The organism is Iodobacter fluviatilis (assembly GCF_004194535.1).
Lineage (GTDB): Bacteria > Pseudomonadota > Gammaproteobacteria > Burkholderiales > Chitinibacteraceae > Iodobacter > Iodobacter fluviatilis_A.
In genome coordinates this window covers 3,686,658-4,148,030 of sequence record NZ_CP025781.1, presented here as the reverse complement: position 1 = coordinate 4,148,030, position 461,373 = coordinate 3,686,658, and the positions used below count along the sequence as shown (strand labels likewise).

Genomic DNA, 461,373 nt, shown 5'->3' with positions numbered 1-461,373 from the left:
GTTTGCTCTCGGTGTTTGGTGGCAAGATTACAACTTATCGTAAGCTGGCAGAGCAAGCAGTTGATTTGCTTGCACCTCATTTGGGCAATCAGCATCCGTCATGGAGCGCCAGCAAACCCTTGCCAGGTGGCGATCTAAATGGGCCTATCGAGGCCTTTATGCAAAAGCTAGCGCAGGAATACGCATGGCTCCCTCGTGATTTATTGCAACGCTATGCCCGCACTTATGGATCGCGCACGGCAGTATTGCTTAAGGGTAAAAGCTGTGTGGCCGATTTAGGTGAAGCGATATTGCCGCAACTCTATGAGGTGGAAGTACGCTATTTAATGCAATTTGAGTGGGCAAAAAGCGCTGAAGATATTCTATGGCGTCGAACCAAATTGAAACTTCATCTGCCGCTGGGTGCAGAGGAAACACTTAAGCAATGGTTGAGCCGTCAAACCAGCCGCACGGCAGCGCTAGTTTAATCAAGGAAACATAATGCAAGTGATGGATACGCTAGATGCAACAATAAGCTGCCCTGTAAATATGGCAGCAAAGCGCGCCAGAATGGTTGTGGCTAATTGGAAGATGTTTGGCAATCTTGCGCTGTGCCGAGAAAGCTTGCCGCTCCTTGCAAAAGCGGCTGATGTCAGCGTTGAGCTTGTGGTATGCCCACCTGCGCCTTATTTGGGCGAGGTGGGGCGCTTAGCCAATCGCTCTGGTGTGCATTACGGCGCGCAGGATGTGGCTGAAGTGACGCACGGGGCACGCACCGGCGAATGGTCTGCCGATATGCTGGCTGAGCTAGGCTGCCGCTACGCCATTGTAGGGCATTCAGAGCGCCGCGATCGCCATCGCGAATGCAATCAGACTGTGGCCGTAAAAGCCGCCATGTGCATTGCCGCCGGTGTTATTCCGATTGTTTGCGTGGGTGAAACGATGGAGGATCGAGAATCCGGCAAAACCGAAGTCGTATTGGCTGAACAGCTCAAAGCCATTTTGCAACGCATGCAAAAAAAGGCGGTGTTTGTGCTGGCTTACGAGCCGGTTTGGGCGATTGGTACCGGCCTTGCGGCAACGCCTGAAATGGCACAGGACGTACATGCTTTTTTACGCCACCAACTGGCATTGTTTGTACCGGCATGGGGTGACTCGGTCACCATTTTATACGGTGGCAGCGTAAAAGCAGACAATGCTGCATCGCTTTTTGCTATGCCAGATATTGACGGTGGCCTAATCGGCGGTGCCTCTTTGAATGTGTTGGATTTGCTGAGTATTTACCGATCTGCCATGATTTAAAGCCTTAGTACGCCTTGCTTTGCGCATATAAAAATCCCGTTAGCTTAATGGCTAGCGGGTTTTTTTATGCGCAAAGCCAATAAATTTCAGCCGTTAAATTACAGAATCTGGCTGTAAAATTTTTACAAGCTTTCTTTTTGTTTTTTATTGACCTTATAGAACTAAAAAATCATTGAAATGCCCAGCTTTCAATCTATATTATTTTTTTGGTAAGTATTTTTTTGATCTTTGAAATTTCTTGGTAATTATTGTGTAATTTTATGCAGGGTGATGCGAGGGTTTGTACTGCATGCCATATTTGGCGGTTCGGTTTTTCAATGGTCGCTGGGCTTTAGGCTTGGCGCGCTACGCTTGTTTTCTAATGAGTCAATGGAGTGAGTCATGCAAAATACGTGGATAGAGAAAAACAATGTTGCCCAGTTTCAAGGGGCAAACTGGGATAACTGGATCGGTACCAAGGCGTGCGGTAGCGTGGAGACGGCCAGAGAGTATGCCGACCTGAATGCAGAAATTAGCTTTTTTTTCTATTGCCGCCAAGGCATGGTGCTTACGAATGGCCGCAGTTTTAACCCAGGTGATGCCGCTTTTTTCTCTGGTCAGCCTTGGTATGGCAGTGCACCACAGTGTGATTCATATCAAAAAGTAGTCTTTAACACCCCTGCATTTATTAATGATTTCCCCGTGGATTCGGCTCAGGATGATGCCACAAGCTTGCAGTGGAATACTAATATCAGCGGGTTTACCACTCAGGCGATTTTGGGTGATCCATGGAACTTGCTTTATGCCAGCAATCAGACTTCGTATTTTGACACTAATTTAACCACGATTCCCAGTACGGCAACGGCCGTTTTAATTGACTGGCATGCTTTCCCAAACCGCCTTGGCCAGTATTTGGGCAACAACGCTTATCCTGCCAATCCTTATAAATATTCAGATGAGCAATTGCTTGCTATTGCCGATCAACACGCAAGTGCAGCAGTGCCGATCCCCGCTTTTCAGCAAATACCGACTCAGCTTTGTCCACAAGCCACATGGAATAATGATCTACATATGTATGGCCCTTACGGCCCCCGTGGCTGGCAGGATGAGTATTGTGAGTGGAGTGTCGTGCGTGATTCGCAGAGCGATAAAATTACCCGCATTGATATGACCTGCGAAAACCCAGAATATTGGAACACGCTATGGATGATAGATCCGCAAAAAGTCGCCGATGTATATTCATCCACATTAAGTTTTGGCGCGCCAGCGTCAGCACAAATTGTAGTGCCTGTTAGCGATTTGTACTTGCTTGATCCGGCAACTAAGGCCGCTGTGATTGATCCATCAACAGGCCGCCCTGCTTACAACCCGCTCAATAAATGGAATAGCGGCCCCGTTGCTGTACGGGGAAGTAGCCGCAATTATGGTGGGGCGATGCACTTAACCAGCACACCCAATACGTTGCAAACCGAAATGGCACTGGCAGGTGGAGCAACCATTCAGCGTAATTGTGGCAATAGCGTGCCGCAAACACTGATTTGCTGCGCGCAATACGGGCAGGCTTATCGCAATAGCGACCCGCACATTGGGCAATTGGTCAATCAGGTAGTGGGCGGGCAGGCAACACTCGGCGTGCCATCTAGAGCTGCGTTAGCCAACCCAACGGGCCTGTATATCCAAGTGCCTGATTTAAGCGGCTTTACTCTGCCGGCAGATCCCAAATTACCTGCTCATGCCTGCGCTCAGGATTGCTGGCAGATTGTTCGTGGCGCGGCAGCATTAACCGATCCAGTGACCGGCATGCTGTTTGGAGCCACCACCGCATCGCCACAAAATGGCGGCAATTTTGTACTGCATGCCGTGTTTCAGTTGCCCGCATCTTGGGTGGCTGCTGGGGTGTCGTTTACGATCGGCGATATTACCGATGACACTGGTTTGCCTATTCAGTGGGGCGGTCAACTGATAAAGAAAATGTCGATTGGTTTATGGGCGCGGCCAGTGCCTGTTTCGGCGGTGCCCGCGAGTGAAGCTTGCGTCTTGCCCCCACCTACAGGTGTTACCCCGCCAGCCTCTCCTGTGCCGCCGGATTACGCTCAACCCTTGCAGCTTTTTCATTCTGCCATCTGGAATGCTAGCTTTAACACGATGGTTAGCAATCCAATGAATGCACCTATTCCGCTGGTTAGTAATTCAACCTTGATTGCGCCGATCGTGCGCCTTGGGCAAAGCAATATTTCGATGGTGCTGACCTGCTCCGCTAAATTGGGGCCGCAGGGGCAATTGCCTGTGGCAGATTTTGGCCCAGATGTAACCGTGGTTGTTAGCCACTTTAACGACAATATTAACTACGCCGTGCCGGGTAATTCTTATCCCTCTCAATGCGCTTCAGTGAATCTGCAGCTAAGCATTGGGGCCAATGCTGCACTTGGGTTACGTGGCCTTACGCTCACTAATTACGGCGATCCGGTACAAGCCGCTATGCCTGCCTTGCTTAATATTGTTCCTGCTTAAGAGGGGGTTGCCGTGCTGAGATTAAATCGTACTGATTGCCTAGTCGTTTGCCTTGCGTTGGGGGCAAAAACGGCGGCTGCGGCTTGCCCAGCTTGGGCGGGTGTGCCCGTGATGCAGCCTATTATTCCTTGCGATTCGCAGGGCACCAATCAGAACGCGTTTAATAACTTGGCATGGCAGCAATTTATTACGCTTAACTGGGCGGCTGATCCCAATCTACCGGGGCAGCCTGATACTAGCGTGCCTGCATCTTCTTTTGGCGTGGCAGGCACGGCCAGCCCCGTGGTTTGGGAAAGTTATAAAGAGTCATCAGAGGTTTTTCGCCCCGACGGAAAGCCGCCGGTGCCTTGGCAAACGATGCAAGCGCTGCCGCTGGCGATGCGCTCGCTGATGAAAAGCAAAACGCTGAAGGCAACCTCATCTTTTGGTATAAAAGGTTTATATCTAACGTCTAAATTTGGCGCGTCCTCTGTGCCTGCTTTAAAAGACATTGCCGAGGCGGGTACCAATGGCGCGTGGCTCACTGCGCAGCCTAAAATGAATAATTACCTCACCCTGTTTGAAAAGCGGCTTAATCAGGATGAGTACAATTATATCAACCAGAATCAGCTGTATATCGCCGATAAACAAGCCCCGTTTGCCACCACGCAGGGGCTGAATTTGCCTGATGGCTCGGCGATGTTTTCAACTTACGGCACGGTGGGGGCGATTGAAATTAAGGCTGCATGGATAGAGCTGGATGACCCCACGATCTGGCCGATGTTTAAAACATCTAAGGCGTGGGTGAGTTATCCGATCGCAGGCGGCGGCAGCACCACGCCCAAGCAAGTCACCGTGGGCCTTGTGGCCTTACACATTATTCGCAAAACACCCAATGCCCAGCAGTTTATGTGGAGCACGTTTGAGCATGTTTATAACGCGCCCAGCAAAACCGAGCTGACTGCGCCACCCTTGCCTTGGTACACTTATTTCAATCTAAACTGTGATCCAGCAACGGATTACTACAAATGTGCGCAGAATAAAATGCCGGTAGCGGGTAAAGACCCGTATAACGCCGCCGTACAGGTGGTGCGTACTACGCCCATCAGCAACACCACCGCTAATAATATCGCAGCCCTTAACACCAATACGTGGGCCACAATTAAAGCGGCCAACCCCAGCTCAGTGTTTTTAAATTATCAGCTGGTGAATGTACTTTGGCCCAATAACAACACCCCAATCGGCCCAGGCTCCCTTGCTCCGCTGTACGATGGTAATGCCCAGCCCACCGTGGCACAGCAGCCCGTGGCCAATACCATTTTGGAGACATACCACCAGGATATTAACTGTTTGAGTTGCCACACGGGGGCAACAGTCGCGGGGCAAAAGCAAACCCTTGCCAGTGACTATTCCTTTTTGTTTGGAGAGGCCAGCAATCCGGCGGCTCAATCAAAAAAGAGCAAAAGTAAACTGATGCGGGTGAAGTTGCCTTAAATCGTCATCACCGCATGCAAGCCGTCTTCCCCGAATGCTTTGACCGGGCTGGATTCCCGCCTGCGCGGGAATGACGACTCGAAATGGAGCTCGCTATACGGGATTGACAGGTGCTGCTGTACTAGCCCGCTCAAACATCTGGCGCATGCTTCCACCACCACCGGCAGTGGTATCAAAGCCCTCGCTTAGCAAAAAATGCCCGCCTTTTTTTACCGCTCAAAACTGTGCACCTAGCGGCCAGTGCATAAAGGGTAAGGCGGTCCATGCTCATTCCTGCAAAGGCACGTTTAATTAGCTAAATAGAGATTTTCAAACAGGCTATTAAGAATGTTTGCTGCATTTACGTGACTAGGCACTATAAATTTAGCCATATCACCAAAAAATACGCTGGGGGCAAGGTGTTGCTCAACAAGATGGTATTCCGCCCGCTGGGCGTAGTCATCCCATAGGATTACGGCGCCTGGCTTAAGTCTCAGCAATGAATACAAAAAACACGGCACCCTAAATCGACCATCAATGAGCACTAAGTCTGGCTCTGCCGCCGTAGCCCACGGTAGTGCGTAGTAATCTGGCCAGCGGCACTGTGTTTTCATATCCTCAGGGTAGCCCCAATCACCGGTTGGGCCGATGTTGGCAAAAAGCAGCGTGACTTGGCTGGCGGTTTGAATCTCCGATATTTGCCCCGCTACTTTGTCTACCCACGCTTGACTGGAATCTATGGCAATAATTTGCGGCACGCTAAGCCACGCTGCCAACAGGGTGCTGCCACCCATGCCAAACTCTAAATAGCTCTGGGCTTGCTGCAATGCCGCTGTTAGCGCCTCACACTCAGCTTTTGGCATATGGGGCTGCGGGGGTGTGATTATGCCGCTGGCCTGATTAGGGGGTGGGCTTATTCTGACCATACGGCAAACTCGTTTCCCGCAGGATCTTTAAACTGAAAACGCCGCCCACCAGGGAAAGAAAAAATGGTTTTGATAAGCTCACCACCCGCAGCCAATACGGCGGTTTGCGTGGTTTCAAGTTGATTGCTATATAAAATAATTAAAGGCGCACTGCTTTGGCTAGAAATCGCTAAATCAGCGTAGTAAAAGCCCCCATCAATCCCCCCGTTAGAAAAAGCGCAATATTCTGGCCCATAATCCACAAAAGCCCAGCCAAATACCTTGGTAAAAAAGGCTTTGCTTAGATTTAAGTCTCTGGAAGGCATTTCAATATAATTCACTTTGTGATGCTGATGCATGGCGCGGCTCCGAGTGAATCATGTTTTAGGTGGTGGGGCTTTATAATAAAAAATGCACCTGCGTTGTTGGGCTACCGCTGGCTTTCCATGCATGCCAATGGCGCTGCAAGCGGTGAATTTTTTGCGCTAAGATTGCGCTGCTTACGTATTGGCTAGTTTGATTGGTGCGAAGTATTTCATTGCCCCAATGGCTGACCGCTTGAGGGCAAAGCTCCCACGCTTGCGCAATATCAGAAAGCTGCCAAAGCCAATAGGGGGATAAATGACCATGCACTTGTAGTAGTGCGGGGTTGGTATCGGCCCCTAAATGGACAAGTTGTTTTTTCCAAATGCCACGAACATGAATATTGGCAAATTCGCCATTAATTTCGGCACTACGCTGCCGCATATGCTGGCGATAACGCACCAGCGGCAAGCCTAAATTAGCCAATTGCCCGTGTTGGCTTAGGCGGATGACAAAATCCCAATCTTGGGCCATGTCCATTTTTTCAGTGTATTGAATACCACTGGCTAACCAAAGTACACGATTAAGCATAAGTGCGGGTTGAGCCATGGCACAATAAAATAAATTATCTACGCAGATATCTTGATGTAATAAAGGGAATAAGCGCATTAACTCATCTTTGCCGCCCTGATTAAATACCAGCATATCGCCTGATACGGCAATGACTTCTGGGTGGCGCTGCAAAAATTGCGCACTTTGTATGAAACGCTGTGGCAGGCTAATATCATCCGCATCATGCAGGGCAATCCAATCCCCTGTTGCTGCGGCCATGCCGATATTTCGCGCATAAGATACCCCGTGATTACAGGGTAATACAATAAGTTGGATTGATAGCAAGGCACTGGCGGTGGTTATTTCTTTTTGGTAATCATCTTGGCTGCCGTCGTTGACCAAAATAACTTCTACGGTACTAAATATAGAAAATTGGCAGGCAGCTAAGCCCATTAACATTTCAGAGAAATGCTGATGATCTGGATTCATAAAAGGAATAACAATGCTGAGTTTCATTTTTGGTTCGCTGCGTAATTTAAGATTCTGTGGCCAAAATACTCATGATATTCCGCCAGCCTACTTCTGATTCCGGGCTTTTTGCGAAGGCTCGGCTGAGTAGGTCACGCTGGCTATTGGATAGTTTTTCTTCTAAATCCATGCCGCTTGGGGTGAGCGCAAGACACTTCACCCTTTTGTCATAGGTGGCCATGCTGGCAATAATAAGCTCTTTTTCTTGCAGTTCTCTTAAAGGTTTATTCAGTGCCTGTTTGGATGTCCCCAGCTTAGCAAGCAGACCGTTTACTGACAGGCCTGCTTCGCGCCCAACAAAATAAAGAATGCGGTGGTGTACTCGGGCCAGTTGTAAGGGGCTAAGCATTTCGTCTGGTAGTGATGTAAAGGTGCGATAGCCATAAAAAAATCGCTCTAAGTCAGCGCTTAGTAAGTCTGTGTTTGTTTTGGTCATGGATGCGCGTGCTTGGGCGTGGTTGCTTGACATAGTAGCGGAGTATAGTGCATATATAGGTCATATATATTGACCTATAGGCGTTGGGCTATGTTTGCAACACGGATTAACCGGCTTACTTCCTCACTGGTGAGGGATATTTTAGCTGCAGCCTCGCTGCCCGGTATTATTTCTTTTGCAGGGGGCTTGCCTGCGAGTGAGGCTCTATTTAAAGCAGATCAAAATGTCTTAAGTCAGTTGCCAGATGATATTTGGCAATACGGGCAAACCGAAGGTGAGCCTGCGCTACGTCAGCAAGTGGCTTTGCGTGCCAAGGCAATGGATGCGCGTGCTTGGGCGTGGTTGCTTGACATAGTAGCGGAGTATAGTGCATATATAGGTCATATATATTGACCTATAGGCGTTGGGCTATGTTTGCAACACGGATTAACCGGCTTACTTCCTCACTGGTGAGGGATATTTTAGCTGCAGCCTCGCTGCCCGGTATTATTTCTTTTGCAGGGGGCTTGCCTGCGAGTGAGGCTCTATTTAAAGCAGATCAAAATGTCTTAAGTCAGTTGCCAGATGATATTTGGCAATACGGGCAAACCGAAGGTGAGCCTGCGCTACGTCAGCAAGTGGCTTTGCGTGCCAAGGCAATGGGCATTGACTGTACTGCGGCGCAAGTGTTGATTGTAAACGGTTCGCAGCAGGGGATTGATCTAGTTAGTAAGCTCATGGTGAGTGAAGGCACACGCATACTGACCGAATCCCCCACCTATCTGGCGGCCCTACAGGTATTCCGTTTGTTTGGTGGCGAATTTGTAGGCACTCAGCAAGATGAGCAAGGCATTTTGCCGGAAGCCCTAGCGGGGTGTGATGCACGCTTGGCTTATTTGGTGCCTACATTTCAAAATCCAACAGGGCGTTGTTATTCCAAGGAACGGCGTCAGGCTTTGGCAGAGGCTTTTGATCGGCACTCTATGCTGGTGTTTGAGGATGATCCTTACCGTGATCTTGCTTTTGATAGCCCAGCACCTGAGCCTATCGTTTCTCAGCTAAATAAAGCGCTTTGGGTATATCAAGGGTCGTTTTCTAAAACATTGGCACCAGGGTTGCGGCTTGGTTATCTCATTATGCATCCTGAGCTTATGTTGCCCCTTACACGGCTTAAGCAAGCTGCCGATTTGCATAGCAACCGCCTTAGTCAAGCCATTGTGGCGCAAGTATTGGCCGATGGTAGTTTAGATCGGCATGTCAGCCGTATTTTGCCCTTGTATCGGCAAAAGCGTGATTTTATGCATGCCTGCTTACAACGGCATTTGGCTGATAAAGCACATTGGGAAAAACCGGTTGGTGGTTTGTTTTTTTGGCTAACACTCCATGCCCAGCAAGATACGATGCTCTTGATGCGCACCGCCTTAGCAGCAGGTTTGGCGATTATGCCTGGCGCAGCTTTTGATCCAGTGCCCCAGCCATCCGCAACGCTCAGACTCAATTTTAGTCACGCCAGTATGGCGCAGATTGAGCAGGGTGTTTGCTTACTAGCTAAGTTGCTAGATTAAGTAAAGCCTAGCAGCCTGTCGGACTTAAGACTGATCTACTACGGAAAAGCCGGATTTGGCCATATTTCACGCATTTTCTCGTTAAATAGCCAGCTATTCGCCTCAAAAACCCGCGAAATCTGTCTCAAACCGGTCTTTCCCTCGCTACGATCGCTTAAGTCCGACAGGCTGCTAGTGAATTGGGTCAATGGCAGATCGGTGTGTGTATTGTAGGGGCAAGAAAGGCAATTCAATACTACTGTGTAAACGTACGGTATTGTTATTGAAGCTTGCTTTGGAGTCTAAACAATGAAACGAGCACTCTGGTTTGCTATCTGCTGTTTTTGTGGCTCAGTATTTGCATTAGAGATCCCCAATGGCGTTGTTGTGCTCACTATATATGGAAGTGTAAGTCCGTCCAATCAGGGTAAAGTTACCGTGTTTACGATGGATCAGCTAACAAAATTCCCCCAAACCACGTTTACTACGCAAACGCCTTGGTATGACAAGCCCGTTAAGTTTACAGGGCCGCTATTAAAGGATGTATTGGCCGCAGCAGGTGTAAAAGGGGGGGATATCACCTTAGTTGCCTTAAATGACTATCGCGTTGAAATGCCTTACTCTGATGTAACCCGTTATCCCGTGTTATTAGCGCGGCTAATGAATAACAAGCCGATGACTATTCGTGAAAAAGGCCCGCTATTTGTTGTGTATCCTTATGATAAGCATGCGGAGCTAAAAAAAGATCTGTATTACACACGATCTATTTGGCAGCTCTCAAAAATACATATGCAATAAGGGGGCGCTATGGATCACAGCAAGCGGTTGTTATGGCTCATCATTAGTAGTTTGATAGCCGTCTATGCCGCGGTTGCTGTTTTGCAAGTGATTCAATTTAAAAGTTTAAATTCAGCATTAGGGCGGGCCGATGATAATGCGCTTTGGGCCCTGATTCAATTGCATGTGGATTATCAGCGCTTTGAAAGAACCTTTGAATTATATTTGTTAGATGAAAATAAAATACCGCTAGATGAATTAAAATTACGCTATGAAATATTTGTTAGCCGAGTAATAAACTGTCAAGCAGGTGCGCCAAAAGAGTTAATGCGTGGATTTCCTATTTTTTCTAAAGCAGTCAATGAGCTAAGTCAGTTTGTTATCGAGGCAGATCATTATTTAGGCGCCAATCCAGATCGGGCTGTACCCTCTACTCAGTTTGCTGAGTTATTCAAGAAATTTCTATTGTTAGAAGATTTAATTCAAGAATTGGGCTTAAAGTCGGCCATTGCTTCTGCTAATATAGTGGACGCACGGGGTTCGGAAGTAAAAAAACAAATTATTTTCACCAGTACACTTACTATTTTTCAGTGCTTACTCACCTTATTATTGGCGTTAGCAATGCTACGCCAGCACCGTCAGCGGGCTAAGGCGCAGGCCGATGTTTTGCAAAGCCAGACTGAATTGGTTTATGCATTAAAACGTAATGAAGAAGCGCTAGAAATCAAAGTATCGGAGCGAACTTCGGCATTGGCCTTGGCTAATGATGCATTGCAAAGTCAGCAAATAGAGCTAGAGCGTGCGCGTAACCATGCTGATCAAGCCTCACAATTAAAATCAGAGTTTTTAGCTAATATGAGCCATGAAATACGTACGCCAATGAATGCGGTGATTGGTATGTCGTATTTGGTACTTAAATCTAATTTAACATTTAAACAGCGAGATTATATTGAAAAGATTCAAAAGTCAGGGCAGCATTTATTGGGGATCATTAATGATATTCTGGATTTTTCTAAAATAGAGTCTGGAAAGTTGAAAATTGAAATGCTGGATTTTGAGTTGGATCAAGTGCTGGACAATGTGGCCAATTTATTAATTGATAAAGTTAATAATAAAGGGTTAGAGCTGGTGTTTGATATCGAGCCTGAAGTGCCTAGGACATTGTGTGGCGATTCATTAAGAATTGAGCAAATTCTGATTAATTACATGAATAATTCGGTTAAGTTTACGCAAGAAGGGTATATAAAATTAAATTGCAAAGTTGTAGAAAAAAATGATGAGAGTATTTTGCTTTATTGGGCGGTAAGCGATACAGGAATTGGGATTGAGCCTAAGCAAATTGAGCGTTTATTTCAATCATTTCAGCAAGCCGATGCCTCAACCACCCGTAAATACGGTGGCAGCGGGCTGGGTTTGGCGATTTCTAAACAGCTGGCTCAGTTAATGGGGGCGAAGTAGGGTTAAGTAGTGTTTGGGGCGAAGGCAGCCTGTTTTGGTTTACCACTCGCTTACAAATAAGTGGTTTGGTGCCCCGCCCCTTAGTGCCTAACATTGATTTACGTGATAAAGCTGTGCTGGTGGTGGATGATCAAGAAGAAGCCGCGCGTGTTTTGGCGGCTTTATTGCGCACCATGACTTTTAGGCCGACTGTGGTGACCTCTGGGCAAGCCGCCGTGGTCGAGGTGGCACGGGCCGATGCAGCTGGCTTGCCTTTCGCTGTGGTGTTTTTAGATTGGCGTATGCCCCAGATGGATGGAGGCGAAACGGCTAGAGCTATTCAAGCATTAGCTATACAAGCTCCGCCTCAATTAGTGGTGGTCACCGCTTATGGGCGGGATGAGGTATTCAGTGAAAGCCCCATTAATTTGATCGATGATGTATTAATTAAGCCAGTAAGCGCATCGCAATTATTTGATACCACCATGCGGGTTTTGGGCGGTGCTAACGATAATGTTTCTTTTTCTATATTAAATACGCATACGCTAGAAATTGATTTATCTAGCATTCAAGGTGCGCGTATTTTATTGGTAGAAGACAACGATTTAAATCAACAGGTTGCAATCGATTTATTGCAAGACGCGGGCTTTATCGTTGATTTGGCCGAAAACGGCCAACAAGCATTGCAAAAGATTCAACAAGCTAGTTTCGACTTGGTTTTAATGGATATGCAAATGCCGGTTATGGATGGGTTAGAGGCCACGATGCAAATTAGGCTATGCCCGCAACATGCCAATTTACCCATTGTGGCGATGACCGCTAATGCGATGAAAATAGATCAAGAGCGTTGTTTTTCTGCAGGAATGAATGATCATGTTTCTAAACCCATCGAGCCTAATTATTTATGGTCGGCTTTATTGCGCTGGATAAAGCCACGCCCTGAAAATGCAAATAAAATAAATGCGCCTATGGCACTGGAAAACAAACCCTTTATATTAAAAAGCAAATTAGAGTTGCTCAATGTTGCAGGCCTTGATGTAAGTAATGGCCTGCGCCGGGTGCTAGGAAAAGAGTCTTTGTATTTGGAAATGCTCAGGAAATTTATTCATGGTCAATCCGCCATTGTTGCAGAGGTGAGCCTCGCTTTAGAGGAGAAAGACTACAGCACCGCCGAGCGTTTATTACATAGCAGTAAATCCGTAGCGGGCAGTATTGGTGCAGCAGAATTAGCCGAGTTGGCCGCTGAATTAGAAAATGTTATCCGCTATCGTCCAACAGATCCAATGTGTAAGCCTATGTTAGAAGCATTTTCTTCGACTTTAGTGAGCTTTCTAGTGGATTTAATAGTGGCTTTAGATGGGGTAAAACCAAGTAGTGATGAGGTAGAGCTTCAGGTGAATAACGCCTCTACGGTGATGGCGGTCGATGATACGCCCATGAATTTGTTGTTGATTGATCGTATGTTAAAAAATGAATTTCAGGTAATTACTGCTCAAAATGGCGTAGAGGCGCTAAAAATATTGGCTAATGCACCGCTGCCCCAGCTAATTTTATTGGATATTTTGATGCCAGAAATGGATGGTTATGAAACCTGCCGGCAAATCAAGGCCAATCCAGCGCTTTGCCATATTCCTATCATCTTTATGTCGGCTCGTAATGAAGCAGAAGATGAGATCTTAGGCATGGAATTGGGCGCAGTAGACTATATGACCAAGCCATTATGCCTGCCCTTGGTGTTAAGTCGCGTTAAAGCGCATTTGGCAATGCACCTGAGTCATCAGGCGGCATTACAAGACAAAAAGTAGCCCGATTTACTTAGTGTCTGTTGACGTTTCATTCACGGCTGCGTTTGGCCCGGTTTTGGGGCTGAACAAGGAGAAAATGGCGGCATGGTACGAGTGCCATGAGCGATTTTTAACTTTCGTTCCGCCCCAAAAATGGGCTAATAAAACGTCAACAGGCCCTAGTATCTATAGGTTTTGTGCGGCACTTTTGTTGCAAGTTTGATCTTTTACGCTTGTTTGTCATTGGCTTTATGCGCAAAATGACTGTCTGACTCGGGGTGCCGTAAGTAAATGCGGCTGAGAAATACCCGTGACCTGATCTGGATAATGCCAGCGTAGGGATGTCGGCCATTCTTGATGGGCCGCCTGCGCCTGCCAAGGAACTTAAATGTCTGACTTGCACACCATCTCTCTTATTCCCCAATTTCCTTTGCGCCGCGTTGGCGAAGAGCTAGAACGCCTGCGCGCCTCAGCACCCTTGGTGCACTGCCTGACCAATGAAGTGGTGCAATCAATCACGGCAAATGTATTGCTCGCACTTGGTGCATCCCCCGCAATGATCGTAGCCGAAGCAGAAGTTGCCGACTTTGCATCGATGGCCGATGCGCTATTGATTAATGTCGGCACGCTTTATCCTGCGCGACTAGCGGTGATGCAAGCTGCGGTAGTCGCAGCCAATGCAGCAGATACGCCTTGGGTGTTAGACCCTGTGGCGGCAGGCGTTTTGGCTTACCGAACCGATGCTTTGCACGTTTTAATGCAACAAAAGCCAGCGGCAATTAGGGGCAATGCCTCAGAAATTATGTGCTTGGCAGGTGAGTTCGCTAGCGGTAAGGGTGTAGATAGCACGGCGCAATCTGCATCTGCCATTGCTGCTGCAAAGCGGCTGGCCCAGCAAACCGGCGCGATTGTGGTGGTAACGGGCGAGGTGGATTATGTAAGCGATGGTGAAGTCACTTGGGCGGTTCCTTGGGGCCATGTTTTGATGACCTACGTGGTAGGTACGGGCTGCGCCTTGTCTGCCGTTGTTGCTGCTTTTGTAGCTGGCGCGTCAGACCGGCTTGCTGCGGTTGCTGCTGCCTGCGCCGTGATGGCGATCGCTGGAGAGCGCGCTGAATCGGCTTGTGATGGCCCAGGTACCTTTCTCCCCGCGTTTTTAGACGCGTTATATATCATGCAACCTGCCATGTTAAAGGCGGCTGATGAATGAAACATCCTTTTAATTTGTCGCTTTATTTAGTGTTAGATCCTGATTTATGTGGTGGCGAACAGGGCATGGTAGCAACTGCCTTAGCCGCCGTGGCGGGCGGGGTTAGTATCGTGCAGCTGCGCGCGCCTAGATGGAAAAAACGTCAGTGGGTGGTGGCGGCTCAAGCGCTTAAGAATGCGCTGGAACCATTGAATATACCCTTGATTATTAATGACCATATCGATGTAGCGCTGTTGGTGGATGCAGCCGGAGTGCATGTGGGCCAGCAAGATATTGCGCCAGAGATGGCCCGGCAGTTAATTGGGCCAAATAAAATTTTGGGTTTGTCGGCCTCAAATGCCGCGCATATCCACGCCGTGCCGCAGGGCTTAGTTGATTACATCGGTGTAGGGCCGGTGTATGCCACCGGCACCAAATTAGACGCGTCCCCAGTCATTGGCTTAAATGAGTTTGCCAAGCTGATGCAGGGTAAAACCCTGCCTGCCGTGGCGATTGGCGGTATTGGCTTGGGGCAAGTAGCCGGTTTGCGTGCGGCGGGTGCCGATGGCGTGGCCGTGGTTTCGGCCATTTGTGGCCAAGCTAATCCGCGGCAGGCGGCGCGTGCTTTGCGGCGGGAGGGCGCGACATATGATCGTTAATGCACTGACAATTGCTGGCTCTGATTCTGGCGGCGGAGCGGGGATTCAAGCCGATTTAAAAACTTTTTCAGCACTAGGCGCTTACGGCATGAGCGTGATTACGGCGCTAACCGCACAAAACACCCAAGGTGTGCACGCCGTTCTTGCCGTGCCGCCTGACTTTGTGCTGGCGCAGCTCGATGCCGTTCTGGCAGATATCCGCGTAAATAGCGTAAAGATTGGCATGCTGGCCAATGCAGAAATTGTCGCTGCAGTGGCGCGTGGCTTACGCCAGCATCGCCCTGCCTGCGTGGTGCTTGATACCGTGATGATCGCCAAAGGCGGCCATCCGTTGCTTTTACCTGAAGCGATAGCAGGGATCCGAGATGAGTTGCTGCCGCTAGCCGACTTAATTACCCCCAACTTACCAGAAGCCGCCGCGCTGCTGGGTGGCACGCAAGCGCAAACCGAGCAGCAAATGCAAGACCAAGGCCGCGCCTTGCTGCAAATGGGCGCACAAGCCGTGCTCATGAAAGGGGGGCATTTAGGTGGCAATGAGAGTCCTGATTGGCTTATCACCCCTGCAGGATTTACCCGCTTTGCCGCGCAGCGTATCCCGACCCAGCACACCCACGGCACCGGCTGCACTCTATCTGCCGCATTGGCTGCTCTGCGGCCCAAGCACCCAGACTGGCCCAGCACCATGCAAGCCGCAAAAAACTACCTACTGGCTGCGATTGCCGCTGCAGATCAATTACAAGTAGGACAGGGAATAGGACCAGTACAGCATTTTCATGCGTTGTGGTGACATTTGAAGTAACGAGAAAACTCACTATTTTATTTGCGGTGGCTAAATTAATGGCGGTAGACATGTTAGGTGAGGTGCTAAATATGGATGCCTTCACATGAGATAAAATCGTGGCACAGTTTCGAGCATTCATAAACACGTTTAGTCAATCATTCAGGTTGAGTTTGTATCCGTACTTCTATAGCGATACTGCCCGCGCGGCACCTTCTCTTTGCTGGTAAAACGATCCGTAAATTGGCTGTTAATGTCCGTCAAAATCGTTTTGATTTTAACTGGGCAAACACGATGTAGTGCGTGAAAACAGTGTGCCGCACTTTCTTCCGTTTGGTTGGGGTAGATGAGCGAATTGAAACCAGTAATCGAGCATTAAAGCAGTCCTTGTTGGACGATGAGCGGGACACCTGCCACTGTGTGGCAAGAAGTTTTTTTGGGGGGCGTATTGGCTTACAACTTGGTTCGTTTGGAGAGGTCAGAGGTGGTTAAATAGGCGGGCGCAGCGGCCGACTTGAGCTTTCAAATGGCGCTGGGTTATTTGCAATATGAGTAGGGTTGGCTGTCGACGAATAGCCCGTGCACAATTCCGAAATAATTCCTCCCGAAACAACGATTAGGGCGTGAAAGCCCTTTCCCAGCGCTATCCCGCTCTAAAAATCTATAAATCTGATCTTAAGTGAACGGAATTAGCGCTTGGAGCGCTCTTTTTTATTGTGCGGAATTTGATTTGAACGATTTTTCTTAACATGGTCTTACAATACCACCCATACCTCACAACGTATCTTGCAGAGAAAACCATGAAACTTATCCTGCTTTTATTGCTGATTTTTGCCGTACTGATGGCTTTGTCGTACTTAAAGGCCAAGGGCGCAAACGAGGAGGGCGTTTGGCCGTTTTATGCCAAAAGCCCACTCTCCAAGCCAGAGCAAGTACTGTACTTTCGCATCTTGCAAGCCATGCCCGAACATATTGTACTGGCTCAGGTGCAGCTCTCTTGCTTGCTTGGGGTTAAAAAAGGCCATAACTATCGCGCTTGGCTCAATCGTATTAATCGCATGAGTGCTGATTTTGTGGTGTGCAATCAAGATTCCAGTATTGTGGCGGTGATCGAGCTGGATGATGCTACGCATCAGCGACAGGATCGCATCATTGCAGATACAAAAAAAGATCGCGCACTGACCGCCGCAGGCATTCGTGTGATTCGCTGGCAGGCCAACTCTATGCCTGATGTCGCTACAATTCGCGCCACACTGCGGCCGGTGATTACCTTGGATGCTGAATAGGGCGTGAGGTTGTCTGGCGGCCGCCCCATTTGTTTGCTTAATGGCCGCTTCAGTGTGATAGCCATCGAGGCCTAGCATAAAGGCTACCACTCTATGATCCGTTTCAAGCATTCACTGCCGCTTTGTTTGGAGCCAAGGCCAACTTAAACCCCGCGTGAGAGGTGGGGTTTATCTGATCATCAATTCATCTCTACGCTTACCATGCCGTAGCCTATGAGTGCATTTTGCCTGCAAAAGCCGCCGTAGCGCGCATATAGGCAAGCATTGCGTGCTCCGCATCAAAAAAAAGCCTAGCACTGAATATTGCAGCCTCCAAATAATGGGTGATACGGCATCTCTATGTTTAAAGCGGTTGGTTTTATGCGCAAGAATTGAATTTCTTGGTGCGCTCCCTAATCGATATTGCCTTGCCCATTACGATATAAGGCAGGGTGGATATACATTGGCGGCGAAATAACATCTCATAAAACAAAAAAAATAGTTGAATAGCTTTGCCAATATATGAATATACCACTCAATGGCTTTGCTTCGGCGGGATAATGAATAAAGCCAGTAGAGGTGTAATTGTGTACTGATAAAAACAAGTAGAACCTCTGCACTAATCAATTCCGTTAATAGCAAAAACGCTCTTATTTCTAGGTTAATAATCAGCATCAAAAAAAGCAAAATACTGGCGGAGCATAGCTGGGGGTTTCGGTTTAATTTTCGCATGTTGCCGATTTTAATAAAGGCACGACAATGCCTTTGTCGTAATTACAAAGCGTTTATGAGGCTAAATGCATTGCTTTTGTAATGCCAAAAAAAGTATGTGCAATAATTTTTGTAAGCGTTCATATGATTACTACAGGCTGCTTTCTTACGGGGTTTGAACGCAGCTAATTTTTACTTTTTTTTTGCTATTTTTATGCTTTTTTCCTATGTTACCTGTAGTGGTATTAGTGCACATTTTTCAATCGACTCCGAGTATTTCCATCTACTTTGTATGTTTTTTTAGCGCTTAGACATGTTTATATACCTTTTTATCCAAGATCATGTAAGAGAATTAATGCTCATTTTTCTTGTAAGCTTGTTGGTATATTGACCCTGTATCTTTCGTCCAAAAGAAATGTAAACAAGGAATTGCACGATGAAAAACCGTAGCAGCATTTTAGCCGTAACACTGGCGCTAGCACTGAGCGGCGTAACGCAGGCGAGAGATTTATTTAAGCAATCCGATGTCGAAGCAGCACTTAATGCCGCTTATGATAATTACAAAGGTTTGCAAGAAGGCAAAAATGCTGACTATATCCCTGCTTTAGCTAAAGTCGATTCCAAAATTTATGGCATTGTTTTAGTGACTGCAGATGGGAAGGTTTATACCAAGGGCGATGTAACAACTGAAGTTTCTATTCAATCGATTTCTAAAGTGTTTACTATGGCAAAGGTAATTGAAGAATCGGGGGCTGATTCCATTTTTAATAACCAAGGTGTAGATGCCACGGGCCAAGCGTTTAATTCTATTGTTGCTATTGAGCAAAACAAAGGCGCAGAAATGAATGCCATGGTTAATCCCGGTGCCATCACTGCAACCAGCATGGTAAAGGGTGAAACTTATGATGAAATCTGGGGCAAAATTTCTGGATTTTATAATGACTTCGCAGGCCGGCAGCTAACGGTACTCAGCGACGTTTACCAATCAGAGGCCGAAAGCAACCAGCGCAACCAAGCAATTGGTCGTTTAATGTACGCTTACGGCAAGATCAAGTCCAACCCAGATCGCGCCACTGACATCTATACACGCCAATGCTCTGTTGGCGTTAATGCCAAAGACTTGGCGATAATGGCGGGTACACTGGCAAATGGGGGTAAAAATCCACTCACTGGCAAGCAAGTCGTTAAAACTGAAAACGTGCCAGAGATTTTAGCCGTCATGGCGACTGCCGGCCTGTATGACGACTCTGGAAAATGGCTGTATAGAACCGGCTTGCCGGCAAAAAGTGGCGTAGGCGGCGGCATTATGGCCGTCTCCCCAGGTAAGTTTGGCATTGCGGTAATCTCCCCACCTTTGGATAGCGCAGGCAATAGCGTGCGTGCGCAAAAGGCGATTGCTGATATTTCTAATGCATTGGGTGGCAACCCATTGGCCTCTAAACCTCTAAAGTAATTCAATTGGGTAGTACCCCGTTTAATGAAAAACGCCGTTTATCCTGCAATGGGTAGCGGCGTTTTTACGTAAAGACGCGCGTGGCAAAAGCCACTTCACGGTAGGCAACCCACTCGTAGTCTATTTGGCACTGCAAACAAACGGCCACTCCTTCTTAAAACGCTACATATTTCCCAAAAAAAGTCATTGCTCAGTTTTTACCAGGCATGATTGTTTATGCCTGACGTAAGAGATTTAATGCTGACACTTACCTAAGCGCCAGCTCTGTGATCAGGATCAAGCGGCACCCTGCTAAATCGTCCTACATTATGTAGCTTCAGGTTTTATTCGCTGAGGCGTAAGCGGGAGTGGTATGCGGGTATATAAAGCGGATGTGGTGATTGTGGGTGCGGGCGGGGCGGGTTTGCGGGCAGCCATTGCTGCTGCCGAGGCTAATCCAAGTCAAACGGTGGCTTTGCTTTCTAAGGTTTACCCAATGCGTAGCCACACGGTGGCCGCAGAGGGTGGCTCGGCTGGTGTGGTACAGGCACATGACAGCTTAGAGCATCACTTTAATGACACGGTATCTGGCGGCGACTGGCTGTGCGAGCAGGATGTGGTCGACTATTTTGTTGGCGAATGCACCAACGAAATGGTGCAACTGGAGCATTGGGGATGCCCGTGGAGCCGTAAGGAAGACGGCCACATCAATGTGCGCCCCTTTGGCGGCATGAAGATTGAGCGCACTTGGTTTGCAGCCGATAAAACCGGCTTTCATATACTGCACACGCTGTTTCAAACCTCGATCAAATACCCTTCGATTCGCCGCTTTGACGAATATTTCATGCTGGACCTCATCGTGGCCGATGGTCGTGTACAAGGTGTACTGGCGATCGAAATTGCCAGCGGCGAATTTATTCTGATCGAAGCCGGAGCCGTGGTCATGGCAACGGGCGGCGCGGGGCGAGTGTTTCGCGAAAACACCAATGGTGGCATTGTGACCGGTGATGGCATGGCGGTGGCTTATCGCCACGGCGTGCCGCTGCGCGATATGGAGTTCGTGCAATACCACCCTACCTGCATGCCCGGCACTGGATTGCTGTTTACTGAAGCTTGCCGGGGTGAGGGAGGCTTTCTACTCAATAAAGAGGGCTATCGCTATCTACAGGATTACGGGCTAGGCCCTTGTAGCGACAAGCCGCGTAATAAAGCCATGGAGCTGGGCCCGCGTGATCGCTTATCACAGGCCTTTTGGCATGAGATGCAAAAAAATCGCACCATTGATGGCCGCTATGGCGCGGTGGTGCATCTAGATTTACGCCATTTAGGTGCCAAAGTGCTGCACGAGCGCTTGCCGCAGATTTGCGAGTTGGCTCGTGAGTTTATGGGGGTAGACCCAGTAACTACCCCCATCCCAGTTCGCCCTGCGGTGCATTACACCATGGGCGGCATTCCGGTGGATATTCATTGCGCAGCGCCACTGGCGGGGCTATTTGCTGCCGGTGAATGCTCTAGCGTAGGGATACACGGGGCGAATCGCCTTGGATCTAATTCTTTGGCCGAATTATCTGTATTTGGCAAAGTGGCAGGCGAATCAGCCACACATTTTGCCCGCTCGACCCCGCCGCACGATAGCGCGGCTTTACTCAAGCTCGCTGAAGCTGCTGCTTTGCCCGCGCAGCAGCTCAGAGCTCAAGCTGGCAGTGAGCGCGTTGCAGATATCCGCCGCGAAATGGCAATGACGATGGAAGAGGGCTGCGGCATTTATCGTCTGCACGACAGTATGCAAGCCACTTGCGACAAACTGGCTGAGCTAAAGATCCGTTTTCAGCAGGTTCATATCGAAGATAAATCTACCGTTTGGAATAGCGAGTGGCTGCTAGCAATTGAGCTTGGCTATCAGCTAGACGTAGCCGAGGCCATTGCCCATTCGGCACTACATCGCCGTGAATCACGCGGTGCACATCAGCGCTTGGATGGTTTTGAAGAACGCGACGATGTGAATTTTCTTAAGCATTCGCTGGCGCATTATCAGGGAGGCGCAGCCCCTACCATGACTTATGGCGACGTAAAAATCACCCGTTCACCGCCCAGAGTGCGGGCTTATGGCGCAGCAGGTGAAGCGGCCGAATTGCAGGAGAAAGAAACATGAGTGAGGCAAGCATTAAAGTATCGGTACTTCGCTACCGGCCCGAGCAAGACCAGCAGCCCGTCTGGCAAGACTATAGCGTTCCTTACACGGACGATTTATCGCTATTGACCGCGTTGAACTATATCAAGGACGAGCTGGATGGCACGCTGAGTTTTCGCTGGTCTTGCCGTCAGGCCATATGTGGTAGTTGCGGCATGATGGTGGATGGCAAGCCTCAACTCGCCTGTAAAACTTTCCTGCGGGATTATCCAAGCGGCGTAAAGGTTGAGGCGCTGGCGCATTTTCCGATCGAGCGCGACTTGGTGGTGGTGATGGACAGCTTTATTGAAAAGCTGGAAAGCGTAAAACCCTATCTCATCCCCAAAGACGCCCGTGCACTGGAGCAAGGCGAATATCTGCAAACACCTGCCGAAATGGATGTCTATTCGCAATTTGCAGGCTGTATCAACTGCATGTTGTGCTACGCCGCATGCCCGCAGGTGGGCTTAAACCCCGACTTTATTGGCCCTGGTGCGATCGCGCTTTTACAGCGTTATAACTTGGACTCCAGAGATGGCGGCGCAGACGTGCGCAAAGCGTTGATTAATTCTGAAGTAGGGGTGTTTAACTGCACCGCCGTTGGCTACTGCTCTGAGGTCTGCCCAAAGATGGTAGACCCTGCCAATGCGGTTAACATCAACAAAATGGCCAGTGCGAAGGATTTTTTCTTTCGGTTTTTGCCAATTAATGACAAAGAGGGCTGCAAATGAGCGCCAGAAAACCCTACATCCGCCCCATGACTGGTTGGTGGCGGCGCGATCCTTTCTTTGTTGAATACATGGTGCACGAGGGCACTGCATTTTTTGTTTTGGCTTACGCGCTAGAGCTACTCGCGGGTGTGCTGTGCTTAGCCAGTGGCGAGAGTACATGGAATGCCTATCGGGCGTTTAGTGGCAGTGCAGTGATGCTGCTGATTAACTTCGCCATTTTGCTGATGATGTTTTACCACGGCTATACTTGGTTCAAAATCATGCCGCGCACTTTGCCTCCGATCATCATTTCTGGTCAGCGGCTTAATGCGCCTATCATTACGATTGCGGGCATTGTTGTTGCTGTACTGGCGAGTAGCTTACTCCTTGCTGTGATCTACTTTTTAGCTAGGGGAGTGTGATGAAAGCGAATCTAAAACCAATAGATGCACCTATTTTTTGCTTAGCTGCCAGCAGCACGTGCCCTACTTCGGATGATGGCCCACTAACGAGGAGGGCGCTGTGATGAAGGTAAATCTAAAACGAACAAATGAGCCTATTTTTTGGTTGCTATTTGGCGCAGGAGGCATGCTGTCTGCATTGGTTGGTGCCATGCTGGTGTTCATCACTTGTTTTGCCGTGCCACTAGGCATCTTACCTGCCGAAGCATTTTCTTACGCTAGCATGCATGGCTTTACTCAGTATTTTATGGGGAAGGCCTTTTTGTTTGCCATTATTGTGCTGTTTTTATGGCACGCAGTACACCGCATTTTTCATAGCCTGCACGATGTAGGTATCCACGCCGGCCCTTTGGCAAGATGGCTTTGCTACGGCCTTGCTTTTATGGGGACCGTAGCCACAGCGGGCGCGTTACTAGCCATGGTTTGAGTTTTTTCTTGGCTGGGGATACTCAGCCAAGCCCCATTGTGTGTCTACCATTACGCCGCCCCCAGTGGGGGCAGCAGCGAAAACCATTCTGTTATGCTCCAGTATTTTGCTTTAGATCTCGAATGTATTATTTTTGGCCAATTGAAAACCCCACACAAAATAAAAAAATTATTATTTTTTACCTTCACACAGAATAAATGGCTTGCAGTGCTTTCGTAAGGAAATACACAACAAACTCCAATTTTCATTGAAAACTAAATTAAAATACTTCTACTATGATGATAGTTGATATTGCATGCGGCCTATTTTAAGGTTGATATTTATTTGGAGCCTCTTTATGAAAACATTGTTTATATTTTTGGCACTTCTTTCCTGCTCCGTATTTGCCGCGAACAAACAAATTGTTGTGGTGGAGAGTTATCATAAAGAATATAAATGGGATGCAGAATATAGAAAACAAATAATGGATAAGCTGGGGCGGAAATATCAATTGACTTTTTTTGAGATGAATACAAAAAGACTATCTGGCCCAGAAGTGGTAGCTATGGCTGATAAAGCGCTAAAGCTTATTGATGAGGTAAAGCCTGCCTTGGTTATCTTAGGTGATGATGCCGCACTGGAGTTTTTAGGGGAGAAAATGGAGGCAAGGGCCATTCCCACTGTATATCTAGGCATCAATAAAAACCCGCGCACATACTTCAAGAAAGACCCTAAATACATTAGTGGGATATTGGAGCGCCCATTGTTTCAACGCTCTTCGTATTTTATTAAATCGTTATTGCCTCATGCAAAAAAAGTTTTGATCCTTTTTGATGGTGATCGTACCTCTACAATTATATTTAATGATTCCTTTATGGGCCATTCTTCACTTGTTTTAAATAATGTTATTTTTGATGTAAAGCTTTGTAAAACATTGGAAGATTGGCAAAAAGAAATTAGGGATGCAGGGAAGAATAATTATGACGCTGTTGTTATTGGTTTATACCAAAGTTTAAAAAATGAAAGAGGCCTAAATGCTGATTCTGAAGAGGTGATTACTTGGACCAGTAGTTATTTAAATTTGCCTTTATTTGCGTTTTGGGATTTTGCCGTCGGCAAGGGCAAATCAGTCGGTGGGTTTGTACTACAAGGTGCGTCTCAAGGAAAAGCGGCCGCAGAGATGGCTGAAAAGATATTGCAAAACCCTAGTCGCTTACCCAGCTCGTATTGGCCCATTTCCTTGCAAGAAGGTGTGTTTGTCTTTAGCCGATATGAGTTGGCACGCTGGAAAATTCAGCCTCCTGACGATATGAATCAAAACGCCGTTTTTGTCGATTAATATACTGCGGATAAATCAAAAACTGGCTGAGGTTGCCGTTTAAGATGGCTAATTTTGAACTGGGTTATGGCAAGCAAATCCACCATCATGTTTGTGAATAACCTTGTAATAGGATGCAAGAGGTGAATGCCTAAGCCGCAAAAGCCAAGCATCGGGCTGAGCCATACAAACCCATGCCAAATACAGCATGCGTCATTAGGCTGCGTAAGCGGACTTGCTTGGGATTGAGAGTTTTTGATGCGGCAACTCCCGCACCCATGTCTCGTAATGGGCTAGCCAGCCTGTCGGACTTAAGCGATCGTAGCGAGGGAAAGACCGGTTTGAGACAGATTTCGCGGGTTTTTGAGGCGAATAACTGGCTATTCAACGAGAAAATACGTGAAATATGGCCAAATCCGGCTTTTCCGTAGTAGATCAGTCTTAAGTCCGACAGGCTGCTAGCCAGCCAATTTGCAGCTCACCCTTAATCGGCGAGGCCTTTACAATGCTCACATGCGTAAAACGCCCGTCACGCATATGACCAATCCAGCGTCCCGCTATCGCCCTGTTAAGCGGCTGAATACTAAAAACACGTTTTAGTAGCATTGCCCACAAATCCATGAGCAAAGTTGCGCCTACTAAGGCAAAATCGCCACTTTGCTTAACTCTGCTGGCTTAAACCATCACTCAGCGACATTCGGTAGGCACGCCAGGCTGGAACTGCACCGATTAAAGCGCCAGCGATTAGGGTGGCGAGCAACATCAATAGCTCTGCAGAACTGGGTGGATTGATGGCGATACTCATGCCGTAAAATTCGCGCAAGACGGGGCGGAAGGTGACAAGGATGAGGTAAAGTAAACTCACCCCTGCGGCAATACCCACGCCAACTAAAAGCAACGTTTCGCCCATCACCAGCACAAATATTTGCCATGCCCTTGCGCCAACCGAGCGCAAAATTGCCATTTCACGTCGGCGCTCATTCAGCCCAGTTAACAGCGCCGTCAGCATCCCCAACAGGCCAATAATCATCACAAAGCCGGATACCACCAACAGCGCTTGTTCGGCGATTTTCATTAGTTGCCACAGCTCAGACAAAGCCACACCAGGCATGATCGCCATCAGCGTTTCTTCGCGATACTGGTTTACCGCGCGCTGGTAACTAAATAACGAGGTGCGCGATTTTAAGCCGACGTAAAAGGCAGTAATGGTGACGGGGCGTGGCACGGCGCGGTTTTCATCTGCAGCCAGTACGCCAGCAGTAGAGAGCAAAGATGCGCTTCCAGACTCCCAACCTTCATGAATGGCGGTTAAACCATCTAAACTGACATGTACGGTGTCGTCCACCGGCGTGCCGGTTGGCGCTAAAATGCCGACAATAGTAAAAGGCTGGTCAGCATGCTCGCTCATCGCACCCTCGCCACTGCCGTGGGTGAGGACAATTTTCCCGCCCAATAGATAACCAGATTTTTTGGCCACATTGGCACCCAGTACCGCCTCATGGGTGCGGGAAAACACTTTGCCCTGCGCCAGTTGCAGGTGCTGATCTTCAGCATATTTTAGATGCTTAAAGTAATCAGTACTGGTACCTAAAACAGGGAAGCCTTTATGGCTATCGCCTAAAGAAACAGGAATGGTCCACTCCACTCGCTCATCTTTTGCCCATTTTTGATAGCTGTCCCAACCAATATTATTGGTGGCATTGCCCACCCGAAAAACACTGTAAAGCAAAAGCTGTACCGAGCCCGTACGTGCACCAATGATTAAATCAGTGCCGCTCACGGTATTGGAGAAACTATTTCTGGCTTCGGTACGCAGCCTTTCTACTCCAATAAGGAGTAGTACAGATAAAGCAACGGTAAGGATCGATAGTGCAACTGTTAGTTTGCGGTTTAGCAAACTTTTAAAGGCAATTTTATACATCCTCAGCCTCCATCGCGGCGTGATTGAGCGTGGGTAAGTTAACGCTGCGATCAAACTGTGTCGCCAACTGTGGGTCATGGCTGACTAATAAAATAGCAGTTCCATGCTCGGCCGCACATTCAAACAGCAGTTCAATAAACGCACCGCGCCGCTCAGCATCCAGAGCAGAAGTGGGCTCATCGGCAATTAAAATCTCTGGCGCACCAATCAGTGCGCGGGCCAAGGCTACGCGCTGCTGCTGACCAACCGAAAGGGCATTCACAGGCTGATGCAAGTGGCGGTGCAGATCGAGGCGATCTAATAGATGCAAGGCCTGCATCTTTGGGTTGCCCGCCCGCTGAGTGCGTAATTGGGAAAACTGGCAAGGTAGCAGTACATTATCGAGTACGGATAAATAGCTCAGTAAGTTAAATTGCTGAAATACGTAACCCAAATGATCCGCGCGGAAGCGATCACGTTTAGTGCCGGAAAGCTGTGCTAGATTTTGCCCAAGAATGCGGATGCTGCCGCTTTGTGCTAAGTGAATGCCTGTTAATAAAGAAAGTAGGGTGCTTTTGCCGCTACCACTTGGGCCATGTAAAAATAATCGTTCCCCCTGGGAGAGACTAAATGAGGGGATATTAAGGGTAGGGCGCGGATTGCCCGGCCAAGTAAACTGTAAGTCGTTGATATCGATCAGCAAGATGGCTTTCCGATTTAACCCTTAGCCATCGGCCAAGGCTAATGATGAATAACAGGGGCTGTGCTGTTTTTTAAAAAAGCTAGTCCACGAAGCGCGAAGCACACCAAATTACTTAGTTTCTTTGTGCGTTTCGCACACTTCGTGGACTTAAATCATCCTAAATAGCCGCTGGCTATTATTTGAGATTTAATACTTGCACAGCTTTTAATTTGATTTGCTTTTGGCCTTTTGCAGTGGCTAGGTTGGCGTTGATGATCTTAAAACCTCCGAAATTTTTCCATAGCGTAAGGCTAATGCTATTAGGAGGGGTGGCGCACTCAAAACGATATTCCGCATCGATATCGCTATGGCCCCCTTTGCTAAAATCAGGCATTTTAACCACTGGCGCGGCGGCTTTACACTGGGCGGCGGCATCAGGAACAAACAAGACAGATGCATTTTGTAATTGCTCACTTACTTTTTTAAACGTAGCTTTTTCTGCGTCAGTTTTAGGACTGTGTTCAAAACCAAGGAAATTGTCCGCGGGGCTTTCTAAAGTAATTAACAATTGCCTCCCCTCGATTGCTATGTTCATTTCAGCAACGCCATGCGCATGCGCACCATGAGCAGCGGCAACATGACTTAAGCCCAAAGAGAGTAGAGCGGCAATGAGTAGTTTATTCATAGTAAAAATCCTTAAGCTATTTAACTATTTAACAAAAGATCAGCAACCAATTGCCATCCGAAAAAAATGCTGAATTGAAGTTGTGCATGCCGTAAGCTGAATCATTGCTTATTTACTGGCTTGATATTCACGAACTTCATTCGCAGTCATGGCATAGCCCACATCAACCTTGCTGCTGCCATCTGCTAGAGCCAAATCAGATTTACTTGATTTAACTAATAACTTGCCAGTTACGGTGACCGGCGCAAACAAACTGCTGGCAGGGAAGCCCTTAGGGTATTGCACCACCACCATTTGATTAGCAGGTGGCGCAGGGACATGGATGCACGCACCAATAACCGGCACAAGGATAAATTCGGTTACTTTTTTATTGCCTTGTTTTAATGGCAATAAATAACCATCTAATTGCACAACTTGATTGTTTAGACTGGTTTGTGTTTCGGTGGTGCGTTTTTTCTCGAAAGCTTCAATTTTTGTAACTAAAGGCTCTAAATCGTTAAAGTCTTCTTTTAGCAAGGTATTGATATCAATACTTAAATCAGCAGGTTTAAGCTTGCCCGCGGCTACAATCGCTTTTTGCTGGCGCTGCTGGAATGCACGCATTAAACGTGTTTTTTGTTCCTGATTTAAATTACCCACGGCGGAGCGTAAAGCGCTGGAATCGGGCTGAAGATCACTCCATTTAATCGGCCGAGCGTCGGCAGCATATAGTGGGGCGCAAATCAATGCGCTTAAAAAGATCGAAATTAGGCGATGAATCACGTTCAGTCCTTAAAGGTGAATTACAGTCAATTGTAACTGAGTTGCATTTGGCTGTGTATAGCTCCACAAATAATTAATGGGAAGTGCGGCTTATTTACACATAGCGCAAAGGTGGCTTAATGAAGGACGCTCAAGGGAGATCTGCCAACACAGGAAAAAGGAAGGGGGTGCTAAAACTGGGTTTGCTCGCTTGCCGCACAAACAAAACAAGAGGGCTGGGTGGCGCATTAAGGATCATTTGACAGCCCTGATACAGTGCCTAACCCCCAATGCCTCATTTAAACCGTGCTCTCAATTGAGCGATGTTTTCTTTATTACGCTATGTGCCATCATCTGCGGTACAGATAACTGGGTGGCCATTGAAGCTTATGGTAAAGCCAAAAAAGAATGGTTTGTTGGCGTGCTGAACTTGAAACACGGCATTCCTTCACACGATACTATGGGCAAGGTCTTTGCCGCGATTGATCATGAATTTTTCAGTGAATTCGGCGCTAAATTTGGTTCGGGCGGAGAAAACATCCAAGATTGGAGTCAAAACCAAACAACTATAAGCTGGCTGGAATGATGATGATTTGCTGCAAGTTGTGACTGGCCAAGCACCTGCTGGTGAATAAAAAAACTTAGGTAGGCGATTGCCCTAGACTGAGGAGCTAGAGTTGTTCAATCAAACGATCCAAAAGCTGGCCCATAGTGAGGCCACGCTCGGCCGCCACACGCTTTAATTTTTCACGTGTTGCAATATCCACCATGGCATTAAATTGCACGGGTGTTGTTAAACTCATGTTTTTTAAGCCCGCTTGAAAGCGGGCTTTCCTACTGGCTCTTTGGCGTTCAGCAGCCGTCATCGCACGCTCGCCCAATGGCGGTCGACCGCGTCGTTTCGCTGCGGGCATTCCAGGGAGTTCGGCTGTTTTTGTATCTTCGATCTGACGCATATTACTTTGTAAATATTTAAGGCGGACGCCATTTTAGTGACTGAATGATGGTTCTGTCACGTTATGAATTTGTGGCGTCCCCCTCCATAAGCAGTTGACAAGAAAAAAAGCCAGTAGAACAAAGGCATTGCAACCCATAGTGGGCGATTTAATAATGCAAGTACGGTTACTCAGAGTGAGCGAGAATTATCACGGGATCAATGGATTGAAAAGCAAAATCCAAGGATTCCAACATTGGCATATACCGCACCGATATATGACAAATTAACAGAGCCTGTTTCGGTGCATGCGCCTCAAGCTTGCATGCAAACCGCTTTAGCGCTGCAAGCAAGCAACAGGTCTGGCGCTTGAGCAGGCGCACGAAATCACATAAAAAAACGCCAGTCTTGAGAGCTGGCGTTTTTATTTTTTCCTATGTTACTGGCGTGGCGTTTTCTGCGGCAGATTAGCTTGTTTAACTTTACATAATATACATTATGCGAATCAATTTATAACAATTAAATCCACCTTGATCTAGATCAAGTAACGCCAGCTAACAAGGTATATCCTGTGTGTATTCCTTTTTACTAAACGAACTAGCAATTCAAGCGTCAGTCCTATTTAATTAATACGACGCATCTTACTTATAATACTTCCGGAGATCAGAAAATGACCGTTTCTAACATTCAAGAACTTGATGCGCTGATGGTACGAGTTAAAAAAGCCCAACAGCTTTTTGCCACTTACTCACAAGAACAAGTCGATAAGATTTTCCGTGCAGCTGCACTGGCTGCTGCCGATGCGCGTTTGCCTCTGGCAAAGTTGGCGGTTGCAGAAACGGGCATGGGCGTACTTGAAGATAAAGTAATCAAAAATCACTTTGCCTCTGAATATATCTATAACGCGTACAAAGATGAAAAAACCTGTGGCATCCTGACGCAGGATGACGCCTACGGCATTATCACGATTGCTGAGCCTATCGGGATTATCTGCGGGATTGTGCCAACGACCAACCCTACTTCCACCGCGATTTTTAAAGCACTGATTGCACTTAAAACCCGTAACGGTATTGTTTTTAGTCCGCACCCTCGTGCAAAAGGCTCCACCTGTGAAGCGGCACGTATTGTATTGGATGCTGCCGTAGCGGCTGGCGCACCGCGCGATATCATTGGCTGGATTGATCAACCAACCGTTGAGCTTTCTAATCAACTGATGAAACACAAAGACATCAATCTGATTCTGGCAACCGGCGGCCCAGGCATGGTTCGTGCGGCCTACTCTTCAGGCAAGCCTGCCATTGGTGTGGGCGCTGGCAATACACCCGTTGTGATTGATGAAACTGCCGATATTAAACGTGCTGTAGCGTCTATTTTGATGTCTAAAACCTTTGATAACGGTGTGGTTTGCGCATCCGAGCAATCAGTTATTGTCGTTGACAGTATTTATGAAGCGATGAAAGCCCGTTTTGCTCAAAGCGGCGGCCATATTTTAAGCAAAAAAGAAGCCGAAGCAGTTCGTAAGGTTATCTTGATTGATGGCAATTTAAATGCAGGCGTTGTAGGCCAAGCGGCCGTCAAGATTGCCGAGATGGCTGGCATTAAAGTGCCTAGTTACACAAAGATTTTGATTGCGGAAGTCACCTCCACCGGCGAAGAAGAAGCTTTTGCTCACGAAAAACTCTCCCCAACACTGGCCATGTACCGCGCTAAAGATTTTTATGAAGCTGTCACTAAGGCTGAAGCTTTAGTTGCGCTGGGCGGGATTGGCCATACATCTGCGCTGTATACAGATCAAGATCAGCAGCATGAGCGGATTGCTTATTTTGGCGACAAAATGAAAACCGCCCGTATTCTAATCAACTCCCCTGCTTCGCAAGGCGGGATTGGTGACCTTTATAACTTTAAATTGGCTCCGTCCTTAACTCTGGGTTGTGGTTCATGGGGTGGTAACTCTATCTCAGAAAACGTGGGTCCAAAACACCTGATCAACACCAAAACTGTCGCTAAACGGGCCGAAAACATGTTATGGCACAAACTACCTAAAAACATTTACTTCCGTCGCGGTTGCTTGCCGTTTGCACTGGCTGATTTGTCTAGCAAAAAACGCGCGACTATCGTTACTGGCCCTTACTTGTTTGCCAATGGCTACTGCGATGAAACCATCAAAGTACTGAAACAAATGGGCATGGAAGTTGAAGTGTTCCACGAAGTAGAAGCCGATCCAACCTTAGAAGTGGTTCGTAAAGGGGTGCATTCCTTAAACATGTTCAAACCTGACGTGATTATTGCGTTAGGTGGCGGCTCGCCAATGGATGCCGCCAAGATTATGTGGGTGATGTACGAGCATCCAGAAGTCCATTTCGAAGACTTAGCACTGCGCTTTATGGATATCACCAAGCGTATTTATAAGTTCCCAAAAATGGGCATTAAAGCCGAATTGGTTGCGATTCCAACCACATCGGGCACAGGTTCAGAAGTAACCCCATTTGCGGTAGTGACTGATGAAAAAACCGGCATGAAATACCCAATTGCCGATTATGAGCTCACACCAAATATGGCGATTATTGATGCCGATTTAGTGATGAATATGCCAAAAAGCCTCACTGCTTTCGGTGGGATTGATGCGGTAACGCACGCTTTAGAAGCCTATGTATCCGTATTGGCGAATGAGTATTCTGACCCGCAAGCCTTGCAAGCATTGAAGTTGCTTAAAGAAAACCTACCATCGTCTTACTTAAATGGTGCAAAAGATCCTAAAGCGCGCGAATTAGTTCACAACGCTTCAACGATTGCTGGGATTGCCTTTGCCAATGCATTCCTTGGGGTGTGTCACTCCATGGCGCACAAACTAGGTGCTGAATTCCACTTGGCGCACGGCTTGGCCAATGCCCTGCTGATTTCTAATGTAATTCGCTTTAACTCAGCAGATATCCCAACCAAGCAAACTGCATTTAGCCAATACGATCGCCCACAAGCGCGTTGCCGTTATGCTGATGTTGCAGAGCATTTGGGCCTTGGCGGCAAAAATGACGAGCAAAAAGTGCAGAACCTGATCGCTTGGATAGAAGAGCTTAAAACAACGATCCAGATCCCTGCCTCTATCAAAGAAGCAGGTGTACCTGAAGCGCTGTTCCTCTCCAAACTAGATCAATTAGCAGAAGAAGCATTTGATGACCAGTGTACCGGTGCCAACCCACGTTACCCATTGATTTCAGAGCTAAAACAGCTACTGCTAGATAGTTATTATGGCAATGCATATGTGGAAAACCATTTGCGTGAAGAAGCGCTTGCTAAGTAATCATTAGCAAATACAAAAAACAAACCCCATCTTGCATGGGGTTTGTTTTTGTCTGCTATGAGCTATAGCCATTATTCCGCAGCAGATAAATTCCAGAACGCCTGTTTTACATAAGGGCGTTTTTGGATTTGCATAATTAATGCATCCAACTTACCAGAATCAACCTTGCTAGAAAGTAGTGTTGCAGTGATTTCCACATCATCATCCCCAAACGGTTCCACATTTAAATCACCCAAGGGGTATTCAATTTGCGTTAGCATTGATTCCAAGACATTAAGCGCATGTTTTTGCCGGTCACCATCCACAATCATGCAAATCTGATAGCTTACTTCGCCGGTCTGATCATTAATGGGCGAGCGGTTAATTGCATTCACCACAGGGCGCAATAAAGTATTTGCAGCCAATACAAAAATAGCGGCAAGCAAGGCCTCTGCAATTAAACCTGCTCCAGAACAAGCCCCCACTGCTGCAGAGCCCCAAAGCGTGGCGGCAGTATTTAGCCCGCGTACATTCAGGCCCTCTTTCATAATGGTACCCGCACCTAAAAAACCTACACCAGACACCACATAAGAGATTACGCGTGCCGCGCCATCTGGCCCGTGAACACGGTAAGCGAGCCCCACAAAAATAGCGGCCGCTAAAGAAACCAGCGCATTGGTTCTAAGCCCGGCAGTGCGTTGCCGATATTGGCGCTCATAGCCAATGATAGAACCCAAAATAAATGCGGTGGTTAAACTAACCAAGGAATTAAGTAGCCATATTAAATCAAAGCTTTGTATAAAGAGCATTTAACTCCCCTTGTTATTAATAAAGCCTAGGGCAAGATCGTCAAGTGAATTGGCTATCGTGCACGCAAGGTCATAACAAAATGACCTACAAACAAATAGGGTTGGTGCTGCAAAGTCTAGAAACAGACCAAATAGACACCACCGTCACAGCCAGGCGGCATGACAAAGGCAGATGAGGGTCCGCAGTAGTGCCATGCCACTATCGAACGATAGCAATTTGACAACCAAAACTTTCCACTAGGAACCCCCATAAAATAATGACGCTAAACGATACCCCTTCAGAGTGGGGGCGTCTATCTGACTTAAGGTGCTTGTAAATTTTGCATGCAAAGTAAAGTGGGGCCTTGCTTGCACTGCACCTCGATAAGTTAAATGGCATTTAAGAAATTAGCCATCTCCAGTAAATTACACGCAGTAAGAATTGTGTTAGCTTTTATTTTTATTTATTTCGTATATTGTATATTATGTAAAGTTAAACAAGCTAAAAATAGAAAACTTACAAGTATGCTTGTGTGTAAAAACCACGCCAAAACGCCTTTAAAACAGCATTTCAAATAATGGATTTATGCGTGCTAGCAGCCGCTTTTTTCTGTGCACAGGGCTATTTTATGGCTAATTTCTTGCCCCAAAAGATCCAAGCCATTGCCCAAAGCTACAACCAAAGCGGCATAACCTTCACCTTGCTGGGCTAGTTCGATATGAAAAGGAGCTTGCATTACAAGGGTTTGCTGCGCGTTTCTTAAGAACCAATGCCCTGCCAAGATAGCTTGGCCGTCATCGCGACCGTTAAATTGGGTGAGCGATACGCTTAGCGTGCTGATGCGCCCATCAGGTACAGAGCCTAGCCATAGTTTATTGGGTACTTGCTGCTGCATTCTGGAGAGCAGCACCCGCTTTACGCCCTCTGGGAGCTGCTCTGCCCATAGGTTTTGTTGAGCTAAACGCAGCCCAACATCCCCTTGCAAGTAGGCTATTCCACCTGCAGACAAAAAATCGGCCACTTTAATATCTAGCAAGATGGCCGGCTCTACGGACGATACAGCCACAGCTTTAGGTGCTACATCAGCTAAACGATAATACTGCGTAATCGGCGCGCTAACGCATGCACTCAAAAAACCTGTTACCGACAATAAACCCCAGTATTTTTTCATGGCGACTTAGCCCCTTTGGGTTGGAGATCTTCTTGCGTACGATCGAACAAGAGCGCATTCGGTTTTTCATTGAGCGTACGAATAACCGGCCTTACCTCTTGCAAAATTTGGTTTAGATTTCCCAATGCGCGGTTTAATTCACCGTAAGCAGGGGATTGCCCAGAGTAATTATCTAAAGTGCTGCCAAGGGTGTTTAATGTGACTTGCAGCTGGCTTAATGTTTGTTGTAATTCTGCGGGCAAATGTTGGACCTGCGGCTGCTGAGCAAAATCGTCTAGGGTTTTAACCAGCCCGCGCACATCGCTGGCGAGCCTGCCCGTTTCATCTAGCGTTTTATTGCCTTGAGCCAGTACACCTTCAATTTTTAACCCATTTAACTTATCTAGTAACGCAATCACTTTGTTTTCGATTTGCGCTAAGCCGCCGTCACTTGTTGGCAATACCGCAATGTTGGCATAAGACTCTAACGGCTTTTGTAATGATTTACCGCTAAAATCTACATCTACATACAAAGCACCCGTCAGTAAGTTTCCATTTCTAAGCTTCAGTACCATGCCGGTGCGAACTTGGGTAGCGATTACTTTGCGCCAATAATCATCACTCTCCTTTTCTGCACCAGCGGCTAAGCGTCCTAGTTCCAAATAGATTAACACGGGGATGCCATGATTTTTACGGGTTTTGTTTTCCAGCTTGGGGGTAGCGTAAGGCACGGCACCTACGGTGCCAATTCTTAGTCCACGCAGCTCAACGGGTGCTCCCGGTTTTAAGCCACGTACAGATTCTTTAAATATTGCGATGTAAGGAAGACGACGTTCAAATTGACGCTCTAGCGAGCTAGCCTCGTCCGCAAATAGCGTAAAACTGGTTTGATCACTTACCTGCTCGCCCAAGGGCATACTTTCTGGTACGCCAAAAGCAATGCCGCCTGAAAGCATGGATTCCATTGAGCCGGTATTGAGCTTGATTCCATCCGAATTAAGCGCGAGCTGTATGCCGCTGGCCACCCAAAATCGAGCATTCATCGTCACTAAACGATCATAAGGGCGCTGAATAAACAAGCGGTAATTCATTTCTCTAAGCGATGGATCAAAGTCCGCTTTTTCTACTCGGCCCACTTCAAAGTTTTGATACAGCACGGGGTCGCCCACTCTTAAGACCTTAACGCCGCGCCCAGATAGCGATAAGCGCAGACCCGGCACCTCGAGTGAGGTGATGGGCGGCTCGCTCAACATATTAAACTCATTGCTCATACTGCTAGATTTTCCGGGATTGAGCTGGATAAAAGACCCTGAGAGTAATGTAGATAAACCGCTAATTCCACTGCGATCAACCCGTGGTTTTACTACCCAAAACTGGCTGTCTTTATTGAGCAAGCTACGCGCATTCACATCAAGCTTGGCCGTGATACGCACTCGATGCTCCGCCACATCTAGCTGTACCCCGCTCACCTTCCCCACATTGACAGAAAGCACTTTTACAGTGGTTTTGCCCACTTCAATGCCCTCGGCGTTGGGTAAATACAAGACCACCTCGGGGCCTTGCTGCCGCCAAGTATCAAAAATCATCCAAGCCCCAACAAGTAAGGCGGCCAAAGGCACTAGCCAAACTAAGGAAACACGTCGTAGCCAGCCTATTTTTGCATGGGGTAACTCGTTTTCATTTTCCATCGATTGGATCCTGTGCATCATGTACATCCCAAATCAGACGCACATCAAAACTTAAAGCTGCCAACATGGTAAATACCACCATCCCAGCAAAGGAAACCGCAGCAATGCCAGGAAAAACCGACATCAATTGCCCCATATGAATCAGCGCCACTAAAATAACCACCACAAATACATCGACCATAGACCAGCGCCCTATTAGCTCGGTTATGCGATACAGGCGTGTGTAATGCAAAGCGCTATGATTGGGTTTGCTTTGAGCGGAGATGCAAAGTAAACCAAGTGAAATAAACTTCACTAGCGGCACAACTACACTGGCGATAAAAATAATCAATGCCACAGGGTAGGAGCCCATACTCCATAGCAACAAAACCCCTTCCAAAATAGTGGAAGGGGTTTTATCCCCTAATGACTGGGTAATCATCATCGGGTAAAGGTTGGCTGGAACATATAGCAAGATTGCCGTCAGCAATAAAGCCCACGTCATGGATAAGCTATGCGGCTTACGCAGATGCAGCCGCGCATAGCATCGCCCACACTTTAAGCTGTGCAACGGATTAAAAAAACCACAAACAGCGCAGGAAACAGCCCCCTTCCCTCGCAATTTTTGGGCTAGGAAGCCCTCTAGATGGTCAAGCTGAAAGCCAAACCAATGCGCATCAAACACGGCTACTGTTTTAGTTAAGACAATAGAGAACAGCAACATGGCCCAAAAAGATAAGCCCAGTGTGATTTGCGCCAAAGAAGCCAGCTTAATTAAGCTCACCAAGATACCTATTACAAAAACATCGGCCATCATCCAAGGCTCAAGTAAAACGGCAAGTCTGAGTACGCTCCGCAACCCCGGCCAGCGCTGGCTATACTTTAATGCCAGTGCTAAATACACAATGGCGCATAAAAAAACGCCTGGGGTAAACAACACACAGCTTAAAAGCACATTCGCGACAAGGCCAAAATCTGCATCAACCAAAGCTTTGGCGCTACTTAAAAAAGTCATTTCGCTAGCGCTACCGGCAATTTTTAGCTGCAGCAATGGAAATAAACAGCTTAAGGCAAGCAGTATCAATGCCGCCAAGGCATAGGCTAAGGATGCATCAAAAGGATAACGATGGATTCGAATTAAATGATGGCCGCAACGAACGCAGCTCGCTTGTTGGCCCGGCAGAAGTTCACCCATTACTTGCAGTAAATCACACTGTGTGCAACGAACTTCATGCGCAGGCAAGGCCGCTGATCTTTGCGACGCATTGCTGCTAAAGCGCAAAAAAACGGGGCTTTTCAGTGCGGGTTTAAAGTGGAATTTTATTCGCAAGCTAAATAAACATCCTAAGTGCAGCGATGGTTAAAGCAAAGTGGCTTACTCACTATAGAGATGAAGCCAGTAAATCACAAAAAAGCCAAGCCCGATATCAGCCCGCCCTGAATATCGCATGTAAATATTTAGTAATTAACCTTTATTAACTGACGTTACGCACCCGTTATAAAAAATCAATGGGTTAGGATATTCTCAATCAGCTGCAGAGCGCATTTCACCTAAAGGCCTGCGTAACATCAGTTATTAATAAAAAATGCCGTTTGGTATGCGTCTTGCCTCGGTCATTCTATTTGGGTTTTGTTGTCGTTGTGCTCAAATCAAAAAGAGACCATTTATCGCCCACAATAAAAAACCCCAAAAACATAGACCGATATCCAGCTTTTGGGGTGGCCGCAGAAAGTATTCTTGAATAAGATCTTTTCTTAACGTAGCGCTTCCAGCTCATCAGAAATCTCTAACCACTGTGCTTCTAATGGCTCTAGTTTCTTTTTAAGCTCTGCTTCTTTATTGCGCGCCGCGTCTAAATCATTTTTCTTTTCTGGAAGATAGATGTGCTCTTCTGCAAGCAAGGTCGTGATTTTAGCTAGCTCTGCGGTAAAGCCCGCCATGTCTTTTTCGACTTTAGCCAACTTCTTTTCTACAGGTTTACGCAAGCCCGCATTACGCTGACGAGCATCGGCTTCAAGTTTCTTTTGTGCCTTACGATCTACAGCACTACTGGAATTACGCAAGGCGCTGTTTTCTTCGCTACGCTTTTGCTGACTGTATTTGGTGTACTCATCCAAATCGCCATCAAATGGGCGTACTGTGCCGTCTTCAATTAGCCAAAAATCATCCACCGTAGCGCGTAGCAAATGCCTGTCGTGGGAAACCACAATAATGGCACCTTCGAAATCTTGCAGCGCCATAGTCAACGCTTGACGCATTTCGATATCTAAGTGATTGGTTGGCTCATCCAATAGCAGTAAATTAGGCTTTTGCCAAATCAGCAATGCCAAGGCTAGACGCGCTTTTTCGCCACCAGAGAAAGGTTCGATCTTGCCGGTGGCCATGCTGCCGTTAAAGTCAAAACCACCCAAGAAATTACGGTGCTCTTGCTCACGCGTATGCGGATCAATCTTTTGCATGTGCCAGAGTGGTGATTCATCTAGACGTAAATGCTCAAGCTGGTGCTGGGCAAAGTAACCAATCTTTAAGCCTTTACCCTCTTCACGCTCGCCTAGCAAGAGTGGATTTTCGCCCGCCAATGCTTTAATAAAGGTCGATTTACCCGCGCCGTTGACACCCAGCAAACCTAAACGCGCTTCGTTTTCTAAGCTCAGCGTCAGGTTTTTTAGAATAGGACGATTAATATCGTAACCGGCTTGACCGTTTTCTAATTTAACCAAGGGGTTAGGGCTGTTTTCTGGCTCGCGGAAGCTAAAAGTAAACGGGGAATCAACGTGCGCGGCAGAAATGCGCTCCATTTTTTCCAGCGCTTTAACGCGGCTCTGTGCCTGACGCGCCTTACTGGCTTTGGCTTTAAAACGGGTAATAAATGATTCAAGATGGTTAATAGTACGTTGCTGCTTATCAAACGCCAGTTGTTGCAGAGACAAACGCTCTGCACGCTGGTTTTCAAAATCTTCGTAAGTACCGGTGTAAAGCGTCAGCGCTCCACCCTCTACGTGCAAGATTTGCTTGATAGTATTGTCAAGAAAATCGCGATCGTGCGAAATCACCAACAGCATGCCTTGGTAAGTCTTGAGCCATTGCTCAAGCCAAACCACGGTTTCCAAATCCAAGTGATTGGTTGGCTCATCCAGTAGCAACAAATCTGAACGGCACATCAGCGCCTGCGCCAGATTTAGCCGCATGCGCCATCCACCAGAAAAGCTCGATACCGGATGGCTGAGTTCTTCAGTAGAAAAACCTAAACCTGCCAGTAATTTTGATCCGCGTGATGCTGCGGTATAACCATCAATGGCATCAAATTCGCCAAGTAATTCACCGTGGCGAATGCCATCGTCGTGTGAGACATGCTCTAACTCATGCTCCAAACGGCGCAATTCTCTATCGCCATCAAGCACATAATCGAGCGCCGAGCATTCCAGCGCAGGTGTTTCCTGCGCCACATGGCTGATCGTGATGCGTGGCGGCATTTCAATATCGCCAGCATCTGGGTGTAATTCGCCGCGCATCAGCGCAAAGAAGCTAGATTTACCTGCGCCATTAGCCCCTACCACACCGGTTTTGCTACCCGGTTGTAGAGTTAAATCGGCAGAATTAAGCAGCACCTTAGTGCCGCGTCTTAGAGTGAGGGATTTAAGTCGTATCATGGGGCAGGATTCTAACAGAGACAAGACGATGAAAAAGCCAAATCTTAAACAAGCGGCTAAAAGCGAATGCAATGATCTGAGGTAAACTCGCCTTGCTGGGTTTTTTGCTGATTTTTACGCCATTGCCCGTGTTTTATATAAAACTAAAATAAGCAATCTACAATGCTCAGCCAGATTGTAATCAACAAGCCATAATGGTCTACCCGCTTGGGTACGGTTTGATCCTGCAAGTGCCTTCTTTTTTTACGCCTGGGCGAGCCATGCTTTCGTGCCAAGCAGCGTCATCACCTCAGATCAGATCAGATACAAGAGTGAGGTACCGACTTAACCGGCGAGCTGATTTATACATGATGATCCCTCGACTTCTTAAAGCGATCCTTTTGGCAAAACCCATGCCCGCATGGGGAAATTATGATGAAATTGAGCAAGAGGCCTAATTAAGTAAAAATAAGTATTAATATCTCTTTATCAAAAAATCTTCTATTTTTCAGTGTGTGCTAGTCGCATGAAATGGCATTTTTGAAGAGATTTGGCTACCATTAAATAATTTGAAAAAATGAGGGTGGGATGCAAAAAAAACGCTACCTATTCAATATTTTTATTGGATTAATTATGATGTTTGTTGTCGCTACGGCTGCCAAACCATGGAGTGGCCCAATAGCAGGGCCAACAGCTCAAAAAGGAAAGACCGTCATTTTTATTGCTTCGGATCTTAAAAATGGTGGCGTTGTCAGTGTGTATCGCGGCCTAGAAAACGCCTGCCAAAAACTGGGATGGACGCTTGTTTTATTTAATGGAGAGGGAAAAAAAGACAAGCTACAGTCTTTATTGGCGCAGAGCATTACTCGGCAACCTGATGGCATTGTGTTTGGAGGCTTTGAACCCGACGATTTCCCTGATCAACTCATAATTGCCAAACAGAGGAAAATAAAGCTGGTTGGCTGGCATGCCGCAAAAAAGCCAGGAGCCTCACCCCATTTGTTTGCTAATGTAACAACAGATACCATTGAAGTCGCAGAAATGGCAGCCAATTTTGTGCTGACAGACGCAATAAAAAATAAACGCCCTCTTGGGGTAATCATCTTTAATGACAATCAGTTTGCAGTTGCCAATAATAAAACTAATAAAATGAAACAGGTTATCGAGTTGTGCATTGGACATACAGATTGCAAAGTGCTTGCAATTGAAAACGTTAAGATATCTGATTCAGCCTATTCTATTCCAAAGTTGGTACCTAAGCTTTTAAATCGCCATGGGGAAAATTGGACTTACAGCCTAGCAATTAATGACATCTACTTTGACAGTATTAACTATCCCCTTATTCAAGCGGGGGCTAAAGATATGCGGCTTGTCTCTGCTGGAGATGGCTCTACTTTGGCTTTAAGCCGAATTGCTTCATGTCGCTCTCAACAAGTAGCAACCATTGCGGAACCCTTGACGATGCAAGGTTACCAATTAGCTGACGAGCTTAATCGTGCATTTGCCGCAAGCCCCCCGAGTGGCTACATATCTAAGCCGATATTAGTTACGTGTAATTCCCTTAATAAAATAGGCAATCTCAGCATTGAGTCCGATTTAGGATTTGATAGCGCGTATACCAAAATTTGGCATAATAAGTAGGCATCCATTACATGGAAAAACGCATCCCTTAGATTTAGGAATGCGCCGATGAAAACTTTTAGTGTCCGCTCCAGAAAATAAAAATGAATCACCGAATACATTGAACTATTTCAACCGATATCATCGGCATTCGCGCATGAATGATGAATCACCAGTCGTATTTGCAAAGCAGTTTAAACAGTTAAATATAGAGCGGCCCCAAAGCCCACCAAGGCACTTACCTTGCATTATCTACCTCAAGACATAAACACAGAAAAAATATGCGCACTCTATTAAATGAGAGGGGGCTAACATGAATTAAGGGCATTGCAATGCCCTTAATGCCATTGCGCTTACTTCGGGATTAAATTGTGCGAGTGGCCCTGTTGCGGTATTTAATAATCGCTTGGTTTCAGGTTTACATAAATCCGCTTGCACCGTTTTTATCTTCATCAGCAATTGCGGGGTTAGTGCATCCAATACGGGGCGTACATCCTTGGCTAAATCGGGGGCTGGCAAAAAGGGGGCTTGTTTTTGCAATCGCCATTGTTGATGTAGCTGGCTTTGTATTAATTTGCCAGCATCAAATTGATTTTGAAAAAATGCAGCGGCAAATCGAGGATCAAGCTCAATTGCGATGGCCCGTTTTTGCACATCTGCCAAGATGGATTGCTCACGGGCGGGGTCATTAATTGCACCGCCAGAATTCCATTTACTTTGAGCCACTATAGGTGCAACGGCCAAACGTTGAGCGACTAAGCTTAATAATTCTTGTGTTTGCTGTGTTTGCTGTGTTTGCTGTGTTTTGGCCGTGGAATCGACGGCTGGCGTTTGCGCGCAGGCAGCGATAAAGATCATTGGGCAGAAAGAAACAAATAACTTAATCAATGTTTTACTCATGTGTTTTCCTGTTTTATAAAGCCTGTTTATATAAGGCTGCAAATATTATGCAGCCCATGCCAACTTTACAGGAATTGATGCTTACGCTGCTACCACTCCGATGTAAATATGCACTTCATTTGGCCCAAGATAGGCTTCGTAATCACTGATGAAACTACGCTTAATCTGTATATTTTGCTCAAAATACGCCCAAACTTGGCCCCAAGCTTGGATCACCGCTGCAGGCATGGCGCCGCGCACTTCAAAAACCAAGTACTGCCCAGCTTGAATGACAGCGTGGCTAAAATCGCCACTTGGAGCGGATGTGGCAACGCCAGCGGTTAAATCATATTGGCCGTTAGCATCTGATTCATAGCTCGAATACACCCCGTAAATAGGTGAGTTGGCGATGCGCTCTGGGATTTTATCCATCAGCCCTTCAGAAAAAAAACGTCCCCATAGCCTTGGGATTTGCGCCGTAGTGGGATTGAATTCATCGCTATTTTTTGTTCTTGCACGTAAACCAGAAACTAAAAAACTTTCAACATATTTTGCTTGCATATAAAGCCTTTAAAAAAGTGAAATCTGTGTGTCTTGGGAGAGGTGAAAAGTAATGCTACTAGCAGCCATCGCCTCCGCAATGGTTTGGATATCATGCTGGCTAATTGCAAATAAGCCGAATCTAAATGGAGCACCCCAATTGCGTATGCCACGGGAAAAATCTAATTGTTCGAGCAATGGCAAAATAGCGGCGGGCTGTGCGGGCAGCCAATCTACATCTCGGCGATAGGGAATAAAGCCACCACCCATATCAAAAAGATAAGGAGCCCCTGCTCTTGCTATGCCGATGGCGGTAAAGGATTGCAACTTATCTTTGCCGCCCATTTGCGTAGTGGGCGAGTAATACACCACCCAATCACCGGGCTGGATGCGTTTTAAAGGCCCGCACTTGCCGTGGCAAACCTGCATATAACTTCCCGCCACGCCCCGAGCAACGTGCTCGCTAGAAGCCACAGCAATCCAGCTCTTCATTCTAGGGTGTATATGCGTAAGCGATGCGAGTCAGGATCGAGCGCCACAAAGGTGTAACCAAAATCCATAGCGGTAGGTTCTTGTGCGATAACAAGGCCCAGCTTGCTCCAAACCTCGTACTGAGCTTGCACGGCTTCCCGCCCTTGCAGCATAAACGCTAGTTCACCCCCACCGCCCGTTGTGCCAGTCGCAGGCTCTACCGTATGTTTTGACCACAGGCCAAGCTTAAGGCCGGATGCCAATTTAAACAGTGCAAAGGTTGCTGAAAGCTCAATGGGTGCATGACCCAGTATGCGCTGGTAAAACGTGGCACTGGCTGCGGGGCTATCTACATACAGCAGTATAAAATCTGGATTAAACATGGTAAGGCTCCATCGCTTTAGTCATACCTGAAGTTTAGCAGGGGCTAGTGTCAGTTTTTGTCAGTAGTGACAAGCCGTAATTTAAATAATGACAAGGATTTTAAGGCCACTGAAAGCTGGCTTTTTATCTTTGCCTAACAAGCCTGCGTGTTAGCGAATAAGCTCTCCGTAGATAATTTTGAGTATTTCAAGGTCTAGCAGCCTGTCGGACTTAGCATCAGTCAGCTGCAAAATCACCTGATCGGCCTATATTTCACCAGCTTTTTGACCAATAACTCGTTATTGGCGCTGCAAATCCGGCAAAATCTGGTCTCGACCAAGCGATTTTTCGCTTCGACCGTCTAAGTCCGACAGGCTGCTAGCTATGCAGCAAGATCAAGGCCTTTGCTCCATAATCCCTTCCGCCAGTCGCCACGCTTTTAGTAAGGCTTGACGGTGCTTGGGGTAGCGCAACTCTTGTGACAGCAGTGATTTAATTCTATCCACTCTAAAGTGGCGAAAAGCTTGGCGTGTCTCGCACCATGCAATCACTACTCTGGCATGATCAAAAAATGCCAAGGCGCAGGGCCAGATAACGCGGGTGGATTCTTTGCCCTGTGCATCTAAATAATGTAGCTCTAGCTTACATTCTTGGCGAATCGCCTCTCTAATTAAACCAAGTATTTCGTCAGAATCATTTGGCTGTTGGCTAGGGCCGATGAGTAAGGCTGCCGTATCTAATTCTAAGCGCAGCTCCGTGGGCAATACCGCTGCAATCTTACTTAAAGCGTGGCTGGCCGCAGCGCCTAAGCGGGCATCGGTGCGCTGGGCTACCCATTTGGCACCAAGGGCCAATGCTTCAATTTCTTCAACGCTGAACATCAGCGGCGGCAAAGTAAATCCAGGCTTTAAGACAAAGCCAAGCCCTGCCTCACCCTCAATCTGCGCGCCTTGCGATTGTAAGCTGGCGATATCGCGGTAGAGCGTTCGCAGGCTAATTCCTAGCTCACCCGCTAAAACAGCGCCGCTAATAGGGTAATGATACAAACGTAGTTTTTGCATTAAGGCAAGTAAGCGCTCTGCTCTAGACAAGTCTATTCCTTGTGGCGGGGCCGTATTTACGGAGATATATATTTGCGATTTTTTGAGCTTTCTTTAATCGCTAAAACGATGCCATTTTTTAAAAAAATTTTAAAACACACGTTTAAAAAATACAGCGAGGTATTATTTCAGTAAGCCAATAAAAGCACGATTTTTTTAAGCATTAATTTTCATAAAACCTAATCATAGGTGTTTTTACCTACAAAAAAACACGAGATTTTTAAAACCATTCATAAATTAAACATTCTTGAAATTTACAATCTACCCTATTGTTAAAAATAACATGCTGTCAGGCTTATTCATTAACAACAACAACTTGGCTGCAATATTCTTACTATTGTAATCCTGCTATTAGTGAAAATCATGATGCGCCAAAGCTGGCAATGCCTGAAAGGTGGGTATAGAGTCATGGCACACTGAACCGGAGCTTCTGTTATGACCGTTTTGTCCACACTCAAAGCACTAGGTGAACTTGTTGCGGCGAGTGACCAGCCGATCACCCAAGATTTTCTCTCTGCTTACTTCGCCCACATTTCTGAAGACGATTTAATAGAAAAAACGCCGGAAGATTGGTTTGGCGCGGTACTTGCGCATTGGCGTATGGCGCGCAACCGCGTGGCCAATACACGCAAATTACGCATTTATAATCCAAGCGTACCTGACCACGGCTGGCAAAGTAGCCATACCGTGATCGAAATCGTCCAACCTGATCGCCCTTTCTTAGTTGACACCATCGGCATGTCGGTAGCGCGCCTTGGCTACGGCGTTCATCAGGTGGTACACCCTGTATTGCAAGTCACACGTCAGGAAAATGGTGATTGGCAAGAGATGGATGAGGCTGGCGCAGCCGAATCATGGATGCATATTGAGATTGATCGCATCACCTCTAGCGACGCCATTACCCAGCTAGAAAACGATCTAAATAATGCTTTAGATATGCTGGATGCGTGTGTTACCGATTGGCCAGCGATGGCAGATCGCGTCACTACCGCGCTAGAAGGTCTGCGCCATCGTCCGCCTCCACTCGATATTGTATTGGTGCGTGAAACAAGCTCGTTTTTAGAATGGATGTTGGCGGGGCACTTTATTTTCCTAGGTGTGCGTGATTACCGCTTTGCTGAAAATGGTGACTTACACTTTGTTGGCGGCTCTGGTCACGGCCTGCTGCGCGATGCGGGCGACTCTGGCCTATCGCACACTTGGGCGGCCCTGCCGGTTGACCTGCGCGAACGCGCTTATTCTGCCGATCAGCTTATTTTGATGACCAAGGCCGATACCCGCTCCCTCATTCACCGCCCTGCATATCTGGATATGGTGAGCCTGCGTGAAGTAGACGCCACGGGCAAAGTCATCGGTGAGTTACGTATCCTTGGTTTATATACTGCCAGCGCTTACACCTCACCACCACGAAACATTCCGCTGCTGCGCAAAAAAATTAACGCCGTCTTACTAGCTAGCGATGCCGATGTAGGCGGCTACCGTGGTAAAGCGCTGCTAAATGTTATCGACACCTATCCGCGCGATGAGCTGCTAGAAATCGGCATTGATGATTTGGCACGTATTGCTCAGGGCGTAGTTAGCCTGCACGAGCGCAGCCGTGTGCGTACTTTCTTCCGCGAAGATCTATATCGCCGTTATGTATCGGTGATGCTATTTGTGCCGCGAGATAACTACACCACGGAAGTGCGCGTTAAAGTAGAAAAAATCCTCATGGAGCGCCTTGGTGGTTATGAAGCTGAATTCAATGTGTTGCTGGCTGACAGCCCGTTGGCACGGATCCACTTCCTGATTCACCTACCGGTTGGTGAGCGCATTGTTTATGACGTTAAAGAAATCGAAGACGAAATCGCCCGCGCCGCACAACGCTGGCAAGATGATTTACGTAATCAGCTAAGCCATGTACGCGGTGAAGAAACTGGCGCAGCACTATATCAGCGTTATCAGCGTGCCTTCTCCCCCGCTTACTGCGCAGATTTCACTGGCCGCGTGGCGGTTTACGATATCGAAGCGCTAGAAGCCAGCTTAAAGAATGACAAGATCGCCATTACCCTTTCACCAGGTAGCGTGGTTGATCCTACTCTATGGCGTTTGAAACTCTACCGTGGCAAGCCAATTGAACTATCCGATTGCCTGCCGCTCTTAGAAAACCTCGGCGTGCGCGTATTGGATGAGCGCCCATATGCGTTGACTTTCGATCAAACCGAACACGCTTGGATTATTGATATTGGCTTGCGCCTACCTACAGGCACTTCGCTAGAAAACAGTATCGATCGTGAACGCTTGATCGCCGCGTTTACCGCTATTTTTGAAGGCGCTTGCGAAAACGATAGCTTTAACCGCTTGATCTTAGGCGCAGGCCTAGCATGGCGTGAAGTACTGATTCTCCGTGCCTATGCTTGCTATATGCGTCAAGTCAACCTCAAGTACGGCATTGAAATTATTGCCGATTGCTTGCTGCGCCATGGCAAGCTCAGTGGGCAGCTTGCTGCGCTATTTGTGCTAGCACATGATCCTGTCAGTAACTCGGCGGGAGTGGCTGAAATCTTAGCAGAAGAAATTCGTCAGGCTTGCGCCAACCAATCGAGCGTGGACGAAGAAAAAATCCTCTCCAGCCTACTGGCCGCGATTTTAGCAACGGTGCGTACCAATTTCTTCCAGCTCGATAACGATGGCAAGATCAAATCGTATATGTCGTTCAAGGTGGAATCGGCGCGCATTCCAAATATGCCGCAGCCAGTGCCGTTGTTTGAAATCTTTGTCTACTCGCCAGAAATGGAAGGTGTGCATTTGCGCGGCGGTAAGGTTGCTCGCGGAGGTTTGCGCTGGTCTGATCGCCGTGAAGACTTCCGTACCGAAGTCTTGGGTCTAGTCAAGGCACAGATGGTCAAAAATACCGTGATTGTACCGGTTGGCTCCAAAGGTGGCTTTGTGGTGAAAAACCCACCAAGCGATCGCGAAATGCTAATGGCACGCGGCATTGAATGCTACAAAAACTTTATTCGCGGTCTGCTTGATCTAACCGACAATTTGGTGGCGGGCCAAGTGGTTCACCCATCGCAAGTGCGCCGTTTAGATGAAGATGATCCTTATCTGGTGGTGGCGGCCGACAAAGGCACGGCGACTTTCTCTGACATCGCCAACGGTATTTCCCGCGACTATGGTTTCTGGCTAGACGACGCCTTTGCTTCGGGCGGCTCGGTAGGCTACGACCACAAGAAAATGGGGATTACCGCTAAAGGTGCATGGGTTTCGGTAGAGCGCCAATTCCGTGAGTTAGGCATCAACACCCGTACCGATGAATTTACCGTGATCGGCGTTGGGGATATGTCCGGCGACGTGTTTGGTAACGGCCTCTTACGCAGCGAGCACACTAAGTTACTCGGCGCATTTGATCACCGCCATATTTTCCTTGATCCAAATCCGGATCCTGCCGCGTCGTTTAAAGAGCGCGCGCGATTATTTGATTTGCCTCGCTCTTCATGGGCCGATTACAGCGCTGAGCTGATCTCTGCAGGGGGCGGCATTTGGCCACGCAATGCCAAGACCATTCCGCTGTCTGCCGAAGTAAAAGCCATTCTTGATATCGAAGACGACGAACTAGAGCCAAGCGAGTTGATCCGTGCCATGTTGAAAGCGCCGGTTGATCTGTTCTACAACGGAGGGATTGGTACATACGGCAAGGCATCGACTCAAACGCCAGCCGAAGCAAACGATAGGGGCACCGACGCGCTGCGTATCGACGGTAAGGAATTCCGCTGCAAAGTGATCGCCGAAGGCGGCAATTTAGGCTTCACCCAATTAGGCCGAATCGAATACGCAGCAAATGGTGGCCGCGTGCATACCGATGCGATTGATAACTCTGCCGGCGTGGATTGCTCCGACCACGAAGTCAATATCAAGATTCTGCTGGGCCGCATTATGGCCGGTGGCGATCTCACCATGAAGCAGCGTAATGACCTGCTGGCATCGATGACCGATGAAGTGGGCCATTTGGTGCTGCGTGATAACTATCTGCAAACCGAAGCCATCAGCCTTGAATACCAGCAAACCGCTTCACTTTTGCCGGTGCATCAACGCTTTATGCAGTCGCTAGAAAAAAATGGCCGTCTATCGCGCCGTATTGAATTCTTGCCAACTGATACACAAATCGCCGTGCGTCAGCAAGAAGGCAAGGGTTTAGAGCGCCCAGAGCTAGCCGTACTACTGGCTTACGCAAAAATGGCGCTGTTCCAAGACTTGCTCGCGAGCGATTTGCCAGATAGCTTGGATTGGGATGGCCTACTTGCCGCTTACTTCCCTAAGCCGCTAGTAGATCGCTTTGGTGATCGCCTTGGCGAGCACCCATTACGACGCGAAATTGTAGCCAATGAGCTGACCAACCGCACCATCAACCGCATGGGCATTAGCTTTGTCTTCCGTCTTTCTGAAGAGACCGAGCTACCTCCAGCCACGATTGTGCGCGCTTGGTACGATGCCACCGAGCTACTCGATAGCGAAGCCCGCTTTGTTGCTATCGAATCCCTCGACAACAGCATTCCGGCCACCATGCAATACACCATGCTGCTGCGCGAGCGTCGTCAGCTAGAGCACGCCACACGTTGGTTACTGCAAAACCAAGACACGCTGCCAGATTACGCAGAGCTGATCCGTGACTTAAAAAGCAAAATCCCTGCACTGCTGCCGCAATTGCCTGAATGGTATGCAGGCTCAGCCAAGCAAGTAGACGTCACCCAAAGCTGGTTAGCTGCGGGCGTGCCTGCCGCTCTGGCCAAGCAAAGTGCTTGCCTTGATGGGGCAACGCAACTGCTTAATATCGCGCTGCTCACCAAAAAACAAGCCGCTGATGTGGATACCGTTGCCACGATTCACTTTGCTTTGGGTGATGCACTAGAGCTAGATTGGCTGCATGGCTTAATCGAGCAATTGCCACGCGCCAATCATTGGCAAACCCTAGCCCGCCTAGCTTGCCGCGATGATCTGCAACGCGCCCACATCGCGTTAACCAGCGCAGCACTCGATCTTAGCCCGGGAGCAGCACCTAGTGTGCGGGTTGAATCATGGCTACAAAGCCAAGAAACAGCCATCGCCCACTGCCGCAGAATGTTTGAAGAAATGAAAACACTCGCGCCGGATCTGGCCATGATGTCGGCCGCTTTACGTGAGATTAGGCATCGTTTAGCGGTGTAAGAAAGAGAGGCTGAGTTTAGGCTCAATTCGATAGTCAATGCGGCCTTGAAAAGGGGCCGCATTTTTCTTTGGGAGAGAAGATTAAAGTTTATCACCCACAGCAAAATCAACAGGATAATTTGTAGTGCGGGTGCAACCCGCATATTTTTCAGCATTGCTCGCGGCTTGCACCCGCTCTACGATTTAAATAAACAGAAGGCGTATTTAACAATGCTGACAAAAAACCAACTAAATCATCTCTTCGAACACCTCCGCCCAAGCTTCCCGCGCAATAAATAACATTAAAGATTCATGGGTTTTCTTCGATATACCTGTAATTAGACTGACTACCCGCTTCAAACTCAAGGTTTGCTCCATGAAAATCACCGCTGACGTAATGCAAACCACCGTGCAAAACCTTATACGGCAAGGTATTAGCAATAAGCCAGAAGAAAGCGCTCCCAAAAGCGCTTCGTTTGAATTCAAAATGCCAAAGCTCGATCTAATTGCAAGCCGAAAAAGCGCGGCAAAAAGCAAATTAGATATGCTGAAGCGGCAATTAGAAGGCATGTTGAAGTTCGCGGGCATAGGTAAAAGCAATGTGGCCGCTGCGGCACGCTTGGCCAAGCAAATTGCTGCGGCTGTGGCCGAATATGCTGGTCTTAATAGCGGCGGCGCGGTGCAGTCCCCTAACATTGCGGGTGCGAGCAATCCGCCTTCTGCCGAAGCCACCAAAGAAAACACAGGGCAAAGCACTGAACACGCGAGACAAGAGGCGGCGCAAGCCGTACAAAAAGCAGAGCAAGAAGCCAAGGCGCAGGAAGAGAAACAATCAAAATCATCAGAGCTAGTTAGCACAAAAAGCAATATGAGTACTGAAGATCGTACTTTTTTGAATGAGGCCAAAAAGGTCATGCAAAAAGCCAAGCTACTGCTGGCTTTAGAAATACAAAATAGCAAAAAAGACATCAAAACAGATAAAGAACTCTATAAAGATGCCTTAAACAGCATGGACAATGCGCTCAAAAATGCCACCGCCGCCTTAGAACAGGACGGCAAAGCACAAGCCTCCGATAGCCCTGCTTTATATAGTGCCGATGGCAATACCAGCCCAATTCAAGTCAGCCTGCCGCAGATCTCTGTTCAGGTATAAGGCCGCCCCTTTCTCAATAAGGACTCTAAAAACTATTTTCTCTGTAAAACTCTGCCTTCATTGCGCCCTTCGTATTTCAAGATTTGGGTTTTATCTTGGTAAGCATCCGCAAATAAATCGTACTTTTAGCATTTTCTCATCTGAGACTCCCCTTGAGAGCCACTCTCACGGTATAATTTCGCGCTTTAGTGTCTGCAGCCTGCCAGACTTAAGACTGATCTACTGCGGAAAAGCCGGATTTGGCCACATTTCACGCATTTTTTCGTTGAATAGCCCGCTATTCGCCTCAAAAATTCGCGAAATGTGTCTCAAACCGAACTTCCCCTCGCAACGATCGCTTAAATCCGACAGGCTGCAAGCCGCCTTTATGGGACAAAGCCACAGGCATGGAAGCAGAACAGCTTAATCAGATCGAGAACCGGATTGAAGATTTGGTCTCTCGCAGCGAAGAACTCCGCAAATACTTAGATTACCCCGGCAAAAGCGATCGACTTGAAGAAGTTGTGCGTCTGACGGAAGACCCAGACATCTGGAATGATCAGAAAAAAGCACAAGAGCTAGGTCGAGAAAAAAAAGCACTTGAAGGCGTGGTTGTGGTGCTGGATGAAGTATTGGCAGGTCTTACTGACGCTAAAGATTTATTCGACATGGGCAAGGAAGAAGGCGACTTCGATACTTTGCAAGCAGTGTCTGATGACGTAGATGCCATTTCTACCCACGTAGAAGAGCTAGAATTTCGCCGGATGTTTAATCATCCGATGGATCCAATGCCGTGCTTTATCGACATTCAATCCGGCGCTGGCGGTACTGAAGCGCAAGACTGGGCGGGCATGTTGCTACGCATGTATGTCCGTTATGGCGAGCGTAAAGGCTTTACCGTTGAAGTGATGGAGCAGTCAGACGGCGACATCGTGGGTATTAGCCAAGCGACGATCAAACTTACCGGCGACTACGCTTACGGCTTTTTGCGTACAGAAACAGGCGTTCATCGCTTGGTTCGTTGCTCGCCTTACGACTCAAACAATCGTCGCCACACCTCGTTTGCCTCAGTGTTTGTCTACCCGGAAGTGGACGACAGTTTCGAGATTGAAATCAATCCGGCTGATGTACGTACCGATACTTACCGCGCTTCTGGCGCGGGTGGTCAGCACATTAATAAAACCGACTCTGCGGTTCGCTTGACGCACATCCCGACCAATACCGTCGTGCAATGCCAGAATGACCGCTCTCAGCACAAAAACCGTGACGAAGCATGGAAAATGCTGCGTGCCAAATTGTATGAGCTGGAATTGCGTAAACGTATGGAAGCACAGCAATCGCTGGAAGCGACCAAAGCTGACATCGGCTGGGGTCATCAAATTCGCTCTTATGTGTTTGACCAAAGCCGCATCAAAGACCTGCGTACTAGCTATGAAGTCGGCAACATCAAGGGCGTGATGGACGGCGACCTAGAAGGCTTCATCGCCGCCAGCTTGAAACACGGTGTTTAAGGATTTTAGAAGCCCCCAAGGTCTGTAGACACAGAGATCTGTGAGCACACTGAGAACACAGAGAAAATCGAGTAAAGGCAGGAACCCTGCTGATTATGTGTACTACAGACCTTTGGGGGGTGCTTTAAATGCTGAGCAAAATTGTCATTGGTGCAGCGCTTGAAGCGCATAAATCGCTTGGGCCGGGTTTACTTGAAAGCACTTATGAAGAGTGCCTTGATTATGAATTGCGTTTATGCGGCTTAAGAACCGAGCGACAGTGTTTTGTGGCATTGGATTATAAAATATCCATATTGAAAACGCTTTCAAAATGGATATTTGGGTAAATAAAGAATTAATTACTGAGCTTAAAGCGGTTGAAAATTTTCTGCCATTGCATCAGGCCCAGTTACTCACTTATATGCGATTAACTCAATGCAAAATCGGATTATTAATCAACTTTAATAGCAAATTACTAAAAGACGGGATTCGCAGACTCACACTGTGATTTTCTCAGTGTGCTCTGTGTTCTTCCTGTTCTCTGTGTCTACAGACTTGGGGTTTAAATTAAATGTCCGAAGAACAAATTATCCAGCAAGATGAAAACCAAATTATCGCGGAACGCCGCGCCAAGTTGACCGCCTTACGCGCAGCTGGCGTGGCTTACCCGAATGATTTTAAACGGGAAAACATGGCGGGCGATTTGCAAGCTAAGTATGGCGAGCTTGAAAAAGCCGACATGGAAGCCGCTCAAGTCAGCGTAGCGGTTGCTGGCCGCATGATGCTCAAACGCGTGATGGGTAAAGCCAGCTTTGCCACCGTGCAAGATTCCACCGGCCGCATTCAGTTTTTCATCAGCAAAGATAAAGTGGGCGAAGATCTTTACGACAGCTTTAAGACATGGGATATGGGCGATATTATCGCTGCCCGTGGCACGCTAATGAAAACCAATACTGGCGAGCTGTCGATCCAAGTCACAGAATTGCGTTTACTGACTAAATCTTTACGCCCTCTTCCAGACAAACACCATGGCCTTGCAGACCAAGAGCAAATCTATCGTCAGCGCCATTTAGATTTGATTACTAATGATTTAAGCCGCGCTACTTTTATTAAGCGCTCTAAAATCGTTCAATGCATCCGCGATTACATGGTTGCTGAAAGCTACTTGGAAGTTGAAACCCCAATGATGCATGGCATCCCTGGTGGCGCAACAGCCAAGCCATTTGTAACGCATCACAATGCGCTGGATATGCCACTTTACCTGCGCATCGCCCCAGAGCTTTACCTCAAACGCCTGATCGTTGGCGGCATGGAGCGCGTATTTGAAATTAACCGCTCTTTCCGTAACGAAGGCATGAGCACACGCCATAACCCAGAATTCACCATGATCGAATTCTACGAAGCGTATTCTGACTACCAACGCATGATGGAAATGTCTGAAGGCATTATCCGCGCTTGCGCCCAGCTTGCTACGGGTAGCACGGTCATTACCTACCAAGGTAAAGAAGTCGATCTATCTAAGCCCTTTGCCCGCTACACCATTGCAGGCTCGATCAAAGCTTACAACCCAGAATACACAGACGAGCAACTGAACGATCAAGCTTTCTTAGCGGCTGAGGTAGTTCGTTTAGGCGGTAAGCCGATGCCAATCGCAGGCGTAGGTGCATTGCAACTGGCCCTGTTTGAAGAAAACACCGAAGCCAAGCTGTGGGAGCCAACCTTTATTATCGACTACCCAGCCGAAGTCTCCCCGCTGGCCCGCGCCAATGACAGCAAGCCAGGCATTACCGAGCGCTTCGAGCTGTTTATGGTTGGCCGTGAACACGCCAATGGTTACTCTGAGTTGAATGACCCAGAAGATCAAGCCGAACGCTTTATGGCCCAAGTTGAGCAAAAAGACGCTGGGGACGATGAGGCCATGCATTTCGATGCAGACTACATCCGCACCCTAGAATCCGGCATGCCCCCAACCGGCGGCTGCGGCATTGGTATCGATCGCCTTGTGATGTTGCTAACCGACTCACCAAGCATTCGCGACGTTATCCTCTTTCCGCAAATGCGTCCTGAGTAAGTTTTACAATCAAAAAACCAACACAACTCCATATATGTATTTGCATATGTGGAGTTTTTAGTTTTTATGGGTTTGTTTGGTTATTTTTTTATACTACGCCCTAACCACAGCAACTCGCCGCCTAACTTCATTATTAAATGCCATTTGGGATAAAATACACCTATAGAAAGCCATTCATACCCTGCCAATACCCGCGCTTAACACCTAACTATTTAATCTTCTTAATGACATAGAAAATAGGCCATTTCCTATATACTTTTCAGATTAATCCTATATCTTAATATAGGAACACCCATTTATAATGCAAAAGCATAAAGGAATCATACGCATGGCAATATTAACTGGTCAAATCGTTGTTTTTTGCTTACAAAGCACCCTATAATAAAATTCAAAAATGTTTAAAAAAAGGAATGCCATACCATGGGAATATTTAGTTATTTTTTCGGAAAAGAAAAATCAAAAATAGATACCTACGAACCTTGGGAACTTGGCCTTGATTTAGACGCTGCAATAAATGCCCACCAAAATTGGAAGAATAGGCTTGAACTTTATTTATCAGAAAACTCAACAGAAAATCTTGATCCAGACATTATCTCATGCGATGACAAATGTGATCTTGGTAAGTGGATTTACAGCGATAAAACATCAAGCATTCGAAGTACGGAACAATACAAAACATTATTAGCCGCACATAAAAAATTTCATTACTCCGCGGGCAATGTTGTTATCTTAAGCAGGCTTGGAAAAAAAGAACAGGCCAACTCTGCATTTGAAAATGAATATAAACTTATTTCAGAAAAAGTCGTTTTTATCCTTGATTCGATGAAGCGGCATACATCATTTTAAAAATATATTAGCCTAGAAAATAATAGCCAGCACAATACAGGTATTGCAACGCAGCTAAACCTCCAAATTAAAGTATGTTGGTTTAGCTTATTCATGTACCTGATTATGTCTCTTGCTCAACCCAGCTTCCGCACGCGCATGATCCGGGCAGAGTAAGATACGTGCGAAATAAGGGCGCTCCATGCCAAAACCAATTGAATCGTCTGAAGTTAGCAATGCCGCGCAGGTCACTAAATCAAGGGTTCCGAAGCAAGAGATATAATTAGGTTAATTTAACAAATAACCATTAGCTAACTGAGTTATTTACTCAGCGAGTTTATGACCACTCGAGACTTGGCGCTTTAAGCTCGAATAGATGCAAGTTAGTGCAGAGTAAAGCAAAGCCCTGTTATTATATAACGCCCATAAAAAAGCCGCTCTCTATATAATAGAGAGCGGCTTTTTTATTTAATAATTTAAGCAGTTGCTTTGGTGTTGACTACTTTCGCGCCAGCTTCAGCGGCATTTACAGTTGCACTTACTAATTCTGATGCAATTTTTTGGCTGGTTTTAGATACTGCATCGTATGTATTACTTGCAGTTTCAACCACGTTGCGTAGTGCATTTACAGCAACGCCAGAGCCAGCAGGTGCATTTGCAGTGGCTTTATCTAGAGTAGCAAGTAAGTTTTTATTAAATTCTAAAACTTGCTCTTCGATTAGGCTGTTCAGCTCTTGCTGAGTTGCGCTCGCCGCATCAAATACATTACGAGCTACAGACAGGCTTTTTTCAACAGATGGCTGAGCCAGTTGACGTTGAAACGCTACCAAACCTTGAACATCTTTTACACCAGACAATGCTTTAGTTGTTTCTGCGTGCTCAGCGATCAAATCACGAGTGATACCAATTTGCAGATTAACCAAACGCTCTACGCTGCTTAAAGCGATATTGGTAAAGCGAAGTGATTTGTCCAAATTGGCTTGGCCAAAGTCAGCAAATTGTGAGGGATTGAATTGTGGGGCTTTAAATAGGTCTTTGAACATGGTGATCTCTCCGGTTGTGCAGTGCAACAATGCAATTCATTATGCGAGCAATAAACACGGAGAGTCAAACCATTTTGTGCGGTGCAGCAAAATATTCTATTTGTTAGCAAAAAACCCAGCTAAGCTCTTGTATCTACGCTATTTCCTAGACCTGATGGATTGTTGTATTTAGGTGCATCAGGTACGGCAGCAAGCAAACTGAGCGCAGATTGCGCCTGAATATCGTTTGATTTTTTGGCCATGAGCAAGGCCGCTGCATTTTGAGTGGTGGCACTAGCGCCAGCGCTTACGGTTGAAACATCCATAGGTCACCTATTTGAAAAATGATTTGGAGTTCCGTCACTATAGTCTTTGTTAGCCGCATTGGCGGTTTGTTTTACAGTTAGCACTGCATGCTTTACAAACATCAATAATCTCCAGTATTTGCGCTTTAATCTCCAAAAAATGTCAACCGAGTTTTGGTTTATAGCTCGCCGTTTAGAGCGTGAAATAATCTACTTCATCTTTGAGTGGCGATATGGCTTTTGAGTGATAAAATGCACGGATGAATTTGCCCTCCTTTATCCATTTACGCCTCCACTCCGAGTTTTCAGTTACCGACGGCATCGTACGCCTAGATGATGCGGTTAAAGCCGCTAAATCTGGAGGTATGCCTGCGCTTGGGGTTTCGGATTTAATGAACCTCTTTGGCATCGTCAAACACTATAAGGCTTGCCGCGAAGCGGGGATCAAGCCCATTGTGGGGATTGATGCTTGGGTAGAGAACCCCGACGAGAGAGATGCGCCCTTTCGCGTCCTATTAATTTGTAAAAACCGAGCAGGTTATGGTCGCCTTTGCGATCTATTATCTAACGCCTTTCGCAACAATCAATATCGTGGCCGTGCTGAGCTTAAAAAAGAATGGCTAACGGAAGGCGATAATAGCCCGCTCATCTGCTTATCTGGTGCTGCTTTAGGTGAAATTGGCCAACTATTAATCGGCGGCCAATACGATGCGGCGCTAGCCGCTGCGCGCTGGTGGGCAGATACATTCCCCGATAGTTTTTATCTTGAGCTACAACGCACGGGCTTCCCTAGTGCCGAACCGAGCTTGCAAGGTCATTTAGATTTAGCCTCTGATCTTGACCTGCCGGTGGTTGCCACCCATCCCGTGCAATTTATGGATAGGGATGACTACAAAGCGCACGAAGCCCGCGTTTGTATTGCCGAGGGCAATATGGTGTCGGATAAACGCCGCCCGCGCTTGTTTACCGAAGAGCAATACTTTAAATCTGCCGCAGAAATGGCCAAGTTATTCGCAGATATTCCAGAGGCATTACTTAATTCGGTTGCCATTGCCGAGCGTTGTAATTTAACCATTGTCTTGGGTAAGAACTATCTACCGGATTTCCCAACACCAGAAGGGATGACGCTTGATGACTTCCTGATTTTTGAGGCCAAACGTGGCTTAGAAGAGCGGCTACTGCTGCTCTATCCAGATCAGGCAAAACGTGATTCAGAGCGCCCGCGCTATCTAGAGCGGCTTAAGTTTGAAACCGACACCATCGTACAAATGGGCTTCCCTGGCTACTTTTTGATCGTGGCCGATTTTATTTACTGGGGAAAACGCAACGGCTGTCCAGTTGGCCCTGGCCGCGGCTCGGGTGCAGGCTCTTTAGTGGCTTACAGCCTTGGCATTACGGATATCGACCCCACCGCCTACGCCCTGCTGTTCGAGCGTTTTTTGAACCCAGAACGCGTTTCCATGCCCGATTTCGACATCGACTTTTGCCAAGAAAACCGCTGGCGAGTGATCGAATACGTGCGTGAAAAATACGGCGTTGAGGCGGTCAGCCAAATTGCCACTTTCGGGACGATGGCCGCCAAAGCCGTCGTGCGCGATGTTGGCCGCGTATTAGATCTGCCGTATATGTTTTGTGATGGCTTATCCAAGCTCATCCCTGCCGCGCCTGGCAAACAGTACAGCCTTGATGACGCGCTAGAAATGGAACCGATCTTAAAGCAGCGCGTAGAAAACGAAGACGAAGTCAAAGAGCTGTGGGTCTTAGCCAAAAAACTTGAAGGCCTAACGCGTAATATCGGCATGCACGCTGGGGGCGTCTTGATTGCGCCTGGTAAAATCACCGATTTTTGCCCGATTTACCTCGCATCCGGTGCGGATTCCGCGCCGGTTTCGATGCTAGATAAAGACGACGTTGAAAAAGTAGGCTTGGTCAAGTTCGACTTTTTGGGCTTACGCAACTTAACCATTATCGAGCTAGCGCTCAATTACATTCGCACCATGGAAGGCAGCGCGCCCGACTTAATGCTCTTGGGCTTTGAAGACCCCGCTGCTTACAAAATATTTAGGGATGCCAATACCACCGCCGTATTTCAGGTGGAATCGGACGGTATGAAGCGCCTTTTGGCCAAGCTAAAACCCGATCGTTTTGAAGATATTATTGCGGTATTGGCGCTCTATCGCCCTGGCCCACTGGGCTCAGGCATGGTTGATACTTTTATCAACCGTAAGAATAAACTTGAAGAAGTTGATTACTTCCACCCCGACCTAACGGCGTGCCTCGATCCAACTTACGGCGTGATCGTGTATCAAGAACAGGTAATGCAGATCTCGCAGATTATCGGCGGCTACACCCTCGGTGGCGCGGATATGTTACGCCGCGCAATGGGGAAGAAAAAAGCAGAGGAGATGGCCGAGCACCGCGAGAAAATCGCTCAAGGTGCGGCGCTAAAAGGCTACGATCCGAAGCTTGCAGAGCAGCTGTTTGATTTGATGGCTAAATTTGCCGAGTATGGGTTTAATAAATCCCACACGGCAGCCTATGCGGTGGTTTCCTACCACACCGCATGGTTAAAAGCGCATCATTGCGCGGCCTTTATGGCCGCCACCATGAGCTCGGAACTCGACAACACCGATCAGCTCAAAGTGTTTTATGACGATAGTGTTGAAACTAATAAGCTGATTTTATTGCCGCCCGATGTTAACCATAGTTTTCATAAGTTTGTACCGGTTTCACGCAAGGAAATCCGCTACGCACTCGGTGCGATCAAGGGTGTAGGGGAATCCGCCGTACAGATGATTGTACGTGAGCGCGAGGCCAACGGCCCCTTCACCAATTTATATGATTTTTGCCGTCGCACTGAAAAGCGCGAAGTCAACAAACGCACCTTAGAAGCCCTGATCCGTGCCGGGGCCTTCGATAAAATCGACCCGCACCGCGCTCGCCTGATGGCCAATGTAGAACAAGCCATGGCTTTGGCCGAAAGTGAAGCGGCCAACAAAAATCAATCTAGCCTGTTTGACATGCTAGAAGCGGTTGATGTGCCGCAAGTGGCCATGCTTGAAGTGCCAGAGTGGGATGAGCGAGTAAAGTTTGCCGAAGAAAAAAATGCCGTTGGTTTTTATATCTCCGGCCACCCTTTTGATGCGCACGCCAAAGGGATTCGTCAATTCATTAAATCGTCTTTAGAGCGTTTAGAGCCAAGCCGTACGCCACAAATGATTACTGGCATTGTAAGTGCCTTGCGGATTAAAAATGGTGATCGTGGCCGCATGGCTTTTGTGACTTTAGATGATGGAAAGTCGCGCCGAGATGTGACGGTTTACTCCGAGGTTTTTGAAGCCAACCGGAACAAAATCAAAGAAGACACACTCTTAGTGATCGAGGGCAAGGTTTCAGAAGATCGCTTTTCAGGAGGCTTACGAATCATTGCCGATACCATCTATGATATTGCCGAAGCACGTAGCCGTTTTGCACGCAGCATGACATTAGCCATGCGGCAAGGCATGGATGCTCAGCGCCTTAAAAGCTTGCTAACATTACATCGCGGCGGCGAATGCCCGGTTGAAGTGGATTACCAAAATACCGATGCTGCGTGCATCATGTCTTTGGGTGAAAGCTGGCGAATAACATTGCGCGATGAATTGCTGGCAGAATTGAAAAGCTGGCTAGGCAATGAAGGCGTTTCTATTAAGTTTTAAACTTAATTATAACAACTACTGAAACTCCTGATTACAACATGCTTAAAGAAAGCATCTACTTAGAAGCGTGCATAGAACAAGACCTAATAAGCATTGATGCGAGAGCATACACACGTTCTACAGAACAACACTTTTGACAAGGGATACAAATATGGACGAAGAAATTCGCAAGAAAGCCCTCGAATATCACCGCTTTCCTAAGCCAGGTAAAATTCAGGTTATGCCAACCAAGGCATTATCTAGCCAACGTGATCTAGCACTGGCTTACTCACCTGGTGTTGCGGCTGCATGCGATGCCATCGTTGAAGACCCTAGCGAAGCTCGCAACCTGACCGCGCGCGGCAATTTAGTTGCGGTCATCACCAATGGCACTGCAGTACTTGGCTTGGGTGATATTGGCCCGTTAGCCAGCAAGCCGGTCATGGAAGGCAAAGGCGTTTTATTTAAAAAATTTGCCGGCATTGATGTTTTTGATATTGAAATTGAAGAAAAAGACCCTGTAAAGCTCGTTGAAATCATTGCATCATTAGAGCCAACTTTCGGTGGGATTAATTTAGAAGATATTAAAGCGCCTGAGTGCTTTTACGTAGAAAAAATGCTACGTGAACGGATGAATATCCCCGTTTTCCACGATGATCAGCACGGCACGGCCATTATTGTTGGCGCGGCAGTTAAAAACGGCCTGCGCTTAATTGGCAAGAAGATTTCAGACGTAAAGCTGGTCGCTTCAGGCGCTGGTGCAGCTGCGATTGCTTGTCTGGATCTACTGGTTTCACTCGGTGTGACACGTAGCAATGTGACGGTTTGCGATTCTAAAGGCGTGATCTATGTTGGACGCGGCCCCTTGGATGAAACCAAGCAGCGCTATGCCCAAACCACCGAAGCCCGCACCTTAAAAGAAGCGCTTGTTGGCGCAGATATTTTCTTAGGTCTGTCTGGCGCTGGCCTAGTGACGGGCGACATGATACAGCGGATGTCTGCTACACCGCTGATCTTGGCTTTAGCCAATCCTGACCCAGAAATCACCCCGCCTGATGCGCGCGCTGCGCGTAGCGATGCCATTGTGTGTACTGGCCGCTCAGATTATCCAAATCAAGTAAACAATGTACTTTGTTTCCCGTTTATTTTCCGTGGTGCACTCGATGTTGGCGCAACCACCATCAACGAAGAAATGAAGCACGCGGCCGTCAACGCCATTGCAGAACTCGCCCATGCGGAGCAATCTGATGTGGTAGCGGATGCTTACGGCGGGCAAAATCTGAGCTTTGGCCCAGATTATTTGATTCCAAAACCTTTCGACCCTCGCTTAATTATCAAAATTGCACCTGCGGTTGCCCGTGCAGCAATGGAATCTGGCGTGGCGACTCGCCCGATTGAAGATTGGAGCGTGTACATCGAAGAATTGACGCAGTTTGTTTATAAGTCTAACTTATTTATGCGTCCCGTATTTACTGCTGCGAAAAAAGCCAATAAACGAGTTATTTTCTGCGAAGGTGAAGACGAACGCGTCTTGCATGCGGTACAAGAAGTGGTAGATATGGGCGTTTGCCGCCCTATTATCATTGGACGGCCTGCAATTATTGAAAACCGTATTGAAAAACTCGGTTTACGTATCAAGGCTGGCGTTGATTTTGAGTTGTGCAATCAAGAAGACGACCCGCGCTATCGCGAATATTGGATGCAATATCACTCTATTATGGAGCGTCGCGGTGTTGCTGAAGAGTTAGCAAAAGCAGAAGTTCGCCGCAAAACCACACTGATTGGCGCTTTAATGCTCAAGCGTGGCGAAGCCGATGCAATGATTTGCGGTACTTACGGCCAATATCAACGCCATCACTGGTATGTTAGCAATGTTCTTGGCTTGCAAAGTGGCGCAAAAGTTACTGCGGCAATGAATGCCCTATTACTGCCTACCGGCAATGTATTCATTACTGACACCTACGTTAACCACGATCCAAACCCTGAAGAACTTGCTGAAATTACGATCATGGCGGCGGATACGGTGCGTAAATTTGGCATACAGCCTAAGGTGGCGCTCTTAAGCCACTCTAACTTTGGCAGTATGGATACGCCTTCGTCCCGTAAGATGCGTGCAACTTTAGCCATCTTGCGCGAGCGTGCGCCTGATTTAGAAGTGGACGGGGAAATGCACGGCGATGCGGCGCTTTCTGGCACTGTGCGCCAACAGGTTTTCCCAAACTCCACGCTTAAAGGTGAGGCGAATCTATTGATTATGCCTAATCTCGACTCCGCAAATATCTCTTTCAATTTGTTGAAAATGACTTGTGGGGATGGCGTGACGATTGGGCCGATGTTAATGGGTTTAGCCGCTCCGGTGCATATTCTCACACCAACGGCGTCGGTACGTCGTATCGTTAATATGGCAGCCTTAGCTGCGGTTGAAGCTGCGGCAAAAGACTAAACAACGCACGGTAATGTGGGGTGGGTGAGGTGTTTTTTGCCTTAGCCCCCCCTCTATCTAAGCGGCCCCGCATAAAGGAAACACAATGAGCGAATACAACCCAAACGATCCTTTTGCTTTGTTTTCCCAGTTTTTTAAACCTACCTCAGGGAACCCTTTTTCACCCCCCATGTCTATCGAAGAGATAGATAAAAAAATTGCAGAATGTCGTACCGTAGAGCAGTGGCTCTCTATGCAAGTGGGTATGCTGCAAATGACCGTCAAAGCCTTAGAAATACAAAAAGCAGGCATTACCGCTTTTAAACAAGGACTCGATCCCAAGGAACCATGATTTATTTTCGCTCCACCCGTATCCTTTGCCTTGCGGCATTTGTTGCGGGGCTTTTTACTGCCTGCGCAACGCCCGTTCCAGCCCCCACCACCGCGCCGGAACAAACCGTACCCACTACAACGACTAGCCCATATCAGCGCAATGATTGGCAGGCCTTGCCCAATTGGCCTGGTGATGATTTAGCCACCAGCTTTGCAACATGGCAAAAATCTTGCGCCAAACTTAAAAATGAACCTTGGCTTGGCTTATGCGAAGAAGCTAAAAACCTCCCCGCCTCTGCCGCGCTCGCTTTTATTGAATCCCGCTTTACGCCTTATCAATTAAGCAATCCAGATGGCAGTCAAACTGGCCTAATTACTGGTTATTACGAGCCAATTTATCCAGGCAGCTTGCTGCAGAGCACTCAAGCACGCTACCCCGTTTATGCCACCCCCAAAGACATGATTACGGTAGAGCTGGCCGAGCTTTATCCGGAGCTTAAAGGTAAGCGTTTACGTGGCCGTCTTGTCGGCAATAAATTACAGCCCTACTACAGCCGCGCTGACATTGTTCAAAAAAATATCGATGCACCAGTATTAGCATGGTTAGAAAGCTCAATGGATGTGCAGTTTTTACAAATTCAAGGCTCTGGCAGAGTGCGCCTTAGTGATAACAAAGAGCTGCGACTTGGTTACGCGGATCAAAATGGCCATCCTTACAAGCCCGTTGGCCGCTGGTTGGTTGAACAAGGCGAATTAAAAGCTGCTGATGTTTCAATGCAAACCATCAGAAGCTGGGCCGATAGCCATCCAAACCGCGTAGAAACCTTGCTCAATAGCAACCCCAGTTATGTTTTTTTCCGTATATTACCTGCCTCTAATGACGGGCCGATTGGCGCGCAAAATATCCCGCTAACAGCAGGCTTTAGCATTGCCGTGGATAAAAATACAATTCCGCTTGGAAGCATGGCTTTTATTGCCACCGATAGACCAGATAATGGCGGAGGAATACACCGCCTTGTTGCCGCCCAAGATACGGGCGGAGCGATTCGAGGCTCGGTACGTGCTGATTTCTTTTGGGGGACAGGAGATGCTGCGGGAGAATTAGCGGGGAAGATGAAGCAAAATGGGCAGCTTTGGCTCTTATGGCCTAAAGACCACCCTTTGCCTTTGTAAAATTAAATACCGGCTTTTATGTTGTATGCATTTCAACAACGTACCAACATTTAATTGACTAAGTAATTAAAAGTGGCAATCGAAACCTAGTGTTTGTTGGCGTTTCATTCTCTACTGCGTTGGCTACAGTTTTGGGGCTGAACAAGGCAAAAGACGTTCATGGTACGAGCACCATGAGCGTCTTTTAATGCCATACCGCCCCTAAAATACAGCCAACCCGAAGGGCTGAGCCGAGAAACGGCCATTCACTGCGTGATGCTCCTCGATAATAACCCGTTATTGCCTTCATGACATGCCTTGTGCCTAGCCGTTTTCCGGCTTGCCGCAATTGTAAATGAAACGTCAACAGACCCTAGTCCTTATATAGATTTATACTTTATGCCAAATGCGCATTATGGCGTAAATTAAAATTTTGTACGTATTCTTTCCAATTTCTTACGAACAATAAGGCAACGCAAAGCAAGACGGCATGATCTTTGTATCATCAACAATGGACAATCTAAACAAACCACCAAGGAGAAACAAAAAACCACCTTGCACATCTTGGCCAGCATTTAAATTTAAGCCTCAACTGCGCTTTTATAATTGAATAAAATCAAAACAAAAAAACGAACAACCGTTATAAGCTATGCTATAAATATCACAGGCACCTTGTCTCTACCCTAGGTGTTTTACTGTTATAAATTTACGTGAAACTTTTACCCTAGAAAGCAACAAGACATCCCAGATTAAACCCTTACAAAAACCGATGTTTTTTCGGTTTTTTTACCCACTTAGCTATAGAGTTGGTGCAATAAATGTAAGAGCCTTATACAATCTGAGCCAATCAATGAAAGCTAATCTCGCAAGAGATGCAATCTATGCAAACCTGATCGGCACTCCGACCTAAGGCCCTCAATTTGCCAAGTCTAAATAGCATTTGGTCTTTGTATTTTTTTATTGTAATAAAAAAATTAATATGCATTTATAAAGATAAATCTAAGCAACTCATTTTAATAAATGCACCAGCCCGCTGATCGCATGTATTTTTTGCGGCTTTAATTTAAAATTGCCATTTTTACGATATTTGAAGAGAGCAGCTTTGTTTCTCTTCTAATCGAATCATCGATAAGTAACCATTCTTAGAAATGGCCCTTCAAAAGGTATAAAGAAGTTTGAAAGACTTAAATCAAAAAAAACCACTCCCTCACCCTTCGGTTTTGTTTTATAGCCCAGATGAGGAGCGGCCAGAGCCAGAAGCTTGGCACACAATGCGCCAAACTGATGAGTCCGCCTTAGCAAAGAAGCTAGCACGCCAACAATTAAGACGTGCTGCTTGGGAAAAAATTAGCGTCAAAGCAAGGCAACTTGCAATTGATCCTGATGCTTTATATGAATGGGTAGTTGAAGAAGTCGCTCTTAAAGCGCAAACCACTCGATCACCATGGTCTGCGTTTTAATAAGACATCTTAATCGATACTGACCTCTTCATCGCCTTGTTGCAGCTGCCACATTCTGGCGTAATGGGCACCTAGCTCTAATAAATCGCGATGACGGCCTCGCTCAACGATTTCTCCTTGCTCCATAACAAGGATTTCATCGGCTTCCGCTATTGTAGATAAGCGATGGGCAACAATTAAAGTGGTGCGATTTGTAGAGATTTCTTTAAGCTCGGCTTGAATTGCTTTTTCAGTACGAGAATCAAGTGCAGAAGTGGCTTCATCAAAAATTAAAATAGGTGGGTTTTTAAGAATGGTGCGCGCAATTGCAACGCGCTGCTTTTCTCCGCCCGATAGTTTTAGACCGCGCTCACCGACCAAGGTATCAAAGCCCTCTGGCAGAGATTGAATAAACTCGTATATATGTGCAGACTTAGCCGCTTGAATCACTTCATTACGGTTAGCACTTGGCTGGCCATAGGCAATATTGTAATAAATACTGTCATTAAAGAGCACCGTATCTTGCGGCACAATTCCAATATGCGCACGCAAACTAATTTGATTAAGCTTGCGCACATCAACACCATTAATGCTTATCCCTCCTTGGCTCACGTCATAAAAACGATAAAGCAATCGGGATAGTGTTGATTTGCCTGCGCCAGAGCTACCAACTACGGCTACCGTTTTACCTGCGGGGATATCAAAACTCACAGCATGCAAAATCTGCCGATTAGATTCATAAGAGAAATCAACATGATCAAAACGAATAGACGCGGATTGCGTATTTAATATCTGTGCGGCTTCTATGTCTTTAACTTCGGCATTCTGGCCCATTAAATTAAACATTTTCTCCATGTCGGCCAAAGAATGTTTGATTTCACGATATACAAAGCCAAGAAAATTAAGTGGCGCGTAGAGCTGCAATAAAAAAGCATTCACTAAGACTAAATCACCCAGCGTCATCGTACCTTTTACTACACCATCTGCGGCCAAGCCCACCAATAATGTGACGCCCAGCGCAATAATAATCGCTTGCCCTGCATTTAAAAACGACAATGAAACTTGGTTTTTAACGGCCGCGGTTTCCCATACTTTTAGGCTAGCATTGTAACGATCGGCCTCCCAGCGCTCATTATTAAAGTACTTCACTGTTTCATAATTTAACAAGCTATCTACTGCACGCGTATTGGCCTTTGAATCCATATCATTCATGGTGCGGCGGAAATGCATACGCCATTCAGTCATGCCAAGGGTAAATACAATATATAAAACAATGGTGCCAAAGGTAATCACCGAAAACCAAACATCGTATTTTTTTAATAAAATAGCTGCCACTAGAAAAATTTCGACCAGCGTTGGCAAAATATTAAAGAGGGTGAAATTCAGTAAAAAAGAAATCCCTTTCGTGCCGCGGTCAATATCACGGCTCATTCCGCCTGTTTGGCGCTCTAGATGAAAACGTAAACTTAAACGGTGCAAATGCTCAAATACCTGCATCGCCACTTTACGAATAGCGCCTTGCGTGACTTTAGCAAACACCGCATCGCGCATTTCACCCAATACTGAGGCGCAAAGCCGCAATGCGCCATAACTAAGCACAAGACTCAACGGCAAAACCAGTGGCGCATGTTTAGGATCTAAACCATCCACAATCTCTTTTAATACCAAGGGAATAGAGACATTGGCAAATTTGGCAAAAATCAACAGTGATAAAGCCAAAATAACCCGAGTTTTATATTGCCAAAGATAGGGCAAAAGAGTGGACAGTGTTTGCCAATCATTTCGACGAGTTTGCGTCATGTGATTCCAAATAAATGAGGGCGTTGATATGACTCAACGCCCAAAATAAACAAGCAAAGTGGTATGTCAGCCCATTTGCTCCCTGTTATCGTCGCAGCCGTTAATGCAATATGCGCGGCATGGCCAGCACAAACGAGGGGATTTCTGCATCAAACTGATTACCATCTGCAGCTTGCATCCGGTAATTACCCTGCATCGAGCCTACAGGTGTTGCAATGCTGGCGCTGCTCATATATTCAAAATGCTGACCTGGCTCTAACACCGGCTGCTCGCCAACGACTCCGTCACCTTGCACTTCTTGTATGCGATCCTCCATATCGGTAATCACCCAGTGCCGGCTCAATAACTGAGCTGCGGCGGTGCCGGTGTTCGTAATCGTAATACGGTAGGCAAAGGCATAACGGTCTGCCACCTCATCCGATTGCTCTGGAAGATAAAATGCTTCGGCGTGAACCAACACGCTATAAACAGGAGAATCACTCATTCTTTACGGTTCTTGTGGTCATTGATGAAGAGAATATTACCAAGCTCAAGGCTACAGAGGTAAGGTATCCGTTAAAATGAGTGATATACCCTGAAATGGAGCTTGTTATGACAGATTTTCGTATTGCACCAAGCATTCTTGCTGCTGACTTCGCACGCTTGGGCGAAGAAGTTAAAAATGTGATCGCTGCTGGCGCAGATATGATTCACTTTGATGTAATGGATAACCATTATGTCCCCAATCTTTCAATGGGCCCAATGTTTTGTGAGGCCATTCGCCCTTACACCACCGCGCCAATTGATGTACACCTTATGGTTAAACCCGTTGACCGCATCATTCCTGATTTTGCCAAGGCGGGCGCAAACATCATCACCTTTCACCCCGAAGCCTCTGAACATATTGATCGCTCACTCGGCCTTATTAAAGAACACGGCTGTAAGGCAGGCTTAGTGTTTAATCCTGCAACACCCCTTCATTATTTAGATTATGTTCTGGATAAAATCGACATGATTTTATTAATGTCAGTCAATCCAGGCTATGGCGGACAAAGCTTTATCCCCGGTGTTTTAGCTAAGGCTAAAGCAGCACGTGCACGTATTGATACCTATACGGCACAAACAGGACGTGAAATTTGGCTAGAAATAGATGGCGGCGTAAATACAGCCAATATTGCTGAAATTGCGGCGGCAGGTATAGATACATTTGTGGCGGGCTCCGCTATTTTTGGCAAGCCTGATTACAAAGCGGTTATCGATCAAATGCGTGCCGAGCTTGCTAAATAATGCAATTACTCCATAACCCCCGCTGCTCTAAAAGCCGAGAAGCCCTTACTGCACTGACGGCAAAAGGCTTGCAGCCAGAAATCATTGATTACCTTAAGACGCCGCTTGATGAAGAGCAGATTCGCCAGTTATTAAACCAGTTAAACATCAGCGCACTGGCTTTGGTTCGCAGCAAAGAAACCCTGTGGCAAGAGCAGTACGCCGCACAGGCGCTAGACGATACCGCAATCATTGCGTTGCTGGCCGAGCACCCAACGCTGATTGAGCGCCCTATTCTTATCTATCAAGGCCGTGCTGCAATTGGTCGGCCCCTAGAAAATATTTTCACGCTATTGGACACACCCGTATGAGTATCAGAGTCTTTGCATTTGATTTAGATGGTACCTTAGCCGATTCGATCCCCGATCTTGCCCACGCCGCCAACGCCGCCCGTCGCGATGCCGGTCTTGCAACGCTGGATGTAGCGTTAATTGAGAGTTTTGTGGGCGATGGCACAGAAAGTCTCGTCGCCCGCGCCATGGCTGCAGATATGGCCGCCAACTTCACGGGCAGCGAAGCACAAAAAGAAGCGCTTGCTCGTTTTGATCTGCATTATCAAGCAGGACTAACGCTTAAAACCAAGCTCTACCCTAGCGTTGCAAATACCTTGAACGAATTGCACGATTGCGGCTATCGTCTGGCCATTGTCACCAACAAACCTGAGCGCTTTACACTACCGTTATTAAAAGAGCTGGGCATTGATCAGGTATTTGAAGTTATCGTCAGTGGTGATTCATTAGCGACCCGCAAACCGAATGCCGAACCTTTACTGCATGTGATGCAACAAATGGGCGTAAGTGCTGCTGAGCTATTGATGGTGGGCGATTCTAAAAACGACATTCTGGCTGCACGCGCAGCCGGATGTAAAGTGGCTTTTGTCCGCTATGGCTATGGGGTTGCTATCAATATGCCTGACGCAGACGTCACCATTGGCCGTTTTGATGAATTATTGAATTGGCTAGAAGCACAAGATTAAATCTATTAAATATCAAATGCAGCACCCAAGAAAAAACCCGCCAATGGCGGGTTTTTCAGCACAAGTTAAATTCGACGATATTCAACGTAGGCAAATTCAATGCCTTTAGCGCTTAGCTGAGGCTGCCGCGATACCTCTTGCCATTCTGCTTTATTAAACTCAGGAAAATAAGCATCTCCAACGGGGCTTAATGCCACCTCTGTTAAATAAAGCACATTGGCTAAAGTTAAAGCGCGGGTATAGATTTCACCCCCGCCAATAATAAACAGTTTTTCATACCCCTCTGCGGCTACTAAGGTGTCTTCAATACTGATATAAGCCGTTGCACCAGCTGCTTGCCACTCTGGGCTACGTGTCAGCACCCAATGCGGGCGTCCTGGCAAAAGCCCAGGCAAAGACTCAAATGTTTTACGCCCCATCAGCATGGGCGAGCCCATCGTCAGCGCTTTAAAGTTTTTTAGATCTTCAGGCAAAGACCAAGGCAGCCGGTTTTCTATCCCGATAACCCCATTTTTCGCAACCGCAGCAATAATTGCTATATCCATCTTTATTCTTTATTCCATCTTCATTTCAAAAGCAGCCAAGAACGCGGCCTTGCTTGCCGATCCGCACTGGTCAGAATGCTTTTGAAATCAAACCGCGATTGGGGCTTTAATAGCCGGATAAGGGTCGTAAGCTTCCAAGGTAAAATCTTCAAGTTCAAAATCAAAAATATCTTTTTTCGCTGGGTTGAGCTTCATAATGGGCAAGGCACGGGGCGAGCGGGAAAGCTGCTCTTTGACTTGATCAAAGTGATTGCTGTAGATGTGGCAATCACCCCCTGTCCAGACAAAATCACCCACTTGCAGATCACACGTTTGCGCCAACATCATCACCAGCATGGCGTAAGAAGCAATATTAAATGGCACACCCAAGAAAATATCGGCGCTACGCTGATAGAGCTGACACGATAGCTTACCGCGCTGATCCGCGTCCCCAGCTTGCGCAGGCGCTACGTAAAATTGAAAGAAAGCATGGCAAGGTGGCAACGCCATTTTATCCAGCTCACCCACATTCCATGCCGATACAATAATTCGGCGGGAATCTGGGTTGGTTTTTAACTGCCGAACGACTTCGCTTATTTGATCGATATGACGGCCATCAGCGGTTGGCCAACTACGCCACTGAGAGCCATAGATAGGCCCCAATTCACCATCGGCAGCCGCCCATTCGTTCCAAATCTTTACGCCGCGCTCTTGCAGCCAATTCACATTTGTTTCGCCACGTAAAAACCACAGCAATTCGTACGTAATCGATTTTAAATGCGTTTTTTTGGTTGTGACGAGTGGAAAGCCATCGGCTAAATTAAAGCGCATTTGATAGCCAAAGACGCTAACCGTACCGGTACCCGTACGGTCTTCTTTCCTGACTCCGTGGTCTAAAACATGCTGCAAGAGGTCCAAATATTGATGCATAAAAAGGGACCCGATTCTGACTTAAATCGGCATTTTAATCAGGCAATCAGCCAACGTCTAGGCAATAAATTATTTTTTACGCTATCGACGCAGAAGAAGGCAGTTCAAGCACAAAGGTCGCCCCACTCCCAAACTGACTACGACCATGCATTACTTCAACCAAGCGCTTCACAATCGTATTTTGACGCATTAGATAGTAGATTATCCAGCACTTGCCACAACACTTGCCGGTCTGCCCATACGGGCTCATTGCAAGTCACCAATAAACAAACCTGCTGCTTAGCCGAAAGACGCTCTTCCCAACTGGATAACAACTCTTGCAATAAAGTTAAACAAAGCGACTCCATATGAATCTGCACAGAGCCACTTTTTAATGCTTCGTGATCTAATAAATTACTCAAAATGCACTGAGTACGATCTGCAAGCAAGCTAATACCAGCCAATCGATCCAACATCCGCTCTCTAGGCCATTCATCCAAACGAGTAGCAATCAAATGCGCCATCCCTTGAATACTTGGCGCATAAACGTGGGCGTTTGTGGAATATCGGGCAAGATTGCAATGGTTGCTTTGCGCTCGGAATCATCTTTTTGCACGCAAACACGCCACATTCCATCTTTATCTTGCGCAATCAGGGAATGAAATGCAGGGGCAGGATCAGTCTCATCAAGCAATACATTGCGGCGCAAAAATTCATCGCGCACAATTTTAGTATTTGCTTATGCCTATTCAAATAACTCACTTTCTAATTGGCTACGCGCCGAAATATATTGCGCTAAATTAGCGAGCGCTTCTTCTTGGAAGTTAACGTAGCTCCAGTAATAGCTTAATGTCGACAGTAGTGCGCCAGCGAACACAATACGCATCGCCATATTACGTAAAACGCGGCGAAAAAGACTATTACGGGGTCGTTGTAAGGTATCGATGGGGAGAAGGTACCGCAAGCAAATACCAAGTAAAACACCTAGAAACTAGGCATTTCGGTGTCTAGTGCCTGATAGATCACGTCAGTAATTTCTAGTTCTTCGATTCCGGCGGGAGTGCGCAAGAGCACGGCATCGCCTTCACGAGCCTTAATCAACGCCCTAGCAACGGGGGATGTCCAGCTAATATAGTGACGCTTCATATCAGTTTCATCCACACCTACAATCGCCACCGTCTCGCTCCTGCCATCTTCTCTTAAGTAGCTCACCGTAGCGCTAAAAAAGATTTGATCAGTCGCTTCGCGCAGCTCTGGGTCAATGACTTCTGCTAACTCAAGACGTTTGGTTAAAAAACGAATGCGTCGGTCAATTTCACGCAATCGCCTTTTACCATAGATATAGTCACCGTTTTCTGAGCGATCGCCATTAGAGGCGGCCCAGTTGATCAGTAGCGTTAATTCGGGGCGCTCTTTTTGCACCAGCTGAGCAAATTCTGCCTTCATTTTACGCCAGCCACCGGGGGTCATATAATTTTTACTACCAGCGGGCACACGTAGCTCGCTAGGCAGCTCATCATCATAGGTTTCGGTTTCCCGAATAAACGCTTTACTCATGAGGCTTACTCGTCAGCTTGGCGGCCGTTGATTTTCAGGCCAGCCCAACGCATTACACCTAAGATTTCTAACTCGGTTAGTTCGTGAAAATGACCACGGCGTAAACGACCAGGCAGAGTCATTGCACCAAAGCGTACGCGAATCAAACGGCTAACAATCAAACCAAAATGCTCGAACATCCGACGCACTTCACGGTTACGGCCCTCTTTAAGCACAACGTGATACCAGTGATTAAAGCCCTCGCCACCACGGCGCTGTAGGCTGGCAAAATGGGCCGTGCCATCTTCTAATTCGATACCTTTGAGCATTTCATTGATTTGCTCTTGTGTCAGCTCACCAAATACACGTACTGCGTACTCACGCTCTACTTCAAAGCTAGGGTGCATCATGCGGTTGGCCAGTTCACCCGATGTAGTAAACAGTAACAGACCACTGGTGTTGTAATCTAAACGGCCAACTGCAACCCATTTGCTAGATTTTAAACGTGGCAGGCGATCAAACACGGTAACACGGCCTTCAGGGTCATCACGGCTCACCAACTCGCCTTCTTGCTTATGATACATCACGATACGCGGCAAGCGATCTGGCCATTTCAATACAACTTTTTTGCCATCAAAGCGAACATCGTCACCCAAGCTAACCTTGCTACCCAAAGCGGCAATTTTACCATTTACCGATACTTTGCCTGCTGCAATCGCGTCTTCCATAGCACGGCGTGAGCCATAGCCGGTAAAGGCCAGCGCTTTTTGCAGACGCTCGGCTGGGATTTCTGTGGTGGCAACGCGGCGTTCACGTAATTCTTTTTGCATTTGCAGCTCTTTAACCGAGCCTTGGCGCAATTGCATACGGCGAGCACGGCTCACCGTTTTGTATTTGATTTTTCGGGTTTCGTCTTCAATACCAACGGCGGCATTGGCAGCTGCAACGGCCTTGTGCGCTTCAAAAGTTGGGCGTTCAGCTTTGCCGCCCTGCGGGTTTGGTTTAGAGCGTGGGGTACGCAGCCCTCTGGATTCATAAGCGGACGCTGGCAAATCCGCACCACGGCCACTTCGGCCACCACGTGTTTGCTGAGCAACTGGCGCAGCAGCCGGACGACCACGCCCTTGTGCTGGTGACGCAGCAGGAGTGCCCACTGCAACATTGCGGCCTCGGCCAGCGACTGGCGCACTTGCACTTGGCGCATTGCGCCCACGGCCGGCTGTGGGCTTTGCACTGGTTACAGCTGCTTTGCCAAAGGCGGGATTGCGGGTTGAGTATTCATCTCCGGCGGGCTTGCCACCCGTACGCTTACCCACACCTGCGGACTGCGCGGTGCGCTCGCTGGCCTTACGCTCTGCAATAGCCGGCTGGGGGCGACGTGATCGGGTGGTTTTCATGTGCGTTTCTTTCCAAAAAAACAGAGGATTATAACCTGAATATGCGTGCTACAGGATATTCATCCCTCGGAATAACAACGCCGCCGATAAACTCTCGGCGGCGGCAAGCTTTTCTGCAGCTGGCTATTGACGTTTGTTTCATCACAATGATGAAACAAACATTAACGACACTGCACTGTTACAGCATAGAAAAAAAAGCAACGCAGCCCAAGCTGGTTAAACCCAAGTTGAAAACTTGATTTTCTAAGCTTTGTCCTTCACCCAATTGTGTGCTGCGTAAAATTTCATGCATCACTTCCACTTCTTTATACCATTTCAGAATACGGGTATTCGCATTTAAAAAAACTTCAATTTCAGATTTTAGTACATGCTCACCAATGACATGCAAAGCCCCAACATTATCTCCTCTGAGCTGCAAAGCAGGAGGAACTGTGACGCCTATCAATCCCAATTGGCCTTGCAAGTCTGAACCGAAACGCTTTAACTCCGCCGAAGCCTTCGTATTTAACTCCGTTAAAGAGAACCCTTCATTAGGCGCTCCATCCGATAAAAGAGATGCAATCTCCAGTAAAGTACTGCCCTGGTTATCACGCCCCGCCACTGTAAGATCAGACACCGTATTCACAGCCACTCCCTCTTAGGAAAAGCATATTTGCTTATGGATTTATACTAGCAAACAGCCTTACATTCCAAATGGTAAAATTTACATTATTTCGAGTTTTTTGCTTAAAACTTAAAAATTTAAGTATTTAATGCTAATTTTCACCCATTAACACTGCTTTTTAGTGGGATAAACACAAACATGGAGCATGGATGATTCAATTATAGGGGGCGCTTTGCAAAAGCCAAAGTATTTTGCGCATGATTCTTAGTACAGTATCAGAGGCTATCCTCCCCCTCTGCAAAGCCATTGCACCCCCAAAAAAACTCAAAGATATAGATCAAACCAGCTTAGAGCAGAGCGCAGAGGCGATACAATAAATCATGCGCTTCTCGTGGGTTTAAAGCATCTGGATCGACCTCTGCCAACGCATCTAACAAAGGATGCGAATCAGGCTCGATCCGCGCGGCAGCGGCGGATGCAAACAAATCCCCCTGCATGCCGCCTTGTACGCTATTGGATTCAAGCTCGAGTAATTTTTTCCTTGCCGCTCTCACCACATCCTTAGGCACACCAGCCAACTGCGCCACGGCCACACCATAACTTTGTGATGCAGGGCCTTCCTGTACGGTGTGCAAAAACACAATCTTATCTTTGTGCTCAACGGCATCTAAATGCACATTAGCCACTACTGGATAATCTTGTGCCAAACGCGTTAGCTCAAAGTAATGCGTGGCAAACAAGGTATAGGCACGGTTTTTCTCGATAAGGGATTTCGCAATTGACCACGCCAAGGCCAAACCATCAAAGGTGGACGTCCCCCTCCCCACTTCGTCCATCAAAACTAAGGAGTGCTCCGAGGCATTGTTTAAAATATTGGCGGTTTCGGTCATTTCCACCATAAAGGTTGAGCGCCCACCCGCCAAATCATCCGATGCCCCAATACGGGTAAAGATGCGATCAAGTTTGCCGATGACAGCACTTTGTGCCGGAACAAAGCTCCCCACATGGGCCAGCAATACAATCAAGGCCACTTGACGCATATAAGTTGATTTACCGCCCATATTTGGCCCAGTAATCAGCAGCAATTTTCGCACCACAGAAAAATCGACATCGTTGGGGATAAAGTCATCAATCTGCGCCTCAACCACCGGATGGCGGCCAGCCTCGATATGCAAGAGCTGACCATCCACAAATTGCGGCGCGATATAGTTGCCGCGCTCGGCCGTATCGCTCAGGCTTGCCAACACATCCACCGTCGCCAAACCTTGTGCCGCCAAACGTAAAGCACCTAGATAAGGCTGCAAGCGTTGCAACAAATCTTCATACAGGGATTTCTCTAATGCCAAAGAGCGCTCTTGTGCACTCAGGGCCTTATCTTCAAATAACTTGAGCTCAGGCGTGATATAGCGCTCGGCATTCTTCATGGTTTGGCGGCGGCGATAATCATCCGGTACTGCGCCCGCGTAAGAATTAGTAATTTCAATAAAGTAACCCGCCACGCGGTTGTACTCTACCTTTAGCGTTGGGATGCCCGTGCGCTCACGCTCACGCGCCTCTAGTGCCAACAAGAATTCCCCGCCATGCGTTTGAATGGCGCGTAATTCATCGAGTTCGGCGCTATAACCATCGGCAATCACCCCTCCTTCACGCAGCACCACGGATGGCTCAGTTTTAATGCTGGCACTCAGCAACTCAAGAATCTGAGCATCTGGCGTAAGCGCCTTAGCCAATGCCGCAAAGAACTCATCTTCTGGCAACACCTGCAGCAAGGCAGGCAAGCCCGCCAAGCTATCCCGCAAGCTAGATAAATCACGTGGCCTCGCGCTGGCTAAGGCGATACGGGCCGTAATGCGTTCTACATCGCTGATGCAATCAAGCGCCGTGTGGATAGACGTAAATAGCCCCGTCGCCAACAAGGCGACAATAGCATTTTGGCGTTGTAAAATTTTCGGCTGAGAGCGCAGAGGATGATGCAGCCAGTGACGCAGCAAACGCGAGCCCATGCCCGTTGCGCAGTGATCTAGCAAAGAGAATAGCGTTGGGGAGGTTTCACCTCGAATCGTTTCGGTGATTTCTAAATTACGCCGCGTTGCCGCGTCTAGCTCAATATACTGGCTTTGCAATTCACATCGCAGCCCAGCCAATACCGGCAATGCGCCACCTTGCGTACTACGCACGTACTCAAGCAAGGCACCTGCGGAGCCTAGGGCCAACATACCGTCTACCACACCAAAACCAGATAAATCATGGGTCTCAAAATGGCGGCTTAAATTGCGTACGGCGCTAGCCACTTCAAACTGCCAAGGCGGTAGTTTTCTGATGACGGCAGAGCCATTTTGAAAGTGGTCAAACATCGCCAACCCTGCATCATCACTGACTAAAATCTCAGCGGGGCGTAAGCGCTCTATCTCTGAAGCGAGCTTTTCTGGTGTGCTATCCATCAGGGCAAAATCACCCGAAGCGAGTGACAACCAAGCCATACCCATCTTGCCGCGCACAAAATTCAGCGCCAACAAGCGATTCTCTACCTTTACATCCATCAAGGCAGTATCGGTCAGCGTACCTGGGGTAACGATACGCATGACCTTGCGATCAACCGGCCCTTTCCCTGTTACCTCACCAACCTGCTCGCAGATTGCTACCGATTCGCCCATTTTCACCAGTCGGGCTAAATATTGCTCGGCAGCATGATAAGGCACACCCGCCATCCGAATCGGCTCGCCAGCTGTTGAACCGCGAGTGGTCAGCGTAATATCCAGCAGCTTTGCCGCGCGTATCGCATCGTCAAAAAACAACTCATAGAAATCACCCATACGATAAAACAGCAGTTTATCGGGGTGATCGCTCTTTAAACGCAGGTATTGCTGCATAAATGGCGTGTGAGTTGGCTTGGCGCTCTTGGCCTCACTCTTCTTGTTTGAATTTTCCGCCATTTTTTTACTCCTTAACCATTAATTTATTTTCATTTAAACCAAAGTAAATCTTAGGCCGATCAAGGCACTAAACACTGGCGCGACTCTATCTTGGCCGTGACCCACCATAACGCCATAAAGGGGTGGGCTCGACAACGATCGCATCCTAAATCAGCTTCAAGCTTGGTCTAACCCACCCTACAGCAGATAAAAAAAGCGCCATCGAAGATGACGCTTTTTAAAGAGGCGAGCCACGTAACAAAGCACAAAATATTTTTTCTATGCGCTCTATGATCTCAGCTTACCTCTGTGCCTACAGACCTTTTAAAACGATTCAAAGCAAAACTCAAGCGTTGTGCTGACGAATTACTGACAACATTTGGCCAAATACGCGGGGTGTACCACAAAGAATATCGCCAGATTGCAAGAAACCCTCTTCACCATTCAGATCGGTAACCAAACCACCCGCTTCTTGCACCAGCAGAGAGCCCGCCGCAATATCAACAGTTTTAAGATCAAATTCAAAGAAACCATCGTAACGACCACATGCCACATAAGCCAGATCCAAGGCAGCAGCACCTGGGCGGCGCAGACCCGCTGATTTTTGTGTCATATCGCGGAAAATATTGATGTAGTTTTCGAGATTATCGAAGCGGGTATATGGAAAGCCCGTAGCGATCAATCCTTCAGATAATTCACGTACTTTGGATACGCGGATACGGCGATCATTCAAATAAGCACCAACACCGCGGGTTGCCGTGAATAAATCATTGCGGCAAGGATCGTAAACCACGGCCTGGGTGATCACACCCTTATACTCTAGCGCAATAGATACTGCGTACTGAGGAACGCCATGCAAGAAGTTGGTGGTGCCATCCAATGGATCAATAATCCATGTGTATTCTGATTCGCCGCGGCGACCTGATTCTTCGGCCAAGATGGCGTGCGTTGGATACGCTTCGAGAATGGTATCGATAATGGCTTGCTCTGCCGCACGGTCTACTTCAGACACAAAATCATTTTGGCCTTTTTTTTCTACCGTAAGGTGATCCAAATTGCTAGATGCACGTTGGATAATTGAAGCGGCGCGGCGTGCGGCACGCACAGCGGTATTGAGCATTGGATGCATGGCTATTCCTGAATAAAAGTAAAAGATCAATGAGGGTGGCAGCAAAAAAAGAAGCGTAAGGCCCAAGCGCGGTATAATTCGGCCAAAGCAACACTGCAGTCCTCGCAGCTACCCGATATAAGATTGGCCGCTATTCTACCTGTGCTATCAAAATGAATAAACATAATGAATACAAATCCATCAAGTAATTCTGCCCTTAGCTGCCTTTCCCGCATCCGAGTTGTGCTTTCTCACACCTCACACCCAGGTAATATCGGCTCAACCGCCCGTGCCATGAAAACGATGGGAATCAGCCAACTATATTTGATTAACCCCAAAGAATTTCCCTCAGAAACGGCTACTGCCTTAGCCAGCAATGCCGACGATGTGCTTGATACCGCCATTGTGGTGAGCAGCATGGAAGAAGCACTGGCAGGCACCACCTTGCAAATTGCCCTTACCGCCCGCCGCAGAGAGCTGGCGCATCCATTACAAACCCCAAGGCAACTTGCGCCAGAAATCATCCAGAGCATCCAAGCGGGCCACGATATTGCCTTGGTGTTTGGGACCGAGATGTCGGGCTTAACCATTGATGAAGTTTTGCTTTGCAACCGTATGGCAACGATCCCTACTAATCCAGATTACTCCAGCCTCAATTTAGCCCAAGCCGTGCAAGTGTTCGCTTATGAGATACATGCAACCTTGCTCGATGATGTTTCCCATCTTGCCCAAGAGCGAGACAGCGCCACGCACGATGCAATGGAGCATTTCTTTACCCATCTGGAAGAAACGCTGAGTACGATTGGTTTTCTTAAACCCGACGCCCCTAAACGCCTGATGCCCAGAATGCGCCGCATGTTTACCCGCGCCAATCTGGAACGAGAAGAAGTTGATATTTTGCGTGGCTGGCTACGCGCCACCACAACCACAGATAGATGGCCTAAACCACCCAAATAAACTAGGCATTAAAAAACGGCTTTGAGTTCATTCAAAGCCGTTTTTTCTGGATATTACTTCAGCACTTAAGCCGCCTTTTCCCCGCCAAACCCCTCATAAGCCTGCAAAGCCTCCGCCCCCGTCATCACACTGGGGCCGCCGCCCATATAAATGACAACTTGCAGCATCTCCATAAACTCCGAACGGCTCACACCCAGACTCACACACGCCTTGGCATGAAAGCCTAAACAGCCCTGACAACGGGCAGCTATACCAATGGCCATTGCGATCAATTCTTTGGTTTTTTTATCCAGCGCACCATCGCTGTGAGTGGCTTTGGCCATTTGACCAAAGCCCGCCATAGTTGCTGGGATCGCTTTATTCATTTGGGCAAGCTGTGCGCTGATGTCAATTACGACTTCTTTGTAGTTGTGGCTCATTTTTTCTTTCACCTTTAAAATATATAAATACATAATATAATTTTATATATAAAACAGCAAGAAAAAACCCACCGGTTTTTTTACCAGCGGGCATTCGCCAGGAAACCCAGCAGCAATACTTATGTAAGCAAGCAGGCAAAAGGCCTTGCAGCGTCCGCGCACCACTCACTCCAAGAACCGGCATAGAGCCTCGCCCCACTTAATCCCGCCACTTCCAGCGCCAGCAGATTATGGCAAGCGGTTACGCCCGAGCCGCATTGTTGCACGGTTTGACCTGCATCCAGACCGGCCAGCAGCTGCTGCCACTCGGCCTTTAGCACGTCCACAGATTTAAAGCGGCCATCTTCCTGCAAGTTATCTTGAAAGAAACGATTAATTGCCCCAGGGATATGCCCGCCCACCGGATCCATTGTTTCACCCTCACCCATAAAACGGGAAGGAGAACGAGCGTCCACCACGGTAAAAACGGCACTTTGGATGTTTTCCAGCACCTCTTTTACATCCACCTTTAACTCAGGACGCAGTTCCGGAACCCATTTGGCAGCGACTGATACGGGTAAGTCTTTAACCACTCCGCCCTGCCAAGCCGCCATCCCACCATCCAAAACCTGCACTTGATCATGCCCCAGCCAGCGCAGCAGCCACCACAATCGGGCTGCATACATACCACCCTGCGCATCGTAAGCCACCACACGGCGATTACGACTTACTCCAAGACTCGCCAGCTTATTCGCCAAAATTTGCGGATCAGGCAAAGGATGGCGGCCATTCGTCCCTGTTTTAAGACCAGAAAGATCATCGTCCAGATGCAAGAAATGCGCACCCGGCAAATGGCCTTCTGCATAGGCCAATCGCCCCGCCTGCGGATTAGCCAAATCATGGCGGCAATCGATCAGCAACACATCGGCCAGCTGTTCTTGTAATTGCGAAGCAGAAATAAGCGGGGTCATCGGCAATCCTTGGGGTATTAATCAAAAAACAGGCCCGTACGGATACGGGCCTGCAAGAAAGAAACGTAAAGCTTAGGTTTTAGGCAGCGTTACGCCACTTTGGCCTTGATACTTGCCACCGCGATCACGGTAGGAGGTTTCGCAGATATCATCCGCATCCGCCTCAAAGAACAAGACTTGCGCTACGCCTTCGTTGGCGTAAATTTTTGCAGGGAGCGGCGTGGTGTTAGAAAACTCCAACGTCACATAGCCTTCCCACTCAGGCTCAAACGGGGTTACATTCACAATAATGCCGCAACGCGCGTAAGTCGATTTACCCAAGCACACGGTCAGTGCATTACGCGGAATACGGAAATACTCCACAGTGCGTGCCAAGGCGAAAGAATTTGGCGGAATAATACAATATCCCTTACCAGAAACATTCACAAAGCTGCCTTCGTCAAAGTTTTTTGGGTCAACAATGGTCGAGTTAATATTGGTAAAAACTTTGAATTCATCCGCACAGCGAATATCGTAGCCGTAGCTAGAAGTACCATAAGAAACAATACGTTCGCCATTTACTTCTTTAACTTGCCCAGGCACAAATGGCTCGATCATGCCGTGCTCGGCGGCCATGCGGCGAATCCACTTGTCAGATTTGATACTCATTACTGTCACATCCTTATCACATATTTGGCGTTATTGTAGCTGCCAAGCGCCTCTTAACGCATCTATAATAATCGCAACATGGAGATTCTTTGATGCAGACTCAAATATCGCAATGCCCAGAATTAAACTTACTCGCCACCAGTGAAAGCAAATTTGATACCGCAGCACTAAAAGGCCAAGCCTTTATACTGTATTTCTACCCCAAGGACAGCACCCCAGGCTGCACCACCGAAGGGGGAGACTTCCGCGATCATTACGATCAATTCCTCGCCGCAAACTGCCAAGTATTTGGCATCTCCCGTGACAGCATTAAAAGCCACGAAAACTTCAAAGCCAAACAAAACTACCCTTTTGAGTTGATTTCTGACCCAGATGAGACAGCTTGTCTTTCTTTTAATGTCATGAAGCAAAAGAAGATGTATGGTAAAGATGTAAGGGGAATTGAACGCAGCACCTTCGTGATTAGCGCAGAAGGTGAAATCGTTAAAGAATGGCGCGGTGTAAAAGTGCCGGGCCATGTCGTAGAAGTACTGGCGTTTGTAAAAACGCTATAAATCAAACTGAAGGCGCTGCTTGCAGCGCCCCATCCTTAACTTTAATGGCGACATCGCCTAATCAACCACTCAACAAGGAGCAAACACGCAGCCACTTAAAAATCAACATTCCCTTTCCAGACACGCAGCCCTTTGATCTATGGAGTTCACCATGGCAACCCGCAAGCGCAAAGCACCGAGCATTACCAAGCTCTTCGTTCTGGATACCAATGTTTTAATGCACGACCCCACCTCTTTATACCGCTTTGAGGAACACGATCTTTTCTTGCCGATGATGACGCTAGAAGAGCTCGACAACAACAAAAAGGGCACTTCTGAAGTCGCCCGCAACGCTCGCCAAGCCAGTCGCTTTTTAGAAGAACTGATTTCCGGCAAAGAGCTCGACCTACATAACGGCGTATTACTCGATACTGCTAGCAAGGGGCAAGCGGTCGGCCGGCTATTTATGCAGACCGAAGCGATCACCAGCGTGCTGCCCGCGCAACTCCCTATGGGCAAAGCCGATAATCAAATCCTTGGCGTCGTGCATCACCTGCAACAAATGCACACCCAACGACAAGTGATTTTGGTTTCTAAAGACATCAATATGCGCATTAAAGCGCGCGCGATGGGCTTGGCTGCCGAAGATTACTTTAACGATAAAGTTTTAGAAGACACCGATCTGCTTTACACCGGCATGCGCGAAATCAACCAAAAGTTTTGGGAGCGCAATGGCAAAGACCTGCAGAGCTGGCAAGAAGGCGGCCGCAGCTACTGGCGCATCAAAGGCCCAGATTGTATGGATCTGCACGTTAACCAACTGCTGTTTCAGGCTGATGACACCCCGCTCTCGGCACGAGTGGTTAGTGTAGAAGGTAAGTCGGCGCTAATTGAAAGCTTAAAAGATTACAGCCACCACAAAAATGCCATTTGGGGCATTGTGGCTAGAAACCGCGAGCAAAATTTTGCGCTTAACCTACTGATGAATCCTGATGTCGATTTTGTCTCGTTACTTGGGCAAGCGGGCACGGGCAAAACGCTGCTCACTTTAGCGGCCAGCCTTGCGCAAACGCTGGAATCTAAAATCTACAGTGAAATCATCATGACCCGCGTCACGGTTCCGGTTGGGGAAGACATCGGCTTTCTGCCTGGCACCGAAGAAGAAAAAATGATGCCTTGGATGGGCGCACTAGAAGACAACCTAGATGTACTCAACCAATCTGACGCCGAAGCGGGTGACTGGGGCCGTGCCGCCACGCGCGATTTAATTCGCTCTCGCATCAAGGTCAAATCGCTCAACTTTATGCGCGGCCGCACCTTCCTCAAGAAATTTCTGATTATCGACGAGGCGCAAAACTTAACCCCCAAGCAAATGAAAACCCTCATCACCCGCGCCGGCCCCGGCACCAAAGTGGTGTGCTTAGGCAATATCAGCCAGATCGATACGCCCTACCTTACAGAAGGCAGCTCTGGCCTAACCTATGTGGTGGATCGCTTTAAGATGTGGGAGCACTCAGGCCATATCACCCTCACCCGAGGAGAGAGATCTAGGTTGGCGGATTACGCAGCTGAGGCTCTGTAGTTTTTGGGTTTTTGTAAGGATAAGGGTCTGCGCTGCAGGCCCTTTTTTATTGTGTGTGTAAAACGTTTTCGAGACTATGGCTCTGTTTGATCAGCGCGGGTTGATAAAACTTTAGCCCACCCGACAAGCCTAGCCTAGGCAATAGCACGCCGTTGACGCTCAATTCAAACATGAGGTTTTTATGCAAAACATTGAAGAGTTAAATGTTAAAAAGTTGAATATCGAAGAGTTGTTAAATAAATTCAGCAATGAAGTACTCACTGCAGCACGAGCCTTTTACGTCTGGAAGAGCATAGACAAAACAGCGCTGAATTTCAGTATAAAACCCCATCAAGAAATAGGCTTTAAAACTCTGCTAATCCACTATCAATATGGGATAAAAGCAAAGACTCCAAAGCCAAAATAGACTCTTCCAAGGCAAACACCGCAGCAGCTAATTCTGCTGGCTGATGGGGGCATTTACAGAGCGCCTCCAGCACCTCACAACTCCTCATAAGCTCACCCGCATTTACAACCTGAGCGGCCCCCTTGATTTTATGAGCCAAACCACCCAAGCCTACTTTATCTGCCACATCAAAAAGATTTAAAAGTGTAACTAAATCATCCCGATTATTATTGATTAGCTCATTCAAAAATCGAGTAGCTAACTTAGGATTATTGCCCGTTAGCTTCATAAGCTGTTCAATTTTAACCTCACCGTAATTTTTTCTCCCTTCCCCCAACAATAACAAGGGTGAGAGTACGGAGCTCGTTAAGTATTTCGCTAAATCATCGACGCCCACAGGCTTAAACATACAATCATCCATCCCTACTGCCTTACAGTGCTCACGTTCCTCCTCTTGAGCATTAGCGGTATAGCCAAGTACACGGCATGGTGGCAAGCGGCTTATTTTTTCAGCTTTGCGAATCGCTTGGGTTAGCTCATAGCCACTCATCACAGGCATATTGCAATCTGTAATGACCACATCAAAGTGGTTTGCCTTCCACACACTGAGCCCCTCTGCACCATCTTCTGCAGATCGGACCCCATGCCCCAAATAGATAAGCTGCTCACACAGCAATAAACGATTCGCCGCGTGATCATCCACCACTAACACCATCAAGGGCTTTTGCTCCTGCGGCCCTTGCTCTACCCAGCCCTGAGCAGGCGATACGGGTTCTAGCACATTAAAAGTGAGGCTAACCTGAACCTGAGTTCCCACACCTAACTCGCTAGTTAGCTCCAAACCACCCCCCATCAATTCACAAAGCTCACGACTAATCATCAGGCCTAAGCCAGCGCCTATCCTAGTGCTCTGGCCATTATTATTAGCCTGAATAAAAGGCTGAAATAATCGTTCCTGATCTTTCTTGGCAATACCAATACCACTATCTTTCACTAACACCTGCACCTGCAAATAGACATCACCGACTGGCTTACCCTGCACTTGAATATCAACTCGCCCTTTATGAGTAAATTTAATGGCATTTCCAATTAAATTAGAAAGTATTTGTTTAAACCGTAAAGGATCAAGCAACACATCTCTATTAATACTCACATCCAAATCTACAATCAAACTCAAGCCCTTTTGCCTAGCCAAACCATCAAAAACACGTACTACGGATTCGACCAACTCACGCAAATGCCCTCTTGTAGGGGCTAAGCTCAGACTACCAGACTCAATTCTGACCACATCCAAGATATCGCCTATCAGCTCTAATAAACTTTGCGCTGAGCCATAAGCCACCTCAATTGCAGAACGATCAAGCACATTCCGGTCCGCTTTTTTTAATGCCAGCTCCAACATCCCAATAATCGCATTCATAGGCGTGCGAATTTCATGACTCATCGTGGCTAAAAAAGTTGTCTTTGCTTTGCTTGCACAATCCGCCAACTCTTTTGCATCCTTCAACCCACTAATTAATTGCTCCCGCTCAGTAACATCCACATAGCAACAGGCTACACCTTGGATTACTCCGCTAGAGTCAAGACAAGGAAGCATCCAATGACGGCAAATCATCGTCGAACCCTCTAATCCCCAACTCAGAATACAATCCACTGCCACCTCATCACTGAGCACCCGCTGAAATGCCACGTTTAATACTCTAAGCCCATCCGTATCATTTAAGCCCAATAAAAGCAGCACATCAGCATGAGTTGCCTTGGCTATTAATGACTCCCGCTTCAATCCAATTTTATTTAGAAAATAATCATTACAAAATTGTAAAACGCCATTGCCTCCAACTATATAAATAGGGAAGGGAGCACCATTCATTGCCCCAGCTAACAAATCCAATTGATCAAGCAATACACGATTGGTGGCCGCCCTCTGCTTACCGAGCATGACCAGCCTAAGATTCCAAATTACAAAAATAACGATCACAAAAAACACAAGAACGATGATGCTATAAATTAATGATTTATGATCAAGCCAGCGCCCTGAAGACACCATAGGCGGGGCCTGCCAGCGACTACGAATCATTGAACGCTCTTCAACAGAAATCGCAGCCAAAGCCTTATCTAAAATAGCAAGCAACTCTACTGCATCTTTTTTTACAGCAAATGCAGGTTGATATTGGACTTGTTCATCGCCCAAATCTAGCATTGAAGAAATATACAATTCATTTTCGAATAGACTATGAATATAATACTCAGCCCGTGGCAACGTCACCAACGTAGCATCTACTTTCCCTACCGTGGTAAATCCCAATGCTTCAAGCGCATTATCCATATTTAATAATTTAATTTTCGGATATTTTATTTTTAATATCTCAATTAACTCTTCATCATCGACAACAGCCAATTGCAAACCATCCATACTTGAAAGGTCATCAATCCTAGCCGCTCCCTTTTTCACCACAAAAACAAATTGACTATAAAAAATTGGCCGGCTAAATATAAATTTTTTCTTTAACAAAATTGAGCGCGATAAAGGCGCATACACATCAATCTTACCATCTTCAACCTTAGAAAAAGCATCACTCAAAGATGAGCTACGGGATATTTTAAAAGTCAAACCTGTATTAAATTCTATTATATTTAAAACATCACCGAGTACCCCCTGCAAACCACCATTTACATCAAAATATGATATAGGGGCAATGTAATCACCCACATCAATACTTACAACAGGGTTTTTATTTATCCATCGCAGTTCTGATTCTGTGAGTGTGATTTTATTTTTATTCCCCAAAATAATACCGTTACCATTCCAACGACGAGCAATCCCTGATTTTTCCTCATCTGTCATTGCTTTCAACGCAGCATTAACAATACGCTGCAATTGTGTATTATTTTTTTCAAAAACATAACAACAACCATAACTGCCTAAATCAATTTCGCTCAATCGATTCAACTCGAGGTAATTATAAAAATCATTATTAATTAAATAATTAGCAGAAATTAAATCAATAATCATCGCATCAGCCAATCCAAAAGCAACTGCGCCAAGGGCATTACTAACTGAAGAAAACGATTTGAAACTAGCATTTGAATATTTATTTTTCAAAACAGAAAAAGGAATATAATCAGGCACTACAGCAATATTTACGCCACTTAGATCTGCAGGGAAATGGCTTTGTTCTTTTTTCCTTGATACAACAACAAGATTATTCTCAATATACTTATCACTAAAAATATACCCACCATTGGAGGAATAAAAAAAATCCGAACCATCCAATAAATCAATCTCACCCGCTTTTAAAGCATCCAACAAGAGCGCTTGGTTGGCATAATGATAGACCTCAACCCTAAGCCCTAGCGACTCTGCAATCACCCCCATATAGTCTGCAGTTACTCCAGAAAACTCACGCCCATAAGTTGTAATACCAAACGGGGGCACATCGGGCAACGCAACGCCTAGTTTTAATACTTTTTTTGCTCTTAACCAACGTGAATCTTGTTCATCAAGCGGCACATCATGCATGGTAGAAAAAACATACTCTGACAACACCAACTTATCCAAAAAAGGAACCTGTGAGCTGGCCTGATGCATAAACAAGGAAAGTAACAAAAATATAAGATATTTTACATGGCTCATACGGGGGTATTCCTACTTACCATATTGATTAAATCGGTAAGACTGCCAATCCCCAATTTAGTAAAAATTCTAAGCTTATATGTACTCACCGTTTTAGGGCTTAGCAGCATATCAGCAGCCATTTCTTTATTGCTTTTCCCCAAAAGCAACTGCTGCATAATCATCATTTCACGGTTAGACAAACTATTCAGCATTTGATGCTCTGACTGCAATAGATTGTCCCCCGTAGAGACTAAAAATGACTGGTTTGGAAAATACCCCACCCCTTTCATAATCATTTTTATTGCATCAACTAAATCTGTGATTTCTTTATCTTTCCCCAAATAACCGGAGGCCCCCGCCCGCATACAGCGTTGCACCATCTGCTCAGCCTCACCTGATGAAAAAACCATAACCCGAATAGGAAGCTTTGATTTTTGAATTCGAGCAATCACCTCAAATCCATCTAAATTAGGGATGGCAAGATCCAAAACCAGCACATCAGGAACTAAACTCTGGGCCAATTGCCAAGCATCCACCCCATTATCCGCCTCACCCACCACATCAAAGCCACTCTGTTCCAGCAGCATTTTTACCGCCAATCGAACAACAGGGTGATCATCCACAATTAAAACTTTTGTCATAAAAAATCCATGAGTGAAGCATCCATCACATGCCAAATAACTATTCCCACGTTTACCTTAAACAAAAACACCCATAGACGAAAATACCATCATCTATAGGTCATAAAAAAACCACACTAAGGATAATTTAATGTGAAATTTGCTACCGCGCTAAAGCGCCCAGCTTTTATCGTTTTATTTTCAATTGTACTAGGATCACCGTGAACAAACGCACTCAATTGAAGCGTGTTCTCACCTGAGGTTAGATCGATCCCCCCTGTTGAGGAGCCTAAAGGCAAAATATTATTTTTATATTTCAATCCTATTGCAACACCTGAAGCAATAGACCCAGCATCAAGCGCCAATAGACCATTTTGCTTAGTGCTCTTCTCCCCCGTAAAAATAATGCTAACTGATTTACTAACATTAAGATCACAATTTTTTAAAATCAAACTAAAATCTTTTTTACCCGCTTCACCTGAAGCGTACAAATCCTTAGTTGATATGGCATTAAACCGTACTGTTTGATCACCACTTTCTATAGCTAAAATGCAGGGGCTTGCAAGCAATTCTCCTGAAATCTTCACCTCAATTGCCATTGCATGCTTTGGTATAAACATGACCAAGCCCAACAAGAAAATTTGATACATTAGCAGTTTCAAAATAAAACACCTTATCTAATGATAGAAACCATCGTAATAGTTGCTGAAAACTTCCCAGGAGCTATTGATTTTGTTCCATCTAATTTAGTGGGAGCAATACTTAGTTTCAACTTATCATTTGTAGAGTCTACTAAAAAATTACTCCCATTTCTTACTATTTGGTCATTCACTAATAATTTTAGACCTAAATTAGCATGGGTAGTTGTTAAAACATTAGTAGTACCCACAAAAGTGCCATTAATCCTAGCTAGATACTCCGCAGCCCCCAAACCAGTGATGCATTTTTGAGGGATATCGAACTGAATAGATGGTTCACTACCTATCTTTTGAATATCCAACTTTCCCAAATCAATATTATATTCTGTATTTAGATTAAAAGCGCAGCGAGCAGGAATAAAAACACTCCCATTTAATTTAACCACCAGATTTACATCTCCCGCAGCAAAAGCATCTGATCCCAATAGTAAACTGAACAATATAAGGAATGAAAAATTAAAAATTTTATTCATTATGTACTCTAAAATAACAAGGGATAAATTCAAAATAGAGAATAGCTTTCATTCTTATGGAAACACAATAGTCAATGTGGCTGTGGCTGTAAAATTTCCACTTACGTTTTTACCGCTTCGCTTGACTGGCACAAAACCTACAGGAATTGCCCCTTTACCATTCGTAGAATTCACCTGAAATGAATCCCCTGGCTTAACGACCTTATTTGCAAACATCATAGCGATCCCTAAATCCGCGGTTATTTTCGTGTCTATTGTCGAAGCAATAAGCGTATTAGATAAAGTGGATGAAGTAGCTGTAAGACGTACCGTTAAATTACTTGCATCCACCACAGTACCGGTACAATCAAAATCTAAGTTATATGCCTTATAATTACGATCACTTACACTCGCAGAAGTAGTAATCAAATCAGAATTAATACTTCCAAAATTGATATTTAAATCTGCCCCCGCATTTATTTTGCATTTAGACGGAAAAGTTAACGTAGTGGCCTCAGTCTGCAATTTCAAATAAGGCTGCGCTGAAAACACAGCACCCTCTGTATCCGCATAGGCAAGAAAAACAGATGAAATAACAATGCCAGCGGGAATCCTTATGGAGCCTCCCGTCACGTTACGCCTCAATTTATAATAAAGAGATCCGCCATATGTTGGCAGACTCAATCCCATCGATTTGTTAGCATACGTTCCAGTCTCTATGGTTGCACCACCGGTATTATTTACAAGCGAAAAAGGAGCCGTATTACCATCAGGCGTAAATCCAGGGATTAAACCATATACAACACGTACATCAATATCATCAGTCAATTTATAATAGCCAGCATTAATACCTGGGGTTAACCCACCCATAGTGGATCTTAAATGCATAGCCCCAGGTTTTTGTCCTTTTGTATTACTACAAAAAACGGTCTGGTATTGGCCTGGCAACCCCCAACGAGGTAGAACCTCAGTCCCTACTGTATTGCTCTTAAAAATATCACTAGCTAAAACAGGTGCAGTAGTTAACGCCGATTGACAATTAATAGCAGCAAAAGAAAATGCAGAATATGTCACTGCAATGCATAAAAAAACAACCTTAAAAATACCATTCATCGCTATGCGCCTTTAAGTATATCCACTTTCAATTAATTATTTTTTTACCGCACATTGATCTTCACTACATACAAATAACAACTCTATATGCCCACCATAATCATTAATGTACGTCAGCACAAAATGATTCAATTTATTATCTTTTACAGGTAAATCTATGCTTGATTTTGGCGCAATCATAAAACCTGCAAAATCTGCAATAGACTCCTCTTTTTCTGCAAGTGCGAATTTTGTTACCGTAATATGATAGGGCGTTGGGTTTACCACCTGAAAGCCTGTAGCCACTTTATTGACCATCAATTGACTTTGCCATTCAACATCACCATGTAGAGCCATACTTTTAGGGCGATAAAACATTTTAATTTGTGTCTGCATCGCAATTTGCATTACATTTTCTTTATCGCTTTTAGGCGGTATTTCACGTAGATTAAAATAAAAAACACTTTCTCTATCCTGCGGCAAATTCGCAACTAAAGCCGTTTTTTCAATTCGAACCAAGCTTTCTGAGTCAGCCTCTAAGCGCTGCAATGGGGGTAAAACAGCAAAAGGAATATTCTCTTTTTTGTAGTCTTTATTTTCCAACCAAGCTTGCGCTAAATAGGGCAATGTCTTGCTCCCATTAAAAATTCTAAGGCTGGTTGACTTATCCTGCTCGTTATAAACTAATCGCGTTCTATCCAAACCAACGGCGGCATTAACAATCGAAGCTTGCGTGCCACATACTGCCGCAAATAAAACAAAGAATAATGATTTCATCTTATAGTTACCTTTAATTTTCATTTATTAATAGGGCACACACGTTAATGTGGCTAGACTTTGAAGGCTATATTTTTCTGCAATATAAACACGGCATTTATTATCACTCCAAGTGGCGGTAAATTCGCTATCTGAATTTATCCCAGATAAATACGCCATTCCTGCGTCACTTACCAAGCCAGCCACACGCCCCTTAACATCCACAATTTGAACCCCAAAAGGAAGATACCTACCATCTGGCAATGTAAGCGTAGTCATGAGTTTCATTCCCTGCTGTACAGATAGCTTTCTATAGCCAACCGCCCCTTCTGTTAATGTTGCATCCACAACGGGGCTTGATACTTCAACGTCATCGGCCAATTGATTCACATCCACTGCAGCGCTGGTTCGAGCATAGCTATTTACATCACCAACAACGGCCTTTCCCCAGTAATTGCTTTGCGTGCGCCCACCATTAATAGCCACCCCTCCCACGCCAGCGGTATCAAGCATCAATCTTGTGCCACCATTCACGCTTTGTTGATGCAAAGCGGCCCCTTCTGCGGTAATCGTTATCGCACTCCTAACGGTTGCAGCAGCAGACCAATACTCGCCACTTTCATGCCCCACACTCAAGGTCGTGCTCGCCATCGCTCCTTCATGGGCATAATAGCCACGTACAGATTCAGCACTACCCCTTTCTTTATCTCTTACCCCAGCACTGATTTGCCAATGATTTCCGTCGTTTTGATAATTACTATATGTAACATCATGACTATTTACGTCATTATTTCTACTTGCCGCATAATGCGCTGAAGCACCCTGCCCAATAGGTATGGACAAGTTCATTGATAGCATATTGCCACTGCTATTTTTATTTACATTCTTAGAAAAAGACAAATTAGCAGACATGCCTTTTATGAAGCCAGAATCAAACATTTTGCTAATTGACAATTGAATACGCTCTTCAGGAACAATATTCCAATAATCCTGATGAGTATAAGACGCATATACAGAGGTTTTAAAATTTGAAAAACTTTTACTGCCCGTAACGGTATACATGGACTTGCTGTTTCCAATATTTACTAGGGCTTTATTTGCTTCTAAAAACTCATTCATACTCATAAATTCACGCTGAGAAAAGCGGTAACCTGCAAAGGCAATATCACCATCAATTTCATCAAAACGTTTCGAATAATTTAGCCGATATGAATAGCCTTGACGATCGTTCTCGTTAGCTAGATTTGCAGCAGAACGCGTTACATCCAATGATAAAGCACCAAATTGATATAAATCTTGGCCAAGCCCCAATGCAACTGCATTATATTTTTCTGAAAAAATAGATCCACCGAACAAAGACCAACTATTGCTCACCCCCCACGAAAACTCACTAGAGCCAAATAATATATCCCCAGAATTGCCCGATTTATAACCAGAAGCTGACGATTTACCCAGTGCAGCCTTATACCGTACACTGCCTGGGCGTGTTAAATAAGGAATTGTTGCTGTATCTACACTAAACGTTTGAATGCTGCCATCTTGCTCAAGCACTTTCACCTGTAATTGGCCACGCACCCCACGCCCTAATTCTTGAATATTAAATGGCCCTGCAGGAACAATCGTTTCATACAAAATATTAGCATTTTGGGAAATAGTCACCTTAGCATTTGTTTTAGCAATGCCTCTTACCTCTGGTGCATAGCCTTGTAATGCAGGCGGCAACATACGATCGTCGCTACTTAGCGCGATTCCGGTATAGCGAAAAGAATCAAATAAATCCGAGCCTAGATAATTATCACCGATGACCAAAGTAGAATTGATACTTGGTAATGCTCGATAGGCATAAATACGCGACCAATTGAAACGCTCCTCAGTTTCTCCCGCAGCTTGATTACCGCCCTGAAAATCACCTCTAAAACGCCACGCCCCCAAATTGGCACCTAGCGTCCCATATACACTTAGCTTTCGCTCAATAGGCTTATTTTTAAATCTAGACTCATAAGCAGTGGCACTATAATCCAGCATCAAACTCGGCAATCCATTATCCCAAAAAGCGGGGGGAACCCAATCTGTATCAGAATACTCCATATAAGCTAAAGGAATGCCAAGTGCAATGTACCCCTCATTAATAGCGTTACGGATACTTACACCTTTCAACTCACTAAAATCAGCGCATTCACCATTATTCCAGAATGAAACTAACTTAATCGATTCATCTTTTAAGCCTAACTTAGCAAGCACATCCGCCGTAATACAGGCCTCTGCACTTTCATCTGGCAATCCGCGGGTGTGAAACATCACTGGCAATTCAGGAATTAAAAAATTATTTGATTTAATTCCTAATATATAGCGACCTGGCAAAACATAACCAACTTTAGAGAATACAGACAAATCAATATTTTCACGATCAACCGCATCTAATACGCTAATATTAAATTCTACAGCGCAACATATAGTAGGGATAAATAAAATAGTACCCAGTAGTTTTCTATTAAACACCCCATCCCCTCTTTTATAAAAAAATAGTAATATAGCAATAATTTAATATTACCAGCCAGTATGGCCCTGTATATTAGCGAGCAAAATGATGGTTAATTTAAAACCACAACAAACAACTCATAAGTAAATTAATAAATAGTGCACGAACTATTTGCATCTACACCAAAAAAACGAATAAAGCGCGCAAAAAAAAGCTCACAGCAGGTATTTAATTATCAAACAAAATAGATATGCATATTATGCGAAAGTGAAAGCCAAAGTTTAGCCAACCTCTTCACTGATAAAGAATCAAGAGTAGTGCGGCCATGGCATGGCCCAAGCAATCTAAGTATCAGTTTTAATTAAGAATGATATGAGATGGTACTGGGTGCAAAACAAAAGCATCGTTATGCACCCTTACACATAGTGCATTAACAAAATAAGCGATAATTTTTATAGTTGTTACCCACAAAAAAACCAAAGCAACATTTAATTAAAGCTAATTAATGTTCATGCAAAAATTAAGTTATGGATAATTTAATGCAAACGTCGCAGTCGCCGTAAAGTTACCTGGTTTAATATCCTCCGCACTTACCGCCGCAGTAGTAGGCTTCAAGTAAGCATTAAATTTTAAATAATTCTCACCAGGTAGCAATAGAGTTTGGGCACTGGCGGTACCCAACACCATTGGTACACCATAAGAATCGTCGATCTGAATACCCGCCCCTGAAGTACCTCCCTCAAGAGCTAACAAGCCATCGTTAGCCGGGCCACTAAACGTAATCGTTACATTCTTTTTAGTTGCATTAGTGCAATCTTCTAGCTTGATCGTGAAGTTAGATTTAAGCTTGCCATCCTTTGAAAAAATGGATTTATTTGAGATTGCGCCCATAGGGATAATTTGATTTTGTGTTGAAGCTGAAATTGAGCATGGTGCATCAATAATTGAGCCTTCAAATTTAACGGTACCAGTGCCCTCATCCGCAGCGAATACAGAGCCTGCAAACAACATCGAACACGCCATAACGGATACAATAGACTTTAACTTCATAGCATTTATTCCAAATATATTAATTAGAGATGAGTGCGTCATATACAGATAGCCATATGGCATTGACGCCACCGACAGAAACAATTTTATGCTTATTCAATTTAATCCACACGTCAGCACAGACTCAATTAAGACGAGAACATTCTTTTACTGTCGTAGGAAAAATCCTACAGCCGTCTGCAAAAAAAACCGTACCCTTTCCAATATTTAAAGAAGCACAACACATGCGCTATTTCCCACCTTGGCTGCTCTTACTGGGTGCGCTTACCGCACTTGGCCCGCTTTCCATTGATATGTATTTGCCCAGCTTTCCTGCTATTTCACATAGTTTGGGGGCCTCACCTGGCTCGGTGCAGCTGACGCTTGCCAGCTTTTTTATTGGTCTGGCCATAGGCCAGGCGATTTATGGCCCGTTTAGTGATCGATTTGGCCGTAAGCCACCGCTCTACTTTGGCCTTGTGATTTATATTCTGGCCTCTATAGGCTGCGTCTTTGTCACACATATCGATCAGCTGATTGCTCTGCGCTTTTTACAAGCGCTTGGTGGCTGCGCAGGCATGGTGGTTTCTCGGGCGGTAGTGAGGGATAGATGCAATGTGCAGGAAATGGCCAAAGCTTTCTCTACCCTGATGCTGATCATGGGGCTGGCCCCGATCTTGGCGCCGATTGTAGGAGGCTGGGTGGTCACCACACTGGGCTGGCGCGCCATTTTTGCTTTTCAAATGCTGTTTGCATTGGCTTGTTTAATTAATGTGCATTTCTTTTTTAAAGAAACGCACAACACCCAGCACAGTCCAGCACTTGAATTAGGCAAAGTTTTAAAAGGCTATGCCGCGCTGATCCGCGATAAAGCCTTTATGCGCCACACTCTAACGGGGTCACTGATTATGGGTGGCTTCTTTGGCTATATCGCCGGATCGCCCTATATTATTATCGAGTTATTCGGTGTGCCCGCCGAACACTTTGGCTGGATCTTTGGCAGCAATGCTGCGGGCTTTATTATCAGCAGCCAATTTAACGCGCGTGCACTTAAAAACCATAGCACCGCTAATCTACTCAGACATGCGCTCTATTTGCCTGCACTTTCTGGGCTTAGCCTATTTGCATTGCAAATCTTTGGCCTACTCAATTTCCCGCTACTGCTATTGGGCTTATTTGTTTTTATCACCAGCATGGGCTTTATCACCCCTAATACCTCGGCGATGGCTTTGCAGTATCAAAGCAAACAAGCGGGGCTGGCTTCTGCCCTGCTCGGTACCTTGCAATTTGGCTGCGCCACACTGGCGGGTTTGTTAATGGGCTTGTGGCACGACAACAGCGCACTTCCCTTGCTGACGCTATTGGCAGCGTGTGGCACAGGCGCATGGTTGCTTAATCGCACAGAGCCAGCTGCGGTTGTAAAGGCTTAAATATTACTCATCGTGTCGCCCGCTTGGGCGACACCTGCCTGAGGCAACGCCATACAATGCGATTGGAGAGCGGCAATAGCGGGGCAGCGCAAGCACCAAGACTCGCCCTTCTTCTTGCGGCCATTCTTTTGGCATTAAAAATACACCAGCACACCGTCAGATTCACTCGCCCAGTTGCAAGCTCACTCCCTAATGAACAGGGCGCTACCCTGATGATGGGCTTTCATTTAGAATTGATACTTTCGTATTCACCGAATACCGACCTTACACTATGAAATCAGCCGAAATCCGCCAGAAATTCCTCGACTTTTTTGCCTCTAAAGGGCACCAAGTTGTTAACTCCAGCCCACTTGTGCCAGGCAATGATCCAACCATCATGTTTACCGTGGCCGGTATGGTGCAATTTAAAGATGTGTTTTTAGGCTTTGACAAGCGCAATTACACCCGTGCCACCACCAGCCAAAAATGCTTACGCGCAGGCGGCAAGCATAACGATTTAGAAAACGTTGGCTACACCGCGCGTCACCATACTTTCTTTGAAATGCTCGGCAACTTCAGCTTTGGCGATTACTTCAAGCGTGATGCCATTCATTACGCTTGGGAATTTCTAACTGGCCCCGAATGGCTGGCCATTCCTAAAGAAAAACTGATGGTGACGATTTACGCCTCGGATGACGAAGCGTATGAAATCTGGAACCAACAGATCGGCATCCCCACGGATAAAATTATCCGCATTGGCGACAATAAAGGCGCGCCTTATGCCTCAGATAATTTCTGGGCCATGGGCGACACCGGCCCTTGTGGCCCTTGTACCGAGATTTTTTACGACCATGGCGATCATATCTGGGGTGGCCCTCCGGGTAGCGCCGACGAAGATGGCGATCGCTTCGTAGAAATCTGGAACAACGTCTTTATGCAGTTCAACCGCGATGCCGAAGGCGTGATGCACCCACTGCCGAAGCCTTCCGTGGATACGGGCATGGGCTTAGAGCGTTTATCGGCGCTACTACAAAAAGTACATACCAATTACGAAATCGATTTATTTGTGGCGCTATTACAAGCTGCGGCCAAAGAAACCGGCGTACCTTACAACCAAGATACGCCATCGCTCAAAGTGATTGCTGATCATATCCGCGCCTGTTCCTTCCTGATTGCGGATGGTGTATTGCCAAGTAATGAAGGCCGTGGTTATGTATTGCGCCGCATTATTCGCCGCGCCGTGCGCCATGGTTATAAGCTTGGCCAAAAGAGCGCTTTCTTCTACAAACTGGTGGCAACCCTTGTGGCCGAAATGGGCCATGCCTATCCAGAATTAGTACAGAAACAAGCTCAGATTGAAGACTTGCTCAAATACGAAGAAGAGCTGTTTGCCAAAACGCTAGAAAACGGCATGGCGCTGCTCGATACCGCCTTAGCGGGTGGCAAAACCATCCTAGATGGCGCAACCGCCTTCAAGCTTTCTGATACCTACGGCTTCCCTATCGATCTAACCGCAGACGTGTGCCGTGAAAAGAACGTCAGCGTAGATATGGAAGGCTTTGAGATCGCGCTCAATACCCAGCGAGCCCAATCCAAAGCGGCCGGTCAATTTAAAGCGGTAACGGGCTTGGAATACGATGGCAGCGCCAGTGTTTTTCATGGCTATACCGAGCACAGCCGTGAAGCCAAAGTATTGGCGCTGTACAAAGGCAATGAGCCAGTACAAGTGCTTAACGCTGGTGAAGCAGGCGTTGTGGTGCTTGATCACACGCCGTTTTATGCAGAATCTGGCGGCCAAGCCGGTGATGTTGGGCAGATTTTTGCCGGTAATATTTTGTTTGACGTGACTGACACGCAAAAAGTGAAATCTGATGTGTTTGGCCACCAAGGCATGCTGAGCAATGGCAGCCTAAATGTAGGCGACACCGTTACCGCCTGCATTGATCTAGCCAAACGCCAAGCCAGCCAGCGCAATCACAGCGCTACGCATTTACTGCACGCTACACTGCGTAGCGTACTTGGCACGCATGTAGAGCAAAAAGGCTCGCTGGTTACCTTTGAGCGCACCCGCTTTGACTTTAGCCAGCCTCGCCCAGTTACTCCGGCTGAAATCGCCCAAATTGAAGCATTGGTCAACGAAGAAATCATGCGCAACGATGCCGTTTCTGCTGCAGAAATGAGCTTTGATGACGCGATTGCCGCCGGTGCGATGGCCCTGTTTGGCGAAAAATACGGCGATGATGTGCGCGTATTACAAATGGGCGAGTTCTCTACCGAGCTTTGCGGTGGTACTCACGTGGGCCGCACGGGTGATATTGGCCTATTTAAAGTGGTCAGTGAAGCGGGTATTGCGGCAGGGATTCGCCGCATCGAAGCCATTACCGGCAGTGCAGCACTGGCTCTGATTCAGGCACAAGACAGCGAGATCAAAACGCTTGCAGCGATGACGCAATCCAAACCAGGCGAATTAGCAGCCAAGCTAGAAAAACTTCAGGCGGAGCTAAAATCTGCGCAAAAAGAAATTCAGGGCCTAAAAGGCCAGATGGCTTTTGCTCAGCTAGACACCTTACTGGGCGGTGGTTTGCGCACGATTAAGGGCGTGAAGTGTCTAGGCGCGATCGTTGAAGGCGCTGATGGCGCAGTCCTACGTGAAATGAGCGATAAAGTCATGGACAGGTTGCAAAGCGGCATTTCGCTACTGGCCAGCGTAAGCGATGGCAAAGTCAGCTTAATCGCCCGTGTAAGCAAAGATTTAACGGGCCGAATCAAAGCCAGTGAGCTGGTCAACTTTGTAGCGCAGCAAGTAGGCGGCAAAGGCGGCGGCAAACCTGATATGGCCCAAGCGGGCGGTACTGAGCCAGAAAACCTGAATGCGGCATTGGCAAGCATCCCAGCTTGGTTAACTGAAAAGCTGTAAGTAAAGTACAGGATGGCGTTTTTTTGCCCACGCGGTGATGCACGCTGATCCGCGTGGCGCAGCGGCCTCCTCCAATACACAATGGGCGACTCACCAGTCGCCTATTTTTTTGCTAGAAAGCTTTATTATGCAGTGCTGTCAAAAATACCTAGGCAAACGCTGACGCAAAAGACAGTGTTAAAATCAGCCTCATGCCTATCTTTCCTCTTCTCCGCCACTACGCCCTATTCTCCACCCTGCTGATCAGTGCTTGTGGCACAGCACCTATTAACAACAGTTCAAAATACCAAGTAAAAGCGGGTGATACGCTCTATAGCATTGCACGCAACCATAATTTAAGTGTGAGCGAGCTGCAGCGCCTGAATCAACTCCGCGATACCGGCATTCAAATTGGGCAGACTCTTGCGGTAAAACCCAGCCCCAAAACGACTAGCACCCCCTCCCCAAGCAACAAGCCCACACCTAGTAAGCCCAGCCCAGCTCCAGCAGCAAGCAAACCCACCCCTGCCATTAGCCTAATCTGGCCAAGCAAAGGGCCAATACTGCAAAATTACAATGGCGGCAGTAATAAGGGAATTGATATTGGGGGCGAGGCAGGCTCACCCATTTACGCAGCAGCCAGTGGCAAAGTGTCCTATGCCGGCAATGGCATACCCAGCTACGGCAATCTACTGATTATCAAACATAATCAAGACTACTTAAGCGTTTACGCTCACAATCAGCGAATCTTAGTTAAAGAAGGCGATATCATTAAACAAGGGCAGCAGGTGGCCGAGATGGGAAGCTCGGGCAGTAACAAGGTGAAATTGCATTTTGAATTACGCTTTAAAAGTAAGGCCATTAATCCAAAACCATTTTTAGCGCAATAATGCAATTAATCAGAAGGGTAAAGAAATACGTCGCCACGAAAAACACTAAACACTCAAAGTAACCAATAAACACGGGAGCTTGTTCGTGATTTTTGTGTATTTCGTGGACAAAAACAATTGAGTGCTTAAAATAAATAGCCCAAGCCAAACAAAATCACATCGGTGTCTTTGTCGTAATCTGTAACGGTTCTATTCCAAGCCACCCTTGCCCGCCAGTGCTCGCTAAAGCGATAACTTGCTGCCATGGTAACCAAGCCTGCTACAGCGTTTTTCTCTAGATCAGGGCGATTATTTCTGGACTTCTTACCTGCCGAGAAATAAGGCCCAACACCCAAGCCAACGGTAAATTTATCGTCAAAAAACCCTGGCTCATACCACGCTTGCAAGGCGACTCCGCTACGGCGCATGCGCTTGGCTTCCCCTTCCTGAATATATTCAACAGAGGCTTTCACCCCTGGTGCAAAGGTATAGCGATACTCTAAAGCCCCTGAATTAGCCGTTTCTGAGCCAAAACTATTAACGATGGTTTGCCCGTAATAGGCCACCACTTCTTGCTTGCCACGGGCACCTGGCCAACTAGGATCATCAAACGCCATGGGCGATAGCCGGTAACCCATACCCAACATAATTGAGTTGGTATCAATACTGCCCGAGGTGCTGATGTGATTGAGGCGTAGCTGGTATTGCCAATCGCTCTCGCCCTGCCAAGTGGCTTGCAGGCTGAAAATCCCGCCCCAGCCATGGTCATTTAAATAACCACGGCCATCCACCCTTTTAGGGGTGGTATCAAAATAACGATAGGGCCCTAGCCCCGCCGCCAAGGTCAGCTTTGGGTGTAAAGCTTGGGTTTTTCCCCAAAATTGAAAGGTGTGCCCATCCCGATGGTGATTATCCACATGGCCTTCATTAAGCCAAGAAAAACTGACCGCCATGTTTTCATTTAAATCATGCAAATACGACAACGTCCAAGCATAGGAGCTTTGCTCTTGCTTAGTGCTGTTCATTGCCCCTGCCAACACAGATACAGAATCTGCGTGAGCAAGTGGGGTAACCAGCGTCGCCAAAAGAACAGAAAATTTAATCCAATTACCCATATTCATCCTATTTATTCAACAAACACAGCTAAGAAAACAATCTCACTTACACAAGCTTTAATGCGTTTAAAATACCCGCAACCTACTTATAGAAGAAAACCATGCACGAACTGGAATGGGACGGCGAACATCAGGCTATTTTTAACTGGCTACAACAGCCGGACCAGTACCAATCTGGGCTTATCTGTGCGCGTGCTGGCACCGGAAAAACCACCACACTGGTTGCCGCCTATAAGCAGTTACGCAGCCAAGGGCATACGCCACTAGTGCTTACCTTTTCAAATAGTGGCCGAGACACCTTTATTAAACGCTGCCGTAGCCACTACCCCGAGCTCCCCCCACCACAAGCTTACACGTTTGACGGATATGCGCTAAGGGCATTTTCCCAGCACTCTGGCCGCTCACGCCTTAAACCACGGCGCTTACGTCCTGATACTTTAGCTAATTTAATCGACATGGCCATGCATGAAGCCATCGACGTCATTAACGCTAGCTTGCTTGAAGACGAAGTGCGCATTGCCCGCGACAGCCAGACCTTGTCCGTGCTGCTGCAGTTTATCGACGATGCGAAAGTAAGTCTGTCATTTAATACCCGCCCTTTTGCACTTTGGGGCGATTTAGATGAAGAAGAAGATGAATACGACGTAGACGATACCCTAATGCGCCTTGGTATTAGCCGCCAACGTTATCGCCTATTCAAACGCTTTGAAAACGCCCGCGAGCGCTTAGAATTTCTTGCACCGGGTGATGCGGCCTTTGATCTGCTGCGTGAACCAGAAATCATTGCCAAAGATTTAAAGCAACTGGGCATACAGTGGGTATTGGTGGATGAATTTCACGATACCAAACCCGTACATGAGCAAATACTGCGACATATACACGCTGCGGGCATCCGTATGCTTGCCGTTGGCGACGATGCGCAAGATATTTACGAATGGCGCGGCCTAGCCCCTTTTTCTGCCTTTAAAGCTTGGAAAACCCAATCGGCCCCCTTTGGCCTCTCTCGCTCATTTCGCTTTGGCCGCCCGCTGGATCAAATGGCCACCCGCCTGATTAAACCGCTGGGCAGCAAGATTGAAGTGCGCTCTAAAGCCAACCACTACACCCGCCCCAAGTTAAAAAAAGTCAGCAACGACTGCGATACCAGTGCGCTGCTTGAAGATTGGCAGGCCACTGGCCGCAACCTGAACGAGTGTGCAATCTTAGTGCGCGAAGCCGATCGCAGTAAGCCAGTAGAAGACGCACTATTTGCCGCAGGCATGGCTTACCGTATGGAGGGCAGCCGCCCTTATTTTCTGCGCCACGCAGCGCTGCTCTGCCAAGCCCTCGCCTACTTAGCGAACAGCTGCAAGGAAATAGATAGCAGTGATGTAGATGCGTTTTTAGCACTCATCCAATCTCCTGTTTGGGAAATCAGCGAAGAGCAAATTAATAATTTCCAAAAAGAGCTCATTAGCCGCGATCACGAAAACAAACCGCTCTACCGCCTAGATTGGCTACCTGATGCTTACGCTATTTTAAAAGGGCTCATCCCCGCCGATATCGCCCACTTGGCGTTTGTAAGAATAAAAGACAGCAAAACCCCGCTGGCCATTCGCCTGGATGAGCTCGTTGATCAACTTAATTTAAAACCATTAGTAGCGTTAAGCGCACCAACCGCCCGCACCGCCAAAGCACGCTTGCAACTTTTTAAAGCGCTATTAACCGACTTTGCTGCAATGGGGCCCGATGCGCTGCAAAAAGACTGGCAAAAACGCCGCCTACGCTACCAGCATTTTAATAAAAATCGCGTGGTGGTGAGTAGTGTTCAGCAAGCAAAAGGGCGCGAATGGGCACATGTGATCTTGCCACAGCTGGGGGCTTGGCAATTAAAAGATGGCCCAGACAGCGCTAATGAGCGCCGTCATTTTTATGTGGCGATCACCCGCGCCCGCGAATACCTAAGCATTTTAGGGAACGACACCAGCATTGCGCAGAGCCCGTGGTTAGCAGAAATCGGCATTAAATAAACGCCTCATCAATTTATCTAAAAAAACAATTAATCCCGCCATTTATCAAAACAGCGGGATTAATTTATTAATTAGCTATTTTAAACGAGGACACTGAAAGGCATTCGTCATAAACATACAAGCTGTTAAACTAAACCACTGCCTATTCTCCACCGCACACATGACCTTCATACTCAGCAAACGATTTCAAGGTTTAGGCTCCGCTTTTCCTTTTTTACTTCTCTGTGATGTGCTGGCGGTGTTATCCCTCACCACCGGCAACGTGGCCATTAGCTGGTGGATTGTGACCAAGGGAGGCGCTGCAGATTTATCTATTTTTGGCATGAGTGCTGCTCTGACCATGCTGATTGCGCTACCACTCCTATCTGCCCATGGAGATCGTTTCCCCAAAGCGCGCATCATGGCTTGGGGGCTGCTAGCTGCCGTGCTCACCGCGCTGGGACTGGCCCTGATGGCAAGCTTTGGTTATTACCGCATCGGCCCGATTATTCTAATTTATGCCATCGATGTCATTGCTTTTTCAATGGTGCTGCCTGCAGTCAGCAGCATTGCCGCCGATTTAACCCTGCCAGATCGCCTATCTGATGCCCTAAGCTTACAAAAAAGCGCCCAGTCTTTAGGCCGTTTAGCTGGGCCAGTGATAGGTGGCGCGGTCGTTGCGCTCAGCAATGTAGCCATTGCCCTATGGATTTACGCCGCGTTGTTATTGATTGCAGCCCTTTCGGCCTTCGCCATCCCGCCAATTAAGCCTACCAACAACCAGCGAGGCCATTGGCGCGCAGAAGTGCGTGCAGGTCTCAGCGCAAAATGGAAAATCCCCATTGATCGCAACTGGACGATTTATGCTTTCTTTTGCACGGCATTTCTTTCCCCCTCGCTAGGTATGCTGCTGCCGCTAAAGGTTCATTCCCTGCACTTGGGCGCTAACTGGTTAGGTGCAACCGAGGCGGCTTTAGGCTTGGGGATGTTGCTTGGGGCATTTTGGGGTGCGGCAAAAATAATCCACTGGCAAGGGCGTTTTAGAGCGTCTTTACTCGCCATCAGCACGGTAGCACTCTGCCTGATTGCAGTCGCATTAAGTCAGCAAGGCTGGATACTAACCCTAGGGTTTGGTATGACCGGCTTTGTGATGTCCATTAGCCAACTGGTTGGACAAACCCACCGCCAACTTGCCGTTCCTGATCATTTTCGCTCACGATTTTCTTCCGTCAATTTTATGGTGATGAATTTATCGGCCATACTGGGCCCAGCCATTGCGGGAGCCGCTTTAGGGGTTTTTGATGTAAGTACCGTCTATGCCGCTTTTGGATTTGCCTTACTCTTGGTTTCCATTTCCTTTCCGCTTGTGCCAAGCATCCAGCATTTTTTGGCCTTAGACCATCACGAAGTAAAAGGCTGGTATGGCAAACAACATCCAGAGCTATTTGGCTTAGAGCCACAAAAACAGCAGGAAATAACGCAGTCACGTTAACCGCTTTTCCCACTAAATACTTAAATACCACCGACATGCAGAGCGAACACCCCTTAAAACAGTGGGTGAGGTTAAAACCCTTGCGCATCTTACGGGGCGACCCATTTCGCGCCATTTACGCTTTTTGTAGATCACAAAATCGTTTTTTCCCTATTTATTCCTGAGTGATTTTTGTTGATATAGATATAGCCGCTTAAATTTAGGCTTTTTCTTGATTGGCGAGAGGGCCAGAGAAGCGGATAATGCCGACTCTGCCATATATGCCGTTCTGGATTCGTAAAAACATGTCTATTCGATTCATTTCCCGAATCAATCAACTATTGCACACCGCCCGTTTGATCTGGCTTTGCCCTGCTTTTATCTTAATTGTATTGCTTGGGTTTAATCGTCATATCGGCTTGGCCGCTTGGCTGTGCGCTTTTTTTGCACTAGAGCGCACTTGGCAGCAAAAAAAACGATCGAGCATTGAATACCTTGGTTTTGCAATTACACTGACCACACTCGCTGCAGGACAAAGTTTACTTGGCTATTCAGCCATCCTATCAGCCTTACTTTTTTCGCTGGGCCTCGGTTTTGGCATTCCACTTTGGCGGCAAAAGCCATGGAGCGAAATCCTTGAGTGCACAGGTCTTGCAATAGAACAGGGTTGGCTCGCTATAGTATCGGGAATTAAAGCACAATTTGAGCCACAGTCTGAGCAAGAAGAAGAGTCTGAAGACGCAGACCATGCCCATGAATGGAATGCTTTCGACGATAAAGAAGAGTGCATAGAAAAAACAATTCCGGCAAGCCAGTGCGAAACCCATCCGCCTGCAGCCCCAAAAGAAGCCATTGTAAGGCAAGCCGCTGCGCCAGCGCCTGAACCCGTCGCCGTTGGCCCTAAGATAGAAGTCAGCCTTACCAGCCAGCCCCCCATTAAAAGTACTGAATTGTTTCAGCACTTGCGTGCACCCGCCCAAGCCATAGCGCCAATCACTCAAGCCACGGCGCTGGAGCCACACTTCACTCCTAAGACCAGCCCGTCCCTCGCTGCCATGCCCAAGGTGGCCACTTTGCCGCTGATTGATTCATCCCAAATCAGGCAGCACCTACAAAATGATCATCGGGTAAAAAACCATAACGACCGCCCAAAGCAAGTAGGACCAAGCACACTGCCTTTAATTGAGGCCACCGAAATTCGTCAGCGCTTATCCACCATACATGGCAAACCCGCTGAAGCAGCACCGCTACCTAACCGTAGCCCCGCAAAAAAAGCCGCAGCCCCGCTGAGCAGCAGCCCGCGCTTATTTCAGCTAGAGCCCAAAACGCCACCTACTAATCTAACAGGCCCCACTCTAAGAATTGAACCCACGTTAAATGACTCCCTCATTAGCCCAGCGCCAGCCATTGCGCAGATGCAAATTAGCGAGAGTACAGCCGCGCTTATCGCGGCAATTCCTGATTGGGAGCCAAGCGAAACCATTACGCTACAGCCTATCGTAGAAACCGTTGCCCCCCTCCCCGATCCAGAGTCACGCGCCTTGGCAGCGTTTCTCACCCACGCCATGACGAGCACGCCCGCCACCACGGCAGAGCACATCCCAGCCGCTGAGTTCACGCCGCCCGTGACCGAGCGGCCACAAGCTCAGCTCGCTACTCCAATGCCTGAATTGGCAGCATCTAAGCTAGCTATTACTCCGGCACATGAACTAACAACATCCAAGTTAGTGATGACAGCAGAGCCAGAATTAACATCGTACAACTTAGCGCGCGCCCTAGAGCCTGAGCTAATCGCGCCCGTGTTAACGATTACACCAGAGTCTGAATTAACAGCTCCCGAACTAGTTATTGCACCTGAACCAGAATTAACAACGCCCGAATTAGTGATTGCACCAGAATTTCAACTCACTTGGTCCAAACCGCCCACTCCTGCGCCACTCCCGCCCGCCGAGCCCGTGCACTACAGTGATGACTTTATGCCATCGCTCAGCCTGCTGCACCCGCCAGATCCTGAAATTGAAACCATCACCCAAGATGATCTCTTAGATCGTGGCATTCTGATTGAGGAAAAACTAGCTGAATTTCGCGTAAAAGCATCGGTGCTAGATGCCTACGCAGGCCCAGTAATTACCCGCTACGAGATTGAGCCCGCTATCGGTGTGCGCGGCGCGCAAATTGTTAATTTAATGAAAGATTTAGCGCGGGCGCTGGGGCTGGTTTCTATCCGCGTGGTGGAAACCATCCCTGGCAAGACCTGCATGGGGCTGGAGCTGCCTAACCCAACAAGGCAAATGATTCGCTTATCCGAGATTTTATCTTCCGATGTTTATCAGCAAAATCAAAGCAAGCTAACCATTGCGCTAGGTAAAGATATTACCGGCGCGCCTATTGTTACCGACCTTGCCAAAGCACCACATATGCTGGTGGCAGGGACCACCGGATCGGGTAAATCAGTCGGCGTGAATGCCATGATTCTGTCACTACTGTATAAGGCCACGCCGGAAGAAGTACGCTTTATTATGGTTGATCCCAAAATGCTGGAACTATCCGTTTATGACGGCATTCCACATTTATTGGCCCCCGTCGTCACGGATATGAAACTCGCCGCCAACGCCCTAAACTGGTGTGTGGCTGAGATGGAAAAACGCTATCGCCTAATGAGCACCTTTGGCGTACGTAATCTGGCGGGCTTTAATCAAAAAGTACGCGAAGCCGAGCAACGCGGCGAACGCCTCACAAATCCATTCTCGCTTACGCCAGATGAGCCAGAAGCGCTGGAGCATCTGCCGTTTATTGTGGTGGTGGTCGATGAATTTGCTGATTTGATGATGGTGGCTGGCAAAAAGATTGAAGAGCTCATTGCACGCCTCGCGCAAAAAGCACGTGCAGCGGGGATTCATTTAATTTTAGCCACTCAACGCCCTTCAGTAGACGTGATTACTGGCCTGATTAAGGCCAATATCCCAACTCGGCTGGCCTTCCAAGTATCCAGCAAGATTGATAGCCGCACCATTTTGGACCAGATGGGGGCTGAAGCCCTCCTCGGCCAAGGCGACATGCTGTTCTTGCCGCCCGGCACCGGCTATCCGCAGCGGATTCATGGCGCTTTTGTTGACGACAATGAAGTGCACCGCGTAGTTGAGCATTTAAAACAATTTGGCGAGCCACGCTATATCGACGGCATCTTAAATGGTGGCTTTGATGCCGAGGCCAGCGCGTCCAATAACAATAACAATAACAATAATGAGGGCGGCGAAAGCGATCCCATTTACGATGAAGCCGTGGCGTTGGTACTAAAAAGCCGCCGCGCCTCTATCTCTGCCGTGCAGCGCCAGCTTAGAATTGGCTACAACCGCGCAGCCAGACTGATCGATCAAATGGAAAACGCCGGCATCGTCAGCCAGATGGAAAGCAATGGCAATCGAACGGTGCTGGCACCGCCAAGCGCCGAGCTATAAGCCATGTTTACTATCCGCTTCGATATTCTAGAAAACGAAATAGAATTTTCTGCCATCCGCGCCCAAGGTAGCGGCGGGCAGAATGTGAACAAGGTGTCGAGCGCGGTACATTTGCGCTTTGATATCTCTGCCTCCTCTCTGCCCTCCTTACTCAAAGAGCGGCTACTTGCGCAGGGGGATCAGCGCATCAGCAAGGATGGCGTAATCGTCATAAAGGCGCAGCAATACCGCAGCCAAGAACAAAACCGCGCCGACAGCATTGTACGCCTGAATGAGCTGGTCGCCAGTGCCGCCACCATCGCCACACCGCGCAAAGCCACCCGCCCAACACGCGGCTCACAAACTCGGCGCTTAGATAGCAAAAACAAACGGGGAAGCATTAAGGCATTGCGTGGCAGGGTGAGCGATTAGCTGACATGCTGCTTGCTCGCAAACCATTAATCAACACCAACCTAGGGCGAGCACGCCGCCCAAGGCTATATTTATTCTCCGCTTAAAGCATTCACCACGGGCGGTGCTTTAGCCAAATGCTTTAAAACCTGCGCCGCAGCAACAAAGCCAAAGCAGCCCGTTACCGCCACCGATGCGCCAAAGCCCCCCTCACACCCCAAGCCCAAGGCCACATCACCAACAGCTGGCTTTTGAGCGCATACGCTGCCATCTGCTTGCGGATAGACCAGCTGCTCGGTGGAGTAAACGCATTCCACGCCCATTTTTTTACCCTGCTGCGCAAAGCCATACTCACGACGCAAGATCGAGCGCACTTTTGCTGCCAGCGGGTCATTAATTGTTTGAGATAAATCCACCACGGCAATTTGCGTAGGATCGATCTGCCCGCCCGCTCCACCCGTGGTTACCAAGCGAATTTTTCGCCGCTTGCACCAAGCAATCATCGCCGCCTTAGTTTTTACCGAATCAATGGCATCAATAATGGCGTCATAACCACGGCCTAAGGTTTCTTCAAAATTATCAATGCTGACAAAATCTTCGATCACATCCACGATGCATTCTGGGTTAATCTGAACAATTCTCTCCGCCAGCGCGGTTACTTTCATCTGGCCATAATGCCCTTCTAAGGCGGGTAGCTGACGGTTAGTGTTCGATACGCAAATATCATCCAGATCGATCAGCGTGATATGGCCAATACCAGAGCGCGCCAAGGCCTCCGCCGCCCAAGATCCCACCCCACCGACACCCACAACACACACATGCGCTTGCCGAAACTGCGCTAATGCCACGCTTCCATATAAACGGGCAATACCGCCAAAACGGCGTTCAAAAGAAGTATCCAAAATTTAACCTTATCTAATTACAAACGCAAAAACGCCCCGAAGGGCGCTCTTTTCTAGACTCATCACATCAATCAAAGTTCAGCTTCTAGCAGCCCTTCGTTTAGGGGCAGGCTTTACCACCTCTACATCAACAACGGCCTCTTCTGTCGCAGCTACAGGTGGTTCTGTTGGCAAAGGGTTACCACTGGGCTCATCCCCCTCCTTGCCGTAACCTGGCATCCCCATTCCAGTGAATAAATGTCTGGCTCGGTCTTGCAACTGTTGCTGCATATCCACAAACATTGACGTACTGCTTTCAAGATAATTATTCATCATGCTTTGCATCCCTGGGCCTTGGAACTTCATAAAGTCCCCCCACAGATTTGCATTTGAGAGCATCGGGTTTTCGCCAGTAATCACCGATTTAGCCTGTGTCTGCAAGCGACCTTGCATTTCAGCAAAAAGTTGCATGTTTTTTTCTAAGTAATTCCCCATGACACCTTGCATTGCATTCCCATAAAAGCGAATAATTTGCGTAAGCACATCATAAGAAAACATAGGCATTCCGCCAGCTTCTTCTTCCATAATGACTTGTAGCAACACACTGCGAGTGATGTCTTCACCACTTTTAGCATCCACAATTTGAATATCAATATTATCCAAAACCAGCTGTTTTACATCGACCAAAGTGATGTAACAGCTCGTGGCCGTGTCATATAGGCGGCGGTTTGGATACTTCTTGATAACGCGTTTTTCCACGCTCATAAGTGCTGCCTCGTGTGTATATTATTTGTTATTGAGAAGAGGATAGTCTGGACTATCTATTCATGCAACATGTTGCAACGCACAATTTTATTGACAATCACAAAAGCCTATTCCAGAATAAGCACTGATTGTGCACTGCATCATAATTTTAGTGTGCAATTCGCGCCCCAAACCCACAACACTGAACGACAGAAAGGATCATTGAGATGACTACTGCACAGCAACAATTCTCCGCGTTCGCGACCGAGCAAGTTGAAGTGGCACTGCGTTTTGCACGCATTTCCATTGATTCTGCCGAACGTATCATCAAGCTGCAAGTTGAAGTGGCAAAAAGCACACTAGAAAGCAACGCAAAAAATGCAAATGCGCTCGTTGCCGTTAAAGATGCTCAAGAAGCTTTAGCTTTACGCCAAAAACTGGCTGAATCATCAATCGAACAAGCTACAAATTACTCACGCAGCCTGTACGAAATCGCTTCACAAGCACAAGTTGAAGCATCGCAACTGGTTGAAGAACGCACTACTGCTTTCAATAAGCACGTTGTATCTGGTTTAGATCAATTTGTTAAATCTGCTCCTGCTGGTGCAGATGTAGCTGTTGCTGCGGTTAAATCAACACTACAAGCCACTGCCGCTGCAGTGGATAGCCTGACAAAAGCTGCTAAGCAAGTCGCCGACTTTGCTGATGCTTCAGTTAAGGCTGCTGGCACTGCAACTGCAGATGCCGTTAAGACTGCCGCTAAGAAAACCAACGGCGCTAACGCTGCTGCTGTTTAAAGTAAGCCTCGCGCAATTAACGCGCTTGCTTTCAAAAAAGCCACGAGCACCTCGTGGCTTTTTTATATGCAACCACATTAACACTTCTTTTTCACCTTGACCTAAAATAAACCACTTTATACCTTCGTCGTTTATTTTTTTAGTCGTGTTAACGAATAGCACTTCCCAACTCACGCCTTAAAAAAGCATGGAAATGGCGCATGCCGTCTTCCATAGGGCTTTGATAAGGGCCTACTTCATTGCGGCCAGCTTGGTAGAGCGCTGTTCGTCCCGCCTCCATACGCCGAATAATTTCTTGATCTTCCACCGCAGTTTCAGCATATGCCGCTTGCTCAGCCGCCAATAGTTCTGGCTCAAACCAAGCAACATCTTCTGGATAATAGAATTCCACCACATTTTTATAGCTACGCGGGCCTGTTGGAATAATTGTAGAAATCACTAAGGTATGCGGATACCACTCCACCATGATATTAGGGTAGTAGGTCAGCCAAATCGCACCGTGCTTGGGCGATTTTCCTTGCCCATAACGCATAAGCTCTTCATGCCACTGGGCATAAACCTTTGAGCCAGGCTTAGCCAAGGCATTGTGCACCCCCACAGTTTGCACCGAATACCAGTCGCCAAATTCCCAGTTTAAATCTGCACATTCTACAAAGCGCCCTAAACCTGGGTGAAACGGCTCAACGTGGTAGTCTTCTAAATAAACCTCAATAAAGGTTTTCCAATTACCTTCGTATTCGTCCACGACTACACTATGAAATACGTAATTGGCAAAATCGATTTCTTTCGCCACGCCCAAGTTTTTTAAATCGCCCTCAATATCGCGACCCGATTCAAATAACATGCCATTCCATGATTGTAATGGGATATTTGGTAGGTGTAAGCAAGGGTTTTTCTTAAAATACGGCGCACCTAACAACTGCCCATTGGCGTTATATGTCCAGCGATGCAGCGGACAAATCGTCAGGCTTTGATTGCCTCGCCCCTTCAGCATCAAGGCTTGACGGTGGCGGCAAACATTAGACAGCAACTGCACCCCATCATCGCTACGTTTTAAATAACGTGCATCGTTATCAGCCTCTAGCACATGGTAATCGCCAAGCTGTGGCGTCATCAGTTCGTGGCCAATATAACGCGGCCCATGGGTAAATAATCGCTCTTGCTCGAGCTGGTAGAGTTGCGCGTCAAAGTAAGCGCTAACAGGTAGTTGTGAATCGACGGTGTCGTTCACAATGGCAATGTTTGCCAAGTTAGACATAAATAAACCCCTGAAGGTCCAAGAGGTCTTGCCACGGCCGTTGAACCTTCAACGAGCAAGATGGGTGGGCAAGCCATCAATAAAAAAGCCGAACTAGTAACGTGTCGGGCTTACGCGGCCGAACATGAAAAATCGCAGAAACGAGGTCAAATTTGGCGGAGCTTGCGGGCCAATAAAGCGTTATTGGTCAGAAAGTCAGTAAAATACGGACCGTTTAGGTGATTTTGCAGCCGACTGATGCGAAGTCCCACACGCTACTAAATAGCCCGACTCGCAAAGGAAGGTGATTCTCACTGAAAGCGACTCAATCAATCAAGCCCTTCGATACCAACAAGCCACCACCTAAGCTATAAGCAGTGGCCCTAGCAGCCTGTCGGACTTAAGACTGACCTACTACGGAAAAGCCAGATTTGGCCATATTTCACGCATTTTCTCGTTGAATAGCCAGCTATTCGCCTCAAAAACCCACGAAATCTGCCTCAAACCGGTCTTTCCCTCGCTACGATCGCTTAAGTCCGACAGGCTGCTAGGGGCATTACTTAGCGCTAATCGTGTTGGCAATATCGCTATAGCTCTTGATTTGATCAAAATTCAAGTAGCGATACACTTCATCGGTTTTTTGCGCAAGAATCCCAATATTTGCGAGGTACTCCTCGTTAGTTGGAATCTTACCCAGCATGGCGCAAACCGAGGCCAGCTCAGCAGAGCCCAGATAAACGCGTGTATCAATCCCTAAGCGATTTGGGAAGTTACGTGTGGATGTTGAAAAGGCTGTAGACCCCTTCCGCACCTGTGCTTGGTTACCCATGCACAATGAGCAGCCTGGCATCTCCATACGCGCACCAGTGCGGCCTAAAACGCCGTAATGACCTTCTTCTGTTAGCTGCTGTGCATCCATCTTAGTTGGCGGTGCAATCCATAGACGAACTGGAATATCACTCTTGCCTTCCAGTAATTTAGAAGCCGCGCGGAAGTGACCAATATTGGTCATGCATGAACCAATAAACACTTCATCAATCACGTCACCAGCCACTTCTGACAAGAATTTCACGTCGTCAGGATCATTCGGGCAAGCAACAATAGGCTCTTTAATATCGGCCAGATCGATTTCAATAATGGTTGCGTATTCAGCGTCTGCATCAGGCTGCATCAGCTTAGGATCTGCCAGCCACTCTTCCATCGCTGTAATACGGCGCGCCAGCGTACGGGCATCGGCGTAGCCCTCAGCAATCATCCATTTCATTAGGGTGACATTAGAAGTCAAATACTCTGCGATTGGTTCTTTATCCAACTGCACCGAACAACCTGCCGCAGAACGCTCAGCAGACGCATCGGACAATTCAAATGCCTGCTCTACTTTTAGCTTAGGCAGACCTTCGATTTCTAAGATGCGACCAGAGAAAATGTTTTGCTTGCCTTTCTTTTCAACGGTCAGTAAGCCTTGCTTGATCGCATAAAGCGGGATGGCATTGACCAAATCACGCAAAGTGATGCCTGGCTGCATTTCACCTTTAAAGCGCACCAACACCGATTCAGGCATATCTAGCGGCATGACACCTGTTGCCGCAGCAAACGCGACCAAGCCAGAACCAGCAGGGAAAGAAATCCCAATTGGGAAGCGAGTATGGCTGTCGCCGCCCGTGCCAACGGTATCTGGCAACAACAAACGATTAAGCCATGAGTGAATCACGCCGTCACCCGGGCGCAGCGATACACCGCCACGGGTAGAGATGAATTCTGGCAATTCGTGGTGCATTTTGACATCCACAGGCTTTGGATAAGCCGCGGTATGGCAGAACGATTGCATCACCAAATCAGCCGAGAAGCCAAGGCAAGCTAAGTCTTTAAGCTCATCGCGGGTCATCGGGCCGGTGGTGTCTTGTGAGCCAACCGAAGTCATGCGTGGCTCGCAGTAGGTGCCTGGGCGAACGCCAGTTACGCCACAGGCTTTACCTACCATTTTCTGCGCCAGGCTATAGCCTTTGCCAGAATCAACAGGTGCAATCGGGCGTTTAAACACATCAGAAGGCGCTAAGCCCAGTACTTCACGTGCTTTATCCGTTAATCCACGGCCAATAATCAGCGGGATACGGCCACCAGCACGAACTTCATCTAGCAATACATCGGTTTTTAGACTGAAGGTAGAAACAACAACGCCGTTTTTCTCAACTCTGCCTTCTAGCGGATAAACATCAATCACATCACCAGTTTCAAGCGCAGAGACATCCACTTCAATCGGTAAAGCACCTGCGTCTTCCATGGTATTAAAGAAGATCGGTGCAATTTTAGTACCTAGGCAGAAGCCTCCAAAGCGCTTATTCGGCACGTAAGGTATATCGTCACCGGTAAACCATAGTACGGAGTTGGTCGCTGATTTACGTGAAGAACCTGTACCCACTACATCGCCAACGTAAGCAATTTTGTGGCCTTTGGCTTTAAGTGCATCAAGCTGCTTGATCGGGCCAACGCTACCTGGCTGATCGGCTTCAATACCTGGGCGCGGGTTTTTTAACATTGCGAGGGCGTGCAATGGAATATCTGGGCGTGACCAAGCATCTGGGGCTGGCGACAAATCATCAGTATTGGTTTCGCCAGATACTTTAAATACCGTCAGTGTTACTTTTGCTGGCACAGCTGGGCGGCTAGTAAACCATTCTGCATCGGCCCATGATTGTAAAACTTGCTTAGCAAAAGCATTACCCGCATCGGCTTTCGTTTTAACATCATGGAACGCATCAAACATCAATAATGTTTTAGATAAAGCCGCAGCCGCAATCGCAGCAACTTCCGTATCGTCTAATAAATCAACCAAGGGGGCGATATTAAAGCCACCTAGCATGGTTCCAAGCAATTCAGTCGCTTTAGCGCGGCTGATTAAGCGACATACTTCAGTACCATGAGCCACAGCGGCAAGATAAGACGCTTTTACTTTAGCTGCGTTATCTACACCCGCAGGAACGCGGTAGGTAATTAATTCGACAAGAAAGGCCTCTTCACCTTGAGGCGGATTTTTCAGCAGCTCGATTAGATCTGTGGTCTGCGAAACATTCAGTGGAAGCGCTGGAATACCCTGTGCTGCGCGCTCTGCAACATGCTGACGATAGACTTCTAGCACGGTTGGACCTTTCAAGTGATGATGGGAGAATGCCTGGTTAATATCAGACTAGTGACATTTTACCTGCCTAGCTTTTAGATGTGAATCAAAGTGTAACGACTTTCGTTACACTACAATAAAAAAGCAAGGCACAGACCAAGCCGCTCGTCTTAATTGCAGAATAGGCTAAGTCGATTTAGCTTGCGCTTATGTTTGTCTATCGGTATGATCCGCAACCTTCTTTGTGCTTTAGCACAAACCCCCATCGTACCCTGACCTTCCCCCGCCTGTGCTGTATGAGATGCGGATTGACCGGTTAGCGTCGATGTAACGCTGACGGCCGGTTTCCGTATTTAATTCCGGAATGCGCCCGTCTTCCCGCTCGCCGGGATATATTCAAAGGAATATTCATGCCACATCGCGAAACTCATTCTGATACCCCTGTAAACGCTTTTGCCGAAATGGGCCTTGCCACTGAATTGGTGCAAGAATTAGCTAAACTCGGTATCACTACCCCTACCCCAGTGCAAGCCGCTGCAATCCCACAATTGATGGCTGGCCATGATGTGATGGCTTCTGCACAAACGGGTACAGGTAAAACTGCAGCATTCTTGCTGCCAGCACTGCACAAATTATTTAAACCCGCCAAGCACAATGCGCGTGGCCCACGTGTACTTGTTCTTACGCCAACACGTGAACTTGCAGAGCAAGTTGCTAAAGTAGCGACAGATTACTGCAAACTGATCCCACGTTGCAAGGTTGCTTGCGTAGTGGGCGGTGTTCCTTACCCCGTTCAAAACCGTATGCTAGCCCAGCCTTACGATGTATTGGTTGCTACTCCAGGTCGTTTATCTGACCTAATGCGTGGCGGTCGTATCGATTTCGCTCGCTTAGATATGCTGGTTCTGGACGAAGCGGATCGCATGTTAGACATGGGCTTTATTGATGAAGTAGAAGCCATTGTTTCTGCCATGCCTAAAGATCGTCAAACTGCATTGTTCTCGGCGACATTATCAGAAACAGTACAGCGCTTTGCCGGCCCAATGTTGCGTGACCCACGCTTAGTTGAAATGGAAGTAACAGCCAATGCTCAGCCACAAATCGAACAAGCGGTTCATTACGCTGACGGTTACGAGCACAAGCAAAAACTAGTTGCCGCTTTACTAAAAGAAGCCAGCGAAACACAATCGATTGTATTTACTGCCACTAAAGCAGATGCAGATGGCCTTGCTGAATGGCTGAAGCTAGAAGGCTTCCGCGCAGCGGCAATGCATGGCGACTTGGCTCAACGCGATCGTCGCCGCACTTTAGATCGTTTACGTCGTGCTGAAATCGATATCTTGGTCGCAACTGATGTTGCTGCACGTGGTATTGACGTTGCAGGTATTGGCTTGGTTCTGAACTTTGACTTGCCACGTTTTGCAGAAGACTATATCCACCGCGTAGGCCGTACTGGCCGTGCGGGTCGTACTGGTAAAGCCATTTCATTGGTAACTAAAAACGACTTCATGTTACTGACGCGTATTCGTCGTCGTTACAACATTGATTTCGGTACTGTTTCCATGCCAGGTCTTGAAGCACGCTTCAAGCCCGGCCAAGGCGGCGGCACTGGTGGTGGCTATGGCGATCGTAAGCCATCAGGTGGCTACAAAGGTAAGCGGCCACAAGGTGGTGGCGGTTACGCCGGTGCTGGCAATGGTGGCGGTGGCCGTGGTGGTTACGCTGGCAATGGCGGCGGCTACGGCGACAAACGCCATAGCGATTCTCGTGGTAGCGATGCGCCACGCGGTGGCGAATCACGTGAAGCGCGTGGCAGCTTTGGTGGCGGTGCAAGCACCCCAAATAGCAACCCAGGCAGCTTCCGCAATGGCAGCCGTGATAGCGGCGCACCACGTGCAGAGCGTCCAGCAGGCAATGGCGAAACACGTCAACGTCGCGCTAGCTGGTAAGCCATTATTAAGCAGTCAAATCTTAAGCCCGCTTTGAGCATGCAGTCATCGCTCAAAGGCTGATCAGATGAGTAGCAGCCCATCCTTTGGATGGGCTGTTTTTACTTTCGAGCTACGCCGTGAAAGATGCCATTTTAATTCGCCCATTTTCTCTAGCCGATATCCAATCGGTCATGGAGATTCAAAGTGCTTGTTATCCTGCTAACCTACTCGAAGAAGCCGAGCACCTTATCGCAAAGCATCAGCAATCCCCACTCAGCTGTTGGGTAGCCACTGAGCACCAAAAAGCCATCGCTTATCTACTGACCCATCCTTGGTCTGGCGACACCCCACCCGCATTAAATACCCCACTCCCCCCCAAAAAGCCAAAAAGTGATATTTATTTCATTCATGACTTGGCAGTACTCCCGAGTGCACGTGGGCTAGGTCTAGCCAAACGCTTATTCGACACGGCTATTGATTGGGCAAAACAAGAAAAATTACAAAAAATCCGCTTAATTGCTATCGCGGGCGCGGCTGACTTTTGGATCAAACAAGGCCTTAGCCCGGTAAATGACAAAACCTTATCTCACAAATTAGACGACTACGGCTCAGATACGCACTACCTTGAAGCCGCAATTTAACTGCAAACAAACATTAAACTAAATTAAGAAAATAAGCGCACTGACTCAAATAAAACGAACCTTTGTTAAAGATGAGATAATGAATAAAAATCCTAGCACCATTCGCCACAGCCGTGGAGCTGCTGAAGTAGATGAATTAATCCACATCGCAACCAGCCTTGCCGTGTCATGCACGTTGGCAGAAGATCGCTTTTGGCAAGACAAATTAGCTAGCCTAGTTAGCGATATTTTATTAGATGAAGATGAAGAAACGCTCAATGCGGCGCTTGACACACTCTCCAAGGCCGATCCTCAGGCATGGAATGAGCTAGCAGACATCGTAGAAGCGTGCACCGAAACCCACAGCATTATCATTGATAAAATCGAACATCAAGCCATTATGTTTGCCGTGCCCTTACTGGCATGGTCACGCTTCAATATTCCCACTGGGCCGCTAGGGGATGCGCGCATTCATAGTCTGCGTGAGCATTTAAGCAAGCATGTGTTTATTGAAGGTGTAAAACTATCGCTGGCTGATTTTTTATTTAGCCCTGACCAACTCCCGCAAGGCTATTGCAATACCGCCAAACTCAGCAAGCTACTGGCGAATTTAACAAGCAGCAATGGCACCCTTATGTGCGAGCAAGCCAACAATGCCGAACCTAGTGCATTTTTAACCGATACGCGCTACCTATTAGGTGCCGTTGCAGCCCCAAAGGCCATGCCATATTTCGCTGGCAAGAAGAAGACGGCTCGCGCAAAGATATTTTGACTCAATGGCAAAAACAAGGACTTACCTCGCTGCAATCTTTATTTACTGGCTGCGCGATGGAGTCTCTACTACCTATCTCTTATTTTGCCGCATGGCGAGAATCAGACCGCGCATCAAGGGCTTATTCCTTGCGCGCATCCGTCTCTTTCTTACAGCTTTTGCTTAACGTAGAAGCCAAACAGCTCACTTGTGTGATTGCTGCTTGCCACGGGCGCAGCCTGGAAGAATACCGTGTGGGCTTTATTCGTCGCAATGAAGAACCTATGCTGCACGGCGTGGTATGGCCATTGCTCGACGGCGAAGATGAGCACACCGATTGCATTGCAGAAATCGAAGCCATTTTGCGTGAATCAGGCATCAACGATATTGTTGTGCATGAGCACTCATTCCCAATGGATCAATGTGACGACTGTGGCAATCCGCTATTCCCCAATTTAGATGGCGATTTACTCCACACCGAAACACCTGAACCCAACGACACCCCTTCCCCGCACCTGCATTAAGAGCAAGGCCGCGAGCATAAACCGCTCACTAAACCAAGCTTGCTGCTGTGGATGGCATTGACACCCAATGCCATCCATCAAACGTCAACAGACGCCAGCCATATGCACTATAATTGGCGTGCTTCTTTAACCGAACTCGCACGCCATGCAAAAGCTTAGCAACCCTACCGATATTGCACGTGAAACGCTCAAGCAACTCACCATGCGCCGTGTACCTCCGACTCCCGATCACTACGAATCGATTTACCACGAGATAGCGGGTACCTCAGATAAAGACAAGCTACACCCCGCCATCAAAGAGCTCATTGCTAGCATCGGCGCCTTCCCTCGACAAACACCAGAGTTACAGCGCAATATAGAGCAATTACATCGCCATGCTGGGCAATCCAGCTGGGCTAGCATGCCTGCATTGATTATTCGCAGCATTGAAAGCCAAGGCGGGCAAACAGAATTAAGCCAGAGCTGGGCAGATTTAATTCGTGATCTAATTCGGCAATGGGAATTACGCAACCCCGTTTACACCCCCAGCCGAAAGCAAGACTCCCTCGAAAAAGTACTGATTAATTTTGGCAGTGACGGCAATGCGCTGAATGAAAAGCTGAGCGCTCTAGTAAAAGCCTGGGGAGGCTCTGGCGTTGAAAGCGGAGAAAACCCCGAAGTACTTGGCCTACCAGATGCAAATATCAGCAGCTCTAGCAGCAATTCTTATGCCAGCACTAGCAATGAAAACAACGAAAACAACGACTGGCGAGAATGGCGGGACGCACTGAATGTTGCTCTCACCGTTGGCGTTGAATCCCGCCTTACCCATAATGCAGATTTACAACAAGAAGCCACCGACCTTGCCGCAGAAGTCGCCACAGTAAACAACAGCGCCAGCACCAAAAAATTAATGCCTAGACTGCGTAAATTTTGGCTACGCCTAGAACTACAAAACGACCAAGAAATGCGCCTATGCGATGGGCTAATGGGTTTATTGCGTTTGCTTACGGACAATATTTCTGAAGTAGTAATAGAAGACGAATGGGTACGCGGCCAAGTTGCCGTAGTACAAGCGATTATGGCGAAGCCACTGGATATGCGGGTTATTTACGACGCAGAGGCTGGCCTAAAAGAAGTGCTCTTTAAACAGAGCCAAATAAAGCACAATTTAGTTGAAACGCAAACTGTACTTAAAAACATGATCGCCACCTTTATTGATCGACTCAGTGTCATGTCCGATAACACCGATCAATACCACAGCAAAATCAGCGTCTACACCGAACAAATTCAGCAAGCCAATAACTTAAGCAGCATTAAAGACGTTTTAGAATCCTTACTTGGTGATACTCGCAGCATGCAACTCGATGTGCGCCGCTCCCGTGATGATTTACTCGAGGCCCGCAGCCAAGCAGATAACGCCCAGCAACGCATATTAGCACTTGAGCAAGAGCTCACCCATGTCAGCGAAAAAGTACGCACCGATCAACTCACTGGCGCATTAAATCGTCGTGGCTTAGAGGAGTTATTCGAAGTAGAAGCCGCCAGAGCATTACGCAACGAAAGTCCGCTGACGATTGGTTTGCTTGATATCGATAATTTTAAAAAACTAAACGACAGCCAAGGTCACGCAGCCGGGGATGCCGCCTTAGTTCACCTAGTGATCGTCGTGAAGGACCTGTTACGGCCAACAGATTCTGTAGCGCGCTACGGAGGAGAGGAATTTATTCTTATTTTGCCAGAGACCGACATTGAGGAAGCGGTGAGCGTGATTCAACGCCTACAACGTGAGCTGACCAAGCGCTTTTTCTTAAATAATAACGAGAAACTACTGATTACCTTTAGCGCAGGTGTGGCACTGGTGCTACCTGGCGAGGTGCGCGACCGAGTAATTGAACGCGCGGACCAAGCCATGTATCAAGCAAAAAAACTAGGCAAAAACAGGGTTGAAATCGCCGAAACACCTACCGGCGTAGCACTAAGATAAGTGTACTAATAATCAAGCAAAAAGCTCGTCTGGGTGCACCACAGCGGTGCCCAGCTTAGCGACCACCACGCCTGCAGCTCGATTAGACCAATCCATCGCCTCAGGCATTTCTAATCCTGCAGCCAGCATCAAACCCAACGTTGCAATCACCGTATCCCCAGCACCCGACACATCAAAGACTTCGTGGGCATGAGTTGGCTTATGCACAACGCCTTCAGGTCTAAACAAGGTCATCCCTTCTTCACTGCGCGTCACCAACAGGGCATCCAAATGTAAAGATGCACGCAATGACTCGGCCTTTTCAGCCAACTCAGCATCATTGGCCCACTTACCCGCCACCTGTCTAAACTCACTTCGATTAGGTGTAAGTAAAGTGGCACCACGATAGCGATCGTACTCATCGCCCTTAGGATCAACCAGCACAATTTTACCAGCAGCCCGTGCCATATCAATCATCAGCTGCACGTGCCGTAAGCCGCCCTTTCCATAATCTGACAAAATAACAACGTCAATCTCAACAAGCAAAGCTTTAAATTCATCGAGTTTCGCCGCTAAAATTTCATGGCTAGGCTCATTTTCAAAATCTATGCGTAGCAATTGCTGCTGCCGCGCCAATACACGCAATTTTACCGTTGTATCTAAAGTGGCATCACGATGCAAATAGGTATGCACACCGTCTTCGAGCAGCAGCTTTTCAAGGGTGCGGCCCGCTTCATCGTCACCAACCACGGCCAATAAATAAGCATGCCCGCCCAATGCCGCTATATTTCTAGCTACATTAGCGGCCCCGCCTGCACGCTCTTCTGTGCGGCGAATACGCGCCACCGGTACAGGCGCTTCCGGCGAGACACGATCCACATCACCAAACCAATAGCGATCCAACATGACATCACCCGCAACCAGCACCCGCGCATTTGCAACTGCGCGTTCCAGCATCCGCTTGCCTTCTGCAGACAACATTATTGCCCCTTTATCAACAAGCTACGGTTAATCGCAAGCAACGCCTCAACAGGATCAGCACTTTGGGTAATGGGGCGACCAATCACCAAGTAATCCGCACCGGCAGCAACCGCCTCAATAGGCGTCATAACGCGCGATTGATCGTTGGCTGCAGAATGAGCTGGACGAATCCCAGGGGTAATCAAATTAAAATCAGCACCGCAAATGCTTTTTAGCAAGCTTGCTTCATGCGCCGAACAAACCACACCGTCAAGACCACAATCGTGCGTTAAACGCGCCAGTTTTTCGACTTGCACCGCTGGCTCAGGCAAATCTAACTCGGACAAATCCTCCGCATTCATGCTGGTTAACACAGTCACAGCAATCAACAAGGGGCGCTGAGGCAAAGCCTCTAGTGCATCACGAGTGGTTTCCATCATTCGGCGGCCACCACTGGCGTGGACATTCACCATCCACACACCCAGCTCTGCTGCAGCCTTGCACGCCTGTGCAACTGTATTAGGAATGTCGTGAAATTTAAGATCCAAAAACACATCAAAACCACGCGCCACCAACTGCTCAACTAACACTGGGCCACTACGGGTAAATAACTCTTTACCCACTTTTAGACGACACAAATCTGGGCGGAGACGATCAGCAAAAGCCAAAGCCTCTGCTGCACTGGTGTAATCCAAGGCAACAATCACGGGGGATGAAGTTGACATACACAATCCTATTTATAATTTTATGCTAGGAATAAGAGCAGCGATGGCAGCCAAAGCGACTCTTTGCACAGGGTAGAGTTATTTTTGTGCACCACGAACAGGTGGAAAAGTTTCCCATTCGGTGCAAGCGGGGCAATGCCAGAAGTATTGCTTGGCTTTAAAACCACAGTGATTGCAGCGATACATAGTTTGCTCACGCGTAGCATCGTGAATCAGCTTTACAATCAACTCTAGCTCAACCTTTTGATCATCAGGCGCCACCAGCAAATGCGCCTCAAGCACCTTACGCAAACTTGGCATCGTTGGATGTGCTTTTAGCCGCTCTCGCACAAATTCGTGCGTAGCCAGCAAGCCCTGCTCGGTAAGTAAGCGCTCATAAGCCAAGTCCAGGACATCCAACTCAGGGTACTGGCGCAGCAAGCCAAGCAATAGCTGAGTCCCTTCGGCGGTACGCCCTTGCAAATCAAAAGCCGCCAATAAAGGCCTTGCGGCCAGCGCAATATAAAGTGGCTCTTGCGATTCAATCTTAAGCCAAGCCTCAATTGCGGCATCCACATTGCCCGCCGTAATTTCCAACTCGGCCAAAATCATATAAGCGCGGGAACACTTACGATGCTCGGCAATGGCTTTTTGCAGATAGATGCGAGCCGCTGCTGGCTCGGAGCGCAAAGCACCTTGCGAAGCTAATTCACAATAAAACTGGGCGATCTCATGCTGATAGGTATGGCGCTCATCCCGCAATTGCTGCGCAGTTTCAATTGCCTTTGCCCACGCTTTTTCTTGCTGATAAACCCCGAGCAATTCAATTCGCGCCTGTCTTGCGTAATCAGTATCTGCCAATTCAGTGAGTAGGCTTTCTGCACGATCAAACAAACCGGCCTGCATAAAATCAAGCGCTAATTCAAATTGCGCTGTTTGCTTTTGGCCTACCGTTAATTCACGGCGCACCAATAATTTTTGATGCATTCGAATTGCGCGCTCTAACTCACCACGACGGCGAAACAAGTGGCCAAGCGTAAACTGCAATTCAATTGTTTCTGCATGATGTCGTGCGATATCTACATATACATCCACCGCACGATTGGTTTCTCCATTCAGTAAATAATTCAACCCTTTAAAATATGCCACGGGTAAAGAACGGGTTTCAGACAAAACATGTTTAATATCTACACGCGCAGCCAACCACCCTAGGGCAAAAAAAGCCGGCAAGGCAATAAGCCACCAATATTCAATTTCAAGCATAAATGGATTTACAACGCGTCACGAGGTTGTTCAACAAGAAGATCAGGCGTTAAATCTACAACGGTTTGCCTAGCACGCAATTCTTTTTTTAAGCTAACGACTTCACGGCGCAAGCGAATAATCTTAGAAAATGCGGCCAATAAACCAAACACGGCACCGACCACAAAGAAAACTAATAATAGCAAGGCAAGTGGCGCCTGCCAGAAATAACCCAAAAAGAATTTAAGTACCACAGGCTCGGCATTATGCATGGCAAAGCCAAACATAATTACAAAGAGTATAAATTTAATCAGCCAGTAGAAATATCGCATGGGTCAGAACCATAGAAATAAGCTAGTTAGCATTGTAACCGATTCAGCCGTTGCATTCGCATGGATAATGCACATTGTGTGTAAGGTTTGAGGGTATTACGCCGCAATGCAAAAAGGCGACACCCTTGAGTGTCGCCTTGAGGTAATGCAAAACATCAAATTAGGGCATCAACCCTTTCTCGAAGTTCTTTACCCGCCTTGAAGTGGGGAACAAATTTTTCCGGAACCGCTACTTTCGTACCAGATTTCGGATTACGCCCCACTCGCGGAGGGCGGTAATTCAGATCAAAACTGCCAAAGCCACGAATCTCGATGCGCTGGCCTTGAGACAAGCTCTTGGCCATTGCATCTAAGATGGTCTTCACAGCCAGCTCTGCATCCTTCGCAACCAGCTGCGGATAACGCTGGGCGAGCTTTGCAATAAGCTCGGACTTGGTCATCCCACCTTGATCCATATTACTCTGCGCCAGACATCTTAGCTTTCAGCAAGGCGCCAAGGCTGGTAGTACCCGCAGTGCCAGTGCTTTCTGTAGACAGCTTGCTCATTACTTCTGTTTCATCAGCAGAGTCTTTCGCTTTAATCGACAGATTGATCGAACGGTTCTTACGATCAACGTTGATGATCATGGCTTCAACTTCGTCGCCTTCTTTCAACACAGTACGGATGTCTTCAACGCGATCGCGTGAAACCTCTGTAGAACGCAGGTAACCTTCGATTTCTTCAGACAGAGCAATGATCGCGCCCTTAGCATCCAAAGATTTCACAGTACCCTTAACAAGGGAGCCTTTGTCGAAAGTAGAAACGTAGTTGTTGAAAGGATCACCTTCCATTTGCTTGATGCCAAGGCTGATGCGTTCTTTTTCAGTGTCGATAGACAGAACCATCGCTTCAACTTCATCGCCTTTCTTGTAATTGCGAACAGCTTCTTCGCCAGCCACGTTCCAAGAAAGATCAGACAAGTGAACCAGACCGTCGATACCGCCGGCCAGACCAACGAACACACCGAAGTCAGTAATAGACTTGATAGCACCCTTGATCTTGTCACCCTTCTTGAAGTTTTCAGCGAAATCATCCCATGGATTAGCCATGCACTGCTTCATACCCAGTGAGATACGACGTTTTTCTTCGTCGATATCCAGAATCATTACTTCTACTTCATCGCCAAGCTGAACAACCTTGGATGGATGAACGTTTTTGTTGGTCCAATCCATTTCTGAAACGTGAACCAGGCCTTCGATGCCTTGTTCGATTTCAACGAATGCGCCGTAGTCTGTAAGGTTAGTAACCTTACCGAACATACGTGTACCCGATGGGTAACGACGTGACAAACCAACCCAAGGATCTTCGCCCAATTGCTTCAGACCCAGAGACACACGGTTCTTCTCTTGATCGAACTTCAGAACCTTAGCTTCAACTTCATCGCCAACAGCCAGAACTTCGGATGGGTGCTTCACACGACGCCAAGCCAAGTCAGTGATATGCAACAGACCGTCAATACCACCCAGATCAACGAACGCGCCGTAGTCTGTAATGTTTTTAACAATGCCCTTGATGATTGCGCCTTCCTTGAGTGTTTCAAGGAGTTTTTGACGCTCTTCGCCCAAGGATTCTTCAAGCACAGCACGACGCGAAACAACAACGTTGTTACGCTTACGGTCAAGCTTGATCACCTTGAATTCGATTTGCTTGCCTTCGAATGGAGTAGTGTCTTTAACTGGACGAATATCAACCAAAGAACCTGGCAAGAATGCGCGTAGACCGTTAACCATAACAGTCAGACCACCCTTAACCTTACCGGAAATAACACCGGTCATGACCATGGCTTTTTCGAGGCAGTCTTCAAGCTCAATCCACGCAGCCAAGCGTTTAGCTTTTTCGCGGGAGAGTTTAGTTTCGCCGTAGCCGTTTTCGAGGCTATCAATTGCAACAGGAACGAAATCGCCAACTTTAACGTCAAGTTCACCGTTGTCGTTTTTGAATTCTTCGAGCGGGATGAGCGACTCGGACTTCAGGCCGGCGTTCACAGTCACGAAGTTATGGTCGATAGCAACCACTTCAGCAGTGATCACTTCACCAGCGCGCATTTCCTGACGCGTTAGGCTTTCTTCGAATAGAGCGGCAAAGCTTTCCATGGAGCCGGACAGAGTAGCAGTAGTCATATGAATGGAAATTTCCAAGCATTTCTGGCGGAAAGCCAGAAATAAGTTAGTTAAACAAATGCTGCAAGGCTTTGCGCCCTGCAAACACGATAAACGCCCAACAAGGGCAAAAGCCATGACCTAGGGCCATGGCTTAGTGGGGCGATTCTAAAGAATTCTCTGTTATAGTTCAAGTACTTGGGGGTAAAAGGTGTGATTTATTACAAGAAAAACCACATTATCCCTATTAAGAGCGTGTTTTCCACCAAGATATGACCTGCTCAACCACCTGATCTAAGCTCAAATCTGAGGTTTCCAACAGCAGAGCATCAGGCCATTGGCGTAATGGTGCTTCGGCCCTAGCTGCATCTCGTGCGTCTCTTTCCTGTAAATCGTGTGTAATAGCAGCCAGATCTGCCGCATCACCCCGCCCAATCAACTGCGCATAACGCCGTTCTGCACGCACTTTTGCACTGGCGGTTAAATAAATCTTTAACTCTGCCTGAGGAAACACCACCGAGCCCATGTCACGACCATCCGCCACCAAGCCGGGGGCCAGCGCAAAATCCCGCTGCCGCGCGAGCAATGCCTGCCTTACCACCGCAAATGCGGCAATTTGTGAGGCACCCACACCTATTTCTTCACTACGAATTTGCGCGCTTACGTCCCGCCCGTTGAGCAAGGTTAAACCCACCTCAAAACGCACATCCAATGCTGCCGCAATACAGGCCACACCAAGCTCATCACTCCACACCACACCTGCTTGCTTAGCCGCCAGAGCACTCAAACGATACAAAGCACCCGAATCCAGATAGGCAAACCCCAGTGCATCTGCAACACGCTGCGCAACCGATCCTTTACCCGAAGCAGACGGCCCATCAATCGCCAAAACAGCAATACCCGACATATATTTCCTTGCCTATTTAAACCGCGTTTATTACTACGCAGCTACGTCGTTAAAATCAATTCGATCTGCTGCAGCTCAGCAGCACTAAATTCTAAATTTTTCACCGCGATAATGTTCTCTTTAATTTGCGCAACTTGGCTGGCGCCGATAATGACTGAGGTTACTTTTAATAGAGCCCAAGCAATCGCCATTTGCGCCAAGGTTTGCCCGCGCGCCTCGGCCACTTTATTTAGTGCATTGATCTGAGCAATTCTTTGCTCAACTTTATCTGTACTTAAAAATGGATTATCCACAGCGGCAGCACGAGAATCGAGCGGGACACCGTTTAAATAGCGTGAAGTTAGCAAGCCTTGCGCCAAAGGGCAAAAAGCAATTGAGCCAATTCCTTCTCCAGCCAATACATCACACAAACCACCCTCAATCCAGCGATCAAACATTGAGTAGGATGGCTGGTGAATCAAGCAAGGTGTCCCCAACTCTTTTAATATACGGCTCGCCTCACGCGTTTGCTCAGCTGTATAGGATGAAATCCCCACGTACAGCGCCTTGCCCTGACGAACCATCGCATCCAATGCCGACATCGTTTCTTCGAGTGGGGTATCAGGATCTGGCCGATGCGAATAAAAAATATCCACATAATCTAGACCCATACGTTGCAAACTTTGATCTAGGCTTGCCATTAAATACTTTCGACTCCCCCATTCGCCATAAGGGCCCGGCCACATTTCCCAGCCCGCCTTACTCGATACAATGATTTCATCACGATAGGGCTTAAGATCTTTGGCCAGAATGCGGCCAAAAGTAGACTCAGCCGCGCCAGGTGGTGGACCATAATTATTAGCGAGATCAAAATGCGTGATGCCTGCATCAAAAGCCGCCAAGACCATGTCTCGGCTGGTGCTATAGGCACGGTTCTCGCCGAAGTTATGCCACAAACCCAAAGAGATCGCGGGCAACTTTAAACCACTACGCCCTAATCGGCGATAAGGCATATTCTGATAGCGTGTTTCACTGGCCAAATAATTCATAATTAATTCTACCTAGATTTACGACCCCATTGATTACGCGCGGTACTGGCGCGAACAATTTGCTCAGTCAACCCCTGAGCATTTTGGCTTTCGATACATTCAATTAATGCCGCTAATTGGGCTGCATTGGCTTTTAGATCATGCAAAATAGCGCTTTTATTAGCAAGGGTAATATCACGCCACATTTCAGGGTGAGATGCTGCGATACGGGTAAAATCTCTGAAACCTGTCGCAGCAAAATCGAGGCAAAGTGGTGCATTGTGGCGATCTAGCAGCGCATTCATATAAGTAAATGCCAGCAAATGTGGCACATGGCTCACCGCAGAAAAAACGCCATCGTGCTCAAGTGCACTCATTTCAAACACCTCAGCACCGCAGGCCTGCCATAAAGTACGCAGTAGCCCCACCGATTCTGTCGCACTTTCAGGCAGCGGCGTCAACACGACGCGCCGACCTTCATAGAGCCCATATTGCGCAGCAGCCGCGCCGGATAATTCCGAACCCGCAATAGGATGCCCCGGCACGCAGCGGCTTAAATGCTGCGGCAGGTATTGCTGATAAAGCGCACTGACATCCTGCTTGGTAGAGCCCGCATCGCTAACCACGCAATGTAGCGGCAAATAAGGGGCAATTTGCTGCAATAGCGCACCCATTTGGCCAACGGGCGTACTCAGCAAAACCAGATCAGCGCCCACCACGGCAGCTGCGGCATTATCGCTCGCTTCGTCAATCACATTTAGCTCTAGGGCACGCGCTAGATTAGCTGGATTTCGCCCCACCCCCACCACATAATCCACGCACTTTGCCCGCTTGAGTGCCAGCGCAAACGAGCCACCAATCAGCCCTGTACCCAGCAAAACCAACCGTTTAATGCGCATTAGTCACCCAAAACTTCAAGCAAGACATATTTAAATGCGGAGGCATCCGCAGGAGGGTTAGACACTTTTTCACGGCGCACTTTGATTTTGTAGCCTTTCCCAGCGACATAATCGAAGCCTTCAATGTGATTATAAAAAAGTGTCCATTCTGCAGTTGGTGATTCGCGGGTCTGTAGGCAATCCATTCGGGCAACGCCTGCAGAGCATGATTTGGTTTCTGGTGCGATATAAAGCACTTGCTCAATGGTATCGGGCTGGCGAACAAAAATGAGTCGCTCGCCTTTAGCGGCTAAAAACACCAAACGATTACCTTTTTGTAAGCGGTAGCGCAGCGCCGATTCAAACACAGCCAAGACTGCGGATTCTACTTGCGCCGCCTGATCATCCAAACAAGCCATCCGCGTACTGGCGAGCGGGCCTACTTTTAACTTTGGCAAAGTGCTAATACTGCCGGAGTAACGATTACACCCAGAGAATCCACTTACACGATCACCGATGATGCTTAAAGTAGCCTTCTTGGTCTCTCGCTGGGTAACGCCTGCGTGCCGCCATTCGCTTAAAATATAATCGCCATCCAAAAGAGCGCGCGCTTGCGCACTCATGGCCATTGCCAATAGCGCTGTTGCCATTAGGGATTTATTTAACATGACTGTCCTTTATAGAGATCGGCCCAAGGCCACCGCCAAGGGTTTTAAGGCCGCTAGCATATCCAGCAAAGCCTGCGGACTGAGTGCTTGATCTGCTGCGTAGCGCGCCTCCGAAGGGTTTGGATGCACATCCAGCAGCACCCCATCTGCCCCCGCCGCAATGGCCGCTTGCGCCAAAGCGGGCACCATCCATGATTTACCACCTGCATCGCTAGGATCAACCACCACCGGCAAATGCGTTTCTTGCTTGAGCACCGCAATCGCGCTGACATCTAAAACATTTCGATAAGCCGTTTCAAAAGTACGGATACCATGCTCGCAAAAAATAATATTGTGATTACCCCCTGCCGCGATTGATTCTGCGGCCATCAGCCATTCCACAATGGTTGCCGAAACGCCACGCTTTAGGATAATCGGCTTATTGATTCGCCCTACTTCCCTGAGCAAATCCATATTTTGCATATTACGCTCGCCAATCTGGATGATTTCAACGTCGAACTCCATAAAGGTATCAAGCATACGCACATCCGGCAGCTCCGCCACGATAGGCAGCTGATGCCGCGCCGCCGCATTTCTTAACAAGCCCAAAGCTTCGCGGTGCTGAGCAGCGGGATGCGCACCAAAGGAACCACTACGCATCAATCGACAAGATGCCGCCGCAACTGCATCGGCGGTTAAATCCATTTGCTGCGCCGACTCCGCCGCATAAGACCCTGCAATCACTTGGATCTGCGGCCCGCCAATTTCAACGCCGCGCACTTTAATGATGGTGCCGCTGGGATGCGTGCTGCGTGAAACAATCTTATATTGCTTAGCCACGCGATTCACCCGCTCTACCCCTGGCAAGATTGCAAAACGCGAAGGCTCTAAGTGCTCCTCATCCCCAATCACCCCAATAATGGTAAGCTCCGCGCCACGTGAAAGATGCTCTTTTAAGCCTGACTGATGAATTTTATTCACCACGCTCTGGATTTGCGCTTCGCTTGCGCCGTATTTCATCACAATAATCATGCGCCCGCCTTTTTAAGCTATTTATTCAAAAGCGATTCAAACCAACACCATAAGATTAAAAAAACCTGCAAACACAGCGGCTTACAGGTTTTTTAGCCTAAAAATAGATCAATACCTTATTCTTCTTTGAATTGCTGTGCCGCTAATTGCAAATAATAAAACATAGAAATAATTGTCAATATGCCGGCAACATAAAGCGCCAGCGTACCTATAAATTGAGTAGAAATACCTGCCCATAATGGCCCAGCCCAAAGCAACAATAAAATTGCAACCATTTGCGCGCCAGTTTTTAATTTACCAATATACGCCACAGCGGTACTTTTAGACTTACCTTGCTGCGCCATCCATTCGCGTAGTGCAGAAATAGTAATCTCGCGGCCAATAATAATCACCGCCAGCCATGTTGGGGCACGGGCCAGCTCTACCAATAAAATCAAGGCCGCTGCGACCATTAATTTATCGGCTACGGGATCAAGAAATGCGCCAAAGCTTGAGGTTTGATTCCAACGACGAGCCAAATAACCATCAAACCAATCGGTGATAGCCGCAAGAAAAAACAAGGCACTTCCCACCATATTTTGGGTAATGAGTGGCATAAAACTAATCGGCAGGTAATATACACCCACAAAAATAGGAATCAGCGCAACGCGCAACCACGTCAGAAATATCGGCAAATTAAAAGGCATGCGAATACAGAACCCAATGGCAAATACAGCAAGAAAATCGCATTCTACCAGTATGCACAGCCCGATTGCGGTTCAAGCTCGTTTTATTCAGCGCATTCGTGAAAATGTGCAACAAAGCACAATAATCTAAACCCAATACCATTTAGCCATAGACAAAACCGGCACTTTCCAACCGAGCTTGTAAGCGCATCCGCTCGATATTACAGCGGGCGCAGCAAGCAACGCCCCGCCCTATTTTAAGCACGCAGCACCGCATGGATTTTCTCTGCTAAGGCTTGGCTAATCCCTTCTACCTGCTTTAATTCATCCACACTGGCAGCCTTTACCCCTTGCAATCCACCAAAGCTAGCGAGTAATTTTTGCCGCCGCTTTGGGCCAATACCCTCTACATCCTCTAAGCTAGATGTAACCCTTGCCTTGGCGCGTCTTGCACGGTGGCCGGTAATGGCAAAGCGATGCGCTTCATCGCGGATTTGCTGGATTAAATGCAAAGCGGGATGGTCACGTCGCAATTGGATTGACTCTGGCCTATCCACCAAAATAAGCTGCTCCAAACCGGCCTTACGCGTTTCACCTTTAGCCACACCTAACAAAATAGGCTCAAGCATCCCAACCTCGCTCATCGCCTCTAGCGCCATAGATAGCTGACCCTTGCCGCCATCAATCAGCACCACATCAGGCACGACGCCCTCACCTGCTGCAATTTTGCCGTAACGACGAATTAAGGCTTGGCGCATGGCGGCGTAATCATCCCCAGGCGTAATGCCTTCAATATTGTAGCGGCGGTATTCCTTGGGCTGCATATCCATACGGTCGTACACCACGCAAGAGGCCACGGTTGCCTCACCCATTGTGTGTGAGATATCAAAACACTCGATACGAGCGATGGTATCAGGCCATTGCATAGCTTCAATCAAAGAGGCTAAACGAGCATGCTGCGTGGCGGTTTGGCTACTCCTTTGCAAAATGGCTAATTCGGCGTTTTTAAGCGCCATATCCAGCCAGACTCGCCGCTCCCCATTAGGATTACTATTTAACACCACCTTATGCTCGGCCTGCTGGCTTAATAAATCTGCCAACAACGTGGCATTTTCTGGCTCGGGGTGGCAGTAAATCACTGGTGGCGCTTTACGGTCTAAGTAATGCTGAGCCAAAAACGCCTCAAGTGCCGCAGGTGCATCGTAGCCATCTGCATGGGATGGAAATAAATTTTTATCCCCCACATGCCGCCCACCGCGCACCATCGCTAGGTTCACGCAAATCATGCCTTGGCTAATCACGCACACCACAATATCCGCATCCACCTCGCTGCTATTGCTGGAAACAAACTGCTTATCTTGGATACGCGATAAAGCGCTAATTTGATCCCGAATGGCCGCCGCCTCTTCAAACCGCCAGCCCTCTGATGCCATTTGCATGCTTGATTCTAATTCACTCAATATCTCACTGGCTTTGCCATTTAAAAACCGTACCGCATTATTTACGTCAGCGCGGTAATCATCATCGCTGATTAAATCAACACAGGGTGCCGAGCAGCGTTTGATTTGATGCAATAAACAGGGCCGTGAACGATTGGCAAAAACCGTGTCTTCGCAGGTACGGATTTTAAAAACTTTTTGTAACAGCTGAATACTTTCTTTAACGACATAGCCATTAGGAAAAGGGCCAAAGTATTGATGGCGTTTATCTAAAGTGCCACGGTAATAGGCCAAGCGCGGTGAATCATGACCAGTAATCACAACATAAGGGTAGCTTTTATCGTCACGAAACAAAATGTTATAGCGTGGAGATAAAGCCTTGATCAGGTTGTTTTCTAAAACCAATGCCTCACCTTCGGAGCGAACCACCGTGGTATCTAAACGCATGACCTGCGCCAGCATTAAACGAATACGCGGGCTGTGATCATTTTTTTGGAAATAAGACCCCACCCGCTTACGCAGATTAATCGCCTTCCCCACATACAAAACCGTACCATCCGCCCCTAAAAAGCGATATACGCCGGGCAAATCTGGCAGGCTTTTCACTTGTTCTAACAGCGCGTCTTTAATAGATTGAATAGCGTCAGCGGAAGGTTGTTCGGGCATAGGATCAGAGGCTTGGCTGGGTCAGGGTGTCGACATTCTACGCGGCTAAACCAAAATAATGGCATCACAATAGAAACCTAGGTTCTGTTTACGTTTCATTCGCGGCTGCGTTGGCTGCAGTTTTGAGACTGAACAAGGGAAGCCGTGCCGCCCCAAAATGTAGCCAACCCTTAGCGTGCGAGGGGTTTTTCCTCGCTCAGCAATGGGGCTGGGCCGTTTTCCGGCTCAGCGCAATGGTGAATGAAACGTTAACAGACCCTCGATAAATTTTATTACCAAAGCGATTTAGTAGCGGTACTGAGGCCGTTTAGCCAAATCAAGCCTAAACAAACACTTTCCCGCCCTAAAACACCCCCAACTGCTACTGCTCCGCAACTCTGCATCGGTCTACAATCAGGCTATTCGATCGATCGCAAACCGCATACAGGATGACTATGAATCAGGCCTACCTCACACACTTAAACGCAACTCTCACGCAAATCCAGAACGATGGTTTTGCCAAGCCTGAACGGGTGATTGCCAGCAAACAAGGCGCTGACATTACCCTGCAAAGTGGTCAGGAAGTTTTAAATTTTTGCGCGAATAACTATCTAGGCCTAGCAGACGACGCTCGCCTGATTGCCGCCGCCAAACAAGGCATGGACGATTACGGCTATGGCTGCGCATCGGTGCGCTTTATTTGCGGCACTCAGCAGGTGCATAAAGATTTAGAACAGGCGATTTCTGGCTTTCTCAAGACTGACGATACAATCTTGTATTCCAGCTGCTTTGACGCCAATGGCGGTGTATTTGAAACGCTGCTTGGCGAAGAAGATGCCGTCATCTCAGACGAGCTCAACCATGCTTCGATAATCGACGGTGTGCGTCTGTGTAAAGCCAAGCGCTTTCGCTATAAAAACAACGATATGCAAGACCTTGAAGCGCAACTCATTGCCGCCGATGCAGCAGGCGCGCGCTTTAAGTTAGTCGTCACCGATGGCGTGTTCTCAATGGATGGCATTATCGCCAACCTAAAAGACCTCTGCGATGTGGCCGAGCGCTATAACGCGATTGTAATGGTGGATGATTCGCACGCCGTCGGCTTTATTGGCGAAAACGGCGCGGGCACGCCCGAATTATGCGGCGTGCAAGACCGTATCGACCTTTACACCGGCACCTTAGGTAAAGCCTTGGGCGGCGCTTCAGGCGGCTATGTTTCTGGCCGCAAGCCGATGATTGATTTACTACGCCAACGCTCACGCCCTTATTTATTCTCTAACACCCTCGCCCCCGCCATTGCCGCTGCCAGCTTAAAAGTATTAGATATCTTAGCCAGCACTGAGGGCAAAGCACTGCGCAGTCTGTTAAAACGCAACGCCGAATACTTCCGTAGTGCTATGTCTGAGGCTGGCTTTACGCTAGTGCCTGGCGAGCACCCGATTGTTCCTGTGATGCTGGGCGATGCACGCCTTGCTGGTGAAGTATCCGCAGCGCTCCTTAAAGAAGGCGTGTACGTGGTTGGATTTTCCTTCCCCGTCGTACCCAAAGGCAAAGCCCGCATCCGCACCCAAATGTCGGCCGGTCACAACTTAGAGCAAATCCAAAAAACAGTGGATGCGTTTATCAAAGTAGGCCGTCAACTGAAAGTGATTGCTTAAATCATAAGGACTAAAAGTTCTGTAGACACAGAGCTCAATGAGAACACAGAGAAAAATCAAGTTTTACCCCAAAAGTCTTTCCTCCGTGTTCTACCTTTAATCTCTGTGTGCTCTGTATCTACAGACCTTAGGGTTTACGCGTTAAATATTAAAATAATGGAAATACCAGATGAAAGCCTTATCAAAATTGACCGCAGCACCCGGCCTGACGATGAATCAAGTCGAAAAGCCAGCTATTGGCCATAACGACCTACTGATTAAAATTAAAAAAACCGCCATCTGTGGCACAGATATTCATATCTGGAAATGGGATGACTGGGCGCAAAAAACCATCCCCGTGCCCATGCACGTTGGCCATGAATATGTAGGCACCGTGGTTGAAATTGGCTCTGAAGTACAAGGCTTTAAGATTGGCGATCGCGTATCCGGCGAAGGCCATATCACCTGCGGCCATTGCCGTAATTGCCGCGCAGGCCGCCGCCATCTTTGCCGCAATACTGTTGGCGTGGGCGTGAATCGCCCCGGCGCTTTTGCTGAATACCTGCTGCTGCCTGCCTTTAACGCCTTCCCTATTCCTGACGATATTTCTGACGATTTAGCCGCGATTTTCGATCCGTTTGGTAATGCCGTGCATACCGCGCTGTCGTTCAATATGGTCGGCGAAGATGTATTAATTACCGGCGCAGGCCCGATCGGCATTATGGCGGTGGCGATTGCCAAACACGTAGGCGCACGCCATGTGGTGATTACCGACGTCAACGACTACCGCCTCGATCTGGCCCGCAAGATGGGCGCAACCCGCGCAGTCAACGTCTTAAAAGAAGATTTAAAAGACGTGATGGCGGATTTAAAAATGACCGAAGGCTTTGACGTGGGTTTGGAAATGTCTGGCAACCCGCAGGCATTTCGCACCATGCTAGAAACCATGCAGCACGGCGGTAAAGTTGCGCTACTGGGTATTCCACCCGCAGACACCGCCATCGACTGGAATCAGGTGATTTTTAAAGGGCTGGAAATCAAAGGTATTTACGGCCGCGAAATGTTCGAGACCTGGTACAAAATGGTCGCCCTCATCCAATCCGGCCTAGACATCACCCCAATTATCACCCACCACTTCCATGTGGATGAGTTTGAGCAGGGCTTTGAAGCCATGTTGTCGGGGCAAAGTGGTAAGGTTATCTTAAGCTGGGAATAAAGCCGTTTAAACGACATCATAAGGGCGCTCTGCCCTTATGACTATTACGCTATTTAACTAAATCTGAGCAAAGCCACCATCTACGGTCAACTCTACCCCATTTACATAGCGCGCATCATCTGATGCTAAAAACAATGCTGCAGCGGCAATATCTGCAGGCACCGCCACATAACCCAACGGCACTACCTCTGCTGCGTAGCTATCTAGCCCAGCAAGCTGTTCTGCATTCCACTTCAAACCATTTTCCATAATCGGTGTACGTGTGAGACCTGGACTAAGTGCATTCACCCGAATTTTGCGCCCTTTCAAATCATTAGCCCAAGAGCGCGCAAACGAGCGGACGGCGGCCTTAGACGCGTTATAAAGACTCAGGTTTTCCATACCTTTATTGGCGACAATAGAGGCAGTTAGCACCACCGCACCGCCATCTTTTAGCAGCGGCAACAAGGTTTGCACAGTAAAGAATACGCCCTTTACATTGATATCAAATGTCTTTGCGAATTCAGTCTCAACCGTCTCACCAAAGCGGTTGTATTCTGCGATACCGGCATTGGCAAACACGACATCCAGCTGATCACCCTGTTGCTCAATCGTGCTTTTCAGCTTTTGTAAATCACTTAGTTCTGCCACATCTGACACCACAGCAAGCGCTCTCTCTCCCAGCGCCGTGACGGCGACATCCAATGTTTTAGCCGACCTGCCAGTCACATAAACTCGCCGTGCACCCTCATCAAGTAAAGCCTTAGCAATTGCAAAACCAATACCGGTTGAGCCACCGGTCACAACGGCCACCTGATTTTCAAACTTAGCTGACATGATGTATTCCTATTTTTACTTAATTGTAAAAGGGTGCAACGCGCCTGAATGGCAAGTTGCTTGCTGTAAAGCATGAGAACACCCATCCACCCTTCAAAAGAAGACCTCACCCTGACCAGAGCGCTGTATGCGCTCAGCGATCCATCACGCCTTGCCATTGTGCACAATCTTGCCAACAGGGGTTGGCAGGCCTGTGGTGCTTTGTGCCAAGACATGGCGAAATCCACCGCATCGCATCATGTTCGGGTGCTGCGCGGTGGCTGTTTCAGAACGATTTCTTTGCTACAAATTGAACGGCAATTTAAACCAAAACAGCCGGTAATTGCGCCGTCAGTGCTTGCTTCTCTTTTGTTGCCGCACCCAATAATGCAAAGCCCAACAACTGACCCTGCGCATCGACAAAGCGGGCGTCGATCCCGCCTTCAATGGTCGATACCTGCCATTGCCCTTGCGCGCCAATGGCAGGCGGGGCTACGACGGTTGGGCAGGCTGGTGTTTTAACTAAAACAGGCATGGCGGGGTATTTAACTGGGGTGGGCATTCCCGCCAAAGTGGCGGCCAGCGCGCGGGCGCAGTGCATGATGGGCATCACGAAAGGTAGATTCAGGCCCATCACTTCGGCACAATCGCCTAGTGCGTAGATATGCGGCTGCGAGGTTTGCAGTGTTTGATCAACCACGATGCCGCGATTTACCGTGAGCTCTGCGCTACTTGCAAGGTGGGTGCGCGGGCGCAAACCCACAGCAGAGAGCAACATGCCCACTTCAATAATCGAGCCATCATTTAATCCGACTAAATAACGCCCTTCCATATGATCATAATTTTGCGCTGCAAGGCCAAAATGAAACTCCACCCCTGCGGCGGTTAATTGCGCCGCCAAATAACGCCCTGCCGCTTCTGGCAATAAACGTGACAAAGGCCAAGCCGCTGGTTCTAGTACAATCGGTTTAATGCCAAGGGCTAATAAATCATTGGCAAATTCGCAGCCAATTAAACCCGCCCCCAGAATACCTACCGTTGTTAAGCCAGGCAGCTTAGCGGCAAATTCGGCGTAATCTTGAATATTATTAACAGAAACAACATCATCCCCCGCATTACCGCCCAAAGGCAGGCAAATAGGATCTGCACCTAAAGCTAAAACTAAATCTTGATACACCAAGGCTTGGCCATCAATCAGCAAAACCTGCTGATTAACCGCATCAATCCCCACCACCTCTGTAAAAGGCAAAATGGCAGCGCTGAGTTCTTCGGCCATTTTACTAGCAGATTTCAAAACTAGAGAATCAGCGGTTTTATTGCCCGCTAAAGCATTAGACAGCATCGGCTTAGAATAAAAATCAGCAGCATCTTCTGCAATAATGGTTAAAGGCGTGATTTGATCTAATTTACGAAATTCACGCGCTAAATTATAGGCCGCTAAACCCGAACCAATAATTATAATAGGAGTGCTCATTGTGCTTCCTGTGATATGCGTCAATAGATCAAGGGTAAATCAGTTGCTCAGCATGATTAAAAAACAATATCAACTATAAAATTCATCGCTCTATTCCAAAGCCTAGGGTCTGTTGACGTTTCATTCACGGCTGCGTTTGGCCCAGTTTTGAGGCTGAACAAGGAGAAAATTGCGACATGGTACGAGTACCATGAGCGATTTTTAACTTTCGTTCCGCCCCAAAAATGGGCTAAACCCGAAGGGCTGAGTCGGAAAACGGCCATTCACTGCGTTATGCTCCTCGACAATAACCCGTTATTGCCTTCGTCACATGCCTTGTGCCTGGCCGTTTTCCGGCTCAGCGCAATGGCGAATGAAACGTCAACAGACCCTAGCAAATACCCCAATTTAAACAGCCCAACCTGTATGCCAACTAAACCTAGCTTGCTAGCAAGCAAAATCCAGCACTGCATTTGGACAAAATACTTGGCTTTGCTCGACACCAAACTACAAAACTTAATGGATAGGCTCATTATGCAAAATACTTACGGATGGTAAGCAAGTATTGAGCACAGCTTGCCTCACCGCTTCTACTGCTGCGGCACGCGGAAAATTACGTCGCCACGCCAAAATCACCCTGCGGCTTGGGATGGGCTCTTTAAAAGGACGAATCGTCAGCAAAGTATCATCTGCAGTACTCACCGATGAAGCCGGAAGAACCGTTACCCCAATACCACCAGCCACCATATGCCGAATCGTGGTGAGCGAGCTGCCTTGTAAGGTGCGCTGCAAACTACCCACGGGTAGGCTTTCACGATTCAGATCTGGGCAGGCTTGTAAGACATGATCCCTAAAGCAATTACCAGAAGAAAGCAGCAAGACATTTTCATCCGCCAAAATAGATGAGTCGATCTCTGTCTCTTTCTCCCAAGGATGGCCCTTAGGGGTTGCCACCACAAAAGGCTCGTCATAAACAGCTTGGGTAGCAAGGCCCGCTTCAAAAAAAGGCTCAGCCACAATCGCCACATCAATCTCACCCTGCTTGAGCATTTCAACCAAGCGGGCGGTGTAATTTTCTTCCAGCAAAATTTGCATTTGCGGCGCGGCAATGCGTAGCTGCGGAATTAAATGCGGCAATAAATAAGGGCTAATAGTGTAGATAATACCAAGGCGCAAAGGGCCCGCCAGCGGGTCTTTGCCCTGTTCAGCCAGCTGCTTAATCAGCTGCACTTCTTCTAACACCCGCTGCGCCTGCTCGACCAAACGCCCACCAATGGGCGTTAAGCTGACATCGCTGGCCGAGCGCTCAAATAGCGCCACTCCCAGCTCTTCTTCCAGCTTTTTTACCGCCACAGATAAAGTGGGCTGCGAAACAAAGCAGCTGGCCGCGGCTCGGCCAAAATGGCGCTCTCTAGCCACGGCAACAATATAGCGTAACTCGGTCAGCGTCATGCCTTGGCCTGCCAGCCACGGATAGCCCAAGTTGCTGCGATCAAGCCACTAAAACCTATAAGCGCAATCACCGGTAGCGATAAACCAAAGAGACTCCAATCAATCACGCCACATTCTCCATGTCCTGTTAGCACGCCTTTAAATACCTGTAACCATGGTTGTGTTTCCATTAAATAATTGAGCCCTGGCCCACAAGAAGGCAATTTGCTTGGATCAATAAAATACTGAATTGCGACATGCCTTGCTGCCACACCCGCGCCTGCCAGCCCAACGATAGTCAACACAATAGGCCAAAAACGGCTCATTCGTGGCATTGGGATTGCGGCAGCGCAAAAAGACAGCAAGCCAAAGGAGATAAAAGCCACCCGCTGAAAAATACATAGCGGGCATGGGCTCAAAAATTGGGTTTTTTCTAGGTACAGCGCAAAAGCAATGGTGCCTGCGCAAAATAAAGACAGGGCTAAATACCCCAAACGCCAACGCAACATACGCACTCCAACGGCCAGTCAATAGATACAGACTATTCTATCAGCCAACTCGACCAAGTGGGCACTTATGTAAGTACGGAATAAGCTTTGTTAACAAAGCGTCATACGTGAATATTACAAACTACCGCTCCCCAACCTCACGACAAGCGATTTAGGCTTATTTCACGCAGGTATCGGGCTCGCTGACGTTTTCTTGATTTTCAGACAAAAAAGCGCGTAACTCTTGCTCCTTATCCATCGCATCGCGATAGCCCAGCTCAATTAATTTGCGAGAATAACCGCTACAAAATAGCAAATAACTGGCGATCACTGAGCCCTGATGGCGAAACGCCCCCATACCCCCCAATAGGAAACGCATCCCAATGGGAAACTCCAACTTAAACGCCACTGCCAGCCGCTCTAATGGCTGCGAAGGTGAAATAGTCAGCACCTGTATTGGCCGCAGCCCCAGCGGCAGCGTGCGAATCACTTCTGCAGGCACCGCCGCAAGTGTGCGATTGATTCTATTGACCCTTTCTAGATCTGTATCTAAGCCATCCAAAAAAATACTATTCATTAAATGACCCATCACTTGGGCCAAAGTTGGATAGCGCGTGTGCTTTTCTCGCGCAGCAGGATCAGTCAGGGGCGGGGCCACGCCAATGACCAAAATTCGCTCCGCGCCAAGATGGATCGCGGGGCTAATCGGCGCAATTTGCCGCACCGAACCATCACCAAAATATTCACGATGTAAACGTACCGCAGGAAACAATAAAGGAATCGCCGCCGAGGCCATTAAATGATCCACGCTAATACTCGCCTTTACCCCTACCCTAGAAGCGCGCCGCCAAACATCCAAATCGGCCGCGCCTTGAAAAAACGATACCGACTGCCCCGATGTATAGCCCGATGCCGATATTGACAATGCCCTAAGCGCCCCCACATCAATCGCGTTTTGAATCCCTGAAAAATCTACGCGATCAATCAATAAATCACGCAGCGGTGCATTATTAAGAAAGGCGCGTGGATTGTGCTTCCCCATGCCCCCAATCAAGAGCGAAAACAACCAATGCACCGCCGTACTTAATAAATGCCATACAGAGCAATGGTAAATAAGCTCTGGACTTAGTCCCTGCCAAAGCCTCGCCAATTCAAAAACAGAGCGGCGAAAATTCATCGCCCCCGCAGCTACAGCCACCGCATTAATCCCCCTGCCGAGGTACCACAGATAATAGGAAAAGGATTGGCGGCTCCCTTAGGCAGTAATTTTGCAATTGCCAATAACACGCCAACTTGATAGGCGGCCCTTGCCCCGCCCCCAGATAAAATCAAGGCAGTATTTGCACGGTGCGCCTGAACCCTCTTGCTCGACATAAGCGGCCTCTTGATCAAATCAATCTTTCTTAGGCTCCGAAACATAAAAAACCATGGGCACACTCTTACGCTAGATCGAAGCCATCCTTACCGCAAGTACCGATACCGAATAGCCCCACTTATTCAACAAAAACACCAGTACGTCACGCACACAGCCAAGCACCCAGTATTAACAAAACTACAAATTATTAAGAAAACACGAAATAGCAATTAGTCTTCTTACGTGGTTTTCGGTACAATGCCGTTTTGGCGACTAAGGATTCTGCACCATGCGCGTGATTCAGAAGGCCCTCACCTTTGACGATGTACTTCTCGTCCCGGCCCATTCAAACATCCTCCCGCGTGATGTCGATTTATCGACACAATTCACCCGTAATATTCGCCTGAATCTACCGCTGGCTTCTGCAGCGATGGATACAGTGACTGAGGCTCGCCTTGCCATTGCAATCGCCCAAGAAGGCGGCATGGGGATTATTCATAAGAATATGACCCCAGTGATGCAAGCGAAAGAAGTATCCAAAGTAAAACGCTATGAATCAGGCATTGTTAAGGATCCGATTACCGTATCCCCAGAGATGCTTGTTCGTGACGTTCATGAGCTCACCCGTCAGCACAAAATATCCGGCTTGCCTGTTATTGATAAATCCGGCCAATTAGTCGGTATTGTCACCAATCGCGATTTACGTTTTGAAACACGTCTTGACGTGGCAGTCAGCAGCATCATGACCCCCAAAGAGCGTTTGATTACGGTAAACGAAGGCGATTCAATTGAAACCGCCCGCGTGCTGATGCACGAACACCGCCTAGAGCGCGTGTTGGTGATCGACGAAAACTTCAAACTAAAAGGCTTGATCACCGTTAAAGATTTGATCAAGACTTCTGAACACCCCTTCGCAGCCAAAGACGATCAAGGTCGTTTACGTTGCGGCGCAGCAGTTGGCGTAGGCGCTGGCACCGAAGAGCGCGTAAAGCTGCTTTCCGAGGCCGGTGTAGATGTCATCGTGGTGGATACTGCCCACGGCCATAGCCAAGGTGTGATTGATCGCGTGCGCTGGGTTAAGCAAAACTTCCCTCACATCCAAGTGATTGGCGGCAACATCGCCACCGCTGCAGCGGCTTTAGCTTTGGCTGAAGCAGGTGCCGATGCGGTTAAAGTGGGGATAGGCCCAGGCTCGATCTGCACCACACGTATTGTGGCAGGCGTAGGCGTTCCGCAAATTACTGCGGTGGCCAATGTGGCTGAAGCATTGGCTGGCACAGGCATTCCTTTGATTGCTGATGGTGGTATTCGCTACTCTGGCGATATCTCTAAAGCCATCGCAGCGGGCGCAAGCTCGGTGATGTTGGGCGGTTTATTTGGCGGTACAGACGAAGCACCGGGTGAAGTAGAGCTGTATCAGGGCCGTACTTACAAGAGCTACCGTGGCATGGGCTCATTGGGTGCAATGGCCGGCAGCAATGGCTCGTCCGACCGCTACTTCCAAGACAATGTCAACAACGCCGACAAGCTGGTTCCAGAAGGCATTGAAGGCCGCGTTGCTTACAAAGGCCCAATTACCGCCATCATCCATCAATTGATGGGTGGCTTGCGCTCTTCTATGGGTTACTTGGGCTGCAAAAACATCACAGAAATCCACGAAAAAGCCGAATTTGTGCAAATCACCGCAGCCGGTATTCGTGAATCACATGTGCATGATGTGCAAATCACCAAAGAAGCACCGAACTACCATACCGACTAAGCATTAACGCTTAATCAAAAACCGGATCACCCCATAGGGTATCCGGTTTTTTTACGCTTTCCAGATATAGAAGGCAACGGAAATTGCAATTTCCTTCATTAAAATCAGCCAATTAAGATACATTTATCATTAAAAAAGCAGCTCATCACCGCCAATATAAATCAGCGACTTAGCACGCCATATATGGCAGATAATTTAAACATATCATCTCTGCTCTGCCCTTGTTACCCCCGCTTTTTAAAACAATTCTAGCAGCCTGTCGGACTTAAGACTGATCTACTACGGAAAAGCCGTATTTGGCCATATTTCACGCATTTTCTCGTTGAATAGCCAGCTATTCGCCTCAAAAACCCGCGAAATCTGTCTCAAGCCGGTCCTTCCCTCGCTACGATCGCTTAAGTCCGACAGGCTGCTAGGTGATTTTTCGCTTCGACCGCCTAAGTCCGACAAGCTCCTAGCGATTGGCCGGCGTAGGTTTCTGTTAAGTCACCAAGCTTAATGCCAACACACGACACGACTAAGCTCACTTAACTAGAAATGCAAAACAGCCATTATTGAGAGAATTACGATCAGCAACATCCGCATTCAAGCCTAGTTGATGTTCTTTATTGGCTTTTATCAAGGAGAATATGAGCGCCAGCAGCTGGTTGACACCTGCAGCAAGAAAACTCATCAACCGCCACTTACCCCCTCAGCTTTATGCTTCATCAAGCCCTTGGCACTAATTATGCTTTGTCATGTTCTAAAAAAAATCACCCAAATAAAATCACCTATTTACCTAACAAATCAATCATTTAAAATTTAAACTATTATTTTTTTTGCAGCACAAAATGCTGCACATGGAAACTATCACACTACTTAAATCTGTTAAAAATAGTCAGAAATGAGTAAATATTTACCTATTTTAATTTATTTAATATGCAATACAATTGTAATTAATAGTAAGAATATGACATACTTCAATCGAAATAGTGAAAAAGCATGGCTTCTTTTATCGGTAAATAACTCAAGAAAAACCTGCTCGCTTCAAATAGAGTGAATAACGAACTGACCTAGGGTCTGTTGACGTTTCATTCACCATTGCGCTGAGCCGGAAAACGGCTAGGCACAAGGCATGTGACGAAGACAATAACTGGTTATTGTCGAGGAGCATAACGCAGTGAATGGCCATTTTCCGGCTCAGCCCTTCGGGTTTGGCCCATTTTTGGGGCTGCACGGCGTTAAAAATCGCTCATGGTACTCGTGCCATGTCGCAATTTTCTCCTTGTTCAGCCCCAAAACTGGGCCAAACGCAGCCGTGAATGAAACGTCAACAGACCCTAGGTTTGCAACCTAATACACAACCATACAAGGCACCATTTCCAACTCCCCAACACACAATTCATGGGTATTGCTAAAAAGTAAAAAGGCGATCAAAGGCTCCGGCAACTTTGATCATGCCTATTTCATCAGAGAGCTAAGTGCCCATTCGCCCGGCCAGCAATCATCAAAATAATTTAGGCTTGTTTTTTGCCATTTTTTCAAGGTTTAGCTGGCCCTAAGCCATTAAAAAGTGCTTAAGCAAATTTGTCTATTTGCAGTTTCTTTATTGTTTACGCTCTCTCTTTATGGGCTTTCTTTGCACGAAAGTCTACCGATTAAACGCACAGATTGACTTAACTAAATTGTTGGCACGATGTCTTCTTTTACCCGCTCGCTACTACCGATCTCCCCCCGTCAGGCGCTGTTTTTTTGTTTACTCCTCGCCACCTTTGAACTGCTTACCTATGTTGGCAGCGATATTGTGATGCCCGCCATGTTGTATGTGGTTGCAGATCTCAATGCGCCCGTTAGCCATGTACCCATCGCGCTAAACGCCTATTTATTGGGCGGTGTGGCATTCCAATGGCTTATCGGCCCCTTATCGGATCGTTTTGGCCGTCGCCCATTGCTGTTGATTGGCGCAATCCTGTTTGCCGTGGCGTGCTTAATCACGCCCTTGGTGGGCGGCATCTATATATTTAATGTATTGCGTTTTATTCAGGGCATTGCGCTGGGCTTTGTGGTGGTAGTGAGCTACCCCGCATTGCAAGAGTCCTTTCAGGAAACCGATGCGGTTCGCCTTATGGCGCTACTAGCCAATATTGCCTTGCTGTCGCCATTATTGGGTCCATTACTGGGCAGTATGCTGCTAGAAGTTTTCTCGTGGCGTACGCTGTTTTTTGGCGTGGGGCTATGTGGCATCTTGGTCTTGATCGGGCTGTGGTTTTTTATGCCTGAAACGATAGGCGTTACGCGTAAAGATGGCAGTCGGCTTGAGCCAGCACCGCTTAACCTGGCCAGCATTTTGGCCAGTTACCGTGAACTACTGGGCAATGCTCGTTTTATGCAAGGCAGCTTTGCACTAGGACTAATCAGCATCCCATTGATTGGCTGGATCGGCCTTGCCCCTTTGCTACTGATGAATAATCTGGGACTGAGTTCGATTGCCTACGGCCTGTGGCAATTGCCCATTTTTGGTGGCTTGATTGCTGGCAATCTGGCGTTGAATTATCTCGTTGCCCGCTTTGAACTTGATGCACTCATTCGCTTATCACTGTGGCCTATTTTTGGGGGCTTGCTCTTCATGCTGGCCACCACCTTGGTCACCGAGCACTTATCAGCGTTGGTGCTGGGTTTAACAATCTACGCCTTTGGCATGGGCATTTGCAACGCCACGCTTTATCGGCAAACCTTGTTTGCCAGCGAGAGCGGCAAAGGCACTGTTGCCGCCATGTTGGGGATGATTTCTGTCGCCACTATCGGCCTAGGTAGTTCGGCGCTTGCCGTACTGGGAGCGGGCACCAGCCTTACTGCTTTTGCCATTGCGGCCAGTATTGGTGCAGGTTTGGCGCTCTGGCCACTGTGGTGCTTGCTTAAGAGGCCCCCCATGACTGCCGCCGTTACAGTTTAATTTTCACGACTTTCCCTCCGCTTCTGTTTATTTATCTTGCTTAGGAGATCATTTGTGGCCTCACTCGTCCATGTCGATGCGCTATGCGCCATCGAATCCCCCTATCGTGCCGATCCTGCTTGCGATCAGCTATTTAACGCAGCGATGCGTGAACTCACTAAATATCACTGCGATGAATCGCCAGGCTACGCACAATGGTTAGCGTCCAATGGATGGGATAAGGCGAAGCTAGAAAACGTGAGCGACTGGTCGAGTTTGCCGCCCTTGTTTGCCAATTATTTTAAACGCCGTTTGGTCTTAAGCAAAACGGGCGAACAAGCGTTGGAGCTGACTTCATCGGGCACCAGCGGCCAAAAAAGCCGCATGCGCTACGATGAGCGCAGCCTAGGTGCTGCCCAAGCAATGGTTGACCGTATTTTTAACCTATACGGCTGGAACACCCCCGATACGCCCTGCAATTATCTGTTGCTAAGTTACGAGCCTGCTGGCGCAATCACACTCGGCACGGCCTATACCGACCAATTTTTGTGCAAATACGCACCAATCAACCGAGCGGTATATGCATTGCGGCATAACGGCCACGGTAACGAGTTCGATCCGTTTGGGGTGATTCGGGCCTTGCAGGAGTTTGCAGAAGAAGGCCTGCCGGTACGTATCTTTGGCTTTCCGGCATTTTTGTGGTTTGCGCTAGAACGCATGCGGGAAATGGGCTATCCGGCACTGAAGCTACATCCTGATTCATTGGTGTTTCTAGGCGGTGGTTGGAAGACCCACGCCGACCAAGCCATTCCTAAAGCCATGTTATATCAACGCCTAGGCGAGCAACTGGGTATTGCGGACGTGCGCTGCCGAGATGGCTATGGTGCGGTAGAGCACCCGGTGCCCTATATCGAATGCCCAAACCATCACTTTCATATTCCCAGCTATGCGCGCGCCTATATCCGCCACCCAGCCACCTTGGACACACAGCCATACGGCGCAAGGGGCTTTTTGCATTTCGTATCGCCCTATATCACCTCTAGCCCCGCCCACAGTGTGGTCATGAGTGACTTGGCCACCTTACATCCGGGGCACGACTGCGGCTGCGGCATTGAAACCGACTGGTTTGAGCTACTTGGACGCGCTGGCACCAGTAAAAGCCGCAGCTGTGCGCTAGCGGCATCTGAATTGATCAAGGAGTCATAAGCATGTATCTCGTACAAGGTACCCTCATAAGCCAAACGGAGGCGGGCGACGTATTGGCCTCCTTACAAACCCAGCTAGCAACGACGCTAGCACAGCGGCTGGATAGCGAAACGGTATTGGCTTGTGCTGAAAGCTTTGCCCAATGGGTATTAAACGATAGCGACGCGCTTAATCTAGACACCGAAAGCCGCACTGCGCTGCACGGCTTCTGCCAGCGCGATACCTTGGCGACTAAGCTAGCCCGAGAATTGGGCGAAGCGCCATTTTCGCTCCGCCGCATTGATTACCGTAGCCCGCATTTCGAAAGCTGGCGGCCGCTGGGGTTGGTCGTCCATATCACGCCAACCAATTCGGCCTTACTACCTTTCTTCGCCATGTTAGAAAGCTTGCTAGTCGGCAATATCAATTGGCTGCGCCCTAGTAGCAGCGATAACGGGCGCACCGCTACGTTATTGGCAGCGTTTCTTCGCCATGACCGCACCGGCACATTGGCAGATTATCTCGCTGTATTACCTTGGCCCAATACTGATCTGGCCCGCATATTCAGCCGAGCTGATGCGGTGTCTGCTTGGGGTGGGGATACGGCACTGACCGCTATTCGGCAGCAATTACCCGCCGGCTGCCGCTGGATAGACTGGGGGCACCGCATCAGCTTTGCGTATGTAGTGCCCAGCGCTGCAAGCGAGGCGCAGCTCGATGCCGTAGCCGATGAAGTTTGTCGCTTTGACCAACAGGCGTGCTCCAGCCCGCAATGCATATTGGTAGATAGCGAAGACCCTGCCGTATTACGGGAAGTGGGCGAGCAGTTGGCCCAAGCACTCGCACGGCGTGCCCAGCAATGGCCTGGATTAATCCCTAGCGAGCAAGAGTCTGCCGAAATCAGCAGCCAGCTTGCGTTCGCACGGCTTGATCAAAGCTTCTCCGATGTACCAGGGCATGTTTGGCAGGGTGAGGGGTGGCGTATTATTTGGGCGCAAACAGCCGCCTTAGTGGCGTCGCCATTATTTCGCACGGTACAGCTACGGCCAGTGCCACGAGCACAGTTGGTAGAGACACTGCAAGCTTGGCGTACTCGGCTGCAGACCTGCGGCTTAGTAGCACATACCCATGATTTAGCACTATTGAGCCAGATGTTGCTAGCCGCCGGTGTGAGCCGTGTGACATCTGTGAGTGCGATGCACGATGGGTATGAAGGCGAGCCGCATGACGGTGTGTATGCTTTGGCACGGCTAACGCGTCGGGTATCGGTGAGTTTTGCGGCGGATGCGCTGCCGCACCACGTCACGCTTGACCACCTTCCAGCGGAGCCAGAAGGTTTAATTACACAGCCGATTATGGATAAGATTGCTTTCCAGCAAACGCCCATGACCGCGAATGCCCAACTATTCTTCCGTAGCGGCGGTAGCAGCGGCAAGCCCAAACTAGCGGGTTTCAGCTATCGCGATTATCACCGGCAAATGCAAGCTGCGGCAGATGGCTTGTTTGCAGCGGGCCTTGATCCGGCAAACGATCGAGTCATGAATTTGCTCTACGGCGGCAACCTGTATGGCGGCTTATTGAGCTTCTTCACCATTTTGGACAAATTGTCAGCGGTGCATTTCCCCATGGGCGGCCCGAGCGACGACGATTACAGCGAAATTGCCCAGCTGATTATCGACCAGCGCGTCAATACGCTCGTTGGCATGCCCGGCACGATTCACCGTTTATTTGTACGGGAAGAGGCTAGGCTGCGGGCTTACGGCGGCATCCAAAAAATCATGCTGGGCGGGGAACACTTGAATCCGCAACAGCGTGAGTTCTTGGCTGGATTCGGTGTGTCAATGATCTGTTCAGCCATTTATGGCTCCGTTGACGCCGGCCCATTAGGCCACAGCTGTGGTAATTCGCCCGATGGTGTATTCCATCTATTGGCCGATACCCAGTGGCTAGAAATTGTGGATACCGAGCAAGACCAAGCCGCTGCGCCAGGTGTGGCTGGCCGCTTATTATTTACCTCTCGTGCACGTGAGGGACAGGCGGTGACACGCTATGATCTCGGTGATTTGGGCCGCTGGGTGACGGGTCCGTGTAAATGTGGATTGCCCGCGCCGCGATTCGAGCTATGTGGCAGGCACGGCCAGTTGCTACGGGTGGGAACCGTCTTTTTCAACCCTACGCTCAATGCTAAGGCAATAGGCGTACCGCTACAGTTCTTGATTAACTACACCGCCAGTGGCAAAGAGCATCTAGTGGTACAAGCAGAGGGTGATATTGAACATGTCCGCCAATATTTAAGCCAGCACAGCGAGCTAGGAGAGGCACTGAATAGCGGGCTACTCGATATGAAGGTGATCCATAAGCGATCGACGGATTTCCAACGCCATCCACAAAGTGGCAAAACACCGCTGGTACTGGATCAGCGACAGCCCGCATTAAACAACACGGCCGAGCCTGCGGGCACTGCTTAAATCTGCACGTCATGACTTAATTTACCTCTCCACTGGGTAGCAATACCCAGATGGAGCGTGCAGATTAACTTAGACTCGCACCCACTCCCTTAGAACAGGCGCATCACAACAGGCCTTCCCGCCTGTAAAAATGAGCGCAACAACAAGCTACCATTTCGCCCTTTCTGCTGACGGATGCATGGGTAAAGTGAATTGACTGCTTGCAGGAAGCTATACAAATGACCCTTCTCATAGAACAGCTCGTGCAGTACGCACGCCAAAATTCCCCTTTCTATGCTGCGCTGTATCGAGACATCCCCCGCTCTGGTTGGCAACTACGCGACTTGCCACTGATCGACCCTGCTTTGTATTGGCAGCAGTCGCAAACATTGTCGTCCTGGCCAGCACTAACCGGCCCCATCATTGATGGCCATGTTTTTAAAACAGGGGGATCAACCGGGAATGGCAAGCTGTCGGTGTATTCCCGTGAGGAATGGCGTGATTTTGTGCGTGTTTTTGGCCAAGGAATGGGTTCACAACTCAACCCTGGCGACCGAGTAGCCAATTTGTTCTTTGCGGGCGATTTATACACCAGCTTCCTATTTATTCATGGTGCATTGGCGCACTCGCCCGTGCCCGTCTGCGAATACCCTTTTACCGGTGCGGTTGAGACCACGCTACTGGCTCAGGCGATTGAAACCCATCAAATCAATGTACTGGCTGGTGTGCCCGCTCAACTATTGCGTTTCGCCAGCCAATTGCTCGAGCGCGGTCAGGTGCTCAACAGCGTCACGCTGGTTCTGTATGGTGGCGAAAGTTTATTTGAAGAGCAGCTATCCATGCTTTCGCTGGCCTTACCGAACGCCCGCTACGCCTCAGTGGGCTGCGCCAGTGTTGATGCGGGTTTGATAGGAGCCAGTACACCAGATTGCCTATTAGGCGAGCACCATGTATTCGATGGTGACGCCTTAGTGGAAATCATCGACGAAACCACCGGCGAGCCCATTGAGGCGGTAGGTCAAACAGGCGTGTTGGTCGTGACCAACCTGCAACGGCGCTTGATGCCGCTGATTCGTTACCCAACCGGTGACTTAGCTGTTTGGTGTGAGCCGACTGACACCAAGCAACGCAAGTTTGCACTCCGTGGCCGTGCCAGTCAGGGCTATCGTGTACGGCTGGGTACGCTCTCGCTCTTCCCTGAGGAGATTGGTGGCATTGTGAAGGCGCATTTAGGCCCAGCGTCTTGGCAATTATTGCTGGCCCGCGCAGAAGGCATGGACCGCTTAACTCTGCGGGTTGCTCCGGATGGCGGCCTAAGCAACGCCGTGAAGGGAGCGCTTTATACTGCTTTATTGGAGAAATACCCAACGATGAATACCTTGTCACAAAGTGACCTGTTGCGCGTTGATATCGCTTGCCACACGGCTCACAATCTGACGTTTCATCCTCGCTCAGGCAAGTTATTGCGTGTGGTGGACCAGCGTTCCTATGTGGTTCAAACGGAGCAGCCAGCATGAGTAAATGGAACAAGTTTGCCGTTTCAATCCGTGGCTTCGTGCCAGAAGATGCCGACAAAGTGAGCGCCCTATTTCGCACGGTGTATGGTGACTGCTATGTATATCCGGATGTTTATCTACCCTCAATGATTTGCCGCAATAACGAGCAACAGCACTGGTATTCCGTTGTGGCCTGTGTGGAAGGCCAAATTGTTGGTCATGCCGTGCTGTGGATGCATAAGGATTGCCCAGATAGCGCCGAGCTGGCGCTCAATATTGTTCACCCCAGCGCACGCGGCATGGGCATTGCCACAACACTGGGGGCTTACCTGCGAGACTATGCGCGGGAATGCGGCCTGCGTACGTTGACAATCAAACAGGTCTCGTCCCACGCACAAAGCCAGCATTTAGCTCAGACATTGGGCTTCAAAACTACGGGTTTGCTATTGGATTATGTGGCCTCACCGTTTGGCAATGCGTGGCGTGAAAGCGTGGTGTTGGGCTGCCTGCCTTTGCAGCCCTCTCCTTTGCCTGACTTACCGTGGCCCTCATCCTGCCGAGACTGGCTTGGCCCTATCGAGCAAAATTTTGGCACACACTCCATAAGAGATTTCACTGCCGCCCCAGCCCCGATGGCGGTGGCAAGCCATGAGCACCGAATTGAGGTGACACTGACTGATTTGCACCCCGATAACGTGGATGAAGTCGCCCACATGCCTGAAAACCGCCTGATTTATCTCCGCATGCACCTAGACCAACATACGCCAGCAGCCATGCAACAGCTACGCCGCGCAGGTTTTGCATATGCCGGCTTTATGCCTGGCCCCGCTCAGGGGTGGTATGGCCTGATGCAGCGCGGCTACAATGCACATAAGCTGGAATTATGCTGCCCAATCGCCAGAAAACTGTACCAAGGCAGCCTCAAACAGCCTACAGAAATACTGACGGGTGCACGCCAGTAGCTGGTTTTAAAATTACTTTTACTCGGCCGACTAAACACCAAATTGATTATGGGAATATGAAAGAATAGATCACGGGATAGCATATGTAATGCTTGCAGCACAGTGAATGATAAAGGCCCTAGCAGCCTGTCGGACTTAAGCGATCGTAGCGAGGAAAAGGCCGGTTTGAGACAGATTTCGCGGGTTTTTGAGGCGAATAGCTGGCTATTCAACGAGAAAATGCGTGAAATATGGCCAAATCCGGCTTTTCCGTAGTAGATCAGTCTTAAGTCCGACAGGCTGCTAGAGCCCCCCCCACACATCAGTGAGCTTCGCCCCTTTAATCTTCGATTAGGACCCTTATCCCTCAACAAGTGCGATAAGAACCATTAGTAACTGATGTTACAACCCGCAGATTTTGCAGTTCCTGCAAAGCCTGCTGGGTTGCTTTGATAAAGAGCTTGGTAGCGCGAAGTGGTTAGCTTTGTGCTTGATCTTTAAGCTTTCTAGCTTGAACACCGCGTAAATCGACATAAATACAGAAGTGTTTTGCGTCATGACTCGGCGTTTAACTCCAAATCGCTACACACCACTACAGTAAGCCCGTGCTGCCATCTTTGTTTGTAAAGATTCGGCGGACCAAAATCACTTCCTGATCGAAGCCTTTTAGCCAGCCGTGCACCGCTTGTTGATCGAGCAATTCCAGCGAACTAATGTGGACAAAACGATCTTTTTTCTTGTCTCTTAAGGAAAAAGCCTCGATTTCTAGCTAAGAAATCGAGGCTTTTTTATGCTTCTCAGGCGATTTCTTTGAAAGGGTGTCGCCAAAGCAGAGCAAACGATCGAAAAAACATAACAGAATCTCGGAAAAAAACCGAAAAATGCTACTCGCTTGGCTTAAGTAAACAGCATTAGTCACTTGATCGTGGCTTACTTCTTGATCCAACGCATCGGCCAATCCTGCCGCAGTCGCCTTCCCGCAGCTTGCAATGAGAAAGTCACTACAGAGTTCAAGTTCTTTAGGCTTCATTCTGTAAGGTTAATGGATTCGGGCTCTGGGTGCGTAGCATCAGTCAATAAGTCACTTCAGTTTTTTCAAGTCAACTTATCTACCAAGGTTTTATTCATATTGATGAAAGCCGAACAAGGTGGCAAGATAGCCCACGTCAGTAAATATTGAATCTTTTCAATACGATACTTTCTGAAAAGGAGTTTAACTATGGGTTTGTGGCTAGCAATTGGAATAGGCGCAGGAACCGCCTTAGGCTTCACATTTGATAGCTTAGCGCTGGGTTTTGGCTTTGGTGCTATTTTTGGCGCAGCGTTTGGTGTGGTCTCTGACAAGCGCGCCAACGCCAAGAAAGCACCCCGCTCGCATACCAATTAATATCCAGCCCATCAACGGCATGTTTAGCACTTCGCCTTGGCCAGAATACCAAAGCCCCCTTTAACCTTGCCGTAAATTGCACCAATGCCTGCTTTTTAAATAACCATCAATTAGAGACCCATGCGGGCAATTTACACAGCCGTGTAAACAGCTTACAAGCAAAGCCATATAAAGACTTAATCTAGGGTCTGTTGACGTTTCATTCGCCATTGCACTGAGCCGGAAAACGGCTAGGCACAAGGCATGTGACGAAGGCAATAACGGGTTATTGTCGAGGAGCATAACGCAGTGAATGGCCATTTTCCGGCTCAGCCCTTCGAGTTTGGCCCATTTTTGGGGCTGCACGGCGTTAAAAATCGCTGGTGGCACTCGTACCATGTCGCCATTTTCTCCTTGTTCAGCCCCAAAACTGGGCCAAACGCAGCCGTGAATGAAACGTCAACAGACCCTAGCAGCCTGTCGGACTTAGCATCAGTCAGCTGCAAAATCACCTGATCGGCCTATATTTCACCAGATTTTTGACCAATAACTCGTATTAGCGCTGCAAATCCGGCAAAATCTGGTCTCGACCATGCGATGTTTCGCTTCGACCGTCTAAGGCCGACAGGCTGCTAGCTAATACCCCCTCCAATACTATGGCCACAATATGCATTTTTTCATTGAAACACCAAGGCTAATTTTGCGTGATTTTATAGCCGATGATTTGGCGGCATATACCGCATTATCCCAAAATGAAAAATATCAACGCTTTTATAGCGAAGTAGATTGCTCAAGTAGCAAAGCCACCCAGCTAGTCGGTTTATTCATTGAGCAAGCCGCAGAAACACCTAGAAACAAATTCCAGCTAGCTATGATCGACAAAACCAGCCAACAACTCATTGGCACGGCGGGATTAAGAGTAGAAGCAGACCAACAAGCCTCCATTGGCTGCGGCATTGCCAGGGCTTACCAAGGGGCCGGCCACGCCGCAGAAGCGATGTGTGCCTTAGTGGCTTACGGCTTTAAACAGCAAAACCTACATCGCATCTACGCAGAAACCATCGCCAACAACAAAGCCGCCATTGCGCTTTGCACCCAATTTGGCATGCGCGAAGAAGCGCGCTTTTTAGAACACCGCTATTTTAAAAACAAATGGTGGGACACCGTGATCTTGGCCATACTCAAAAGCGAGTGGCAAGCAAATTATTAAGCCGCGTCAGCAGCTTCTTGGGCGCAAAGATCACGGCAGCGTCTGCAGCTAATTTGTGGGCCAGCCAAGGCATGCCTGCTTAGGCTCTACACACCCCAACGGAGAAAGCAGCATAGAAGCACTGATTTTTTTCTTTGCCCCGTTAATTTGGCCATCCCACCTAGAAGAAAGAGCGCACGTGGCCGAACAAAAACGATACAAGCTGCGCGTGAATTTAAGCTTAGCCAAAGAATCAGACTTAGAGGCCTCCAAGCAGATTAATCAGCTAGCCAGCAACCCCTACACTTCAACGAGCAACAATATGCTGCAGATTAGGCAAGTAAGCCCACACGAAACCTCTCTATTAACGGGCTTAGTGGCTTTATTACAAAATGGTGTGCAGCATGGCGCATCCATAGGATTTTTAGCACCACTACCAGCCAGCGCGGCCTTGGCCTATTGGCAAAATGTTTTACAAAACCAAGGCCTAGTCCTTTGGATTGCCGAGCAAGACGAGCAAGTGATTGGCACCGCTCAATTGGACTTGTGCGGCAAAGAAAACGGCCAGCATCGGGCTGAAGTGCAAAAACTAATCGTTTTAAAAGAATACCGAGGCCAAGGCATTGCTAGCCAGCTGATGCAACACCTAGAGCAATTCGCCTACAGCCAAGGCCGCCATTTATTAGTACTGGATACGCAAACCGGCTCTGATGCAGAAACCCTTTACCAAAAACTAGGCTGGCAACGGGCGGGTGAGATTCCCGATTTTGCAGCCAATCCCTCTGGAGAACTAGCGCCAACTTCGCTTTACTTCAAGCAGCTATCAAATAAACCGTAATTTAACAAATCGACCATTGGAATATCCATGCGCCTCATTATTGCTATATTTCTACCCTTTCTTGCTTTTTTTACTATTGGCCGCCCTTTTGCAGGGATTTTTTGCCTTATTTTGCAAATCACCTTAATTGGTTGGCTACCTGCGGCAATTTGGGCAGTTTATGCACTCAGTCAATTTAAAACCGACCAAAAAATAGAAAGAGCTTTAGCCAATAAAAAAGACTAACAATAGCCTCCTCTTCAATCATTATCCACAGGCAGGTTTAGTCAACTATGGCACGTAATATAGAAATTAAAGCGCACATCGATAGCATTGCCGCGCTTATCCCGATACTTGAATCGCTTAGCAATACCGCGCCCATTGAGATTATTCAAGACGATACTTTCTTTGCCTGCGAAAATGGCCGCTTAAAATTGCGGGCTTTTACAGATGGCAGTGGCAAGCTTATCTTTTATCGCCGCGCCAATCGGCTCGGCCCTAAGGAATCGTTTTATGTTATTTCCACTACGGCAGAGCCAGATGCGCTAAGGGAAGTGCTCGCTTATTCCAATGGCAAAATTGGCCGAGTAGAAAAACATCGCACCTTCTATCTATGTGGACGTACCCGTGTGCATTTGGACCGAGTAAAAGGTTTAGGTGAGTTTTTAGAGCTGGAAGTGGTGTTAGCAGAAAACGAAACCGCCGAAGCGGGCCAAGTAGAAGCGCAGCAATTAATGGCAAAGCTGGGCATTCAGGCTGAGCAGCTCATTGAAATCGCTTATTTAGATTTGCTCGCGGCAAAAAACCACACTTAAATCCCCAGCCACATTGACAATACTTAGCAAAATGTCCGCCATCAGTATGCTGCTTATAGACAGAACCCTTACATTCACTGCGATTTTCTGCATTCCCCCTATACTTCTTGCTGTAAAATCTTTCACTTAGCCGAGGGTGCAGCAATGAGCCGCAAGATTTATGTCAATCTAGCTGTAAAAAGTCTGGAAGAATCCATCGCGTTTTTTACCCAGCTGGGTTTTAATTTTAACCCGCAGTTTTCTGACAGCAGCGCCAGTTGCCTGATGATTTCAGATGATATTTTTGTCATGCTCTTAAGCGAGGCTAGATTTCTTTCCTTCACCCCCAAGATGCTGTGTAATACCCAGACGCATACCGAAATGCTGCTTTGCCTATCCTGCGATAGCCGCGAAGAAGTAGACCAAATCGTCCGTAAAGCCGTCACAGCGGGTGGCGCAATGTATAACGAAGCACAAGACCATGGCTTTATGTATGCCCACGGTTTTCAGGATTTAGATGGGCATATCTGGGAATTAATATATATGGATGCAGGCTTAGCACTATAAAAAGCCTGCCTAGCACTAAATAAGGATGATAATGAGCTCTACGACACGCTGCGCACTTTCCATCAATGTCAACAAAGTAGCGCTGCTGCGCAATACGCGCCATCTAAGCATTCCTAGCGTAGTGAAAGCAGCAGAGCTGTGCCTGCAAGCTGGCGCACAGGGCATCACCGTTCACCCTAGGCCAGATGCGCGCCATATTCGCAGCGACGATGTAAGCGATCTTGCCACCCTGCTCAAAGCATGGCCGCAGGCTGAATACAATATCGAAGGGAATCCCACCCAAAACTTGATGGATTTTATCCGTAAATTTCGCCCGCATCAGGCGACATTCGTGCCCGATGGCGAAGACCAATTCACCTCCAACTTTGGCTGGAGCCTACCCGAGGACATGAACAAACTACGCCCACTCATTGCCGAATGTAAGGCACTAGGCGTTAGAGTGAGTTTGTTTATGGATCCAAATCCAGAAGCGATGCCCTTGGTGGCAGCGCTGGGCGCTGAGCGTATCGAGCTTTACACAGAGACCTACGCCAACGCCTATGGTAGCGGGCAAGAAGCCAGCGTACTAGCGGGCTTTACCGCTACAGCAGAGGCCGCTTTGGCGGCAGGGCTGGGTATAAACGCGGGGCACGATCTAAACTGCGACAATCTGACACGCTTTTTAAAAGCCGTGCCTGGTGTGCAAGAAGTATCCATCGGCCACGCTTTTATTGCCGATGCACTGGAGCTGGGTTACACCAAAGCAGTGAATGCGTATCAGGCGTGCATTGATAAAGCTTACGATTAACAGCCGCTTATTATAAGTGCGTGGGCGCAGCAAACCCCTCACACACGCAACATCGTTTTTCCCAGCAACCACCACAGCCACCAATGTAGGTAAACATGAAAACCACCCTAATCTGCCTAGCCCTTACCCTAAGCGCATGCGGCCCCAGCCCACAAAAAATTGCCGAACCTCAACGTGAAGCCCTAGATAAAGCCAAGGCCGTTGAGGGCATCATGCTAAAGCAATCTGCCGAACAAGCCTCTGCTGCGGCGGCTGCCGAAACCAATTAAACCAAATGGGAATTCTTCTCTAGGCACGGCGGCCTAAAAACGCCAGACTGCTGCACTGCCCACCGACCATGCTTACATACAATGCCCGCTAACACACTAATAACCCAATTGACTTGGCGCACGATGCTCCTGCCCTTAGCTTTGGTATTGTTTGAATTTTCCACTTATATCGCCAACGATATGATTTTGCCGGGCATGCTGGCAGTTACGCGGGAATTTAATGCGGGGCCACAATGGGTGCCTACCTCAATGACGGCTTATTTAGTGGGTGGCGCATCTTTACAATGGCTGCTTGGCCCATTGTCAGATCGAATTGGCCGCAGACCGGTGATGCTATATGGCGTAGCCTTTTTTATCACCACGTGTTTACTCACCCTCTTTACCCACTCTATTGAGCAATTTATTGTTTTACGGGTATTTCAAGGCGTAGGCATGTGCTTCATTGGCGCAGTGGGCTATGCGCTGGTGCAAGAATCCTTCGACGAAAAAACTGCAATTAAAGTCACGGCGCTCATGGCCAATGTCGCCATGATTGCCCCTTTACTTGGCCCTTTAGCAGGCGCGATTATGATGGAGCTAGCGCCTTGGCGAATGATTTTTGTGTTAATTGCGGCGGTGGCTTTTGTATCCTTTATTGGGCTTTGGCACGCTCTGCCCAGAATCGTCCCCAATAAAAACCTATCCCCTTTTACTTATCGTGCGGTTTGGCAAGATTATAAAAATGTATTTAGTAATACACATTTTTTAACTGGCGCTTTAGCAATGGGCTTATGTAGTGTGCCATTGCTAACTTGGATTGGCATTTCGCCGGTTATTTTAATTGGCGATGCAGGCTTATCACCGATTGAATTTGGTTATTGGCAAATCCCTGTATTTGCCGCTTTAATTATTGGCAATTTCACCCTCGCCAAGCTAAGCAATCACCTGCCAGTGCGCAGAATGATAGGCTTGGGCCTGATCCCTCAGGTGTTTGGTTTAAGCTTTTGCTTTATCGCCATGCTTTTCGCGCCTAGTCACTATATTTATCTAGTGATCGGCATTAGCTTTTACGCTTTTGGCTGCGGGCTGGTTAATGCAGGCTTATTTAGGCTGGTGTTGTTCTCTAGCGATGTCAGCAAAGGCACGGTAGCTGCAGCCTTTGGGATGATTACCATGGGCGTGTATAGCCTTGGCATTGAGGGAGTTAAAGCTGGGCATTTACTGGCTGGCAATCGCTTTTTTGCTAGCGCCCTACTTATTGTTGGTGGTGTGTTTATATTTGCGCTGAAAAAATTCATGGATAAACATCAGCGCATTTCTAACGCAACCATCTCCTAAGGCCGATATGGATTTTTTAGCCGCGCACGGCCTTCCTGCACGCTGGCAAGGCCAGCCTAGCTTCACTTTTTTGCAATTTGACTTTGCCAATGCCCAAGGCTTTTTGCAAACATGGCAAGCATGGCAAAAAGATCAAAAACGTAGCCAACGCCTGCATTACTTAGCCTTTGTTAGCCACAAAACACCACCGGCCTGCCCCCATCCCGATCTAGCCGAGTTTTACGCCACACTCATACAAAACTGGCCCACATTATGCAAAGGTTTTCAGCGCCTGCATTTTGTGGCGGGTTATGTGATATTGACGCTGATTTGGGGCGATACGCTCAACCAATTACGCAGCGTCAACGCCACAATTAATGCGATTGATCTCAATGCCCCCACTCGCCCCGCGCACTACAAAGCACTGTGGCGGTTATCGAGTACCAATACCCAACTCGTCGCCTATAACAACGCCGATGCCGCATTACAAAAAAGTAGCGGCTTTGGCATGGTTAAGCACGGCGATTATTACGCAGGTTTTTGTACTCGCCCCCCTATCGATAAATCTAACAAGTACCCGCATCAAGCGCTGATTATTGGCGCAGGTTTGGCGGGCACCAGCATCGCCGAGCGCTTAGCGAGCCGTGGCTGGCTTGTTGATATCATTGATGCCGCTGCGAACGTAGCGACGAAATCCTCCGGCAACCACGCGGGATTATTTCACCCAAGCGCCAGCCTCGATGACAATTATGCTGCAAGGCTTAGCCGCGCTGGCTGTGCAGAAACCCAGCAACATCTTCAACGTCTAAAACAAGCCAAGCTTGAGGTGTTTTTTGGTAACGATGGCATTCTGCAAATTGCCAAAAACGATGCGCAAGCTGTGCTGATGCAAGAAATCGCCCAACAATACCCTGCCAGCTTATTAAAGTGGCTTAGCCAAAACGATGCCGAGGTGCAGCTTGGCGCACGCCCAAGTCACGGTGGCTGGTGGTTTTCTCAGGGTGGCTGGGCCAATCCAGCCAGCATTTGTCAGGCCAACCTAGCCCGCTGGCCCAAGCGAATAACCACGCACTTTGGGCATAAAGTAGATCGCATTCATCAAACCACAGAAGGTTGGCAGGCCATTGCCGCAGATGGCAGTGTTATTGCAAGTAGCCCTGTATTGATTATTGCCAATGCCACCGAAGCACTCGATTTACTGACAGAGTTAGAGCTCCCCCTTAGCAAAACGCTCAGAAGCACCAGTCTTATTGCAGATTTTGAGCACCCAAAATACAACTTAAGCGGCTCAGGCTATTTAACCGCCGCGTTTCAAGGCTACCGCTGCATTGGCGCAGCTGAGATAAAAGATAATGATTTAAATGCTGCAGCCACCAATAATTTAGCGGAATTACACGCTTTACTACCTGATTTAGCCACAAAAACAACCCACAGCAGCCGCGCCTGTTATCGTCCCAATAGCCTTGATCGGCTTCCTTTAGTTGGTGCCTTGCACGACCCCAAAAACATACCCATGGCGCTGCATCAATTACATCAAATTCCTAGGCAAAAAGGGCTATATGGCTTACTAGGATTAGGCTCGCGCGGCCTCAGCTGGGCAATCATTGCCGCCGAAGTACTAGCCTGCCAGTTAAATAACGACCCGGCCCCCCTCGAAGCCGATTTAATACATGCCCTTGACCCCTCGCGATTTTTACTCAGAAAACATCGTAGAAGCTTGAAAAACCTGTCGACTGGTTTGCAGCAAACTAAATAATAATTACACCTCTTTAGCATAAACTACGTCAAAACCCATAACAACTTACCGGTCATGCTATTGAGGCACCCGTCTAGCGGCTAAAGCCTCACTAAGCACTTACAAACATAAAGCGCGACCTATCCTGCAATTAACAATGTAGGAGGTTTATCATGCGCAGCATCATCCCCATCCTAGCCCTTGGATTGTGCTTTCTTCACACCGAGTCACGCGCAGATATCAATGACATTCTTGGCTTACAGCAAGCCATTAATAACTTTTGCGGCGTACGAATGAATGTAATTCTAGTAGATGAATCACATAGCAATCCGCCATGCATAATGACTTACTCCGATGGCTGCGAAGAAGCTCAGCCCAATACACCACAAAGCTGCCTTGTGGTGATGAGCAAAGACAATGCCCAAGCAGCCGATGGCAAAGTGGTCAGCGTGTCGTGGTAGCTTCGCTAATCTGCTGCTGAACCAGCTCTCCTAGACGTTCAATTGCATGGTCGTGCCGTGCGCCCCACGGCTCATTGCAGCAGATACGCAAACAGTTGCGATAGCTGTGACTGGGTGAGAACAAAGGACCAGGGGTAAAGCTTATCCCCTCCCTTAAAGCATGCTGAAGCAGCAATAAAGTATCGACGACGGCATTTAATTCAATCCAAAAAACATAACCGCCTTGCGGCACATGCAGGCGCGTATCGCTTGGAAAAAACCGCTCAATCGCCGCCACCGCGAGCATAACCTGATCAAAGCAAGCACGGCGCAGGCGGCGCAAATGATGATCATAACCGCCACTCTCTAAAAATTTAGCAATGGTTCTTTGCAGGGGCATCGCATTAGAAAAGGTATTAATAAACTTAAGCTGCTCTACTTTTTGATGATGGCGCCCAGCCACCACCCAACCAATTCTAAAGCCCGGAGCAACGGTTTTAGTAAAAGAAGAAATCAGCATCACATTACCTTCTTTATCAAAAGCTTTTGCTGGCCGAGGCCTATCCCCTTTGTAATAAAACTCGCCGTATAAATCGTCCTCAATTAAAGGAATATGCCGCTCTGCCAGTAACTCCACCAAACGTTTTTTATTTTCATCCGGCATTAAACTCCCTAATGGATTAGAAAAATTAGGGAGCAATACACAGGCTTTTACTTCACCACTGCGTGTGGCTAATTCCAGCGCCTCAATGGATATGCCCGTTTGTGGATGCGTAGGGATTTCTAGCGCTTTAAGCTGAAAGCTTTCTAATATCTGCAATAAACCAAAATACGCGGGCGATTCAATCGCCACAACATCCCCTGGCTGAGTCACCGCTCTTAAACATAAATTAAGCGCTTCAATGGCCCCTTGGGTAATCAGTATTTCTTCCGCCTCAAATTGGCCCCCCCAATTCAATGCACGACGGGCAATTTGACGGCGTAATTCCACATCACCCGCGGGGCGACCATAATCTGCAATCAGCTCCGGCGAATGTCGAGTCACTTGCGCCAATAAACGCTGCAATTGCTGATTAGGAAACAATGCGGGGGCTAAAATAGCGAAGCCGAAATCAATTTTAATAGCATGCAAACGTGCCAAAGTAGCGGGCAGCCACATAGGATCAACCACCACTTGCCGCGCTTGCTGCGGAGGCTGGGTTAGCTCTGGGGCAGAAAAACCATTGCGATGCTTTTGTACATAAAAACCAGACTGAGGACGTGCTTCGATTAAGCCGCGGTCTTCTAGCTCACGGTAAGCTTCCATTACGGTAGAAAGGCTAACCTGCCGCTGCGCGGATAGCTTACGAATAGAGGGGAGTTTTTCGCCTAACTGCAATACGCCAGATTGAATGGCCTGAGCCAATTCACCTGCCAATTGAAAATACAGCGTTTCAGTTTTACGCCGCTGATTAGCGTTAGGTAAAGAGAGATCAGTCATCACAAACTCCATAGATGACCTTACTATATCTTAGCCCGAGCAAGGATTACAGTGGCAAAAAAAGATAAATATTTTAAAAGTGTACCGCTAAGTCATCTACTGGATAAATACAAGACATGCAGCTATTTCACCGCACTAGCCCCTGCTGGCGCAGGTGTAGTTGGAGTAGAAACAATGGGGTGATCTTTATCTAAAACTTGGAAAAAAACCTCATCCTGACGAATCATGCCTAATTCATTCCGCCCACGCTCTTCAATCGCATCTGAGCCGGTTTTTAAATCGCGCACATCCGCATCTAATGCGTCATTACGCTCTTTTAATTTTTCATTCTGTAGTTTTTTTTCGACAAGCTGATGATCAAGCTGCCATACGCGCAACCAACTGCCTTTGCCCACCCAAAGGGGCCATTGCAAAGCAGCAATCATGATGGAAAATACAATAGCAAGCAGGCGCATAGTTAGATTCTAAATAGAAGAAAACCGGAATCAAAGATTCCGGTTTGTGATACTACCTGATAATAAGTCAGTCTTTACTTATTAATTTGGTAAAAAGCACCGATACCTGGGTAAACCGCTGCTTCACCCAATTCTTCTTCAATACGAATCAATTGATTGTATTTAGCAATACGATCAGAACGGCTTAATGAGCCGGTTTTGATTTGCATGCAGTTAGTTGCCACAGCCAAATCAGCAATGGTTGCATCTTCGGTTTCGCCTGAACGATGGCTCATGACCGAGGTGTAACCATGACGCTTGGCCAGATCAACAGCAGCCAGTGTTTCTGACAATGAACCAATCTGGTTAACCTTGATCAGGATAGAGTTACAAACGCCTAAGCGAATCCCTTCTGCCAGAATCTTGGTGTTGGTTACAAACAAATCATCGCCCACGATTTGCACGCGTTTTCCCAAGCGATCGGTCAATACTTTCCAACCCGCCCAGTCGCGCTCGCCCATACCATCTTCGATCGAGATAATTGGGAATTTATTAACCAAGCTTTCTAAGTAATCCACTTGCTCTTCAGATGTCAGCGCGCGTTTATCACTTTTCTTGTAAACATACTTGCCAGTTTCTTTATCAAAGAACTCAGAAGCAGCGCAATCCAGAGCAATGCAGAAATCCGTGCCGGCTTTATAGCCTGCTTTTTCGATCGCAGACATAATCATTTCCAATGCTTCTTCTGCATTGGCTACATCCGGAGCAAAACCACCTTCATCGCCCACTTGGGTAGGCATACCCTTGTCGTGCAGGATTTTTTTCAGGTTGTGGAATACTTCAGCGCCGTAGCGCAGTGCTTCGCGGAAAGTTGGCGCGCCAACTGGCACAATCATCAGCTCTTGGAAATCCAAGCTATTTGATGCGTGTTCACCACCGTTAACCACATTCATCATTGGCACTGGCAGGCTCATCGGGCCTGAACCACCAATATAACGATACAGCGGCAAGCCAGCTTCTTCAGCAGCGGCCTTCGCTACAGCCATCGATACGGCCAAAATTGCATTTGCACCCAGATTGCGCTTGTCGTCAGTACCATCTAAGTCGATCATGGTTTTGTCGATAAACGCTTGGTCAGCCGCATCTAAACCAATAATGGCTTCACAGATTTCGGTGTTGATGTTTTCAACCGCCTTCAATACACCCTTGCCAAGGTAACGGGATTTATCACCATCACGTAGCTCAAGCGCTTCACGCTCGCCAGTGGATGCACCAGACGGCACAGCGGCACGGCCCATTACGCCTGATTCCAACAATACATCGGCTTCTACAGTTGGGTTGCCACGAGAATCAAGAATTTCACGGGCGATTACTTCTACAATTGCGCTCATATTTCAAACACCTTTAAGGAGGGTTGGTCTGAGTAGCTACACCGGAAAACCTCCGGCACTAAAAAATTCAGATTTGGCAGCCTTTCAACTTTATGTCATTTAAACTGCCAAAATATTACAGCGAGTACTCAATCTACGAGTGTGCCTTAAAGCACCCCCGCCGTCTTTGAGTACGATCAGCAATTCTTTCATTCTTGGGGGCAACAGCAAAGCAGGCCCAAACAAGCCCGTCTGCAATGCGCAAATTACACGCTATGTTCAATAAAAGGATACGATTTTACTGCCCGATCGATATCTTTTAATACAATCAACAACTCTTTCATTCGCGCTAATGGCCAAGCATTTGGCCCATCAGAAAGTGCTTTAGATGGATCTGGGTGAGTTTCCATAAATAAACCAGAAATCCCCGCCGCCACCGCCGCACGCGCCAACACCGGCACAAATTCACGCTGTCCGCCAGAGCGATCACCCTGCCCACCTGGCTGCTGCACTGAGTGCGTAGCATCAAATACAATTGGGCAGCCCGTTTCGCGCATGATGGCCAAGCCACGCATATCGCTAATTAAGGTGTTGTAGCCAAATGATGCACCGCGCTCACAGACCATTAGATTATCCAGCCCGCCATTAGCATCGCGCGCTTTATTAATCACATTCATCATGTCGCCAGGGGCCATAAATTGGCCCTTTTTAATATTCACCGGTTTGCCAGTGGCACAAACGGCATGAATAAAATCGGTTTGGCGCGCCAAAAAGGCGGGGGTTTGCAATACATCCACCACCCTCGCCACAATCGGCGCTTCGGCTTCGGTATGTACATCGGTAATAACCGGCACACCAATTTGTTTTTTAACTTCGGATAAAATCCGCAGACCTTCATCAATTCCTAAACCACGGAAAGATTTGCCTGAGCTGCGATTGGCTTTGTCAAAACTCGATTTATAGATAAAAGGAATACCCAATGCATCGGTCATTTCTTTTAATTGTCCTGCGGTATCCAGCGCCATTTGCTCGCTTTCAATCACGCATGTGCCGGCGATCAAGAAGAAAGGTTGATCGATACCGACTTCAAAGCCACATAATTTCATCTTTCGCTCCGTGAGGAGTGAGAAGTAAGCACCAAGTAAACCCAGCGCCTACTCTTCACGAGTTTCACAAACTATAGCTAAGTACCTAGGTAAATTTATTCGCCATCAATGCACATCCGGCAGCAAAGCCTACGTCTACACATTTGGCTGGAAATTCACCTCTACTTATAAGGCCCCGCCAGCGAAAAGCAGGTTTAGCCTGCCAGCCATTACTTAGAAGCATAAGCTGACAGTTTTACAGCATTAGCAGCTTAAACCACTGCGCCCTTGCTCGTTAGCATAAACCAATGCCGCTTCAATATATGAAGTAAACAATGGATGCCCATCACGTGGCGTAGAAGTGAATTCTGGATGAAATTGGCAAGCAAAGAACCAGCGATGCTCACTCAACTCAACCGTTTCAACCAATTGCTCTGCACCTGCCGAGCGGCCACTGATTTTTAATCCAGCAGCTTCTAGGCGTGGCAAGTAGTAGTTGTTTACTTCATAACGATGACGATGACGCTCAGCAATCGATGCCGTGCCATAAATCTTAGCCGCAAGTGAATTTTCGACTAGCTGACATTCCTGCGCACCCAAGCGCATTGTGCCACCCAAATTGGAGTTTTCATCGCGAGTTTCAATTTTACCGTCGTGATTAACCCATTCGTTAATCAACGCTACAACAGGGAACTCAGTGTCTAAATCAAACTCAGTAGAGTTGGCACCCTTCATGCCGGCTACATCTCGCGCGTACTCAATTAAAGCAATCTGCATACCAAGGCAAATACCAAGGTAAGGCACATTGTTTTCACGAGCGTATTTAACAGCAAGAATCTTACCTTCTACACCGCGCTTACCAAAGCCACCTGGAACCAAAATCGCATCCATGCCTGCAAGGCAGCTGGAGCCGTTTTTCTCTAGCTCTTCAGAATCCATATAATGAATCTGCACGCGGCTATTAGTGTGCACACCCGCATGAATCAACGCTTCAGACAATGATTTGTATGATTCAGTGAGATCAACGTATTTGCCAACCATGGCGATATTAACCGAATGACTTGGGTTTTTTAGGCCAAGAACAATTTTCTCCCAAGCAGACAAATCAGCCTTAGGTGCGTCAATTTGTAGTAATTCACAAGCAATATCGTCAATACCTTGCGCATGCAACATACTTGGCACTTGATAGATGCTGTCTGCATCGTAACAAGCGATCACCGCGTTTTCTTCTACATTACAGAATAGCGCCAACTTACGGCGTTCTTCATCAGGCAGCTCGCGATCCATACGGCATAGCAAAATATCTGGCTGAATACCAATTTGGCGCAATTCTTTTACGCTATGCTGGGTTGGCTTGGTTTTAATTTCACCCGCCGCAGCAAGATAAGGCACGTAAGACAAATGCACGTAGAGGGTGTTTTTACGGCCCACATTAGCGCGCATTTGGCGAATTGCTTCCAAAAATGGCAAGGATTCAATATCACCAACAGTGCCGCCGATTTCTACAATCGCAACGTCCACATCACCTGCGCCTTCGCGCAGCTTCATTTTAATTTCATCTGTGATGTGTGGAATGACTTGGACCGTGCCACCTAGATAGTCGCCACGGCGCTCCTTGGTGATGACAGATTCGTAAATCTGCCCGGTGGTAAAGTTATTAGATTTGCGCATTTTTGAGCTAATAAAACGCTCATAATGACCAAGATCCAAATCAGTTTCAGCGCCGTCTTCAGTTACGAAAACTTCGCCATGTTGAAATGGACTCATGGTGCCGGGATCTACGTTGATATACGGATCCAGCTTCATCATCGTGACTTTAAGGCCACGCGATTCAAGAATAGCGGCCAGCGACGCAGCGGCGATGCCCTTGCCCAGCGAGGAGACAACGCCACCGGTAACGAAAATGTACTTAGTCATGGCAGGAATAGCAGGTTGGAATTCGCTATTTTACCCGATTGGCGGGGGCGGCTCAATTCTCGACAAGAGCTCAACTTTGTGCGTACCGCAAAAAAGTATCTCATCTTCCCTCCAAAGGGGCTTGACTGCTAATTAAAAAGGCTAAAAAAGCCCTCATTTACACGCTTAATCGCGTTTTAATGCCTAATAATTAAAAATCAAGCGTAGAAATAACAAGCAATTATTTTCGGTCATAACTGCAACGAGGCTCATCCCCCGATGCTTTTAACAAAATATAATCCAGCACACGCGTTGGTAAGATTTTTTTAAGCAACCAGAATACTTTTGTTGGCGTAGTAATTTGATAACGGGCCGATGGTCGGCGTGCCCGTAACGCCGCACGCACCGCCAGCAATACCGCCTCTGCTGGCAAGGTAAATGGCGCGGCTGGCCCCACCTTGGCCAAACGTGCTTGCATCGCTAAATAAGAAGGCCGATGAAAACTCTGCCCCCCATCAATCCAGCGATTAAATTGCTGCTGTGCATTGGCACGAAAACGACTGGTGATTGGGCCTGGCTGCAGCAGCACCGCATAAATCTGACTGCCTTTTAGCTCTTGGCGTAAAGTATCTGCAAAGCCCTCAAGTGCAAACTTACTCGCGTTATAGGCACCGCGGTATGGCATAGCCGCAAAACCCAGCACTGAGCCATTAAATATAACCCTGCCATGACCTTGCTTTCTCATGACGGGCAGCACGGCATTGGTTAGCTCAATAGAACCAAATACATTGGTTTCAAACTGATAACGCATCGCATCTCTACTTAAATCCTCAACCGCTCCTGGCAAGCCAAACCCCGCATTATTAAATAAAGCATCGATGCGTCCACCCGTTTTTGCCAACACAGCGACCACCGCTTGATTTATAGAAAGCGAATCAGCCACATCGAGCTGTAATGCCTCAAAACCTTCATCCTGAAGCCGCACTACATCAGCCATATCGCGAGCTGTTGCAAAAACACGCCATCCATCTGCCTTTAGGCCGTGTGCCGTGGCGTAACCGATTCCACTGGAACATCCACTGATTAAAATGACACCTACGCTCACTTACATCCCCTTTATTTAATCTAACCCACACAATTTACAAGCAAAATATTTCAATAGACCGCAATAAAAATTGCAACCAAGGTCAGTATCTACAACTAAAAAATAACATACACAAAAACCAACAACAATAACCTCAAAAACAACATTTCCATACGAAACAAATACTTATGTAATACAACCTTGCAATTATTCGCAACAAAAACGAGCAATAAAATTCACACAGACCTTACACGAAAACATGCTTTTCTTATTCATACAAACAATGTAAGATTTTGCAACGTTTTACATACACCTTAACAAACAAACAAACAAAGGAAGAGACCATGAAAAAAATAGCACTCGTCACCGGTGGCATGGGTGGTATCGGTTCTGCAATTTGCAAAGCATTGGCTGATAGCGGCTTTAACGTTGTAGCCACTTACTCTAAGGCGGGTAGAGAATTGCAATGGCTGGCAGATATGAAAGAATCTGGCTACCTTTTTAGCGCATATGAGTGTGACGTCACTGATTTTGATGCTTGCGTTCGTATGGCAGAAAAAGTTAACGAAGAGATCGGCCCAGTTGATGTTCTAGTCAATAACGCGGGTATTACCCGTGACGCCACTTTTAAACGCATGGGCCAGCTAGATTGGGAAAGCGTCATTAGCACCAATCTTAACTCGCTATTTAATGTATCTAAGCAATTCTTAGATGCCATGGTTGAGCGCAACTGGGGCCGTGTTATTAATATCTCGTCGATTAATGGTCAAAAAGGCCAATTTGGTCAAACCAATTACTCGGCAGCAAAAGCAGGCGTACACGGCTTTAGCATGGCTTTGGCGCAAGAAGTTGCAAAAAAAGGCGTAACAGTTAATACAATTTCACCTGGCTATATCGCCACCGATATGGTGATGGCCGTACCAGAAGACGTGCGCAATAAAATCATTGCGGGCATCCCTGTGAACCGCTTAGGCACGCCAGAAGAAATCGCAGGCTTAGTCAGCTACCTTGCTTCTGATTTATCTGGCTTTATGACTGGCGCAAATATCGCCATCAATGGTGGTCAGCATACCTGCTGACAATATTAAAGCCACACCTGCTGATGATATAAAGCCATTCTATTAATAGCAGCAAGGCGGATTAATGATCATAGAGGCCACACCTTCTGATCGTTAAGCCGCCTTTTTTATTGTCTACCAAGTAATGCCCTGCCCTTAAGCAACACCGAATCGATCCAACGGGCTTTGCACACCCATGCCACCACGATTTAAAACATGCGTGTAAATCATCGTGGTACGCACATCGCTATGCCCCAACAATTCCTGCACGGTGCGAATATCGTAACCTGCCTCTAATAAATGGGTAGCAAAAGAGTGACGTAATGTATGCGGCGTAGCCAGCTTAGGGATGTGCGTAGCATGCAGCGCCTGTTTCATCGCTCGCTGCATGCCCTTTTCATCCAGGTGATGCCGCCGTATCAGCCCTGAACGTGGATCAGCACTGCGCTGTGCCGAAGGGAAAATATATTGCCAAGCCCATTCGCGATTAGCATTCGGGTATTTTTGCGCGAGGGCGAACGGTAGATAAACCTCGCCCCAACCTTGGGCCAAATCTGCATCATGCAGTGCTTTTGTATCAGCCATTTGCGCTTGTAATGCGGTGACAATATTTGCCGGCAGCATGGTCACGCGGTCTTTATCGCCCTGGCCCGAGCGCACCACAATTTCATGCCGTAAAAAATCAACATCCTTAACGCGTAAACGCAAGCCCTCTAAAAGCCGCAAACCCGTACCATACAACAGCCGCCCCACCAGCGACCACACCCCATCCAATTGCGCCAAAATTTGCTGCACCTCGTTCGGCGTTAACACCACCGGCAAGCGCTGGCTGGCCTTGGCGCTCACCACATCTTTGAGCCATGGCAAGTCAATTTTCAACACTTCACGGTAAAGAAACAGCAAGGCTGACTTAGCCTGATTCTGAGTAGACGCTGACACTTGTCTAGCAACCGCTAGATGCGTCAAGAAAGCCTCAATCTCGCTTTGCCCCATTTCTTGCGGATGACGCAGCTGATGATGGCGGATATAGCGCTTAACCCAATCCAAATACGCCTGCTCGGTACGCAAACTGTAATGCAATGTACGCAATCGATCACGAACCTGATTCAACAGCACAGACATGGTGGCATTCTCCGCTCGATAGGGTGTAGTATAACGCCTAAAATACTTCAGGCTGCGCCCAGCAAGGAATTTCACGGGGCTTAGCGTTTTTATACACCATAAATGGTGGTTTTTCTGCTATTTTAGGGTGTCTACATCTTGTTAGGGGTTACTTATGGAAGCCGAGCCGAGAAACTTGAATATTCCTCTATACCGTCGAGATTGGAACGGTCTATGGTTTGTGCTCGGAAGTGCGGCGTGTGCGTGGTTATGGCACAAGCCCACGCAGTTGCCGGCCATTACTATTTCTTGTGTCGTTGGTGGCTTGGCATTCTGGCTCGCTCTAGGCCCCGGCCTCAATCGTTTCAAGTATCACGATTCTTTTATTGTCCGGTGGGCAACTTTTGTTGCTTTAATCGTAGGGGTTCCTTTCGTCATGCGGTGGCTCGTCCCATTGCTACACAGCTATGTTGTCTCCAACCCTTAACCTGGCAGTCAAGAGGAACGCCGCAAAAGCGCGACGCCCCTTACTTTTACGTTAGGCATCTTGATAAGAACTTTATGCTCAGCTATTTCACACAAGTAATTTACGTTCAAATTTCGCCAGACCGGCTGACTGTACGAAATACAAAAACCGGAGCGTCATTTTCCGATGTTCCAGAGGTGGCAATAGCCAACAAACCGAAACCTAGCATTCTCGCTGTTGGCAAAGAGGCACGAACTCATAAAGCAGGATCGTCCGTGCAAATAGTTAATCCATTCGCACATCCGCGTTCCATGGTGTCGGACTTCACGGTCGCTGAGCAAGTTCTGAAAGCATTCATTCTTCGTGTGAAAGGCAATTCGTTCTTTATTCCAGCGCCAAAGGTTGTTATGCATCCGCTTGGGGAGCCTGCCGGTGGCTTCACTCAAGTGGAGGCACGGGCGTTTCACGAAATGGCGTTAGGAGCTGGAGCGTCCCGCGTAGCGGTATGGCAGGGGCGGCAACTCAGTGACCAAGAAGTGCTATCTGGGCAGTTTCCAAGTGGCAGTGCGGGCAAGGTGCTTTCGTGATATGCCGATGGCTAACCCGGCGCTCAACCTCGCTCCTTTCAGTCGCTGGATGCTGCGCGATAAAGCCGCGCAGCGCCGGTTAGCTCTACGTTAGATGACAAATACAAATGAACATTGATTTCGAAGCATTTGCTAAGTTGCTTGCGCCAGTTCTGACGCTTCTCGTTGGCGCTGTGGTGAAGCACTTCACGGAGGGCCGGGCAAAAGTCATTTCCTTCATTGGGCACGTTTCTTCATTCACCATTCAGGATGCGCAGAAAACACAGGTCTACACACACAGCGTCATCGTGAGAAACGCCGGGCGACGCCCGGCAACGAATGTACGGCTTGGCCACCATGCGCTTCCTCCGAACGTTCGCGTTGAGCCTCAGGTTCAGTACTCCATCGAAAGGAATCCAGATGGCGCGGCGGAGATCGTTTTTCCAACACTCGTTCCAAAGGAACAGGTGACGATTTCCTATTTGTACTATCCGCCGTTGACTTGGAATCAAGTGAATGCTTATGCAAAATCAGATGAGGGGTTTGCCAAGGTTATTTCTGTTATTCCAATGGTTCAACCACCGCGAGAAGTTATCTGGGTGTTCTGGGCATTGGCTTTCGTCGGGGCGTCATTTCTCACCTACTGGTTGGTCAAATTGGTTGCCGTTGTCATCTAACCCAGCGTTCGAGCCGACTCGCAACGGCTGGTCACTGCAGGCCTCCATTTCATTCTGGGCCTTCCGTGCCCAGCCGCTGCTCGCGGCTCAACTTCAACGTTAGAGGGCTTAACCATGGTCAGTCCGATTGTCACAACCTATGTTGACGCGGCACTCTCACAGCTACGCCGCTTCGACTTGATGCGATGGCCGGGTAAGCTGCCCGATTCGATGCGCGACGATTCGATTCCGCCGTCAGATGATTGGGTCGAGTGGAAGGCGATACCAAGCACCGTCTCGGAGGCTGATTTGAACGCCTTGGAGCGGGAAACGGAATTACCGTTTCCGCCCCTCTACCGTGACTTTCTTCGCTATCGCCATTTCGTGGATTTGACCGAGCGCGGTGTGCGTTTCGAGCGTCACCTTTCCAACGACTGGTCGAAGGTTCTCCGGGAGGGTTACTTCAACTCGTGGCCGCGCGAGCGCATCTTGGATGTCGGCTTACTACCATTCGGTTCAGAATCCCAGATGGATGCGGGGCCAGTATGCTTCGACACGAAGCGTCGTAATGCGGCTGGCGATTGCCCCGTGGTGTTTTGGGATCACGAATGGGTTGGCACAGAAAATGAAGTCCAACCCATGTTCTCATCGTCCGCCAAGATGTTTGAATGCTTGAGCATAGTTGCGACCAATGACCTCAATTTCGTCTACCATGACGACAGTGATGATCCGGCGCTCTTGCCGAAAAAGCAGGCTCTGCTCGCGAAGTTCTTGGGTATGGATCCCGAAGGCGCAGGTGGGCCGGCCCGCGCGTATTGGACTTGCTGGGGTGTGACGCCCGCAGCATAACAAACGGATGAAGCTGACCGGGGCCGCCATCCTGGTTTCGCGCGGCATGAAGGTCTTGCAGGCGGCCTCGGCAGCTTATCCTTATCGTTAGAGCGCATGAAAATTTTTGACCTTTTCAAGAAAGAATCACCACCAACGCCGGGTCTGTACCCAAGTAAGCTATTGCCAGCGCCTGGTCGGTATCGTGACCTTGAGCCACGCTCAATCCACGATCGTCGAGAGCTACTAAATGAGCTGTTTCGACTCACGCACATAGAGCTGCGCGTTGCGCTCTACGCTTATGGCGAAGACTGCTACCTGATTAGCGCAACAACCAGCATTGCAGAAGCAGGAGCCCCAATCAAACTCCCAGTTACTGTTTCAGATTCAGAACTGGGATATGCGATCTTCGATCTGCTCTTACAGAGTTACGCACACCCCGTTACAGGGGACGGTTTACTTGAAAATTGGGCAGTTTTTGTTGCGTCTGGAGAAAAAACAGGAAAATCATTTCAGAAAAAATCCACTTACGTCTCTGTCAACACCGCCAATTCCGCAATTATCGTGGAAGCAAGCCGGGGATTCCCGCCATCTAACATTTATGTTGGGGAACAACTTTCAATTGGCTGTGACGCAGATAAGCTAGGTAGCGTCGTAAAACAACTTGTTAGAACACTACGGTTTTTAGATTCACAAAATGCGCTCTAACCCATCCATAAAGCGGGACGCGCTAAAGCGCGCCCCTTATTTCAAACGTTAGGTATTTTTCGGAGGTATATATGTTGGTTTGGAGCACATTTGGTTTTCTTGGTATATTAATTCCAATCATTATTTCAATTGGCGCGTCATCTCTAATTGATAGTGTACTAGGTAAAGATTACTTTTCATCCAAAGTAATCTTTGGTGCATGCTTCATTTTGTCATCACCCATAATTTGGTTTCTTGGTAAAAAATTAAATTCAGGCGCAGAGCGGACGCTATTAGATCCGACCACAAATCAAACGGTAATCTTAAAAGAAAACCATACGATTTTTTGGATGCCACTTGAATATTTCGCCGTTATCACAATTGCACTTGGGTTATTCTGGATCTCTGTCCCATAAAAAGACCTAACAAGTCATTCAACCGGACTGGCCGGAACGTGCAGTATTTCTTTGTGTGCGGCCAGCCGGTTAACTCCAGCGTTAGGTACCTCAATGCGCTTTATTCGTATTAACCTACAAATCATTATTGTCATAATTGGCGGCATTTTCCTTGCAACCCTTATTTCTCAGCCATCTCCAAAAGTTTCAAGCATTATTTTTTTGCTGGGGTTTGTTTGTTTTTTACTAGCACTCACGCTAGTCCTTAAAGAGCATTCCGATAATCGTGCAATCTCTAATCATAAAACAAACCCTAAACCAATGAGTATTGTCTTACTTTTGCTTGGTATTTTTGGCTTATTTCATGGGGTAAGCTATTTCATTGGTAATGAGCCATTACCAATGGGTGAGAGTAGTTGCAGAGCTATATGCGGTCTTATTTTGCTAGCTAGCCAACTCTTTGGTGAGCCAGTTGGCGAATTGGTAGCTGGTAGTCTGTGGTCAGGTCTTGGTTTTCTTCTATGTTATGTTGGGTTTAAGCTACGGTAACCTAACCCATCATTCAAGCGGGACGCGCTAAATCGCGCCCCTTAACTCAAACGTTAGACCTCTCCTCCAAAAAACCAATGTTCACAAAATCACTATACGTGCAGGTTCGGGAAAATCAGTTCCAAGTACGGAACGTTGATGACTCACGCTCGATTCAAATGAAAGCAAACCCCGGTTTTTCTCATCAAAGAATGCTGGTCGGCAACTTTACCGCTGCCCAGAAATGTTTGAAGGCCGCGCTATCTCAGGCTCGTGGCTCTGGGTTCTCTATTTCCACCTCGGTTGTAATCCATCCGCTTGAGAAAACAGATGGTGGGCTAACCCAAGTCGAAGAACGCCTATTTCATGAGCTTGCGGCTGGCGCTGGTGCATCGAAGGTTTTTGTTTGGGTGGGTGCGCCGCTTAGTGATGCAGAAGTCATTTCAAAAATCAAAGGTAAGTAGCGTGCACCTTCAGCCTCCGCCCACACCCCGGCCTAACGCTGCGCGATAAAGCCGCGCAGCGCCGGTTAGCTCTACGTTAGACTGCACAAGCCCACCCACTTAATGCCACACACAAACGAAAGGGAGTTACACACATGATTCTCGGTCTAGTTAGCCAATTATTGCCTATTACCTGATGGAGAAAAACGCGATGCCTACCCATGTGCTTGTACAGCAATTAACCCAGATTGTTGGTGAAGAACATATTGCCACCAACCCGCGCCACACCGAACATTACCGTACTGGATTCCGCTCTGGCAGTGGTAAGGCTTTGGCAGTAGTGTTTCCCGATTCCCTGCTAAAACTATGGCAAGTGCTACAAGCCTGCGTGGAGGCAAACACCATCATCATTATGCAAGCCGCTAAAACGGGGTTGACGGGAGGTTCAACCCCCAGCGGGAACGATTACGATCGTGAAGTGGTGGTGATTAATACGCTGGCAATGGATAAGCTTGTATTGCTCAATGGCGGCACGCAGGTGTTGAGTTTCCCTGGGACGACCCTAAACAAGCTGGAAAATCTACTCAAGCCGTTGCAACGTGCGCCGCATTCGATTATCGGCTCATCGTGCCTTGGCGCATCAATTGTCGGTGGGGTGGCGAACAATTCTGGCGGGGCATTAGTCAAGCGCGGCCCTGCCTATACTGAAATGGCATTGTTTGCACAAGTCAATAAAGAGGGCAAGCTGGAGCTGGTAAACCATTTAGGGTTGGAACTGGGCGATACGCCAGAGGACATGCTGACACGGCTAGAATCTGGTGATTTTAGCAAAGAGGGTTTGGATGACAGTGGCAAACTGGCATCCGACCGCGAGTATGTGGCAAGGTTGCGTGATGTTGATGCCGCCACCCCAGCACGTTTCAACGCCGATGAACGCCGTTTGTTTGAAGCCAGCGGTTGCGCGGGCAAGCTGGCAGTGTTTGCGGTGCGACTTGATACCTTTCCGATTGCGCAGCAAGAACAAACCTTTTATATCGGCACGAATGACCCCCAGGTGCTAACTCGCTTGCGCCGTCACATCCTCAGTCAGTTTGAGAACGTGCCTGAGGTAGGTGAATACATGCACCGCGATATTTTCAATATTGCGGAAAAGTACGGCAAGGATACCTTTCTTACCATCCAGCACCTGGGTTCGGATCGATTACCCAAGCTGCTCGCGCTCAAGGGGCGAGCGGATGCGATCCTCAACAAGTTACCCTTACTACCGAAAAACCTTTGTGACCATCTCATGCAGGGGGCAAGTTGCCTGTTTCCTCAGCATTTACCACCGCGTTTGTTGGCATTTCGCGACCGTTACGAACATCACCTGATCCTAAAAATGAGCGATGCGGGGATTAGCGAGGCGCGAACATTGTTACTGGAATCTTTTGTAGATAGCAATAATGAAGGCAGTTATTTCGAGTGCACGCCAGAGGAGAGTAGCAAAGCCTTTCTGCAACGCTTTGCCGCAGCAGGCGCGGCGATTCGCTATCAGACAATAAACAGCAATCGGATGGGCGACATCCTCGCGCTAGACATAGCCTTGCGCCGCAATGACGAGAACTGGGTAGAACAGTTGCCAGAAAGCATTCGCAGCCAGATTGAACACACGCTCTACTACGGGCATTTCATGTGCCACGTTTTTCATCAGGATTACATCCTCAAGCAAGGTGTTGACCCAGAAGAAGTGAAAAAGGCAATGCTAAGCTTTCTGGATGCTCGCGGTGCGAAATACCCAGCGGAGCATAATGTCGGGCATTTGTACACAGCGGAAAGCAGTTTGCGGGAATTTTACAAGCAACTTGACCCAACCAATACGTTTAATCCAGGGATTGGGAAAATGGAAAAGCATCGGCGAAATTGCAGTTGTTGCGGGTAAGCGATGAACCCCAATAAATGACAACCTCGCCTAACTCAACGTTCCAGCGGAGCTTCGCTACGCCCGCTGAACTTTGCGTTAGGGCTTGCTCATGCGTTCATTCTAACCGCCGTAAGGCTTGGCCGATTTGTGCAACAAAGCCCCACAGCAGTATCCGTATATTGAGCGCTGTCATTGCACGGCGCGATATGAAGGGCTGGCCTGCGATGATTTTAAAACCTAGTTGAAAGGTAATAACCTGCTACGCAATGACTTTGGATCTACAATAATGAACGCCCGCAGAGGGGATTTGGCGGCCCTCCCCCTAGCGAAGCAAAAACTGGCATTACACGCCTAGCAGCCTGTCGAACTTAAGACTGATCTACTACGAAAAAGCCGGATTTGGCCATATTTCACGCATTTTCTCGTTGAATAGCCAGCTATTCGCCTCAAAAACCCACAAAATCTGTCTCAAACCGGTCTTTCCCTCACTACGATCGCTTAAGTCCGACAGGCTGCTAGCATCTACTTTTAAGTGAGCTTAAAAATGGGGGGGATTACCACCAAATAAATCCCGTATTAACCATTATTCAAGCACAATATCATTAACATCTTCACCATCCGCCCAGCGATTACATGTTCCTGCTCCAATAATAGTTACAACACCGCCTGTTGCCTTGGCGGTTAAGAGCAAAGCTAATTGCTGTTTTCCTATGTTTGAGTTTTCATCTCTTATTAACCAATAAGAACTACTTGCGCACGTTGGACTACCAGTAGCCGGACCACTTAAGAAAAAATAAATAAGCCCATCACTGGCGCGTTTATGCAATTGCTTTACTGTGCCGGTTTGTGTGCCTGCAAAGCAGACAGAAGAAAAAATAGATGCGAAGAGCACAAATAAAATACGAAGATTTTTATTAAAAAGCATGATGAAGCCTGTTAGGAATAGAACTATTAAATACAATTAATTAACCAGCATGACATAAAAAGGGGCTGGTGCGCCCTCATAGGTCGGTAGCGTATTACATGCCGCTATATCTAGATAATGCAATACGACATCCGTTTGCCGAGTCACTGCTGACTTTAGGATGGAAAACCAGCCTGCGCAGGTGATGGGTGAAACCCCTTTCCAGTCTGCATTCAAATTACAAATTGCTAAAAACTCACTACGAAAAGCAAAGCTGGCGGTTACAAAGCCTGAGCTATTAATATATAAATTGCTTACTTTACTTGTACACGCGTGTGACGCTGCGAAAGACGCGGAGCAATGCAGCAGCATTAAAATCACTACAATGTTCTTTTTCATTTTTTACCACGAAGTAAGGTTAATTAAGAAATAGAAATATAGCCAATATGGCAAAATCCATTTTTAAGCGTTGAATAAATAGTGACCTGACTACCCAGTGCCTTTGCTTGCATGAGTGATGCCACATAAACTTTGTAGTTTCCATCACTATCATTTAAACAGGCGCAGCTTTGCCCGCCATTGCATAGATTACTCATCCCAGAAAGTACGACGAAAAAACTATAATTATCACTCCCTGTTATTTACATTGTCGAAATAGTGCCACCTACAGCGCCATCCCAAGCCGATGCAAGTGGTACGGCTAAAAAAGCACAAAACATTGCTATGTTTGCAATTAGGAAAAACTAATCGTCGCTTAGCAGAAAATTCATCACCGTAATAATCGACATCAAATTATTTTGAGGAGCCGGTATTGGTACTGGCGTTGGTACTGGTATTGGTGCGGGCGTTGGTCTTGGTGCTTGTGTCGTTACCATCGTCAAGTAATAGGATTTAACCAGTATTTGTTTTATCACTTTACTTCCCCGCCAACTGCAGCGCCCTGGATTGCCGTACTCTCCCGTTTTGCTAAATCCAGCCGGAATAGGGGAATCACTACATACTGAAAGTGATGCGATGGGCCTTTGAATTACCCAAATACGGCTTTCGTTTTTATCTAGGCGACTATATTTACAATCTTGGCCGTTCACAATTTTATCGGTAATGACAAAGCCGGCAGGTAGATTGCTAACATTATGATCATCCGCACAAATACTGGTGCTGGTTTGATTAGGCAGGGCAAAGAGTTTCATCTTGCCTGCCGTTTGCGGGCACTTGCCTGCTTGGGTATAGCGTTTAATCACCACCGAGCCAGCAGGGACAGGTGCATCTGAGCAAACATTGGCATAGGAATTGAATGTAATTGCACTCAAAGCAAGGAACGTAAATACTGTTTTTTTATATTTAAAACGCTGGTTCATGCAGTAAACCTACAGGTTGATCATTTAAATTAAAGAAATACTTATTAAGTAAAACAGACGAAGTTTTAATAATACTTAATTTTTTAAGAAGACTATCCCGTAGCCTGTTTTTGTAATATCACAAGGCTCTGTCCCAACAAAAATGCTGATGTTTGCAATAAAAACACTATTACCTTTTGATGCTGCCGTTAATAGCATTGCAAAATAATAAGGATATTCAGGGCTGGATTTGGGAATATACATGGTTAAATCAAACCAACCGGGCTTGCAATAAGTAGAAGCCGCAGTGGTATCCATTGCAAACCAAATATTGCCTCCTGCATCAACTTGAACACGCTGCACCGGCCCGCTAATATCAATGCCCGCATAGGAAGGTAAAGATACAAAAACACAGATCACTAATAAAATATTTCTCAGAAAAGACATTTAAAATACTCACTTTTTTGTTAAAGGTAAAAGATGCTTTTTTATTAATACGCTGATCGGGTGATATTAAAAAAATGGAACAAAACACACCCAAACCACCGTAATAAATTTAAATTAAACGTGATAAGCATGATAAAAATCATAGACTTATCTCGCCCTAGGGATTTATTGCCAGTTACTGATTTTATTCATACATTAAACCTATCGTTAAAAAATTAAATCTGATCAAAGCTGGCGTAAAAAGTGGCTGAGGTGCGTATTTATTGCCAGCACCTCGCCCCATTTTTTAATCAAAGCGATTATTGGTTTTGCATGCAAAGCCTAGGTTTTATGCTAGGCACTACGTTTTTCAAAAAATCGAGTGATATTTATAAATTGAGTATTGTAAGTTTGGCGGGTAAAAACACCTATTTAGATAAATTAATGATTCTTTTTTTTGGGACTTCACAAATCCAGTCGGAAACTTTAAGACAGCCTGTTGGCGCGACAACACTAAGTAGATCATATTTCCGTATAACTAAATCAACCTCATTTAAGTGAAATGGAGAAATATATACAAAGTTATCAAGGGCAATTCTAACTTCATATCTTATTTTTTCCATATTGTATTCATTCCAAATACCATCTGGTGGTGCCATAGTTGAATCAACTTCAACAACAATAACATCATCTCCAACGCTATTGAAATTATGATACCAAACCCAGCCGGGGTCGCCACCACCGAGCAATCCAACAGAAAATGGTGGAAAGATACCGCGCAAAAAATGATCTGTGCCATGGTTATGATCAAGCGCAAAACCAAGTGCATACATTAATGGTGCATCTGGGTGATTATTTTGAAAGCTATTAAGTGAGCCAAATCCCCATTCAATCATGCCGTAGTTACCTGTTATGCTCATGCGTCACCTATTTTTGCGTTATATGCGGATATGCTGTCGGAATGTATCGATTATTAAATATTCCATCCTTAAAATTTTGAATAGGAACCTCCCACTTTATACCACCAGCATCCACAATGTAGTTTCCGCTTTTTAGGCTTGGTGGGATACCTTGTGAGAATAAATAACTGGCTTCCCTTCCCGCTTCATTTGCTAATTGCGTCATTTTTACATCAGAATAAATAGAGGGATCATAAACAGTTTTATATTGAATACTATTGCCACTTCCTGGCATTTTATATTCCTTAACCCCATGCCTTGAATGTTTTTGTTCCGGGATCGAATATTTTAATCTTACCGCCTGAGTTTTTCACCATATTTACCACTGTTGCCGAAATAGTTTCTGTCCGTGGACTTACAATTAAAACTATTTTTTACTAGTTGCAGGGAGTGCAGGGTCAGGTCTTTTGTTTTGATTTTATGCAAAATGAAAGACCTGACCCTAAGAGCTTATAAGTTTTCTAAATTATCCCATGAAACTAAAAACCCACTCTCTTCCATATACGTTTCAAAATCTACAAATGGGGTTACTCCAACCTCATCAATAGAAAACCACGTAGCATCACACTCTGGACAAAGGAAAAAATATTTATCAATCTCCTTTATTTTAATCTTTTTAATTTCATCTTGTTCACATCTAGGACAAATCATTTTATATTCCTTTTTAATTAACAGGGTAGGCCGTAATAACTTTGTTTGTTCCTGGCTTGATAATTATTTTTATTTTAGTTTCGCCATTGGTTCCAATGCTTCTTCCCATAGAGACAACATAGGCCCCTAGATCATTGGCTAATGGAGTACCTTTGATTGCCCATGCTTCATCAACCAAGCCCAATATTTTATTTCTATCAACATTAAAAACACTGTGATTTTTTTTCATTAAATTTGGCGACGCATGATCAAGCACGTGTATTACTCTATTTCCATGTGTTGAACCTACTCCATAATCCAGCCCTCCTGGAGTACTCCAAGTCCTTGTCGCCTTGTCGAACTTAAGACCAACTGCTTGTGATATGCTTTCTTCCGTTATTTCCTTAGCCTTTTTAAGCTGTACTGCCGCCTCAGCCGCATTCCCTGCCTCATGGGCTACTTTTGCAGCCTTAATTGCTTTCGCGGCTCCATCACCCAACGGCCCCAGAACACCCAGCATGGCAAGGGTGTAATCGAATGGATCTTTAGCTTCGTAAAACGCTTTGGCATCGCCAACAATCGGCGTTAAATCAACTGCCAAATTGGCTAGCGCTTCAATATGTGGAGGAACTTTAGCCACAACTGAAGGCGTAGCCGCAATCAGTTTTTGTATGCTTTGTAACTCAGCAGCATCGGAATAAGGCGCAAACTCGGCCTTTTTTTGTAAGAAAGAAAACGCGTAAGTTGGATCTTTGTCATAGCTTTTACGTGCAAGTAAAACCATATTGCGCCAGTCTTTGCATGATTGACTTGTGGGCGCAGCATCGCAGGTTTGCTGTACCTTTTTATCGAGATTGCTGTCAATGGTGTTCCAGCGCTGTAAATCAGCACATGCAAGCGATGCAGGCCCACCAACTTTACATGCTTCAGCAGCTTGCTTACGCAGTTGGTTTTGAGTAAATGTTAAAAAATTATTTTGCACCGCCGTTTCAGCAGTATTAATCGCTGTCTGGGCATTGCCGCCTGTGTAAGCCGTTAATGCACCTGCGACGATTTTTGAGGTGGCTAAGACTTTACTATCAAAGGCGGCTTTGCCTGCTTCCGTCTTATAAGCTTCAGCTTTTTGCCCTTCAAACAACTCCGCAGTCATCTCACCCACCGCAGCACCAATCGCCCCATCTCTACACTCCCCACCCACGGCTGCCCCTGCCGCGCAACCTGCCGCCGCATGGGCGAGTTTGTGGGCCAAGTATCCGAATTCTTGGTTTTTAATCTCGCCTGCGATTTCGCCGTGGGCGGTACTGACTACGGCGCTGAGGCCGGCAGATTTGAGGGCGTCTTCTAGGCTGCCGCCGTTGATGGCGGTGCTAATGGCCGAGCTGGTGCTGGAATTGACCAAATTCATGGTCAATTTATCAGTGAATTGGCCAGCGTCCTTTAAGGCCCGCATGCTATCTAAACCACCCACGGTATTCAGTGCACCCGCAGTTAGTGCTGCAGTAACCATACTTTTCACGGTATCGCTACTGCCTAGGTCTTTTAGCGTTTGGCTAAGGTCGCCTTTATTGTTAATAAGAGTAATCGTTGCTTGCGTTGCTAGGCTAGTCACGGCAGCGCTAAGTGCAGCACTTGCTACAGAAGTTGCTGTTACGGCCGTGGCAGCAGTCGCAGCAGTCGCAGCGGTGGCCGTAGTGGCTGCTGCTGCGGTCGCGGCAGTTGCAGTGCTTGCTGTTGTAAGGCTGCCGATAATAGCGGTGCCTGCCCCTGCGGTAACATACGCCACCACGATGGCCACTAGCGCAGCCCCCGCAGGGGTTAGCCCTTCTTGCTTATACTCCCAATGATCATGAGCAAGTTTGATTTGCTCCCAACTGGTATCAGCCCCCTTACGATCAATTAGCCCCTTTAAGTACTCCATACCAGGCTGTGCAGAGAGCGTCAGTACTTGTTTTTTAAGATCATTACTTTTCGGGATTTGTGCCTTAATGCCACCCGGCGCACTGAATACAGGCGCAGTTGGCCCTGTAAAAGTAGGAACCGCCATCGTTTGCACGGTACTTCCTTTACCTACCATTTCTTGCCAGACGACGCTGTTAGATTTACTGGTTTTAGAGGCATCAATGGTGGTTTTAATGCCTTCCAGAATGATCTGGGCATCGGGGCGGGCGTTTGCTCCCACGCCTGCTTGAATCACCGCCCCTGCCAATGAGGATTGGAAAATCGTGCCTTGTAAACGGGTATCCCAGCCTGAATCTGTAGCGATGCGTTCCGCCACTAATTTACTAGGCAAGAAGCTACTGACCATACGGCTGTCTGTGCTACTGCTACTGCCTGTCCGTACTTTCCAGAATGAGCGGGATGTATTTTCATCGACATTTCTGAATTCTTTTTCTTGAACAGCCCACATCCCGAGCGCATTGGCAGCGACTAAATTGATATTACCGCGCGGTGCATTAAATGCCGTGGAATAGGCATCAATGCTGCCACCGGATTTCACTAAGATAGATTGGCCATTTAAGCTGCTCTCTGCGGCATTGGCAGTATTGGCGGTGATGACTTCGGTGGTTCTTTTACGATTCCACCAGCGGCCAGTGTTATAGATGCGGCGGGCATAGCTATAAAATTCTTCTTGGCTTGCTTCAAGGCGAATATCACCTTCGGCGTCTAGGTGAACTTTTCCTTGTGCTGCGTTAACTTCAGCGCCACTGAGAATAATGCGGCTATTATCCTTGGCACCAGTGGCTTGAATTGTCACACCTGCGTCACCTTTGATGACGGACGGGGCATTATAAATGGCCCAGCTGTAGTTATTTTTGCCAGATTGGCCATATTCGTAATAATCCAGCAAGCTGGTGATATTAATCGCAGAGGGCAGACGCTCCGCATCGGTTTTACCCGCCGTGTTGACCGGCAGTAATCCGGCGGCACTGAGCTTGATTTTCCCCGTGGCCTGAATGCGGGCACCGGCAATATCAATACCTTGCTGGGAGGTGATATTGATTTCGGAGGCATTGACGACTGCACCTGTGTGCTCAACAGCGTTTGCTGGGGCGCGTAATACTTGTAATGCTTGCTCGAATTTTATTTTTTCAGCACGTAATGGGTTTAGTTTATTTTCAAATAGAGCTAATTTTGCACCGATTTTCCCATGATGAGGAATAAGCTGATTCTGAGCCTGAATAAATAAAGTCATATCATTCATATTCAAATATGAAACAATTTGCTGACGTAGAGAGTCTAACTTTTCTTTTAATAAAATATACTCCGGTGTTTCAAGTGCTTTAATTTCATCAGCAATTTGATTTACTTGAGTTTGTATATGCTGGATACGTTGCTTTGGCACATAGTTTTTAGCACTATTTTTAATGCCACCGATATAAACATCACTTGCCGTTGAAGTGATCTTCATCCCACCAACACTGCTTAATTTGCTGGCTTGAATATCAACCTGTGCCCCCGTTAGGCTCATCGCCCCACCCGCTTTCAGGGTGACGATTTGTGCGGAAGGCGCACCTTGCTTACCTGCTGTGCCAAGCAGGGTGAGCTTACCTGATTTTGATTTCAGGCTTAGGTCACGCTTGGCCGACCAGTTAAAGCCTGTGGCCAGCGTTAGATTGCCGCTGCCGGTGCTAAAAGCTAAATCACGACCCGCTTGTAAATTACCGGTATTGGCCACGCTGAGGGTGATATTGCCACGGCCAGCACTTAGACTTAAATCCGTCGTCGCTTTGATCAAACTCGCCTTGTCCCACTCTAAAGCACCTGCAGCATCAATACTGAGCTGCCCACTCAGCGCGGCCACATCAGCTGAGCGTGTGGCACTGGTTTTAAGCTGACTTTTCAGCAGACTAATCTTGTCTTTTTCTGAATGGAGCAATAAAGCCCCACCGTTTAAATGAGAAAACGTATGCGATTGCGAGCCAAACGTTGCCACACTCAGTACATCACCCGCTTGCAAAAGGGAGTTATCAAGATAAGCGCTTGCTTTAGCGGAAGTGAGTGCTAAATTTTTGCCAGCCCTTACTGATGCGCCTGAAACACTGGCACTGGCATCCGCATGAATACGCACATTAGCGCTGGCATTTAATTTGCCGTTCCCATTCAGGCCGTATTCGGCAGGCTGATTTCCATACGAGGTAAAATTAAAATTGCCCCTGGTGTCCGCCTCAATATCTCCAGCAGTCGCCGTAATATCCGTGCCAGACACATCGATATCCGACTTCGCATCAATCCGTACAAAAGCGCCACGTATGCTATGGGGTGTGAAGGCCGTTGCGACAACTCCTTGGCTATCTACACTTTGTAAATTGTGCCCGCTGATACTGACACCACCACTGGCAGAGATCCACGCCTGCCCTGTGCCCGCATCAAGCTTCACTCTGCCATCACTATAGAGCTGGCTACCTGCCCCCTTTACGGTGGCGAGGGTGAGTCCTTGCTTGCCTGTCAGCGCACTCGACGCCATTTCATCCCCAGTAATACCTAAGTGACCTGCACTGATTAGGCTTACCGTTTGGCCACTGATTTTAGCGCCGTTAACGCTTAAATCTGCGGCAAGTGTATTGATGTTGACCTTGCCTTTGGCTTCAATCATTGCGCCATTTGCCCGCGTTAGGTCTGGGGAAAGCAGGGTGTTAATGGCTAAACTTCCCTTGCTAGCGCGCAGATTAAGATCGGCTTTAGCGCCGGTAGATCGAATTTGGCTACCTTGCAGCTCTACGCTGGCCCCATGCAGATCAATTTGGCCCTTGGCGCTTAAAGCTACTTTTTGCGACGTGGCCACATCGCCTTGTAGCAGCAAAGACTCACCGGCTTTGATATAAAGATTGCCGCCCGCATCTAGTTTTGAGCCTGCATTAAGCTTCACTTTACGATGACTGAGCAGCACGACATGGGCTGCGCCTGCTGTGGCCGAAGATGCAGCACTTGTCAGCGTTAAATCGCCCGTGCTAATCACATTGATTTGCTTGCTGGCGGTAAGCTTGCTGGCATTTAGCTGCACCGCTGCGTTGGTTTCGGCAAAGGGTTTGCCGGTTTCTAGGTGGATATTTTTTGCAGCATTGAGCTGGCTGGAATGCAGATTAATCCCGCTGCCCGCTACTGCTGTGATGCTGTCTGATTGTGTCGCAATCTTAGCTTCTGTGCTACTGAGCTTGCCATCGGCATTGAGCGTAATTGCACCTTGTGCGGCTAGGTTGCTTTGCTTGGCTAGATTAATATCGCGGCCTGCGCGCAAAGATAAAGTGCTCTTGGCTTTGTTGCTGCCGATTTGAGTTCCTGCTGCTAGGTTGATGTTAGCCTTTGCCAGCAAGACCATTGCCGCACTGTCTTGCTTCATGCCAACGCCAGAGAGGTTGGCATTGTTCCCTGCTGAAATCATTAAAAAATCACGGCCATTGATACTGCCGCTATTCTCAATATCGCCCCTCACTGTTGCAATCGACGTCACTGCCGCACTGATTTTGCCGCTATTTTCTAGTTTGCCATCCGCAGTCAGAACCAGCTGATTGGCTTCTAATATCCCCGCATTGCGCACCCCAATGCCGGCCTCAGTGGACAGCAGGCTAATTTTCCCTGCGTACATGCCACCCAGCTGACTCACATCAAGTGCTAAAACGGGCTTAGCCCCAGTCGCATTTTCGGTGGATAAGGTGCCAGAAGTGTAATCGAGTGTTTGAGCACCCGTCGTGACGGCCAGTTGCTTCGCGCTGATTTTTGCTTGAATACGGGCTGTCCGGCTTAAAAGCTCGGTGTAATCTGCAGTGCTTGCATTGAGCCCTGCCCCCTCGACGACGATCCCACCCTGCCTGACTTGAATCCCCGTTAGTTGGCCATTACTGTTGATGACTTTACCTGTAGTAAGGGTAAGGCGGCTGGCGTTTTCTATGCTGACACCGTTTACATTAATACCTGATGGGTTGGCCACGATCACTTCAGCACGACTTCCTCTAACCTTAATCGCCCCAGCGAGTAAGCTTGGATGACTGGAGTTCACTTCGTTCAAAATAACGCGTGCAGCCCCTTTTGCTAGCCATGGGTTGCCTCCCCTATCGTTATTTAGCGTTACCCCTTTAGCATCAACATCAAATTTCGTATACGTATTACGGCTCACCCCTGCAGCATTTGGCGTTTGAATGTTGACCAAGGGCTTATCTGCAGCATCACGCAAAATCGTGGCTTGCTGATTTGCAGGGGCTTTACGATCGGCAATAATTTCAGCATAGCTGCTGTTAAAACTGCTCATCCCTATGGCAAATGCAAGCGTCAGGTTGCTGATTTTAAATAAACGTGAGCTTCCAAATAAAGAAGGTGAACTAGAGCCCTCCGTATCCCCTGCGCTTTTACTTTGTGATGAAACGTTTTCTGCAACCGCCATCAACTGGCCACGTGATTGATTAAAAATAATGCGATACCGATTACGATTCATTTTTTGTAGGTCTTATGAAGTGTGTTTGATAGAAAGGGTGCGGATGTTTTTTAAAAACTCAGACTTAGGCTAAAGCCATAGGTATGACTGCTGATTTTTTTTTTGGGTTGGTATAGGGGGCCACCAGCAAAGAGATCGTACTGAACCGGACCTGCTGCGCCTCTGATGCCCAATACGCCACCTGCCAAGTGACGGCCAGCTAGAAACTCACTTCGGGGGCCTGAAACCATGCCCCCATCTAGGCCAAGATAGGGCTGGATTTGCCCATCAAGCAATGAGGCCCTTATTTCATTACGCCAAGTCAACCCTCGGTCGGCACATAAGCTTTGCGATCCATCAAAACCACGCACGCTATGTCGGCTACCGATACAAAAACGATCTTGTGGGGTAAGTAATGTGAATGCATGCTGGCCACGCAGTGCACTGCTATATGCAAAGTGCTGAGCTCCCGCATTAAATGCACCATCCACTGCCAGCGTGGCATTGAGCAGGCTCATTCTTGAGGTGCCCTCATCAAACAGCTCTTCGGGTGCGGGCAAAGCATTAAATGCGCCCGTTCCCCGCTTATAACTTAGCCCGGCACTGATGGCTGCTTGGCTAAACTGATGGCGATGATTAAGACTGAGCTCCCAGCCGCTAGTGAGACGGCGCTGCACGTCAACTTCGGTATCATCAATATAATTGTGAGAGCCACGAGAAAACACACTGAGGTCTAGGTTGGTCTTACTGGATGCATTTCGGTGTAAAACATAGCTGATTTGTATTTCTTGCTGAGCAGAGTCGCCGCTATAAAGATAGTTTTGATAGGCTCCCGCAACGGTTTGATGATATTGATTACTGCTTGCAGTCAGCCCTAGCTGCCAAAAACCAAAGGGCAGGCTGTAATGAAAAATGTAGCCTTCTGTGCCGTTCTGAGCGGAGCCTATGCCATCAAGATTATGGAGATATGAGAAATACAAGGTATCGCTCACATTGAGCAGATTATCGACAAACCCAGTTAAATTACCTTGATATTTACCTGTTTCAGACGAGCCACTATCGTCAACAGACAAAGAAAATCGGTAAGGCTTGGCTTGCTGATAATCAAACAACAGATCACTCAGACCCTCTTCACGACTGGGCTCAATTTGAATATCCACATCTGCTGATGGCGCTCTTCTGAAGTTCTCTAGCGCTTGCTCTATATGGCGCAAATTCAAAACATTACCTTCCGTAGTGGGTAAAAGCACTGAAAGATATGGACCCGTCGTGCTTTCGCCTCGGTAGCGAATCTTGGCAATCCGCCCAGGTAAAACATTCAATGTTAAAAGCGCTTGAGTGAGGTCTTGGGAATTAACCGTGACGCGGGTTGTGATATAGCCATCGGCAATGAGTGCGTTCTGTATCCGTTCTGCTAAAAGTTGAATGGATTGCAAGCCAAGACAACGCCCTTCAGGTGCGTCATCTCCATCTGGTCCTGCTAACTGTGATTGAAGCGAGCCGAAGGTAAAGAACTCACCTTGTAGCTGTATTTTTTTAATTAAAAAGCAAGGGGATTCTGTCGCTGGCAAGCGTTTACCACGCGTTGCAGTATTAAGCCCTGACAATACGTGCTGCTCAGGCTCAAATTTTTGGCGTAAATCTTGTAGTTGCTCCTGTTGGCGCTGTAGCTCTAAATCGGTTTCAGACCATTGAGCTGCTTCGGCATTAAACTGGACCAATATTAAAAATGAACAAAGTAGCTTTGCGTACTTGGGGTGGAACAATGAAGATAAAAACAGCATGTTTTTTTGTTTTTCTTAGCGGTTGTACTGAAAATAAACGAAGGGATACCTAGCAGCCTGTCGGGCTTAAGACTGATCTACTACGAAAAAGCCGGATTTGGCCATATTTCACGCATTTTCTCGTTGAATAGCCAGCTATTCGCCTCAAAAACCCACAAAATCTGTCTCAAACCGGTCTTTCCCTCACTACGATCGCTTAAGTCCGACAGGCTGCTAGCTTATTTTTTCAAAATATAAATGAGAATAATTGCTATTATTAAAAACACCGGCGGCATACTACCAAATGACCAAATCCTGAGCAACAAAATACTTACAAAATTTTTTGTGACTATTTGGTTGTGCGTGTAAATTATTCGTCAGATTTTTTGGACTAATACATAATAAACTTAGCGGCATGGCGTCACACTCCCGTAATAAAAGCAATTACGGGCACACTAACGGTGACAGCGGATGTTTTGATCCGTGGCATGGCACAGGCACTTTTCGCGGCACAGTATCGTGTACTGGGCAGGCGATTTCGGCCCCAACAAAGAAACGGGAGCCGGATAAAACCCATGTAGATAGGCGGTTCTTTTTACTTGGCTCCATCTTCAGGAAATGAACAAATAAAATGCTATTCACTGATTAAAATGATTGCAGACCAATAACCATACAAAATAATGTTGCGCTATTCATGTAGCGATGATCGCAGTAGCACAGTTACAAACCATGTAGTACCGCTTTGGGTCTTTAATTTAAAGGCACACTTTGCGAAGTTTCCACCCCACTTGGAAACTTCACTTTCACCACCAGCTGCGCGTCAGCGGGGATCGGGCAAGCCACCGCCGATAAAGTGCCCGTAAATTGCGAAACCACCGCCGTACTGGGCACCGTAAAGCTAGCAAGGCCCGATAATTGCGCAGGATTATTAATCGCATTGCCCAGCGCATCAACCAAGACCGTTTGGGTGATTTCTAAATCAACCTGCGTTTTAGCCGGTAGCACATTGCCATTACTATCCCGTGCAGCAAAGGCAAATTGGCTAAGCAAGCTACCCGATGCACAGAGCTTGCCGGCACTCAAAGGGTACGTCAGCACATTGCTACCCAAGGCGCTCGCCGACCAAATAATCACTCGGCTACTCGATACATGAATGGTTTTAGCCACCGAGCTAGGGATACTTGCCGACCTCAATACGCCGTTATATTGCCCATCCGGCCCGTTATAGAGGCCATCGCCATTAAAATCGATAAAGGGCTCAACATAGGCACTGCCATCGACCGCCAAAAGCGACACGGGTGCGGCGTGCGCGCTTTCATCGGCGTTTAAGAAGGCCTCGCCCTGATCCGACCAGCTCTCCCCTGTATCAAACACCCCGTTACCATTCAGATCATTAAAGCTCTCTTCCCCTACCATATGCGCCAGCACCGTCATTCGCCCCGCCCCGACTAGCTTTTGCCGATTGCCCGAGCTGACTAACGTGACGTTGCACGCCCCACTCAGCATGGTGCAGCGCGGCGTAATTGTGCCGATGCCGCTTTCAGTCATAAAGCTCACCGCAGAGCCATCGGGCACAGGGTTACCAAAGCGATCCGATGCCCTTGCAGTGAGCACCACACTATTGCCATCCACCGTATAAAACTCTGGATTCAAAATATCCGCCGATAAGCTAAAACCATTTTGATGCGGCAAGCCGGTTGAAATCGTCAAGGCATTAGACTGGCTGCTAATCAGCGGCGACGCGCCGCGCAGCACCGCCGTAACGCGCACCACCGTACTGACCGAACCCGCATTCACCACCACCTGCACCAAACCTGTGCCCGGCTGGCTTTGCCCTGCGCTCTGCACCAAGGAAATCCCGCCCACCGTGGTGTTCAAAGCAAAATCAACCCATTGCCCGCCCAAGGGGCTGCCTTGCAAATCTTTTACTTTAAATTGCACTATGGCACTGGTATTGCCCCCTGTTCCCGGTAGGGCAATCAACTCGGGGATGGCGCTCACAAACTCAATATTGCCTGCCGCAGCGGCAAGCACAGAAAGCGTAGCTTTAGACGAGCGACTTACGCCGCCCAAGCTAGCTGTTGCGGTGATTTCATCGGCGCCTGCGCAAGATTTATCTTGATAAGTTGTGGATGCGCTGGCCGTTTTGACGCCATTAATGCTATTCACAATCGATAACACAGGGGACGACAACAGCGCCTTGCCCGCTTCAGCGCAAGGCGAACTAAAGCTAACACTCACGGGTGTTTCTAGGGCCAAGCCTGTTTCGCTATTACTGAGCGTGACCGACACGCCGACACTGCCACCGGCAGATAGCGTACTTAAATCAAGCTTTGGGGTACTCAAGACAAAATTCAGCGATCGAACACTGTAATTAAAAGCGGTGCTATACGATTTACCTTCGATATCAATCGTGGCGTTGATGGCATCTGCGCCAGTATTGTCGTTGGTAATCAGCTGCGACTCTGCCCGCCCCGAAGCATCGGTTAAAACCGTATCGGGGCTGATTTTGCTAAGTGTAGAGTTGCTTACGCCGAGCTTAACCACGCGATTACTCAGGGGTATGCCCTTGGCATCACTCAAATTGATTACAAGGGTGGCAATCGAATTGGCGTAAACCGTGGTGGAAACCTGACCTGCCGCATCTTGCAAAGAAACGGCTAATTGCGCAGCACCACTGGCGACAGCTACGGCGCTGGCGGTGCCACTTTTGACATCACTCGCCCCGCCGCCACAGGCTGCCAACACAGCAAACAGCAAAATAATGAGAAAGCCCCGCATCGCTTTGTCCACTTATTGTCATCTCAGTGGCATTTATAGCAAAGGTGGGGCATAGAAGCTTGTCAGATTATCGCAAGCGATTAATGAAGGACCTTTCTTACACATGCTAGCTAAGGAAAAACCAAGTATCGAACCACGGAAAACACGAAGAAAATCTAATTTTTAACTTGCCTCTGTCTACCTAGCAGCCTGTCGGACTGAAGACTGATCTACTACGGGAAAGCCCTACTCACGGCTGACTAGTGTCGTCCGAATCAATCACAATCTCAGATGCATACTCTTACTTAGGTTCTTTGGTCGCGATAGCACGCGATTGATTGGAAGAGCACAGGGATTTTGAAAAAAACATGGGTATATAGCTGCAACATTAGGACTGGCTGCATTTTTGGGGTGGTACGGCGTTAAAAGACGCTCATGGTACTCGTACCATGAGCGTCTTTTGGCTTGTTCTGCCTAATCAAAACAAATATATACAGATCAATTCAGCTAATTGATATCTCTTAGTCCTCAGACAATTCTTTAATATGCGCCGCCACACTCCGCCCCAAGGCCGAAAGATCGTAGCCTCCCTCTAGAAAAGACACGATACGGCCTTGTGAATGCTGCGCGGCTACTTTCATGAGCTGCTTGGTAACCCATGCGTAATCCGCCTCCACCAAGCCCATAGTCGACATCTCATCCTCTAAATGGGCGTCAAAGCCAGCGGAAATTAGAATTAATTGCGGGGCAAACTCATTTAAAATCGGCAGCCATTTTTCCAACACCAAGTCACGGAACTGCACGCCCGTCGTGCCGCGTGGCATCGAAAAATTATGCATATTGCTGCCACGCGGTACATCACCCGAATAAGGGAAAAAAGGATGCTGGAAAAAACTCACCATGATGACCTTATCGTCATCACACAAAATATCCTCAGTGCCATTGCCGTGATGTACATCAAAATCCACAATCGCCACGCGCTTTAGGCCGTATTGCTCAGTAGCATGCCTTGCCGCAACCGCCACATTATTAAAAAAGCAAAAACCCATCGCATTGTTTTTTTCAGCATGATGACCAGGTGGGCGCACCCCACAGAAAGCATTGGCCACCTTGCCTTGCATCACAGCATCCACAGCGGCAATCCCCGCGCCAGCCGCATGATAAGCAGCGCGCAAGGTAAAAGGATTCATCGCGGTATCGGGATCAGCATGAACAAAACCGTGCGTAGGCGAAATCAAAGCCAACCTATCGAGATAATCCAAGCTATGCACCCGCGCCAGTTGTTCGCGCGTGGCGGCTGGCGCTTCAATATGCAAGAGAAAATCCCAGATTCCAGCAGCCATTAAGCGATCTTTGATCGCCTCAAGGCGCTCTGCACACTCAGGATGGCCTTTGCCCATGCTATGCATGATACAAGCGGGGTGAGTGATGTAAGCGCTAGGGCCACTACTCATGTGAAGCTCCATTTTTTCTCCAATCAGGCCATCGTAAGCCGGTTGCCCATAGATTTCATATAATGAGCAAGGGATGGGTTTGCTGTCTATATAGTAGGTAGCAGTCTAATTTAAGCTGACATCCTACCCATAAAAAGCAGGTATCAAGCATGACGATTAGTTTACGCCTCAGACAATGAGCGTGGCAATGAAAGCAAGTAGACAGCTTACCTTTGATAAGCACTCAATTGCACACTAGAATAAAAATAAGATATTGGCCCCTAAGCGCCTATGGCATCAAGCCACTCAAAGCATTTTATTCGCGACCATACCGAGCCAACAACCCTATGGAAAGCCCATCATGACCCCTCGCTTACCTGCGGTACTTAAGCAACTTGAAGCGATCATTTTGGGTAAACCCATCCAAATTCGCCAAGCGCTATCTTGCCTTTTGGCTCAAGGGCATTTACTGATTGAAGATTTACCCGGTGTCGGCAAAACCACGCTCGCACATGCCTTAGCCCGCACACTGGGGCTTAAGTTTCAGCGGGTGCAATTTACCAGCGATTTACTCCCTGCCGATCTCACCGGGGTATCCATTTACGATAGAGAAAACCAACGTTTTCAGTTTCACCACGGGCCACTGTTTACCCAACTATTGTTAGCCGATGAAATCAACCGCGCTTCACCCAAAACCCAATCGGCATTATTAGAGGCCATGGAAGAGCGACAAGTCACCGCCGATGGCACCACTTGGCCCCTGCCCGAGCCTTTTTTTGTGATCGCTACCCAAAACCCATCGCATCAGATTGGCACCTTTTTACTGCCAGAATCTCAGCTCGACCGATTCTTAATGCGCATTGAATTAGGCTATCCCGATTCCACGGCAGAGCGCGCCATGCTGGCCGGATCAGATCGCCGCCATTTAATTGAATCACTACCTGAAGCCATCAGTAGCAATGATTTACAAAGCAGCCAAAACGCCGTGCGCGATGTGCATGTGGCCCCTGCACTATTGGATTATGTGCAAGCGCTAATTGCTGCATCGCGCCAGCCGGGGCGTTTTATGTGTGGCTTATCGCCCCGCGCCGCACTCGGGCTAATTCAAGCCGCCCGTGCTTGGGCGTGGCTGGATGGCCGAGATTTGGTTTTACCTGAGGATATTCAAGCCGTGTTTGTGCCCGTAACCCAGCATAGATTGGTGATGGCAGGCAGCGGCAAGGCGGCGCTAGAAATGGTGAAAACATTGATAAATGAAACCGCCATTCCCTAAGCTATCTATCCATGTAGCGTGGGCAAAGCATTACCTATGCGGCAAGTGGGGGGGAAGCACAACACCCCCTGCATCGGCGCGTGAACAAGTAAAGCTTGTCCACCCTATATATCGCCAATGACGGATACAAAATAACACCCCCACGCCACGTTGCTTCCTTTGGAAGTCTGTTTATGCCTAAATTAAAATGGTTGTCTCAACGCCGCGATCTATGGTTTAACCGGCGGCATCCCTCACAAAATAGCGCTCAAACGCTAAAGTACGATCGCATCTATATCTTACCCAGTGGCTTTGGCTATGCCTTTACCTTCACCGCCTTGCTGGTTTTAATTGGGGCGATTAATTACCAACTGAGCTTGGCTTATTTATTTGCCTTTACCCTCTTGGGGCTAGGCCACGCCATCTTGCTGCGCACCTTTAGAAATTTATTAAAACTGCACTTACAGCTTTTTGATGCCCCTGCCGTTTTTGCCGGTGAAACAGCTTATTTCCCTTTGCAACTGAGCAATCCCAATCGGCTAGCCAAACGTGCAATTCACTTCTACTTTAAACAAGCGATTAAACCCCTTCCTTTAGAATGTGTCGTAATAGAACGCGATGCGCATCTCAGCATTCCCCTACTTAGCCAACACCGTGGTTGGCTACATGCGCCCACCTTGCAGCTTTCCAGCCGTTACCCGATGGGGCTATGCCATGCTTGGAGCTACCTCAACAGCCCCGCCCGCTGCTTAGTTTGGCCACACCCCGAGGTTGATCCGCCGCCTTGGTCCCCCACATTAGGCGGCGGGCATTCTACGCAAATAGGCAATGGCGAAGAAGACTTTGCGGGGCTGCGCCCCTATACCCCAAGCGATTCTTTACGCAGAATTGCATGGAAGCAAGCCGCGCACAGCGAAACATTACCGGTTAAGTTTTTTGATGCAGAAGGGCGATCACCGCAAGTATTTAATTGGGATCAGCTCAATGAATTAGATCGAGAAGCAAAGCTATCAAGGCTAGTGGCATGGATATTAGCTGCCGAACAAATGGGCGTACCTTATGGCTTGGCTCTGCCGCATATGCAGATTGATGCCGCAAAAGGCACGGCGCATCAAATCAACTGTTTAAACACCTTAGCGCTGTTTGAATGAATACCCCACTTGAACGCCTACCATTGCAATATTTAATTGCCACTTTTGTGCTGGTGCTGCTACCGCATGGCTTGCAATTTAGCCCTTGGCTCACACTGGCGCTGGGCGCTTTACTGCTGTGGCGAGCTTGGATAAGCTACCGCGGCCATACCCTGCCCTCAACCGTAGTACGCTTTTTATTAACCCTCGGCTTATTTGCACTGATTTGGCTGGACTATCAAAGCCTGATCGGCCGCCAAGGCGGTGTCGCCGCCTTAGCCTGCCTTGCCACCGTTAAGCTCTTTGAAACCCGTAGCCAACGCGATATCAAAATCGTCAGTCTCTTGGCTTATTTTTTAGTTGGTGCGGGCTTTTTAATTGCCCAATCGCAATGGATTTTGCTCTGGGCCATTTTGTCCATGCTGGCGATTACTGGACAGCTCATTCAATGGCAAAGCGCACAGGCGTGGTGGGCGCTCAGCAAGCAATTGCTGCTAATGCTGCTAGAAGCCATACCTATCGCCATTTTATTGTTTTTCTTTTTTCCTCGGCTTCCCCCGCTATGGAGTATGCCGGATGAGCAAGTCAGCGCGCGCACCGGCCTATCCGATGAAATGCGCCCCGGCAATTTTAGCCAGCTCGCTAAAGATCACAGCGTGGCATTTCGAGTAGAATTTGAAGGTGCCATCCCTAAACCCGCCTTACGCTATTGGCGTGGCCCAGTGTTTGATTTTTTTGATGGCGAAGGCTGGAAGCAGCCCAGCTTGAATCAAGCCGGAGGCCCTAGCATTGAAGCACGCGGCCCACTACTGGCCTACACCATGACAATGGAGCCGCATAATCGCAATTGGCTGCTGGCACTCGATATTCCTGAATCGCTACCCGATACCGCCATGCTCAGCAACCGCATGCAGGTGGTAAATAGCAGCCCCATCACCGAGCGCCAACGCTATCGCATCGAAAGCCTTAGTGCATGGAAAACCAGCAGTGATGACACGCTGCCCGCCGCATTACAGCTCCCAAAATCAGGCAACCCAGAGGCCAGAAAACTAGCCGCAAGCTGGAGCACCCTCCCCCCCATAGAGCGCGTCAACCGTGGCCTGCAATGGATACGCAATGGCGGCTACAGCTACACACTCAACCCACCGCTAATCAATGGCGCTCATAGTATTGATCTGTTTTTATTTAAATATAAACAGGGCTTTTGCGAGCATTACGCAGGGGCATTTACTTTTTTGATGCGCGCCGCTGGCGTACCCAGCCGCGTAGTGGGCGGCTATCAGGGCGGGCAATGGAATCAAAATGGACACTATCTCATTGTGCGCCAATCCAATGCCCACGCATGGAGCGAAGTATGGCTAGCGGGCAACGGCTGGCAACGCGTAGACCCCACTGCCATGGTAGCCCCTTCTCGCATCAATGATGGCTTAATGAATGGCTTTAATAATGCAGATACCTTGCCCTTTATGGACGGTGCACCCCCTGCTTGGCTGCAAGATTTACGGCTGCACTGGGATAGCCTAGTCAATAACTGGAATCAATGGGTCATTGGCTACGATATGCGCAAGCAAATGCAGCTATTTAAAAAACTAGGCATTGATGAGGTGCTATCCAGTGAATTTATCCTGCGCCTGCTGTTAGCGATGAGCGTGGTGCTTATAACGTTATTTTTAATCGCCACCCACAGCGCCAAGCCTAAGCAAGATGGAGCAAGCCAGCTCTGGCAGCAGTTTTGCCGCAAATTAACCAAGCGGGGCTGCATCCTCGCCCCAAACGAAGGCCCTCTTACCTTTAGCCTACGTGCCAGCTTGCTATGGCCTGAGTACAATAGCGCCATAAATTACATTACCCAACAATATATCGCCGCAAGATACGGCAGCGACCCCGAGGCACTACTTAAGTTGCAGCAAGCAGTACGTCATTTTCACTCATGACCTATTGCAAGCTGTGCTGTTATGATAAGCACTCAGTATTTTTGCGTAGATCAAACTAGTCTTACCGCATCACGCACTTAGAGCGGGTATACCCCAGCAAAGTGATGTATCAAAAACGAAAAACGTCGGGATTTTCTGGTCTACAAAAACACATTGCCGTAAAACAGTGGTTTTCAGGCATGACAAATACCCACCAACCACACCCCACGCTCTTCGAACACTGACGTGGGCAAGCAAACCCATAGCCAAATCGAGTCCGCCTTTATGCCCTCTTACTTGCCCGAGCCATCTTTTCGTCACGATCAACAAAGCCGCATTGGTGTACTTTTAGTTAACTTAGGTACGCCAGAAGCCCCCACTCCAGCGGCAATTCGCCCCTATTTGCGACAGTTTTTATCTGATCCACGTGTGGTAGAAATACCAAGAGCGGTATGGTGGGTGATTCTTAACGCTTTTATTCTGCCTTTTAGGCCCAAAAAAACGGCATCTAAATATGCAAGTGTATGGATGAGCGAAGGTTCACCCTTAAAAGTCTGGACACAAAGACAGAGCAAACTTTTAAAAGGCTGGCTAGGCGAGCAAGGCCACAAAGAGGTTTTAGTTGACTATGCCATGCGCTATGGCCAGCCCTCGATTGCAGCACAGATGGATAAGCTGAAAGCCGCTGGTTGTGAAAAATTACTCATCCTACCGCTTTATCCCCAATATTCGGCCAGCACCAGCGCCACCGTAATTGATGAAGTAGGCCGCGTGCTCGCCCAATATCGCAACCAGCCAGCTATCCGCACCGTACGTGGCTTTCATGATGACGCAGGCTATATCAAAGCCCTTGCCGAGCAAGTACGCAGCTATTGGCAAGCCAAAGGACGAGGCCACCATTTACTCATCAGCTTTCACGGCGTGCCGCGCTATACCTTGGATAAGGGCGATCCTTATCACTGCTATTGCCGCAAAACGGGGCGTTTATTAGCCGAAGAACTAGACCTTGCCGAATCAGAGTATACCGTGGCGTTTCAGTCAAGATTTGGCCGCGCAGAATGGCTGCAACCTTATGTAACCGCTACCTTGCATAAGCTGGGCAAAGCGAATACCGGTAGGCTAGATGTAATCTGCCCAGGGTTTGTAGCTGACTGCTTAGAAACACTTGAAGAAATCGCAATTGAAGGAAAACAGGACTATTTACAGGCCGGTGGTAAGGATTACCACTACATCCCCTGCCTGAATGATTCTCCACTTTGGATAGATTCTTTAGCTGCGCTGACAAAAAAAGAGCTTTCTGGCTGGCTACTTACTGACAACACTGCTATAGACAATACACAACAATGCACATTAAGCAGAGCCCAAGCTTTAGGTGCGCAAAATTAACTTGGGTATTGATGAAATTACAGTTAAACTGACGGTAAGCTTATTCTTACAAAACGAGGTTCAGACCATGAGCACAAAGCTCTTTCTCGCTGAAGACGACCTAATTCTCGCTGATGCACTGAAAACTAGCCTGTCTCAGGCTGAGTTTCAGGTTGATTGCGTGAACGATGGCGCTCTTGCCTTACAAATTTTACTGCACAACGACTACGAAGTTGTGGTGTTGGACGTTGGCTTGCCAAATATGGATGGCTTGCAAGTATTAAAAAACGTTCGTCAGCACAAACCTTCCTTACCCATCCTGATCCTGACGGCTCTGGATGGCTTGGAAGATCGCGTAGCCGGTTTAGATGCAGGTGCAGATGATTACCTTGCCAAGCCATTTGAGTTCTCTGAACTTGAAGCGCGTTTGCGTGCCCTGCTTCGTCGCAGCAAAATCTTACCGCAATCCGTGCAACAGCTCGGTAACTTGCGTTTAGATCGCGCTGGTCAACGTGCTTGGTGCAATGACACGCCGCTGGATCTTTCTGCCCGCGAACTCACCGTACTTGAAATATTGATGTCTAATATTGATCGTGTAGTGACCAAAGAGCAGATTGTTGGCGAGCTAGGCTCCGAAAATGCTGAAGTGGGCCTTAACGCCATTGAAGTTTACGTTCACCGCCTACGCAAAAAGCTAGATCCTTGCGGCGTTGTGATTCGTACCATCCGTGGCCTTGGCTATTTACTCGAGAAGCAACCTCCTCAAGCGCAGGATGTTGAGGGGTAAGTTCTCTATCAAGCGACAGCTCCTCCTGTGGTTACTTATACCGCAGGGGGTGCTTTGGCTTGCCGGTGCATGCTTGAGCTACAACGTAGCCAAGCATTATACCAACACGGTAATTGATAATAGTCTGCTCCAAACAGCGCGCGCCATTGCCCGCCAAATCAAGCCGCAAGATAATGGCCTGATCATCGATTTTCCTCGCGCTTCTCAGCTATTACTTGAAGACGATTCCGACGAGCACCTTCATTATATGGTGACGCTCAGCTCTGGCGGCGTCATCCTTGGCAATAGTCAACTTCCGCCTTCGCTCAACCATAAAAAACCCGACAATAAAGCAGTTTTTTATGACACCAACGTTCAAAGCGAAGCCATGCGCATTGTCTCGCTGTATTTCCCTGTGGAAATTGCCAACAAGCAGCAATGGCTACACGTACAGCTCGGCAAAAGTACCCAAATACGCAACAAACTCTCTAGAGAGATTTTAATCGCCATCGCCGCACCACTCGCTCCACTGATTTTCATCATGAGCTTATTGGTTTGGTGGGGCATTAACCGTGGGCTACGCCCACTGGCACGCCTGCAACGCCGCGTAGAAGAGCACTCTGCACAAGACCCTACACCACTACTATTAGATAACGAGCCAGAAGAAGTAGGCGCGCTCACCTCGGCACTCAACCATTTACTCAGCAGCACCAATGAAAGCGTAGCCAGACAACGCCGCTTTATTGCCGATGCCGCTCACCAACTACGCACCCCATTGGCAGGGCTAAAATCGCAAACCGAACTGGCCATGCGCGAAACCACGCCCGAAGGCCTAAGCAACCGGCTAACCATGGTGCACACCAGTGCCAACCGCAGCATTCACTTGGTAAACCAGCTACTCACACTGGCCAGATCAGAGCCAGACAGTGCCAAAGGCATGCCCCGCGTTGCGCTAGATTTAGCCAAACTGATTCGTGAACTCACCGCAGAATGTGTACCCCGCGCCCTTGCTGCGGGCATGGATTTAGGCTGCGACACGCATTTATCCGAGGCCCCCATGAACGGTAATTCAGCCCTGCTGCGCGAGCTGTTTACCAATCTGATCGAAAACGCCATTAAATACATCCCCCGTGGCTGTAATATCACCGCCCGCCTTAGCATTGAAGGCGAGCATTATGTGGTGGAAGTAGAAGATGATGGCGCAGGCATCCCAGATTCAGATAAAGAACGCGTGTTCGAACGCTTCTACCGCCGCGAGCAAACCGGTAACGGCTGCGGCCTAGGCATGGCCATCGTCAAAGAAATCACCGAAAGACACAAAGGCAGCATCGAGCTACGTGACGCAGATCCGCACGGGCTAATTGTGCGCGTGATGTTGCCTCGGAATTAGGTTTGTTAGCGTTATAGTGGATCCAACAAAACAGACAGTAGTTTAAGATGGTTTCTACCATAAAAAGGTAGCGCGAAATAAGTGAGAAAAACTGTAAAGTTTTGGCCAGCGCGCAGAAAGCAAAAGTGGCATTAGAGGCTGCGAAGGTCACAAAACCACTAATAAAATCACCCAAATAAGCCCGCCACGCGGCGTAATGATCTTACGAGTAGTGGCGGAGCGCTTTTTCTGCGCCGCCATGATGGCGTAAATCGGCCTACTGATCGCCAGCAAGCCCTTGCCAGCCCAGACATATTGGCCCAGAAACAGAGCGTTTATGGATGCCACCGGCCACTTCTGACCCTACGATGTTGGCAATCTGCTCTATTAACAAGCATTCAACTTTACAAACCATGCAACGCCCCCGCCAACCATTGCCGCAGCATTGCCTGCCCGGCTGCAATCGCCAATTCTGCTTTCTGCTGGCTTTCTGCACGCAATACTGGAATAGAGATGCCCTCTTCATATAGCTCGCCAGTATGGCCGATCAACCAAGTTTCGATTTGCCTACCGTCCACCTCAGGGTGAAACTGTAAACCCAAACCATAATCACCAAGAGCAAAAGCCTGATTAGGTGTCAGCAAAGTGCTGGCCAGATGCAGCACATCCTGCGGTAAATCAAAGGTATCGCCATGCCAATGTAAGACCGGTACGCCAGCCAAGGATGCCATTGCAGACGCCGCCCCCATAGCACTAAGCTCCACCTTGCCCCAACCAATTTCTTTGGCCTTACCCGGATACACTTTAGCGCCCAGCGCCGCGGCCATCAGTTGTGCACCAAGACAGATCCCAAGCGTCGGTTGTTGTGCCGCAAGGCGACTGGCAATACCGCCTATTTCTTCCCGCAAGTAAGGGTAGTCGGCCGCCTGATACACGCCCAGCGGCCCGCCCAGCACCACAATCAGCGCTGTATTCAGCCATTCATCCTGACTCAGCGCCTGCAGCCCTGCCTGCCGGTATTCGATGATAAAGCCCTGCTCTAATAAGACATTCTCAAAACAGCCTAGGTTTTCAAACGCGAGATGTTGTAAGGCTATGCATTTCATAAAATGTCCTTTTTTCTAGGGTCTGTTGACGTTTCATTCGCCATTGCACTAAGCCGGAAAATGGCCAAGCACACGCTTTAAGCTTTAGATTCGGCACTTTTCTACATCGCATTTTAGGGGATCTAAATTCTCTACCATTTTATCCACCGCAATAGGCTCCGCCAGCAAGCGCCCAATGGCCACGCCAAGCTGCAAATCGTCCAGCATGCCAAAGTGTTGCATACGAATCACGCCCTGACGATCAATCAACACAAAAGTGGGCGTACCTTGCATGGCATAAGCTTGCATTGTCAGAGGGATTGAGCTGTTATCCGCCGCCTGATCAATGCCTACCGAAAAAGGAATCCGGTATTCGTGCAAAAACACCTGCAAGGCATCCGCACCCATCACCGCGTGATGCTCAAAAACCGTGTGCAGCCCAATCACAAGCAGCTCATCGGGGGCAAAATTTCGGCTTACCGCTACGGCCTGTGGGATACCATGACTCACACAACCAGGACAAAGCATCTGAAATGCATGCAGTAAAACCACGCGGCCGCGTAAGCTTGCCAGAGATTGTACTGGCTGATTAAACCATTGGGAAACCAATAGCTCTGGGGCTTGATGATGAGACATTTTACTTTCCTTTTTTTGTAGGCAGGGCTGCTAGCAGCCTGTCGGCCTTAGCATCCGTCGGCTGCAAAATCACCTGATCGGCCTATATTCCACCAGATTTTTGACCAATAACTCGTTATTGGCGCTGCAAATCCGGCAAAATCTGGTATCGACCATGCGATTTTTCGCTTCGACCGTCGAAGTCCGACAGGCTGCTAGCCCTGCCGCCCTGTTTAAGCCAATGGGTTCAGCTTTACCGCAGGAAAATCCACCGGCACCTGAAACGCTACATTCACGTAATTGGTAAATAAATTCAGCGCCACATGCGCAAGAATTTCGACGATATGCTCGTCATCAAAACCTGCTACGTGCAACGCCTGCACATCACTATCGCTCAGTTGCCCACGCTCTTTCACCAGCTTTAATGCAAAACTCAATGCTGCCAAGGTTTTAGCATCCGTAGACTGCCCAGCTTGCGCAGCGGCCATTTCAGCCTTACTTAGCCCCGCATTCACCCCCAACATGGTGTGCGCGGCGAGGCAATATTCGCAGCGGTTGTAATCCGCCACCGCTACGGCGATTTGCTCACCTAATTTTGCACCCAGCACTCCAGAGCCCAAGGCAGCAAAAGCAGACCACATGCTGTTCAGCGCAGCGGGTGAGTTGGCTACTGCCCTGAACATATTTGGCGTGGCACCAAAAGCGCCGTGGATTTGATCCAGCAATTGCTTACGATCGGCCGTTGTTTCGGCGGCACTAACAAGATTTACGCGTGACATATTTGATTCCCCAAAAAATTTAAACGACAGATAGACACTACAAAAAAAATAACTCATTGACCCAGCAACGACAGATTTTCTGACGCCACCTTGAACACATTCACCACACAGGGGTGAATGAATGCTCTCCTTATGTGTAGGGAGCGCTTACTCCCCCACCATGTTATTGCAAAATAAGTGCATTAAATTAGGACTCCTAACAAATTAACACGAAAAAAAAACTCTAAATATCTAGCCAGTTACGGCTTACCACCAGCTCATCGGCCGCGATATGTTCGGGGCAATCAAGGCGCAATAAAGCCTTGGGCAAAGCCGCATCAACCAAGCGGCAATGATGCGGAGCTGCTGAATCTGCATGCACGCCAGCAGCAAAATATTTACAGCTAACACAAGCGCGGATCTCCGGAAAACGTTCTGCCCGCTGCAACTGGCCGATTAAAGCCAGCAAAGTGCTAAACAACTCGTTTTGCGCAGACTCTGGCAAACCCTCTACCGCAACGCTTGCAAACTGCATCGCAGTCGTCAGCCTTTGCGCCAGCTGATGACCAGCGAGTGTCAGCTTTAAGGCAACTGCCCGACCATCATCTGCTGCTTTTACTTTCTCTAGTAATCCTTTAGATGACAAAGATGTCACCGAATCACTCGCTGTGGCGGTAGTTACACCCAGCTGCTGCGCCACCCAAGACAATCGCACCCCCTCGCGGCGGCCGTGCAAAATCTCCAGCACGTCCAGCTGAGTAGGGTTTAGCCCTTCTGCCGTGGCAAATTGCCATGCACCTGTGCGCAGCACCGAGGCGATGCGGGAGATTGCACTGATAACTCTTTCACTCCTTGCCGGAGTATCACGCCAAGGGGAGGTTTGATCGTTGTCCATCCCGTCATCATGCTACAGCCCAAAACAATTATCAAGGATTCCTAATTAATATTTAAAAATATGCTGTTGCCTTGATCATTAAAGTGCCAGCCTCACCTTGAGCTTAGAAATACCGACCTTCGCCAACACGCCATGCATGCGCTAAAAATTTCTGCTTTTCTTGGCGTTTTTCAGAGTGAGAACCCCGCTGGAGTCATGCCTTGCGGCACCTTAACTAACGCCACCAAGATCCATGGTCTTGCTGCGAAGGTTGGCGTATGGGGCCCCGACTGACGCGGCTACGGTGGGGCGATCAACGTCATACAAGGTAAAGACATGGGCATGCGCTCGATATTATGGGCAAACATTGCCATCCCTAGATGAATCTATCCGCATGTCTGGCAACGCCCACTCGCCCTTACGCATAGCACTACATCGCGATTTATTCTATTTAACAACTCAATTTGATAAAAAACACAAAAAACGCCGACTCTCACGAAATAAACGCTATCATTTTTTTATCAAAATAGTATTTACTTGTTATTCACAGCACATTCAAAATTTATTGACTAGAGTAGATTCACGCACAATAACAGCCTGTCCATTTCCTTTAAAAACATACAGCTTATGCCCGCTCTGGCTTTAATTGCCATGGTATTGCTGCGTGCGTTATCTATATTTTTTAATCACTCATGCCATTTATGGAGTACATCATGATTTTTAATAAAAGATTTCGCACGTATATCACAATACTGGCTGCAGTCTTAGGTTTTTCAAGCAATGCAAATGCCCAGGATGTGGCGGTTAGCTTAAGTTTTGATAAAAGCACTTTATCAGAAAATGATGATGTATTTGTCAATGTCACCATGAAAAACACCACTTCAACTTCACAATATATTCTGAAATGGCATACGCCTTTTATTACATCGCAAGAAGCTTTATTTGATATTTATCGGGACGGCATAAAGGTAAATTACCTTGGGCCAATGGTTAAACGATCTGCCCCAATTGCTAGCGATTTTTTTGAGCTAAAACCTGGCGCGATCTATCAGCAGAAAGTGGAATTATCCTCGCTTTATGATATGCGGGTCAGCGGTAATTATACGATTCAATACCATGCTAATGCGCCCCATACTTTAGCCGATAAAAAAAATAACGGTATTAGCCAGGAAGCGCTTATTGCCCCTTCAGAAAGCATCAATATCTGGATTAACGGCAGCTTGCCACGCGGCAGCGTGATCAATGAGCAGGCTCCAGAATCATTTGCGGGTGGTGCACTCACTCTAAGCCAATGCTCAGCAACGCAAACGAGCATGGTTAAATCGGCATTTAACGTAGCGCAAACGATGTCCCAAACTGGGGATGACTATCTACAAGCAGGCATAAATAGCGAGCGTTACAGCACATGGTTTGGCAAATACGACGCAGCCCGCTATGCCACGGTAAAAAGCCACTATGCAGCGATTAAAGATGCATTTTTAAATAAGGCCGTGACCGTGGATTGCGGTTGCAAAGACTCATACTTTGCCTACGTTTACCCCAACCAGCCTTACAAAATCTATGTTTGCAACGCATTCTGGACAGCACCTCTTACGGGCACAGACTCCAAAGGTGGCACTTTAGTCCATGAAATGAGCCATTTCTACGCGGTGGCCTCCACCAAAGATAATGTTTACGGCCAATCTGGCGCTAAACAACTAGCGATCAGCACCCCTGCCAAAGCCATTGCCAACGCCGATAGCCATGAATACTTTGTAGAAAACACCCCTAACCTGCCTTAATCCATTATGCCGGTGAGCAGCCACCTACTTACCGGCCTCTTATTACACATCGCAATACCAATGTCATAAATCTTACCTACTAGTGAAACTTGTTATTGATAATCTGCGCATCAGCTCAAGCCGCCCCCTCCCCATGCCGCTCAAAGGACTTATTGATGAAACTTGCTTATATTACCGCCGCCGCTTTTTGCCTTTCTGCTCTCCCTGCTCAAGCATGGGATCAAACGACACATAAGCGCATTGTGCTGGATGCGATGACCTTTATTAAAAACAACCCCAGCAGCACTCAATACCAAAAACTGGCCGCAGGCATTCATAAAGCAGGCTTTAGCTGGGAGCAATTTGCCGATACAGTGGGCCAAGGCGCTTACGACGTGGATGACTTTGCCGACACTTATCTCTGTGGCGCCACCACGGGCAGTTGTCAGATTTCACCGGTATACAGCACGCTTAAAATTGCCCAATACACCTCTTACTGGCACTTTCAAAACCATACCTCTGGCGCTGATGTGCATGGTAATAAATTTGGTGGCTATAACTACGCCAAGCTAACCGTGGCAGGCACTATCGACAAGCTAGCTAAAGTTTGGCTGATTGGTGATTATCTGGACGATGGTCTTGGCGGATTAAAAGGCTGGTTTGGCGACAGCTCCAAATACAATAGCTACGGCCTGACCGAGGCGCATTACCGCTTGGGTAGCACGTCTTCTGCCAATATGTACGCTGATTTCGAAACCATGCCATTTCAGCCACTTGATAATCTGGGCCAATACTGGTGGCAACAATTCCTGGCCAAACCCAGCGCGCAAACGCTTGGTTTTGTGATGCACACCACCGATTTATTACAGCCCCACCATACATGGACCACCTCCGCCAACAACCACTCCGGCTGGGAAACTTGGGTGAAAGATTATTACGATTCCGAACAACTGAATAACCCTGCCCTTATTACCGCTGCTTTAAAAGACTTTAGCCCACTCAAAGCCACCGACACCGATATCCGCCCTCTGCTCACCGAAGGCGGCACTTATTCTTATAAAAATGGCGGCATCGTTTTATCGTCTACCGACCATGGCGATAGGGTGCGGGTAGCGAGACAAACTATTCCCCACGCCATCGCCATGGTTGTGCTCCTTTTAAACCGCTCTGCCGAGCGACTTGCCCAGTAGGATCGCCGATATGTTTAAGCTTTTCGCCGGTTTAGCCCTAAGCCTTGCCAGTGTCTGTGGTCATGCGCAAATTTCCTACCAGCTGCAAAACAATGCGCTGGCGGCCAAAATTAACGCAGAAGAACTGCACCGCTTTAGCTTAGACAATATGCAGCAGCTAGCCGCCGGGAAAGCGCCGCCTTCCCGCACAGCTTTGCTATCGCAAATGCTTAGCCAGCGCCTGCTGGCGGCAGAAGCTCGGCGGCTATACCCGCCTGAAGCATTGCATCCTGCCAGCCGTATCGCCTTTGCCCGAGACGTGGCTATTGAAGATCGGCTGGCTTCCTCCTTAAGAGCGCTGTATGGCAAAGAGCTGGATCAGGCGGTTAAAGCCCTGCCTGGTGGCACTCTTAAAGCCCTAATTCAAGAAGAAAACACTCTGAGCGCTGGACAGCAGCAGGCTATTTTTGGCTCGCCCACACAAACCACACTGGAATACGCTTTAAAGCCTGCGCAAATTAATCAGGCCAAGCAAACCAGCCTGCTCCGCTATCAGCTACCCAATGGCCAGAAAGGCAACCTTTCCCTCTACGATATCTACCACCGCCAAAATGTACAGGGACGTATCGAGCTATACGCAGCGAATCAGCCCTATTTAATTCAGCAGCTGCAAATTGCCTTTGCCAACCTGTTTACCCTTTATTGGGCGGAACAAAAGTTTGGTACGGCGGCTGTGAGCGACTACCGCCGCAGCTTAAACGATCAGGAAGACGCTGAAGCACTAATGAAAATCTATGGTATTGGCGATCGACACGATAGCAGCGATTTCTTAGATGCCTTAGCCAAAAAAGTAAGCAAAGCCGAGGTGCAAGCCTACTACCTAGCACACAAAGAACAATTTAAACGCATCGCCAAAGTAAAAGCGCGGCATATCCGTGTAGCCGATGAAGCGCTCGCTAAACAGCTTATTCTTAGGCTTACAAATGGCGAAGATTTCGCCAGCCTTGCCAAGCAATATTCCATCGCAGATAGCGCCAAACAGGGTGGCGATTTAGGCTGGATAGTACATCAAGGCACACTAAGTTGGCTGGCACAGATTGCATTTAGCCAAACAGAGCTATCGCAAGCTTTTCGCGCGCCAGTGGGGCCGGATGAAACCGCCAGCTGGGATATCATCAAGACCGAACAACGGGTAGAGGATTATCAAAGCGCCCATTCAGAAGCGGTACGCTACGCCGCCAGTGCCGAAATAGCCCATCAAAAAGCCTCACGGCAGTTAAACGCCCTGCTCAAACACCAGTGGCAAAACGCCAAGATTGAAGTCAGCCCAGCCGCAGGCAATCTGACACTGCAGGCACTGGAATGAAACGGCTATTTATCGCTTTAACGCTAGTAGCCGCACTGGCTTGGCTGCTGTGGCCACAGGCCAGCCCTCCACCACAGGCACAACAAGCCGCTCGCGCAGCCGCCGCGCCAATCCAATCTACAGCAGCATCCGATTGGCTCAAACGCTTTTATCCTGAAGCAGGCAACACCCCGCAGGCCGCACCGCCGGCTTACATTACAGCAATAGAAAGTATGGCCGATGCCCGCATCAATGGAGAGCAACGCACCCCACCCATCGTGCGCAGCAATAATGCAGAAGCCGCCACCCCCGCAGAGCTGGCCGATCACCCCGCCTATAAGCAGTATGAAGCACGGCAAAATCTGCGGGAGCTGGCTGCTTTTAGCGCGGCAGTGCCAGAAAAAATAAGGCAATTACGTGAGGATATCAGCCGTGGCCGAGCAGCAGGCATTGCGGCAGAATTGATCGCCGTGCAAGAAAGAAAAGTCCAGCAGTTAGAAGAAATGCGCAGTCAGCTAATAAGCGAGCATCCAGAAATCAGTGCAAAGCCTTAGCCACCACGAGCCTCAGCCCTTTCGTGCACTCCATCGACTGCTTCTTTCTACTTATTGCAATACATCGCACATTAATTTAACCTGCTGCTGACCAAGGCAGACAGAAAATCACAATTCTGCGCTCATTAAATATGATTTATCACTGGCAGAAATGAATATGAAACTGAAGCATAACGGGCCTTCTGGAGCCTTTGTTGGCGCATCTTGGCTTGCGCTTTTTATTGGCTCAATCACCTACTCCACCGGGCTCTGGAACGCCGCCATGGCCTTAAATGAAAAAGGCTATTACTTTACTCTGCTGCTTTATGGCTTATTTGCGGCTATCTCTTTGCAAAAATCAGTTCGCGATCGCATAGAAGATGTCCCCGTAACCAACCTCTACTTTACTCTATGCTGGGTTTCAATTGGCTCGGCTTTGCTGCTACTAAGCATTGGCCTGTGGTATGCAACCATTACTCAAAGTGAAAAAGGCTTTTATGCAATGTCTTATTTACTCAGCCTATTTGCTGCGGTTGCCGTGCAAAAAAATGTTAGAGATATAGCGCTATATCATTTAAGCATTGCTGATATTGGGGACCGTGATTTAGAGAGTTTTAAATAAGCGCTGACTTTCAGCAAAACATGTCCGAGGGCTTAAGCCCTCGGTATCGAACCTAGCCTAAAGCGTCAGCTCGGCCAAACACCCACTGCACTAATAACCCACCATCAAAATCACGCTGGCTACCCTTATTTGTGAAATCTAATTTTTTCACTAAGCGCGTTGATTGTGTGTTTTCTGGACTAACCTGAGCCAATACCGAATTCACCCTAGAACAATGCCCCTTCAATCGCTAAAAACACCTCCCAAAGCTTTAACCACGCTTAAATGCAATCACGTGGTCAATTTCTAATCGAATGCCGATATCCTCACCAAGCGCATGGTTGTGATGACTGGGCACAAGGGATAAGACTTTCTGCCCTGAAGGGAGGGCTAGGGTATAAAGAAACTGCGCCCCACGGAATGCTTTTGCCAGCACTCTAGCTTTCATGCTACTTGCATCGTCATGCAGCACATCATCAGGGCGAACCAGCACATCGGCAACACAACCCATGCAGCAGTTTTCGGGCATTTTACCGTGCACAATCCCCAGCTCAAACTCAACCTTGCCGCCCGCAGCAACAATCCCTGGCAGCAATACGCCTTCGCCCACAAAATCGGCCACAAAGCGATCCAGCGGCTGGTGGTATAAATCGTAAGGCGTGGCCCATTGGCGGATATGGCCATCAGTCATCACACCTACTTTATCCGCCACGGCAAAGGCTTCCCGCTGATCATGCGTTACCAAAATGGCAGTCATGCCTGCCGCTTTTAAGATGGCACGCACTTCTTGCCCAAGCCTTTCGCGTAGTTCAACGTCTAAGTTTGAAAAAGGCTCGTCCATCAACAACAGCTGAGGGCGTGGAGCCAGCGCACGCGCTAAGGCAACGCGTTGCTGCTGGCCGCCTGATAATTCATGCGGATAGCGCTGCTCAACATGATCCAAACCTACCAGTTTTAATGCATCGGCCACCCGTGTGGCCTGCTCTGCTCTACCTGCTCCACGCAAGCCAAAAGCAATATTGCCCGCCACAGTAAGGTGAGGGAAAAGCGCGTAATCTTGAAACACCATGCCAATCTGGCGCTGCTCTGGCGGCAGCATTTTTGCTGCACTACTCACCTCTTTACCCGCCAGCACGATGCTTCCTGCTGCGGGCCTTTCAAAGCCCGCAATGGCGCGTAACACCGTAGTCTTACCGCAGCCAGAGGCCCCAAGCAGGCAGCCAATCTCCCCCACTTGCAAATCCAGTGATAAATTTTCAACCACGGTACGATCACCAAGGCGAATCGCAAGATCAGATAATTGCAGCATATAAACCCTTAAAACAGACCAGACCTAAGTTCTGTTGACACGGAGAACACAGAGCACGAAAAGAGAGAGCACGGAGAAAAACCAAGAAGGTTACAACTTATATGAAGATTATTCACCCTCTTGGTTTTCTCCCCGTGCTCTGTGTTCTTTGCTTTTCTCTGTGTCTACAGATCTTTTTGACTTTCCAAACATCAGCCCTCAGTTTTTCTGACCAGTAAAATAACCGGAATCAAGCCCATCAACACAATAAAAAAACTGGGCAGGGCGGCGCGCTCCCACATGCCTTCAGAGGTCATTTCAAACACGCGCACCGCCAAAGTGTCCCAACCAAAGGGGCGAGTCATTAAAGTAATGGGCATTTCTTTCATGACATCCACAAAAGCGATCAACATCGCCGTTAGCAAACCACCACGCAGCAGCGGTAAGTGCACACGTCTGAGTACCTGCCTTGAGGACAGGCCCAAAGATCTTGCTGCGTCTTCTTGATTACGGGTAATTCTTTGCATGGCGCTTTCGACTGGCGCAAACGCCACCGCCATAAAACGTGCGGCAAGGGCCAACAACATCACCACTAAAGTACCTTTTAATACTTGCGTAGTAGCTACACCAAAGTAAGCCACGATGGGGATCAGCAGATTATCCAGCCAAGCAATCGGTATAAACACACCCACCGCCAGCACCGTACCAGGCACGGCATAACCCAAGGTGGCGATGCGCACCAGCCAGCGAGTATCTGGGTAGCGGCGCTGCACATAGACCAGCAGTAAGCCAAAAGCAGTGACCAGCAAGGCCGCCATAGCGCCGATCGCAATCGAGCGCAAAATAAACCCAGGGTAGCGAGCGTCAAAATCTATCGCCCAAACGCCCTTTACCCACACCAAAAGCTGAATCATCGGGATGATAAAAGCAATCAGCAACACCAGCACACACCACGCTACGGCAAGCCAACGTCCCACACCACGCAGTACGATACGCTCAGCCGTTCCGCCCCTTACCGCATAATGCCGACGGCCCCGCCCCCACTGCTCGGCCACGGCCAGCACCAGTACAAACATCACTAAAATAGAGGCCAATTGGGATGCCGCTGGCAGGTTAAACAACGAAAACCATGACTGATAAATAGCCGTAGTAAAGGTATCAAAATTAAAAATAGACACCGTACCAAAGTCTGCCAGCGTTTCCATCAACACCAATAGTAAGCCTCCCACAATCCAAGGCCGTGCCATCGGCAGCGCGACCTTAAAAAATGCCATGCGCCGCGACATACCCAGCATCTGCGCGGCCTCAAGCGCACGTTTACCCTGTGTCAGGAAAGCATTCCTAGCGAGCAAGTAAACGTAAGGGTAAAACGCCAGCGTGAGCACTAAGATCACCCCACCGGTTGAGCGGATACGCGGAAACCAAGACGAATCACCCATCCACTCACGCAGCAGCGTTTGTACTGGGCCAGTAAAATCCAGTAACCCAACCTGCACAAAGGCCAGCACATAGGCGGGCATGGCCAACGGCAGCATAAGGCTCCATGCAAAGAAGCGCCGCAACGGAAAATCACAGACGGCAGTGAGCCAAGCCAGCGAAACCCCCAGCAGCAACACGCCAATCGTTACGCCCAGCATTAAAATAGCGGTGTTTTTAAGAACACGAGGTAAAACATATTCGGAGAGGTGTTGCCAGATTTCTGGCTGTGGATGCAAAAAGGAAGACAGCACCACCAAGAGAGGAATCAAGGTCAGTAAGGCAATTGGCAGCGCGTACAGAGTTCCTTTAGAGAACAGTTTTTGCATCATTCAGTAAAACCCAAATAGAAACGGGCAAAACAGAAAATCTGCTTGCCCGTACCGTATTATGAAACGAGATATCCTCGCTTACAAGAAACAATTCCTATTCGCGATTTTGACGTCATTCATTGTAACTTTTGCATTCAGGATTTAGCCCTTATTAACATCCCGAAACACCGTCATTCCCGCGCAGAGCCTGCCCTCAAATGCTTTAGTCGAGGGCGGGAATCCAGTCGCACTACGGGATCCCCGACAAAAACACTCGGGGATGACGGTTTATCTCGAGCTTGTCGTTTTGGGACGTTATTTCAAGCCATATCCTAAGGAACTAGCGATAGCCCGCCCTATCCATCAAACGCACCGCACTGGACTGCAATTCACCCGCCTTAGATACATTAATCACATTAGATTTAAACGGCCCCCAGCCAGCCACCAAGGGTGACGCCTTAATTTTAGGATTGGCAGGGAATTCCATATCTTTATCCGCGTAAAGATTTTGTGCTTTATCTGACGACAACCATTCTAAAAGCTTGATAGCACCTTCAGGGTTTTTAGCGTAACGCGTCACGCCCGCCCCCGATACATTCACATGCACGCCTTCGGCCTGCTGATTCGCCCAGAAAATACTCAAAGGCAATGTAGGCTGAGCTTCAATCAGGCGGCCAAAGTAATAAGTATTAGCAATCCCAACCTCACACTGGCCCGCTGCAATTGCTTTCAGCATGGCGGTATCGTCTTGGAACACATCGGTCGCTAGATTATCCACCCAACCACGCACAATTTTCTCGGTTTTAGGCTCGCCATACTGTGCAATCATCATGCCAACTAAAGACTGGTTGTACACTTTTTTGGAGGTACGCAGGCACAGCTTGCCTTTCCACTTTGGGTTAGCCAAATCTTCATAGCTAGATAAATCGGTGGCTTTTACTTTGTTCTTATTAAAGAACATGGTGCGTGCTCTTACCGACAGGCCGTACCACTCACCCTTAGGATCGCGTAAATGCGCAGGAATATTGTCATTCAATGTATTGGATTGAATCGATTTCAACAGCCCCATTTTAGAGGCCTGCCATAAATTACCCGCATCCACCGTGATCAAAGCATCAGCTGACGTGTTTTGCGCTTCTGCACGTAAGCGCTCAAGTAAAGGGCCTTCTTTATCGGTAAGCAGCTTGACTTCAACGCCCGTTTCTTTAGTGAATGCGTCGAGCAAAGGCTTTAGGAGCTGCTCATTGCGAGCCGAATACAAAGTCACACTTTCAGCATGAGCAAGCGAAGTAGCAGCAAGCAGGGAGGCTAGAACAAGACGCTTCACAGGAATTCCTTCATTAAAAATTTAAACAAATACCACGGAGATTAGAAACCATTCTCAATACACCACAAGAATGACATAGACGCGCAAGTAAGGGAAGACACACGGCACTTAAAACACAACCTAAGCCGCACTATGCACGCCCCTTTTTGCTAAAAAATAAAGCTTAACTGACTAAGAATGAATCAGAAGCGGCCACCCGCCTTAACTCAGACACGCCTCTTCTATCACCCAAGCAAGCTGCTAATCTTAGATACGGCAAGCAAAAATTGTAAGGAGAAGAAATTTTCCTAGCAGTCTGTCGGACTTAAGCGATCGTAGCGAGGGAAAGACCGGTTTGAGACAGATTTCGCGGGTTTTTGAGGCGAATAGCTGGCTATTCAACGAGAAAATGCCTGAAATATGGCCAAATCCGGCTTTTCCGTAGTAGATCAGTCTTAAGTCCGACAGGCTGCTAGGGTGGCTTGAGCCACGCATACGATGCTCGTGCTTAGGACCACACCCTTCTCCCTCCTTAAATACCCGCACACCCACCAGTAGCATTTAGTTTTTCTAAACGTTTAATTCAAATCATTTAGATATGGCGAATGATTGGCGCACGCTATTCTACCAAGCAACTAGAAAAAAACGGTTCATGCTCGCGATCACAAGCATTAAAAACCAGTTTTCTAGCAAAAAAAACTAAATCAATAAACACACCACGGGATATATATGAATCTGCTAGGAAAATCTGCACTATTTTTCTCTTTCAGCCTTTTAGCCAGCCACTCTTTCGCTGCCGATGCCATGGCACTCGCTCAAAAAAATAACTGCCTCGCCTGTCATTCTGTTGATACCAAAATTGTCGGCCCCTCTTATAAAGAAGTTGCCCTTAAATACAAAGGGAATGCAGGCGCAGTAAATATGCTCATGGCAAAAGTAAAAAATGGCGGCGGCGGTGTATGGGGACCGATACCTATGCCACCTAATCCACAAGTCAACCCAGAGGATATGAAAACGATAGTGACTTGGATTTTAAAACAGAAATAAGCTGTCGGTAACCCAATCAGGCATCGATCAAAAGGCGCAAATTATGCAAGAAAATGAGATCTCATTTTTCAGCAGAAGAACCCTTCTTAAAGGGGGGCTCGCCTCTGCCGTATCTGCAAGCATGTTTACTTTACCCAATAAAGCATTTGCACTTAATTTAATTAATCAAGGCTTTGAGAATGGTGTAAGAGAGTTAGTTCCCTACCCACAGAAATACCCTCTATTAAGAATCACCACTCGCCCTGTTCATTTAGAAACGCCTTTTTCCTATTTTGATCAAAGCCTGATCACCCCAAATAAAGCCGTTTTTGTGCGTTACCACCATGCCAATCATCCACTTAATATTGACGAAAACGCACATATTTTAAGCATCAAAGGAAATGTAAGTCGTCCACTCAAGTTAAGCTTGGAAGAATTAAAAAAGCGCTTTAATCAGGTTTCTTTTAATGTTGTGTTGCAATGCGCAGGCAATGGCCGCGCCTTATCGTCCCCCCGTGTGCCCGGCGCACAACTAGGCAATGGCTCAATGGCCTGCTTTACAGTGACCGGCGTCAGGCTAGCGGATGTATTAAAAGCGGCGGGCGTAGGCGCAAATGCCAAACAAATTAAATACAGGGGAACGGACGAGCCCGCATTGCCTGTTACGCCTGCCTTTATTCGCTCTTTAGATATTAAAAAAGCATTATCTGACGATGTGTTAATTGCATGGGCAATGAATGGCGCGCCCTTGCCTATACTTAATGGATTTCCAATCCGCTTAGTTGTACCCGGCTATTTCGCCCCCTATTGGATGAAGCACTTATCAGAAATAGAGGTGATTAATCATGAGTTTGATGGCTGGTTTGCGAAAGAAGCCTATATGGTGCCAGACACCGTAGACAATGGCATTGCACCTGGCGCGGAAACAAAAAACAAAACTCCACTGCGCGAACTAAAGGTTCGCTCGTTTATTACTAATATCGAAACTGGCAATAAAATAAAATTGAAAAATGGTGAATTAACAATAAGAGGTATTGCATTTGATAGTGGCAGTGGCATACGCACCGTCGATTTTTCTGCTGATGGCGGAAAAAACTGGACACCTGCCAATCTTGGCAAAAGCATAGGTAATTATGCTTTTAGGCCATGGAGCATCACGCTCAGAAATTTAAAAAAGGGTTCCATAGCATTAATGGCAAGGGCCACGGCCAATAGCGGAGAAACACAGCCCATCGTTCAGCCGTGGAATCCGGGCGGTTATGCACGCAATGTTATTGAGGTCGTGAATATCACACTGACATCATAAGGATCACCATGAGAACGCTCTTCTTTGCCCTGCTTACTTTGCTTTGCACTAGCCCCACTTTCGCGCAGGAAATCAAGCTACCTGCTGAAACCGTGATGTATCCGGCTAATTCCAATCCGGGTTATGTCACCGCATTACAAAAATGCCTTATTTGCCATTCGGCTGATTATGCTTTGTATCAGCCCAATCTATCCAAAGAAGCTTGGAACAAAATCACAGAAAAAATGCGCCTCAGCTTTAAAGCGCCCATCACTCAGGAAGAAGCCTCGCAGGTAGCGGCTTATCTTTTTGAGACCCAACATCCTAAAAAATAAATCATTCCTGCGTGCTCAGGATGCCACTCGTCTGCACTTTGATAAAAAAAATCATCAGGGATGGAATAAAACCTCAGAGCTGTACGTCCACCTTTATAAGGGTCGCTTTGCATACCGCATAGCCCTTTTCTTAGACAGGATTAATAATGACGCACCCCTTTCGTGTAAGCGCAGCACAGCTATGCACTGCCCTTTTATCCCTAACTTGCAGTGCCAGTCTGTGGGCAGCTGACATTAGCCCCTTAAAGTTTGACGGCCAGATCCGTAACAATTCGCTGGCCCTTAGCCCTGATGAAAGCACCGCCGTGGTGTCTTATAGCGAGCGCTCAGAGCTGCTTGTTTACGATCTTAAAAAAGGCGAGCTTCGCCAAACCTTGCCAGGCTATATCACGCCAAGAAATATTGTTTTCGCCCCAGATGGAAAATCGTTTTATGTCTCCGACAGCAGTCTGGGTGAAGTCATAAAAACAAATACCGCCACACTTCAAATCCAATCGCGTATAGCCGCAGGCCCGGGTGCCTTTGGCACGGCGATCAGTAAAGATGGCCAAAATTTATATCTGAACAACCAAGCTTCAAACACCGTTACCCGCTTTGACACCGGCAGTGGACTGGCACGCAGTGTGATCACCGGCTTTGCTCAGCCACGCCAGGGAGTAAAGCTAAGCCCCGATGGCAGCAAGCTCTATGTCACCAATTTTCTAGGCGACAAAGTCACTATTGTTGACACCAAGACCGACAAAATTGAGGGCGAGATCAAAGATTTCAGCAAGATTCGCGCAATTTCAATTAGCGCAGACGGCAAAACCCTATTTGCAGCCAATAGCGGCACACACACCCTTGCTGTTGTAGATATTGCCAAGCGAGAAATCCAAAATCTCGTTTCTGTTGGCCGCGAGCCTTATGGTGCAGCGCTTTCGCCGGATGGCCGTTTTATTTATGCGGGCAATCTAGCCGATCAGACGGTTTCGGTGGTTGATGTTGCCTCGCAGCAGCTTGTAGCGACTATCACCGGCTTTAAGCAGCCCCGTCAGGCCATCGCATTTACCCGCGACGGCAAACTGGCCTATGTACTGAATGAAGATCTCAGCATTGCCAAAGTAGACCGAGATAGCCAAAAAATTGTGCAGCAAATCACGGCAGCCCCAAAAAATAAATCAGCCCCTCTTTTTTAATAATGCAGATTTAGCAAAGCGGGATTCGCCCCGCCCTGCCGACTGCTTCCACCCCCGATAACACAAAGGATTGATCGCCATGCTTAAACGCGCCCTTTTACCCGCAGCTCTCATTTTGCTGAGTAGCCACGCTTTTGCCACTCCCGCCGATGACAGCCGCGCTCACTTTCAAAGCATCGCCTCAGGGAATGTTACGCAGCTGATGCAAAACTACGCCGAGCAAGCCCAATTTAACTGGGTAGGCGGCCCTATTGATGGGCTTTATGCTGGCAAAACAGCCATTAACACGGTATGGAGTAAATTTACCCAAGCTCAGGGCACACAAAAAGTCAGCATCGATAAGCTAGAAGAATCACTCAACCCCAAAGGGGCAACCGTCACCGCCAATGTTTTCTTTGAAGGCAAAATCAAGATCAAAGTCCGCTATGTGCTGACTTGGCGTGAAGGAAAAATCATCAATGAAACATGGCAAATTGATCCACAATTAAACTTTAACTAAGCTCACTTCATGCCGCTCGACGAACACGAGCTTCTGAATATGCTACCTCGCCTGCGCAGATATGCGCGGGCGTTGGTGCGGCATAAAGAGGAGGCCGACGATCTGGTGCAAGACACGCTAGAACGCGCATGGCTAAAATCCAGCCTGTGGCGAGGGGTTGCTGATATGCGCGGCTGGTTATTTAGCATCATGCATAATCTGCACGCAGATGGTGTTCGCCGCCCGCGCATTCACACAGTTGAGCTGGATGACAACACCCCGGAAATCCCTATTGCTGCCCAGCAAGGAGAGCAACTGGCGATGCGCGATTTACAAGCAGCACTCAACCAACTGCCCGATGAGCAAAGGGAAGTCTTATTACTAGTGGCACTAGAAGAAATGGCTTACGCAGATATTGCTAAGACATTAAATATTCCTATGGGCACCGTCATGTCTAGGCTATCACGGGGCCGTGAACGCTTACGCATCGTGCTGGAAACACAAGCTAAACCTGTACACTTAAGAATCGTCAAATGAGCACACTATGAAGAACTCGACGCACACGGTGACTGAAGCAGAGCTCCACGCCAGTATTGATGGCCAGCTTTCCTCGGACAGGCAACTAGAAGTTGACGCTTATCTAACAGCGCATCCCGATGAAGCACGGCGCATGCAAAGCTATCAGGCGCAAAAACAAGCTTTACGTGATTTATACAACCCCGTGCTCAATGAAAAACCATCCGCCCGCCTGCAATATGCCGCCAAAGCACCAAGGCCGTGGCACTTACAAAGAATCGCCGCTGGCCTTGTCATCGCAATCAGCAGCGCTGGGTCTGCATGGGTTGCAAGGGGCATGGCCGACGAAAACACGCTACAAACCACCTTTATTCAGCCCTATGCCGGTGATAACGCCCCTCATAAGCTGGCTGGCTTTGCCCAAAGGGCCGCCGTGGCCCATGTGGTTTACAGCCCAGACACCCGCCGCCCTGTTGAAGTGGGCGCGGATCAGGCTCAACAGCTGGAAAACTGGCTGTCGAATCGCTTAGGTGCTCCGATCAAGCCACCCAGCCTGCAATCTGTTGGCTACACCCTGATCGGCGGCCGACTATTACCGGGCGAGCGCGGACCAGTCGCCCAACTGATGTATCACGATGCATCCGGCCAAAGGCTCACGCTGTATGTCACCCAAGAAATCCCTTCTCAAACCAAAGCCACCTCCGCCTTTCAATTTGGTCAGGATGGGCCGGTAAACGTGTTTTATTGGGTGGATAAAAACATGGGTTATGCCATTTCAAGCGGCAGCGCTCAACCGGATTTACTGCGTGTTGCAAAAGTTGTTCACCAGCAAAAAATAATGATGTAAGCCTTGAGATCAAGCAAACACTCAGATCCTAACGATGGCTGCGTTTAGCCTAAGTATTCTAAAAAACCGCCGCGCTATTTTAGTCGCCACGCTAAGGGCAAATTTTTGGCTGGACAATCACGGCAGTAACGCTTAATTTATCGAAAATTAAGAACAGCCATTTCCTTCTGAGCCCGTAAGCTCAGCAAGTAAAAAATCCCCATTCTGCCTCTAGTCGAGTCCCTGCCATGCTCTGGTTTCGTAATATTCAGCTCTACCGTCTTAGCCCCGAACATGCCCTTTCGGCCGAATCGATTGCCGAGTGCTTAATTAAAAAGCCGTTTTTCCCCTGTGGCAGCCATGATTTAATGTCCCAAGGCTGGATTCCACCTGCACCGCACGTGCCGGATGAGTTTATTTTTGCTCGCCAAGATATGGTGTTGGTCTGCTTAAAAACCGAAGAAAAAATCCTACCTGCCGTGGTGGTCAAGCAAGAAGCCGAAGAGCGCATCCGCCATATTGAGGAAGAAGAAGCGCGCAAAGTGGGCCGCAAAGAAGCCAAAGATATCCGTGAGCGTGTAGCAGAAGAGCTGCGCCCACGCGCCTTTACCCGCGTGAGCACCCACCGCGCGCTGATCGATTTAAAACAAAACCTCATCATGGTGAACAGCTCCGCAGCGTCTAAAGCAGAGCACTTACTGGTCTCACTCAGAGAAGCTTTGGGCAGCCTACCCACTCGCCTGATTCAAACCCAAGTTACCCCACAAACCGCCATGACTAGCTGGCTAGAAAACGAAGTACCCGTTCCGTTTGAGCTAGATGCCGATTGCGAATTGAAATTCCCAGGGGATGATGGCGCGATTGCACGCTTTGTTCGCCAAGATTTACACAGTGATGAGGTCAAACAGCACCTTGCCACCGGTAAATTGGTGAGCAAAATAGGCCTAACTTGGAATGAAAGGATTGCTTTCCAGCTCACTGAAAAGTTAGAAATCAAGCGCATGAGCATGCTCGATGTATTGCAAGACGAGCTAAAAGACGCCGATGTGGATACGCAAGACGCGATGTTTGAATCTAGCTTTGCCCTGTCTGTGGGTGAGCTGCGTCAGTTTATTCCTGAGCTGATCACTGCGCTGGGTGAAGAGCTGGCCAGCTAGGCCCCCCCCAAAAAAGCAAAATCACCAATCAAAGTAGAGTGTCACCGTTACAGACTCCAATAGGTGTGTTAGTTAGAAAACAGTTACGAGCACAGCAAAGTTCTTCAACTGGCCTTTTTGACTACACGCCAGCAGACCCGCGTGACCGCATTGCTTCGGCCAAGCTGACTTACAAATTCTAAAAATTCCCCTTTTTGACTTAGCGCTCTTTTCAAGCCCCGCAAAAATATTGCGGGGCTTTTTTAATGCCATGATTCATGGTTAAAAACGCACTTCGTTTTAATTCCCAATTAATGTTACGCAGCCAAACCCAAATCTTGAACCACAGAGGGCACAGAGAAAGACAAGGCTTGAGTTAAGTTGTTTTGTAGGTTTTAACCCCAGTACTTAAGGTTCGTATCGCAGCGAGTGGCACGGGGCTTAAATTCCCCCTTGAAACACGCAAGCTCCGAACAAGCGGGGCGGGGGATCGCTTGGGAGCGAGGCAGCGAGCCAATCCCGCCCGCCGCCGACTCGATTGGACCGCAGCAGGGGCCTTCGTGTTATTGGTGTTGTGGCTTGGCTTCGTTTCTTGGCCACACAAAAATCATATAGTTCGCGGGACGCCCGCACCAAAATAAACGTGCCGAAGGCACTAAAAAGAGGATCGCTGCGTAACATCAGTTCTCAATTGAGAAACAGGGAATTATTACTTTGCAAACACACTGTAAATTTTATGTGGAATGTAAGACCTAGCCCATGCTTTACATACAAAACTTACAATTAGCCATGCTAAATAAATCGCGAACCTGACTAAAAAACAAGCCAAAGGTGGGAATCCCCGCTCAATCGGGTGTATTATATCGGCATAAAACACTTCAGGCCGCGCCCCGCATGATCTTTCAAGGGGGCTTAGCGTTCTTATACGCCCAAGGTGGTGGTTTTTCTACCGTTTTAGGGTGTCTACAACTTGTTAGGTACCTCAATGCGCTTTATTCGTATTAACCTACAAATCATTATTGTCATAATTGGCGGCATTTTCCTTGCAACCCTTATTTCTCAGCCATCTCCAAAAGTTTCAAGCATTATTTTTTTGCTGGGGTTTGTTTGTTTTTTACTAGCACTCACGCTAGTCCTTAAAGAGCATTCCGATAATCGTGCAATCTCTAATCATAAAACAAACCCTAAACCAATGAGTATTGTCTTACTTTTGCTTGGTATTTTTGGCTTATTTCATGGGGTAAGCTATTTCATTGGTAATGAGCCATTACCAATGGGTGAGAGTAGTTGCAGAGCTATATGCGGTCTTATTTTGCTAGCTAGCCAACTCTTTGGTGAGCCAGTTGGCGAATTGGTAGCTGGTAGTCTGTGGTCAGGTCTTGGTTTTCTTCTATGTTATGTTGGGTTTAAGCTACGGTAACCTAACCCATCATTCAAGCGGGACGCGCTAAATCGCGCCCCTTAACTCAAACGTTATGCATTTAATAGGAGTTTCTAGCTATGCAGGATAAAATGGAAAAATATAACGAATATAAAAATATTTCAGTCGAAGAATTTGAACGGATGAATATACGGGAAAAAGAGCTTATGATGTTGCGACAGCAAATTCATATGCAGGAAAGAGAGCTAGATAAACAAAAATCAAAATTAAAAGAAGAGCAGCTCTCAAGAGAAAAAGCAATACAGAAAGAAATGGATGCAAGAGAAAAATTCTTTTCAGAAAGAGAGAAAAATCTATACGAAAGACAAAGAGAGTTTGAAAGAGAACTACAGCTTAGACAAGTAGAATTAGAGTCATTAAGAAATGATTTTGAAAATTCAACCCGCAGAAAAGAACAAGAGTTAGAAGAGGAAAAGATTCTTCTTCATCTAGAAAAAGAAAGATATAACGAAGAAAGTAGAATAAAAATTGAAACAAAGTCAAATGACTATGTTACACAAACCCTTGAAATTCTTAGAAGCAAAGAAGATGAATTTCACGGAAGGTCGAAATCATGGGCAGCAATAGGGGCATTTTCAATATTTTGCAGCCTTGCATTTTTTATTGAAGTTACAATGTCGTCGTATCTTACGGCACAGAGTGGAATTAGCTGGCAGTTTATTGTTTTTATTGTTTTTAAGGGAGTAATTGCAATAACAATGTTCGCGGCTCTTGCAAAGTACGCCCTTATATTTAGTAACGCATATATGAAAGAGGCGTTAAAAAATGCGGATAGGCGGCACGCAATAAACTTCGGTAAGTTTTATCTTGAATCATATGGGGCGGCAGCAGACTGGCCGCAAATTAAGGAGGCATTTGAACATTGGAATATAAATGGCGACAATTTGTCTTCCAAAAACACTAAAGAGGAGCTTGATATAACAACTATTGAAAAGTTTGCCTCTGTTATAGAAAAAATATCGAAGGCTTTATCGTCCAGTAAAAAGGATTGAAATGCATAACAAGGCGCTCAAGGCCGTGGCTGCGCCACTGAAGAACCTATGGTGTCAGGTCTTACATTTGACATTAAGCAATCAATTTAATTAGATTTTCAAATCGCTGTAAATTTCATCTAATGCAAAATGTAAGGCCTAACCCTATTGCTTTACTCAATTGGCGCCGCGATTTAGAGGCTGGTGTTCAACCTAGGTACTTTGACATCAATGAGTAAAAGTTGGCACCTAACCCATCATTCAAGCGGGTCGCGCTAAAGCGCGCCCCTTAATTCAAACGTTATGACATAAAAGCCATGAACAGAGTGCCCATTCTCAGAAAGGAAACACAATGATGACCTCAGAAGCACCGTTGCCCAAGCCTAGTTTTATGAATGCATTGATAACATTTGGGTTAATCGTGGTAGTAATTAGTTATGGACTCTTCTTTTTAAAAGTAAATCTTCATAGCTTGATGCTTATCTGTCTAATGATCGCTGGCATCAGTGCTAGCTTGCTGACACGATGTGACTTCTCTACGATTCGGCATGCCATGAGCGAAGGTGTCAGCCGTGCTTTGGGTGCAATTTTTGTGTTTATCTTGATTGGGGTGCTAATTGCCGCTTTCATTCAAGCGGGTACAGTCAGTGCGCTCATTTACTACGGTTTGCAGTTTTTAACCCCATCGATGTTGTTACCAGCGGGGTTGATACTATGTTCTCTGATGTCTGTAGCCACAGGTACAAGTTGGGGTACAGCGGGCACTGCAGGGGTGGTATTAGTTGGCGTTGGGGGCGCAATGAATATCCCATTGCCTTTGGTGGCAGGCGTTGTGGTATCTGGTGCCTGCTTTGGCGACAAGATTTCACCCCTATCTGACACCACCATCTTGGCTGCGATTTCCTCACGCACTGATCTTTATGACCACATACGGTCAATGATGTACACGACAGGGCCTGCCTTCCTAATCGTACTGCTAGTTTTTTGGCTATTGGGGCAACAGTATGCGGGCAACGCATTGCCAAGTTCGCAGCTACTGTTGATGTCCAATGCACTCAATAACGCCTACATCATTAACGCTTGGTGTCTTTTGCCTTTTTTAGTCATGCTTGGTCTTAGTATTGCCCGCGTTGCCGCAGAACCCGCCATGTTGCTTTCTTCCGTTATCGCGGTTTTGATTGCCGTTTTCATGCAGGATGCCGAAATCGTTAACGTACTTACCGCCTTGTATAGTGGTGGTGGTCCAGGCCAAACCGGCGTAGCAATGTTGGACGAACTATTAGGACGCGGTGGTATAGCTGCCATGATGTGGACGTTGTCCTTGGGGCTAATGGCGCTATCGTTAGGTGGCATCCTCTATAAGTTTGGCTTCTTACAGGTTTTGATCACAACGGCACTACGGCGCGTTACTAGCGTATTCAACCTTGTTGTTGTAACGATACTCTCGGTTTTTGCAGGCAATTTAACCATGGGCGAGGCGTATTTATCGATCACCTTAGGTGGGCAACTTTTCAGCGATGCCTATGACGAGCGAGGAGTTAATCGTTCAGTATTGTCACGCTCGCTTGAGGAGGGTGGCACCTTAACGGCACCACTTATTCCGTGGACCACGGGTGGCGCATTTATGAGTGCTACGCTGGGCGTTAATGTGCTGGACTATGCGCCATGGGCCCTCTTGAACTGGTTGAATCCACTACTAGGCATGTTGTTTGCATTCTTCGGCATTGCTATTTTCAAACCCCAAGCGGCACCGAGCGCAAACCACTCCACTCCAACAGATGTAAGTTTCAAGAGTGTTAACTGATGTCTTTTTCCGATTTATTAACAATTGATGCCCTTAAGATGACCCGAAACCTACCCGATGAGCTGATTAAAGCAATTCCGGTCTTGATGGTAAATCGACAGGGTGATACGTGTGATGCCTACATGCGCACCGAAAATTTCATCGGCCATGTAGCGCCTGAAAAAACCTATCAGCTTTCGTTCTCGGGCTTTAACGAGGCGATGGACCAAGAAGCTAAGCCCCTACCCACACCGACAATGCCCCCACATTGTGTATTGACGGGTGTCTGGCAAGAATCAGTCGATCTAGTGATCAAGGATGCCAATATTCTGGGTGGGAACGGACGCTATACCTTAGCAGAAGGGGCCGAATCCTTGGTTGTTCCGGTTGCTGAAGCAACGCCAACACACCTGGCCTATTACGGCTGCCATCTACTGGCTGTTGGCGATGTGACCAGCTTTAATACTCAGCACAACCTGCCTGTAACGATTACATCAATTGGGAAGGATTATGCTGAGGGCTATTTGCAAAAGGCAGAAAAAGGTGGCGGTGCCTATCTAGAAGTTCACGACCGCCCCCACTTCCATATGCCACTTGAGGACAGCGCGGGGGGGTACTTAATTATTGGTAAACAGGCATCCGACCATACCCGTTACATTTCTGCTTTTCAGATCCCCTTTGGTTACGCCGTTCATATGCCGCCATGGGCAATCCACTGTGATGGTTATCTAATCGGTCGATACATGGTGGTTTATTCGGCAACATCTGAATTTTCGACAGTCATTGTGCGTAAAATTGATAGCTCACCCGCCCCAATCACATTTTGCTGAAGCACCTAATAGGTTAGAAGCCGTTTTGAAATAGATTTTCTAATACTAATAACTAATAACTAATAACTGGGGTCTGAGTAAAGTTAAATCCGCTTTCTTTGGCTTTAAGAGCAATAAGCATAGTAAAGACCTATGGGGTCAGACCTTACATTTGACATTAAGCAATCAATTTAATTAGATTTTCAAATCACTGTAAATTTCATCTAATGCAAAATGTAAGGCCTGACCCCATTGCTTTCTTTATTCGCCGCATGCACTTAAATGTGAAGCAGACATCCATGTACATCAATGACATGGTGACACTTACGCCCCTTGGTCTTTTTGCCACCATCAATACCTCTGTCTTCGCTGGCATATAGGGTCTTGACGCTTTGCGAGTCGATGATCCCGTAAGTTGGACTCGCTTTTTTACCCAGTTGTAGGCGACGTTTCCGGTTTAACTCATCCAGAACCTGCTCCCAAACGCCATTCAAATTCCAGCGCCGAAAATGACCATAGACGGTTTGCCATACTGGAAAATGTATCAGCAACATGCGCCACTGACAACCTTAGCGAACGAGGTAAAAGATCGCCTCCACGATGTAACGGCAAGGATGTAACGGTTTACGTCCGCAACTGGCACGTTTTGCGAAAAAACCTCTGATCATCTTCAATTCACGCTTTGTCAAGTTACTGTGGTAGCTCATTGCACTGATTTTCTGAAAATTTAGGAGCTTGATTTTCTCAGAAAATCTTTTTCAAAAGGGCTTCTAAAGTGAACAGGCACGGAATGACATGCCAGCTTGCTCTTGGTCCACACTGCATATTGGTTGCCAGATGTACGTAGTGTCCAGCCCGTGCCGGGGCTCCAATCCGTAGGGCCGATCTTAATCGCAACCTTGTGGTCAACAATTGCCGCATAAAGGCCGTTTTCAGCACGCTGAATCGCCACTGCTGACGTGGAGGTGAGCCCCTCTTCTTTACGCAGTTGAATCAATGCTTTGATGGCATCACGTTGCTGCCATTGATACACATGCGGATAATAGACACTGGGAATGCCTGGGTGGGTCAGTATATAGGCATAACCTTGCATCACCTTATCGCAAGGCACCGGCCAATGATTCTGCCCTGCACCACAACTTTCAGATGGACCCGTGTCATGATTATCAACAAAGGTGACCATCTTTTTTGCGTTCCGCCCGATGCCCCCTGCCGGCTTGCCAGTACTGTCACGCAACCGTTCGTATTCGTTGTAACGTAACGCTTGATTCAGCAGGCCTTTGGTTGTGAAGTCAAATACCCCGCATTTGCCACCAGTGCCTTCAACATACTCCAGCAAGCTATTTCGATGCGCATCGACCGCATTAAAATCTAAATCGCTCCATAGCTCGCCCACACAAAAATTTGGCTGCATAGCATCGTGGTACTTGCCAGCATATCGCGGCGCATAACCCTTGGCGTAATCAAACCGTATCCCCGTAAAGCCGACTCCCTTGAGCCGAGAGCCTAGCCAGTGCTTGATATCATTTTGCACAAACTCTTGAGCATGATCGATATCACGGGCTGCGTTAAAGCCTTCTCCCGAATCCATGCCGCCACATTTGCCTGGCCATTCGTCCTCCTTGACTACCGCACGGCAATCCCAAGTAGGGTTGGTAAAATCACCCCAGTCTCTCGATCCAATACGATGGTTGATCACGACATCGGCAACACTTTCAATGCCCTGCGCTTTAAGGGCCGAAATAGCGGATGTAAGCGCCTCTTCGCGGCCGTAGCTGGAATCAAGCGTGTTCAATTGACGTGGTAAATAACCTTCTGGCGAGCCTGCATCGGAAGGTGGAGGGAACCAAACATGAGTGATCCCTAGGTCTTTCAGGTCAGTGGCTTTTGATTTTAAATCGCCATAAAACATGCTATTGGCTGAATGCCAATGAAAACTTTGAAAGAGCACAGCGGTACTGGATTTAGCTTGTTCCGTAGCTGCACGGCTAGGCAATGCCGCCACCAGCAAACTCGCGAGCAAAATATATTTCAGCTTCATGTGGTCACTCGTGTCGTGATTATTTTGATCGATTTTTTAGCTTCAGGTAATACATGGGGAGAACCTATGGGTAGAGTAGAGAGCAGCTTTTTACCTACCCTCCCTCATCAAACCGTGCATGCGATTTTCCCGCACACGGCTTTCCGATGTTTCTCACGCCTAGGCATGCGCTGTTTTCCAGCCCGCTTTTGTCGGTATTTTATATAGCCCATAGCGCCCATACAGATCAACACTCGGGAATCGGCCTTCACCAATGCCTCTGTCGTTCACTTTATGCCGCTTCATCAAGTGTGTGCGCACACGTTGCTCCATGTGAGATTTGACCTTCTCCAACGCCTGATTCGAATTTCGATAGTAAGACCTATAGTAAAGACCTAGTAAAGACCTATAAGGTCAGGTCTTGCATTTGACATGAAGCAATCAAATCAGCTTTTCAAATCACTGTAAATTTTATCTGACGTAAAATGCAAGGTAGGGTAGAAGCGGCTAAAGCATTCACTGAAAAATGCATGATCAATCGCAGCAAAGACCTTACCCAAAGTATTGTGGAAAAAAATGCCGTGTTTCAAGTTCAGTACGTCAACTAACCATTCTTTTTTGGCTTTACCATAAGCTTCAATGCCCCACCAGTTATCGGCACCGCAGATAACGGCACATAGCGTAATAAAGAAAATATCGCCCAATTGATGACGCGGTTTGCGTTACATACGTAAATCAGGAATGCTGGAAAAACGGGTGAAAATTGAGGCATTGGGGTTAGGTATATTAATAAAGATTGAGTTGATGGACTTGAATCACTGTATCAGGGCTATCAAGTGATCCTTAATGCGATTGCCCTGATCAAGGTTACCTATATAGCCGCGCCCTACCCGCCCATGAGCTTGCTGCCTTTGCGCTTTCAAAGCTAGCCTTGCTGTCAGCCGATGCGGTAATACCTCATTAGCTAATCGTAAGCCAGTGTGTAGCATAAGCCACTCCTCTATACGGAGTTTACGATCATGAATAAGCCTTTGCTCGCAACGCTCTTTATCCTGATCGCCGCCCCCACATGGGCCAAGCAGCCTGTTGCCACGGGGTATGGCGGTGCGGTTGCTACGATTTCTGATCCCGCCAGCCAAGCCGCGATGCGTATTTTAAATGCCGGCGGCAATGCCATTGATGCCGCCGTAGCCGCAGCAGCCACACTCGGGGTGACCGATCCTTTCAGCTGCGGCGTTGGTGGCGGTGGCTTTATGCTGATTTATTCAGCCAAAGACAAAAAAGTCATCACCATCGATTCCAGAGAAACCGCCCCCGCCTACTTTAGCCCACAGGTTTTCCAAAAAAACGGCAAGGAAATGGAATGGGATGACGCCGTACCCACAGGAATTTCCGTCGGCATTCCTGGCACGGTGCGGGGCTGGCATGAGGCACTGTCGCGCTACGGCAGTATGGATCTGGCGCGGGTATTGCAGCCTGCTATTGCTGTGGCTGAAACCGGCTTTAAAGTAAGCCCAAATTTTTACCGGATTAACCAGCTTAACGAGGCAAAATTCGCCCGCTTTAGCTCCACATCTGCACTGTATTTACAAGACGGCAAAGCCCTGCCCATAGGCAGCACCTTTCGCAACCCAGACCTAGCCGCCACCTATCGCAGCTTGGGTAAGGGCGGCGTAAAAGCCTTTTATGAAGGCCCTTTAGCCGCGCAGATTGTACAGACAGTGAACACCCCGCCTGTCGTCAACGGTGTTTCGGTGCTCACAGGGCAAATGACGCTGAACGATTTAAAAGATTACGAGGCCCGCCTGCGCCAACCCATTCACTCTACCTACCGCGGGCTAGATCTCTACGGCATGGCCATGCCCTCATCGGGCGGCATAGCCATTGCCGAAGCACTCAATATCTTAGAAGGCTTCGATTTAAAATCCATGCCACGTGATCAGGTAGAGCACCTCTATCTAGAAGCAGCAAGGCTCGCCTTTGCCGATCGCAACGCCTATGTGGCCGATGGTGAATATACCGACGTACCCAAAAGTGGCTTGCTATCCAAAGCCTATGCTAGCGAGCGCGCCAAGCTTATCGATCTTAAGCAAACCCACGGCAAAGTAGCTGCAGGCGATCCATTCTTATACCAAGACGATCCATCGCACCCGTTACGCCCTAAAGCCGCCCTTGCCACCGAACCCGCCCACACCACCCACCTAACTGTAAGCGATAAGCAAGGCAACATTGTGGCTTACACCTTTACGATCGAAGACTGGGGTGGCAGTGGCATTGTTGTGCCAGGAAAAGGCTTTTTACTTAACAATGAAATGACCGATTTTGAATTCAGCAGCCCGCATCCAAACGTCCCTGAAGCAGGCAAACGCCCCCGCTCCAGCATGTCACCCACCCTCGCCTTTAAAAATGGTAAGCCTGTATTTAGCATCGGCTCCCCAGGCGGCTCCACCATTATCACCACCGTCTTACAAACCATCGTCAACCATATTGACCAAGGCATGCCACTAGGCGAAGCACTCGCCGCCCCACGCCTTAGCCAAAGAAACGGCGATAAAACCGAAGTAGAAACACTGCTGAAATTTGTTGGCAGCCCACAGGCTAAAGCACTCGAGCAATACGGCCATCAATGGCAGGAAAAAGACGAAATCGGCGCAGCCAACGGCCTGCAATTTAACCCCGACGGCAGCACCACCGCAGTCAGCGAACCGCTGCGCCATGGAGGCGGGAGTGCGATAGTGCAGCGGAAGTAATGTTGGGTAAGAAGCAGGATATAAAACACTTTTTATTAAAAGCACGAAAAACATAAAACACGCAGCCGCAAATGAAACATCAACAGACCCTAGCAGCCTGTCGGACTTAGACGGTCGAAGCGAAAAATCGCATGGTCGAGACCAGATTTTGCCGGATTTGCAGCTCCAATAACGAGTTATTGGTCAAAAATCTGGTGAAATATAGGCCGATCAGGTGATTTTGCAGCTGATTGATGCTAAGCCCGACAGGCTGCTAGGCCCCTCAACTTGGGCTAATCCAGCCCAAGTTGAGGCCGCCGCATAAGTAAAGCAAGCGCAAACCATAAATGGCAGCATCATTTTGTCGGCATCCGGACTGCGAACATTTAGATTTATGACATTACTTTCTAAAAAATTAGTAAATGAAAAACACAAAGGCTTTAAGTGTTACCTAACTTATTTTTGATCATTCTGTAAGGAACACAATTGACATGCAGATTATTTTCAATCTTTTTTCTACAAAGCCAAAAGCTACGCTGTTTGAAGTGGACACTATCAAATTAACTAGCTTTCAGCGGTTGGGTAATTCAAAGGTCGTTGCTGGCAGCGCGGCTGCACCGAAAAAACTAGAGGTATTACATACCCCGAAAACACAAGATAATAATTTGCTGGATTTGAAACAACAGCCCTCATCGACAGCATCATCTCATTCGTTACATACCATACTTGAATATCAACGCTGTTGACGCCGACCGAAAACTGACCCACCACAGCTAGTTCTGCCGATCCAAAATTGACCCAGGTGCTTTACTTATTCTGCTTAACTCTTGAGCAGAGGATAAAAGGTGATCACCATGGAAATGATGGGCAAAATCCGCAGGATGTATTTTCGCGATAATCTGTCGCTGCACGAAATCACCAAGCGCACGGGGCTGGCGCGTAACACTATTCGCGCTTGGGTTCGCAAACCCGCTGCCAAGGCTGAGCCGCAATACGTACGGCAGCGTAAGCCTGGCAAACTGACGCCCTATCATGCCACTCTAGAACAAGCCCTGACTGCCGACTCCTTCCGATCCAAGCAGAATCGTCGCACCGCCAAAGCCTTGTTTGAGCAGATTCAAGCTGAGGGTTATACAGGGGCTTACAGTGGCGTCACTGATTTCGTTCGTGCTTGGCGGGGCAAAGCCGGTAAGACCCCACAGGGTTTTGTGCCCTTGCAATTTGCTTTGGGCGAAGCCTTTCAATTTGATTGGAGTGAGGAGCATCTACTTATTGGTGGTATTTATCGGCGCATTCAAGTTTCCCATCTGAAATTGTGTGCCAGTCGCGCCTTCTGGTTAGTGGCCTATCCCAGTCAAGGGCATGAAATGTTGTTCGATGCGCATACTCGATCCTTTGCGGCTTTAGGGGGTGTGCCGCGCCGAGGCATTTACGACAATATGAAGACCGCTGTTGATAAGGTATTGAAAGGCAAAGGCCGGATCGTGAATGCCCGATTCTCGGTGATGTGCGCCCATTATTTGTTTGATCCCGACTTTTGCAATGTCGCCTCTGGCTGGGAAAAAGGCGTGGTTGAAAAGAATGTCCAAGATAGTCGGCGGCGAATCTGGCTGGAGGCGCAAAGCATCAAGTTCAGTACCTTTGACGCATTGAATGCGTGGCTGGCCGAGCGTTGTCGCGTCTTATGGGGCGTGCTCAGGCATCCCGAATTCAAAGGTCTGAGCATTGCCGAGATGTTGGAGCAAGAGCGTTTAGAAATGATGCCGATGCCGACCCCGTTTGATGGTTACGTTGAGCATCTGGCTCGGGTTTCCAGCACCTGTTTAATCACCGTCGCGCGCAATCGTTACTCGGTGCCTTGTGAATGGTCGCGGCAGCGTGTGAGTGTGCGCTTGTATCCCACGCAAGTTGTGGTGGTGGCGAATAATGAAATCATGGCCCGACATCAGCGGCTGACGGGGCAACAGCAGGTGAGCTTTGATTGGCTGCACTATATTCCGCTGATTGCCCGTAAGCCGGGGGCCTTACGCAATGGTGCGCCCTTTACGTCGATGCCTGCGCCCTTATTGCAGCTCAAGGAAAGGTTGTTACGGCGTAACGGGGGAGACAAGGTGATGGCGCAAGTGCTGGCCACGGTTCCGGTGGCGGGTTTGGATGCAGTACTGGTTGCGGTTGAGTTGGTACTGGAGTCAGGCGTCATCAGCATTGAACACATTTTAAATGTAGTGGCGCGATTGAATGACCCACCGTCCGCTATTAGCGCTGAAACGCAGCTGCAATTAGTAGAAGAACCGCAGGCGAACACCCAGCGTTACGACGGCTTGCGTGCAGCGAGCGAGTTCGACAGCGACCACGAGGAGTCGAGCCATGCATGAGATGAGTGTTGAACTCAAAGCCTTGCGCTTGCATGGGATGGCGGCCGCTTGGCTGGATCTGAAGAGCCAGGGCGGCCAGAGTATGGAAACGTGTGGCTGGCTGATTGAGCATTTATTGCAAGCAGAACACAGCGATCGTAAGGTGCGCTCGATTCAGCATCAAATGAGCGCAGCGAAGTTTCCCGTGCATCGTGATTTAGCGGGATTTGACTTTAGCGCGAGCAAGGCAGATCAAGCACTGGTCAATCAACTGGCGACATTGGCCTTTACCGACACGGCACAAAATACCGTACTGATTGGCGGCCCAGGCACGGGTAAAACACATTTGGCCACGGCGTTAGCGATCGGCGGGATCACGCATCACGGCAAGCGCGGCCGTTTTTATTCGACCGTGGATTTGGTCAATTTACTGGAAAAAGAAAAACGTGAAGGCAAAGCAGGTCGTATTGCACTCGCGCTGATGCGAGTGGATGTGGTGATTTTGGATGAACTGGGCTACTTACCCTTTAGTCAGGCCGGAGGCGCATTGCTGTTTCATTTGTTGTCGAAGCTCTATGAGCACACCAGCGTCATCATCACCACGAATCTGAACTTCTCGGAATGGTCGAGTGTATTTGGCGATGCCAAGATGACGACGGCGTTGTTGGATCGGCTGACGCACCATTGCCACATTGTAGAAACGGGGAATGACTCCTACCGTTTCCAGCACAGCAGCTTAGCAGCAAAAACGAAGATAAAACAAAGGGAGCAAAGCAGAAAGGAGGAAGCGCGTACCGAGGCTGAGCGGTTTTAAGCCGAACCTGAAGGCGTAAAAATAGCGGGTGAGTGGCCCGCTATTTGCTAGACTTATGCACAGTTGCTCCGATAAAAAGCAACGCTCGGCCCTGGGTCAAAATTCGATCGGCAGGGTGGGTCAAATTTCAATCGGCGTGAACATATCAACGCCATCAAATCACCGCGGCACAACAGGTATTGGTTGCTTTGGGTTTGTCATCAAGTACCGACGCCTCTGTGCTTGGTGGACTGTCCAAACAATTGGCTGCCACTGCGCTTCTGAAAACGGAGAGGGAAGCGACCAAAGCAGAGGTACTTAAAAGCAAACAATTGGGTAAGGACTTAACTAACCTAATTGCGAACGCATTAACGCGTCAAGGCATGCCGGCTAAAGTAGCGCTGTGTGAAGCCAAGGCAGCATTTGCTCAGGCGCGTTTGAAGCTACTCAACAGTCAAGACTGGCAAACCATTGAGACGAAATTTAAACATGGCAACCACGATTACGTCAGCACATTGGTGCCGGCAAGCAAAATGAAGTTGGGTAAGCATGATGTATTCCCTGTTAACTACGACAACAAAGGGGTGTGTTGTGCTTCAACAAAAGATACGACGCATGCTGCCAATTTGTGGACATCTGAAATACGCGAGGATGGCGGACAAGTCTTATACAAAGGTGTGCGTCACGCTATTTTATCGCCATATGGTTTGGCCGATAGCCCTAAAGAGCGCCAGCAAGGCACGTTGAATCGAGCGAGAGAGGTTGTGACTGCGGCGCTATTCTCGAAGCAAGAAATATTGCAGCGTGCGCTGAAAGGCGAAGAGGTCAGTTTGCGGCTGACTTCTTCGTCACTCGTAACGCCTGGTACGGGCGGTGAAGGCAAAATGCTAGATGACCAGATTACAGCGTGGCGTACGCTTTCTGAACAGCAGCAACCAATCAGCATGGATGTACGCAACGAGTCTGGTGAGTTGTGTACCGTAAAGCTGAATTTGGAGGTGGCTGCATTCAACTTCGGCGTCAACGAAGCCGCCCTCACGCTGAAGTTTGGGCAAGAACAATCAGATAAATATAACCTTGTCGCCATGCGCCAACTGTTGGGCAACAATTTAAGTCTTGATGCAAAGACCGAGGGGTGGGTGGGAGAGTATTTGAAGGACAATCCCAACAATCAAGCTCGCGTACAGGAATTAGTGCACCAACTTAAGGCAATATGGGCCGATAAGTCGCATCACCGCGATGGTGGCGAGCCTTATCAGGCGGCACAACGCGTAGCTATGCTTGCCTTTGAGATTGGCGCGGTGTCTTGCTTTAACTGTAAGAGTGGTAAGGATAGAACCGGCATGTTGGATGCGGAACTGAAGCGGGAGGCTATAGCGCAGCACCAAGGGCGTGGTTTGAACCAACCGGGTAGTCCTTTAGAAGACGTAGATCGCAGCCTGCTGCAGCAAGTATTAATGAATGGCGGCAATTTAGAAATACAAAAGTACAACACCGGCGCACCTGGCAACAAGGTAATGAAATCGTTGCCGTTCATGAATCTGTCTTATGCAAAGCGCATTGGCAACCCCGAAGTCTGGATGCAAACTCAAGGCTTATCAAGCATAGTCAAGTCGTAGAGGATTCGGAATGGAAAATTTGTTGTTGAGCCTATATGAGGCACTGGGGCTGGAGTTAGACGCAGAAGAACCTGTGCTGTGGGTGGATGAGGACTTGGCGATTTACTTCGACGAGACGGCTCAAGGGTTGGAAATGTGCTGCCCGCTGGGTGAACTGCCCAATGACATTGTTCAGTTAAAATGGTTACTTCAACATAACTATGCGTGCCCAGTGGTGTTGGCTGCTGACGCAGACAATACATTGCTGCTCGCTCTTTTACGGGCACCGATAGACAGTGAAGGAGGAGATTTACTTGCCTTACTGGAATTGTTGATCAACTCGACGCGTGCCCTACGTGATCAATTGGATTTGTCAAATCAAAGCCCCGCATTACACAATGACGAAGTTCGAAGAAATCATCAGAGGGCTAATTTTGCCCAACGCGCCAAACTAGGCTGAAAAGAAGGGAAAATGAACACAACGTCACGCTAGCCTGAAAATGTTGAGCATATTCAATCCCTGATTTTTACGTGCTATTTTGGCCTGCTGTACAGCACCGAAATATATTACAGAAGGAGGCAGTCACTTTTGCATGGCTTTGTTGCACAAATCGGCCAATCCTTACTGCTGTTAGAATGAACGCATGAGCACGCCTGAACCGAGCAAGTATACCCCCCATTAGAACGCCTATCACCCGGCCCTTAAATCGCACAAGTCACGGTCGGTTTGGTTTGTTGGTTTGATAAAAACATGCCATGGAATGCACTCCTATCGGGCAAGCGAGGACGGTAAGTTAAATTTAGCGATGCGGCCATTCAATTTTGCTTTTAACTATCAAGAGCCGATTAAATCTCACACTACGCCAAACAACAGGCTTGGTAGAAAGCTTGCTTCGACTCGCCAATGTAGCTTGGAAAGTACCTGATTCCAGCACAATCTGCCGACAAAAAAACACCTTAAGGTCGTCATCTAGGTACAAGAAAGCATGGGTGGCCTGCAATGATTGATCAACAGTACCGGCATTAAGATGCTGGGCGAAGGCGAGTGGAAAACTAAAAAACATGGCACCAAATATCGCTGGTAATACGCAAGGTTCATCAGGGTATTGATGCTGAAACCCTTGAAATACGCGCGATTAAAATTACGAGCAATGCGGTGGGCGATGCGCAAGTTTTGCCCTATTTGATTGAACAGCCCCCTGTTGATGCAGTACTGGTTTCCGTGCATAGGCAACTTAGATTCGATAGGCATGAAAAGTATGCTTTTCATGCCCAATCTTATCCACTGACGGGAGAGGGGAACTAGCTACTTAACTTACACATTCACATAATAACCATTCTGGTAAGTTTGAAACACACCGTTCTCCACCCGCCCGCCATACACACCATCATTCACATCAATCACCGTCGGATTATTTAAGCCCGCTAATAAGTACTGATATGGCCCAGGCAAATTATCATTCCACATCTCAGTTTGACCAATCACTACCACATGGGTATAGGCACCCAACAAGGTAATTGCGGCATTTGCTGCTGCGTTATCAAACGCACTATCAGTATTCGAAAACATGACCAAATGCACGCCAGTCACATTGCCTGCCTTTCTAGCAATCAAGCCGATACATGAGGTGAAGTTTGAAAATCGAATCTCAGCAGCGCCGCCATACTCTTGCTCGGCAATACTCATGACGTTTGCTGCTTGGGTAAAATTGTAGGACATGCTTTTCTCCAGTAAGTTAAATGACTTGTGCGGCTTGCTGCAAATGCTAATGCTAATGCATTCTTGTGTAACAGTTTACGCTTAGCGCTTAGCATATAAGACCTGTTTTGACGGTGAATGCTCCCTTGTGGGTAAAGACGTCTGACTACGCTGGTTGTGAACAAAACTGAGCCAAGCAGGCTTTTTAGCTACGCTTAGTGTGTGGGCAAAGCGATAAAGATGGGTATTCTGATAGTGCATACGATACGAAAGGTTGCTACGCGGCGATTGCTCAACGCAACGCAGCCCCCATCATTCCGACACCGGAAAACGAGCACCCGTGGAAAGAAGATACGTGGGGTGCACAGGCGAGAAACGAGTCGCTGCTCGCCACGAGGCACTTAAGGTCGAGCGCTGTGGAAAAACGGGAGTAGCTATCAGCGCCGGAGCTTGGTTGAAACCAAAATGCGCTGTTTCAAACTGCTTGTCGAGCGAGTGATAGCCAGAGACGATGTGCGTGGCGTAAATCCGAATGGAGTTTGGGGCGATTCGTTCTTAAATTGATTTATCACCAATAAAAGCATCCAATCCAATTCCCCAAACCTCGCAATTAGCCATTTGATACAAATACAGCGCAGCAAAGTTGAAGGCCATAGGCCTGCCACAAATCAAGCCGCAGCGTCGCACTGCTTAGAAAGCATTTAGAGGACGATAAATACGCAGTTATCACCGCTGATTCTTTATAAATAACTATCACATTACTTCTAAGCCCCTGAGCTCTGCTAAAATCCAATCCTTGCGCTAAGCAATGAGCACCTAAGGGCCTAGCCCCATCAACAAGGATTCAATCATGACGTACGTAGTGACCGACGCCTGTGTGAAATGCAAGTACACAGACTGCGTTGATGTATGCCCAGTGGACTGTTTTAAAGAAGGCCCAAATTTTTTAGTGATCGATCCCGATGAATGCATCGATTGCACGCTTTGCGTTGCAGAGTGCCCAGTCGAAGCCATTTATGCCGAAGACGATGTCCCTGCAGATATGCAAGATTACATTGAGCTAAACGCAGAGATGTCCAAAATATGGCATACCATCGTCGAGAAAAAAGACCCACTTCCCGATCATGAAACATGGTCTACAGTGAGCGGAAAGTTTGATCAAGTTGAGCGTTAAGCACACTTAATCTTGCGTAATGCTTGAGGTCTGCCAGCTTATCCGGTATGATCCGCCCCTCTTAACAACCCTTGCTTGACCGTAGTCGCACGCGGCAGGCTTAACATCCATAAGGAGATGTCATGCGACATTACGAAATCGTATTTATCGTGCATCCGGATCAAAGCGAACAGGTTCCAGCGATGATTGATCGCTACAAGACCCTGATCACAAACGGTGGCGGTGCTATTCACCGCCTTGAAGACTGGGGCCGTCGTCAGTTAGCTTACCCGATCCAAAAGATCCACAAAGCTCACTACGTCATGATGAACGTTGAAATCAGCCAGCTGATTTTGGACGAACTCGAACACGCCTTCAAATTCAATGATGCTGTTCTGCGCCACATCACTTTGCGCACAGAAACTGCTGTTGTTGAAGCTTCCCCAATGATGAAGGAAGAGAAGTCCAAGTCCCTGACTACAGCTGCTGCCGAAGGCACTGCTGAAGCCTAAGGTACGCTTAACGTAGCGAAGCACACTTGTTTCGCGATCGTTGCACCGGACTACTAAATTGGACAAACGTAACCGAGTACTCATTGACGGTACCGTTATAAAACGAAGCGAATTACGCCACACCCCTGCAGGGACGCCCGTTTTAGAAATCGTGATCACTCACCTTTCTGAGCAGCTTGAAGCAGGCAAACACCGCAAGGTGGAGTGTGAAGTGTCCGTAATGGCACTGGGTGATATTGCCGTAAGGCTTGGCCCTATCACGATAGGACAACGCCTAGCCAGCAAAGGTTTTATCGCCGCAAAAAGTAATCGTTATCGTCATGAGCTTGTGTTGCATCTCGAAGAATTTGAATTGTTGAATTGAGGTTTATCATGTCGCGTCACCTATTCAAGCGGAAAAAATTCTGCCGCTTTACCGCTGAAGGCATTGCCCACGTGGATTACAAAGATATTGCTCTGTTAAAAGACTTTATCTCTGAAAATGGCAAGATCATCCCTGCCCGTATTACTGGTACAAAAGCTAAGTTTCAGCGCCAATTGTCTGAAGCCATCAAAGTAGCTCGTCTGCTTGCGCTTCTGCCATACACCGACCAACACTAAGCGAGAGGAATAAAAATGCAAATCATTCTGCTCGAAAAAGTAGCAAACTTAGGTGGTCTTGGTGATGTGGTTACTGTTAAAGACGGTTACGCACGTAACTTCTTAGTACCACAAGGCAAAGCAAAGCGCGCAACAACTGCTAACTTGGCTGAGTTTGAAGCTCGTCGTATTGAGCTTGAAGCACGTCAAGTCGCCATTATTGCTGCTGCAACAGAACGCGCAGCTAAGCTGGAAGGTACTGCAGTTTCTATCGAACAAAAAGCCGGTGTTGATGGCCGTCTATTTGGTTCAGTGAGCACACAAGATATCGCCGAAGCATTCGTTGCTGCTGGCTTTGAAGTGGCTAAATCTGAAGTTCGTCTGCCTGAAGGTCCTTTCAAGCAAATCGGCGAATACGAAGTTGAGCTTGCTCTACACCACGACATCGTTGCTGCAGTTAAGGTAACGGTTGTTGGCATTAACTAATCCTCGCGATTAATTAATCCCATAAAAAAACGGCGATCCTAGGATTGCCGTTTTTTATTGCCTCCACCATAAGACTCCCCACCATAAAACCAAGAACTCATCCCCCTCTTTTTTCTAATTTGCACTCGTAGCTCAACAACACCCTCCCTTTTTCATCGACACTGTCTAGCTTTACCGAAAACCCCCACAGCCGAGAAATATGCTTCAACACCTCGTGCACACTATTGCCTAATGGCCTGCGTTGATACTGATAATGCCGCAAGGTTAATGATCTATCCCCCTGAGTATTTGCCTCGTACACTTGGATATTGGGCTCACGGCCAGCCAGATTATATTGCCCCGCTAATTTGTGCCTAATTTCACGATAACCATCCCCATCATGAATGGCTGCAACTTTTAATTTAGGCAAATAATCATCATCCAAAATTGCAAACAACCGAAACTCTCTAATTAACTTAGGTGAAAGGTACTGCAAAATAAAGCTTTCATCTTTAAAATTACGCATTGCAAAATCAAGGGTTTTTTTCCAATCTGTATTCACCAGATCAGGAAACCATGCAGCGTCTTCAGCAGTAGGCTCTTCACAAATACGACGCAAATCTCTAAACATCGCAAAGCCTAAAGCATAAGGATTAATCCCATTAAACCATTTGCTTGTCACGGGCTGCTGAAACACGACATTAGTATGGCTATGCAAAAACTCCAGCATAAAGGCATCATCCACCAAACCCTCATCATAGAGTTGATTCAATAGCGTGTAATGCCAAAAAGTAGCCCACCCCTCATTCATCACTTGAGTTTGCCGCTGCGGATAAAAATATTGCGCTATTTTGCGAATAATCCGCACAATCTCTCTTTGCCATGGCTCTAATAGCGGGGCATATTTTTCAATAAAATACAGTAAATTCTCTTGCGGCTCAGAAGGAAAACGATTCTCTTCAAAAGACTTTTCCTCCTGCATGCGTTTAGGTAATGTGCGCCATAACTCATTGATCTGCGATTGCTGATAGGCTTCCCGCTCAGATTGCTTCGCCCGCTCCAATGAAAGTGATAATTTTTGTGGGCGTTTATATCGATCAACACCGTAATTCATCAGCGCATGGCAAGAATCAAGCAATTCTTCGACCTTATCATCGCCGTAGCGCTGCTCACACTGTGCAATATAATTTTTAGCAAACACTAAATAATCGATAATGGCCGATGCATCCGTCCAGCTTCTAAAGAGATAATTCCCTTTAAAAAATGAATTATGCCCAAACGCCGCATGCGCAATAACCAGCGCCTGCATAGTCATGGTGTTCTCTTCCATTAAATACGCAATACATGGGCTTGAATTAATTACAATCTCATAAGCCAAGCCCATTGCGCCGCGCTGATATGACTTTTGAGTCGACAAAAAATGTTTACCATAACTCCAGTGGTTATACATTACCGGCATACCCACCGATGCATAGGCATCCATCATTTGCTCAGCAGAAATCACCTCTAATTGATTAGGATAAGTATCCAAACCAAACTGCTTGGCGACACGCGCTATTTCTCGATAATAATCATCAATTAGCTCAAAGGACCATTCCGACCCCGTTGAAAGCAGCTTCTTTGATTTGGCTTTTTTTTGGCGCGTATTGGTATTCATGCTCCACTCCTTGCGCTCACTTTTTTAAATAGCTCTTTAAAAATAGGCCAGATTTCAGAGGGGTTACGAATACGCCGCATAGTAAAATGCGCGTGCTGTTCAGCCACTTTCTCGTATTCAAACCATAGGTTTTGAGGCTCCCCTTCAGTGATTTCAACATAAGCATAATATTGCAGCAGCGGCATAATCTCCGCATTGAGCATTTGCCGGCATTGCGGTGAATCAGAATCCCAATTGTCACCATCGCTAGCTTGTGCCACATAGATGTTCCAATCCGCATCAGGATAGCGCTCATCAATAATTTTCTTGGTGAGTTTTAATGCTGATGACACCACAGTCCCACCGGTATCCCTAGCATGGAAAAAATCATGCTCATTCACTTCCGTGGCTTGGGTGTGGTGGCGAATGAATACCACCTCTATTTTCTCGTATGCGCGCACCAAGAATAAATACAGCAAAATAAAGAATCGCTTAGCGATATCTTTTTTTGCCTCATCCATAGAGCCAGATACATCCATCACGCAAAACATCACGGCTTGCGTAGTCGGCCTAGGTACCCGAATACGATTGGTATATTTCAAATCAAAAGGGTCGATATAGGGAATACATACCAACTTAGCTTTTAATTCACGAATAATTGCCTGCAGCGTTTGCACCTCTTTTGAACGCTCGCCTTGTGTTTCCAACAACTCATCTAGCTGCTCTTGAACCGTATTGAGCTCTTCAAGCGGCCCAGCTGATAGCGCAATCCGCCTTCCCAATGCCGCACGCAAACTGCGCAACACATGAATATTGGTGGGTGTGCCATCAGAGGTAAAGCCCGCCCTCACGGGCTTCATCACCATACTTTGCTTCAATTGGGTTTTAACCAGATTGGGCAATTCAAGATCATCAAAGAAGAATTCTAAAAACTCTTCTTTGCTTAATTCAAATACAAAATCATCCTCCCCATCCCCACCATTGCCCGCACCGCCATTACCTCCTGCACCATCGCCCCCTGAAGGGCGCTCAATTTCATCGCCTCGGCTATAACGATCATTACCAGGGAATACACGTTCCCAAACGCCTCCTTGTGCGTGAGCAAAACCTGGCTCATTAATATCTTTAACAGGAATAGAGACTTTCTCTCCGCGCTCAATATCGGTAATGGATCGACCATTCACCGCTTTAGTGACCGCTTCTTTGATTTGCCCCTTAAAACGGCGTAGAAATCGCTCCCGATTTATCGCCGACTTATTTTTACCATTCAAACGTCGATCAATCATATGGATCATTTTGCAACTCCAGTGAGGAGTGAGACGCAAGAGGTGCTTGAGCATAATGCTCAAGCACAACTCTTCTGCTCACTGGATTATGATGATTTACGCACTCTTAAATACCACTCGCACAAGAGGCGCACTTGTTTAGGCGTATAGCCCTTGCTGACCATCCTATTCACGAAATCTTCATGTTTACGGGCGTCATCATGGCTCGCCTTAGCGTTAAACGAAATAACAGGCAGTAATTCCTCGGTATTAGAGAACATCTTTTTCTCAATCACAGAGCGTAGCTTCTCATAGGATGTCCACGCTGGATTATTACCGCCATTATTAGCGCGTGCGCGCAGCACGAAATTAACGATTTCATTTCTAAAGTCCTTAGGATTAGAAATGCCAGCCGGTTTTTCAATCTTTTCTAATTCATTATTTAGGCTAGTACGATCAAAAGACTCGCCCGTATCCGCATCGCGGTATTCTTGATCCTGAATCCAGTAATCTGCCAAAGTGACATAACGATCAAAAATATTTTGACCGTATTCAGAGTAACTTTCTAAATAGGCGGTTTGAATTTCCTTGCCAATAAAATCAACATATTTCAGAGCCATAAACTCTTTTATATACGAGATATATTTTTGCTCTAGCTCTGCGGAGAATTGCTCACGCTCAACCTGCTGCTCAAGCAAATACAATAGATGCACGGGGTTGGCAGCCACTTCAGCGTGATCAAAATTAAACACTCTGGATAAGATCTTAAACGCAAATCGCGTGGATAATCCATTCATGCCCTCATCCACCCCAGCAAAATCACGATACTCTTGGATAGATTTTGCTTTTGGATCCACATCTTTTAAATTATCGCCATCATAAACCAGCATTTTAGAGAAAATACTCGAATTCTCTGGCTCTCTCAGCCGTGAAAGAATCGCAAATTGCGCCATCATTTTTAATGTACCGGGAGCACATGGCGCCTTAGAAAGCGATGAATTGAGTACCAACTTCTCGTAAATTTTCACCTCCTCACTCACCCTCAAGCAGTAAGGTACTTTCACAATATAAATGCGGTCTAAAAATGCTTCATTATTCTTATTATTTTTAAATTGCTTCCATTCAGACTCATTTGAGTGCGCTAAAACAACGCCATCAAATGGAATCGCTCCAAACCCTTCGGTACCTTTAAAATTACCCTCTTGCGTAGCGGTAAGTAATGGATGTAGCACCTTAATCGGAGCTTTAAACATTTCCACGAATTCAAGCAAACCCTGATTAGCCAAGCATAAACCACCCGAATAGCTATAAGCATCAGGATCATCTTGGGCATATTTTTCTAGTTTGCGGATATCCACCTTACCCACTAAGGCTGAAATATCTTGATTGTTTTCGTCCCCCGGTTCAGTTTTAGCAATTGCCATTTGACGCAATACAGAAGGATGGCGTTTCACCACCCTAAACTGATTAATATCACCATTGAATTCATGCAACCTTTTTACAGCCCAAGGGCTGGGAATGGTTTTTAAATAGCGGCTTGCAATACCAAACTGCTCTTGCAATAGGCCACCATCTTCATCGGCATTAAACAAGCCCAATGGTGACTCATTAACTGGCGAGCCTTTAATGCAATAAAAAGGCACGCACTCCATTAACTCTTTTAATTTTTCAGCAATCGAGCTTTTCCCCCCGCCAACAGGGCCAAGTAAATAAAGAATTTGTTTCTTTTCCTCTAAGCCTTGAGCCGCGTGGCGGAAATAGGCAACCACCTGCTCAATCACCTCCTCCATGCCATAAAACTCGCGGAAAGCGGGATAAATCCGAATCACTTTATTTTGAAAGATACGCGATAAGCCTGAATCCAACCGAGTATCAATGAGCTCTGGCTCACCAATTGCCATCAGCATGCGCTCTGCCGCGGTGGCATAAGCAACTGGATCATGTTTGCATAGCTCTAGATAGTCTCTAAGAGACATTTCTTCTTCGCGTGTGCGCTCGTAACGTGCAGCAAAATTATTAAAGACATCCATGACGCCTCTCCTCACCGTGTATGTCGTACGAGTGGCTCTGCGAATGCGGCCCCTCACTTGCAAGCAGCTCAAGCACAGGCCACTTGCTTCTTTATAGACAAGCTCATGTTGAATAATTTAATAAATTACACGTAGATTGCTAATAAATTTTATTTGCTTAGGATAAGCCATAAAAATGCGCAAAAAAAAGAGCCCCACAGGGCTCTTTTCTTACTTAGTGTTGCAAAAATGAATTAACTACTTATCTCAGGCGAGTAGACCGTGACGAGATTGCGCCCATTTTGCTTAGAAAAATACAAGGCCATATCGGCCTCTTCAATCACCTTAGGAGGTTCAATCGCACCAGAATGACATTCAGATAAGCCTAGGCTTGCTGAAATTTTAATTTTTGATTCACCAAACTGAACCGGCTGATCGCATAAAATCACACGTATCCTTTCTGCGGCAATTTCCGCCCCTGCCAGATCAGTTTGTGGCAACAGTAACATAAACTCTTCACCACCATAGCGGCCAAAAACATCGGTATCACGCAGCGTGGTCAATACGCGTGATGCCACCACGCGAAGCACTTCATCCCCCGCCAGATGGCCATAATTATCATTAACTTGTTTAAAGCGATCTAAATCAAACAAAATCACAGTAAAAAACGCCGCCTGATAACGCGACATCCGTTCTAGCTCTTGGGTGAATCGCGCATCTAAATAGCGACGATTATAAATACCTGTCAACCCATCACGATTAGAATACTCTTCCAATTTACCCATTGCTTCTTGCAATAGATTTTGGGCAATCGCATTATCAGTTACATCAAATAAATTAACCGTTACCGCATCCACTTCACCCGATTCATTTCTTACCGGCATAAAAGTGGTATTTTGCTGCATAAAATCCATACCACCGGTAATTGGCCGATTATGGGGGAATTTAAACAAATAAGGCCGCTGCTCCCATGAGGTAAAGGCAAAGTTTTTAAGCACAAATACGCTTTCAATTTTCTTGCTTAACCATTTTTGCGGTAATTCTGGGAATAATTCAAATAAATTGGCCCCAATCGCTTGCTCAGCGGATATGCCACTATGCTGAGCCATAAAGCGATTCCAAAGCAAAATCTCATGCTCTTGGTCCAGCGAAAAAATGCCGACTCCCACTTCATTAACAATAAAATCACATAATCTTTGTTGCATTAGAGGTTATCCATAAACGCATCAATGGCAAGCTGCAAACGTAGAATCGATTCTTCTGGCATCAAGATGAGCAAATGACAGGTAAAATCTCTAATTTCTAGAGTAAAGTGCAGTTCCAACAATAAAGCGTAATGCCAAGTTAAGTGCTTTGTGTTGATTAGCTGATCCACTTCAACATTCTCTGCCATAATAGTGGGGGCAGAAAACACCAATGATGCGCCCAATAAATCGGCCACGCCATTTAAACAAGCACCAACTAATACATTACCCACATCCAACAGCAATTCGCGCTCGGTCGTGCAATCAATCACACCGTCGTAACCCATTAAATCAGCTAAGTTTCTACAGCCATGCTGATCATAGACCACCATAGTCTCACCAGACAAAGAGCCATTAAATGATTGACGAATTGCCGTAGCTGCACTTTTACTGCCTATCATGTTCAGTATATTGTGACTGATTGAGCCGGCTTGAATAATACTGATACGTGGCACGGATAATTTAACAAAGGTATCTAAAATTTGGGCAAGCTGCGCACCAGCACGCCCCATCGCAATATTGGTAATTTCTTGCAGCGCATCGGCTTGGTCTTCGGTCAAAAACAATTCTTCGTTCATAAAGCGATTCCATATTCGCGCAAAATAATCTCGATATCAGAAGCTTTCACTGGTTTTTGAACAAAGGCCGCAGCCCCCAATTGCCGAACACGTTCACGAGCCTTAACCTGAATATCAGCAGAAACCACGACTACATAGCTATTCAGCCCTTCTCTTTGCAACTCCTCTAATACGGCGTACCCATCAAGCAGCGGCATGGTTAAATCTAAAAACATCACATCAGCTTTGCCTGCTCGATAAGCTGCTAGTGCTTCAATACCATTGCATACTTGCGTAATTTCAACATCCCAATTTGTAGGTAAGGCTTTTATTAGCATTTTTCTGGCCATAGCAGAATCATCAACAACCAAAATAGGGATAGGCATCTTTTTAAAAGTTCCTTCAATCAGAAACAACAACTTTAAAAACGCAATATATAATTATTTTTTATACGCAGCTTGGCGCAGCGTAAAACAAAACCCAAAAACACTTAATCGTCAATATAGATATTGGGCAATTCTGAAAGAGCCAAGAAGAATTAAACTTCCACCGAAAAAATAACGCAAATAAGGACGGCGCAATAGCGCGCGTAACGGCTCTATAAAGGCCGACATCAGCAATAAATTAGGTAGAGTACCAAGCCCAAACGCCAGCATAATTAAACCGCCATGCAAAGGACTTGCACTGGCTAAAGCATTAAGTGACGCTGTATAGACCAAACCACAGGGCAGCCAGCCCCATAACGCACCTACAATTAAAGTGTCTAACCACCGTTTAACCGGCAAATACAGCCGCATAAACGGCTGTATTTTACCCCATAATGGCCGACCTGCTTTCTCTAAATGCAGGATCAATACTGACCATCCTGCCATATACGCGCCAAGCAAAATCAGTAATAAATTCGCAGCAATAAATAGAATGCTTTTAATCCCTTGCAAAGAAAGCAAGACAGGCAAAGAACCCAGCCCCCCCACCAATATGCCAATCAGGACATAGCCTAGGATGCGCCCTAAATTAAACCCTAAATGGTAATGCCAGCGGCGTCCAGCAGGCAGCTGCAGGCTAAAAGCCGTCACCACCCCACCACACATTCCAACACAATGCCCTCCGCCTAACAGTCCAGCCAAAAACAAGGCCAAAAGATCAAATTCAAGCAATTTATATCAACTTTGAATATCGCCCCGCAGGTGCCGCATGGCGTAAATAACGATCAAATATCATCGCAATAGAGCGAACTAGAAAACGCCCCTTAGCGCTAACCACAATAGAATCATCTAACACAGAAACTAAACCATCAGCTTGATATGGCGAAAGCAGGATTAACTCCTCCGAAAAATAACTTTTAAAATCAACAAAGTAAGATAATTCCAATGGCTGATAATTCAATTCAAACTGACACATTAATGATTGAATCACGGCAGCACGCAACAAATCATCGTGAGTTACGCTTAAGCCGCGCTCAACCGGCAAGTTATTTTGATCTAAAGCAGCATAATAAGAGATTAAATCCTTTGCATTTTGTGAATAACAACGCCCCACCTTACCAATAGCCGACACACCAAACGCCATTAAATCACAATCTGCATGCGTGGAATAACCCTGAAAATTACGATGCAAAGCACCACGACGCTGCGCGATGGCCAGTGCATCATTAGGCAACGCAAAGTGATCCATGCCGATGTAAACATAACCTGCGGCAAGTAACTGATTAACACTACTTTGTAAAATATCTAGTTTACCCTCTGCCGAGGGCAACTGCCCAGCATCAATGCGCCTTTGCGGCTTAAATCGCTCGGGTAAATGGGCGTAGCTATATAGGGCAATGCGGTCAGGCAAGAGGGTCAGCACTCTTTCTATCGTTTGAAACATCGTGGTTTGGCTTTGCAGCGGCAAACCGTAAATTAAATCGATGCTTACTGATTTAAAGCCATTAGCACGGGCTGCCTCAATCACAATGCGTGTTTCTTCTTCAGATTGCACACGGTTAACCGCCTGCTGAACGGCTAAATTAAAGTCTTGAATCCCCACACTCATTCGATTAAAGCCAATTTTACCCAATAAAGCCACGGTAGCTGCATTCACTTTACGTGGGTCTATTTCTATGGAGAATTCACCATCGGGCTTTAAATCAAAATGACTACGAATTCCTTCCATTAAACGAACCAATTGTGCATCGTTTAAGAACGTGGGCGTACCACCACCAAAATGCAATTGCGATACTCGGCCACGATTTGTTAATAATGCCGCCTGTATTTTTATCTCTTTCAGGAGATAATCTAAGTATTGATCAGCCTTTTCTTGATCCTTGGTAATGACTTTATTACAAGCGCAGTAATAGCAAATCGTATTGCAAAAAGGCAGATGAAAGTACAAGGATAATGGCTTAATGGCTGTGCCTGGCTGTTGCTTAGCGACACTCTTCTCATAGCTTTGAGCATCCATTGCAACAAATCGGTCCGCAGTGGGGTAGGATGTATACCTTGGCCCCTTGCCGCTGTGCTGGCTTATTAGATCACGATCAAAGTCAAGCGATTTTAATACAGTGGCATTATTTTGATGTAGCATATTTCATCCTTATGAACGCATGTGTGCAGCTTGCCCATATTCATTTCCCATAACCTTGATCGATATCAACACAGTCGCGAGAAAATACGTGCAACTGGTGATAACGAGTACATAGATTGAATGATCCCATGACCACAACACCTCACATTCCAGTCCGCGACCTAGGCCTTAAACATCTTCGCCAAAGCTGTGTGAACTGTAGCTTGCGGGAACTATGCCTACCTATTGGGCTTTCTGCCGATGAGATGCACGAACTGGACACGCTGATCACGCAAGCCAAACCCATTAAACGGGGCGAGGCGCTGTACCGTGCAGGTGAGCCTTTCCGCTCTCTATTTGCGATTCGACTGGGTTTTTTTAAAGCCAGCGTTATTTCAGAAGACGGACGTGAGCAGGTGACTGGGTTTCATATGACAGGCGAGCTAATGGGCATGGATGCGGTCAGTGCCGACTTACATACTTGCGATGCTATTGCCTTAGAAGATAGTGAAGTGTGTGAGTTACCGTTTACCGACATGGAAGAATTAAGCCGTCGCATCCCTGTCTTACAACATCACTTTTACAAACTAATGAGCCGCGAAATTGTTCGCGACCATGGCGTCATGCTTTTACTTGGCAATATGAAAGCCGAAGAGCGTATTGCTGCGTTTTTGCTAAATTTATCCCAGCGATTTGCCATCCGTGGTTATTCTGCCAGCAGCTTTCACTTGCGCATGACCCGTGAAGAAATTGGCAGTTATTTGGGACTTAAACTTGAGACGGTGAGCCGCTCACTCTCTAAATTCCAAGAAAATGGTTTGATTAAGGTGCAAAACCGCCTGATTGAAATCATTGATGCCCCCGCACTCAAACAATTAATCAACAATTGCCAACAATAAGCCACTATACCTATGACTCCATCTGGCCCAGTCCTTTTTTTAGCTCCTGCGGCTATTTTGGAGTCTTTGCAAGCCAGGCTAAATATTTTGTCAATACCGCAGCTCATGCTGCTTCCTATTAACATGCAATCGCAAATCCCCGTATTACCGTCTGGGGGGCTACTCCTTACCGCAGGCCACGCCAATTTTGAGCATTATTTACACAGCGCTCACTGGGCCAAAACAGAAGGCTGGCAACATATTGACCTTGCCTTAGTGGGCGAGCCTCAATGCGCAGCACATTTCGGCTGGATGTTGGCCGCCAGTGGCGAGCCAACGGCTTTAGCTTACGCAACCCCCTTACTAGACGTCCTCTCCCCCACTGGGCTGGGAAATTGGCTACACGCCGGAGGGCCGGGAGCTGCAAGTTTTTTAGCCCTCTTGCAACACATCATGCTGCAGCCGATCATTAAAAGCTGGGAAATTATTTTCCCTAATGGCAAGCCATCACCTAAGGCAGATTTAGGTAAACTAGCAGAACTACAAACAACTCAATGGCAAGCCATCCATCCACTCTGCCAGCAATACCTAGCCTTCAGCCAAGGGCGGACTCACCACGCTGCACATCCACAGCAAACCCCCTTCCAGCTACCTGCACATATCGAGCCTGCCGCCACACTAGCCCAGTTTTTGATGCAATTTGCACCCAAAGGGCAGTAATAACACGCCACCCTACGGGCAAAAAACGACCCGCATCCAGCAAAAACCCACTCAATTCACCGCAAAACGCAGCAAATATCAGCCATATTCACAAGCGAACTGACAAAACGTCCGCCAGCCGCTACAATTTACGGCTTCGTAAAGTCCGCCCAAGCGCTTAAGCATGCATGTTTTCAGAAGCGTATCCGACGCGCATCTCCCCCCTACGGCAATTACCATCGGTAATTTTGATGGTCTGCACGCGGGCCATGAAGCGATGTTGTCCGAATTAAAATCGGTTGCCCGTCAGCACGGGCTAAAAACCTGCGTACTCACTTTTGAGCCGCACCCACGTGAATTTTTTACGCCAGATGCCGCGCCGGCTCGCCTCACCAGCCTGCGCGAAAAGTTAGAGCTACTAAAAAGCCGTGATATTGATTATGTCATTGTGCAGCGATTTAACCGTGTATTTTCATCGTTAAGCGCACTGGATTTTAGAGATCAAATCCTAGCAAAAGACTTAAATGCTCGGCATGTCATTGTGGGCGATGATTTTTGCTTTGGTGCCAAGCGCGCAGGTGATTTTGCCCTGCTGCAAGGCAGCCCAGATTTTAGCGCCTGTAGCTTGGCCACCGTTGCCGATCAAGGCACGCGCATTTCTTCTACCGCGGTGCGCAATGCGTTGGCAGCGGGTGATATGGATTTAGCCATGAGCTATTTAGGTCGCCCTTACTCCATTGCAGGCCGCGTAGTCGATGGTGATAAAATTGGCCGCACCTTGGGCTTTCCAACCGCCAACATTCAAATCAAACACAATCGCCCGCCTTTATTTGGCATTTTTGTGGTTGAAGTGCATGGGCTAGAAAAACCTTATCAAGGGGTAGCCAGCTTAGGCTTTAGGCCAACCATTCATGGTGGCGATGCCCACCCAAAACTAGAAGCGCATTTATTTGACTTTAAACGTCAGATTTATCGCCAACACCTGCGTGTAGACTTCCTGCATAAATTGCGCGATGAAGAAAAATACATCGACTTGCCCACCCTAGTGAAGCAAATCGAAAAAGACTGCCAGAATGCCCGCGACTGGTTCGCACAGCAAAGCCAATAAGCTCATCAAAACAACTTTGAAATACATACAAACAATTGAGAGATAACCATGTCAGACAAACCAGCCAATAAATACCCAGTTAACTTACTCGACACGCCATTTCCTATGCGTGGCGATTTGGCCAAGCGCGAACCGGGCTTTTTAAAAGACTGGCAAGACAACAAGCTATACCAAGCAATTCGGGCCAAAGCCAAAGAGCAAAACCGCCCTAAATTTATTCTGCACGATGGCCCGCCTTACGCTAACGGCGACATTCATATTGGTCATGCGGTTAATAAAGTTTTAAAAGACATCATCATCAAGGCCAAGACTTTAGATGGCTTTGACGCGCCTTATGTTCCGGGCTGGGATTGTCACGGTTTACCGATTGAGCATCAAATCGAAAAAATCGTTAAATTTGATAAGCCAGCGCTGGCGGCCAACCCTAGTATTTTTGCGCGCGTGCAAGACTACCGCAAAGCCAACGGCCTCGATCCAAAAGAAACTCGCCTACCCGCTGCGTTTACCCGCGAATTGTGCCGTGAATATGCCGCCACCCAGATTGAACGCCAAAAAGCCGACTTTATCCGCTTGGGTGTGCTGGGCGACTGGAACAATCCCTACCTGACCATGAATTTCAAAACCGAGGCCGATATCGTTCGCACCTTAGGCAAGGTCCACGCCAACGGTTATCTGCTGCGCGGCCAAAAGCCTGTGCATTGGTGCGTAGACTGTGCATCAGCACTGGCCGAAGCCGAAGTAGAATACGAAGATAAAATATCGCCAGCGATCGACGTCGGCTTTCGCGTCATCGACAGTGCGGCCTTATCCAAGGCATTCGGTGGTGTAAACATTGGTGACGCACCTGCTTTTGCCCTGATCTGGACCACCACCCCTTGGACGCTCCCTGCCAACCAAGCCGTATCGGTTCATCCTGATTTTATTTACGATTTGATCGCCACGCCCAAAGGCCTGCTGATCTTAGCGCGTGATTTGGCTGAGACCACCATCAAGCGCTATGACATCGAAACCAGCGAAGTCATAGCTCAAGCCAAAGGCTCAGCGCTTGAATTTTTACAATTACAGCACCCATTTCTAGACCGTGTTGTGCCCATTATCTGCGGCGACCATGTCACTACCGAAGCGGGTACTGGCCTTGTACACACCGCACCTGCCCATGGCTTAGAAGACTATATAGTCGGCACAAAATATAAGCTTGCTACCGACAATCCAGTTGGTAATGATGGCCGTTTTTATAGCAATATCGAATTACTGGGTGGCAAAAGCGTTTGGGAAGCCAACCCAATGGTGCTGGCTATTTTAGCAGAGCGCGGTGCGCTATTTGCCAGCAAAAAACTAGAACACAGCTACCCGCATTGCTGGCGTCACAAAACCCCGATTATTTTCCGCGCCACCAGCCAGTGGTTTATCGGCATGGAAACCGCAGGCAATAACGGCCAAACGCTGCGCGCCCAAGCCAATACCGCCGTGGATTCCACCGAATTCTTCCCTGCTTGGGGCCGTGCGCGCTTAGAATCCATGATTAAAAACCGCCCAGACTGGTGCGTATCGCGCCAACGCAACTGGGGCGTGCCGATGACTTTCTTTGTGCACAAAGAAACCGGCGAGCTGCATCCAAACTCTGGCGAGCTACTTGAAATCGTTGCCAAACGCATTGAGTTAGAAGGGATCGAAGCATGGTTTAAACTCGACGCAGAAGAATTGCTCGGCAAAGACGCGGTTTACTACGACAAGCTAAAAGACACCCTAGATGTATGGTTTGACTCTGGCTCCACTCACTACGCCGTACTCAAGCAAAGAGAAGAGCTGACTTGGCCTGCCGATCTGTATTTGGAAGGCTCAGACCAACACCGCGGCTGGTTCCAATCCTCTTTGCTCACAGGCTGCGCCACCGAAGGCCGCGCACCTTACAAACAATTGCTAACCCACGGGTTTGTGGTGGATGGCAAGGGCATGAAGATGTCCAAATCCAAGGGCAATGTAATTGCACCGCAAACCGTAATTAACCAGCTGGGTGCGGATATGTTGCGCCTATGGGCTGCTTCTACCGATTACTCGGGCGAACTCACCATTTCTGATGAAATCTTGAAACGCACCGCTGACTCCTACCGCCGTATCCGTAACACACTGCGCTTTTTGCTGGCAAACATCTCTGACTTTGATGCAGGCCACGTCTTGCCTGCGGATGAGTTATTACAACTTGATCGCTACGCACTGGTTGAACTGGCTGCATTCCAGCAAAAAATCACCGCGCTTTACAACAAGTACGAGTTCCACCTAGCCGTGCAAGAAATCCATGCCTATTGCTCAGAAGGCTTAGGTTCTTTCTACTTAGATATCATCAAAGACCGCCTCTACACCATGACAGCGGATAGCCAAGGCCGTCGCTCCGCACAAACTGCGCTATGGCATATCAGCCAAACCTTGGTACGTCTACTTGCGCCAATTCTTTCTTTTACCGCTCACGAAGCTTGGAGCGCGCTCAAAAACGATGAAAGCGTATTCTTATCTACATGGCACAACGTGCCTAAGGTGAGCGATGCTGCCACACTGGAAGCACGCTTTGCTCTAGTGCGCGAAGTTCGTGCTAGCGCGCAAAAAGAAATCGAGCTGCAACGTGCAGATGGCAAGCTAGGCTCCAGCCTGCAAGCCGAAGTAGACATCACCGCTGAGGGAGAAACATTTGCGGCCCTTGCCGCCTTGGATGACGAGCTGAAATTTGTACTCATCACATCCCAAGCCCGCCTTAAAGCAGGGGATGCTACACAAATCAGCGTAAGCGCCTCTACCGAGGCCAAGTGCGAGCGTTGCTGGCACTACACCGCCAGCGTAGGTACGCACAGCGAGCATCCAACGCTATGCAGCCGCTGCAATAGCAACCTGCATTCCACTGGTGAGGCGCGTGCTCATGCTTAACCGTGGCCTAGCGCGTTGGCTAGGGCTGGCACTTTTGGTGCTAGTGCTAGATCAAGCAAGCAAACATGCGATTGAGGCGACGTTTCAATTTGGGGAACAACTCGCCTTAATCCCTGGCTTTTTCAACCTAACATTGGCCTACAATCCAGGTGCAGCGTTTAGCTTTTTAGCCGATGCCGGTGGCTGGCAGCGCTATTTCTTCACTACTCTGGCACTAGGTGTATCGCTATTTATTGTGTTTTTGCTCAAAAAACACCACGCAGAAACACGCTATGCTCTGGCTCTAGCACTGATTTTAGGTGGCGCACTAGGCAATGCGATTGATCGCATGCTCTTAGGCCATGTGATCGACTTTATTCAGATCCATTACCAGCAGCGCTGGTACTACCCTGCATTTAATATTGCGGACTCTGCCATCTGTATCGGTGCAGTACTTATGGTAATCGATTCCTTCCGCGGTCAAGCTAAATCGGAGAAAGTGGCATGATGCAGCGATTCAACAAACTTGCGGCCTCCGAAATAAATATCGGCGCAGCCCTTATGATGAATGACACCTTCCGCGGTGAAGCTAAATCGGAGAAAGTGGCATGAAAATGCAAATTGTTTTAGCAACGCCCCGTGGCTTTTGTGCGGGCGTTGACCGTGCCATTGCCATTGTTGAAAAAGCCCTCGAAAAATTTGGCGCGCCGATCTATGTGCGTCACGAAGTCGTACACAATAAATTTGTAATTGAAGACCTCAAACTCAAAGGCGCCATCTTTGTTGAAGATTTGGCCGATGTACCTGCGGGTAATACACTAATTTTCTCTGCCCACGGCGTATCCCAAGCCGTGCGTGCAGAGGCGGCAGAGCGTGGCTTAACTATTTTTGACGCCACTTGCCCATTGGTTACCAAAGTTCACCTTGAAGTAAAACGCCTACGTGAACAAGGCTTTGAGATCATCATGATCGGCCATAAAGGCCACCCAGAAGTAGAAGGCACCATGGGCCAAGCCCAAGGCGGTATGTATTTGGTCGAAGAAACCAATGACGTGGCCACCTTGCAAGTTGCCAGCGACAAGCTGGCTTACGTGACCCAAACCACATTATCGGTTGATGATGCGCAAGTGGTAATTGAAGCATTACGAGCCCGCTTCCCTAATATTGTCGGCCCTAAGAAAGACGACATCTGCTACGCCACCCAAAATCGTCAAGATGCAGTAAAGCATTTAGCAAAAGAAGTCGATGTAGTGGTGGTAGTGGGTTCGCCAAATAGCTCCAACTCTAACCGCCTGCGTGAAGTAGCTGCCAACCTAGGGATTAACTCCTACATGGTAGATAACGCGAGTGAGCTAAAAGCCGAGTGGTTTATTGGCAAAAAAAATGTCGGCGTCACGGCAGGCGCTTCTGCTCCCGATATTTTAGTAAGGCAAGTGATCACCCAAGTAGAGCACTTTGGTGCAGCCTCGATACGTCAAATGGATGGCATTGAAGAAAATGTAATTTTCTCGCTCCCAAAGGGCTTGGCGTAAGTGTTTATGTAACCGGCACCATAGCAGGCCGTTTAAGCCAAACGGCCTGCTTATTCAACTTTAAGCCACCGTATCAAGCCCCTCCTTTCGGCCAACTCAGCTTATGACTTCTCCCCGCAGCAACTGCTTTCATTGTGGCGAGCCACTTTCGGCAACCGACCTCTTCCCGATTATGTATAAGCAAATCGAGCAAGCCACCTGCTGCGCGGGCTGCCAAGCAGTGGCTACAACCATTATTCAAAGTGGCTTAGACAGTTATTACGCCGAACGGAATCGCCCAGCAGACCGAGCCCAACCTCTTCCGGATGAAATCCTTGCCCAGATTAATCTCTATAACGACAGCAGTCTGCAAGCCAGCTTTGTACTTAATATTGACAGCGACATCCGTGAAGCCTCGCTGATTCTAGAAGGCATTAGCTGCTCCGCCTGTATTTGGCTTAATGAGCGGCATATTCGCAAGCTTCCTGGTGTATTGTCGGCCAGCATCAATTACAGCACTCACCGCGCCCGTGTACGCTGGGATGAGCGCGTCATTCAGCTCTCTACTATCTTACAGGCGATTGCTGCCATTGGTTATCGAGCCCAGCCTTACGACCAAGCAAAACAAGAAGCAGGCTGGCAAAAGCAGCGTAAAAGCGCCTTACTGCGGTTATGGATAGCGGGCCTATCCATGATGCAAGTCATGATGTTTTCTGTGCCGATTTACATGTCTAAAGCCGGTGAAATCGCCCCAGAATGGCTGCATCTTATGCACTGGGCCAGCCTAATCCTTACCCTACCGGTAGTACTCTATTCAGCGGTGCCTTTTTATGTTTCAAGCTGGCGAGATTTAAAACGCCATCGCACTGGCATGGATTTGCCTGTTGCCATTGGCGTGCTCGCCGCCTTTATTGCCAGCTGTTACACACTGCTTACTGGGCATGGCGAAGTTTATTTTGACTCGGTATCAATGTTTGTATTTTTACTGCTTACCGGGCGCTACCTAGAAATGGCTGCACGCCGTAAAGCAGGCGCGGCAACAGAACAACTGGTCAAACTTATCCCCGCCTTCGCACATAAACTGGACGGGCAAGGAACGATAGAAGTTACCGTTAACAGTTTAAAAGTGGGCGAAAAAATCTTAGTTAAATCTGGCGAAACCATTCCCGTAGACGGAATTGTTCGCCAAGGCGAGGGCGCTGTGAGCGAGGCGCTACTGACGGGCGAAAGCCTTGCCATCCCCAAATCTACCGGCATGTATGTCACAGGGGCACGCTTAATTTAGCCGCCCCACTCCATATCGAAGTCAGCCAAATTGGGGAAAACACCCGCCTAGCGGCCATTGTGCGTTTACTCGATCAAGCTCTTGCGCAAAAACCACGCCTCGCTCTGCTTGCCGAGCAGGTAGCGGGTTGGTTTACTGCAGCACTATTAATCACGGCTGCTTTAGCATGGTTGTATTGGAATCAGCACGACCCCATTCACGCACTGCCGATTATGGTCTCGGTGCTGGTGATCTCCTGTCCCTGCGCCCTCGCCCTTGCCACCCCTGTTGCGCTTACTGCCACGATGGGGCATTTAGCCCAACTGGGGCTAATGGTGGCCAATAGCCCCGCCTTAGAAGCACTAGCCAAAATCACTGATGTAATGCTCGATAAAACGGGCACCCTTACCCATGGCGAACCACGCATCCAACAATACATCGCTAGTCACAAAAATGAAGCGGCAGCACGCCAAATTGCTGCCTCGCTAGAGGCCAGCTCGGCACACCCCCTAGCCCGTGCCTTTACTCAGCCGGATGTTACATTGGCTCAAGAAATTAAAACCCACCCAGGTGGCGGTTTGAGTGGGATAGTCAATGGCGAGCTGTATTACATCGGCCATCCAGATTTTGTAAACAGCCAGTGTGGGGTGCCAATGCCAGAATCCATCCGTAACGCAGAAGGAAGCTCAGTTGCGCTAGCAAGCGAAAGGGAATGGTTAGGTGCTTTCATTGTGGCAGACACCTTACGTGCTGACGCAGCCTCATCCGTAGCGGCCTTACACACTGCGGGCTTACGCTTGCACCTTGTATCGGGTGATAACAACGCTACCGTACAAGCTTTAGCTTTAAACATGCATATTGAAAACGCTGCGGGCAGAGCAACGCCAGCAGATAAGTTGGCCTACATCAATGCGCTCCAACAACAGGGCCGCCGAGTATTGATGATTGGGGATGGCGTGAACGATGCACCCGTCTTAGCGCAAGCCGATGTATCGATGGCGATGGGAGCAGGGGTAGATGTGGCTCATGCCGCTGGCGATATGGTGCTACTCAACAATCAGCTAGATCGGCTCCCCAAAGCGCTGGCCCTGGCAAAAAAAACCCGTAGTATTATTCGCCAAAATTTAGCCTGGGCCCTTATTTATAACCTAGCCGCTTTGCCATTAGCCGTCTGCGGCCTGATTACACCTTGGATTGCTAGCCTAGGCATGGCCAGCAGCTCACTATTGGTCGTGCTTAATGCCTTGCGACTTAAAGGAAAAAGCTAAATGGAAAGCCTTTATTTGCTGATTCCTCTTTCCGTCTTGCTGGTTTTTTTAATTGGAATTCTTTTTTGGTGGTCGCTCAGAGGAGGGCAATTTGATGATATGGAGGGGCCTGGCTGGCAGATTTTGCAAGATGATGACAGCATGCACGCAGAGAAAGTTCCACTGACGAAAGAAAAAACAAGGAATTTAAGCCCGACGAAGTGTAAAATACCGCGATCTGATGAAAGGCATTGATGTTCGTCAAGAAGACCGCTGGCTGAAGCAGCTAAAGTTCAGCTGGCATAATTACATAAGAAATATTCACGACTAGCACAAAACTCGTTTTTTCCTTACAACCAGTTAAATGCAGACAGGTCGTACATTTTTCAAGTCAAAAATTCAAAGTCCAAGCTGTTGGAGATCAATCGGAGCTCGCATGGAACACCAAGGTACATACAACTACAAAGTGGTGCGGCAATTTGCCATCATGACAGTCATTTGGGGGATTGTCGGGATGCTGGTTGGCGTGATCATCGCTGCCCAGATGTATTGGCCAGAACTTAATTTTGGCCCTTACTTTCATTTTGGCCGCTTACGCCCACTGCATACTAACGCGGTTATTTTTGCGTTTGGCGGCTGCGGTTTATTTGCAACATCCTATTACGTGGTTCAGCGCACCTGTAATGTGCGTTTGATCTCCGACAAGCTCGCAGCCTTTCACTTTTGGGGCTGGCAACTGGTTATCGTACTTGCTGCGATTACTTTGCCTATGGGTTACACCCGAGGCAAAGAATATGCAGAGCTAGAATGGCCAATCACTTGGCTCATCACCGTGATTTGGGTGGCTTACGCGATTGTGTTCTTTGGCACGATTGCTAAGCGCAAAGTGAAGCACATCTACGTTGCCAACTGGTTTTATGGCGGATTTATTTTGGCGGTGGCGCTATTGCACATCGTTAATGGCTTAGCGATCCCTGTTTCAGCGACCAAGTCATACTCCGTTTATTCCGGCGCTGTGGATGCGATGGTGCAATGGTGGTATGGACATAATGCGGTGGGCTTCTTCTTAACCGCTGGCTTTTTGGGCATGATGTACTACTTTGTGCCAAAGCAAGCTGGGCGTCCGGTTTATTCCTATCGCCTATCCGTAGTGCACTTTTGGGCGCTCACGTTCACTTATATGTGGGCGGGTCCGCACCATTTACATTACACCGCGCTACCTGATTGGACTCAATCTCTAGGTATGGTGTTCTCCTTGATTCTACTGGCGCCAAGCTGGGGCGGTATGATTAACGGGATTATGACGCTATCAGGCGCATGGCATAAATTGCGTACCGATCCAATTCTAAAATTCCTAGTTACCGCGCTATCGTTTTACGGCATGTCTACTTTTGAAGGCCCAATGATGGCCATCAAAACCGTTAACGCCCTAAGCCACTACACCGATTGGACAATTGGTCACGTACACTCCGGCGCTTTAGGCTGGGTGGCGATGATTACCATCGGCTCAATTTACTACCTCATCCCTCGCCTGTTTAACAAAGAAGAAATGTATTCGGTAAAACTGATCGATACCCACTTCTGGATTGCAACGATTGGCGTGGTGTTGTACATCTCATCCATGTGGATTGCCGGTGTAACGCAGGGCTTGATGTGGCGTGCAGTAAATACTGACGGCACTTTAACTTATGCATTTATTGACTCAGTTAAAGCATCGTATCCGTATTACTTTATCCGCTTCTTGGGTGGTCTGTGCTTCTTGTCGGGCATGCTATTGATGCTTTACAACGTACTGCGCACCGCTTTTTCTGGCCAAGCTGTCGATGCCAAAATTCCGGCTATCGCTCAACACGCCTGATCAAGAGGAGATAAATCATGAAAAATTTTATGAACCAACTGCAAGCAAAGGTCGAACAAAACGTCGCCTACTTAATCATTCTGACGTTGTTGACTTTAAGCATCGCCATGCTGGTAGAAATTCTACCGCTCATGTTTAGCAACTCCACCACCAAGCCTATCGAAGGGGTGAAGCCTTACACCGCTTTAGCCCTAGCTGGGCGCGATATTTTTGTGCGCGAAGGTTGCTATAACTGCCACTCTCAAATGATTCGCCCTTTCCGTGCCGAAACTGAGCGCTATGGCCATTACTCTGTAGCGGGTGAATCGGTCTACGATCGTCCGTTCCAATGGGGTTCAAAGCGCACAGGACCAGATTTAGCCCGTGTAGGTGCGCGTTACTCTGATGAATGGCATCGTGCTCACTTGATGAACCCACGTGATGTAGTGCCAGAGTCAAACATGCCTGCTTTCCCTTGGTTAGCAGCTAACAAAGTCGACTCTGCCGCTCTACCCGCCAAAATGACTGCCCTGCGTAAACTTGGCGATCCATATTCTGATGCTGATATCAAAGGCTCTGTAGCCGCGACTGAAGGCAAAACAGAAATGGAAGCTGTGATTTTCTACCTACAAGGCTTGGGTCTTGCACTCAAAAACAAGAGGTAATTCATCGTGGAAATATTAAACGATCTACGTGTACTTTCTACCGTAGCCAGTTTTATCTGCTTTGTTGGCATCATGATTTGGGCCTGCGGCAAAAACAGCAAAGCATCCTTTGATGAAGCGGCCAACCAGCCGATTCTTGATGATGATCTGCCCTCATCAAACAAGACCTCCTGATTTCTAGAGGATATAAAAAATGACAGATTTTCAAAGTATCTTTTGGAATTATTGGATCGCGATCATTGTGATCGGCGGTATTGTGGCAATGACTTTGCTTTTAATGAGTCAAGGCGTTGTTAAGCTTAAAAAAGGTGAAAATGCCGATGTAACTGGCCACAAATGGGATGGGGATTTAGAGGAATTCAACAACCCACTCCCTGGCTGGTGGGTCATGATGTTCTACATGACCATTGTTTTTGGCGCGGTCTATCTTGTGCTCTACCCTGGCATTTGGGGTGGTGCATGGAAATGGACTTCAAGCAATCAGTACGGCAAAGAAGTGGTGCAAGCCAACTCTAAATACCAAGGCTTATACGATAAGTATTCCCAAATGCCGATTGCAACCGTAGCCCAGAACCAAGAAGCCAGAGACATGGGCAAGCGCTTATACCTGACTTACTGCATCCAGTGTCACGGTGCAGATGCACAAGGAGCTAAGGGCTTTCCTAATTTGACTGACGGCGACTGGCTCTATGGTGGCTCCCCAGAGAAAATCTTGGAAACCATTGCAAATGGCCGTCACGGGCAAATGCCTGCATTTGGTGCCGTTTTTGGTGAAGAGAAAGTAAAAGACACGGCCAATTACGTCTTACAGCTTTCAGGCCAGCCACGCAATGAACTACGGGCAAGCCGTGGGGCAGAGACTTTCAAACAAGTCTGTGTGGCATGTCATGGCGTAGAAGGCAAAGGCAATCAAGACCTAGGTGCGCCTAATCTGACCGATAAAAATTGGCTGTACGGCGGCTCTGAAGCCACAATCATTGAAACGATTACCAATGGTCGTAGCAATGTGATGCCCGCATGGAAAGAGTTCCTTGGCGATGCCAAAGTGCATTTATTAGCAGGCTATGTCTACGGTCTTTCTAATAATAAGCAAGCTAAGTAAGGCAACATATAAGTTGGATCATTTAAACACCTAACTTATATACTTTGAACGGGCGGGTTTATCCCGCCCGTTTTTCATTGAATGAAAGACAAACAACACCAAAGAATAGTATCCGAGCAATTTATGCTTATAAATGATGAAGGGGCGGGGCGATCATCTGTAATGCATTTAGCAAGCTCACACCACCGAAATGTAATGCCATGAATTACATAACAATACCGCCTTGCTAACGTAAATATTTTGCTAGGAGTAGCTTAAGAAATGAGCAAAAAATTAAGAGATATTCCCATCACAGTCATCAAAGATGATGGCGAATACGAAGAAATCCATCTCTATAGCAAGCATAAAAAAATCTACCCGCGCTGGGTAAATGGTTTATTTAATCGCTGGCGCATTCTGCTGGTTGTGATCACTCAGCTCTTTTTCTACGGCATGCCTTGGCTACAAATGAATGGCCGTCAGGCACTGCTATTCAACATTACCGAACATACTTTTTACATTTACGGCTTTGTATTCTTGCCGCAAGACTTCATCTATCTCACCGCCCTGCTTTTAGCCAGCGCCATTGGCCTGTTTGCTTGGACCACCGCTGGTGGGCGGCTTTGGTGTGGTTACGCCTGTCCGCAAACCGTCTATACCGAGATTTTTCTTTGGATAGAAAAATGGGTAGAAGGCGATCGCATGGCACGAATCAAGCTGGATAACGCCCCCACTAGCGCAAAAAAATTTCGCCTAAAAACCATCAAACATAGCGCTTGGATTACCCTCTCACTTTGGACAGGCTTTACTTTTGTCGGCTATTTCACGCCGATTCGTTCACTCTGGAGCGAAATCATCCAATTTGGCCTTGGCCCTTGGGAAACATTCTGGGTGTTTTTCTATGCCTTTGCCACCTACGGCAATGCAGGCTGGATGCGCGAGCAAGTCTGTAAGTACATGTGCCCTTATGCTCGTTTTCAGAGCACCATGTTTGATGCCGATACCTTAATTATTTCTTACGATGCCGAACGGGGTGACGCACGCGGCAGCCGTAAAAAAGGCACTGATTATAAAGCCGCAGGCTTAGGTGACTGCATTGATTGCACGGTATGCGTACAGGTGTGCCCCGTGGGGATCGATATCCGCGATGGCTTGCAATACGAGTGTATTGGCTGTGCCGCCTGTATTGATGCCTGTGATGAAATCATGGATAAAATGGACTACCCACGCGGGCTAATTCGTTACACCACTGAAAACGCACTAGAGCATAAATACCCAGAGCGTGACATTATCAAAAAAATCACCCGCCCCCGTGTAATGATGTATGTGTTGGTGCTCGTTGTTATCTTGGGGATTACAATTGGCTCTTTAGTGATACGTAAGCCCATTAAAGTCAACATATCCAGAGACCGTGTTGCAATGGTAAGGGAAGTAGACGATGGTTGGCTTGAAAACAGCTATCGCTTACAAATCCAAAATGCGGATGAAACAGCCCATAGCTATACCATTACCGCAACGGGCATCGCCAATTCACGAACCATTGTGGAAGGCTCTGGTCAAATCTTTGTTGAGGCTACGGCCAGCCAAGATATTGGTGTTCGTGTACAAGTTGACCCAAGCCTTGTTGGGGTTGGCGGGCATGAAATTCATTTCATTATCACCGCCACGGATAACCCAACCATCACCAGCAAAGAAAAATCTAGCTTTATAGGACGATAAAAAATGCAAAACGAAATCATTGAACCTTGGTATAAGCACCGATTTGTATGGCTACTGATTTTATTTCCCGCAGTTGCCGTTATTGGTGGGATTAACTTGTTTTTTCAAGCCGTTAAAAGCGATGATGGTCTAGTGAGCGATGATTATTACAAGGAAGGCCAAGAAATAAATAGCCAACTTGATCGCGACATCAAAGCCACAAAATTAGGCCTAAGTGGGCAATTAATGCTGGGCGAAGATGGCAAATCCATCCGCATTCAGCTAAACAAGGCGATTGCTGGCGATTTGGTACTTAAACTCATGCACCCTACCCGTGCGGGTCAAGACCAAACCATTATTTTGCATAAACAAGCGCCACAGTTTTATGTTGGCAAGCTCAGCTCAGCCCTCACTCAACCGCGCTGGCAAGTAGAATTAGCCGACACCAACAAGCAATGGCGCTTAAAAGCAGAGTGGACAATCAGCGATGCTGAAGCACTATCGCTCAAACCCACAGCATAGCAAGGAAGGTTCATTCGCGGCGTAAGCCTATGATAGATCATAAAAGTTGCTGACTTTCTCGCTGATAAAAATGCCCACTACTTAACTAAACGGTGGGCATTTTTTATTACCGACTACTTAACCGCCACCAGATAGAGACAAACGTAAAGCATAAACTAGGGTGAGTCGGCGCAATTGTCATACAATCCATGATTATCCAGCCCCACAGTGCTAAGCGATGCGCGAATATATTCTGCAAACCCAATGGCATGAAATTATGATGATTGGCGTGTTATTTTTTGCCGCACTGTATTTTGGTTTTGGAACACTCAATCTACTACTTAGCCAAAAATGGCTGCCTGCTATTCATTATGGCCATGTACTGGACCCCCGGCCCTTAATGCCCGCTCAAAAACGTAAAGAAATAATGCTTTCTATGTTGACTATTTTCTTATTTGGCACGGGCATGGTATTTCCTTGGGGCCTGCTTCAATTGGGCTGGGCAAGGCTAGCCACTTACGCGCCGCCCATACAGCTTGGCATCGAAATAATTACCTTAATTATTTGGAATGAAATCCATTTTTATATAAACCACCGTTTACTTCACACCCCATGGCTAAAGCGCTTTCACCTGCCCCATCACCGCTCCATCATCACCACACCTTGGTCAACCTATAGTTTTCACCCCGTCGAAGCCATTATGCTAGGCAATGTGATTATGCTGCCGATGCTGGTGCATGATTTCTCCATTTACTCGCTTGCTGCTGTGCCGATATTCAGTATTGTTTTTAATAATATCGGCCATTCCAATTACGATTTTCTGCCTGATGCCGACCACGATCGCTGGTGGCTCAATGGCGCGCGCCGCCATCATTTACATCACGCCTGCTATCAGGGTAATTACGGTTTTATGTTTCCATTTATGGATCGCTTACTTGGTACAACGCTGCCCGCAGATGCGGCAAAACATAGAATTGAGCGCAGCCGCCATGCTTTATAAACAACGAGATTGGCAAAGCTTGCTCTATCTAGGCCTGCAGCCGCTGTTGATACTTTATTTGTGGCAAACGGGGCTCACATCAACGATCAATAAACTACTGTTTTGCCTGCTGCTTTTTCTTACGCTTGGTATCAGCGTGATTCATCATAATCACTGCCATTTACATATATGGCGCAATAAGCAGTTCAATAGAATGACAGATATTTGGATTACCCTACTGCAAGGCCACCCTACTTTTGTGTTTTATCCGGCACATATTGCAAATCACCATCGCTATCATCATGGCCCTAAAGACGTGGCTCGAACTTACCGCTTTGGCAGCGATAGCAACAATCTACTTGGCTATGTATTACACCCATTACAAGCGGCATGGGTGCTTTACCCTCTTTTTATCACTTGGTTATCTCGATTAAAGCAACGTAAGTCCGCTGTTTTTTATTACTGCCTACGTCAATACATAGTGATGGCCCTCGCTTGGTGCCTCTTGGCCATGATCGATTACCACAAGTTTCTAACTTTCATTTTGATGCCACAATTACACGGTTTGCACTGGCTATTAGCCACCAATTACTTACAACATGCCCACGCCGATGGCCATTCTCGCATCAACTTTGCCCGCAATTTTGAAGGCTGGGTCAATCCGCTGCTGTTTAATATTGGCCTGCACACGGCGCACCATCGTCACCCCAGAGTACACTGGTCTGAGCTTAGTACCTTACACCCACGCTACCGGCAGCAAGTTGATCCGCGTTTAAATGCAGGCCCGCTGCTCGCCTATATGTTTCGAACTTATTTTTTGAGCTTATTCCACACCCGCTGGCGCAGCCAAAGCCTGATGCAACACCATAAGGATGTATAATGCCGATTCAGTTTGACCACGTTTATCTATCTGCTGCAGGTCTCTATTTACCAGGCCCAGCGATTGACAATGAAGAAATGGACGCCTTTATTGCGCCCATTAATAAAATATCCAAACGCATTAAATCCAGAATCCTCGCCGAAAACGGCATTAAAATCCGCCATTACGCCATTGATGCCGAGGGAAAAACCCATCAAAACCACGCACAAATCGCTGCAGCGGCGGTGCATCACTGTTTAGATTTAGCCCAAACTTCGATCGAAAAGGTGTCTTTACTAGCAGTTGGCTCATCAGGAGGCGATGCACTGATGCCAGGCTTTGCCAATATGATTCAAGGCGAGCTGGGCGCGCCCCCCATGCAAACTGTTTCTTGCCAAGGCGTATGCGCAGCGGGGGTTAGCGCCATCGAATTTGCCGCGCAAGCCATTGAGCTGGGCGCGCATCAACAAGCATTGGCAGTGGCCGCCGAAATGCCATCACGCATGTTTAAGCAAAGCCGTTTTGCTCCGCGTGGCTATCAAAGCGATTTTGACGCGCATTTTTTGCGCTGGATGTTATCCGATGGCGCAGGCGCCATGCTACTCAGCCGCCAGCCCAAAGCAGGTCTCAATATCAAGCTCAAATGGATACACCAAAAGAGCTTTTCTGGGGATTACCCCGTGTGCATGCAACTGGGGCTAACTGAAGATCGCAGCCAGTCATTTTTAGACTTCGCCTCATCCGGCGAGGCGGAAGCAGCGGGAGCATTATCGCTGCGCCAAGATATCCGCATGCTGCCGCATTTATTTGATATCTGCATTCATGAATACGTGAAACTGGTGGATGCAGGCTGGATCACATCGAATGAGATCGATCACTTCCTTTGCCATTACTCATCAGCCAAATTTATGCCCGTGGTTGAAGAGCTACTCGCTAAGGCGGGGCTAAGCATTCCGCCCGAGCGCTGGTATAGCAATCTAAGCAACCGTGGCAATACCGGGGCAGCTTCGATCTTTATTATGTTGGCCGATTTTTTACAAAGTAAAACTCTAAAAGCCGGTGAAAAGATTTTTTGCTTTATCCCTGAATCAGGCCGCATTTCCGCAGCTTATATGCTGTTTGAAGTAGAAGAAGGCGGCTCCAGCACATCAATAGCACCACGTGCTAGCCCAGCAATCTTTGATCCACAAATTCCAGCACCGCATCAGCCCGACAGTGCGCCGCTGGCCTTGCAGCCATTACTGACCCAATTGGCCAGCCTGTGGCAAGACTATCGCTCACAAGTCTGGCGCACCCCTGTTATCCAATCCCTTGTCAATAGCCGCTTTGACGAAAAAGCCTATCAGCGTTGGACCGCCGCATGGGTGCCGCAAGTCAGAGAAGGCAGCCTATGGATGCGTGAAGCGGCGGCCTCGTTGAGTGGCGATTTAGCCGTCTTAGCTAACCTAATCGACCTCCACGCCGATGATGAGCAAAACGATTTTCAGATTCTCTACCAAGATTACCAAGCCGCTGGTGGCAAGCTAGCCTTAGATGATTTACGCCGCAATCCAGGAGGCGAAGCACTTAACAGCTATCTACACGCCCTCGCCGCCACGCCCAATCCCATCGGCTTACTCGGCGCGATTTATATTATTGAAGGCACAGGCCAGCGTATCGTCCCCACCTTATTACCCTTGCTGCGTGCCCAACTCACGCTCCCTGCACAAGCCTTTCGCTTTTTGGAATACCACGGTGCAAACGACGAGCACCACCTCGCCCGCTGGCTAGGCGCAGTAGAAATCACCCTTGCTATAGACCCCAGCGCAGCACCCGCCATACTGGCAACGGCCAAACGCTGCGCCCAACTATATTTAATGCAATTTGAGCATATTGAATAAGGTAAGTGCAGATCAAAAAGCCCTGCAGACACTGAGCAAAAAGAGAACACAAAGAAAAAGTGATCACTCACAGCGCCCTAGCAGCCTGTCGGACTTAGACGGTCGAAGCGAAAAATCGCATGATCGAGACCAAATTTTGCCGGATTTGCAGCGCCAATAACGAGTTATTGGTCAAAAATCTGGTGAAATATAGGCCGATCAGGTGATTTTGCAGCTGACTGATGCTAAGTCCGACAGGCTGCTAGCAATCATGAATAAGATACACGCCTCACCTACTGATTTTTTTTCGTGTTTTTCTTGAGCAAAGTAAATCCCATTAATAATTAAACGGCTCCAACATGCCCAAAAATGATTTCTTGCACACAGCCCACGATCCACGCGACCCTAACCCTTGGCTAGCGATGTATCTAGACCAAAGTACGCCCCTGCCTGACCATGTAAAACGGGCATGGCTCAGCGATTTAGCGTCGCCTTCACGGCAATTTCTACTGCCTTTTGTACGGCCAATCGCCAAGCTTTCGATGATTTTGATTCAAACCCTCAAACTGCTTTTACCCAAGCGCTGGTCCGCCTCCAAAACACTGCACCGGCTCTTGGTTTGGGGTTTAAAAGGCTTTGTATCCCCTGAGGCCAATTGGCTAATCCTGCGCCATTTTCATTTAGGGGCGCAAATTATCGAGTTTATAGAACGAAACGCGCCAGTCAGCGTCCCCCTTTCCCCACTCAAGCCCCTGACGATTGATGCGCTCGCCGATGAGCTTTTTCTTAAACACGATTTAAATCTATTTAATTTTATTATTCGGCTGGGACAAGCCTTAAGAGATGACGGTAAAAAACTGACCGCAGTTGATGAAGTTGATTTCAGCATGATTACCGAGCCACCACTCGCCTTGAGCGCTATGCCACAAACCAAGCTCAATTGGATCGATGTGCAAACCGCTATCGAGATTTTTACGCCGGTCTACCAGTTGTTTCTGACCGATAACGACTTTTGGCGTGCCGCTAATTCGCTGCAAATGGATGAAACTATGGGGGTGTATGTCGCCACCTTGCTAAATACGCCACAACATCTGTTGTTACTGAATAATAAACACCCACTGGTACCGCTTTCCACCCTGCACGCAGGGCATAGACTGGTATTACATGGGCTATCTACAGAAATGCTGCATTGCCTACTTAGCGAAATGAAACGAACAAAAAAAAGCAATGAAACACATTAAACCCAAAAATTAATAATAACTGATGTTACGCAGGCCTTTAGGTGGAATGCGCTCTGCAGCTGATTGAGAAAATCCTAACCCATTGATTTTTCATAATGGGTGCGTAACATCAGATAATAATTTCATTTTGCCAATGTTTTAGACGAACGGTTGGCTGCTGGTATGACGATAAAGCCAAGCCTGCAAGCAAGCGGCATCCACTGCTTTTACCACAGCAAAAAACACATCCTCTTAAACACAATGTGATTAAGTCTCTAAGCCAATGTTAAATAAGGAAGTTTGACTAAGAAAAATCATCTGTTAGTCTAGCGCACACGCTTTTTTCGGTTCTTCTTATGCCACGTATTATTCAAGATTTTATGAAAAGAATGAGCAATCATTCTGTCAGTATTACGCCACAGTTTGTTTATAGAAGCTGGCTTGTTGTCTTAATCCCTACTTGTATTACGCTTACTGCCTATGGCGTGGCCGAGTTTGGCCCCAAGGAAGAGATCGCTATCAGCACCCGCACCGAAGCGATTGCCACCCCTATTTTACCAAGCAATTTTCCAGATAGCCCCATCTGGCATGAGGATGTGATTCGTGCGGGGGATACCTTATCAGCGGTGCTTAACCGCCTAAATGTAGATGATGCTCAGGCCAATCTATTTATCCGTAGTGATCCGATCGCTAAATCTTTATTTGAACTGCACCCTAGCCGTAGTTTACGCGCTAAAACTGACCGCCAAGGCAAGCTGCTTGAGCTGCACTATTTAAATAATAAAAACCAAGAACTAAGCATCAAACGCCAAAACACGGGATTTATTGCCTCGATTAGCGAAGCAACAACCCAACAACATACCGTCGTTAAATCGGGCACCATTACCAGCTCGTTCTATGCCAGTACCGATCGCTTAGATATTCCTGACAGCATTACCACGCAATTGATTGAGATTTTTTCTGGCCAGATCGACTTTCACCGTGGCTTAAAAGTGGGAGACCGCTTCAGCCTTGTGTATGAAAGCTTTACGCATGACGGCATAGAAATCAAAACAGGTAAAATTCTTGCTGCAGAATTTAGCGACCAATACAAAACGCTACAGGCCATGTGGTATACCCCGCCGGGCAGTAAAGAAGGCGCTTATTACACGCCTGATGGCAAAAGCCTGAAGCAATCTTTCTTGAAAAACCCAGTAGAATTCTCAAGAGTAAGCTCTGGCTTTCAAATGCGCTTTCATCCCGTGCTAAAATCATGGAAGCAACATAAAGGCATCGATTTTGCTGCGTCTACCGGCACCAAGATCATGTCTACAGCAGATGGTGTAATTAGCAAAATAACCCAAGATAATAGCGGCTACGGTAAGCATATTGAAATTAACCACGCTGGAAAATACAGCACTCTGTACGCGCATATGTCCGCTTTTAGCCCAGGTTTAAAACCAGGCTCTAAAGTTAAGCAAGGTGAAGTAATCGGCTTAGTTGGCGCAACGGGGCGCGTAACCGGCCCTCATTTGCATTACGAGTTTAAAATTAACGGACAGCAAGTAAATCCAGTGGCATTGCAGCTCCCGACGGCCCAGCCAATTGAAAGCCGCTACTTAGCGCACTTTCAGCCTATTGCCGCACAGACAATAAACCAGTTAGCTTTCTTACAACGAATAGAGCAGGCCCGCGCTGAATGAGCCGTTTGATTATTGGACTAATGACCGGCACCAGCTTAGATGGCATTGATGCCGCGCTGGTTGATTTTACCAGCACGCCTCCTCAGCTGATTGCCGCCAAGGGCTCCGTACTAAGCGAGCCATTGCGGGCGCAGCTACTTGCGCTGCAATCGCCGCAAGCCAATGAGCTGCACTTAGCACAATTGGCCGCCAATGCCCATGCTGATGCTTGCGCTACGGCAGTGCACGAGCTACTGGCTCAAGCGGGTTATACAGCTGCCGATATCGAGGCGATTGGCAATCACGGGCAAACCATTCGCCATCGCCCCGAATGTGGCTACACCTTGCAAATCAGTAATAACGCCCGCTTAGCCGAGCAGACGGGCATCAGCGTAGTGGGTGATTTCCGCTCCAGAGACGTGGCGGCCGGCGGCCAAGGTGCCCCGCTCGTCCCCGCCTTTCATCAAGCGTTGTTTACCAACCCCATGCAAAAACGAGCATTGGTTAATATTGGAGGCATTGCCAACTCAACGCTACTGATTGCAGGACAGGCCACTGGCGGCTTTGATACAGGTCCTGGCAATGTATTGATGGATTTATGGATTAGCCAGCAGCTTGGCCAGCGCTACGATAAAAACGGTGCATGGGCAGCAACGGGCCAAATTCTGCCTGATTTACTAGCACAGTTTTTAAGCGATACTTACTTTGCATTGCCTTCGCCTAAAAGCACGGGCCGCGATTTATTTCACCAAGCTTGGTTAGATCAACACTTAGCCCAACACAACGCAGCGCCAGCCGATGTACAAGCCACGTTATGCGCCTTAACCGCAATAAGTATTGCTGACACACTGCGAGAGCATGCACTGGATGCAATCTATATTTGTGGTGGTGGCTCGCACAATAAAACGTTGATGAATATGCTAGCTCAAGCACTGCCACAAACTCATATTTACAGTAGTAATGTGCTGGGTGTGGATGCAGATTGGATGGAAAGCTTTGCCTTTGCATGGCTAGCTAAATGCTGTCTAGACCGCACTCCGGCCAACTTGCCGCAAGTAACCGGCGCACAAGGGCCACGTATTCTTGGTGCTATTTGGCCTGCATAACCAGCCATACTATCCCGCACACGCAAATAGCCGTTCTAAATCAGCCGCTTCTCAGTTAGACTTGGCCCCGATTCCCTGCGGATAAGATTTTATGCACCAGACAAACCAGTTCGACCTACTCAAGACTCGTCGCTTCTTGCCCCTATTTATTACACAATCACTCGGAGCATTTAACGACAACCTATTTAAAAACGCCCTCTTGGTGATGATCACCTTTCACGGTCTCTCTACCGCAGGGCTAAGCGCCAGCGCGCTAGTTAATGCCGCTGCAGGTATTTTTATACTCCCATTTTTCTTATTTTCATCTTTTGCAGGGCAATTAGCCGAGAAATATGATAAAGCACGCGTAGCTCAATGGGTAAAGCTGTTAGAAATTGCCATTATGCTTGCGGCTGGGATTGGTTTTTGGCAAAAAGACGCCGCCATTTTAATGAGTTGCCTCTTTATGATGGGCGTGCACTCTGCCTTATTTGGGCCATTAAAATACTCAATCTTGCCACAATATCTAAAAGATCAAGAATTACTTGGTGGCAATGGCTTGATTGAAATGGGCACTTTTGTTGCTATTTTATTAGGGCAGATTGCGGGCACAATGATTATTCAGCATCAGCCCCATGGTGAATCCCTGATTATTTGGGCTTGTTTAGGGGTTGCTATCTTAGGCTGGCTAAGCAGCCGTAGCATGCCTGCAGCGCCTGCCCCAGTTAAAGATCTAAAAATAAATTGGAATATTTTTTCAGAGACATGGCACATTGTTAAGCATGTTAAACAAAACAAAACCGTATTTAATAGCCTACTAGGCATTTCATGGTTCTGGTTTTTTGGCGCGGTCTATTTAACCCAACTGCCTAGCCTAGCAAAAAATGTACTTGGCGGTGATGCTGCAGTTTACACGCTACTGGTTGCATTATTTTCTGTAGGGGTTGGCCTTGGTTCAGTGCTTTGTGAAAAACTATCTGGACGAAAAATTGAATTAGGGCTCGTACCATTTGGCTCTTTAGGTCTATCATTTTTTGGCATAGAGCTATTTTTTGCCATTGGCAATGCACCCAGCGGCCAATTTACATTATCGCAATTCATTAGTGCAGCGCCGCATTGGCGCATCATGGCTGATATTGGTTTAATGGGTGTATTTGGCGGCTTATTTATTGTCCCCCTTTATGCTTTGGTGCAAATACGCACCGAAAAAGAATTCACCTCACGCGCCATCGCCGCAAATAACATTTTAAATTCGCTCTTTATGGTGGTGGCAGCAGGGATGAGCATCGCTATACTTAGCGCAGGTATTTCTATTCGAGGCCTGCTATTGATTGTGGCTTTAATGAATATTGGCGTGTCAATTTACATCTACACGCTTATTCCCGAATTTATGATGCGTTTTTTGGTATGGATCATGACCCATACCCTCTACCGCGTAAAACATCAGGGTTTAGATAATATTCCAGAAAGTGGCCCCTGCGTTTTAGTCTGCAATCATGTGAGTTTTATGGATGCCATGATTATTGCTGGTGCAATTCGCAGGCCGGTACGTTTTGTAATGGATCACCGTATTTTTAAAATCCCTGTGCTTAATTTTATTTTCCGCACCGCAGGCACAATCCCCATTGCCCCAATGCGTGAAGACCCAAATATGAAAGGCCAAGCTTTTGATAAAGTTGCCCAATACCTTAATGAAGGCGAAATCATCTGTATTTTCCCAGAGGGGAAAATCACTCATACTGGCGAAATAAATACCTTTAAACCTGGCATTGATGAAATCATTAAACGCACCCCTGTGCCCGTTGTGCCCATTGCGCTACAAGGCCTGTGGGGTAGCTTCTTTAGCCGTAAAGACGGTGCAGCAATGATGAAGATGCCGCGAAATATTTGGGCTAAAGTAGGCTTTATTGTGGGCGAGCCGATACCGGCGGAGATTGCAACCCGCCAATACTTAGAGCAACAAGTCAAAACTTTACGCGCGGATTGGAAATAAAAAAACGTCCCATTTTAAATTAATTTAAAATGGGACGTTTTTTATAAAATACAATTTATTCTTGGCTTAATACAAATACCGTCACCCAAATCCAATCAATGCCTTTTTCAATTACAGAACCTAAGCGCACCATAAATACCCGCTCACGCGCTTGAACACGATAAATTTTATTGGTTCCATAATCAGCCGAATGCAAAATAAGTGTATTCACATTTTTTCCATCTACCTGATGTGGCAGATATAAAGCCATCCGCGAATTTGGTAAATCAGAGACACCAAACGCGCTATCTTCGGCTAAGGAAATAAGCTCTTTTCGCTCTTCTTTTTCCATATATAAGCTCACGGCAACAGGCGCAATGGCCAATGACTGAATGCCTACATAAACTTCATTATCAGTTAAACGATTAAGACGGCGAATCACACCAAGCTGCCAGTTTTCATTACGTCCTAGACGGTTAGCCAGCAATAAGCCAGGCCTTACCCACTCATTTTCTGAAAACTGCACTACCGCACCATAACCACCCGCGCTCTCGTTTTCTATACTCCACACAAACCAGTCATTTTGTTTATTTTCGACTTGTTTAGCGGGTGATATTTTTTCTTTAGTGCGAGTAGAAACAAAGCCATATAAGCGCATATCCATGATTTCGTCATAATCAACGTGACCCCGTTCATCCGTCGCTGATTTACGCATAAATTTATCGTTATCTAAGCGTACATGTCCAACAATACAATCCAAGCCGCTGATTATGTCAGCAATTTTAGCTACTTTCTTACGCTCACTTCTTTGCACTACGCTATTTCTAATACTTAATGACCAAAACATATCTAAATGTTTGAGCAACTCTAAAGCCAATGGCGCAGGGCAATCTTTACCCATGCCAATATCGCGTGGCAAGCTGCCGCCATCTAGTCGACGCAATAAATCAGCCACATCCTGCATTAAATCGTGCAAGCCCCAATACCTGAATGGCTCACCCTCGCAATCTGGCTGAATCTTTTGAGGCCCTTCTGGAGCTTGTAAATTCACGCAAAGATGATAACGCCCTTCTTGAAACTTGCGGGATAGCTGAATAAGTTTTGACCATTGATTAAGCCATCGATCAACCCAATCAATTTGCCGCACAGATAGGTTATTACTCGACAAAGAGCCCAACATCAGCATTTGGATATATTCATCGGCGCAAGAAGTTACCTCTTTACCGTGCAAGGTATAAAGTGGGAAAGGATTGCTATCACATCCTTCTATTTCAGATAGACGATAAAGCTGATGTGATAAAATCCATAACTTAGATGGCACTTTTTCAAATCTAAAATAATGCCATTTGGCTTGTATTGATAAGTAATGCAAGCTACGTGCTAATACCTTGGGCATCAGCAGTGCAAGCTCTGCTTTTTTGCCCCCTTCAACCTCTGCTTGAACAAAGCACTGATATATAGCCACCATATCTGCAGCAAAGTGAGTAATTTGCTTCCAAAGCTTCGCCTCAATGTCTTTCGACATACGTGGATTAGAAATGTATTGGTAACAAACAGCCTCATAAGACAACTGAACAGCATCATCAAGCAATAGCAAAACATGCAAACTTTCTAAGCTTGCCACTCTTTGCTCAGTCATAAACGCGGCTACAGCCTGATGTATTTTTAGCTGCTGTGATTGTGTATCAACCTCTTGCAAACGTTTACACCACGACGTAGCAGCCTTTACACTAGCAAATGGCGATTTATCTTTAGAAAAAATAGTCGTTAAAAAATTACGCATAATTCGCCTATCAGTCAGGCATTAAGTTCAGAGGATTGAACAAGCCACGCTTTAGCGTCATTAGTATCATCAAATATGCCAATTTCAGCATCAGTAAACATACGGCTTAGCCAAGCAGACCAAGTCACCCATTGATCCGAAGTAACAACCGCAATGCGATTAAACTCTTGCCCATGTTCACGCACAAATTTTAGTTCTTCTAAAGCCATGTCAAGCGTATAGCTTAGCATTTCATGCAAATCAAACAATAATGCCACTGGACCATGAAACTTAGACTGATAAAGCACGCTTTCTTCAAATTCACGATAGTCTTGCAAAGTGAATTCCCCCAAAACGGTAGTCTGAATATAATCGCTTTCTTGTGAAATGCTAATCATCGCGGACTCCTGCCCAAGAAAAAATGCCAAAATACAATGGCTACTACCTAGTTTACTTAGCTTTCCCCTGTTTCGACAAGGGTTACATTTGCCTAAATTATTTAGGCTAATTTAACGCCAATACAGCCGTTATTGTTTCAGCTCAAAGCTTATTTTTACAATAAAGTGGAGTGATTTTTTAGGACGTATTTCAATTATATGCCTTGCGATTTAAGTATTCGCTAATTCAGATGAATTACCAAATTAAATATTGAAGGCTAGTCACTGCAAAAAAGGCTAAGAATTTTAACTTAACCCGCATTTCATTCACGGCTATAACATCAACTAAGAAAAGTACTAAGCCGATTAAAGTTTTTGCAAATCAATCAACAGCTGGCGCGTATGTAAGGGCGCATCACCTAAAATAGCAGCAAAAGCCTGCCTCATTAATAATTTACCTTGGCTAGCCACTCCCATGTAATCACCCGCGGCAAAGGCGAGCAAAGCCTGCCCCTGATACTGAGGCAAATGACTTTGTGCAGGAATAATGCCAAGAGTTGGATCAAAACCATAGCTACGCTCTGCGCTCACTGGATGCCCTTGACACAGCGCCCAATCAACACCATAGCCCATTGCATCGAGCAAGATGCGCTCAAACTCACGCAGAACCGGCTCTACCCCTAATCCATCGCTAGGTAATATAGACAAGGCGCGAATAGCCTCAAAATAGCTAGCAAACAATAGAGCATGAGGTTCATCACGAGGCAGAAGACGGAGCAATAGCTCGTTCAAATAAAAACCACACAGCAGCGGCAGGCCGCGTAGCTGGGGAATACCACCCTGCCAGTCCGCCGAGTGTAAAGTTTTAAGCTCACCCACACCAAACCAAGACAGCAGCACAGGCTGAAAGCCCAATAAAATACTACGCAGCTGCGAGCCGGGGCGTTGAGCGCCCCGAGCCACCATCATAACTCGGCCATGATCGCGGCTAAATACATCGAGCAGACGGCTGGTTTCTTTGTATGGATACTGGTGCAATACAAAAGCCGCCTGCGTATCAATGCGTAGCTTATGAGGTCTTGCCACGGGCTTTATTCGTAACCGTACTGACGAACCAAGCGAGTATCATCCGCCCAGCCGTTTTTCACTTTGACCCATACTTCCAAAAAAACTTTAGCATCAAAGAGTTTTTCCATATCTTGACGTGCTTCGGTGGCGATACGTTTCAGCTTTTCGCCATTTTGGCCAATCAACATGGCTTTTTGCCCATCCCTATCCACCAATACGGCGGCATGAATGCGACGTAGCTCACGGCCATCGCGCATTTCATCGTCTTCAAATTTTTCAATTTCTACCGTCATAGAGTAAGGCAATTCCTCACCCATCAAGCGAAAGATCTTTTCGCGAATGATTTCAGATGCCAAAAATCGTTCATTGCGATCGGTCACTTGATCTATATCGTATAAAGGCACCGATTTAGGCAGCAGTGGCTCTACCACTTTCAGCAAAACATCCACACTTAGATTTTTTTGTGCAGAAATCGGCACAATGGCATGAAAATCAAAACGTGCATTCATTGCCTCAATAAACGGGAACATCTCGTTTTTATCTTTCAGCTCATCTATCTTATTCAACACCAATAATACAGGGCGATTAGTAGGTAAGAGCTTCAACACTTCTTCATCAGCGGGGCTAAAATAACCCGCTTCAATCACATACAAAATCACATCGACATCGGCCAAGGTGCTGGTCACACTGCGATTCATGGCTTGATTTAAAGCATTTTGGTATTTAGTTTGAAAACCGGGCGTGTCTACAAATACAAATTGAGCGGTTTCTGAACTATGCACACCAGTAATACGGTGACGTGTGGTTTGTGCTTTACGTGATGTAATGCTGATCTTCTGGCCAATCAATTGATTAAGTAGCGTTGATTTACCAACATTGGGGCGACCTACAATGGCCACGAAGCCACAACGAAAATCGTTTACTTCGTTTTGAATATCTATCTCGCTCATGCGCTTTTACCTTTGGCTAGCTTGCTAGCTGCGTGCTTACTTTTTAGCGGGAACTTATCCTGCAAAATGGTGAGGGCCGATTCGGCGGCAAGCTGCTCAGCGGCGCGGCGACTTGTGCCAACACCTTTAGTTAGCAACTTCACTTCAGCAATACCACAGCTCACTTCAAAAATCTGATCAGGCGATTCGCCATCCTGCCGAAGAATAGTGTACGCCGGCAACGTATAACGGCGAGCCTGCAACCACTCTTGCAAGCTAGTCTTGGCGTCTTTTGCACCAAGCAGCGGATCAATGGCAGCAAGCCTTGATGCAAACAGCGCTTGCACCACGGTTGAAACCGCATCAAAGCCACCATCTAACCAAATAGAGCCCAAGATCGCCTCTAAGGCATCCGCTAAAATGGAAGGACGACGATGGCCGCCACTTTTTAGCTCGCCCTCACCCAGCCAAATAAAATCACCCAAATTAAGCTCGGTGGCAATGCTGGCTAAGGCTTCTTGACGTACCAAGCTTGCTCGTAAGCGGGATAAATCCCCTTCGGGCAGCGTAGGGAACGCCTGATATAAAGCCAGTGCAATCAAGGAATTAAGAACACCATCACCAATAAACTCTAAGCGCTCATTATGCGTAGAAGAAAAACTACGATGCGTTAAAGCTTGTTTAAATAGCTTTGGCTCATTAAAAGAATAAGAGAGCACCCTTAATAGGCGCTCCGGGGGAAGAACAACACTCACGACTAATTACCTGCAGCTTGCTGCGTATTCGATTTCTGGATATCAAAAGCGAACAACAGACTCATATTTCCCACGATTGGAACAACCCGCTCGTAGCTTAAACTTACCGTTGTGCCACTGCTAGCCTGAGAAACTTGCAATTCAGCAGCACTGATATCCCGAATATTATCAACAGATGCTTGACGCCCAAAAGCCTCTCTAATAGCCGCTGGCTGCTGAGCACCATATTCTTTAACCGTACGTTCAATGGCTTTTTTAACGGTAAAGTATTCCAAATAAGTCGGCACTACTTTCAGCGCCGTAATGGCAATGACCGCCCCTACAATTGCAAACATTAAAAAAGAGCCAAAAGACAAACCACGCTGCTGACTATACATTATTAATTTCCTTAACGAATGGAGGTGCCAACGCGGCCCATATCCTTAAAATTAAGCCAAATAAGAAACGCTTTACCTACTACGTATTTATCAGGAACAAAGCCCCAATAGCGACCATCAGCACTATGGTCACGATTATCGCCCATCATAAAGAAATGGCCTTCTGGAACTTTGCAGCTAAAGCCTGCTTCATCATAGCGACAATCTTCACGAAAAGGAAAATCGCGCACTTCACCCATATTTACCGATGGCACATCCGCCATCGCTAAAGTGGAATAATCATGCTGACCTAGCTTTTCATTGTATTGCTTATTATTAATTAAATAAGTGCCCTGCTCTACATACTGGTGGTCTGGCATATCCGTGGTTGGCACAGGCTTACCATTAATCGTTAGCTTTTTATTGCGATACTCAACGGTATCCCCAGGTAACCCGATGACCCGCTTAATATAATTAAGCGATGGATTTTCTGGATAATTAAACACCATGACATCGCCATGCTCTGGCTTACCTACTGGCACCATCACATTATTGATTACAGGCGTACGCAAACCATAGGCAAATTTATTCACTAGAATAAAATCACCCACCACTAAACCAGGGCGCATTGAGCTAGATGGAATCTGAAAAGGCTCAACCACAAACGAGCGCAGTACAAATACCGCTAGCAATACAGGAAAGAAACCACGGCCATATTCAACCCAATCTGCAATCGGTGTTTCACCGCGCTTCTTTGCCCAAACAAACCGATCTAAACCCCAAATTACCCCCGTCACCAATACAAAAATAAGCATAGCGGCAGAAATAGAGCAGTATTGTACTAAGACAATAAATAAGCCCATTACCACAGCCAGATAGCCGTACTGCACTAAAGAAGGTGGCTCACTGCCTTTACGCTCATGCTTGGCACCGATTGCTACCAACACGGGCCCTAAAATGACGAAAACAATTCCGAGAAACAACCAGTTCATCCGTTTTCCTTTTTATAGGGAGAGTTTTCTAGCAAAGTACATCGATACGGGAAGCAGCTTAAATGCGCCACATTGAAATAACGATGCTAGAAAATTTTTTTCTAATGACTTACTTATCGCTCACTTGCAAGATTGCAAGGAAAGCTTCTTGTGGGATTTCAACGTTACCCACTTGCTTCATGCGCTTCTTACCTGCTTTTTGCTTATCCAGCAGTTTACGCTTACGCGAAACATCACCACCATAACATTTTGCCAATACATCTTTACGCGTGGCTTTTACCGTTTCGCGCGCCACAATTTGGCTACCAATGGCCGCCTGTACCGCTACGTCATACATCTGACGCGGAATCAGCTCGCGCATTTTGGCCACCAACTCACGACCACGATACTGGCTGCTACTACGGTGAATAATCAGGCTTAAAGCGTCTACGCGCTCGCCATTCACCAGCACATCCAGCTTAATTAAGTCAGCTACTTGGAATTCTTTAAAATCGTAATCGAGCGATGCATAACCACGGCTCACAGATTTAAGGCGATCAAAGAAATCCATCACCACTTCAGCCATTGGCAGATCATAGCTCAGCATCACCTGACGGCCCATATACTGCATATTGCGCTGATTACCACGCTTTTGATTACACAGCGTCATCACGGCACCCACATAATCCTGAGGCACTAAGATGGTGGCGGTAATAATCGGCTCACGGATTTCTTCGTATTTAGAAGGATCTGGCAGCTTGGATGGGTTTTCGATATGAATCACTTCGCCTGATTTAAGCAACAACTCATACACCACCGTTGGCGCGGTAGTAATCAGATCCATATCGAATTCACGCTCAAGGCGCTCTTGCACGATTTCTAAGTGCAGCAAGCCCAAGAAACCACAGCGGAAACCAAAACCCAGTGCTTGCGAAACTTCTGGCTCGTAATGCAATGAGGCATCATTTAGCTTGAGTTTTTCTAAGGCATCACGCAGCTTTTCGTAATCATGGCCTTCAATCGGATACAGCCCCGCAAATACCTGTGACTTTACTTCTTTAAAGCCAGGCAAAGGCTCAGTGGCGGGATCTTTAGCCGTGGTGATGGTATCCCCAACCTTAGCATTGGCAATTTCTTTAATCCCCGCAATCACAAAGCCTACTTCACCGGCTTTCAACACTGTTCTTTGCACTGTTTTTGGGGTAAATACGCCGACTTGTTCGCAAAGATGCTGCGATTTATTCGACATAAACATAATTTTTTCTTTCGGGCTGATCTGGCCATCAACTACCCGCACCAACATAACAACGCCAACGTAGTTATCAAACCACGAATCCACAATCAACGCCTTAAACGCACCATCAGGATTGCCCTTAGGAGCTGGTACTTTAACGATCAGCGCTTCCAAAATATCTTCGATACCAATACCACTTTTGGCAGAAGCATGCACCGCATCAGTCGCTTCGATGCCGATAATATCTTCAATTTCTTGAATCACACGTTCAGGATCAGCAGCAGGCAAGTCGATTTTATTTAATACCGCTACCACTTCCACTCCCTGCTCCAGCGCGGTATAGCAATTAGCCACAGTCTGGGCTTCAACGCCTTGTGAGGCATCAACCACCAGTAATGCGCCTTCACACGCAGCTAAAGATCGGCTTACTTCATAAGAGAAGTCAACGTGCCCAGGGGTGTCGATCAAATTAAGATTATAAATCTCACCATTACGGGCTTTATAAGACAGCGCAGCGGTTTGCGCCTTGATCGTGATACCGCGCTCTTTTTCGATATCCATCGAATCAAGCACTTGCGCGCTCATCTCACGCAGCTCAAGGCCACCACAGAATTGAATAAAGCGATCAGCCAGCGTGCTCTTGCCGTGATCGATGTGAGCGATGATAGAGAAATTACGAATATGATCCATTGGTCTGCCAAAAATTCACGTAAAAAGGGGCACGAAAGAGCTGTACCGAATTTAAAAATCTTCAGGATTCAAGCTATCAGCGGCAACGCAGCGCGCTAGTATATCGATCAGCGCGCTGTGATGCTGTAAGCTTGATCTGCCGTCGATTTTTGAAAATCCGATAGCTCGCTTTCGCACCCCAGATATTAATTTGCAGTGATTTTAACGGAAATTAGCAAGATAGGCATCAAGAGCTGCTTGATCAAGGTGGTAATGGCATATTTCCACCCCATCCACAACCGTCAAAACCGGCACCCATTCGCCATACTTCTCTTCTAAATCGTCGATATCATCGATATCAATCCACTCTAAAACAAAGCCTTTAGCCGATGCCTGCTGCTGCAAGGCATCGCGCATGAGCAAACACAAACCACAATATTCGCGGCCATATATTTTAAGAGCAATCATTTAGCAGGCGCACGCAAAGTTAGAAACATCGAAGCATCACCACGAATTACCCTTAGCGCGCTCGCTTCATTCGGCTTTAAAGCAGTCAGCAATTGCTTTAGCTGGCCAAGGCTGGTGAGCTCTTGATTACCTACCGCCACAATTAAATCGCCAGGCTGCAGACCCGCCTTTGCCGAAGTGCCACGTACCGCCTGCACTTGTACCGCAAACTTCACGCCCATCGCCTTCAGCTGAGCCGCCTCCACTGATTGTAAAGACAATCCAAAGCGCCCGCCTTCATCATTTTGATTGCCGCGGTACTCACGCTCAGCATTGATGCGATCAGATTGCTCAAGCACACCGATTGTCACTGTCACATCGCGTAGTGCCTTATCACGCCATATTTGCACTGGCACCTTGCTACTAGGGCGTACAGCGGCTACATATTTAGGCAAATCGCTCGATGAGGTAACGACCTGACCGTTAAATTTCAAGATTACATCGCCAGGCTTTAAGCCTGCTTTATCAGCAGGGCCCTCTTTTTCTACGCTAGCCAGCAGTGCACCACTCACTTTGCTTAAACCAAAGCTTTTAGCTAGATCATCGTTTAGCTCTTGAATTGCCACACCAATCCGACCGCGCGTCACTTTGCCGGTGGCTTTTAACTCATCCGCCACCTTCATCACTACATCCACCGGAATCGAGAACGATAATCCCATAAACCCGCCCGAGCGGCTGTAAATTTGCGAATTAATCCCAACCACTTCGCCGGCCATATTAAATAGCGGCCCGCCAGAGTTACCGGGGTTAATCGCCACGTCCGTCTGAATAAACGGCACAAAAGTTTCGTCGGGCAGGCTACGACCCTTGGCTGAAACAATCCCCGCTGTCACGGTATTTTCAAAGCCAAATGGCGAGCCAATCGCGACCACCCACTCACCCACTTTGAGTTTATTTGCATCACCAAGCGTGACTTTTGGTAGGCCTGTGGCATCAATTTTAAGCAAAGCCACATCGGTACGCGCATCCGCACCAATCACTTTGGCTTTAAAAGTGCGCTTATCCGTTAACTTAACGGTGATTTCATCCGCCTGAGCAATCACATGAGCATTAGTAAGGATATAACCATCTGCGGCCATGATAAAACCAGAGCCTAGCGATTGCGCCTGACGCTCCCGAGGCTGCTGCTGTAGCCCATTACGCGGGATCATGCGAGGCACAGGAAAACCAAAACGGCGAAAAATATCCATCCCGTCTTCATCGCCCACTTGCTGTGGCTGCTCTTTGATAGTGGAAGTGGTTGAAATATTCACCACCGCACGACCTTCTTTTTCGACCAGCTGAGTGAAATCAGGCAAGCTAGCAGCAAATGTGGTGCTAGCTACAAACCCAAAACTTACACTGGCAATTAGTTTTTTCATCATGGTTTACGTTTCATCTGACAAGGACTAAGAAACGGCGAGAGGCTTGATTGCCTACTCGCCACAATGACTGGTTCGGCTGACGCCGCCAGCTGGTGCTGCTGCTTTAGCAGCACAAACCCCACTACAAAGCCAAAACATGCGCCAAGCACAGAATATGCTGACGATTGAGGCAGAAGCCACTGCCCTAGAGCAGCACCCACGATGAGCAAAAATAGCGGCACACCATAAGCCCACGCGGCGGTTTTAAGTAGCTGTTGCTCTTCTACTGCCACAGTAACCAAATCACCCGCCTTGGATGAAAGCGGGCTTTGCACACGAAAGCCTTCTTGAGTCTGTGAAAACATGCGGCTCACCGCGACCGACTTACAGCCAGTTTTAGGATCGCATTGCCCACAAGGCGTATGTGGCTTGATTTTAACCCACGCATGCAGCCCATCGATGCGAATAACCTGTGCCTCAGTTTCAATCATGCGTCTTACTTACGCGGGTTAAAAGCATAAGCAAACGCTTTGACCGCATCAGCAGGCACTTCACCCAAGACCGTCACCATCTTTCCATCAATTTGCCGAACATACATATGCATCGCACTTTGATGAGAAGCCGCTTCTTTGACTTCAGCAACAGCGGGCTCCAAAAACACCGACACCGTCACCAACCCATCGCTATACAAATGCTGCACAACCGGCATTTCTTTACCAAGTAAAGTGCGCTGAATACTTTTAAGAAAACGAAAACCTCGCGGCAGGTGCTCTATTTGCCATAAAGGCTCAACAGGACTACTGGCCACCCCTTGATTTGATTCCACCACCACAGGACGCAATGGATTAACGGGGTTAAGCAGAGCGCGATCAAATTTACCTAACACAAGGTTTGAAAACACAAACAGCTCAACAGGCTGTGAATAAGGGCCAAGGCGCTCAGATTTAAGAATCAAGCCGCTATCAGTGTGCATCCATAAACGCATAGGAAAACGAAACACATCTCTTGGCTCCAGCTCAAACACCTGTGCATTTAGGCCTGCAACTCGCTCCATACCTAATTTTTTTAGCTTGTAATTAAGCAGCACCGCTTCGGCTGTTTCTGGCAAATGCTGAGGGAACAGTTTTGAGCTAAAGCGACGATCTAAAGACACCGGCCTTTTGGAGGGCAAGTAGATGCTGATTTGATCGCCTTTTCTAACGTACTCACGACGTGGGCCGTCCAAGGATTCACGGCGCTCAATCTCAAGTAACTCACTGCCTACATGCACGATTCGAAAAGTCTCTGTTGAATCGCCATGCTGATGCATGAACGTCCCTTGAAAATCAGCTTGCTTAGCCGCAGCCACCATCCGATTTATCAAAATAGCCGCATCTGAGTTATTTAACTCAGATGCGGCCCAAGCACTCACCGGCAAAAACAAACTTATACAAAGTACGAGGGGTTTTAATCTATCCAGCAAGTCGCTCATTTAGCGCACAGTCTCCGTGCCAAAATTAGCGTAAACGATATCTCGCTCCGCCAAAACATTACCCGATTCTTGGCTATGCGCCGCCAAATACGCACGCACAGCAGGGGCTTTTGCCACGACTTTATGATTACTTTGCACCGCAACCATTGAAGGTGCGATATTTAAAACGGTATTAGATTGCCAAACCGCTACGCCAACAAATGCAATCGATGCCGCGGCAGTTAAAGGCACTAATAATTTTTTCATAACCGAACTACGCTTCAAGCGTTGCGGAGCAACCACCGTTGGCTCCTCAGCCAAGCGTGCAGAAAAGCGCTGCATAAACTGCGGCGACAAGAGCGGATGTTCTTGCAAGCTATCACTGGCTTGATGCCAATCGTACCAAGCATTGCTTAACTCGGGTTTGCGTTTCATTTCAGCCAGTAAGCCATCTATTTCTGAGACATCTAGCTCACCATCCATCAAGGCGGAAAGTTTCTCTTTCATCGTATTTTCCTCTCATATCCTATGCAAAGCTTACCAGCGCTTATCTCGACCAACGATATCCAATAAGGGCCTGAGCTTGTCTGCTATTGCCTCTCGAGCGCGAAAAATACGTGAGCGCACCGTACCGATAGGGCAATTCATCACCGCAGCGATGTCTTCGTAACTCAAACCTTCCATTTCACGCAAGGTAATCGCTGTGCGCAACTCAGATGGCAACTCATCCACCACTGCATTTACTGTAGAGACAATCTGCCGGTTAGAGAGTTCAGTTTCAGGCGTGTGGTAATCCGGTATTTGTGCCGCAGCATCAAGCGACTCACCTTCTTCATCCTCGTAATCCGCCAATAGCTGGGGACGACGGCCTAAAGTCGACAAATGATTTTTTGCGGTATTGATAGCAATACGATAAAGCCACGTATAAAAAGCACTTTCCCCTCTAAAAGAAGGCAAGGCACGATAAGCCTTGATAAAAGACTCTTGCGATACGTCTTCAATTTCGTTTTGATCACGGATCAGGCGCGACAATAGCCGTGCCACACGACGCTGGTACTTCACCACCAGCAGCTCAAAAGCACGCTTATCACCCGCCTGCGCCCGCACTACAAGCTCCTGATCGATGTCACGATCGGTACGCTGAATCAAGGATACCTCCCAAATATATTTCTAGCCGTCTGTCAAAATTAAGCACCTACAAAGCATCATATCTTCATGGAAGACCCAATAAACCTTGAAGTGATGTGTTGGCACGCAAGAAAAATGCGCAGCGCATAAGACAATCAGTTCCCCACAACAAATCCGCCTTAATTCCAACAGGCTACCTGTGACATGGGGCTAACCATGATCTTTATCAAGTCAACTTGCATTTGTATGAACAGATTTGGCTTTATACACGGCTACGTAAGTCTAGCCTCTGTTAATATTTCATTTTTCTGGGAATGGAACATCAGCAATGCGGGAATTTGATGCGTTAATTATTGGCAGCGGTCTTGGCGGGATGACTATGGCTCTGCACTTAGCTGACCACATCAAAGTGGGCCTAGTCACCAAACGCGAATTGCGTGATGGTGGCAGCGGCTGGGCACAGGGCGGCATTGCGGCAGTACTTGATGGCACCGACAGCGTAGAGCTGCATATTCGTGACACCCACGTTGCAGGCGCAGGCCTATGTGACCATGACAGCACGCGCTTTATTGTAGAGCATTCCAAAGAAGCCATTGATTGGCTCATTCAGATGGGCGTGCCTTTCACTAAAGACACTGAAGGCGATAGCGCCTATCAAGGCTACCACCTTACCCGTGAAGGCGGCCACAGCCACCGGCGTATTATTCATGCTGCAGACGCAACCGGCGCGGCCGTCATCGATACCTTGGCATATAAAGTAGCAGCCCACCCAAACATCACCGTACTTGAATCGCACATTGCCGTTGATTTAATTACCGATCAAAAGCTAGGCCGTGAAGGCAAGCACTGCTACGGTGCTTACGTTTACAACAAAGAAACAGATCACGTTGAAACCATCGCCGCTCGCTCTACCGTGCTGGCCAGCGGTGGTGCAGGCAAAGTTTATCTCTACACCACCAATCCTGATGTAGCAACGGGTGACGGCATTGCAATGGGCTGGCGCGCAGGCTGCCGCGTGGCCAATATGGAATTCATCCAATTTCACCCTACCTGCCTTTATCACCCGCATGCCAAATCATTTTTGATTACTGAAGCCGTGCGTGGTGAAGGCGGTATTTTAAAGCTACCCGATGGCACCCGCTTTATGCCCCAGCACGATGAGCGCGCCGAGCTGGCCCCGCGTGATATCGTCGCCCGTGCGATTGACTTTGAAATGAAAAAAGGCGGTTTTGACTGCGTTTATCTGGATATTTCCTATAAACCCGCCGCCTTTATTAAAGAGCACTTCCCTAATATCTATTTACGCTGCTTAGAGCTAGGCATCGACATCACCAAAGAGCCCATCCCAGTAGTACCAGCGGCACATTACACCTGCGGTGGCGTAGTCAGCGATATGGCTGGCCGCACCGACGTTGCCAGCCTCTACGCCGTGGGCGAAGTGGCCTGCACCGGCCTGCACGGTGCCAACCGCCTTGCCTCCAACTCCTTACTAGAATGCATGGTGCTCGGCAAAGCGGCCGCCACCGACATCTTAAAAGCCGTCGCTACTGAGCGCCCCAGCATCCCAGAATGGGACGAAAGCCAAGTCACTGATCCTGATGAAGAAGTGGTGATCTCGCACAACTGGGATGAATTGCGTCGCTTTATGTGGGATTACGTTGGCATTGTGCGCACCAATAAGCGCCTTGAGCGCGCCCTGCACCGCATTGAGCTGCTGCAGCATGAAATCGACGATTACTACAGCAACTTCCGTGTTTCTAACGACTTAATCGAGCTGCGTAATCTAGTGCAATCTGCCGAGCTTATCGTGCGCTGCGCCATGGATAGAAAAGAAAGCCGCGGCCTGCACTACAGCCGAGATTACCCGGGCATGTTAAGCGAAGCCCAAAGCACTATTCTTAGCCCCGATTAAACGCACTGAATTAAAAACACAAAACCCCGCAATCGCATTGCGGGGTTTTGTGCCTTCCTGATATAAAACACGCATTCAATGTGCCTGATTATGCCACTTGACCCATTTCATTCTAATGGCTGCGGATGATCATTTATCGCAGCGTATGCTTTAAAAATGATGTTGCCATGCAGACATCACCTAACAAGACCTACATATCAATACCCAATAATAGGCTTAGAAATAAGCAGCCCCGTCAGCGTGACACGCTGAATTTTAAAAACTCATCGCAATACTCACTCCGCCACCCGACACATTCGGGCCAAACATAAAGCGCATGATAAAGCGCGTTCGCGAAACGAAAACAGGGTAATCACTGCTGTCAATCTCAAAACCCGCGCCAACCGTCGACAAATAATCAAATCCCATTACGCCCGCTTGATCGCCAAAATAATGCGAGTGCGATGCCTCAAGCACATAACGCAGCGGTCGATTCAGAAAAGTCATTCCCGATGGTGCACGATAACGCGTCCACAAATTGGCGGTTTGCGAATCGGCATGCCCAGAGACCGCGTCATCACTTTTGAATGATTGCAGATGCACCTGCGACAGCCGTAATTCCATATCAATTTCATGCTCAAGGCTGACCAATTCATAATCCAGCATGAGCGCGCCACCCAAGCCGTAGGCGTTCATCGTGCCATTATCAAAAAATTTGAATTCTTCGCCCGTTTTATAATTAATCCACCAATTGGCCACTTTTAAGTCACTTGCCACTTTGCCAAGTGAAAAATTAAAAATAGGTCGGACCACCCAATTCTCGGCAATGGGGAAATCCCAACCGACACCGCCCGTGCCGCTAATAGACGTCCATTTCAAAGGAATATTGCGATGATCTTGCCCATTGGTGGCTACAAAAGTTGGATCATAGCGACTGGCTGCAAGCGCACCCTCTAAATACAGCGGCACTTCCTTACTGATGGTTGCACCGCCGCCCAATTGCGTCATCATCAGGCTTTTATTTTCAGTTTGCGCTTCTCGAATCGACAAGCTACTCGCCGCCAAATCCAGAATGACCGAATACGACATCAACGACAGCACTGCGTTGGCGCTGCGCTGCACACTAGAGCCCTCCGACAAACGGTATTCGGGCTTTTCTACGGCAAAACAAACCGCAGAGAGTGCGGAACAACACAGCACGGTCAATCGCATTATATTCATGGCAAAAATCGACAGCGGGGATAAAACTGAAGCATAGCATTCAACCCAAACATCATTATTAACCCCGCCAGAAAATGTACTTTTTAGCCCACAAAACTACCAAGCCATTAATAACTGGGGTCAGAGTAAAGTTAAATCCGCTTTCTTTGGCTCTAAGAGCATTAAGCATAGTAGGATTTAATTTTGGTAGAGTAGAGAGCAGGTTTTCACCTGCCCTCCCTCATCAAACCGTGCATGCGATTTTCCCGCACACGGCTTTCCGATGTTCTTCACATCAAGCATGCGCTGATTTCCAACCTGCTGCTGTCGGTAATGAATACAAACCGTATCGCTCATTTAGCACCCGCCTTGGATAACGGAGCATGCTCGTTTTCCAATCGCTGACTTTGTGCCGTTTGCGAAGATGTATCCTTAGCCGTTCTTCTGAATGACGCTTCACTTTATAAAATTGCTTGGATGAATTCCGGTAATGGAAGTAACTCGACCAACCGCGTAATGCTTGATTTAAATCTCGCACCACCTCTTCAATTGGTCGCCATGTTTGGGTTCTTCCAGTAATTTCATTTAGTCGCGTCTTGATTTTCTCTACCGATTTAGCTGAGGCCTCAATATAGGGATAGCGAGTGCCTTTAGCGGATAGGTTCGTGCGCAAATCAAATCCCAGAAATAGAAATGACGCGGCTTTAGCATCAACAATTTTTGTCTTGCTTTCGTTAAGCGTCAATTCCAGCCGATCCAATATCCACTTCATATGCGCCAGCGGGCTTTGGGTCTCGCCACGGCAGAGCACTACAAAGTCATCGGCATACCGCACCAAGCTCGCTTGTAGTTTCTTCCCTATATTGTGGCGATGCCAGATTCTATCCAGTAGATGTAAGTAAAGGTTCGATAGCAACGGAGAAATCACCCCACCTTGCGGCGTGCCCTTGCGCTGCCCTTTTCCTCCACTGACCGTTGCCGCTTTTCCATTCTCACTTTTTCCAATAACCGGCGCTTTAAGCCATTGTTGAATCAAGGCCAGTACAGCCCCATCCACAATGCGCTCAGCTACCGTGGCCATCAGTTTAGCGTGAGGAATGCTGTCGAAATACTTCGACAAATCAGCATCGATGACCTGCGTTTTACCTTGCCACAAAGCTTCTGCAATGGCGTCTATTGCTTGATGTGCTGATTTCCTTGGGCGAAACCCATAGGAGTGCTCGCAAAAATCCGCCTCAAAGATAGGCTCCATCACCAGCTTGGTCGCCATCTGAACCACGCGATCTCGTATCGTCGGAATCCCGAGTGGACGCAAACTGCCATCCGCTTTGGGAATCATGACGCGCTTGATTGCCCCAGTCCGGTAGCTTTTATCTTGCAGTTCCTGACTAATTACCGACAAGTAGCAATCTACCCCTTCGCCGCTTTCTATGGCAGCAAAGTCAATCCCATCAACCCCAGGACTGCCCTTGTTTGCCTTGACCAGTCGCCACGCTAACTTGAGGATGTCAGCACAGTAAATCTTGTCGTAGAGTGCGTAGAAACGATAGTTTGGTTCCTGCTTGGCTTTGATGTACAGCTTCCTCTGTAGCGTCCTGATCTCATTCGGAGTGATTAGCAACATGGCAATCTCCTGATCCTCAGCTCTTCAGTTGCATGAACAAAGCAGGGTCCCTTCCCTCGACTGGGGTTATGTTGTCCCTCAATCTCAAACGGTACTATGAACCCCTCCGACTTCCATCACGATACGCGCTGATTTCGTTTCCTTATACATTGCGCTTGGCAGTCTCCCTGCCACCGTGATGGATCTCCAGCACTGGGTAATTTAACTTCCAAAACATACCGCCCCTGCTACCCCGACAGCTCGCGGATGTGGCTTCCATTGCCAACACATCAGCACAACGGCCTTCCCTATACAGAAACGAGGTCGGCAACTGCAATGTTAACGAGGCTACTTCTAGGTTCACTTTCGTTACGGTCTGCCTCTTTGTCGTAAAGAACTCACGACCCTTGATTACTCAAACGCCGCTCTTTCGTACTACCGAGGCGTATGGACAATTCCTCGGGCGGGACTTTAACCCGCTAGCTAAATTACTGTTACTGCGAACTTCTGACCCCAGTTATTCCCAGTTATTCCGTCCAGTAAATACAAAACCCATTTAATATTTAATGGCACTACGAAAAAACTCATAAATATACATCGCTTCGTTTTAATCTTTCACGCAAACGGGGATCTAGTCATCACACTAGATCCCCGCAGTAAAACACCCCAAAATCACACTTTTATTTAATAAACACAGTACAAACGATTAAGCCATTGGTTCCGTTTTATGTGCACTTATCAATTCAGTGTGAAATTGATTTCATCAGTGTTACGTTTGCAACTTATTTACAGCTATTACTTGGAACACCGGGGAAACGCCACACACTGTCATACCCTTCTGCTGTGGCAGGATCTGGAGTCATGCCCGGATCTGCATACCATTGATTCTGGTACTTTTTGCCATTGTATTCAACGGTTGTACAAGGTTGTGTGTACGTTGTTGTTGCACACCACTCACCCTCTTTGCACTCAGCAGGACCTGAAGGCTCCACATACTTTTCTTCGTTAAAGGAGCAGCTTTGGCCGTCAGAATGGATCGTTAGCTGAGTAGGCGCATTCGGGTTCAGATGAGACACCGCTTCTTTAAAGGCGCTTTCCATCTGATCCGTACAATCCAGCCCTTTGTACTGCAGCTTAATAATGCTGGCATCAGAAGGCAGTGGCACGTGTGCATTTGGTGTTAACCAGTTATTGAATGCAACGCCATTACCGGTCTGGGCAACCATATACATGCTGTTTGCAGAGATTTCTGTACCAGTAAACACAGGCATCACTTTGCCATCGAGGCCGCCGCCATCACCTTTTTCTGCAAACGTTTTAATCGGTGCAGAGGTTAATACGGCTTCGATAATTTTACCAAACTGGGCCTTGAAGCTAATTGCGCCGTCGCTTTGGTTGTTATCAAATACGGTTTTAGCAGCTGCTGTGATCTTGCTGATGTCCTCGCTTGAGTAAAAGCCGTAGCCCTCCAGAAGTGTGAAGTAAGCAGTTACATCATTCCAAGTCAGCTTTTCATCGTAGAAATAATGAGCAGCATTCAGTTGCTTTGTTACATCAGGAATCTGGCGAATGTAGCGGCTACCAAAGTCATTCTGCCTGGTAAAACATGACCAGTCGTTGACCAAGTCCGTACTATTTTTACAATGATTGAAAGTAGCCTCATCTCTCAGAGGCTGATCTTTGGCTGCATACGGGCCACGGTTGTACATAAAACTCAGCATAATAGCCAGCGCATCAGGATCTTTGGCATCCTGAATGAACTCATGAATACGGTTCTGAGAGCTTGCCTGGCCTTCTGGGTTTTGATGCCATTCCAAGGAGCCGGTATTAATTCCCATTACCGAGGCGTTATAGTAGGCGCTGGTTGCTGCAGAGCCAAGTACATTGCGGGCCGGACCGTTATTTGAGCTTAATGTGCGCTCCGGATTCATGCTTGCAAATACGGCGGGGAAACCACCTGAACCGGCGCCTTGCAATTCTGACCAAGCGCTACCCGGATATTCTACTTGCAGCACGCCGTCATCATCACCCACACCCATCGGGTTATTAGGCAAATCATTGCCTAATGAAGATTCTTGCAACGCTTTAGACAAATAGTAATTAGGGCCCATATTTTTCATGAAATAGCGGCCAAATGGCTCATTGGTTGCTGCGAAATTTTTCTGCAGATCAAAGGTACCATTTTGTTTATTCAAACTATATTGCATCAATACCAAGCTGTTCATAGCTGCGTGAGCAAACGACATTGCCCATAGTTTGTGCTCGGCAATCGTCTGGGTGGATGGTTTATCCAGCAGATTTAATGCTACGACGTTTGGATAATTACCTTTAAAGTCGATGTAGCGCTGATCACACTTATTTCTATCTAATACATAGTCTGTGCCTTCTTCTTTAATATCGCAGTGATAACTCACTGTGGTCATGTCACCCAGATTCAGCTCGTAATTGCTGCCATCCGGCAACAAGGCACGAAATTGTGACTGACTAAGGTTAACCGAAGCATTAGCACTGCCAAAGGCCATAATAGCCAGTGCGGTAGCAATACACGATTTTTTTACCATCATACTTTTTTTCAATTTTTTATTTCCTATATTTAACAATATTAAAAAATAAATAAACTACAGACTCCACCACCCTCGCAGAAGATAATTTTAAATAATTTTTAAATTATGTGTCTGTGATTCGTATTGCAACCAAATAAAAAAAACAAACGGGCTGCATATTTTTATAATTACAACAAAAACAAAATAAATCAATACTTGGTTAAATACAATCCTCACATAAAAACATGTCAGTGCCTGAATAATAAACTACATCGCTCAATAAAATTATAAGAATTATCTTATAATAAGTAATTACACATAATTAAACTTAAGCATGGAACACACTTTTTCCAGTATATTTTTTTACATTTAAAGTAAGCTAATCTTTTTTCAAGCTTTAAAATAATGCCAACGGTATTTGGTTTATTTATAAAGTATTTCAATCACGTTAAACTCTGGGCTATATGTCGGCAAAAAGCACAAACAAACTTTATAATCACACACCAACATATCTAATGTTTCTTGTGAAATTGCATGATGAATTCGGACATTACCCAAACCACCAAAGTGATTCTATTTGGCTTCGATTGCTTTAATCATCGCTATAAAAACGTTTCGGCTTCCTGTTGTTTTACATTGCTGGGATACAACGAATAGACTCCCCCAATGCCGCGTTTGCTGACGCCTTGTCCGCTTTGCTTAAGCATGGCTTAGATGGTGCAAGCGAAGCCTTACGTATTTTAGTCAACAAAGCATCACCTATTGAACGGGCGCAATATCTGCAAGCTGCCCCTATGAGCGCTGCACTGAACGCGTCGATCATGCCAATGGTTTCAAATCAAAAACCATGCTCACCCGCTTGGGCGAAGTGACTTTTGAAGTGCCACAAGTAAGCTCCAGTGGTTTTTATCCCAGCGCATTAGAAAAAAGCACCCGTACGGAACAAGCCGTCAATCTCGCCTTGGCGGAAATGTACGTGCAAGGTATTTAGACCCGTAAAGTGATCGAAGTGCTACAAAAATTAAATTACCTCTGGCAAAGCCAGTAATGCCGTTCACTTAAGGAAAAAGCCTCGATTTCTAGCTAAGAAATCAAGGCTTTTTCATGCTTCTCAGGCGATTTATCTGAAAAGGTGTCGCTAAAGCAGAGCAAATGATCAAAAAACCATAACAGAATCTCGGAAAAAACGAAAAATGCAATAACTGGGGTCTGAGTACAGTTAAATCCGACTTCTTTGGCTCTAAGAGTATTAAAGCATAATAGGATTTAATTTTGTTCTACCCCCAGTTATTTGCCAACAGCTGTGAATGTACTGATAGCCGTCAAAGCCAATATTGGCTGCTACAATGCCGTTAACTTGCCTTCATTTGAAAGTGGGGCCACACTATATTTGCATAAACCGCGCCCGTAGTATCCACCGCAGGGATAATTTTATCTGACATCAATTTAATACGCCTTTATTATCAAACCAAGAAAATAATACAAAACAACAAGAACATAAAAATAATAAAAATCCATCCTACAATTAACCTACCTCTAGTCCAGACATACTCACTTTCAGTATCACCACGCATCATTGCCTGACCTAAAAATTTAAGTAAAAAAGTACAAAACATATTCAACATAAAAACACTTTGTGATAATTCAAAATCAGAAATCTCAAACAGCTTAAAACCAAAAAATGCAACAACAACACCTAAAAAAATCAAAACACAACAAGAAAATATATTTTTCTGCTTAAATCTAATATATGCACAAGCAAAAAAACCAATGACCGGATTAACGCACAAGGACACTATAAAAGAAACAAGCAATATTTTATTAATTTGATGTTCATCATGCACAAGGATAGTCCTCAAAGTTTATGAAAAAACAATTCAATACATATACGAAAAACTTACCTATCCTGCGCACTTTCTGAAACATGCGCCATGAGTTGCGATATGAAATATTCAATTACACTACGCTGCCCCGTTTTAATCTCTACCGTTACCGCCATTCCCGGTGCCAGCTTTAGCTATTTACCGTCGATATTCATTTTATTTTTTTGTAATTTAATTCTGGTCTGATAAATAAATAATAATTTTTCATCAGGTACTGTATCAAATAAAACGTTTCTCACTAATTATTCAATTAGGCCATATTTGGTGTGAATAACTGGGGTCAGAGTACAGCTAAACCCGCTTTCTTTGGCTCTAAGATCATCATAGTAGGATTTAATTTTGCTCTGACCCCAGTTATTTATTTGGAACAAAAAAATCTTTTAAAGAGAGTATCGCATAATAAATATTTATAAGGGAAAGGCAAAAAACCATCAAACCAGCAAAAATTAACAAACCACCAGAAAGTAAATTTTTCTGCTTAAATCTTATATACGCACAAGCAAAAAAACCAACTATTGGGTTAATTAACACTGACAAAATGAAAGAAACAATCAATATCTTATTCAACTTACGTTCATTCTGCATAAAATCAACCTCTCCAATGAACAATGAATAACTGGAGTCAGAGTACAGTTAAATCCGCTTTATTTGGCTCTAAGAGCATTAAGCATAGTAGGATTTAATTTAGGTAGAGTAGAGAGCAGGTTTTCACCTGCCCTCCCTCATCAAACCGTGCATGCGATTTTCCCGCACACGGCTTTCCGATGTTCTTCACATCAAGCATGCGCTGATTTCCAACCTGCTGCTGTCGGTAATGAATACAAACCGTATCGCTCATTTAGCACCCGCCTTGGATAACGGAGCATGCTCGTTTTCCAATCGCTGACTTTGTGCCGTTTGCGAAGATGTATCCTTAGCCGTTCTTCTGAATGACGCTTCACTTTATAAAATTGCTTGGATGAATTCCGGTAATGGAAGTAACTCGACCAACCGCGTAATGCTTGATTTAAATCTCGCACCACCTCTTCAATTGGTCGCCATGTTTGGGTTCTTCCAGTAATTTCATTTAGTCGCGTCTTGATTTTCTCTACCGATTTAGCTGAGGCCTCAATATAGGGATAGCGAGTGCCTTTAGCGGATAGGTTCGTGCGCAAATCAAATCCCAGAAATAGAAATGACGCGGCTTTAGCATCAACAATTTTTGTCTTGCTTTCGTTAAGCGTCAATTCCAGCCGATCCAATATCCACTTCATATGCGCCAGCGGGCTTTGGGTCTCGCCACGGCAGAGCACTACAAAGTCATCGGCATACCGCACCAAGCTCGCTTGTAGTTTCTTCCCTATATTGTGGCGATGCCAGATTCTATCCAGTAGATGTAAGTAAAGGTTCGATAGCAACGGAGAGATAACCCCGCCTTGCGGCGTGCCCTTGCGCTGCCCTTTTCCTCCACTGACCGTTGCCGCTTTTCCATTCTCACTTTTTCCAATCACCGGCGCTTTAAGCCATTGTTGAATCAAGGCCAGTACGGCCCCATCCACAATGCGCTCAGCTACCGTGGCCATCAGTTTAGCGTGAGGAATGCTGTCGAAATACTTCGACAAATCAGCATCAATGACTTGCGTTTTACCTTGCCACAAAGCTTCTGCAATGGCGTCTATCGCTTGATGTGCTGATTTCCTTGGGCGAAACCCATAGGAGTGCTCGCAAAAATCCGCCTCAAAGATAGGCTCCATCACCAGCTTGGTCGCCATCTGAACCACGCGATCTCGTATCGTCGGAATCCCGAGTGGACGCAAACTGCCATCCGCTTTGGGAATCATGACGCGCTTGATCGCCCCAGTCCGGTAGCTTTTATCTTGCAGTTCCTGACTAATTACCGACAAGTAGCAATCTACCCCTTCGCCGCTTTCTATGGCAGCAAAGTCAATCCCATCAGCCCCAGGACTGCCCTTGTTTGCCTTGACCAGTCGCCACGCTAACTTGAGGATGTCAGCACAGTAAATCTTGTCGTAGAGTGCGTAGAAACGATAGTTTGGTTCCTGCTTGGCTTTGATGTACAGCTTCCTCTGTAGCGTCCTGATCTCATTCGGAGTGATTAGCAACATGGCAATCTCCTGATCCTCAGCTCTTCAGTTGCATGAACAAAGCAGGGTCCCTTCCCTCGACTGGGGTTATGTTGTCCCTCAATCTCAAACGGTACTATGAACCCCTCCGACTTCCATCACGATACGCGCTGATTTCGTTTCCTTATACATTGCGCTTGGCAGTCTCCCTGCCACCGTGATGGATCTCCAGCACTGGGTAATTTAACTTCCAAAACATACCGCCCCTGCTACCCCGACAGCTCGCGGATGTGGCTTCCATTGCCAACACATCAGCACAACGGCCTTCCCTATACAGAAACGAGGTCGGCAACTGCAATGTTAACGAGGCTACTTCTAGGTTCACTTTCGTTACGGTCTGCCTCTTTGTCGTAAAGAACTCACGACCCTTGATTACTCAAACGCCGCTCTTTCGTACTACCGAGGCGTATGGACAATTCCTCGGGCGGGACTTTAACCCGCTAGCTAAATTACTGTTACTGCGAACTTCTGACCCCAGTTATTTTATTTCCAATTAATGCGAATGCCATCTAGAATCCTAAAAGTTATTTGTAAATTATTTCAGAAATTTCTTTGCCAGCTAACGGCATTCTGGAACAGTACTCTGTCGATGGCTCATTCAAAAAAAGGCTATAAGCAACATTCGTGTAACTAATTATTTTTTTATTGTCTTTTGCGGACAATACAATAATTTTGTTACTCCCTAGCCGTAATTCATTTGGTATTAATTCGTTCTCATACTTCAATATGTATAATGCGGACTTCGACCTATCTACAGCCTGAAAAATATAATCTGGGTCTTTAGGCCAAGGATTCGGCTTAGCATAAACATCAAATCGCGCACCCGTCGCATCCTGATAGCGAACAAAAGCAACTTTGCCTAAATAAAATGGTGCTTTATAATCTTTTGGATCAGTCCCTGCTGCCAACCACCCCTGATTAGGCAATACTTTGCCATAGACCTGCAGTCCTCCTTCTCGGGCACAGTATTGTTTAAATCGATAATAGCCTTGAATATTCGGCCAGAACCAAATAATCACCACTCCAAATATCAAACCTAATTTAATTAAAAACCCACGCATGATTATCTCCTGTTAAAAAGTTTAAATAATTAATGGTTAATAATTATTTACCTCTGTCTTGCACTTTCCGAAACATGCGCCATAAGGATTAACTGGGGTCAGAGTACAGTTAAATCCGCTTTCTTTGGCTCTAAGAGCATTAAGCATAGTAGGATTTAATTTTGGTAGAGTAGAGAGCAGGTTTTCACCTGCCCTCCCTCATCAAACCGTGCATGCGATTTTCCCGCACACGGCTTTCCGATGTTCTTCACATCAAGCATGCGCTGATTTCCAACCTGCTGCTGTCGGTAATGAATACAAACCGTATCGCTCATTTAGCACCCGCCTTGGATAACGGAGCATGCTCGTTTTCCAATCGCTGACTTTGTGCCGTTTGCGAAGATGTATCCTTAGCCGTTCTTCTGAATGACGCTTCACTTTATAAAATTGCTTGGATGAATTCCGGTAATGGAAGTAACTCGACCAACCGCGTAATGCTTGATTTAAATCTCGCACCACCTCTTCAATTGGTCGCCATGTTTGGGTTCTTCCAGTAATTTCATTTAGTCGCGTCTTGATTTTCTCTACCGATTTAGCTGAGGCCTCAATATAGGGATAGCGAGTGCCTTTAGCGGATAGGTTCGTGCGCAAATCAAATCCCAGAAATAGAAATGACGCGGCTTTAGCATCAACAATTTTTGTCTTGCTTTCGTTAAGCGTCAATTCCAGCCGATCCAATATCCACTTCATATGCGCCAGCGGGCTTTGGGTCTCGCCACGGCAGAGCACTACAAAGTCATCGGCATACCGCACCAAGCTCGCTTGTAGTTTCTTCCCTATATTGTGGCGATGCCAGATTCTATCCAGTAGATGTAAGTAAAGGTTCGATAGCAACGGAGAAATCACCCCACCTTGCGGCGTGCCCTTGCGCTGCCCTTTTCCTCCACTGACCGTTGCCGCTTTTCCATTCTCACTTTTTCCAATAACCGGCGCTTTAAGCCATTGTTGAATCAAGGCCAGTACAGCCCCATCCACAATGCGCTCAGCTACCGTGGCCATCAGTTTAGCGTGAGGAATGCTGTCGAAATACTTCGACAAATCAGCATCGATGACCTGCGTTTTACCTTGCCACAAAGCTTCTGCAATGGCGTCTATTGCTTGATGTGCTGATTTCCTTGGGCGAAACCCATAGGAGTGCTCGCAAAAATCCGCCTCAAAGATAGGCTCCATCACCAGCTTGGTCGCCATCTGAACCACGCGATCTCGTATCGTCGGAATCCCGAGTGGACGCAAACTGCCATCCGCTTTGGGAATCATGACGCGCTTGATTGCCCCAGTCCGGTAGCTTTTATCTTGCAGTTCCTGACTAATTACCGACAAGTAGCAATCTACCCCTTCGCCGCTTTCTATGGCAGCAAAGTCAATCCCATCAACCCCAGGACTGCCCTTGTTTGCCTTGACCAGTCGCCACGCTAACTTGAGGATGTCAGCACAGTAAATCTTGTCGTAGAGTGCGTAGAAACGATAGTTTGGTTCCTGCTTGGCTTTGATGTACAGCTTCCTCTGTAGCGTCCTGATCTCATTCGGAGTGATTAGCAACATGGCAATCTCCTGATCCTCAGCTCTTCAGTTGCATGAACAAAGCAGGGTCCCTTCCCTCGACTGGGGTTATGTTGTCCCTCAATCTCAAACGGTACTATGAACCCCTCCGACTTCCATCACGATACGCGCTGATTTCGTTTCCTTATACATTGCGCTTGGCAGTCTCCCTGCCACCGTGATGGATCTCCAGCACTGGGTAATTTAACTTCCAAAACATACCGCCCCTGCTACCCCGACAGCTCGCGGATGTGGCTTCCATTGCCAACACATCAGCACAACGGCCTTCCCTATACAGAAACGAGGTCGGCAACTGCAATGTTAACGAGGCTACTTCTAGGTTCACTTTCGTTACGGTCTGCCTCTTTGTCGTAAAGAACTCACGACCCTTGATTACTCAAACGCCGCTCTTTCGTACTACCGAGGCGTATGGACAATTCCTCGGGCGGGACTTTAACCCGCTAGCTAAATTACTGTTACTGCGAACTTCTGACCCCAGTTATTCTTTATTACCAGTCTTGTCTTGAAAAATGGTCGCACTGAATCCATTTTCAGGGATATTCTGGATTTGATCTATAAGATCGTATTTAGCTATAAATTTGGCGGCCTGAGTTGAGGAAAAATTAGCTGCGCCACTTACAAGTAAATTTTTTAATTCCTTCCCCCTTTTAAATCTACGCCATAACTTGCAACCGCAGTACTTGTCAATTGACTTAATCTTGATATTGAAGTGGTTGTCATTATTTATTCCTTAATTGAAATATTATTTCTGAAAATTTACTAGGACTTGGCACTCTTTCACATAACACATATGAAGGAGCAGCAAGAAATGTTTTATCACGCTCAAATTCTTCATATTGAAAATTAGTCAGGCTAATTAAAGTTCTATTTTCTAAAGTAGAGAACACTTCATAGCGGTATCGACCAAGCCTTAATTCATTTGGTATAGAACGTATAAATTCATACTTCCGCATGTAAATCACAGTTTTAGTTACATCAACTGGTTTAAAAATATAATCAGGCCCTTTAGGCCAAGGATTAGGTTTAGCATAGACATCAAATCGTGCACCCGTCGCATCCTGATAGCGAACAAAAGCTACTTGCTTTAAATCAAGTGGTATTTGATAGTCATACGGATCAGTCCCCGCCGCCAACCAGCCCTGATTAGGCAATACTTTGCCATAGACCTGCAGTCCTCCTTCTCGGGCACAGTATTGTTTAAATCGATAATAGCCTTGAATATTCGGCCAGAACCAAATAATCACCACTCCAAATATCAAACCTAATTTAATTAAAAACCCACGCATGAATATCACCTGTTAAAAAGTTTGTGACAAATTGATCAGCTTGAGTTGAGCTAAAGCCAGCATTGCCATTCATAAGTGAGGATTTTAAAGCCTTATCACCTTTTTCCAAATCAATACCATATGATGCCACTGCAGTACTTACTAATTTACTTAACGTTATAATTGATGCCGTGCTCATTATTACTTCTCCAATGGGAAAACCGTTCTTATGAATTTACCTACGCCGCCATTCTCTTCACACATTACCCCAGATGGAGCGGCTAAAAAAGTCTTATCTTGCTCAAACTGCTCATATCGAAAGTTTGTACTAACAGCTAAAAGCTTATCCTCATTTACCGAAAAAATTTCATAGCTCCACTTATTAAGCCTTAATTCGCCAGGAAGATTACGTACAGATTTATATTTCAATATATACATAACAATTTTTGATTTATCAGCAGGCCTTAAAATATAATCAGGGTCTTTAGGCCAAACATTTGGCTTAGCATACACATCAAAGAATGCACCGCTAGTGTCTTGATACCGAACAAAAGCCACTCTTTTAAAAGAAAACGGCTCCTTATAATCCTCTGGAGAATTACCAGCTGCAAGCCAACCTTGATCAGGCAGAATCTCCCCATATATTCTAATACCTCCTTCCTGGCTACAATATTGCTTAAACCGATAGTGCCCTTGAATATTCGGCCAGAACCAAATAATCACCACTCCAAATATCAAACCTAATTTAATTAAAAAGCCACGCATGACTATATCCTGTTAAAAAGTTTAAATAATTAATGGTTAATAGTTACTTACCTCTCCCTCGCACTTTCTGAAACATGCGCCATTAACGGCAATCAGAATAAAAGCGAGCAAGGCCCAAAGGGTGATGCGGGCGGCGGGGTGAGGGGGATTTTCTTGCAGCTCTAGCGCGGCGGGTAAAAAGGCAAGCTCATTACTATTTCTGGCGATGGGATTTAATTTATGACGTACAGCCCAAACTGCCGAAAAAACAGTAAGGTATTTTGTAAGTAACTCTTTGAAAACAGGGGTAAACATAGAAGCCAGAAGCAGAATTAGTAGGGGTGGCCATAATATATGGTGATTCTGTAATAGTTAATAACTATTTGCCAAATAAAATCCCATACAAATAAAAAAAGTCTATGCAATAACACCGGAATATACGTATACAATCCCCTTTATATCTTTTTCAACATGCCTAATAACCCTAATCTTAAAGCACAAAACCCCGCTCAGTGATTAGCGGGGTTTTGTGCTTTAAGCGCTTAAATTTTATTACTTGGGTTGAATATCAAATTCAAATTTCCATGTTTTTGCGCTACTTGCCTTACTTGGATCAGCGTATTTAATCTCCGTAAGATGCATGCGGGCATAGCTGTTTCCTTCTGCAGAGCGAAGCATAGTTGCTGCAGTAGGATTGGCTTTTAGCATATGCGCAGCGGCCAACCCTGCCTGCTTGGCGCTCTCTGCGGTGCTGTAATAGTTATACCAACCTGCATTCATAGGCTCAGGATAATTGCCCTTCATCGCAGGATTAAGCGGCGAAGCATTTTTATCTTTTAGCCATTTAGGATTAGCAGGCAGTAGATCTGCGGCAGTTAATAGCGCACGGGTTTGCTCTAAGTTATTGAGGTCTGCAAACTTAGCCACAAGCGGCTTGCCCTCTGCGGTGTAAAAGCCATCAGGTGTTTTAGCCAACAAAGCGGCAACCGTGCCCGTTCCCGATGCACCACTATTGAGCTTCATGCTAGCGCGGTTAAATGCCACATGCCATAAACCCGTTTCAGTGGATTCCACCCCTTTGGCTAAATCAAAATAAACCCAGGCTTTCGAGGCATCAAAGGTAGCCGTCCGCTCGTTATTGCTAGCGCGATCTACCCAGCGGATGCTTGGATAGCCAAAGGCTGTGCCACCATTACCACCGTAATAGCCGACCACCTGCAAAGCATATTGCTTTGCATCTGCCTTGCTTGCATCATCAGAAATCAAGAACACTTTAAAGTTAGGCGAAAGCTTATGGTCCCCAGCTAGATCGTATTCAAAGACCGCAGATTTAATGGTATTCGTGCCACTAAATACACCATCTGCGTAGTCTTTCAGATAGGAGCGAGCATCCAGCGCGCCGCTTACTGGGTCTTCCATAGCATCCTGCCATTTTTGCAATTCGGCCCATGTATGTTCAAACGGGCTACCTAATGCGCCGCCCTTAGCAGAACTACTGGTGCCGCTGGTGCCGCTATTGGTGAAAAAACTGCTGCTGCGGCCATCATCCTTCACCTTTAAATCCCAAGTATCGCCCTTACAATCTGCTGCAGCTTGTGCATCAATATCGTAGCAAAGCTCACCCAGCTTAGGATCTACACTCGCTTCCCACACCGCCGTCTTGCTAAACCCCGTTGAGGGAGAGGGTGCAGGGCTCGGTGTAGGTTTCGGAGCGGCCACTTCAGCCCCTCCTTCACTACCGCCGCAAGCGCTTAAACCTACGGTCATGGCCAGTAAAGTTGCTGTTAGTATTGGTTTCATTGTTTTAACTCCCTTATTGATTGCCCCAGGCAAACGCTGTGCCCAGATAAAAAAAACGCCCTGAAATCGGCCCAAAATCATTTTGATTACTAAAATCACGCTGCACATTGCTTACATTATCAATACCGATATAGGCTTTTATATTTTTGTTGATATGCTGATTAAATTTAATATCCGCCGTCGTCCAGCCTGCCGAATAATGATCACTACTGATTAGTTCAGCACTTTGATAGCGGCTACGTAATGTGAATTCGCTTCCCTCTGCGATTTGCCAATCAAAACCCAGCCTTGCCATATGAGCTGGCCGGCGAGTCAGCTCTCTGCCACCATTTAAGTCTTTGCTTTGATTCCAGGTATAAGAGGCATTCATATTGAAGGGCCTAAAAATACGCCAATCCAGCGTTGTTTCTATGCCTTTGGTTTCTGTACGATCAATATTTTTATAGGTATATTGAGCAATGCCATTATTTTTAACTGCATTACTTTCATCAATTTGAATTAAATCTTTTACCTGATTTAAATACGCATTAACATCCAATGAAAATTGTTTTGCTAAAGCAATATTGGCACCTAATTGCCAGCTCTTTGACGATTCTGGTTTTAAATTTGGATTACCCAGCACCATATAACCAAGCGCACTGTGGTCAAACAAAAAATGCCTTTCTTTTAAATTAGGGACGCGATAGCCTTGGCCCACACTGCTCCGCACTACCATTTTCCAATCACCGCTTTCCCATACATTGCCGCGTAGCGCAATTTTAGGCGCAGCATGCGTGCCAAAATCAGAATCATCTTGCACACGTAAGCCCAGCACAACTTCCCAATCATCTCCGAGGAAAATATCGTTCTGCACAAACAACTCGCGGCTTTCTTTGCTGACGCGTTTATCGCCATAAAACTCAGAAACGCCATTTACACTCTGGCTTACCCGCTCTTTTCGCCAATCCACACCCAACTGCCACAGCTGGCCATACCAAGCGGGTAAATCAACCTGAGCGCTTAAGTGATTAAGCTGCTGATTAAAATCGCGCTGCGATACGCGGAAATTCTGCGAGTATGCCTGCCCCAAGCTTTGATATTGCTCATCCAGCAATTGCAACTGCACACGCGTTCCATTCTCAAAGATGTTTTTTGCACCCAGCACAAAGCGATCACGGCTGATGGCTTCGGTTTTTTCCTGGGGGATTAGTTTAGGCGGCACATATTGCTGATAGCGCTGTACGTCGTCTTCCAGATAACGGCTAGCCTCAAACCATACTTCGCTATTCGCTTGCGGCAGCCAGCTGAGTTTTGAACCCAATTGCTGGCGCTTTGAAGCATCACCCTGCCTAGCCCAGCCATCGGGTTTTACCGCAAAACCTGCATCATCAAGCGTGTCGCCACTTACGCGTAAGCGCCATTGCTCATTCCCGCCCTCTAGCCTGAACTGCCCATGCTTTGTGCCCGCACCCCAAGCCTTGCCCGAATCATTTTGGTGGCCATAGCTGCCAACATCCACGGCTGCACTACCAGAAAAACCCGCTTGCACACGGCGGGTAATCACATTAATCACCCCGCCCATCGCCGAGCTACCGTATTGCGCCGATGCCGCGCCTTTAATGACCTCGATATGATCGACTTCGGATAATAGATATTGGCTTAAATTTACCGTGGAGCCGGTGCTGGCCGCAATCGGCAGGCCATCAATCAGTACCAGCACCTGATCGCTACTTAGGCCCTGCAAAGACAGCTCATAGCCAGATTTACCGTGCACTTCTCTGAGCTGTAGGCCGGGAATATTCTCGATTGCATCTTTTAAAGTGCGGGCATGGGTTTTTTCAATCTCCTCACGGCTGATGACTTCAGTGCGAACCGGCGTGTCTTCTACCCGCCTTTCAGTGCGCGTGGCCGTGACTACCACGGCATCTAACGTAACATCGGCCATAGCCGTTGACGCTAATATCATCAGAGGGAATGCGAGTTGTAGGCTTTTTTTACGCGGCGCTTGAGTAAGGGGAGTAGAAAACTTAGGATCAGTCACGGAATCAGCTACAGTCGAATATTTAATGATAACGATTATCATATTCATTACTGTTTGCTGTCAATGCCATTCACTTAATATAATCTTTTGCGACAACGTCCCCCTCATTGGTAGCCAACAGACCCTAGCAGCCTGTCGGACTTAGACGGTCGAAGCGAAAAATCACCTGGTCGAGATCAGATTTTGCCGGATTTGCAGCACCAATAACGAGTTATTGGTCAAAAATCGAAATATAGGCCGATCAGGTGATTTTGCAGCTGACTGATGCTAAGTCCGACAGGCTGCTAGGTCCTCACTATTTGTTTAATAAACCTTGCTGGCCTTAACGTTGACGCTCACTCGTTTTCAGCTTGCTGCGCTTGCAGTTTTGGCCACTGCCAGCGCAGCCATACTCGCCACTGACGCAAGCTCTCTGCCTTCGCACTATCGGGCCAAAGCAGCAAATGGATACGCTGCGCATCACATTGCAAATGCAATATCATCACCACACCCAATACACGGCTAGAAGGCAGTAATTGCCCGTCCTGTGACTGCCCATCGGCCAGTGTCAGCCTAATTGCACCATCCGTAAGCGCTTGTAAACTCACCCCTACAAGGCGGGGCCGCCTTAGGCTTCGGAACAAAGAAAAGGCCACCACAAGCGTGATGGCCCAAAGCCAAGGCGAAAAAAGGCAAGCAAACGCCGCACCGCAGTGGCTTAAATAAAGCCAGCGCCTTTCCCAGCGCGAGGGAAGAAGCACAAGCGGTGCAGGGCTCATTCGCTGACTTGAATACTGCCAGAGACATTCACAGTTATGCGGCTTTCTCCTGATTCAATCGGAGCATTAGCCACATCAGCAGACTCCATCCTGCTGCTTTTCATCATCATCACCGGTTGTGGGCGATAGCCACCAGCACTATTGACATTCACATTAATCATTTTCCAGCTTTTAGCCGAAAAACCTTTTTGAATTAAATGGGCTCTTTGCTTAAACGCTTGCAAACCCTCTTCAATAAGCGCTTCTTCTGCCTTAGCACGCGCGCTATCGGATACGCTATAGCCAACATTAGCCAACTGCACTGGCAAGCCACCTGCAACCGGCTGTTGTAATTGAGCTAATAATTTAGATAGCACAGCAAAATCACTGGATGAAATGCGCAATTCACCACGGCTGCGCCAGCCTTCTTGCTTATTGGTTTTGCCGTACAAAGGGTAAGTTGCAAAGCTGGTTCCGCGATTTTGCACTTCTGGCTTTTGCTTTACTTGTTTGACTGCTGCTGCAAGCGTTTGGTTGATTTTGTCACTTAAGCGGGCAGGATCAGTATCGCTTAGCTCAAGAAACAACACTGCACTGGCTAAGTCATTCGCCACTTCACGCGTAGCGCTGGCTTCTAGATTAACCACATTAAACATAGGGGCATCAGCCGCAGCGGCTGTTGTGGCTAATGAAGTCAAAATTAATGCTGAAAGTAGATTTTTCATTACAGACTCCCGTTTGCTTACTTACAAAAATGTAAAAAAATTACATCACTGTTTAAATATTCATGCAAAATTAAAAGGGCCATACTTCGCCCTTTTATACTTAAACCCAAGTACTCTTTGTAATAAAAAACCCGAATCGTTTAATGATAGCCATGATCTGTTGGGGTATTATGAATGCCTTCAGCCACGGCATCCATTACACCAAGGTGAACTTCAACGTCAAACCATTCCCAGAAAGTCTTAAGGTTACGTTTTTCTGGCCAGTGCTGTTCTTCAGCAACCCAAGAAGACAATTCCATTTCAAATAATTTTTCTGCGATTTCATCGATAAATGCGATGCCATCTTCTGTTTCATTTGCTTCAGGAATCAAAATAGAGGTGCAATCGCAACGGACCTCATCCAGCGTTAGCTGAATATCATTTCCTGGCAAAGTGTTGAGCCAATCGAGAAAAGGTTGCCGTGGCTTAATAATAGCAACCGAGCGATCGACGATAAACATACGGAACTCCTAGGTTTGTTAGTGTATTTCTGCCGCTATGCGGCAATTATTCGCAAGATTAGCACGCAGAGTGCTACGCTGTGTTTTCAACGGCATTTTTCCCACCCACCTTGATAAGCACCATGAATCCAAGCACTGATACTCGTACACGTAAGAAAGCCAGCTGGCGTGCAGCCATGGTTACCAATCCAAGCGTTCCGCCCATCTATGGCGTAACCGTAGAAGTTGCAGAAAACAGTTTGATTGTTTTAGCCGACAAAGAGGTAAAAACGGGTACTGCATGCCATATCTACCTCGATATTCCCAGTGTAAATTCAAAACAAAAAAATTACATTAGTTTTACTGGGAATGTAAATAGTTCGGCGCTTATTGGTCAAATCAATATGTTTCGCCACCTCATTCAAGTGAAAGAGATCAGTAGCGTACAGCGCGAAAACCTAATCAAAGCTCTTAAAGCCCTTTGATTATTTAAATTTGCAGCAGCGCTTGCACGCCCCATCCTGCTACTAAAGGATGAGAAGCAAATTGTAGAGAGGGTTAAGGTGATTTCCTTGCCCACCCTACAAGTGCTTAAATTAACAAGATTGCTTGCAACACCCCATCAACAAACCCACTAAGCGCGCCAATAAAAGACGCGCTTAGTGCGGTTTATGACGGCTTCGTTCTAGTCCTCGGCTTTTTCACAAGCCCCCCCTCTGGCGTAAGCACTTTCACCACTGCAGCAGCTGGCTTTGCCACACGTGGCTTCGCAACTCTGGGCTTGGTTACTGGCTTGGCTGTAGATTGTGTTTCAGGCTTTTCTGCGGGCTTGGTTACTGGTTTTGTTACAGACCTTGTTGCTACGGGCTTTGTCACCGATTTTGTGGCCGACTTAGCTACAGGCTTCGTTACCAAGGGCTTGGCAGCAGCAAGTGGCGCGACTGCCACCACCGTATTTGCACTTGCAGTTTGCGGTGCTTTTGCCACCCTACGTACTACCGTCTTTTTTGCCGCATCAAGCGCGGGTGTTGGAGCGGCACTCTTCACTTGCTTAACAATTGCAGTACGTTTTCTACCAGTAGTAGGCTTTGTTGCAGGGGCAGCAGCCGTCACCTCTTTTGCAAGGTGCTCAGGAGCACGCTGCGGCTTGCTTCGCCCACGCGTAGCAACTGGCTTGGGCGGTGCATTACGGCGCCCAGTTGCAGCTTCTGCAGGTTGATCGCCCCACTTTGGTTTATCTTCAACGAGCATAAAATCAATCTTGCTGGTTTCTAAAGAAACACGCGCCACCTTGATTTTAACGCGGCCAGTCATCCGATAAACTTGGCCAGTGCGCTCGCCTTTTAGCTCTTTACGGACTTCATCAAAGTGGAAATAATCTGTGCCAAGCTCAGAAATATGCACCAGCCCTTCTACAAAAACCTTATCCAGCAGTACAAAGATACCGAAGCTGGTGACAGCGGAAATCACGCCCTCAAATTCTTCTCCCACTTTATCTTGCATGTAATAGCACTTCAACCAGTTTTGCACATCGCGGCTGGCGTCATCCGCACGGCGCTCAGTCATTGAGCACTGTGCACCTAAAGCTTCCCACTTCATGGCTGGCGTGTATTTCTGCCCCGCCAAGATAGCTTTAATGGCACGGTGTACCAGCAAATCTGGATAGCGACGAATTGGTGAAGTAAAGTGAGTGTAAGCCTCGTAAGACAAACCAAAATGGCCTTTATTGCCTGGGCTATAGACCGCCTGAGAAAGCGATCTAAGCAGCATGGTTTGCAATAACGCCGCGTCATCTCTTAGCTTAATTTGCTCTAGCAATACGGCGTAATCGCCAGCCGTTGGCTCATCACCGCCTTCCAAGGTTAAGCCAACGCTTTTTAGATAAGTGCGCAGGTTTTCCATTTTTTCTGGCGTTGGGCCTTCATGCACGCGGTAAACACATTCGTGCTCTTTGGTGATCAGGATATCTGCAGCGCACACATTGGCGGCCAGCATGCATTCTTCGATGAGCTTGTGCGCGTCGTTCCGGATAACAGGCACGATTTCTTTAATTTTACCGTTCTCATCAAAACGCATTTCAGTTTCAACAGTTTCAAAATCAATCGCACCACGCACAGCTCGCGCCGCCGAAAAAGCTTTGAATAAGGCGTAAAGCGTATCGATCTGTGGCAATACATGCTGATATTGCTGAGCGATTTCGCCACTAGGATGCTGCACCATATCCCAGACCTTGGTATAGGTCAGCCGTGCTTTTGAATGCATCACCGCTGGATAAAAGCGGTATTTCTTAATCGCGCCTTTACCTGAAATTTGCATATCGCAAACCATACATAAGCGCTCTACATCTGGCATAAGCGAGCAAATACCGTTAGACAACGCCTCGGGCAGCATAGGAATCACACGACGGGGGAAATACACCGAGTTACCGCGCTCAATCGCGCCCACATCCAGCGCGTCGCCAGGTAGTACATAGTGGCTCACATCGGCAATCGCCACGATAAGACGCCAGCCTTTTCCTTTTTTCTCAGCATAAACAGCATCATCAAAGTCTTTAGCCGTTTCACCATCGATCGTCACCAGCGGTAAATCACGCAGATCTTCACGTTCAACCGTGCCGAGTACGTTTTTCCAGTCTTTTTTGCGCACCTTAGTCGGCGTGTCCTCCCCCTGCGCCAAGGCTTCAGCAGAAAACTCATGAGGCAAATTATGTTTACGTAAGGCAATTTCGATTTCCATGCCAGGATCGGCGTAATTACCCAGCACCTGTACCACTCGCCCCACAGGTGGCGAATAACGCGAAGGCTGGGTCACCAACTCAACCATCACAACCTGTCCAGACTCAGCACCCATGCTGCCATTAGGCTCCAGCACAATTTCATGGCTGATACGTTTATCTTCTGCCGTTACCGTAAATACACCATGATCACTATGTAAGCGGCCAACTAACTTAGTGGTGCTACGCACCAGCACTTCTACAATACTGCCTTCACGGCGGCCGCGGCGATCCAAGCCCATTGGGCGTACTAATACGCGATCGCCATGTAAAACTTTAGCCATTTCTTTTGGGCCAAGATACAGATCGCTGCTACCATCATCTGGCACCATAAAACCAAAACCATCGGCGTGGCCTTGTACGCGGCCTTGTAATAAATCAAGTTTATCGGGCAGGCATAAAGCGCCTTTACGATTCATCATCACCTGACCTTCACGCTCCATCGCGGCCATGCGACGATGAAACTGCGTTTCTTCCTCAGGTAAAATGGCCAACATGCTCATTAATTCATCCACAAAAATCGGCGCGCCGTGCTCAGTGAGCACCTGCAGTACAAATTCGCGGGAAGGAAGTGGAAATTCATAGCGTTCGCGTTCACGCTCAAGAAATGGATCGGACGCGCGTATGCCTTTGATTTTTTTAGAACGGCCGCTCATTTGCTGGGCCTCCTGATTTGGAATAGTGGAAATTCTTAAAGATTTCTTCGGTATATTTCTTGACATAGTGTCTGCTTTTAACAATAATCGCCTCCTCTTAAGTGAGGCGCAGCAACATTCTAGCGCTTTATAGAGCGCCCAGGTGGCGGAATTGGTAGACGCGCATGGTTCAGGTCCATGTGCCTTAGGGTGTGGAGGTTCGAGTCCTCTCCTGGGCACCACGCTTTATAAAATTCACTTAAGACGCAATAGACCAGTGATTTATAGATAGCTGGTGCTTAAGTTGTAAAATGCAATAGTAATGCCCAGATGGCGGAATTGGTAGACGCGCATGGTTCAGGTCCATGTGCCTTAGGGTGTGGAGGTTCGAGTCCTCTTCTGGGCACCAATGACAGATGTAAGCAATATTTATTAAATAGATTTAAGCAAAGAATCACAGTTTTTGTATTGCCCAGATGGCGGAATTGGTAGACGCGCATGGTTCAGGTCCATGTGCCTTAGGGTGTGGAGGTTCGAGTCCTCTTCTGGGCACCATTTATGATATTGCTTAATTTGAAATTGATTTATCACACGCCAGTTAAATTTATTTTCTTATTTTAGCCTTTAATATTTACCGCGAACACCCAGCCTAAGCTGGGTTTTTTTTCACCCATTCCCTCTCTCATCAGCACTTTCCTTAGCAAAAAACCAGCTAGCGCTTCAAAACCTGCATTTACAGCAAATAACACTAGCCTCTTCCATAATTGGTCAACGGTTACAACATACGTCACCCAATTATAGTGCTTACACATGACAGATCTAATCCACGACTCCAAGGTGCTTATCGCTGATGACTCGCCCACAGTGCGCCAGTCATTGCGAATGACGCTTGCCCAAATTGGCATTAATCGTGTGGATGCCGCCAGTAGTGTTGGCGAAACACGTCGCCGCCTACGCAATGCAGAATACGACGTTATTCTATGTGATTATGATTTTGGCGAAGGCATGAATGGGCAAGAGCTACTAGAAGAAATACGCAGAAGCGGTGAGCTTCCGCTTAGCTCGGTATGGTTTATGATTACCGCCGAAGCATCCTACGAGAAAGTAGTCGCAGTCGCAGAAGTTGGCCCCGATGATTACCTCATTAAACCCTTTACCGGTCACCAATTAATTACCCGACTTCAAGTTGCTTGGAAGAAAAAAAAGACGCTTCAGCCTATTTTCACCTGTATTGAGCAAGACAATCCATTGGGTGCCATTGAAGCAGCACGCTTATTACTTGCCCAGCCTGATACACCCTATAAATCTGATTTATTGCGACTGCTTTCCACCCTACTTATCGAAAGCAATCAACTCGATGAAGCCCGTGCTTTATTTGAAGAAATTCTTTCCAGCCGTTTAATTCCCTGGGCAAAACTAGGCCTAGCCAAGGTATATAACAAGCAGGGCAATAAAACCCAAGCAGATAAACTATTACAATCATCCATAATAGAAAACAGCCAGTATGTAGATGCCTACGAAGAATTGGCCAATATGTATATGAATGATGGACGCTTAGAGGAAGCAATGGTGGTGTTTGATAAATGCCAAGCCATCACTCCAAACAATATCAGCCGCTTACAAAAAGCCGGTAATTTAGCCAATATGCTGGGTGATAGTAATAAAGCCAAGGTATTACTTAGCCGCGCGGTCAATTGCGGCGGCAATTCATCGGCCCTATCTGCAAATACTATTTTGCAACTCGCAATCGCTGCAAAAATTGAAGACGATCTTGGCGATGCGGAAAAATATCTGCGCATGGTACAAGAGCGCGTACGTAAAGATGATAACGCCGAAAATAGAATTTCAGCCCACCTTGCCAGTGCTATTTTTAGCGGAAAAACAGAAGACCTCAGCAAAATAGAAACCAGCATGAGGGGCGATGATTTTAATATGGAATTGGCCATCAGCTTTATTATGACGGCGAATTTAATTTACCCCCCCAGCAATGAAAACGAAGCCGCCAATAGTAGCAATCCCCCTTATCGCTGGCTCGCCATTTTAGCTCAACGCTTCGTAACAACTAAAAACATCTCTGGCATACTAGAAAGCACCGCTAACAAAAGGAGCACTTGGCGGCAATTCATCCAGCAAACTGGGCAAGAAATCACCGACATCAATAATAATGGCGTGCAGCTTATGCTGAAATCCAAGTTAGAAGACGCCGTGGCGCTATTAGTGCCAGCAGCACAAAGCACCCGCAACTCTAGACTCACCCTCTCTGCGGCACATGCCAGCATCAAATACTTAAAAACTGGGCTTGCTAACAAAGAGACGCGTGTATCACTACTTAAAACCGCAAGCGATCTGATCAACCGCTTGCAAGGGCATATCGAAGACAGTATTTTACTTGGCCTGCAAGCCGACCTAGATGACTTACTCAGCAGTAAACCCAGCCAGCCTCAAGATAGCAACATCGCAAGCTAGCGATTAAATTACGTAAACGATGGACTTGTTTATCAATATCTATACAATCTAGACATATCTAATTACTGTAGATGTTGCTAAACATGCACACAAAGAGCAATCCCGATTGGCACTTTCAGCGCCCAGAATTGGCCGATTACTACCTAAAAAGCTTCGCGCTAAAACTAAGTAATAGCCGCGCCCTATTTGCGCGGCGGCGCATGGGTAAAACCGAATTTTTACTCCAAGATCTAGGCCCTGCAGCAGCCAAACAAGGCTATCGGGTGATTTATATCAATCTATGGGAATGCAGAGACAATACTAGTGAAGGTGTGGCATCCAGCGTTATCAATAGCCTGCAAAACAGTGATGGCTTTTTGGAGCGCATCAAAAAAATAAGCAGCAAAAAAATTGGCACTATCAAGCTCAACGCGAAAACACCGATGGCCGAAGGTAGCTTTGAAACGCGTTTTGAAGCAGACAAGAGCACGGCCAATTTAATGACCAATATGTGGCAGCAAATCGATCAGTGCCAAGACACTATTTTATTACTCATTGATGAGGCGCAAATTTTAGCCAGCGCCAATAATGGCGATCTAGCCGCCGCATTGCGCGCTGGTTTAGATGTGCGCAAACAAAAAATCCACGTCATCTTTACCGGCAGCAGTGAGCACACATTAAGGGACATGTTTGCTAAATCAAATCAACCATTTTACAACTGGGCTCCAGTTGAACCCTTCCCGTTATTAGATAATTTATTCGTACAACATATGATTGCCGTGAGCAATCATATTCTTGATCGTAATTATCATCTCACTGATCAACAAGGAATAGAGGCATTTAATCAGCTAAAACAAACCCCAGAATTATTCAGGCGTTTCTTAGAAGAGTATCTTATTCGCCCTTTTCATGGCTGCCTAAGCGCCATAGAAAACGCACTGGCAAAGACCTATACCGATCAAGGCTTTGATAGCCTATGGAGTGAGCTATTACCCGTTGATCGAATCATTTTGCAAGCAATAGCAGCAAAGCAAGAAGGTTTAAGCAGCAAAAACACCCGTATTAAGCTTGGCCAATATCTGGGGCTGGCTGAAATTGCCAACCACACGGTAAACAACGCCTTAGCTAGGTTGTTTGAAAAACAACATTTATCGAGGGAAGATCGTGGGGTTTATCGTTTTGAAGACGATCATTTTGAAGAGTGGATAAAATTAGAGCATCCTTTACCAACATGGTAAGACAATCCCCCCGCAAAATCAGCTTATCTTTATGGACTCAGTATTCATTTATTTAATCAGCCCTTCGGGTTTAGCCCATTTTTGGGGCTGCACGGCGTTAATGAAACGTCAACAGACCCTAGCCTTCTACTTTCAGGTGCGCTTTAAAAATGAAAGGATTACCCTATTAATTCGCATTTTTAGCCCCTTACACTTAAAACTTATAGATTTAAATGAATACGCCCCCCTCAAAAAATCACAAATAACTCACTTAGAAGAAAAAGAACCACAGCCGTAGAGTTACCACTGCACTACAATTGGGAAATTGCACCAAGTAAACACCATTTAATTTTGCGTAAATTAGACATCCAGAAGAAACAAACTATACTCAACATGTGCGTAAAAAACATTTTCTTACATCGCCACACTCAATACAAACCAATTTTATTTAACGCGAAAATATAGCGATCAAAGATAATTTTTAAACACAAGAACAATATAATTTGTTTAATAAGCCACGGTAGAAAGTAAAGATAAGAAATCCAGACATATTAGCAATAAGCTTACTGCATTTACATCACACTACTGGGGATGAATATGTCATTACGTTTACGCTTAGTTATCATGAGTGCCCTAGGCATTATCGCGGTTTTAATTATCAGCCTAATCGGGCTAAATGGTATTTATCAAGCCAATCAAACCATGAATGGCATCTATTTAGACCGCGTTGTTCCCTTACGTGATTTAAAAACCGTTGCCGATCTATATGCAGTCAATATTGTAGATACAAGCCATAAAGTTCGAAATGGTAGCCTTACTACAGATAAAGGCATTGCCTCCATCCAAGCGGCTGAAGAAGGCATTACGCGCAACTGGGGCAACTATATGGCAAGCCAAATGGATGCAAAAGAAAGTGCGCTAGCCAAAGAAAACGAGCAGCGGATGAAACTGGCCAATCAAATAACCAACAAGCTTAAACAAGCAATGGTCAACAAAGATAGCGCGGCGCTAGACCAGCTCGTTGTGCATGAAATGTACCCTGCCATCGAGCCCGTTTCCGATAAAATCTCTGAGCTCACCACATTACAGTTAGATGTGGCAAAGCAAGACCACGAAACATCTGTGCTCGCCTATTCATCCACCCGTGTTTACAACATCATTATTGTGCTAATCATTACGCTGGTATTACTTTCATTTTCCATCTGGCTTATTAAAGACATTAGCCACGCGGTAAGCAGTGCCACACAATTTGCCGGCATCATCGCCGCTGGCGATTTAAGCAAAAGCAAACCTAGCGCAGGTAAAGACGAATTGGGCCTACTACTAGAAACCCTCAGTGCCATGCAAAATAGCCTACGCGGTGCGGTGCAAAACATCGCCAGTAGCTCTAGCGCGATTGCCATTGCATCCAACGAGCTTAGCAATGGCAGTAACCAAACCTCTTCAGCAATTGAGTTGCAAAATCAAGCATCCGCTTCGCTCGCCTCTTCCGTAGAAGAAATGACAGTTAGCGTTTCCGTTATCACCGACAACTCCGAAGAAGTCAGCGCTTCAACGGATCTAGCCCTTGCCGCCACTCACACCAGCAGCCAAATCATTCACGCTACTCAAGCTGCACTTCGCCAAATGACTGGCACCATTGAATCAGCCACTCAGCACATCATGCAATTGCAGGATCGCTCTAATGCGGTTGGACAAATTGCTAGGGTGATTAGGGATATTGCCGATCAAACCAATTTACTGGCACTCAATGCCGCGATCGAAGCCGCCCGTGCCGGGGATATGGGGCGCGGCTTTGCCGTTGTGGCCGATGAAGTGAGAAAACTCGCCGAGCGCACCACCCAATCCACACTTGAAATCAACGACACCATCAACGCCATTCAAACCAGCACCACCACCGCAGCCACGATCATGAATCAGGCACTGAGCGAAGTGCAGCACGGCGCACAGCAGGCAGAAGCCGCGGCTGACTCCGTACAAAACAGCCAAAACGCAGCTCAATCAGTGCATACCGCGATTCACGCCATTGCTGATTCGCTCAAAGAGCAACGGCAAGTGTGTAACTTAATCAGCCAAAATATTGAGCGAATTGCGCAAGCGAGTGAAGAAAACAATCTAGCGGTACAAGCCAATGCGGAAACGGCGCTGCATCTAGATCGTGAAGCGCTAAATCTTAAAACGGTAGTCGCTAAATTTAATCTATAAGCATGCACAAGCATTAAGGGTGCCGCAGTGCCCTACTGCTACCCCTCATGAGGATTCGCCATATCAAGTAAGACAGGTTTTAAGACGCGCACCGCTTCTGCGGCCACTAAGCTAATCAAAAAACCACGCTTACCCCCATTGATGTAAATGATGTCCAGTGTGGCAATGCTATCTTGCATATACACCGGCATAGCCCGCTTAGTACCAAAGGGCGACGTACCGCCCACCATATAGCCCGAATGACGATTCGCCACCTCTGGCTGGCAAGGCACAATATGTTTTACTTTTAAATGACGCGCTAAATTCTTGGTTGAAACCTCACAATCACCATGCATCAGCACAATCATCGGCTGTTTTTTATCGTCTTCCATGATCAGCGTTTTGATCACCACGTGCTCATCCACTCCTAGCTCCCTAGCCGATGCAGCGGTGCCACCTTTTTCCTCATAGGCATAAGGCCACTCGGCATATACCACCTTGTGCAAGCGTAAAGTACGAATCGCTTGGGTAACGGGTATTTTTTCACTCATTTGCTACCTCTTTATTATTCTAAAGCGCTACAATACCCGACTAAATTACTCGGACTTAATGCGCTTATTTATCATGATACCGCTTACATTTGACCAAATTTTACTCACACCCCGCTTTGGCCGACTCCCTAGCCATTTTTACACGCGGATTCAGCCTACTCCTCTGCCTGCACCCTACTTAATCGCGTGGAATCAGCAACTCGCCAGAGAGATGGGGCTAGCCAGCGATGCTGGCCAGCAGCCAAATCTAGCCGACTATCTCTGTGGCAATCGACTCCCCACCAACAGCGAGCCAATTGCCAGCATATATTCTGGCCATCAGTTTGGGGTTAACGCCGGCCAGCTAGGGGATGGACGCGCTATTTTAATTGGCGAATACCACGCTGCAAATGGTGATTTTTGGGAAATGCAGCTCAAAGGCACTGGGCCAACGCCTTATTCCCGCCGTGGCGATGGCCGAGCGGTGCTTAGATCATCGATACGTGAGTATCTCTGCTCAGAAGCCATGCAAGGCTTGAGCATTCCTACCACCCGGGCCCTAGGCATGGCCGGATCAGCCCACGGTGTTTGGCGTGAGCGTTTAGAAACCGCCGCCGTGGTCTTACGCACGGCCCCTAGTTTTGTACGTTTTGGCCATTTTGAACATTACCGCAATGATCTTGATTCACTGCGTGAACTAGCCGATTGGGTGATTCAGCATCATTACCCCAGCGCTCGCCAAGCAAGCAATCCCTACGTGAGCTTACTAGAGCAAGTGATTGAACGCACGGCAGTGATGATTGCCAAGTGGCAGGCAGTGGGCTTTTGCCATGGAGTGATGAATTCCGACAATATGAGCATCCTAGGCCTCACCCTTGATTATGGCCCCTTTGGCTTTATGGATGGCTTTGATGCTGGGCATATTTGCAATCACTCCGATGATACTGGCCGTTACAGCTACCAAAACCAGCCAGAAATGGGGCTGTGGAATTTACAGTGTTTAGCACAAGCTTTATTACCCCTGATGGATAGAGCCGCCGCCCTTAATGCATTGCAGCAATATCAAAGCCATTTTGAAGCGCACTTTGCTGATTTACTGCGGCAAAAATTGGGCTTATTAACTTGGCAAGAGAGCGATTGGAGCTTGATCACCCGCTTATTTGAACTAATGCACGCATCCCATACCGATTGGACCTTCTTCTGGCGCAATCTGGCAAATATCGACAACAGCCTGCGAAATCACTTTTTAGACCGCACGGCTTATGATGTTTGGTTTTCAGATTATCAACTCCGCCTTAGCCGCGAAGCACAGGATTCCAACGAACGAATCGCAAGCATGAATCAAATAAACCCTAAATATGTTTTACGTAACTATCTTGCCGAAATTGCCATCCAAAAAGCCCGTGATGCAGACGACTTTAGTGAAATCAATAACTTACACCGCTGCTTAATGCAGCCATTTACCGAAAAAGCTGAATTTGAACACTATGCAGCACTGCCGCCGGCATGGGCAGCACAGATTGGCGTTTCTTGCTCATCGTAAGCAGAGTAAATATTTCTCATTACTTATTTTCTGCAACACGGCTGAAATCAAAACAGAGTAAGGGCATTTTGGGGCATAATCGCCCCGTCATCACTCATCCCCCCCATCATGCCCGATATTTTTAGCGGCCTTGACTATGGCGTAGCCATTAGCTTGGTTCTGGCCCTTGGCTTTGTTCTTACTTACGAATTTATTAACGGCTTTCACGACACGGCCAATGCTGTAGCAACGGTTATTTACACCAAAGCCATGCCCCCTCACCTTGCAGTGATTGCATCGGGCATTTGTAATTTCTTCGGCGTGATTCTAGGCGGCCTCGGTGTAGCATATGCCATCGTCCACCTTTTGCCGGTTGAGCTGCTGCTCAATGTAGGCTCTGGGCAAGGGCTGATTATGGTGTTTTCACTTTTAGCCGCAGCAATCATCTGGAACCTAGGCACTTGGTATTTAGGCCTGCCCGCTTCTAGCTCACACACGCTGATTGGCTCTATTCTTGGCGTAGGCTTGGCCCACGCATGGATGAGTGATATTCCCTTACTAGAAGGAATCAACACTCAAAAAGCCATCGACATTATGCTGTCGCTACTGATTTCGCCAACAGTTGGTTTAATCGTGGCGGGCGGATTATTACTCCTACTGAAGAAATTCCGTGCTGATTCACGCATGCACAACACACCTGATGAGCGCAAAGCATTAGACGGCAAAAAACACCCCCCTTTCTGGACCCGCGTTGCCTTGATTGCCTCTTCCATGGGGATTAGCTTTGCCCACGGATCTAACGATGGGCAAAAAGGAATTGGCCTATTGATGCTGGTATTAATTGGTATTGTGCCTGGAAAATTTGTTGTAGACATGCAAAGCACCACCTATCAAATTGAGCGCACCCATGATGCTGCGCTGCATTTACAGCAGTTTTACAGCCGCAATAGCTATCGCCTCAATACCTACATTGACCCGAATGCACAATCACCACTGCCTCCACAGTTTAAGTGTGATACCCAGCAAACCATGCCAGCAAGCCACGAGCTCGTTAACAAACTAACTGGGGTTCATAACTTTGAGCAGCTCTCCGAGGCCGAGCGTATTCGCACTCGCCGCCTCTTGCTCTGCCTTGATGACACTGCCAAAAAAGTGAGTAAGCTACCTAGCATTACTTCTGCAGAAAAAGCCGACCTTGATCGCCTACGCAAAGACCTTGTAGCCACCACTGAATACGCTCCTTCGTGGGTGATTGTGGCAATAGCCCTCGCATTGGGTCTAGGCACTATGATTGGCTGGAAACGTATTGTGCTTACCGTCGGTGAAAAAATCGGCAACAAAGGCATGACTTACAGCCAAGGTGTAGCGGCGCAAGTAACCGCCGCAGCAGCCATTGGCATTGCCAGCTTAACCGGTATGCCAGTATCCACAACGCACGTATTGTCTTCTGCAGTTGCAGGCACCATGCTGGCTAATCGCAGCGGCCTGCAAAGCCAAACAGTAAAAAATATCTTGCTAGCCTGGGTGCTTACCCTACCGGTATCGATGGCGCTAGCCGGTGGGTTATTTATTGCCGCAAGTCATTGGTTGAAGTAACAATCCTGTGCAATAAAACCAAAGGCCATGTCATGTGACATGGCCTTTTTTCTTTATATAAAATACAGTGTTCAGTCCAATTTCATATCGGGTTTCGGGTCATTCTATTCCTATTCGCAGTTGGCCTCTGCTCCAAGCCAGTTACCTCCTGCATGATCTGATTCAATCACATTCAGCCAAGACATCCACAGGCCAGAACCACTCCACGTGTTCGCACCGAAATGTAGTCATCAAAGTTATATGCCTTGGCCAAACTGTACAACACCACCATCGCCACGACGAGTAAGTGGCAGTTGCGCAGCGAAACAAAAGGTCTGTCACATTGCCCACACAACTAGCAAACCACACTAACGCTCGCGCAGCAATGGATCGTGGTTGAGAGCTACATCGCTTGTTGGTGCCTGGATGACAAAGGCTCGTCATCACTCATGCCTTCTCAAGCGTGCCCACGCGGCATTTAAAAAACCAATGATGGGGTTAAGGTTTTTTTAATGCCGCAGGCTCAGCCAGCGCATAAATATCCACACCCTGCTGGGCAAGAAGTGCTTCTAGTGCGGGCATTAGTGCCCCTAGTTTTTCTTCTAAGGCATCGCGTACGGTATCGACGACGACTTGCGTGGCGCGCTCGATTTCTACGTTGAAGATGCTGCCAACTGTCTTGCCTTCAAAAATCGTCATGCGACGGGTTTCTGGGATCAGCCATACTTCAAACCAGCAATCGACCTTATTGGTTTCAGACACCGTCAGGCTCGCGCCATCTAGGGCGATATAGCCTTTCGCGAAGATATATTTCATCCCCACTTTGGGCACGCCAATTCTAAAGCAGCAGTTTTCCTGATCTTTACGGATATCTAACAGCGTTGCAGTAAAATCCACGTGGCCCGAGAGCGGGTGGCCGCCGATTTCAGCGCCGTCTTTGGCGGCACGCTCAGCGTTGACATGGCTAGCTACGTTTAATTGCCATAGGGAAGTCACGCGTAAGCTTTGCAGCATCACATCAAAGCTCGCTTTATCCTCAGCAAAAATCTCGGTAACCGTCAGGCAAACACCATCAATCGCCACGCTGGCCCCAATTTGAATGTCTTTGCAAAAGCCGGCAGGAAAAGCGATGCGAAATGTACGGATGCCTTCCCTATCATCAATCGCCTCAATCTGAGCAACGCCTTGCACAATCCCCGTAAACATTTATTTAGCTTCCTTAAAGAGTTCTGGATTTGCTTCGCGCACGCGCTTCGAAGACTTGAGCAAATTGCAATGATCACAAAAATAGCTAACCGAGCCACAGGCCGCGATCACATCGAGAGGCCGTTTACAATCTGGGCAAATAGGTATGGCCTCTTGCACGATTTCATTTGACATAAAATTCTCCAGCATCAGTAAAGCGCAGTGTAAGACGCAAATCGTCTCCAAATAGACGGCGTTCTAATACCTTAGCTTGTAGCTTGTGTTTTAGATCGGATAAATCAAGCGTGGCAATGCCTTTGGCCGTGTCGCCAATCATCACAGGCGCTTGATAAAGCAGCATTTCATCCACCAAACCCGCTTGAAACAGCGCCCCAACTAAAACGCCGCCCGCCTCAACCGTGACTTGATTGCAGCCTCGGAGGCCTAATTCATTCAGTAAGGCGGCTAAATCGACACGGCCATGTGCATCGGCCAAAATCAAGACTTCGGCCCCTGCGGCTTCTAAAGCTCGGCGCTTTAGCTCGTCATCCTGAGCGCCAACAATCAATACGCCCGCCTGATTAAATAACTTAGCCGAGACAGGAGTGCGAAGCTGGCTATCCACCACCACACGCAGTGGCTGCCTGTCTATCACGAATTCTCGCACCGTCAGTTGCGGGTCATCCGCCAGAACGGTGCCAATACCGGTCAGCATGGCGCAAGATCGGGCACGGAGTTTTTGCACATCAGACCTTGCAGCCGGGCCGGTAATCCACTGCGACTGCCCATTGGCGAGCGCCGTACGGCCATCTAAACTGGCACCCATTTTTACCGTCAGCCAAGGGCGGGATCTCACCATGCGGCTAATAAAGCCTTTGTGATGCTCTAATGCTGCTGCGTGCAGCACGCCCGAACTCACTTCAACCCCTGCCGCAGCCAAACGCGCCAAGCCCTGGCCCGCCACCAACGGATTAGGATCTGTCAGCGCGGCAACAACGCGCACTACACCCGCTTTCAGCAAGGCATCGGCGCAAGGCGGTGTGCGCCCATGATGGCTGCAAGGCTCTAACGTGACATAAGCCGTCGCACCACGGGCTAGATCGCCCGCCATACTCAGGGCCATCACCTCGGCATGCGCACCAGGAGCACCTTGCACCACACCAGCACCCGCAGGCTGACTAAACCCAGCGCCCACCACTTGCCCGTCTTTCACCAACACACAGCCCACGCAAGGATTAGGCGTCGCACTATTCTGCCCCAAAGCGGCTTGGCGCAAAGCCAGCTGCATAAATTGATGATCAAACGGGTTCATTGGCTTACCTGAGTAGATAGCGGGGGAAAAACCAAAGATCTGTAGACACAGAGAGCGGGGAGAATACAAAGCACACGGAGAAGCATCAAACCCTTAAGTTTTTTCTCTATATTCTCTGTGCCCTTATTGAGCTCTGTATCTACAGACCTTTTTAAATAGAGCGTTATTCCTTACTCACTTCCCGAATCACATCGCGGAAATCGTCGACGTCTTGGAAGGAGCGGTATACGGAGGCGAATCGGATGTAGGCGACTTTATCAAGCTTGGCGAGTTCGGACATCACCATTTCGCCGATCTGGCGACTCATGATTTCTCTGTCACCTAAAGACAAGGCTTTTTGGATAATGCGCAGGATGGCTTCGTCGACCAAGGGTGTGGGCACGGGTCGTTTATGCAAGGCGCGCTCAAAACTGGTGCGAATTTTTTCTCTATCAAATTCAGCACGCTGACCATTTTGTTTTACCACCTGCGGCAAGCGCACTTCGGCGGTTTCAAAAGTAGTAAAGCGTTTATCGCACAAAGGGCAACGGCGGCGGCGGCGAACCAAATCGCCTTCATCAGATATACGCGAGTCAGCAACTAACGTATCAGGGGAACCACAGAAGGGGCACTTCATCACAACCCCGCAAAGAACAAGAAAAATTCTAAAAAGCGTTAACCTTAAAAAGATCTGTAGACACTAAGAGCGGGGAGAACACAAAGCACACGGAGAAAAACATAAAAAGGCATTTCTCTGTGTGCTTCATTCCCTTTGTGTGCTCTGTGTCTACAGAACTTTTATTTCACCAGAAATTAAGCGCCGTAAACTGGGAAGCGCGCTGTCAATTCTTTTACTTTTACTGCAACGGCTGCGATGTTTGCTTCATCTGCTGGATTATCCAGCACGTCAGCAATCAAGTTGGCTACGATGATCGCTTCAGCCTCTTTGAAACCACGCGTTGTAATCGCTGGCGAGCCCAAACGAATACCCGAAGTCACAAATGGGCTTTCTGGATCATTAGGGATAGCGTTTTTGTTGACGGTGATGTGTGCCAAGCCTAGCAATGCGTCTGCAGCCTTACCCGTTAAACCTTTAGAGCGCAGATCCACCAAAAATACATGCGATTCAGTACGGCCAGAAATGACACGTAAGCCACGCTCAATCAAGGCTGCAGCCATGGCTTGTGCATTTTTCAATACTTGTTCTTGGTACACTTTAAATTCTGGGGTTGCCGCTTCTTTAAATGCCACGGCTTTGGCCGCGATAACGTGCATCAAAGGGCCGCCTTGCAGCGTTGGGAACACATTAGAGTTGATCGATTTTTCGAATTCGGCTTTGGCCAAGATCAAACCACCACGTGGGCCGCGCAGTGTCTTATGCGTAGTCGATGTTACAAAGTGAGCGTGTGGCACTGGGTTTGGATACACGCCAGCCGCGATCAAACCAGCGTAGTGCGCCATATCTACCATGAAGTAAGCGCCAACCTTGTCAGCGATTTCGCGCATACGTGCCCAATCAAAGCGCAGAGCGTAAGCAGAAGCACCGCCGATCAAAAGTTTAGGCTTGGTTTCAAGCGCTACGCGTTCCATATCGTCGTAATCGATTTCTTCGTTTTCGTTCAGGCCATAAGCCACGATATTGAACATTTTGCCGGATAAATTAGCTGGCGAGCCGTGTGTAAGGTGACCACCGTGGCCTAGGTTCATACCCATAATGGTATCGCCCGGCTTCAGAATAGAAAAATACACGGCTTGGTTAGCTTGTGAGCCAGAGTGCGGCTGCACATTGGCATACTCAGCGCCAAACAAGGCTTTAACCCGATCAATAGCCAATTGCTCAACCGTGTCTACAAATTCACAACCACCATAAAAACGCTTACCAGGATAACCTTCGGCGTATTTATTGGTCAGTTGCGTGCCTTGTGCTTCCATCACAGCAGGGCTAGTGTAATTTTCTGACGCGATCAGCTCAATGTGCTCATGCTGGCGAACAACTTCACCTGCAATGGCTGCAGCTAGATCTGGATCGAATTGGGCGATAGTAGCGGACTTGGAGAACATAGATTGGCGCTTCCGTAAGTCGGTTGGGAATAGGGAATGCGCAGGATTCTAACACGGCAAGCTGTTTTTCCAATTGAGGAATTCGTGATTAATCATGATCCCCGCTCATAATTCGTTCCTCGCTTGCTTTTTTTTACGCCACTGACGATGAATAATCTTTAATTTATCTTGAAAGCCCATGCGATCATCTGACATGAAATCTAAAAACTCTGAAAGCATTCGCGATTTCATTAGCGTGTAAAAAGTCAGTGCCGCAATAGGGATAAAGGTGGCAAAAAAGTAGCCTATTCTGCGCCATGACGCCTCTGCCGCAAGATCAAACAAATTCATCCCTAAAAAGCCCGTCACGGTTGTCCCTACCAATCCTAAAATAGTCACCACGGTTAAGCGCACCACGGTATCGGCCTGACGGCGTAAATCGTCATTTTCTAGGTATTGGCTCATGCTATAAATCGATTCTCTTACCTCCGCAAACAAAACCTCTGTCCCCAAGTGCCGGCGGGCCATATGAAACAGCTGATCGGCCACCACTTGATTGGACACCTCACTAAACCAATAGCGCTGGGTAAAGCGCAAAAAAGCTTCTTGTAAAACGCGGATATCACGTTTAAAGCGCCGAGCTGATTTCACATCGCCCACTTGCAGGCGAGACAACGCCACAGCCAGCCGATCCGAAAAAATCAATAATGCGGCCTTATGAAAGTGTGCAATCGCCATCAATAAAAAGTATTGATGACGAAATTGCCCTAAAGCCCCCGTGTAAGGATCACTAAAAAAGCCATGCCCATGCTTCCCGACCAAGACAAAGGCGTGGCCATCACACATCATGCGGGTAGAGGATGAATCATGCCGCCGCTCTGGCACCCAAAAACGATCGTAGCAACAGTTGGCTTCAAAATCTTGAAACACCTTGGGCGTATAAGGCAAATCTCCTCCTTGGGCTGGGCGAGTCACCAAACCCAAGCGGTAAAAATCTTCATCCGTTAAATTAAAAGGATCATCAAAGGCTAGGTATGCCATTAAGGGCATGCGGTGATATTCAATTTGGCGATAGCGTAGCTCGCCTTCTTCCTCGGAATGATGCAGCACCAAAGGTCGCAGTAAGAAATCCCAGTGCTGTGCCATCGGGGCGGCGCGAAACTCGCCCACATGCGATAGAAATTTAGATTTATCGTCGTAATCGGAAGCCGCAATCACCCCGCCCTTGGCATCCAACCACTTTACGGCTTGCAAACAGCTTGCTGCGGTGCGGTCTTCATCCCACTGCGCAGGAAAAGCACGGCCAAAGCGGAATAAAGTGTCTTGTACTCGGCTTAGCGGCACGTTATCGGCCAAAGTTTCTAGGGCGAGAATCACGACATCAATATCGTAAAAAAAATACAGGTCAACGTGTGCCACTTTAAAGTCTTGCCGGGTGCCATCTTTGTAATGCATGCGTACCGAGCAAATATCATGGCGGCGAAACACATGCAGCGGAGAACCACCATAGCTATCGGTATTGGCCGCCTCTGCCGCGCCTTCTCCGTATAAAAACCGCTGCACATAGGGCAAAAAGGTAACGAACTCGCGATAATGCCGCTCTTGAAATGCCTGCGGATCCATATCAAACACCGAGGGGCGAAGTTGCCACGGCGAATCTGCATCCACCAACTGATTCATAAGCTCCCAATGCCGCCCCATCACATTTGCACCTCCCAGCGGCTGGGCGAGCGGCATCATTTGCAAAGGCCAAATAAGAATTTGCCTAAAATGGCGCACCATAATTTCATCAGCTTCGCTCATTGAGTTCTCCTTTTGATCAGAATAGATCATCAGGCTCCAGAACACGGCTAGCAGAAAGCAAATCACGACCTAATACGAAAAAAACCCTTATTTACGCGTCAGTAAATAAGGGTTTTTTTAACTAAACAATTACATGGTCATTTTAAAACGACCCAACACGCATTACATGCCTTTTACCGCATAGATAGCGAGTGTATTGCGCCAATAGCCTTGATAATCCATACCGCAACCAAATAGGAAACGATCTTCAACCTCTAGACCTACGTAATCTGCAGTCACCCCTAATGCCTTACGATCATGCTTTTTATCAACCAGTACCGCAACGCGAACTTCTTTTGCGCCCTGCTCACGACAGAATTCCAAGATAGCAGCCAAGGTATGGCCTTCATCTAAGATGTCGTCCACGACCACCACCACACGGCCTTTCATGCTTTCTTGTGGTTTTACCTTCCAATCCAACATGCCGCCGCTGGTTTCTTTACGATAACGTGTGGCGTGCATATAAGACACTTCCAAAGGGAAGCGTAAACGTGGCAATAAATGCCCTGACACAATCAGCCCACCATTCATCACGGTGTAAACAATCGGGTTGGCGTACTGCAAATCAGCCGTCATCGCCTCTGCCATACGATCTAGCGCGGCTAATACTTCAGCCTCGCCGTGCAGGCAATCCGAATTGTCAATAATCGTTTGGGCTTCAGGGAGTTCTAGGGTCACGATGGTGTACCTTTTATTCAAATGAAAAATGGATGGCGCTTTTTAATTGATGGCTTAGCAATCAACACATACTTGCTAAATAGGGCTAAGCCACTACGCCATCACTACAAATCTTTAATGCCCGGCGAAATCACACACCGTAAACAGGGGAATACCCTGCTCACGTACGATTTTTGAGCCGCCTAACTCTGGCAAATCAACAATTGCTGCAGCCTCAACAACGGTTGCTCCAAGACGATCTAATAATTTAGCTGCGGCGACCATAGTGCCGCCAGTTGCCACTAAATCATCAATCAGCAATACGCGATCGCCTTTTTTGCAGGCATCGGTATGCATTTCAACCGTGGCTGAGCCGTATTCAAGCTCGTATTCTTCTGCCACAGTCAGAAAAGGTAATTTACCTTTTTTTCGTACCGGCACAAAGCCAAGATTTAATTCATAAGCCACAACTGCGCCCAGAATAAACCCACGGGCATCTACGCCAGCCACCATGTCTAAATCCATATCCATATAACGATGGACAAAGATATCAACCAGCACGCGAAAGGTTTTTTTATCTTGTAATAGCGGTGTGATATCTCGAAACTGCACCCCAGCCTGTGGCCAATTAGGCACAGTGCGAATGCGATCGCGAATATAATCTGCATATGGCGGCTCTGCCTGCAATGTGCTCATTATCTTCCCTTAACCAAATACCGCAAATTTAACAATCCACAGCGTGGTAATAATCAATACCGCAGGACTTAAATCTTTATAACGGCCAGCCAACACTTTAATCGCAGCGTAGCTAATAAACCCAAAGGCAATACCATCAGCAATGGAATAAGTAAATGGCATACCTACCGCAGTAATCACTGCTGGTGCCGCTTCAGTAATATCATCCCAATCAACTTCAGCCAAACCACGCGCCATCAACACCGCCACGTAGCAAAGCGCTGGGGCCGTTGCATAAGCGGGCACCGTGCCCGCCAGTGGCGCTACAAACAATGCTGACAAAAATAAAATGGCCACCACCAAGCTAGTCAGGCCAGTACGCCCGCCTGCAGCCACGCCGGCAGCCGATTCAACATAGGCCGTTACGCTGGATGTTCCCAGTGCAGCCCCTACCATAATGGCAGAAGAATCTGCGAACAGCGCCTTCTTTAAACGCGGCAATTTGCCATCTTTGCCTAACAGACCTGAGCGATGCGCAACACCCACCAATGTGCCTGTAGTATCAAATAGGTCTACAAAGAAGAAAATAAACACCACGCCAATCAAACCGGCATTGAATGCGCTTTTAATATCCATTTGCATAAAGGTTGGTGCAATCGAAGGAGGCGGAGAAAACACACCTTTAAATTCGGTTAAACCGAATAAAATCGACAATAGTGTTACACCCAGCACGCCAATAATGATGGCGCCTTTTACCTTGCGATATTCCAAAGCCACAATTAAAAAGAAGCCGAACACGGCTAATAAAGTACTAGGCGCATGAATATCACCCAACTGCACCATCGTGACCGGTGATGCCGTAATCAGACCCGCACTTTTCAGACCAATAATGGCAAGAAACAGGCCCACACCGGCTGATATCGCCAGCTTTAGTGAGTGCGGAATCGCATTCACCAGCACTTCACGTATTTTAAACGAGGAAACCAACACAAAAATCACGCCAGAAATAAACACCGCACCCAAGGCCGTTTGCCAAGGCACGCCCATGCCTTTCACCACGGCAAAGGTAAAGTAAGCGTTTAAACCCATACCTGGCGCCAGCGCAATTGGATAATTAGCCAACAGCGCCATCACAGCGGTACCAAAAGCCGCAGCCAAGCACGTCGCTACGAACACGGCATTAAAATCCATCCCGGTTTGCGCCAAAATGGCTGGATTGACGAAAATAATATAGGCCATAGTTAAAAACGTCGTAAACCCAGCGATGACCTCGGTTTTAACATTAGTACCGTGTTCTTTTAATTTGAACAATGCTTCGAGCATGAGCCCATTTCCCTGTTAGATAAAACAAATAAGTCGGCTTGCATTGCCTGTTATTCACACACAATGCTTACCGACTCACACACTATTAACCGCCAATACCCAGCAAGGCCAACACCCCAAGCAATGCAAAAACAGCAGCGGCAACAAAACGAACATAGCGCAAGATATGCATCCGCGCCGCAATCCACTTACCCACAAACACAGCAGGTACATCGGCAATCATCATGCCTAAGGTAGTACCCGCAATCACCGCCCATAGCGGTTGATATTTTAGCGCCAAAGCAACGGTAACAACCTGAGTTTTATCGCCGATTTCGGCCAAAAAGAACGCCACAGCGGCGGCCAAAAAGGCACCATAGGGCTTAATTTGGGCTTCTTCTTCACCCATCTCATCGGGAATCAACGCCCAAATGGCAATGGCCAAGAAGCCCAAGCCAATCACCCAACGCAAAACAGCGGGCGACACTAAGCCAGCCACTTGCAGCCCAAGCCAGCCCGCAGCAAAATGATTAAGTACAGTCGCAACAAAGATGCCCAGAATAATAGGCAGAGGACGTCGAAAGCGCGCAGCCAATATTAACGCGAGTAATTGCGTCTTATCGCCGATTTCGGCAACAGCTACTACGCCTGTAGAAATAAGAAATGTATCAATCATTAAGTTGTGTTTCCGGGGTGGGCAGGATAGAGGTCGCACAGCACTGCCCACCCAGGGAATGCTGAACGAACCTCAGGTCTTGTCAAGTTGACCCGTATTCTGTGCTCAGAATACAGCTCCAACCGAATACGCCATGGATCAAACGATCCAAGTATGTTGACGTACCCCCCGCGCACAGTTCTTTCAAACGCGCTGCAGGCGACTACTCCCCCGAAGACCAAAGCGCGGATTCTAACCACCAGTGATTCATGCTGCAATCCCAGATTACAAAAATCGCGCGTACAAACTACTATTTACAAGCCTAAAATGGCCGTTTCAATGTCATTTAGCCGTGCGCTATAGCCCACTTCTACCTGATCTAATACCGTCCCAAACCCAGCAGCGCCGCCATAAGTAAGGATCTAGCACCTCGCTTTGGGCGGGTAATGGGACAAAGGGTGAAAATAATTTCACCAGCGACTGATATTCTGGCGGGCATTGCCACTGTAAATCCCTTAAATGGCCATTCACCATCGCCAAAACTCAATTAAACCCAACAAAATTACTTCGCTGCATGCTACGGGCGCGCAAACGAACGGCATGGTGGAGCGTTTTAACCGGCGAATCAGCGAAGTGGTTCAACAGACGCGCGTCGCCTCCACCGCCGAGCTGGAGGCCACCTTGCTCAATGATTTAAAAATCTACAATCACCACCTTCCTCAAGAAGCACTCGGCCATACCACCCCGACTCAAGCAATAAAGGAATGGCAAAAAACCAAGCCCGAATTATTTAACTGATGTTACGCACCCAGAGCCCGAACCCGACAACCTTACAAAATGAATTTAAAGAACTTGAACTCTACACCGCCTTTCTCATTACAACCTGTGGGAAGGTGACTGCAACAGGGTTGGCTGACGCGTTGGATCAGGAAGTAAGCCACAATTAAGTGACGCGTTTTTTATCTGGACGTGAATATACATCGCAAGATTAATGGCTTGGCGTTAAAAAACCGTTCGCCAAATTGAACGTGAAGATGCCTGCTTAATTTTTGATAACACCATTCAAGAAAAAGCCTACACCGATGAAAATGACCTGATTTGTTGGCACTTTGATCATTGTTCTGGCCGATCGGTGAAAGGAATTAATCTGCTCAATGCGCTGTATTACAGCCAAGATGTATCCATCCCTGTGGCGTTTGAATGGGTGAAGCAACCAATCCAATTTTGTGATATTTAAACATGACAAGTAAAACGCGCTAGTGAGATCACTAAAAATGAACAAATGCGTGCAATCATTCAAACCTGCGTCAGCAACGACAATCCACTATGCAGAGTCATTGCTCCGTACGCTGAAATACTGGCCCGCTTGGCCGAATAAAGGCTTTGACAGTCTGGATAAAGAAGGCAATGGGTCATGCGCTTTGTGGATTGGTACAATGCATAGGCACCGACACAGCGGCATTCAATTTGTCACGCCATCGCAACGATATCAAGGTCTCTACCAAGCCGCACGCTTAGCGCGACCGAAACGGAGGCGAAACAAGACCAAAAACTGGAGCTGGCAAAACGAAGTGCAACATAACCCAAACCGGGTCATTAAGCATAAAAACAGCGAGGATTTAGATAGAGTCTAAATCGCAAAAAAATCTCAACTACTTTGACAATGACCGTTCTCATTGGAGAGGAAATGAGATGAAAGGCTTGATTTCTTTGAGTACGAACATGCTCTGCATTTCCTTTATACCCGGTAGTTGCCGAACAACTGTCATAGCAAATTCAGCAAACGAGTCTAAATCTTTTGCCACCACCTGCAATAAGAAATCTGCATTACCACTGATGCTGTAGCACGCAATTACATTTTCTAGCTGCATTACTTTTTGTTCAAATTTCTTTGCTTCTGCCTTACCGTGGCAGTCGATGTTAATCCGTATAAACACCATTACTCCCAGCCCAATTTTACGTCTATCCAGTACTGCTCTATAACCCTGAATGTACTTCTCTTCCTCCAACTGTCGAACTCTACGCCAACAAGGCGAGGCCGACATGCCAATACCATCAGCCAACATCTGATTGGTTGCCCTGCCATCCCTCTGTAGAGCGGTAAGTATTTTGAAATCAATGTTATCAAGTTCTTTCATGGTAATAATTTTTAACTTACTAGTTAAGATTGGAATATTTTACCTATTTATAAGTTATTCACAACAAAGATAGGAAATTTTACCCAAATAAAAGGCGTATCATTTTTTTAACCTTAGGGGTTAAGGGCAAAGTAAGCGAATTTCTAGGTTCATTGTAAGTTGAAAAAATTAATCCTCATTTTTGTAACGTTTTATTCAAGGGTGAAAAATGATTCTTCATCTTGTTCTTTTCAAATTTCATGAGTCATTCAAATGGAGTGATATTGAAATTATTGATGCAGAGACAACGACACGTCAGCACCCATCCCACATTAGTGAAATATTGGGATGGGCTTGTGGTCGAAATATCAGTTCGCGGATACAGGCTGCAGACTTCATGGTTATGGGTTTGTTTGAAAATCAAGAGACTCTTTCTGCTTTTATAATTCACCCCAATCACCATCAAGGTGTACTCAAGTGGCAGAAGCTTTCTAGCTGGCAGGTGATTGATATTGATATCGGTAATGACACTACAAAGTTTTTCGGGCTGTTCAATAAATGGACAGACTTCAGTTTACCGGAGCTCGAAGAGCTACAAGTTTCTTGATAGTTGTGGAGGATTCAATGAATTTTGATGCTACTGCCCACAAATGCGTAATCGTAGTCAATAGCACATTGGGGTTAGGGCACGCAGCCAACGCGGTCAGTGTCATTGGCGTTAGCCTCGGGCGTTCGGTCGCTGGTCTGGTGGGGCCTGACATGCAAAGCCTAGATAATGTGAACTACCCCGGTGTCATCTATGCACCGTTGCCAATTTTGCTTTCCACACCTGAGCATTTGCAGCAACTTCAAGAGAAAGCCTTGGCAGATGAAGAAATTCACGCCATGCCATTCAGCGCACTAGCGCAATCCTGCAAAACGTATCAGGAGTATGAAACACGTATCTCCGAAGCCGAAAGCTCAGCAATCGAATTGGTTGCTATTGGATTAATTGGACCACAGAAAAAAATTAACAAATTGACAGGTAGTCTTTCATTATTCAAGTAATAAGGGGATCGTAGTGTACGCTTTATTCAAGCCCGAACTGCTGGAATTGGCTCGTGCTGTTCATCAACAACATGAATTGTTTGAGAATAACGGCATCTTAGCCGACGAGTTGGACAAGATTCAACTTGAGCGCCTTAGAAACACACTCCGCTATGTGAAGGCAAACTCACCTTATTATCGAGCGGCGCTGTCTATTCTGACTGAAGGCGACATAGATGCATGTGACTGGGATATGTTTCGAAAACTACCATTCACAACAAAGAATGATTTGCGCGAAGCTGGCCATAATATGGCCGCAGCTCCGCTGAATAACGCATGGATTTATTACGAAACCACGGGCACTACCGGTGCGGCGACACCCTGCCCACGTAACGAACAGGATTCGATATTCAATAATACGCCACTAATACTTCGTTATAAAAAAATATTCCTAGCTCACGGCCAACAACATATTGTAGGTGTGATGGGGCCTACTGAATTACATTCTACCGGCGACACATTTGAAGACGTTTGCCGAAGCCTAGGCCACACAGTGGTGAAAATGTGGCCACGATCGCCAGTCGTTGGGCTGGAACGAGCGGTTACACTAATTAAAGAACTGAAGATCACTGCGTTAGTTTGTACGCCAGCAGTTGCTATCAGTTTAGCTAGGTATCAACTCCAAAATGAACAAAGCCCATCCGAGCTGGGAGTCAAGCTGATTTTCACTTTGGGTGAACTGACCACTCCGGCGTTATTGCGCAATATCGGCGATGTGTGGGGCAGTGCAGTATACAACTGCATGTATGCCTCCCAAGAATCATCCATTCTGGCTGCAAGTGATAAGGATGGCAATCTTTGTACTGTTCCTCTGAACGTAGTTTATGAAGTGGTCAACCCACAGTCGGGGCAAGTACAAGAACCCGAAGGTTCCAAAATGACCGGAGAATTGGTGATTACTCACCTTTATCAAGGGCAGAAACCACTGATTCGTTATCGAACAGGGGATATGGTTCGGGTTAAGGTCATGAATAATGGTGGATGGCAAATTATCCCTATTGGTAGAGTTCGTGACACCTTAATCGTTAATGGCAACCAACACTGCGCCTATGATATTGAAGCTGCATTATTCGAGCATCTCAAAGGCTGCTTGGACTACCACATTCAGGTGGACGCTGTAGCTGGGGTCGACCAGTTACGAATTACATTGGAGTTAGAAAATAGCGTCTCAAAACGCAACGACTTAGAAGCGGTTACCAACTTCCTAGAAGCCAAAATCGGTGCTCATGCCCATATTTCCATAGGCTCTACCGATGCAGTTACCGGCACTGCAGCGATGGTTAGTTGGAAAGCGGCAAGGCTTCATGATAAACGTAACGGCAGCGACAACCGTGAGCGCGAAACAGCATTAAACATCGTCGCAAAGAGAGCCTAATCATGAGTAATGCTCTCAGCAATCCCTCAACTGCTCCTCGCAAGCCTCATCCTTGGGTATATCTTGATGGTCAAGTTGTCGCTGTAGCTGATGCCGTGGTGCCGGTAACGACTCAGGCATTTGCTTACGGAACGGGTGTATTCGAGGGTATTCGTGCTTATGTTGCTGCTAATGGAGAGCTAAATGTGTTCAGGTTGGATGATCACTTGAAGCGATTAGCAAATTCAGCTCGGCTACTGCAATTAGAAAATTTACCGCTGCGCTCTGAGTTCAAATCAATCATCCTTGATTTACTGCGGCATAACGAGGCATCAACCGATTGTTACATTAGGCCTCTGGCCTACAAAAAGGCACTCCTTCCTGGTATTGGCTTTGGTGTAAAACTAACTGGCGTCAGCTCTGGCCTAGTCATCAACACTCTATCCATGAGCGCCTACATGCGAGCTGACGGGATCCGTTGTGCCATTTCGACTTGGCGGCGAATTCCCGATGTTTCACTTCCCGCAAGAGCCAAAATCACTGGTAGCTATGCCAATTCGGCGCTGGCAATGGAGTCAGCACAACGCAATGGATTTGATGATGCATTGATGTTGAATGTGCATGGAAATTTGGCCGAGTCAACGACCTCAAATGTTTTTGTTGTGAAAGATGGCTGCCTTATTACCCCTCCTTTGAGTGCTCACATTCTTGAGGGCATTACTCGCGATACGATCATTACTCTCGCTAGAGAAGACCTAGGGTTAAAAGTCATAGAACGAGACATCTCGTTTTCTGAGCTGTTTTCAGTCGATGAATGTTTCTTAGCCGGTACAGGTGTTGAAATTGTACCTGTTACGCAAATTGATCACTACATACTTCAAGAGAGTGGCGTTGGCGAAATAAGTGCGGCAATACGGAGTCTCTACTTAAAGACAGTAAGAGGCCTGAATAGTAAATACACCGATTGGTTAAGCCCAGTATCCAATTAATTACTAATGAGACTTACGACCATGGACAGCAACTTTTTAAATTTTGGGATTGCTAATTGGCATAAAGTAACAATTCATACCTTAGGCCCCAACGGAACCAGTAGTGAAGCGGCTGCAAGCTTCTTCACTCAATGGTTCGGGCGGCGATATCCAGACTCATGCGTACAACTTCATCTCTGCGACTCTTATGAGTATGCCCGCTCCAGCATGGAAGAGCACACCCCAGAAGTGTTAATCGTGGCAAATGCTTATCCGCAAATTAATACTTTCTATATGGATCCGCGATTAAGCTTAGTTGCGACTTTTATGTTTGATACGCCGTTGTACGGCTTGGTGAGTAAGGGGCCGCTATCGAAAAAAAAGCTAACTGTAGCTACCCATCCTGCACCAGTGCTTTTAATTGAAGAGTTATTACCCCAAGGTTTGGAGGTAGGATCTGTAATCTTCGCACTTTCCACCAGTGCTGCAGCCGCAGCAGTGGCTAGGGGTGAGGTTGATGTGGCACTAACCACTGAAGTGGCGGCCAAAATTCATGGTTTGCAATTCATCTCTAGCACCCGTCCAATCAGAATGCTTTGGTCTGTTTTCTCACTTTCCAGTTGGTGTGCGCAACCAAGCATGCTTAATGTAGCCAATGGTTGATTTCAAAACGCCACTAAGGATAAGCCTGAGATTGGGCAATGACCGAATTTTTTAAATTATTGAGGTTTTTATGTCTGTTTTGACGCTTCACACTTTAGATTCTACCCCTGAGACAAGTAAAGCACTCCTTCAGAGTTCCATTGACAATTTTGGCTGGATCCCCAATCAGAGTGCCTACATGTCGGAGTCACCTTCGTTGCTGGGTGCTTATCAGCGAGCACATGATCTGTTTATCGACAGCTCATTGAACGAAGAAGAAAAAGCGGTGGTATGGATAGCCTCTGGAGTAGAAAATAACTGCACCTACACGATCCAAGCTCATTCTTTCATTGCACTAACGAATGGTGTAAAAAATTGCGTAGTCGATGCCATTATCCATGATCCAACCAAACTTAATGCGCGCCTTTTAGCTTTGCATCGCTTTACCCTAGAAGTCATTCATTGCCGTGGACAACTGAACAAAGCGGCCATTGATGCGATTTTGCAAGCAGGCTTCAACAAGCAAAGTATGCTGGATGTGATTCTCGGTGTTTCACAGAAAAACATGTCAATCCTCTTAAACAGTATTGCCAAGACCGAGCTCGACGAGCGTTTCAATTTGACTACGTTTCAAGAGTTTAAACAGATGACTGAGGTTTAAGTCATGCTTCATTTAGACAGTGACTCTGTTAAAAAGCTACTGAATTTCGAACTTAGCCTACTGCTAAGCGAAGAAGCATTCAAGTTGCACTCTTCAGGCCAGGTTGATCAACCATTACGCACGATAATCAAAGGCGGAGAGAATGAATTAATGGGAATCATGCCAGCCTACATCAAATCAGGCATCTATCAGGGTTTTGGCTTAAAATCTGTGCTGGTTCGATTGGGGGCTGGGACCAGTATTCCATCTCACATGGGGAGTATATTAATCTATGGTGAGGCTGATGCCCCCCCATAGTTGCAGTAGATGCAGGAGCAATCACCGAAATTCGCACGGCTGCGGCTTCAGCACATGCGACCCGTATGCTCGCCGCCCCTAGTGCTAGTCGTGTGTCCATTCTCGGTACGGGTTTACAAGCCAAAGCTCATCTACTAGCCATGAAAAAAGTGAGGCCAATCAAGCATGTCTCAATATGGGGTCGTAGCGAAGAGGCTCGCCAGTCATTCGCCATCTGGTGTAAACGCGACTGTAATTTGTCAGTCTCGATTCATTCCTCCGTTGCCGAAGCAGTGAACGACTGCGATATCATCTGTACCACCACGGCAGCTCGCTCCCCCATCCTCAAAAGCACCGATTTACCGAGGCACTGCCATATAAATGCTATTGGCTCTTCAGCACTCGGGTTTCAAGAACTGCATGAAGATATATATCAGAATTCTGCTTTATTCACAGATTGCAACCAATCAGTGCTTGCTGCCTCGGAATGCGTCATCAAAGCCGTTCAAAAAGGCCTACTGCCCAGCCAAGGAGTTGGAACAGAGATAGGTACTCTCTCCGTCGATAGCATGCCAACTCATCAACCGGGAGTATCGATCTTTAAATCGGTTGGACTGGCGGTACAAGATTTGGTTTTTTCTCGTGAAGTAATCAGGCGTTGGGTTGCAGCATCCAGTTGAATTCATTTAAGTACTTACGTTCGTAAGCGTCAATTTTTGTGCAATAAAATTCATTACCAAAGGATCACTGCATGCTCGATTTATCACAAATACTTACTTATTCATTAGCTCTAGGTATTGCAGCGGCCATTCCCGGCCCCGGCATGGCGGCCTTGGTCGCTCGGAGCGTCAGCGGTGGTATATTCTCGGGATTTTGTGTGCTTTTGGGATTGATCCTTGGTGATTTGACCTACCTGTCATTTGCAGTCTTTGGTCTAGCTATGATCGCAGAACATTTCAACGCCTTGTTCCAACTAGTGCGTTGGGGAGCGGCACTGTATCTTTGCTATTTAGCTTGGCAGTTCTGGTTTGCCAACCATCAGGCGATAGAAGTAGGTAAGGCAACGAATAAAAAAGAGCTGCTGTCAGCAGCACTATCTGGGTTAACCATTACTCTAGGGAACCCAAAAACCATCGCTTTCTATCTAGCGATTTTACCTCTGGTTATTGATTTGGAAGCAGTCTCATTACAGACTTGGGCTTTGATACTGATGCCTCTTACCATTTTAGTTCTACTGGGGGTCGGTGCATTATTCATTTTTGCAGCTGTGCGCATACGGCATCTATTATCAAGTCAACACGCCCAACAAATTTTGTTTCGCGGAGCTGCAACAATCATGATTGCGGCTGCGGCATCAATGTTGATCCGCTGAGGAATAAAGAAGAGTTATAGTGGATCCAACAAAATAGTCGCCTCTGTCTTGGAAAAAGGCGTGGTTGAAAAGAATATCCAAGATAGTCGGCGGCTAATCTGCTTGGAGGCGCAAAGTATCAAGTTCAGCAGCTTTGACGCGTTGAATGCGTGGCTGGCCGAGCGTTTTCGCGCCTTATGGGGGGCGCTCAGGCATCCCGAATTCAAAAGCCTGAGCATTGCCGAGATGTTGGAGCAAGAGTGTTTAGAAATGATGCTAATGCCAACCCAGTTTGATGGTTACGTTGAGCATCTGGCTCGGGTTTCCAGTACCTGTTTAATCACCGTCTCACTTAATCGTTACTTGGTACTTTGTGAATGCGTGTGAGTGTGCACTTGTATCCCACGCAAGTCGTGGTGGTGGCTAATGATGAAATCATGGCCCGACATCAGCGGCTGACGGGGTTACCTACCATTGCTCAATCAAAAAGCAACGCCCAGCTCTGGGTCAAATTTCAATCAACATGAACACATAGCAAACCCACACGATTTTTTGCAAGTGGATTCCTCCCTATACAAATCTCGCCAAAAACTGGTATATTAAATGCACATTTAAAAATAGATCGAGAGATACACCAATGCTTAACGTCAAGAGCCGCGATTTAGTTCACGCCACAGCGCCCATTCTCAAACAACACGGCGTTGCCTTAACCACTCATTTTTATGCACGGATGTTTCAGTACAACCCCGAACTAAAACAAATTTTTAACGAAGGTCATCAGCAATCCGGGGCACAGCAGCAAGCGTTAGCGATGGCAGTAGCGGCCTACGCCGAGCATATTGATAATCCAAGCGTGCTGGCACCGGTACTCACCCACATTGCCAATAAACACATCAGTCTTGGGATTCGCCCAGAGCACTACCCTATTGTGGGCCACCACTTACTTGCCTCTATTCGTGAAGTACTAGGTGAAGCCGCAAGCGATGAATTAATTACCGCTTGGGCGGCCGCCTACGGCCAGCTAGCGGACGTCCTCATCGCCGAAGAAGCGCAGCTATACGCCGCAGCGGCGTTTAAACAAGGCGGCTGGACCGGCTGGCGAGGCTTTGTGGTGGCAAAAAAAGAAGTAGAAAGCAGCGAGATCACTTCATTTTATTTACGCCCAGCCGATGGCGGCAGCGTGCCGGACTACGCGCCGGGGCAATATATTTCGGTCAGAATGTTTGTGCCAGAATGGAATCTAATGCAGCCGCGCCAATATAGTTTGTCTGATGCGCCAGGCAACGATTACCTGCGAATTTCAGTAAAACGTGAGCAAATCGGCAATATCATTGGCCAAGTATCTAATCTACTGCACAACACGGTGAATGTTGGCGATGTGATTGATTTAGCACCGCCAGCGGGTGATTTTGTACTGCATCAAGACCGCAAAACCCCCGTAGTCTTGATTAGCGGTGGTGTGGGCATTACCCCAATGCTATCCATGCTAAAACATATCGTTAAAACTAGCAGCGATCGAGCCGTGCGCTTTGTCCACGGCTGCCGTAATGCCGAAGTGCATGCTTTTAAAAACGCAGTAAATCAACTGGCAACTCAACAATCTAACCTAGAAAAAGTGTTTTTTTATGGTGAGGCCTGCCCAGATCTAAGCCACGACCATCTTGGCTATGTAGATTTGGTTAAAATTGCCGACTCAGCGATTTTACCGGACGCCGATTACTACATCTGTGGGCCGCTAGCGTTTATGCAAGCCCAGATCAAATCATTGCAAACCATGGGGGTGAGTGCGGAGCGGATTCATGCTGAGGCATTTGGAACCGGGGGCGTGGCAGCATAGTTGTATAGCAGCGTAGGGCGACTGCAACCCCATATGTGCTAGCCACTTTGTTTTTTCATCCGCAAACAACGAAAAAACACAACAACTACGCTCTGCACACGGGGCTTTTACCCTCCCCTGAAAACACGCCGAGCGAGGAACAAGCGCGGTGGAGCCGTCGTTAATTCGTGTTTGAGCGTAGCGAGTTGAATTGACGCCACCCCGATTGTCCGCAGCGAGGGGCTTTCGTGTTTTAGAGGTCGCCTTCTTTGGCTTCGTTTCTTGGCGACGCAAGAAAGGAAGGTCCAGCCGGACGCCCGCACCTAAATCAACATGCCGAAGGCACTAAAAAGGTCTTTTTGGCTTTAGTGCCACAAGGGCTGGCATCTCTGCCAGCCCTGCTCACCTTTTACTCAAGATCACTCGACCAGCCATCTGGACGGACCAGCGCGTTTTCAAAGCGCGAATGCTGGCCAACAAATACCAGTGGAATCTTGCCCACAGGGCCATTACGGTGCTTACCGATAATACATTCGGCAAGGCCTTTAAATTGGGTATCTGGGTTGTAATATTCATCGCGGTACATAAACAAGATCAAATCAGCATCCTGCTCAATCGCACCGGATTCACGCAAATCTGACATCATTGGGCGCTTATCGGTGCGCTGTTCTACCGAGCGGGAAAGCTGTGAGAGTGCAATAATCGGCACTTTCAGCTCTTTAGCCAATGATTTCAAACCACGGGAAATTTCGCCCAGCTCAGTCGCGCGGTTTTGATCCTTTGCCCCTGCCCGCCCAGCCATCAGTTGCAAATAATCGATCACAATTAGCCCAAGCTGGCCACCACATTGCCGCGCTAAACGTCGCGCCTTGGTGCGGATATCCAAGGCAGTTAGTGAGCCGGTTTCTTCAATAAAAATCGGCGCTTCATTCATGCGGCCCACGGCGTGGGTGAGGCGCACCCAATCCTCATCTTCAAAACGGCCGGTTTTAAGCTTGTGCAGATCAATCCGCCCGATCGAGCCAACCATACGCATCCCCAGCTGGGTTGCGCCCATTTCCATAGAAAAAATCGCCACTGGCAGCTTAAGTTCAATCCCCACGTGCTCGGCAATATTCACTGAAAACGCCGTTTTACCCATGGAAGGGCGGCCCGCCACAATAATTAAATCACCCGCCTGCATGCCAGAAGTCATGCGATCAAGATCTAAAAATCCTGTTGCCACGCCGGTGACTTCGGATGGATTATCCTGCTGAAACAGATGATCAATCCGCTCAACAATTTCTTTTAAAATCGGCGGCATGCCGATAAAACCCTTTTGCCCGCGTGAAGACTGCTCGGCAATCTGAAACACGGCTGATTCAGCTTGATCTAAAAGCTCCGACGCTTCACGCCCGCTAGGGCTATAAGCCGCATCAGCGATATCGGTAGCCACAGATGCAAGCTGACGCATCACCGATTTTTCGCGGACAATCTCGCCATAACGACGGATATTGGCTGCAGATGGGGTGTTTTGTACCAAGGAGCCCAAATAAGCCAAACCGCCTACGTAGGATAATTCCTCGTGGGTATCCAGCGCTTCGGCCACGGTAATCACATCGGCCGGGCGGCCCAGTTCAACCAGCTTAGCGATCACGGCAAAGATGCGCCGGTGATCATCGCGGTAAAAATCCGCCTCAAACAGGGTATCGGCAATTTTATCGAAAGAGCTGTTATCCAGCATCAAACCACCCAATACGGATTGCTCAGCCTCAACCGAATGCGGCGGCATGCGGATGTTTTCAAGTTGCGTCATGGCGTGGTCAAGGTTACGATGCTCAGTCATTTTATCTATCTAATGTGGCGTGCTGGAAGCTCGGCATTTTACGCTATTCGCACTCTCAATGGCGAAATGACACGCCACCTCGTAAAGCGCAGAAAATGTTATGCCGTCTATTCATAAAACAGTTTTAGTCACCCACTCCGCTGATCGCATGTTTGACTTGGTTGATCGCGTAGAGGATTACCCAAAATTTTTACCTTGGTGCGGCGGCGTTGTAGTGCATGAGCGCAGCGATAGTATTTTAGATGTCACGGTAAAAATTGAGTTTTTAAAGGTAACCTCGTTTTTCCGCACCCGCGACGTTAAATCCAAGCATCATATTGATATGCAATTTGTGGATGGGCCATTTAAAGCCCTGCACGGTGTATGGCGCTTTACCCCACTAATGGAAGACGCTTGCAAGGTGGAATTCGAGCTGGATTATGAATTCTCTAGCCGCAGCTTAGAAATGATTATTGGCCCAGTTTTTAATAAAATTACCAGCACCTTTGTTGATGCATTTATCAAACAGGCAGATAAGCAAGCATGAGTGCGTTAATCAAAGTTGAAGTGGTCTACGCCACCCCCGCCGTGCAAAAACTAATGACAGTGCAAGTACCTGCAGGTAGCAATGCCGAAGCAGCTATTCGTGCTTCAGGGATTTTAGATTTCTTCCATGAAATCGACCTTGGCGTGAACAAAATTGGTATTTTTTCTAAAGCTTGCAAGCTTGATACTGTATTAAGAGCGCAAGATAGAGTTGAAATTTACCGCGCATTATTAGCCGATCCTAAGGAAATCCGCCGTCAACGTGCACTAGAAGGAAAAGTCACTAAAAAAGGAGGCACAACGATATAAGGGAGAAAAGATCTTTAGCGGATTTTAGATATTTGTGGCGCGCAAGTATGTCAAACAACCCTATAAGTATTATTAAATAATAAATAGCACCGATGCAGACTCATCATACCGCTAAACTTTTTTGCATTTTTTGAAGAATAGGCAAAGCATCACTAAAATTAAACTTCTCTAAAGCAATTCTAAATGCAGCAAATTCAGATGGATCAAATGCATCTGCCATTGAATCCCCGTATTTCCCCATGACCGTTAAAGCTTCTGCATCCATATCTTGCAGCAAACGCTCTAACCAATTTAATAAATTCTGCAACTCTTGCTTTGGCATTCCTTTTGAAGATGGCGCTGGCGCGTTAGCAAAAGGATCTTCGCCATCGATATAGTTTTTAACCTCATCCATTAATACAATGATGTGTTGATCTAAAATCAGTAAATCTTCTTTTACCTCGCCCAATCCACCACCATGGGAAATGACTTTTTCAATTCGCCCAGCGATATCAGAAACAGCGGTTCCACCTAGAGTCGCACTCAGGCCCTTTAAGGTGTGAGAAAAGCGCAATGCAGGCTCTAGCTCATTAGCCGTTAAAGCCTGATGAATTCTTTTCACGCAATCTGTTTCACTACTACAAAATTGCTTAAGCATCCTTAAATATAAGGACGGATTATTGAGTACATAGCCTAAGCCTACTTTTACATCTAGCTCTTTGCGCTCTATTGGCGCAGGCCTAGATTCTGAAGCCGGCGCGGCAAGGGGGGCAATAGAAGCCGCAGTTGGCACGGCACGCTCTTCTACCACCACGTCTGCAAGCACAGGAATGGGCGCCTCTATGCTGTTAGCACCATTAGGCTTGGTGGCACGCCAATGTTTCAAGCATTCAAAAAACTGCATAGGATCAATTGGCTTAGAAACGTGGTCATTCATTCCTAAATCCAAACAACGCGCCCGTTCTTCCACCATGGCGTGGGCCGTCATAGCAATGAGTGGAATATGGTTATAACGCACATCGGCACGGATATGTTTTGATGCTTCATAACCATCCATAACCGGCATCTGCATATCCATCAAAATGGCATCAAAATAGTGGGCACCATGTAGCCCCAGTTTATCTAAAGCCTCTTTACCGTGATTCGCCACCACCACATCCACCCCCACCGTGGCGAGCAATTCCGTGGCAATTTGTTGGTTAATCGGGTTATCTTCAGTGAGCAATACACGCATACCATTTAAGCCTAACTCGACTTCATCTTTAGGCGCAGAGCGGGTATCTGCCACATCATCATGGGCATAAATAGAAACCAAACAATCCGTCAAAGCCGAGGCATTGACGGGCTTCGTTAAAATGGCACTGATATTCAGCGCTTGCGCCTGAATATAAATCTCTTCACGATCAAACGCCGTCACAATCACTAAATTAGGAGCACGTTCATGTAGCGCTTCTTGAATTTTTTGCGCCGCTTGTGCGCCATCCATCATCGGCATTTGCCAATCAAGCAAAACCAAACCAAATGGATCCTCCCTTTGATTGGCCGCCACACACAGCTCCACAGCGCCCTGCCCAGAGCCCACATGCTCAATTCTTACAGAAAAACGTTTTAATACTTCAATAATAGCTAAACGTGCGTGTTCATGATCATCGACGACCAACACACGCATATTATTAATTTCAGCGGGAATCGCACGTTTTCTAATTTCTTTATGCTCAACACCAAACCAAGCCGTAAAAACAAACTGGCTACCTACACCACTTTCGCTTTCAGCCCAAATCCGCCCGCCCATTAACTCAACCAGCCTTTTGCTAATTGAAAGGCCCAGACCTGTACCACCAAATTTGCGCGTAGTGCTGCTATCTGCTTGAGTAAACGGCATAAACAATTTACCCAATTGCTCTTGAGTCATCCCAATACCGGTATCTCTGACTCTAAATTCTAATTGCGTGTGTTCTTGGTTTTTTTCAATACATTGAATGGTAATTTCTACCTCACCAGATTCAGTAAATTTAACTGCATTATTAACCAAATTAATCATAATTTGGCTCAGCCTCAGCGAGTCCCCCAATAAAAAAGGCGGAATATCCACTGGGTGATGAATCACAAACTCTAGACCTTTTTCAAATACTTTTTGCGTGGTTACGGTACATACATTATTTAATACTGTTTCCAAATCAAAGGGCGCGAGCTCAATATTAAGTTTGCCTGCTTCAATTTTAGAGAAATCCAAAATATCATTAATAATCCCCAGTAGTGATGTTCCTGCATGGTGGATTTTAGATAGATAATCACGCTGCTTAGCCGACATTTCAGCTTTTAATGCCAAATGAGATAAACCAATTACCGCATTCATAGGCGTACGAATCTCGTGACTCATATTGGCCAAAAAATTTGATTTAACCAATGCGGCTTCTTCTGCTTTAGATTTAGCTAATTGTAATTCTTGCTCTACTATTTTACGCTGACTAATGTCGCGGGCAAATAAAGTACCACTATACTGCCCATCCATATTTAATACCGTCATGCCGACTTCAATGGGCAATAAACTGCCTGAGCGATTTCTGGCCAGTAATTCCCAAAAACGTGCAGTGGTAATGCGTGACGTGGCTTCGCTCAAACCACGTTCTAATACCAAAGGTAAATCACCATCGCCTTCAATATGAATCAAACTTTGTAACTTTAAACCGATGACTTCTGAAGGAGAAAACCCAAAAGTTAACTCGGCAGCACGATTCCAATCCGTCACACAGCAATCTTTATCTAATAAGATAACCGCAATCGGCGCGCCCTCAATAACCGCTTTTGATTGCATTTCACTTTGTTGCAAGGCCATTGAACGGCGATCCACTTCTTGCTCTAGCCCCTGTTTATGCGAGGCCAACTCGGCATTGCTTATCGTCAACACTGACATCAGCTCATCACGCGTTTGCTCACTAATGATGTTTTTAACCTGCAAAATAGCATCAAGATCTTGATGACCAATTTTAAACACCAACAATACCTTACCAGCCGATATATTTTGCTGCACATCAAAAAACGCAGCAAGCGAATGTGTGACCAAGCCCCTTTCTGACTGCACTATAAAGCACAGCGACTCGCTTTCCATGCTTAACGACAAGAAATGGGTGACGGTTGATTGACGCACCAGTTGGCACAGGGAGTAAAACCCCGTTAAAAGGAAATCACTGCGCATTCGATTAAGATTAAGGCAGGCTAAAGCGCGGCGCAGTTTATCGCGGGCAATATAAACACTTTCTTCGGATCGCAGATCCAATACGCCAAGTTCAGTCATAATGTGCACTTTATCGCCAGACAAGTGGCATCGTCATAAAGCTTACCGAAACGGCTTAGCAAATTTGCAACCATCTGGTTCAAGGTATTTCTGCGCTCTAGCAAAATATCATCCGCAGCAATATGTTCCTGTATACCATCCGTCGCCAAAACAAACACATCGTCACTTCTAAAGCTAAACGTCTCGATGCGCATACTGCGTAAAATAATGCCTAAAGTGCCCGCCTGCGCAGGAAAGGTATAGCAATCCTTGCCTAATTTACGCATCACCGTATTGCCTATAGTTACGCATTTAGCATTACCATCATTACCTAAAAAAGCCATCGTAATGGCCGTTCCGCGTGATCCACGAATATGCTCATGCAAGGATTTAAGCATCAGCTCAATATCTTCACTGCTGTTTTCTTCTAGCCACTGCTCACACAATCTAGCCAGCTCGTGCGCCTCTGGCCCATGGCCCAGCACATCCAAAATACCGACCAGCACGCCATGTTCCATTTGCTTGATAAAAGTGCCATCACCACACACCACTTCGCCAAAACAAGGCCGCAAACAACGTGCATATTCAAAGTGCATGGCTTAGTTTTTCCATTTACGAAACAAGACACGAGTTCCCATTTCTGACTCTGAGCTAATCTCAAATTCATCCGCCAAACGACGCGTCCCAGGCAAACCCAACCCCAATGTTCCTTTGGTACTGTAATGCTCAGACATAGCAAGTTCTATGTTTTTTATCCCTGGGCCCCTATCCTCAGCCATTACCTCAAGGCCTTCATGATTTTTAATCACCACCCAAGAAAAAGACATCACGCCTTCTCCTGCGTATTTCACAATATTGGTGGCCAACTCTGAAGTGCCCGTCGTAATTTCAGTGACGGCAACGGGTGAAAATCCGCACCGCTTGGCCAAAGTAAAAGTGTAGGCCACCAGCATGGCCACATCTGCGTCGTTGCGAATGTTTCGCCAAACCGTGGCCATTTCCATGCTAGGTTTCATGTAGTAAATCCAATGCTTGTCGAATAGTCTGACAGCCACGCAGCGCAGATAAATCACTATCTAACGCCGCTAAACCGGCAACCACGCCTGGCCTAAAGCCGATAAAAACAGTTTTTGCCCCCATAATTTTTAGCATCTGCGTTAAATCGACTAAGGCTGTAAACCCATCCACATCCAATGCGTCTACTTCGGACAAATCAACCATCACCCCTTTCGCAGCTACTTTAATGACCTGTTGCAATAATTTGCTTTGCAGCGCGATCATCGTAGAGGGCCGCAAATCACTCTGCACGCAGGCAAGTAAAGCATCTTCCACCACAGAAATAGCGACGCCTCCCCCCGATTCACGCTCATCCATTATCGCCCCCTAAGCCTCATCAATTCGCTTCATCCTGATCCCTACACTCTTAAAAGCTTGCTCTAGGGCATCACGCAGCGTGGCGTGTGTGGTCATCCCTTCAATATCAATTCCCAAATGCACAATCGTTTGCGCAATAGAAGGAGATACCCCTGATATCAGGCTAGTACAGCCCATCAAGCGCGTGGCTTTGGTGATTTTAATTAAGTGATTTGCCACTCCAGAATCCACAATCGCCACTCCCGATATATCCATAATAAAAACACGGGCACGGGTTTCAGAAATTTTCAACAAGATCGCCGCCATAATGTCTTGTGCCCGTTTGGAATCAATAATCCCCACCACTGGCAGCATTAAAATATCCTGCCAAATCATCGTGACCGGCGTGGACATCTCCATTAATGCGCGGCTTTGATCATTAATGCGCTCATTAATTAATCTGCTATACGTTTCCACTACAATGGTGGTATCTAAATGCAATAACTTTGTAATGGCAGCCACGGCCTTGCCGTACTCTTCACTAAATAAACCACCGTCATACAATTTCTTAGTAAACAATACAAAGGAATAATTCATTCCTGCAAAATAGCTAGGCAGTGATAAGCCAATCCGCGCATGGGTTTCACCGAGGCGACGGCGATCTTCAAGATAGGCTTCATCTAAGTGTGCAGAAAAAAAAGTTTTCCAGTAGTTAAGCTGGGCACTTTGTGCGCGTTTTTTAACCTCATCGTTAGCCATCAGTGCTTGGTACTCTGGCAGCTCACGCATCCATTCATAAAAATGAGTAATGTACTCGGACATCCTTGGCATCACCAAGGCCCCATATTTACGCACCACTTCAAGATCTACTTCGTCAATATCATGCAAGCGCATCACATCTTTGATCGATGTTTGGCTGGTATTTTCATGCATATTCATTCTCCTTTGCATTACTTAAAACTGACAAAAACCATGCTTTTGCAAAAAAACAGCCGCAAACGGTCAAAAGAAAATTCATGAAAGCTGAGCAACAAAAGACTACTGTCTTTCTAGATAGCTAGACGAAAGGATTTTTGCAATATATAACCTAAAACTTTCTAGATTCACACAAAATAAAAATAATATAGAAAGAATAAAGAAAGAATAAGGCATAAAATTGTAATTTTAGACACGAGTGACAAAAAAAACCGCCTCAAATGGGCGGTTTTAAAATAATGAATACTGAGCTTACTATCTAGCAGCCTGTCGGACTTAAGACTTGATCTACTACGGAAAAGCCGGATTTGGCTATATTTCACGCATTTTCTCGTTCAATAGCCAGCTATTCGCCTCAAAAACCCACGAAATCTGTCTCAAACCGGTCTTTCCCTCGCTACGATCGCTTAAGTCCGACAGGCTGCTAGGGGCAAAAACGCTTAATACTGGCCTCAACACTACTGGTTTCAGATTTCCTTTGTGCCGACTCCATAAATTCAAGCTTGCCCTTTTCATTCACACTCGAAAACTTTTTTGTTCCTTGTAAATAACCTAATCGCGCCATGGCTTCTTTACAAGCTTTTTCATCTTTTTCACCCTTGGCGACCACCGGCACGCTTGCAGCTGCGGGGCTGCTCGCTTTAATCGCCACACCACTGGCGGCAGATGCCTCTTTACGTGCCCCAGCGATGGAATTCACAGGTAAATCTTTGGTCTTTACGATATCGGCTTTATTGTCCTTAGGGGGCTGATCAGAATAATGCATGACACCCGCATCATCTTTCCATTTGTAAATTTCTGCATTTACTGCACCCGTTAACAACAAAGTAATTAAAAATACAGTTTTCATTCGTTTTCCTTTGATATTTTTTAAATCACTACCAATATATACGCCATTGAAATTAAAACATATTAGGCCTACTCATCAATTCTCTCTGGATGCATAAAAAGCACAGGATTTCCCATGCAAACTCCCCAACGGCCCTGCCAACAGCCCCTAGGGCTGGCTGATTACGTAAAACTATCTGACGAAGACCTCCTCCACCTTATGCCCGATACCCCCGTTGAAATTGCACTTAATCAAGTATGTATATGGGCGGGCCATGCCAGCATTCTGTATACACAAGGCGCAGAGGGGTTACAACTGATAGAAAAGGGTAGAAAGCAATTTGCCCCCGCAAACAAGGTAAATGTAATCGATACTGTGGGGGCTGGAGATGCCAGTATGGGTGAGTGGCTGACTAGTTTACTCACACAGCCGCAAGCCAGCTCAAAAGAGCATGCCCGCTTTGCTGCGGCCAGTGCGGTAGCCGCTTGCCAATACTCAGGTGCATTTGCCCCATCCCCTGCCAAAGTACAAAACCTGCTGAAGGAAAACGCATGAGTGCCATTTTTTTTTACGATGAAAAACGAGCCTACCACGGCGAGCGTCCTCAACAAGAAGACCTGGCTCTTTGGCAAGAATACGGCACGCTAGCAGACAGCAATACCTTGATTAATGCGCTAAGCAGCGCATCGCACGGCAGCTGCTTCGTTAACACCCACGGCCCTTTTTTTCCCAGTAATGCTTGGCCTGCATTGCTGTATTTTTTACAAAATGGCGGTAATTTAGTCAGCTTGGGCAATATGCCCTTCTCCCAGCCCTGCCCCTTGTTTAAAGATTTAAACATCCATGAAATGCTTGCTATTGATAATAGCGATGCACAAAGCATTGAAGCCGGCACTGAATACCCGCTCCTTGCCGATAAAACCCATCTTTTCCAAGCCCAAGCCAGCACCTGCGGCTTTGTATTAATGCCGACCAAGCATAAAGACTGCCCTAAAGAATCTAGCTCTAGCGGGCCGATGGATGCCCGTATTTATCCATTAATTACCGCCAATGATACTGCTGGGCGCGCTATTGCTGCCCCAGTGGTCTTAATCGAAAATCATCGCGGCATATTTGCAGGCAGCCGCTGGCTATTTGCCAATATCGACAGCAGCGCCTTATTTTGGGAGCAAGGCGGTGGTGAAGCGCTGCTCGATTGGGCCAAATCTTGTGCCAAAGGCACAACCGAGATCTGGATCAAGCCAGACTTTGCCTGCTACTACCCTAGCGAAGTGCCTACATACAGCTTGCAGCTTGAAGCGCTGCGCCCCAATGCCTGCTGTCAATGGCAAATAGAGATTACTACGCGCTACGCAGGCAAAGTCATACTGCAAGAAACACTGGCGCTAACGACTCATATCAACGGGCCGGTCTTTCACCGCAGTACCCTGCCGACGGTGATTTTGCATGGCTATTACGCCATCCATTGCAAGGCGATTTCAGCGTTTGGTGAAGTACGCGAAATGCGCCAAGGCTTTTGGGGGCGCGATCACCGCCTGCTTGAAGAAGGCCAGCCACTTTCTGCTGGACGCGATTACTTTACCCGTGGCGGCAAACCCGTACCGATTGTCGGCATGACTTACATGGCCAGCGATGTGCATCGCAAGTTTTTGCAGCTACCCAACCCCGCAGCTTGGGATGAGGACATGGCCGAATTTGCCCGCATGGGCATTAACTATATTCGCACGGGCATCTGGACGGCTTGGCGGCAGATTATGTTTGCTGACGGGCACGCCCAAGAAGCCGCCTTACGTGCCATTGATGCATTCTTGCATTGCGCCAAGCGCCACAATCTAGAAACCTGCTTTACCTTTTTTACTTTTACCCCAGAGACATGGGAAGGCCATAACCCCTATCTGGACCCACGCGCCATTGCCGCGCAAAAACGCTTTATCAGCGCCATTGTTAGCCGCCATAAAAACACCAGCTATGTGCATTGGGATTTAATCAACGAACCTTCGATGTTTAACCCAGAGCAGATTTTTCTTGGGCCGCGCAGCGTGCAAGATCCCGTTGAAATTGCCGCCTTTAGGAACTGGTTGCAACAACAACATAGCGACATCAACATCTGGCAACAGCGCTGGGGGCAAAGCCCTACTTCGCTACCCGACTGGCATACTGTACTCCCGCCAAACGCGCAGGAAGTGGCATTTAATCCCACCGAGATTTCACCCAAGCAACACGGCATCTGGCTGGATTACACCTTATTTACTCAGGCCATGCACAAACGTTGGGTAAACGATTTACGCAGCACGCTCAGCGCTATTGCACCACAGCGGCTGGTTACCGTGGGGCAAGACGAGGCACTGGGCATGCAGCGTCCTTCCCCTATGTTTTTTGCTGACGAAGTGGATTACACCAATGTGCATAGCTGGTGGCTAAACGACGATTTAGCATGGGATAGTATTTTCAGCAAAACGCCCAACAAACCAAGCCTGGTGCAAGAAACCGGCATCATGCATATCGAAAGCCCCAATGGGCGCAGTAAGCGCAGCGAAACCGAACTGGCCTATATGCTAGAGCGCAAATATGCTTACGCCTTTATCAATGGCGGAGCAGGGGCGGTGCAGTGGCTGTGGAATATCAACTACCACATGGATAACATCAACGAATCGCATATCGGCGCATGCCGCGCCGATGGCACGCGTAAACCAGAAGCCATGATCAGTGAAGATTACGGCAGCTTCTTTAAAACCCTTGCTCCGCTTATGAAAAATCGTCAGCTTGAAGACATCGCGGTAATTTACCCCTTTAGCAACGATTACGGCAACCGCCGCTTTGCGCTAGAAGCCACGCAACGCTTGGTGCGGGTGATGCAATACGAGCTAAAAATGCCGGTACGCGCCATCAGCGAATATAAACTCAGCGATCTAGACCACGCCCCCGCCAAGCTCATCATCATCCCCAGCCCACACGCCCTATCACAAGCCGCACGAGACTGGATACAGCAATGCAAAACGCCCATCCTACTCACCGGCCCCTGCGATTTAGACGCCTACTGGCAGCGCTGCTCACCGCTATTAAGCGAATCCGCGACCTGCAATTTGCAGCGCGAAGAAGTGCTTCATATCGGTAGCCAAAAATACCGCGCCAGTTTTGGTGGTAACAAAATAGCCAAACTTTGCAAAGGCAACGCCAGCACACAATTGCAAACCAGCGGCAATCTGCTCTGGTGCCCGCTACCCTTAGAAATGAACGAGCGCACCGAGCCCTTACTAGCACTTTATCAAGCCGCGATGGACTGGGCCGGTATCAGCGCACCGTTTCACTGGCTATCTGGCGAGCAACCAGGCGTGTTTGCACAAAAGCTCAGCTTTGAGCAAGGCGCTTTGTGGATTTTGGTGAATGAATCAGGGCAGGAAGAGGCCATCAGCTTTAGTGATAAAGCCAACAATATGGTGTATTCGCTAACGTTGGCCAGCCAGCGAGCTGTCTTATTTGCCACAGATGCAGAAGGGAAAGTCACAGCACGCTTACGTAAACACAAAGTCAGCCATCATCTAGCGGGTACGCATTAAGCCACGTCTTAATATCTTAGGGGCGCGGCTCGCTGCGCCCTGCTATTTTATTCCTCGATTTAAGTTTATTACTCCGCCTTAACTCCGCCTCTTTACCCGAGGCTTACCTTGCTAGCACAAAAATTCAATAGCCCCGCCGTTGCCGTCCATATTCAGAAAAGCAGCAGCCAGATCAGCGATCTTGATTTACAAAAACTATTTAGCCAGTGTTACCCCAATACACTCGATACCACGGTGGTGTTTAAAACTGTAAACAATCTACCTGATAGCCCCTACTCTTTTACCCGCAGCGGCAGTTAGCAGGCCAATACCCTACCTTGTGATGGCTGGGGCAATTCAACCAAACCAGTGGGGCTGATTGCATCGATGTTTAGGCCATCAGACGACGCCACCGTTTTTCCTTTTCTGGTGCCATCTAATTTTTTGCTGTTGTTAGCCTACGCCAGCTCTCTGATATGCTCAGCGCGCTATTTGGCGATAGCGCCTTTGCCAGCCAATGAAGCGCTCGCCGATGAAGTGGCCGTGGCCCTGCAACAATGTGCCATTGTTCAGCACCCTAAACATGGCGTAGTCTATGCCTTTGAGGTAGACGGCTATGGCAGTGTACTGCTGATGGACGACGCCAATATCCCCAGCCTGTTATCACTCCCCTATCTAGCAGCCTGTCGGACTTAACATCAATCAGCTGCAAAATCACCTGATCGGCCTATATTTCACCAGATTTTTGACCAATAGCTCGTTATTGGCGCTGCAAATCCGGCAAAATCTGGTCTCGATCATGCGATTTTTCGCTTCGACCGTCTAAGTCCGACAGGCTGCTAGCGATCAGACGATGAAATCCACCACTGCCTGCAGATGCTAAAAACCAGCCACGCCAACACATGGCTAATGCACGAATTTTTTGCGGCAGACCAGCCCGCCCGCTTTACCCGCAGCTGGTTTGCATGGGCCAACACCCTATTGGGTGAGCTGATCAGCAAGCTGGCAGAAAACCGCCCCCATTTATTACTAAAGAAGGATTGAGTCATGTTCCGTACACGAGAATTCTTACTAAAGCACATCCGCCATACCATGGCCTTTTATGACCCAATCTCGGTCGATACTAATGGGGGCTTTTATCATTTTTATAGGGATGACGGCACGGTTTACGATAGTGAAACGCGCCATCTGGTTTCATCCACTCGCTTTGTTTTTAATAATGCAATGGCGTGGCTGCAGTTCGGTGACGCCCAATATCAAGCACGCGTCAGGCACGGCATAGATTTCATCCGCAAAGCGCACCTCAACCCAGTAACTGGCGGCTACGCATGGGAAGTTAAAAACGGCGAAATTCTGGACGCCACCAACCATTGTTATGGCCTAGCTTTTGTAATGCTGGCTTACAGCTGCGCCATTCAATGTGGCATGGATGAAGCAAACGCATGGCTTAGCGAGACTTTCGCCACCATGGAGCAGCATTTCTGGCTACCCGAATACGGCGTTTATGCCAGCGAAGCCAGTAGTGATTGGGTGCTGGATGATTATCGCGGCCAAAACGACAATATGCACGGCTGCGAAGCCATGCTGGCCGCCTTTGAAGCCACCGGCGAAGCGCGCTACTTAGAGCGGGCCAAACTACTGGCCGCCAACTTTACCCAGCGCCAAGCGGCCTTAACCGACGGGGCAATCTGGGAGCATTTCCGCACTGATTGGACGCCCAATTTGCAATACAACAAGGGCAACAAGACCAACATTTTCCGCCCTTGGGGCATCCAAACCGGCCACCAAACCGAGTGGGCCAAACTGCTACTCATTTTAGACCGCCACGCCCCACAGCCTTGGCACCTAGAGCGCGCCCGAGCGTTGTTTGAGACCGCCATGTCATCCGGCTGGGACGAAGCACACGGTGGGCTGATCTACGGCTACGACTTGGACGGCGAGCCATACGATGAGGATAAATACTTCTGGGTGCAAGCCGAATCCCTCGCAGCCGCCGCCCTGCTGGCAGACCGCACAGGGGATGAAAAATACTGGCAAGCCTACGACAAAATCTGGGCCTACAGCTGGGCGCACTTCGTAGACCACCAACACGGCGCGTGGTACCGCGTGCTCAGCCCCGATAATAAAAAAATAGACGCCCATAAATCACCAGCCGGTAAAACCGACTACCACACCATGGGCGCGTGTTATGAGGTTTTGAAGGTGGCTGATTAATCGGTGGAATAAACTTAGGGCGCAATCGCCGCAGGCATTGCGCCGTTGAGTCACAAGCGGCTTATCATTCGAGCATTCGGCTTGCGTATTTACGACATCCATCGATCCACTTAGCTTGCCGTTCCGTATCCAATCGAATACACCCAATCAATGAAACATTCCAACAGCTCTGATGAATTCAATACTTGGCTGGCCTCTGTAAAAGACAAATTGGGCAAAGCCAAAATATTGCAACGCATACGCCGCGCCACGAATGGCACAATGGCGACGGTGAGTCAGTTGGTGGCGGGGTATCCGAAATGAAGATCGATGATGGCCCGGGCTTCCGTGTTTACTTTACCCGGCGTGGTGCAGTGATTTATTTATTGCTACTAGGTGGTGATAAATCTGCACAATCACGCGACATTGAGCGTGCTAAGTTTATGGCCGCAAGCCTTGAGGAATAAATCATGACTACCTTTACCCCCTTTGATGTGGCAGATCATCTTGACGATGAAAAAACCATCAGTGCTTATTTATCTGAAGCACTTGCAGCCCCTGATCCAGCGATGTTTTTTTACTTGCCATCAAAGACGTGGCTCGCGCCCGTGGCATGACGCAACTCGCTAAAGATTCTGGATTAGGTAGAGAAAGCTTATACAAAGCACTTGCACCGGACAGCAAGCCTCGTTACGAAACAATTATGAAACTCTTGCATGGGCTAGGCATTAAATTAAACGCCATACCTGCGGCATAAAACAATGGCGGCTAGATGGCCGCCATATGTTGTTTCTCCCCTCTCTATTCGCCATTCGCGACCCCCCATTTTCAATGGCATTTGAAGGTAGAGATCAGGCATTTAATACTGGTTTTTTGGGAAAAACCATGGTCTGTCCCTAGTTATTTTAATCCTCAACGGAAACCCAGATCTTGAACCACGAAGGACACAGAGTTACACGAGGAAAAACAAGGCTTGAATTAAAGGGACTAGGGGTGGGCAGACTTCAACAAGTTCAGAGAGGTCACCCACCTCAATGACGCGATGAGCAACGTGACCCTTTGGTAGGCGTCCAAAGGCGAACCGATATTCGCGTTGATAGGCATAACGAACCCGCTTTCCAAACATTCCACGCCTCGTCCAATCCTCGGTGTATTGAACAAAATTACTAATGAAACCTTCTGAGCAATGACTCTCAACTTGTTGGCGATACGCTTCGATGTTGCGACTAGGCAAGAAGACGTACAGCCCGCCCGATTCTTGTTGAAGCCGGGAAAGGTCTCTACTTAGTAAGTTGAGGTTCTCAGGTGTTGGCGCACATTTCTCCAACGCGCACCAACATTGCAGATGCGCGTCATGCATATCGTCCTCTGTGAAGACCATCAGCGACTCGACTTCAGAGAGATCCAACAGCTTGCCGTCAATTTGGGCTATTGGAGGAAGATGACTTCGTTTATTAGGATTGAAGTAGGCAACACAGGCGTCGAAATCGTCAGAGACTCCATCGCTGTAAGAGTCACGGTAATGCTGTGGAGTATTGCAGTACAGCTTCCCACGAAGGAAGTCTTCAAGATATTCCTGCTTGGCGAAGAACTTTAGGAGGCCGGCGACTTCTCGCGACTCTTGGGGCTGTATCATTTGTGATCGCGACTCCTGATGTAAAACAAACACCTATCCAGGTGCATATTTGGTTTACCTGTGTTTATAAGCAGCCCCTCCGACACCTTTCCTACTTATATCCAAGCACATGGCGACTTCATACTGATTTGGGCATCATCTGGCGGGCAGCGCACCACTTTATTTTCCAAGCACAGTGCACCAAAACTTTTACGAAAGAAAATTGTAACTTAATTAAAAACAATCAACATAAAAACTTACACATCTACATCTATTGCCTACCCCAAATACCCCGCCACCACATAAATAATCAAGCCCACTAATCCGCCCACCAAAGTCCCGCTCACGCGAATAAATTGCAGATCAGTGCCGATATTTAATTCGATGCGCTCCACCATATATTGCTCGTCCCATGTTTTAACTTGGTCGGAGATAAAGATACCGATTGTTTCGCAGTATTTTTCAATAATGAGTGGGGTGCGCGTTCGCACTGGGGTTTGATCCATTATTGCATTTCGGTATTTTCATTAAGATTTTACACATATCAGCCTCTTTTAAATTCGCATAATCGCCAAGCCTGCGGGCCAAGATTTGAGATGAGCAGCACGCTTTACATCCACTTGATTAACGGCCTAGTTTTTTCAATCGAGCAGATGTGCAGCCAGCTGTTGGGGTATTCAAACTCCTCGGCACCAAGTGACTACAACTCAACGAATAGCACATTTGTGGTTTTCATTGGAAATACCTAGCAAAGAAACGTAAGAAAGACGGGGCATACCACAGTTAGAAACAAATAATAAATCAAAATAAAAACGAAATTAATCGTGGTCTGAACTCGGTTTTATCACTATGATACGCTTGTTCTTTTCTTACCAAAAATCACAGCGATTGGTTACAAAAAGCCATCAAAAAAGGACACGCAAATGATTGCCGTTAGCAACATCAGTAACCAAGACCTTATGACCCAAGCACGGGATATTTTACGTGGCAAATGGACCACGCCGGTTTTAGTCAGCCTTGTGTACATCATTGTCTTTGCAATACTCAATCAGCCTGGAGTCATCCCCGCCGCTTTAAGCCTTCTGGTTTCAGGCCCTGTTGCCCTAGGCTTTACTTATTTTTATTTAGCGATTATTCGTGAGCAAAAAGTCGATACCAATTTATTGGCCAAAGGTTTTACAGAGTTTATTCCATCACTCCTCACCTACCTGCTTACCCTATTGCTGATTATCCTTTGGATGATATTGTTGATTATTCCTGGAATAATGGCCGCTTATTCCTATGCTCTGGTGTTTTATGTGCGCCGTGATCAGCCAGAATTAGACATTATGGCAACGCTTAATCGTAGTAAAGCGTTGATGTATGGCAACCGCTGGAAGCTATGCTATCTTCACTTTCGATTTTTAGGTTGGTTTTTACTTTCAATCATAACTTGCGGCATTGGGTTTTTATGGTTTCTGCCTTATATCCAAACCACTATTTCCCTTTTCTATGAAGACTTAATTCAAAACGAACAAAGTCCTCAGTAATACAACTACAATTAAACAATAAGGCGCAGGCTATTCCGCCTTATTGTTTATGCCTAGCCTATTAAACCAAATACCCCGCCGCCACATAAATAATCAGCCCCACCAAGCCCCCCACCAAAGTCCCGCTCACGCGAATAAATTGCAGATCGGTACCGATATTTAATTCGATGCGCTCCACCATATATTGCTCGTCCCAAGTTTTCACTTGATCACTAATAAATACGCCGATTGTTTCGCGGTATTCTTCAATCACCGGCGGTGCGGCGTTTTCTATCTGGGCGTTAATCCACTGTTGTATTTCCACATTTTCCTGCAGTTTTTTACCCAGTGTTGCGGCCAAAGTAACGATATTGGCACGAATAGTGGAATCCACTCGGTGCAAATCGCTATGCAGCCAAGTGAGTAATTGCCTCCACAGCGTTTCAATATATTCACCTAGCGCAGGATGAGAAAGTAATTCATTTTTAATCACGTCTCCCCTTTGCTTAAACTCTGCATCGTGTTTTAGCCTTTCAATAAACTGCGCTATATAGCCATCAAATTGCAAGCGCAAATGATGCTGCGGGTTTTCCTGCATGGCGCGCAATTCTTTTTGCACCGCCGCCAGCATTTTTTCAGAGAGGTATTTGCTAGCAACTTTATCCAGCGCCATATATTTTAAAAATGAAATTTCATGCGCAGCCACTTCTGCTAGTGTCTCCTGCGTTTCAATTCGGCCTAGGATTTTATCCAGCTCATGCAACACCTCATTTAATACATGATGATGGCGGCCATTCTGGGTTAAAGATTCTAAAACATGACCGCTGAATTTGCTGATATCAATACGCTGTAATTCTGCGAGCATATTGCTTTTTAAAAATACCAATAAGCGCCCGTCATGGAGCGTATTTAGGCTATAGGAAAGCATTCTCACTAATAGATTAGCCGCGTGGCGCACGTTTTCTTTTTGATTTAACCAAGCGGCTATTTTTAAGGCAGGATTAAATTCGCGGAGTTTGCCAACGATGCGCTCGGGCGATAAAAAATTACTCTGAATAAAACTACCAAGGCTATCGGCAATACGCATTTTATTTCTGGGTACAATAGCCGTATGCGGAATCGGCAAGCCAAGCGGCCTACGAAACAATGCCACCACCGCAAACCAATCCGCCAGCGCGCCCACCATCGCGGCCTCAGCAAATGCGCAAAGATAAGCCAGCGACGGATAGCGCGATTTGTATATCGTGGCAATCACAAATACCACAGCAAAAAACAGCAATAAAGCCAGTGGCAGTAATTTGGCCTGTTTTAATTTTTGGCGTTTAAGCGCAATTTCTGCGCTTTCTATCGCCTGATAGAGATCGTTATTAGAGGTCATTTACACAGTAAAAAAAGATGAGGAAGGTTTTAAACGCACCAGCAGGTGAGCAGCAACTATTTTGCCTGCCAGCATACGCGCTATAATCTGCAAAAAACATCCGCTACAAAATACACCAAAATGATGCGAACAATTCAATTGAAATACCAAGCGCATCGTAAATTGCTTTCAACGGCTTCTTTGATGTTTTTTGTGGGTAAACACCATTTTTTTTAACATCAGTAATAGGTTTATATCATGCAAATCTGGGTCGATGCCGATGCCTGCCCCAAGGTGATTAAAGAGATTTTATTTCGCGCTGCGGTGCGCTGCGAAGTGATCTGCACTTTTGTTGCCAACCAGTATATTCAAACACCCGCCTCACCTTTTTTAAAATCACTGGTGGTGGAACAAGGCTTTGATGTGGCGGATCGCCGCATTGTGGAGCGATGCACAGCGGGTGATTTGATTATCACCTCGGATATTCCTTTAGCCTCTGATGTGATTGCCAAAGGGGGCTTAGTGTTGGATTCACGCGGTGAGCGTTTAAGTAAAGAGAATATCGGCGAGCGCCTGAATATGCGTGACTTTATGGATACCTTACGCGCCAGCGGCATCGATACCGGCGGCCCAAGCGCCATGAGCACTGCAGACAGGCAAAATTTTGCGCGGGTACTGGATAGTTTGCTCAATAAAGCAAAACGCCAGTCCTAGCTCAAAACAGAGAGGGGCAAGCTCCCCCGGTTTTAACTTAAGTACCTTTACTCACCACATTTTTAACCCGGGCAAGCGCCAAAGCCGTCATAAACTGCGTTAAGAAATCATCCCCCACCACCCACTTATCCCCCACCTGTTTCAAATCGATGGTTGCTTTAAACTGCATCTCAGCCGAGACGCCCAAAGCAGCCAGATACGAATCGGTGTAATCAATCAAAATAGGACACCTTAGCTGCTCTTTTGCAGATGAGGTACATTTTCCATCCGGCAAAACGCCCCATAAGTCATCAAGCCGCGATTTTTTATTTTTCAAGCCCATAGCCCATTTATCATTCATTACAGCATCAATAGACTTCAAGCCATCCCGCACCGCCTGATCTAAGACGTCACTACTCAAAGGCCCGCTCAGCGCTGGGTCAAGCGCATTCGGCCCAAAACGAACATTCAGATAATCAAGGGGCTTGAACTTAAGGCTAAATAATTCGGCGTTATCTTTGTCTGGCTCTATCAAATAAGCAATGACTATTTTTTCCCCTTTACTCTTAAAAACAACACGACAGGCACGAGATTTGCTCAAACTATCGTATCCAATCTCTTTGGCGGGATGAATATCAGACCTTTGCTGCTCCTTATCTACAGAGGGGCGGTAAATATTATTCTTGGCCTCCATTTGATACAGTGTCATAGAGACATTGGTGCCCACGTTTTTCGAATTACACAGTGGTGTCGTTGCAAGCAGCGGCTCAGTGGCAGGTAGCTGCATAAATCCAATCACACTCGCGATACAAAGAACCAATACGGCGCAGCACCACCAAACAAATTTTTTATTCAACGCCTTATTTTGCTCCTGACACAGCAGAAACATCGAGGTCGTGCGATCAAAATCCAGCGCTTGTAGCGCATAAATAAAAGATTCTGTTAACAGACTTGTTTCAACTTGCCCACTAAACAAATAGGTTTTTCTTTGCTCCGCCTCTTGCTGCGGAATGTAATGGCTGGCGATGAGGCAATCTAGCAGGCCATTGATGGATGCATCGTCATACTCTGGTAATGCGCCGGTATCAACACGGGCTTGCAGATTTTGATACTGTATATGGGCTAAGAAACCCAGCACTTGCAGCTGCTGAAGATATTGCCGAGTGAGCAATGGGTGCAAAGACGGATTAATGCGCTCAGGGCTAATTGGGCGCATTCGCAATAATGTATCTTTATCAAAAGCATGCTCTGCCAGCAAGGTATCAATCGCATTTTGCACTTGGGAGGCGCTGGAATATCCCTCGGCGACTAGCCAATCCAGCACTTCTCGCAGCAAATAATGCTCATGCAAAAGCGCACCTACCTGCGCTAAATGTGGCTTAGCCAGCGCCGCGTTTTCATCATTCAAAAATTGATGCTTTATCAAAAGATCTAACATTAATTGCTGAATTTTTTTGCCGATCAGTGCCGGATTAAGGCTTAAGAACTTCTCAAGATAGAGGGCATTTTCTGGCGTAGTTTCATCCAGTAGTACCTCAAGCGCGAGCTTAATTTGGGCTTCATCCGTAGCGCCTTGCCGAACCAGCCAATCCAAGGCATCTCTCAGTGAGCTATTTTCAAACTGAACAATAAAATCACCCTGCGCGCTGCCAAGACGCTCCCAGACAAAATCAATACGGTTATCAAACAAGAACATTTCGTATTCAAGCAAAACAAACATCGGAGCACAGGCAGAACACTTGCCACGTAAGGAAGAGCTAAACACAATTTAATCCAAAATAATTGAAAGTAATTTTCTTGCAGATTTCGCAGGCAGTAATTATTGCACTTAACAGCTTTAGCCACACTGCCTATAACTACCTACAAAAACCTTTCTAACTCATCAAGCGATAGCCCACACCAGTTTCAGTGATGATATGTTGTGGCAAGGCGGGGTCTACTTCTAATTTTTGCCGCAAATGCCCCATATAAACACGTAAATATTGACTGCTTTCTGAGTGCGATGGCCCCCATACGGCTTTGAGCAATTCACGGTGTGTGAGCACTTTGCCTTGAAATCTAAGCAAGGTGGTTAACAGCCTATACTCGATAGGTGTCAAGTGAACAGGGGCATCGCTTCTATAAACCTGACGATTAACCAGATCAATTCTGACCTGACCAAATTCCTGCACCTGCTGCACATTCTGCCCACGGGCATGGCGGCGCAGCAGCACGCGGATACGCGCTAGACATTCAGGCACGCCAAAGGGCTTGGTCAAGAAATCATCCGCGCCCGCATCTAGCGCACGCACTTTTTCCGCCTCTTGCGTTCTGGCCGACAGCACCAGTATCGGCAACTCGCACCATTCCCGCAGCTGGGTAATCACCACCACACCATCCATATCGGGCAGGCCCAAATCTAAAATAACTAGATCCGGCTTACGGGTGGCCACTTCGATCAGACCTTTTTTACCCGTTTCTGCATCAAATACCTGCATGCCTGCATCGATCAGCGACGCCGACAAAAAATGCCGAATCGGTTTTTCATCTTCAATAATAACAACGGTAATAGGAATATCTGACATAGGCGCCCCTACTGGTGATGCTTATTGTTGTTTTTTAATTTTGCTGGTTATGAGTACATCGGGTAGCAAAAAAACCTTGCCCACCGAGCATGATCCATATGCAAAACAACCGCTACTCCAGCAAAGCCGGAGGTGTGCCCATCGGTAGAGTGAATTCAAACGCTGCGCCGTGAGGGTCTAGATTTCTAGCGCTAATCTGGCCACCATGCGCCAACACAATGCTGCGGCAAATAGCGAGGCCAAGGCCCACCCCAGGCGCGCCGGACTCCACAGTGCCACGGGTAAATTTATCAAACAAACGTTCGGCTGCGCCTTCCGGTAAGCCTGGGCCATTATCACTGACGCAAATCCGCAGCATCGTGCCGTCTTTTTTTACAGAGATCGTCATGATACTGCCAGCGGGCGTATATTTGGCTGCGTTTTCCAGTAAATTGACCAACACACGCTCCATCAGCACAGCATCGTATTCCAGCATGGGTAAATTGCGTGGCAATTCTACTTTAACCTGATGCGCTGCAAGGCTAGCCCCAGCCACTCTCACCGCCCCGCCAACGGATTCTTCGAGCAGCTGCCATTCTTTATTTGGCTTTACACCGGACTGCAGCTTAGCCATATCCAAGAGATTGCTGACCATATGATTCATCCGCATCGCTTCTTTTTGCAAACTTTGCGAAATCTGCCGCCATTGCAGTGGTAATTCGTCTTTATCTAAGAGGCTAGCAAGGCCAACTAACGTGGTCAGCGGGGTGCGTAAATCGTGTGAGACGGCCGACAACACACCGTTACGCAAGCGCTCTGATTCCATCACCACAATAGCGTCCTGCGCCACTTCAACGTAATGCACCCGCTCCAGCGCTAGCGCAATTTGGCTGGCGGCGGTTTCTAGTAGTCTTTGCTGCTCGGGTAAAAACACATGTTTGCTATCCCCAGGCAAAAGCGCCAGTACGCCACGGGTGCGCATTGGCGCTTTCAGCGGAATATAAAGTAATGGCGCAGCAGGCAGGGTGTGGGTTCCCAGCCCTGCTGGCTGTTGATAGTCGTATACCCACTGGGCGATGCCCAAATCGGCATTGGCATGCTCGTGCGACACGCGTACTTTTTCTTCACTATCAGGAATAAACAGCAGCGTTTTCGATTGAAATAAGCCATCAAGATGACGCACGCTGGTTTCTACAATTTGCGTAGCGGTCAGTGCGCCAGATAGCTCTCTACCCAACTCGTATAAAGCCCGGGTACGCCGCTCGCGATAAGTGGCCACTGTCGCTTCAAAACGCAAGCGGGATGTCAGGTGGCTAATGATTAATGCCACGGCCAGCATCACGGCAAATGTCAGTAGATACTGGGTGTCTGACACGGTAAACGACATGCGGGGTGCAACAAAAAAGAAATCAAACGAAGCCACCGACAATAGCGAAGCCATTACCCCCGCTCCTCGTCCATAACGCACCGAGACCAGCACCACGGCCAGCAAATACAGCATCACCACATTAGCCAGATCAAAAAACTGCAGCAGGCCCGCCGCTAGCAGCGTAGTGATCGCCGATGCGCCCAACGCGGCAAAATAACCATGGCGCTGTAGCTTAGGTGTCACTTCATCAAACAACAGGCTATTGGGGGATGAATCTGCCGTAGCTGGCTCGCTGATATCGTGAGCCACCACATAGACATCCACATCACTGGCTTTTTCCACCAGCCGCTCAAATAAGGGGCGACGTAATAAACGCGATAGATTTTTGCGCTGCGATTTACCCACCACAATTTTGGACACATTGCGGCTGTGGGCAAAGGCCAGCAGGGTATCCACCAGATCTACTCCTGCCAGCACGCTGGTTTCTGCGCCTAATTCCTGGGCCAGCTTGAGGGCTTTTAGCACCTGCGTACGCGCAGCCTCGCCTTGGCGCTGCAGCTCTGGCGTTTCTACATACACCACCAAGCAATCAGCGTGCAAGCTAGCAGCAAGGCGGCAGGCATTACGGATCAGCTTCTCACCCCCTGAGTAAGGCCCTATGCTAATGAGTAAACGTTCATGCGCCTGCCAAACCGGCTGAATAGATTGATCGGCTCGATACGCACGCATCTGGGCATCCACCCGATCGGCCGTACGGCGCAAAGCAAGCTCGCGCAGCGCCAGTAAATTACCTTTGCGGAAGAAATTTTGGCTGGCACGGGTAGCTTGCTCGGGGCGATAAACCTTGCCTTCCGCCAAGCGCTGCAACAGCTCGTCTGGCGGCAAATCAACCAGCGTGACTTCATTGGCCGCGTCAAACACATGGTCTGGCAGCGTTTCGCGCACCACAATGCCCGTAATCTGCCCAACTACATCGTTTAAGCGCTCCAGATGTTGCACATTCAGCGAGGTGTAAACATCAATCCCCGCCGCCAATAGCTCTTCTACATCTTGCCAACGCTTGGGGTGACGAGAGCCCGCCACATTAGAGTGCGCCAGCTCATCAATCAAAATCAGCTTAGGTTTTAAGGCTAGCGCAGAGTCTAAATCAAACTCAGATAGCCATTGGCTACGATATTCAATTTTTGCAGCAGACAATACTTTCAGCCCCTGTAGCTGGGCGGCGGTTTCGCTGCGGCCATGCGTTTCAACCACCCCCACCAATACATTTACGCCAAGGCGCTGCTGCATATGGCCTGCCGCCAACATGGAAAAAGTTTTACCCACACCGGCGCAAGCGCCAAAGAAAATCTTCAAACGCCCGCGTACCGCCTGCTGGTCTTCACGTTTAATTTTATCGAGCAGGGAATCGGGATCGGGGCGGGTATCGGTCATGGCTTCAATAAAGGTAAATATGTAAGGTGGGCGAGCCTTGCCCACACGGGCGATCCATCAAAGTTCGCTAAGGGGGTTATATCTATGTATGTGTTTTTCTGAGTGCTTACTTAGCCAGTGGATATTGTTGATCCAGCGCTAAATTTAGTTTCAACACATTCACTCTTGGCTCACCAAACACCGCAAACTGACGGCCTTCGGTGCTTTCTTCCAGCAGTTTACCTACTTTCTCTGCTGATAGCTTACGCGCAACCGACACGCGCTCCAACTGATAGCTAGCTGCTGCGATGCTGATATGTGGATCAAGACCACTTCCCGATGCCGTTACCAGATCAACGGGGATACTACCCGCCTGATCAGGATGGGCTTTTTTAAGCCCTTCAGCACGTGCTTTTACAGTACCCAGCAGTGCTGGGTTGGTCGGGCCTAAATTAGCGCCACCAGAGCCATTGCCGTTATAAGCCATCGGGCTGGTTGCAGATGGGCGGCCCCAGAAGTACTGCGGCTCACTAAAATTCTGGCCAATCAAGCTAGAGCCAACCGTCTTACCTTGATCTGTAATCAAACTGCCATTGGCCTGATCGGGCATGATGGTTTGGGCAATACCGGTCACCATAAGTGGGTAAGCCAAGCCGGTTATAGCAGAAAGTAGAGCAAAAATGACAAGAGCGGGTCTTAATTGGGCATTCATTATTATTCCTTATGATCATCTTACTGATCAATTCAAAATTAAATTACGTAGCGGCCATGGCTCACCACTTCAGAAATCACTACGCCACAGCACTGTTTTGCAACAGCGGCACAGCGTTTTACAACGCACAGCAGACAAATCTTCAGCCGCTATAGGATGGAAAGCACCACAGCGGTAACATCCCACCTCTCCCTCCCCCTTGCATGCAGCATGTTTGGCTAAATATTCACGGAGGGTGGGAGAGCGCCGCCAGCAGCAGCGGGCGCAACGCCACACCCCGTAGGGCAAGAGCAGCATGACAACAATGAGTAGTGCATTCCCAATCATGTCCATACGCCAGTCCTATCGCTTTAAATGCCGTTTTTTTAAACTAGGCCCATTGCACCTAATGCCATATCAATGAGTTTAATTCCGGCAAAAGGCACTAATAAACCACCCAATCCGTAAATCAATAAATTATTGCGTAGTAATTGCGCGGCAGCCTGAGCACGATATTTCACGCCCTTTAATGCTAAAGGAATCAAAAACATAATAATAAGCGCATTAAAAATCACCGCCGACATCACGGCTGAATGAGGGCTATTTAATCCCATTACATTTAAAGCGCCCAATTGCGGATAAGTCGATACAAACGCCGCGGGGATAATGGCAAAGTATTTGGCCACATCGTTAGCAATACTAAAGGTGGTTAATGAGCCGCGTGTCATCAGCATTTGCTTGCCGATTTCTACAATCTCAATCAATTTAGTTGGATTAGAATCCAAATCCACCATATTGCCGGCTTCTTTAGCCGCTTGCGTACCGGTATTCATGGCCACCGCCACATCGGCTTGCGCCAGTGCAGGCGCATCATTGGTACCATCACCCGTCATCGCCACCAATTTACCTTCGGCTTGATATTGGCGAATCATGGCAAGTTTCGCTTCTGGCGTGGCTTCTGCCAAAAAGTCATCCACACCCGCTTCGGCGGCTATCGCCGCAGCGGTCAGCGGGTTATCACCCGTGATCATGATGGTTTTAATGCCCATCTGCCGCAGCTCGGCAAAGCGCTCTTTAATGCCACCTTTTACGATGTCTTTTAGCTCGATCACGCCCATCACCTTAGCGCCATCGCTCACGAGTAAAGGCGTTGATCCACGGCGAGCAATTTCATCTGCGATCTTGCCAACCGCTTCTGGGAATGCACCGCCCATGGTGGCAACGTGTTTTTTAATGGCGTCGATCGCACCCTTGCGGATTAAACGTTCATCGTAATTCACGCCACTCATACGGGTTTGCGCGGTGAAGGGCACAAATTCTACAGCGTGGCTTAATAGTTGACGCTCACGCAGGTTAAATTTCTGCTTAGCCAGCACCACAATACTGCGCCCTTCTGGGGTTTCATCAGCCAGCGAAGCTAATTGCGCGGCATCGGCTAGCTCTTCCATTGTCACGCCTGGGGCGGGCACAAAAGCGGAGGCTTGACGATTACCCAGTGTGATCGTGCCGGTTTTATCCAGCATCAGTACATCCACATCCCCTGCCGCTTCTACTGCACGGCCCGATGTAGCGATCACATTGGCCTGCATCATGCGGCTCATCCCTGCCACACCAATGGCCGACAACAAAGCACCAATCGTGGTTGGAATCAAACACACCAACAATGCAATCAGCGCCGTAATCGTAATTGGTGAGCCGCTATGCCCCGCCGCTACGCTAAATAACGAGAATGGCAGCAGCGTGATGGTCACCACCATAAACACAATGGTCAGCGCCACCAATAAAATCGTTAGCGCAATTTCATTGGGTGTTTTCTGACGCTTAGCGCCCTCTACCATGGCAATCATGCGGTCCAGAAAAGCCTCACCTGGATTCACGCTAACCCGCACCACCACCCAATCAGAAAGCACGCGTGTGCCACCAGTTACCGCAGTAAAGTCACCGCCCGATTCGCGAATCACCGGCGCAGATTCACCCGTAATGGCTGACTCATCCACCGATGCCACGCCTTCAATCACTTCACCGTCTGCAGGCACCACATCACCGGCTTCAACCAAGATGTAATCCCCTTTACGCAGGCTGGCACTATCGGCTATCGATTTGCCATATTTACGACCAGGGCCGGACAGTTTCTTAGCAATGACATTTTTCTTGGTGTTTCTTAAAGAAGCGGCCTGTGCCTTGCTACGCCCCTCTGCCAAGCTTTCAGCAAAGTTTGCAAACAACACGGTAAACCACAGCCAGGCCGACACCCCAGCAATAAAGCCTGTAGCCGCTTCACCTTGGCCAGCCAGCGCCTGAATCAGCAGCAGCGTGCTTAAAATACTGCCTACATAAACCACAAACATCACGGGGTTTTTTAGCTGCGTTCTAGGCGCTAGTTTTTTGAACGAATCAACAATCGCCGGCTGAATCAACTGTGGGTCGAGTAAAGAAAGTTTTTTATTAGCGACAGGCATTTGCTGCGAAGCGGCCACCGCTACAGGCACAAACGCTGCGGCGGGCTTAGTACGATTTACTTCTTGAGTATTCATCGCTTTTTACCAAAAAGAGTTGCAATGGTTTGAATACAAATTTGCAGATTAGCCCGCTCTGAACGGCTACTTAGCAGGTGCAATCATTTGTAGATGTTCAGCCACAGGGCCCAGTGCCAAGGCGGGCACATAGTTAAGTGCCCCTACCAGCAAGACCGTACCCACCAACAGCACCACAAATAAGGGCCCGTGCGTTGGCAGGGTACCGCCTGTAACAGCAAGGCGTTTTTTAGCGGCTAAGGAGCCAGCTATCGCCAGCACTGGCACAATAATCAAGAAGCGACCAAACCACATCGCAACACCCAACATCACGTTATAAAACGGGGTATTCGCCGACAAGCCAGCAAACGCACTGCCGTTGTTATTGGCGGCCGAAGTAAATGCGTACAGCACTTCACTTAAACCATGCGCGCCTGGGTTTAAAATCCCCGCCCTGCCATCTGTCACCATCAGCGCAATCGCTGTACCCGTTAGCACCAAAATTGGCGTAACTAGAATCGTCAGCGCGCTCATCTTCATCTCAAAGATTTCAATTTTTTTGCCTAAGTATTCAGGCGTGCGGCCCACCATCAAGCCGGCAATAAACACCGCTAAGATGGCGAATACCAACATGCCATACAGGCCCGAGCCCACGCCACCAAACACCACTTCTCCCAGCTGCATCAATGCCGTGGGCACCATTCCACCCAGAGGAGTCAGTGAATCATGCATGGCATTGACCGCCCCGCAAGAAGCCGAGGTGGTCACAGCAATAAAGAGCGACGTTGCCGTAATTCCAAAACGAGCTTCTTTGCCTTCCATATTGCCGCCGGCTTGCGTCAGACTGGCCATCTGATCAACACCTAGATCAGCCAAACCGGTCGTGCCTTTTTGCTCGGCATACACCAACACGGCGTACATGGCGACAAAAATCAGCGCCATCGAAGCGATAATGGCCCAGCCTTGGCGACGATCCCCCACCATGCGTCCAAACACAAAACACAGCGCCGCAGGGATAATGAAAATGGCCAACATTTGTAAGAAATTAGTAAACGGCGTTGGGTTCTCAAAAGGATGCGCCGAGTTCGCATTAAAGAAACCACCCCCGTTGGTGCCGAGTAATTTAATCGCTTCTTGCGATGCTACGGGGCCCATCGCCAAGGTCTGGGTATGGCTTACCACGTCTTCTAAAACTGGTGCGCCCTTAACGTCTTTAATGATTTCACCTTGAGCGTCGTGCTTAGGCTGCTGGAAAATGCTGGCCTGTAAGGTTTGCACTTCTTTATATGCAGATAAATTCTGAATCATGCCCTGCCCCACAAACACCAGTGACAGCACCAAAGAAAGCGGCAACAAAATATATAAAGTGGCGCGGGTCATATCCACCCAGAAATGACCCACCGTACTGGCGCTATGCCGTGCAAAACCACGAATTAGCGCAATGACCACCGCAATACCAGTTGCAGCAGATAAGAAGTTCTGTACCGTCAAACCCAGCATTTGTGTCAGGTAAGACATGGTGGTCTCACCACCGTAACCTTGCCAGTTCGTGTTTGTAACAAAGGAAATTGCTGTATTTAAGGCTGAATCTGGACTAATCGGCCCCAAAGCCTGTGGGTTAAATGGCAAACCACCTTGCACGCGTTGCAGCGTATACAAGGCCGCACCGCCAACAAAATTAAACAGCAGCAGGCTAAAAGCGTAGGACTTCCAAGTTGTTTCTTGGCTGGGCTGAATCCCAGCCAAGCGATAAATACCGTGTTCAATCGGCTTTAAAATACGCAAAGGGCCATTGATTTCCCCACACATTACTTTGGTAATCACAGCCGCAAGTGGCCAAGAGAGCAGCAACAAAACAAGTAAAAACAGCCCCAACTGGAACATTGCATCGCTAGTCATTTAAAAACGCTCCGGCTTAAACAAGGCATAAAAAAGGTAAACAAGCAGTGCCGCAGCAACGCCCAAGATAAGCAGCATCATGCTTCACCACCTAAGCGGCTACATACCACCGCCAGCAAGGCAGGGCACGCTGCAAATACACATAAAGCGCCAAAATAGATCAGATCCATTGGGTAGCCATAAAAGAAGTTGACCCATGCACTGTATGGAAAGCGGCGTAAAGACTTTGGTAAAAACGAGCGGATGGGTATAAAGAAAGTATAAAAATTGAGCACAGCCCGCTTAATGTTTACGACTATATCGGCGCATCTAGCAGCCTGTCGGACTTAGTCACTACTTAAAAGCAGCTTGAATCAGCCCGCCAATCAAGCAAAACGAACGTAGGCTTTATGATGTTGTAAAATATCTATTACATTTAATTTGAGCATATTTCGCTTACAATCAACAATTGATTATTTTGTAATTCATTTGCACAACAGTTGGGCGTATAATATTTGACCAAAAAAAAACATTCCTTATAGGCCGACTTTTTTCCCTTTTATATCAATCAATTATATGCAATTTGCGCATAAGCAATAATCAACTCCGCAATTTAAAAAAATGCAAGCGCTCTAACACCTTATTCATTTAATATTTTATTGCGGACTATAATCTACCATTCCATCAATAAAAAAGGATTAAGATGAAAACTAAACTACTTGTACTCTGTCTGCTTGCTATCGGGGCTGCACACGCAAAAGATATCAATAATAACTACACGCAAACCAAGCAATACTATTCGCAATTAATCAGCGCCCCCACACCCAATACAGCAGAGCTGGGGCTTTTGATGAATATGCTGCCTAAAGGCGCTGATTTACATCACCATTATTCTGGTGCCATTTATGCCGAGACCTATCTGGAATGGGTAGGCAGACAAAAATTTTGCATTTATAGCGAAGACAATGCCGCACTCAACGCTCAAAAATTTCATATCAACACCAGCCCTAGTGATGCAAGTAGCAAAATTTGTTTAAGCGCCGATGCCACTCGCCAAAACAATGCTTTTTATCGCGAGCTACTACAAAAATGGTCTGATAAAGATTTCAGCAATCATAGCCATGAACAACCCGCCCCCGATCAAAACTTCTTTAATACCTTTTTCTATTTTATGCCGGTTGCTAGCTATGCCATGCATGAAGGTTTTCAATCTTTAAAAGAGCGTGCACAGGCAGAAAACGTACAATACTTAGAAACGATGGTCGATTTAGCCCCAAGCATCAGCAATAAAGAATTAGACCAAGAAATAAATCAGCTAGTGCAAAACTCAAAAAATGCTGAAGCTATTTTCACCCGCTACGCCGATTTTATGGCGCAAGACACCACCAGCCAGCAACAAATTAGCGCCTATATAAAGATCATGGAAGACGCCGCCAAAGGCATTGATAGCAGCGATTTTAAATTACGCGTACAAGCCTATGTATTGCGCAATCTATCGCCATCATTGGTCTTTAGCCAAATGTATTCCGCTTTTGCCGCAGATAAAGCCAGTGATCTCATTGTGGCAGTGAATATTGTAGGGCCAGAAAATGAACACGTTGCGATGCGTGATTATGATTTGCATATGCAAATGTTTAAATTCTTTAAAAAACGCTATCCAGATAGTAAGCTAGCCCTGCACGCGGGTGAATTAGCGCTTGGCATGGTACCACCAGAAGGATTAAAAAATCATATTAATGACGCAGTACAGATCGCTGGCGCAAATCGTATTGGCCACGGCATTGACATTACCCACGAAAAAAATGCTGATCTACTTTTAAAGAAACTAAAAGAAAAAGACATTGCGGTAGAAGTTAACCTAACAAGTAATGAGTTTATTCTTGGCGTAAAAAACGAAGCGCACCCCATTCAAGTTTACCGCCGCCACGGTGTACCATTTGTCATCTCTAGTGATGATCCTGGCGTATCGCGCAATAATCTCAGCGGCGAATACCTGCTCTACGCCAGCCGCTACAAACCATCTTACGACGAGCTAAAAAATACGGCCATGAATAGCATCCGCTATTCATTTTTAGGCCAGGCAGAAAAAAAATCTGAAATGCAGGCGCTTAAACAACGCTTTGATGAATTTGAAGCAAAAATTGCAAAGATGATTAAGTAATAAACAATCAGCGCTACTGCAATAAAATGCAGTAGCGCTTTTTTTCAAAATTGGACTAACTGGTAATATTTAAGCCTGCTCTAACCTGCTAGCAATAGGTAAGCCCCCACAACTCAACCAAAGGCCAACATGCAAACAACATTTAAATACAATCAGTTTGCTTACCAATCAAAGACTGCGAGAAAATTCCACTTAGAATGAGTTGGTTTTGTGGAGGGATGACTGGGGCCTACCAAGTATCTAAACAGAGGGTTGAATCATTTAACGCGTAGTTGAGATCCACTTTAATAACTCTGCCTGCAAGACTTCAATACTAATTGGTTTGGATAAAAAATCATTCATACCCGAATCAAGGCAGCGCTGTATATCTTCTTTAAATGCATTTGCTGTGAGCGCTAAAATAATCACATTACATTTATCACTACTAAGGGCTCTAATTGTGCGAGTGGCATCAAAGCCATCCATATTAGGCATTTGGCAATCCATCAGTACCAAATCATATGTATTTTTCTCAACCGCTTGTACTGCTGCTTTACCGTCGTCCACCACATCAACACGGCAACCAATTCTTTCTAACATCAACAAGGCAATTTTCTGATTTAATAAATTATCTTCCGCCAATAAAACATAAGGCTTTTCAACAAAATACTGCATACCAATAGCCGGCAGTGATGGTATTTCCTCTTTTTTGACCTGCAAAGAAAAAGCCACTTGCAAACATTCAAATAATTGCGCAGTACGAATAGGCTTATTCAGCAGCGCATTAAACCCCCTATCACGCGCCTGCTCTGCCCGCCCAAGCAAACCTATACCACCACTGAGCAAGATCAAGGGCAACTCGGCATACAGAGGAGTTGAACGTACGACAGTCAGTAATTGAAAATCGTCTTGTTCAACCAATTGAGCATCTAAAAATACTAAACAAATATCTTGCCGCTGTTGCAGTACTTGCAAAAACGCATCGCCACTGGTGAATGCCTTAACAACAAAACCCAAGGCTTGCAATTGCACCGATAATAGCTCGCAATTTTCGGGCAACTCGGCAAGCAGCAAGACCGATTGCCCTATTAACTCGGCAGGCAGCACAAAAGGGGGGTGGATTTGATTTGCTTTACTCAAAATAATTTCAAACCAAAAAATAGAGCCCTCGCCCTCCTTACTACTCACATCAATCTGCCCGCCCATCGCCTCAGCCAAGCGCCGACAAATCGACAGCCCCAACCCCGTGCCACCAAAACGGCGAGTGGTTGAAGCATCTGCTTGCGCAAAAGGCTTAAACAACTGAGCTTGAACTGCGGGCGAAATTCCAATACCCTTATCCACGACATCAATATGCAAACGATACTGATTGCTACTAATCAGCATCGTGTTGACCCGAATTAAAATAGGGCCTTTACTGCTAAACTTAATTGCATTATTCAGCAAATTTAATAGAATTTGCCTTAAGCGACTAGAGTCTCCATTCATGCGCCACGGCACATTTGGATCAATTAACAAAACCATTTCTAGCTTTTTCTCTACCGCCTTGCTCATCACTAAATCTAATGATTCTTCAATTGTTCTGCGTAAATCAAAATCAAGCAATTCAAGTTCTAATTTACCGGCTTCAATTTTAGAAAAATCAAGCAGATCATTAATCTGCGAAAGCAAAGCATCACCACCGGTATTAATAGCCGCTACAAAGTCTTTTTGCTGTGCATCAAGCGTAGTGTCCCGCAACAGAGCAGAGAACCCTAAAATCGCATTCAATGGCGTTCTAATTTCATGACTCATATTGGCCAAAAAATCACTTTTTGTTTGATTGGCACGATCGGCAGCTATTTTGGCATTTTGTAATGATAAGGCTATTTTTTTTGCCGACTCCTCGCTTCTTTTACGATCAGAAACATCACCCAGCAAGCCCTGCAGCATGACTTCATCAATCGGGTTAAGTACCAAGCTTAGCCACTTGCTATCTTTTTCATCCAAGAATGAAACAAACAAATCTTCATTTACCCCTCTATTTTCTTTTAGTGATAAATCAATCAGCTCGCAGCAGCGTGATGCCGCTCCACCTAAATAATACTGCAGCATTTCCACTCGATAAGGAGTTAAAGGCTCTACCCCCAATAAACGCATAAAGGATAAATTATAGGAATGTAAACGGCCAAATTTATCTACTACAAAAATGCCCGTTTCCGCATTTTCAAAGATGGCTCTATATTTTTTTTCATCTATTTCACGTTGAATACGTAAATTTCGCTCATTATCTAAAATCAACACCAAGCGATTTAACAATGCATTAACGTCGTCAACCAATCGGCCAATTTCATCACTGCCATGCCCGCTTGGCAATTGCAGCTTAGCGCCGAGCTCTGCTGAAAGATGATGTAAGTGATCAGAAATGTCTTTAATAGGCCGCGTAATCAGGTGCAACACAATCAATACTACAGCTAAGGCCACCAGCATGGCTTGCATAAGCAGTATATAAACAATAAATTTAGAACGCTCAGCAGCGTTACTCTGAATCACTTGCGGATCTAAATCTAAGGCTATTTGGCAGACAATTTCTTGGGAATTAAAAGGCGAACTAATTTGGCGAACAATACTACCTTGCACCAACTCATCGATCCCAATTTTTTCGCCGCCAGCTTGGGCAAGAATAGCGTGTTCGTTTTTAATAATAACGCGATTAATAAAATGACTTTTAAGCAAGCCACGAACAACTTCAGCAGCCAAATTTTTATCATTTAAAAAACAAGCAATTTTCACGGTATCTTCAACCGTGCTCAGTAATTCATTAGTGTGAAGACGATGTTCTGTTCGCTCTTTTTCTACCAATACAAAATAAGTTATCCCAGAAAAAATTGCGCCTGTAAGCAAAGCAATGCAGAGTACCAGCGTGGCACTGCGAAAAACTAGACTAGTATTTAAAAGTTTAAGCATCACTATCACATTGTAAAATCAATACACACCAGCGTCTCATTTAGACAGAATAACCTGATTATGCCACTTGTTCATTTTTTGTCGTGTATCTGAAAAAATCGACATTAAGGGATAGAGGTGCATCAAGCAGCATATGGCTTTTTTTGCGCAAAAATAAACAATAAACAATAAAAATTGCATCAAAGACTTAAATCCAAAACCACTTTAACTTTAGAGTTAATTTTCTTTTTATCGCAATAGGCAATATAGCCAACATGATTAGCAACCATATTTAAAACAATATCCGTATCATCCACGGGGGTAGGCGGCGCAACTTGCCCTGAAAATTTCAACCTTGCCCAGTAAGCATCCACATCGGCTAATTCTTTATTTAGCAGAAATTTATAAAACTGCTCACGGTCAGTCGGAGGGGAAATAATATCAAGTGGCACCGCATTTTGCCCAGAAGGAAACTTACGATAGCGCCCCATAAAAATATTAACCACTTCATTTTTACTCAGCTTTTCTACACCGCTATTGGGGTGGACAATCACCACCCAGTCCGCAGCAAAAACAGCGTGACTTAATAGAAAATAAAAGAAAAAGGCATAGATTCGCATTACATTGCCTTAAAAGATACAATCTAACGTTAAGCTATAAATTGTGCCATTCCCATCCCAACCAGGCTGTTTATTTGCCCACAGAAATGAATTTCTGCTGCGCACATTATCAATTTGAAATTTTAAATCCATATTACGCATAACGTCATAGCGAACACCCATCGAATAAGTGCGCTGGCCATCCAAAGAAATACTCTGTACATTTTTAATAAATGTATTCAATACTGAAAAAATCGGTGCATCAGGCAGGCCTGCATTTTTATTCATTCCTGAGGTGACAATTTCAGAATAAGCCATAAAAGGAGTAAATTTCCCTATGCGATAGCCAAAAATAATATAACCTGCATCATTATCCGGATAAGTAATCATATTATTTAATAAACTGCGAAACATCAGCTGAATTTGTAATGGCCCATTGTCATAGGCAAGGCCTGCAGATAAAAATTCAACCTGCTTTCCTTTTACCACCGCCGCATCGGCAAAGGCCGCCAAACTAGGATTAATGGCATTAATTCGAGGTGAGCGTAAAACAGCCACTGGCGTATCAAAACCCGGCAACTCATTTTCTAAAGTAACTTGAGCATAACCACTCCTAAATTGCCAATTTTGCCATTGGTAATCTAAATAGGCACCCCATACTAATGAGCCTGCCAAATTAAGATTATCGTCAATGCCAGCAATGGGAAGTTTTTCTTTTGCCTCCCCAATAAATACTTTTGCGGTGGCAATGCCTTCTCCCAAGGGGTGCCGAATGACTAAATCTGCACCATCAATAAAACTAATGGTCAACCCACTGTAATAATCAACGGGTGGACGAACAGGCAAATAGGAATAGCCCACATGCTGTGAATCGGCCTGCATATACACATCAAAACCAAGCCGCCCAACTCGAGCTTGCACCGACTCATTCGGCGAGTATTTAACAAAAGCCCAATTAATATCAGGGGTAAATGTATTGTTATAACGGCGCAAACTGATCACTTGTGCAGTCGCTGAAAGTGTTTCATTTACTTTAAGATCAAATTGAAGGCCTAGCCTTGAATCCACGCCAAGATCGAAACGCTGGGTGTAGCCCGCCCCTTTGCGTTGAGACAAATCACGTAAAAAATCGCCTTGATCGCTACTGTTATACACGCCACCCAGCGTTGCAAAACCACTCCACGACAGCACGGGCTCTTCTGCAAGCGCAGGCAGCGCTATAGCCAATTGCAAGCATCCGTACACAATCCATTGTGAAATAATTTTTTGACTCATCTACTTGTAGCCTATTGAACTTACAACCCGCTCTAAAAACCGCACTTTGCAACAATATAAAGTGCTCTGAGCATGCATAGCCCATTGTTTCATTGGAATATTCTTTAAATTAGTTTTTATATCATTAACGCTTAAATACGGCACAAGTTAAACTTTCAATGACATATCCGCAAATCATAAACCTAGCTGCTATCGCAACTCCAAAGCCCCTTCTTCAGGCTGAAGCCTACTTGAAGATAACCAAGAAGCTAGGAACATCAAGACATTCCTTTGAAACGAGCATTAATAGTGCTTGGCTTTTAGTCGCCTTATGCCACTGTAAGCAGTGTTGGGCGGATTGATGTGAAAACAAACGACTCTAAGAGTCGTTTGTTTAATCCACCGCAATCCTGCCGCGATGAAAAAGCTTATACAGTAAATGCCACTACGGCACGCTCGAATCTTTGCATCGCCTCTTGAATATCCCCATCAGTAATCACTAAAGAGGGCGCAAACCGAATCACATTTGGGCCAGCCATTAAAATCATCAGACTTTCTTTTACCGCTAAATTAAGCAGATCTTTCGCACGACCAGCAAATGCAGGGCTAAGCTCTGCACCTATCAATAAACCCATACCGCGAACATCCGCGAATACCGCATATTTTTCATTAATCTGATTCAAAGCCGCCACAAACAATGCACGTTTAGCTTTTACCCCAGCCAATACCACAGGCGTATTCACCACATCCAGCAGGGCATTGCCCACTGCGCAAGCCAAAGGATTGCCACCGTAAGTGGTGCCGTGCGTGCCTACCGCCAAATGTTTGGCAATGTCGTGAGTAGTGAGCATGCAGCCTAGGGGGAAGCCCCCACCAATGCCTTTAGCGCTGGTAAGGATATCGGGTGTCACGCCGAACTCTTGATAGGCGTATAGGCTACCGGTACGGCCTGCGCCACTTTGTACTTCATCAAAAATCAGAAATGCATGGTGCCTATCACACAAGGCACGCACGCCAGCGATAAACGCCGCCGTGGCGGGCACAACACCGCCTTCACCTTGAATTGGCTCGATAATCACACAGGCTGTATCATCATCGATCAGGGCTTCTAACGCAGCTAAATTATTGTATTCAAAGTATTCAATACCCGCTGGTTTTGGGCCAAAGCCATCGGAATACTTCGGTTGTCCACCCACGCATACCGTAAAAAAAGTGCGTCCATGGAATGAATTTAACGCGGAAAGTACTTTATGTTTTTTATCCCCAAAGCGCTCAATAGCAGCGCGGCGGGCTAATTTTAGTGCTGCTTCATTGGCTTCTGCGCCAGAGTTACAAAAGAACACCCGCTCTGCAAAAGTAGCATCCACCAATTTTTGCGCTAAATCGAGCGCGGGCTCATTAGTAAACGCATTTGATAAATGCCACAGCTTGCTACCCTGCTCATTTAAGGCAAATACCAGCGCGGGATGGCAATGGCCTAGTGCATTAACGGCAATCCCGCCGGTTAAATCCACATATTCTCGGCCATCTTGATCCCAAACTCGGCTCCCTGCTCCGCGCACAGGTACAAAGGCGGCTGGGGCATAATTAGGGACCATATATTGGTCAAAATCAGCACGGGTATGGGACATACAAGAATTCCTTTTTTTAAATAAAAAGCGGCGAGCTACAATCGTAACCCGCCGCTTCTGTTTTGTTCAAGATTAATGCCGCAAATACGGCATTAAATCAGCACAAAGTATTTCAATACGACTATTTAGCCTTTGCACCTGCCAAATAAAGCCAAGTTTCAATCACGGTATCAGGATTCAGCGAAATAGTTTCAATGCCCTCTTCTACCAACCACTGCGCAAAATCTGGATGATCTGAGGGCCTTGGCCACAAATACCCACGTACTTGTTGGCTTTGCGGCAGGCTTTAATCGCCATTGACAACATCGCTTTCACGGCATCATCACGCTCATCAAACGATACAGAAACAGGCCCGCCAGAATCACGGTCAATCCCAAGCGTCAGCTGCGTCATATCGTTTGAGCCAATCGAGAACCCATCAAAGAACTGTAAGAATCGATCAGCCAACACGGCATTGGCAGGAATTTCACACATCATAATCACGCGCAAATCATTAACACCGCGCTTCAGGCCATTGCGCTCGAGCAAATCGATCACGCACTCTGCTTCTTTTAAGGTGCGCACAAAGGGAATCATGACTTCTACATTGGTCAGGCCCATTACATCGCGTACTTTCTTAACCGCACGGCATTCAAGCTCAAAGCAATCACGGAAGCTTTTATCCACATAACGCGCTGCACCACGAAAACCGATCATTGGGTTTTCTTCGTGCGGCTCATACTCGCTGCCACCAATCAAGTTTGCGTATTCATTTGACTTAAAGTCAGACAAACGCACAATCACTTTTTTCGGCCAGTAAGCTGCGGCCAGCGTTGAAATCCCTTCGGCGATTTTATCCACATAAAAATCAACCGCACTGCGGTAGCCAGCAATACGTTCTTCAACCTGCGCTTTTAGCTCAGGCTGCAAATGTGGGTAGGCCAACAGGGCTTTGGGATGCACACCAATCATGCGGTTAATAATGAATTCTAAGCGGGCCAAACCTACGCCTTCATTTGGCAATTGGCAAAATTCAAATGCCAACTCTGGATTGCCCACGTTCATCATTATTTTAACTGGCGATTCAGGCATATGCCCGAGCGAGGTATCCATGCGCTCAAACTTTAAAATACCTTCGTAAACATTACCCGTATCACCTTCAGCGCAAGATACCGTGACCAAGTCACCGTCTTTTAAGACGCGTGTTGCATCGCCGCACCCCACTACCGCAGGAATACCTAATTCACGCGCGATAATCGCTGCGTGACAAGTACGGCCGCCACGGTTGGTCACGATAGCAGAAGCGCGCTTCATTACCGGCTCCCAATCTGGATCGGTCATATCAGACACCAGCACATCGCCAGCTTCAACTTTATCCATTTCGGATACATCACGAATCACGCGCACACGGCCTTGGCCAATTTTTTGCCCAACAGAGCGGCCTTCAGCCAGCACCTTACCGGTTTCTAACATGCGGAATTTGGTGAGCTTCTCGGCATTGCTTTCTTGCGATTTCACCGTTTCTGGGCGCGCTTGCAAGATATACAATTTGCCATCAATCCCATCACGGCCCCACTCTACATCCATCGCGCGGCCATAATGCTCTTCAATAATTAAAGCGTAGCGTGCTAGCTCTTCTACTTCGGCATCGCTAATCGAAAACTTACTGCGCTCCGTTAGCGCAACATCAACGGTTTTAACGGATTTACCTGCTACCGCTTCCAGATCGAATTCCATCTTGATGGCTTTGCCACCTAAGTGGCGGCGCACAATCGCTGGGCGGCCTGCACGCAGCGTTGGTTTATGCACATAAAACTCATCAGGATTTACCGCGCCTTGCACCACGGTTTCACCCAGGCCATAAGACGCCGTTACAAACACCACTTGATCGAAACCGGTTTCGGTGTCGATCGTAAACAACACCCCTGCCGCGCCAAGATCCGAGCGCACCATGCGCTGAATACCCGCTGATAGCGCTACTAGCTTATGATCAAAACCTTTATGCACGCGGTAGGAAATAGCGCGGTCATTATAAAGCGATGCAAACACTTCTTTCATCGCAACTAAGACATTTTCAAAGCCACGAATATTCAGAAATGTTTCTTGCTGACCAGCAAAAGACGCATCCGGCAAATCTTCGGCTGTAGCAGAAGAGCGCACAGCAACGGTTACATCGTCGCCAAGCAGTTTATAATGTTCTTTAATCTCTGCTTCCAGCTGCGCTGGGAATGGTGTTTCTAAAATCCAAGTGCGGATTTGCTTACCCACGATGGCGAGCTGGCGCACATCATCCACATCTAAGCTGCTCATGGCTGCATCGATACGATCGGCTAAGCCTTGATGGGCTAAAAATTGTCGATATGCCGCTGCGGTAGTTGCGAAACCACCGGGAACAGACACACCTTTTTCTGTAAGCTGAGAGATCATCTCACCGAGCGAGGCGTTTTTACCGCCTACCTGTTCTACATCGTGCATACGCAGATGGGCGAAATCGATCACATAGCGTTCGGACATGGTGCGGGCCTCTTAAATGTTGCGTTGCGATAAACTGAGTGCATTTTAGGCTGAGAGCGCTAAGAGACAACTCAGGATAATCCATTACATGAAAATCCATTACTAGCGGCGCAGCCCTTGCTAGAACAGGGGCTAGCCAAAACAGAGCAGAATAAGGTAGTGACAGATTTTTTGTATTTTCGAGTAAAAAGCTTACTATTGATGGAAAAAAAGTGCAAAACCAAACTCAAACTGGCTTTTTTGTGCTTAGAACACCCTTTCATAGACTGGCTAGCCGCAAATATACGGCATGCCCACACACACACAATTTTTGGAGATTTACGATGCGTCGCACGGCTTTCTTTGTCTCCGACAGAACTGGTATTACTGCCGAAATGCTTGGCCACTCGCTGCTTACCCAATTTGAAGACGTCACATTTCACCGAGTGACCATTCCATACGTAGACACCCCTGAAAAAGCCATCGAAGTGGCTTTGGAGATCCGTAAGCATTCCGTCATCGACGGATGCAGGCCACTGGTTTTTAGCACGGTAGTAGACCCAGTCATACGTAAGCTAACCCATGTACCTGAAGCTTTAGTCATCGATTTCTTTGAGATGTTTATTGGGCCACTTGAAGCCGAGCTTGGCCAAGACTCTTCGCATACAGTGGGTAAATCGCACGCAATTGTGAATTTTGAAGAGTATAAAAATCGAATTGATGCGGTAAATTTCACGCTTAACCACGATGATGGCGTGATGCCGCGCGATCTTTCTGAGGCCGATTTAATCCTAGTGGGCGTCTCAAGATCAGGAAAAACACCTACCTGTCTCTATTTAGCCCTGCAATTTGGAATAAAAGCCGCCAATTATCCGCTGACCCCAGAAGACTTTGGCAACCATACCATGCCCAAATTACTCCTCCCCTATCGTAATAAATTGTTTGGTTTAACGATTGAATCTGAGCGATTAACAGAAATTCGCGAAGAAAGAAAACCCGATAGCAAATACTCATCCATTGAAAATTGCCGCTTTGAAATCGCCGAAGCCGAAGCGCTGATGCGCCATGTGGGGGTGCCCTACCTCAACACCACCCGCATGTCGATTGAGGAATTGGCCACCACCATCATGCACCGCACAGGCTTGGTACGCCGTACCTACTAAAAAATATGAATGGTTAATCCACTAAAAACACGAAATGAAACGGATAATCTCAACAAGACGGCTAGTTATTGCAGGCAGTGATCGCCTATATCCAAACCAGTCATGCTGTCGCTTCTTTTTGTGTATTTCGTGGTTTATGTAGCTAGCGTATTGATTTGCTTTAGCGAAGCAAAACAATCAAGGGAGGTTTATAAATTTGCTTGCGACATCCCCTCGATCATTCATTCATTTGTGCTTACGCCATAACACAGCTTCCTTGCCGTTGCGCTACACGGTAAACTCGAGCCCTCAACGATCAACGCACTTAATCGGCTTACTCGCATGACACATTCGGCCTCTGATTTAGACAGTATTTTTGAGTTTAAAAGCAGCAGCATCAAACTCCTGTCTTTTGTCCCCGCCACACTAGACCCCAGCCGATTAGAAGCAGCACTGCTTGAAAAGCTCGGTGGGCGTGAGCATTTCCTGGCCGGCGAGCAACTTATTGTTGATTTTAGTAGCTTACCCGAACTGCCGTCTGCACTGGAAGTTGGCACTTTAGTTAGACTTTTACAACAATTTTGCCTCTTGCCAATCGCCGTACATGGCGGCAACAGCGATCAAAAACTCGCAGCCGCATCAGCAGGTTTGGTTATTTTGCAAGATGATTCTCTCTCCACCCCCATCCCCAATAAAGCCGCACCCCCGCAGCCCGCGCTGGTGATTACGCGGCCAGTGCGCACTGGGCAGCAGGTTTATGCCAAAGGCGGCGATTTAATCGTGTTGGCGCTGGTATCTGCAGGCGCTGAAGTGATTGCCGATGGCAACATTCACGTCTACGCGCCTTTGCGTGGTCGTGCGCTAGCGGGTGCAAAGGGTGATAATCAGGCCAGAATTTTTACTACCTGCATGGAGGCCGAACTCGTGTCTATTGCAGGCATATACCGCTCTTTACAAGAAGATCTACCCGATTCGATACGCACCAAACCAGCACAAATCTACTTAGATCAAGAAAAGATCGTGATCGAAGCCTTAAACGAAACTAATTAAATATAAAGAAATCAGGGGATTTATAGTGGCAAAAATCATTGTTATCACATCAGGCAAGGGCGGCGTTGGCAAAACCACCACTAGCGCCAGCTTTGCCTCTGGCCTTGCTCTGCGCGGCTTCAAAACGGCCGTGATTGATTTTGATGTGGGCCTGCGCAACCTTGATCTAATCATGGGTTGCGAGCGCCGTGTGGTTTACGATTTCGTCAATGTTATCAAGGGTGAAGCCACGCTTAACCAAGCATTGATTAAAGATAAAAACTGCGACAACCTTTATATCTTGCCTGCATCACAAACCCGTGACAAAGACGAGCTATCTAAAGAAGGCGTGGAAAAAGTTCTAAAAGAGTTGGAACAAAGCAACTTTGATTACATTATTTGCGATAGCCCAGCAGGCATTGAAACGGGTGCGTTTATGGCACTTTATTTTGCCGAAGAAGCTATCGTCGTGACCAACCCTGAAGTTTCATCCGTTAGAGATTCAGACCGCATCATCGGCATTTTAGATGCTAAATCTAAACGCGCCGAAGACGGTGGCACAGTAAAAACGCACCTACTGATTACCCGCTATAGTCCTAAGCGGGTTGATTCAGGCGAGATGTTATCGCTTGATGATGTTCAGCACTTATTGCGCATTAAATTGATCGGCGTAATTCCAGAATCCGAAAGCGTGTTACAAGCGTCAAACTCGGGCAGTCCAGCAATTCACCTAGCGGGCAGCGATGTTTCTGAGGCTTACAAAGATGTGGTCGCCCGTTTCTTGGGTGAAGAGCGTCCATTACGTTTTATTGAAACACCCAAGGCACCGTTCTGGAAACGGCTATTCGGGGGTTAAGCATGTCTATTCTGAGCTATTTCTTCGGTGAAAAGAAAAAAACAGCGTCGGTTGCAAGAGAGCGTTTGCAAATTATTTTGGCGCACGAAAGAAACGGTAGAAATACCCCTGATTACCTGCCCCAATTGCAAAAAGAGCTGATTGCCGTCATCTCTAAATATGTAGCGATTAATCCAGAAGACATCATTGTTCAACTGGATCGCAAAGATGATTTTGAAGTTTTAGAAGTTAACATCGTACTGCCTGAAAGTAAAAACACTAAGGCAGCAGAATTACGCTAAAGCAAGAGCTGTCAATAACTATCCGAGCGCTGAATATCCTTAACAGGACAAACACCCGCAAAGGGTACAATTATTGAAAGACACTGCCTAATGTAAAGAACACTAAGAAGAGAGGCCACACCCTCTCTTCCTTATTTTGAGGCCCACACATGTCTATCGTTATTAAAAATGCCGATGATATCGCCAAAATGCGCGTTGCTGGCAAGCTTGCCAGTGAAGTACTCGATTACATCACCCCATTTGTAACCGTTGGCGTTACTACCGCTGAGATCGATCGTCTTTGCCATGAATATATGCGTGACGTACAAGGCACTATCCCTGCACCGCTGAATTACTGCCCACCAGGTTACACGCCTTACCCTAAAGCCATTTGCACCTCAGTGAATCAAGTGGTGTGCCACGGCATTCCTGCAGATAAGCCACTTAAAAGCGGCGACTGCGTAAACCTAGACATCACCGTTATTAAAGATGGTTACCACGGCGACAACAGCCGCATGTACTTGGTTGGCGATGTTAGCGCTCCTGCACGCCGCTTGGCTAAAGTCACTTACAACGCAATGTGGATTGGGATTGATCAGGTAAAACCAGGCGCACGCTTTGGTGATATCGGCGCAGCCATTCAAAAATACGCCGAAGGTGCTGGCTATTCTGTGGTGCGTGAATTCTGTGGCCACGGCATCGGCACTAAATTCCACGAAGAGCCACAAGTGCTGCACTATGGCAAAGCAGGAACTGGCCCAGAAATCAAAGTCGGCATGATTTTCACCATTGAGCCAATGATTAACGCCGGTAAGCGCGACATTAAAGGCATGAGCGATGGCTGGACCATCGTCACCAAAGATCGCAGTTTATCCGCCCAGTGGGAACACACCATTTTGGTGACGGAAACAGGCTATGAGATTCTGACTCAATCAACCGGCACGCCCGCTCGCCCAGATAGCTACGCCATCTAAAACAAATTGAGGGTGGGCAAGTTATGATGCCCACGCACTCATTCCCTCACCGCGCAGACGGTCTAGGGCTGCGCCCACCCGGCATACGATCAATACTCAGGGAAAAACCGTGCTTCTTCTTACCTCACCTTGGCTAATCGGCCTCTTAGTGATTGTTTTTTCTATTGGCATTGCACTGTGTTTTGTTGGGCTGATGGTGTCTTTAATGACGGCACTGGGCAATAAAAACTGGTTTTGGGCGGCTGGAATGCTGGCCGTTTTTCCTGTCGCTGCAGTGTATTGCCTACGCCGCTGGCAGATTGCTGCATGGCCAGGCAAAATGCTGCTCTCCGGCATGGGGCTACTTATTCCACCCCTTGCTTACTTTTTACTCATGATTAAATAAACACTTGCCCGTGCCGCACCACGGGATAAGCGACTTTACTGAGGAAACACGCCATGCTGCGGCAAAGGCACGCCACTCACCTGTGGTGCGCAATGATTATTGAACAACTGATTATGCTTTGACCTAGCATGTACCTCTTTATCGAATTCGCGCAGCACAGGAACACACTCGTATAGCTGTCTCTGTTGCCAATCTGACTCGCGTTTTCTTGCCGCCCGATCGGCACGAGCATCTCCTTCAAGCTTTGCCTTTTCTAAAGCCTCTGCAAACGCACTTTTTGCAAGTTTCGAGCGTAACGCTTCGCTCTCTTGTAATTCCTTTTCCCCTAGCAAAACATTAGCATTCTTTTCCACACGCAGATGCTTAAACATGCGGCGGTCAATCACGAGATCTCCTTGCCGATCATTGCCTCGCTGCGGGCCTAATGCCAGCGGAGTAACCAGCTCAAGCTCTGGCTGCGCGGCAAGCTCAGAGCCAAGCACATCGTGGGTTTGTGCCTTCACACCAGTGATTACCTGTTGATCTAATGCATACTTTGCAGAGGGCTCAGCCACATCATTCGCATAGCTTGGCTGACTAAAACTCAAAGCAAGCAAACTCGCCAAGCAAGCACCGTAAGTCTTCTTTTCAAACGAAATAAACAAACCCTAGTCCCTATATTAAATACGTTGAATCACGCCATATTAGATAAGCCAGCCGCCTCACCAAACTGCATACCTAGCAGCCTGTCGGACTTAGCATCAATCAGCTGCAAAATCACCTGATCGACCTATATTTCACCAGATTTTTGACCAATAACTCGTTATTGGCGCTGCAAATCCGGCAAAATCTGGTCTCGACCATGCGATTTTTCGCTTCGACCGTCTAAGTACGACAGGCTGCTAGGGTCTGTTGACGTTTCATTCACAATTGCGCTGAGCCGGAAAACGGCCAAGCACAAGGCGTGTGACGAAGACAATAACGGGTTATTGTCGAGGAGCATAACGCAGTGAATGGCCATTTTCCGGCTCAGCCCTTCGGGTTTAGCCCATTTTTGGGGCGGAACGAAAGTTAAAAATCGCTCATGGTACTCGTACCATGTCGCCATTTTCTCCTTGTTCAGCCCCAAAACTGGGCCAAACGCAGCCGTGAATGAAACGTCAACAGACCCTAGGTAAAACAAACGATGGCCGTGCACATTACTGCTTTTTATTATGACACTCACTCCTCCCATCTCAAACGAGAACAATTACCAATAAAGTGACATTATTGTGACGTTATCAAACAAAAAAGCAACAAAACAGCGAATAACGACCCCTAGCAGCCAGTCGGACTTAAGCGATCGTAGCGAGGGAAAGACCGGTTTGAGACAGATTTCGCGAGTTTTTGAGGCGAATAGCTGGCTATGCAAGGAGAAAATGCGTGAAATATAGCCAAATCCGGCAGGCTGCTAGCCACCTTACACTTTAGCCCTTGTTCGCCACGAATAAATACTGACAGTATTCATTCCGATTGATACACTAGCCTTACAAACATATAGTAAAAGAGGTGGCCACATGTACAGCATCAGGCATAGTGAAAAACAAGATATAGAACAAATTCGCCAGCTGTACGCAGAGCCTAGTAATTATTCCGCCACCCTACAAGCGCCATTCCCATCCCAAGAAAAATGGGAAGCAAGGCTCACCCCCACCAATAACACCTATAGTCTGGTTGCCGTGCAAGGCACTGAGGTACTAGGGCAGCTGGGTTTGCACCTTGAGAGCAATCTGCGCCGCAAGCATGTGGCCAGCATCGGCATGGCGGTAAAAAGCAGCACCCGCAGGCAGGGTGTGGGTGATGCTTTATTACTGGCGGCAATTGATTTAGCCGAGCAATGGCAGGCAATCTGCCGTATTGAATTATCGGTCTACACCGATAATCTGCCCGCCCTCGCCCTCTATGAAAAACATGGGTTTATCAAAGAAGGCCTGTGCAAGAACTACGCCTTCAGAAACGGCCAGTTTTCTGACGTATACATGATGGCAAGATGTAAGCAAATACAGCCATAACCACGCCAACAAGGATGCCACGATGAGCCAAACACCTTTTGTACTTTATGCGGATTCTCTTTTTACCAGCCCTTACGCAATGTCGGTCTTTGTTGCGCTATTAGAGAAATGCCTGCCTTTTGAAATTAAAACTCTGAATCTAGACGCGGGCGATCAACAGCAAAATACCTATAGCCAGCGATCTCTGACTAGCCGTGTGCCTACCCTTGTGGAGGGTGATTTCGCTTTATCTGAATCTTCTGCGATTACGGAATACCTAGAAGAGCAATTCCCTGCACCGCAATATACCGCGCTCTACCCCAAAGACGCCAAACAGCGCGCTAGAGCACGACAAATCCAAGCATGGCTGCGCAGTGATTTGCTACCACTGCGCCAAGAGCGCTCCACCCATGTGGTGTTTTTTGCACCTAACGACGAGCCACTTTCGGCAGAGGCTCAAGCGGCAGCCGATAAACTCATCAAAATGGCTGATTTACTCATTTCTGACAATCAAACGTCACTCTTTACCGAATGGTGTATCGCCGACACCGATCTCGCCCTGATGCTGCAACGCCTGATCAAAAATGGCGAGCCAGTGCCAGAGAAACTAAAGCGCTTCGCCAACACCCAATGGGCAAGGACATCTGTGCAACGGTGGCTACAACAAGTCCGTTAGGCTTTATTTGCATACACTTTACGGCCCTGCCTACAGGGCTTCAGATCGCCGAGGTAAGGCCGGCCAAGTGCACAAGCCACGGCATACCGAATCGCCATCAGAGACTAAGTAGTGTAAGGACTGATGCCGCCACAAGGTGAAACACCAGCACCTGTTACTTCTTGATCAACATAGATCTCATCCATTATGCATTCCAAGCGTTTTTATTTTCGCGCGCCGCAAAGGCCCCGCCTGTTGTATTTAAGGCTACCTCTTTCGAGATAGACCCAAATACCCGCCAGTAAAAACAGCTAAATCCCTATACTAGGGTTATGCTTTCTGTCTCCGGCCTTTCCGCTCTGCGCGTCGACCGCACGCTATTTAGCAAGCTGTCATTTACCCTAAATTCAGGGCAATGCTTGCACCTGCGCGGCGCAAATGGAGCGGGCAAAACCACGCTACTCAAGCTGCTTACAGGATTAAACCGCCCGCAAAGCGGCGAAATCTATTGGCAACAACAAGCACTGCCAAGCCTTGGTGAGCAGTACGCTGCTGCACTGCACTATTTAGGGCATAAAGACGGTTTAAAAGAGCTGCTCAGCCCTTACGCCAATTTACGCATGGCCGCAGAGCTGGCAGGCCAGCCTTTAAGCGATGAGGCAGCGCTACAAGCCCTCGCCAAAGTGGGCCTGAGCCACCAGTGTGATCTGGCCGTGCGTTCTTTATCCCAAGGGCAAAAAAAGCGGGCGGCACTCGCTAAACTACTGGCTCTGCCCCGCCCACTCTGGCTGCTTGACGAGCCTTTTGTGGCGTTAGACACGCAAGCTCAAGATCAATTAGGCGGCTGGATCAGCCAGCAGCTCAGCAGCGGTGGGCTAGTGATTCTGACTTCGCACCAAACACTCCCCACGGCTATTTCACAAGTCATCGAGCTGGATCTTGCCCTTAGCCAAGGCAGCAAGAATGAATAGCGGGCACTTTTTCTTAGCCATCATCAAACGAGACTTACTACTGGCTTGGCAGCAGCGCGGCGACCTATTGGTTGGCGTTGTGTTCTTTATTTTAGTAGCCTGTTTATTCCCACTGGCCATCGGCCCCGAGCCAAAGCTGCTCGCCCGCATCGGCCCCGGCGTGTTATGGGTGGCGGTTATTTTAGCCAACCTACTCGCCCTACCCAGATTATTCGCCAGCGATTGGCAAGATGGTAGCCTTGAACAGCTGCTCTTGACTGCGGCACCTACCAGCGTCATGGTAGCAGGAAAAATTATTGCCCACTGGCTCACCACCGGCATTCCGCTCACCCTCATTGCGCCACTACTGGGTATTCAGTACGGCTTAGAAAGCGACACCCTCCTGATGCTGATGGCCAGCCTACTGCTTGGCACACCCACACTGAGCGCATTAGGCAGCATCGGTGCAGCGCTCACTATTGGTGTACGTCAGGGCGAAATGCTGCTAGCGCTACTCATCTTGCCACTCTATGCTCCCGTGCTTATTTTTGGCAGCGGCGCAGTGGCCGCAGTGGCTGGCGGTTTATCTGGCATGGCCGAATTATCCTTACTAGCAGCCATTCTTTGCGGAACGTTGTTTTTAGCACCGTGGCTGGCGGCAATAGCAGTGCGATTGGCGGTTGAATAGCTTTTGCTTAAGGGCGGAAAAGAAAAATGAGCAGATTACGTACAACGCTCTTTATGTGGATCGGACACATGGCTGCCCGCACAAGAAATATTCAGGAAAACAATGAAACCAAGCCATAACGGCCCACGCTGGCTGAATTTATTTTCTTTCGCCTCCCCCATGCAGTTTTACCCGTTGGCAGGAAGGCTGATCCCGCTATTCATGACTACAGCCCTGCTGTTCTGTGCTGTGGGGCTGTGGCTGGGCTTTGCCATTGCGCCGGGTGAAGCACAGCAGGGTGAAGGCTATCGGATTATTTTTCTGCATGTACCCACCAGCTGGATGGCGATGTTTATTTACATCGTCATGGCATTTTGGTCGGTCATGCATCTGGCTCTGCGTACCCGCTTATCCGCCATGATGGCGCAAGCCTTGGCTCCGACGGGTGCTTTGATGGCATTTTTATCGCTACTCACAGGCGCACTGTGGGGCAAGCCGATGTGGGGCACTTGGTGGGTGTGGGATGCACGGCTCACCTCCATGCTGCTGCTGTTTTTCCTGTATTTAGGCTTTATCGCCCTCACCCGCAGCATTGATGAGCCGGATCGCGCCGACAAGGCCGGATCAGTATTAGCCATCGTCGGCGTATTTAATGTGCCGGTGATTTATTTCTCAGTGAAATGGTGGAACACCCTGCACCAAGGCGCGTCGATCTCGATGGAGAACGGCAGCAGCATGGCCAGCACCATGCTGATTGCCATGCTGGTGATGTCGCTGGCGGCATGGATGCACAGCATCGCAGCATGCCTATCCCGCGTTCGCACACTGATTTTGCAGCGTGAAGGCCACACCCGCTGGGTAAAAGAGCGCATCGCCCAAGGAGAAAAATAATGTTCGCAACCCTCTACTGGGCCAGCTTCAGCGATTTTATTCATATGGGTGGATACGGCTTATATGTGTGGGGCTCTTTCTTAGCCTGTGTTTTGGGGCTGGGCATGGAGTGGCTATTGATCAGGCAACAACGCAAGCAAGTAATTCAGCACTTACGGCGAATGGCTTTGGCGGAGGAGATGGAGGATGAGGGATATGAGCATTCATCGCTATTGTAGGGCGGGTTAAAACCCGCGAGCGGTGCTAAAAAATACGCGGGTTGTTTTTTAGTAGCAAACAACGGAAAGAACATAATAACCACACGCTCGGCACGGGGCTTTTTAAAGTCCCCTTGAAGCACGCCGAAGCGAGGAATAAGCGGATCGGGGTTTCGGAAAAGGGGTAGCGAGGCAGCGAGCGAGCAGCCTTTTGCGCCGAGCCGATTATCCGCAGTGAGGGGCCTTCGTGCTGGTCGGGGCGGCCTTCTTTGCTTACTTTCTTGGCCGTTCAAGAAAGTGAGTCCCCCCGAGGGACTCCCGCACCAAAATCACCGTACCGAAGGCACTAAAAAGACCTCTTTTGCGTTGCGGCTTAGTACACAGACAGCAACACGCTAAGAATCATCAACAAATAGGAGAAACCCATGTCCCCCAGACGTAAACGTATATTTTGGATTGTGGGTGCTTTAATCACACTGGCTTTGGTTACTTTTTTTGTAGTGAATGCTTTTCGCCAAAACCTAGTGTTTTTTTACTCGCCAACGCAAATTATCAATGGTGAAGCGCCGCATGGTAGAGCTTTTAGGTTGGGCGGGATGGTGGTGGATAAAAGCCTGATCCGCGCAAGCGATGGCGTGAGCATTCGCTTTACAGTGACCGACACCGATAAAAACATCCCCGTGCAATTTCGTGGTTTGCTGCCGGATTTATTTAAAGAAGGCAAAGGCGTAGTGGCCGAAGGGAGTTGGGAAAACGGCATCTTCACCGCCACCGAAGTGCTCGCCAAACACGACGAAAACTACATGCCCCCCGAAGCGCAAGATGCAGTAAACAAAGCACATCAGAAAGCGGCAGATAAAAAGATTTAAAAGGTCTGTAGACACCGAGCTAATAACAGAACACAGAGCACACGGATAAAACCAAAACATAGAGGGTAGGCACAATTCATGCCCACGCGCCACCCTCTGCTCTCTTTTTGCGATGCGTTTAAGCCATACAACGCCCTTATTATCGGAGCTAAACCTTGAACCACAGAGTAAAACGAGATCACAGAGCACCACAGAGAAAACCAAAAAGCATCAGGTTTTCTCTGTGTCCTCTGTGCTCTCTGTGGTTCAAGACTTAGCTTCGCATCAAACCAAGCTGAAGCCTTTTTACTACAGGAAAAACAATGATTGGTGAACTAGGTACTTTCACGCTGATTCTGGCGCTACTGGTGGCGCTGGTGCAGGGCACGCTGGGGATTTGGGGCGGGGTTAAGCAGTGGCTGCCCGCCATGCGCATCGCCAGACCAGCGGCGCTGTTGCAATTAGCCCTTACCGCCACGGCCTTTGCGCTGCTGGCCACGGCTTTTTTGCAAGACGATTTTTCGATTCGCTATGTCGCGCGGCAATCCAACAGCCTGCTGCCGGTCTGGTTTAAGTTTGCCGCTGTTTGGGGTGGGCATGAAGGCTCGCTCCTGCTTTGGGTGTTGATGCTCTCTGGCTGGGGTGCAGCGGTGGCGGTGTTTGCACGCAATCTACCTCTCTCGGTGCAATCGTTGGTGAGCGGCGTGTTAGCGTGGGTAGGCAGTGGCCTGTACCTGTTTATATTGCTCACTTCCAGCCCATTTATTCGCCAGCTTCCCGCACCGAGTAATGGCGCAGATTTAAACCCGCTACTGCAAGACTTGGGGCTGATTTTTCACCCGCCCCTTCTTTATATGGGTTATGTGGGCTTTTCTGTGGCCTTCGCCTTTGCCGTGGCAGCACTGATTTCTGGCCGGCTGGATGCCAGCTGGGCACGCTGGAGCCGCCCTTGGACAGCCGCCGCGTGGGTTTCGCTTACGCTGGGCATTATGCTGGGCAGTGCATGGGCTTATTACGAATTGGGCTGGGGCGGCTGGTGGTTTTGGGATCCAGTTGAAAACGCTTCCTTTATGCCTTGGCTGGCCGGAACGGCGCTAATTCATTCCTTAGCCGTGGCCGAAAAACGCAATGCCTTTAAGCACTGGACGGTATTGCTAGCGATTGGCACCTTCTCGCTCTCGCTCTTAGGCACGTTTTTAGTGCGATCTGGCGTACTGACTTCGGTACACGCCTTTGCCACCGATCCGGCGCGCGGCTTATTTATTTTGATTTTCCTCTGCGTGGTGATCGGCGCATCGCTAGCGCTTTATGCATGGCGCGCGCCCTTACTAGAAGGTGGCGGCGCGTTTAACTGGTGCTCTCGTGAAGCACTGCTGCTCACCAACAATGTGATTCTAATGGTCGCCTGTGCCACGGTTTTTCTTGGCACGCTTTACCCGCTGCTGATTGACGCACTTGGCCAAGGCAAGCTCTCCGTCGGCCCACCTTATTTCAACAGCGTGTTTATTCCACTGATGATGCCCGCCATGCTGCTCATGGGTTTAAGCGGCAGCGTGCGCTGGAAAAACCAAGATGGCCACGGCCTATGGCTTGCTTATTACGTTCCGATGATTCTGGCGATTGTGGGTGGCATCTTGCTGCCACTTTGCTGGGGGCAATGGAAATGGGGCGTGGCCGCCGCACTTGCCGTGGCACTTTGGGTGGCGATCACCTCAGTGCGTGACTGGAGCCGCCGCTTAATCAGCAACCGCCGTAATGGCAACACATGGTGGCGAGCATTATGCAATGTGCCTGCGGCTTTTTCTGGCATGCATATCGCCCACTTTGGTATTGCCGTGTTTGTAGCAGGCGTGACCGTGGTGTCAAGCTATGAGCATGAAGACGATTTACGCATGGCCTTTGGCGACACGCACAATATTGCGGGCTATACCCTCAGTTTTGACTCGGTGAAATCAACCCGAGCCAGCAATTACGCCGCGCTCACCGGGCAGCTTACGCTCAGCCAAAACGGCAAGGCCATCAGCGTAATGCAACCCGAGAAACGCCAGTATTTCTCCAGCCAAATGCCGATGACCGAAGCGGCGATTCACCATACGCCGCTCAAAGATGTCTATGTATCCCTTGGCGAGCCACTAGGCAACAACCCATTCACTGGCGATTGGCTGGTGCGGGTGCATTACAAACCACTGGTTGGTTGGATCTGGTACGGCTGCATATTAATGGCCCTGGGCGGAGCCATCGCCCTATCCGACCGCCGCTATCGCCAGAAACATTTAGCTAAAAAACACACAGGCGAATAAACCCTAAAACCTGTAGACACAGAGCTAAATGAGGACACAGAGAAAGACAAAATTATCTTTGGGTTTCTCTGTGTGCTCTATGTTCTTCCCGCTCTCTGTATCTACAGACCTTTTAGCAGCTTAGGAAGTTTTAATGAAACGCTTTGCTCCTTTAATTATTTTTGCAGCACTGGCGCTGTTGCTGGCGGCGGGTTTAACGCTTAATCCGCGTGAAATCCCTTCCGTGCTGATCGGCAAGCCTGCGCCGCAATTTAAGCTTGATCGCTTAGATGCCACAGGGCAGTTCTCCCCAGCTAGCCTCAAGGGCCAAGCGTGGTTACTCAATGTATGGGCCTCATGGTGCAGCGCCTGCATTCAGGAGCATCCGGTGCTCAACAGCATTGCCTCAGAGCACAAAGTCACCATTGTTGGCTTGGCTTATAAAGATTTAGATAAGGATGCCAAAGAATGGCTGCAAAACCGTGGCAATCCTTACAACGTAGTCGTGGCGGATAGGGATGGCAGAGTGGGCATTGATTACGGCGTGTATGGCGTACCAGAGACTTTTGTAATCGATAAAAACGGTAATATTACTTACAAACACATCGGCGCAGTCACCCCCGATATCTTTAAAAACACCCTTCTGCCTGAGCTGCAAAAGGCACGATTATGAGAAATATATTTTCAAAATTTAAGGTCGAAAAGATCTTTAGACACAGAGCTAAAAGAGAATACGGAGAACACAGAGAAAAACATCCTTGGGTTGACTCGATTGTGTGCTCTGTGTTCTTCCTGTCCTCTGTGTCTACAGACCTTAGGGTCTTAGTAAAACGCACCGCACTCCTGCTCCTCATCCTGCCTGCGCTCAGCTTTGCCAAGGTGGCTGCGCCTGCCGCCAGTGATGTAGTTGCCCAAGCACGATTGGTCGAATTATCTACCGAGCTGCGCTGTCTTGTTTGCCAAAATGAAAGCCTAGCCAGCTCGCGTGCACCGCTGGCCGAAGACCTGCGCCGCGAAGTGCGGGAGCGCATTGCTGCTGGCGACAGTAACCCGCAAATCATCAGCCACCTGACCGATCGCTACGGTGACTTTGTCACTTACCGCCCGCCATTCAAAGCCAGAACGCTGCTTTTATGGCTGTTACCACCGCTACTGCTCTTAATTGGTTTGTTTCTGTTGCTGCGGCAAATTCGCCACCGAAAGGCCGCCCCCAGCGAGGTCGATCCGGCCCAGCTGGCTGCTTTGCGAGCAGAGTTTGATGGCACCAACAATGGCAAGGACACGCAATGAACACATCGCACTTTGGCTTATTTACCCTAATCTGCGCACTGATGGTGGTGATTACACTAGCTATCGCCAGGATTAGATCATTATTAATTTTCCACATTCCAAACTCCGTCATTCCCGCGTGCCTTTGGCGGGAATCCAGTAGCACGGCTGGATCCCCGACAAAACCATTCGGGGATGACGGCTTGCCATATTGGAGAATTATTTCAAACCATATCTTCATTGAGTCGACCTATCGCCGCTCGCAAGGGAGCACATCCTCATGAATCCTTTCTCCCTCTTTGCCATCATCTGCGCACTGATGGTGGTCATCACACTAGCCGCGCTGATCTGGCCGCTACTCAAAGGCCGCTCGCAAGCCGGTGATATTCGCCGCGCCCGCTATGCCTTGCACGACACCATTTTGGCCGAACTGGATGAAGACTTACGCTATGGCCGTTTAAGCGAAGCCGATCATGTCATCGCCCAACAAGAAGCAGAAAGTCGCCTGATTAACGAAGTCGGCAACGCCAGCCCAACACTAAACGAGCGCCCTGCGCGGGGGCTAGTCATCACTCTGCTACTGATCTTGCCATTAGCCGCAGGCGGGCTGTATTTCAAGCTGGGCACGCCCACCGCGCTCGACCCAAGCACGCGTCAGCTCCCCAATATCGGCCCAAATGAAATCGCCGCCATGGTTAAAAAACTTGAAGCACGGATGGTTTTAGAGCCGAACGATCAACAAGGCTGGCTGATGTTGGCACGCAGCTATCGATCGCAAGCCCGCTACGCGGAAGCAATCAGCGCTTACGAAAAAGCATGGCCTGCCATTGAAAAAGACGCAGGAGAAATCGCCCGTTTTGCAGGCGTAATCGCCATCGAGCAGAAGAGCTTTAAAGGCAAGCCAACCGATTTACTCGTCAAATCCCTATCCGTCAACGCCAGCGAGCCTGATGCCCTGATGCTGGCAGGCAGCGCCGCCGTCGAACGCGGCGACAAAGCCGCCGCCAAAGAATGGTGGAATAAACTACTGATCTTGCTGGAAGTGGGCTCTGAAGATGAGCAATGGCTAAAAGAAGAAATCCGCTTATTGGATAAGCCTAGGGATGCGGTGAAATAGCTCTGTGTTGCATTACAACCCAAACCTTGAACCACGGAGGGCGCGGAGAAAAGCAACCTAGATTTTCATCACAAATACTATCATCAGGCTTGCATCCTTAAAGCACTCCGACGCGAGCTCCGTAGTTGCCGACTCGATTATCTGCATGTGTGTTACCTATTTCTCTGATGGATACAGCCCTTCAAGGAAAGAATAGCCCTTGGTGGCTGTAGTACTTTGGATCAATTAAAAACGATCAATTACACACAGGTTGATGTATTAATTTGTTAACTGATGTTACGCAGGCCTTTAGGTGGAATGCGCTCTGCAGCTGATTGAGAAAATTCTAACCTATTGATTTTTCATAATGGGTGCGTAACATCAGTTGTTAATATAGAGGAGTAGGAAAGCAATTGAAGAATATATATCAACGCAGGGGAAGTTGTAGCTTTGGCAATCCAATAGCAAGATATGGTAAGCTGATTGATAATCAGAAGACAGCTATTTACCTGCATTTCAACACGGGGCACAGTCCGCCACATAACAACTAAAAATCCAGCACAAGCAAGTCGCTTTTAAAATAAAAACCATGGGACTACAATGAATATTATTTCAATAATTAATTACAAAGGCGGCGTTGGCAAGACAACGGTTTCTGCTAATTTAGCTGGTGAGTTAGCATGGAGAGGTAAAAAAGTACTATTAATCGACACCGATGCTCAAGCAAGTCTAACTTTTTCATTTGTAAAGCCTGACGAATGGGATTCAAACTACAAAGATAGTAAAACAATAAAATCTTGGTTCGATGCAATTAGCTTAGGCAAAGAGCCAGAGCAGCTGAAGGAATATATTATCACGCCAAACGCCGTAAATGAACAGCTTAAAAAAAGCAATGCAGGCGGTAGAATTGACTTAATTTGCTCTCACTTAGGATTAATTAATGTTGACTTAGAGCTGGCCACTCTTCTTGGCGGTGTAAATATGACACAATCCAAGAGCAACTATATTAAAGTTCATGGAAAACTAAGGGATGCCATTGCTAAATTAGCAACAACTACAGATTACGACATAGTTTTAATTGATTGCCCCCCAAATTTCAATATTGTCACTAAAAATGCGATTGTAGCTAGTGAGCAGATATTAATTCCAGCCAAACCAGATTATTTGTCAACACTAGGGATTGACTACCTTCAACGTAGCACCAAAGAATTAGTGAAAGAGTTTAATGAATATGTCAATGAAGAAGGAAGGATTGACCCTAAAATTCTTGGTGTAATCTTTACCATGATTCAAGTAAATGCTGGACAACCTATTGCTGCACAGCGTCAGTATATTCAACAAACAAAGCGTTTGGGCGTAAACACATTAAAGAACTATCTTCGGGAAAATAAAACCATCTTCTCTGATGCCCCTCAAATGCTTATTCCTGTAGCTCTAAATGCATACTCACACCCATCTCACTCCAATATTGTAGATGAAATTGAGGGTATCGTTGATGAGTTCGAGTCTCTTTTGGAGGCGTTATGAATAATAAAACATCCATTATTTTACAGCGCTTAGTTTTGGCTCTTGAAAAACTCACAGAAAATGAAATTGATAAGTTAGCTGACCCTTCATTTGATATAGATATAAAAATATCACGTCACAAGCAAAAGGAAGTAAATGGTAGTGAAGAGATTATAGAACTAAATGCTTTTGTAAATGAAATTACAAATTTCAAAAGCCGAGAAGAGGCGTTGATTTTCCTTGGGAAGCGATTTAGTTCTAAAAAGGCACTAGAGCAAATAGCTCGATTCCTTGACATACCAAATATTAAGCAAGATAAGATTGAGACCTTGCGGGAAAAAATTGTAGAAACAACAACTGGTGCACGTATTCGATCTGAAGCAATTCAAGGTCAAAACTAATCCATCAGCGGAATTGGATCTAATTTGTTAACCTACACTGATATTAGCCAACATCACGCCATATATATTTTGCAGGGCTAGCACAACCCGCGTGCAATGCTAAAAAATACGCGGGTTGCCCCCGCCCTACGATGATTCAATGTTTACAACCATGCCCCCCCCTAATAAAGGCCTAACTTGATGGGCATAGGGTTAGAAGTTTCATCGCGCAGCTCAATATTTCTTCATCTAAATATTTGCTTATGCATGCCCCATGCTCCACATATAACTCTCCTTGCAAACTACCCCTCACCCGCCCCCAATTGATATTTCTTCACTTTGTCATACAGCGTTTTACGCGGTAGGCCGAGGGATAGGCTGGCGGCGGTGATTTGGCCTCCGGCGCGCAGTAGGGCATCTTCGATGAGGTTTTTTTCGAAGCGCTCCACCAAGGAGGGTAAATCAAGCGCGGCTTCGCTGGCGGGTAGATCGTCCAGCAGCGCCAGCACAAAGCGATCGGCCATATTGCGTAACTCGCGCACATTGCCAGGCCAGCTTTGCAGCATCAGCTCCCGCATCTGGCTTGGGGCTACGATGGGTGCGGGGCGGTGGTAGCGCAGTGCCGCTTGCAGTACAAAATGCTCAAATAATAGCGGGATATCTTCGCGCCGCTCCCGCAGCGGCTGCAAATTCAGCGTCGCCACATTTAAGCGGTAGTAAAGATCCAACCGAAACTGCTGCTGATCGCTCAACAGCTTTAAATCACTTTTGCTTGCGGCAATAACACGGCAATTCACAGGGATGCTGACATTGCCGCCAAGCCGCTCCAGCTGCCGCTCTTGCAAGACCCGCAGCAATTTAACCTGCAGCGTTAGCGGCATACTTTCCAGCTCGTCCAGAAACAGCGTGCCGCCGTTAGCCTATTCAATTTTGCCGATCCGCAGCTTGCTTGCGCCGGTAAATGCGCCTGCTTCATGGCCGAAGATTTCGCTTTCAAACAATTGCTCGGGCAGCGCGCCGCAGTTGAGCGCCACAAAGGGATGCGCTGCGCGATGGCTGTGCTCGTGCAGGCAACGCGCCACCAGCTCTTTACCCGTGCCGGTTTCGCCCATAATCAGCACATCGGCGTCGGTATCGGCAATATTCATAATGCGGCGGCGCAATTGCTCTATGCCTGCACCACGCCCCAGCAAGCGCCCTTCTATGCCGGATCTGCGCTCTAATTCACGGCGCAGTTGGCGGTTTTCCAGCACCAGCTTGCGTTTTTCTTCTGCGCGCCGCACCACTTCAATCAACTGCTCGGATGAAAAAGGCTTTTCGATAAAATCATAAGCGCCATCCCTCATCGCCTGCACGGCCATCACCACATCGCCGTGGCCGGTAATCAGCACCACGGGCAGCTCAGCGTCCCGCTGCACACTTTTCGCCAGCAGCTGCAAACCATCCAGCCCCGGCAAGCACACATCACAGACCACCACGCCCGCAAAATCAGTTTGCAAAAGCGGCAAGGCCGATTCGGCGTCGGCAAAGGTTTCCACAGCAAAGCCTGCCAGCTCCAGTGTTTGGCTGCCTGCGTGGCGGATCATCGCTTCATCGTCGATCAATAGCACTTTCATTGCGGCTCCCCTACTGATAGTAACTCCAGCTCAAAACAAGCCCCGCCTTCTGGGCGATTGCTGGCCTGCAAATTGCCACCAAAATCACGCACAATCGATAGCGAAATCGCCAAACCCAAGCCCAAACCCTCAGCGTCGCCCTTGGTGGTAAAAAAGGGATCAAACACATTAGACAACTGCTCTGCAGCAATGCCGGTGCCATTATCAAGTACGCTTATTTTTACTTTGCCTTGCATCTGCTGCACCGCCAGCGTGATGCAGGCATCGGGCTGATTTTTTACCGCATCTAGGGCGTTTCTTAGCAAATTAATCAGCACTTGCTCTAGCCGTACCGCATTGCACAGCACCCAAACCTGATCGGGCTGTTCGATATTTAACGCCACCCTTTGCTGGCGCAAGCGTTGCTCCAGCAACAGCAGCGCATTGGCAATCGATTGTTTAAGTAAGACCGGCTCGGCGCGATTATCGCTTTTTCGGGCAAAAGAGCGCAGCTGGCCGGTGATCTTGCCCATGCGCTCGGTCAGCTGGCTGATATACACCAGATTGCCCGCTACCGCCTCAACATTGCCGCGCTCCAGCAGCAGCTTGGCATTGTCGGCCAAGGCGCGCATGGCCGTCAGTGGCTGATTAAGCTCATGAGTGACACCGGCGGCCATCTGGCCCAGCACGGCCATTTTGCCTGCTTGCACCAGCTCATTTTGCGCGGCACGCAGGTCCAGCTCGGTGCGTATGCGCTCGGCAATTTCGCGTTGCAGCTGGGTATTAGCCCCCAGCAAATCATCGGTACGCGCCGCTACTTTTTGTTCTAGCTGATCATGCGCCTGTTTAAGCGCTTGACTGGCGCGCAGATTATCGCGAATACGCCGCCGCCTTTGCCGCCAAAATAAATACCATGCCAGCAAAGCCAATAGACCCAAGCTGGTGCCAAGCAAAACGCGGCTCACGCCCTGCCGGATGGGGGTGAGATCCGTAAACAGCACCATTTGCCAGCCCAGATCAGGCACTTTGGCGGTTTGCACCAGCACATCGGCTTGATCACCACCTGTTTTAAAGCGTGCCAATTGGGTATTGCCATCCAAGCGCTGCTGCTTTAACAAAGCCAGCTCTGGAAAAATATTGCGGCCATATTGGCGGCTCTCTTTAATATATCGCAGCGTATAGCTGGGCAATGGGGCCAAGGTGTGCCACTTCCAAGCCGGATCGGTGGCTAAAAAAGCAATGCCGTCTTTATCGCTCACCAGCATACGCTCGCCGGTGGCTCGCCAATTATTCTCTAGCGCATCGAGGCTCACTTTGGCCACCACCACGCCCAGCACCCGCTCGCCATCTCTGATTGGATAAGATAAAAAATAACCGGGTTGTTGTGTAGTAAAGCCCACGCCATAAAAACGCCCTGCGTAGCCCAAGCGGGCTTGCTGATAATAGGGCCGAAACGCATAGTTATTGCCGATATAGCTCTGTGGGGTGTCCCAATTGCTGGATGCCAGCGCCAAGCCTTCGGCATTTAAAACATAAATCGCCGAGGCCTGCGCCGCATCGTTCACCGCTTTTAGATGGCGATTGACCCGTTCCAAGAGCACTGCATCTTGCGGAGCACGCAGTAAATCGGCTAGGTCACGCTGGCTGAATAAAACAAAGGGCAGCCATGTGTAGCGCTCTACCGCATTGCGCAAGCTGCCGGTGTAAACATCGAGGCGATGCTGACCAGCCGTGCGTAATTGCGCCAGCGCGCTGCGCTCACTCCAGCTGGCGGCCAGCCACAACAGGCTGCCCGCCAAGCAAAGTGTCGCCAATATCCAGAAATATCGCGCTGGTTTAAGCATCTTTAATCAGAGCTAGAGCCGCATAGCTCGGCCTGCTGATGGCGCTGCTGCTCCTCCATCACCAAGGCACCAAGCTCGCGTTTAAGCGCGTTGAATTCAGCCGAGCTAGGATCACGCGGTCTTGGAATATCCACCAGTACATCGCGCTTCACTGTGCCCGGGCGGTAAGTGAGCACAATGATGCGATCGGCCAGATAGATTGATTCCTCGATGCTGTGGGTGACAAACAGAATGGTTTTTTTATGCTCCTGCCAGATTTTAAGCAGCTCATCTTGCAAGCTGCGGCGGGTAAGCGCATCCAGCGCGCCAAAGGGCTCGTCCATCAGCATAATCGGCGAATTGAGCGCCAAAATACGCGCAATGGCCACACGTTGGCGCATGCCGCCAGATAAATCCTTAGGAAAACGCTTGCGAAACTCCACCAGCTTCAGTGTTTCTAACAGCTCAGCCACTTTGCTATCAATCTGTTCCTGCGGCATTTTCTGGATAGTCAGGCCAAAGGCAATATTTTGCTCAACCGTCATCCATGGGAACAGCGCGTATTCCTGAAACACCATGCCGCGATCTGGCCCAGTGTCTTTAATCAGCGCACCATCCACGGTGATGCTGCCGCTTGTTGGATGAGAAAACCCAGCCACCGCATTCAGCAAGGTTGATTTACCACAGCCCGATGGCCCAAGCAGGCAAACAAACTGCCCATTGGGGATCTCTAAATTAATATCCCACAAGGCCACTACATCGTCGCCAGGCGTTTTAAAAACTTTATTCACCTGCGCTATTTTGATTTGTGCCGTCATGATTAGTGCTCCAAGCCGCGGTGCCAGCGCAACAAGTGGTTATTGAGTTTATTCATCGCCATATCGATCGCTAGGCCCAGTAAGCCGATCGTCAACATACCCGCAATGATTTTGTCTGACCAAAAATACTCACGCGCTTCCAGTATTCTGAAACCCAGCCCGTTATTTACCGCAATCATTTCGGAAACGATCACCACAATAAACGCCGTACCCACCCCGATACGCGCACCCGCCAGAATATACGGCGTGGCTGCCGGTAAGATCACTTTCAGGAACAAGGTGCTTTGGCCTGCGCCTAAATTACGCGCCGCACGCAGATAAATAGAATCCACCTGACGCACCCCGGCAATGGTATTCATCAATACAGGAAAAAACGCCCCAATCACAATCAGGAAAATCGCCGGTGCATTGCCAAGGCCAAACCATAAAATGGATAGCGGGATATAGGCAATTGGTGGAATCGGCCGTAAAACCTGAATCATGGGATTAAACCAGCTATACACCCGTGGGCTAGCCCCCATGAGCAGCCCCAGCGGCAAAGCCAGCCCTGCGCCAATCGCAAAGCCCACAATCACCCGATACAGCGTGCCAATGGCATCGTGGATCATCTCGCCCGAAAACAACCAAGCGGTATAGCTGCTTTGGCTGGCGTCATAAGCCTCCATCGGCAATAAATACGCATACCAGCGCACCACCACCTGCCATGGGGATGGCAAAATCTGCGGGTTTAACCAGCCCGCCATCGCTGCAGCCTGCCAAAGCGCAATCAAGACTACCGGCAACCAAAGCCCTGTCACGGCACGGGTGAATAATGTTTTATTCATCGGATTGCCCTTATTTCACGTTTAAAAATTTCTTGGCCTGATCAAGCAGATCCAGCTTGACCCACTCTTTGGCCACCGGCGGCTTCACCATCTTGCCCACGCCATACTTCACCATAAAATCGGTAGTGATCTGCATATGCTCAACGCTCAGGTTGTAATAAAACGGCGAATTAGCGATGGCATCTTGATAATCATCCACCGTAATTTGGCCCTTAAACATATTGCTGCGCACATAGTTTTCGGCGAGCTTAGGGTCATCCATAAAGGCTTTGGTGGCTTGCACAAAGCATTTCATAAACTTTTCAGCCAGCGGGCGATTGCTGTTGTAAAGCTTCTCGCTCATCACAAGGGTACGTATCGGCTCGCCCATCGGGCTGTCGTAAGGCTTCAGCAACTCCACGCCAAAGCCCTTGTTAATCGCTTGCGAAGCCTGCGGCTCGGATTGCGACATGGCATCAATTTGCTTTTGCATCAGCGCTTGGTTTAAATCTGCAAACGGCAGGTAAATAATTTTCACATCCTTTCCCGGCTTTTCAGACCAGCTCAGATTCGCCTTGGCCAGCTCCGCCAACAGCGCCAGCTCCTGCGCGCCGCCACGTGCCACCCCTACCGATTTACCTTTAAAATCCGCCACGCTTTTAATGGTGGAACCCGGCTGCACCACAATCCTGATCCCACCTTTGGCAAAGCCCGCCACAGCATACACCGGCACGCCGCCAGCACGCCCGGCAATGGCAGCATCTGCCGCACTGGCCGCCACATCAATCTCGCCCGCAATAATGGCTGGCATAATATCCAGCCCCTTGGCAAACATCCGCTCCTCTACCTTAATCCCGCATTTAGGCGCGATTTCCTTGATATACGATACCGCGCCGTAATGGGCGAATTTAAGATTACCAAGACGAATCACATCCTCTGCGGCATAGGCAGAAAAAGAAGTCATGGCCAGCGATGCGATCAAAGTAAGTGTCTTCATTGCAACTCCGTAGCTAAAAGGTAAAGGCAGACAGCCTGACAGGCTTCCCTTAGCTATTTAGCAATTAGCTTGCCAACAGGCTGACACAAGCCAACTACATTGCAAACCCTTGCTTACAAAGAAGAAACCACTAACGGCTGATTATTCATCTGACACCAATGATGGCGAAACTACAGAATCAAGCGATATAAAATGGCGGAAAACCGCCTGAATCCAAGCCGATTCAAGGCATCATGCTGATTTGTATAAATCAACTGACGGCGCAAAAAGCTCAAAAGATGTAACAGCGTAGAACCCACTTACACACAGCCATCCTATCCGCCGCCACTCCCCGCCCCTTTCTCCTATAAACTACAGCACCACCTTATCTTTGGCTGAGTTATGCGTCCTGTCAGTGCCATCCGAGCTTCTTATGCTGCTGATAAAGCAGCCTTACATCAACGCTTTGATACCCCAAGCGAAGCCTTGCCTATCTTGGCGGAGCTGACGCAGCTAACTGATCGCACTTTAAGCGAGCTGTGGGGCAGGCATCAGTTTATTGATGAGGTGCTGCTGGTGGCCGTTGGAGGCTATGGCCGTGGAGAGTTGTTTCCCTACTCAGATGTAGATTTACTGATTTTATTACCCGATTTGCCCTCGCCTGCCCTTTTAGAAAAGCTGGAAATCTTTGTGGGCGAGCTGTGGGATATTGGCCTTGAAGTGGGCCACTCAGTGCGCACCACGGCCGATTGTATGCACGAGGCAGAAAAAGACATTACCGTGCAAACCACCATCCTAGAGGCGCGGCTATTGGTGGGAGATGCCGAGCGCTTTAGCGAATTTTATGCCACGGTGCATCGCTATATCGACACCAAAGAATTCTTTGAAGCAAAGCTATTAGAGCAGCAAGCGCGATATGGGCGCTTTCAAAACGCCACGTATAATCTTGAGCCTAATATTAAAGAAGCGCCGGGAGGATTACGCGATTTACATTTAATTGGCTGGATAGCCGCCAGCCAAGGCTTAGGCCGTGATTGGCATGCTTTAGCTACGCTAGAGATGCTAACGCCAGAAGAAATCAGCAAATTAGAAAATGCCGAAAGAGTATTACGAGCCTATCGTATCCAATTACATTGGCTAGCCAAGCGCCGCGAAGATCGCATCCTTTTTGATTACCAACACGCACTAGCAAGTAGTTTTAAATTTGAGGATGGCGAAAAAGGCTCGATTCGCCTCAGAGCCAGTGAAGCTTTAATGGCCACCTATTATCGTGCCGCCCGGATTATCAGCCAATTAGCACCGCTCTTAATTTCGGCATTGCGCGCGCGGATATTCTCGCAAATTGGCGTAGAGATTATTCCAATTAATGCGCACTTTCAATTACGTGGCGAGGCCATTGAAATCACCTCACCCGATGTATTCGAGCGCGCTCCTTCCACTATTTTAGAATTGTTTTGGCAATTAGAAAGCATACGCGATGCCAAAGAAATTAGCCCCGCCACGCTTAGGGCGCTATGGCACGCCCGATCTCTGATTGATGATGGATTCCGTAGCAACCCCATCAATAAACAATTTTTTATTGATATCTTTAGGCAACCGCGTGGTTTAACGCGGGTATTACGCCGAATGAATCAATACGGCGTATTAGGTCGATTTATTCCTGAATTTGGGCAAATTGTGGGCCGAATGCAGCATGATTTATTTCATGTTTACACGGTGGATGAGCATACCTTAATGGTATTACGCAATGTGCGGCGCTTTGCCGTAAATGCATTTACCCACGAATACCCAATGTGTTCCAGATTATTAGCCGAATTCGATAGGCCTGAGGTTTTATATCTCGCCGCGTTATTTCATGACATTGGCAAGGGCCGTGGCGGTGATCATTCTTTACTAGGGAAAGAGATTGCAGCCAAATGGTGCCAAAGCATGCCGCTTTCCGGCGAGGATAGCCAACTCATCACTTGGCTGGTTGAGCACCACCTCACGATGTCGTCCGTCGCTCAAAAACAAGATGTATATGACCCCGAAACCATTCAAGCGTTTGGGGCGTGTGTTGGGGATCAGCGTAAGCTAACGGCTATTTATTTGCTGACTGTTGCCGATATTCGTGGCACCAGCCCCAAGGTATGGAATGCATGGAAAGCCAAACTATTAGAAGACTTATTTAAAGCCACCCAACGGCTATTAAGTAGCCAGACCGCTCCAACGCGCTCTTGGCTAGAAGAGCGCCAAGATGAAGCATTGCGACTCATTCGTTTGCATGGCTTACGCCAAGATGCGCATGAAGATTTCTGGAAAGTACTCGATACCGTGTATTTCTTACGGCATGATGCAAAAGAAATTTCATGGCACACCCGTATGTTATTTTCTCGCGTTAACACCGCCAAGCCTATTGTACGGGCTAGGCTTTCAGAATCGGGCGAAGGCCTGCAAGTGATGGTGTATAGCGTGGATAAAAATGACTTATTTGCGCAAATTTGCAGCTTTTTTGAACGCGCAGGCTATACCATTTTTGATGCGCATATCCACACAACTCAAAACGGCTATGCGCTGGACAGCTTTTATATTTATATCCCAGATAATCGCGTGGATCACTACCGCGATTTAATCAGCTATATCGAGTTTGAGCTTAGCCAACAATTAGAAAAATCATTGCCGCTGCCCTGCGTGCATAAAACTCGTATTTCACGGCAATTAAAGCATTTCCCTATTCAACCCCATGTAATGATTAGAGCGGATGAGCGTGGCAAATACCATGTGCTATCAATTGCGGCTGGAGATAGAACCGGCTTGCTCTCCACCATTGCTCGCGTACTTGCCAATAGACATATTGAAATTCAATCAGCAAAAATCATGACGCTGGGCGAGCGAGCAGAAGATAATTTTTTGATTAGTGGCGAATTACTGAAAGATCAGCACGCATCGCGTGCTTTAGAGGCGGAGTTATTGCAGGCGATTAATACTTATTAACTGATGTTACACACCCATTATGAACAATCAATGGGTTAGGATTTTCTCAATCAGCTGCCGAGCGCATTCCACCTAAAGGCCTGCGTAACATCAGTTAATTATTGTGATGGTTGATTAATCGGCCAATGCTTTTTCCAGCACTTCAATAAAGCGGGCATTTTCTGCGGGCAATCCAATCGAAACACGCAGGGTGTTGGTCAGGCCGTATGGAGCGAGTGGGCGAATGATCACGCCGCGTTGCAGCATAAATAAATTAAGCGCTGCGGCATCGCCACAATGAAAGGCAATGAAATTGGCTTGGCTAGGAATAAAGCTCACACCCAAGCGCACAAAGGCCGCTGTTAATTGCGCCATACCTTCGCTATTTACGCGCAAGGTTTCTTTTAGGAATTCTTCATCATCCAGCGCAGCCGTAGCTGCGGCTTGCGCGATGCTGTTGACATTAAACGGCTGGCGTACGCGATTGATCATATCTGCCACCTCTGGCGAAGTCATCGCCATACCCACGCGTAAACCTGCTAGGCCAAAAGCTTTAGAAAAAGTACGCACCACTATCAGATTAGGGAAGTCTTTCAACCATTTGATTGAATCTGGGCGCTTTTCTGGGGTAAAGAATTCGGTGTAAGCCTCATCCAATACCACCAGCACATTTTTTGGGCAGTTTTGTAAAAACTCAAGCAAATCACCCGGCCTTGCCATGGTGCCGGTTGGATTATTAGGGTTGGCAATCCACACTACTTTGGTGCTTGGCACAATAGCCGCCAGCATGGCACTTAAATCATGACCATAGTCTAGTGCCTTCACTTGTATGCCTTGCGCCCCTACGGCTTGAGTCGCCAATGGATAAACCGCAAATGCATATTGCGAAAACACCGCAGAATCACCGGGGGCTAAAAAGGCATGCGCGATTAATTCCAATACATCATTGGAGCCATTACCCAACACAATTTGCTCTGCTTTTACATTATATTTTTGGCAAATTTTTCTTTTTAATTCAAAACCATTGCCATCAGGATAACGGGCTAATTCAGCCAATTCTTTTTCAATTGCAGCGCGAGTCTTACTACCCATGCCCAATGGATTTTCATTTGAAGCCAGCTTTACAATTTGCTCTGGATTTAAACCCACTTCACGGGCCAATTCAGAAACAGGCTTACCCGGCTGATACGGAGCAATCGAGCGAACGTAGTCTGGGGCCAAATCTTGCAAACTCATATGAATATCCTTGTGTAGGTGTAACAACTCAAAGCGCATTGAGCCTGAGATGATGAGAGATACTAGCCGAGATAAATCAGTAACTACAAATTGTTGATATCCGCAATGTTGCATTTATTAGGCTTCTGCCTAAGTTCTTATTTTGGCAAGCATTGTAAAACCCAAATAGCATAAATCCTAAGCATTTTATTTTGTAACGTATTTAACACCTAAATGATGAAGCTTTAAAGACTCGCATTGATATCTATATCTGTCGAGTTTCGGATAATCATGTCCCTATTCGTAGCTGGCCCTTGTTGCTTGCCAAAGACATCATCCATGATCTAATTCCGTCACTTTCGCCCAAGGCCTCCAACATGAGCAAGATCCACCCGCAAGCCCGTACAACGCCACGTGTTCGTGCTGAAATGCAGGCCTCACCTCTCCCTGCTAACGCCTTGGCAAGCCTATACAACACAACCAACGGAGCAAAACGCATAACCTGTCACACTGCCCACATCACTTACAAGCCACCATCACCCACCAATTCATTCATCCAGCGGCTTCACGGGCGGGGATTTACCGCTGCTTTAAACGTCATGGCGTCAATGATCTCAAGAACTTAATCCCCAAGGATGAGAATAAGCAAAAGGTCGTCAAGACGTTTGGTAATCCCCCATTTTTAAGCTCACTTAAAAGTAGAGGCTAGGCATGTAATGCCAGTTTTTGTTTCGGGGTGATGCCGCCCAATCCCATGTGCGGACGCTCGTTATTGTAAGTCCAAAGCCATTGCGTTGCGATTTCTTGTACTTCAGCAAGACTTTCAAAGTCATCGCAGGCCAGCCATTCATAACGCACAGTCCGATTATAACGCTCAATATATGCGTTTTGCTGTGGATTGCCAGGCTGAATATAAGCCAATTCAATCGATTGTTGCTCTGCCCAATTTTTCAGCAGATGGCTGATATATTCTGGGCCATTATCGGACCTGATTCGTTTTGGCTTGCCGCGCCATTCAATAATTTGATTCAGGCTGCGTATGACGCGCTCTGCTGGCAAAGAGAAATCGACTTCAATGCCCAATCCTTCCCGATTAAAATCATCAATCACATTAAATAAGCGAATACTGCGGCCATCGGCCAATTGATCGTGCATAAAATCCATCGACCACGTTTCATTTTTTGCCTCTGGCACAGCTAATGGCGCTGGGGTTTCACGATCTAAGCGTTTTTTAGGCTTAATCCGCAGATTTAATTCTAAATCGCAGTAAATCCTGTAGACCCGTTTATGATTCCAGTACTTTTTCTTTACGTTTCGCAGATGCAAAAAACAAAGGCCAAAGCCCCAGTTGCGATGCGTTTCCGTGAGTTGAACCAATGAGTCAGCGATTTGGGCATTTTCTGCATCCAGCTTACGAACATAGCGATAGCAAGTCGTACTAATCGCAAAGCTGGCGCAAGCTGCACGAATAGAAACGGCCTTGGTTTCAACGGCCCATTGAGCCATCTCACGACGCTGAGATGGCTTCACCACTTTTTTGACATGGCCTCCTTGATGATATCCGCTTGCATCTGGGCTTCGATATACATCTTTTTAAGGCGCTTATTTTCGTCCTCCAGCTCTTTCATCCGCGTCATCATCGAGACGTCCATGCCGCCAAACTTAGCGCGCCATTTGTAGAAAGAGGCAGAACTCATGCCGAGATCACAATCTCAAACAGAATCAGCGAATTGAGAAAGAGATTATTGCGTGAAAAACAATAGAAAATCTGCCCGTAGCAGGCTTCGAGCGCCCTACTGGTGACTCACTAGCAAAGATGTAGAAAGCATCATGCGAGTAATTTATCTCCCCGCACGCCAGCCCCCCCCAATGATGCTAAACCCTAGCTAAGAAATACAGACAGAAATGGACACCAAAGTTGGAGCCACACCCTTAGAAAAAAGATACAGGGGGTGTCCACTTTGGCCGAAGTGTAGCTGTAAAAGCTCAGATCTAGCCCAAACTTCTATCACTCCTTTAAGCTAATTCTTAAACACCGTTTTTGACCAATTTCATCACGGTTGCTGAATCCAAAGTGCGCGCTTGCTGCTCGATCTGCGGCAAATATTGGGTTTGCAATTGCTTAGCTGGGCCCAGTAGCTGGCTAAAGGTATCTTTCAACACTGCAGTTTCCATCTTGCGCCCACCGGCATAATAGCGCCGCGCCAATTGGCCAAGCGCGTAAGTGCTGGCAAACGAGAACGCAATCCCAGTTGCAGCACTACCCACCTTGCCCATCGTTTTACCGATATATTTACCTAGCAAACCGCCCAGCAACTTACGGCCAAATTGTTCGACATATTGTGATGTAAGCCCCACCCCAGCTGCAGCTAAAAATTCGCGAATATGCCCTTGATCCAACTCAACACCAAACGCCTTACCTACGCTGTGCACCAATTTCAATTGCAGCGGCACGATGGCCATCGTTGCCCATGATTGCGGCAACAACTCCAGCGCACCACACACAATCGCAAAACGCAACACCGATGCATCCAGCGCTTGCTGGGCCTGAGGCGACAAAGTTTGCAAATTCGACACAGCCATACTCGGCGCGGCCTTGGCACTAGATGGTGGCAGATCGTAGCCAAACCATGAATTGGCTTCTTGCTCAATGCTATTGGCAGCACTGCCCAGCGCCAGTACCGACTTCAACTCGGCCAAAAAAGCGACCTCGGCTTCTGTTTGACGCCCATCAGCATCTACCACGCACACTGCCATTTCAAACGCCAATTGCCGTTGTGACGCATCGCCCAATGCTGCCACCGCATCAGCCAAGGTATAGCGTTTCAGCAATACATCCTGATACAAGAGTGCCAGATCAACCTCACCGTCACCCAACGAAGCGGCAATCCCCTTTATTGCATCGCGCTCACGACTATCCTTGTCATCATCACAAAAAGCGGCAAGTAAAGTAATGGCAAGAATAGCCTGCTGTTCAATCTGGGTCATCGTCTTGATTCCGGATAAAAAATTTATGACCACGCAGCTTGATAGAGGTTCCGCATCGCGCGGATAAGCATATAGATAGAGACGTTTACGGTTTGACGCAATTAGCCGTTTTCGGAAAAAACAAACTGAACCAGATAAAAAATAGAAAACAGGCCACATGCGGCTTGTTCTCTATTTTTACAACCGTAGCTGCAGCCACGTCGCCCTTTCAACAGCACTAGCAGCCTGTCGGACTTAAGACTGATCTACTACGGAAAAGCCGGATTTGGCCATATTTCACGCATTTTCTCGTTGAATAGCCAGTGCCGAGGAGCATAACGCAGTGAGTGGCCATTTTCCGGCTCAGCGCAATGGCGAATGAAACGTCAACAAACACTAGAGCAGTGCCAGGCCAGATTTAAATCACTGCAAGCAAAACATCCGCAGCTTATGCCTTCCACCACTGCCCTTCGATTGATCCTGGCAATACGCTCAAAATATCCAGCAAGGCGGCCGGCGTGGTGGCGGACTGTAATTTGCGATATTCCGCCTCGGCCAAAAAGCCCGCTGCAACGGCCTCCTCCAAGAACTTTGCCAGTGAATCATAATAATTAGCCGTATTTAGCAAGCCTACCGGCTTGGCATGCAAACCAATTTGCGACCAAGTCAAAATTTCAAATAATTCATCCAGCGTGCCAAAACCACCTGGCATGGCGATAAAGCCACTGGCTAACTCAGCCATTTTGGCTTTTCGGCTATGCATAGAGTCCACGATGATTAACTCCGAGCAGGCTTCCAAAGCCAGCTCACGCACCACCATAAACTCCGGAATCACCCCTATCACCCGACCATTGGCGGCTAAACACGCCGTAGCCACTTCGCCCATCAGTCCAACGTGGCCGCCACCATAAACAAGGGTGATTTCGCGCTCGGCCAAAGCTATGCCTAAATTCCGAGCAGCCTCAGTAAATAGCGGTGATGTACCATGTTTGGCACCACAAAACACTGCAATTGAATTCATTCTGTTATTCCCCCTTTTGCTACAGAACGGATCTTTGCTCATCCACTCAGCACAGGCATCAAAAACATACCCCTCTGCAAAAAAAAAGCCGCTCCAATTAGGAGCGACATTGAACTGAACATCTTTTAAATAACGGCCACAGGGTAGGAGCCTAATACCTTTACAAAAGCGGCCACATCACTAAGCTCAGCCAGAGCAGCTTGCAATGGTGCGCCGCTAATGTGCCCTTCTACATCCACAAAGAACACGTATTCCCACAGACCTGCTCGGCTAGGGCGCGATTCAAATTTATCCATGGATACGCCGTTTCTAGCGAGAGGCTCAACCAAGGTATGCAAGGCACCTGGGCGATTAGGCGCGGAAATCACCAAGGAAGTTTTATCTCGGCCACTCGGGCCCACTTCCTGCATGCCCAGCACGAGGAAACGCGTGGTGTTGTTTGGCTCATCTTCGATATTTTGCGCAAGGCTTAGTAGCGCGTAGTTTTCTGCTGCGGCGTCCCCAGCAATTGCGGCAGATAATTCGTCTAAGCTTGCCAACCGAGCGGCTTCTGCATTACTAGCAACCGATACCCGCTGCACTTCAGCTGGCAGGTTTTTATTTAACCACTCATGGCATTGCGACAAGCTCTGAGCATGCGAATAAACGCGCAGCAAGCCCGCCTTTCCCTCTACCTTACGCAGCAAATGATGATGAATACGCAGCACTACTTCACCGCAAATTTTAAGCGGGGTATTCACCATTAAATCCAGCGTACGACCCACGGCACCTTCGGTAGAGTTTTCTACTGGAGCCACCACATAATCCGCTGTTTTTGCTTCAACCACGCGGAATGCTTCATCAATCGAGCTACACGCCATAGTGTGAGCCGCGTGGCCAAACTGCTTAATCGCCGCAGCTTGGCTGAATGTACCTTCCGGCCCCAAATAGGCGATGGTTAGCGGGCGCTCCAGCGCAAGACAGGCCGACATAATTTCGCGGAACAGCTTGGCCATGGTTTCGCCGCTTAATGGGCCTTTGTTTAAAGATTTTACCCGCGATAAAACCTGCGCTTCGCGTTCTGGGCGATACACAATACCACTGCCTTTAATCTCACCGATGCTGCGGGCATGATTAGCACGCTGATTTAATAGCTGAATAATTTGTTCGTCGATGCCATCAATGGCATCACGATGTTGGCTTAATTGTTCTTCACTCATTGACTTCTCAAATTTAAATAGGCTGTGTTAATGGCGGCAGAACGGCTCTTCACAAGGAGTGCCATCATGATCTCCGTCCATTTTTGTGCCTGGGCAGTTATTCAAAAAAAAGGTGGCTTCTTCGCAAGATGACATCTGTGAGCAATGTGTTCTGCCGTCACAACTATAACGGTTCACAGGCACAGGGGTGTTCATTGCAGAGACTGTGTCTGGCACTACTTCGGCATGATTGGACGTTAAGGCAAGGGGCTCATCTACTTGCCTTTGGTGCTTGGCATACCAATTCCAAGCACCAAAGGCAATAAGCAATGCACACAAAAACTTTATCATTGCTTAGACAGTCCTCATTTAATAAAAAACCAATTAATGATTACAGAAAAGGAAAACCCAATGCTTCACCCACCCTGCAAATCACTAACCATGACTTTTTGCAAATGTGCGCATGTATTCGCATAAAACGCGTACGCCTTCGATTGGCATTGCGTTATAAATGGAAGCACGCATCCCGCCAACTGAACGATGGCCTTTTAATTGCAATAAGCCAGCGGCCTTAGCGCCCGCTAAGAAATCATCGTCTAATTTTTCATTACGAATATTAAACGGCACATTCATGCGTGAGCGAAAAGGCTTATCCACGGGGCAGTGATAAAAACCATTCGATGCTTCGATCGTTTCATACAGCAAAGATGCTTTTTCAATATTTTTTTGCTCAACCGCCACTAGGCCGCCTTGATTTAATAGCCATTTAAACACTAGCCCTGCCACGTAGATACCAAATGTAGGTGGCGTGTTGTACATGGATTCGGCGTCGGCATGCACACTGTAATCCATCATGGTGGGGGTATTGGCACGGGATTTACCCAATAAATCTTCGCGAATAATGGCGATACAGAGACCAGATGGCCCTATGTTTTTTTGCGCACCGGCGTAAATTAAACCAAATTTAGAAACATCCATAGGGCGGGACAATATGGTTGACGACATATCGCAAATCAGTGGTACTTCGCTTTTGGGAATATCTGCAAATTCAACACCACCAATGGTTTCATTGGCGCAGTAGTGCAACAGGCTCGCTTCTTTAGAGCGCTGCCAAGTGGATTCGGCGGGCACATAGCTAAAGTTACGATCTTCGCTACTGGCAATCACATTCACTTTGGCAAAGCGCTTCATTTCTTTAATGGCTATTTTGGACCAGTGACCGGTATTAACCACATCAATCGTGCCGTTTTCGGGCAGCAAGTTCAGCGGGATCATGGAGAAATGCAGATGCGCCCCGCCTTGCAAAAATAATACTTTATAATTTTTAGGAATCCCCAGCAGCTTTCTAAGATCAGCCTCGGCCTCATGGATAATCTGGGTAAATTCTTTGCCTCGATGGCTCATTTCCATCACGCACATGCCCGAGCCATGCCAATCTGTTAGCTCTTGTTGTACGGTAAGCAATACTTCACGGGGCAAAACAGCGGGACCAGCAGAGAAGTTATAAATCTGAGTCATGGCATTTATCCCTTAGGCAAGTAGAAAATGGGCGCGGGCAACCGCAACGGGCTTACTACAATCATCCTGCCAAGCCGTCATCAACACATTAGCGACGCGCTTACCTTGGCGAATAATTTCACACTGGCCATAGAGCACTTCAGGCCGCCCTGTGCGTAAATAATCAATAGAAAAATCAATAATCTTTGGCACGCTTTGCACTTCAGAAGCCCACATTACGTGCAAGATAGCGGCATTTTCTAAAAAGCCCCCAATCACACCACCATGCAGCGCAGGCAAAATCGTATTGCCAATATTGTGGGCCTGAAATGGCAAGAAAAACAACGGCTGGCCATTTTCTTCTCGGCTTTGAATACCCAGCAATTTGGCATAGGGCACGGCATCAACCGCGATAAAAAGCGATGCAAAATCAGTAATAGGCGGGCTCATACGGCCACCTTGTGGGCTAATCGCCCATAAACGCCGTTAAACACGTCAAGCGCGATTAAATTCATGACGGCACCTCGCGTACAGAATTGCGCATAAAGGTACCCACGCTATAGGCGACTGGATCATTAATATCATCCTGATAAGCCGTGGCCCGAGTAAAGGCGATCTGCTTAGTGAGTTTATAGCACTCGGCAGTGCAGTAAATGGGGAAATCAGGCTTGGCTGGGCGCAAATAATCGAGGCGTAAATCCAAGGTGGCGATGGCTTCCAGCTCGGTCAGCATAGTGTAAATTGCCCCAGCACTGGTTGAATCCACCAAAGAAGTGACAACGCCACCGTGAATCACCCGCGTTGCGGGGTTGCCAATCAGCTCATCTTTAAACGGCAAGCAAACTGTCATGCTGCCGTAGTGTGCGTCACCAAACTTAAAGCCCAGCACTTGGCAATGCGGCAAGGTCATAAACCAGTCAGAGATTTGCTTAAATAATGCAGGTGATGCGATCGGCTTTTTTTCGCTCATTACTCATCCCTTAGTTTTAAAAGCATTCACACACAACACTGGCCTGTCATGCAGGCCAGTGTTGTGTTGCGATAAAAACAATTACTCGCTATCTGGAGCATCGCCCTCAGCAGCAGGTGCATCGTCTGTTGCAGCGGGGGTTTCTGTATCGGCTGCATCAACAGCAGCTACCTCTCCCTCTAGCAGCTCTTCATCACCTTCAAGATCATCATCTGAATCGGTTTCGCATACTTTCTCGAGACCAGACAAATGCTCGCCTTCATCCAGATTAATTAAGCGCACGCCTTGAGCAGCGCGGCCTGTTTCACGGATTTCAGCCACTTTGGTACGAATCAACACACCTCCCGTGGTGATCAGCATCACATCATCGCTATCTTCAACCAGCGTTGCGGCAACGAGCTTACCGTTACGATCGCCAGTATCAATGGCGATCACGCCCTGTGTACCACGGCTAGTTAGGCGGTAATCGCCAACCGGTGTGCGCTTGCCATAACCGTTTTCGGTTGCAGCCAGCACCTGCTGATCGTCGCGCTCGGCCACCAGCAAGGAGATCACTTTCTGTCCCTCTTGCAGCATCATGCCGCGCACGCCAGTTGCAGTACGGCCCATGGCACGCACGTCACCTTCGTGGAAGCGAACTGATTTACCTGCGTCAGAGAACATCATGATCTGGTCCCCACCATGCGTCAGCTCAACGCCAACTAGGTAGTCATCCATATCCAGACCACAAGCAATAATGCCCTTCTTCATTGGACGAGAGAAATGCACGAGTGAGGTCTTTTTCACCGTACCCATCGCTGTTGCCATAAAGACAAACTGATCTTCGGTGAATTCTTTAACCGGCAGAATCGCGCTGATTTTCTCGCCATCTTGCAGCGGCAAGAGGTTCACAATCGGCTTGCCACGGCTATTACGGCCGCCCTGTGGCACGTTGTAAACTTTCAACCAGTACACACGGCCATGCGATGAGAAGCACAAGACGTAATCATGGGTATTCGCCACAAACAGCTTGTCGATGAAATCGTCCTCCTTGGTCGCAGCGGCTTGTTTACCACGGCCACCACGGCGTTGTGAGCGATATTCATCGGCTGGCGTGGCTTTCATATAACCACTGTGCGTCAGCGTCACGACCATATCTTGCGGCGTAATCAAGTCTTCTAAGCTGAGATCTTCGCCGTAGGCAATGATTTCAGATTTACGCACGTCACCAAACATGGTTTTTACTTCGTTCAGCTCAGTCACGATAATCTCGGTAACACGTTCTTCACGCGCCAAGATATCGAGTAAATCGAGCACTTTTTCCATCACATCGCGGTATTCAGCCACGATCTTGTCTTGCTCAAGGCCAGTCAGGCGCTGCAAACGCAGCTCCAGAATAGCTTGCGTCTGCACATCAGATAGACGATAGCCATCGGTTAAGCTAAAGCCGAATTCCGCAGCCAAACCATCTGGACGCGATGCACTGACATCGGTGCGGCTGAGCATTTCTTCAACCAGTTCAGAGCGCCAAGTGCGGCTCATCAGGCTGATTTTTGCTTCTGCGGGTGTTGGTGCGGCTTTAATCAAGGCGATGATTTCATCGACATTAGATAAAGCAACCGCCAAACCTTCCAGAATATGCCCGCGCTCGCGTGCTTTTCGCAGCTCAAACACGGTACGCCGCGTGACCACTTCGCGGCGATGCCGCAGGAAGCATTCCAGCACTTGCTTGATATTCAACAGGCGTGGCTGGCCATCGACCAACGCCACCATATTGATACCAAAGCTGTCTTGCAGCTGAGTGTGTTTGTAGAGGTTATTCAGAATAACCTCAGCCACTTCGCTGCGTTTCAGCTCAATCACCACGCGCATACCGGATTTATCCGATTCATCGCGGATTTCGGTAATACCTTCGATGGTTTTTTCGCGTACCAGCTCGGCAATGCGTTCCAAGAGGCGCGCTTTATTGACCTGATACGGCAGCTCATCAACGATGATGGCTTGCTTATCGCGGCTCACATCTTCGAAGTGAGTGCGAGCGCGCATAATCACACGGCCACGGCCGGTGCGATAACCTTCACGCACACCGTGAATACCATAAATGATACCGGCCGTCGGAAAATCAGGAGCAGGGATAATGTCAATAATTTCATCAATGGTGAGCTCTGAATTAGCCAGCAAGGCTAGGCAAGCATCAACCACTTCGGTGAGATTATGCGGCGGAATATTGGTCGCCATCCCTACTGCGATCCCCGAAGAGCCATTAATCAATAGATTAGGCACACGAGTAGGCAGAACTGTGGGTTCGAGTTCTTTTTCGTCATAGTTTGGGGTGAAATCGACGGTTTCTTTGTCGATATCCGCCAACAACTCGGATGAAATTTTTTCTAAACGACACTCTGTATAACGATATGCAGCGGCAGAATCACCATCAATCGAGCCAAAGTTACCTTGGCCATCAATGAGTGGGTAGCGCAGGGAAAAGTCCTGCGCCATCCGCACGAGCGCCTCGTAGGCGGCGCTGTCGCCGTGCGGATGATACTTACCGAGCACGTCACCAATCACGCGGGCACACTTCACATAGGAGCGATTCCAGACGTTATTGCTTTCATGCATTGCAAACAGAATGCGGCGGTGTACCGGCTTTAAGCCATCACGAACATCGGGCAATGCGCGTCCCACGATTACACTCATCGCGTAATCGAGGTAAGAGCGGCGCATTTCCTCTTCGAGACTTACCGGGATTGTTTCTTTGGCAAAGTTTTCGAGCATTAGATAGGGGCCGGGGCGTCATGTAATACGCACCACGCGTTTTTGACCACGGTGGTGCCGTTGCAATGCCACAACACATTGGTTGCAGCACGCGCGTTCGATCATCAAGTGTACCACGAGGGCGTAGATGCTCCAATTGACCCCTTGCTTGAAGTGCCTCTCCACAACAAAATAGACACATTGCGGCAAAAATTACAGCCTTACTATTTGCCGCAAGCATTGTGAAACCATTAGAATGCAGCACGTGTATGGAAAAAAAGCCTTGACGGCTCCTCTCGCGAGGCTTATCCAGAACCTACAAGCAATATAAATATCAGCTTGCTAAACGATTTTCTAGGAGATTAAAAATGCTGTCGATCAAGCAATCCCTGACACGCCTTGCCGTTGTTACTGCCTTAGGTGCTATGAGCACAGCTGCATTTGCTGGCGTAGAAGCTTACACACAGAATGCAAACACCACAGGTGGTGTTGTTAAAAATGGTATCGGCGAATGCTGGCGTACAGGCACCTGGTCTAAAGAAGCCGCAAACGTTGAAGGTTGTGATGGCTACGTTAAACCAGCTGCTGTAAGTGCTCCAGTGGTTGTTGCTCCAGCTCCAGCTCCGGCTGTTGTTGCTGCTCCAATAATCAACACTAAGCATTTCACACTGAAATCAGACGTTCTGTTTGACTTCAACAAAGCAAGCCTGAAGCCAGCTGGTAAAGATGCTTTAGACAAGCTGTACGAAGAAGTTAAAGCAATGGATCCTAAAGACGGCCAAGCCGTTGTAATTGGTTACACTGACCGCATCGGTTCAGACAAATACAACCAACCGCTGTCCGAGAAACGTGCAAAATCAGTTGCTGATTACCTCGTTTCTAAGGGTGCTCCAGCGGGTCAAATCAAGTTTGAAGGCCGTGGCAAAGCAGAGCCAGTTACTGGCAACACATGCGGCAAAATCAAAAACCGCGCTAAACTGATCGAATGTCTGTCCCCAGATCGTCGCGTTGAAATCGACATCAAAGGTACAAAAGAAGTTATAACTCCAGCTAAGTAATCCTTAGCCACGGCAAAAAGCCCCGCCAGTGCGGGGCTTTTTTCTATTTACTTCAAGCATGGAGAAGCCCAATGCGTCAATTTGCTCTCACCTTATTGCTAACACTGACGAGTCAAATCGCCTTGGCCGACGCGACAAGCAGCCTTAAAGACTATCTAAACAACACCAAATCAATGCAAGCAAGCTTTAAACAAGTTGTGAGCGACAAGCAAGGCAAAACACAAACCAGCAGTGGTATCCTAGCCATCCAACGCCCAGGTTTATTTCGCTGGATGTCACAAAAACCATTTGAACAACTGCTACTTGCTGATGGCAAACAATTCTGGATTTACGATCCAGACCTAAAACAAGCCATTGTTAAAGACATTGGCAAAGCACTAGAAAGCAGCCCTGCAGCACTATTAGCGGGAAACAATCAATTTGAGCGCCTCTACACCCTCAGCACATTGCCAACTAAAGACAATATCGAATGGCTAGAAGCCAAGCCCAAAAAAGCAGACAATTCCTTTGATGTCATCAAGCTTGGCTTTAACCAAGGCCAGCTAGCGCAAATGGAACTACACGATCATTTTGGGCAAACTACCCGCATCTATTTTAGTGATATAAACATCAACCCCAAAATTGATGCCAATCAATTTCGCTTTACCCCTTCTAAAGATACCGATGTCATTCGTGAATAAGCACCAACATTCTTTTTTACCCATGAAATGTACATAAAGCACAAAAAAAGCTTCCTACTCGCAGAATTTTTTATGTGTTTGTGGGCAGAAATATAGGCTTGATATCAGTTAACCATCGCTAGGCGTGCCATCTCTGTGAGTGATTTATTTTCCAATCTTGGCAAAGGGCATATCCCACTTGCCGAGCAATTACGTCCAAAAACCATAGACGAAGTCGTTGGTCAAAAGCACCTACTGGCCGCTGGTAAGCCGCTGGCGGCTGCTATTCTTGGCGGCAAACTGCATTCGATGATTTTATGGGGCCCACCTGGCGTTGGTAAAACCACCCTCGCCCGCTTATTATCGGGTGCTTTTGATGTGGAATTTATTGCTCTATCGGCGGTATTCTCTGGCGTAAAAGATATCCGCGCAGCAATGGAAAAAGCCGAAAATCACCGCAGTATGGGGCGGCACACTCTGCTATTTGTAGATGAAGTACACCGCTTTAACAAAGCCCAACAGGACGCTTTCTTACCCTTTGTTGAATCTGGCCTCGTCACTTTTATTGGCGCAACCACTGAAAACCCTTCATTTGAAGTCAACTCCGCCCTGCTTTCCCGTGCTCAGGTATACGTTTTAAACGCGCTATCCGAGGCCGAGCTGACCGAACTGCTACTGCGGGCCTGTCGCGAGTGCTTGCCAGAGCTGACTTTTGAGCAATCAGCCATCGATACGCTCACCGGTTTTGCCGATGGTGATGCCAGACGCTTACTCAATTTAATTGAGCAATCTGCTACCGCAGCACTGGCCGCCAAGCGCGTACAAATTGATGCAACCTTTTTAAGTGACACACTCACCCTCAACGCTCGGCGTTTTGACAAGGGCGGCGACTCATTTTACGACCAAATTTCTGCTTTACATAAATCAGTGCGCGGCTCTAATCCTGATGGTGCACTGTACTGGCTGACCCGTATGCTAGATGGAGGCTGTGACGCGCGTTACTTATCAAGGCGCATTGTGCGTATGGCTTGGGAAGACATCGGCCTTGCCGACCCACGCGCCATGCAAATCTGTAACGATGCCGCCACAACGTTTGAACGTCTTGGCAGCCCAGAAGGCGAGCTAGCACTCGCGCAAGCCGTGATTTATCTCGCCATCGCCCCCAAATCCAATGCGGGATATATGGCCTATAAAAATGCCAAAGCACTGATTGCAGCAGATAAGAGCCGCGAAGTCCCCATACACCTACGCAACGCGCCCACCAAGCTAATGAAGGAGCTAGACTACGGCAAGCGCTACCGCTATGCACACGACGAGCCAGAAGCCTACGCTGCGGGGGAAAATTATTTACCGGAAGGTTTAGAAGACGTGCGCTTTTATGAGCCGACGCCACGGGGGCTAGAGGCTAAAATTGCAGAAAAACTTCGCCACCTTGCCGAGCTAGACGCAGCTTGGCTCAAACTAAACCAATAGCGTTTTCTGCCCATAAAAAAACAAGACCCTAAAGCATTGTTTTTTTATGGGCGTATCGCAACGCTCATCATCTGATACACCATGAATCACTTAAGCCTAAACTGATCGCCAACTTGCGCCGTGGCGTACCAAGCCAGTAATGTAGGAACAAGTTCCTCGCCATCGGCAGGGCTCCATGCGGCAAAGTCTTGTGCTGCAATCGGCATATATGGGCCGTGCTTCATTTCAAAAATAACCCCTCCCTGATCCAAAGACAATACTGCATGCCACACACCGGCAGGCGTTTCTAATACCGCCGCTTCTGTGCCTAAAACACAGCGATCAGTCACATAGCCTGCCTCATCAAAATGCAGCACTAAAAACCGTCCAGCCAAAGGATAGAGCAGCTCCCAAGTATGCGGATGGCGGTGCGGGCGCACCAAAGTATCTGGCTCCATCGCAATCGCAAGGCGCTGAATAGGGTCGGCCAGCTCAGCATGCATATTTAGATTGGCACGGCGCCGTGGCGAGGCCTGCGCTGCATCAGCAAGCTGGGAAATCTGAATGGGGGTAATTTGTTTCATCACACTTTACTCAGCAGCCACAACAACGCGAATCAAAATGGCATCACCCACCTGCACCACTTGTCCTGCACGAATTTTGCACGCCTTGCGCAATTCTTGTTGACCATCGACTTGCACATCGCCCGACGCAACAATCATCTTGCCCTGACCACCGGAGCTGGCAACATTAGTTATTTTGAGCAGATTATGCAGCTCGATAAATTCATTACTGAGTTCTACTTCAAATTCTTGCATTCTAAAATCTCTTATTTTAACGCCCAATTAAGGACTAAAATGATACCCGTTTCTTACTAAGCATTCTAAATACTTCACCCAACATAAACCAAGCCAGCACGCAAACGCCGTACAATACCCTGCAAATCCAGTGCGTGATCAGCCTCTAATTTAGAGGCGGCAAACAATAATTTAATCCAATTTATTTTATGATTTTCATCATTACTTGCAAATACAATCACGTTATAACTATTAAATGCACGGCAATACCATATACGGCCATTAAAGACACGCTTCAAGCGCTCCAAATAAATACTCAACTTAGCATCCGTGCCCCATAAATTAACCACTAATACACCTTGCTCTGAAAGTGCCATTCGGCAATGGTCATAATAAGATTCACTTGCTAGCTCAGCAGGTAGACCATCTTTATTATAAGCATCCAACATAATCACATCGGCACTCGCAGAGCCCTTAGCAAAGTGCTCAACCGCATCTGCCTGAATAATTTTAAATCGCTCATTATCTTTTGGGATAAAAAACTCATTACGCAACGCAATGACTTCGGGATTAATTTCTAGGGTAGTCACTTTACAACCAGGCAAATACCTATAGCAATATTTAGGCAAAGATCCACCGCCTAAGCCTACAATAAGCAAATGGGCAGGCTGAGCTTGAAACAATAAAAAGCCCATCATTGTTTGCGAATACCCCAATGCCAAGACATAGGGGTCATCGACATCCATTGCGCTTTGTATTGATTGCCCATCAAAATGCAAAGACTTAAGACCATTTTTTATCGTAACATACAGGTCTTTTTCTATAGTTTCAGAAATTACGGTCATTACCTATGCCTAAAGAATTGCCCACGCCGAATAAGCCATGGTTTGTATACCTGATCGAATGTCAGGATGATTCAATTTATACTGGAATCACCATTAATGTAAAAAAACGCTATGCCGCGCATGTCAACGGTAAAGGCGCGCGCTATACACGCATCCGCCCACCGCAAAAACTATTAGCCGTTATTGAATTTAAAGACCACGCAAGTGCTGCCAGCAGTGAATACACGATCAAACAATGGACTGCGACGCAAAAACGGGCATTTGCACTAAAGCATAGTGAAAATGAATTTATTGCGGCTCATCCTGCTCAACTCGCTCCCGAATATGTGCGGAGCGAGCCAGCAACATCAATAAGCCAGCTAAAACCATTAATGCCGGAATCGCCAGCTTTAAACCCAAGCCATGATAATCTTTAAGATACACGGCAAACCCAGTTGCAATAAGCATGGGAGCAGTTACAACGCTGGATTTATTAATCCCTTCAAAAGCCAGTACCGCTCCCCCCGCAGCAATCAAACCTAAAATAATTAAAGTACCCATTTGCGGCATCAGCTGTAGTTCATTCACAAGCCATCCCCCGCCAATTGCAATTAATACAATAGGGAATGCAGCACTACGTTGTTTCATAGCTTTACCTCTACGTTAATAATTTCGTCCACGTTACAAAACTCGCAAATAAATAAAAAGTTGCAATCACTCCATTGCATAGAGGACAAACATATAGGAATCAATATACCCAAGCGGCGTCACTTATCAACAAATTACAACTTTACATCACTAAACGTTGCCACCCAAACAAACGGTAAAAATGAGCAGGAGACACAATCAAGATAAAAAATATAAAACGAATCAAGCGCCTTCGCTAGGGTCTCTGATTTTTTACCTGCTTATCATTGTAATTTAGTAAGCCTAAGCGCTTGCAAACTTAACCATAAGACAATCCCATCGCTTCGCGCACATCTCGCATCGTGTCTCTAGCCATATCGCGAGCGACTTCACACCCATCGGCCACAATACTTTTAAGCAGTGTTGGGTCTTCAACATAAGGCTGGGCGCGTTCAAACATCGGCTTTTGCTCGGCAATAATACCTTCAATAACAGGCTGCTTACACTCAATACAGCCAATCCCTGCGCTTTTACAGCCCTCTACAACCCACTGCTGTACCGTTTGATTTGAGTACACCTGATGCAGTTTCCACACAGGGCAACGCTCTGGATTTCCCACATCGGCGCGGCGTGCACGCGCTGGATCGGTCGGCATTTGTCTGATTTTTTTGCCAACAGAATCCGCATCTTCACGTAAACCTATCGTATTACCATACGATTTAGACATTTTTTGCCCATCTAAACCAGGCATACGAGGAACGCTAGACAGCAGTGGCTGAGCCTCAGGCAAGATCATTTTGCCACCTCCCTCTAAGTAACCAAACAAGCGCTCTCTGTCGCCATAGCTTAGATTCTGGGTGTCTTGTAATAAAGCTCTTGCCGCCTCTAGTGCTTCAACATCGCCATCCTGCTGGTAGCGAGTGCGTAAATCATTGTAAAGCTTGCCTTTTTTACCGCCAATTTTTTTAATTGCAGCTTCAGCTTTTTCTGCAAAACCTACTTCTTTACCAAAGACATGGTTAAAACGCCGTGCAATTTCACGTGTTAATTCAATGTGTGGCACTTGGTCATCGCCCACCGGCACTAAATTACTACGATATAACAAGATATCTGCCGCCTGCAGCAGCGGATAACCCAAAAAGCCATAGGTATCCAAATCTTTATGGCTTAGTTTCTCAAGCTGATCTTTATAACTGGGCGCCCGCTCTAGCCAAGAGAGCGGTGTAATCATAGAAAGCAACAAATGGAGCTCCGCGTGTTCTGGAACGCGGCTTTGGATAAAGAGCGTTGCCTGTGCAGGATCTATTCCCGCAGCAATCCAATCAATCACCATATCCCAAACGCTTTTTTCTATCTCATTCACGTTATCGTAATTAGTCGTCAGCGCATGCCAATCGGCCACCATAAACAAGCAAGGATGTTCACTCTGCAGCTGCACCCAGTTCTTGAGCACACCATGATAATGCCCAAGATGTAGCTTGCCAGTGGGGCGCATGCCAGAGAGAACTCGATCGGGGAACATCGCAAATCCTATAGAGAGAAAAAACAAATAATAACAAGTTGCCTATCGGGCTTAGGCAACCGTCGTGAAAAAATCGGCCCAAGACAGATTTCATGCATTTTGGAAGCGAATAGCGAGCTATTACATGAGAAAACACATGGGATATGATCGAATCCGACATTTTGCAATAAGCCAGCCCTATATCCAACAGACGGCTAAACAATAAAATGAACTACGCGATAAGCCAGAGCAATAAATGGAGCCATGATACCGCTTAGTAACCCTGTTGCTAACAAGCCTATTAAAACAAACATACCATAAGGCTCAACGAGCGCTAGTTTTGCGGCTAAATGATTAGGCAAGAGTGATAGCAATATACGCCCCCATCTAGCGGGGGGATGGGAATAAGATTAAGCACCATCAGCACCACATTAATGCTGATCCCCGCTTGGGCCATATACGCCAAAGGCAATTGAAACGAGTTGCCGTCTAAACCTTCAGCCAATTTAAACAGTAACCCCCAAATAATGGCCATTATAAAGTTAGAAGCAGGTCCCGCCGCAGCCACCCACAACATATCGCGCTTAGGGTTATTTAAGCGGCTAAAATCAACCGGCACAGGCTTGGCCCAGCCAAATAAAAAACCACCAGGCAGAATCAGAAAAATAAGCGGTAATAAAATAGTGCCAATAGGATCAATATGCTTTAAGGGATTGAATGTCACCCGCCCCAATAGATAGGCCGTTGGATCGCCCAATTTTTTAGCAACAAAAGCATGGGCTGCTTCATGTGCAGTAATCGCAAATAATACCGGCAACGCCCAAATAGCAATTTTTTGAATCAGGTTGAATTCCATGTAAATCCTTAGCAAAAAGTAGGGGGGCAAAAAAAGCTCAGTACGGCACGCTGGCAGTGCCATCTAACAGCCTGTCAAACCTCGCATAAATCACGAGTAAAAAATTGCAACAAGACTAAAACACGCCCAGCCTACAGGCCCAAAGGCGCTAGACTCCCCTTACCTTTCCGCAGCAATTCGGCACCTTCACCGGATAAATCCACCACCGTTGTCGGCTCCATGCCGCAATAACCACCTTCAATCACCAAATCAACATCATGCTCCAAGCGATCACGAATCTCCCATGCATCCGTCAGTGCCTCATCATCCCCTGGCAAAATTAGCGTAGAAGATAAAATCGGCTCGCCCAACTCTTCTAGCATTGCCAAAGCAATGGGATGATCTGGTACACGCAAGCCGATAGTGGATTTTTTAGGGTGCCATACACGGCGCGGCACTTCTTTGCTGGCTTCTAAGATAAAAGTATAGCTACCCGGCGTGGTAGCTTTCAAAATGCGGTAAACCCGATTATCGACTTTAGCATAGGTGCCAATTTGCGATAAATCGCTGCAAACCAAGGTGAAATGGTGTTTATCATCCAACTGACGAATGCGCCTAACCCGCTCTAAAGCGTCTTTTGAATCTAACTTACAGCCAATGGCATAACAGGAGTCTGTGGGATAAACCACTACTCCACCCTTGCGGATAATATCAACGGCTTGCTTGATTAAACGGGCTTGCGGGTTTTCTGCATGAATAGAAAAAAACTGAGACATTGTTTAACCTGCTGAAATTGAAGGGGACATCGTCTCTGGTGACAACCAGCGATGCCAAACCGGCATGCAATCCATGGGGAGATCTGGATTTAAACCAGGCTCACGCGCACCTTCGCCGGTGGCGTGATAATCCGTACCGCAAGAGGCCAAAAAACCAAATTCCTGAGCCAGCCGTCCAAATCGTGCAGCATCAGGAATACCATGGCAGCCAGAAACCACTTCAATGGCCTCGCCACCAAGGCGTTTATATTCGGTGAGCAACACTCGGAGTGTTTCGTTGCCCATTTCATAACGGGCAGGATGCGCCAGCACAGCAACACCGCCCGCGCCAGTAATCCATTCAATAGCCTCGTGCAAACGCGCCCATTCGTGTTCAACAAAGCCGGGCTTGCCACGCACCAGATAGCGCTTAAACACCGTGCCCATATCTTTACACACGCCGGTTTTCACTAAATGACGGGCAAAGTGAGCACGGCTCAGGATGGCTGGATTATCCGCATACTGCCGAGCACCTTCTAAGGAGCCATGAATGCCCACCTTATCCAGCTCGGCGGCCATACGCTCGGCTCGCTCACCACGGCCAGAGCGCACACTGGCAAGCCCAGCCAGTAACGCTTCATTATTGCGATCAAAACCAAGGCCAACGATATGTAAAATATGCTTGCCCCAGCTCACCGAGATTTCTACGCCATTAATGAACTTCATTCCTAATTGCTTGGCTTCGTCTTCTGCCTCGGCAAGGCCGCGCGTTTCATCATGATCGGTGAGCGCAAATAATTGGCAGCCCCGCTCAAACGCTTTGCGCACCACATCACGCGCAGGGAGCAGGCCATCGGAATGGTTTGAATGGCAATGTAGATCGACGGGAGTCATGCTTTTTCCTTGCTAATACAGCTAAATGATTACTTCAAAGGCACAAAATTATAAACGCATGCCGCAGGGCCACCCTGTCAACTTAGAAAAAACTCCTGAGGAGCAGCATTAGCCGCAAATGACTTTAACAAGCTGAGCCTTCGCGGCAAAAGCCACTCCTACAAAAATATCAAATTTCTTAGGCCTCGCTTAAATCAAACCCATCACGCAGGAAATACGCCGGTCGAAAGATAGCGGTCCCCACGATCACATACAATGGAAACAATCACTGCGTTTTCTACTTCTTGTGATAATTGCAAAACCGCCGCCAACGCGCCACCCGATGAGATGCCCGCAAAAATGCCTTCTTCACGCGCCAACCGGCGAGTTGTTTCTTCCGCAAGCGCCTGATTGACTTCCATCATGCGATCCAATTTAGAGAAATCACAAATAGCAGGCACATAATCCAGCGGCCATTTGCGAATCCCTGGTATTTGTGCGCCATCGCAAGGCTGAACACCTACAATTTGCACGGCCGGATTTTGTTTTTTTAAATAACGCCCAGTGCCCATAATGGTGCCAGTAGTGCCCATGCTAGAAACAAAATGGGTGATACGGCCCTCTGTATCTTGCCATATTTCTGGGCCGGTACTTTCATAGTGAGCAAGCGGGTTATCTGCGTTTGCAAACTGATCCAATACAATGCCTTGGCCTTTTTTTACCATTATTTGCGCCAAATCACGGGCGCTTTCCATACTTTCTTCCAAAATTACTTCCGCACCGTAAGCTTTCATGCTTTGTACGCGTTCGATACTGGCGTTTTTGGGCATGATTAAAATCATGCGATACCCCATCACCGCCGCGGCCATGGCAAGGGCAATACCGGTATTACCTGAAGTCGCTTCAATTAAAGTATCACCAGTTTGAATATCTCCACGAGCCGCTGCGTGCCGAATCATGGATAATGCGGGCCGGTCTTTAACTGATCCGGCTGGGTTATTGCCTTCAAGCTTTACTAAAATAATATTACTGGTGTCGCCGGGCATACGTTTTAAGCGTACTAAAGGTGTATGTCCGACGAAGTCTTCTAAATACTTAAACATGCAGGGCTCCATTCTTCTTATCTTGATTATACCTGCCACGCCATTCAAGCACACATGCCAATACAGAGCCGCAAGTAGGTCATTACATCACCATAATCAATAAGTTTTACCGTAAATTGTTTTTAAAACAGGAAACGCATAATGAGTAACACATCCCGCGACGGCTTCACCTCAACCTTTGGTGTTCTCGTTGCCACCTTGGGCTCTGCCGTTGGCCTTGGTAATATTTGGAAGTTTCCTTACCTAACGGGTACAAATGGCGGAGCTAGCTTTCTATTGGTGTATATCATCGCCACACTATTAGTTGGCTTGCCTGTGATGATGACTGAAATCATGTTGGGGCGAGCATCTCGTGCCAACGCGATCACCACCTTTGAAAAATTAGCCCCCAAAGGGCAAGGCTTCTGGAAGATCATTGGCGTAATGGGGATTGCAGTAGCTGTTTTGATTCTGGCCTTTTACACTGAAGTAGCAGGGTGGGTCTTTGCCTATATTTTTAAAGCCTTATCTGGAAAACTCAGCTCAGTAGATCCAAGCCATACCAAGGCCGTGTTTGGCGAACTAGTGGCGAATCCTCAGTCTGCCCTTATTTGGCAATGGATTGTGCTTGGCTTTACCGGCGCAATTATTATGTGTGGCGTATCTAAAGGCATTGAAGCCGTTAGCAAAAAGCTGATGCCAGTGCTATTTTTATTGCTCATTGCACTTTGTATCCGCAGCCTAACTTTACCTGGCGCAATGCGTGGCCTTGAATTCTTATTTACGCCTGATTTTAGCAAAATTAATTCAGCGGTTATCTTAACGGCAGTCGGGCTGGCCTTTTTTAAGCTATCCATTGGTATGGGAACCATGCTCACTTACGGCAGCTATTTCCGTGCCGAACAAAATATCCCCCTCACCGCCACACGCGTGATGTTTGCCGATTTAACCGTCTCTTTACTGGCGGGTATAGCTATTTTCCCAGCGGTATTTGCTTTTGGCTTTGAGCCAGCTGCTGGCCCATCACTGGTCTTTATTACGATTCCAGCCGTATTTCATAGCATGCCAGGCGGCAGTATTTTTATGGCTTTATTCTTTATTCTGACGGCAATTGCTGCAACAGGGGCCATTCTTTCAATTATGGAAGTGCCCGTTGCAATGTTGATTGAGCGCTGTAATTGGAGCCGTAAAAAAGCCACCGCCATCAGCATATTAACGATTGCCCTATTTGGCCTACCCGCCGCATTATCTCAATCGCTGACCGCAAACTGGACACTATTTGGCTTAAATACATTTGATTTATTTGACTATATCAGCTCAAACATTCTGATGCCTGTTGGCGGCATTTTACTTTGCATCTTTGCTGGCTGGTCTTATGGTTTGCCCAAACTAAAAGAAGCACTATCCAATGGTGGCAGCTTAAATAATCAGGCACTGATTAAAGTACTGTTTGTTTTACTGCGATATATTGCACCACTCTTAATCGGCATTATTCTTTTAAATGGCTTTGGGTTGATTTAAACCGCCACAAGCGCTGACGGGCAATCTACCCGTCGGCCTCATCTATCAAATAGTAAGTGCAACGCTGGGTAGGTTCGTCAAGTCAGTGGCTCACCCTTGTTACTTGTTTAAGGAAATCATCGTCGTTGAATTGCGTCGACTGCTCTTGCTGCCCTTGGATGACATGCTGGTCATTACCTAGGAATTCATCAATCCTCATGCTTCTCGGGCTGGCTTGTATCGCTGCTTCTCACGATATGGGGTGAACAAACTAAAGATCTGATTCCTGCCGATGAAGCGGAGGCGAAACCCACGAAGACCTTTAAGAGCGACGGTCCTGGCTATCTACATATCGACATCAAATACCTGCCGCAGATGCCAAATGAAATGCAGCGTTGCTATTTGTCGCCATTGATCGAGCCCCTCGCTGGGTTTACTTCGCCATCTACCCCAACTAAACCGAAGAAAGTGCAGCGCACTTTCTTCAAGCACTACATCGTGCTTGTCCAGTTAAAATCAAAACGATTTTGACTGACAATGACAGCCAATTTACAGATCGTTTTACTTGCAAAGAGAAGGTGACGAGTGGGCAGCATCGCTTTGATCGCGAGTGTCATCGCCTGCAGATTGAACACCGTTTGATTCCGCCACGTCACCCCAGACCAATCGGATGGTGGAGCGTTTCAACGGTCGAATCAGCGAGGTTGTTCAGCAAACGCGGTTTGCGTCAGCAGAGAAGATCAGACAAACCTTGGAAAATCATCCCAAGCTCTACAACCATCACATTCCGCAAAAAGCGCTGGGTCATACAACACCAATTTCTGCGTTAAAACATTGGTACAAAATCAAACCTGAATTGTTTACTAAACGTGTTTATGAACACTCGAAACTAGACAAACACAGCGTGCAATCTAGACATAATCGGTTTGTCGTTTTCCAGCTCCCCCGCAACACCCTGTGCATTCATGGTCACATTTAGGCAGCGATGTGCTACGCCTTCAAAAACCATAATCACTAAAGTAAAACTAAAACTTAGTGCAAAAGCCAGCGCGGGCAGTACCAAGGGCAATTGCCAGCCCGCACCTAAACAAACTTTTTTGATCCAAAACGTTGCAACACATAGGTGGTAACAGGAAAATAAAACCCCGCTCCCAAATCTGCAGCCAAGAGCAAAGAATAGCGCTGCGATAGCGTAAGTCTTTAAATTGATGGCGAAGCATGGGATGGGATTACTCGGGCTGATCATCGACTAGGGGCGGCAAATCAAAAACAGGCACAGTCACTGATTCTCCACGCTCCAAATGATAAACGAAGGCTAGTAATTCGGCGATAGCACGATAAAGTTGCGGGGGTATGTGTTGATCTAGATCCACTTGCATCAGCATCGCGACTAGCTCAGGTGATTCATGCACAAACACGCCTGCTTCTTGTGCACGTTCAATAATCCGTTCGGCCAGCAAGCCCTGCCCTTTAGCGACGACGCGAGGGGAGTTACTACCTTGTTGGTAAGCCAACGCCACAGCTTGCTGACGGCGGCCATCAGGATGCTTACGTGACATTCACTTGCTCAGCATTAACCACCACTAGGCTGGACGCCAAAGTCAAACCGGCAGCCTCAAAGCGATTTTGCAGATTTTTGGTTTCTGCACGAATCTTTTCTGCCGTTTGGGCCGACGCTTCAAAGCGCAAAGCAAATTCGCCATTACGAAGCACCGCCACAATACTCAAGCCACCCAGCTCTGGGAGCTGAAGATTTAACCGAGTTTGCCAACTACGCTGCTCTTCATCTTGCCCCCTCCGGCTTGACGCTCGTTTTCGGGCTCCACTTCCCAATGCAATGGCTGTCCAGGCCAGGCTTGCCCACTCCATACAATGGGGCGCTGCTCAAGCACGTCCAGTTGTTGCTGAACCAAATTACGTAAAAGCCCCTCCGGTGCTTGAGTTATTTTCTCTGCAAGTGAATTATCTTTAGCTGGCGCAAAATTGTTGGCTTTATCCGTATTTTCCATTTTTTCAGCGCCATTTGTGGCTGGCTTAGCCAAGCCAGCTTGTGGCTCTCTTAATAGTGACTGCAATGGCCGCTCACCATTCACCCATTCAGCCTGATGTGATTCATAAAATAAACCGCTGTCGGCCAAGCCTTGAGATAGCTTCGCGGCTAATTTTTCTGTATCAGGAGCCCCATCAAACAATGCGGCTGCGGAACTCAATTGAGCAGCCCCAGGCTTAGCCTCACCTTTGCCAAGCAAAGAAGCTAAAAAGCGAGCGCCTTGGCTTAAAACCATTTCTTGTGGCAATGCAGGCTGTGCACCAGCTCCAGTCAAAGCAAAGGTCAGCTTGGGATAGCCCGTAACCACAGTAAGATCTAGCTTCTCGCCAGGCTCGGTATTTCTTGGCAAATTAAGATCCAGTAACTGATCCTTAATAAGCACGGCATAACGACCATTGGGTAATTGACCCGTTACCGTTGCCTGCACCCGTTCACCAACGGTATAGCGCACATCGTCTGATGTGATGCGCGTCACCTCAGCGACCCCCTCCTGTGCTTTGAGGTAGTGCTGAACTAAGCTGATCGGACTAGTACCGGGAAGCATAATGGTCTTTAAAAACAAGGCGGCAGGCGCAAATAGCCTCCCTAACCGCTAGAGAGCGAATAAAATAGCAAGCCGAGTCAATACCTACAAAGTCGGAAAGCATGCTTATCTCTGCGTACTGGAGCGGTAAAGCGCAACGATTAAATCAGCTTCACCGCGTGAAATGCCACATTGGTGCGCCACGCTGTTTGAATCCGCCCCGAGTTTCGCCAATCGAATCGCATGGCTATAAGGGCTTTCTTGATCGCCCTCCATCACCAATTCCGCAGAAGAACTCGTCCACTGCGTTTGAGACGCAGCCAAGCGTAGCTTGAGAGCATCCATCTCAAATCTAAGCTGCGCAATTTCATTACGCAATTTATCCATCTCTTGAGGATTTTGACCTAAACCCCGATGCATAGATGCTTTACGCATAAACAAAAGCAATTCAGCCACATAAAATAAAATCAAAATCAGACTGATATAAAGAAGCTGTACCCAAGTAATGACGATGCCATTCATAAGACGATCTCCCCTGCCGGGGCGGGCAGGCTATTATTAGACGTCATACGCGCGTTGTAGTTTTCCAGTGTTATGCATATTTTGCAAAAGCGTAGCCAGCGCACCGCGTTGATTAACTGCCATTTGCTCTATTTCTTGCACTTCGCTGTTACATACTTGCAAAATTGCAGCCAGTTGCTGCTGCTCTAAGCTTGTTAACGCGCCCCATTCAATCATAGGCAAATTCGAGCTTAATTCTGCAAATAATTGAGCATGCACCAACATATTATCCCAGTCTTCAGCCTTGGCTGTGAGCAACATTTGAGTAATGCACGCATTCAAGTTTGCATAGGCAGTTAAATACCTAGATACGCCCATAACTTAAGTTACTCCGCTCTTGTTCATCACGTACGACAGCAGGTGTTTCATTTTCAACTTGACTAAAACCAATTGATAACCATGCGTCTTTCAATTGCCCTAACAAATTCAACATTTCATCTAAGCGTTCAGGTGTGTTATTAATATTAGCCTGCAACAATTCAAAGCTAATGTAGTCATATAAAGAATCTAAATTTTCAGCTAACTCACCGCCATTTTCTTTATCTAAAGCCAGCCGCAAACCGTCTTCTATAATTGCAATTGCCTTTGAAATCGCTGCACCTTTTTGTGCAATCAGCCCCTGCTGCATGTAAATTTTGCCCAATTGAATAGCTTTAATCGCACCCTCAAACAACAGAACAATAAGCTGATGGGGGCTGGCTGATTCTACAACCATATCGAGGCTGGTTTGCCCATAGGCAGAAATTGCTTTTTTAACCGCACTCATAAAAATAACTCTCTAAAGGAATTCGAGAAACGCCGACTCAATCTAGCAAGCCTTGTTTAATACCTAAAACAGGCCAATTTATGCGAATAATATGCAGCGTATTTTAAAAAACACTTCACTTTATATTCATCACGCTAATGTACTTACTTTGGCAAACTGGCAAGCTGTGCAGTTAAATTACTACTCGTATTTCTCATGGTTGCAATAGCGATGTCCATCGCCGTAAATTGTTTACGATAAAGTGCCTCGGTGGCATCATACTGGCGATTCATCCGAACACGTTTATCACCTAGCTGAGCAATGCTATTCGTAACGCCTTCTGTCTGCTTTGCCACCAGCCCGGTTCGATCTTTAACCATGCTATCAAGTAATTTATCTAAAGCAAAAGCCACACCACGGTTAAATGAAACAGAACCATAATCACCAGCTGTACTGGCAGTGACAATCAAACTCAAACCTTCACTGGCCCCTGTACCCGTTAATGCTTGCCCAGAGCCCTTAGCTTTTTCGCCACCAATCAAGCCTTCTACATCCGCACCTGCGGTATAGGTGTATCCGACGGTTGGGCCAGCAGGCGTATCAGAATATCCACCAACGACCAAACCTAAAGTTGCTGCAGAAGTGCTAGAGGTCGAATTACCTACGCCTGTAATTTTAATCTTTGAATCTTTACCATATAAGCCAGAAGATAGATCAAACTGGCTAGTCGCTTCATTAAAAGCCACGCCGACCGTTTTGCCGGCTTTAACTAATGAAGTATCACTATTAATTTTTGACTGCATTTCTGCCGCCAAATCAGCCATCGAGGCGTAACTCCCTTTACCAAGAGTAATAATTTGACTATTCACGCCATCAACAGAAACCAATAATGTTTTATTGTTCTCATCAATGGTAATAGGTTTAGGTGCAGATGCAACGTTTAAAGCCATTGAGTCTTTTTGAACAGTTGCAGGCGAGCCTGCCACTGTTCTTTCACGGCTAATATCAAAGTTTTTATTCAATTTATTGAATTCAACTTTAATAGTATCTGTGCCAGAGGTAAACAAAGTGGGATCGGCTTCAATTTTAGATTTGATTTGAGCCGCCAAGCTTTCCGTTGTGTAATCATTATTATCAATGGAAAGGCTTGCACTGACCCCACCTAAAGTGACATTCTGAGTATTATTCGTTGCATCAACTTTGAGAAACGAGAGCGCAGAGCCGCTGTATTTAGCCTGACTAGCTGGCGTAGTAACCTCAACAGCATACTTACCTGATTGAGTAGCCAAGGAGCCAGCCAAAAAGGTCACTTGATTACTACTTGAAATACCATTCACCGTAAATAGATTGGCAACATCGCCTGGATGACTTGCAATAGCGGCCTGCAATTTAGCTTCATTCAGTGAAAGATCACCCTTAGGCGTGGTTCCACCAATAATTGTGCCTTTGGCATCGGTTTGATAGCCGCTAAATGAAACACCAATATCGCTCAGAGATTTAAAATAACTCCCTTCGCCCTGCATTTCATTGACGACTGCACGCATTTGATTTTGAATAGAACGAATAGCAGAATCACCATTAAGCGGCGCAGCTTTAGCTGAAGTAGTTGCATTACCAGGTATATAACTTGAAACATCTTTAAGTGTTTTATTCAATTCATTATAAGATTTAATAAAACCCTTAATAGAATCTTTAAGCCCAGACAAGTCAGAACCAATCGTAATCGTGGTTGGCGCAAGTGTGGTTGCACCAGTACTGGTGGGTGAAGAAACTTTAGTTAAATTAATGGTTAAACCTTGAATAGCATCCGTTACCGAATTAGTAGGTTTGCTAACATTAATGCCATCAATTTTAAATTTAGCGTCTTTTGCTGCCTGTGTTTCAATTAAATTACGCGCCCCAGCCGGATCGTAAGCTAATACAGATAAGCCTGCTGTGTCCGTGCTATTGCCATCGGAATCAATCACCGATACTTTTATTGAATTTTCAGCACCAGAATCTTTACTGGTTAAAACTAAACGGCTACCCGTACCGTCATTCAAAATACTGGCACTTACACCCTGATTAGCAAGATTAATTGCATCTCGCACCCCTGCCAAGGTATTGTTTTTGGAGGTAATATCAATAGAGAATGAAGGTTTTTTTGCATTTGCAGTAAATGTATCATCGCTTGTAGCGTCAGTATCGTGCTTATCCACTGTGCCAAGCTGAATTGTTAACGTCCCTGTACCCAAGCCCGTATTAATACTACTAAAGGCATTTGATGTCAGTTTTTGATTTTGGGCTAATTGTGAAACTTCCAAACTATACGAGCCGGGCTGAGCAAGGCTATTGGAAGTAACGGTTGCAATTGAAGAATCAGCCAATGTCGCCGTGGTACTTCTGAACGTTTGTACACTAGAAAGGTTTTTTAGTGAAGCTTGAAAGGCAGACAAAGCGCTTTTTACAGAACCATAAGCGGATATTTTGGCTTGGTAAGATGCTTCTTTAAGCAGTAAATCTTTTAATGGCGCTTTTTCAGCTGCCATTAGCTTATCAATCAAGCCCGACAAATCCATCCCTGAACCCGAGCCTAAAGAAGAAATCCCAGCCATGATAGCCTCCCTATTTATGTATTCAATATATCGGCCAACTAGACACGATCTTTAATTAAAAGCCCCTGAAATCGATCAATTGCCTTTGCAATAGAAATAGCTTCTTCGCTGGGAAATTGTCGAATCACTTCTTTTGTTTTTGTGTCAATTAATTTAACAATAGGCAGCTTTGTTTCTTCTTCAACAGAAAACTGCAAGCTATCAGAGAAACCTTGAACCGCTTGGTTTAGCTTTTCTACTGCCTGTTTAACTTCTTTTGCATCAGCAGCGGGTTTCAGTGCCTGTACCGCATCAGGGCTCACCTTGACCGGCTCTGCACTAACTACCTTTGCCAATTCAGTAGGTGGCGCGTCATGAAAGCGCTCATTAACACCTTTAGCCGCGACAGGGGGTAAAAGCTGCGAAGTTGATTGGATATCCATGATACACCTTCCTGTAGAAACGCCCCAGCAACACGAGTTTGCCGGGGCCTTGACTCATTCAAGCCTAGCTTAAACTTAGCCGCGCAGCAAACTTAGCACTTGGTTTGGCAGGGCATTAGCCTGGCCTAACATTGCTGTACCTGCTTGTTGCAAGACCTGAGCCCGTGTGAGCGCTGCAGTTTCTGCTGCAAAATCGGCATCTCTAATCCGGCTACGCGCAGCGCTCATATTTTCTGACGTTGTGGCCAGATTATTAATCGTAGCAGTGAAGCGACTTTGCAGCGCACCAAACTTAGCACGTTGGTCATTTACTGTCGATAAAGCGTCATCAACCACACGTAAAGCTTGGTTAGAACCTTGAACAGTTGAGATATCTAGTTTTTCAACTGTTTTCAGTGTAGATGCATACGCTGCACCACTGGTTAAAGCTGTTGTAGTAGAAGTTCCACCTACCGCCAACACACCAGAAGCAAAACCTGCACCGCTCGTTGTAACGGAATATGAGTTAGTGGCGTTCAGTACAACCTGACCACCAAAAGTCACCACGCCTGAACCCGCTGCAGATGTAGAGACCGCACCGGCTTGACCACTGGACATATACTGAATAGCACCACTGGAATTAGTGACATCCATGTCCCATTTAGTGACGCCACCACCAAAACCACTGGCATTACTTGGGTCATTACTTAGCGCAATATTTGAGCCATCAGCAGCAGTTAGTTTCAATGCATATTGAGTCGTTTTAGATGAGTCTTCAAAAGTCGCCAGTTCAGCGGTAATCCCCGTTTTGGAAGACTTGGCATTAAACGCCTGAATCGCTTGCGAATACTCGTCGGCTTCAATTTTGCCGTTGTTATCCAAGTCATTCACGTTAAATGAGACAGACTCAAATGTGCTACTTTTTGACGCGGCAGTTAAACTGTATGTACCAGATGCCAAGCCTAAGTTAACTTCAGTACGTGCAGTGGCGGTTACGCCTGTTCCGGCAGCATTAATTTTATTGGCAATATCTTTCGCCATATCTGTACCAGAAACCGAAATATTGGTTCCATTAATACTGAATGAGCCAGAAGAAGTTACCGCAGCGCCATCCACATTAACCGTCCCTGTTGCGCCAGCAGTTACCGCTGTAGAACCAGAAACAGAATTAGTCGTTGCTAAGTTGCCCGTACCATTACCCACACCCACCTGGTAAGTACCATATTGGTTGGTGCGTAAGTTTGCAGTATTTGCAGTAATAGTCTGGTTAGTATTGGCACCAACCTGATACGTAGCTGCGGTGAAGCTACCGTCAAACAACTTCTGACCGTTGAACTCGGTTGATGTTGCAAAACGATCGAGTTCTGAAACTAATTGTGTCACTTCAGAGTTGATCGCTAAGCGGTCATTTGAAGTATTGGTGGCATTGGCAGACTGAACAGCCAGCTCACGTACACGTTGTAAAATATCGCCCATCTGACCTAAAGCGCCTTCACCGGTTTGCGCAAGTGAAACACCATCGTTGGCATTACGCTTGGCCTGATCCATACCGCGGATCTGAGAAGTGAAACGCTCTGAAATCGCCAGACCCGCTGCATCGTCCTTGGCACTATTAATACGCAGACCCGAGGACAAGCGTTGTAGTGAGTTTGATAAGCTCATAGATGACGAAGCTAAATTACGCTGCGCATTGAGTGATGGTACATTGGTGTTAATGACTTGAGACATGATACTACCCCTTGCTTGTCCTGGAATCGGTGCTTAGTGTTTCAGGCATATAAGTAAGCCCTTGTATGCTTTATCGGAAGAGCACCGATAAACTTGAGGACTATTTCTAATCTTTTTTCAATGACCAAAAACAAGCCAAGCGATTGAGGTTTGTTTCCGCCAAGCCAAAACAAACCTCACACCATTTAATTAGGCAACCAAGCCTCGCGCCATTTATCTAAATTAGCCCCATCAAGCATCCAGTCTTTTAATACTACTGCTTTTAATTCGCGCCCCATGCGAGCGCTGGCATCTATATCCGCCAAATGACTTCTAATCGCCTCCACCCAGTCTTTGTGCTTATTTTTCACCCGTGTAACGGGCAAACTACCTCGATACGGGGCAATATCTGTGCAGATCACTGGAAAGCCACAAACGCCGTACTCTAAAAGGCGCAGATTACTTTTGCACTGATTAAAAATATTCTGCTCTAAAGGCGCTAGAGCTAAATCAAGATTCAAACTAGCTAGCTTTGCCGGATAAAGACCAATCGGCACACCCGCATGAAACTCATGCACAAAGGGGCGCAGCTTATCTGGGCACATCCCAAAGAACACCCATTCAACTTCACTAGCAAGCGCCTTCACCACACTTTCAATCAATTCTAAATCGCCAGTATGGCTCGCGCCCCCTGCCCAGCCCACACGTGGCTTTTTGCCCTGATTTCTTTCTGAATGCAAATCGCCCCAGAGCGGCACGGGCAGATAGTTGTTTACCACATGCATCACCGAATGCATGCCCTGATAAGCGCTGGCCAGCTCATCAGTTGATACCGTAAAGCGGTCAACAAAGGTTAAAGCCTTGCGCAAAGACTTCACCACGTCCTTAGGCATATGCGAGCGATGTGCACTTTTAATGGGGATATTGGGCAAGTAATCGTCCAATTCATACACCTTAAATGAAGGCGTGCAGGCTTTGGATAGGCGCAAAAAATCAATTTGTTGCGCCGAAATCTGCCGCTGAAAAACCATAACATCAGGTGCTAACTTTGCCAGCTCAAACGCCGGGAACAGCTCAAAAGCAATGGCCCCAGAGATTTTTTGCTCCTCTTGCATTGCAGCAAAAGGCTGCAAAATACGATACTGCCCGCAGCCAGTCTGATCAGCCGGATGGCAAAGCACCACAGGCAAAGGCTTCCAGCTTAATGGCCGCCAAGATAACAGCGAGCGATGCTCTAATTCAAAACCATTGCCGCTGAGGGTTAAGTTCTTATTATAAGCAGGGTCATTGCCTATCTCTGGCCGCCATTTGCGGTACATCGCCAGTTGCTCACCCTCAAAGCGTAATTGCTTAGCAGCTGCCTTATCTGGGTTAATTTGCGTTTGACTCACGCTCCCCTCATGCATCACCACTGAATATGGCGTCCAGACCGTTGAATAGCCCAGCGCCTTTACCTTTAGGCATAAATCAACGTCGTTATAAGAAACTTTGAAGTCCTGCTCATCCATTCCCCTTGCCTGCACATACACGGATTTACGGATCATCATGCAGGCCGCCGTCACCACCGAATACTGCTGATCTAGCTGCAGGCGGTGCATATAGCCCGATTCCTCCAGCGAAGCGCCAATAAACGGGTGATCAGCCGGCCCACGCAAGCCAAGCACAACGCCCGCATGCTGCACTAGGCCATTTGGATACAGCAGCTTAGCGCCCACAATCCCTACTTCTGGCCGCATGGCATGATGCAGTAACTCATCCAGCCATGAATCCTGAATCATGGCCGTATCATTATTAAGCAAGACCAAATACTCGCCATTGGCCTGCCCCACTGCCGCATTATTAATCGCAGAAAAATTAAAAGCATGCGGGTAAGAAAACACCCGTAACCGATCGCTAAGTAATAACTCGAGCTGCTCCAAATAAGACTGTACCTGCGGATCATCACTATTATTATCAATAATAATAATTTCATAATTCGAGTAGCTGGTTTTCTCCAAAATAGATTCAATACAGCGCTGCAGCATAGGCAGCTGATTTTTAGTCGGAATAATAATGCTCACAAGTGGGCGCTCTGGCAGTGCATATTTCACCCGCACTGCGCCCTCTACTCGGCCATTAGGCAATACTTCAGCGTCAACTCCTGCTCGCTGTAAATGCATTTCGATTAATTGTGAGAAATCTTTATAACGACGGGGATCGGATAAAATTCTGGAATCATTAATCTGCAGATGCGTAACAAGCTCTGGGATATGGCCAATCGATTTCGCCCCATACTGCTCATAGCAGTGCAATAAAAGCGTGAGCTGCTCCCCCCCCAGCCTTCAAGCTGCTGATAAATACCGGCCAAAGCCACATCAGTTCTGAGTAATAAAAAGCCATCGGCATAGGGAATGCTGCGTAATAAATTAATATCAAAATCAGGTTTAAAACGCGGGCACGCAGGGCGGCCATCGGCATTCATCACATCATCATCAAAATAAACTGCTTTCCATTCTGGATGCTCAGCCAGCTGGTGCATCGCCAGCAATAAACCACTCATGGTGAGCTGATCTCCTGCCTCCATCAGCCCCAGCCATGCGCACTCCTGCTGGACTAAGGTATCCAGCACCGCAGAATAAAACCCATCTTTAACTTGAATCCATTCAATCCCAGACTCTGGCATAGGATTGGCCGCACTTGAGCACACCAGTAATTCCACATCAGCATAAAACTGGCACGAAACGCTATTTATTGAAGCAATTAAGCCGCTTTTATTGGCAAAACGATCAACAATACAAATTTTAACCTTAGGCAAAGACACGGCTGCTGCATGCAAATCAAATAATTTAGCCTCAGGGATACTCAGCGCCTGCTTACTTAGCCAGTGCAAATACTCTTCACTACTATTAGGGAACCGCGGATTAGGAACATGCCCCTGATAGCCAGCATCCACCGTTAGCAAGCCCTGATGATAGGCAATCAATGGAAACAAACGCTCAATAGCGTGCGCCAGCGTGCCATTGGTTTGTCCAGCTTCTGGCTCAAAATCATCCACCGAAATATTCAGTGCATTAACTGAATTAAACACGCTCCCACGGCACCAGAACATTGAACCACCGGGGAACTCATAGGCTGTTTCATCTAAATTGAAACCCAGCCGTGCGGCCAATTCGCGCAGCAAACCAATATTGCCGCCGGGCGTGTAATGCGCATGCACCAGCACACCCGCCCCAGTCACAATACCCACCTCTGGGCGGGTATTAAATAAATCAAAAATAGCCTGCACGCCTTCCTTGGAAGGCAATAAAGAAACTAATAATTCTTCACGCCATTTTTGCACCAAATCAGGGTCTAAATGGGGGGATTTCTTGGTATGCAATTTACAAACAAAATTATAGTTGGCTAGATTTTCATGCTGCAATAGCTCAAACAAGGGGCCAATATCGCGGCCTTTATTTTCTGTAATATATAATTTTGCCTTTGGAAAATCGGCAGCCAACATCGACATAACATCGCTCTTATTCTCTGCGATGGTCGAAACAAATAAATCAAAGTCATAGGGAATATTAAGCAGTAAAGGCTTAATTTCGTCCCATTGCTCAAGGTAGAAGAGATGAAGCACCACAGCAACGCGAGGAGAAATAAGCGACAATTCATCGATAAAATGGCCTTGTGCAATTCTTAAAGCCATATAAGGATCATTTTGCTGTCTAGGTAATTTACTTAAGCTATCAAGTTGCAACTTACCACAGGGCATCACTCTAATCAGGGTATCAATTTCAGCTAATGTATTAAAGAAAGTTGCTGAATAAAAAGGCAATTCGGTAATTGGCTGCTTAGCTAAGAAGGTCCAATCTAGCTTTTGTGGTGTAGATTCAGCCGTTGAAAAAAACAACTCCGCCAATTGAAGCGATGTTTCTAACTGTAGACAACTCACCAATACTTGGCTGGATTGCTCAATTAAATCACGCACTTGTTTAGATGGGCGCTGTGGATTTACTTCCAGCAATAGCCGCTCAAGAAATGAATAAAAATACTCTCTTTTTTCCGGATGGATGTTCTTGGTTTCCATCGCTGTTCTTAAATCTGTTAAATGCTCTGAATAGGGATAATTCAACTCCCTGACCATAAACGGAGTCTGTAACACATGCGCTTTAGCGAGATTAAGCATATGAAAAGCATGTCCAAACTCACTAAATTCGAAGGAAATATCATCATAAATCCGCTCGAACCAATTTGATAATAATGCTGTTTTCTGTACGGCATAAAAGGGAGGATGATACTCCGCCATAAAATCAATGATTCTATCGCCCCCCTCCCTAGAGTAATCACCACTAATTTTTTTTGCGTACTGAAAATAATGTACTTCTTTTGCATCGGCCAGATACATCATTGAATAGCCGTGGCACATCCCATAATCAGCATTATTTTTAAGAAAATGCAAACTATCCTGAATACCATTTAACAGAGTAAAATCATCATCGGCAACAAAAAGCACGTACTCTGTCTTAACCAGACTAACACCATACTTAATTTTTTTTACCAAATCACCATATGCATCAGAATGGTAATGAATATAATCCACATCTTGATTTTTATCTTTATATTTATCAAGCAAGGGTACATTGCTAACTTTAGACGAATCTAAAATAAGTAATTTGAATGGGAAATTCGCGTAGTATGAAACAGCTCTTTCTAAGAATTTCTTTCTATTATGCGTAAGCAATATCAAAGTTAATTCTTTATTATATTCGCTCATATTTTTCATCTACTATAATTTTCCATCAAAATAAACAATGCAGATATTAAATAAAAAACCATACACATCAACATCATGAGTACTACCAACCCAACCATTATGAGTTATGTGCAATAAATACACCATAATCAACTCACAATGAAAGAGCTGATTAAGCACGTTTCAGGTAGCCATCCGGAGCAACTGTAATCAACAACTTATTTTCAATCTCTTTATCAATTTCATAAAATAATCGTTCACCATCTGAGGCAAATACAGTTTCTGCTTGTAACTCATTTAAATAGGCATGCAAAGCGGTTTTAGGATTATTACCCACATCCCATGGCCGATCAGGAAATGAATCGACAGGCATATCTTCAATTACCGTGTCATACACAATACAATAACTACCTTTAGAAACCAGTGGCGCATAGGCTTTTAACTCGGCCAACACATGGTCATGGGTATGATTAGAATCTAGCAAGACTAATACTTTTGAATATTGGGCAGCAATTTCTTTAACTTGCTTAACAATCGATGCATCGATGGACGAGCCTTGAATCATTTCAATTTTATGCGCCAAAGGATGTTTTTCTATTTCCTCGCGATTATGCTGGCGAATATCGATATCCAAGCCAATCATTTTACGCTTGGACGCTAGTGGATCAAGCACTTCCCCTGAGCTGACTGCATCGCAATAATCAAGCATTGCCAATACAGAGGCATTCATAATGAGTGAACCGCCATGGGCAATACCCGTTTCAATAATTAAATCAGGCTTTATTTCCCAAATTAGTTCTTGAATGGCAATCATATCCTGAGGAAATTGAATAATTGGCCGGCCAAGTGCCTTAAAATTATAAGCGTATTTATAGGGTGCAGTTTTAATTAAAAAATCAAGTGCAATTGAATGCACAGCACCATCCCTACCCTGCTGCTGAATATCAATTGCGCGCTCACGCTCAAACTCTGCATGTAATTTGTTTGTCATACCAAGCCCTTAAATTAATATTAACCTGTATTTATAATTCTGGAATATCACGCATTTTTAATACTTTAGCCGGGTTACCCACCATCACCGCCCCTGCTGGCACATCCTTAGTAACCACAGCCCCCGAGCCAATAATTGCCCAATCACCAATACTAATGCGCGGCACTAAACTAGCCCCAGCACCAATAAATACTCCTCTCCCAATTTTGGTACAGCCAGACACAGCAACACCATGGGCAATAAAAGAAGACTCACCAATTTCAGTTTCATGTCCAATCAACGAGCCAATATGAATACTTACATTATCAGACAGTTTAACTCCTGCCTGCACAATGACGGCCTCTTGTAGATATAACCCCCCCCCAATTCCACCATAAAATCATCCACGCTAGGATGAATAAAATTATACATTTTAAAACCTGCGTTCAGCATTTGTAATGTAGTTTGATGGCGAGTCAGACAATCACGCGTAATTAAATTTACAAATTGATATTCAGCAGGATCAAATTGATTTAATACTTCAAAGCCGCCAAAAATAGGCAGTCCATAAAATTGCTGTCCTTTTTTGTCTGGGGCATTGTCGATATAGCCAACAAAATCAACCTCTGCCTTCTGAAGTACACAGCGGATCATGCGAGCAGTTTCTGGATTATTTGCCCCGAGCAATAAAACTTTTTGCATTTTTATTTCCTTATGACATCCAGCAAGCAATCGATCACGCGTTGTAGTTGATCTTCGTCCATATCATGATAACTCGGCAAATTAATCGCTCGTGTAGGGATTGAGTAACTGTGCTTATTCTTTAATATCGGCGTAAATGCGGGAGTACTTGATAGCGGCTCAAAAAACACCCTAGCATCAATATCCGCCTGTTTAAAAGCCGAAATCAACTGCTCACGTGTAATACCCCTGCTTGGATTGATGACGACCGTCGGCATCCAAAACCCATTTTGGGTATGGTCTGCTTCTTTATTCAAGCTGATACTAGGCACCCCCTGCAGGGCTTGACGGTATGCCGTAAAAATAGCTCGCTTGCGTGCCACAAGCTCATCAATTCGCTCTAACTGAGCGCAACCAATGGCCGCTTGGATATTAGACATTTTATATTTATAGCCGATCATTTCCGGCCAGAATTGCCGCTGCTCCCCTTGTTTTCGGCCATGATTGCTGAGCGTTAGCACCCGCTGATAAAGCACTGGATCAGAGGTAACAAACATCCCCCCTTCACCTGTCGTGATGGTTTTGGTGCCATGAAAAGAAAACACCCCAAAATGCCCCATTGATCCCGCACGCCGCCCTTGGTAAACCGAACCAATCGCCTCTGCTGCATCTTCAATCAACACCAAATGATGCCGTTGCGCAATATCACGTAAAACGTCCATTTCACATAGATTGCCATACAGATGAGTGGCAACAATCGCGCGGGTTCGCGGGGTAATGGCCGCTTCCGCCGCTTGTGGATCGATACACCAGCTGTCTGGCAAGATATCAACAAACACCGGCGTTGCACCCATATGCACTATAGGGGCAACCGTGGCTACCCAGTTGGTGTCAGCCAAAATCACTTCATCCCCAGCCCCAATTTCCAAAGCAGCCAACCCCATATGCATTGCACCGGTGCAGCTTGAGGTGGCGATGGCATAGCCTGAACCTAAATACTGAGCAAACCCAGCCTCAAAACGGTGAATATAGTCGTAACAATGCTCACCCCAGCCATTTGCTGCCGCATCGCTGGCATAAGCGACTTCCAATTCAGTAATAGAGGGCTTGGTATATAAGATGCGCTGACTCATAACAGCTCCATACTGGGTACAGCCACCACAAACTGCCCGCCCCATTCTCTGATCGCAGCCAGCTCTCGCATGACTTCTGCTTTGATATTCCAAGGCAAAATCAGTACATAGTCTGGGCGCGCGGCGATTAACTCTGCGGGCGTAATAATAGGAATATGACTACCGGGCAATAACTTACCCTGCTTAGATGGCGCAGCGTCAGCCACCATGGGCAAAAGCACCGCATCGATGCCAGCATAATTAAGCAGAGTATTGCCTTTGGCTGCCGCGCCATAGGCTAATACGCGTTTACCTAAGCGATATTGCTCAAGTAAAAAGGCGTTTAAATCGAGGCGTAAGCGAATCGCTTGCTGTTGAAACTGCTGATAGCACGCGGCACGATTCAGCCCTGCGGCCTGCTCTTTTTCAAGCAAAGACGCTACAGCAGGTAATTCGGCTTGAGTGGTCTCTTGATGGCAGGCATACACACGTAAGCTTCCTCCATGAGTAGGCAGGCGCTCAACGTCATAAACCCGTAAACCTGCAGCAGCTAAGATCTTTTGCACTGAAAGTAGCGAAAGATAGGAATAGTGCTCGTGATAAATTGTGTCGAATTGGGTATGGGCAATTAATTCTAAAAGGTGAGGAAACTCGAGGGTAATCGTGCCTGTGCTTGCTAATGCCAGAGCTAATCCACTGACAAAGTCATTGATATCCGGCACATGGGCCAGCACATTATTAGCCACAATCAGGTCCGCAGATCCATAGCGTGTGCGTAATTCGATTGCGCTGGCTTTGCCAAAGAATATCTCTTCAATGGTCAACCCTTTGGCCCTTGCTGCTGCGGCCGTACCACTCGTGGGCTCGATGCCTAGGCAGGGAATGCCGCGTGCCGCCACATATTGCAAGAGATAACCATCGTTAGCCGCCACCTCCCAGACTTGCGATTGGGCATCAAGCTTTAGCCGCTCACAGATCATGTCGACATAGCTTTGAGCGTGAGCCAACCAAGATGAAGACACCGAGGAAAAATAGGCGTAATCGGCATTAAAAAACGCATCGCGCTGGGCAAAATCTTCGGTCTGCACCAGCCAGCAGCTTTCGCACACCTTCACCCGCAGCGGGTAATACAACTCGGGGCGGCATAAATCATCCGCCCCCAGATAGGCATTAGAGGGCGGCGCAAAGCCTAAATCAATCAAATCCAGCTGTAATGGGCTTTCGCAGTGGCGACATTTCATAGCGTTATCCCAAAAAAATCTACCGGCAAATAAGGGTGTTGACGATCTCTGTCTGACACTACCGTAATGGGTAAGGGCCAAGCAATTTGCACACGAGGATCATTGTAGGCCACAGCGGCCTCAAGCTCTGGCGCATAAAAAGCAGTATGTAAATAGAGCATTTGCACCTGATCGCTCAGTGTTTGAAAGCCATGTGCGCAGCCTTCTGGGATAAGTAAAGCGCGATCATCGCCCCCAGACAACTCCACCCCGCGCCACTGTAAAAACGTCTCCGACCCGGCACGTAGATCGAGCACCACATCAAAAATACGTCCTGCTAGGCAGCGAATAATCTTTTTCTCTGCCTGCGGCGCATACTGAAAATGCATTCCTCGCACCGTGCCGCACTGGAGACTGGTCGAGTGATTCATCTGCCGAATCGACGCGCCATTTAATACTGCGCTCAGTTCATGCTCACAAAACCAGCGTGCAAAACCACCACGCTCATCGCCATGGCGATCAGATTCTAAGATGGCTGCACCGGCAATATCTAAGGGTAAAATTCGCATTAAATAGCCCAGCCCAAATTGGCCGCCGCAGCATCAGCAATATAAGCGTGCAACTGCGGTAAGCTATGCAAATAAGCACTGTCGCCACGCCGATACCAAGCTGCCGTTTCAGCCAATGCACGTGACAGTGGCCAGACAGGACTCCACTTTAATGCTGTCGCAATCTGCGATGAATCCAGCCGCAAAGCTTGCGTTTCATGTGCGAGGGCTGCAGTTCCCTGCCATTTCAGCTCAGGCCAATATTGACCAAGCCCATCTAATACCCCAGCCACAGAGGCCACATCCCGTTCACTCGGCCCCACATTCCAAGCTTTCGCAGCACCTTCATTGCCTGCAAGTAAGTGCTGCCCAATCAATAAATAAGCAGACAAAGGTTCAAGCACATGCTGCCAAGGCCGCACCGCCTTGGGGTTGCGAATCTCCACATAGCGCCCTGCTTGTACCGCACGCACGGCATCCGGCACCAATCGATCTTGCGCCCAATCACCACCTCCGATCACATTGCCCGCTCTGGCCGTTGCAATCAACAGCGATCGAGACAAATCTTGCGGCGAAAAACTAGCGCGATAAGATGCAACCACCAGCTCAGCCGCCGCTTTCGAGGCGCTATAAGGATCGTGCCCGCCCAAGGCATCGCACTCCCGATAGGGCCAAGACCATTCTTGATTTTGGTAGCATTTATCCGTGGTAATCACCACCACAGCCTTAATCGAAGGCACATGGCGGCAAGCTTCCAGTAGATTCACCGTGCCCATCACATTGGTATTCCACGTCGTTACAGGGTCGCGGTAGCTCTCTAATACCAAAGGCTGGGCGGCTAAATGAAAGACAATCTCTGGGCTAGCATCCTGCAAAGCGGCACTCAGCCTTGCAAAATCACAAATATCTGCCACGTTTGATTCAAGAGGCAAAGCAAGCTTAGCGTAATGCGAACGCTCCCCCTCTAAAGGAGCCAGAGCATAGCCATACACCTTGGCGGATAATTGGCTTAGCCACAGACTTAGCCAGCTACCTTTAAAACCAGTATGCCCAGTGATAAATACTTTTTTATTACGATAGCAATCAGCAAACATTTTTAGCCCAATTCATCCCATTGCTTCCAAGGCGCTTTACCTTGGTCCCAAAGCTGATTAAGTTGAATTTTATCCCTCAAGGTATCCATGCACTTCCAGAAACCTCTATGCCGGTAGGCAAGTAGTTTGCCATCGCTGGCTAATTCTTCGAGAGGAAGGCGCTCAAATATAGTCAGATCGCCCTCTTTTATATAATCAAACACGCCTGAGCGGCACACCATAAAGCCGCCATTAATCCAAGCTTGATCAGAAATCGGTTTTTCTTTGAATTCGCGAATAAACCCAGCGGAATCAGGATCGACCATACCAAAGCGAGCCTCAGGCTGAACAGTCGTCATCGTGACCAAGCCATCATGCTGCTGGTGCTGCGCCAGTAAGGCGGCAATATCAATATCTGAAACACCATCACCATACGTCAGCATAAAATCTTCATCGCCCAGATAATCTCTGGCACGCAAAATACGCCCGCCAGTTTGGCTTTTTAAACCCGTCTCTAATAAAGTAACTTTCCATGGCTCTGACTGATTGCGGTGCACTTCAATTTGGTTATTACTTAAATCAATGGTTACATCACCCTGATAAAGAAAATAATTAGCAAAAAACTCTTTAATTAAATTTCCTTTATACCCCAGCAAAATAACAAAGTCGTTATAACCATAATGCGAATACATTTTCATGATGTGCCATAAAATAGGCCGCCCGCCAATTTCAACCATAGGCTTAGGATGCACGTCAGTTTCTTCACCTAAACGAGTGCCTAAACCACCGGCTAAAATGACTACTTTCATATTTGATTCCTTAAGGTATTTATAAAATTCGTTTTTAAATTTACAAACCTTATAAAAAAACTGATTACGCAGTAAAAACAACATACGCAAAGTCAGAATTAAATACTGAAATAGCATATGTCTATCTAGATCAGCTTACTAAGCATCATAGAGCAAAAAAAAAAGCGACACCAGTAGGGCCGCCTTTTTTTGCAAGCTTAATGAAATAAATAAATTATGATTTAAGGTTTTTCAAGTAAGCAGAAAACTCTTCACCCACTTCACAATGCTTCATGCCATACGCCATAGTGGCTTTCAGATAGCCTAGCTTAGAGCCGCAATCGTAGCGAGTGCCGATAATTTTATGCGCCAAGATATGCTGCTCTTGCATCAGTGCAAAGATGCCATCAGTAAGCTGGATTTCACCACCCTTACCTGGCTGCACATGCTGCAGGTGGTGGAAAATGCGCGGGGTGAGAATATAGCGCCCCACAACGGCCAAATTAGATGGTGCTTCTTCTGGTTTTGGTTTTTCAACAATATTAGTGATTTTTAAACGGCCATTGCCTTCCTGAACTTCAACAATTCCGTAAGAGCCCGTGTCTTGTTGTGGTACTTGCTCTACCCCCAAGATAGAGCAATGGGTGTCACTGAATACATCGACCATACGTTTCATTTCGCTGGTCGCGCCACCATCAATCAAGTCATCGGCCAGAATCACCGCAAATGGCTCGTCGCCTACTACGGGTTTAGCGCAGAGAACGGCGTGGCCTAGGCCTAGGGCTTCTGGCTGACGAATATAAATACAGCTCACTGACTTTGGAATAATATTTCTGAGTATCTCTAGCAGGGCTTGTTTATTTTTGGCTTCTAGCTCGGCTTCTAACTCATAAGCTTTATCAAAGTGATCTTCAATACTGCGTTTATTACGGCCCGTAATAAAGATCATTTCGGTGATACCTGCCGCCAGCGCTTCTTCAACGGCGTACTGGATCAAAGGCTTATCAACTACCGGCATCATTTCTTTTGGGCTAGCTTTTGTGGCAGGCAAAAAACGAGTGCCCATACCGGCAACGGGGAATACGGCCTTGCGTACTTTTTGCATTTGGGAATCCTGATATGAAGTAGAGAGTAAACCGAGCCTTAATGCCGCCCCCAGTACTTGGTCAGCTTGGCGCTGCGCCAATTCATCTGGCCACTGGGAAACGGCTGAGCGCCCAAGCCCTAGCGCATCGGCTAGGCGAGTTTGGGTACCAAACAGTTTGATTGCTTCAGACTTTCGCATTCTGCAATGTTTATATAAATAAACACCCACGTCAACCTGCATTGCAAAATTCACAAATGTTTAACAAGATAAACACGCTACTGCGTACCCTAGGGTCTGTTGACGTTTCATTCACGGCTGCGTTTGGCCCAGTTTTGGGGCTGAACAAGGAGAAAATTGCGACATGGTACACGTAGCATGAGCGATTTTTAACTTTCGTTCCGCCCCAAAAATGGGCTAAACCCGAAGGGCTGAGCCGGAACATGGCCATTCACTGCGTGATGCTCCTCGACAATAACCCGTTATTGTCTTCGTCACATGCCTTGTGCTTGGCCGTTTTCCGGCTAAGCGCAATGACGAATCTAGCAGCCTGTCGGACTTAAGCGACCGTACGAGGGAAAGACCGGTTTGAGACAGATTTCGTGGGTTTTTGAGGCGAATAGCTGGCTATTCAACGAGAAAATGCGTGAAATATGGCCAAATCCGGCTTTTCCGTAGTAGATCAGTCTTAAGTCCGACTGGCTGCTAGGCCCCATCTAGCATTTTCAGCAGTGCAGCCTCATCCAAAATAGACACACCCAAATCAACAGCCTTAGTTAACTTGCTCCCAGCATCACTTCCCGCCACCACAAAATGTGTCTTTTTAGACACACTGCCCGATACCTTGCCACCCGCCGCTTCGATTAAATCTTTAGCTTGATCACGGGATAAAGTAGGCAAAGTACCTGTAAGCACCAGTGTTTTATCTTTAAACACGCCCTCATTAGCCGCAGTTAGCTCCGGCAACTTCCGCTCTAAATCAGCACACCATACAGCCAACCCTTTTAAAAACGGCCGCTGCCCTTCAGCATCCAACCACGCCAGTAGGGCTTTTGCTACATCACTAGGCAAGAAGGTCAGCGTCAGCCAATCAGCATCAGCCAAGGCATCCAAACTATTGACTCTTTCGGCCAATTGCTGGCTGCGCACGATAGATAATTTAGGCACACCTAAATGTGCGTACAGACTAGATAGCTGGAGTTTGTCTCTTAATTGCCCACTTGGTGCGTGCTCATCCCTTGGAGCAATCCCTGCGGCCAGCAAAGCGTCTAGGGCCTGTTGGTTTTTAGGCTCGCTAAAAAAATCATAAATAGCGATTGCTACCGTATCGCCAATATCGGGCAAGGCCCGTAATAGTGGCACGGGGGCATGGCGAATTAACTCTAAGCACCCCAGCCAATCGGCCAAGGTTTTGGCTGTCGATTCACCCACATGGCGAATTCCCAGCGCAAATAAGAAACGCGCCAATAATGGCCGCTTACTTGCAGCGATTCCTTCCAGCAGGTTTTCTGCCCACTTAGTGGCAAGGCGGCCTTGAGTAATACTTTCGGCACTGACACCGGCAGTTTCGTCGGCGGCGGCTTTCATATTCTGAAAATCGGCCAGGGTTAAGGCATATAAATCCGCCAGCGATTTCACATAGCCCAAATCAACCAGACTTTCTACATAACGCTCGCCAAGGCCATCGATATCCATCATTCGCCGGCCCGCAAAATGGCGAATCGCCTCTTTACGCTGTGCCGAGCAGCTCAATCCCCCGAGCAACGGGCAATCGCTTCACCCTCTTCTCGCACCACATGCGAGCCACAGACAGGGCAAGCTTTAGGCAAGCTAAATACAGGGTAAAGTGGCTCTTGGGCTGGCGAGAATAAATCTGCGCCCGGCACATCCTTCATGGGGCGGCGCTCTAGCACCACACTCACCACCTCAGGGATCACATCACCAGCACGGCGAACGCTGACGGTATCTCCAATCCTGACATCTTTACGTCTTGCCTCGTCTTCGTTATGCAGCGTGGCATTGGTCACGGTCACCCCTCCCACAAATACCGGCTGCAAGCGCGCCACAGGGGTGATTGCACCCGTGCGCCCTACCTGCACATCAATGGCCTCCACAATAGTTAAAGCCTCTTCCGCTGGAAATTTATGCGCCACGGCCCAGCGCGGCTCACGAGTCCTGAAGCCCAGCTCTTTTTGCAGCGCCATACCATTTACTTTGTAAACCACGCCGTCGATATCAAACGGTAAGCTTTCACGGATCTGTGCAACGTAAGCATGGAATTGTGCCAAACCCTCACCTCCACTCACCACTGCACGCTCAGTGCAGACAGGAAAACCCATTAGAGCCAGCGCATCCAAGAGAGCAGAATGCGTCTGCGGCATGGGCCAGCCCTCCACCACGCCCAAGCCATAGGCAAAGAAAGATAGTGGCCGCGCAGCAGCAATCGCCGGATCCAGCTGACGCACCGCACCTGCAGCAGTGTTCCTAGGGTTTACAAAGGTTTTATCGCCAGCCGCCAATTGGCGTTCATTTAAAAAATCAAAATCATCGCGCCGCATATACACCTCACCACGCACCTCTAATACCTGCGGTGCTATATCAGCACGTAAGCGTAGTGGGATCTGGAAGATGGTGCGGATATTTTGCGTCACATCCTCTCCCGTTGACCCATCGCCCCGTGTAGCAGCTTGCATCAACACGCCATTCTCATAACGCAGGCTAATCGCCAAGCCATCAAACTTGAGCTCGGCAGCATACTCAAGCGTTGCGGCACTCGCTGGCAAATCCAGCTCTTTACGTACACTGGCATCAAAAGCCAATGCCCCCGCTGGCGTGACATCGGTTTCGGTGCGAATCGACAACATAGCCATACTGTGAGTCACTGGCACAAACTGCGGCAGAGGCTTGCCGCCCACTCGCAGCGTGGGCGAATCGGGTGTTGCTAACTCAGGGTGCGCTATTTCCAGTGCTTGCAACTCACGAAACAAGCGATCGTACTCTGCATCCGGCACCGTTGGGGCATCGAGTACATAGTATTCATGAGCATACTGATGGAGTTGCGTGCGTAAGGATTGCGCTTGATCGGTAAGGGAAGAAGTCATATTTGTCTATTGATTTTATGCGGAAGCTGAAATAGCGAGGATGTACAACAAGAATATACGCCAAAACATGAGCAGTCCAAACACTCAAGAATACCCCTTGTTTTTACGTTTTTTGTAATTTTATTGTGATTTAAAAATTACGCTGCATCACATGGAGCCGCTCTGGATAAGCCCGCTAAATAGAGATAATTTACTACTACGCAAAAGCAAATCCAGCACCTGAACACTGGGCCCAGTTCATAGTCCCCCCATTGATGCCATTACAAAATATGAGAACAGCCAATAACTATTTGGTCAGAATCGATATTCCCAAGCCTTGAAAAGGCCCCAGCGGGGTATTTTCTTGTTCAAATTGCTCGATACTCGGCGTACCACTCCACAATTTATACACAAGACGTTCATTCTGAACAATGAAAATGACATCAAAATGCCAACCAGAAATAACCGTTTTTCGTTCAAAATTTAAAAAATCTGCCCAGAAATTGCCATAGCGTTTTCTTACTGAGCTTTTCTGCTCAATTTCATAAGCAAAGCACGAAGTTTGAGCAGCAATACAGGCTTGGATTTGCGGTGCTAATAAACGCGGCTCGCCTGCACCACTTAATGCCAGACGACGCATTAAATCAGCATAACTCAGTACGACAATATTTGGCGTTTTAGCTGGATCCAAGCCCATTGCATGCAACTGTTGCAAACTGGTGGTTTCCAAGGGAACACCTTTAAACACCTGCTCCGCCGTTTGATAATCTGGCCAAGGAGTACGGCTAATTTGCTCTGAATCGGGCAGAAGGGCAGCACAAGAAGTCAAGCTCAAACATAGAGCCGCATAGCTTAATCGGGCGCGTTTCATGACCCTTCTCTCAGCGTAACAGCAATAAAGTCTATATCGTCACTCTAGGCAAAAAATGCAGCACAAGATGCCTATTTACAGCCCAAAATAGCAATGCCGCTGACGAACAGCGGCATTGCAGTAACACATCCCACCAAAAACTACGCAAATAAACGCAAAGCCGCCACAGAGCCTGGAGCAATGCCTCTATCATCCATTTTTGCGTACAACACGCCTAATTGCTTGCGGATATTATCTAAACTTGCTTCGGTTAGGGGCTTGCTATTATCGTCAACCAGCTCACCAGATAGTGCCACCGATAAGTGCTGTGCAAATTCAGCAAAATAATCAAACACCGATACGCCACCCGCCACCCGTGGTACATCAAACAGGAGCGTAAGGCCACTCGAGGTATTGCCAAGAGGGGTCTGATCATAGTTTGACAAGGTAAACAATGTTTTACCTGAATCGCTACGGTAGTGAAACGCACCCTCTGGGCTGCGAACCAAGCCCGCGTTTTCAGCCAATAAGCGCACGCGCTCCATTGGGAACGGGCGGCTTGCTGCCATCACATTTAAACCAATGAGCACGTCCACACTAGCGCAAAACTCATCTAGATTAGTTGCAGCGGTTAATTTGGCTGAGCGCTGGGGAAAAGTCACCACCGCCTCGTGCTCATCAGCAAACTGCTGTACCGACATACAAAAAGCATTGAGCTGCTCTGAGCTTAATGCCCCTTGACGATCAGCCAATTGCAAACCAATTTTCAGCTCTTTATAACGCGAACGCGAACTTGGTAAACAGGCTTCCCAGCGATTATTTTGGCTACCCATTACCTGTACGCGCTTAGAGCCCCTAAATACCGGTAAATCTGCCGCTGCAATCACTTCTGTAGCATGAACTTCTGCAACAAAATCAATCGATGAATCGAGCAAGCTACTTGCGAGTGCTTCACTGTCATCACTGACTGGCGCAGCAACCTTAACCGGCTCTGGCACATAAGGCGCGGCATCTACCGCCACCGAAGGCGCTACCGGTGGTTCGATATAAGGCTCGCGCACGGGGGCCGTTTGAGGTTGTGGCTGATAAGCAGGGGCAACTTCCAACTCCGGCTCAACCAGCAGGGGCTCAAAGCGCTCAGGCACCAATTCGGCCGTCTCTAGGCTTGGTTCCATCCGGCTTGCCCCTGCTGAGCGCACCATGTTTTTGGGCACATCCAGCAGCGCATCGCTTTCATTACGGGCAAAGGCCTTGGCGGCTTGCTGGCGATAGCGGTATTCCTGCCACCAATTGAAGGCATAGACAGCGGCGACAATCACGCCACCTACAATCAGCGATCCTAATTGCAAATCGGTCATTCTTTAAGGTCTCTTGGCGAGTCGATCTATCCTTTTAAAAAAACTTCATCACCTGCCCATTAAGCGTTTGATGAAGTATCTAAAACAATATCGGTCCAGCCTATTATTCAGTGTTTATTAGGTCTGCAGGCTGCTCATTATCAGCCACATTCCTACTCATTTGTACTCGCTTACCAATATGATTAGCGCGCACTTTTCAATTACAGTAAAATATTAGTGAAATTAGCTAGGTTAAGCCACCTTATTTTTTCTGATTCAGTAAACCTTCACTTTAGCCTTGCGTCCAGTAAATATCGTACAAGCCAAGCAAATAGGATACCAGACTTAAGCGTTACTGGTCGCTCGCATCCACTCAATAATGACGCGATTTTACTGTGCTTTTTGCCTATTAACATCACGTTTTGTAACAGATGATTAATGTGCCAGCATTTTTTTGTAGCATTGAACGTCTCTGGCCCCAAAAAGATTCAAATTATGAGAGTTTACTGATCTACTGAGCAAGACCCATTTACCTTCGCCCTATCATGAAATAATAAATTAAATTCATTAAAATCAATACTATATAAAAAAAATTACTCTAATCCTCCTTTATTCTCTACCCACACCCACTCCGCAAGATAGATTAATTGGCTAAAAACTGCAGCAATATTGTAAAAATGTTGAACCTTGTAATTTTTTTAGATCCAAATGAATTTAGAATAGTTTTATTGCATAAACGAATATGCAAATCAACATACTGATAGTAAACACTAGGCCCTGTTGACGTTTCATTCGCCATTGCGCTGAGCCGGAAAACGGCCAAGCACAAGGCATGTGACGAAGGTAATAACGGGTTATTATCGAGGAGCATAACGCAGTGAATAGCCATTTTCCGGCTCAGCCCTTCGGGTTTAGTCCATTTTTGGGGCTGCACGGCGTTAATGAAACGTCAACAGACCCTAGACCTGCTGCGGCCTGATTAATTTCACAATACCCGCTACCGCCATGCTAAGCACCAGCAAAATTGCACCAGCAATAACGCCTACCACGGCGTCCAATAATATCGGTAATACGGCGTAAAGCAGAGGGCCAATGCTAGCAATTTCGCGCACTGCT

General features: G+C 47.4%; 408 protein-coding genes, 3 tRNA genes, 17 pseudogenes and 1 riboswitch (2 of these 429 running past the window's edge). Of the genes and pseudogenes, 199 read left to right on the top strand and 229 right to left on the bottom strand.

Annotated elements, in window-relative coordinates:
- The 4 genes from glpD to C1H71_RS18410 form a co-directional block, all read left to right on the top strand.
- Positions 1-467: the end of a glycerol-3-phosphate dehydrogenase gene (glpD, locus tag C1H71_RS18425; protein ID WP_223145924.1), read on the top strand. The gene continues 1,036 nt to the left of window position 1, outside the view; the window shows 467 of its 1,503 coding nt (coding positions 1,037-1,503); the start codon falls outside the window, past its left edge; its stop codon occupies positions 465-467.
- A 13-nt stretch (positions 468-480) separates the two neighbouring features.
- Positions 481-1,281 (top strand): triose-phosphate isomerase, encoded by an 801-nt coding sequence (gene tpiA / locus C1H71_RS18420; protein WP_223145923.1) that lies wholly within the window; start codon positions 481-483, stop codon positions 1,279-1,281.
- Positions 1,282-1,662: 381 nt separating this feature from the next.
- Positions 1,663-3,771, top strand: a complete 2,109-nt coding sequence (locus tag C1H71_RS18415; RefSeq protein ID WP_223145922.1) for a hypothetical protein — start codon at positions 1,663-1,665, stop codon at positions 3,769-3,771.
- A gap of 12 nt (positions 3,772-3,783) precedes the next feature.
- On the top strand, positions 3,784-5,244 hold the full coding sequence (locus C1H71_RS18410) for a hypothetical protein (protein WP_130107870.1): 1,461 nt from the start codon (positions 3,784-3,786) through the stop codon (positions 5,242-5,244).
- Between the two features lie 287 nt (positions 5,245-5,531).
- On the opposite strand, the gene C1H71_RS18405 is transcribed toward C1H71_RS18410, so the two are convergent.
- From C1H71_RS18405 to C1H71_RS18390, 4 genes are read right to left on the bottom strand one after another with little or no spacing between them, the layout of a single operon-like run.
- On the bottom strand, positions 5,532-6,086 hold the full coding sequence (locus tag C1H71_RS18405; RefSeq protein ID WP_130107869.1) for a hypothetical protein: 555 nt from the start codon (positions 6,084-6,086) through the stop codon (positions 5,532-5,534).
- 50 nt (positions 6,087-6,136) lie between these two features.
- The gene (locus C1H71_RS18400; RefSeq protein ID WP_130107868.1) at positions 6,137-6,487 is read right to left on the bottom strand and encodes a VOC family protein; all 351 of its coding nucleotides are present in this window, start codon (positions 6,485-6,487) and stop codon (positions 6,137-6,139) included.
- 40 nt (positions 6,488-6,527) lie between these two features.
- Complete coding sequence (locus C1H71_RS18395; RefSeq protein ID WP_130107867.1) at positions 6,528-7,499, bottom strand: glycosyltransferase; 972 nt, start codon at positions 7,497-7,499, stop codon at positions 6,528-6,530.
- A 19-nt stretch (positions 7,500-7,518) separates the two neighbouring features.
- Positions 7,519-7,947: a MarR family winged helix-turn-helix transcriptional regulator gene (locus C1H71_RS18390; protein WP_130107866.1), complete on the bottom strand. Its 429-nt coding sequence runs from the start codon at positions 7,945-7,947 to the stop codon at positions 7,519-7,521.
- Between the two features lie 90 nt (positions 7,948-8,037).
- Between C1H71_RS18390 and C1H71_RS18385 the strand changes: the two genes are divergently transcribed.
- From C1H71_RS18385 to C1H71_RS18315, 15 genes are all read left to right on the top strand, one after another.
- Positions 8,038-8,340, top strand: coding sequence for a hypothetical protein (locus C1H71_RS18385; protein WP_130107865.1), 303 nt, complete (start codon positions 8,038-8,040; stop codon positions 8,338-8,340).
- A 17-nt stretch (positions 8,341-8,357) separates the two neighbouring features.
- Positions 8,358-9,491 carry an aminotransferase-like domain-containing protein gene (locus tag C1H71_RS18380; RefSeq protein WP_130107864.1) on the top strand — a complete coding sequence of 378 codons (1,134 nt, stop codon included), beginning with the start codon at positions 8,358-8,360 and terminating at the stop codon, positions 9,489-9,491.
- 288 nt (positions 9,492-9,779) lie between these two features.
- A complete protein-coding gene (locus tag C1H71_RS18375; protein WP_130107863.1) occupies positions 9,780-10,268 on the top strand; it encodes a molybdopterin-dependent oxidoreductase in 489 nt (162 codons plus the stop codon).
- A gap of 9 nt (positions 10,269-10,277) precedes the next feature.
- Complete coding sequence (locus tag C1H71_RS18370) at positions 10,278-11,705, top strand: hybrid sensor histidine kinase/response regulator (protein ID WP_130107862.1); 1,428 nt, start codon at positions 10,278-10,280, stop codon at positions 11,703-11,705.
- An 83-nt stretch (positions 11,706-11,788) separates the two neighbouring features.
- Positions 11,789-13,489, top strand: coding sequence for a response regulator (locus tag C1H71_RS18365; protein WP_130107861.1), 1,701 nt, complete (start codon positions 11,789-11,791; stop codon positions 13,487-13,489).
- A gap of 243 nt (positions 13,490-13,732) precedes the next feature.
- A riboswitch (TPP riboswitch) is annotated at positions 13,733-13,827 on the top strand.
- 29 nt (positions 13,828-13,856) lie between these two features.
- Positions 13,857-14,678, top strand: a complete 822-nt coding sequence (thiM, locus tag C1H71_RS18360; protein ID WP_130107860.1) for a hydroxyethylthiazole kinase — start codon at positions 13,857-13,859, stop codon at positions 14,676-14,678.
- Entirely contained in the window at positions 14,675-15,316 is a 642-nt protein-coding gene (thiE, locus tag C1H71_RS18355; protein ID WP_130107859.1) for a thiamine phosphate synthase, read from the top strand. The genes thiM and thiE overlap by 4 nt, the downstream gene beginning before the upstream one ends.
- Positions 15,306-16,103, top strand: a complete 798-nt coding sequence (thiD, locus tag C1H71_RS18350) for a bifunctional hydroxymethylpyrimidine kinase/phosphomethylpyrimidine kinase (protein ID WP_130107858.1) — start codon at positions 15,306-15,308, stop codon at positions 16,101-16,103. The genes thiE and thiD overlap by 11 nt, the downstream gene beginning before the upstream one ends.
- A 791-nt stretch (positions 16,104-16,894) precedes the next feature.
- A complete protein-coding gene (locus C1H71_RS18345) occupies positions 16,895-17,380 on the top strand; it encodes a DUF2726 domain-containing protein (protein WP_130107857.1) in 486 nt (161 codons plus the stop codon).
- 1,126 nt (positions 17,381-18,506) lie between these two features.
- Positions 18,507-19,523 (top strand): glutaminase A, encoded by a 1,017-nt coding sequence (gene glsA / locus C1H71_RS18340; RefSeq protein ID WP_130107856.1) that lies wholly within the window; start codon positions 18,507-18,509, stop codon positions 19,521-19,523.
- A 352-nt stretch (positions 19,524-19,875) separates the two neighbouring features.
- Positions 19,876-21,654 (top strand): fumarate reductase (quinol) flavoprotein subunit, encoded by a 1,779-nt coding sequence (gene frdA / locus C1H71_RS18335; protein WP_130107855.1) that lies wholly within the window; start codon positions 19,876-19,878, stop codon positions 21,652-21,654.
- On the top strand, positions 21,651-22,403 hold the full coding sequence (locus tag C1H71_RS18330) for a succinate dehydrogenase/fumarate reductase iron-sulfur subunit (protein WP_130107854.1): 753 nt from the start codon (positions 21,651-21,653) through the stop codon (positions 22,401-22,403). Before frdA ends, C1H71_RS18330 begins: the two co-directional genes overlap by 4 nt.
- Positions 22,400-22,804, top strand: coding sequence for a fumarate reductase subunit C (locus C1H71_RS18325; RefSeq protein ID WP_130107853.1), 405 nt, complete (start codon positions 22,400-22,402; stop codon positions 22,802-22,804). The genes C1H71_RS18330 and C1H71_RS18325 overlap by 4 nt, the downstream gene beginning before the upstream one ends.
- 103 nt (positions 22,805-22,907) lie before the next feature.
- Positions 22,908-23,270, top strand: a complete 363-nt coding sequence (frdD, locus tag C1H71_RS18320) for a fumarate reductase subunit FrdD (RefSeq protein WP_130107852.1) — start codon at positions 22,908-22,910, stop codon at positions 23,268-23,270.
- Between the two features lie 337 nt (positions 23,271-23,607).
- Positions 23,608-24,588, top strand: coding sequence for an ABC transporter substrate-binding protein (locus tag C1H71_RS18315; RefSeq protein ID WP_130107851.1), 981 nt, complete (start codon positions 23,608-23,610; stop codon positions 24,586-24,588).
- Between the two features lie 130 nt (positions 24,589-24,718).
- Here C1H71_RS18315 and C1H71_RS22055 read toward each other — a convergent pair whose 3' ends face one another.
- From C1H71_RS22055 to C1H71_RS18285, 6 genes are all read right to left on the bottom strand, one after another.
- Positions 24,719-24,847: a DUF2938 family protein gene (locus C1H71_RS22055; protein ID WP_130107850.1), complete on the bottom strand. Its 129-nt coding sequence runs from the start codon at positions 24,845-24,847 to the stop codon at positions 24,719-24,721.
- Positions 24,848-25,008: 161 nt separating this feature from the next.
- Positions 25,009-25,194, bottom strand: a complete 186-nt coding sequence (locus C1H71_RS22050) for a DUF2938 family protein (RefSeq protein ID WP_374704444.1) — start codon at positions 25,192-25,194, stop codon at positions 25,009-25,011.
- A gap of 34 nt (positions 25,195-25,228) precedes the next feature.
- Entirely contained in the window at positions 25,229-26,488 is a 1,260-nt protein-coding gene (locus C1H71_RS18300; RefSeq protein ID WP_130107848.1) for an ABC transporter permease, read from the bottom strand.
- Positions 26,481-27,170, bottom strand: coding sequence for an ABC transporter ATP-binding protein (locus C1H71_RS18295; protein ID WP_223145920.1), 690 nt, complete (start codon positions 27,168-27,170; stop codon positions 26,481-26,483). Before C1H71_RS18295 ends, C1H71_RS18300 begins: the two co-directional genes overlap by 8 nt.
- A gap of 175 nt (positions 27,171-27,345) precedes the next feature.
- A complete protein-coding gene (locus C1H71_RS18290; RefSeq protein ID WP_130107847.1) occupies positions 27,346-27,834 on the bottom strand; it encodes a ZrgA family zinc uptake protein in 489 nt (162 codons plus the stop codon).
- Between the two features lie 108 nt (positions 27,835-27,942).
- On the bottom strand, positions 27,943-28,596 hold the full coding sequence (locus C1H71_RS18285) for a DUF3299 domain-containing protein (protein WP_188053401.1): 654 nt from the start codon (positions 28,594-28,596) through the stop codon (positions 27,943-27,945).
- 295 nt (positions 28,597-28,891) lie between these two features.
- Between C1H71_RS18285 and C1H71_RS20810 the strand changes: the two genes are divergently transcribed.
- Positions 28,892-29,161 (top strand): transposase family protein, encoded by a 270-nt coding sequence (locus C1H71_RS20810; RefSeq protein ID WP_188053399.1) that lies wholly within the window; start codon positions 28,892-28,894, stop codon positions 29,159-29,161.
- An 85-nt stretch (positions 29,162-29,246) separates the two neighbouring features.
- On the opposite strand, the gene C1H71_RS18275 is transcribed toward C1H71_RS20810, so the two are convergent.
- Positions 29,247-29,531 (bottom strand): hypothetical protein, encoded by a 285-nt coding sequence (locus tag C1H71_RS18275; protein WP_130107844.1) that lies wholly within the window; start codon positions 29,529-29,531, stop codon positions 29,247-29,249.
- A gap of 648 nt (positions 29,532-30,179) precedes the next feature.
- Here C1H71_RS18275 and adhE point away from each other — a divergent pair.
- Positions 30,180-32,807, top strand: a complete 2,628-nt coding sequence (adhE, locus tag C1H71_RS18270) for a bifunctional acetaldehyde-CoA/alcohol dehydrogenase (protein WP_130107843.1) — start codon at positions 30,180-30,182, stop codon at positions 32,805-32,807.
- Positions 32,808-32,878: 71 nt separating this feature from the next.
- Here adhE and C1H71_RS18265 read toward each other — a convergent pair whose 3' ends face one another.
- The 5 genes from C1H71_RS18265 to C1H71_RS18245 all read right to left on the bottom strand — a co-directional run bounded on the left by C1H71_RS18265 (position 32,879) and on the right by C1H71_RS18245 (position 40,043).
- Positions 32,879-33,595, bottom strand: a complete 717-nt coding sequence (locus C1H71_RS18265; protein ID WP_130107842.1) for an MgtC/SapB family protein — start codon at positions 33,593-33,595, stop codon at positions 32,879-32,881.
- Positions 33,596-34,167: 572 nt separating this feature from the next.
- Positions 34,168-34,746, bottom strand: a complete 579-nt coding sequence (locus C1H71_RS18260) for a PqiC family protein (protein WP_130107841.1) — start codon at positions 34,744-34,746, stop codon at positions 34,168-34,170.
- Entirely contained in the window at positions 34,743-36,413 is a 1,671-nt protein-coding gene (gene pqiB / locus C1H71_RS18255) for an intermembrane transport protein PqiB (protein WP_130107840.1), read from the bottom strand. The genes C1H71_RS18260 and pqiB overlap by 4 nt, the downstream gene beginning before the upstream one ends.
- On the bottom strand, positions 36,403-37,722 hold the full coding sequence (locus C1H71_RS18250; protein ID WP_262488324.1) for a paraquat-inducible protein A: 1,320 nt from the start codon (positions 37,720-37,722) through the stop codon (positions 36,403-36,405). The genes pqiB and C1H71_RS18250 overlap by 11 nt, the downstream gene beginning before the upstream one ends.
- A 425-nt stretch (positions 37,723-38,147) precedes the next feature.
- Positions 38,148-40,043, bottom strand: a complete 1,896-nt coding sequence (locus C1H71_RS18245; RefSeq protein WP_130107839.1) for an ATP-binding cassette domain-containing protein — start codon at positions 40,041-40,043, stop codon at positions 38,148-38,150.
- Between the two features lie 567 nt (positions 40,044-40,610).
- Here C1H71_RS18245 and C1H71_RS18240 point away from each other — a divergent pair.
- Positions 40,611-41,663: a substrate-binding domain-containing protein gene (locus C1H71_RS18240; RefSeq protein WP_130107838.1), complete on the top strand. Its 1,053-nt coding sequence runs from the start codon at positions 40,611-40,613 to the stop codon at positions 41,661-41,663.
- A 297-nt stretch (positions 41,664-41,960) separates the two neighbouring features.
- Here the strand turns inward: C1H71_RS18240 and aroQ are convergent, their stop codons facing one another.
- From aroQ to C1H71_RS18215, 5 genes are all read right to left on the bottom strand, one after another.
- Complete coding sequence (gene aroQ, locus C1H71_RS18235) at positions 41,961-42,542, bottom strand: gamma subclass chorismate mutase AroQ (protein ID WP_130107837.1); 582 nt, start codon at positions 42,540-42,542, stop codon at positions 41,961-41,963.
- 81 nt (positions 42,543-42,623) lie between these two features.
- Positions 42,624-43,082, bottom strand: a complete 459-nt coding sequence (locus C1H71_RS18230) for a GyrI-like domain-containing protein (RefSeq protein ID WP_130107836.1) — start codon at positions 43,080-43,082, stop codon at positions 42,624-42,626.
- 9 nt (positions 43,083-43,091) lie between these two features.
- The gene (locus C1H71_RS18225) at positions 43,092-43,553 is read right to left on the bottom strand and encodes an EVE domain-containing protein (protein WP_130107835.1); all 462 of its coding nucleotides are present in this window, start codon (positions 43,551-43,553) and stop codon (positions 43,092-43,094) included.
- Positions 43,550-43,915, bottom strand: coding sequence for a VOC family protein (locus C1H71_RS18220; protein WP_130107834.1), 366 nt, complete (start codon positions 43,913-43,915; stop codon positions 43,550-43,552). The genes C1H71_RS18225 and C1H71_RS18220 overlap by 4 nt, the downstream gene beginning before the upstream one ends.
- Positions 43,916-44,290: 375 nt before the next feature.
- Positions 44,291-44,986, bottom strand: a complete 696-nt coding sequence (locus tag C1H71_RS18215) for a helix-turn-helix transcriptional regulator (protein WP_130107833.1) — start codon at positions 44,984-44,986, stop codon at positions 44,291-44,293.
- A 444-nt stretch (positions 44,987-45,430) separates the two neighbouring features.
- Between C1H71_RS18215 and C1H71_RS18210 the strand changes: the two genes are divergently transcribed.
- The 6 genes and pseudogenes from C1H71_RS18210 (at position 45,431) to C1H71_RS18185 (ending at position 55,700) form a co-directional block, all read left to right on the top strand.
- The gene (locus C1H71_RS18210; protein WP_130107832.1) at positions 45,431-50,182 is read left to right on the top strand and encodes an NAD-glutamate dehydrogenase; all 4,752 of its coding nucleotides are present in this window, start codon (positions 45,431-45,433) and stop codon (positions 50,180-50,182) included.
- A 355-nt stretch (positions 50,183-50,537) separates the two neighbouring features.
- Complete coding sequence (locus C1H71_RS18205; protein WP_130107831.1) at positions 50,538-51,314, top strand: hypothetical protein; 777 nt, start codon at positions 50,538-50,540, stop codon at positions 51,312-51,314.
- A 386-nt stretch (positions 51,315-51,700) separates the two neighbouring features.
- A complete protein-coding gene (gene prfB, locus C1H71_RS18200; RefSeq protein WP_130107830.1) occupies positions 51,701-52,804 on the top strand; it encodes a peptide chain release factor 2 in 1,104 nt (367 codons plus the stop codon).
- A gap of 128 nt (positions 52,805-52,932) precedes the next feature.
- Positions 52,933-53,291, top strand: a pseudogene (locus C1H71_RS22045) (GxxExxY protein).
- Positions 53,292-53,354: 63 nt separating this feature from the next.
- Positions 53,355-54,854 carry a lysine--tRNA ligase gene (lysS, locus tag C1H71_RS18190; protein WP_130107829.1) on the top strand — a complete coding sequence of 500 codons (1,500 nt, stop codon included), beginning with the start codon at positions 53,355-53,357 and terminating at the stop codon, positions 54,852-54,854.
- Between the two features lie 420 nt (positions 54,855-55,274).
- Entirely contained in the window at positions 55,275-55,700 is a 426-nt protein-coding gene (locus C1H71_RS18185) for a CZB domain-containing protein (protein WP_130107828.1), read from the top strand.
- 455 nt (positions 55,701-56,155) lie between these two features.
- On the opposite strand, the gene C1H71_RS18180 is transcribed toward C1H71_RS18185, so the two are convergent.
- Positions 56,156-56,722, bottom strand: coding sequence for a phasin family protein (locus tag C1H71_RS18180; RefSeq protein ID WP_130107827.1), 567 nt, complete (start codon positions 56,720-56,722; stop codon positions 56,156-56,158).
- 119 nt (positions 56,723-56,841) lie between these two features.
- Positions 56,842-57,027, bottom strand: coding sequence for a putative motility protein (locus tag C1H71_RS18175; RefSeq protein WP_130107826.1), 186 nt, complete (start codon positions 57,025-57,027; stop codon positions 56,842-56,844).
- 239 nt (positions 57,028-57,266) lie between these two features.
- On the opposite strand from C1H71_RS18175, the gene dnaE reads away from it, so the two are divergent.
- The 5 genes from dnaE (at position 57,267) to C1H71_RS18150 (ending at position 66,050) form a co-directional block, all read left to right on the top strand.
- Positions 57,267-60,704, top strand: a complete 3,438-nt coding sequence (gene dnaE, locus C1H71_RS18170) for a DNA polymerase III subunit alpha (protein ID WP_130107825.1) — start codon at positions 57,267-57,269, stop codon at positions 60,702-60,704.
- A 151-nt stretch (positions 60,705-60,855) separates the two neighbouring features.
- Complete coding sequence (locus C1H71_RS18165; protein WP_130107824.1) at positions 60,856-63,126, top strand: NADP-dependent malic enzyme; 2,271 nt, start codon at positions 60,856-60,858, stop codon at positions 63,124-63,126.
- Between the two features lie 85 nt (positions 63,127-63,211).
- Positions 63,212-63,457, top strand: coding sequence for a PhaM family polyhydroxyalkanoate granule multifunctional regulatory protein (locus tag C1H71_RS18160; protein WP_130107823.1), 246 nt, complete (start codon positions 63,212-63,214; stop codon positions 63,455-63,457).
- Positions 63,454-64,611: a murein transglycosylase A gene (gene mltA / locus C1H71_RS18155; protein WP_130107822.1), complete on the top strand. Its 1,158-nt coding sequence runs from the start codon at positions 63,454-63,456 to the stop codon at positions 64,609-64,611. The genes C1H71_RS18160 and mltA overlap by 4 nt, the downstream gene beginning before the upstream one ends.
- A 1,154-nt stretch (positions 64,612-65,765) precedes the next feature.
- Positions 65,766-66,050: a hypothetical protein gene (locus tag C1H71_RS18150; RefSeq protein ID WP_130107821.1), complete on the top strand. Its 285-nt coding sequence runs from the start codon at positions 65,766-65,768 to the stop codon at positions 66,048-66,050.
- Between the two features lie 9 nt (positions 66,051-66,059).
- Here the strand turns inward: C1H71_RS18150 and C1H71_RS18145 are convergent, their stop codons facing one another.
- A complete protein-coding gene (locus C1H71_RS18145; RefSeq protein WP_130107820.1) occupies positions 66,060-67,829 on the bottom strand; it encodes an ABCB family ABC transporter ATP-binding protein/permease in 1,770 nt (589 codons plus the stop codon).
- A 100-nt stretch (positions 67,830-67,929) separates the two neighbouring features.
- A complete protein-coding gene (gene apaG / locus C1H71_RS18140) occupies positions 67,930-68,313 on the bottom strand; it encodes a Co2+/Mg2+ efflux protein ApaG (protein ID WP_130107819.1) in 384 nt (127 codons plus the stop codon).
- A 107-nt stretch (positions 68,314-68,420) separates the two neighbouring features.
- Between apaG and rpe the strand changes: the two genes are divergently transcribed.
- Genes rpe through C1H71_RS18125 form a run of 3 tightly spaced genes read left to right on the top strand, consistent with a single transcriptional unit; the run spans position 68,421 to position 70,110 of the window.
- On the top strand, positions 68,421-69,095 hold the full coding sequence (gene rpe, locus C1H71_RS18135; protein WP_130107818.1) for a ribulose-phosphate 3-epimerase: 675 nt from the start codon (positions 68,421-68,423) through the stop codon (positions 69,093-69,095).
- A complete protein-coding gene (gene arsC / locus C1H71_RS18130; protein WP_130107817.1) occupies positions 69,095-69,445 on the top strand; it encodes an arsenate reductase (glutaredoxin) in 351 nt (116 codons plus the stop codon). The genes rpe and arsC overlap by 1 nt, the downstream gene beginning before the upstream one ends.
- Positions 69,442-70,110 carry a phosphoglycolate phosphatase gene (locus C1H71_RS18125; RefSeq protein ID WP_130107816.1) on the top strand — a complete coding sequence of 223 codons (669 nt, stop codon included), beginning with the start codon at positions 69,442-69,444 and terminating at the stop codon, positions 70,108-70,110. Before arsC ends, C1H71_RS18125 begins: the two co-directional genes overlap by 4 nt.
- 65 nt (positions 70,111-70,175) lie before the next feature.
- Here C1H71_RS18125 and C1H71_RS18120 read toward each other — a convergent pair whose 3' ends face one another.
- The 10 genes from C1H71_RS18120 to C1H71_RS18075 form a co-directional block, all read right to left on the bottom strand.
- Entirely contained in the window at positions 70,176-70,655 is a 480-nt protein-coding gene (locus C1H71_RS18120; RefSeq protein WP_130107815.1) for a dihydrofolate reductase, read from the bottom strand.
- Between the two features lie 87 nt (positions 70,656-70,742).
- Positions 70,743-71,564, bottom strand: coding sequence for a thymidylate synthase (locus tag C1H71_RS18115; protein ID WP_130107814.1), 822 nt, complete (start codon positions 71,562-71,564; stop codon positions 70,743-70,745).
- Between the two features lie 155 nt (positions 71,565-71,719).
- Complete coding sequence (locus tag C1H71_RS18110; RefSeq protein ID WP_130107813.1) at positions 71,720-72,058, bottom strand: HAMP domain-containing histidine kinase; 339 nt, start codon at positions 72,056-72,058, stop codon at positions 71,720-71,722.
- A complete protein-coding gene (locus C1H71_RS18105) occupies positions 72,055-72,267 on the bottom strand; it encodes a hypothetical protein (RefSeq protein ID WP_130107812.1) in 213 nt (70 codons plus the stop codon). The genes C1H71_RS18110 and C1H71_RS18105 overlap by 4 nt, the downstream gene beginning before the upstream one ends.
- A gap of 21 nt (positions 72,268-72,288) precedes the next feature.
- Entirely contained in the window at positions 72,289-72,507 is a 219-nt protein-coding gene (locus C1H71_RS18100) for a hypothetical protein (protein ID WP_130107811.1), read from the bottom strand.
- Positions 72,508-72,527: 20 nt separating this feature from the next.
- Positions 72,528-73,100 (bottom strand): transcription elongation factor GreB, encoded by a 573-nt coding sequence (gene greB, locus C1H71_RS18095; RefSeq protein WP_130107810.1) that lies wholly within the window; start codon positions 73,098-73,100, stop codon positions 72,528-72,530.
- 5 nt (positions 73,101-73,105) lie between these two features.
- Positions 73,106-74,476 carry a 23S rRNA pseudouridine(2605) synthase RluB gene (rluB, locus tag C1H71_RS18090; RefSeq protein WP_130107809.1) on the bottom strand — a complete coding sequence of 457 codons (1,371 nt, stop codon included), beginning with the start codon at positions 74,474-74,476 and terminating at the stop codon, positions 73,106-73,108.
- Between the two features lie 178 nt (positions 74,477-74,654).
- On the bottom strand, positions 74,655-75,101 hold the full coding sequence (locus tag C1H71_RS18085) for a hypothetical protein (RefSeq protein WP_130107808.1): 447 nt from the start codon (positions 75,099-75,101) through the stop codon (positions 74,655-74,657).
- A 326-nt stretch (positions 75,102-75,427) separates the two neighbouring features.
- Complete coding sequence (gene mutS, locus C1H71_RS18080; RefSeq protein ID WP_223145919.1) at positions 75,428-78,013, bottom strand: DNA mismatch repair protein MutS; 2,586 nt, start codon at positions 78,011-78,013, stop codon at positions 75,428-75,430.
- 325 nt (positions 78,014-78,338) lie between these two features.
- Complete coding sequence (locus C1H71_RS18075; RefSeq protein ID WP_130107807.1) at positions 78,339-79,121, bottom strand: inositol monophosphatase family protein; 783 nt, start codon at positions 79,119-79,121, stop codon at positions 78,339-78,341.
- A gap of 165 nt (positions 79,122-79,286) precedes the next feature.
- Here C1H71_RS18075 and C1H71_RS18070 point away from each other — a divergent pair, with 165 nt between their 5' ends.
- Positions 79,287-80,057: an RNA methyltransferase gene (locus C1H71_RS18070; protein WP_130107806.1), complete on the top strand. Its 771-nt coding sequence runs from the start codon at positions 79,287-79,289 to the stop codon at positions 80,055-80,057.
- A 65-nt stretch (positions 80,058-80,122) separates the two neighbouring features.
- On the opposite strand, the gene C1H71_RS18065 is transcribed toward C1H71_RS18070, so the two are convergent.
- The 3 genes from C1H71_RS18065 to dcd all read right to left on the bottom strand — a co-directional run bounded on the left by C1H71_RS18065 (position 80,123) and on the right by dcd (position 82,074).
- Positions 80,123-80,476 carry a carboxymuconolactone decarboxylase family protein gene (locus C1H71_RS18065; protein WP_130107805.1) on the bottom strand — a complete coding sequence of 118 codons (354 nt, stop codon included), beginning with the start codon at positions 80,474-80,476 and terminating at the stop codon, positions 80,123-80,125.
- 119 nt (positions 80,477-80,595) lie between these two features.
- Positions 80,596-81,426, bottom strand: coding sequence for a sulfurtransferase (locus tag C1H71_RS18060; protein WP_130107804.1), 831 nt, complete (start codon positions 81,424-81,426; stop codon positions 80,596-80,598).
- Positions 81,427-81,498: 72 nt separating this feature from the next.
- Entirely contained in the window at positions 81,499-82,074 is a 576-nt protein-coding gene (dcd, locus tag C1H71_RS18055) for a dCTP deaminase (protein WP_130107803.1), read from the bottom strand.
- Positions 82,075-82,166: 92 nt separating this feature from the next.
- Between dcd and C1H71_RS18050 the strand changes: the two genes are divergently transcribed.
- Together C1H71_RS18050 and C1H71_RS18045 are read left to right on the top strand one after the other, a co-directional pair.
- Complete coding sequence (locus tag C1H71_RS18050; RefSeq protein WP_130107802.1) at positions 82,167-82,628, top strand: peroxiredoxin; 462 nt, start codon at positions 82,167-82,169, stop codon at positions 82,626-82,628.
- Positions 82,629-82,779: 151 nt separating this feature from the next.
- Positions 82,780-84,189 carry a PhoH family protein gene (locus C1H71_RS18045; protein WP_130107801.1) on the top strand — a complete coding sequence of 470 codons (1,410 nt, stop codon included), beginning with the start codon at positions 82,780-82,782 and terminating at the stop codon, positions 84,187-84,189.
- A 344-nt stretch (positions 84,190-84,533) separates the two neighbouring features.
- Here the strand turns inward: C1H71_RS18045 and C1H71_RS18040 are convergent, their stop codons facing one another.
- From C1H71_RS18040 to C1H71_RS18005, 8 genes are all read right to left on the bottom strand, one after another.
- Positions 84,534-88,208: a transporter substrate-binding domain-containing protein gene (locus tag C1H71_RS18040; protein ID WP_130107800.1), complete on the bottom strand. Its 3,675-nt coding sequence runs from the start codon at positions 88,206-88,208 to the stop codon at positions 84,534-84,536.
- Positions 88,205-88,831, bottom strand: a complete 627-nt coding sequence (locus C1H71_RS18035; RefSeq protein ID WP_130107799.1) for a response regulator transcription factor — start codon at positions 88,829-88,831, stop codon at positions 88,205-88,207. Before C1H71_RS18035 ends, C1H71_RS18040 begins: the two co-directional genes overlap by 4 nt.
- 116 nt (positions 88,832-88,947) lie before the next feature.
- Positions 88,948-89,472, bottom strand: a complete 525-nt coding sequence (locus C1H71_RS18030) for a fimbrial protein (protein WP_130107798.1) — start codon at positions 89,470-89,472, stop codon at positions 88,948-88,950.
- Between the two features lie 11 nt (positions 89,473-89,483).
- The gene (locus C1H71_RS18025) at positions 89,484-89,981 is read right to left on the bottom strand and encodes a fimbrial protein (protein ID WP_130107797.1); all 498 of its coding nucleotides are present in this window, start codon (positions 89,979-89,981) and stop codon (positions 89,484-89,486) included.
- A 54-nt stretch (positions 89,982-90,035) separates the two neighbouring features.
- On the bottom strand, positions 90,036-91,073 hold the full coding sequence (locus C1H71_RS18020; protein WP_130107796.1) for a fimbrial protein: 1,038 nt from the start codon (positions 91,071-91,073) through the stop codon (positions 90,036-90,038).
- Between the two features lie 36 nt (positions 91,074-91,109).
- A complete protein-coding gene (locus C1H71_RS18015) occupies positions 91,110-91,829 on the bottom strand; it encodes a fimbrial biogenesis chaperone (protein ID WP_130107795.1) in 720 nt (239 codons plus the stop codon).
- Positions 91,830-91,856: 27 nt separating this feature from the next.
- Entirely contained in the window at positions 91,857-94,307 is a 2,451-nt protein-coding gene (locus tag C1H71_RS18010) for a fimbria/pilus outer membrane usher protein (protein ID WP_130107794.1), read from the bottom strand.
- Between the two features lie 505 nt (positions 94,308-94,812).
- On the bottom strand, positions 94,813-95,298 hold the full coding sequence (locus C1H71_RS18005) for a fimbrial protein (RefSeq protein ID WP_223145918.1): 486 nt from the start codon (positions 95,296-95,298) through the stop codon (positions 94,813-94,815).
- Between the two features lie 263 nt (positions 95,299-95,561).
- On the opposite strand from C1H71_RS18005, the gene C1H71_RS18000 reads away from it, so the two are divergent.
- From C1H71_RS18000 to C1H71_RS17990, 3 genes are all read left to right on the top strand, one after another.
- Positions 95,562-96,746, top strand: a complete 1,185-nt coding sequence (locus C1H71_RS18000) for a Bcr/CflA family multidrug efflux MFS transporter (RefSeq protein WP_130107792.1) — start codon at positions 95,562-95,564, stop codon at positions 96,744-96,746.
- A gap of 271 nt (positions 96,747-97,017) precedes the next feature.
- The gene (gene alaS / locus C1H71_RS17995) at positions 97,018-99,642 is read left to right on the top strand and encodes an alanine--tRNA ligase (protein ID WP_130107791.1); all 2,625 of its coding nucleotides are present in this window, start codon (positions 97,018-97,020) and stop codon (positions 99,640-99,642) included.
- 191 nt (positions 99,643-99,833) lie between these two features.
- The gene (locus C1H71_RS17990) at positions 99,834-100,511 is read left to right on the top strand and encodes a peptidoglycan DD-metalloendopeptidase family protein (protein WP_130107790.1); all 678 of its coding nucleotides are present in this window, start codon (positions 99,834-99,836) and stop codon (positions 100,509-100,511) included.
- Between the two features lie 125 nt (positions 100,512-100,636).
- Here C1H71_RS17990 and C1H71_RS17985 read toward each other — a convergent pair whose 3' ends face one another.
- Positions 100,637-101,605 carry a hypothetical protein gene (locus C1H71_RS17985; protein WP_130107789.1) on the bottom strand — a complete coding sequence of 323 codons (969 nt, stop codon included), beginning with the start codon at positions 101,603-101,605 and terminating at the stop codon, positions 100,637-100,639.
- 101 nt (positions 101,606-101,706) lie between these two features.
- Here C1H71_RS17985 and C1H71_RS17980 point away from each other — a divergent pair, with 101 nt between their 5' ends.
- From C1H71_RS17980 to arfB, 4 genes are all read left to right on the top strand, one after another.
- Positions 101,707-103,614, top strand: coding sequence for a UvrD-helicase domain-containing protein (locus tag C1H71_RS17980; protein WP_130107788.1), 1,908 nt, complete (start codon positions 101,707-101,709; stop codon positions 103,612-103,614).
- Positions 103,615-103,774: 160 nt separating this feature from the next.
- On the top strand, positions 103,775-105,085 hold the full coding sequence (locus tag C1H71_RS17975; RefSeq protein WP_130107787.1) for an MFS transporter: 1,311 nt from the start codon (positions 103,775-103,777) through the stop codon (positions 105,083-105,085).
- 284 nt (positions 105,086-105,369) lie between these two features.
- A complete protein-coding gene (locus C1H71_RS17970) occupies positions 105,370-108,522 on the top strand; it encodes a DNA translocase FtsK (protein WP_262488322.1) in 3,153 nt (1,050 codons plus the stop codon).
- A gap of 3 nt (positions 108,523-108,525) precedes the next feature.
- Positions 108,526-108,933: an alternative ribosome rescue aminoacyl-tRNA hydrolase ArfB gene (gene arfB, locus C1H71_RS17965; protein WP_130107785.1), complete on the top strand. Its 408-nt coding sequence runs from the start codon at positions 108,526-108,528 to the stop codon at positions 108,931-108,933.
- A gap of 71 nt (positions 108,934-109,004) precedes the next feature.
- Here arfB and tcdA read toward each other — a convergent pair whose 3' ends face one another.
- Together tcdA and phaR are read right to left on the bottom strand one after the other, a co-directional pair.
- On the bottom strand, positions 109,005-109,814 hold the full coding sequence (gene tcdA / locus C1H71_RS17960; protein WP_130107784.1) for a tRNA cyclic N6-threonylcarbamoyladenosine(37) synthase TcdA: 810 nt from the start codon (positions 109,812-109,814) through the stop codon (positions 109,005-109,007).
- 78 nt (positions 109,815-109,892) lie between these two features.
- Positions 109,893-110,558, bottom strand: a complete 666-nt coding sequence (gene phaR, locus C1H71_RS17955; RefSeq protein WP_130107783.1) for a polyhydroxyalkanoate synthesis repressor PhaR — start codon at positions 110,556-110,558, stop codon at positions 109,893-109,895.
- 206 nt (positions 110,559-110,764) lie between these two features.
- Here phaR and C1H71_RS17950 point away from each other — a divergent pair, with 206 nt between their 5' ends.
- Entirely contained in the window at positions 110,765-111,334 is a 570-nt protein-coding gene (locus tag C1H71_RS17950) for a phasin family protein (RefSeq protein ID WP_130107782.1), read from the top strand.
- Between the two features lie 148 nt (positions 111,335-111,482).
- Here C1H71_RS17950 and C1H71_RS17945 read toward each other — a convergent pair whose 3' ends face one another.
- Positions 111,483-112,592 (bottom strand): aromatic ring-hydroxylating oxygenase subunit alpha, encoded by a 1,110-nt coding sequence (locus tag C1H71_RS17945; protein WP_130107781.1) that lies wholly within the window; start codon positions 112,590-112,592, stop codon positions 111,483-111,485.
- A 535-nt stretch (positions 112,593-113,127) separates the two neighbouring features.
- The gene (acnB, locus tag C1H71_RS17940; RefSeq protein WP_130107780.1) at positions 113,128-115,707 is read right to left on the bottom strand and encodes a bifunctional aconitate hydratase 2/2-methylisocitrate dehydratase; all 2,580 of its coding nucleotides are present in this window, start codon (positions 115,705-115,707) and stop codon (positions 113,128-113,130) included.
- Between the two features lie 389 nt (positions 115,708-116,096).
- Here acnB and C1H71_RS17935 point away from each other — a divergent pair, with 389 nt between their 5' ends.
- From C1H71_RS17935 to C1H71_RS17920, 4 genes and pseudogenes are all read left to right on the top strand, one after another.
- Positions 116,097-117,635: a DEAD/DEAH box helicase gene (locus tag C1H71_RS17935; RefSeq protein WP_130107779.1), complete on the top strand. Its 1,539-nt coding sequence runs from the start codon at positions 116,097-116,099 to the stop codon at positions 117,633-117,635.
- 119 nt (positions 117,636-117,754) lie between these two features.
- Complete coding sequence (locus tag C1H71_RS17930) at positions 117,755-118,258, top strand: GNAT family N-acetyltransferase (protein WP_130107778.1); 504 nt, start codon at positions 117,755-117,757, stop codon at positions 118,256-118,258.
- Between the two features lie 79 nt (positions 118,259-118,337).
- Positions 118,338-119,512, top strand: a pseudogene (locus C1H71_RS22040) (DUF2863 family protein).
- A gap of 145 nt (positions 119,513-119,657) precedes the next feature.
- Positions 119,658-121,478, top strand: a complete 1,821-nt coding sequence (locus C1H71_RS17920) for a GGDEF domain-containing protein (RefSeq protein ID WP_130107777.1) — start codon at positions 119,658-119,660, stop codon at positions 121,476-121,478.
- Between the two features lie 12 nt (positions 121,479-121,490).
- Here C1H71_RS17920 and rfaE1 read toward each other — a convergent pair whose 3' ends face one another.
- The 13 genes from rfaE1 to uvrC form a co-directional block, all read right to left on the bottom strand.
- Entirely contained in the window at positions 121,491-122,438 is a 948-nt protein-coding gene (gene rfaE1, locus C1H71_RS17915) for a D-glycero-beta-D-manno-heptose-7-phosphate kinase (RefSeq protein ID WP_188053397.1), read from the bottom strand.
- Positions 122,438-123,142, bottom strand: a complete 705-nt coding sequence (gene pyrF, locus C1H71_RS17910; RefSeq protein ID WP_130107776.1) for an orotidine-5'-phosphate decarboxylase — start codon at positions 123,140-123,142, stop codon at positions 122,438-122,440. Before pyrF ends, rfaE1 begins: the two co-directional genes overlap by 1 nt.
- A 78-nt stretch (positions 123,143-123,220) precedes the next feature.
- Complete coding sequence (lapB, locus tag C1H71_RS17905) at positions 123,221-124,384, bottom strand: lipopolysaccharide assembly protein LapB (RefSeq protein WP_130107775.1); 1,164 nt, start codon at positions 124,382-124,384, stop codon at positions 123,221-123,223.
- 8 nt (positions 124,385-124,392) lie between these two features.
- Positions 124,393-124,695 (bottom strand): LapA family protein, encoded by a 303-nt coding sequence (locus C1H71_RS17900; protein ID WP_130107774.1) that lies wholly within the window; start codon positions 124,693-124,695, stop codon positions 124,393-124,395.
- Between the two features lie 155 nt (positions 124,696-124,850).
- Positions 124,851-125,135: an integration host factor subunit beta gene (locus tag C1H71_RS17895; protein WP_130108284.1), complete on the bottom strand. Its 285-nt coding sequence runs from the start codon at positions 125,133-125,135 to the stop codon at positions 124,851-124,853.
- A 16-nt stretch (positions 125,136-125,151) separates the two neighbouring features.
- The gene (gene rpsA, locus C1H71_RS17890) at positions 125,152-126,828 is read right to left on the bottom strand and encodes a 30S ribosomal protein S1 (RefSeq protein WP_130108283.1); all 1,677 of its coding nucleotides are present in this window, start codon (positions 126,826-126,828) and stop codon (positions 125,152-125,154) included.
- 253 nt (positions 126,829-127,081) lie between these two features.
- Complete coding sequence (gene cmk, locus C1H71_RS17885) at positions 127,082-127,741, bottom strand: (d)CMP kinase (protein WP_130107773.1); 660 nt, start codon at positions 127,739-127,741, stop codon at positions 127,082-127,084.
- Between the two features lie 41 nt (positions 127,742-127,782).
- Positions 127,783-128,769, bottom strand: a complete 987-nt coding sequence (locus tag C1H71_RS17880; RefSeq protein ID WP_130107772.1) for an aldo/keto reductase — start codon at positions 128,767-128,769, stop codon at positions 127,783-127,785.
- 8 nt (positions 128,770-128,777) lie between these two features.
- A complete protein-coding gene (locus C1H71_RS17875; RefSeq protein WP_130107771.1) occupies positions 128,778-129,647 on the bottom strand; it encodes a prephenate dehydrogenase in 870 nt (289 codons plus the stop codon).
- Positions 129,647-130,294 carry an META and DUF4377 domain-containing protein gene (locus tag C1H71_RS17870; protein WP_130107770.1) on the bottom strand — a complete coding sequence of 216 codons (648 nt, stop codon included), beginning with the start codon at positions 130,292-130,294 and terminating at the stop codon, positions 129,647-129,649. The genes C1H71_RS17875 and C1H71_RS17870 overlap by 1 nt, the downstream gene beginning before the upstream one ends.
- A gap of 9 nt (positions 130,295-130,303) precedes the next feature.
- Positions 130,304-131,305, bottom strand: coding sequence for a 3-deoxy-7-phosphoheptulonate synthase (locus tag C1H71_RS17865; protein WP_130107769.1), 1,002 nt, complete (start codon positions 131,303-131,305; stop codon positions 130,304-130,306).
- 116 nt (positions 131,306-131,421) lie between these two features.
- Positions 131,422-131,991, bottom strand: coding sequence for a CDP-diacylglycerol--glycerol-3-phosphate 3-phosphatidyltransferase (pgsA, locus tag C1H71_RS17860; protein WP_130107768.1), 570 nt, complete (start codon positions 131,989-131,991; stop codon positions 131,422-131,424).
- A 236-nt stretch (positions 131,992-132,227) separates the two neighbouring features.
- Positions 132,228-134,075, bottom strand: coding sequence for an excinuclease ABC subunit UvrC (gene uvrC, locus C1H71_RS17855; protein WP_130107767.1), 1,848 nt, complete (start codon positions 134,073-134,075; stop codon positions 132,228-132,230).
- Positions 134,076-134,509: 434 nt separating this feature from the next.
- Between uvrC and C1H71_RS17850 the strand changes: the two genes are divergently transcribed.
- Both C1H71_RS17850 and tdh read left to right on the top strand, forming a co-directional pair.
- Positions 134,510-135,712, top strand: coding sequence for a glycine C-acetyltransferase (locus tag C1H71_RS17850; RefSeq protein ID WP_130107766.1), 1,203 nt, complete (start codon positions 134,510-134,512; stop codon positions 135,710-135,712).
- A 169-nt stretch (positions 135,713-135,881) separates the two neighbouring features.
- Complete coding sequence (gene tdh, locus C1H71_RS17845) at positions 135,882-136,907, top strand: L-threonine 3-dehydrogenase (RefSeq protein WP_130107765.1); 1,026 nt, start codon at positions 135,882-135,884, stop codon at positions 136,905-136,907.
- 57 nt (positions 136,908-136,964) lie between these two features.
- On the opposite strand, the gene C1H71_RS17840 is transcribed toward tdh, so the two are convergent.
- From C1H71_RS17840 to C1H71_RS17815, 5 genes and pseudogenes are all read right to left on the bottom strand, one after another.
- Positions 136,965-137,723, bottom strand: coding sequence for an SDR family NAD(P)-dependent oxidoreductase (locus C1H71_RS17840; protein ID WP_130107764.1), 759 nt, complete (start codon positions 137,721-137,723; stop codon positions 136,965-136,967).
- A gap of 301 nt (positions 137,724-138,024) precedes the next feature.
- The gene (locus C1H71_RS17830; protein ID WP_130107763.1) at positions 138,025-139,176 is read right to left on the bottom strand and encodes an FAD-dependent oxidoreductase; all 1,152 of its coding nucleotides are present in this window, start codon (positions 139,174-139,176) and stop codon (positions 138,025-138,027) included.
- A 495-nt stretch (positions 139,177-139,671) separates the two neighbouring features.
- On the bottom strand, positions 139,672-140,607 hold the full coding sequence (locus tag C1H71_RS17825) for a LysR substrate-binding domain-containing protein (RefSeq protein WP_130107762.1): 936 nt from the start codon (positions 140,605-140,607) through the stop codon (positions 139,672-139,674).
- Complete coding sequence (locus C1H71_RS17820) at positions 140,604-141,095, bottom strand: disulfide bond formation protein B (protein WP_130107761.1); 492 nt, start codon at positions 141,093-141,095, stop codon at positions 140,604-140,606. The genes C1H71_RS17825 and C1H71_RS17820 overlap by 4 nt, the downstream gene beginning before the upstream one ends.
- A 157-nt stretch (positions 141,096-141,252) precedes the next feature.
- A pseudogene (locus C1H71_RS17815) lies at positions 141,253-142,448 on the bottom strand (patatin-like phospholipase family protein).
- Positions 142,449-142,717: 269 nt separating this feature from the next.
- Between C1H71_RS17815 and guaB the strand changes: the two are divergent.
- Positions 142,718-144,187 carry an IMP dehydrogenase gene (guaB, locus tag C1H71_RS17810; RefSeq protein WP_130107760.1) on the top strand — a complete coding sequence of 490 codons (1,470 nt, stop codon included), beginning with the start codon at positions 142,718-142,720 and terminating at the stop codon, positions 144,185-144,187.
- Positions 144,188-144,710: 523 nt separating this feature from the next.
- Here the strand turns inward: guaB and C1H71_RS20805 are convergent.
- On the bottom strand, positions 144,711-144,860 hold the full coding sequence (locus tag C1H71_RS20805) for a hypothetical protein (RefSeq protein ID WP_188053395.1): 150 nt from the start codon (positions 144,858-144,860) through the stop codon (positions 144,711-144,713).
- Between the two features lie 1,002 nt (positions 144,861-145,862).
- On the opposite strand from C1H71_RS20805, the gene C1H71_RS17805 reads away from it, so the two are divergent.
- The 5 genes from C1H71_RS17805 (at position 145,863) to C1H71_RS17785 (ending at position 153,188) form a co-directional block, all read left to right on the top strand.
- The gene (locus tag C1H71_RS17805) at positions 145,863-147,119 is read left to right on the top strand and encodes an MFS transporter (RefSeq protein ID WP_130107759.1); all 1,257 of its coding nucleotides are present in this window, start codon (positions 145,863-145,865) and stop codon (positions 147,117-147,119) included.
- A 54-nt stretch (positions 147,120-147,173) separates the two neighbouring features.
- On the top strand, positions 147,174-148,304 hold the full coding sequence (locus tag C1H71_RS17800; RefSeq protein WP_130107758.1) for a LuxE/PaaK family acyltransferase: 1,131 nt from the start codon (positions 147,174-147,176) through the stop codon (positions 148,302-148,304).
- A 2-nt stretch (positions 148,305-148,306) separates the two neighbouring features.
- A complete protein-coding gene (locus tag C1H71_RS17795; protein WP_130107757.1) occupies positions 148,307-150,751 on the top strand; it encodes an acyl-CoA reductase in 2,445 nt (814 codons plus the stop codon).
- 218 nt (positions 150,752-150,969) lie between these two features.
- Positions 150,970-152,247 carry a phenylacetate--CoA ligase family protein gene (locus C1H71_RS17790; RefSeq protein ID WP_130107756.1) on the top strand — a complete coding sequence of 426 codons (1,278 nt, stop codon included), beginning with the start codon at positions 150,970-150,972 and terminating at the stop codon, positions 152,245-152,247.
- Complete coding sequence (locus C1H71_RS17785; RefSeq protein WP_130107755.1) at positions 152,244-153,188, top strand: GNAT family N-acetyltransferase; 945 nt, start codon at positions 152,244-152,246, stop codon at positions 153,186-153,188. The genes C1H71_RS17790 and C1H71_RS17785 overlap by 4 nt, the downstream gene beginning before the upstream one ends.
- Positions 153,189-153,936: 748 nt before the next feature.
- Here C1H71_RS17785 and C1H71_RS21130 read toward each other — a convergent pair.
- Entirely contained in the window at positions 153,937-154,197 is a 261-nt protein-coding gene (locus C1H71_RS21130) for a hypothetical protein (RefSeq protein ID WP_130107754.1), read from the bottom strand.
- 189 nt (positions 154,198-154,386) lie between these two features.
- Here C1H71_RS21130 and C1H71_RS20795 point away from each other — a divergent pair, with 189 nt between their 5' ends.
- From C1H71_RS20795 to C1H71_RS17735, 11 genes are all read left to right on the top strand, one after another.
- Positions 154,387-154,554 carry a hypothetical protein gene (locus C1H71_RS20795; protein ID WP_188053393.1) on the top strand — a complete coding sequence of 56 codons (168 nt, stop codon included), beginning with the start codon at positions 154,387-154,389 and terminating at the stop codon, positions 154,552-154,554.
- A gap of 646 nt (positions 154,555-155,200) precedes the next feature.
- Positions 155,201-155,743 (top strand): GNAT family N-acetyltransferase, encoded by a 543-nt coding sequence (locus C1H71_RS17775; protein ID WP_130107753.1) that lies wholly within the window; start codon positions 155,201-155,203, stop codon positions 155,741-155,743.
- Positions 155,744-155,921: 178 nt separating this feature from the next.
- Positions 155,922-156,560, top strand: a complete 639-nt coding sequence (locus C1H71_RS17770; RefSeq protein ID WP_262488320.1) for a GNAT family N-acetyltransferase — start codon at positions 155,922-155,924, stop codon at positions 156,558-156,560.
- A gap of 27 nt (positions 156,561-156,587) precedes the next feature.
- Complete coding sequence (locus tag C1H71_RS17765) at positions 156,588-156,785, top strand: YqaE/Pmp3 family membrane protein (protein WP_130107752.1); 198 nt, start codon at positions 156,588-156,590, stop codon at positions 156,783-156,785.
- Positions 156,786-156,832: 47 nt separating this feature from the next.
- The gene (locus tag C1H71_RS17760; RefSeq protein WP_130107751.1) at positions 156,833-157,354 is read left to right on the top strand and encodes a class IV adenylate cyclase; all 522 of its coding nucleotides are present in this window, start codon (positions 156,833-156,835) and stop codon (positions 157,352-157,354) included.
- Between the two features lie 144 nt (positions 157,355-157,498).
- Positions 157,499-157,900 (top strand): VOC family protein, encoded by a 402-nt coding sequence (locus tag C1H71_RS17755; protein ID WP_130107750.1) that lies wholly within the window; start codon positions 157,499-157,501, stop codon positions 157,898-157,900.
- A gap of 31 nt (positions 157,901-157,931) precedes the next feature.
- A complete protein-coding gene (locus C1H71_RS17750) occupies positions 157,932-158,687 on the top strand; it encodes a pyridoxine 5'-phosphate synthase (protein WP_188053391.1) in 756 nt (251 codons plus the stop codon).
- A 95-nt stretch (positions 158,688-158,782) separates the two neighbouring features.
- A complete protein-coding gene (locus C1H71_RS20790; RefSeq protein WP_188053389.1) occupies positions 158,783-158,956 on the top strand; it encodes a hypothetical protein in 174 nt (57 codons plus the stop codon).
- A gap of 81 nt (positions 158,957-159,037) precedes the next feature.
- Positions 159,038-160,273, top strand: a complete 1,236-nt coding sequence (locus C1H71_RS17745; protein ID WP_130107749.1) for an MFS transporter — start codon at positions 159,038-159,040, stop codon at positions 160,271-160,273.
- A 7-nt stretch (positions 160,274-160,280) separates the two neighbouring features.
- Entirely contained in the window at positions 160,281-162,008 is a 1,728-nt protein-coding gene (mnmC, locus tag C1H71_RS17740) for an FAD-dependent 5-carboxymethylaminomethyl-2-thiouridine(34) oxidoreductase MnmC (protein ID WP_130107748.1), read from the top strand.
- A 152-nt stretch (positions 162,009-162,160) separates the two neighbouring features.
- Positions 162,161-162,448: a hypothetical protein gene (locus tag C1H71_RS17735; protein ID WP_130107747.1), complete on the top strand. Its 288-nt coding sequence runs from the start codon at positions 162,161-162,163 to the stop codon at positions 162,446-162,448.
- On the opposite strand, the gene C1H71_RS17730 is transcribed toward C1H71_RS17735, so the two are convergent.
- The 6 genes from C1H71_RS17730 to C1H71_RS17705 form a co-directional block, all read right to left on the bottom strand.
- Positions 162,432-163,907 (bottom strand): aminotransferase-like domain-containing protein, encoded by a 1,476-nt coding sequence (locus C1H71_RS17730; protein ID WP_188053387.1) that lies wholly within the window; start codon positions 163,905-163,907, stop codon positions 162,432-162,434. The two genes, C1H71_RS17735 and C1H71_RS17730, sit on opposite strands and share 17 nt — an antisense overlap.
- Positions 163,908-164,029: 122 nt before the next feature.
- A complete protein-coding gene (gene ftsB / locus C1H71_RS17725) occupies positions 164,030-164,362 on the bottom strand; it encodes a cell division protein FtsB (protein WP_130107745.1) in 333 nt (110 codons plus the stop codon).
- Between the two features lie 74 nt (positions 164,363-164,436).
- Positions 164,437-165,732 (bottom strand): phosphopyruvate hydratase, encoded by a 1,296-nt coding sequence (gene eno / locus C1H71_RS17720; protein WP_130107744.1) that lies wholly within the window; start codon positions 165,730-165,732, stop codon positions 164,437-164,439.
- A gap of 245 nt (positions 165,733-165,977) precedes the next feature.
- Positions 165,978-166,817 (bottom strand): 3-deoxy-8-phosphooctulonate synthase, encoded by an 840-nt coding sequence (kdsA, locus tag C1H71_RS17715; RefSeq protein ID WP_130107743.1) that lies wholly within the window; start codon positions 166,815-166,817, stop codon positions 165,978-165,980.
- A 243-nt stretch (positions 166,818-167,060) separates the two neighbouring features.
- Entirely contained in the window at positions 167,061-168,713 is a 1,653-nt protein-coding gene (locus C1H71_RS17710; RefSeq protein WP_130107742.1) for a CTP synthase, read from the bottom strand.
- 220 nt (positions 168,714-168,933) lie between these two features.
- Entirely contained in the window at positions 168,934-169,797 is an 864-nt protein-coding gene (locus tag C1H71_RS17705) for an SDR family NAD(P)-dependent oxidoreductase (RefSeq protein ID WP_130107741.1), read from the bottom strand.
- Positions 169,798-170,120: 323 nt separating this feature from the next.
- Here C1H71_RS17705 and phbB point away from each other — a divergent pair, with 323 nt between their 5' ends.
- Positions 170,121-170,855, top strand: a complete 735-nt coding sequence (gene phbB, locus C1H71_RS17700) for an acetoacetyl-CoA reductase (protein WP_130107740.1) — start codon at positions 170,121-170,123, stop codon at positions 170,853-170,855.
- A 135-nt stretch (positions 170,856-170,990) separates the two neighbouring features.
- Here phbB and C1H71_RS17695 read toward each other — a convergent pair whose 3' ends face one another.
- Entirely contained in the window at positions 170,991-171,956 is a 966-nt protein-coding gene (locus C1H71_RS17695) for an integron integrase (RefSeq protein ID WP_130107739.1), read from the bottom strand.
- 540 nt (positions 171,957-172,496) lie between these two features.
- Here C1H71_RS17695 and C1H71_RS17690 point away from each other — a divergent pair.
- The 8 genes from C1H71_RS17690 (at position 172,497) to dld (ending at position 178,422) form a co-directional block, all read left to right on the top strand.
- Positions 172,497-172,988 (top strand): rod shape-determining protein, encoded by a 492-nt coding sequence (locus C1H71_RS17690; protein ID WP_130107738.1) that lies wholly within the window; start codon positions 172,497-172,499, stop codon positions 172,986-172,988.
- Between the two features lie 107 nt (positions 172,989-173,095).
- Positions 173,096-173,644, top strand: coding sequence for a hypothetical protein (locus C1H71_RS17685; RefSeq protein ID WP_130107737.1), 549 nt, complete (start codon positions 173,096-173,098; stop codon positions 173,642-173,644).
- Between the two features lie 114 nt (positions 173,645-173,758).
- Positions 173,759-174,472 (top strand): SMI1/KNR4 family protein, encoded by a 714-nt coding sequence (locus C1H71_RS17680; RefSeq protein WP_130107736.1) that lies wholly within the window; start codon positions 173,759-173,761, stop codon positions 174,470-174,472.
- A 96-nt stretch (positions 174,473-174,568) separates the two neighbouring features.
- On the top strand, positions 174,569-175,159 hold the full coding sequence (locus tag C1H71_RS17675) for a hypothetical protein (protein ID WP_130107735.1): 591 nt from the start codon (positions 174,569-174,571) through the stop codon (positions 175,157-175,159).
- Between the two features lie 71 nt (positions 175,160-175,230).
- Positions 175,231-175,554 carry a hypothetical protein gene (locus C1H71_RS17670; protein ID WP_130107734.1) on the top strand — a complete coding sequence of 108 codons (324 nt, stop codon included), beginning with the start codon at positions 175,231-175,233 and terminating at the stop codon, positions 175,552-175,554.
- Positions 175,555-175,647: 93 nt separating this feature from the next.
- Positions 175,648-176,082, top strand: a complete 435-nt coding sequence (locus C1H71_RS17665; protein WP_130107695.1) for a hypothetical protein — start codon at positions 175,648-175,650, stop codon at positions 176,080-176,082.
- Positions 176,083-176,240: 158 nt separating this feature from the next.
- The gene (locus C1H71_RS17660; RefSeq protein ID WP_130107733.1) at positions 176,241-176,525 is read left to right on the top strand and encodes a hypothetical protein; all 285 of its coding nucleotides are present in this window, start codon (positions 176,241-176,243) and stop codon (positions 176,523-176,525) included.
- 190 nt (positions 176,526-176,715) lie between these two features.
- The gene (gene dld / locus C1H71_RS17655; protein ID WP_130107732.1) at positions 176,716-178,422 is read left to right on the top strand and encodes a D-lactate dehydrogenase; all 1,707 of its coding nucleotides are present in this window, start codon (positions 176,716-176,718) and stop codon (positions 178,420-178,422) included.
- Positions 178,423-178,987: 565 nt separating this feature from the next.
- On the opposite strand, the gene C1H71_RS17650 is transcribed toward dld, so the two are convergent.
- From C1H71_RS17650 to C1H71_RS17600, 12 genes are all read right to left on the bottom strand, one after another.
- On the bottom strand, positions 178,988-179,329 hold the full coding sequence (locus C1H71_RS17650; protein ID WP_223145914.1) for a hypothetical protein: 342 nt from the start codon (positions 179,327-179,329) through the stop codon (positions 178,988-178,990).
- 36 nt (positions 179,330-179,365) lie between these two features.
- Positions 179,366-179,707 (bottom strand): hypothetical protein, encoded by a 342-nt coding sequence (locus tag C1H71_RS17645; RefSeq protein WP_130107731.1) that lies wholly within the window; start codon positions 179,705-179,707, stop codon positions 179,366-179,368.
- 23 nt (positions 179,708-179,730) lie between these two features.
- Positions 179,731-179,904, bottom strand: coding sequence for a hypothetical protein (locus C1H71_RS20785; RefSeq protein WP_188053385.1), 174 nt, complete (start codon positions 179,902-179,904; stop codon positions 179,731-179,733).
- 147 nt (positions 179,905-180,051) lie between these two features.
- Positions 180,052-180,666, bottom strand: coding sequence for a hypothetical protein (locus C1H71_RS17640; RefSeq protein ID WP_130107730.1), 615 nt, complete (start codon positions 180,664-180,666; stop codon positions 180,052-180,054).
- A gap of 75 nt (positions 180,667-180,741) precedes the next feature.
- A complete protein-coding gene (locus tag C1H71_RS17635; protein WP_130107729.1) occupies positions 180,742-181,092 on the bottom strand; it encodes a hypothetical protein in 351 nt (116 codons plus the stop codon).
- Positions 181,093-181,499: 407 nt separating this feature from the next.
- A complete protein-coding gene (locus C1H71_RS17630; RefSeq protein ID WP_130107728.1) occupies positions 181,500-181,991 on the bottom strand; it encodes a hypothetical protein in 492 nt (163 codons plus the stop codon).
- A 7-nt stretch (positions 181,992-181,998) separates the two neighbouring features.
- On the bottom strand, positions 181,999-182,265 hold the full coding sequence (locus C1H71_RS17625; protein WP_130107727.1) for a hypothetical protein: 267 nt from the start codon (positions 182,263-182,265) through the stop codon (positions 181,999-182,001).
- A gap of 215 nt (positions 182,266-182,480) precedes the next feature.
- Complete coding sequence (locus C1H71_RS17620; protein WP_130107726.1) at positions 182,481-182,681, bottom strand: hypothetical protein; 201 nt, start codon at positions 182,679-182,681, stop codon at positions 182,481-182,483.
- Positions 182,682-182,694: 13 nt separating this feature from the next.
- Positions 182,695-189,087, bottom strand: coding sequence for a two-partner secretion domain-containing protein (locus C1H71_RS17615; protein WP_130107725.1), 6,393 nt, complete (start codon positions 189,085-189,087; stop codon positions 182,695-182,697).
- Between the two features lie 50 nt (positions 189,088-189,137).
- Positions 189,138-190,850 (bottom strand): ShlB/FhaC/HecB family hemolysin secretion/activation protein, encoded by a 1,713-nt coding sequence (locus tag C1H71_RS17610; RefSeq protein ID WP_130107724.1) that lies wholly within the window; start codon positions 190,848-190,850, stop codon positions 189,138-189,140.
- Positions 190,851-191,579: 729 nt separating this feature from the next.
- Positions 191,580-193,610: a hypothetical protein gene (locus tag C1H71_RS17605; RefSeq protein WP_130107723.1), complete on the bottom strand. Its 2,031-nt coding sequence runs from the start codon at positions 193,608-193,610 to the stop codon at positions 191,580-191,582.
- Positions 193,611-194,110: 500 nt separating this feature from the next.
- Positions 194,111-195,043 (bottom strand): histone deacetylase family protein, encoded by a 933-nt coding sequence (locus C1H71_RS17600; protein ID WP_130107722.1) that lies wholly within the window; start codon positions 195,041-195,043, stop codon positions 194,111-194,113.
- A gap of 340 nt (positions 195,044-195,383) precedes the next feature.
- Between C1H71_RS17600 and C1H71_RS17595 the strand changes: the two genes are divergently transcribed.
- The 6 genes from C1H71_RS17595 (at position 195,384) to C1H71_RS17570 (ending at position 202,838) form a co-directional block, all read left to right on the top strand.
- Positions 195,384-196,295 carry an AAA family ATPase gene (locus tag C1H71_RS17595; RefSeq protein WP_130107721.1) on the top strand — a complete coding sequence of 304 codons (912 nt, stop codon included), beginning with the start codon at positions 195,384-195,386 and terminating at the stop codon, positions 196,293-196,295.
- A gap of 173 nt (positions 196,296-196,468) precedes the next feature.
- Positions 196,469-197,425: a DUF58 domain-containing protein gene (locus tag C1H71_RS17590; RefSeq protein WP_130107720.1), complete on the top strand. Its 957-nt coding sequence runs from the start codon at positions 196,469-196,471 to the stop codon at positions 197,423-197,425.
- A complete protein-coding gene (locus tag C1H71_RS17585; protein ID WP_130107719.1) occupies positions 197,422-199,338 on the top strand; it encodes a transglutaminase TgpA family protein in 1,917 nt (638 codons plus the stop codon). Before C1H71_RS17590 ends, C1H71_RS17585 begins: the two co-directional genes overlap by 4 nt.
- Before the next feature lie 264 nt (positions 199,339-199,602).
- Positions 199,603-200,703: a ferrochelatase gene (gene hemH / locus C1H71_RS17580; protein ID WP_130107718.1), complete on the top strand. Its 1,101-nt coding sequence runs from the start codon at positions 199,603-199,605 to the stop codon at positions 200,701-200,703.
- Positions 200,704-200,770: 67 nt separating this feature from the next.
- Positions 200,771-201,469, top strand: a complete 699-nt coding sequence (locus C1H71_RS17575) for a response regulator transcription factor (protein WP_130107717.1) — start codon at positions 200,771-200,773, stop codon at positions 201,467-201,469.
- A complete protein-coding gene (locus C1H71_RS17570; RefSeq protein WP_130107716.1) occupies positions 201,456-202,838 on the top strand; it encodes a sensor histidine kinase in 1,383 nt (460 codons plus the stop codon). The genes C1H71_RS17575 and C1H71_RS17570 overlap by 14 nt, the downstream gene beginning before the upstream one ends.
- 147 nt (positions 202,839-202,985) lie before the next feature.
- Here C1H71_RS17570 and C1H71_RS17565 read toward each other — a convergent pair whose 3' ends face one another.
- The 5 genes from C1H71_RS17565 to C1H71_RS17545 form a co-directional block, all read right to left on the bottom strand.
- Positions 202,986-203,165, bottom strand: coding sequence for a hypothetical protein (locus tag C1H71_RS17565; RefSeq protein ID WP_130107715.1), 180 nt, complete (start codon positions 203,163-203,165; stop codon positions 202,986-202,988).
- A 56-nt stretch (positions 203,166-203,221) separates the two neighbouring features.
- On the bottom strand, positions 203,222-203,923 hold the full coding sequence (locus C1H71_RS17560) for a glutamine amidotransferase (RefSeq protein ID WP_130107714.1): 702 nt from the start codon (positions 203,921-203,923) through the stop codon (positions 203,222-203,224).
- An 84-nt stretch (positions 203,924-204,007) separates the two neighbouring features.
- Positions 204,008-204,538 carry a redoxin domain-containing protein gene (locus C1H71_RS17555; RefSeq protein ID WP_130107713.1) on the bottom strand — a complete coding sequence of 177 codons (531 nt, stop codon included), beginning with the start codon at positions 204,536-204,538 and terminating at the stop codon, positions 204,008-204,010.
- 212 nt (positions 204,539-204,750) lie between these two features.
- On the bottom strand, positions 204,751-205,296 hold the full coding sequence (locus C1H71_RS17550) for a carboxymuconolactone decarboxylase family protein (RefSeq protein ID WP_130107712.1): 546 nt from the start codon (positions 205,294-205,296) through the stop codon (positions 204,751-204,753).
- Between the two features lie 223 nt (positions 205,297-205,519).
- Positions 205,520-206,170, bottom strand: a complete 651-nt coding sequence (locus C1H71_RS17545; RefSeq protein WP_130107711.1) for a MarR family winged helix-turn-helix transcriptional regulator — start codon at positions 206,168-206,170, stop codon at positions 205,520-205,522.
- Between the two features lie 692 nt (positions 206,171-206,862).
- Between C1H71_RS17545 and C1H71_RS17540 the strand changes: the two genes are divergently transcribed.
- The 5 genes from C1H71_RS17540 to yiaA all read left to right on the top strand — a co-directional run bounded on the left by C1H71_RS17540 (position 206,863) and on the right by yiaA (position 211,578).
- On the top strand, positions 206,863-207,930 hold the full coding sequence (locus tag C1H71_RS17540) for a M35 family metallo-endopeptidase (protein WP_188053383.1): 1,068 nt from the start codon (positions 206,863-206,865) through the stop codon (positions 207,928-207,930).
- A 155-nt stretch (positions 207,931-208,085) separates the two neighbouring features.
- Complete coding sequence (locus C1H71_RS17535) at positions 208,086-209,099, top strand: phospholipase (protein WP_130107710.1); 1,014 nt, start codon at positions 208,086-208,088, stop codon at positions 209,097-209,099.
- Positions 209,100-209,109: 10 nt separating this feature from the next.
- Complete coding sequence (locus C1H71_RS17530; RefSeq protein WP_130107709.1) at positions 209,110-210,444, top strand: peptidylprolyl isomerase; 1,335 nt, start codon at positions 209,110-209,112, stop codon at positions 210,442-210,444.
- Positions 210,441-210,977, top strand: a complete 537-nt coding sequence (locus C1H71_RS17525; protein ID WP_130107708.1) for a hypothetical protein — start codon at positions 210,441-210,443, stop codon at positions 210,975-210,977. Before C1H71_RS17530 ends, C1H71_RS17525 begins: the two co-directional genes overlap by 4 nt.
- Positions 210,978-211,134: 157 nt before the next feature.
- On the top strand, positions 211,135-211,578 hold the full coding sequence (gene yiaA, locus C1H71_RS17520) for an inner membrane protein YiaA (protein WP_130107707.1): 444 nt from the start codon (positions 211,135-211,137) through the stop codon (positions 211,576-211,578).
- 52 nt (positions 211,579-211,630) lie between these two features.
- Here the strand turns inward: yiaA and C1H71_RS20780 are convergent, their stop codons facing one another.
- The 4 genes from C1H71_RS20780 to C1H71_RS17505 all read right to left on the bottom strand — a co-directional run bounded on the left by C1H71_RS20780 (position 211,631) and on the right by C1H71_RS17505 (position 215,959).
- Positions 211,631-211,771 carry a hypothetical protein gene (locus tag C1H71_RS20780; protein WP_188053381.1) on the bottom strand — a complete coding sequence of 47 codons (141 nt, stop codon included), beginning with the start codon at positions 211,769-211,771 and terminating at the stop codon, positions 211,631-211,633.
- A 57-nt stretch (positions 211,772-211,828) separates the two neighbouring features.
- Positions 211,829-212,866 carry an ABC transporter ATP-binding protein gene (locus C1H71_RS17515; protein ID WP_130107706.1) on the bottom strand — a complete coding sequence of 346 codons (1,038 nt, stop codon included), beginning with the start codon at positions 212,864-212,866 and terminating at the stop codon, positions 211,829-211,831.
- Between the two features lie 191 nt (positions 212,867-213,057).
- Complete coding sequence (locus tag C1H71_RS17510) at positions 213,058-214,653, bottom strand: ABC transporter permease (RefSeq protein WP_130107705.1); 1,596 nt, start codon at positions 214,651-214,653, stop codon at positions 213,058-213,060.
- 319 nt (positions 214,654-214,972) lie between these two features.
- Positions 214,973-215,959 (bottom strand): extracellular solute-binding protein, encoded by a 987-nt coding sequence (locus C1H71_RS17505; protein ID WP_374704443.1) that lies wholly within the window; start codon positions 215,957-215,959, stop codon positions 214,973-214,975.
- Positions 215,960-216,667: 708 nt separating this feature from the next.
- Between C1H71_RS17505 and C1H71_RS17500 the strand changes: the two genes are divergently transcribed.
- From C1H71_RS17500 to C1H71_RS17445, 12 genes are all read left to right on the top strand, one after another.
- Positions 216,668-216,985, top strand: a complete 318-nt coding sequence (locus tag C1H71_RS17500) for a c-type cytochrome (RefSeq protein WP_130107703.1) — start codon at positions 216,668-216,670, stop codon at positions 216,983-216,985.
- A 43-nt stretch (positions 216,986-217,028) separates the two neighbouring features.
- A complete protein-coding gene (locus C1H71_RS17495; protein WP_130107702.1) occupies positions 217,029-218,270 on the top strand; it encodes a molybdopterin-dependent oxidoreductase in 1,242 nt (413 codons plus the stop codon).
- An 8-nt stretch (positions 218,271-218,278) separates the two neighbouring features.
- Complete coding sequence (locus tag C1H71_RS17490) at positions 218,279-218,584, top strand: hypothetical protein (protein WP_130107701.1); 306 nt, start codon at positions 218,279-218,281, stop codon at positions 218,582-218,584.
- Between the two features lie 146 nt (positions 218,585-218,730).
- The gene (locus tag C1H71_RS17485; protein WP_130107700.1) at positions 218,731-219,759 is read left to right on the top strand and encodes a YncE family protein; all 1,029 of its coding nucleotides are present in this window, start codon (positions 218,731-218,733) and stop codon (positions 219,757-219,759) included.
- Between the two features lie 79 nt (positions 219,760-219,838).
- Positions 219,839-220,258 carry a nuclear transport factor 2 family protein gene (locus C1H71_RS17480; protein WP_130107699.1) on the top strand — a complete coding sequence of 140 codons (420 nt, stop codon included), beginning with the start codon at positions 219,839-219,841 and terminating at the stop codon, positions 220,256-220,258.
- A 9-nt stretch (positions 220,259-220,267) separates the two neighbouring features.
- Positions 220,268-220,774: an RNA polymerase sigma factor gene (locus C1H71_RS17475; RefSeq protein WP_130107698.1), complete on the top strand. Its 507-nt coding sequence runs from the start codon at positions 220,268-220,270 to the stop codon at positions 220,772-220,774.
- Positions 220,775-220,781: 7 nt separating this feature from the next.
- On the top strand, positions 220,782-221,600 hold the full coding sequence (locus tag C1H71_RS17470; protein ID WP_130107697.1) for an anti-sigma factor family protein: 819 nt from the start codon (positions 220,782-220,784) through the stop codon (positions 221,598-221,600).
- A gap of 227 nt (positions 221,601-221,827) precedes the next feature.
- Positions 221,828-222,736: a recombination-associated protein RdgC gene (locus C1H71_RS17465; protein WP_130107696.1), complete on the top strand. Its 909-nt coding sequence runs from the start codon at positions 221,828-221,830 to the stop codon at positions 222,734-222,736.
- Positions 222,737-223,700: 964 nt separating this feature from the next.
- Positions 223,701-224,135: a hypothetical protein gene (locus tag C1H71_RS17460; RefSeq protein WP_130107695.1), complete on the top strand. Its 435-nt coding sequence runs from the start codon at positions 223,701-223,703 to the stop codon at positions 224,133-224,135.
- An 80-nt stretch (positions 224,136-224,215) separates the two neighbouring features.
- Entirely contained in the window at positions 224,216-225,148 is a 933-nt protein-coding gene (locus C1H71_RS17455) for a hypothetical protein (RefSeq protein WP_130107694.1), read from the top strand.
- Between the two features lie 331 nt (positions 225,149-225,479).
- Entirely contained in the window at positions 225,480-226,931 is a 1,452-nt protein-coding gene (nhaC, locus tag C1H71_RS17450) for a Na+/H+ antiporter NhaC (protein ID WP_223145913.1), read from the top strand.
- A complete protein-coding gene (locus C1H71_RS17445; RefSeq protein WP_130107693.1) occupies positions 226,931-227,740 on the top strand; it encodes a hypothetical protein in 810 nt (269 codons plus the stop codon). Before nhaC ends, C1H71_RS17445 begins: the two co-directional genes overlap by 1 nt.
- A 257-nt stretch (positions 227,741-227,997) precedes the next feature.
- Here C1H71_RS17445 and C1H71_RS17440 read toward each other — a convergent pair.
- The 3 genes and pseudogenes from C1H71_RS17440 to C1H71_RS22035 form a co-directional block, all read right to left on the bottom strand.
- A pseudogene (locus C1H71_RS17440) lies at positions 227,998-228,276 on the bottom strand (IS5/IS1182 family transposase); the annotation flags it as partial.
- A 170-nt stretch (positions 228,277-228,446) separates the two neighbouring features.
- Complete coding sequence (locus tag C1H71_RS17435) at positions 228,447-229,760, bottom strand: alpha-amylase C-terminal beta-sheet domain-containing protein (protein ID WP_130107691.1); 1,314 nt, start codon at positions 229,758-229,760, stop codon at positions 228,447-228,449.
- 425 nt (positions 229,761-230,185) lie between these two features.
- Positions 230,186-230,449: pseudogene (locus tag C1H71_RS22035) on the bottom strand (transposase family protein); the annotation flags it as partial.
- A gap of 309 nt (positions 230,450-230,758) precedes the next feature.
- Between C1H71_RS22035 and ggt the strand changes: the two are divergent.
- The 6 genes from ggt to C1H71_RS17400 all read left to right on the top strand — a co-directional run bounded on the left by ggt (position 230,759) and on the right by C1H71_RS17400 (position 237,673).
- Positions 230,759-232,489 carry a gamma-glutamyltransferase gene (gene ggt, locus C1H71_RS17425; protein WP_130107689.1) on the top strand — a complete coding sequence of 577 codons (1,731 nt, stop codon included), beginning with the start codon at positions 230,759-230,761 and terminating at the stop codon, positions 232,487-232,489.
- A gap of 470 nt (positions 232,490-232,959) precedes the next feature.
- Entirely contained in the window at positions 232,960-233,214 is a 255-nt protein-coding gene (locus tag C1H71_RS17420) for a hypothetical protein (RefSeq protein WP_130107688.1), read from the top strand.
- Between the two features lie 108 nt (positions 233,215-233,322).
- Complete coding sequence (gene istA, locus C1H71_RS17415; RefSeq protein ID WP_130104993.1) at positions 233,323-234,843, top strand: IS21 family transposase; 1,521 nt, start codon at positions 233,323-233,325, stop codon at positions 234,841-234,843.
- Entirely contained in the window at positions 234,836-235,636 is an 801-nt protein-coding gene (istB, locus tag C1H71_RS17410; RefSeq protein WP_130104872.1) for an IS21-like element helper ATPase IstB, read from the top strand. The genes istA and istB overlap by 8 nt, the downstream gene beginning before the upstream one ends.
- Before the next feature lie 194 nt (positions 235,637-235,830).
- Positions 235,831-237,234 carry an inositol phosphate phosphatase SopB gene (locus C1H71_RS17405; protein WP_188053379.1) on the top strand — a complete coding sequence of 468 codons (1,404 nt, stop codon included), beginning with the start codon at positions 235,831-235,833 and terminating at the stop codon, positions 237,232-237,234.
- 10 nt (positions 237,235-237,244) lie between these two features.
- The gene (locus tag C1H71_RS17400; protein WP_130107686.1) at positions 237,245-237,673 is read left to right on the top strand and encodes a hypothetical protein; all 429 of its coding nucleotides are present in this window, start codon (positions 237,245-237,247) and stop codon (positions 237,671-237,673) included.
- A 340-nt stretch (positions 237,674-238,013) separates the two neighbouring features.
- Here the strand turns inward: C1H71_RS17400 and C1H71_RS22120 are convergent, their stop codons facing one another.
- Together C1H71_RS22120 and C1H71_RS17390 are read right to left on the bottom strand one after the other, a co-directional pair.
- The gene (locus tag C1H71_RS22120; RefSeq protein WP_445351639.1) at positions 238,014-238,277 is read right to left on the bottom strand and encodes a hypothetical protein; all 264 of its coding nucleotides are present in this window, start codon (positions 238,275-238,277) and stop codon (positions 238,014-238,016) included.
- A gap of 251 nt (positions 238,278-238,528) precedes the next feature.
- On the bottom strand, positions 238,529-238,933 hold the full coding sequence (locus tag C1H71_RS17390; protein ID WP_130107685.1) for a hypothetical protein: 405 nt from the start codon (positions 238,931-238,933) through the stop codon (positions 238,529-238,531).
- Between the two features lie 230 nt (positions 238,934-239,163).
- Between C1H71_RS17390 and C1H71_RS21635 the strand changes: the two are divergent.
- From C1H71_RS21635 to rplI, 6 genes and pseudogenes are all read left to right on the top strand, one after another.
- A pseudogene (locus C1H71_RS21635) lies at positions 239,164-239,437 on the top strand (IS5/IS1182 family transposase); the annotation flags it as partial.
- Between the two features lie 325 nt (positions 239,438-239,762).
- Complete coding sequence (gene fdxA, locus C1H71_RS17385; protein ID WP_130107684.1) at positions 239,763-240,086, top strand: ferredoxin FdxA; 324 nt, start codon at positions 239,763-239,765, stop codon at positions 240,084-240,086.
- 122 nt (positions 240,087-240,208) lie between these two features.
- Positions 240,209-240,577, top strand: coding sequence for a 30S ribosomal protein S6 (gene rpsF / locus C1H71_RS17380; protein WP_130107683.1), 369 nt, complete (start codon positions 240,209-240,211; stop codon positions 240,575-240,577).
- A 58-nt stretch (positions 240,578-240,635) separates the two neighbouring features.
- Positions 240,636-240,941 carry a primosomal replication protein N gene (gene priB / locus C1H71_RS17375; protein WP_130107682.1) on the top strand — a complete coding sequence of 102 codons (306 nt, stop codon included), beginning with the start codon at positions 240,636-240,638 and terminating at the stop codon, positions 240,939-240,941.
- 8 nt (positions 240,942-240,949) lie between these two features.
- On the top strand, positions 240,950-241,177 hold the full coding sequence (rpsR, locus tag C1H71_RS17370) for a 30S ribosomal protein S18 (RefSeq protein ID WP_046351876.1): 228 nt from the start codon (positions 240,950-240,952) through the stop codon (positions 241,175-241,177).
- 15 nt (positions 241,178-241,192) lie between these two features.
- Positions 241,193-241,642, top strand: coding sequence for a 50S ribosomal protein L9 (gene rplI / locus C1H71_RS17365; protein WP_130107681.1), 450 nt, complete (start codon positions 241,193-241,195; stop codon positions 241,640-241,642).
- A 97-nt stretch (positions 241,643-241,739) separates the two neighbouring features.
- Here rplI and C1H71_RS17360 read toward each other — a convergent pair whose 3' ends face one another.
- The 8 genes from C1H71_RS17360 to hemN form a co-directional block, all read right to left on the bottom strand.
- Positions 241,740-243,278 (bottom strand): SpoVR family protein, encoded by a 1,539-nt coding sequence (locus C1H71_RS17360; RefSeq protein WP_130107680.1) that lies wholly within the window; start codon positions 243,276-243,278, stop codon positions 241,740-241,742.
- Complete coding sequence (locus C1H71_RS17355; RefSeq protein WP_130107679.1) at positions 243,275-244,552, bottom strand: YeaH/YhbH family protein; 1,278 nt, start codon at positions 244,550-244,552, stop codon at positions 243,275-243,277. Before C1H71_RS17355 ends, C1H71_RS17360 begins: the two co-directional genes overlap by 4 nt.
- Before the next feature lie 77 nt (positions 244,553-244,629).
- Positions 244,630-246,552: a PrkA family serine protein kinase gene (locus tag C1H71_RS17350; RefSeq protein ID WP_130107678.1), complete on the bottom strand. Its 1,923-nt coding sequence runs from the start codon at positions 246,550-246,552 to the stop codon at positions 244,630-244,632.
- 233 nt (positions 246,553-246,785) lie between these two features.
- On the bottom strand, positions 246,786-247,736 hold the full coding sequence (locus tag C1H71_RS17345; protein ID WP_130107677.1) for a GGDEF domain-containing protein: 951 nt from the start codon (positions 247,734-247,736) through the stop codon (positions 246,786-246,788).
- Positions 247,736-248,353: a chemotaxis protein CheC gene (locus tag C1H71_RS17340; RefSeq protein ID WP_130107676.1), complete on the bottom strand. Its 618-nt coding sequence runs from the start codon at positions 248,351-248,353 to the stop codon at positions 247,736-247,738. The genes C1H71_RS17345 and C1H71_RS17340 overlap by 1 nt, the downstream gene beginning before the upstream one ends.
- Positions 248,350-248,718 carry a response regulator gene (locus C1H71_RS17335; protein WP_130107675.1) on the bottom strand — a complete coding sequence of 123 codons (369 nt, stop codon included), beginning with the start codon at positions 248,716-248,718 and terminating at the stop codon, positions 248,350-248,352. Before C1H71_RS17335 ends, C1H71_RS17340 begins: the two co-directional genes overlap by 4 nt.
- A gap of 111 nt (positions 248,719-248,829) precedes the next feature.
- The gene (locus C1H71_RS17330; protein ID WP_262488319.1) at positions 248,830-249,459 is read right to left on the bottom strand and encodes a sulfite exporter TauE/SafE family protein; all 630 of its coding nucleotides are present in this window, start codon (positions 249,457-249,459) and stop codon (positions 248,830-248,832) included.
- Between the two features lie 31 nt (positions 249,460-249,490).
- Complete coding sequence (gene hemN / locus C1H71_RS17325) at positions 249,491-250,897, bottom strand: oxygen-independent coproporphyrinogen III oxidase (RefSeq protein WP_130107673.1); 1,407 nt, start codon at positions 250,895-250,897, stop codon at positions 249,491-249,493.
- 128 nt (positions 250,898-251,025) lie between these two features.
- Here hemN and fnr point away from each other — a divergent pair, with 128 nt between their 5' ends.
- From fnr to C1H71_RS17220, 21 genes and pseudogenes are all read left to right on the top strand, one after another.
- Entirely contained in the window at positions 251,026-251,775 is a 750-nt protein-coding gene (fnr, locus tag C1H71_RS17320; protein ID WP_130107672.1) for a fumarate/nitrate reduction transcriptional regulator Fnr, read from the top strand.
- 105 nt (positions 251,776-251,880) lie between these two features.
- Positions 251,881-252,474, top strand: coding sequence for a hypothetical protein (locus C1H71_RS17315; RefSeq protein ID WP_130107671.1), 594 nt, complete (start codon positions 251,881-251,883; stop codon positions 252,472-252,474).
- A gap of 163 nt (positions 252,475-252,637) precedes the next feature.
- The gene (locus tag C1H71_RS17310; protein WP_130107670.1) at positions 252,638-253,561 is read left to right on the top strand and encodes a bifunctional riboflavin kinase/FAD synthetase; all 924 of its coding nucleotides are present in this window, start codon (positions 252,638-252,640) and stop codon (positions 253,559-253,561) included.
- Positions 253,562-253,609: 48 nt separating this feature from the next.
- A complete protein-coding gene (ileS, locus tag C1H71_RS17305; RefSeq protein ID WP_130107669.1) occupies positions 253,610-256,477 on the top strand; it encodes an isoleucine--tRNA ligase in 2,868 nt (955 codons plus the stop codon).
- Complete coding sequence (lspA, locus tag C1H71_RS17300; protein WP_130107668.1) at positions 256,470-256,964, top strand: signal peptidase II; 495 nt, start codon at positions 256,470-256,472, stop codon at positions 256,962-256,964. Before ileS ends, lspA begins: the two co-directional genes overlap by 8 nt.
- A 100-nt stretch (positions 256,965-257,064) precedes the next feature.
- Positions 257,065-257,988, top strand: a complete 924-nt coding sequence (ispH, locus tag C1H71_RS17295) for a 4-hydroxy-3-methylbut-2-enyl diphosphate reductase (RefSeq protein ID WP_223145912.1) — start codon at positions 257,065-257,067, stop codon at positions 257,986-257,988.
- Between the two features lie 103 nt (positions 257,989-258,091).
- A pseudogene (locus tag C1H71_RS22025) lies at positions 258,092-260,499 on the top strand (heavy metal translocating P-type ATPase).
- A complete protein-coding gene (gene ccoS, locus C1H71_RS17285) occupies positions 260,500-260,733 on the top strand; it encodes a cbb3-type cytochrome oxidase assembly protein CcoS (RefSeq protein WP_130107667.1) in 234 nt (77 codons plus the stop codon).
- 181 nt (positions 260,734-260,914) lie between these two features.
- The gene (gene ccoN, locus C1H71_RS17280) at positions 260,915-262,336 is read left to right on the top strand and encodes a cytochrome-c oxidase, cbb3-type subunit I (RefSeq protein ID WP_130107666.1); all 1,422 of its coding nucleotides are present in this window, start codon (positions 260,915-260,917) and stop codon (positions 262,334-262,336) included.
- A gap of 29 nt (positions 262,337-262,365) precedes the next feature.
- Positions 262,366-262,980, top strand: coding sequence for a cytochrome-c oxidase, cbb3-type subunit II (gene ccoO / locus C1H71_RS17275; RefSeq protein WP_130108275.1), 615 nt, complete (start codon positions 262,366-262,368; stop codon positions 262,978-262,980).
- Between the two features lie 6 nt (positions 262,981-262,986).
- Positions 262,987-263,154: a cbb3-type cytochrome oxidase subunit 3 gene (locus C1H71_RS17270; RefSeq protein WP_223145911.1), complete on the top strand. Its 168-nt coding sequence runs from the start codon at positions 262,987-262,989 to the stop codon at positions 263,152-263,154.
- Positions 263,155-263,173: 19 nt separating this feature from the next.
- Positions 263,174-264,082 carry a cytochrome-c oxidase, cbb3-type subunit III gene (gene ccoP / locus C1H71_RS17265; RefSeq protein ID WP_130107665.1) on the top strand — a complete coding sequence of 303 codons (909 nt, stop codon included), beginning with the start codon at positions 263,174-263,176 and terminating at the stop codon, positions 264,080-264,082.
- Positions 264,083-264,343: 261 nt separating this feature from the next.
- Entirely contained in the window at positions 264,344-265,780 is a 1,437-nt protein-coding gene (gene ccoG / locus C1H71_RS17260; protein ID WP_130107664.1) for a cytochrome c oxidase accessory protein CcoG, read from the top strand.
- Between the two features lie 3 nt (positions 265,781-265,783).
- On the top strand, positions 265,784-266,281 hold the full coding sequence (locus C1H71_RS17255; RefSeq protein WP_130107663.1) for a FixH family protein: 498 nt from the start codon (positions 265,784-265,786) through the stop codon (positions 266,279-266,281).
- Positions 266,282-266,498: 217 nt separating this feature from the next.
- A complete protein-coding gene (locus tag C1H71_RS17250) occupies positions 266,499-267,260 on the top strand; it encodes a sterol desaturase family protein (protein ID WP_223145910.1) in 762 nt (253 codons plus the stop codon).
- Positions 267,217-268,119: a fatty acid desaturase gene (locus C1H71_RS17245; RefSeq protein ID WP_308418290.1), complete on the top strand. Its 903-nt coding sequence runs from the start codon at positions 267,217-267,219 to the stop codon at positions 268,117-268,119. The genes C1H71_RS17250 and C1H71_RS17245 overlap by 44 nt, the downstream gene beginning before the upstream one ends.
- A complete protein-coding gene (locus tag C1H71_RS17240) occupies positions 268,119-269,978 on the top strand; it encodes an iron-containing redox enzyme family protein (protein WP_130107661.1) in 1,860 nt (619 codons plus the stop codon). Before C1H71_RS17245 ends, C1H71_RS17240 begins: the two co-directional genes overlap by 1 nt.
- A 338-nt stretch (positions 269,979-270,316) precedes the next feature.
- Positions 270,317-271,198 (top strand): DUF6999 family protein, encoded by an 882-nt coding sequence (locus tag C1H71_RS17235; protein ID WP_130107660.1) that lies wholly within the window; start codon positions 270,317-270,319, stop codon positions 271,196-271,198.
- A 335-nt stretch (positions 271,199-271,533) separates the two neighbouring features.
- Entirely contained in the window at positions 271,534-272,859 is a 1,326-nt protein-coding gene (locus C1H71_RS17230; RefSeq protein WP_130107659.1) for a M23 family metallopeptidase, read from the top strand.
- A complete protein-coding gene (locus tag C1H71_RS17225) occupies positions 272,856-273,944 on the top strand; it encodes an anhydro-N-acetylmuramic acid kinase (RefSeq protein ID WP_130107658.1) in 1,089 nt (362 codons plus the stop codon). The genes C1H71_RS17230 and C1H71_RS17225 overlap by 4 nt, the downstream gene beginning before the upstream one ends.
- A gap of 91 nt (positions 273,945-274,035) precedes the next feature.
- A complete protein-coding gene (locus C1H71_RS17220) occupies positions 274,036-275,916 on the top strand; it encodes an MFS transporter (protein ID WP_130107657.1) in 1,881 nt (626 codons plus the stop codon).
- 55 nt (positions 275,917-275,971) lie between these two features.
- Here C1H71_RS17220 and C1H71_RS17215 read toward each other — a convergent pair whose 3' ends face one another.
- The 14 genes from C1H71_RS17215 to rpoE form a co-directional block, all read right to left on the bottom strand.
- Positions 275,972-277,678, bottom strand: coding sequence for a hypothetical protein (locus C1H71_RS17215; RefSeq protein ID WP_130107656.1), 1,707 nt, complete (start codon positions 277,676-277,678; stop codon positions 275,972-275,974).
- 14 nt (positions 277,679-277,692) lie between these two features.
- The gene (locus C1H71_RS17210) at positions 277,693-278,055 is read right to left on the bottom strand and encodes a SpoIIAA family protein (RefSeq protein ID WP_130107655.1); all 363 of its coding nucleotides are present in this window, start codon (positions 278,053-278,055) and stop codon (positions 277,693-277,695) included.
- 345 nt (positions 278,056-278,400) lie between these two features.
- Complete coding sequence (gene recO / locus C1H71_RS17205) at positions 278,401-279,120, bottom strand: DNA repair protein RecO (RefSeq protein WP_130107654.1); 720 nt, start codon at positions 279,118-279,120, stop codon at positions 278,401-278,403.
- A gap of 5 nt (positions 279,121-279,125) precedes the next feature.
- Positions 279,126-280,052, bottom strand: a complete 927-nt coding sequence (era, locus tag C1H71_RS17200) for a GTPase Era (protein WP_130107653.1) — start codon at positions 280,050-280,052, stop codon at positions 279,126-279,128.
- Positions 280,049-280,786 carry a ribonuclease III gene (gene rnc, locus C1H71_RS17195; RefSeq protein WP_130107652.1) on the bottom strand — a complete coding sequence of 246 codons (738 nt, stop codon included), beginning with the start codon at positions 280,784-280,786 and terminating at the stop codon, positions 280,049-280,051. The genes era and rnc overlap by 4 nt, the downstream gene beginning before the upstream one ends.
- Before the next feature lie 2 nt (positions 280,787-280,788).
- On the bottom strand, positions 280,789-281,163 hold the full coding sequence (locus C1H71_RS17190) for a DUF4845 domain-containing protein (RefSeq protein ID WP_130107651.1): 375 nt from the start codon (positions 281,161-281,163) through the stop codon (positions 280,789-280,791).
- Positions 281,164-281,174: 11 nt separating this feature from the next.
- Complete coding sequence (lepB, locus tag C1H71_RS17185) at positions 281,175-282,134, bottom strand: signal peptidase I (RefSeq protein WP_130107650.1); 960 nt, start codon at positions 282,132-282,134, stop codon at positions 281,175-281,177.
- 109 nt (positions 282,135-282,243) lie between these two features.
- Positions 282,244-284,037 carry a translation elongation factor 4 gene (gene lepA / locus C1H71_RS17180; protein WP_130107649.1) on the bottom strand — a complete coding sequence of 598 codons (1,794 nt, stop codon included), beginning with the start codon at positions 284,035-284,037 and terminating at the stop codon, positions 282,244-282,246.
- A 201-nt stretch (positions 284,038-284,238) separates the two neighbouring features.
- Positions 284,239-284,484: a glutaredoxin family protein gene (locus C1H71_RS17175; protein ID WP_130107648.1), complete on the bottom strand. Its 246-nt coding sequence runs from the start codon at positions 284,482-284,484 to the stop codon at positions 284,239-284,241.
- On the bottom strand, positions 284,481-285,887 hold the full coding sequence (locus C1H71_RS17170; protein WP_130107647.1) for a DegQ family serine endoprotease: 1,407 nt from the start codon (positions 285,885-285,887) through the stop codon (positions 284,481-284,483). Before C1H71_RS17170 ends, C1H71_RS17175 begins: the two co-directional genes overlap by 4 nt.
- Positions 285,884-286,357, bottom strand: coding sequence for a SoxR reducing system RseC family protein (locus tag C1H71_RS17165; protein WP_130107646.1), 474 nt, complete (start codon positions 286,355-286,357; stop codon positions 285,884-285,886). Before C1H71_RS17165 ends, C1H71_RS17170 begins: the two co-directional genes overlap by 4 nt.
- 5 nt (positions 286,358-286,362) lie before the next feature.
- Positions 286,363-287,337, bottom strand: coding sequence for a MucB/RseB C-terminal domain-containing protein (locus C1H71_RS17160; RefSeq protein WP_130107645.1), 975 nt, complete (start codon positions 287,335-287,337; stop codon positions 286,363-286,365).
- On the bottom strand, positions 287,338-287,823 hold the full coding sequence (locus tag C1H71_RS17155; protein WP_130107644.1) for a sigma-E factor negative regulatory protein: 486 nt from the start codon (positions 287,821-287,823) through the stop codon (positions 287,338-287,340).
- A 30-nt stretch (positions 287,824-287,853) separates the two neighbouring features.
- The gene (rpoE, locus tag C1H71_RS17150) at positions 287,854-288,462 is read right to left on the bottom strand and encodes an RNA polymerase sigma factor RpoE (RefSeq protein WP_130108272.1); all 609 of its coding nucleotides are present in this window, start codon (positions 288,460-288,462) and stop codon (positions 287,854-287,856) included.
- A 310-nt stretch (positions 288,463-288,772) separates the two neighbouring features.
- On the opposite strand from rpoE, the gene nadB reads away from it, so the two are divergent.
- Positions 288,773-290,356, top strand: coding sequence for an L-aspartate oxidase (nadB, locus tag C1H71_RS17145; protein ID WP_130107643.1), 1,584 nt, complete (start codon positions 288,773-288,775; stop codon positions 290,354-290,356).
- 255 nt (positions 290,357-290,611) lie between these two features.
- On the opposite strand, the gene C1H71_RS17140 is transcribed toward nadB, so the two are convergent.
- The 3 genes from C1H71_RS17140 to C1H71_RS17130 all read right to left on the bottom strand — a co-directional run bounded on the left by C1H71_RS17140 (position 290,612) and on the right by C1H71_RS17130 (position 295,714).
- A complete protein-coding gene (locus C1H71_RS17140; protein ID WP_223145909.1) occupies positions 290,612-291,556 on the bottom strand; it encodes a hypothetical protein in 945 nt (314 codons plus the stop codon).
- A 274-nt stretch (positions 291,557-291,830) separates the two neighbouring features.
- Positions 291,831-293,159, bottom strand: a complete 1,329-nt coding sequence (ltrA, locus tag C1H71_RS17135; RefSeq protein WP_130104759.1) for a group II intron reverse transcriptase/maturase — start codon at positions 293,157-293,159, stop codon at positions 291,831-291,833.
- Between the two features lie 761 nt (positions 293,160-293,920).
- Complete coding sequence (locus tag C1H71_RS17130) at positions 293,921-295,714, bottom strand: hypothetical protein (protein ID WP_188053374.1); 1,794 nt, start codon at positions 295,712-295,714, stop codon at positions 293,921-293,923.
- A gap of 620 nt (positions 295,715-296,334) precedes the next feature.
- Between C1H71_RS17130 and C1H71_RS21620 the strand changes: the two are divergent.
- Positions 296,335-296,669, top strand: a pseudogene (locus C1H71_RS21620) (transposase); the annotation flags it as partial.
- A 475-nt stretch (positions 296,670-297,144) separates the two neighbouring features.
- Here the strand turns inward: C1H71_RS21620 and C1H71_RS17115 are convergent.
- From C1H71_RS17115 to C1H71_RS17050, 14 genes are all read right to left on the bottom strand, one after another.
- Positions 297,145-297,525, bottom strand: coding sequence for a hypothetical protein (locus tag C1H71_RS17115; RefSeq protein WP_130107640.1), 381 nt, complete (start codon positions 297,523-297,525; stop codon positions 297,145-297,147).
- Positions 297,526-297,918: 393 nt separating this feature from the next.
- The gene (locus C1H71_RS17110; protein ID WP_130107639.1) at positions 297,919-298,149 is read right to left on the bottom strand and encodes a hypothetical protein; all 231 of its coding nucleotides are present in this window, start codon (positions 298,147-298,149) and stop codon (positions 297,919-297,921) included.
- 191 nt (positions 298,150-298,340) lie between these two features.
- Positions 298,341-299,669 carry a group II intron reverse transcriptase/maturase gene (gene ltrA, locus C1H71_RS17105; RefSeq protein ID WP_130105239.1) on the bottom strand — a complete coding sequence of 443 codons (1,329 nt, stop codon included), beginning with the start codon at positions 299,667-299,669 and terminating at the stop codon, positions 298,341-298,343.
- Between the two features lie 542 nt (positions 299,670-300,211).
- Positions 300,212-300,748: a hypothetical protein gene (locus C1H71_RS17100; protein WP_130107638.1), complete on the bottom strand. Its 537-nt coding sequence runs from the start codon at positions 300,746-300,748 to the stop codon at positions 300,212-300,214.
- A gap of 252 nt (positions 300,749-301,000) precedes the next feature.
- Positions 301,001-302,329, bottom strand: a complete 1,329-nt coding sequence (gene ltrA / locus C1H71_RS17095; protein WP_130104759.1) for a group II intron reverse transcriptase/maturase — start codon at positions 302,327-302,329, stop codon at positions 301,001-301,003.
- Positions 302,330-303,066: 737 nt separating this feature from the next.
- Complete coding sequence (locus C1H71_RS17090; protein ID WP_130107637.1) at positions 303,067-303,633, bottom strand: hypothetical protein; 567 nt, start codon at positions 303,631-303,633, stop codon at positions 303,067-303,069.
- Positions 303,614-303,811, bottom strand: coding sequence for a hypothetical protein (locus C1H71_RS17085; protein ID WP_130107636.1), 198 nt, complete (start codon positions 303,809-303,811; stop codon positions 303,614-303,616). Before C1H71_RS17085 ends, C1H71_RS17090 begins: the two co-directional genes overlap by 20 nt.
- Before the next feature lie 2 nt (positions 303,812-303,813).
- Positions 303,814-304,377, bottom strand: a complete 564-nt coding sequence (locus tag C1H71_RS17080) for a hypothetical protein (RefSeq protein ID WP_130107635.1) — start codon at positions 304,375-304,377, stop codon at positions 303,814-303,816.
- A gap of 36 nt (positions 304,378-304,413) precedes the next feature.
- Complete coding sequence (locus C1H71_RS17075) at positions 304,414-304,671, bottom strand: hypothetical protein (protein ID WP_130107634.1); 258 nt, start codon at positions 304,669-304,671, stop codon at positions 304,414-304,416.
- Between the two features lie 237 nt (positions 304,672-304,908).
- On the bottom strand, positions 304,909-306,156 hold the full coding sequence (locus C1H71_RS17070) for an HmuY family protein (RefSeq protein WP_130107633.1): 1,248 nt from the start codon (positions 306,154-306,156) through the stop codon (positions 304,909-304,911).
- Positions 306,157-306,169: 13 nt separating this feature from the next.
- The gene (locus tag C1H71_RS17065) at positions 306,170-308,224 is read right to left on the bottom strand and encodes a TonB-dependent receptor plug domain-containing protein (protein ID WP_262488317.1); all 2,055 of its coding nucleotides are present in this window, start codon (positions 308,222-308,224) and stop codon (positions 306,170-306,172) included.
- Positions 308,225-308,511: 287 nt separating this feature from the next.
- Entirely contained in the window at positions 308,512-308,934 is a 423-nt protein-coding gene (locus C1H71_RS17060) for a protein YgfX (protein WP_130107632.1), read from the bottom strand.
- Positions 308,931-309,638 carry an SIMPL domain-containing protein gene (locus C1H71_RS17055; protein WP_130107631.1) on the bottom strand — a complete coding sequence of 236 codons (708 nt, stop codon included), beginning with the start codon at positions 309,636-309,638 and terminating at the stop codon, positions 308,931-308,933. The genes C1H71_RS17060 and C1H71_RS17055 overlap by 4 nt, the downstream gene beginning before the upstream one ends.
- Before the next feature lie 140 nt (positions 309,639-309,778).
- Entirely contained in the window at positions 309,779-310,138 is a 360-nt protein-coding gene (locus C1H71_RS17050; RefSeq protein ID WP_130107630.1) for a hypothetical protein, read from the bottom strand.
- A 122-nt stretch (positions 310,139-310,260) separates the two neighbouring features.
- Here C1H71_RS17050 and C1H71_RS17045 point away from each other — a divergent pair, with 122 nt between their 5' ends.
- On the top strand, positions 310,261-310,602 hold the full coding sequence (locus C1H71_RS17045; RefSeq protein ID WP_130107629.1) for a hypothetical protein: 342 nt from the start codon (positions 310,261-310,263) through the stop codon (positions 310,600-310,602).
- Positions 310,603-310,786: 184 nt separating this feature from the next.
- Here C1H71_RS17045 and rnr read toward each other — a convergent pair whose 3' ends face one another.
- Entirely contained in the window at positions 310,787-313,546 is a 2,760-nt protein-coding gene (gene rnr / locus C1H71_RS17040; RefSeq protein WP_130107628.1) for a ribonuclease R, read from the bottom strand.
- 136 nt (positions 313,547-313,682) lie between these two features.
- Between rnr and C1H71_RS17035 the strand changes: the two genes are divergently transcribed.
- The 6 genes from C1H71_RS17035 (at position 313,683) to C1H71_RS17010 (ending at position 319,392) form a co-directional block, all read left to right on the top strand.
- Positions 313,683-313,767: transfer RNA gene (locus C1H71_RS17035), tRNA-Leu, on the top strand.
- An 82-nt stretch (positions 313,768-313,849) separates the two neighbouring features.
- Positions 313,850-313,934: transfer RNA gene (locus C1H71_RS17030), tRNA-Leu, on the top strand.
- Positions 313,935-313,995: 61 nt separating this feature from the next.
- Positions 313,996-314,080 (top strand) — tRNA-Leu (locus tag C1H71_RS17025).
- 255 nt (positions 314,081-314,335) lie between these two features.
- A complete protein-coding gene (locus C1H71_RS17020) occupies positions 314,336-315,991 on the top strand; it encodes a response regulator (RefSeq protein ID WP_130107627.1) in 1,656 nt (551 codons plus the stop codon).
- Between the two features lie 83 nt (positions 315,992-316,074).
- Positions 316,075-317,208: a hypothetical protein gene (locus C1H71_RS17015; protein WP_130107626.1), complete on the top strand. Its 1,134-nt coding sequence runs from the start codon at positions 316,075-316,077 to the stop codon at positions 317,206-317,208.
- Positions 317,209-317,784: 576 nt separating this feature from the next.
- The gene (locus tag C1H71_RS17010) at positions 317,785-319,392 is read left to right on the top strand and encodes a methyl-accepting chemotaxis protein (RefSeq protein ID WP_188053372.1); all 1,608 of its coding nucleotides are present in this window, start codon (positions 317,785-317,787) and stop codon (positions 319,390-319,392) included.
- Positions 319,393-319,430: 38 nt separating this feature from the next.
- Here the strand turns inward: C1H71_RS17010 and C1H71_RS17005 are convergent, their stop codons facing one another.
- A complete protein-coding gene (locus C1H71_RS17005) occupies positions 319,431-319,922 on the bottom strand; it encodes an aminoacyl-tRNA deacylase (RefSeq protein WP_130107624.1) in 492 nt (163 codons plus the stop codon).
- Positions 319,923-319,995: 73 nt separating this feature from the next.
- Between C1H71_RS17005 and C1H71_RS17000 the strand changes: the two genes are divergently transcribed.
- A complete protein-coding gene (locus tag C1H71_RS17000; RefSeq protein ID WP_130107623.1) occupies positions 319,996-321,444 on the top strand; it encodes a protein adenylyltransferase SelO in 1,449 nt (482 codons plus the stop codon).
- A gap of 108 nt (positions 321,445-321,552) precedes the next feature.
- Positions 321,553-323,019, top strand: coding sequence for an inorganic phosphate transporter (locus C1H71_RS16995; protein WP_130107622.1), 1,467 nt, complete (start codon positions 321,553-321,555; stop codon positions 323,017-323,019).
- A 477-nt stretch (positions 323,020-323,496) separates the two neighbouring features.
- Here the strand turns inward: C1H71_RS16995 and C1H71_RS16990 are convergent, their stop codons facing one another.
- From C1H71_RS16990 to C1H71_RS16945, 10 genes are all read right to left on the bottom strand, one after another.
- Positions 323,497-324,204, bottom strand: coding sequence for a riboflavin synthase subunit alpha (locus tag C1H71_RS16990; protein ID WP_130107621.1), 708 nt, complete (start codon positions 324,202-324,204; stop codon positions 323,497-323,499).
- Positions 324,205-324,378, bottom strand: coding sequence for a YfgJ family double zinc ribbon protein (locus C1H71_RS16985; protein WP_223145908.1), 174 nt, complete (start codon positions 324,376-324,378; stop codon positions 324,205-324,207).
- Positions 324,368-325,495, bottom strand: a complete 1,128-nt coding sequence (gene ribD, locus C1H71_RS16980) for a bifunctional diaminohydroxyphosphoribosylaminopyrimidine deaminase/5-amino-6-(5-phosphoribosylamino)uracil reductase RibD (protein ID WP_223145907.1) — start codon at positions 325,493-325,495, stop codon at positions 324,368-324,370. The genes C1H71_RS16985 and ribD overlap by 11 nt, the downstream gene beginning before the upstream one ends.
- 163 nt (positions 325,496-325,658) lie before the next feature.
- Positions 325,659-326,111 carry a transcriptional regulator NrdR gene (gene nrdR, locus C1H71_RS16975; protein WP_130107619.1) on the bottom strand — a complete coding sequence of 151 codons (453 nt, stop codon included), beginning with the start codon at positions 326,109-326,111 and terminating at the stop codon, positions 325,659-325,661.
- A gap of 176 nt (positions 326,112-326,287) precedes the next feature.
- Positions 326,288-327,535, bottom strand: coding sequence for a serine hydroxymethyltransferase (gene glyA, locus C1H71_RS16970; RefSeq protein ID WP_130107618.1), 1,248 nt, complete (start codon positions 327,533-327,535; stop codon positions 326,288-326,290).
- A gap of 105 nt (positions 327,536-327,640) precedes the next feature.
- Positions 327,641-329,317, bottom strand: coding sequence for a hypothetical protein (locus C1H71_RS16965; protein ID WP_130107617.1), 1,677 nt, complete (start codon positions 329,315-329,317; stop codon positions 327,641-327,643).
- 162 nt (positions 329,318-329,479) lie between these two features.
- Positions 329,480-330,034 carry a hypoxanthine-guanine phosphoribosyltransferase gene (locus C1H71_RS16960; RefSeq protein WP_130107616.1) on the bottom strand — a complete coding sequence of 185 codons (555 nt, stop codon included), beginning with the start codon at positions 330,032-330,034 and terminating at the stop codon, positions 329,480-329,482.
- Between the two features lie 114 nt (positions 330,035-330,148).
- Positions 330,149-330,709: an adenine phosphoribosyltransferase gene (locus C1H71_RS16955; RefSeq protein WP_130107615.1), complete on the bottom strand. Its 561-nt coding sequence runs from the start codon at positions 330,707-330,709 to the stop codon at positions 330,149-330,151.
- 9 nt (positions 330,710-330,718) lie between these two features.
- Positions 330,719-332,011, bottom strand: a complete 1,293-nt coding sequence (locus C1H71_RS16950) for an NCS2 family permease (protein WP_130107614.1) — start codon at positions 332,009-332,011, stop codon at positions 330,719-330,721.
- An 85-nt stretch (positions 332,012-332,096) separates the two neighbouring features.
- Positions 332,097-332,666 carry a TMEM165/GDT1 family protein gene (locus tag C1H71_RS16945; RefSeq protein WP_223145906.1) on the bottom strand — a complete coding sequence of 190 codons (570 nt, stop codon included), beginning with the start codon at positions 332,664-332,666 and terminating at the stop codon, positions 332,097-332,099.
- Positions 332,667-333,233: 567 nt separating this feature from the next.
- Here C1H71_RS16945 and C1H71_RS16940 point away from each other — a divergent pair.
- Positions 333,234-333,443: pseudogene (locus C1H71_RS16940) on the top strand (integrase core domain-containing protein); the annotation flags it as partial.
- A 508-nt stretch (positions 333,444-333,951) separates the two neighbouring features.
- Positions 333,952-334,279: pseudogene (locus C1H71_RS21615) on the top strand (integrase core domain-containing protein); the annotation flags it as partial.
- A 39-nt stretch (positions 334,280-334,318) separates the two neighbouring features.
- Here C1H71_RS21615 and C1H71_RS16930 read toward each other — a convergent pair.
- Positions 334,319-334,783 carry an Lrp/AsnC family transcriptional regulator gene (locus C1H71_RS16930; RefSeq protein WP_130107612.1) on the bottom strand — a complete coding sequence of 155 codons (465 nt, stop codon included), beginning with the start codon at positions 334,781-334,783 and terminating at the stop codon, positions 334,319-334,321.
- Between the two features lie 208 nt (positions 334,784-334,991).
- Here C1H71_RS16930 and C1H71_RS16925 point away from each other — a divergent pair, with 208 nt between their 5' ends.
- From C1H71_RS16925 to hmpA, 11 genes and pseudogenes are all read left to right on the top strand, one after another.
- Positions 334,992-335,369 (top strand): Dabb family protein, encoded by a 378-nt coding sequence (locus C1H71_RS16925; protein ID WP_130107611.1) that lies wholly within the window; start codon positions 334,992-334,994, stop codon positions 335,367-335,369.
- A gap of 17 nt (positions 335,370-335,386) precedes the next feature.
- Entirely contained in the window at positions 335,387-335,809 is a 423-nt protein-coding gene (locus C1H71_RS16920; RefSeq protein WP_130107610.1) for a DUF2000 domain-containing protein, read from the top strand.
- A 13-nt stretch (positions 335,810-335,822) separates the two neighbouring features.
- A complete protein-coding gene (locus C1H71_RS16915; protein WP_130107609.1) occupies positions 335,823-337,223 on the top strand; it encodes a phenylacetate--CoA ligase family protein in 1,401 nt (466 codons plus the stop codon).
- Positions 337,224-337,225: 2 nt separating this feature from the next.
- Entirely contained in the window at positions 337,226-338,191 is a 966-nt protein-coding gene (locus tag C1H71_RS16910; protein ID WP_130107608.1) for a branched-chain amino acid transaminase, read from the top strand.
- A gap of 21 nt (positions 338,192-338,212) precedes the next feature.
- Positions 338,213-338,833: a bacilysin biosynthesis protein BacA gene (locus tag C1H71_RS16905; protein ID WP_130107607.1), complete on the top strand. Its 621-nt coding sequence runs from the start codon at positions 338,213-338,215 to the stop codon at positions 338,831-338,833.
- Between the two features lie 70 nt (positions 338,834-338,903).
- Positions 338,904-339,473 (top strand): carboxymuconolactone decarboxylase family protein, encoded by a 570-nt coding sequence (locus C1H71_RS16900; protein WP_130107606.1) that lies wholly within the window; start codon positions 338,904-338,906, stop codon positions 339,471-339,473.
- A 3-nt stretch (positions 339,474-339,476) separates the two neighbouring features.
- Positions 339,477-339,770 (top strand): hypothetical protein, encoded by a 294-nt coding sequence (locus tag C1H71_RS21125; protein WP_223145905.1) that lies wholly within the window; start codon positions 339,477-339,479, stop codon positions 339,768-339,770.
- On the top strand, positions 339,767-340,429 hold the full coding sequence (locus C1H71_RS16895) for an ornithine cyclodeaminase family protein (protein WP_223146084.1): 663 nt from the start codon (positions 339,767-339,769) through the stop codon (positions 340,427-340,429). The genes C1H71_RS21125 and C1H71_RS16895 overlap by 4 nt, the downstream gene beginning before the upstream one ends.
- Before the next feature lie 71 nt (positions 340,430-340,500).
- Complete coding sequence (locus tag C1H71_RS16890) at positions 340,501-341,121, top strand: LysE family translocator (protein ID WP_130107605.1); 621 nt, start codon at positions 340,501-340,503, stop codon at positions 341,119-341,121.
- 36 nt (positions 341,122-341,157) lie between these two features.
- Positions 341,158-341,561, top strand: a pseudogene (locus C1H71_RS16885) (Mu transposase domain-containing protein); the annotation flags it as partial.
- Positions 341,562-341,737: 176 nt separating this feature from the next.
- Positions 341,738-342,937, top strand: coding sequence for an NO-inducible flavohemoprotein (gene hmpA / locus C1H71_RS16880; protein ID WP_130107603.1), 1,200 nt, complete (start codon positions 341,738-341,740; stop codon positions 342,935-342,937).
- 388 nt (positions 342,938-343,325) lie between these two features.
- On the opposite strand, the gene dnaB is transcribed toward hmpA, so the two are convergent.
- Positions 343,326-344,741 carry a replicative DNA helicase gene (gene dnaB, locus C1H71_RS16875; protein ID WP_130107602.1) on the bottom strand — a complete coding sequence of 472 codons (1,416 nt, stop codon included), beginning with the start codon at positions 344,739-344,741 and terminating at the stop codon, positions 343,326-343,328.
- A gap of 100 nt (positions 344,742-344,841) precedes the next feature.
- Here dnaB and C1H71_RS16870 point away from each other — a divergent pair, with 100 nt between their 5' ends.
- Positions 344,842-345,267 carry a type II toxin-antitoxin system RatA family toxin gene (locus tag C1H71_RS16870; RefSeq protein WP_130107601.1) on the top strand — a complete coding sequence of 142 codons (426 nt, stop codon included), beginning with the start codon at positions 344,842-344,844 and terminating at the stop codon, positions 345,265-345,267.
- Positions 345,264-345,575 (top strand): RnfH family protein, encoded by a 312-nt coding sequence (locus C1H71_RS16865; protein ID WP_130107600.1) that lies wholly within the window; start codon positions 345,264-345,266, stop codon positions 345,573-345,575. The genes C1H71_RS16870 and C1H71_RS16865 overlap by 4 nt, the downstream gene beginning before the upstream one ends.
- 103 nt (positions 345,576-345,678) lie before the next feature.
- On the opposite strand, the gene C1H71_RS16860 is transcribed toward C1H71_RS16865, so the two are convergent.
- The 6 genes from C1H71_RS16860 to C1H71_RS16835 form a co-directional block, all read right to left on the bottom strand.
- Positions 345,679-348,849, bottom strand: coding sequence for a response regulator (locus tag C1H71_RS16860; RefSeq protein WP_130107599.1), 3,171 nt, complete (start codon positions 348,847-348,849; stop codon positions 345,679-345,681).
- On the bottom strand, positions 348,846-349,424 hold the full coding sequence (locus C1H71_RS16855) for a SpoIIE family protein phosphatase (protein ID WP_130107598.1): 579 nt from the start codon (positions 349,422-349,424) through the stop codon (positions 348,846-348,848). The genes C1H71_RS16860 and C1H71_RS16855 overlap by 4 nt, the downstream gene beginning before the upstream one ends.
- 3 nt (positions 349,425-349,427) lie before the next feature.
- Positions 349,428-349,844, bottom strand: a complete 417-nt coding sequence (locus tag C1H71_RS16850) for an anti-sigma regulatory factor (protein ID WP_130107597.1) — start codon at positions 349,842-349,844, stop codon at positions 349,428-349,430.
- Positions 349,834-350,202, bottom strand: coding sequence for an STAS domain-containing protein (locus tag C1H71_RS16845; protein ID WP_130107596.1), 369 nt, complete (start codon positions 350,200-350,202; stop codon positions 349,834-349,836). The genes C1H71_RS16850 and C1H71_RS16845 overlap by 11 nt, the downstream gene beginning before the upstream one ends.
- Before the next feature lie 9 nt (positions 350,203-350,211).
- The gene (locus C1H71_RS16840; protein ID WP_223145904.1) at positions 350,212-351,114 is read right to left on the bottom strand and encodes a protoglobin domain-containing protein; all 903 of its coding nucleotides are present in this window, start codon (positions 351,112-351,114) and stop codon (positions 350,212-350,214) included.
- A gap of 466 nt (positions 351,115-351,580) precedes the next feature.
- The gene (locus C1H71_RS16835; protein WP_130107594.1) at positions 351,581-352,006 is read right to left on the bottom strand and encodes a DUF4124 domain-containing protein; all 426 of its coding nucleotides are present in this window, start codon (positions 352,004-352,006) and stop codon (positions 351,581-351,583) included.
- Positions 352,007-352,120: 114 nt separating this feature from the next.
- Here C1H71_RS16835 and C1H71_RS16830 point away from each other — a divergent pair, with 114 nt between their 5' ends.
- From C1H71_RS16830 to C1H71_RS21115, 9 genes are all read left to right on the top strand, one after another.
- Positions 352,121-352,540 carry a PfkB family carbohydrate kinase gene (locus C1H71_RS16830; protein ID WP_130107593.1) on the top strand — a complete coding sequence of 140 codons (420 nt, stop codon included), beginning with the start codon at positions 352,121-352,123 and terminating at the stop codon, positions 352,538-352,540.
- Complete coding sequence (locus tag C1H71_RS16825) at positions 352,537-355,542, top strand: beta-galactosidase (protein WP_130107592.1); 3,006 nt, start codon at positions 352,537-352,539, stop codon at positions 355,540-355,542. The genes C1H71_RS16830 and C1H71_RS16825 overlap by 4 nt, the downstream gene beginning before the upstream one ends.
- Positions 355,543-355,650: 108 nt before the next feature.
- Complete coding sequence (locus C1H71_RS16820; protein ID WP_130107591.1) at positions 355,651-355,842, top strand: hypothetical protein; 192 nt, start codon at positions 355,651-355,653, stop codon at positions 355,840-355,842.
- Positions 355,843-355,890: 48 nt separating this feature from the next.
- A complete protein-coding gene (locus tag C1H71_RS16815; protein WP_130107590.1) occupies positions 355,891-356,217 on the top strand; it encodes a glycoside hydrolase family 125 protein in 327 nt (108 codons plus the stop codon).
- A 162-nt stretch (positions 356,218-356,379) separates the two neighbouring features.
- A complete protein-coding gene (locus C1H71_RS16810; RefSeq protein WP_262488467.1) occupies positions 356,380-356,565 on the top strand; it encodes a glycoside hydrolase family 125 protein in 186 nt (61 codons plus the stop codon).
- A gap of 3 nt (positions 356,566-356,568) precedes the next feature.
- A complete protein-coding gene (locus tag C1H71_RS16805) occupies positions 356,569-357,735 on the top strand; it encodes an AGE family epimerase/isomerase (RefSeq protein WP_130107588.1) in 1,167 nt (388 codons plus the stop codon).
- A 185-nt stretch (positions 357,736-357,920) separates the two neighbouring features.
- Complete coding sequence (locus C1H71_RS16800; RefSeq protein WP_262488316.1) at positions 357,921-358,181, top strand: type II toxin-antitoxin system RelE/ParE family toxin; 261 nt, start codon at positions 357,921-357,923, stop codon at positions 358,179-358,181.
- Between the two features lie 3 nt (positions 358,182-358,184).
- Positions 358,185-358,331: a hypothetical protein gene (locus C1H71_RS21120; RefSeq protein ID WP_223145903.1), complete on the top strand. Its 147-nt coding sequence runs from the start codon at positions 358,185-358,187 to the stop codon at positions 358,329-358,331.
- Entirely contained in the window at positions 358,328-358,471 is a 144-nt protein-coding gene (locus C1H71_RS21115) for an addiction module antidote protein (RefSeq protein ID WP_262488315.1), read from the top strand. Before C1H71_RS21120 ends, C1H71_RS21115 begins: the two co-directional genes overlap by 4 nt.
- Before the next feature lie 195 nt (positions 358,472-358,666).
- On the opposite strand, the gene C1H71_RS16790 is transcribed toward C1H71_RS21115, so the two are convergent.
- Both C1H71_RS16790 and C1H71_RS16785 read right to left on the bottom strand, forming a co-directional pair.
- Positions 358,667-359,350 carry a hypothetical protein gene (locus C1H71_RS16790; RefSeq protein WP_130107587.1) on the bottom strand — a complete coding sequence of 228 codons (684 nt, stop codon included), beginning with the start codon at positions 359,348-359,350 and terminating at the stop codon, positions 358,667-358,669.
- A gap of 257 nt (positions 359,351-359,607) precedes the next feature.
- Entirely contained in the window at positions 359,608-359,835 is a 228-nt protein-coding gene (locus C1H71_RS16785; RefSeq protein ID WP_130107586.1) for a DUF445 family protein, read from the bottom strand.
- A gap of 417 nt (positions 359,836-360,252) precedes the next feature.
- Between C1H71_RS16785 and C1H71_RS16780 the strand changes: the two genes are divergently transcribed.
- The gene (locus C1H71_RS16780) at positions 360,253-360,858 is read left to right on the top strand and encodes a DUF975 family protein (RefSeq protein WP_130107585.1); all 606 of its coding nucleotides are present in this window, start codon (positions 360,253-360,255) and stop codon (positions 360,856-360,858) included.
- 61 nt (positions 360,859-360,919) lie between these two features.
- On the opposite strand, the gene C1H71_RS16775 is transcribed toward C1H71_RS16780, so the two are convergent.
- The gene (locus tag C1H71_RS16775) at positions 360,920-362,215 is read right to left on the bottom strand and encodes a DUF445 domain-containing protein (RefSeq protein WP_130107584.1); all 1,296 of its coding nucleotides are present in this window, start codon (positions 362,213-362,215) and stop codon (positions 360,920-360,922) included.
- Positions 362,216-362,452: 237 nt separating this feature from the next.
- Here C1H71_RS16775 and C1H71_RS16770 point away from each other — a divergent pair, with 237 nt between their 5' ends.
- Positions 362,453-362,908, top strand: coding sequence for a YaiI/YqxD family protein (locus C1H71_RS16770; protein WP_130107583.1), 456 nt, complete (start codon positions 362,453-362,455; stop codon positions 362,906-362,908).
- A gap of 37 nt (positions 362,909-362,945) precedes the next feature.
- Here the strand turns inward: C1H71_RS16770 and C1H71_RS16765 are convergent, their stop codons facing one another.
- The 7 genes from C1H71_RS16765 to kdpF form a co-directional block, all read right to left on the bottom strand.
- Positions 362,946-364,652, bottom strand: a complete 1,707-nt coding sequence (locus tag C1H71_RS16765; RefSeq protein WP_130107582.1) for a hypothetical protein — start codon at positions 364,650-364,652, stop codon at positions 362,946-362,948.
- 109 nt (positions 364,653-364,761) lie between these two features.
- Positions 364,762-365,451 (bottom strand): response regulator, encoded by a 690-nt coding sequence (locus tag C1H71_RS16760; protein WP_130107581.1) that lies wholly within the window; start codon positions 365,449-365,451, stop codon positions 364,762-364,764.
- A 112-nt stretch (positions 365,452-365,563) separates the two neighbouring features.
- Positions 365,564-368,278 (bottom strand): DUF4118 domain-containing protein, encoded by a 2,715-nt coding sequence (locus C1H71_RS16755; RefSeq protein ID WP_262488314.1) that lies wholly within the window; start codon positions 368,276-368,278, stop codon positions 365,564-365,566.
- Positions 368,279-368,339: 61 nt separating this feature from the next.
- The gene (gene kdpC / locus C1H71_RS16750; RefSeq protein ID WP_130107580.1) at positions 368,340-368,924 is read right to left on the bottom strand and encodes a potassium-transporting ATPase subunit KdpC; all 585 of its coding nucleotides are present in this window, start codon (positions 368,922-368,924) and stop codon (positions 368,340-368,342) included.
- 365 nt (positions 368,925-369,289) lie between these two features.
- Positions 369,290-371,437, bottom strand: a complete 2,148-nt coding sequence (gene kdpB, locus C1H71_RS16745; RefSeq protein WP_223145901.1) for a potassium-transporting ATPase subunit KdpB — start codon at positions 371,435-371,437, stop codon at positions 369,290-369,292.
- Positions 371,438-371,503: 66 nt separating this feature from the next.
- Positions 371,504-373,315 (bottom strand): potassium-transporting ATPase subunit KdpA, encoded by a 1,812-nt coding sequence (kdpA, locus tag C1H71_RS16740; RefSeq protein WP_130107579.1) that lies wholly within the window; start codon positions 373,313-373,315, stop codon positions 371,504-371,506.
- Positions 373,316-373,393: a K(+)-transporting ATPase subunit F gene (gene kdpF / locus C1H71_RS22020; protein ID WP_374704462.1), complete on the bottom strand. Its 78-nt coding sequence runs from the start codon at positions 373,391-373,393 to the stop codon at positions 373,316-373,318. It abuts the gene before it with no gap.
- 604 nt (positions 373,394-373,997) lie between these two features.
- On the opposite strand from kdpF, the gene C1H71_RS16730 reads away from it, so the two are divergent.
- The gene (locus tag C1H71_RS16730) at positions 373,998-375,455 is read left to right on the top strand and encodes an adenosine deaminase (protein ID WP_130107578.1); all 1,458 of its coding nucleotides are present in this window, start codon (positions 373,998-374,000) and stop codon (positions 375,453-375,455) included.
- 261 nt (positions 375,456-375,716) lie between these two features.
- Here the strand turns inward: C1H71_RS16730 and C1H71_RS16725 are convergent, their stop codons facing one another.
- The 5 genes and pseudogenes from C1H71_RS16725 to ppsA form a co-directional block, all read right to left on the bottom strand.
- Complete coding sequence (locus C1H71_RS16725; protein ID WP_130107577.1) at positions 375,717-378,380, bottom strand: PAS domain-containing hybrid sensor histidine kinase/response regulator; 2,664 nt, start codon at positions 378,378-378,380, stop codon at positions 375,717-375,719.
- A gap of 179 nt (positions 378,381-378,559) precedes the next feature.
- Entirely contained in the window at positions 378,560-378,979 is a 420-nt protein-coding gene (locus tag C1H71_RS16720) for a hypothetical protein (protein ID WP_130107576.1), read from the bottom strand.
- Positions 378,980-378,988: 9 nt separating this feature from the next.
- Positions 378,989-380,233 carry a porin gene (locus C1H71_RS16715; RefSeq protein ID WP_130107575.1) on the bottom strand — a complete coding sequence of 415 codons (1,245 nt, stop codon included), beginning with the start codon at positions 380,231-380,233 and terminating at the stop codon, positions 378,989-378,991.
- A 407-nt stretch (positions 380,234-380,640) separates the two neighbouring features.
- Positions 380,641-381,843, bottom strand: coding sequence for an aspartate aminotransferase family protein (locus C1H71_RS16710; protein ID WP_130107574.1), 1,203 nt, complete (start codon positions 381,841-381,843; stop codon positions 380,641-380,643).
- Between the two features lie 121 nt (positions 381,844-381,964).
- Positions 381,965-384,336 (bottom strand): annotated as a pseudogene (gene ppsA, locus C1H71_RS16705) (phosphoenolpyruvate synthase).
- 323 nt (positions 384,337-384,659) lie between these two features.
- Between ppsA and ppsR the strand changes: the two are divergent.
- The 6 genes from ppsR (at position 384,660) to C1H71_RS16675 (ending at position 388,961) form a co-directional block, all read left to right on the top strand.
- Positions 384,660-385,478, top strand: coding sequence for a posphoenolpyruvate synthetase regulatory kinase/phosphorylase PpsR (ppsR, locus tag C1H71_RS16700; RefSeq protein WP_130107573.1), 819 nt, complete (start codon positions 384,660-384,662; stop codon positions 385,476-385,478).
- A gap of 321 nt (positions 385,479-385,799) precedes the next feature.
- On the top strand, positions 385,800-386,507 hold the full coding sequence (gene minC / locus C1H71_RS16695) for a septum site-determining protein MinC (RefSeq protein ID WP_130107572.1): 708 nt from the start codon (positions 385,800-385,802) through the stop codon (positions 386,505-386,507).
- Between the two features lie 25 nt (positions 386,508-386,532).
- Entirely contained in the window at positions 386,533-387,342 is an 810-nt protein-coding gene (gene minD / locus C1H71_RS16690) for a septum site-determining protein MinD (RefSeq protein WP_130107571.1), read from the top strand.
- A 2-nt stretch (positions 387,343-387,344) separates the two neighbouring features.
- Complete coding sequence (gene minE, locus C1H71_RS16685; protein WP_130107570.1) at positions 387,345-387,623, top strand: cell division topological specificity factor MinE; 279 nt, start codon at positions 387,345-387,347, stop codon at positions 387,621-387,623.
- A 149-nt stretch (positions 387,624-387,772) separates the two neighbouring features.
- A complete protein-coding gene (gene map / locus C1H71_RS16680; protein WP_130107569.1) occupies positions 387,773-388,576 on the top strand; it encodes a type I methionyl aminopeptidase in 804 nt (267 codons plus the stop codon).
- Positions 388,577-388,685: 109 nt separating this feature from the next.
- The gene (locus tag C1H71_RS16675) at positions 388,686-388,961 is read left to right on the top strand and encodes a hypothetical protein (RefSeq protein WP_130107568.1); all 276 of its coding nucleotides are present in this window, start codon (positions 388,686-388,688) and stop codon (positions 388,959-388,961) included.
- Between the two features lie 35 nt (positions 388,962-388,996).
- Here C1H71_RS16675 and C1H71_RS16670 read toward each other — a convergent pair whose 3' ends face one another.
- Positions 388,997-389,605, bottom strand: a complete 609-nt coding sequence (locus C1H71_RS16670; RefSeq protein WP_130107567.1) for a hypothetical protein — start codon at positions 389,603-389,605, stop codon at positions 388,997-388,999.
- 891 nt (positions 389,606-390,496) lie between these two features.
- Here C1H71_RS16670 and C1H71_RS16665 point away from each other — a divergent pair.
- From C1H71_RS16665 to C1H71_RS16605, 13 genes are all read left to right on the top strand, one after another.
- A complete protein-coding gene (locus C1H71_RS16665) occupies positions 390,497-390,991 on the top strand; it encodes a GNAT family N-acetyltransferase (protein WP_130107566.1) in 495 nt (164 codons plus the stop codon).
- A gap of 22 nt (positions 390,992-391,013) precedes the next feature.
- The gene (yfcF, locus tag C1H71_RS16660) at positions 391,014-391,646 is read left to right on the top strand and encodes a glutathione transferase (RefSeq protein ID WP_130107565.1); all 633 of its coding nucleotides are present in this window, start codon (positions 391,014-391,016) and stop codon (positions 391,644-391,646) included.
- Positions 391,647-391,957: 311 nt separating this feature from the next.
- Positions 391,958-392,596, top strand: coding sequence for a cytochrome c biogenesis heme-transporting ATPase CcmA (gene ccmA, locus C1H71_RS16655; protein WP_130107564.1), 639 nt, complete (start codon positions 391,958-391,960; stop codon positions 392,594-392,596).
- Positions 392,589-393,263, top strand: coding sequence for a heme exporter protein CcmB (gene ccmB, locus C1H71_RS16650; protein WP_130107563.1), 675 nt, complete (start codon positions 392,589-392,591; stop codon positions 393,261-393,263). The genes ccmA and ccmB overlap by 8 nt, the downstream gene beginning before the upstream one ends.
- Before the next feature lie 102 nt (positions 393,264-393,365).
- Positions 393,366-394,133, top strand: coding sequence for a heme ABC transporter permease CcmC (gene ccmC, locus C1H71_RS16645; protein ID WP_130107562.1), 768 nt, complete (start codon positions 393,366-393,368; stop codon positions 394,131-394,133).
- On the top strand, positions 394,133-394,351 hold the full coding sequence (gene ccmD, locus C1H71_RS16640) for a heme exporter protein CcmD (protein WP_130107561.1): 219 nt from the start codon (positions 394,133-394,135) through the stop codon (positions 394,349-394,351). Before ccmC ends, ccmD begins: the two co-directional genes overlap by 1 nt.
- 404 nt (positions 394,352-394,755) lie before the next feature.
- Positions 394,756-395,199, top strand: coding sequence for a cytochrome c maturation protein CcmE (ccmE, locus tag C1H71_RS16635; protein ID WP_130107560.1), 444 nt, complete (start codon positions 394,756-394,758; stop codon positions 395,197-395,199).
- A gap of 302 nt (positions 395,200-395,501) precedes the next feature.
- On the top strand, positions 395,502-397,478 hold the full coding sequence (locus tag C1H71_RS16630) for a heme lyase CcmF/NrfE family subunit (protein WP_130107559.1): 1,977 nt from the start codon (positions 395,502-395,504) through the stop codon (positions 397,476-397,478).
- A gap of 133 nt (positions 397,479-397,611) precedes the next feature.
- Positions 397,612-398,130: a DsbE family thiol:disulfide interchange protein gene (locus C1H71_RS16625; protein WP_130107558.1), complete on the top strand. Its 519-nt coding sequence runs from the start codon at positions 397,612-397,614 to the stop codon at positions 398,128-398,130.
- Between the two features lie 110 nt (positions 398,131-398,240).
- Positions 398,241-398,747, top strand: a complete 507-nt coding sequence (locus C1H71_RS16620) for a cytochrome c-type biogenesis protein (RefSeq protein ID WP_188053370.1) — start codon at positions 398,241-398,243, stop codon at positions 398,745-398,747.
- Positions 398,748-399,006: 259 nt separating this feature from the next.
- Positions 399,007-399,843 carry a c-type cytochrome biogenesis protein CcmI gene (gene ccmI, locus C1H71_RS16615; RefSeq protein WP_130107556.1) on the top strand — a complete coding sequence of 279 codons (837 nt, stop codon included), beginning with the start codon at positions 399,007-399,009 and terminating at the stop codon, positions 399,841-399,843.
- Positions 399,844-400,422: 579 nt separating this feature from the next.
- Positions 400,423-401,349 carry a ParA family protein gene (locus C1H71_RS16610; protein ID WP_130107555.1) on the top strand — a complete coding sequence of 309 codons (927 nt, stop codon included), beginning with the start codon at positions 400,423-400,425 and terminating at the stop codon, positions 401,347-401,349.
- Entirely contained in the window at positions 401,346-401,729 is a 384-nt protein-coding gene (locus tag C1H71_RS16605; protein ID WP_130107554.1) for a hypothetical protein, read from the top strand. The genes C1H71_RS16610 and C1H71_RS16605 overlap by 4 nt, the downstream gene beginning before the upstream one ends.
- A 281-nt stretch (positions 401,730-402,010) precedes the next feature.
- Here the strand turns inward: C1H71_RS16605 and C1H71_RS21610 are convergent, their stop codons facing one another.
- The 6 genes and pseudogenes from C1H71_RS21610 to C1H71_RS16580 form a co-directional block, all read right to left on the bottom strand.
- Positions 402,011-402,232 (bottom strand): helix-turn-helix domain-containing protein, encoded by a 222-nt coding sequence (locus tag C1H71_RS21610; protein ID WP_262488466.1) that lies wholly within the window; start codon positions 402,230-402,232, stop codon positions 402,011-402,013.
- Positions 402,224-403,324 (bottom strand): annotated as a pseudogene (locus C1H71_RS16600) (sigma-54-dependent transcriptional regulator); the annotation flags it as partial. The gene C1H71_RS21610 and the pseudogene C1H71_RS16600, both read right to left, overlap by 9 nt.
- On the bottom strand, positions 403,321-405,147 hold the full coding sequence (locus C1H71_RS16595) for an ATP-binding protein (protein ID WP_130107553.1): 1,827 nt from the start codon (positions 405,145-405,147) through the stop codon (positions 403,321-403,323). The pseudogene C1H71_RS16600 and the gene C1H71_RS16595, both read right to left, overlap by 4 nt.
- Positions 405,148-405,149: 2 nt before the next feature.
- Entirely contained in the window at positions 405,150-405,944 is a 795-nt protein-coding gene (locus C1H71_RS16590; protein ID WP_130107552.1) for an ABC transporter ATP-binding protein, read from the bottom strand.
- A gap of 2 nt (positions 405,945-405,946) precedes the next feature.
- Positions 405,947-406,768, bottom strand: coding sequence for an ABC transporter permease (locus C1H71_RS16585; RefSeq protein WP_130107551.1), 822 nt, complete (start codon positions 406,766-406,768; stop codon positions 405,947-405,949).
- Between the two features lie 10 nt (positions 406,769-406,778).
- Positions 406,779-407,744: an ABC transporter substrate-binding protein gene (locus tag C1H71_RS16580; RefSeq protein WP_130107550.1), complete on the bottom strand. Its 966-nt coding sequence runs from the start codon at positions 407,742-407,744 to the stop codon at positions 406,779-406,781.
- 381 nt (positions 407,745-408,125) lie between these two features.
- Between C1H71_RS16580 and C1H71_RS16575 the strand changes: the two genes are divergently transcribed.
- Complete coding sequence (locus tag C1H71_RS16575) at positions 408,126-410,696, top strand: [protein-PII] uridylyltransferase (RefSeq protein ID WP_130107549.1); 2,571 nt, start codon at positions 408,126-408,128, stop codon at positions 410,694-410,696.
- A 114-nt stretch (positions 410,697-410,810) separates the two neighbouring features.
- Here the strand turns inward: C1H71_RS16575 and hisC are convergent, their stop codons facing one another.
- The 10 genes and pseudogenes from hisC to gyrA form a co-directional block, all read right to left on the bottom strand.
- Positions 410,811-411,911, bottom strand: coding sequence for a histidinol-phosphate transaminase (gene hisC, locus C1H71_RS16570; protein WP_130107548.1), 1,101 nt, complete (start codon positions 411,909-411,911; stop codon positions 410,811-410,813).
- A gap of 684 nt (positions 411,912-412,595) precedes the next feature.
- Positions 412,596-413,590: pseudogene (locus tag C1H71_RS16565) on the bottom strand (IS3 family transposase); the annotation flags it as partial.
- A gap of 328 nt (positions 413,591-413,918) precedes the next feature.
- Positions 413,919-414,878, bottom strand: a complete 960-nt coding sequence (locus C1H71_RS16560; protein WP_130107547.1) for a YcjF family protein — start codon at positions 414,876-414,878, stop codon at positions 413,919-413,921.
- Positions 414,879-415,305: 427 nt separating this feature from the next.
- A complete protein-coding gene (locus C1H71_RS16555) occupies positions 415,306-415,878 on the bottom strand; it encodes an LOG family protein (RefSeq protein ID WP_130107546.1) in 573 nt (190 codons plus the stop codon).
- A gap of 125 nt (positions 415,879-416,003) precedes the next feature.
- A complete protein-coding gene (gene pheA / locus C1H71_RS16550; protein ID WP_130107545.1) occupies positions 416,004-417,077 on the bottom strand; it encodes a prephenate dehydratase in 1,074 nt (357 codons plus the stop codon).
- Between the two features lie 27 nt (positions 417,078-417,104).
- Complete coding sequence (locus C1H71_RS21605; protein ID WP_374704461.1) at positions 417,105-417,272, bottom strand: excalibur calcium-binding domain-containing protein; 168 nt, start codon at positions 417,270-417,272, stop codon at positions 417,105-417,107.
- Positions 417,273-417,491: 219 nt separating this feature from the next.
- The gene (gene serC / locus C1H71_RS16540; protein WP_130107543.1) at positions 417,492-418,574 is read right to left on the bottom strand and encodes a 3-phosphoserine/phosphohydroxythreonine transaminase; all 1,083 of its coding nucleotides are present in this window, start codon (positions 418,572-418,574) and stop codon (positions 417,492-417,494) included.
- 12 nt (positions 418,575-418,586) lie between these two features.
- Positions 418,587-419,003, bottom strand: a complete 417-nt coding sequence (locus tag C1H71_RS16535; protein ID WP_130107542.1) for a PaaI family thioesterase — start codon at positions 419,001-419,003, stop codon at positions 418,587-418,589.
- Between the two features lie 61 nt (positions 419,004-419,064).
- Positions 419,065-419,523, bottom strand: a complete 459-nt coding sequence (locus tag C1H71_RS16530; protein WP_130107541.1) for a PaaI family thioesterase — start codon at positions 419,521-419,523, stop codon at positions 419,065-419,067.
- Positions 419,524-419,604: 81 nt separating this feature from the next.
- Positions 419,605-422,274, bottom strand: a complete 2,670-nt coding sequence (gyrA, locus tag C1H71_RS16525; protein ID WP_130107540.1) for a DNA gyrase subunit A — start codon at positions 422,272-422,274, stop codon at positions 419,605-419,607.
- Between the two features lie 347 nt (positions 422,275-422,621).
- Between gyrA and C1H71_RS16520 the strand changes: the two genes are divergently transcribed.
- The 3 genes from C1H71_RS16520 (at position 422,622) to C1H71_RS16510 (ending at position 425,443) form a co-directional block, all read left to right on the top strand.
- Positions 422,622-423,311 carry an OmpA family protein gene (locus C1H71_RS16520; RefSeq protein ID WP_130107539.1) on the top strand — a complete coding sequence of 230 codons (690 nt, stop codon included), beginning with the start codon at positions 422,622-422,624 and terminating at the stop codon, positions 423,309-423,311.
- A gap of 71 nt (positions 423,312-423,382) precedes the next feature.
- Positions 423,383-423,991, top strand: coding sequence for an outer membrane lipoprotein chaperone LolA (lolA, locus tag C1H71_RS16515; protein ID WP_130107538.1), 609 nt, complete (start codon positions 423,383-423,385; stop codon positions 423,989-423,991).
- 135 nt (positions 423,992-424,126) lie between these two features.
- Positions 424,127-425,443 carry a replication-associated recombination protein A gene (locus tag C1H71_RS16510; protein ID WP_130107537.1) on the top strand — a complete coding sequence of 439 codons (1,317 nt, stop codon included), beginning with the start codon at positions 424,127-424,129 and terminating at the stop codon, positions 425,441-425,443.
- Positions 425,444-425,529: 86 nt separating this feature from the next.
- On the opposite strand, the gene C1H71_RS16505 is transcribed toward C1H71_RS16510, so the two are convergent.
- The 3 genes from C1H71_RS16505 to C1H71_RS16495 all read right to left on the bottom strand — a co-directional run bounded on the left by C1H71_RS16505 (position 425,530) and on the right by C1H71_RS16495 (position 427,064).
- Positions 425,530-426,006 carry a WbuC family cupin fold metalloprotein gene (locus C1H71_RS16505; protein WP_130107536.1) on the bottom strand — a complete coding sequence of 159 codons (477 nt, stop codon included), beginning with the start codon at positions 426,004-426,006 and terminating at the stop codon, positions 425,530-425,532.
- A gap of 6 nt (positions 426,007-426,012) precedes the next feature.
- Complete coding sequence (locus tag C1H71_RS16500) at positions 426,013-426,240, bottom strand: RNA-binding S4 domain-containing protein (RefSeq protein ID WP_130107535.1); 228 nt, start codon at positions 426,238-426,240, stop codon at positions 426,013-426,015.
- 74 nt (positions 426,241-426,314) lie between these two features.
- Positions 426,315-427,064 carry a fused MFS/spermidine synthase gene (locus C1H71_RS16495; RefSeq protein ID WP_130107534.1) on the bottom strand — a complete coding sequence of 250 codons (750 nt, stop codon included), beginning with the start codon at positions 427,062-427,064 and terminating at the stop codon, positions 426,315-426,317.
- A gap of 5 nt (positions 427,065-427,069) precedes the next feature.
- On the opposite strand from C1H71_RS16495, the pseudogene C1H71_RS21600 reads away from it, so the two are divergent.
- Positions 427,070-427,306 (top strand): annotated as a pseudogene (locus C1H71_RS21600) (GIY-YIG nuclease family protein); the annotation flags it as partial.
- Positions 427,307-427,352: 46 nt separating this feature from the next.
- On the opposite strand, the gene C1H71_RS21595 reads toward C1H71_RS21600, so the two are convergent.
- The 6 genes from C1H71_RS21595 to cysM form a co-directional block, all read right to left on the bottom strand.
- The gene (locus C1H71_RS21595; RefSeq protein WP_262488481.1) at positions 427,353-427,691 is read right to left on the bottom strand and encodes a hypothetical protein; all 339 of its coding nucleotides are present in this window, start codon (positions 427,689-427,691) and stop codon (positions 427,353-427,355) included.
- A 298-nt stretch (positions 427,692-427,989) separates the two neighbouring features.
- Complete coding sequence (locus tag C1H71_RS16485; protein WP_130107532.1) at positions 427,990-429,192, bottom strand: tryptophan--tRNA ligase; 1,203 nt, start codon at positions 429,190-429,192, stop codon at positions 427,990-427,992.
- A 325-nt stretch (positions 429,193-429,517) separates the two neighbouring features.
- A complete protein-coding gene (locus C1H71_RS16480; protein WP_308418289.1) occupies positions 429,518-430,027 on the bottom strand; it encodes a site-2 protease family protein in 510 nt (169 codons plus the stop codon).
- A 131-nt stretch (positions 430,028-430,158) separates the two neighbouring features.
- On the bottom strand, positions 430,159-430,782 hold the full coding sequence (locus C1H71_RS16475) for an L-threonylcarbamoyladenylate synthase (protein ID WP_130107531.1): 624 nt from the start codon (positions 430,780-430,782) through the stop codon (positions 430,159-430,161).
- 3 nt (positions 430,783-430,785) lie between these two features.
- Entirely contained in the window at positions 430,786-431,655 is an 870-nt protein-coding gene (locus C1H71_RS16470; protein WP_130107530.1) for a 3',5'-nucleoside bisphosphate phosphatase, read from the bottom strand.
- 203 nt (positions 431,656-431,858) lie between these two features.
- Entirely contained in the window at positions 431,859-432,737 is an 879-nt protein-coding gene (gene cysM, locus C1H71_RS16465; RefSeq protein ID WP_130107529.1) for a cysteine synthase CysM, read from the bottom strand.
- A gap of 141 nt (positions 432,738-432,878) precedes the next feature.
- On the opposite strand from cysM, the gene C1H71_RS16460 reads away from it, so the two are divergent.
- Entirely contained in the window at positions 432,879-434,237 is a 1,359-nt protein-coding gene (locus C1H71_RS16460; protein WP_130107528.1) for a sodium-dependent transporter, read from the top strand.
- Positions 434,238-434,346: 109 nt separating this feature from the next.
- Positions 434,347-435,111 (top strand): annotated as a pseudogene (locus C1H71_RS21590) (integrase core domain-containing protein); the annotation flags it as partial.
- On the opposite strand, the gene C1H71_RS20775 reads toward C1H71_RS21590, so the two are convergent.
- From C1H71_RS20775 to C1H71_RS16340, 25 genes and pseudogenes are all read right to left on the bottom strand, one after another.
- Entirely contained in the window at positions 435,106-435,285 is a 180-nt protein-coding gene (locus C1H71_RS20775) for a hypothetical protein (protein ID WP_188053754.1), read from the bottom strand. The pseudogene C1H71_RS21590 and the gene C1H71_RS20775 overlap by 6 nt on opposite strands.
- A 160-nt stretch (positions 435,286-435,445) precedes the next feature.
- Positions 435,446-435,775, bottom strand: coding sequence for an EscU/YscU/HrcU family type III secretion system export apparatus switch protein (locus C1H71_RS16450; RefSeq protein WP_130107526.1), 330 nt, complete (start codon positions 435,773-435,775; stop codon positions 435,446-435,448).
- Complete coding sequence (gene fliK / locus C1H71_RS16445; RefSeq protein WP_130107525.1) at positions 435,765-436,085, bottom strand: flagellar hook-length control protein FliK; 321 nt, start codon at positions 436,083-436,085, stop codon at positions 435,765-435,767. Before fliK ends, C1H71_RS16450 begins: the two co-directional genes overlap by 11 nt.
- Complete coding sequence (locus tag C1H71_RS16440; RefSeq protein WP_130107524.1) at positions 435,971-436,741, bottom strand: hypothetical protein; 771 nt, start codon at positions 436,739-436,741, stop codon at positions 435,971-435,973. Before C1H71_RS16440 ends, fliK begins: the two co-directional genes overlap by 115 nt.
- A 174-nt stretch (positions 436,742-436,915) precedes the next feature.
- Positions 436,916-437,311: a DUF2802 domain-containing protein gene (locus C1H71_RS16435; protein WP_130107523.1), complete on the bottom strand. Its 396-nt coding sequence runs from the start codon at positions 437,309-437,311 to the stop codon at positions 436,916-436,918.
- Between the two features lie 36 nt (positions 437,312-437,347).
- Positions 437,348-437,611 (bottom strand): hypothetical protein, encoded by a 264-nt coding sequence (locus C1H71_RS16430; RefSeq protein ID WP_130107522.1) that lies wholly within the window; start codon positions 437,609-437,611, stop codon positions 437,348-437,350.
- Between the two features lie 43 nt (positions 437,612-437,654).
- Entirely contained in the window at positions 437,655-438,116 is a 462-nt protein-coding gene (gene fliS, locus C1H71_RS16425; protein ID WP_130107521.1) for a flagellar export chaperone FliS, read from the bottom strand.
- A 143-nt stretch (positions 438,117-438,259) separates the two neighbouring features.
- Positions 438,260-440,689, bottom strand: coding sequence for a flagellar filament capping protein FliD (gene fliD / locus C1H71_RS16420; protein ID WP_130107520.1), 2,430 nt, complete (start codon positions 440,687-440,689; stop codon positions 438,260-438,262).
- A gap of 38 nt (positions 440,690-440,727) precedes the next feature.
- Entirely contained in the window at positions 440,728-441,111 is a 384-nt protein-coding gene (locus C1H71_RS16415; protein ID WP_130107519.1) for a flagellar protein FlaG, read from the bottom strand.
- 75 nt (positions 441,112-441,186) lie between these two features.
- Entirely contained in the window at positions 441,187-442,818 is a 1,632-nt protein-coding gene (locus C1H71_RS16410; protein WP_130107518.1) for a flagellin N-terminal helical domain-containing protein, read from the bottom strand.
- A gap of 185 nt (positions 442,819-443,003) precedes the next feature.
- Positions 443,004-444,956, bottom strand: a complete 1,953-nt coding sequence (locus C1H71_RS16405; RefSeq protein WP_130107517.1) for a glycosyltransferase — start codon at positions 444,954-444,956, stop codon at positions 443,004-443,006.
- Between the two features lie 5 nt (positions 444,957-444,961).
- Complete coding sequence (locus C1H71_RS16400; RefSeq protein WP_188053366.1) at positions 444,962-447,535, bottom strand: rhamnan synthesis F family protein; 2,574 nt, start codon at positions 447,533-447,535, stop codon at positions 444,962-444,964.
- A gap of 151 nt (positions 447,536-447,686) precedes the next feature.
- Entirely contained in the window at positions 447,687-448,505 is an 819-nt protein-coding gene (locus tag C1H71_RS16395) for a cephalosporin hydroxylase family protein (RefSeq protein ID WP_130107515.1), read from the bottom strand.
- A 31-nt stretch (positions 448,506-448,536) separates the two neighbouring features.
- Positions 448,537-448,836: a DapH/DapD/GlmU-related protein gene (locus C1H71_RS21110; RefSeq protein ID WP_223145900.1), complete on the bottom strand. Its 300-nt coding sequence runs from the start codon at positions 448,834-448,836 to the stop codon at positions 448,537-448,539.
- Positions 448,803-449,186, bottom strand: coding sequence for a nucleoside-diphosphate sugar epimerase/dehydratase (locus tag C1H71_RS21105; RefSeq protein ID WP_223145899.1), 384 nt, complete (start codon positions 449,184-449,186; stop codon positions 448,803-448,805). The genes C1H71_RS21110 and C1H71_RS21105 overlap by 34 nt, the downstream gene beginning before the upstream one ends.
- A gap of 2 nt (positions 449,187-449,188) precedes the next feature.
- The gene (locus C1H71_RS16385; protein ID WP_130107514.1) at positions 449,189-450,298 is read right to left on the bottom strand and encodes a DegT/DnrJ/EryC1/StrS family aminotransferase; all 1,110 of its coding nucleotides are present in this window, start codon (positions 450,296-450,298) and stop codon (positions 449,189-449,191) included.
- A complete protein-coding gene (locus C1H71_RS16380) occupies positions 450,295-451,518 on the bottom strand; it encodes a class I SAM-dependent methyltransferase (RefSeq protein ID WP_130107513.1) in 1,224 nt (407 codons plus the stop codon). Before C1H71_RS16380 ends, C1H71_RS16385 begins: the two co-directional genes overlap by 4 nt.
- Entirely contained in the window at positions 451,515-452,066 is a 552-nt protein-coding gene (locus tag C1H71_RS16375) for a dTDP-4-dehydrorhamnose 3,5-epimerase family protein (RefSeq protein WP_130107512.1), read from the bottom strand. Before C1H71_RS16375 ends, C1H71_RS16380 begins: the two co-directional genes overlap by 4 nt.
- Positions 452,066-453,139, bottom strand: coding sequence for a CDP-glucose 4,6-dehydratase (gene rfbG, locus C1H71_RS16370; RefSeq protein ID WP_130107511.1), 1,074 nt, complete (start codon positions 453,137-453,139; stop codon positions 452,066-452,068). The genes C1H71_RS16375 and rfbG overlap by 1 nt, the downstream gene beginning before the upstream one ends.
- 2 nt (positions 453,140-453,141) lie before the next feature.
- Positions 453,142-453,927 carry a glucose-1-phosphate cytidylyltransferase gene (gene rfbF / locus C1H71_RS16365; protein WP_130107510.1) on the bottom strand — a complete coding sequence of 262 codons (786 nt, stop codon included), beginning with the start codon at positions 453,925-453,927 and terminating at the stop codon, positions 453,142-453,144.
- Between the two features lie 214 nt (positions 453,928-454,141).
- Positions 454,142-455,191, bottom strand: a complete 1,050-nt coding sequence (gene galU, locus C1H71_RS16360; protein ID WP_130107509.1) for a UTP--glucose-1-phosphate uridylyltransferase GalU — start codon at positions 455,189-455,191, stop codon at positions 454,142-454,144.
- Between the two features lie 504 nt (positions 455,192-455,695).
- Positions 455,696-458,091: pseudogene (gene ligA / locus C1H71_RS16355) on the bottom strand (NAD-dependent DNA ligase LigA).
- Positions 458,092-458,377: 286 nt separating this feature from the next.
- Positions 458,378-458,941, bottom strand: coding sequence for a hypothetical protein (locus C1H71_RS16350; RefSeq protein ID WP_130107508.1), 564 nt, complete (start codon positions 458,939-458,941; stop codon positions 458,378-458,380).
- Between the two features lie 140 nt (positions 458,942-459,081).
- Entirely contained in the window at positions 459,082-460,278 is a 1,197-nt protein-coding gene (locus C1H71_RS16345; protein WP_130107507.1) for a cell division protein ZipA C-terminal FtsZ-binding domain-containing protein, read from the bottom strand.
- Positions 460,279-461,216: 938 nt separating this feature from the next.
- Positions 461,217-461,373, bottom strand: partial view of a DUF808 domain-containing protein gene (locus C1H71_RS16340; RefSeq protein ID WP_130107506.1) — the final stretch only. 800 nt of this gene lie beyond the right edge of the window; the window shows 157 of its 957 coding nt (coding positions 801-957); its start codon lies off the right edge, out of view; the stop codon is at positions 461,217-461,219.

Coding starts and splice junctions, on each gene's coding strand:
- C1H71_RS21610 (WP_262488466.1), bottom strand. CDS start 402,232: ATGGCCGATCGCTTTGTGCTGGCGCTGCTGGACGATCTACCCGCCAGC.
- C1H71_RS17310 (WP_130107670.1), top strand. CDS start 252,638: ATGCATGTTTTCAGAAGCGTATCCGACGCGCATCTCCCCCCTACGGCA.
- kdpB (WP_223145901.1), bottom strand. CDS start 371,437: ATGAATACTCAAGAAGTAAATCGTACTAAGCCCGCCGCAGCGTTTGTG.
- ggt (WP_130107689.1), top strand. CDS start 230,759: ATGAATAAGCCTTTGCTCGCAACGCTCTTTATCCTGATCGCCGCCCCC.
- C1H71_RS16395 (WP_130107515.1), bottom strand. CDS start 448,505: ATGACAAACAAATTACATGCAGAGTTTGAGCGTGAGCGCGCAATTGAT.
- C1H71_RS18065 (WP_130107805.1), bottom strand. CDS start 80,476: ATGAGCCACAACTACAAAGAAGTCGTAATTGACATCAGCGCACAGCTT.
- C1H71_RS18205 (WP_130107831.1), top strand. CDS start 50,538: ATGAAAATCACCGCTGACGTAATGCAAACCACCGTGCAAAACCTTATA.
- C1H71_RS16405 (WP_130107517.1), bottom strand. CDS start 444,956: ATGCATTTACAGCGAGCAGGAGTTGACGCTGAAGTATTGCCTAATGGC.
- C1H71_RS16995 (WP_130107622.1), top strand. CDS start 321,553: ATGCCCGATATTTTTAGCGGCCTTGACTATGGCGTAGCCATTAGCTTG.
- C1H71_RS17750 (WP_188053391.1), top strand. CDS start 157,932: ATGAGCTCTACGACACGCTGCGCACTTTCCATCAATGTCAACAAAGTA.
- C1H71_RS17210 (WP_130107655.1), bottom strand. CDS start 278,055: ATGATTAGCATTTCACAAGAAAGCGATTATATTCAGACTACCGTTTTG.
- C1H71_RS17675 (WP_130107735.1), top strand. CDS start 174,569: ATGAAAATTTTTGACCTTTTCAAGAAAGAATCACCACCAACGCCGGGT.
- adhE (WP_130107843.1), top strand. CDS start 30,180: ATGACCGTTTCTAACATTCAAGAACTTGATGCGCTGATGGTACGAGTT.
- pyrF (WP_130107776.1), bottom strand. CDS start 123,142: ATGTCAACTTCATCCCCCGTGATTGTTGCCTTGGATTACACCAGTGCA.
- thiE (WP_130107859.1), top strand. CDS start 14,675: ATGAAACATCCTTTTAATTTGTCGCTTTATTTAGTGTTAGATCCTGAT.
- C1H71_RS21120 (WP_223145903.1), top strand. CDS start 358,185: ATGACTACCTTTACCCCCTTTGATGTGGCAGATCATCTTGACGATGAA.
- guaB (WP_130107760.1), top strand. CDS start 142,718: ATGCGCGTGATTCAGAAGGCCCTCACCTTTGACGATGTACTTCTCGTC.
- thiM (WP_130107860.1), top strand. CDS start 13,857: ATGTCTGACTTGCACACCATCTCTCTTATTCCCCAATTTCCTTTGCGC.
- apaG (WP_130107819.1), bottom strand. CDS start 68,313: ATGAGTGATTCTCCTGTTTATAGCGTGTTGGTTCACGCCGAAGCATTT.
- C1H71_RS17465 (WP_130107696.1), top strand. CDS start 221,828: ATGCTCTGGTTTCGTAATATTCAGCTCTACCGTCTTAGCCCCGAACAT.
- C1H71_RS17870 (WP_130107770.1), bottom strand. CDS start 130,294: ATGTTAAATAAATCCCTAATGGCAACAGCGCTATTGGCAATGGCCATG.
- C1H71_RS17545 (WP_130107711.1), bottom strand. CDS start 206,170: ATGGACAACGATCAAACCTCCCCTTGGCGTGATACTCCGGCAAGGAGT.
- C1H71_RS16825 (WP_130107592.1), top strand. CDS start 352,537: ATGAGTGCCATTTTTTTTTACGATGAAAAACGAGCCTACCACGGCGAG.
- C1H71_RS16630 (WP_130107559.1), top strand. CDS start 395,502: ATGATTGGTGAACTAGGTACTTTCACGCTGATTCTGGCGCTACTGGTG.
- arsC (WP_130107817.1), top strand. CDS start 69,095: ATGCAATTACTCCATAACCCCCGCTGCTCTAAAAGCCGAGAAGCCCTT.
- C1H71_RS16505 (WP_130107536.1), bottom strand. CDS start 426,006: ATGAAACAAATTACCCCCATTCAGATTTCCCAGCTTGCTGATGCAGCG.
- C1H71_RS17635 (WP_130107729.1), bottom strand. CDS start 181,092: ATGTCTTTTCTGAGAAATATTTTATTAGTGATCTGTGTTTTTGTATCT.
- C1H71_RS16375 (WP_130107512.1), bottom strand. CDS start 452,066: ATGCGAATTTTACCCTTAGATATTGCCGGTGCAGCCATCTTAGAATCT.
- pqiB (WP_130107840.1), bottom strand. CDS start 36,413: ATGGAAAATGAAAACGAGTTACCCCATGCAAAAATAGGCTGGCTACGA.
- ccmI (WP_130107556.1), top strand. CDS start 399,007: ATGAATCCTTTCTCCCTCTTTGCCATCATCTGCGCACTGATGGTGGTC.
- ccoS (WP_130107667.1), top strand. CDS start 260,500: ATGGAAAGCCTTTATTTGCTGATTCCTCTTTCCGTCTTGCTGGTTTTT.
- C1H71_RS17110 (WP_130107639.1), bottom strand. CDS start 298,149: ATGCAGAATGAACGTAAGTTGAATAAGATATTGATTGTTTCTTTCATT.
- C1H71_RS17100 (WP_130107638.1), bottom strand. CDS start 300,748: ATGCGTGGGTTTTTAATTAAATTAGGTTTGATATTTGGAGTGGTGATT.
- nhaC (WP_223145913.1), top strand. CDS start 225,480: ATGATGACCTCAGAAGCACCGTTGCCCAAGCCTAGTTTTATGAATGCA.
- ccmE (WP_130107560.1), top strand. CDS start 394,756: ATGTCCCCCAGACGTAAACGTATATTTTGGATTGTGGGTGCTTTAATC.
- C1H71_RS16595 (WP_130107553.1), bottom strand. CDS start 405,147: ATGCTTAAACCAGCGCGATATTTCTGGATATTGGCGACACTTTGCTTG.
- C1H71_RS17775 (WP_130107753.1), top strand. CDS start 155,201: ATGCATTTTTTCATTGAAACACCAAGGCTAATTTTGCGTGATTTTATA.
- ccmC (WP_130107562.1), top strand. CDS start 393,366: ATGAAACCAAGCCATAACGGCCCACGCTGGCTGAATTTATTTTCTTTC.
- C1H71_RS18050 (WP_130107802.1), top strand. CDS start 82,167: ATGCAGACTCAAATATCGCAATGCCCAGAATTAAACTTACTCGCCACC.
- C1H71_RS16870 (WP_130107601.1), top strand. CDS start 344,842: ATGCCGTCTATTCATAAAACAGTTTTAGTCACCCACTCCGCTGATCGC.
- C1H71_RS17665 (WP_130107695.1), top strand. CDS start 175,648: ATGCGCTTTATTCGTATTAACCTACAAATCATTATTGTCATAATTGGC.
- C1H71_RS18125 (WP_130107816.1), top strand. CDS start 69,442: ATGAGTATCAGAGTCTTTGCATTTGATTTAGATGGTACCTTAGCCGAT.
- C1H71_RS21595 (WP_262488481.1), bottom strand. CDS start 427,691: ATGAAACAACGTAGTGCTGCATTCCCTATTGTATTAATTGCAATTGGC.
- C1H71_RS17160 (WP_130107645.1), bottom strand. CDS start 287,337: ATGAGCGACTTGCTGGATAGATTAAAACCCCTCGTACTTTGTATAAGT.
- C1H71_RS16575 (WP_130107549.1), top strand. CDS start 408,126: ATGCGTCCTGTCAGTGCCATCCGAGCTTCTTATGCTGCTGATAAAGCA.
- C1H71_RS16610 (WP_130107555.1), top strand. CDS start 400,423: ATGAATATTATTTCAATAATTAATTACAAAGGCGGCGTTGGCAAGACA.
- C1H71_RS17090 (WP_130107637.1), bottom strand. CDS start 303,633: ATGCGTGGGTTTTTAATTAAATTAGGTTTGATATTTGGAGTGGTGATT.
- cysM (WP_130107529.1), bottom strand. CDS start 432,737: ATGTTTAAGTATTTAGAAGACTTCGTCGGACATACACCTTTAGTACGC.
- rpsR (WP_046351876.1), top strand. CDS start 240,950: ATGTCGCGTCACCTATTCAAGCGGAAAAAATTCTGCCGCTTTACCGCT.
- rluB (WP_130107809.1), bottom strand. CDS start 74,476: ATGAAAACCACCCGATCACGTCGCCCCCAGCCGGCTATTGCAGAGCGT.
- C1H71_RS16470 (WP_130107530.1), bottom strand. CDS start 431,655: ATGACTCCCGTCGATCTACATTGCCATTCAAACCATTCCGATGGCCTG.
- rfbG (WP_130107511.1), bottom strand. CDS start 453,139: ATGTTTGCTGATTGCTATCGTAATAAAAAAGTATTTATCACTGGGCAT.
- C1H71_RS16430 (WP_130107522.1), bottom strand. CDS start 437,611: ATGTTGCTCACAGCCAAGGCTGAAGACTGGGATAATATGTTGGTGCAT.
- C1H71_RS16410 (WP_130107518.1), bottom strand. CDS start 442,818: ATGTCTCAAGTCATTAACACCAATGTACCATCACTCAATGCGCAGCGT.
- C1H71_RS17175 (WP_130107648.1), bottom strand. CDS start 284,484: ATGATTGCTCTTAAAATATATGGCCGCGAATATTGTGGTTTGTGTTTG.
- eno (WP_130107744.1), bottom strand. CDS start 165,732: ATGAGCGCAATTGTAGAAGTAATCGCCCGTGAAATTCTTGATTCTCGT.
- C1H71_RS17510 (WP_130107705.1), bottom strand. CDS start 214,653: ATGATGCAAAAACTGTTCTCTAAAGGAACTCTGTACGCGCTGCCAATT.
- C1H71_RS17900 (WP_130107774.1), bottom strand. CDS start 124,695: ATGCGATATTTCTACTGGCTGATTAAATTTATACTCTTTGTAATTATG.
- C1H71_RS17460 (WP_130107695.1), top strand. CDS start 223,701: ATGCGCTTTATTCGTATTAACCTACAAATCATTATTGTCATAATTGGC.
- C1H71_RS17390 (WP_130107685.1), bottom strand. CDS start 238,933: ATGTCCTACAATTTTACCCAAGCAGCAAACGTCATGAGTATTGCCGAG.
- C1H71_RS17730 (WP_188053387.1), bottom strand. CDS start 163,907: ATGACTGATCTCTCTTTACCTAACGCTAATCAGCGGCGTAAAACTGAA.
- C1H71_RS16480 (WP_308418289.1), bottom strand. CDS start 430,027: ATGGAATTCAACCTGATTCAAAAAATTGCTATTTGGGCGTTGCCGGTA.
- C1H71_RS17500 (WP_130107703.1), top strand. CDS start 216,668: ATGAATCTGCTAGGAAAATCTGCACTATTTTTCTCTTTCAGCCTTTTA.
- ccoO (WP_130108275.1), top strand. CDS start 262,366: ATGAACCAACTGCAAGCAAAGGTCGAACAAAACGTCGCCTACTTAATC.
- C1H71_RS17660 (WP_130107733.1), top strand. CDS start 176,241: ATGAAAGCAAACCCCGGTTTTTCTCATCAAAGAATGCTGGTCGGCAAC.
- C1H71_RS17875 (WP_130107771.1), bottom strand. CDS start 129,647: ATGCGCATTAAACGGTTGGTTTTGCTGGGTACAGGGCTGATTGGTGGC.
- C1H71_RS17475 (WP_130107698.1), top strand. CDS start 220,268: ATGCCGCTCGACGAACACGAGCTTCTGAATATGCTACCTCGCCTGCGC.
- C1H71_RS16585 (WP_130107551.1), bottom strand. CDS start 406,768: ATGAATAAAACATTATTCACCCGTGCCGTGACAGGGCTTTGGTTGCCG.
- C1H71_RS17045 (WP_130107629.1), top strand. CDS start 310,261: ATGAATCCAAGCACTGATACTCGTACACGTAAGAAAGCCAGCTGGCGT.
- C1H71_RS17600 (WP_130107722.1), bottom strand. CDS start 195,043: ATGAGTAGTGGCCCTAGCGCTTACATCACTCACCCCGCTTGTATCATG.
- tpiA (WP_223145923.1), top strand. CDS start 481: ATGCAAGTGATGGATACGCTAGATGCAACAATAAGCTGCCCTGTAAAT.
- C1H71_RS16855 (WP_130107598.1), bottom strand. CDS start 349,424: ATGCACTTTGAATATGCACGTTGTTTGCGGCCTTGTTTTGGCGAAGTG.
- C1H71_RS17070 (WP_130107633.1), bottom strand. CDS start 306,156: ATGAAACCAATACTAACAGCAACTTTACTGGCCATGACCGTAGGTTTA.
- C1H71_RS17015 (WP_130107626.1), top strand. CDS start 316,075: ATGCACACAAAGAGCAATCCCGATTGGCACTTTCAGCGCCCAGAATTG.
- C1H71_RS17340 (WP_130107676.1), bottom strand. CDS start 248,353: ATGAACGAAGAATTGTTTTTGACCGAAGACCAAGCCGATGCGCTGCAA.
- mltA (WP_130107822.1), top strand. CDS start 63,454: ATGATTTATTTTCGCTCCACCCGTATCCTTTGCCTTGCGGCATTTGTT.
- C1H71_RS17630 (WP_130107728.1), bottom strand. CDS start 181,991: ATGAGCATAACAGGTAACTACGGCATGATTGAATGGGGATTTGGCTCA.
- C1H71_RS17155 (WP_130107644.1), bottom strand. CDS start 287,823: ATGAAAGAGAAACTTTCCGCCTTGATGGATGGTGAGCTAGATGTCTCA.
- C1H71_RS17640 (WP_130107730.1), bottom strand. CDS start 180,666: ATGAACCAGCGTTTTAAATATAAAAAAACAGTATTTACGTTCCTTGCT.
- C1H71_RS16350 (WP_130107508.1), bottom strand. CDS start 458,941: ATGAAACGCGCCCGATTAAGCTATGCGGCTCTATGTTTGAGCTTGACT.
- aroQ (WP_130107837.1), bottom strand. CDS start 42,542: ATGAGTAAAACATTGATTAAGTTATTTGTTTCTTTCTGCCCAATGATC.
- C1H71_RS17230 (WP_130107659.1), top strand. CDS start 271,534: ATGCCACGTATTATTCAAGATTTTATGAAAAGAATGAGCAATCATTCT.
- C1H71_RS20790 (WP_188053389.1), top strand. CDS start 158,783: ATGAAAACCACCCTAATCTGCCTAGCCCTTACCCTAAGCGCATGCGGC.
- C1H71_RS17530 (WP_130107709.1), top strand. CDS start 209,110: ATGTTTAAGCTTTTCGCCGGTTTAGCCCTAAGCCTTGCCAGTGTCTGT.
- glsA (WP_130107856.1), top strand. CDS start 18,507: ATGAAAAACCGTAGCAGCATTTTAGCCGTAACACTGGCGCTAGCACTG.
- C1H71_RS16780 (WP_130107585.1), top strand. CDS start 360,253: ATGATTGCCGTTAGCAACATCAGTAACCAAGACCTTATGACCCAAGCA.
- C1H71_RS17355 (WP_130107679.1), bottom strand. CDS start 244,552: ATGATCCATATGATTGATCGACGTTTGAATGGTAAAAATAAGTCGGCG.
- C1H71_RS17445 (WP_130107693.1), top strand. CDS start 226,931: ATGTCTTTTTCCGATTTATTAACAATTGATGCCCTTAAGATGACCCGA.
- C1H71_RS17555 (WP_130107713.1), bottom strand. CDS start 204,538: ATGTCTCATCATCAAGCCCCAGAGCTATTGGTTTCCCAATGGTTTAAT.
- fdxA (WP_130107684.1), top strand. CDS start 239,763: ATGACGTACGTAGTGACCGACGCCTGTGTGAAATGCAAGTACACAGAC.
- C1H71_RS18165 (WP_130107824.1), top strand. CDS start 60,856: ATGGACGAAGAAATTCGCAAGAAAGCCCTCGAATATCACCGCTTTCCT.
- frdA (WP_130107855.1), top strand. CDS start 19,876: ATGCGGGTATATAAAGCGGATGTGGTGATTGTGGGTGCGGGCGGGGCG.
- C1H71_RS17650 (WP_223145914.1), bottom strand. CDS start 179,329: ATGCTTTTTAATAAAAATCTTCGTATTTTATTTGTGCTCTTCGCATCT.
- arfB (WP_130107785.1), top strand. CDS start 108,526: ATGTTTACTATCCGCTTCGATATTCTAGAAAACGAAATAGAATTTTCT.
- C1H71_RS17190 (WP_130107651.1), bottom strand. CDS start 281,163: ATGTATAGTCAGCAGCGTGGTTTGTCTTTTGGCTCTTTTTTAATGTTT.
- C1H71_RS18115 (WP_130107814.1), bottom strand. CDS start 71,564: ATGCATCAATATTTGGACCTCTTGCAGCATGTTTTAGACCACGGAGTC.
- C1H71_RS18370 (WP_130107862.1), top strand. CDS start 10,278: ATGGATCACAGCAAGCGGTTGTTATGGCTCATCATTAGTAGTTTGATA.
- fliD (WP_130107520.1), bottom strand. CDS start 440,689: ATGGCTGGGATTTCTTCTTTAGGCTCGGGTTCAGGGATGGATTTGTCG.
- C1H71_RS17825 (WP_130107762.1), bottom strand. CDS start 140,607: ATGACGCTGACCGAGTTACGCTATATTGTTGCCGTGGCTAGAGAGCGC.
- fliK (WP_130107525.1), bottom strand. CDS start 436,085: ATGGAGTGGGCAAGCCTGGCCTGGACAGCCATTGCATTGGGAAGTGGA.
- C1H71_RS18005 (WP_223145918.1), bottom strand. CDS start 95,298: ATGTTGTTTGCAGGCTCTGTATTCGCTGCGGATGAGGGCACTGGTACC.
- C1H71_RS16920 (WP_130107610.1), top strand. CDS start 335,387: ATGAATTTTGATGCTACTGCCCACAAATGCGTAATCGTAGTCAATAGC.
- C1H71_RS18345 (WP_130107857.1), top strand. CDS start 16,895: ATGAAACTTATCCTGCTTTTATTGCTGATTTTTGCCGTACTGATGGCT.
- C1H71_RS17970 (WP_262488322.1), top strand. CDS start 105,370: ATGTCTATTCGATTCATTTCCCGAATCAATCAACTATTGCACACCGCC.
- C1H71_RS17400 (WP_130107686.1), top strand. CDS start 237,245: ATGGAAAATTTGTTGTTGAGCCTATATGAGGCACTGGGGCTGGAGTTA.
- C1H71_RS16450 (WP_130107526.1), bottom strand. CDS start 435,775: ATGTCACGTAAGCATCCTGATGGCCGCCGTCAGCAAGCTGTGGCGTTG.
- C1H71_RS18390 (WP_130107866.1), bottom strand. CDS start 7,947: ATGACCAAAACAAACACAGACTTACTAAGCGCTGACTTAGAGCGATTT.
- C1H71_RS16990 (WP_130107621.1), bottom strand. CDS start 324,204: ATGTTTACGGGGATTGTGCAAGGCGTTGCTCAGATTGAGGCGATTGAT.
- C1H71_RS20805 (WP_188053395.1), bottom strand. CDS start 144,860: ATGAGTTTTCTTGCTGCAGGTGTCAACCAGCTGCTGGCGCTCATATTC.
- phaR (WP_130107783.1), bottom strand. CDS start 110,558: ATGAGCGTGGAAAAACGCGTTATCAAGAAGTATCCAAACCGCCGCCTA.
- C1H71_RS16715 (WP_130107575.1), bottom strand. CDS start 380,233: ATGAGTCAAAAAATTATTTCACAATGGATTGTGTACGGATGCTTGCAA.
- C1H71_RS17625 (WP_130107727.1), bottom strand. CDS start 182,265: ATGCCAGGAAGTGGCAATAGTATTCAATATAAAACTGTTTATGATCCC.
- C1H71_RS17250 (WP_223145910.1), top strand. CDS start 266,499: ATGCGCGAATATATTCTGCAAACCCAATGGCATGAAATTATGATGATT.
- C1H71_RS18400 (WP_130107868.1), bottom strand. CDS start 6,487: ATGCATCAGCATCACAAAGTGAATTATATTGAAATGCCTTCCAGAGAC.
- C1H71_RS17695 (WP_130107739.1), bottom strand. CDS start 171,956: ATGTCTGTGCTGTTGAATCAGGTTCGTGATCGATTGCGTACATTGCAT.
- C1H71_RS16925 (WP_130107611.1), top strand. CDS start 334,992: ATGATTCTTCATCTTGTTCTTTTCAAATTTCATGAGTCATTCAAATGG.
- dld (WP_130107732.1), top strand. CDS start 176,716: ATGCCTACCCATGTGCTTGTACAGCAATTAACCCAGATTGTTGGTGAA.
- C1H71_RS16760 (WP_130107581.1), bottom strand. CDS start 365,451: ATGTCAGATATTCCTATTACCGTTGTTATTATTGAAGATGAAAAACCG.
- C1H71_RS18300 (WP_130107848.1), bottom strand. CDS start 26,488: ATGTATAAAATTGCCTTTAAAAGTTTGCTAAACCGCAAACTAACAGTT.
- C1H71_RS22055 (WP_130107850.1), bottom strand. CDS start 24,847: ATGGGTGCGGGAGTTGCCGCATCAAAAACTCTCAATCCCAAGCAAGTC.
- C1H71_RS17515 (WP_130107706.1), bottom strand. CDS start 212,866: ATGCTGCAATTATCTGATCTTGCGATTCGCCTTGGTGATCGTACCGTG.
- C1H71_RS17420 (WP_130107688.1), top strand. CDS start 232,960: ATGCAGATTATTTTCAATCTTTTTTCTACAAAGCCAAAAGCTACGCTG.
- C1H71_RS18045 (WP_130107801.1), top strand. CDS start 82,780: ATGGCAACCCGCAAGCGCAAAGCACCGAGCATTACCAAGCTCTTCGTT.
- C1H71_RS16435 (WP_130107523.1), bottom strand. CDS start 437,311: ATGAATGGCATCGTCATTACTTGGGTACAGCTTCTTTATATCAGTCTG.
- C1H71_RS17170 (WP_130107647.1), bottom strand. CDS start 285,887: ATGATGAAAAAACTAATTGCCAGTGTAAGTTTTGGGTTTGTAGCTAGC.
- C1H71_RS17840 (WP_130107764.1), bottom strand. CDS start 137,723: ATGTCAGCTAAGTTTGAAAATCAGGTGGCCGTTGTGACCGGTGGCTCA.
- ccmD (WP_130107561.1), top strand. CDS start 394,133: ATGTTCGCAACCCTCTACTGGGCCAGCTTCAGCGATTTTATTCATATG.
- C1H71_RS18175 (WP_130107826.1), bottom strand. CDS start 57,027: ATGGATGTTTCAACCGTAAGCGCTGGCGCTAGTGCCACCACTCAAAAT.
- rpsA (WP_130108283.1), bottom strand. CDS start 126,828: ATGGAAAGCTTTGCCGCTCTATTCGAAGAAAGCCTAACGCGTCAGGAA.
- C1H71_RS18265 (WP_130107842.1), bottom strand. CDS start 33,595: ATGCTCTTTATACAAAGCTTTGATTTAATATGGCTACTTAATTCCTTG.
- C1H71_RS17490 (WP_130107701.1), top strand. CDS start 218,279: ATGAGAACGCTCTTCTTTGCCCTGCTTACTTTGCTTTGCACTAGCCCC.
- C1H71_RS16965 (WP_130107617.1), bottom strand. CDS start 329,317: ATGAGCGAAGCTGATGAAATTATGGTGCGCCATTTTAGGCAAATTCTT.
- alaS (WP_130107791.1), top strand. CDS start 97,018: ATGAAATCAGCCGAAATCCGCCAGAAATTCCTCGACTTTTTTGCCTCT.
- C1H71_RS17140 (WP_223145909.1), bottom strand. CDS start 291,556: ATGAATATAATGCGATTGACCGTGCTGTGTTGTTCCGCACTCTCTGCG.
- C1H71_RS17790 (WP_130107756.1), top strand. CDS start 150,970: ATGACCCTTCTCATAGAACAGCTCGTGCAGTACGCACGCCAAAATTCC.
- C1H71_RS21115 (WP_262488315.1), top strand. CDS start 358,328: ATGACGCAACTCGCTAAAGATTCTGGATTAGGTAGAGAAAGCTTATAC.
- C1H71_RS18245 (WP_130107839.1), bottom strand. CDS start 40,043: ATGATACGACTTAAATCCCTCACTCTAAGACGCGGCACTAAGGTGCTG.
- C1H71_RS17075 (WP_130107634.1), bottom strand. CDS start 304,671: ATGTTTACCCCTGTTTTCAAAGAGTTACTTACAAAATACCTTACTGTT.
- C1H71_RS16385 (WP_130107514.1), bottom strand. CDS start 450,298: ATGAGTCAGCGCATCTTATATACCAAGCCCTCTATTACTGAATTGGAA.
- fliS (WP_130107521.1), bottom strand. CDS start 438,116: ATGAGTGCGGTTAAAAAAGCAATTTCTGCCTATGGGCAAACCAGCCTC.
- C1H71_RS17685 (WP_130107737.1), top strand. CDS start 173,096: ATGAACATTGATTTCGAAGCATTTGCTAAGTTGCTTGCGCCAGTTCTG.
- C1H71_RS18240 (WP_130107838.1), top strand. CDS start 40,611: ATGCAAAAAAAACGCTACCTATTCAATATTTTTATTGGATTAATTATG.
- C1H71_RS17570 (WP_130107716.1), top strand. CDS start 201,456: ATGTTGAGGGGTAAGTTCTCTATCAAGCGACAGCTCCTCCTGTGGTTA.
- ppsR (WP_130107573.1), top strand. CDS start 384,660: ATGCGTCGCACGGCTTTCTTTGTCTCCGACAGAACTGGTATTACTGCC.
- C1H71_RS16500 (WP_130107535.1), bottom strand. CDS start 426,240: ATGCAAGAATTTGAAGTAGAACTCAGTAATGAATTTATCGAGCTGCAT.
- C1H71_RS17240 (WP_130107661.1), top strand. CDS start 268,119: ATGCCGATTCAGTTTGACCACGTTTATCTATCTGCTGCAGGTCTCTAT.
- C1H71_RS16790 (WP_130107587.1), bottom strand. CDS start 359,350: ATGATACAGCCCCAAGAGTCGCGAGAAGTCGCCGGCCTCCTAAAGTTC.
- ccmA (WP_130107564.1), top strand. CDS start 391,958: ATGCTTTCTGTCTCCGGCCTTTCCGCTCTGCGCGTCGACCGCACGCTA.
- C1H71_RS17760 (WP_130107751.1), top strand. CDS start 156,833: ATGGCACGTAATATAGAAATTAAAGCGCACATCGATAGCATTGCCGCG.
- C1H71_RS17585 (WP_130107719.1), top strand. CDS start 197,422: ATGAATACCCCACTTGAACGCCTACCATTGCAATATTTAATTGCCACT.
- C1H71_RS17560 (WP_130107714.1), bottom strand. CDS start 203,923: ATGAAATGCATAGCCTTACAACATCTCGCGTTTGAAAACCTAGGCTGT.
- C1H71_RS16710 (WP_130107574.1), bottom strand. CDS start 381,843: ATGTCCCATACCCGTGCTGATTTTGACCAATATATGGTCCCTAATTAT.
- C1H71_RS16625 (WP_130107558.1), top strand. CDS start 397,612: ATGAAACGCTTTGCTCCTTTAATTATTTTTGCAGCACTGGCGCTGTTG.
- C1H71_RS17315 (WP_130107671.1), top strand. CDS start 251,881: ATGCTGCTTCCTATTAACATGCAATCGCAAATCCCCGTATTACCGTCT.
- pheA (WP_130107545.1), bottom strand. CDS start 417,077: ATGAGTGAAGAACAATTAAGCCAACATCGTGATGCCATTGATGGCATC.
- C1H71_RS17480 (WP_130107699.1), top strand. CDS start 219,839: ATGCTTAAACGCGCCCTTTTACCCGCAGCTCTCATTTTGCTGAGTAGC.
- C1H71_RS17080 (WP_130107635.1), bottom strand. CDS start 304,377: ATGCGTGGCTTTTTAATTAAATTAGGTTTGATATTTGGAGTGGTGATT.
- C1H71_RS17830 (WP_130107763.1), bottom strand. CDS start 139,176: ATGAGCACTCCTATTATAATTATTGGTTCGGGTTTAGCGGCCTATAAT.
- C1H71_RS16400 (WP_188053366.1), bottom strand. CDS start 447,535: ATGAGCGAATATAATAAAGAATTAACTTTGATATTGCTTACGCATAAT.
- C1H71_RS16380 (WP_130107513.1), bottom strand. CDS start 451,518: ATGAAATGTCGCCACTGCGAAAGCCCATTACAGCTGGATTTGATTGAT.
- kdpF (WP_374704462.1), bottom strand. CDS start 373,393: ATGCTGCTTATCTTGGGCGTTGCTGCGGCACTGCTTGTTTACCTTTTT.
- hisC (WP_130107548.1), bottom strand. CDS start 411,911: ATGAGTTTGCAAGATTTGGCCCCAGACTACGTTCGCTCGATTGCTCCG.
- C1H71_RS18220 (WP_130107834.1), bottom strand. CDS start 43,915: ATGTTTAATCCAGATTTTATACTGCTGTATGTAGATAGCCCCGCAGCC.
- era (WP_130107653.1), bottom strand. CDS start 280,052: ATGAGCGAGATAGATATTCAAAACGAAGTAAACGATTTTCGTTGTGGC.
- C1H71_RS18405 (WP_130107869.1), bottom strand. CDS start 6,086: ATGCCAAAAGCTGAGTGTGAGGCGCTAACAGCGGCATTGCAGCAAGCC.
- C1H71_RS17610 (WP_130107724.1), bottom strand. CDS start 190,850: ATGCTGTTTTTATCTTCATTGTTCCACCCCAAGTACGCAAAGCTACTT.
- cmk (WP_130107773.1), bottom strand. CDS start 127,741: ATGTCGGGTATTGCTGTTTTGGCGATTGATGGGCCGTCTGCTTCGGGT.
- C1H71_RS17010 (WP_188053372.1), top strand. CDS start 317,785: ATGTCATTACGTTTACGCTTAGTTATCATGAGTGCCCTAGGCATTATC.
- C1H71_RS16860 (WP_130107599.1), bottom strand. CDS start 348,849: ATGACTGAACTTGGCGTATTGGATCTGCGATCCGAAGAAAGTGTTTAT.
- C1H71_RS17805 (WP_130107759.1), top strand. CDS start 145,863: ATGTCTTCTTTTACCCGCTCGCTACTACCGATCTCCCCCCGTCAGGCG.
- C1H71_RS17935 (WP_130107779.1), top strand. CDS start 116,097: ATGCCACATCGCGAAACTCATTCTGATACCCCTGTAAACGCTTTTGCC.
- C1H71_RS16590 (WP_130107552.1), bottom strand. CDS start 405,944: ATGACGGCACAAATCAAAATAGCGCAGGTGAATAAAGTTTTTAAAACG.
- C1H71_RS16770 (WP_130107583.1), top strand. CDS start 362,453: ATGCAAATCTGGGTCGATGCCGATGCCTGCCCCAAGGTGATTAAAGAG.
- C1H71_RS18315 (WP_130107851.1), top strand. CDS start 23,608: ATGAAAACATTGTTTATATTTTTGGCACTTCTTTCCTGCTCCGTATTT.
- C1H71_RS16830 (WP_130107593.1), top strand. CDS start 352,121: ATGCAAACTCCCCAACGGCCCTGCCAACAGCCCCTAGGGCTGGCTGAT.
- pgsA (WP_130107768.1), bottom strand. CDS start 131,991: ATGCCTTTTAATTTGCCGATATTTCTGACGTGGTTGCGCGTTGCGCTG.
- rnr (WP_130107628.1), bottom strand. CDS start 313,546: ATGAGCGGCCGTTCTAAAAAAATCAAAGGCATACGCGCGTCCGATCCA.
- C1H71_RS17085 (WP_130107636.1), bottom strand. CDS start 303,811: ATGAGCACGGCATCAATTATAACGTTAAGTAAATTAGTAAGTACTGCA.
- C1H71_RS21130 (WP_130107754.1), bottom strand. CDS start 154,197: ATGAAGCCTAAAGAACTTGAACTCTGTAGTGACTTTCTCATTGCAAGC.
- C1H71_RS16910 (WP_130107608.1), top strand. CDS start 337,226: ATGAGTAATGCTCTCAGCAATCCCTCAACTGCTCCTCGCAAGCCTCAT.
- C1H71_RS17485 (WP_130107700.1), top strand. CDS start 218,731: ATGACGCACCCCTTTCGTGTAAGCGCAGCACAGCTATGCACTGCCCTT.
- C1H71_RS17005 (WP_130107624.1), bottom strand. CDS start 319,922: ATGAGTGAAAAAATACCCGTTACCCAAGCGATTCGTACTTTACGCTTG.
- fnr (WP_130107672.1), top strand. CDS start 251,026: ATGACCACAACACCTCACATTCCAGTCCGCGACCTAGGCCTTAAACAT.
- C1H71_RS18020 (WP_130107796.1), bottom strand. CDS start 91,073: ATGAATGGTATTTTTAAGGTTGTTTTTTTATGCATTGCAGTGACATAT.
- ccoN (WP_130107666.1), top strand. CDS start 260,915: ATGGAACACCAAGGTACATACAACTACAAAGTGGTGCGGCAATTTGCC.
- C1H71_RS21125 (WP_223145905.1), top strand. CDS start 339,477: ATGCTTCATTTAGACAGTGACTCTGTTAAAAAGCTACTGAATTTCGAA.
- C1H71_RS17065 (WP_262488317.1), bottom strand. CDS start 308,224: ATGAATATGATAATCGTTATCATTAAATATTCGACTGTAGCTGATTCC.
- ccoG (WP_130107664.1), top strand. CDS start 264,344: ATGAGCAAAAAATTAAGAGATATTCCCATCACAGTCATCAAAGATGAT.
- C1H71_RS17605 (WP_130107723.1), bottom strand. CDS start 193,610: ATGCGGGGCTTTCTCATTATTTTGCTGTTTGCTGTGTTGGCAGCCTGT.
- C1H71_RS16555 (WP_130107546.1), bottom strand. CDS start 415,878: ATGAATTCAATTGCAGTGTTTTGTGGTGCCAAACATGGTACATCACCG.
- gyrA (WP_130107540.1), bottom strand. CDS start 422,274: ATGCTCGAAAACTTTGCCAAAGAAACAATCCCGGTAAGTCTCGAAGAG.
- C1H71_RS16890 (WP_130107605.1), top strand. CDS start 340,501: ATGCTCGATTTATCACAAATACTTACTTATTCATTAGCTCTAGGTATT.
- C1H71_RS17820 (WP_130107761.1), bottom strand. CDS start 141,095: ATGTTGCGTTGGCGTTTGGGGTATTTAGCCCTGTCTTTATTTTGCGCA.
- C1H71_RS17950 (WP_130107782.1), top strand. CDS start 110,765: ATGACTACTGCACAGCAACAATTCTCCGCGTTCGCGACCGAGCAAGTT.
- lepB (WP_130107650.1), bottom strand. CDS start 282,134: ATGAACTGGTTGTTTCTCGGAATTGTTTTCGTCATTTTAGGGCCCGTG.
- C1H71_RS16930 (WP_130107612.1), bottom strand. CDS start 334,783: ATGAAAGAACTTGATAACATTGATTTCAAAATACTTACCGCTCTACAG.
- C1H71_RS17220 (WP_130107657.1), top strand. CDS start 274,036: ATGCACCAGACAAACCAGTTCGACCTACTCAAGACTCGTCGCTTCTTG.
- C1H71_RS18275 (WP_130107844.1), bottom strand. CDS start 29,531: ATGCGTCAGATCGAAGATACAAAAACAGCCGAACTCCCTGGAATGCCC.
- ccoP (WP_130107665.1), top strand. CDS start 263,174: ATGACAGATTTTCAAAGTATCTTTTGGAATTATTGGATCGCGATCATT.
- C1H71_RS17785 (WP_130107755.1), top strand. CDS start 152,244: ATGAGTAAATGGAACAAGTTTGCCGTTTCAATCCGTGGCTTCGTGCCA.
- rfaE1 (WP_188053397.1), bottom strand. CDS start 122,438: ATGTTGTCTGCAGAAGGCAAGCGGATGCTGGAACGCGCAGTTGCAAAT.
- C1H71_RS17060 (WP_130107632.1), bottom strand. CDS start 308,934: ATGAGCCCTGCACCGCTTGTGCTTCTTCCCTCGCGCTGGGAAAGGCGC.
- C1H71_RS18120 (WP_130107815.1), bottom strand. CDS start 70,655: ATGGATATAGCAATTATTGCTGCGGTTGCGAAAAATGGGGTTATCGGG.
- C1H71_RS18395 (WP_130107867.1), bottom strand. CDS start 7,499: ATGAAACTCAGCATTGTTATTCCTTTTATGAATCCAGATCATCAGCAT.
- C1H71_RS17235 (WP_130107660.1), top strand. CDS start 270,317: ATGCCCAAAAATGATTTCTTGCACACAGCCCACGATCCACGCGACCCT.
- lspA (WP_130107668.1), top strand. CDS start 256,470: ATGCTTAACCGTGGCCTAGCGCGTTGGCTAGGGCTGGCACTTTTGGTG.
- C1H71_RS18325 (WP_130107853.1), top strand. CDS start 22,400: ATGAGCGCCAGAAAACCCTACATCCGCCCCATGACTGGTTGGTGGCGG.
- C1H71_RS16850 (WP_130107597.1), bottom strand. CDS start 349,844: ATGAAACCTAGCATGGAAATGGCCACGGTTTGGCGAAACATTCGCAAC.
- C1H71_RS17945 (WP_130107781.1), bottom strand. CDS start 112,592: ATGTCTAACTTGGCAAACATTGCCATTGTGAACGACACCGTCGATTCA.
- rplI (WP_130107681.1), top strand. CDS start 241,193: ATGCAAATCATTCTGCTCGAAAAAGTAGCAAACTTAGGTGGTCTTGGT.
- C1H71_RS18040 (WP_130107800.1), bottom strand. CDS start 88,208: ATGAGCCATGTAAAATATCTTATATTTTTGTTACTTTCCTTGTTTATG.
- serC (WP_130107543.1), bottom strand. CDS start 418,574: ATGACTCAGATTTATAACTTCTCTGCTGGTCCCGCTGTTTTGCCCCGT.
- ltrA (WP_130104759.1), bottom strand. CDS start 302,329: ATGTTGCTAATCACTCCGAATGAGATCAGGACGCTACAGAGGAAGCTG.
- C1H71_RS17735 (WP_130107747.1), top strand. CDS start 162,161: ATGCGCAGCATCATCCCCATCCTAGCCCTTGGATTGTGCTTTCTTCAC.
- C1H71_RS21605 (WP_374704461.1), bottom strand. CDS start 417,272: ATGAACACCCCTGTGCCTGTGAACCGTTATAGTTGTGACGGCAGAACA.
- nrdR (WP_130107619.1), bottom strand. CDS start 326,111: ATGAAGTGCCCCTTCTGTGGTTCCCCTGATACGTTAGTTGCTGACTCG.
- C1H71_RS16730 (WP_130107578.1), top strand. CDS start 373,998: ATGAAAACTAAACTACTTGTACTCTGTCTGCTTGCTATCGGGGCTGCA.
- C1H71_RS16725 (WP_130107577.1), bottom strand. CDS start 378,380: ATGCTTAAACTTTTAAATACTAGTCTAGTTTTTCGCAGTGCCACGCTG.
- C1H71_RS16665 (WP_130107566.1), top strand. CDS start 390,497: ATGTACAGCATCAGGCATAGTGAAAAACAAGATATAGAACAAATTCGC.
- C1H71_RS17540 (WP_188053383.1), top strand. CDS start 206,863: ATGATTTTTAATAAAAGATTTCGCACGTATATCACAATACTGGCTGCA.
- ltrA (WP_130104759.1), bottom strand. CDS start 293,159: ATGTTGCTAATCACTCCGAATGAGATCAGGACGCTACAGAGGAAGCTG.
- C1H71_RS17985 (WP_130107789.1), bottom strand. CDS start 101,605: ATGGGTAATTGGATTAAATTTTCTGTTCTTTTGGCGACGCTGGTTACC.
- C1H71_RS18160 (WP_130107823.1), top strand. CDS start 63,212: ATGAGCGAATACAACCCAAACGATCCTTTTGCTTTGTTTTCCCAGTTT.
- C1H71_RS16460 (WP_130107528.1), top strand. CDS start 432,879: ATGAGTAACACATCCCGCGACGGCTTCACCTCAACCTTTGGTGTTCTC.
- ltrA (WP_130105239.1), bottom strand. CDS start 299,669: ATGTTGCTAATCACTCCGAATGAGATCAGGACGCTACAGAGGAAGCTG.
- C1H71_RS18025 (WP_130107797.1), bottom strand. CDS start 89,981: ATGAATAAAATTTTTAATTTTTCATTCCTTATATTGTTCAGTTTACTA.
- C1H71_RS16415 (WP_130107519.1), bottom strand. CDS start 441,111: ATGGATATCCAATCAACTTCGCAGCTTTTACCCCCTGTCGCGGCTAAA.
- C1H71_RS18000 (WP_130107792.1), top strand. CDS start 95,562: ATGCGCTATTTCCCACCTTGGCTGCTCTTACTGGGTGCGCTTACCGCA.
- minC (WP_130107572.1), top strand. CDS start 385,800: ATGACACATTCGGCCTCTGATTTAGACAGTATTTTTGAGTTTAAAAGC.
- C1H71_RS16985 (WP_223145908.1), bottom strand. CDS start 324,378: ATGTCAAATGAAATCGTGCAAGAGGCCATACCTATTTGCCCAGATTGT.
- C1H71_RS17990 (WP_130107790.1), top strand. CDS start 99,834: ATGCCTATCTTTCCTCTTCTCCGCCACTACGCCCTATTCTCCACCCTG.
- glyA (WP_130107618.1), bottom strand. CDS start 327,535: ATGTTCTCCAAGTCCGCTACTATCGCCCAATTCGATCCAGATCTAGCT.
- greB (WP_130107810.1), bottom strand. CDS start 73,100: ATGAGTAAAGCGTTTATTCGGGAAACCGAAACCTATGATGATGAGCTG.
- C1H71_RS18375 (WP_130107863.1), top strand. CDS start 9,780: ATGAAACGAGCACTCTGGTTTGCTATCTGCTGTTTTTGTGGCTCAGTA.
- C1H71_RS17055 (WP_130107631.1), bottom strand. CDS start 309,638: ATGAAAAATCTACTTTCAGCATTAATTTTGACTTCATTAGCCACAACA.
- C1H71_RS16775 (WP_130107584.1), bottom strand. CDS start 362,215: ATGACCTCTAATAACGATCTCTATCAGGCGATAGAAAGCGCAGAAATT.
- dcd (WP_130107803.1), bottom strand. CDS start 82,074: ATGAGTATCAAATCTGACAAGTGGATTCGCCGCATGGCCGCCGAGCAC.
- C1H71_RS18380 (WP_130107864.1), top strand. CDS start 8,358: ATGTTTGCAACACGGATTAACCGGCTTACTTCCTCACTGGTGAGGGAT.
- C1H71_RS17795 (WP_130107757.1), top strand. CDS start 148,307: ATGTATCTCGTACAAGGTACCCTCATAAGCCAAACGGAGGCGGGCGAC.
- ribD (WP_223145907.1), bottom strand. CDS start 325,495: ATGAACCCGTTTGATCATCAATTTATGCAGCTGGCTTTGCGCCAAGCC.
- C1H71_RS16560 (WP_130107547.1), bottom strand. CDS start 414,878: ATGACCCAGATTGAACAGCAGGCTATTCTTGCCATTACTTTACTTGCC.
- C1H71_RS16345 (WP_130107507.1), bottom strand. CDS start 460,278: ATGACCGATTTGCAATTAGGATCGCTGATTGTAGGTGGCGTGATTGTC.
- C1H71_RS17350 (WP_130107678.1), bottom strand. CDS start 246,552: ATGGATGTCTTTAATAATTTTGCTGCACGTTACGAGCGCACACGCGAA.
- C1H71_RS17615 (WP_130107725.1), bottom strand. CDS start 189,087: ATGAATCGTAATCGGTATCGCATTATTTTTAATCAATCACGTGGCCAG.
- mutS (WP_223145919.1), bottom strand. CDS start 78,013: ATGGCGGAAAATTCAAACAAGAAGAGTGAGGCCAAGAGCGCCAAGCCA.
- C1H71_RS17710 (WP_130107742.1), bottom strand. CDS start 168,713: ATGACTAAGTACATTTTCGTTACCGGTGGCGTTGTCTCCTCGCTGGGC.
- C1H71_RS17360 (WP_130107680.1), bottom strand. CDS start 243,278: ATGAATACCAATACGCGCCAAAAAAAAGCCAAATCAAAGAAGCTGCTT.
- C1H71_RS17020 (WP_130107627.1), top strand. CDS start 314,336: ATGACAGATCTAATCCACGACTCCAAGGTGCTTATCGCTGATGACTCG.
- C1H71_RS18260 (WP_130107841.1), bottom strand. CDS start 34,746: ATGAAAAAATACTGGGGTTTATTGTCGGTAACAGGTTTTTTGAGTGCA.
- map (WP_130107569.1), top strand. CDS start 387,773: ATGTCTATCGTTATTAAAAATGCCGATGATATCGCCAAAATGCGCGTT.
- C1H71_RS16950 (WP_130107614.1), bottom strand. CDS start 332,011: ATGCTCGAAGCATTGTTCAAATTAAAAGAACACGGTACTAATGTTAAA.
- uvrC (WP_130107767.1), bottom strand. CDS start 134,075: ATGCCCGAACAACCTTCCGCTGACGCTATTCAATCTATTAAAGACGCG.
- ccmB (WP_130107563.1), top strand. CDS start 392,589: ATGAATAGCGGGCACTTTTTCTTAGCCATCATCAAACGAGACTTACTA.
- lepA (WP_130107649.1), bottom strand. CDS start 284,037: ATGGATCATATTCGTAATTTCTCTATCATCGCTCACATCGATCACGGC.
- dnaB (WP_130107602.1), bottom strand. CDS start 344,741: ATGACTGAGCATCGTAACCTTGACCACGCCATGACGCAACTTGAAAAC.
- C1H71_RS17495 (WP_130107702.1), top strand. CDS start 217,029: ATGCAAGAAAATGAGATCTCATTTTTCAGCAGAAGAACCCTTCTTAAA.
- C1H71_RS17255 (WP_130107663.1), top strand. CDS start 265,784: ATGCAAAACGAAATCATTGAACCTTGGTATAAGCACCGATTTGTATGG.
- rpsF (WP_130107683.1), top strand. CDS start 240,209: ATGCGACATTACGAAATCGTATTTATCGTGCATCCGGATCAAAGCGAA.
- C1H71_RS17345 (WP_130107677.1), bottom strand. CDS start 247,736: ATGCAACAAAGATTATGTGATTTTATTGTTAATGAAGTGGGAGTCGGC.
- C1H71_RS18230 (WP_130107836.1), bottom strand. CDS start 43,082: ATGCAAGCAAAATATGTTGAAAGTTTTTTAGTTTCTGGTTTACGTGCA.
- galU (WP_130107509.1), bottom strand. CDS start 455,191: ATGCGAAAGTCTGAAGCAATCAAACTGTTTGGTACCCAAACTCGCCTA.
- lapB (WP_130107775.1), bottom strand. CDS start 124,384: ATGCTTGAAATTGAATATTGGTGGCTTATTGCCTTGCCGGCTTTTTTT.
- C1H71_RS16580 (WP_130107550.1), bottom strand. CDS start 407,744: ATGAAGACACTTACTTTGATCGCATCGCTGGCCATGACTTCTTTTTCT.
- C1H71_RS18075 (WP_130107807.1), bottom strand. CDS start 79,121: ATGCATCCAATGCTCAATACCGCTGTGCGTGCCGCACGCCGCGCCGCT.
- mnmC (WP_130107748.1), top strand. CDS start 160,281: ATGGATTTTTTAGCCGCGCACGGCCTTCCTGCACGCTGGCAAGGCCAG.
- thiD (WP_130107858.1), top strand. CDS start 15,306: ATGATCGTTAATGCACTGACAATTGCTGGCTCTGATTCTGGCGGCGGA.
- C1H71_RS18225 (WP_130107835.1), bottom strand. CDS start 43,553: ATGAAGAGCTGGATTGCTGTGGCTTCTAGCGAGCACGTTGCTCGGGGC.
- C1H71_RS18415 (WP_223145922.1), top strand. CDS start 1,663: ATGCAAAATACGTGGATAGAGAAAAACAATGTTGCCCAGTTTCAAGGG.
- C1H71_RS17690 (WP_130107738.1), top strand. CDS start 172,497: ATGCTCAGCTATTTCACACAAGTAATTTACGTTCAAATTTCGCCAGAC.
- C1H71_RS17470 (WP_130107697.1), top strand. CDS start 220,782: ATGAAGAACTCGACGCACACGGTGACTGAAGCAGAGCTCCACGCCAGT.
- C1H71_RS17590 (WP_130107720.1), top strand. CDS start 196,469: ATGCCTAAATTAAAATGGTTGTCTCAACGCCGCGATCTATGGTTTAAC.
- istA (WP_130104993.1), top strand. CDS start 233,323: ATGGAAATGATGGGCAAAATCCGCAGGATGTATTTTCGCGATAATCTG.
- yfcF (WP_130107565.1), top strand. CDS start 391,014: ATGAGCCAAACACCTTTTGTACTTTATGCGGATTCTCTTTTTACCAGC.
- C1H71_RS18290 (WP_130107847.1), bottom strand. CDS start 27,834: ATGAATAAACTACTCATTGCCGCTCTACTCTCTTTGGGCTTAAGTCAT.
- C1H71_RS18180 (WP_130107827.1), bottom strand. CDS start 56,722: ATGTTCAAAGACCTATTTAAAGCCCCACAATTCAATCCCTCACAATTT.
- C1H71_RS17895 (WP_130108284.1), bottom strand. CDS start 125,135: ATGACCAAGTCCGAGCTTATTGCAAAGCTCGCCCAGCGTTATCCGCAG.
- C1H71_RS17920 (WP_130107777.1), top strand. CDS start 119,658: ATGCAAAAGCTTAGCAACCCTACCGATATTGCACGTGAAACGCTCAAG.
- C1H71_RS16835 (WP_130107594.1), bottom strand. CDS start 352,006: ATGAAAACTGTATTTTTAATTACTTTGTTGTTAACGGGTGCAGTAAAT.
- C1H71_RS17165 (WP_130107646.1), bottom strand. CDS start 286,357: ATGATTGAAACTGAGGCACAGGTTATTCGCATCGATGGGCTGCATGCG.
- C1H71_RS20795 (WP_188053393.1), top strand. CDS start 154,387: ATGGGTTTGTGGCTAGCAATTGGAATAGGCGCAGGAACCGCCTTAGGC.
- C1H71_RS17535 (WP_130107710.1), top strand. CDS start 208,086: ATGAAACTTGCTTATATTACCGCCGCCGCTTTTTGCCTTTCTGCTCTC.
- C1H71_RS18060 (WP_130107804.1), bottom strand. CDS start 81,426: ATGACCCCGCTTATTTCTGCTTCGCAATTACAAGAACAGCTGGCCGAT.
- C1H71_RS17435 (WP_130107691.1), bottom strand. CDS start 229,760: ATGAAGCTGAAATATATTTTGCTCGCGAGTTTGCTGGTGGCGGCATTG.
- dnaE (WP_130107825.1), top strand. CDS start 57,267: ATGAATTTGCCCTCCTTTATCCATTTACGCCTCCACTCCGAGTTTTCA.
- C1H71_RS17335 (WP_130107675.1), bottom strand. CDS start 248,718: ATGCCTATCCCTATTTTGGTTGTTGATGATTCTGCTATGGCCAGAAAA.
- C1H71_RS18330 (WP_130107854.1), top strand. CDS start 21,651: ATGAGTGAGGCAAGCATTAAAGTATCGGTACTTCGCTACCGGCCCGAG.
- phbB (WP_130107740.1), top strand. CDS start 170,121: ATGAAAAAAATAGCACTCGTCACCGGTGGCATGGGTGGTATCGGTTCT.
- kdsA (WP_130107743.1), bottom strand. CDS start 166,817: ATGAAATTATGTGGCTTTGAAGTCGGTATCGATCAACCTTTCTTCTTG.
- C1H71_RS16530 (WP_130107541.1), bottom strand. CDS start 419,523: ATGAGCGAAAAAAAGCCGATCGCATCACCTGCATTATTTAAGCAAATC.
- C1H71_RS17225 (WP_130107658.1), top strand. CDS start 272,856: ATGAGCCGTTTGATTATTGGACTAATGACCGGCACCAGCTTAGATGGC.
- C1H71_RS17745 (WP_130107749.1), top strand. CDS start 159,038: ATGCCCGCTAACACACTAATAACCCAATTGACTTGGCGCACGATGCTC.
- C1H71_RS18385 (WP_130107865.1), top strand. CDS start 8,038: ATGTTTGCAACACGGATTAACCGGCTTACTTCCTCACTGGTGAGGGAT.
- tdh (WP_130107765.1), top strand. CDS start 135,882: ATGAAAGCCTTATCAAAATTGACCGCAGCACCCGGCCTGACGATGAAT.
- C1H71_RS16840 (WP_223145904.1), bottom strand. CDS start 351,114: ATGCATGAAAATACCAGCCAAACATCGATCAAAGATGTGATGCGCTTG.
- C1H71_RS16720 (WP_130107576.1), bottom strand. CDS start 378,979: ATGCGAATCTATGCCTTTTTCTTTTATTTTCTATTAAGTCACGCTGTT.
- C1H71_RS17620 (WP_130107726.1), bottom strand. CDS start 182,681: ATGATTTGTCCTAGATGTGAACAAGATGAAATTAAAAAGATTAAAATA.
- C1H71_RS18145 (WP_130107820.1), bottom strand. CDS start 67,829: ATGACGCAAACTCGTCGAAATGATTGGCAAACACTGTCCACTCTTTTG.
- C1H71_RS22120 (WP_445351639.1), bottom strand. CDS start 238,277: ATGTTTTTTAGTTTTCCACTCGCCTTCGCCCAGCATCTTAATGCCGGT.
- C1H71_RS17670 (WP_130107734.1), top strand. CDS start 175,231: ATGTTGGTTTGGAGCACATTTGGTTTTCTTGGTATATTAATTCCAATC.
- ispH (WP_223145912.1), top strand. CDS start 257,065: ATGAAAATGCAAATTGTTTTAGCAACGCCCCGTGGCTTTTGTGCGGGC.
- C1H71_RS16785 (WP_130107586.1), bottom strand. CDS start 359,835: ATGGATCAAACCCCAGTGCGAACGCGCACCCCACTCATTATTGAAAAA.
- C1H71_RS17000 (WP_130107623.1), top strand. CDS start 319,996: ATGATACCGCTTACATTTGACCAAATTTTACTCACACCCCGCTTTGGC.
- C1H71_RS18035 (WP_130107799.1), bottom strand. CDS start 88,831: ATGACAAAAGTTTTAATTGTGGATGATCACCCTGTTGTTCGATTGGCG.
- nadB (WP_130107643.1), top strand. CDS start 288,773: ATGCGGGAATTTGATGCGTTAATTATTGGCAGCGGTCTTGGCGGGATG.
- C1H71_RS16535 (WP_130107542.1), bottom strand. CDS start 419,003: ATGAGCCCGCCTATTACTGATTTTGCATCGCTTTTTATCGCGGTTGAT.
- C1H71_RS17980 (WP_130107788.1), top strand. CDS start 101,707: ATGCACGAACTGGAATGGGACGGCGAACATCAGGCTATTTTTAACTGG.
- C1H71_RS17525 (WP_130107708.1), top strand. CDS start 210,441: ATGAAACGGCTATTTATCGCTTTAACGCTAGTAGCCGCACTGGCTTGG.
- frdD (WP_130107852.1), top strand. CDS start 22,908: ATGAAGGTAAATCTAAAACGAACAAATGAGCCTATTTTTTGGTTGCTA.
- C1H71_RS17755 (WP_130107750.1), top strand. CDS start 157,499: ATGAGCCGCAAGATTTATGTCAATCTAGCTGTAAAAAGTCTGGAAGAA.
- C1H71_RS16905 (WP_130107607.1), top strand. CDS start 338,213: ATGGACAGCAACTTTTTAAATTTTGGGATTGCTAATTGGCATAAAGTA.
- kdpA (WP_130107579.1), bottom strand. CDS start 373,315: ATGACTAGCGATGCAATGTTCCAGTTGGGGCTGTTTTTACTTGTTTTG.
- C1H71_RS16955 (WP_130107615.1), bottom strand. CDS start 330,709: ATGAGCACATTGCAGGCAGAGCCGCCATATGCAGATTATATTCGCGAT.
- C1H71_RS17215 (WP_130107656.1), bottom strand. CDS start 277,678: ATGCGTAATTTTTTAACGACTATTTTTTCTAAAGATAAATCGCCATTT.
- C1H71_RS20785 (WP_188053385.1), bottom strand. CDS start 179,904: ATGAGTAATCTATGCAATGGCGGGCAAAGCTGCGCCTGTTTAAATGAT.
- C1H71_RS16900 (WP_130107606.1), top strand. CDS start 338,904: ATGTCTGTTTTGACGCTTCACACTTTAGATTCTACCCCTGAGACAAGT.
- C1H71_RS16865 (WP_130107600.1), top strand. CDS start 345,264: ATGAGTGCGTTAATCAAAGTTGAAGTGGTCTACGCCACCCCCGCCGTG.
- C1H71_RS17975 (WP_130107787.1), top strand. CDS start 103,775: ATGACCTTCATACTCAGCAAACGATTTCAAGGTTTAGGCTCCGCTTTT.
- C1H71_RS18015 (WP_130107795.1), bottom strand. CDS start 91,829: ATGAAATCATTATTCTTTGTTTTATTTGCGGCAGTATGTGGCACGCAA.
- hemN (WP_130107673.1), bottom strand. CDS start 250,897: ATGCTACATCAAAATAATGCCACTGTATTAAAATCGCTTGACTTTGAT.
- C1H71_RS16845 (WP_130107596.1), bottom strand. CDS start 350,202: ATGGATGAGCGTGAATCGGGGGGAGGCGTCGCTATTTCTGTGGTGGAA.
- prfB (WP_130107830.1), top strand. CDS start 51,701: ATGGAAGCAGAACAGCTTAATCAGATCGAGAACCGGATTGAAGATTTG.
- C1H71_RS16605 (WP_130107554.1), top strand. CDS start 401,346: ATGAATAATAAAACATCCATTATTTTACAGCGCTTAGTTTTGGCTCTT.
- C1H71_RS17765 (WP_130107752.1), top strand. CDS start 156,588: ATGCGCCTCATTATTGCTATATTTCTACCCTTTCTTGCTTTTTTTACT.
- yiaA (WP_130107707.1), top strand. CDS start 211,135: ATGAAACTGAAGCATAACGGGCCTTCTGGAGCCTTTGTTGGCGCATCT.
- C1H71_RS17850 (WP_130107766.1), top strand. CDS start 134,510: ATGAATCAGGCCTACCTCACACACTTAAACGCAACTCTCACGCAAATC.
- C1H71_RS17050 (WP_130107630.1), bottom strand. CDS start 310,138: ATGTTTATCGTCGATCGCTCGGTTGCTATTATTAAGCCACGGCAACCT.
- C1H71_RS16520 (WP_130107539.1), top strand. CDS start 422,622: ATGCTGTCGATCAAGCAATCCCTGACACGCCTTGCCGTTGTTACTGCC.
- C1H71_RS18210 (WP_130107832.1), top strand. CDS start 45,431: ATGACCGTTTTGTCCACACTCAAAGCACTAGGTGAACTTGTTGCGGCG.
- lysS (WP_130107829.1), top strand. CDS start 53,355: ATGTCCGAAGAACAAATTATCCAGCAAGATGAAAACCAAATTATCGCG.
- C1H71_RS16475 (WP_130107531.1), bottom strand. CDS start 430,782: ATGTCTCAGTTTTTTTCTATTCATGCAGAAAACCCGCAAGCCCGTTTA.
- rfbF (WP_130107510.1), bottom strand. CDS start 453,927: ATGAAAGTAGTCATTTTAGCCGGTGGTTTAGGCACTCGTTTAGGTGAA.
- hmpA (WP_130107603.1), top strand. CDS start 341,738: ATGCTTAACGTCAAGAGCCGCGATTTAGTTCACGCCACAGCGCCCATT.
- C1H71_RS17550 (WP_130107712.1), bottom strand. CDS start 205,296: ATGTCACGCGTAAATCTTGTTAGTGCCGCCGAAACAACGGCCGATCGT.
- C1H71_RS16805 (WP_130107588.1), top strand. CDS start 356,569: ATGTTCCGTACACGAGAATTCTTACTAAAGCACATCCGCCATACCATG.
- C1H71_RS16495 (WP_130107534.1), bottom strand. CDS start 427,064: ATGACCGTAATTTCTGAAACTATAGAAAAAGACCTGTATGTTACGATA.
- lolA (WP_130107538.1), top strand. CDS start 423,383: ATGCGTCAATTTGCTCTCACCTTATTGCTAACACTGACGAGTCAAATC.
- C1H71_RS16485 (WP_130107532.1), bottom strand. CDS start 429,192: ATGTTCCCCGATCGAGTTCTCTCTGGCATGCGCCCCACTGGCAAGCTA.
- ftsB (WP_130107745.1), bottom strand. CDS start 164,362: ATGCGCCTGCTTGCTATTGTATTTTCCATCATGATTGCTGCTTTGCAA.
- C1H71_RS17595 (WP_130107721.1), top strand. CDS start 195,384: ATGACCCCTCGCTTACCTGCGGTACTTAAGCAACTTGAAGCGATCATT.
- kdpC (WP_130107580.1), bottom strand. CDS start 368,924: ATGAATGCCCAATTAAGACCCGCTCTTGTCATTTTTGCTCTACTTTCT.
- C1H71_RS18185 (WP_130107828.1), top strand. CDS start 55,275: ATGGGAATATTTAGTTATTTTTTCGGAAAAGAAAAATCAAAAATAGAT.
- C1H71_RS17455 (WP_130107694.1), top strand. CDS start 224,216: ATGCAGGATAAAATGGAAAAATATAACGAATATAAAAATATTTCAGTC.
- istB (WP_130104872.1), top strand. CDS start 234,836: ATGCATGAGATGAGTGTTGAACTCAAAGCCTTGCGCTTGCATGGGATG.
- rpe (WP_130107818.1), top strand. CDS start 68,421: ATGACAGATTTTCGTATTGCACCAAGCATTCTTGCTGCTGACTTCGCA.
- C1H71_RS21105 (WP_223145899.1), bottom strand. CDS start 449,186: ATGCAAAAAGTTTTATTGCTCGGGGCAAATAATCCAGAAACTGCTCGC.
- hemH (WP_130107718.1), top strand. CDS start 199,603: ATGCCCTCTTACTTGCCCGAGCCATCTTTTCGTCACGATCAACAAAGC.
- C1H71_RS17575 (WP_130107717.1), top strand. CDS start 200,771: ATGAGCACAAAGCTCTTTCTCGCTGAAGACGACCTAATTCTCGCTGAT.
- C1H71_RS17245 (WP_308418290.1), top strand. CDS start 267,217: ATGCGGCAAAACATAGAATTGAGCGCAGCCGCCATGCTTTATAAACAA.
- minE (WP_130107570.1), top strand. CDS start 387,345: ATGTCTATTCTGAGCTATTTCTTCGGTGAAAAGAAAAAAACAGCGTCG.
- C1H71_RS18070 (WP_130107806.1), top strand. CDS start 79,287: ATGAATACAAATCCATCAAGTAATTCTGCCCTTAGCTGCCTTTCCCGC.
- C1H71_RS17680 (WP_130107736.1), top strand. CDS start 173,759: ATGGTCAGTCCGATTGTCACAACCTATGTTGACGCGGCACTCTCACAG.
- C1H71_RS17880 (WP_130107772.1), bottom strand. CDS start 128,769: ATGAATTATTTGGCCAGTGAAACACGCTATCAGAATATGCCTTATCGC.
- C1H71_RS17645 (WP_130107731.1), bottom strand. CDS start 179,707: ATGAAAAAGAACATTGTAGTGATTTTAATGCTGCTGCATTGCTCCGCG.
- ileS (WP_130107669.1), top strand. CDS start 253,610: ATGTCAGACAAACCAGCCAATAAATACCCAGTTAACTTACTCGACACG.
- C1H71_RS16945 (WP_223145906.1), bottom strand. CDS start 332,666: ATGATTGATACATTTCTTATTTCTACAGGCGTAGTAGCTGTTGCCGAA.
- C1H71_RS17865 (WP_130107769.1), bottom strand. CDS start 131,305: ATGATTATTGTGATGAAATACGGCGCAAGCGAAGCGCAAATCCAGAGC.